This window comes from Alloyangia pacifica, assembly GCF_003111685.1.
In the GTDB taxonomy this organism is placed as follows: Bacteria; Pseudomonadota; Alphaproteobacteria; order Rhodobacterales; family Rhodobacteraceae; genus Salipiger; species Salipiger pacificus_A.
Genome location: NZ_CP022190.1, coordinates 57,672 through 505,960, shown reverse-complemented (window position 1 = coordinate 505,960; position 448,289 = coordinate 57,672). Strand labels below are relative to the sequence as shown.

General features: G+C 67.1%; 403 protein-coding genes, 2 tRNA genes, 6 pseudogenes and 2 riboswitches (2 of these 413 cut by a window edge). Of the genes and pseudogenes, 210 read left to right on the top strand and 201 right to left on the bottom strand.

Features of this window, described 5'->3' with window-relative positions; translation table 11 throughout:
• The 4 genes from CEW88_RS15300 to CEW88_RS15285 all read left to right on the top strand — a co-directional run.
• Nucleotides 1-825, top strand: the 3' portion of a protein-coding gene (locus CEW88_RS15300) for an ABC transporter permease (RefSeq protein ID WP_108968579.1). The gene continues 84 nt to the left of window position 1, outside the view; only the last 825 of its 909 coding nucleotides appear in the window; the start codon falls outside the window, past its left edge; its stop codon occupies nt 823-825.
• The gene (locus CEW88_RS15295; protein WP_254694522.1) at nt 822-1,802 is read left to right on the top strand and encodes an ABC transporter ATP-binding protein; all 981 of its coding nucleotides are present in this window, start codon (nt 822-824) and stop codon (nt 1,800-1,802) included. The genes CEW88_RS15300 and CEW88_RS15295 overlap by 4 nt, the downstream gene beginning before the upstream one ends.
• Entirely contained in the window at nt 1,799-2,812 is a 1,014-nt protein-coding gene (locus CEW88_RS15290; protein WP_108968577.1) for an ABC transporter ATP-binding protein, read from the top strand. Before CEW88_RS15295 ends, CEW88_RS15290 begins: the two co-directional genes overlap by 4 nt.
• Before the next feature lie 78 nt (nt 2,813-2,890).
• Entirely contained in the window at nt 2,891-4,480 is a 1,590-nt protein-coding gene (locus tag CEW88_RS15285) for a gamma-glutamyltransferase family protein (protein WP_108968575.1), read from the top strand.
• Nucleotides 4,481-4,620: 140 nt separating this feature from the next.
• Here the strand turns inward: CEW88_RS15285 and CEW88_RS15280 are convergent, their stop codons facing one another.
• Entirely contained in the window at nt 4,621-5,409 is a 789-nt protein-coding gene (locus tag CEW88_RS15280) for a MurR/RpiR family transcriptional regulator (protein WP_159099624.1), read from the bottom strand.
• 229 nt (nt 5,410-5,638) lie between these two features.
• On the opposite strand from CEW88_RS15280, the gene CEW88_RS15275 reads away from it, so the two are divergent.
• From CEW88_RS15275 to CEW88_RS15255, 5 genes are all read left to right on the top strand, one after another.
• Nucleotides 5,639-6,610, top strand: coding sequence for a TAXI family TRAP transporter solute-binding subunit (locus CEW88_RS15275; protein WP_108968572.1), 972 nt, complete (start codon nt 5,639-5,641; stop codon nt 6,608-6,610).
• An 87-nt stretch (nt 6,611-6,697) separates the two neighbouring features.
• Entirely contained in the window at nt 6,698-9,349 is a 2,652-nt protein-coding gene (locus CEW88_RS15270) for a TRAP transporter permease (protein ID WP_108968569.1), read from the top strand.
• Between the two features lie 11 nt (nt 9,350-9,360).
• Entirely contained in the window at nt 9,361-9,789 is a 429-nt protein-coding gene (locus CEW88_RS15265) for a universal stress protein (RefSeq protein ID WP_108968568.1), read from the top strand.
• A 231-nt stretch (nt 9,790-10,020) separates the two neighbouring features.
• Nucleotides 10,021-10,797 (top strand): rhomboid family intramembrane serine protease, encoded by a 777-nt coding sequence (locus CEW88_RS15260; RefSeq protein ID WP_108968566.1) that lies wholly within the window; start codon nt 10,021-10,023, stop codon nt 10,795-10,797.
• Nucleotides 10,782-11,165, top strand: a complete 384-nt coding sequence (locus tag CEW88_RS15255) for a GFA family protein (protein ID WP_108968564.1) — start codon at nt 10,782-10,784, stop codon at nt 11,163-11,165. The genes CEW88_RS15260 and CEW88_RS15255 overlap by 16 nt, the downstream gene beginning before the upstream one ends.
• Before the next feature lie 118 nt (nt 11,166-11,283).
• Here CEW88_RS15255 and CEW88_RS15250 read toward each other — a convergent pair whose 3' ends face one another.
• From CEW88_RS15250 to betC, 4 genes are all read right to left on the bottom strand, one after another.
• Entirely contained in the window at nt 11,284-12,075 is a 792-nt protein-coding gene (locus CEW88_RS15250; protein ID WP_108968562.1) for an inositol monophosphatase family protein, read from the bottom strand.
• A 98-nt stretch (nt 12,076-12,173) separates the two neighbouring features.
• The gene (locus CEW88_RS15245) at nt 12,174-12,506 is read right to left on the bottom strand and encodes a hypothetical protein (protein WP_159099623.1); all 333 of its coding nucleotides are present in this window, start codon (nt 12,504-12,506) and stop codon (nt 12,174-12,176) included.
• A gap of 223 nt (nt 12,507-12,729) precedes the next feature.
• Entirely contained in the window at nt 12,730-14,391 is a 1,662-nt protein-coding gene (locus tag CEW88_RS15240) for a BCCT family transporter (protein WP_108968558.1), read from the bottom strand.
• Nucleotides 14,392-14,496: 105 nt separating this feature from the next.
• On the bottom strand, nt 14,497-16,020 hold the full coding sequence (gene betC, locus CEW88_RS15235; RefSeq protein ID WP_108968556.1) for a choline-sulfatase: 1,524 nt from the start codon (nt 16,018-16,020) through the stop codon (nt 14,497-14,499).
• A gap of 178 nt (nt 16,021-16,198) precedes the next feature.
• On the opposite strand from betC, the gene CEW88_RS15230 reads away from it, so the two are divergent.
• On the top strand, nt 16,199-17,134 hold the full coding sequence (locus tag CEW88_RS15230; protein ID WP_108968554.1) for a LysR family transcriptional regulator: 936 nt from the start codon (nt 16,199-16,201) through the stop codon (nt 17,132-17,134).
• 20 nt (nt 17,135-17,154) lie between these two features.
• Here the strand turns inward: CEW88_RS15230 and CEW88_RS15225 are convergent, their stop codons facing one another.
• Together CEW88_RS15225 and CEW88_RS15220 are read right to left on the bottom strand one after the other, a co-directional pair.
• A complete protein-coding gene (locus CEW88_RS15225) occupies nt 17,155-17,559 on the bottom strand; it encodes a hypothetical protein (RefSeq protein ID WP_108968552.1) in 405 nt (134 codons plus the stop codon).
• Complete coding sequence (locus tag CEW88_RS15220; protein ID WP_108968550.1) at nt 17,559-18,761, bottom strand: pyridoxal phosphate-dependent aminotransferase; 1,203 nt, start codon at nt 18,759-18,761, stop codon at nt 17,559-17,561. The genes CEW88_RS15225 and CEW88_RS15220 overlap by 1 nt, the downstream gene beginning before the upstream one ends.
• Before the next feature lie 114 nt (nt 18,762-18,875).
• On the opposite strand from CEW88_RS15220, the gene CEW88_RS15215 reads away from it, so the two are divergent.
• The 3 genes from CEW88_RS15215 (at nt 18,876) to CEW88_RS15205 (ending at nt 20,197) form a co-directional block, all read left to right on the top strand.
• Complete coding sequence (locus CEW88_RS15215; RefSeq protein ID WP_108968548.1) at nt 18,876-19,271, top strand: helix-turn-helix domain-containing protein; 396 nt, start codon at nt 18,876-18,878, stop codon at nt 19,269-19,271.
• A gap of 1 nt (nt 19,272) precedes the next feature.
• Nucleotides 19,273-19,548, top strand: coding sequence for a succinate dehydrogenase assembly factor 2 (locus tag CEW88_RS15210; protein ID WP_108968547.1), 276 nt, complete (start codon nt 19,273-19,275; stop codon nt 19,546-19,548).
• Between the two features lie 151 nt (nt 19,549-19,699).
• On the top strand, nt 19,700-20,197 hold the full coding sequence (locus tag CEW88_RS15205) for a winged helix DNA-binding protein (RefSeq protein ID WP_108969856.1): 498 nt from the start codon (nt 19,700-19,702) through the stop codon (nt 20,195-20,197).
• Between the two features lie 187 nt (nt 20,198-20,384).
• Here the strand turns inward: CEW88_RS15205 and htpX are convergent.
• The 5 genes and pseudogenes from htpX to CEW88_RS15180 all read right to left on the bottom strand — a co-directional run.
• A pseudogene (htpX, locus tag CEW88_RS15200) lies at nt 20,385-21,260 on the bottom strand (zinc metalloprotease HtpX); the annotation flags it as partial.
• Between the two features lie 79 nt (nt 21,261-21,339).
• The gene (locus CEW88_RS15195; protein ID WP_108968545.1) at nt 21,340-22,077 is read right to left on the bottom strand and encodes a DUF1194 domain-containing protein; all 738 of its coding nucleotides are present in this window, start codon (nt 22,075-22,077) and stop codon (nt 21,340-21,342) included.
• A gap of 4 nt (nt 22,078-22,081) precedes the next feature.
• Nucleotides 22,082-22,516 carry a VOC family protein gene (locus tag CEW88_RS15190; RefSeq protein WP_108968543.1) on the bottom strand — a complete coding sequence of 145 codons (435 nt, stop codon included), beginning with the start codon at nt 22,514-22,516 and terminating at the stop codon, nt 22,082-22,084.
• Nucleotides 22,517-22,593: 77 nt separating this feature from the next.
• Nucleotides 22,594-23,895: a hypothetical protein gene (locus tag CEW88_RS15185; protein ID WP_159099622.1), complete on the bottom strand. Its 1,302-nt coding sequence runs from the start codon at nt 23,893-23,895 to the stop codon at nt 22,594-22,596.
• A 133-nt stretch (nt 23,896-24,028) separates the two neighbouring features.
• Nucleotides 24,029-25,072 carry a hypothetical protein gene (locus tag CEW88_RS15180; RefSeq protein ID WP_108968539.1) on the bottom strand — a complete coding sequence of 348 codons (1,044 nt, stop codon included), beginning with the start codon at nt 25,070-25,072 and terminating at the stop codon, nt 24,029-24,031.
• Between the two features lie 235 nt (nt 25,073-25,307).
• Between CEW88_RS15180 and CEW88_RS15175 the strand changes: the two genes are divergently transcribed.
• The 7 genes and pseudogenes from CEW88_RS15175 to CEW88_RS15145 all read left to right on the top strand — a co-directional run bounded on the left by CEW88_RS15175 (nt 25,308) and on the right by CEW88_RS15145 (nt 31,108).
• The gene (locus tag CEW88_RS15175) at nt 25,308-26,138 is read left to right on the top strand and encodes a thymidylate synthase (protein ID WP_108968537.1); all 831 of its coding nucleotides are present in this window, start codon (nt 25,308-25,310) and stop codon (nt 26,136-26,138) included.
• Nucleotides 26,138-26,638: a dihydrofolate reductase gene (locus tag CEW88_RS15170; protein WP_108968535.1), complete on the top strand. Its 501-nt coding sequence runs from the start codon at nt 26,138-26,140 to the stop codon at nt 26,636-26,638. Before CEW88_RS15175 ends, CEW88_RS15170 begins: the two co-directional genes overlap by 1 nt.
• Nucleotides 26,639-26,719: 81 nt before the next feature.
• Nucleotides 26,720-27,073: pseudogene (locus tag CEW88_RS15165) on the top strand (transposase); the annotation flags it as partial.
• A gap of 588 nt (nt 27,074-27,661) precedes the next feature.
• Nucleotides 27,662-28,222, top strand: coding sequence for an outer membrane protein (locus CEW88_RS15160; RefSeq protein ID WP_254694521.1), 561 nt, complete (start codon nt 27,662-27,664; stop codon nt 28,220-28,222).
• 161 nt (nt 28,223-28,383) lie between these two features.
• Nucleotides 28,384-28,713: a hypothetical protein gene (locus CEW88_RS15155; protein WP_254694520.1), complete on the top strand. Its 330-nt coding sequence runs from the start codon at nt 28,384-28,386 to the stop codon at nt 28,711-28,713.
• A gap of 102 nt (nt 28,714-28,815) precedes the next feature.
• Nucleotides 28,816-30,774 carry a DNA topoisomerase IV subunit B gene (parE, locus tag CEW88_RS15150; protein ID WP_108968532.1) on the top strand — a complete coding sequence of 653 codons (1,959 nt, stop codon included), beginning with the start codon at nt 28,816-28,818 and terminating at the stop codon, nt 30,772-30,774.
• Between the two features lie 112 nt (nt 30,775-30,886).
• Nucleotides 30,887-31,108, top strand: a complete 222-nt coding sequence (locus CEW88_RS15145; RefSeq protein ID WP_108968530.1) for a hypothetical protein — start codon at nt 30,887-30,889, stop codon at nt 31,106-31,108.
• Here CEW88_RS15145 and CEW88_RS15140 read toward each other — a convergent pair.
• Entirely contained in the window at nt 31,093-31,431 is a 339-nt protein-coding gene (locus CEW88_RS15140; protein ID WP_108968528.1) for a hypothetical protein, read from the bottom strand. The genes CEW88_RS15145 and CEW88_RS15140 overlap by 16 nt on opposite strands.
• Nucleotides 31,432-31,625: 194 nt before the next feature.
• Here CEW88_RS15140 and CEW88_RS15135 point away from each other — a divergent pair, with 194 nt between their 5' ends.
• Nucleotides 31,626-32,330 carry a DUF1194 domain-containing protein gene (locus CEW88_RS15135; RefSeq protein WP_108968526.1) on the top strand — a complete coding sequence of 235 codons (705 nt, stop codon included), beginning with the start codon at nt 31,626-31,628 and terminating at the stop codon, nt 32,328-32,330.
• A gap of 41 nt (nt 32,331-32,371) precedes the next feature.
• Nucleotides 32,372-33,058: a hypothetical protein gene (locus CEW88_RS15130; protein WP_193989086.1), complete on the top strand. Its 687-nt coding sequence runs from the start codon at nt 32,372-32,374 to the stop codon at nt 33,056-33,058.
• 73 nt (nt 33,059-33,131) lie between these two features.
• Here CEW88_RS15130 and CEW88_RS15125 read toward each other — a convergent pair whose 3' ends face one another.
• From CEW88_RS15125 to CEW88_RS15100, 6 genes are all read right to left on the bottom strand, one after another.
• Nucleotides 33,132-33,329: a CsbD family protein gene (locus CEW88_RS15125; RefSeq protein WP_108968524.1), complete on the bottom strand. Its 198-nt coding sequence runs from the start codon at nt 33,327-33,329 to the stop codon at nt 33,132-33,134.
• 118 nt (nt 33,330-33,447) lie between these two features.
• Nucleotides 33,448-33,849, bottom strand: a complete 402-nt coding sequence (locus CEW88_RS15120; protein WP_108968522.1) for a c-type cytochrome — start codon at nt 33,847-33,849, stop codon at nt 33,448-33,450.
• A 183-nt stretch (nt 33,850-34,032) separates the two neighbouring features.
• Complete coding sequence (locus CEW88_RS15115; protein WP_108968520.1) at nt 34,033-48,036, bottom strand: carbohydrate-binding protein; 14,004 nt, start codon at nt 48,034-48,036, stop codon at nt 34,033-34,035.
• Between the two features lie 913 nt (nt 48,037-48,949).
• Nucleotides 48,950-49,744, bottom strand: coding sequence for an ATP-binding cassette domain-containing protein (locus CEW88_RS15110; RefSeq protein ID WP_254694519.1), 795 nt, complete (start codon nt 49,742-49,744; stop codon nt 48,950-48,952).
• Nucleotides 49,741-50,811 carry an ABC transporter permease gene (locus tag CEW88_RS15105; RefSeq protein ID WP_108968516.1) on the bottom strand — a complete coding sequence of 357 codons (1,071 nt, stop codon included), beginning with the start codon at nt 50,809-50,811 and terminating at the stop codon, nt 49,741-49,743. Before CEW88_RS15105 ends, CEW88_RS15110 begins: the two co-directional genes overlap by 4 nt.
• Before the next feature lie 118 nt (nt 50,812-50,929).
• Nucleotides 50,930-51,946 (bottom strand): sugar ABC transporter substrate-binding protein, encoded by a 1,017-nt coding sequence (locus tag CEW88_RS15100; protein ID WP_108968514.1) that lies wholly within the window; start codon nt 51,944-51,946, stop codon nt 50,930-50,932.
• Nucleotides 51,947-52,126: 180 nt separating this feature from the next.
• Here CEW88_RS15100 and CEW88_RS15095 point away from each other — a divergent pair, with 180 nt between their 5' ends.
• The 10 genes from CEW88_RS15095 to CEW88_RS15050 all read left to right on the top strand — a co-directional run bounded on the left by CEW88_RS15095 (nt 52,127) and on the right by CEW88_RS15050 (nt 62,773).
• Nucleotides 52,127-53,311 carry an ROK family transcriptional regulator gene (locus tag CEW88_RS15095; protein ID WP_193989084.1) on the top strand — a complete coding sequence of 395 codons (1,185 nt, stop codon included), beginning with the start codon at nt 52,127-52,129 and terminating at the stop codon, nt 53,309-53,311.
• Between the two features lie 177 nt (nt 53,312-53,488).
• Nucleotides 53,489-54,994, top strand: a complete 1,506-nt coding sequence (locus CEW88_RS15090; RefSeq protein WP_108968513.1) for an alkaline phosphatase — start codon at nt 53,489-53,491, stop codon at nt 54,992-54,994.
• Nucleotides 54,995-55,066: 72 nt separating this feature from the next.
• Nucleotides 55,067-55,486 carry a hypothetical protein gene (locus CEW88_RS15085; protein ID WP_108968511.1) on the top strand — a complete coding sequence of 140 codons (420 nt, stop codon included), beginning with the start codon at nt 55,067-55,069 and terminating at the stop codon, nt 55,484-55,486.
• Between the two features lie 7 nt (nt 55,487-55,493).
• Nucleotides 55,494-56,180, top strand: coding sequence for an ABC transporter ATP-binding protein (locus CEW88_RS15080; protein ID WP_108968509.1), 687 nt, complete (start codon nt 55,494-55,496; stop codon nt 56,178-56,180).
• Nucleotides 56,171-57,553, top strand: a complete 1,383-nt coding sequence (locus CEW88_RS15075) for an FtsX-like permease family protein (RefSeq protein WP_108968507.1) — start codon at nt 56,171-56,173, stop codon at nt 57,551-57,553. The genes CEW88_RS15080 and CEW88_RS15075 overlap by 10 nt, the downstream gene beginning before the upstream one ends.
• Before the next feature lie 59 nt (nt 57,554-57,612).
• A riboswitch (cobalamin riboswitch) is annotated at nt 57,613-57,817 on the top strand.
• Between the two features lie 112 nt (nt 57,818-57,929).
• The gene (locus CEW88_RS15070) at nt 57,930-59,765 is read left to right on the top strand and encodes a TonB-dependent receptor plug domain-containing protein (protein WP_108968505.1); all 1,836 of its coding nucleotides are present in this window, start codon (nt 57,930-57,932) and stop codon (nt 59,763-59,765) included.
• The gene (locus tag CEW88_RS15065; protein ID WP_108968503.1) at nt 59,765-60,598 is read left to right on the top strand and encodes an ABC transporter substrate-binding protein; all 834 of its coding nucleotides are present in this window, start codon (nt 59,765-59,767) and stop codon (nt 60,596-60,598) included. The genes CEW88_RS15070 and CEW88_RS15065 overlap by 1 nt, the downstream gene beginning before the upstream one ends.
• Nucleotides 60,595-61,578, top strand: coding sequence for a FecCD family ABC transporter permease (locus CEW88_RS15060; RefSeq protein ID WP_108968501.1), 984 nt, complete (start codon nt 60,595-60,597; stop codon nt 61,576-61,578). Before CEW88_RS15065 ends, CEW88_RS15060 begins: the two co-directional genes overlap by 4 nt.
• On the top strand, nt 61,575-62,312 hold the full coding sequence (locus CEW88_RS15055) for an ABC transporter ATP-binding protein (RefSeq protein ID WP_108968500.1): 738 nt from the start codon (nt 61,575-61,577) through the stop codon (nt 62,310-62,312). Before CEW88_RS15060 ends, CEW88_RS15055 begins: the two co-directional genes overlap by 4 nt.
• A gap of 68 nt (nt 62,313-62,380) precedes the next feature.
• Nucleotides 62,381-62,773: a GFA family protein gene (locus CEW88_RS15050; protein ID WP_108968498.1), complete on the top strand. Its 393-nt coding sequence runs from the start codon at nt 62,381-62,383 to the stop codon at nt 62,771-62,773.
• A gap of 47 nt (nt 62,774-62,820) precedes the next feature.
• On the opposite strand, the gene trpB is transcribed toward CEW88_RS15050, so the two are convergent.
• Nucleotides 62,821-64,041: a tryptophan synthase subunit beta gene (trpB, locus tag CEW88_RS15045; RefSeq protein ID WP_108968497.1), complete on the bottom strand. Its 1,221-nt coding sequence runs from the start codon at nt 64,039-64,041 to the stop codon at nt 62,821-62,823.
• A 270-nt stretch (nt 64,042-64,311) separates the two neighbouring features.
• Here trpB and CEW88_RS15040 point away from each other — a divergent pair, with 270 nt between their 5' ends.
• Entirely contained in the window at nt 64,312-65,493 is a 1,182-nt protein-coding gene (locus tag CEW88_RS15040; RefSeq protein ID WP_159099621.1) for a hypothetical protein, read from the top strand.
• A gap of 76 nt (nt 65,494-65,569) precedes the next feature.
• Here the strand turns inward: CEW88_RS15040 and CEW88_RS15035 are convergent, their stop codons facing one another.
• Together CEW88_RS15035 and CEW88_RS15030 are read right to left on the bottom strand one after the other, a co-directional pair.
• Nucleotides 65,570-66,382: a restriction endonuclease gene (locus CEW88_RS15035; RefSeq protein ID WP_108968493.1), complete on the bottom strand. Its 813-nt coding sequence runs from the start codon at nt 66,380-66,382 to the stop codon at nt 65,570-65,572.
• Nucleotides 66,383-66,561: 179 nt separating this feature from the next.
• Nucleotides 66,562-68,226, bottom strand: coding sequence for a thiamine pyrophosphate-dependent enzyme (locus tag CEW88_RS15030; protein WP_108968491.1), 1,665 nt, complete (start codon nt 68,224-68,226; stop codon nt 66,562-66,564).
• 329 nt (nt 68,227-68,555) lie between these two features.
• On the opposite strand from CEW88_RS15030, the gene CEW88_RS15025 reads away from it, so the two are divergent.
• The 9 genes from CEW88_RS15025 to CEW88_RS14985 all read left to right on the top strand — a co-directional run bounded on the left by CEW88_RS15025 (nt 68,556) and on the right by CEW88_RS14985 (nt 75,148).
• A complete protein-coding gene (locus tag CEW88_RS15025; RefSeq protein WP_108968489.1) occupies nt 68,556-68,879 on the top strand; it encodes a hypothetical protein in 324 nt (107 codons plus the stop codon).
• Entirely contained in the window at nt 68,876-69,250 is a 375-nt protein-coding gene (locus tag CEW88_RS15020) for a response regulator (RefSeq protein ID WP_095882021.1), read from the top strand. The genes CEW88_RS15025 and CEW88_RS15020 overlap by 4 nt, the downstream gene beginning before the upstream one ends.
• A 2-nt stretch (nt 69,251-69,252) precedes the next feature.
• Complete coding sequence (locus tag CEW88_RS15015) at nt 69,253-71,373, top strand: chemotaxis protein CheA (protein WP_108968487.1); 2,121 nt, start codon at nt 69,253-69,255, stop codon at nt 71,371-71,373.
• Nucleotides 71,366-71,833: a chemotaxis protein CheW gene (locus CEW88_RS15010; protein ID WP_108968485.1), complete on the top strand. Its 468-nt coding sequence runs from the start codon at nt 71,366-71,368 to the stop codon at nt 71,831-71,833. Before CEW88_RS15015 ends, CEW88_RS15010 begins: the two co-directional genes overlap by 8 nt.
• On the top strand, nt 71,830-72,696 hold the full coding sequence (locus CEW88_RS15005) for a CheR family methyltransferase (protein WP_108968483.1): 867 nt from the start codon (nt 71,830-71,832) through the stop codon (nt 72,694-72,696). Before CEW88_RS15010 ends, CEW88_RS15005 begins: the two co-directional genes overlap by 4 nt.
• 9 nt (nt 72,697-72,705) lie before the next feature.
• A complete protein-coding gene (locus CEW88_RS15000; RefSeq protein ID WP_108968481.1) occupies nt 72,706-73,092 on the top strand; it encodes a response regulator in 387 nt (128 codons plus the stop codon).
• Nucleotides 73,093-73,096: 4 nt separating this feature from the next.
• Nucleotides 73,097-73,459 carry a chemotaxis protein gene (locus tag CEW88_RS14995; RefSeq protein WP_108968480.1) on the top strand — a complete coding sequence of 121 codons (363 nt, stop codon included), beginning with the start codon at nt 73,097-73,099 and terminating at the stop codon, nt 73,457-73,459.
• 106 nt (nt 73,460-73,565) lie between these two features.
• Nucleotides 73,566-74,627, top strand: coding sequence for a CheB methylesterase domain-containing protein (locus CEW88_RS14990; protein WP_108968478.1), 1,062 nt, complete (start codon nt 73,566-73,568; stop codon nt 74,625-74,627).
• The gene (locus CEW88_RS14985; RefSeq protein WP_108968475.1) at nt 74,624-75,148 is read left to right on the top strand and encodes a chemotaxis protein CheD; all 525 of its coding nucleotides are present in this window, start codon (nt 74,624-74,626) and stop codon (nt 75,146-75,148) included. The genes CEW88_RS14990 and CEW88_RS14985 overlap by 4 nt, the downstream gene beginning before the upstream one ends.
• A 39-nt stretch (nt 75,149-75,187) precedes the next feature.
• Here the strand turns inward: CEW88_RS14985 and CEW88_RS14980 are convergent, their stop codons facing one another.
• From CEW88_RS14980 to CEW88_RS14965, 4 genes are all read right to left on the bottom strand, one after another.
• Nucleotides 75,188-75,910: a peptidase gene (locus CEW88_RS14980; RefSeq protein ID WP_108968474.1), complete on the bottom strand. Its 723-nt coding sequence runs from the start codon at nt 75,908-75,910 to the stop codon at nt 75,188-75,190.
• A gap of 141 nt (nt 75,911-76,051) precedes the next feature.
• Entirely contained in the window at nt 76,052-76,888 is an 837-nt protein-coding gene (locus CEW88_RS14975) for a transglutaminase family protein (RefSeq protein ID WP_108968472.1), read from the bottom strand.
• Nucleotides 76,885-77,838 (bottom strand): alpha-E domain-containing protein, encoded by a 954-nt coding sequence (locus CEW88_RS14970; protein WP_108968469.1) that lies wholly within the window; start codon nt 77,836-77,838, stop codon nt 76,885-76,887. Before CEW88_RS14970 ends, CEW88_RS14975 begins: the two co-directional genes overlap by 4 nt.
• Before the next feature lie 4 nt (nt 77,839-77,842).
• A complete protein-coding gene (locus CEW88_RS14965; RefSeq protein WP_108968467.1) occupies nt 77,843-79,267 on the bottom strand; it encodes a circularly permuted type 2 ATP-grasp protein in 1,425 nt (474 codons plus the stop codon).
• A 470-nt stretch (nt 79,268-79,737) separates the two neighbouring features.
• Between CEW88_RS14965 and urtA the strand changes: the two genes are divergently transcribed.
• From urtA to CEW88_RS14915, 10 genes are all read left to right on the top strand, one after another.
• Nucleotides 79,738-81,027 (top strand): urea ABC transporter substrate-binding protein, encoded by a 1,290-nt coding sequence (urtA, locus tag CEW88_RS14960; RefSeq protein WP_108969849.1) that lies wholly within the window; start codon nt 79,738-79,740, stop codon nt 81,025-81,027.
• A gap of 90 nt (nt 81,028-81,117) precedes the next feature.
• Nucleotides 81,118-83,076: an urea ABC transporter permease subunit UrtB gene (gene urtB, locus CEW88_RS14955; RefSeq protein WP_108968465.1), complete on the top strand. Its 1,959-nt coding sequence runs from the start codon at nt 81,118-81,120 to the stop codon at nt 83,074-83,076.
• 115 nt (nt 83,077-83,191) lie between these two features.
• On the top strand, nt 83,192-84,427 hold the full coding sequence (gene urtC / locus CEW88_RS14950) for an urea ABC transporter permease subunit UrtC (protein WP_108968463.1): 1,236 nt from the start codon (nt 83,192-83,194) through the stop codon (nt 84,425-84,427).
• Nucleotides 84,424-85,164: an urea ABC transporter ATP-binding protein UrtD gene (gene urtD / locus CEW88_RS14945; RefSeq protein ID WP_108968461.1), complete on the top strand. Its 741-nt coding sequence runs from the start codon at nt 84,424-84,426 to the stop codon at nt 85,162-85,164. Before urtC ends, urtD begins: the two co-directional genes overlap by 4 nt.
• Before the next feature lie 79 nt (nt 85,165-85,243).
• Nucleotides 85,244-85,939, top strand: coding sequence for an urea ABC transporter ATP-binding subunit UrtE (urtE, locus tag CEW88_RS14940; protein ID WP_108968459.1), 696 nt, complete (start codon nt 85,244-85,246; stop codon nt 85,937-85,939).
• 246 nt (nt 85,940-86,185) lie between these two features.
• Nucleotides 86,186-87,535 (top strand): ABC transporter substrate-binding protein, encoded by a 1,350-nt coding sequence (locus CEW88_RS14935; protein WP_108968456.1) that lies wholly within the window; start codon nt 86,186-86,188, stop codon nt 87,533-87,535.
• A 71-nt stretch (nt 87,536-87,606) separates the two neighbouring features.
• Entirely contained in the window at nt 87,607-88,869 is a 1,263-nt protein-coding gene (locus CEW88_RS14930; protein WP_108968454.1) for a carbohydrate ABC transporter permease, read from the top strand.
• A 79-nt stretch (nt 88,870-88,948) separates the two neighbouring features.
• Complete coding sequence (locus CEW88_RS14925; RefSeq protein WP_108968452.1) at nt 88,949-90,169, top strand: carbohydrate ABC transporter permease; 1,221 nt, start codon at nt 88,949-88,951, stop codon at nt 90,167-90,169.
• 45 nt (nt 90,170-90,214) lie between these two features.
• Complete coding sequence (locus CEW88_RS14920) at nt 90,215-91,240, top strand: ABC transporter ATP-binding protein (RefSeq protein WP_108968450.1); 1,026 nt, start codon at nt 90,215-90,217, stop codon at nt 91,238-91,240.
• Nucleotides 91,241-91,369: 129 nt separating this feature from the next.
• Nucleotides 91,370-92,695 (top strand): cytochrome-c peroxidase, encoded by a 1,326-nt coding sequence (locus CEW88_RS14915; RefSeq protein ID WP_108968447.1) that lies wholly within the window; start codon nt 91,370-91,372, stop codon nt 92,693-92,695.
• Between the two features lie 11 nt (nt 92,696-92,706).
• Here the strand turns inward: CEW88_RS14915 and CEW88_RS14910 are convergent, their stop codons facing one another.
• Nucleotides 92,707-94,203, bottom strand: coding sequence for a CRTAC1 family protein (locus CEW88_RS14910; protein ID WP_108968445.1), 1,497 nt, complete (start codon nt 94,201-94,203; stop codon nt 92,707-92,709).
• On the bottom strand, nt 94,200-95,456 hold the full coding sequence (locus CEW88_RS14905; RefSeq protein WP_108968443.1) for an ROK family protein: 1,257 nt from the start codon (nt 95,454-95,456) through the stop codon (nt 94,200-94,202). The genes CEW88_RS14910 and CEW88_RS14905 overlap by 4 nt, the downstream gene beginning before the upstream one ends.
• Nucleotides 95,457-95,681: 225 nt before the next feature.
• Here CEW88_RS14905 and xylF point away from each other — a divergent pair, with 225 nt between their 5' ends.
• The 5 genes from xylF to CEW88_RS14880 all read left to right on the top strand — a co-directional run bounded on the left by xylF (nt 95,682) and on the right by CEW88_RS14880 (nt 101,086).
• On the top strand, nt 95,682-96,701 hold the full coding sequence (gene xylF / locus CEW88_RS14900) for a D-xylose ABC transporter substrate-binding protein (RefSeq protein WP_108968441.1): 1,020 nt from the start codon (nt 95,682-95,684) through the stop codon (nt 96,699-96,701).
• A gap of 111 nt (nt 96,702-96,812) precedes the next feature.
• On the top strand, nt 96,813-98,105 hold the full coding sequence (locus tag CEW88_RS14895) for a sugar ABC transporter permease (protein ID WP_108968438.1): 1,293 nt from the start codon (nt 96,813-96,815) through the stop codon (nt 98,103-98,105).
• A complete protein-coding gene (locus CEW88_RS14890; protein WP_108968436.1) occupies nt 98,105-98,860 on the top strand; it encodes an ATP-binding cassette domain-containing protein in 756 nt (251 codons plus the stop codon). Before CEW88_RS14895 ends, CEW88_RS14890 begins: the two co-directional genes overlap by 1 nt.
• 34 nt (nt 98,861-98,894) lie before the next feature.
• Nucleotides 98,895-100,193 (top strand): xylose isomerase, encoded by a 1,299-nt coding sequence (gene xylA, locus CEW88_RS14885; protein WP_108968434.1) that lies wholly within the window; start codon nt 98,895-98,897, stop codon nt 100,191-100,193.
• Nucleotides 100,194-100,348: 155 nt separating this feature from the next.
• On the top strand, nt 100,349-101,086 hold the full coding sequence (locus tag CEW88_RS14880) for a hypothetical protein (RefSeq protein ID WP_108968432.1): 738 nt from the start codon (nt 100,349-100,351) through the stop codon (nt 101,084-101,086).
• Nucleotides 101,087-101,257: 171 nt separating this feature from the next.
• Here CEW88_RS14880 and CEW88_RS14875 read toward each other — a convergent pair whose 3' ends face one another.
• Together CEW88_RS14875 and CEW88_RS14870 are read right to left on the bottom strand one after the other, a co-directional pair.
• Nucleotides 101,258-102,181 (bottom strand): TatD family hydrolase, encoded by a 924-nt coding sequence (locus tag CEW88_RS14875; RefSeq protein WP_254694518.1) that lies wholly within the window; start codon nt 102,179-102,181, stop codon nt 101,258-101,260.
• Nucleotides 102,178-102,921, bottom strand: a complete 744-nt coding sequence (locus CEW88_RS14870; protein WP_159099620.1) for an EboA domain-containing protein — start codon at nt 102,919-102,921, stop codon at nt 102,178-102,180. The genes CEW88_RS14875 and CEW88_RS14870 overlap by 4 nt, the downstream gene beginning before the upstream one ends.
• Nucleotides 102,922-103,018: 97 nt before the next feature.
• On the opposite strand from CEW88_RS14870, the gene CEW88_RS14865 reads away from it, so the two are divergent.
• A complete protein-coding gene (locus CEW88_RS14865) occupies nt 103,019-104,404 on the top strand; it encodes an alkaline phosphatase family protein (RefSeq protein WP_108968428.1) in 1,386 nt (461 codons plus the stop codon).
• Here the strand turns inward: CEW88_RS14865 and CEW88_RS14860 are convergent.
• From CEW88_RS14860 to CEW88_RS14840, 6 genes are all read right to left on the bottom strand, one after another.
• Nucleotides 104,401-105,258, bottom strand: coding sequence for a UbiA family prenyltransferase (locus CEW88_RS14860; RefSeq protein WP_108968426.1), 858 nt, complete (start codon nt 105,256-105,258; stop codon nt 104,401-104,403). The two genes, CEW88_RS14865 and CEW88_RS14860, sit on opposite strands and share 4 nt — an antisense overlap.
• Nucleotides 105,255-106,442, bottom strand: a complete 1,188-nt coding sequence (gene eboE / locus CEW88_RS14855) for a metabolite traffic protein EboE (RefSeq protein WP_108968424.1) — start codon at nt 106,440-106,442, stop codon at nt 105,255-105,257. Before eboE ends, CEW88_RS14860 begins: the two co-directional genes overlap by 4 nt.
• A complete protein-coding gene (locus CEW88_RS14850) occupies nt 106,439-108,382 on the bottom strand; it encodes a 3-dehydroquinate synthase (protein ID WP_108968422.1) in 1,944 nt (647 codons plus the stop codon). Before CEW88_RS14850 ends, eboE begins: the two co-directional genes overlap by 4 nt.
• Before the next feature lie 485 nt (nt 108,383-108,867).
• Nucleotides 108,868-109,053, bottom strand: coding sequence for a hypothetical protein (locus CEW88_RS24920; RefSeq protein ID WP_254694517.1), 186 nt, complete (start codon nt 109,051-109,053; stop codon nt 108,868-108,870).
• The gene (locus tag CEW88_RS14845; RefSeq protein ID WP_254694516.1) at nt 109,050-110,051 is read right to left on the bottom strand and encodes a hypothetical protein; all 1,002 of its coding nucleotides are present in this window, start codon (nt 110,049-110,051) and stop codon (nt 109,050-109,052) included. The genes CEW88_RS24920 and CEW88_RS14845 overlap by 4 nt, the downstream gene beginning before the upstream one ends.
• A 253-nt stretch (nt 110,052-110,304) precedes the next feature.
• A complete protein-coding gene (locus tag CEW88_RS14840) occupies nt 110,305-111,375 on the bottom strand; it encodes a Leu/Phe/Val dehydrogenase (RefSeq protein ID WP_108968420.1) in 1,071 nt (356 codons plus the stop codon).
• 239 nt (nt 111,376-111,614) lie between these two features.
• On the opposite strand from CEW88_RS14840, the gene CEW88_RS14835 reads away from it, so the two are divergent.
• The gene (locus CEW88_RS14835; protein WP_108968418.1) at nt 111,615-112,076 is read left to right on the top strand and encodes an Lrp/AsnC family transcriptional regulator; all 462 of its coding nucleotides are present in this window, start codon (nt 111,615-111,617) and stop codon (nt 112,074-112,076) included.
• 24 nt (nt 112,077-112,100) lie between these two features.
• On the opposite strand, the gene CEW88_RS14830 is transcribed toward CEW88_RS14835, so the two are convergent.
• The 8 genes from CEW88_RS14830 to CEW88_RS14795 form a co-directional block, all read right to left on the bottom strand.
• A complete protein-coding gene (locus tag CEW88_RS14830; protein ID WP_108968417.1) occupies nt 112,101-113,534 on the bottom strand; it encodes an alanine/glycine:cation symporter family protein in 1,434 nt (477 codons plus the stop codon).
• A gap of 317 nt (nt 113,535-113,851) precedes the next feature.
• The gene (locus tag CEW88_RS14825) at nt 113,852-115,924 is read right to left on the bottom strand and encodes a [FeFe] hydrogenase, group A (protein WP_108968415.1); all 2,073 of its coding nucleotides are present in this window, start codon (nt 115,922-115,924) and stop codon (nt 113,852-113,854) included.
• A 59-nt stretch (nt 115,925-115,983) separates the two neighbouring features.
• Nucleotides 115,984-118,377: a phosphoenolpyruvate synthase gene (ppsA, locus tag CEW88_RS14820; protein WP_108968413.1), complete on the bottom strand. Its 2,394-nt coding sequence runs from the start codon at nt 118,375-118,377 to the stop codon at nt 115,984-115,986.
• Nucleotides 118,378-118,428: 51 nt separating this feature from the next.
• Entirely contained in the window at nt 118,429-119,808 is a 1,380-nt protein-coding gene (locus CEW88_RS14815) for an MBL fold metallo-hydrolase (RefSeq protein ID WP_108968411.1), read from the bottom strand.
• A 614-nt stretch (nt 119,809-120,422) separates the two neighbouring features.
• Nucleotides 120,423-121,304, bottom strand: coding sequence for an alpha/beta hydrolase (locus CEW88_RS14810; protein WP_108968409.1), 882 nt, complete (start codon nt 121,302-121,304; stop codon nt 120,423-120,425).
• 104 nt (nt 121,305-121,408) lie between these two features.
• Nucleotides 121,409-121,918: a protein-tyrosine phosphatase family protein gene (locus tag CEW88_RS14805; RefSeq protein ID WP_108968407.1), complete on the bottom strand. Its 510-nt coding sequence runs from the start codon at nt 121,916-121,918 to the stop codon at nt 121,409-121,411.
• Between the two features lie 4 nt (nt 121,919-121,922).
• Nucleotides 121,923-122,762 (bottom strand): KPN_02809 family neutral zinc metallopeptidase, encoded by an 840-nt coding sequence (ypfJ, locus tag CEW88_RS14800; RefSeq protein ID WP_108968405.1) that lies wholly within the window; start codon nt 122,760-122,762, stop codon nt 121,923-121,925.
• Nucleotides 122,763-122,874: 112 nt separating this feature from the next.
• Nucleotides 122,875-124,404, bottom strand: coding sequence for an ankyrin repeat domain-containing protein (locus CEW88_RS14795; protein WP_254694515.1), 1,530 nt, complete (start codon nt 124,402-124,404; stop codon nt 122,875-122,877).
• Between the two features lie 266 nt (nt 124,405-124,670).
• On the opposite strand from CEW88_RS14795, the gene CEW88_RS14790 reads away from it, so the two are divergent.
• From CEW88_RS14790 to CEW88_RS14770, 5 genes are all read left to right on the top strand, one after another.
• A complete protein-coding gene (locus tag CEW88_RS14790; protein ID WP_108968404.1) occupies nt 124,671-126,449 on the top strand; it encodes a DNA polymerase III subunit gamma/tau in 1,779 nt (592 codons plus the stop codon).
• Nucleotides 126,450-126,518: 69 nt separating this feature from the next.
• On the top strand, nt 126,519-126,890 hold the full coding sequence (locus CEW88_RS14785; protein ID WP_254694514.1) for a hypothetical protein: 372 nt from the start codon (nt 126,519-126,521) through the stop codon (nt 126,888-126,890).
• Nucleotides 126,891-127,046: 156 nt separating this feature from the next.
• Nucleotides 127,047-127,391, top strand: coding sequence for a YbaB/EbfC family nucleoid-associated protein (locus CEW88_RS14780; RefSeq protein ID WP_108968402.1), 345 nt, complete (start codon nt 127,047-127,049; stop codon nt 127,389-127,391).
• An 89-nt stretch (nt 127,392-127,480) separates the two neighbouring features.
• Complete coding sequence (gene recR, locus CEW88_RS14775) at nt 127,481-128,074, top strand: recombination mediator RecR (RefSeq protein WP_108968400.1); 594 nt, start codon at nt 127,481-127,483, stop codon at nt 128,072-128,074.
• A 71-nt stretch (nt 128,075-128,145) separates the two neighbouring features.
• On the top strand, nt 128,146-129,090 hold the full coding sequence (locus CEW88_RS14770) for a hypothetical protein (protein ID WP_108968398.1): 945 nt from the start codon (nt 128,146-128,148) through the stop codon (nt 129,088-129,090).
• Nucleotides 129,091-129,109: 19 nt separating this feature from the next.
• Here the strand turns inward: CEW88_RS14770 and CEW88_RS14765 are convergent, their stop codons facing one another.
• Nucleotides 129,110-130,063, bottom strand: coding sequence for a class I SAM-dependent DNA methyltransferase (locus CEW88_RS14765; RefSeq protein ID WP_254694513.1), 954 nt, complete (start codon nt 130,061-130,063; stop codon nt 129,110-129,112).
• 271 nt (nt 130,064-130,334) lie between these two features.
• On the bottom strand, nt 130,335-131,111 hold the full coding sequence (locus tag CEW88_RS14760) for a DUF1013 domain-containing protein (protein WP_108968396.1): 777 nt from the start codon (nt 131,109-131,111) through the stop codon (nt 130,335-130,337).
• A 142-nt stretch (nt 131,112-131,253) separates the two neighbouring features.
• Here CEW88_RS14760 and CEW88_RS14755 point away from each other — a divergent pair, with 142 nt between their 5' ends.
• Nucleotides 131,254-131,886, top strand: a complete 633-nt coding sequence (locus tag CEW88_RS14755) for a ribonuclease T2 family protein (RefSeq protein ID WP_108968395.1) — start codon at nt 131,254-131,256, stop codon at nt 131,884-131,886.
• Nucleotides 131,887-132,462: 576 nt separating this feature from the next.
• On the top strand, nt 132,463-133,488 hold the full coding sequence (locus CEW88_RS14750) for a hypothetical protein (RefSeq protein WP_108968393.1): 1,026 nt from the start codon (nt 132,463-132,465) through the stop codon (nt 133,486-133,488).
• A gap of 114 nt (nt 133,489-133,602) precedes the next feature.
• On the opposite strand, the gene CEW88_RS14745 is transcribed toward CEW88_RS14750, so the two are convergent.
• From CEW88_RS14745 to mutY, 8 genes are all read right to left on the bottom strand, one after another.
• The gene (locus CEW88_RS14745) at nt 133,603-134,877 is read right to left on the bottom strand and encodes an SPOR domain-containing protein (RefSeq protein ID WP_108969840.1); all 1,275 of its coding nucleotides are present in this window, start codon (nt 134,875-134,877) and stop codon (nt 133,603-133,605) included.
• Nucleotides 134,878-134,946: 69 nt separating this feature from the next.
• Nucleotides 134,947-135,576, bottom strand: a complete 630-nt coding sequence (upp, locus tag CEW88_RS14740) for a uracil phosphoribosyltransferase (protein WP_108968391.1) — start codon at nt 135,574-135,576, stop codon at nt 134,947-134,949.
• A complete protein-coding gene (locus CEW88_RS14735) occupies nt 135,573-136,595 on the bottom strand; it encodes an adenosine deaminase (RefSeq protein ID WP_108968389.1) in 1,023 nt (340 codons plus the stop codon). Before CEW88_RS14735 ends, upp begins: the two co-directional genes overlap by 4 nt.
• Complete coding sequence (locus CEW88_RS14730) at nt 136,592-137,800, bottom strand: phosphopentomutase (protein ID WP_193989089.1); 1,209 nt, start codon at nt 137,798-137,800, stop codon at nt 136,592-136,594. The genes CEW88_RS14735 and CEW88_RS14730 overlap by 4 nt, the downstream gene beginning before the upstream one ends.
• Complete coding sequence (locus tag CEW88_RS14725; RefSeq protein WP_108968385.1) at nt 137,797-139,086, bottom strand: thymidine phosphorylase; 1,290 nt, start codon at nt 139,084-139,086, stop codon at nt 137,797-137,799. The genes CEW88_RS14730 and CEW88_RS14725 overlap by 4 nt, the downstream gene beginning before the upstream one ends.
• Nucleotides 139,086-139,478, bottom strand: coding sequence for a cytidine deaminase (locus CEW88_RS14720; protein WP_108968383.1), 393 nt, complete (start codon nt 139,476-139,478; stop codon nt 139,086-139,088). Before CEW88_RS14720 ends, CEW88_RS14725 begins: the two co-directional genes overlap by 1 nt.
• A gap of 144 nt (nt 139,479-139,622) precedes the next feature.
• The gene (locus CEW88_RS14715; protein ID WP_108968381.1) at nt 139,623-140,765 is read right to left on the bottom strand and encodes an alkane 1-monooxygenase; all 1,143 of its coding nucleotides are present in this window, start codon (nt 140,763-140,765) and stop codon (nt 139,623-139,625) included.
• 123 nt (nt 140,766-140,888) lie between these two features.
• A complete protein-coding gene (mutY, locus tag CEW88_RS14710; RefSeq protein WP_108968379.1) occupies nt 140,889-141,944 on the bottom strand; it encodes an A/G-specific adenine glycosylase in 1,056 nt (351 codons plus the stop codon).
• Between the two features lie 86 nt (nt 141,945-142,030).
• Between mutY and CEW88_RS14705 the strand changes: the two genes are divergently transcribed.
• The 3 genes from CEW88_RS14705 (at nt 142,031) to CEW88_RS14695 (ending at nt 143,947) form a co-directional block, all read left to right on the top strand.
• Nucleotides 142,031-142,540: a DUF721 domain-containing protein gene (locus CEW88_RS14705; protein ID WP_095883078.1), complete on the top strand. Its 510-nt coding sequence runs from the start codon at nt 142,031-142,033 to the stop codon at nt 142,538-142,540.
• Between the two features lie 85 nt (nt 142,541-142,625).
• A complete protein-coding gene (locus tag CEW88_RS14700) occupies nt 142,626-143,288 on the top strand; it encodes a DsbA family protein (protein WP_108968377.1) in 663 nt (220 codons plus the stop codon).
• Nucleotides 143,289-143,467: 179 nt separating this feature from the next.
• Nucleotides 143,468-143,947 (top strand): CYTH domain-containing protein, encoded by a 480-nt coding sequence (locus CEW88_RS14695; protein ID WP_108969838.1) that lies wholly within the window; start codon nt 143,468-143,470, stop codon nt 143,945-143,947.
• Nucleotides 143,948-143,990: 43 nt separating this feature from the next.
• Here the strand turns inward: CEW88_RS14695 and CEW88_RS14690 are convergent, their stop codons facing one another.
• The 7 genes from CEW88_RS14690 to aroA all read right to left on the bottom strand — a co-directional run bounded on the left by CEW88_RS14690 (nt 143,991) and on the right by aroA (nt 150,484).
• Complete coding sequence (locus CEW88_RS14690) at nt 143,991-145,118, bottom strand: saccharopine dehydrogenase C-terminal domain-containing protein (RefSeq protein WP_108968375.1); 1,128 nt, start codon at nt 145,116-145,118, stop codon at nt 143,991-143,993.
• Complete coding sequence (locus CEW88_RS14685) at nt 145,115-146,176, bottom strand: saccharopine dehydrogenase (RefSeq protein WP_108968373.1); 1,062 nt, start codon at nt 146,174-146,176, stop codon at nt 145,115-145,117. The genes CEW88_RS14690 and CEW88_RS14685 overlap by 4 nt, the downstream gene beginning before the upstream one ends.
• 65 nt (nt 146,177-146,241) lie before the next feature.
• Nucleotides 146,242-146,895 (bottom strand): histidine phosphatase family protein, encoded by a 654-nt coding sequence (locus CEW88_RS14680; protein ID WP_108968371.1) that lies wholly within the window; start codon nt 146,893-146,895, stop codon nt 146,242-146,244.
• Nucleotides 146,896-146,946: 51 nt separating this feature from the next.
• Entirely contained in the window at nt 146,947-147,945 is a 999-nt protein-coding gene (locus CEW88_RS14675; RefSeq protein ID WP_108968369.1) for an aldo/keto reductase, read from the bottom strand.
• 2 nt (nt 147,946-147,947) lie between these two features.
• A complete protein-coding gene (locus tag CEW88_RS14670) occupies nt 147,948-148,571 on the bottom strand; it encodes a (d)CMP kinase (protein WP_108968367.1) in 624 nt (207 codons plus the stop codon).
• A 58-nt stretch (nt 148,572-148,629) separates the two neighbouring features.
• Complete coding sequence (locus CEW88_RS14665; protein ID WP_108968365.1) at nt 148,630-149,133, bottom strand: hypothetical protein; 504 nt, start codon at nt 149,131-149,133, stop codon at nt 148,630-148,632.
• A gap of 4 nt (nt 149,134-149,137) precedes the next feature.
• The gene (gene aroA / locus CEW88_RS14660) at nt 149,138-150,484 is read right to left on the bottom strand and encodes a 3-phosphoshikimate 1-carboxyvinyltransferase (protein ID WP_108968363.1); all 1,347 of its coding nucleotides are present in this window, start codon (nt 150,482-150,484) and stop codon (nt 149,138-149,140) included.
• 216 nt (nt 150,485-150,700) lie between these two features.
• On the opposite strand from aroA, the gene CEW88_RS14655 reads away from it, so the two are divergent.
• The 4 genes from CEW88_RS14655 (at nt 150,701) to CEW88_RS24755 (ending at nt 154,411) form a co-directional block, all read left to right on the top strand.
• Nucleotides 150,701-151,918, top strand: a complete 1,218-nt coding sequence (locus tag CEW88_RS14655; RefSeq protein WP_235939399.1) for an MFS transporter — start codon at nt 150,701-150,703, stop codon at nt 151,916-151,918.
• Nucleotides 151,919-152,172: 254 nt separating this feature from the next.
• A complete protein-coding gene (locus CEW88_RS14650; RefSeq protein WP_108968362.1) occupies nt 152,173-153,111 on the top strand; it encodes a sulfurtransferase in 939 nt (312 codons plus the stop codon).
• On the top strand, nt 153,111-154,250 hold the full coding sequence (locus tag CEW88_RS14645) for a YeeE/YedE family protein (RefSeq protein ID WP_108968360.1): 1,140 nt from the start codon (nt 153,111-153,113) through the stop codon (nt 154,248-154,250). Before CEW88_RS14650 ends, CEW88_RS14645 begins: the two co-directional genes overlap by 1 nt.
• Nucleotides 154,247-154,411 (top strand): hypothetical protein, encoded by a 165-nt coding sequence (locus CEW88_RS24755; protein WP_193989083.1) that lies wholly within the window; start codon nt 154,247-154,249, stop codon nt 154,409-154,411. The genes CEW88_RS14645 and CEW88_RS24755 overlap by 4 nt, the downstream gene beginning before the upstream one ends.
• Nucleotides 154,412-154,756: 345 nt before the next feature.
• Here CEW88_RS24755 and CEW88_RS14640 read toward each other — a convergent pair whose 3' ends face one another.
• Nucleotides 154,757-155,512 carry an SDR family NAD(P)-dependent oxidoreductase gene (locus CEW88_RS14640; protein ID WP_108968358.1) on the bottom strand — a complete coding sequence of 252 codons (756 nt, stop codon included), beginning with the start codon at nt 155,510-155,512 and terminating at the stop codon, nt 154,757-154,759.
• A 118-nt stretch (nt 155,513-155,630) separates the two neighbouring features.
• Here CEW88_RS14640 and CEW88_RS14635 point away from each other — a divergent pair, with 118 nt between their 5' ends.
• The 4 genes from CEW88_RS14635 to CEW88_RS14620 all read left to right on the top strand — a co-directional run bounded on the left by CEW88_RS14635 (nt 155,631) and on the right by CEW88_RS14620 (nt 158,936).
• Nucleotides 155,631-156,545, top strand: coding sequence for a LysR substrate-binding domain-containing protein (locus CEW88_RS14635; protein ID WP_108968356.1), 915 nt, complete (start codon nt 155,631-155,633; stop codon nt 156,543-156,545).
• Between the two features lie 67 nt (nt 156,546-156,612).
• Nucleotides 156,613-156,933 (top strand): hypothetical protein, encoded by a 321-nt coding sequence (locus CEW88_RS14630; RefSeq protein WP_108968354.1) that lies wholly within the window; start codon nt 156,613-156,615, stop codon nt 156,931-156,933.
• 162 nt (nt 156,934-157,095) lie between these two features.
• Nucleotides 157,096-158,217 carry an isochorismate synthase gene (locus CEW88_RS14625; RefSeq protein ID WP_159099618.1) on the top strand — a complete coding sequence of 374 codons (1,122 nt, stop codon included), beginning with the start codon at nt 157,096-157,098 and terminating at the stop codon, nt 158,215-158,217.
• 56 nt (nt 158,218-158,273) lie between these two features.
• The gene (locus CEW88_RS14620; RefSeq protein WP_108968350.1) at nt 158,274-158,936 is read left to right on the top strand and encodes an isochorismatase family protein; all 663 of its coding nucleotides are present in this window, start codon (nt 158,274-158,276) and stop codon (nt 158,934-158,936) included.
• Nucleotides 158,937-158,971: 35 nt separating this feature from the next.
• On the opposite strand, the gene fzlA is transcribed toward CEW88_RS14620, so the two are convergent.
• The 5 genes from fzlA to CEW88_RS14595 form a co-directional block, all read right to left on the bottom strand.
• A complete protein-coding gene (gene fzlA / locus CEW88_RS14615) occupies nt 158,972-159,637 on the bottom strand; it encodes an FtsZ-binding protein FzlA (RefSeq protein ID WP_108968348.1) in 666 nt (221 codons plus the stop codon).
• A gap of 115 nt (nt 159,638-159,752) precedes the next feature.
• Complete coding sequence (gene mtgA / locus CEW88_RS14610; RefSeq protein WP_108968346.1) at nt 159,753-160,502, bottom strand: monofunctional biosynthetic peptidoglycan transglycosylase; 750 nt, start codon at nt 160,500-160,502, stop codon at nt 159,753-159,755.
• Nucleotides 160,503-160,614: 112 nt separating this feature from the next.
• Entirely contained in the window at nt 160,615-165,156 is a 4,542-nt protein-coding gene (gene gltB / locus CEW88_RS14605) for a glutamate synthase large subunit (RefSeq protein ID WP_108968345.1), read from the bottom strand.
• A 107-nt stretch (nt 165,157-165,263) separates the two neighbouring features.
• Entirely contained in the window at nt 165,264-165,701 is a 438-nt protein-coding gene (locus tag CEW88_RS14600; RefSeq protein ID WP_108968343.1) for a GFA family protein, read from the bottom strand.
• Nucleotides 165,702-165,807: 106 nt separating this feature from the next.
• Nucleotides 165,808-167,247 (bottom strand): NAD(P)-dependent oxidoreductase, encoded by a 1,440-nt coding sequence (locus tag CEW88_RS14595; protein WP_108968341.1) that lies wholly within the window; start codon nt 167,245-167,247, stop codon nt 165,808-165,810.
• 226 nt (nt 167,248-167,473) lie between these two features.
• Between CEW88_RS14595 and CEW88_RS14590 the strand changes: the two genes are divergently transcribed.
• Entirely contained in the window at nt 167,474-168,277 is an 804-nt protein-coding gene (locus CEW88_RS14590) for an undecaprenyl-diphosphate phosphatase (RefSeq protein WP_108968339.1), read from the top strand.
• A 281-nt stretch (nt 168,278-168,558) separates the two neighbouring features.
• Here the strand turns inward: CEW88_RS14590 and rlmH are convergent, their stop codons facing one another.
• The 4 genes from rlmH to deoC all read right to left on the bottom strand — a co-directional run bounded on the left by rlmH (nt 168,559) and on the right by deoC (nt 173,024).
• Nucleotides 168,559-169,029 carry a 23S rRNA (pseudouridine(1915)-N(3))-methyltransferase RlmH gene (gene rlmH / locus CEW88_RS14585; RefSeq protein ID WP_108968337.1) on the bottom strand — a complete coding sequence of 157 codons (471 nt, stop codon included), beginning with the start codon at nt 169,027-169,029 and terminating at the stop codon, nt 168,559-168,561.
• 12 nt (nt 169,030-169,041) lie between these two features.
• Nucleotides 169,042-169,413, bottom strand: a complete 372-nt coding sequence (gene rsfS / locus CEW88_RS14580; protein ID WP_108968335.1) for a ribosome silencing factor — start codon at nt 169,411-169,413, stop codon at nt 169,042-169,044.
• A gap of 247 nt (nt 169,414-169,660) precedes the next feature.
• Complete coding sequence (locus CEW88_RS14575) at nt 169,661-172,000, bottom strand: aldehyde dehydrogenase family protein (RefSeq protein WP_108968333.1); 2,340 nt, start codon at nt 171,998-172,000, stop codon at nt 169,661-169,663.
• Between the two features lie 31 nt (nt 172,001-172,031).
• Entirely contained in the window at nt 172,032-173,024 is a 993-nt protein-coding gene (deoC, locus tag CEW88_RS14570; protein WP_193989081.1) for a deoxyribose-phosphate aldolase, read from the bottom strand.
• A gap of 352 nt (nt 173,025-173,376) precedes the next feature.
• Here deoC and CEW88_RS14560 point away from each other — a divergent pair, with 352 nt between their 5' ends.
• Entirely contained in the window at nt 173,377-173,721 is a 345-nt protein-coding gene (locus CEW88_RS14560) for an antibiotic biosynthesis monooxygenase family protein (protein ID WP_108968329.1), read from the top strand.
• Between the two features lie 65 nt (nt 173,722-173,786).
• Here CEW88_RS14560 and CEW88_RS14555 read toward each other — a convergent pair whose 3' ends face one another.
• From CEW88_RS14555 to smpB, 3 genes are all read right to left on the bottom strand, one after another.
• Nucleotides 173,787-174,971: an aromatic amino acid transaminase gene (locus tag CEW88_RS14555; protein WP_108968327.1), complete on the bottom strand. Its 1,185-nt coding sequence runs from the start codon at nt 174,969-174,971 to the stop codon at nt 173,787-173,789.
• Nucleotides 174,971-175,828, bottom strand: coding sequence for a 3-mercaptopyruvate sulfurtransferase (sseA, locus tag CEW88_RS14550; protein ID WP_108968325.1), 858 nt, complete (start codon nt 175,826-175,828; stop codon nt 174,971-174,973). The genes CEW88_RS14555 and sseA overlap by 1 nt, the downstream gene beginning before the upstream one ends.
• Nucleotides 175,829-175,939: 111 nt before the next feature.
• A complete protein-coding gene (smpB, locus tag CEW88_RS14545; protein WP_095881780.1) occupies nt 175,940-176,413 on the bottom strand; it encodes an SsrA-binding protein SmpB in 474 nt (157 codons plus the stop codon).
• 237 nt (nt 176,414-176,650) lie between these two features.
• Here smpB and puuE point away from each other — a divergent pair, with 237 nt between their 5' ends.
• The 4 genes from puuE to CEW88_RS14525 all read left to right on the top strand — a co-directional run bounded on the left by puuE (nt 176,651) and on the right by CEW88_RS14525 (nt 180,857).
• Nucleotides 176,651-178,063, top strand: coding sequence for an allantoinase PuuE (gene puuE / locus CEW88_RS14540; protein ID WP_108969833.1), 1,413 nt, complete (start codon nt 176,651-176,653; stop codon nt 178,061-178,063).
• A gap of 5 nt (nt 178,064-178,068) precedes the next feature.
• Nucleotides 178,069-178,911, top strand: coding sequence for a bifunctional allantoicase/(S)-ureidoglycine aminohydrolase (locus CEW88_RS14535; RefSeq protein WP_108969831.1), 843 nt, complete (start codon nt 178,069-178,071; stop codon nt 178,909-178,911).
• On the top strand, nt 178,908-179,405 hold the full coding sequence (locus CEW88_RS14530; RefSeq protein WP_108968323.1) for an ureidoglycolate lyase: 498 nt from the start codon (nt 178,908-178,910) through the stop codon (nt 179,403-179,405). Before CEW88_RS14535 ends, CEW88_RS14530 begins: the two co-directional genes overlap by 4 nt.
• Before the next feature lie 84 nt (nt 179,406-179,489).
• Nucleotides 179,490-180,857 carry a uracil-xanthine permease family protein gene (locus tag CEW88_RS14525; RefSeq protein ID WP_108968322.1) on the top strand — a complete coding sequence of 456 codons (1,368 nt, stop codon included), beginning with the start codon at nt 179,490-179,492 and terminating at the stop codon, nt 180,855-180,857.
• 25 nt (nt 180,858-180,882) lie between these two features.
• Here CEW88_RS14525 and CEW88_RS14520 read toward each other — a convergent pair whose 3' ends face one another.
• Nucleotides 180,883-181,503, bottom strand: a complete 621-nt coding sequence (locus CEW88_RS14520) for a hypothetical protein (RefSeq protein ID WP_108968320.1) — start codon at nt 181,501-181,503, stop codon at nt 180,883-180,885.
• On the opposite strand from CEW88_RS14520, the gene CEW88_RS25210 reads away from it, so the two are divergent.
• The 6 genes from CEW88_RS25210 to CEW88_RS14490 all read left to right on the top strand — a co-directional run bounded on the left by CEW88_RS25210 (nt 181,487) and on the right by CEW88_RS14490 (nt 186,728).
• Complete coding sequence (locus CEW88_RS25210; protein ID WP_368074607.1) at nt 181,487-181,963, top strand: hypothetical protein; 477 nt, start codon at nt 181,487-181,489, stop codon at nt 181,961-181,963. The genes CEW88_RS14520 and CEW88_RS25210 overlap by 17 nt on opposite strands.
• On the top strand, nt 181,935-182,636 hold the full coding sequence (locus CEW88_RS14510) for a hypothetical protein (RefSeq protein ID WP_108968317.1): 702 nt from the start codon (nt 181,935-181,937) through the stop codon (nt 182,634-182,636). The genes CEW88_RS25210 and CEW88_RS14510 overlap by 29 nt, the downstream gene beginning before the upstream one ends.
• A gap of 190 nt (nt 182,637-182,826) precedes the next feature.
• Nucleotides 182,827-184,197 (top strand): arylsulfotransferase family protein, encoded by a 1,371-nt coding sequence (locus tag CEW88_RS14505; RefSeq protein ID WP_108968315.1) that lies wholly within the window; start codon nt 182,827-182,829, stop codon nt 184,195-184,197.
• A 61-nt stretch (nt 184,198-184,258) separates the two neighbouring features.
• A complete protein-coding gene (locus CEW88_RS14500; protein ID WP_108968313.1) occupies nt 184,259-184,483 on the top strand; it encodes a hypothetical protein in 225 nt (74 codons plus the stop codon).
• Nucleotides 184,480-185,991 (top strand): sulfotransferase, encoded by a 1,512-nt coding sequence (locus CEW88_RS14495; protein ID WP_108968311.1) that lies wholly within the window; start codon nt 184,480-184,482, stop codon nt 185,989-185,991. The genes CEW88_RS14500 and CEW88_RS14495 overlap by 4 nt, the downstream gene beginning before the upstream one ends.
• Nucleotides 185,992-186,233: 242 nt before the next feature.
• Nucleotides 186,234-186,728, top strand: coding sequence for a hypothetical protein (locus CEW88_RS14490; protein ID WP_108968309.1), 495 nt, complete (start codon nt 186,234-186,236; stop codon nt 186,726-186,728).
• Nucleotides 186,729-186,756: 28 nt separating this feature from the next.
• Here CEW88_RS14490 and CEW88_RS14485 read toward each other — a convergent pair whose 3' ends face one another.
• The 12 genes from CEW88_RS14485 to CEW88_RS14430 form a co-directional block, all read right to left on the bottom strand.
• Nucleotides 186,757-187,995, bottom strand: coding sequence for a lytic murein transglycosylase (locus CEW88_RS14485; RefSeq protein WP_108968307.1), 1,239 nt, complete (start codon nt 187,993-187,995; stop codon nt 186,757-186,759).
• A gap of 120 nt (nt 187,996-188,115) precedes the next feature.
• The gene (locus CEW88_RS14480; protein WP_108968305.1) at nt 188,116-188,718 is read right to left on the bottom strand and encodes an SCO family protein; all 603 of its coding nucleotides are present in this window, start codon (nt 188,716-188,718) and stop codon (nt 188,116-188,118) included.
• 11 nt (nt 188,719-188,729) lie between these two features.
• The gene (locus tag CEW88_RS14475) at nt 188,730-189,314 is read right to left on the bottom strand and encodes a copper chaperone PCu(A)C (protein ID WP_108968303.1); all 585 of its coding nucleotides are present in this window, start codon (nt 189,312-189,314) and stop codon (nt 188,730-188,732) included.
• 115 nt (nt 189,315-189,429) lie between these two features.
• Nucleotides 189,430-189,783, bottom strand: coding sequence for a hypothetical protein (locus CEW88_RS14470; protein WP_108968301.1), 354 nt, complete (start codon nt 189,781-189,783; stop codon nt 189,430-189,432).
• A gap of 98 nt (nt 189,784-189,881) precedes the next feature.
• Nucleotides 189,882-190,652 carry a pyrimidine utilization protein D gene (gene rutD, locus CEW88_RS14465; RefSeq protein ID WP_108968299.1) on the bottom strand — a complete coding sequence of 257 codons (771 nt, stop codon included), beginning with the start codon at nt 190,650-190,652 and terminating at the stop codon, nt 189,882-189,884.
• On the bottom strand, nt 190,649-191,035 hold the full coding sequence (gene rutC, locus CEW88_RS14460) for a pyrimidine utilization protein C (RefSeq protein ID WP_108968297.1): 387 nt from the start codon (nt 191,033-191,035) through the stop codon (nt 190,649-190,651). Before rutC ends, rutD begins: the two co-directional genes overlap by 4 nt.
• A complete protein-coding gene (locus CEW88_RS14455; RefSeq protein ID WP_159099617.1) occupies nt 191,028-191,723 on the bottom strand; it encodes an isochorismatase family protein in 696 nt (231 codons plus the stop codon). Before CEW88_RS14455 ends, rutC begins: the two co-directional genes overlap by 8 nt.
• An 8-nt stretch (nt 191,724-191,731) precedes the next feature.
• Complete coding sequence (rutA, locus tag CEW88_RS14450) at nt 191,732-192,817, bottom strand: pyrimidine utilization protein A (RefSeq protein ID WP_108968294.1); 1,086 nt, start codon at nt 192,815-192,817, stop codon at nt 191,732-191,734.
• 304 nt (nt 192,818-193,121) lie between these two features.
• A tRNA-Cys gene (locus CEW88_RS14445) sits at nt 193,122-193,195 on the bottom strand.
• 119 nt (nt 193,196-193,314) lie between these two features.
• The gene (locus CEW88_RS14440) at nt 193,315-194,199 is read right to left on the bottom strand and encodes a sulfotransferase (protein WP_159099616.1); all 885 of its coding nucleotides are present in this window, start codon (nt 194,197-194,199) and stop codon (nt 193,315-193,317) included.
• A gap of 1 nt (nt 194,200) precedes the next feature.
• Entirely contained in the window at nt 194,201-195,445 is a 1,245-nt protein-coding gene (locus CEW88_RS14435; protein WP_159099615.1) for a glycosyltransferase family 4 protein, read from the bottom strand.
• Nucleotides 195,442-196,635 carry a glycosyltransferase gene (locus CEW88_RS14430; RefSeq protein ID WP_108968289.1) on the bottom strand — a complete coding sequence of 398 codons (1,194 nt, stop codon included), beginning with the start codon at nt 196,633-196,635 and terminating at the stop codon, nt 195,442-195,444. The genes CEW88_RS14435 and CEW88_RS14430 overlap by 4 nt, the downstream gene beginning before the upstream one ends.
• Before the next feature lie 557 nt (nt 196,636-197,192).
• Between CEW88_RS14430 and CEW88_RS25310 the strand changes: the two are divergent.
• A pseudogene (locus tag CEW88_RS25310) lies at nt 197,193-197,939 on the top strand (pectate lyase family protein); the annotation flags it as partial.
• Nucleotides 197,940-199,974: 2,035 nt separating this feature from the next.
• Here CEW88_RS25310 and CEW88_RS14420 read toward each other — a convergent pair.
• From CEW88_RS14420 to CEW88_RS14405, 4 genes are all read right to left on the bottom strand, one after another.
• Complete coding sequence (locus CEW88_RS14420; protein ID WP_108968286.1) at nt 199,975-201,297, bottom strand: UDP-glucose dehydrogenase family protein; 1,323 nt, start codon at nt 201,295-201,297, stop codon at nt 199,975-199,977.
• Between the two features lie 154 nt (nt 201,298-201,451).
• Nucleotides 201,452-202,423 (bottom strand): nucleotidyltransferase family protein, encoded by a 972-nt coding sequence (locus CEW88_RS14415; RefSeq protein ID WP_108968284.1) that lies wholly within the window; start codon nt 202,421-202,423, stop codon nt 201,452-201,454.
• 143 nt (nt 202,424-202,566) lie between these two features.
• Nucleotides 202,567-203,487, bottom strand: coding sequence for a hypothetical protein (locus tag CEW88_RS14410; RefSeq protein ID WP_159099614.1), 921 nt, complete (start codon nt 203,485-203,487; stop codon nt 202,567-202,569).
• A 219-nt stretch (nt 203,488-203,706) separates the two neighbouring features.
• Nucleotides 203,707-203,925 (bottom strand): hypothetical protein, encoded by a 219-nt coding sequence (locus tag CEW88_RS14405; protein ID WP_203594904.1) that lies wholly within the window; start codon nt 203,923-203,925, stop codon nt 203,707-203,709.
• Nucleotides 203,926-204,504: 579 nt separating this feature from the next.
• On the opposite strand from CEW88_RS14405, the gene CEW88_RS14400 reads away from it, so the two are divergent.
• Nucleotides 204,505-205,566, top strand: coding sequence for an NAD-dependent epimerase/dehydratase family protein (locus CEW88_RS14400; RefSeq protein ID WP_108968280.1), 1,062 nt, complete (start codon nt 204,505-204,507; stop codon nt 205,564-205,566).
• 66 nt (nt 205,567-205,632) lie between these two features.
• Here the strand turns inward: CEW88_RS14400 and CEW88_RS14395 are convergent, their stop codons facing one another.
• Complete coding sequence (locus tag CEW88_RS14395; RefSeq protein WP_108968278.1) at nt 205,633-206,040, bottom strand: universal stress protein; 408 nt, start codon at nt 206,038-206,040, stop codon at nt 205,633-205,635.
• Nucleotides 206,041-206,325: 285 nt separating this feature from the next.
• On the opposite strand from CEW88_RS14395, the gene CEW88_RS14390 reads away from it, so the two are divergent.
• The gene (locus CEW88_RS14390) at nt 206,326-207,021 is read left to right on the top strand and encodes a winged helix family transcriptional regulator (RefSeq protein WP_108968276.1); all 696 of its coding nucleotides are present in this window, start codon (nt 206,326-206,328) and stop codon (nt 207,019-207,021) included.
• A 25-nt stretch (nt 207,022-207,046) separates the two neighbouring features.
• Here the strand turns inward: CEW88_RS14390 and CEW88_RS14385 are convergent, their stop codons facing one another.
• Nucleotides 207,047-207,364, bottom strand: coding sequence for an antibiotic biosynthesis monooxygenase family protein (locus CEW88_RS14385; protein WP_095883755.1), 318 nt, complete (start codon nt 207,362-207,364; stop codon nt 207,047-207,049).
• A gap of 202 nt (nt 207,365-207,566) precedes the next feature.
• Here CEW88_RS14385 and CEW88_RS14380 point away from each other — a divergent pair, with 202 nt between their 5' ends.
• The 4 genes from CEW88_RS14380 to CEW88_RS14365 all read left to right on the top strand — a co-directional run bounded on the left by CEW88_RS14380 (nt 207,567) and on the right by CEW88_RS14365 (nt 211,063).
• Nucleotides 207,567-208,271, top strand: a complete 705-nt coding sequence (locus tag CEW88_RS14380) for a DUF484 family protein (protein ID WP_095883756.1) — start codon at nt 207,567-207,569, stop codon at nt 208,269-208,271.
• Entirely contained in the window at nt 208,268-209,194 is a 927-nt protein-coding gene (locus CEW88_RS14375) for a tyrosine recombinase XerC (protein WP_108968274.1), read from the top strand. Before CEW88_RS14380 ends, CEW88_RS14375 begins: the two co-directional genes overlap by 4 nt.
• 37 nt (nt 209,195-209,231) lie before the next feature.
• Entirely contained in the window at nt 209,232-209,861 is a 630-nt protein-coding gene (locus CEW88_RS14370; protein ID WP_108968272.1) for a ribonuclease HII, read from the top strand.
• 89 nt (nt 209,862-209,950) lie between these two features.
• The gene (locus tag CEW88_RS14365) at nt 209,951-211,063 is read left to right on the top strand and encodes a site-specific DNA-methyltransferase (protein WP_108968270.1); all 1,113 of its coding nucleotides are present in this window, start codon (nt 209,951-209,953) and stop codon (nt 211,061-211,063) included.
• Between the two features lie 134 nt (nt 211,064-211,197).
• Here the strand turns inward: CEW88_RS14365 and CEW88_RS14360 are convergent, their stop codons facing one another.
• The 4 genes from CEW88_RS14360 to CEW88_RS14345 are packed head-to-tail and all read right to left on the bottom strand — an operon-like array spanning nt 211,198 to nt 214,666.
• Complete coding sequence (locus CEW88_RS14360; protein ID WP_108968269.1) at nt 211,198-211,740, bottom strand: cytochrome b; 543 nt, start codon at nt 211,738-211,740, stop codon at nt 211,198-211,200.
• Between the two features lie 18 nt (nt 211,741-211,758).
• Complete coding sequence (locus CEW88_RS14355) at nt 211,759-212,544, bottom strand: ABC transporter ATP-binding protein (RefSeq protein WP_108968266.1); 786 nt, start codon at nt 212,542-212,544, stop codon at nt 211,759-211,761.
• Nucleotides 212,541-213,584, bottom strand: a complete 1,044-nt coding sequence (locus tag CEW88_RS14350) for a FecCD family ABC transporter permease (protein WP_108968264.1) — start codon at nt 213,582-213,584, stop codon at nt 212,541-212,543. The genes CEW88_RS14355 and CEW88_RS14350 overlap by 4 nt, the downstream gene beginning before the upstream one ends.
• On the bottom strand, nt 213,581-214,666 hold the full coding sequence (locus tag CEW88_RS14345) for an ABC transporter substrate-binding protein (protein ID WP_108969827.1): 1,086 nt from the start codon (nt 214,664-214,666) through the stop codon (nt 213,581-213,583). The genes CEW88_RS14350 and CEW88_RS14345 overlap by 4 nt, the downstream gene beginning before the upstream one ends.
• A gap of 147 nt (nt 214,667-214,813) precedes the next feature.
• Between CEW88_RS14345 and CEW88_RS14340 the strand changes: the two genes are divergently transcribed.
• Entirely contained in the window at nt 214,814-215,689 is an 876-nt protein-coding gene (locus CEW88_RS14340) for an alpha/beta hydrolase (RefSeq protein WP_108968262.1), read from the top strand.
• A 21-nt stretch (nt 215,690-215,710) separates the two neighbouring features.
• On the opposite strand, the gene CEW88_RS14335 is transcribed toward CEW88_RS14340, so the two are convergent.
• The 5 genes from CEW88_RS14335 to CEW88_RS14315 all read right to left on the bottom strand — a co-directional run bounded on the left by CEW88_RS14335 (nt 215,711) and on the right by CEW88_RS14315 (nt 222,494).
• The gene (locus tag CEW88_RS14335) at nt 215,711-219,577 is read right to left on the bottom strand and encodes a non-ribosomal peptide synthetase (RefSeq protein WP_108968261.1); all 3,867 of its coding nucleotides are present in this window, start codon (nt 219,575-219,577) and stop codon (nt 215,711-215,713) included.
• A 1-nt stretch (nt 219,578) separates the two neighbouring features.
• A complete protein-coding gene (locus CEW88_RS14330) occupies nt 219,579-219,815 on the bottom strand; it encodes a phosphopantetheine-binding protein (RefSeq protein WP_217626467.1) in 237 nt (78 codons plus the stop codon).
• The gene (locus CEW88_RS14325; protein WP_108968259.1) at nt 219,812-221,440 is read right to left on the bottom strand and encodes a (2,3-dihydroxybenzoyl)adenylate synthase; all 1,629 of its coding nucleotides are present in this window, start codon (nt 221,438-221,440) and stop codon (nt 219,812-219,814) included. Before CEW88_RS14325 ends, CEW88_RS14330 begins: the two co-directional genes overlap by 4 nt.
• A 134-nt stretch (nt 221,441-221,574) precedes the next feature.
• Nucleotides 221,575-221,994 (bottom strand): DMT family transporter, encoded by a 420-nt coding sequence (locus CEW88_RS14320; RefSeq protein WP_108968257.1) that lies wholly within the window; start codon nt 221,992-221,994, stop codon nt 221,575-221,577.
• Nucleotides 221,991-222,494, bottom strand: a complete 504-nt coding sequence (locus CEW88_RS14315; protein ID WP_108968256.1) for a DMT family transporter — start codon at nt 222,492-222,494, stop codon at nt 221,991-221,993. The genes CEW88_RS14320 and CEW88_RS14315 overlap by 4 nt, the downstream gene beginning before the upstream one ends.
• A 331-nt stretch (nt 222,495-222,825) precedes the next feature.
• On the opposite strand from CEW88_RS14315, the gene CEW88_RS14310 reads away from it, so the two are divergent.
• From CEW88_RS14310 to CEW88_RS14290, 5 genes are read left to right on the top strand one after another with little or no spacing between them, the layout of a single operon-like run.
• A complete protein-coding gene (locus CEW88_RS14310; protein WP_254694512.1) occupies nt 222,826-223,257 on the top strand; it encodes a hypothetical protein in 432 nt (143 codons plus the stop codon).
• The gene (locus CEW88_RS14305; protein WP_108968252.1) at nt 223,254-223,907 is read left to right on the top strand and encodes a MotA/TolQ/ExbB proton channel family protein; all 654 of its coding nucleotides are present in this window, start codon (nt 223,254-223,256) and stop codon (nt 223,905-223,907) included. The genes CEW88_RS14310 and CEW88_RS14305 overlap by 4 nt, the downstream gene beginning before the upstream one ends.
• Nucleotides 223,908-223,932: 25 nt before the next feature.
• Complete coding sequence (locus CEW88_RS14300) at nt 223,933-224,292, top strand: biopolymer transporter ExbD (protein WP_108968250.1); 360 nt, start codon at nt 223,933-223,935, stop codon at nt 224,290-224,292.
• Nucleotides 224,292-224,678 carry an ExbD/TolR family protein gene (locus tag CEW88_RS14295; protein WP_108968248.1) on the top strand — a complete coding sequence of 129 codons (387 nt, stop codon included), beginning with the start codon at nt 224,292-224,294 and terminating at the stop codon, nt 224,676-224,678. Before CEW88_RS14300 ends, CEW88_RS14295 begins: the two co-directional genes overlap by 1 nt.
• On the top strand, nt 224,675-225,733 hold the full coding sequence (locus CEW88_RS14290) for an energy transducer TonB family protein (protein ID WP_108968247.1): 1,059 nt from the start codon (nt 224,675-224,677) through the stop codon (nt 225,731-225,733). The genes CEW88_RS14295 and CEW88_RS14290 overlap by 4 nt, the downstream gene beginning before the upstream one ends.
• A 13-nt stretch (nt 225,734-225,746) precedes the next feature.
• Here the strand turns inward: CEW88_RS14290 and CEW88_RS14285 are convergent, their stop codons facing one another.
• From CEW88_RS14285 to chvE, 10 genes are all read right to left on the bottom strand, one after another.
• Nucleotides 225,747-226,496, bottom strand: a complete 750-nt coding sequence (locus CEW88_RS14285) for an autoinducer binding domain-containing protein (protein ID WP_159099613.1) — start codon at nt 226,494-226,496, stop codon at nt 225,747-225,749.
• 84 nt (nt 226,497-226,580) lie between these two features.
• Complete coding sequence (locus CEW88_RS14280; RefSeq protein WP_108969823.1) at nt 226,581-228,368, bottom strand: TRAP transporter permease; 1,788 nt, start codon at nt 228,366-228,368, stop codon at nt 226,581-226,583.
• A gap of 90 nt (nt 228,369-228,458) precedes the next feature.
• Nucleotides 228,459-229,415 (bottom strand): TAXI family TRAP transporter solute-binding subunit, encoded by a 957-nt coding sequence (locus CEW88_RS14275; protein ID WP_108968243.1) that lies wholly within the window; start codon nt 229,413-229,415, stop codon nt 228,459-228,461.
• A gap of 149 nt (nt 229,416-229,564) precedes the next feature.
• The gene (locus CEW88_RS14270; RefSeq protein ID WP_159099612.1) at nt 229,565-230,611 is read right to left on the bottom strand and encodes an aldose epimerase family protein; all 1,047 of its coding nucleotides are present in this window, start codon (nt 230,609-230,611) and stop codon (nt 229,565-229,567) included.
• Nucleotides 230,598-231,533 (bottom strand): Gfo/Idh/MocA family protein, encoded by a 936-nt coding sequence (locus tag CEW88_RS14265; protein WP_108968241.1) that lies wholly within the window; start codon nt 231,531-231,533, stop codon nt 230,598-230,600. The genes CEW88_RS14270 and CEW88_RS14265 overlap by 14 nt, the downstream gene beginning before the upstream one ends.
• Nucleotides 231,533-232,408, bottom strand: a complete 876-nt coding sequence (locus CEW88_RS14260) for an SMP-30/gluconolactonase/LRE family protein (protein ID WP_108968239.1) — start codon at nt 232,406-232,408, stop codon at nt 231,533-231,535. Before CEW88_RS14260 ends, CEW88_RS14265 begins: the two co-directional genes overlap by 1 nt.
• Nucleotides 232,408-234,159: an L-arabinonate dehydratase gene (gene araD, locus CEW88_RS14255; RefSeq protein ID WP_108968237.1), complete on the bottom strand. Its 1,752-nt coding sequence runs from the start codon at nt 234,157-234,159 to the stop codon at nt 232,408-232,410. Before araD ends, CEW88_RS14260 begins: the two co-directional genes overlap by 1 nt.
• 42 nt (nt 234,160-234,201) lie before the next feature.
• The gene (gene mmsB, locus CEW88_RS14250; protein WP_108968236.1) at nt 234,202-235,440 is read right to left on the bottom strand and encodes a multiple monosaccharide ABC transporter permease; all 1,239 of its coding nucleotides are present in this window, start codon (nt 235,438-235,440) and stop codon (nt 234,202-234,204) included.
• A gap of 13 nt (nt 235,441-235,453) precedes the next feature.
• Complete coding sequence (gene mmsA / locus CEW88_RS14245; RefSeq protein ID WP_108968234.1) at nt 235,454-236,971, bottom strand: multiple monosaccharide ABC transporter ATP-binding protein; 1,518 nt, start codon at nt 236,969-236,971, stop codon at nt 235,454-235,456.
• Nucleotides 236,972-237,070: 99 nt separating this feature from the next.
• Nucleotides 237,071-238,135, bottom strand: coding sequence for a multiple monosaccharide ABC transporter substrate-binding protein (chvE, locus tag CEW88_RS14240; RefSeq protein WP_108968232.1), 1,065 nt, complete (start codon nt 238,133-238,135; stop codon nt 237,071-237,073).
• Nucleotides 238,136-238,269: 134 nt separating this feature from the next.
• On the opposite strand from chvE, the gene CEW88_RS14235 reads away from it, so the two are divergent.
• Nucleotides 238,270-239,199, top strand: coding sequence for a LysR family transcriptional regulator (locus tag CEW88_RS14235; protein ID WP_108968230.1), 930 nt, complete (start codon nt 238,270-238,272; stop codon nt 239,197-239,199).
• Nucleotides 239,200-239,236: 37 nt separating this feature from the next.
• Here the strand turns inward: CEW88_RS14235 and CEW88_RS14230 are convergent, their stop codons facing one another.
• The 6 genes from CEW88_RS14230 to CEW88_RS14205 form a co-directional block, all read right to left on the bottom strand.
• Entirely contained in the window at nt 239,237-239,965 is a 729-nt protein-coding gene (locus CEW88_RS14230) for a FadR/GntR family transcriptional regulator (protein ID WP_108968228.1), read from the bottom strand.
• Nucleotides 239,962-240,954 (bottom strand): galactofuranose ABC transporter, permease protein YjfF, encoded by a 993-nt coding sequence (gene yjfF, locus CEW88_RS14225; RefSeq protein ID WP_108968226.1) that lies wholly within the window; start codon nt 240,952-240,954, stop codon nt 239,962-239,964. The genes CEW88_RS14230 and yjfF overlap by 4 nt, the downstream gene beginning before the upstream one ends.
• Nucleotides 240,951-241,997 carry an ABC transporter permease gene (locus CEW88_RS14220; RefSeq protein ID WP_108968224.1) on the bottom strand — a complete coding sequence of 349 codons (1,047 nt, stop codon included), beginning with the start codon at nt 241,995-241,997 and terminating at the stop codon, nt 240,951-240,953. The genes yjfF and CEW88_RS14220 overlap by 4 nt, the downstream gene beginning before the upstream one ends.
• The gene (locus CEW88_RS14215) at nt 241,994-243,496 is read right to left on the bottom strand and encodes a sugar ABC transporter ATP-binding protein (protein ID WP_254694511.1); all 1,503 of its coding nucleotides are present in this window, start codon (nt 243,494-243,496) and stop codon (nt 241,994-241,996) included. The genes CEW88_RS14220 and CEW88_RS14215 overlap by 4 nt, the downstream gene beginning before the upstream one ends.
• A 92-nt stretch (nt 243,497-243,588) precedes the next feature.
• On the bottom strand, nt 243,589-244,542 hold the full coding sequence (gene ytfQ, locus CEW88_RS14210; RefSeq protein ID WP_108968223.1) for a galactofuranose ABC transporter, galactofuranose-binding protein YtfQ: 954 nt from the start codon (nt 244,540-244,542) through the stop codon (nt 243,589-243,591).
• 253 nt (nt 244,543-244,795) lie between these two features.
• Nucleotides 244,796-245,443: a hypothetical protein gene (locus CEW88_RS14205; protein WP_254694510.1), complete on the bottom strand. Its 648-nt coding sequence runs from the start codon at nt 245,441-245,443 to the stop codon at nt 244,796-244,798.
• Between the two features lie 428 nt (nt 245,444-245,871).
• Here CEW88_RS14205 and CEW88_RS14200 point away from each other — a divergent pair, with 428 nt between their 5' ends.
• Nucleotides 245,872-247,182, top strand: a complete 1,311-nt coding sequence (locus CEW88_RS14200) for an AAA family ATPase (protein WP_095883792.1) — start codon at nt 245,872-245,874, stop codon at nt 247,180-247,182.
• Nucleotides 247,179-248,231 carry a ParB/RepB/Spo0J family partition protein gene (locus CEW88_RS14195; protein ID WP_108968219.1) on the top strand — a complete coding sequence of 351 codons (1,053 nt, stop codon included), beginning with the start codon at nt 247,179-247,181 and terminating at the stop codon, nt 248,229-248,231. Before CEW88_RS14200 ends, CEW88_RS14195 begins: the two co-directional genes overlap by 4 nt.
• A 634-nt stretch (nt 248,232-248,865) precedes the next feature.
• Here CEW88_RS14195 and rhaI read toward each other — a convergent pair.
• Complete coding sequence (gene rhaI / locus CEW88_RS14190; RefSeq protein WP_108968217.1) at nt 248,866-250,140, bottom strand: L-rhamnose catabolism isomerase; 1,275 nt, start codon at nt 250,138-250,140, stop codon at nt 248,866-248,868.
• A gap of 76 nt (nt 250,141-250,216) precedes the next feature.
• Nucleotides 250,217-252,316, bottom strand: coding sequence for a bifunctional rhamnulose-1-phosphate aldolase/short-chain dehydrogenase (locus CEW88_RS14185; protein ID WP_108968215.1), 2,100 nt, complete (start codon nt 252,314-252,316; stop codon nt 250,217-250,219).
• A 186-nt stretch (nt 252,317-252,502) separates the two neighbouring features.
• Between CEW88_RS14185 and CEW88_RS14180 the strand changes: the two genes are divergently transcribed.
• From CEW88_RS14180 to CEW88_RS14145, 8 genes are all read left to right on the top strand, one after another.
• The gene (locus CEW88_RS14180; RefSeq protein ID WP_108968214.1) at nt 252,503-253,303 is read left to right on the top strand and encodes a DeoR/GlpR family DNA-binding transcription regulator; all 801 of its coding nucleotides are present in this window, start codon (nt 252,503-252,505) and stop codon (nt 253,301-253,303) included.
• Between the two features lie 46 nt (nt 253,304-253,349).
• On the top strand, nt 253,350-254,348 hold the full coding sequence (rhaS, locus tag CEW88_RS14175; RefSeq protein WP_108968212.1) for a rhamnose ABC transporter substrate-binding protein: 999 nt from the start codon (nt 253,350-253,352) through the stop codon (nt 254,346-254,348).
• A gap of 72 nt (nt 254,349-254,420) precedes the next feature.
• Nucleotides 254,421-255,965 carry a sugar ABC transporter ATP-binding protein gene (locus CEW88_RS14170; RefSeq protein WP_108969818.1) on the top strand — a complete coding sequence of 515 codons (1,545 nt, stop codon included), beginning with the start codon at nt 254,421-254,423 and terminating at the stop codon, nt 255,963-255,965.
• Nucleotides 255,966-256,077: 112 nt separating this feature from the next.
• On the top strand, nt 256,078-257,058 hold the full coding sequence (locus tag CEW88_RS14165) for an ABC transporter permease (protein ID WP_108968210.1): 981 nt from the start codon (nt 256,078-256,080) through the stop codon (nt 257,056-257,058).
• Entirely contained in the window at nt 257,055-258,056 is a 1,002-nt protein-coding gene (locus CEW88_RS14160) for an ABC transporter permease (protein ID WP_108968208.1), read from the top strand. The genes CEW88_RS14165 and CEW88_RS14160 overlap by 4 nt, the downstream gene beginning before the upstream one ends.
• Entirely contained in the window at nt 258,056-258,370 is a 315-nt protein-coding gene (rhaM, locus tag CEW88_RS14155) for an L-rhamnose mutarotase (RefSeq protein ID WP_108968206.1), read from the top strand. Before CEW88_RS14160 ends, rhaM begins: the two co-directional genes overlap by 1 nt.
• Nucleotides 258,371-258,377: 7 nt before the next feature.
• Nucleotides 258,378-259,793 (top strand): FGGY-family carbohydrate kinase, encoded by a 1,416-nt coding sequence (locus CEW88_RS14150; RefSeq protein WP_108968204.1) that lies wholly within the window; start codon nt 258,378-258,380, stop codon nt 259,791-259,793.
• Nucleotides 259,794-259,859: 66 nt separating this feature from the next.
• Nucleotides 259,860-260,813 (top strand): 3-hydroxyacyl-CoA dehydrogenase NAD-binding domain-containing protein, encoded by a 954-nt coding sequence (locus tag CEW88_RS14145; RefSeq protein ID WP_108968202.1) that lies wholly within the window; start codon nt 259,860-259,862, stop codon nt 260,811-260,813.
• A 93-nt stretch (nt 260,814-260,906) separates the two neighbouring features.
• Here the strand turns inward: CEW88_RS14145 and CEW88_RS14140 are convergent, their stop codons facing one another.
• The gene (locus CEW88_RS14140; protein ID WP_108968200.1) at nt 260,907-261,335 is read right to left on the bottom strand and encodes an Lrp/AsnC family transcriptional regulator; all 429 of its coding nucleotides are present in this window, start codon (nt 261,333-261,335) and stop codon (nt 260,907-260,909) included.
• Nucleotides 261,336-261,455: 120 nt separating this feature from the next.
• Here CEW88_RS14140 and rocF point away from each other — a divergent pair, with 120 nt between their 5' ends.
• Nucleotides 261,456-262,382 (top strand): arginase, encoded by a 927-nt coding sequence (gene rocF / locus CEW88_RS14135; protein ID WP_108968198.1) that lies wholly within the window; start codon nt 261,456-261,458, stop codon nt 262,380-262,382.
• Nucleotides 262,382-263,446, top strand: a complete 1,065-nt coding sequence (locus CEW88_RS14130; RefSeq protein WP_438839479.1) for an ornithine cyclodeaminase — start codon at nt 262,382-262,384, stop codon at nt 263,444-263,446. Before rocF ends, CEW88_RS14130 begins: the two co-directional genes overlap by 1 nt.
• Before the next feature lie 41 nt (nt 263,447-263,487).
• Here CEW88_RS14130 and CEW88_RS14125 read toward each other — a convergent pair whose 3' ends face one another.
• Nucleotides 263,488-264,150 carry a TetR/AcrR family transcriptional regulator gene (locus CEW88_RS14125; RefSeq protein WP_108969814.1) on the bottom strand — a complete coding sequence of 221 codons (663 nt, stop codon included), beginning with the start codon at nt 264,148-264,150 and terminating at the stop codon, nt 263,488-263,490.
• A 137-nt stretch (nt 264,151-264,287) separates the two neighbouring features.
• On the opposite strand from CEW88_RS14125, the gene CEW88_RS14120 reads away from it, so the two are divergent.
• Together CEW88_RS14120 and CEW88_RS14115 are read left to right on the top strand one after the other, a co-directional pair.
• Nucleotides 264,288-265,445, top strand: a complete 1,158-nt coding sequence (locus tag CEW88_RS14120) for an HlyD family secretion protein (RefSeq protein WP_108968196.1) — start codon at nt 264,288-264,290, stop codon at nt 265,443-265,445.
• Complete coding sequence (locus CEW88_RS14115) at nt 265,442-267,007, top strand: DHA2 family efflux MFS transporter permease subunit (protein WP_108968194.1); 1,566 nt, start codon at nt 265,442-265,444, stop codon at nt 267,005-267,007. Before CEW88_RS14120 ends, CEW88_RS14115 begins: the two co-directional genes overlap by 4 nt.
• Nucleotides 267,008-267,111: 104 nt before the next feature.
• On the opposite strand, the gene CEW88_RS14110 is transcribed toward CEW88_RS14115, so the two are convergent.
• The 3 genes from CEW88_RS14110 to CEW88_RS14100 all read right to left on the bottom strand — a co-directional run bounded on the left by CEW88_RS14110 (nt 267,112) and on the right by CEW88_RS14100 (nt 271,144).
• Nucleotides 267,112-269,013: a DEAD/DEAH box helicase gene (locus tag CEW88_RS14110; RefSeq protein ID WP_108968193.1), complete on the bottom strand. Its 1,902-nt coding sequence runs from the start codon at nt 269,011-269,013 to the stop codon at nt 267,112-267,114.
• 125 nt (nt 269,014-269,138) lie between these two features.
• Nucleotides 269,139-270,653 carry an inorganic phosphate transporter gene (locus CEW88_RS14105; RefSeq protein WP_108968191.1) on the bottom strand — a complete coding sequence of 505 codons (1,515 nt, stop codon included), beginning with the start codon at nt 270,651-270,653 and terminating at the stop codon, nt 269,139-269,141.
• Nucleotides 270,654-270,658: 5 nt separating this feature from the next.
• Nucleotides 270,659-271,144 (bottom strand): NUDIX hydrolase, encoded by a 486-nt coding sequence (locus tag CEW88_RS14100; protein WP_108968189.1) that lies wholly within the window; start codon nt 271,142-271,144, stop codon nt 270,659-270,661.
• 163 nt (nt 271,145-271,307) lie between these two features.
• On the opposite strand from CEW88_RS14100, the gene CEW88_RS14095 reads away from it, so the two are divergent.
• Nucleotides 271,308-272,546 (top strand): aminopeptidase, encoded by a 1,239-nt coding sequence (locus CEW88_RS14095; protein ID WP_108968188.1) that lies wholly within the window; start codon nt 271,308-271,310, stop codon nt 272,544-272,546.
• A 177-nt stretch (nt 272,547-272,723) separates the two neighbouring features.
• The gene (locus CEW88_RS14090) at nt 272,724-272,999 is read left to right on the top strand and encodes a hypothetical protein (protein WP_108968186.1); all 276 of its coding nucleotides are present in this window, start codon (nt 272,724-272,726) and stop codon (nt 272,997-272,999) included.
• A 23-nt stretch (nt 273,000-273,022) separates the two neighbouring features.
• Here the strand turns inward: CEW88_RS14090 and CEW88_RS14085 are convergent, their stop codons facing one another.
• Entirely contained in the window at nt 273,023-273,907 is an 885-nt protein-coding gene (locus tag CEW88_RS14085; RefSeq protein ID WP_108968184.1) for a LysR family transcriptional regulator, read from the bottom strand.
• A gap of 142 nt (nt 273,908-274,049) precedes the next feature.
• Here CEW88_RS14085 and CEW88_RS14080 point away from each other — a divergent pair, with 142 nt between their 5' ends.
• From CEW88_RS14080 to CEW88_RS14060, 5 genes are read left to right on the top strand one after another with little or no spacing between them, the layout of a single operon-like run.
• Complete coding sequence (locus CEW88_RS14080; RefSeq protein WP_108968182.1) at nt 274,050-274,997, top strand: tripartite tricarboxylate transporter substrate binding protein; 948 nt, start codon at nt 274,050-274,052, stop codon at nt 274,995-274,997.
• Nucleotides 274,994-275,509, top strand: coding sequence for a tripartite tricarboxylate transporter TctB family protein (locus CEW88_RS14075; RefSeq protein ID WP_108968180.1), 516 nt, complete (start codon nt 274,994-274,996; stop codon nt 275,507-275,509). Before CEW88_RS14080 ends, CEW88_RS14075 begins: the two co-directional genes overlap by 4 nt.
• Nucleotide 275,510: 1 nt before the next feature.
• Nucleotides 275,511-277,028, top strand: a complete 1,518-nt coding sequence (locus CEW88_RS14070; RefSeq protein WP_108968178.1) for a tripartite tricarboxylate transporter permease — start codon at nt 275,511-275,513, stop codon at nt 277,026-277,028.
• A complete protein-coding gene (locus CEW88_RS14065; RefSeq protein ID WP_108968177.1) occupies nt 277,012-278,601 on the top strand; it encodes a gamma-glutamyltransferase family protein in 1,590 nt (529 codons plus the stop codon). The genes CEW88_RS14070 and CEW88_RS14065 overlap by 17 nt, the downstream gene beginning before the upstream one ends.
• A 60-nt stretch (nt 278,602-278,661) precedes the next feature.
• A complete protein-coding gene (locus CEW88_RS14060; RefSeq protein ID WP_108968175.1) occupies nt 278,662-279,648 on the top strand; it encodes a bile acid:sodium symporter family protein in 987 nt (328 codons plus the stop codon).
• A gap of 82 nt (nt 279,649-279,730) precedes the next feature.
• Here the strand turns inward: CEW88_RS14060 and CEW88_RS14055 are convergent, their stop codons facing one another.
• Entirely contained in the window at nt 279,731-280,252 is a 522-nt protein-coding gene (locus CEW88_RS14055; protein WP_108968173.1) for a CBS domain-containing protein, read from the bottom strand.
• Between the two features lie 81 nt (nt 280,253-280,333).
• On the opposite strand from CEW88_RS14055, the gene CEW88_RS14050 reads away from it, so the two are divergent.
• A complete protein-coding gene (locus CEW88_RS14050) occupies nt 280,334-280,516 on the top strand; it encodes a hypothetical protein (protein ID WP_108968171.1) in 183 nt (60 codons plus the stop codon).
• 97 nt (nt 280,517-280,613) lie between these two features.
• Here the strand turns inward: CEW88_RS14050 and nqrM are convergent, their stop codons facing one another.
• Nucleotides 280,614-280,862 carry a (Na+)-NQR maturation NqrM gene (gene nqrM, locus CEW88_RS14045; RefSeq protein WP_108968169.1) on the bottom strand — a complete coding sequence of 83 codons (249 nt, stop codon included), beginning with the start codon at nt 280,860-280,862 and terminating at the stop codon, nt 280,614-280,616.
• Between the two features lie 35 nt (nt 280,863-280,897).
• Entirely contained in the window at nt 280,898-281,926 is a 1,029-nt protein-coding gene (locus tag CEW88_RS14040) for an FAD:protein FMN transferase (RefSeq protein WP_254694509.1), read from the bottom strand.
• A gap of 163 nt (nt 281,927-282,089) precedes the next feature.
• Here CEW88_RS14040 and CEW88_RS14035 point away from each other — a divergent pair, with 163 nt between their 5' ends.
• The 6 genes from CEW88_RS14035 to nqrF are packed head-to-tail and all read left to right on the top strand — an operon-like array spanning nt 282,090 to nt 287,944.
• Nucleotides 282,090-283,433, top strand: coding sequence for a Na(+)-translocating NADH-quinone reductase subunit A (locus CEW88_RS14035; RefSeq protein WP_108968167.1), 1,344 nt, complete (start codon nt 282,090-282,092; stop codon nt 283,431-283,433).
• A gap of 4 nt (nt 283,434-283,437) precedes the next feature.
• On the top strand, nt 283,438-284,637 hold the full coding sequence (locus tag CEW88_RS14030; protein ID WP_108968165.1) for an NADH:ubiquinone reductase (Na(+)-transporting) subunit B: 1,200 nt from the start codon (nt 283,438-283,440) through the stop codon (nt 284,635-284,637).
• On the top strand, nt 284,630-285,439 hold the full coding sequence (locus CEW88_RS14025; RefSeq protein WP_108968163.1) for a Na(+)-translocating NADH-quinone reductase subunit C: 810 nt from the start codon (nt 284,630-284,632) through the stop codon (nt 285,437-285,439). Before CEW88_RS14030 ends, CEW88_RS14025 begins: the two co-directional genes overlap by 8 nt.
• Nucleotides 285,439-286,092 carry an NADH:ubiquinone reductase (Na(+)-transporting) subunit D gene (locus CEW88_RS14020; protein WP_108968161.1) on the top strand — a complete coding sequence of 218 codons (654 nt, stop codon included), beginning with the start codon at nt 285,439-285,441 and terminating at the stop codon, nt 286,090-286,092. Before CEW88_RS14025 ends, CEW88_RS14020 begins: the two co-directional genes overlap by 1 nt.
• The gene (nqrE, locus tag CEW88_RS14015) at nt 286,092-286,700 is read left to right on the top strand and encodes an NADH:ubiquinone reductase (Na(+)-transporting) subunit E (protein WP_092423013.1); all 609 of its coding nucleotides are present in this window, start codon (nt 286,092-286,094) and stop codon (nt 286,698-286,700) included. Before CEW88_RS14020 ends, nqrE begins: the two co-directional genes overlap by 1 nt.
• A gap of 20 nt (nt 286,701-286,720) precedes the next feature.
• Entirely contained in the window at nt 286,721-287,944 is a 1,224-nt protein-coding gene (gene nqrF, locus CEW88_RS14010; protein ID WP_108968159.1) for an NADH:ubiquinone reductase (Na(+)-transporting) subunit F, read from the top strand.
• 136 nt (nt 287,945-288,080) lie between these two features.
• On the opposite strand, the gene gloA2 is transcribed toward nqrF, so the two are convergent.
• Nucleotides 288,081-288,464 carry an SMU1112c/YaeR family gloxylase I-like metalloprotein gene (gloA2, locus tag CEW88_RS14005; RefSeq protein ID WP_108968157.1) on the bottom strand — a complete coding sequence of 128 codons (384 nt, stop codon included), beginning with the start codon at nt 288,462-288,464 and terminating at the stop codon, nt 288,081-288,083.
• A gap of 46 nt (nt 288,465-288,510) precedes the next feature.
• Nucleotides 288,511-289,271 (bottom strand): annotated as a pseudogene (locus CEW88_RS14000) (NAD kinase).
• A gap of 184 nt (nt 289,272-289,455) precedes the next feature.
• Between CEW88_RS14000 and glyA the strand changes: the two are divergent.
• Nucleotides 289,456-290,751, top strand: coding sequence for a serine hydroxymethyltransferase (gene glyA / locus CEW88_RS13995; RefSeq protein ID WP_108968155.1), 1,296 nt, complete (start codon nt 289,456-289,458; stop codon nt 290,749-290,751).
• Between the two features lie 220 nt (nt 290,752-290,971).
• Nucleotides 290,972-292,594, top strand: coding sequence for an MFS transporter (locus CEW88_RS13990; RefSeq protein ID WP_108968153.1), 1,623 nt, complete (start codon nt 290,972-290,974; stop codon nt 292,592-292,594).
• Nucleotides 292,595-292,598: 4 nt separating this feature from the next.
• Here the strand turns inward: CEW88_RS13990 and CEW88_RS13985 are convergent, their stop codons facing one another.
• Together CEW88_RS13985 and CEW88_RS13980 are read right to left on the bottom strand one after the other, a co-directional pair.
• Nucleotides 292,599-294,197 carry a mechanosensitive ion channel family protein gene (locus tag CEW88_RS13985; RefSeq protein WP_254694508.1) on the bottom strand — a complete coding sequence of 533 codons (1,599 nt, stop codon included), beginning with the start codon at nt 294,195-294,197 and terminating at the stop codon, nt 292,599-292,601.
• 234 nt (nt 294,198-294,431) lie between these two features.
• Nucleotides 294,432-295,085 carry a peroxiredoxin gene (locus CEW88_RS13980; RefSeq protein WP_108968151.1) on the bottom strand — a complete coding sequence of 218 codons (654 nt, stop codon included), beginning with the start codon at nt 295,083-295,085 and terminating at the stop codon, nt 294,432-294,434.
• Nucleotides 295,086-295,254: 169 nt separating this feature from the next.
• Between CEW88_RS13980 and CEW88_RS13975 the strand changes: the two genes are divergently transcribed.
• Nucleotides 295,255-296,694 (top strand): aldehyde dehydrogenase family protein, encoded by a 1,440-nt coding sequence (locus CEW88_RS13975; RefSeq protein WP_108968150.1) that lies wholly within the window; start codon nt 295,255-295,257, stop codon nt 296,692-296,694.
• A 110-nt stretch (nt 296,695-296,804) separates the two neighbouring features.
• On the opposite strand, the gene lpxK is transcribed toward CEW88_RS13975, so the two are convergent.
• The 7 genes from lpxK to rbfA form a co-directional block, all read right to left on the bottom strand.
• A complete protein-coding gene (gene lpxK / locus CEW88_RS13970; protein WP_108968148.1) occupies nt 296,805-297,791 on the bottom strand; it encodes a tetraacyldisaccharide 4'-kinase in 987 nt (328 codons plus the stop codon).
• Nucleotides 297,791-298,999, bottom strand: coding sequence for a 3-deoxy-D-manno-octulosonic acid transferase (locus CEW88_RS13965; protein ID WP_108968146.1), 1,209 nt, complete (start codon nt 298,997-298,999; stop codon nt 297,791-297,793). Before CEW88_RS13965 ends, lpxK begins: the two co-directional genes overlap by 1 nt.
• Before the next feature lie 5 nt (nt 299,000-299,004).
• The gene (locus CEW88_RS13960; protein ID WP_108968144.1) at nt 299,005-299,247 is read right to left on the bottom strand and encodes a DUF4170 domain-containing protein; all 243 of its coding nucleotides are present in this window, start codon (nt 299,245-299,247) and stop codon (nt 299,005-299,007) included.
• Between the two features lie 118 nt (nt 299,248-299,365).
• Nucleotides 299,366-300,172 carry an inositol monophosphatase family protein gene (locus tag CEW88_RS13955; RefSeq protein ID WP_108968143.1) on the bottom strand — a complete coding sequence of 269 codons (807 nt, stop codon included), beginning with the start codon at nt 300,170-300,172 and terminating at the stop codon, nt 299,366-299,368.
• The gene (locus CEW88_RS13950) at nt 300,159-301,532 is read right to left on the bottom strand and encodes a TldD/PmbA family protein (protein WP_108968141.1); all 1,374 of its coding nucleotides are present in this window, start codon (nt 301,530-301,532) and stop codon (nt 300,159-300,161) included. The genes CEW88_RS13955 and CEW88_RS13950 overlap by 14 nt, the downstream gene beginning before the upstream one ends.
• Before the next feature lie 59 nt (nt 301,533-301,591).
• Complete coding sequence (locus tag CEW88_RS13945; protein WP_438839478.1) at nt 301,592-302,353, bottom strand: phosphodiester glycosidase family protein; 762 nt, start codon at nt 302,351-302,353, stop codon at nt 301,592-301,594.
• Nucleotides 302,350-302,772, bottom strand: a complete 423-nt coding sequence (gene rbfA / locus CEW88_RS13940) for a 30S ribosome-binding factor RbfA (protein ID WP_108968139.1) — start codon at nt 302,770-302,772, stop codon at nt 302,350-302,352. Before rbfA ends, CEW88_RS13945 begins: the two co-directional genes overlap by 4 nt.
• A 147-nt stretch (nt 302,773-302,919) precedes the next feature.
• On the opposite strand from rbfA, the gene dapB reads away from it, so the two are divergent.
• Nucleotides 302,920-303,735 (top strand): 4-hydroxy-tetrahydrodipicolinate reductase, encoded by an 816-nt coding sequence (gene dapB, locus CEW88_RS13935; protein WP_108968137.1) that lies wholly within the window; start codon nt 302,920-302,922, stop codon nt 303,733-303,735.
• A 118-nt stretch (nt 303,736-303,853) separates the two neighbouring features.
• Here the strand turns inward: dapB and CEW88_RS13930 are convergent, their stop codons facing one another.
• Complete coding sequence (locus CEW88_RS13930; RefSeq protein WP_108969807.1) at nt 303,854-304,078, bottom strand: DUF1674 domain-containing protein; 225 nt, start codon at nt 304,076-304,078, stop codon at nt 303,854-303,856.
• Between the two features lie 100 nt (nt 304,079-304,178).
• Between CEW88_RS13930 and CEW88_RS13925 the strand changes: the two genes are divergently transcribed.
• The 3 genes from CEW88_RS13925 (at nt 304,179) to purH (ending at nt 309,003) form a co-directional block, all read left to right on the top strand.
• Nucleotides 304,179-305,468: an RsmB/NOP family class I SAM-dependent RNA methyltransferase gene (locus CEW88_RS13925; protein ID WP_108968135.1), complete on the top strand. Its 1,290-nt coding sequence runs from the start codon at nt 304,179-304,181 to the stop codon at nt 305,466-305,468.
• Between the two features lie 177 nt (nt 305,469-305,645).
• Complete coding sequence (locus CEW88_RS13920; RefSeq protein ID WP_438839477.1) at nt 305,646-307,394, top strand: heparinase II/III family protein; 1,749 nt, start codon at nt 305,646-305,648, stop codon at nt 307,392-307,394.
• Between the two features lie 19 nt (nt 307,395-307,413).
• Nucleotides 307,414-309,003, top strand: coding sequence for a bifunctional phosphoribosylaminoimidazolecarboxamide formyltransferase/IMP cyclohydrolase (gene purH, locus CEW88_RS13915; RefSeq protein WP_108968131.1), 1,590 nt, complete (start codon nt 307,414-307,416; stop codon nt 309,001-309,003).
• Between the two features lie 70 nt (nt 309,004-309,073).
• On the opposite strand, the gene CEW88_RS13910 is transcribed toward purH, so the two are convergent.
• Together CEW88_RS13910 and CEW88_RS13905 are read right to left on the bottom strand one after the other, a co-directional pair.
• A complete protein-coding gene (locus tag CEW88_RS13910; RefSeq protein ID WP_254694507.1) occupies nt 309,074-311,095 on the bottom strand; it encodes a pyrroloquinoline quinone-dependent dehydrogenase in 2,022 nt (673 codons plus the stop codon).
• A 58-nt stretch (nt 311,096-311,153) separates the two neighbouring features.
• Nucleotides 311,154-311,432 carry a glucose dehydrogenase gene (locus CEW88_RS13905; protein WP_368074606.1) on the bottom strand — a complete coding sequence of 93 codons (279 nt, stop codon included), beginning with the start codon at nt 311,430-311,432 and terminating at the stop codon, nt 311,154-311,156.
• 429 nt (nt 311,433-311,861) lie between these two features.
• On the opposite strand from CEW88_RS13905, the gene CEW88_RS13900 reads away from it, so the two are divergent.
• From CEW88_RS13900 to CEW88_RS13880, 5 genes are all read left to right on the top strand, one after another.
• Nucleotides 311,862-313,031, top strand: coding sequence for a class A beta-lactamase-related serine hydrolase (locus CEW88_RS13900; RefSeq protein ID WP_254694506.1), 1,170 nt, complete (start codon nt 311,862-311,864; stop codon nt 313,029-313,031).
• Between the two features lie 83 nt (nt 313,032-313,114).
• Nucleotides 313,115-313,606 carry a signal peptidase II gene (lspA, locus tag CEW88_RS13895; protein ID WP_108968125.1) on the top strand — a complete coding sequence of 164 codons (492 nt, stop codon included), beginning with the start codon at nt 313,115-313,117 and terminating at the stop codon, nt 313,604-313,606.
• A gap of 55 nt (nt 313,607-313,661) precedes the next feature.
• The gene (locus CEW88_RS13890) at nt 313,662-314,177 is read left to right on the top strand and encodes a DUF3035 domain-containing protein (RefSeq protein ID WP_108969803.1); all 516 of its coding nucleotides are present in this window, start codon (nt 313,662-313,664) and stop codon (nt 314,175-314,177) included.
• A gap of 103 nt (nt 314,178-314,280) precedes the next feature.
• On the top strand, nt 314,281-315,699 hold the full coding sequence (locus tag CEW88_RS13885) for a M16 family metallopeptidase (RefSeq protein WP_108968123.1): 1,419 nt from the start codon (nt 314,281-314,283) through the stop codon (nt 315,697-315,699).
• A complete protein-coding gene (locus CEW88_RS13880; RefSeq protein WP_108968121.1) occupies nt 315,696-317,030 on the top strand; it encodes a M16 family metallopeptidase in 1,335 nt (444 codons plus the stop codon). The genes CEW88_RS13885 and CEW88_RS13880 overlap by 4 nt, the downstream gene beginning before the upstream one ends.
• Before the next feature lie 154 nt (nt 317,031-317,184).
• Here CEW88_RS13880 and dapA read toward each other — a convergent pair whose 3' ends face one another.
• A complete protein-coding gene (dapA, locus tag CEW88_RS13875) occupies nt 317,185-318,060 on the bottom strand; it encodes a 4-hydroxy-tetrahydrodipicolinate synthase (protein WP_108968119.1) in 876 nt (291 codons plus the stop codon).
• Between the two features lie 140 nt (nt 318,061-318,200).
• On the opposite strand from dapA, the gene CEW88_RS13870 reads away from it, so the two are divergent.
• Nucleotides 318,201-320,150, top strand: coding sequence for a lytic transglycosylase domain-containing protein (locus tag CEW88_RS13870; RefSeq protein ID WP_108968117.1), 1,950 nt, complete (start codon nt 318,201-318,203; stop codon nt 320,148-320,150).
• Between the two features lie 22 nt (nt 320,151-320,172).
• On the opposite strand, the gene CEW88_RS13865 is transcribed toward CEW88_RS13870, so the two are convergent.
• The 3 genes from CEW88_RS13865 to CEW88_RS13855 all read right to left on the bottom strand — a co-directional run bounded on the left by CEW88_RS13865 (nt 320,173) and on the right by CEW88_RS13855 (nt 322,392).
• Nucleotides 320,173-321,366: a UbiH/UbiF family hydroxylase gene (locus CEW88_RS13865; RefSeq protein ID WP_108968115.1), complete on the bottom strand. Its 1,194-nt coding sequence runs from the start codon at nt 321,364-321,366 to the stop codon at nt 320,173-320,175.
• A gap of 56 nt (nt 321,367-321,422) precedes the next feature.
• Nucleotides 321,423-321,638, bottom strand: coding sequence for a hypothetical protein (locus CEW88_RS13860; RefSeq protein ID WP_108968113.1), 216 nt, complete (start codon nt 321,636-321,638; stop codon nt 321,423-321,425).
• Nucleotides 321,639-321,747: 109 nt separating this feature from the next.
• Nucleotides 321,748-322,392 (bottom strand): pyrimidine 5'-nucleotidase, encoded by a 645-nt coding sequence (locus CEW88_RS13855; RefSeq protein ID WP_108968111.1) that lies wholly within the window; start codon nt 322,390-322,392, stop codon nt 321,748-321,750.
• 146 nt (nt 322,393-322,538) lie between these two features.
• On the opposite strand from CEW88_RS13855, the gene CEW88_RS13850 reads away from it, so the two are divergent.
• Nucleotides 322,539-323,183, top strand: a complete 645-nt coding sequence (locus tag CEW88_RS13850; RefSeq protein ID WP_108968109.1) for a GntR family transcriptional regulator — start codon at nt 322,539-322,541, stop codon at nt 323,181-323,183.
• Nucleotides 323,184-323,202: 19 nt separating this feature from the next.
• On the opposite strand, the gene CEW88_RS13845 is transcribed toward CEW88_RS13850, so the two are convergent.
• Entirely contained in the window at nt 323,203-325,101 is a 1,899-nt protein-coding gene (locus tag CEW88_RS13845; RefSeq protein ID WP_108968108.1) for a glycosyltransferase family 2 protein, read from the bottom strand.
• A gap of 96 nt (nt 325,102-325,197) precedes the next feature.
• Complete coding sequence (gene carA / locus CEW88_RS13840) at nt 325,198-326,343, bottom strand: glutamine-hydrolyzing carbamoyl-phosphate synthase small subunit (protein WP_108968106.1); 1,146 nt, start codon at nt 326,341-326,343, stop codon at nt 325,198-325,200.
• A 196-nt stretch (nt 326,344-326,539) separates the two neighbouring features.
• Here carA and CEW88_RS13835 point away from each other — a divergent pair, with 196 nt between their 5' ends.
• Complete coding sequence (locus CEW88_RS13835; RefSeq protein ID WP_108968104.1) at nt 326,540-327,007, top strand: GatB/YqeY domain-containing protein; 468 nt, start codon at nt 326,540-326,542, stop codon at nt 327,005-327,007.
• Nucleotides 327,008-327,061: 54 nt separating this feature from the next.
• On the opposite strand, the gene CEW88_RS13830 is transcribed toward CEW88_RS13835, so the two are convergent.
• The 7 genes from CEW88_RS13830 to gatC form a co-directional block, all read right to left on the bottom strand.
• On the bottom strand, nt 327,062-327,973 hold the full coding sequence (locus tag CEW88_RS13830) for a hypothetical protein (RefSeq protein WP_108968102.1): 912 nt from the start codon (nt 327,971-327,973) through the stop codon (nt 327,062-327,064).
• Nucleotides 327,974-327,990: 17 nt separating this feature from the next.
• Nucleotides 327,991-328,485, bottom strand: coding sequence for a DUF2244 domain-containing protein (locus CEW88_RS13825; protein ID WP_108968100.1), 495 nt, complete (start codon nt 328,483-328,485; stop codon nt 327,991-327,993).
• Between the two features lie 328 nt (nt 328,486-328,813).
• Entirely contained in the window at nt 328,814-330,487 is a 1,674-nt protein-coding gene (gene ctaD / locus CEW88_RS13820) for a cytochrome c oxidase subunit I (RefSeq protein WP_108968098.1), read from the bottom strand.
• A 192-nt stretch (nt 330,488-330,679) separates the two neighbouring features.
• Complete coding sequence (locus CEW88_RS13815) at nt 330,680-331,387, bottom strand: N-acetylmuramoyl-L-alanine amidase (protein ID WP_108968096.1); 708 nt, start codon at nt 331,385-331,387, stop codon at nt 330,680-330,682.
• Nucleotides 331,348-332,031 (bottom strand): hypothetical protein, encoded by a 684-nt coding sequence (locus CEW88_RS13810; protein WP_108968094.1) that lies wholly within the window; start codon nt 332,029-332,031, stop codon nt 331,348-331,350. The genes CEW88_RS13815 and CEW88_RS13810 overlap by 40 nt, the downstream gene beginning before the upstream one ends.
• A 44-nt stretch (nt 332,032-332,075) precedes the next feature.
• Entirely contained in the window at nt 332,076-333,563 is a 1,488-nt protein-coding gene (gene gatA, locus CEW88_RS13805) for an Asp-tRNA(Asn)/Glu-tRNA(Gln) amidotransferase subunit GatA (RefSeq protein ID WP_108968093.1), read from the bottom strand.
• Nucleotides 333,560-333,847 carry an Asp-tRNA(Asn)/Glu-tRNA(Gln) amidotransferase subunit GatC gene (gatC, locus tag CEW88_RS13800; RefSeq protein ID WP_108968091.1) on the bottom strand — a complete coding sequence of 96 codons (288 nt, stop codon included), beginning with the start codon at nt 333,845-333,847 and terminating at the stop codon, nt 333,560-333,562. Before gatC ends, gatA begins: the two co-directional genes overlap by 4 nt.
• 259 nt (nt 333,848-334,106) lie before the next feature.
• Here gatC and CEW88_RS13795 point away from each other — a divergent pair, with 259 nt between their 5' ends.
• Nucleotides 334,107-334,688, top strand: coding sequence for a hypothetical protein (locus tag CEW88_RS13795; RefSeq protein WP_108968089.1), 582 nt, complete (start codon nt 334,107-334,109; stop codon nt 334,686-334,688).
• A 3-nt stretch (nt 334,689-334,691) separates the two neighbouring features.
• Here the strand turns inward: CEW88_RS13795 and CEW88_RS13790 are convergent, their stop codons facing one another.
• Entirely contained in the window at nt 334,692-336,095 is a 1,404-nt protein-coding gene (locus CEW88_RS13790; protein WP_108968088.1) for a helix-turn-helix domain-containing protein, read from the bottom strand.
• A 40-nt stretch (nt 336,096-336,135) separates the two neighbouring features.
• Nucleotides 336,136-337,368, bottom strand: a complete 1,233-nt coding sequence (locus CEW88_RS13785) for a multidrug effflux MFS transporter (RefSeq protein ID WP_108968086.1) — start codon at nt 337,366-337,368, stop codon at nt 336,136-336,138.
• Nucleotides 337,369-337,543: 175 nt separating this feature from the next.
• Between CEW88_RS13785 and CEW88_RS13780 the strand changes: the two genes are divergently transcribed.
• From CEW88_RS13780 to CEW88_RS13755, 7 genes are all read left to right on the top strand, one after another.
• Nucleotides 337,544-339,076: an acyl-CoA carboxylase subunit beta gene (locus tag CEW88_RS13780; protein WP_108968084.1), complete on the top strand. Its 1,533-nt coding sequence runs from the start codon at nt 337,544-337,546 to the stop codon at nt 339,074-339,076.
• A gap of 13 nt (nt 339,077-339,089) precedes the next feature.
• On the top strand, nt 339,090-339,428 hold the full coding sequence (locus CEW88_RS13775) for a hypothetical protein (protein ID WP_108968082.1): 339 nt from the start codon (nt 339,090-339,092) through the stop codon (nt 339,426-339,428).
• 129 nt (nt 339,429-339,557) lie between these two features.
• Complete coding sequence (locus CEW88_RS13770) at nt 339,558-339,878, top strand: DUF6497 family protein (RefSeq protein ID WP_159099611.1); 321 nt, start codon at nt 339,558-339,560, stop codon at nt 339,876-339,878.
• A gap of 214 nt (nt 339,879-340,092) precedes the next feature.
• Entirely contained in the window at nt 340,093-340,236 is a 144-nt protein-coding gene (locus tag CEW88_RS24750) for a hypothetical protein (RefSeq protein WP_193989079.1), read from the top strand.
• 102 nt (nt 340,237-340,338) lie between these two features.
• Nucleotides 340,339-340,701, top strand: coding sequence for a hypothetical protein (locus CEW88_RS13765; RefSeq protein WP_108968078.1), 363 nt, complete (start codon nt 340,339-340,341; stop codon nt 340,699-340,701).
• Between the two features lie 451 nt (nt 340,702-341,152).
• Nucleotides 341,153-341,359: a hypothetical protein gene (locus CEW88_RS13760; RefSeq protein ID WP_095882092.1), complete on the top strand. Its 207-nt coding sequence runs from the start codon at nt 341,153-341,155 to the stop codon at nt 341,357-341,359.
• A 162-nt stretch (nt 341,360-341,521) separates the two neighbouring features.
• Nucleotides 341,522-343,522, top strand: a complete 2,001-nt coding sequence (locus CEW88_RS13755; RefSeq protein WP_108968076.1) for an acetyl-CoA carboxylase biotin carboxylase subunit — start codon at nt 341,522-341,524, stop codon at nt 343,520-343,522.
• A gap of 118 nt (nt 343,523-343,640) precedes the next feature.
• Here the strand turns inward: CEW88_RS13755 and CEW88_RS13750 are convergent, their stop codons facing one another.
• Nucleotides 343,641-344,120 carry a DUF4174 domain-containing protein gene (locus CEW88_RS13750; protein ID WP_108968074.1) on the bottom strand — a complete coding sequence of 160 codons (480 nt, stop codon included), beginning with the start codon at nt 344,118-344,120 and terminating at the stop codon, nt 343,641-343,643.
• A 164-nt stretch (nt 344,121-344,284) separates the two neighbouring features.
• Between CEW88_RS13750 and scpA the strand changes: the two genes are divergently transcribed.
• The 6 genes from scpA (at nt 344,285) to CEW88_RS13720 (ending at nt 350,136) form a co-directional block, all read left to right on the top strand.
• Nucleotides 344,285-346,420 carry a methylmalonyl-CoA mutase gene (gene scpA / locus CEW88_RS13745; protein ID WP_108968072.1) on the top strand — a complete coding sequence of 712 codons (2,136 nt, stop codon included), beginning with the start codon at nt 344,285-344,287 and terminating at the stop codon, nt 346,418-346,420.
• A gap of 342 nt (nt 346,421-346,762) precedes the next feature.
• Nucleotides 346,763-347,380: a VOC family protein gene (locus tag CEW88_RS13740; protein WP_438839476.1), complete on the top strand. Its 618-nt coding sequence runs from the start codon at nt 346,763-346,765 to the stop codon at nt 347,378-347,380.
• Nucleotides 347,380-347,856: a GNAT family N-acetyltransferase gene (locus tag CEW88_RS13735; RefSeq protein ID WP_193989088.1), complete on the top strand. Its 477-nt coding sequence runs from the start codon at nt 347,380-347,382 to the stop codon at nt 347,854-347,856. Before CEW88_RS13740 ends, CEW88_RS13735 begins: the two co-directional genes overlap by 1 nt.
• Before the next feature lie 97 nt (nt 347,857-347,953).
• Nucleotides 347,954-348,637, top strand: a complete 684-nt coding sequence (locus CEW88_RS13730; RefSeq protein ID WP_108968068.1) for a molecular chaperone DjiA — start codon at nt 347,954-347,956, stop codon at nt 348,635-348,637.
• A gap of 4 nt (nt 348,638-348,641) precedes the next feature.
• On the top strand, nt 348,642-349,643 hold the full coding sequence (locus CEW88_RS13725; protein ID WP_108968066.1) for an endonuclease/exonuclease/phosphatase family protein: 1,002 nt from the start codon (nt 348,642-348,644) through the stop codon (nt 349,641-349,643).
• A gap of 55 nt (nt 349,644-349,698) precedes the next feature.
• Nucleotides 349,699-350,136, top strand: coding sequence for a hypothetical protein (locus tag CEW88_RS13720; RefSeq protein ID WP_108968064.1), 438 nt, complete (start codon nt 349,699-349,701; stop codon nt 350,134-350,136).
• A gap of 1 nt (nt 350,137) precedes the next feature.
• Here CEW88_RS13720 and CEW88_RS13715 read toward each other — a convergent pair whose 3' ends face one another.
• The 4 genes from CEW88_RS13715 to CEW88_RS13700 all read right to left on the bottom strand — a co-directional run bounded on the left by CEW88_RS13715 (nt 350,138) and on the right by CEW88_RS13700 (nt 355,963).
• Nucleotides 350,138-351,709 carry a Ppx/GppA family phosphatase gene (locus CEW88_RS13715; RefSeq protein ID WP_108968062.1) on the bottom strand — a complete coding sequence of 524 codons (1,572 nt, stop codon included), beginning with the start codon at nt 351,707-351,709 and terminating at the stop codon, nt 350,138-350,140.
• Nucleotides 351,710-351,924: 215 nt separating this feature from the next.
• Nucleotides 351,925-354,099, bottom strand: coding sequence for an RNA degradosome polyphosphate kinase (locus tag CEW88_RS13710; protein ID WP_108968060.1), 2,175 nt, complete (start codon nt 354,097-354,099; stop codon nt 351,925-351,927).
• Nucleotides 354,100-354,179: 80 nt separating this feature from the next.
• Nucleotides 354,180-354,860, bottom strand: a complete 681-nt coding sequence (locus CEW88_RS13705) for a chromosomal replication initiator DnaA (RefSeq protein WP_108968058.1) — start codon at nt 354,858-354,860, stop codon at nt 354,180-354,182.
• A gap of 2 nt (nt 354,861-354,862) precedes the next feature.
• Nucleotides 354,863-355,963, bottom strand: a complete 1,101-nt coding sequence (locus CEW88_RS13700) for an AI-2E family transporter (RefSeq protein ID WP_108968057.1) — start codon at nt 355,961-355,963, stop codon at nt 354,863-354,865.
• 284 nt (nt 355,964-356,247) lie between these two features.
• Here CEW88_RS13700 and proS point away from each other — a divergent pair, with 284 nt between their 5' ends.
• Together proS and queG are read left to right on the top strand one after the other, a co-directional pair.
• Nucleotides 356,248-357,594, top strand: coding sequence for a proline--tRNA ligase (gene proS / locus CEW88_RS13695; RefSeq protein ID WP_108968054.1), 1,347 nt, complete (start codon nt 356,248-356,250; stop codon nt 357,592-357,594).
• A gap of 217 nt (nt 357,595-357,811) precedes the next feature.
• The gene (gene queG, locus CEW88_RS13690; RefSeq protein ID WP_108968052.1) at nt 357,812-358,882 is read left to right on the top strand and encodes a tRNA epoxyqueuosine(34) reductase QueG; all 1,071 of its coding nucleotides are present in this window, start codon (nt 357,812-357,814) and stop codon (nt 358,880-358,882) included.
• A gap of 366 nt (nt 358,883-359,248) precedes the next feature.
• On the opposite strand, the gene CEW88_RS13685 is transcribed toward queG, so the two are convergent.
• On the bottom strand, nt 359,249-359,788 hold the full coding sequence (locus CEW88_RS13685) for a hypothetical protein (protein ID WP_108968050.1): 540 nt from the start codon (nt 359,786-359,788) through the stop codon (nt 359,249-359,251).
• Between the two features lie 314 nt (nt 359,789-360,102).
• Between CEW88_RS13685 and msrB the strand changes: the two genes are divergently transcribed.
• The 3 genes from msrB (at nt 360,103) to CEW88_RS13670 (ending at nt 361,808) form a co-directional block, all read left to right on the top strand.
• Nucleotides 360,103-360,552, top strand: a complete 450-nt coding sequence (msrB, locus tag CEW88_RS13680) for a peptide-methionine (R)-S-oxide reductase MsrB (protein WP_108968048.1) — start codon at nt 360,103-360,105, stop codon at nt 360,550-360,552.
• On the top strand, nt 360,549-361,058 hold the full coding sequence (gene msrA / locus CEW88_RS13675) for a peptide-methionine (S)-S-oxide reductase MsrA (protein WP_108968047.1): 510 nt from the start codon (nt 360,549-360,551) through the stop codon (nt 361,056-361,058). Before msrB ends, msrA begins: the two co-directional genes overlap by 4 nt.
• A gap of 129 nt (nt 361,059-361,187) precedes the next feature.
• Entirely contained in the window at nt 361,188-361,808 is a 621-nt protein-coding gene (locus tag CEW88_RS13670) for an exopolysaccharide biosynthesis protein (RefSeq protein ID WP_108968045.1), read from the top strand.
• 23 nt (nt 361,809-361,831) lie between these two features.
• Here the strand turns inward: CEW88_RS13670 and CEW88_RS13665 are convergent, their stop codons facing one another.
• The 3 genes from CEW88_RS13665 to CEW88_RS13655 are packed head-to-tail and all read right to left on the bottom strand — an operon-like array spanning nt 361,832 to nt 363,921.
• Nucleotides 361,832-362,050 carry a hypothetical protein gene (locus tag CEW88_RS13665; protein WP_108968044.1) on the bottom strand — a complete coding sequence of 73 codons (219 nt, stop codon included), beginning with the start codon at nt 362,048-362,050 and terminating at the stop codon, nt 361,832-361,834.
• A 27-nt stretch (nt 362,051-362,077) separates the two neighbouring features.
• Nucleotides 362,078-362,932 (bottom strand): metallophosphoesterase family protein, encoded by an 855-nt coding sequence (locus CEW88_RS13660; protein ID WP_108968042.1) that lies wholly within the window; start codon nt 362,930-362,932, stop codon nt 362,078-362,080.
• Nucleotides 362,929-363,921, bottom strand: a complete 993-nt coding sequence (locus CEW88_RS13655) for a diacylglycerol/lipid kinase family protein (RefSeq protein ID WP_108968040.1) — start codon at nt 363,919-363,921, stop codon at nt 362,929-362,931. Before CEW88_RS13655 ends, CEW88_RS13660 begins: the two co-directional genes overlap by 4 nt.
• A 132-nt stretch (nt 363,922-364,053) precedes the next feature.
• Between CEW88_RS13655 and CEW88_RS13650 the strand changes: the two genes are divergently transcribed.
• Nucleotides 364,054-365,037 carry a YihY/virulence factor BrkB family protein gene (locus CEW88_RS13650; RefSeq protein WP_108969800.1) on the top strand — a complete coding sequence of 328 codons (984 nt, stop codon included), beginning with the start codon at nt 364,054-364,056 and terminating at the stop codon, nt 365,035-365,037.
• Nucleotides 365,038-365,292: 255 nt separating this feature from the next.
• On the opposite strand, the gene CEW88_RS13645 is transcribed toward CEW88_RS13650, so the two are convergent.
• The 3 genes from CEW88_RS13645 to CEW88_RS13635 form a co-directional block, all read right to left on the bottom strand.
• Nucleotides 365,293-366,126, bottom strand: a complete 834-nt coding sequence (locus tag CEW88_RS13645; protein ID WP_108968038.1) for a hypothetical protein — start codon at nt 366,124-366,126, stop codon at nt 365,293-365,295.
• 168 nt (nt 366,127-366,294) lie between these two features.
• Nucleotides 366,295-367,332, bottom strand: coding sequence for an AI-2E family transporter (locus CEW88_RS13640; RefSeq protein WP_108968036.1), 1,038 nt, complete (start codon nt 367,330-367,332; stop codon nt 366,295-366,297).
• Nucleotides 367,333-367,514: 182 nt separating this feature from the next.
• A complete protein-coding gene (locus tag CEW88_RS13635) occupies nt 367,515-368,867 on the bottom strand; it encodes an LLM class flavin-dependent oxidoreductase (RefSeq protein WP_108968034.1) in 1,353 nt (450 codons plus the stop codon).
• Between the two features lie 249 nt (nt 368,868-369,116).
• On the opposite strand from CEW88_RS13635, the gene hutI reads away from it, so the two are divergent.
• From hutI to hutC, 10 genes are all read left to right on the top strand, one after another.
• A complete protein-coding gene (hutI, locus tag CEW88_RS13630) occupies nt 369,117-370,322 on the top strand; it encodes an imidazolonepropionase (protein WP_108968032.1) in 1,206 nt (401 codons plus the stop codon).
• A complete protein-coding gene (hutH, locus tag CEW88_RS13625; protein ID WP_108968031.1) occupies nt 370,319-371,836 on the top strand; it encodes a histidine ammonia-lyase in 1,518 nt (505 codons plus the stop codon). The genes hutI and hutH overlap by 4 nt, the downstream gene beginning before the upstream one ends.
• On the top strand, nt 371,833-372,633 hold the full coding sequence (gene hutG, locus CEW88_RS13620; protein WP_108968029.1) for an N-formylglutamate deformylase: 801 nt from the start codon (nt 371,833-371,835) through the stop codon (nt 372,631-372,633). The genes hutH and hutG overlap by 4 nt, the downstream gene beginning before the upstream one ends.
• 24 nt (nt 372,634-372,657) lie before the next feature.
• Entirely contained in the window at nt 372,658-374,349 is a 1,692-nt protein-coding gene (gene hutU, locus CEW88_RS13615; protein WP_108968027.1) for a urocanate hydratase, read from the top strand.
• Nucleotides 374,346-375,713, top strand: a complete 1,368-nt coding sequence (locus CEW88_RS13610) for an FAD-binding oxidoreductase (protein ID WP_108968025.1) — start codon at nt 374,346-374,348, stop codon at nt 375,711-375,713. Before hutU ends, CEW88_RS13610 begins: the two co-directional genes overlap by 4 nt.
• A gap of 183 nt (nt 375,714-375,896) precedes the next feature.
• Nucleotides 375,897-376,718, top strand: a complete 822-nt coding sequence (locus tag CEW88_RS13605; protein ID WP_108968022.1) for a transporter substrate-binding domain-containing protein — start codon at nt 375,897-375,899, stop codon at nt 376,716-376,718.
• A 124-nt stretch (nt 376,719-376,842) separates the two neighbouring features.
• Complete coding sequence (locus tag CEW88_RS13600; RefSeq protein WP_108968020.1) at nt 376,843-377,487, top strand: amino acid ABC transporter permease; 645 nt, start codon at nt 376,843-376,845, stop codon at nt 377,485-377,487.
• The gene (locus CEW88_RS13595; RefSeq protein ID WP_108968017.1) at nt 377,487-378,155 is read left to right on the top strand and encodes an amino acid ABC transporter permease; all 669 of its coding nucleotides are present in this window, start codon (nt 377,487-377,489) and stop codon (nt 378,153-378,155) included. Before CEW88_RS13600 ends, CEW88_RS13595 begins: the two co-directional genes overlap by 1 nt.
• Nucleotides 378,152-378,943 carry an amino acid ABC transporter ATP-binding protein gene (locus CEW88_RS13590; RefSeq protein WP_108968015.1) on the top strand — a complete coding sequence of 264 codons (792 nt, stop codon included), beginning with the start codon at nt 378,152-378,154 and terminating at the stop codon, nt 378,941-378,943. Before CEW88_RS13595 ends, CEW88_RS13590 begins: the two co-directional genes overlap by 4 nt.
• 11 nt (nt 378,944-378,954) lie before the next feature.
• Entirely contained in the window at nt 378,955-379,683 is a 729-nt protein-coding gene (hutC, locus tag CEW88_RS13585) for a histidine utilization repressor (RefSeq protein ID WP_108968013.1), read from the top strand.
• 6 nt (nt 379,684-379,689) lie between these two features.
• Here the strand turns inward: hutC and CEW88_RS13580 are convergent, their stop codons facing one another.
• Nucleotides 379,690-380,358 (bottom strand): TetR/AcrR family transcriptional regulator, encoded by a 669-nt coding sequence (locus CEW88_RS13580; RefSeq protein WP_108968011.1) that lies wholly within the window; start codon nt 380,356-380,358, stop codon nt 379,690-379,692.
• Between the two features lie 139 nt (nt 380,359-380,497).
• Here CEW88_RS13580 and CEW88_RS13575 point away from each other — a divergent pair, with 139 nt between their 5' ends.
• The 3 genes from CEW88_RS13575 to CEW88_RS13565 all read left to right on the top strand — a co-directional run bounded on the left by CEW88_RS13575 (nt 380,498) and on the right by CEW88_RS13565 (nt 386,055).
• On the top strand, nt 380,498-381,655 hold the full coding sequence (locus CEW88_RS13575) for an efflux RND transporter periplasmic adaptor subunit (protein WP_108968008.1): 1,158 nt from the start codon (nt 380,498-380,500) through the stop codon (nt 381,653-381,655).
• 22 nt (nt 381,656-381,677) lie between these two features.
• Entirely contained in the window at nt 381,678-384,812 is a 3,135-nt protein-coding gene (locus tag CEW88_RS13570; protein WP_108968006.1) for an efflux RND transporter permease subunit, read from the top strand.
• Between the two features lie 274 nt (nt 384,813-385,086).
• Complete coding sequence (locus CEW88_RS13565; protein WP_108968004.1) at nt 385,087-386,055, top strand: acetamidase/formamidase family protein; 969 nt, start codon at nt 385,087-385,089, stop codon at nt 386,053-386,055.
• Between the two features lie 42 nt (nt 386,056-386,097).
• Here CEW88_RS13565 and CEW88_RS13560 read toward each other — a convergent pair whose 3' ends face one another.
• From CEW88_RS13560 to CEW88_RS13545, 4 genes are all read right to left on the bottom strand, one after another.
• Entirely contained in the window at nt 386,098-387,384 is a 1,287-nt protein-coding gene (locus CEW88_RS13560; protein ID WP_108968002.1) for a TRAP transporter large permease, read from the bottom strand.
• Complete coding sequence (locus tag CEW88_RS13555) at nt 387,381-387,971, bottom strand: TRAP transporter small permease (RefSeq protein ID WP_203594894.1); 591 nt, start codon at nt 387,969-387,971, stop codon at nt 387,381-387,383. The genes CEW88_RS13560 and CEW88_RS13555 overlap by 4 nt, the downstream gene beginning before the upstream one ends.
• A gap of 71 nt (nt 387,972-388,042) precedes the next feature.
• Nucleotides 388,043-389,032, bottom strand: coding sequence for a TRAP transporter substrate-binding protein (locus tag CEW88_RS13550; protein WP_108968000.1), 990 nt, complete (start codon nt 389,030-389,032; stop codon nt 388,043-388,045).
• A 45-nt stretch (nt 389,033-389,077) separates the two neighbouring features.
• The gene (locus CEW88_RS13545) at nt 389,078-390,148 is read right to left on the bottom strand and encodes a 4-hydroxythreonine-4-phosphate dehydrogenase PdxA (RefSeq protein ID WP_108967998.1); all 1,071 of its coding nucleotides are present in this window, start codon (nt 390,146-390,148) and stop codon (nt 389,078-389,080) included.
• A 107-nt stretch (nt 390,149-390,255) separates the two neighbouring features.
• Between CEW88_RS13545 and CEW88_RS13540 the strand changes: the two genes are divergently transcribed.
• On the top strand, nt 390,256-390,927 hold the full coding sequence (locus CEW88_RS13540) for a GntR family transcriptional regulator (protein WP_108967996.1): 672 nt from the start codon (nt 390,256-390,258) through the stop codon (nt 390,925-390,927).
• Between the two features lie 319 nt (nt 390,928-391,246).
• Here CEW88_RS13540 and CEW88_RS13535 read toward each other — a convergent pair whose 3' ends face one another.
• Nucleotides 391,247-391,891: a hypothetical protein gene (locus CEW88_RS13535; protein ID WP_108967994.1), complete on the bottom strand. Its 645-nt coding sequence runs from the start codon at nt 391,889-391,891 to the stop codon at nt 391,247-391,249.
• A gap of 790 nt (nt 391,892-392,681) precedes the next feature.
• On the opposite strand from CEW88_RS13535, the gene CEW88_RS24825 reads away from it, so the two are divergent.
• The 3 genes from CEW88_RS24825 (at nt 392,682) to CEW88_RS24910 (ending at nt 394,212) form a co-directional block, all read left to right on the top strand.
• Nucleotides 392,682-393,365, top strand: a complete 684-nt coding sequence (locus CEW88_RS24825; RefSeq protein ID WP_254694504.1) for a recombinase family protein — start codon at nt 392,682-392,684, stop codon at nt 393,363-393,365.
• 26 nt (nt 393,366-393,391) lie between these two features.
• Nucleotides 393,392-393,646, top strand: a complete 255-nt coding sequence (locus CEW88_RS24915; RefSeq protein WP_368074609.1) for a recombinase family protein — start codon at nt 393,392-393,394, stop codon at nt 393,644-393,646.
• Nucleotides 393,647-393,828: 182 nt separating this feature from the next.
• Nucleotides 393,829-394,212 carry a hypothetical protein gene (locus CEW88_RS24910; protein WP_254694503.1) on the top strand — a complete coding sequence of 128 codons (384 nt, stop codon included), beginning with the start codon at nt 393,829-393,831 and terminating at the stop codon, nt 394,210-394,212.
• On the opposite strand, the gene CEW88_RS13520 is transcribed toward CEW88_RS24910, so the two are convergent.
• The 7 genes and pseudogenes from CEW88_RS13520 to CEW88_RS13490 form a co-directional block, all read right to left on the bottom strand.
• Nucleotides 394,182-394,991 (bottom strand): IS3 family transposase, encoded by an 810-nt coding sequence (locus CEW88_RS13520; protein ID WP_108967990.1) that lies wholly within the window; start codon nt 394,989-394,991, stop codon nt 394,182-394,184. The two genes, CEW88_RS24910 and CEW88_RS13520, sit on opposite strands and share 31 nt — an antisense overlap.
• A complete protein-coding gene (locus CEW88_RS13515) occupies nt 394,988-395,293 on the bottom strand; it encodes a DUF1153 domain-containing protein (protein WP_254694502.1) in 306 nt (101 codons plus the stop codon). The genes CEW88_RS13520 and CEW88_RS13515 overlap by 4 nt, the downstream gene beginning before the upstream one ends.
• Before the next feature lie 302 nt (nt 395,294-395,595).
• Nucleotides 395,596-396,396, bottom strand: coding sequence for an endonuclease/exonuclease/phosphatase family protein (locus CEW88_RS13510; protein WP_108967986.1), 801 nt, complete (start codon nt 396,394-396,396; stop codon nt 395,596-395,598).
• 25 nt (nt 396,397-396,421) lie between these two features.
• Nucleotides 396,422-396,967, bottom strand: a pseudogene (locus CEW88_RS13505) (tyrosine-type recombinase/integrase).
• Between the two features lie 139 nt (nt 396,968-397,106).
• Nucleotides 397,107-400,157: an efflux RND transporter permease subunit gene (locus tag CEW88_RS13500; protein WP_108967984.1), complete on the bottom strand. Its 3,051-nt coding sequence runs from the start codon at nt 400,155-400,157 to the stop codon at nt 397,107-397,109.
• A 4-nt stretch (nt 400,158-400,161) separates the two neighbouring features.
• Nucleotides 400,162-400,905, bottom strand: coding sequence for an efflux RND transporter periplasmic adaptor subunit (locus tag CEW88_RS13495; protein WP_108967982.1), 744 nt, complete (start codon nt 400,903-400,905; stop codon nt 400,162-400,164).
• A 12-nt stretch (nt 400,906-400,917) separates the two neighbouring features.
• Nucleotides 400,918-401,409: a biotin/lipoyl-binding protein gene (locus CEW88_RS13490; protein ID WP_108967980.1), complete on the bottom strand. Its 492-nt coding sequence runs from the start codon at nt 401,407-401,409 to the stop codon at nt 400,918-400,920.
• Nucleotides 401,410-402,057: 648 nt separating this feature from the next.
• Between CEW88_RS13490 and CEW88_RS13485 the strand changes: the two are divergent.
• Together CEW88_RS13485 and CEW88_RS24510 are read left to right on the top strand one after the other, a co-directional pair.
• Nucleotides 402,058-402,723 (top strand): annotated as a pseudogene (locus tag CEW88_RS13485) (SDR family NAD(P)-dependent oxidoreductase).
• A gap of 501 nt (nt 402,724-403,224) precedes the next feature.
• Entirely contained in the window at nt 403,225-403,536 is a 312-nt protein-coding gene (locus tag CEW88_RS24510) for a hypothetical protein (protein ID WP_159099610.1), read from the top strand.
• A 178-nt stretch (nt 403,537-403,714) separates the two neighbouring features.
• Here CEW88_RS24510 and CEW88_RS13480 read toward each other — a convergent pair whose 3' ends face one another.
• The 8 genes from CEW88_RS13480 to nikR all read right to left on the bottom strand — a co-directional run bounded on the left by CEW88_RS13480 (nt 403,715) and on the right by nikR (nt 412,256).
• Nucleotides 403,715-404,407: an ABC transporter ATP-binding protein gene (locus tag CEW88_RS13480; RefSeq protein WP_438839480.1), complete on the bottom strand. Its 693-nt coding sequence runs from the start codon at nt 404,405-404,407 to the stop codon at nt 403,715-403,717.
• A 56-nt stretch (nt 404,408-404,463) separates the two neighbouring features.
• Nucleotides 404,464-405,474, bottom strand: a complete 1,011-nt coding sequence (locus tag CEW88_RS13475) for a FecCD family ABC transporter permease (protein WP_217626472.1) — start codon at nt 405,472-405,474, stop codon at nt 404,464-404,466.
• 29 nt (nt 405,475-405,503) lie between these two features.
• Nucleotides 405,504-406,544 (bottom strand): ABC transporter substrate-binding protein, encoded by a 1,041-nt coding sequence (locus CEW88_RS24815; protein ID WP_159099609.1) that lies wholly within the window; start codon nt 406,542-406,544, stop codon nt 405,504-405,506.
• Between the two features lie 56 nt (nt 406,545-406,600).
• Nucleotides 406,601-406,815: riboswitch (cobalamin riboswitch) on the bottom strand.
• A complete protein-coding gene (locus tag CEW88_RS13470) occupies nt 406,780-408,276 on the bottom strand; it encodes an ABC transporter ATP-binding protein (RefSeq protein ID WP_159099608.1) in 1,497 nt (498 codons plus the stop codon). (Overlaps the previous riboswitch by 36 nt.)
• Entirely contained in the window at nt 408,273-409,091 is an 819-nt protein-coding gene (locus tag CEW88_RS13465) for an ABC transporter permease (protein ID WP_108967975.1), read from the bottom strand. The genes CEW88_RS13470 and CEW88_RS13465 overlap by 4 nt, the downstream gene beginning before the upstream one ends.
• Nucleotides 409,088-410,017, bottom strand: a complete 930-nt coding sequence (locus CEW88_RS13460) for an ABC transporter permease (protein WP_108967973.1) — start codon at nt 410,015-410,017, stop codon at nt 409,088-409,090. The genes CEW88_RS13465 and CEW88_RS13460 overlap by 4 nt, the downstream gene beginning before the upstream one ends.
• Nucleotides 410,014-411,519 carry an ABC transporter substrate-binding protein gene (locus tag CEW88_RS13455; RefSeq protein ID WP_108967971.1) on the bottom strand — a complete coding sequence of 502 codons (1,506 nt, stop codon included), beginning with the start codon at nt 411,517-411,519 and terminating at the stop codon, nt 410,014-410,016. Before CEW88_RS13455 ends, CEW88_RS13460 begins: the two co-directional genes overlap by 4 nt.
• A 269-nt stretch (nt 411,520-411,788) precedes the next feature.
• Nucleotides 411,789-412,256 carry a nickel-responsive transcriptional regulator NikR gene (gene nikR / locus CEW88_RS13450; RefSeq protein ID WP_108967970.1) on the bottom strand — a complete coding sequence of 156 codons (468 nt, stop codon included), beginning with the start codon at nt 412,254-412,256 and terminating at the stop codon, nt 411,789-411,791.
• Between the two features lie 125 nt (nt 412,257-412,381).
• On the opposite strand from nikR, the gene CEW88_RS13445 reads away from it, so the two are divergent.
• Genes CEW88_RS13445 through CEW88_RS13425 form a run of 5 tightly spaced genes read left to right on the top strand, consistent with a single transcriptional unit; the run spans nt 412,382 to nt 417,108 of the window.
• Nucleotides 412,382-413,947: an ABC transporter substrate-binding protein gene (locus CEW88_RS13445; protein ID WP_108967968.1), complete on the top strand. Its 1,566-nt coding sequence runs from the start codon at nt 412,382-412,384 to the stop codon at nt 413,945-413,947.
• Nucleotides 413,944-414,927 (top strand): ABC transporter permease, encoded by a 984-nt coding sequence (locus CEW88_RS13440; protein WP_254694500.1) that lies wholly within the window; start codon nt 413,944-413,946, stop codon nt 414,925-414,927. The genes CEW88_RS13445 and CEW88_RS13440 overlap by 4 nt, the downstream gene beginning before the upstream one ends.
• Nucleotides 414,924-415,781, top strand: a complete 858-nt coding sequence (locus CEW88_RS13435) for an ABC transporter permease (protein ID WP_108967966.1) — start codon at nt 414,924-414,926, stop codon at nt 415,779-415,781. The genes CEW88_RS13440 and CEW88_RS13435 overlap by 4 nt, the downstream gene beginning before the upstream one ends.
• On the top strand, nt 415,778-416,500 hold the full coding sequence (locus tag CEW88_RS13430) for an ATP-binding cassette domain-containing protein (RefSeq protein ID WP_108967964.1): 723 nt from the start codon (nt 415,778-415,780) through the stop codon (nt 416,498-416,500). The genes CEW88_RS13435 and CEW88_RS13430 overlap by 4 nt, the downstream gene beginning before the upstream one ends.
• Nucleotides 416,494-417,108 (top strand): ATP-binding cassette domain-containing protein, encoded by a 615-nt coding sequence (locus CEW88_RS13425; RefSeq protein WP_108967962.1) that lies wholly within the window; start codon nt 416,494-416,496, stop codon nt 417,106-417,108. Before CEW88_RS13430 ends, CEW88_RS13425 begins: the two co-directional genes overlap by 7 nt.
• Before the next feature lie 150 nt (nt 417,109-417,258).
• On the opposite strand, the gene CEW88_RS13420 is transcribed toward CEW88_RS13425, so the two are convergent.
• From CEW88_RS13420 to CEW88_RS13410, 3 genes are all read right to left on the bottom strand, one after another.
• Nucleotides 417,259-417,804 carry an AAA family ATPase gene (locus tag CEW88_RS13420; RefSeq protein WP_108967960.1) on the bottom strand — a complete coding sequence of 182 codons (546 nt, stop codon included), beginning with the start codon at nt 417,802-417,804 and terminating at the stop codon, nt 417,259-417,261.
• 169 nt (nt 417,805-417,973) lie between these two features.
• Nucleotides 417,974-418,049, bottom strand: a tRNA-Ala gene (locus CEW88_RS13415).
• A 165-nt stretch (nt 418,050-418,214) separates the two neighbouring features.
• Nucleotides 418,215-418,532, bottom strand: coding sequence for a TIGR02300 family protein (locus tag CEW88_RS13410; RefSeq protein ID WP_108967958.1), 318 nt, complete (start codon nt 418,530-418,532; stop codon nt 418,215-418,217).
• A 106-nt stretch (nt 418,533-418,638) separates the two neighbouring features.
• On the opposite strand from CEW88_RS13410, the gene CEW88_RS13405 reads away from it, so the two are divergent.
• The 3 genes from CEW88_RS13405 to CEW88_RS13395 all read left to right on the top strand — a co-directional run bounded on the left by CEW88_RS13405 (nt 418,639) and on the right by CEW88_RS13395 (nt 420,996).
• Entirely contained in the window at nt 418,639-419,331 is a 693-nt protein-coding gene (locus CEW88_RS13405) for a M48 family metallopeptidase (protein ID WP_108967956.1), read from the top strand.
• 34 nt (nt 419,332-419,365) lie between these two features.
• Nucleotides 419,366-420,019, top strand: a complete 654-nt coding sequence (locus CEW88_RS13400; protein WP_092423177.1) for a GntR family transcriptional regulator — start codon at nt 419,366-419,368, stop codon at nt 420,017-420,019.
• Between the two features lie 74 nt (nt 420,020-420,093).
• Nucleotides 420,094-420,996, top strand: coding sequence for a DUF1206 domain-containing protein (locus CEW88_RS13395; RefSeq protein WP_108967954.1), 903 nt, complete (start codon nt 420,094-420,096; stop codon nt 420,994-420,996).
• A gap of 702 nt (nt 420,997-421,698) precedes the next feature.
• Here CEW88_RS13395 and CEW88_RS13390 read toward each other — a convergent pair.
• Nucleotides 421,699-422,661 (bottom strand): acetyl-CoA carboxylase carboxyltransferase subunit alpha, encoded by a 963-nt coding sequence (locus CEW88_RS13390; RefSeq protein WP_108967952.1) that lies wholly within the window; start codon nt 422,659-422,661, stop codon nt 421,699-421,701.
• A gap of 106 nt (nt 422,662-422,767) precedes the next feature.
• Nucleotides 422,768-423,361, bottom strand: coding sequence for a LysE family translocator (locus CEW88_RS13385; RefSeq protein ID WP_108967950.1), 594 nt, complete (start codon nt 423,359-423,361; stop codon nt 422,768-422,770).
• A 72-nt stretch (nt 423,362-423,433) separates the two neighbouring features.
• Here CEW88_RS13385 and CEW88_RS13380 point away from each other — a divergent pair, with 72 nt between their 5' ends.
• Both CEW88_RS13380 and CEW88_RS13375 read left to right on the top strand, forming a co-directional pair.
• Nucleotides 423,434-423,886, top strand: coding sequence for an Lrp/AsnC family transcriptional regulator (locus CEW88_RS13380; protein ID WP_108967948.1), 453 nt, complete (start codon nt 423,434-423,436; stop codon nt 423,884-423,886).
• A gap of 70 nt (nt 423,887-423,956) precedes the next feature.
• Nucleotides 423,957-425,783 (top strand): GMC family oxidoreductase, encoded by a 1,827-nt coding sequence (locus tag CEW88_RS13375; RefSeq protein WP_108967946.1) that lies wholly within the window; start codon nt 423,957-423,959, stop codon nt 425,781-425,783.
• Between the two features lie 147 nt (nt 425,784-425,930).
• Here CEW88_RS13375 and ilvD read toward each other — a convergent pair whose 3' ends face one another.
• From ilvD to CEW88_RS13360, 3 genes are all read right to left on the bottom strand, one after another.
• Nucleotides 425,931-427,760: a dihydroxy-acid dehydratase gene (gene ilvD, locus CEW88_RS13370; protein WP_108967944.1), complete on the bottom strand. Its 1,830-nt coding sequence runs from the start codon at nt 427,758-427,760 to the stop codon at nt 425,931-425,933.
• A gap of 216 nt (nt 427,761-427,976) precedes the next feature.
• A complete protein-coding gene (rimK, locus tag CEW88_RS13365; RefSeq protein WP_108967943.1) occupies nt 427,977-429,374 on the bottom strand; it encodes a 30S ribosomal protein S6--L-glutamate ligase in 1,398 nt (465 codons plus the stop codon).
• 213 nt (nt 429,375-429,587) lie between these two features.
• Nucleotides 429,588-430,547, bottom strand: a complete 960-nt coding sequence (locus tag CEW88_RS13360) for an L-malyl-CoA/beta-methylmalyl-CoA lyase (RefSeq protein ID WP_108967941.1) — start codon at nt 430,545-430,547, stop codon at nt 429,588-429,590.
• A gap of 310 nt (nt 430,548-430,857) precedes the next feature.
• On the opposite strand from CEW88_RS13360, the gene dgcN reads away from it, so the two are divergent.
• The 3 genes from dgcN (at nt 430,858) to CEW88_RS13345 (ending at nt 433,886) form a co-directional block, all read left to right on the top strand.
• Nucleotides 430,858-431,859 carry an N-acetyltransferase DgcN gene (dgcN, locus tag CEW88_RS13355; RefSeq protein ID WP_108967939.1) on the top strand — a complete coding sequence of 334 codons (1,002 nt, stop codon included), beginning with the start codon at nt 430,858-430,860 and terminating at the stop codon, nt 431,857-431,859.
• Nucleotides 431,860-431,949: 90 nt separating this feature from the next.
• On the top strand, nt 431,950-432,915 hold the full coding sequence (dgcA, locus tag CEW88_RS13350; RefSeq protein WP_108967937.1) for an N-acetyl-D-Glu racemase DgcA: 966 nt from the start codon (nt 431,950-431,952) through the stop codon (nt 432,913-432,915).
• 110 nt (nt 432,916-433,025) lie between these two features.
• Nucleotides 433,026-433,886, top strand: a complete 861-nt coding sequence (locus tag CEW88_RS13345; protein ID WP_108967935.1) for a D-amino-acid transaminase — start codon at nt 433,026-433,028, stop codon at nt 433,884-433,886.
• 93 nt (nt 433,887-433,979) lie between these two features.
• On the opposite strand, the gene CEW88_RS13340 is transcribed toward CEW88_RS13345, so the two are convergent.
• Nucleotides 433,980-435,170, bottom strand: coding sequence for a TIGR03862 family flavoprotein (locus tag CEW88_RS13340; protein WP_108967933.1), 1,191 nt, complete (start codon nt 435,168-435,170; stop codon nt 433,980-433,982).
• A 109-nt stretch (nt 435,171-435,279) separates the two neighbouring features.
• Between CEW88_RS13340 and CEW88_RS13335 the strand changes: the two genes are divergently transcribed.
• Nucleotides 435,280-435,582: an HNH endonuclease gene (locus CEW88_RS13335; protein WP_108967931.1), complete on the top strand. Its 303-nt coding sequence runs from the start codon at nt 435,280-435,282 to the stop codon at nt 435,580-435,582.
• A 29-nt stretch (nt 435,583-435,611) separates the two neighbouring features.
• On the opposite strand, the gene CEW88_RS13330 is transcribed toward CEW88_RS13335, so the two are convergent.
• Entirely contained in the window at nt 435,612-436,799 is a 1,188-nt protein-coding gene (locus CEW88_RS13330) for an APC family permease (protein WP_108967930.1), read from the bottom strand.
• 130 nt (nt 436,800-436,929) lie between these two features.
• Between CEW88_RS13330 and ybgC the strand changes: the two genes are divergently transcribed.
• From ybgC to CEW88_RS13275, 11 genes are all read left to right on the top strand, one after another.
• On the top strand, nt 436,930-437,319 hold the full coding sequence (ybgC, locus tag CEW88_RS13325) for a tol-pal system-associated acyl-CoA thioesterase (RefSeq protein ID WP_108967928.1): 390 nt from the start codon (nt 436,930-436,932) through the stop codon (nt 437,317-437,319).
• A 299-nt stretch (nt 437,320-437,618) separates the two neighbouring features.
• Nucleotides 437,619-438,314: a protein TolQ gene (gene tolQ / locus CEW88_RS13320; protein ID WP_108967926.1), complete on the top strand. Its 696-nt coding sequence runs from the start codon at nt 437,619-437,621 to the stop codon at nt 438,312-438,314.
• A gap of 3 nt (nt 438,315-438,317) precedes the next feature.
• The gene (gene tolR, locus CEW88_RS13315) at nt 438,318-438,812 is read left to right on the top strand and encodes a protein TolR (protein ID WP_108967924.1); all 495 of its coding nucleotides are present in this window, start codon (nt 438,318-438,320) and stop codon (nt 438,810-438,812) included.
• Between the two features lie 10 nt (nt 438,813-438,822).
• Entirely contained in the window at nt 438,823-440,055 is a 1,233-nt protein-coding gene (locus CEW88_RS13310) for a cell envelope biogenesis protein TolA (protein WP_108967922.1), read from the top strand.
• A gap of 140 nt (nt 440,056-440,195) precedes the next feature.
• A complete protein-coding gene (gene tolB, locus CEW88_RS13305; protein ID WP_108967920.1) occupies nt 440,196-441,524 on the top strand; it encodes a Tol-Pal system beta propeller repeat protein TolB in 1,329 nt (442 codons plus the stop codon).
• A 166-nt stretch (nt 441,525-441,690) separates the two neighbouring features.
• Nucleotides 441,691-442,227, top strand: a complete 537-nt coding sequence (gene pal / locus CEW88_RS13300) for a peptidoglycan-associated lipoprotein Pal (protein ID WP_108967918.1) — start codon at nt 441,691-441,693, stop codon at nt 442,225-442,227.
• 10 nt (nt 442,228-442,237) lie between these two features.
• A complete protein-coding gene (gene ybgF, locus CEW88_RS13295; RefSeq protein WP_108967916.1) occupies nt 442,238-443,077 on the top strand; it encodes a tol-pal system protein YbgF in 840 nt (279 codons plus the stop codon).
• A 20-nt stretch (nt 443,078-443,097) separates the two neighbouring features.
• Entirely contained in the window at nt 443,098-444,405 is a 1,308-nt protein-coding gene (gene tilS, locus CEW88_RS13290; protein ID WP_108969795.1) for a tRNA lysidine(34) synthetase TilS, read from the top strand.
• 92 nt (nt 444,406-444,497) lie between these two features.
• Nucleotides 444,498-446,411, top strand: a complete 1,914-nt coding sequence (gene ftsH / locus CEW88_RS13285) for an ATP-dependent zinc metalloprotease FtsH (RefSeq protein ID WP_108967914.1) — start codon at nt 444,498-444,500, stop codon at nt 446,409-446,411.
• Nucleotides 446,412-446,586: 175 nt separating this feature from the next.
• Nucleotides 446,587-447,186 (top strand): MOSC domain-containing protein, encoded by a 600-nt coding sequence (locus CEW88_RS13280; protein ID WP_108967912.1) that lies wholly within the window; start codon nt 446,587-446,589, stop codon nt 447,184-447,186.
• Between the two features lie 78 nt (nt 447,187-447,264).
• Nucleotides 447,265-448,289 carry the 5' portion of a formate--tetrahydrofolate ligase gene (locus CEW88_RS13275; protein ID WP_108967910.1) on the top strand. Its footprint extends 658 nt past the window's final position, so only the first 1,025 of its 1,683 coding nucleotides appear in the window; it begins with the start codon at nt 447,265-447,267; its stop codon lies off the right edge, out of view.

The window sequence follows — 448,289 nt, the reverse complement described above, 5'->3', positions numbered from 1 at the left end:
CGCTCGATCTTCGTGCGCCGCCCCTTCTTCACCGTCGCGCTGGTCATCGCCGCCGCCTACCTGCTGGCCGCGATCTTCGCGCCGCATGTTGCGCCCTACGATCCGGTGATGCAGTCGATGGACGCCATGATGCAGCCGCCTTCGGGCGCACATCCGCTGGGCACCGACAGCTACGGGCAGGACATCCTGTCGCGGGTCATCTATGGCGCCCGCTATGCGCTGGTGATTGGCCTCTTCTCGGTGCTGATCGGCGCCGCCGGAGGGCTGGTGATCGGCCTTGCCGCCGGGCTTTCGGGCGGCTGGGTGGAATGGGCGCTGATGCGGCTCATCGATTCCATCCTCGCCCTGCCCTCGCTGATCCTCGCCGTCGCCTTCATCGCCATCCTGGGACAGGGCGTCGACAAGGTGGTGATCGCCGTGGGCCTGTCGATGATCGGGCCCTTCTCGCGCACCGTCCGCGCTGATGTCATGCAGGTGAAGGTGCAGGGCTTCGTCGAGGCGGCGCAGCTCATGTCGATCCCCTCGCTGCAGGTGATCCGCTGCCACATCCTGCCCAACGTGGTTTTCCCGCTTGCCGTGCAGGTCACCATCCGCATCTCCGAGGCCATCCTCGTGTCGTCCTCGCTGTCGTTCCTCGGCATCGGCGTGACACCCCCGACCCCCGACTGGGGGCTGATGATCGCCGAGGGCCGTGACTTCGTCAGCTTCGCGCCGTGGATGTCGGCCATGCCCGGCTTCGCGCTTGCCCTGCTGCTGATCGCCCTGTCGATCGTCGGCGACGGCATCCGCGAGGAATACGACCCCAAGAGCCGGAGGGGCGCATGATGTTGCAACAGATCAACGCCGAGGCGCTGCTGAACGTCTCGGAGCTGACCGTGCATCGCGGCCCGGCAAAGATCCTCGACCGGGTGAGCCTCTCGCTCGCCAAGGGCGAGACGCTGGCGCTGGTGGGCGAGAGCGGCGCGGGCAAGTCGACCATCGCCACCGCGCTCATGCAGCTTCTCGACGGGGCGGAGGTCGAGGGTGCCGCCGATTTCCAAGGGGCGGGCGACCTCTTGTCGATGCGCAAGCGCGAGATGGTGAAGCTGCGCGGCCAGCGCCTGTCGATGATCTTCCAGGACGCCGGCGCGGCGCTGAACCCGGCCTACACCGTGGGCCGGCAGCTGATCACCACGCTGCGCCGCAACCTCGGCCTGTCGCGCAGCGAGGCCCGCATCCGCGCCATCGAGCTTTTCACACAAGTTGGCATCAACGACGCCGAGGCGCGGCTCTCAGCCTTTCCGCACCAGCTCTCGGGCGGGATGCAGCAGCGGGTGATGGTGGCCATCGCGCTCGCCTGCAACCCCGACCTGCTGCTCGCCGACGAGCCGACCTCGGCGCTCGACGTGACCATCCAGGCGCAGATCATCCGGCTGATCCTGCAGCTCACCCGCGAACGCGGCGCGAGCTGCATCTTCGTTCTCCACGATCTGGCTCTGGCCAGCCAGTCCTGCGACCGGATCGTGGTGCTCTATGCCGGGCAGGTGGTCGAATCCGGCCCCTCCGAGGAGGTGCTGAAACGCCACAGGCATCCCTACACCCGCCAGCTCGAAAGCTGCGTGCTGGAGATCGGGCGCAAGGATCTGCAGGCGCCCGAAGGCACCGTGCCGTCGCACGATCAGATGCCCGCCGGATGCCGCTTCGCGACCCGCTGCCCCCGCGCGCTGGAGCGATGCGCGCGCGAAGCGCCGCCGCTCTCCCCCGCCGATCCCGCGCGCAGCGACGCGCGCGACCACCTCTTTGCCTGCTGGAACCCGGAATGATGCTTGATACCGCCGCCCCGGCAGCCCCGTCCCGCACCGCCCCCGTCTTCGAGCTGATCGAGGTCGAGAAGGTCTTCCAGGTCCGCCCGCCGGGCCGCCGTTTCACCCGCGAGAAGGTCGGGCTGCGTGCCCTCGACGGCGTCCGGCTCAGCGTCGAGAAGGGGGCCTCGCTGGCGCTTGTCGGCGAAAGCGGCTCGGGCAAGTCCACCCTGCTGCGCGTGCTGCTGGGGCTCGACGCCCCGAGCGGTGGCCGCGCGCTCTATCACGGCCGCCCGATCCGCGAGGTGCGCGCTGAAGGCACGCGCTTCGCCCGCGACGTCGCCATGGTCTACCAGGACGCCCGCGGCTCGCTCGACCCGCGGATGACCGTCGGCGCGCTGATCGCCGAGCCGCTGCGCCACTTCGGCATCGTGCCGAAGGCGCAGGAAGAGACCCGCGTGGCCGACCTGCTGGAGCGCGTCGGCCTGCCCGCCGATGCCGCCAAGCGCTACCCGTCGGGCCTCTCCGGAGGGCAGGTGCGCCGCGTCGCCATCGCCCGCGCGCTGGCCTCCGAGCCCTCGGTGCTGGTGGCGGACGAGGCGGTCTCGGGCCTTGACGTGTCGACCCAGGCGCAGCTCCTGACGCTGCTGCGCAAACTGCAGCAGGAGATGGGCCTCACGCTGGTCTTCATCACCCACGACCTTGGCGTGGCGAGCTATCTCTGCGAGCAGATCGCCATCATGTACCTTGGCCGCATCGTCGAGACTGGCCCGACCGACGCCGTGCTGAACGCTCCGGCGCACCCCTACGCCGCCGCCCTTCGGGGCGCCGCGCCGCGCTTCTTCGAGCCGATCCCCGAGCCGCTGCCCGGCGAGATCCCGAGCCCGCTTGACCTGCCGAAGGGCTGCCGCTTCTCAACCCGCTGCCCCATGGCGCAGGACGATTGCCGCGCCCGCGACCCGCAACTGGGAACGCTGGGAGCGGGCCGCGCCGTGGCCTGCCTGCACCCGCTTTCCCCATCAGACACTTGACGAGACTCTGCCGAGACCGCCATCACTCACGGACAACTAAATCTCGGCACTTTTTATACCCGACAGGACGATCCAAGCATGTTCGACTTCTTCTCCGCCAAACGCCCCAGCACGCTGGCCTCGCAGGCGATGATTGCCACCTCGCATCCGCTCTCGACGGCAGCCGGAATTGAGATCCTCTCGGCTGGCGGCAGCGCCGTCGATGCGGCCCTGGCCGCCGTGGCGGTGCAATGCGTGGTCGATCCGCTGATGACCGGCATCGGCGGTGACTGCTTCGCGCTTTACGCGCCGAAGGGCGGTGCGGTGAAGGCGCTGAACGGCTCTGGCCGCGCCCCGGCCGCCGCCACGGTCGCGGCGCTGAAGGAGGCGGGCCTCGGCGATGAGATCCCCCAGACCAGCCCGCATTCGGTGACCATCCCTGGCGCCATCTCGGCCTGGTGCCTGCTGCATGCCGACCATGGCACGATGCCGCTCGAGCGGCTCTTCGCCCGCGCCATCGGCTATGCCGAGAACGGCTACGCGGTGACCCCGCGCGTTGCGCAGGACTGGGCCGAGGCAGCCAAGCTGGTGGGCAAGGACGAGCACGCCGCCAAGGTCTTCGTGCCGAACGGCCGCGCCCCCGCCGCCGGTGAGCGCCACGCCCAGCCTCTGCTGGCGGACCGCCTGCGCGAGATCGCCTCCAAGGGCGCCGCGGGCTTCTACCAGGGCGAGACCGCCGCGAAGATGGCCGCGCACTTGCAGTCGCTCGGCGGGCTGCACACGGCCCAGGACTTCCACGAGGGCACCGATGCGGCCTTCTGGACCGACCCGATCTCGGCCAGCTACGCCGGTCATCAGGTGATCGAATGCCCGCCCAACGGCCAGGGCCTCGCCGCGCTGCTGATCCTGCGCATCCTCTCGAAGTTCGACATGGGCCGTCAGATGTCCGAGGCGGACCGCATCCACCTGCACGCCGAGGCCACCAAGCTCGCCTACCACCACCGCGACGCGCTGATCGCCGACCCGGCCAGCTGCCCCGACGTGGTGGAGACGCTGCTCTCGGACGAGGTGGTCGACACCCTCGCCGCGCGCATCGACATGACCCGCGCCATGGAGCCCGCGCTCTGGGACGAGCCCGAGCACAAGGACACGATCTATCTCTGCGTGGTCGATGCCGAGGGCAACGCGCTGTCCTTCATCAACTCCATCTTCCACGGATTCGGCTCGACCCGGCTCGACCCCGAGACCGGCGTGCTCTTCCACTCGCGCGGCGCGTCGTTCCGGCTGATCGAGGGGCACCCCAACGCCATCGCACCGAAGAAACGCCCGATGCACACCATTATCCCCGGCATGCTGCGCAAGGACGGCGAGGTGGTCATGCCCTTCGGCGTCATGGGCGGACAGTATCAGGCGGCCGGCCATGCGGCCTTCCTGTCGGGGGTGCTCGATCTCGGCCTCGACCTGCAGGCGGCGATGGATGCACCGCGCAGTTTCGCCCATGACGGCGAGTTGCAGATCGAGCCGGGTGTGTCGGCCGAGGCCCGCGCCGAGTTGGAAAAACGCGGCCACAAGCTCAAGGTGATGACCAGCCCGATCGGGGGCAGTCAGGCGATCCGCATCGACGCCGAGACCGGCCTGCTCTCTGGCGGCAGCGACAGCCGCAAGGACGGCATGGCGCTCGGCTTCTGAGCCAAGCCAGAGACGAAGACCCCACAGCATCGCGCCCCTCCGGCGCGGTGCTTTTCTTTAAGGCCCCGGCTCGCCCGAAGGGAGCGCTGGCGCGCGAAGGGCGCTGAGGCCGAGGATCTTGGCGCCCTGCTTTCGAAAGCCTAGAGATATGCCCCCGCCTCGTGCAGCCGCTGCTCGAAGCGGGTGATGTTCCCAAGCGCCCGATCCGATTGCACCACCATGCTCGCCACCAGCGCTTCGGCCAGGGCAAAGGCGCCGATCATGCTCGGCAAGGGCTGCGGCCCGTGCATCTCGGGCAGCATCACCACCTCTGTCCCACGCGCCAGAGGCCCCCGGGGATCGTCGGTGATGGCAACCGTCCGTGCCCCCTGGCGCAGCGCCAGGTCATGCGCCGCGATGGTCTCGACCGAGTAGTGCCGGAAGCTGATCGACAGGACCACGTCGCCGGGCCCCGCCAGGGCGATCCGGTCGCGGATGTCCCCCGGCGTGCCCGCCCGCGGCGCGAAATTGTCGAAGGCCATGCGGGCAGTATAGCCGAGGTAGTCGGCAATCGCGTAGCAGCTGCGTACCCCCACCACGTAGACCTGTCGCGCCTCGAGCATGATCCGCGCGGCCTTGTCTATCGCCACCCGGCTCTCGGGGGTAAAGGCCGACTCGAGGTTGCGGTGCCCCGCCTCGCGGATCGCGTCGAGCACCGAGGCGCTGTCACGCCCCGAAAGCTCTCCCGCCCGCTTGCCATAGAACTCGCCGCCCTGCCGCAGCGCATCCTGAAAGGCATTGCGGCAGGCTTCGTACCCGGCGAACCCCAGCGCCTGTGACAGGCGCACCACCGTGTTGGCATTGGCCCCCGAGCGCTCGGCGAGGCTTCGCACGGAATTCAGCGCGATCTCTTCGGGTTGATCCGACGCCCAGCGTGCCAGCGCCGCCACGCGCGGTGTGCCGCTGCGGCCGAGCTGGCGCAGCGCGCGGGCCAGATCGTCTAGCGAAGAAGCTGTCGGCAGTTCGGCCTCCCGGGTCTTTACTCGAAGGGGTTTCGACTTAGGTCGTGGGGTTGGCAGGCGTGATACATTTGTATTGTTTAACTTGACCCTTCGCAATGAAATGTTTCACTGACACGCGAGAGCCGAATCTCGGACACTTTCCAGGGAGACACACGACATGACCAAACCCCTCATCGGCGCCCTCGTGGCCGCCGCCACCGCGATCGGCGCGAGCGCAGCCACCGCGCAGGAGCAGACGTTCATCTCGATCGGCACCGGCGGCGTCACTGGCGTCTACTACCCGACCGGCGGCGCGATCTGCCGTCTGGTGAACCGCGGTCGCTCCGAGCACGGGATCCGCTGCGGCGTCGAATCCACCGGCGGCTCGGTGTTCAACATCAACGCCATCCGCGGCGGCGAGCTGGAATTCGGCGTCGCCCAGTCCGACTGGCAGTACCACGCCTACAACGGCACCTCGCGCTTCGAGGAACAGGGGCCGTTCGAGGGCCTGCGCGCCGTCTTCTCCGTCCACCCCGAGCCCTTCACCGTGGTTGCCCGTGCCGATGCCGGCATCGAGACCTTCGAGGATCTCAAGGGCAAGCGCGTCAACGTCGGCAACCCCGGCTCCGGCCAGCGCGGCACCATGGAAGTGCTGATGGACAAGCTGGGCTGGACCATGGACGATTTCGCTGTCGCCTCCGAGCTGCAGGCGGCCGAGCAGTCCCAGGCGCTCTGCGACAACAACATCGACGCGATGGTCTACACCGTCGGACACCCGTCGGGCTCGATCCAGGAAGCCACCACCGCCTGCGACTCCGTGCTGGTCGACGTCGAGGGCGAAGCGGTTGACGAGCTCGTCGCCGACAACCCCTTCTACCGCACCGCCACCATCCCCGGCGGCATGTACCGCGGCAATGACGAGGACACCCACACCTTCGGCGTCGGCGCGACCTTCGTGACCTCCGAGGATGTGCCGGAAGAAGTCGTCTACCAGGTGGTCAAGGCGATCTTTGACAACATGGACCAGTTCCGCGGCCTGCACCCGGCCTTTGCCAACCTCGATCCGAAAGAGATGGCAACCGCGGGTCTCTCGGCGCCGCTGCACGCCGGGGCCGAGCGCTATTTCCGCGAAGCCGGCCTGATCGAGTAAGATCACGGCTCCGCGTATGAGACCCGGCCCGGGCGCTGCGAAGGCGCCCGGGCCTTTCCGGAAGGCGGCATCAGAGGGGCGCGCAGCATGACCGACCACCCACAGCAGACCGGTCCCGACCACGGCGGTCGCCAGTTCAGCGACGAAGAACTGCAGGATCTCGTTGCCAGCACCGACAGCGGCGCGCGGGCGCCGACGAACCGGTTTGTCGGCATGCTCATCGCGGGTCTCGCGCTGGCCTGGTCGCTGTTCCAGCTCTGGATCGCACAGCCGCAGCTCTGGTTCGCCGACGTGCTGCCGGCGCTCAACTCGTCGCAGACCCGACCAATCCACCTGACCTTCGCCATCCTGCTGGCCTTCCTCGCCTATCCGGCGCTGAAATCCTCGCCCCGCGACCGCGTGCCGCTGACCGACTGGATCCTCATGGCCATCGGCGGCTTCTGCGCCTTCTACGTTTTCCTCTTCTCCAAGGAACTCGCGCTGACCGCCCGCTCGGGGCTTCCCACGCAGTTCCAGGTGATCATCGGGGCCGTCGGCCTTGTCATCCTTCTCGAGGCCAGCCGCCGCGCACTGGGTCCGGCGCTGACCATCGTCGGCGCGCTCTTCCTGCTTTACGCTTACATGGGCACCGGTTGGCTGATCCCCGAGCTGATCGAGCACGAGGGGCTGTCCTTCACCGCGCTCATCAACGCGCAATGGCTCGACACCGCAGGGGTCTTCGGCATCCCGCTCGGGGTCTCGACGGCGTTCGTCTTCCTCTTCGTGCTCTTCGGCTCGCTGCTGGATAAGGCCGGCGCGGGCAACTACTTCATCAAGCTCGCCTTTGCCGGGCTCGGCCACCTGCGCGGCGGCCCTGCGAAGGCCGCAGTTGTCGGCTCTGCAATGACCGGCCTTATCTCGGGCTCGTCGATCGCAAATGTGGTCACCACCGGCACCTTCACCATCCCGCTGATGAAGCGCGTCGGCTTCACCAGCGAACAGGCCGGTTCGGTCGAGGTCGCCTCGTCGGTCAACGGCCAGATCATGCCGCCGGTGATGGGCGCCGCTGCCTTCCTGATGGTCGAGTTCATCGGCATCTCCTACGTCGAGGTGATCAAGCACGCCTTCATCCCGGCGGTGATTTCCTACATCGCGCTGGTCTACATCGTGCACCTCGAGGCACTGAAGAAGAACATGCCCGCCCTTGGCGAGGCCAAGTCCTTCGGCGGCATGATCCTCAAGTTCTTCATCGGGTTTGCCGTCGCCGGCGCGGGGTTCACCGCGCTGATCTACGCGGTCGGCGCCCTGAAGTCGGTCGCCCCGGGACTGTCGGGTCCGATCATGATGGTGGTGCTGGCCGCGGTCTATCTCTGGCTTCTCGCCATCGCCGCGCGCCGCCCCGATCTCGAGGTCGACGACCCCAGCGATCCCAACATCAAGCTGCCCACCGTGGGCGAAGTCTATGCCACCGGGCTGCACTACATCCTGCCGATCATCGTGCTGGTCTGGTTCCTGATGGTCGAGCGGCAGAGCCCGGCGAAATCCGCGTTCTACGCCACCGCGCTGATGCTTCTGATCATCATCACTCAGCGTCCGCTCAAGGCCATCCTGCGCGGCGAAGGCGCCCGCGTGGCCGAGGAATTCCGCAACGGCTGGCAGGACCTGATCGACGGTCTCATCGCCGGTGCGCGGAACATGATCGGCATCGGCGTCGCCACGGCGGCGGCGGGGATCATCGTCGCCACGGTCACCAAGACCCCCATCGGCACAGAGCTCGCGGGCCTCGTCGAGCAGCTCTCGGGCGGCAGCCTGATCATCATGCTGATCCTCGTCGGGGTTTTCTCGCTGATCCTTGGCATGGGCTTGCCGACCACTGCGAACTACATCGTGGTGTCCTCGCTGATGGCCAATGTGGTGGTCTCGCTCGGCGCGCAGGAAGGCTTGATCGTGCCCCTGATCGCGGCGCATCTCTTCGTCTTCTACTTCGGCATCATGGCCGACGTGACGCCGCCCGTGGGGCTTGCGTCCTTCGCGGCCGCGGCGGTTTCGGGCGGTGATCCGATTAAGACGGGCTTCACCGCCTTTTTCTACAGCCTGCGCACCGTCGCCCTGCCGTTCCTGTTCATCTTCAACCCAACGCTGATCCTCTACGGGGTCGATCTCGGCACCGCCACGGGCATTGCGCATGCGGTCTTCGTCTTCATCGTCGCAACCTTCGCCATGCTGCTCTTCGCTGCCGCCACGCAGGGCTATTTCTTCGCCCGCTCGCGCATCTGGGAGAGCGCGGCGCTGCTGCTGGTGGCCTTCACGCTCTTCGTGCCCAACGTCTGGCTGAACATGGTGCAGAGCCCCTTCCACAATATCCCGCCGGCCGAGTTCGAGCAGGTGCTGGCTGAGCTGCCGGAGGGCAGCCGGATCCGGCTGGAAATCGAAGGGCCGGATTTCAACACCGGCGAGACTGCCTCGACGACGCTGGTGATGGACGCCCATGGCGCCAACGCGCAGGAGCGGATCGACAATTCCGGCCTGATGCTCTTCCCCGAGGGCGACGTGGTGAAGCTCGACGAGCCGATGTTCGGCACCCCCACCGCCGAGAAGCTGGCGAGCTTCGACTTCTACGCCGACGAGCCGGTGCAGATCGCCTCGGTGCTGGTCCCGCAGGAACGGCTGCCGGCGCAGCTCTTCTACATCCCCGCGCTGCTGCTGCTGGGGCTGGTGATCCTGATGCAACGCCGCCGCCAGACCGTGCCGGCCTTCTGAGGAGCCTTGCGATGTACAAGACGATCCTTTTGCCCATCGATCTCTCGGCCCCCGCGAGCTGGACCAAGGCGCTGCCGACGGCCCTGCACCTCGGCGGCGAGGGCATGGTGCTGCACGTGGTGACCGTGCTGCCCGACTTCGGCATGTCGATGGTCTCGGGCTACTTTCGAGAGGGCTTCGAGAAGGGCGCCCTCAAGGAGGTCGGCGCCAAGCTCAAGGACTGGGTGAACGCCAACGTGCCGGACGCGGTCGAGGTGCATCCGCACGTGCTACACGGGCGCATCTACGACCAGATCCTCATCGCCGCAGACAAGCTCAAGGCCGATGCCATCGTCCTGTCGTCGCACACCCCCGAGCTTGCCGACTACCTTCTGGGGCCGAACGCCGCCCGGGTGGTCCGCCACGCCAAACAGTCGGTCTTCGTCGTGCGCGGCGAATAACCAAAGACCTTTGAAATGGATCTGTCTGCGAGGGCTACCACGTGCAGCCTCCCCGGCCGGTACCCCGCACGTTCTCAGGACGCTGAAGCATAACTACGGTCACGCAGCGCTTGCGCCCGAAGAGGAGATGTGCCGCCCGGCCGCGGCGGGGACAGCCTGTGTGCAGGGATTTTCCACGCGTCCGGCCGATCCGCCCTTGACGACCGGCCCGCGCGCGTCACTCTGGCAGCCATGTTCCCGATCCGAGATCACAACCCCTCGGGGCGCACGCCCTATGTCACATACGCGCTGATCATCGCCAACACGGTGATCTTCCTGGGGTACTGGGTGCTGTTCACCGACCCCGCCGCGCTCGATGTCTTCTTCGAGCGGTGGGCGCTCTTCCCCGCGCATATCTCGCAGGGCTACGGATACACCGGCATCCTCACCTCGATGTTCCTGCATGGCGGCGTCATGCACCTCTTCGGCAACATGTTGTTCCTGTTCATCTTCGGCGACAATATCGAGGATATGCTGGGGCACCTGCGCTACCTGCTCTTCTACCTCGCCTCGGGCGTCGCGGCGGCGCTGCTGCAATATCTGGCCGATCCCGGCTCGGCGGTGCCCACGGTCGGCGCCTCGGGGGCGATCGCCGGGGTCATGGGCGCCTACCTGCTGCTCTTTCCGAAGGCGCGGGTCGACATCCTCATCATCCTGATCATCATCTTCAAGGTGCTGCCGATCCCCGCGTGGCTGCTGCTGGCGGTCTGGTTCGGGTTGCAGATCTTCAGCGGCATCGGCAGCGCCGGGGCCGAGGGCGGCGTTGCCTATTGGGCGCATGTGGGCGGCTTCGTCGCGGGCCTCCTCATGATCGCCCCGGTCTGGCTGGCGCGGGGCGGCCCGGCGTTCTGGAACCGCACCCACGGCCAGCCGCCGCATCCCGCCGCCAAATACGCCATCGGCCGCACACATATCCCGCGCGCCGGAACACGCCAGAACGGAAGGAAGGGCCCATGGTCGGGAGTTTGACGAGCGCGCCGGTCACCGTCACCTGCCACTGCGGCGCCTGCGCGCTGCGCGTGACGCTGGCGGACGGGCTGAACACGGCCCGTCGCTGCGACTGCTCATTCTGCCGCCGCAGGGGCGCCGCCGCCGTGACCGCGCCGAAAGACGGGGTCGAGGTGGTGAAGGGCGCGGACAAGATGACGCTCTACCAGTTCGGCACCAACACCGCGCAGCACTACTTCTGCTCGGTCTGCGGCATCTACATGTACCACCGGCGCCGGTCGAACCCGAATGAGTTCGGGGTGAACATAGGGGGCATCGAAGGGGTAAACCCGGCAGAGCACGAGCCAATCCCATGGTCGGACGGGGTCAACCATCCATCCGACCGCTGAGCGGGCGGCTCCGGCGGGCGTATTTCTGCTTCAAAACAAGCGCGGATAAAAAAAGGGAGCCATGCGGCTCCCTTCCTGTTCCGGTCGCCCGCGGTTGCGCGGGCTGCGCGCGCCCCGTTCAGACCTCGCGAATGGTCTTGGCGAAGGCGTCGAAGATATTGTTGCTCGCGCAGAGGATCGAGCCCGTCTCGTAGGGGTCCTGGTCTTCGCGGATGCCTTCGACCAGCGCGCCCGCCTCGGAGGCAATGAGACCGCCCGCGGCGATGTCCCAGATGTTCAGCTCGCGCTCCCAGTAGCCGTCGTAGCGGCCCGCGGCCACATAGGCCAGATCGAGCGCCGCCGCCCCCCAGCGCCGCACGCCGGCGCATTCGGGCATCAGGCGGGCGAGGTCCTTGAGGGTCGCCGGCAGGGTCTTCTTCGCGGCGAAGGGCACGCCCGTGGCGAAGATCGCCTCGATCATGCGGTGGCGGCCCGAGACCCGCAGGCGGCGCGAGTCGTTGAGCCAGGCGCCGGCGCCCTTCTCGGCGTAGAACATCTCGTCCTTGGCCGGATCGAACACCACACCAGCGACGATCTTGCCCTTGTGCTCGAGCGCGATGGAGATCGCCCAATGCGGCAGGCCATGCAGGAAGTTGGTGGTGCCATCCAGCGGATCGACGATCCAGCGGCGGGTCGGATCTTCGCCGTCCTGGCCACCGCCCTCTTCCCCAAGCCAGCCGTAGGTCGGGCGGGCGCCCAGCAGCTCGTCCTTGAGAATCTTCTCGGCGGCGATGTCGGCGCGCGACACGAAGTCGCCTGCACCCTTCATCGAGACCTGAAGGTTCTCGACCTCGCGGAAGTCCTTGACCAGCGACCGACCCGCCTTGCGCGCGGCCTTGATCATGATGTTGAGATTGGCACTGCCCTGCATGGCGACGGTTCCCGGAATTGGTTCAAGCCGCGCGTATACGCGGCTCGCCGGAAAAAGCCAAGTCCGTATGGCCTTGAGAGGTGCGTCGAAGCGACGCCTTACTGCCCGGCCGGAACATAGGCCCGCGGCAGCGGCGCGCCCTGCGTGCCCATTGTGCTGCGGCGGGCGCGTTGGGCAGGCTCCGCGTAGAGGCCGCCGGTGGGGGTGCCGCACCAGATCTGGCCGCCGAGGATCACCGGCTGTTGCTTGCCCGCGCACATGCTGGGGCCGGGGTAGGCCTGTACCAGCGGCTGCGCGTTGCCGGCGCCCGCCACGAAGCCCGCGGAGCCGGGCATGTACATGTCGCCGGGGTATCCCTGGCTGCCCGCTTGTGCTGCGCCCGCAAGGGCCACCAATGCCGCTGCCGCGGCGCAAACGCTGAGAACTCGCATATTCATCCCTCACAAACCCGCACTTCGGGAAACTCTTGGCCCGAGGCTAGCAGGCGATGGGGTTATGTCAATTTTTCGCCGTATTTCGCCGCACCACTGGGGCCGAGAGCGACATTACCGCGCTATCCGGCAAATTGCGCACCGTAGGGAAACAGCGCGCAGGCGAGAAGCGCCACCGGCCGGCGCAGTGCTGCGCCGGCCGGCCCATATGACCGCATCCGCTTCATTCAGCGGGCGGCATCTCCACGGTCACCGAGGGCACGCCGTGGCGCGCGCGCAGACCGTCGCGGTAGATTGCCTTGAACAGGCCGAGGCACATCAGCAGCATCACCACCGAGAAGGGCAGCGCGCCGATCACCATGGCGGTCTGGATCGCGGTCAGCCCGCCGACCAGCAGCAACGCCCCGACCACGAGGCCGAGCGTGACGCCCCAGAAGATGATGTGCGGGCGCGCTTTCGGGCCCTCGTCGCCCGCCGCGTTGATGGTGTTGACGATCAGCACCGCCGAGTCGGCCGAGGTCACGAGATAGGTCATCAGCAGAATCACGATGATCACCGCCATGCACCACCCCAGCACGTCGCCCAGCATGAGGCCGGTCATGGTGAAGATCTTAGCGCCGTCGGTGGAGCCGAAGATCGCGCCGTCTGCGACCCCCGAGAGTTCCATTTCGATCGCCGTGCCGCCAGCGAAGGAGAACCACACGAAGCACATGATCGACGGCACGATCATCGCGCCCAGCACGAACTCGCGGATGGTGCGGCCGCGCGAGATGCGGGCGAGGAAGAGACCGACGAAGGGGGCGAAGGCCACCCACCAGGCCCAGTAGAACACCGTCCAGGCGCCCTGCCAGCCCGAGAGCGCGTCGCCGGTCTCGGTGCCGTCTGGACGGTAGACCGTGAACAGCATCTTCGGCAGCGCGATGATGTAGTCGATCATGCCGAGAAAGAGCGCCTGCATGCCGAACCAAGTGGAGCCGAAGATCATCAGGAAGGCCAGCAGGAAGATCGACAGCCCCATGTTGATGTTGGACAGCCACTTGATGCCCTTGCCCACGCCCGAGAGCGCCGAGAGGGTCGAGGCGCCCATGATCACCACCAGAGCCACGATGATGCCGGCGGGCGAGGCGTTGCCCTCGGCGGTGACGAGCCAGTCGCCGATGCCGATCTTGCTCATTCCGGCGACGAACTGCTCGACGCCGAAGCCCAGCGTCTGCGCAACGCCGAGGATGGTGGCGATCACCGCGACGATGTCGACGATGTGGCCAAGCGGGCCCGAGAGCGCCGAGCCAAAGAGCGGCGTCAGCGACGAGCGGATGGTCAGCGGCAGGCCGCGGCGGTAGGTAAAATACCCCAGCGCCAGACCGGCGATGGCGTAGGAGGACCAGGCAGAGAAGCCCCAGTGCAGGTAGCTGTATTGGTAGGCGTTCATGAAGTTGTTCATGCTCTCGCCGTCCGCAAGCCCCTGGATCACCTCGGGGTTGTTGCGGAAGTGGTAGATCGGCTCGGCCACCGCCCAGGTCAGCATGCCGACCCCGATGCCCGCGCCGAACATCATGGAGAACCACGAGAAGTTGTCGAACTCGGGGGTTTCGTCGTCATGCCCGAGCTTGAGCTTGCCGGCCGCAGGCCAGATCGCCAGCGCCAGGCAGACCAGCACGAAGAACGCCATCACGTAGATGTACCAGCTGGCGAAGTTCGCCAGGATGAAGGTGTTGAGCCCGCCGAGCACGCCGCCCGCCTGCTCGGGGAAGGCGACGGCCCAGAGCACCAACCCGCCCACGGCAAGCTTGGAGGTCACGGTCACGTCGAGCGAGAAGCCGTTGTAGAAACCCTTGTCGGCGGTCTTGATCGGCAGGTCTGAGAGAGGAGGTTCAATTTTCGCCATGCGGCTCTGTCCCTGTTGGTCGGGCGTTGGGATTACTCCGGCCGCAGCGCCCATTGGCGGCCGGGTTTTGATGGGTCGGACCGCAATCGCGGAAGGGACGCGGGGTCACTCACCGCGGGGGAAGCGCGCGTTCTCCTCGACAACGTTGAGATCCATGTGGTTGCGCATGTAGCGCTCCGAGGCCTTCTGCAGCGGCTGGAAGTCCCAGGGGAAATAGCTGCCGTTGCGCAGCGCCTCGTAGACGATCCAGCGCCGGGCCTGGCTCTGGCGCACCTCGGCGTCGAACCGGGCAAGATCCCAGCGGGCATCGGCGGCGGTGCGGAAGGTGCCCAGCGTGGCCGCGTGCTGCGGGTCTTCGGCGAGGTTGGTCAATTCGTGCGGGTCCGTCTCGAGATCAAACAGGAGATCGGGATCTAGCGCGCAGCGGATGTACTTCCAGCGCCCTTGCCGCAGACAGACCAGCGGCGCGTAGGAGGCCTCGGCGGCGTATTCCATGGCGACCGGCGTGCCGCGCGCCCCGCCCTGCCCCAGCGGCACGAGGCTTTCGCCATCGGTCCAGGGGGCGATCTCGTCCATTGCCACGCCGGCGAGGTCGCAGAGCGTGGGGCAGACGTCGATGTTGCTGACCGGCGTGTCGGCCCGGCCCGGCGCCATCTGCGGCGCGGCGATCATCAGCGGCACACGGGCCGAGCCCTCGAAGAAGGACATCTTGAACCAGAGCCCGCGATTGCCGAGCATGTCGCCATGATCGGAGACCAGCAGGATGATGGTGTTGTCTTCCTGCCGCGTGCCGCGCAGCGCCTCCATGACCTCGCCGATCTTGTCGTCGAGATAGGAGATATTGGCGAAATAGGCGCGTCGCGAGCGGCGCACATCGTCTTCGGTCAGCTCGAAGCTGCGCCAGTCGTTGGCGTCGAAGATGCGCTGCGAATGCGGGTCGTGCTCTTCGTAGGGGATCGGCCCGACCTCGGGAAGCAGGTGCTCGCAGTCCTCGTAGAGATCCCAGTACTTGCGCCGCGCCACGTAGGGATCGTGCGGGTGGGTGAAGCTGACGGTCAGGCACCACGGCCGGTCGTCATGGCCGCGGCCAAGATCGTAGACCTTGCGCGTGGCGTTGTAGGCGACCTCGTCGTCATACTCCATCTGGTTGGAGATCTCGGCGACGCCCGAACCGGTGACCGAGCCCATATTGTGATACCACCAGTCGATGCGCTCGCCGGGCTTGCGGTAGTCCGGGGTCCAGCCGAAATCGGGCGGGTAGATGTCGGTGGTCAGCCGTTCCTCGAAGCCGTGCAGCTGGTCCGGTCCGACGAAATGCATCTTGCCCGAGAGGCAAGTCTGGTAGCCCGCGCGGCGCAGATGGTGCGCGTAGGTGGGGATCGACGAGGCGAATTCGGCGGCATTGTCGTAGACCCCGGTGCGCGAGGGCAGCTGGCCGGACATGTAGCTCGCCCGGCCCGGCGCGCAGAGCGGAGAGGCGGTATAGGCATTGCGGAAGCGGGTCGAGCGCGCCGCCAGCGCCTTGAGGTTGGGGGCGTGCAGCCACTCGGCTGGCCCGTCGGGGAACAGGGTCCCGTTCAGCTGGTCGACCATGAAGATCAGGATGTTCGGTCGGCTCGTCTGGCTCATGCGGGGCGCTGTCCTTTCCACGCGGCGTTGCGCCCGCCAAAGGGCGGGCGTCTCTGTCGCAACGCCGCCCGGCCCGCCGGTTGGAAAAGCGGGGCGCGCAGCGATTGCGCATTGTATGCTGATATAAGTTTTGAAGAGAGTAGTTGACTTCAGACAATAAGCATCGCGAAATTACCTAATGCCTGACATTGATAATCCTTATGGCATCTTCGCGCGCTACAGCGCCGATCTCAGCCTCTTCCTGCTGGTGGCGGACTGCGGCCAGCTCTCGCGCGCCGCCGAGTTGGCGGGGCTCTCGCAGCCGCGTCTGAGCCAGCGGATGAAGTCGCTCGAGGAAGCGCTCGGGAAGGGTCTGCTGCGGCGCGAGCGGCGCGGCGTCGCGCTGACCCGCGACGGGCAGGCGCTCCGCGCGGCGCTGGCCCCGCATCTCGGCGAGGCCGCCGCCGGCTTTGCCCGGTTCCAGCGCCCCGCCCGCCGCCGGACGGTGGTGATCGAGACCGACCTCGCCTTTGCCAGCCTGCGCTTCCTGCCGGTCTTTCCTTCGCTTTGCGCCGCCTTCCCCGAGCTCGGCCTCTCGCTGCTGACGCGGCAACTGCCCGAGGCCGGCGCCGATCGAGAAGCTGACCTGCGGATCCGCATGGAGCCACGGCAGGAGGAAAGCGAGCGCACCTGCTGTCTCTTTCCCGAGCGGGTCATGGCCGTCTGCAGTCCCGGCTTCCTCGCGGCGCATCCGGGTCTTGCTCGCCCGGACCCGCTGCAGGGGCTACCGCTCATCGAGCTGACCTCGGAGCACGGCGCACCCTGGTTCACCTGGAGCAACTGGCTGGAGCAGCTCGGGCCGGAACCAGAGGTGCGCGGAGGCGGCGAGCGGATCAGCTTTAACAGCTACGATCACGTGATCCAGGCTGCGGAAAAGGGGCTGGGCGTGGCGCTCGGCTGGCGCGGGCTAATCGACAGCCGGCTGGAGACCGGGGCGCTGGTGCCCGCCCTGCCCGCCGCCGCGCGGGCCGAGATCGAGAGCGGACATGGCTACATGCTGCGAATGCTGGCCCGCCAGCCGGGCGAAGAGCTGCGCGCGGTCTACGCCTGGATCCGCGACAATTTCAGCGGGTGAATTGCTGCCGAGTTCCGGGCTCAGCCCTCGCGGCTGAGCTTCTCGGCCCGGCGGCGCACCAGCACGCCGCGCAGGTCGTGCATGGCCAGCAGCAGCGCGTCGGTGAGCTCGTCCAGTTCGGTATCGGAGGCCCTGGACTGCGCCCATTGCGCGGCGGCGTTGAGCTGGTCGACGGTGCGCTGCATCTCGTCGAAGCCGCGCCGCGCCAGCAGCGCCTTGCGCTCTTCGATCCAAGCGCCGATCGCCGCCAGTTCCTCGGGGGTGAGCTGGTGCTCGCCATGGGCGCGCACCTCGCCCTTGCCCAGGTTGACCACGGCAATCTGGGTCATCTCGATGCGGCGCTGCCGGTTCTCGCTGTCCACGCGGAACACGAGGGCCCCGTTGTCGCGAGTCCGGAAAAAGAACTCCGGCAGCGCCCCGGCCATCAGCGGAGCGCCTCGCAGAAGGCCGCGATCCGCTTGCAGGCCTCGGTCAGCGCCGCGTCCGATGTGGCGTAAGAGATGCGGAACGCAGGCGACAGGCCGAAGGCCGCACCGAAGACCACCGCCACGCCGTTTTCCTCCAGCAGCGCCGTCGCGAAATCCTCGTCGGTGTCGATCTTGCGACCACCTGCCGAGGTCTTGCCCAGCAGGCCGTTGATGGTCGGGTAGACGTAGAAGGCGCCCTCGGGGGTCGGGCAGGTGATGCCGTCGATGGCGTTCAACGCCTCGACCACGAGGTCGCGGCGACGCTTGAACACCTCGACCCATTCGCCGAGGAACTCCTGCGGCCCGTTCAGCGCCTCGACCGCCGCCCACTGGCTGATCGAGCAGGGGTTGGTGGTGCTCTGCGACTGGATCTTGCGCATCGCGGCGATCAGCGGCTCGGGCCCGCCCGCGTAGCCGATGCGCCAGCCGGTCATCGCGTAGGCCTTGGAGACGCCGTTGCAGGTCAGCGTGCGCTCGTAGAGTGCCGGCTCGACCTCGGCCGGGGTGCAGAACTCGAACCCGTCATAGGCGAGGTGCTCGTACATGTCGTCGGACATGATCCAGACATGCGGGTGCTTCATCAGCACGTCGGTCAGCGCCTTCAGCTCGGCACGCGAGTAGCCCGCGCCGGTGGGGTTCGACGGCGAGTTGAACAGGAACCACTTGGTCTTGGGGGTGATCGCCGCCTCGAGCTGGTCGGGGGTGATCTTGTAGCCGCGCTCTAGCGCGCCCTCGATGATCACCGGCTCGCCCTGACCGAGGCGCACCATGTCGGGATAGCTCACCCAGTAAGGCGCGGGGATGATCACCTCGTCGCCGGGGTTCAGCGTGGCGAGGAAGGCGTTGAACAGCACCTGCTTGCCGCCGGTCGAGACCGAGATCTGCGACGGCACGTAGCTCAGCCCGTTCTCGCGGGCGAACTTGGCACAGATCGCCTGCTTCAGCTCGATGATGCCGTCGGGGGCAGTGTAGCGGGTCTTGCCCGCGTCGATGGCCGCCTTCGCCGCGTTCCGGATGTGCTCGGGCGTGTCGAAATCCGGCTCCCCGGCGCCAAGGCCGATCACGTCCTTCCCGGCCGCCTTCAGCTCGTTGGCAAGCTGGGTCACTGCCACGGTCGGCGAGGGTTTCACGCGGGAGAGGGTCTCGGAAAGAAAGGGCATTATGGCACCGTTTGTATTGCTGCGCCTCATGTCATAGGCTGCGCCCCGACACCGTTCAAGCGGCTTCCCCCGCGTCGCCAGCCCCGGTGGCACGAATGCCGCGAAAGGAGAGTCATGATCGACGACAACGATTGGTACGGCCCCGATGCGGCCACCTTCGGCGACCGGCTCGCCGCCGCCCGAGAGGCCGCCGGCATGGAGCAGGAGGCGCTGGCACGGCGGCTCGGCGTGCGGCTGAAGACGCTGCAGGGCTGGGAGAACGACCTCTCGGAGCCACGCGCGAACCGGCTGCAGATGCTGGCCGGCTTGCTGGGGGTGCCCATGGTCTGGCTGATCACCGGCGAGGGCGACGGCGTCTCGGCCCCGGACGCGGAAGAGCCGCAGATTTCCCCCGATCTGGACGAAACGCTGCTTGAACTTCGCGCCCTGCGCGGCGAAATGCGCGCGACGGGCGAGCGTCTGGGCCGCCTCGAGAAGAAATTGCGCAAGATGCTCAAGGAAGGGGCCTGAGATGACGGCAGAACTCACTGGCGAGACCCGCGAACACCGGCTCAAGCGGCTGCGCATGCGCTCGATGCGCCGCGGCACCAAGGAGATGGACATCATCCTCGTGCGCTACACCGATGCCCGGCTCGAGGTGATGACCGAGGCCGAGCTCGACGCCTACGAGGCGCTGCTCGACGAGTATGACCCCGATCTCTACCAGTGGATTTCCGGCCAGCGCCCCGCGCCCGAGGAACTGCGCCCGCTGATCGCCGAGATCGCCAGGGTCGCCGCGAACGGCTGAGACCCGGGCCGGACTGGCCGACGCCGAGATCGAAAGGCGCGGCCTCCGCGCTTTTCGCCACATGTGACTAGATTTAACCACTTCTTGGTCTTTTCGCTCCAGAACCTTCGGTCATTCGGCATTGGGCCGCATGGCACTGGCGGAGACGATCATGAGCATCCACGCCCCCCTTGGAAGAAAACCCGCCACCGGCTACGTGGCGGGCTACCTCGAGTCCCTCTCGCTGCTCGAACGGCTGCACCGATTGCTGCTTGACGTGATCAAGGATGAGTTCGAGCGCGTCGGCATCCTCGAGATCAACGCGGTGCAGGCGCTGCTGCTGTTCAACATCGGCGACAATGAGGTGACAGCCGGCGAGCTCAAATCGCGCGGCTACTACCAGGGCTCGAACGTCAGCTACAATCTCAAGAAGCTGGTCGACATGGGCTACATGCACCACCAGCGCTGCGAGATCGACCGCCGTTCGGTGCGGGTGCGACTGACCGAGAAGGGGCGCAATATCCGCGCCTTGGTCGACGATCTGTTCCAGCGCCATTCCGAAGGCATCGAGGCGCGGCAGATCCTCGATCTGCAGGGGCTCGAGGACGTCAACAGCGGGCTGCGGAGGCTGGAGCGGTTCTGGACGGATCAGATCCGCTACATCTACTAGGTCGGACGACCGCCACCAGCACCGGTGAGGGTCAGCTCCAGGGCCCTTCATCCCCCTCACGCCGCTTGCGCGGTACCGGACGCGGACGCCCCGCGACACTGGATTTGCGCGGATCATCCTCAATCACCTCGCGCCCCTGGGCCCGACCGTCGAACTCGCCGCCCGCCCCACCCCAGTCGCCGGAGATGCCGCCGCGCTGCGCGCCGCGCGGCTGACCGTAGCCGCCCTGTGCCGCAAGCGCCTGCAGCGCCGCGATGCGGTTCTCGGTCGAGGGGTGCGTGGCGAAGAGGTTGTCGCGCTTGTGCATGTGCAGCGGATTTATGATGAACATATGCGCGGTGGCCGGGTTCGCCTCGGCCCGCAGGTTGTCGATCCGCGACGCCCCGCGCTGGATCTGCCCCAGCGCCGAGGCCAGCCACAGCGGATTGCCGCAGATCTCGGCCCCGGCCTTATCGGCGGCATATTCGCGCGTCCGGCTGATCGCCATCTGCACCAGCCCCGCCGCCATTGGCGCGAGAAACATCATCGCCAACGTGCCGACAATCCCCATGCGGTTCTCGTCACGCGAGCCGCCGAAGAAGAAGGCGAAGTTGGCCAGCATCGAGATCGCCCCGGCAAAGGTCGCGGTGACGGTCATGATCGCCGTATCGTGGTTGCGGATATGCGCCAGCTCATGCGCCACCACCCCCGCAAGCTCCTCCCGAGAGAGGCTGCGCAGCAGCCCTGTGGTCACCGCCACCGCGGCGTTCTGCGGGTTGCGCCCGGTGGCAAAGGCGTTGGGCTGCGGGGTGTCCATCAGGTAGACCTTGGGCATCGGCAGCCCGGCGTTCCGCGCCAACTGCGCCACCAAGTCGTGAAGCCCGAAGCGATCGCCCGGCGAAAGCGGCTGCGCGCCGTGCATGCGCAGCACCATCTTGTCGGAGTTCCACCAGGTAAAGACGTTCATCCCCCCGGCGAAGATCAGCGCGATCACCATGCCGGAGCTGCCGCCGATCAGGTAGCCGAGCCCCATGAAGAGGGCCGTCATCGCGGCCATCAGAAGGGCCGTCTTCGCATATCCCATGGCGTGTCTCCGTCAGGCTGGATCGGGGGAGCGTCTTGCTCGACATATAGGCCCGCGGCCATGCCGAACCAAGACGGGCTCAGCGCAGCGCCGAGTCGAGGGGTCCCTCGGGGCCGGGAATGGGCACCAATTCGCCCACCATCATGTCATTGAGCTCGCGGAAAAGCTTGCGCGACATAGCGCGCAGGAAATCCCTGTAACCCGACGCCACCTCGACGAAGGCGCCCGGCCCGTGCCGCACCTCGCCCTCGAAATACTCGACCACCCGCGGGTCCGAACCCATCACCGCCAGCCCGTTCACCGTCACTCCCTCGAAGGGGTAATGGCTGTAGGCCTGCTGCGGGCGAAACCCGTCGTTGGTGATCCCGTCCCCCGAGACATCGATCACTTGCCGCTCGCAGTCCGGGGCGGCCTCGAGGATGCCGGCGCCGAAGCCAAGCGCGTAGCCCATGGCGGTGGGATAGCGGTTGTAGCTGCGCGGCGCGCTGAGGAGCCGCACCACAACAGCGTCGATCGTCGCCTCGTCGCGCAGCATGGTCCAGTCGAGCACCAGCTGCGACTGGTTGCGCCCGCTCCATTCATAGGCCGAAAGCGCCACGCCGCCGCCGCCCTCGAGGATCGCGCGGCGCACGTCGGGATCGCGCAGCGCCCCCGCGAGCCCCTCCTTTTGCAGCCGGTATTCCTGATCATCGACCGAGGAGGAGACGTCGAGCGCCAGCAGCAGCGCAAGCCGGCAGGACGACTCCTGTGCCATGGCTGCGGAGCCGGACCAGAGGCCCAGCCCCAGAGTGAGCGCCGCGGCAAGACGCCCGCCCATGCGCTTACCAGTGGCCGGTGTTGGGCATGCTCGCCCAGGGTTCCGCCGGTTCCTTGGCATCGCCCTGCTGCAGCAGCTCGATCGACACGTTGTCAGGCGAGCGTACGAAGGCCATGTGGCCGTCGCGCGGCGGGCGGTTGATCGTCACCCCGGCGTCCATGAGCGTCTGGCAGGCCGCGTAGATGTCCGGCACGGAATAGGCAAGATGCCCGAAGTGCCGCGAATCCGACGGCAGCCCCTCGTCGCCGTCCCAGTTGTAGGTCAGTTCCACGTCGGCCGTGCCATCGTCCTGATCGGGCGGGCAGAGGAAGACCAGGGTGAAGCGACCCTTCTCGCTTTCCGTGCGGCGGCGTTCCTTCAGCCCCAGCAACTCGTAAAATGCGATGGATTTATCGAGATCCTTCACGCGAACCATTGTGTGCAGATAGCGGATCGGCATTTCTTGCCCTTTCCTCTTAGTCTTGGGTCTTTGACCCCTAGGCTAGCAGGCCGCGCCCACTTGTCGAGACTTCACGTTCAGAAGCGCGACTTGAAGCCGAGGCTGAGGGCTAGGGTCTCGGTCTCGAACCGGCTCACGTTGCTCTCGGAGCGCTCGGCGCTGAGATCGAGCACCGGCAAGAACCCGGCGTAATCGAGCTTTTCGAATGTGACCTGCACCTCGGCCCGCCAGACCTGGTCCGCGCGCCCGCCGGGCACCGCGAAGAGCACGCGGTACTCGGGGTAGCGGTGTTCGAAGGCCGAGACTGCAAAGGAGAGGCGCAGTGGTCCCAGCGGCGCACTGGGCTCGTAGCCGAGCCGCAGCCCGCGGGTGTCACGGGTGATCTGGCCATTCTGCGACTCCGCCGCGCCGCCGATCAGCATAGCCGAAACCGTTCCCGGCGTTCCGAGATCATGGATCACCCCGAGCTGGTAGCCGACCGTATCGACATCATTGTAAGCGGTATCCGCATCCTGCTGGTGCTGCCACGACAGGCCGGCGGTCAACGCGGTGACCACTCCCAGCGGCTGCACAAGGCTGAACGCGGCGCGGCGGTAGTCGTAGCTGTGCAGCCCGCCCTGCCAGGCACGCCCCAACGTGGCGCTGCCAGACACCACCGGCCCCTTTTCGCCGAGCCGGCGCCGGTGCTGCAGGCCGATCTCCATCGAAGAGGCGCCGAAGTCGGAATTCTCGACGCTCGGGGCCTTGTCCCGCGCCTCATCGCTGAGCCAGACCCGCCGCAGCGTGCCGTAGCCGCGCAGCGTGGTCTCGGACTGCGGCCCGCGCTGCACCGCGTAGCCCAGCGACAGCGCGCCGCGCGCGGAAAACCCCGAGAGAGCCTGTGCCGAGGGCGAGAGGATGCCGACCAAAGGCAGCCCATCGACAGTGCTGATCTCTTCCGACGCGCCGCCGTTGACGTTCGACGAGGGAGCGGCCGAGAGCTCGAGCGACAGGCTGAGCCGCGACAGGGTGCGCAATGCCTTGTATTCGCGCCCCGCCCGCTGCTCGAAGGCCTCGCTGGGCACGACCATGAACGCGCGGCGCATCCAGAGCTGCGACAGGAAGTAACTCTCGTCTTGCGCATAGGCTGCCGCCATGACCCGTGCCGCCTCGTGTTTCTGCACGTCGGTTCGGGCATAGCGCAGCGTCTGCCGGGCCGCCTTGCGCGCGGCGTTGGTATTGCCACGGCGCAGCTCGGCCTGGGCGATGACGAAATGGCCGTAGGGGTCGGAGGGATCGGCCCGCAGCAGCAGCCCGCCAAGCTCCGCCGCCAGCGCATAATGCCCCGTCTGCACCGCCCGCAGAGCGGCAATGCGCATCTGCGCTGCGCTCAGGGTCATGCCGCCAAGTGCCGAAGCCGTCTCGGAGGAGACGGGCGCGGACGCGGCGGTCGGCGGCGCGGCGCGGAGCCCCTCCCCGCACAGGGCGAGCGCCAGCGAGAAACCCAGGCTCCGAAGCAGCGCGGACGTCACGCTACGGGCAGAGCGCCGCGACCGCACCGGGCGTGCCGCATTGGGTCAGTACGAACATCCCGATCTCCTGCGCCTGGCCACTCGCCGCCCCCAGGACACCGGCGCCATCCCACTCCAGATTGGTCAGCCCCGCCACGTAGGACGCATTTTTGCCCCCGAAGATGCCGCCATAGGAGCCCGAGACCGTCGGACTGTCGCCGGCCGCATTGGCCGCTGAGCCGAGGAATTCGCCGGACTGGTCGATTTCGGCCAGCTCGAGCATCACGTCGTTGAGCCGCTCGGTGGTGCGGGTATCCCGCGGATCGATGATGTCGCGGTTGAAGATCTGCCCGTTCACCTCGTTGTCGACGAAGCTCACGTTGAGCAGGATCGCGCCGCGGATCATCGCCGGCTGTCCCGGCAGGTCGAACTCGTCGTAGCCGTCGGGCAGCGTGCCGGGATCCAGCAGCTCGGTTCCGTCGCGGGTACTGAGGTTGGTCAGCGCCGCGTAGTCGCCGGAATAGGTGACCTGCTGGTCTTCCCCTGCGCCCGGCGGGTCGTAGCTGCCATCCCGCGCGTAGGTGCCGCCCTGATAGACCGTGTCGAACTGCGCGCCCGACCCCACGACCGCCGCTGCGACGCTGCCGTCGAGGCTGCTTGACCCGAGTGACATGAAGAAGCGGTCGAGCGAGTCCTCCTGCAGCGAATAGGCGATGTAGTCATCGATCCCCAGCGCATCGGTCAGCGCGTCGTCGCGCATGTAGACCGCGTCGGCGCTGCCCGAGTCGAGGCCGTTGATCGTCACCGTGACGCTTCGCATGTCGGAGGCGAAGCTGAACTTGGCGAGGTTTTCGGACAGCGCACCGGGAACCCCATCGGGGTCGGCTGTGCCGCCGTCGCCAATGTCGCTGCCGTCTTCCCCGTCGCCGCTGCTTTCGCATGCCTGCAACGGGTTATCGCGAACGCAGTCGACATCGCTCTGCAACGGGTTCTCGCCACTGCCGCTGCTGCTGCCGCAGGCCGCGAGCAGCGCCAAGAGTGAGAGCGCAATACCAAGTGTTTTCATGAATCTGCCCCGGCTCCGGCCCGTGTGTTTTGCGCCGAAGGCTAGGATCAGCGCGCGGTTCAATCAATCTCCCTCACTGGCGATAACGGCCGTGTGAGACAATTCTGCCGCCACATCATATCGACCGCCGGTCGCGACATGCCCCAACATCTTGCAAAAAGCCCGCGGTTCTGACTTTGCCTCGCCGCCCTGATCCGCTATCTCGGAGGGGCAACACGACCAGTCCGGAGGCCCCATGCGCCAGTATCTCGACGCCCTGCGCACCGTGCGCGATCTTGGCACCCGCTCGACCGACCGCACCGGCACCGGCACCATCTCCTATTTCGGAATGCAGTGTCGCTACCCGCTCGCCGAGGGCTTCCCGCTGGTGACCACCAAGAAGCTGCACCTGCGTTCGATCATCCACGAACTGCTGTGGTTCCTCGCCGGCGACACCAACATCAAGTATCTCAAGGACAACGGCGTTTCGATCTGGGACGAATGGGCCGACGAGAACGGCGATCTCGGCCCGGTCTACGGCCACCAGTGGCGCCACTTCCCGACCATCCGCAAAGAGATCGGCGACGATGGCGCCACCCGCCTTCTGCTCAGCGAGGTCGACCAGATCGCCCAGCTCGTCGAGATGATCAAGACGAGCCCCGACAGCCGGCGGCTCATCGTCTCGGCCTGGAACCCCGGCGAGATCGGGCAGATGGCCCTGCCCCCCTGCCACACGCTCTGGCAGGTGCGGATCATCGGCGGCAAGCTGCACCTGCAGCTCTACCAGCGCTCGGCGGACATGTTCCTCGGCGTGCCGTTCAACATCGCCTCCTACGCGCTGCTGACGGTGATGCTGGCGCATGTAACCGGCTACGAACCCGGCGATTTCATCCACTCGATCGGCGACGCGCATATCTATCTCAACCACCTCGAGCAGGTGGAAACACAGCTTGCGCGCTCACCGCACGCGCTGCCGACGCTGCGCCTCGCGCGCGACGTGCCATCGCTCTTCGACTTCCGCTTCGACGATTTCATCATCGAGAACTACGCGCCCGAGCCCGCGATCAAGGCACCGGTGGCGGTCTGATGCTGAGCCTGATCGTCGCCCGCGCCCGCAACGGCGCCATCGGCCGAGACAATGACATCCCCTGGTTCTCGCCCGAGGACCTCAAGATGTTCCAGCGCGAGACCTCGGGCGGCGCGCTCATCATGGGCCGCCGCACCTGGGAGAGCCTCCCGGTCAAACCCCTGAAGAACCGTCTCAATATCGTGGTCTCTCGGGACAGCTCGCTGACCGAGCACGTGGTGGGCTCGCTGGACGAGGCTTTGGATCTGGCGCGCGAGTTGGGCTATTTCCGGGTCTACGGCATGGGCGGGACAACGGTGTACGAGGGGCTGCTGCCCAAGGCCGACCGGCTGCTCGTCACCGAGGTCGACCTCGAGGTCGAGGGGGCGGACGCCTTCTTCCCGGCCTTCGACGAGGCGGAGTGGCGTGAATTGGGGTGCAAGGAATTGGGCGGTGAGGGGCCGCGCTGTGTGGTGCGAGAGTTGGTAAGGCCATTTGCAGACAACCCCGAACCCAGATGACTTCGGGCTGGCTCTGCTCCACAAATCGCGTGGAGGATTCATCTCGTGAATCCAGCGTGCTCGCTGAGATGCATGGAATGACCCACGCCCCCGACCCACAGAACCAGGAACTGGCCAACCGACAACGAAGCGTTCAAGCGCCGAGGTTCGCTGACCATTTGGTTCGATTCCACTGCGACCTGGGATGCCGCACCGACCGGCCCAGCGACCCCATAGCGATGCCGCGATCCAGATCTGCCTTTCGATGAAGCTGATTTCGGCATGGCTCTCCGCCAGACGGCAGGCTTCGTGGAAAGCTAGCTGCGGCGGGCCGGTCTCGATTGGACGGTGCCCGAGTTCGGCACGCGGTCGCGCGCTCAGTAGACTCTGGCTGTCAAAATCCCACATCGCGGGTCCAAGGGCATGCTGCATCTGTTGATTTCCTCTCGTGACATTGCTTCGCAATGCACTGCCGGGCAGCGGACATCTCCGCCACGCAAGCCGCGGGATATATCCGTCCGGGGAAAGGGGAGCCCCAGCCATCAGGCTAATGTGCAAAAGGGCCCCTTGCGCCCGTCGCCCCATTCCGTCGCCTCCCGCCGCGCCTCTTCCTCGACCCCCTAAGCCCTAAGCGCGCGTGGCCGGTGCCTGCGGGGGTGCCTGAGTCGTGTGAAATGCGCTGCCGGGCGGGTCGCCGGCTCTCGCGCTGCTCACGGGGCCGTGTGAATCCTGACGTTGACGCTGCGTCCCCCGCACAAAAAAGGTTCCAAGCCCCTGCAATCATGAGCCAGTTTTTGCCTGTTGGCACTCACGCTACGGCTGCATTTGGCCGAGCCCCCGCGGTGAGGCCGTTTTTCGTGGTGGTTCCGCCACAGCACGTTCATGTGACCACTATGTGTGGATCGTTCCGGACGAAAGTTTGGTTGTATCCTCAGTCACACGCTCCGAAACGAGAGTGGACAACACATGATGAAACATGAAGAAATTGGAGCAGACCCAATGAAACTCGCACGCATCGCCCTCCCGGCCCTCCTGGCAGGCACCGTGGCAGTTCCGGCGTTCGCCGGCAGCATCGCACCCACCGTTGTCGAGCCCGTCGTGACCCCGGTTCCCGTGCCCGTCGCAGCTGGCCGTGACTGGACCGGCTTCTCCGGCGGTGTTCAGCTGGGCTACGGCGCCTTCGACACCGATGGCACCCCGGACGACTACGAAGAAGCGATGACCTACGGCCTGAAAACGTACTATGACTACGACTTCGGCAACTGGGTCATGGGCGGCGGCCTCCAGTACGACTGGAGCGACGCAGACCTCGGCGCGGCCGGCGACCTCGACGGCATCATGCGCGCAGGCCTTCGCGCCGGCTACGACATGGGCAACACCATGGTGTACGGCACGGGCGGCTATGCCAAGGCGTTCACCAGCGGTGGTGACATCGACGGAGGCGACTCCAACGGGTACTTCGCAGGGATCGGCACCGAAACCTTCCTGACCGACAACTGGACCGTCGGCACCGAGATCACCTACAACGAGTTCACCGACTTCGACGCCGACGACATGGAACTGAAGAACACCCAGTTCAACGTCTCGCTGAACTACCGCTTCTGATCCAGACGCGTTGCGGGGCCGCTGGCCCTGCGACCGATGCCCGGCCTCGTGATGAGGCCGGGCATTTCGTTTTTCCCTCGGGCTCCTGCGCCCGACGAAACTTTTCGCAGCCACCCCTCCCGTATTAGGGATTTCGTCATGAAGACGTTACACTCTTCCGCATGTGGCGCAGCGTTTCGATTCCCCTTCCGGCGATTGTCGCGGCCTGTACGGCCGCCCTGTCCGGCAGCCTCTTCGGCCTTCCCGCCGCGGCCACCTCACCCATTGCCGAGGTGATCTGCGAACCCTCGTCACGCATGACGCAGCGCCTGAAACGCCAGCAGGGCGCGACGCTTGCCTCCACCGGCCTGCGCAGCCCGGACGAAGTGCTCGAGCTCTGGCTCGACCCGCGCGACAACTGGACGATGGTCATCACCTATGCCTCCGGAACCTCCTGCATTGTCGCCATGGGCGCCCATTGGTCGCGCATGGAACCACAAGATCCGGCCTGATCCTCAGCGTCATCCCCATGATGATGGGGTGCGGGGCTTTTCCCGCAAGCCGCGCTCTGCCATAGTTGGCAACAACCAGAATCCGGGAACGAGCAGCAACACATGGCCGACGACCTCCTCGCCGCAACCGAATCCGCTTCCTATGACGCCTCTTCGATCGAGGTTCTCGAGGGGCTCGAACCGGTGCGGAAACGCCCCGGCATGTACATCGGCGGCACCGACGAGCGGGCGCTGCACCACATGGTGGCGGAGATCCTCGACAACTCGATGGACGAAGCGGTGGCCGGCCATGCCAACCGCATCGAGGTCGAGTTGCACGCCGATTATTCCGTCTCGATCCGCGACAACGGCCGCGGTATCCCGATCGACCCGCACCCCAAGTTCCCGGGCAAGTCGGCGCTCGAGGTGATCCTCTGCACGCTGCACGCGGGCGGCAAGTTCTCGGGCGACGCCTATGAGACCTCGGGCGGCCTGCATGGCGTCGGCGCCTCGGTGGTCAACGCGCTGTCGGACTCCATGGTCGTGCAGGTGGCGCGTAACAAGGAACTCTTCGAACAACGCTTCTCGCGCGGCATCCCGCAGGGCCCGGTCGAGAAGGTCGGCGCCGCGCCGAACCGCCGCGGCACCACGGTGACCTTCCACGCCGACGAGGAGATCTTCGGCCACCACCGCTTCAAGCCCTCGCGCATGCTGAAGATGGTGCGCTCCAAGGCGTATCTCTTCTCGGGCGTCGAGATCCGCTGGAAGTCCGCCATCCCCGACGGCGACACGCCGATGGAGGCGACCTTCCACTTCCCCGGCGGCCTCGCCGACTACCTGACCGAGAGCCTCGGCAGCGCCAGCACCTATGCCGACAAGCCCTTCTCGGGCACCGTCGACTTCCGCGAGAAGTTCAACGCCCCGGGCAAGGTGGAATGGGCGATCAACTGGACCCCGTCGCGCGACGGCTTCATCCAGTCCTACTGCAACACGGTTCCCACCCCCGAGGGCGGCACCCATGAAGCGGGCTTCTGGGCCGCGATCCTCAAGGGCATCCGCGCCTATGGCGAGTTGGTCAACAACAAGAAGGCCAACAACATCACCCGCGATGACCTGATGACCGGCGGCTGCGCACTGGTGTCCTGCTTCATCCGCGAGCCTGAGTTCGTCGGCCAGACCAAGGATCGGCTCGCCACCACCGAGGCGCAGCGCCTTGTGGAAGGCGCGGTGCGCGACCATTTCGACAACTGGCTGGCCTCTGACACCAAGTCGGCGGGCGCGATCCTCGACTTTCTGGTGCTGCGCGCCGAGGAGCGGCTGCGCCGCCGGCAGGAAAAGGAAACCGCCCGCAAGTCGGCCACCAAGAAGCTGCGCCTGCCGGGCAAGCTGACCGACTGTACCGCCAAGAGCCGCGAGGGCACCGAGCTTTTCATCGTCGAGGGTGACTCGGCCGGCGGCTCGGCCAAGGGCGCGCGCTTCCGCGAGACCCAGGCGCTGCTGCCGCTGAAGGGCAAGATCCTCAACGTGCTCGGCGCAGCCTCAAACAAACTGGGCTCCAACGCCGAGATCCGCGACCTCTGCGAGGCGCTCGGCGTCGGCATCGGCACGAAGTTCAACGTCGATGATCTGCGCTACGAGAAAATCATCATCATGACCGACGCGGACGTCGACGGCGCGCATATCGCCTCGCTGCTGATGACCTTCTTCTTCACACAGATGCGGCCGCTGATCGACAATGGCCACCTCTATCTTGCCTGCCCGCCGCTCTACCGGCTGACGCAGGGCGCCCGCCGCATCTATGTCGCCGATGACGCCGAGAAGGAGGCCATGCTGGCCAAAGGCCTCGGCGGCAAGGGCAAGATCGACGTACAGCGCTTCAAGGGTCTGGGCGAGATGGACGCCAAGGACCTCAAGGAAACAACGATGGATCCGGCGACGCGCAAGCTGATCCGCGTCACCATCGACGAGGACGAGCCCGGCGAGACCGGCGATCTGGTGGAGCGGCTGATGGGCAAAAAGCCCGAGTTGCGCTTCCAGTATATCCAGGAAAACGCGCGGTTCGTGGAAGAACTGGACGTCTGAGCCGGCGCAAGGCCGCGCGCGGCGGCGAAGAAGCACCCAAGGTGGTTGTTTTCCGCCCGCGTATGGCACACCCTATGGCTGTTCCATTCACGACAGACGAACGCCGAGCCCCATGACCAAAACGACGCTCCTGCGCCTTCAGATCACCAGCTTCGCGCTGGTTCATATCCCTCTTGTTGCCCTCGTGATCTATGCGCTCACCAATGGCGTCGCGGGCCACCTCGAGCTGCTGCTTGTGGCCCTACTTGCGACCGTGGTCGCCGCGATCGCGATCTGGATGACGCTCGGCCGCGCGCTTGGCGGTGACAGCCTGTCGGCTCAGAAGAGCGCGTAGAGCACCAGCGCAATCACGCCCAGCTTCACCGCGAGAACCAGCACCAGAAGGCCGCGGTTCTCGGGGGCAAGGAGGTCGCGCCAGACGCTGCGCGGTTCCGCGTCTCCGAAAAGCCGCGCCTGCAGCGCGGTGAAGACCCGGGGCGGCGGAACCTCGTCCTCGACCGGCCCCATGAAGCCGATGAAGCGGCTCTGCCAGAAATCCATCTCGCGCAGAAGCTCGGGGTCGCGTGCCACGGCACGCAGACCTTCGTCCTGCTCCTTCGCGGGCAGCAGGCCAAGCGCGAGCTCGGCGGCTAGCAGCGATTTCTCGGGGCTGGTCATCTGGCGAGTCCCACGGTGATCCTCCGGTGCGACGGCCTGCATCCCTGTCGGAGCCAAAGGCCAGACCGCACACCGCCAGAGTGCCGCATCCGGCGCGACGGTGCAATCTTGCCGTGGCCTACGGGCCTGTGACTTTCTTTTGCATCCGAGCGGTGGCAGGCTGGTGACCGTGCCTGCAACGCAAGGAGCCGTAGATGCGTCCCCTGGTCCTGAGCCTCGCCCTTGCCTGCCCTGCCGTTCCCGCCCTCGCTCAGGACACCGATCTGGAACTCGTGCTGCTGGCCGACGCTTCCGGCTCGATCACCCCCGGCGAGCTGCAGTTCCAGCGCGAGGGCTACGCCCAGGCGATCACCGACCCCGAGGTGCTCGCAGTCATTGCCGGCACGGCATATGGCCATATCGCCGTGACCTACGTGGAATGGGCCGCCAACCAGGCGCAGGTGGTGGACTGGACGCTGATCGACGGACCCGAGGCGGCGCGGGGCTTTGCTGCCGCGCTGCTGGACCAGCCGCGGCAGGCCTACGGGCGCAATGCCATCGGCGCGGCGCTGCTCGAGGGGCTGCGGTTGATGGAAGAGAACGAGATCAACGGCTGGCGCCGGGTGATCGACTTCTCGGGCGACAGCGCCAACAGTTGGGCCGGCCCGAGCATCGAGCAGGCCCGCGCGCAGGTGGTGCAGGCCGGAGTGACGATCAATGCCCTGCCGATCCTGCGCCCCGATGATCCGGGTCGCGCCGAGGGCGGGCTCGAAACGCTTTACGAGGAACTGATCATCGGCGGCACGGGCGCCTTCGTGGTCACCGCTGACACCCGCGACAGCTTTGCCGAGGCGGTGAAGAAGAAGCTCATCCTCGAGATCTCCTCCCTGCCCGGAGAGACTTTCGCGGCGGCGGAGTAACCCCCTTGCATAAAAGCGGAAAAGCAGCGCACGCTGCGTCCATGCGTATCCTGTTCTGCCTGTTGCTCCTGTCCGCCCTCTCCGGCTGCGGGCGCCCGCTCACCGACAATGAGACCAGCTTTCTCGAAGCCATGCAGGGGCCCCAGCTCGACACGGGCCGGGTGCGCTTTCACGACGGGCTCGCGTCGCGCGCGGTGACCTTCGAGCGACCGATCCGGCCTCGGCTCGCCTGCACCGAGCGCATCTGGCCGCCCTCCTCGGGCGAAACCGTCACCGTCTCGCCGGCGGCGCTGACGCTGTTCAACCACATCTTCTACCGAGAGGATGTCTACCTCGACGATTACCTGCCCCGCTATCCCGAGCGGGTGAATCTCTACGCCGCGATGCTCTTTGCGCATGAGATGACCCATGTCTGGCAGTGGCAGAACCGCAAGCGCACCGGCTACACCCCTCTGAAGGCCGCCACCGAGCACCAGACCCATGTCGATCCCTATCTCATCGACCCGGACACTTCGGCGCGGTTCCTCGATCACGGCTACGAACAGCAAGGTGCCATCGTCGAGGAGTACGTCTGCTGCCAATTGCTCGACCCCGAGGCGCCACGCACCGCCCGGCTGCGGGCGATGATCTCGGAGGCCATGCCGATCGGCGGGCTGGACGCTGCGCTGAGTGGCACCGACGTGGTGATCCCTTGGAAGGGGGCCGAGATCGAGAACATCTGCCACTGACCCGCGATCCACACATCAAAAAGCGGGACCGTAAGGCCCCGCTGACGTTGCTATTAGCGATCGCCTCGCGCGATCAGAGGTCGTTCTGCCAGGCAGAGACCTGTCTTTCGGCCTCTTCCTTGGCGACGCCGTATTTCTTCTGGATCAGGCCGGCAAGTTGCTCGCGGTCGCCTTCGGCCTGCTGAACCTCGTCATCGGTCAGCTCGCCCCACTGCTCGCGGGCCTTGCCCTTGAATTCCTTCCAGTTGCCTTCGATTTGGTCCCAGTTCATAGCGGGTCCTCCTGAGGTTACGTCTGCAAAGGAAACCCCCGAGGCCGGGCTGGGGTTCCGCATCCTCCGCGCAGGTTTCGCGCGGCTGAGCGCCACTCCGCCCAATGTCTACCCTGACTCACTCAGCGCGCTGGATTTCCTTCAAATAGGCCACGAGATCGGCCACCGGCTGCACCGTGGATGCGCTGCCCTCCAGCGCCGCCTCGGCGTCGTAGCCGAAAAACTGGCCGTAAACCGGCATTGTCGAGCCGTGGCTGACGAGCGGATCGCGCCCGTCGATGCGCTTGATTACCCGCTCCATCGGGAAGCTGCCGCCATTGGCGGCACCGAGCTCGGTCAGGTTGACCGGCTTGATCATCAGCGCCCCGGCCATCGGCCCATCGCCGCGCCCGTCAAGCCCGTGGCAGGTGGCGCAATATTCAGTGTAAAGCGCCGCCCCGCGGTCGGCGTCCTGCGCCAGCGCAGTGCCAAGCGGCAGGACGACGGCCAAGAGCGTGGCTCGGAAGAAAACGATCGGCATGGTCGGGCCCCCTCTCTGCCCCGATCCTGCGCCTGTGGCGCTGCGTGCACCTTGATCGGCGTCAAGCCGCGGCGGGATCGCCGCAGAAGAACTTGGCGCCGGGCTCGAAGCGAACCCGGCGCCAGAAAGAGGCTAGGCCTGTGGTTGTGAGGTGAGGGCCGCTCCCGCGGCCCCTGCCCTTGGTCAGATCGTCGGCAGGTCGCTGACGAAGACATACTCCAGGAAGTCGATGCGCAGCGGCTCGCCCCCGTCCGGCATGCCCGAGAACTCCAGCCGGTCCCCTGCCTCGATTGCGAGGCCGGTGATCTCGCGTTCGGCGTAGGACGTCTCGTTGACGATCGAGGCGCCTGCATCCGCATCCCAGATGAAGCTGTCGACCGCCTCGCCGTTCAGCAGCAGCGAGAGCTGCGACTGCCCGTCGGATTCGTCGAAATAACCCATCTTGATGTTGTAGAGCCCCGTTGCGCCGCTGAAGCCGAAGCCCGCCACATGCGGCCCGCTCCCGGTGGCCTGGATCAGCTGGTCGTTCGAGCCGTGGCCGTTGTTCAGGACCTGGAAGCCCTGAAGGTCCATCGCCTCGGCTTCCACGCGCACCGGGTCCGCGCTTGGCGGCGGGGTGACCGGCACCACGACGTTGAAACTGGTCAGAGCTCCGTTCGCCGCCACGGCGTTGCCGCTGGTGTCAACCACCTGCCCCGACTGCAAAGCCACCGTGTAGGCGCCGTTGTCGGCGGTGTCCCAGGTCCCGCCCGGCGCCGCCACCGTGTAGGTCGCGCTGCGCGGGCTGCCGTCGGTGCCAACATTGACGCTCACCCCGGTCACCGACAGGGCACCGCCCGGGCCGGTCACCGTGATGTCGCTCACGTCGATGCTCGAGGCATCGATGGCGACATTGTCGGCATAGGTGACCGTCACCGTGGTGGAGCTGCCACCCCCGACACCGATGCCCGCCGCGCTGACGGCGCTGACCGTGGGCGCCTGCAGGTCTTCGACCGGCTCCCCGCCGCCTTCCACCGGCGTGAAGTCGAGGTAGTCAACCCGCAGCGGCTCGCCGCCGTTGGGCACACCCGTGATGGCCACCACGTCCCCCTCCGCCAGCGTCACAGCGGCAAAGCTGTGCTCGGCGAAGGACGAGGTGTTGGCAATCGCGTCCCCGGCATTCAGGTTCCAGGTGAAGGTCTCGCGCACCTCGTTGTTCACCATGAGGCTGAGCACCGAGTTGCCGTCGGATTCGTCGTAATGGCCGACGGTGATCTGGTAGGTGCCCGGGGCCTCGGCGAAGACCAGGCTGGCGACATTCGGCCCGCTGCCCGGCGCCTGGATGAAGGCATCGTTCGAGGCATGGCCGTTGGCGGTGGCGACAAACCCCTGCAGCGTCAGCGTCTCGGCCTCGACCCGGAAGGTCTCGCCGATGCTCGTGGGCGGCGGGGTGACCGGCACCGCGACGTTGAAGCTGGTCAAAGCTCCGTTCGCCGCCACGGCGTTGCCGCTGGTGTCAACCACCTGCCCCGCCTGCAGCGCCACCGTGTAGGCGCCGTTGTCGGCGGTGTCCCAGCTCCCGCCCGGCGCCGCCACCGTGTAGGTGGCGCTGCGCGGGCTGCCGTCGCCGGCCGCGTTGAGGCTGACACCCGTGACGGTGAGCGGCCCGTTCGGCCCGGTCACGAGGATGTCGCTCACGTCGATGCTCGAGGCATCGATGGCGACATTGTCGGCATAGGTCACCGTCACCGTGGTGGAGCTGCCACCCCCGACACCGATGCCCGCCGCGCTGACGGCGCTGACCGTGGGCGCCTGCAGGTCTTCGACCGGCTCCCCGCCGCCTTCCACCGGCGTGAAGTCGAGGTAGTCAACCCGCAGCGGCTCGCCGCCGTTGGGCACACCCGTGATGGCCACCACGTCCCCCTCCGCCAGCGTCACAGCGGCAAAGCTGTGCTCGGCGAAGGACGAGGTGTTGGCAATCGCGTCCCCGGCATTCAGGTTCCAGGTGAAGGTCTCGCGCACCTCGTTGTTCACCATGAGGCTGAGCACCGAGTTGCCGTCGGATTCGTCGTAATGGCCGACGGTGATCTGGTAGGTGCCCGGGGCCTCGGCGAAGACCAGGCTGGCGACATTCGGCCCGCTGCCCGGCGCCTGGATGAAGGCATCGTTCGAGGCATGGCCGTTGGCGGTGGCGACAAACCCCTGCAGCGTCAGCGTCTCGGCCTCGACCCGGAAGGTCTCGCCGATGCTCGTGGGCGGCGGGGTGACCGGCACCGCGACGTTGAAGCTGGTCAAAGCTCCGTTCGCCGCCACGGCGTTGCCGCTGGTGTCAACCACCTGCCCCGCCTGCAGCGCCACCGTGTAGGCGCCGTTGTCGGCGGTGTCCCAGCTCCCGCCCGGCGCCGCCACCGTGTAGGTGGCGCTGCGCGGGCTGCCGTCGCCGGCCGCGTTGAGGCTGACACCCGTGACGGTGAGCGGCCCGTTCGGCCCGGTCACGAGGATGTCGCTCACGTCGATGCTCGAGGCATCGAGCGCCACGTCGTCGCTGAAGGTCACCACGACGCTGGCCGTGGCCGCCCCGGCGACGGTGATGTCCGCGGCGATCACCGCGTCGACCACCGGCGCCACGGTGTCCTCGGGCGGCGGGGTGACCGGCACCGCGACGTTGAAGCTGGTCAAAGCTCCGTTCGCCGCCACGGCGTTGCCGCTGGTGTCAACCACCTGCCCTGCCTGCAGCGCCACCGTGTAAGCGCCGTTGTCGGCGGTGTCCCAGGTCCCGCCCGGCGCCGCCACCGTGTAGGTGGCGCTGCGCGGGCTGCCGTCGCCGGCCGCGTTGAGGCTGACACCCGTGACGGTGAGCGGCCCGTTCGGCCCGGTCACGAGGATGTCGCTCACGTCGATGCTCGAGGCATTGAGCGCCACGTCGTCGCTAAAGGTCACCACCACGCTGGCCACGGCCGCCCCGGCGACGGTGATGTCCGCGGCGATCACCGCGTCGACCACCGGCGCCACGGTGTCCTCGGGCTCGACCGAGACCTGCTCCAGACTGAAGGAGCGGAAGTCGAGGATGTAGCCGTTCGACGCCGGCGCCCCTTCGAAGGTGAAGCGCAGCGTCTGCAGCCCGGCCCCGAGCGCGACGTTGGTCGCTGCCGTCGCGGCGAAGACCGTGCCGTTGAACGAGGTCGAGGTGCCGTTGCTGTCGGGCAGCGCGAAGGTGGCGAGCGGCGTGCCGTCCTCGAGGGTCACGACCACCGAGTTGCCGCCGATCGGGGTCTTGGCGTTGACGCTCAGCGCGTAGCTGCCCGCCTGGGCCACGTCGATGGTGTATTCGACCCATTCGCCGGACTGGATGTAGCCGATGTCATTTGTCGAGCCCACCAGTTCCACGTCCGTGTCCGCCCGCAGCGGATGCGTTCCATCGCGGCCCGGATCGTCGTTCCACGAGATGCCCTGACCGCCGCTGTCGAAGTTCGCGGCGAGCACGGTGAGAGTGTCGTCCAGCACCGGGGCCGGACCCGGGTAGGCCTCCTGCACCGGGGTCGGGCTGTTGTCGGCATCGAAGAAGTCCGGTGTACCGTCGAGGTCGCTGTCGGTCACCAGCGCATCGTTGATCCCGTCGCCATTCGCGTCCTCCTCCGCAGAGAGCTCGTAGCCCTGCACGTTGGTGATGAGGAACATGTGGTCGTTGTAGTCGAAGTTCGACCCGCCGGGATAATCCTGGATGCCGATAAAGGTGCCCTCGATGACGTTGCCGAGCGCGTCCTTGGCCTGGAAGAAGCGGATGTAGTGGCCCTCGTTCGGCGGCGAGATGTTGTAGGTGTCATCCGCCACGTTGGCATCGGGATCGGTCCAGGCCGAGAAGGTCGGACGACCGTCCACCGTCACCCGCAGCCCGAAGGGGTCGTCGCGGTCGATGCTGGCCCGCGCCACGCTCGATTGCGCACCCGCCCCCGATATGAGCCCGTCCGGCAACAGGGTCTGGTACTGGTTGTCATCCTGCGCGTAGAGCTCTGTCAGCGCGCCGTTGGACACGTCATGCAGGCTGAGCCGGCTCACGCCCGCGCTCAGGTAGGCGGCAAGCTGGATCACCTCGATCGGCTTGCTGTCATCGAGCCGCTGCAGGTAGGGCAGCAGCACCTCATCGCCCACCGTCTCGACCACGCCACCGTTGGACAGGAGCCCCTGCGCCACGTCGGTCGAGTAGCCGAAGGCCTGCACGATCTGCGCGACGGTTGGCTCCTCGCCGCCCTCGGACTGGACCTGCGCGAGGCCGGCGAGCGCGATCTGCCGCACCTCGCCATTGCTGCCGATGGTTAGCGTGCCCTCGTGGGACGTCGCCTGGCCGTCGTCGTTCGGGTCGATGCCGATGAAGGTGACCGTGAGCTGCGCCGAGGCTCCGGGTGCGAGCACCTGGCCCTCGGACAGACCGCTGATGGTGAAGTTTCCGCTCACCGCGAGGTCGTCGATGGTCAGGTTGCTGATGCCGTCATTGGTGATGGTCAGCACCGCAGTGTCGCGGAAGGCCTGATCGCCATTGGCGGGATTGTCGATCCGCGAGAAGACCAGCCGGTCGTCCGCAGCCGCATCGTCGAGCCCTTCGATGGTGGTCACCGCGCCATAGTAGACCGGCGCAACCCCTTCGATGATGAACATGTTGTCGTTGTAGTCGTAGTTGATACCCGTGTAGTCCATCACGCCGAGGAAGACGTTCTCGATGGCGACGCCATCCTCGTCGACCGCCTGGAACATCCTCACGGTGTAACCGTCCGAGATCTCGTTGCCCTCGGCATCGAAGACCTGCCCGTTCACAACCGTGTAGCCCGCGCCGGGATAGCGTGCGTCGAGCTGTGCCTGCGTCGGGGTGCCGGCGCCGGTCGGGTTGAGGCGCGGATCGGTCGACTGATTGTTGATCTCGATCCCGAAGAGGTCATTGCCCGCCCAGCCATCGGGAATATCCGCCGCGGAGAACACCCGCGTCGCAAAGGCCCCGTTGCTGTTGCCTAGGGGCAGCAGGCTCTGGTTGTTGGAGCTGATGTGGCTTGTCATCCCCACATCGGTGCCTGTGTCGCCCGGCGCATGGAAGCGAACGCCCGCGCCGGAGGGGCTGTGGAAGGCCGCGATCTGGGTGATCCGCGCCTCGGTCACCCCTTCGGCGATCCGCCAGTAAGGAGACAGCACCTCGGTCTCGTCGGAGGAGAGGTAGAGGTCGAAGAAGTCCAGCACACCGCCGCCCCCGCCGGAGGCGTAGCTCAGACCGGAGATTTCGTTGCCGAAGCCGAAGACGTCCCAGACCTCGTTGAGGTTGGGCTCCTGTCCGCCCTCGTCCTGGGACTGCCAGAAGCCGGCCAAGTCGACCCGTGCCACCGGCGTGTCGGCATCGTTGGTGCGGATGTCGAGCGCCCCCTTAAAGACGCCGCTGACGTTGCCGCTGCCCGCGGTATAGGCAGAGCGGTCAAAGAGCACCTGCACGTTGATCGACTGGCCGGCCGCCAGCGTGAGTCCCTCGAAGATATCGGGATCGGCCAGCTCGAACGGGCCGGTGATCGTGGCCTCGAGGACCTCCAGCGTCTCGGTGCCGGAGTTCGAGATGGTGACCGTCGCGCTCTCCTTGTAGTCGCGATCGGTGCCGGCCACCGCGTCGGGATTGTCGATCCAGGAGAAGTGCAGACGGTTGTCGAAATAGGTCGGATCGTTGCTCTGTATCTCGATGTCGGCATTTTCGTTGCCCGGCGCCGGGCGCACGTCGAGATAGTCGAGCGCGCTGGCCCCCGCCTGGTCCGACAGGACCGTTACCTTGTACTGCACCCCGGCGAGCAGCTCGACATAGGCAGAGGTCTCGCCCGCGTCCCCCTGCCCGGGGAAGGCGATGTCGCCGATCTCGACAGGCTGTGCGCCATCGGCGCTGAGGAAGACCGTCAGCCCGGCGCCATTCGGCGCCCCCGCGTTGGCCGCGAGATCGAGCGCGTAGGTGTCGTCCGCCGAGACGGTGAAGTAGAACTCCACCTGTGTCGCGCCGAGCGTACGGGTGGTGTCATCGGTCGCTTCGAGCTCGATCCGCCCCTCGCCATCGATCACCGCATAGGCGGGCACGAAGGTGTCGACAGGCGCGTCGGAGACGCGCAGGTAGTCGATATTGGCACCGTTGGCGTCGGGCACGCTGATCGAGATCGTGTTGAGCCCCGGATTCAGCGAGATCTGCGCGCTCTGCGGCCCCCAGACATCCTCGGCGGCCGAGCTGTTGGGTTCGAAACCGAGAATGCCCTGATCGACACCATTGACGAAAAGCGAAGCAGGACGCGCCGCCTTGGTGGTGGCGAGCGCATAGAGGATGTCGATGCCGTAGATGCCCGCCTCGGTGACCGAGACCGTCCAGGTGATGCTCTGCGTGCCCGTGCCATCGAAGTCGACGAAATCGCCGCTCTGGTTCCGGTCATCACCCGCGATCACCGCTCCGTCGAGCACCGCATTCTCGGCCTCGTACTTGAGGTAGGTGACGCCGCCCACCGTTTCGCTGCCATCGTTCGGCGCGGTGGGCACGTTGGCGATCACCGCCACGCTGTCGATATTCGGCCCGCCGTTTGCAGCAAGCTGCTCGATCACCACCGTGTTCGGCCCCTCGGAGAGGTCGAGCGTGACCGAGAACTCCTGCCATGCAGCGAAGCTGCCGGTGTCGGTGGTGGGGATCTGCACCGTCTGGATGCCCGCGATGATCGCGACCGGGCGCGGTGTGCCCGAGCCGTTGGCCATGCGGAAGGTCAGCGTGTAGGAGCCGGCACTCGGCGCGTCGTAGACGAAGGAAGCCTTGTCCTCGGCTCCGCCGTTCATGTCGAGATAGCCGGCGCCGGTGTAGCCGTCGTTCATCCCGTCGCCGTTGGTGTCGTATTGACCGCCGGCCGCTTCATGGGTGGTGGGATCGGTCAGCAAGCGGATCAGCGTGCCGTCGTCGGTGTCGAGCACGGTGAAGGCGCTGGCGTCGATGAGGTTGCCGCTGGCGCTGTCGCCCGGGGTGAAGCTGGTGCTGGTGGAAGCGCTGTTGCCGTCGTCGTCATTGACCGTCAGCGTCGCCGAGACCTGCTGGGTCTGCCCGCTGAGATCGAGGCTGAACCGGTTCTGCGCGTCGAGCGTCACCGCCTGCGCAGGGCCGCCGTCGAAGCTGATGGTGAGGCTCTGGATGTCGGGATCGAGCCCGACCACCTGGAACAGCACCGCCGAGGCATCCGCGGCGCTGATCACCAGCAACCCGAGGTTGCCGCCCTCGTCGGCGGTGATGTCCTCGACCTCGCCGCCCGGAGCCGCCTCGAGCCGGATGATCTGACTGACGCCGTTCGCGCGGTTGAGGGTCAGCATGTAGAGCCGCCCGTCGGCACCCTCGATCACGTCGAGCGGATCGACGTAGTTGATCTCGTTGCCGTCGACATCGGTGAGGATGAAGTCCTCGGCGATGGTGCCGTCCTCGTTGAGCAGCACCGCCCGCAGGTTGTCGCCCGAGGAATACTGGGTGAAGATCACCGCGTTCTTCAGCGAGCTGCCGAAGACACCGCTCATGTACTCGATGGCCCCGTTGGGCGAACGGTTGTTGCCGAGATTGTAGGCGCCTTCCAGATCATAATCGGGGTCGGGATTCGTGCCGACCGGGTAGTTGCTCACCTGGTTGGGGTCGGTGCCGGAGGTCGGGTTGGCGCCGTTCAGGATGTACCTGTCGCGCAGCGGGTTCGGGTGTCCGTAGTAGCCGTCCTCGACCATCCGGAACAGGTAGTCGGACTGCAGCCCAACGCCGTCGATGCTCTCGTCGACGTCGGGGGTCGAGGGATCGTCTGGCACGTTGCCGCCTGCCGCCGACCCGTTGGTCGGCACGTAGAGGTAGCCGTTGCTGTGCCACACGAGGTCATAGGCGTTGCGGTTGCCCTCGGCGAAGATGCTGAGCACGGCGCCATCGGCGAAGGGATCGTAGTAGCGCACGATCAGGTCGGAGGACGCATCCTCACCGGTGCGCACCTCGGCCACGCCATCGGCATCGAAGTGCAGGAAATTGCCGATGTATTCCCCGCTGGTGATCGCGATGCCGCCGTTCTTGAGATCGTTGTCGGTATCGGCGAAACGGCGGTTCTGCCCGTCTGCCGGCAGCGGCTCGGTGGAGACGTCAAAGCCCCCCTCCGGTGCCTCGCGGGAGCGGTCGATCTCGAGGATTGCGGCGTTGAGCAGGCGCTCGGGCCGGTTGCCCCAGGCGCTGTCCGGCTCGCCCATCGCCGAGTTCGACCCCTGGGTGAGATAAAGCAGGTACTGAGGCGCATCTCCGCCCGGCACGTAGTCGGGGTTGAGACGGAACTCGAGGCTGTTGGTCACGTGGTCGCCGTTCGAGCGCGGCAGTCCGGTGATATAGGTCTCGATGGTCGCATCCTCGAGCGATCCGCCCTCACCAAGGGTGACCTTGGAGATCCGGCCCGAGAAGTCCGGCACCGAGTTCGACCGGCCGTTGAGCGGGATCGGGTAGTTGTCGGTGATCCAGATGGTGTTCTCATCCTCGGGATCGAAGGCGATGCCGATGATCCCGCGGCGCTCGGCGCCGACCACGAAGTCTCCCAGCGGGGTGTAGACTTCCTTGCTCGCGTCATCGAGCGAGCCGTCCGCATTCAACTCCCAGCGCGTGATCGATCCGGTGATCGAGGTGACATAGAGGAACTGCTTGTCCGGCGACATCTCGATAGATGTGTAGCTCTCGCCAAGCATCGGGTTCGAGCTCAGTTCGACAGTGTCGACGAAGGCCACCTCGCGCGCCTCGACCAGCGGCGCGGCGCCGGTGGTGAAAGTCGTGGTGAACTTCTGGAACTCGCGGGTCAGCGCCGCGCTGTTGTCGTTGTCGCCGCGGTCGCGGAAGCCATCGATGACCACGGTGTAGCTGGTGTAGGGCTTGAGGTCCGAGACCGGCGCGATGGTGACCGAGTCGAAGCCGCCGGTGGTGTTGGCGTTATAGGCGACCTCGGCGCCGGTCAGCGTCTCGTAGATGCGGATCGAGCCGTCTTCGAGGCTTTCGAGCAGCACGCCGCCGCGCCCGTCCACCACGCTGACGCCAAGCACGATGTCCGAGGTGGGATCGATGTCGGTGGGCAGCACGCCGTCCTGGATGCCGAGCTCAACCTCGCCATCGGTCGAGACCGCACGCGGGTTGATGAAGGCGGCATAGTCGTCGGGCGCCTCGTTGCCATCGCCCGGGGTCAGGTCGGGTAGCGCACGGATCTCGAGGTACTGCATCTCGGTGATGGTGCCGCCCTGCGCCGAAAGCGTCAGGTGTCCGTCCTGCACATGCGCCAGGGTGGTCAGCAGTTCGGTCTTGAACGCCGAGGTGCTGCTCCATTCGGTGACCAACGCGCCTTCGACGAAGAGTCGGTTTTCGCTGTCATTGGGGCCACCCGTGTCGCCGACCGAGACCGTGACCTCGTACCAGCCATTCTCAAGCTCGATCTCCCAGGCAGTCCGCTCGGGGAAAGAGCCGAGGTCGAAATGGGCGTAGCCTGTCAGGCGCGCATCCATCGCGTCGAAATTGACGGTCAGCTTCTCGGTGGGCAGCGTTCCGTCATCCGGCAGAGTGGCCGACCCCGTGCGTTCGTTGATCGCGATCGCCGGGAAGGACGAGCCGGTGGGATCGTTGGCAGTGCCGTCGGCATCAAGCGCCGACTCCTCGGTGATGAACCCGTAGGTCAGCCCGTTCGATTGCTGCCCATAGTCGGTGAAGTTGCCGACAAGGTAGTCGGGATCGACCGGCGTGCTGCCGTCCTGGAAGTTGATGCGGATGGTCTCGCGCACCCCCGGCTCCGAGGGGGGCGGCGGGGGCGTCACGTCGTTGAAGATCGTCACGCTGTCGATGTTCGGGCCGTTGGTCACGGTGTTGGCCAGCGTCACCGTATTGGCGCCTGCAGCCAGAGTCACCTCGACCTCGAGGTCTTCCCAGACGTCCCAGTCGGGTGTCATGCCGAAGGGCACGGTCACCGTCTGGCCGTTGACCTGCAACTGCATCGGACGGTTCGGAGTGGTGGTCGAGCCGTTGGCGTAGCGGAAGCTCATCGTGTAGGTGCCCGCCTCGGGCACATCGACGTCGAACTGCACCGCATCCCCGATGTCGCCGCCCATGTCGAGATAACCGGTGCCGGTATAGCCCGACCAGATACCCTCGGGTCGATCGACGGTCACCCCCTCGATGTTGTCCGCGTCGCGGAACTGCGTGGAGGCGGGATCGCCCTCGCCGGCGCCGGTGTCGTCAAGAATGAGGATCGAGCCGTCGCGGTTCTCGAGCTGGATCGTGGTCGAGAAGGCCTCGGGCGCGTCGCCGATGGCAATCGCGGTGGTGGCCTCGGCCGTGTTGGCCGCCTCGTCGGTCACGCGGAAGATCACGGTCAGAGCGGTCTCGGCGGCAAAGGCCGAGAGGTCGAGCGTGACGATGTCGCCCACCGGCACCACCGTCTGGAAGCTGGCGCCGCCGTCGGTCGACACTTCGATGAGCGTGATGTCGTCATCTACCCCGGCGAGCGCGAACTCGACCGAGCCGAGCCCGGCGGGCGCGATGGTCGCGGCCTCCGGCGCGGCGGCAAGATCGCCGCCCTCGTCGGCGGTGGTGTCCGGCTCGGGGATCGGGCCGGTGCCCGCCTCGGTGATCTCGATCCGGTCGACATTGGGGCCGGTGTTGGCGCCCGCAGGGATCGCCAGCGAGATCGTGTTGCTGCCCGCAACGAGCGTCACCGTGGTGGTCTCGAAGAGCCAGTGATCGAAGCCTTCCTCGGGACCGGTGCCATCGGGATCGGTGCTCGCGAAGGGCAGCGAGACCGCGCCGCCGCTGTTGACCGAGAGATCGAGCGGCCGCCCGGTGTTAGAGGCGTAACGCACGTTGAGATCATAGTTGCCGGCGGTCGCGACGGTCACGGTGAAGGTGATCGCATCGCCCGGTGTGTCGCCGAAATCGAGATAGCCGTCGCCGCTGAAGCCGGGGCGCAGCCCGTTGACCAGGTTGACGTTCGACTCTGGGTTGTCGGCATCCCGGATCTGCGTGTCGTTGGTGTTCGTGTCATTGTCGAGGACGGTCAGCGCTGCGAGGACCTCATCCTCGGCCTCGATCACGATGGGCTCGAAGGTCGCACCGGGATCGTTCACCGTGATCACGAATGTCTGGGTCGATTGCTGTCCGGTCTCGTCGAATGCGGTGACCTCGACGCTGACCGTCGGCTCGGCGTTAAAGTCGAGGGTCTCGCCCGGCAGGAGGGTGAGCTGGTCGTCGCCGTCGATCTGGAAGCGCGCGTCGTCGACCGTGAAGGAGACCGCCGTGCCCTCGGGGTCCACCGAAGAAACCGTGCCGATGATCGCGCCCGCGACGCCGGAGTCCACCGTCAGCCCTGTGATCTGGGGCGCCGAGGGGGCTTCGTCCACGTCGCCGACGGTGATGGTCAGCGTGGTGGTGGTGGACTCGTTCGCCCCATCGGTGGCGGTGATTTCGACATCGACCGAAGGCGTGGCTTCGAAGTCCAGCGCCACGCCGTCCTTCAGCTTCAGCTGGCCGCCGACCACTTCGAAGTCCGAGGCCGGATCGGCGCTGAAGGTGATGGCCGCATCGTCGCCGTCGGGATCAACCGCCGAGAGCGTGCCAATCACCGCGCCCGCCTCATTCTCGGCGACCGTGCTGGTGTCGAGGGCGATCGAATTGGGCTGCGTTGCCTCGACCACGTCGGTGACGGTGACCGAAATGTCCTGCGAGGCGGTCAGCACACCGTCGCTCGTGGTCAGGGTCACGTCGTAGACGTTGTCCCCATCGAAGTCCGCCGGATTCTCGAAATCAGGGGCGGCTATGAAGTCGAGCGCGCCGGTGGTTTCATTGAACTCGAAAAGGGCGGCATCCTCGCCGGTCAGCTCGAAGCTGAGCGCGTCGCCCTCGCCATCGGTGGCGGTGAGACCGGCGGCCACCTCGGTCGAATTCTCGGCGATCGAGACGGCACCCGCCGTGGCGTCGAACTCGGGCGCGGTGTTTACCGGCGGGAAGGCCGGAGTGTCGCCGACGCTGGTGATCGCGACGGCGTCGATGTTGGGCCCGTTGCTCGAGCCCGCGGGGATCGCAAGGGTCAGGGTGTTCTCACCGGACTGCAGCGCGATCTGCACCGGGGCGCGCACCACCCAGGTGTCAAAGCCGTCGCGCTCGGGGAAGCCGATGGTCCCGCCCACCGCGTCCGCGCCATTGACCAGGACAGCGACGGGCCGATCGGTCTGGGTCGATTCCACCGATGCAAAGCGGATGTGCAAGTCGTAAAGGCCCGCATCGTCCACGGTCAGGGTCCAGGTGATGAGTTCATCGCCATCCGCCCCGGCGCCATCGAAGTCGGTGTAGCCAAAGCCGCTGTATCCCTCGCGCAGTCCATATTGGTCCTGCGGCAGGTTACCGGCGCCTTCGGCAGTGGTCGGATCGTTCTGCACCCGATGGAAGGTGCTTGCTCCGTCGGGGATCACCCCGGCTTCGCTTTGCAGCACGATCGGTGCGATGGTCGGAGAGGGGAGTTCGGGATCGACGTCGGTGACCGTGATCGACAGCTCCTGCGTCACGCTGCGTACGCCATCGGACACCTCGAGGCTGACCTGGAACACGCCGTCGAGGTCGGCATCGGTTCTGGTCTCGAAGTCGGCCGGGTCTTTCAGGGTCAGAAGACCCGTGGCGCTGATTTCAACCTTGTCGGCATCATCGCCGGTCAGCGTATAGGTGAGCATGTCGGGGTCGAGGTCCGACAGTTCGGGGTCGTCCACCTGGACCTGGCCGATCTCGGTGGAATTTTCGGCAATGTCGAAGGCGCCTGCCGAGAGAATTTCGGGCGCGGCAAAGCTGATTGCGGCGCCGGGAAGCGCGATGGCCACGGCGTCGATATTGGGCGCACCCTGCGTGCCTGTCTGGGCAAGGACGACGGTATGGGTGCCGTCGCCCACGGTCACCGTGAAGCTGTGGCTCGCCCAGGTGCTCCAATCGCCGGTGTTCGTATCGGACAGGGTCTGCGCAGCGCCGCCGTCGACACTCAGCGAGATCGGTCGGCTCTGCCCGTCGGAGCCATTGGCATAGCGCAGGGTAATGGCATAGGTGCCGGCGGGGGCGTCGAAGCTGAAGCTCAGCCGGTCCCCGACCGCACCGCCATTGATATCGATGTAGCCGCTGCCGCTGTAGTTGTGGCGCAGACCGGAATCGTCGAACTCATTGCCGGCTTCCTCGGGGCCTGTGTTGTCGTTCAATCCCCCTTCCACAGCCCCGCTCTCGGGATTTGCGTCGACGGTGCGCTTTAGGGTTCCGGTGCCCACGGGATCGAGGACTTCGATGTCCTCCACTCCGAGATAGATCGGCTCGAAGGGCGGTACGACGGTCACGGTGACCGCCTGCTGGGTGGTTCCGCCCTCGGCATCGGTGGCGGCGATGGTCAGTGCGTAGCTCGGCTTCGCGTCGAAATCGGCTTCATCTTTCAGCGTCAGCGCGCCGGTATCGGAATCGATCTGAAAGGCCCCGCTATCGGCCCCATCGACGATCGAATAGCTCATGCCCACTCGGGCCGGCGCATCGTCGGAGGTGTCGTTGGCAATGTCGGACGCAAGCGCCGCACCGACCGAGGTTGTGCCGTCGGCGACAAGGAAGGTGGTGTCGGACTCGAAGGTCGGGAGCGAGAAATTCGGTGTCACGCCCACATCGTGGATGGCGATCGCGTCGATATTGGGCGCGCCGGTGCCGTCAACCTGGTTGATGATCAAGTCGTGCGTGCCGCTGCCCGAAAGCGTCACCTGGACCGTGCGGGTTTCCCAGAAATAAAACTGGCCGGTTCTCGTGTCAGCAATCGTTTGGGTGACGCCGTCGACGGTGATCGAGATTGGTCGCGCGGCCGCCGACCCATTCGCGATGCGGAGAGTTATTTCGTAGGTGCCCGCCACCGCGTCGAAGGTGGTCGCGGCCTGCGCGCCGGTGTCAGTCCCGTTGATGTCGTAGTAGCCCCAGGTGTCCTCATCGCCGGCGCCGGTATAATCCGGGCGCAGGCCATATTCATCGAAGTTGGGCAGACCGGTGTTGGTGGAGGTGGAGGTGCTGCCGATACCGGCTGCTTCCTGATTGCCGCTCCGGGTGCGGGCGACGTTGGCATTTGTTCCGGTCTGTTCATCGACCGTGTCCGTAATGAGTGCTTCACCCTGAATGAAAATGGTGTCGATCGGCATGTCAAACCTCCCCCAGAGACTACGAGCACTCTTCAAGGCCCGGAAAAATGGACTTTGCGCTAGCGCGCACGAATGAAACCGCCCCCCGCCGCACAGGCCGAAAAGGGCGCAAATATAATCCCGGCCCCATGGCCGAGCAAAATTGCTTGGGTCAATTCATCCGAATTCAGCGAACCGGAAAAAATCGAGACGCACCCGAAACACCGGATACCGCCAAACTTTGGGATGTTTCAGATCGCGGCGAATGAAATGGTCGGGCCGCAGGAATGATCCAAAATGTCAGAACTAAAATGAAAACTGCACAAATTCATACGCTACAACGCGCGGAGGACTAGACCCCCATGCCCAAAAAAAGGGCGATGCGCGTCCACAAAGTGTTACCATAGAGCGTCCTTCTTGCAATAGATTTTTAACTTTCCTGAACCACTTTCGACGCTCCGCGCGCGTCGGGCGCGCCATTGGACAGTCCCCCGAGCTGGGAGAGTTCTCTGGGCATTTTTCGAAAATACTGAATTTTCAGCTCGTTATATCGATGTTCTCATCCGAGGGAGCTTCGGTCCTGCGCGCCTCACGAATAGCCGAAGGCCAGGGAAACACCGGCAAGCCTGCCTTTGAGGTGCCCAGAATGCTGCTTGTGCAAAAGGAACTTAGCAACGCATTGCATCTCTCTATTCCACCTGTCGTTCGCGCAAAAGATGCGGGGCTTAGGCAGCGGAGTCGCCTCGAGGTCCAGAAACAAGATCAGACGTTAAAAATCTTGGCGCCGTCCGAGAATCATTGTACGACCCTGAGACAATTCGGCGACACTCGATCATTTAGGAAGTGTATCGGGAGGTATAGTACAATCATAACGCGAAAGGGCGATTGACAGGTTCCCGCCAACCGCCCTTCATCGTTGCGTCGGGACCAGGACCTATGCCGGTTCGGCCACCCCTTCCGGCACAGAGGCGCCTGTCATGTAGGCCACCGCGTCGGACATCGTGTGCTCCTTTGGGTCGATCACGCAGAGCCGCTTGCCGAGGCGGTGGATATGCACCCGGTCGGCGACCTCGAAGACATGCGGCATGTTGTGCGAGATCAGGATGATCGGGATGCCCCGCGCCCGCACCTCCTGGATGAGGTCGAGCACCCGGCGGCTCTCCTTCACCCCGAGCGCGGCGGTCGGCTCGTCGAGGATCACCACCCGCGAGCCGAAGGCCGCCGCCCGTGCCACGGCCACGCCCTGACGCTGGCCACCCGAGAGCGTCTCGACCGGCTGGTTGATGTTCTGGATCGTCATAAGCCCAAGCTCCGAGAGTTTCTGGCGCGAGAAATCCTCCATCCGCTTGCGGTCGAGCTTGCGGAAGATCTGCCCCATGACCCCGGGCATACGCAGCTCGCGGCCCATGAACATATTGTCGGCGATCGACAGCGCCGGAGACATGGCGAGGGTCTGATAGACGGTTTCGATCCCCTCGGCCCGGGCGTCATTGGGCGAGGCGAAGGAGACCGGATTGCCTTCGAGCAGGATTTCTCCCGCGTTTGGCTGGATGGCGCCGGAGAGCGCCTTGATCAGCGTCGACTTGCCGGCGCCGTTGTCGCCGATCACCGCGAGGATCTCGCCCGGTCTCAGGTCGAAGTCGCAATGATCAAGCGCGGTTACCTTGCCGTAGCGTTTCACGAGGCCGCGGGCTTCGAGAACGGGGGTGTCCTGAGTGTCCATGCTCATGCCGTCACCTTTCTGATCCATTGGTCCACGGTCACGGCGGCGATGATCAGCACGCCGATGAGAAGATAGGTCCATTGCGGGTCGGCCCCGGCCATGCGCAGGCCCAGTTCGAAGACGCCGACGATGAGCGCCCCGAAGAAGGCGCCGAGGATCGAGCCCCGCCCGCCGAAGAGCGAGATACCCCCGATCACCACGGCGGTGATTGCCTGGATGTTGCCGATGACGCCGGTCGTGGCCGAAGGTGAGACCGAGCCGAAGCGGCCGATCATCACCCAGCCCGCGAGGCCGCAGATGAAGCCCACCAGCATGTAGACCGACATGATGGTCTTGTGGCGGTCGACGCCGGCGAGCTGCGCCGCCTCGGGATCGTCGCCGACGGCGTAGACATGGCGACCCCAAGCGGTAGAGCGCAGCACGTAAGCCAGCACCAGCACGAGCAGCAGCATCAGCACCACGCCGAGCGTGAAGACCGCGCCGCCAAGCGTGAACTTGGTGCCGAGAAACTGCAGGAAGGGCGCTTGCGTCTCGATGTCCTGGGCGCGGATCGTCTCGTTGGCGGAATAGAGGTAGTTCACCGCCAGCACGATCTGCCACATGCCCAACGTGACGATGAATGGCGGCAGCTTGACCTTGCTGACAAGCCAGCCGTTGACCGCGCCGATGGCGGTGCCAAAGGCAAGACCGATGGGCACCGCGAGTATGGCGGGCACCCCATAGCGGAAGGTCACCTGCCCCATGATCACCGAGCAGAGCACCGCGACCGCCCCCACAGATAGGTCGATCCCCGCGGTCAGGATGATCAGCGCCTGTGCCGCGGCCAGAACGCCGACGATCTGGACCTGCTGAAGGATCAACGTCAGAGCGAAGGGTGAGAAGAACTTCGAGCCGAGGATCATCCCGAAAACGATACAAGCCGCCAGCAGAACGATCAGCGGCACGATGGCCGGGGTGCTGTGCAGCAGTTCGTGGAACCGGCCCCAGAGACCTTTCCCGCTGTCCTCGAACTCGGCGAACTTCTCGTCGTTCCGTGTTCGGACAACGTCTTCGTACCTGTCCGCTTCGGCCATGTCGTGCCCTCCTCTCACGTGCGCGGGCGCGGCCCCTCACCGGCCATGGTCCGCGCAGGTTGCGATAACTTCAAAAGGGCCCGCCCCGCCGCGCGGCGCGGGCCCGGATTGCGAAGGTTCAGCCCCAGCAGAGGCTCTTGCCCTCTTCGACCGAGATCGAATCCACGCCCTCGACCGGCTGGTCGGTGACCAGCTTCACGCCGGTGTCGAAGAAATTCTTGCCCTCGGTGGCCTCGGGCTTGGTGCCGTCCTTGGCGAAGGCGGCAATCGCCTCGATGCCCTTGGAAGCCATCAGCAGCGGATATTGCTGCGAGGTCGCGCCGATCACCCCGTCGGCGACGTTCTGCACACCGGGGCAGCCGCCATCGACCGAGACGACCAGCACGTCGTTCTCGCGCCCGATGGCCTTCAGCGCCTCGTAGGCACCGGCTGCGGCGGGCTCATTGATCGTGTAGACGACGTTAATCATCGGGTCCGTGGCGAGAAGGTTCTCCATCGCCTTGCGGCCACCCTCCTCGTTGCCCTGGGTCACGTCATGGCCGACGATGCGGCTGTCACTCTCGTCACCCCATTTGTTCGGGTCACCAAGGTCGATGCCGAAGCCCTGCATGAAGCCCTGGTCGCGCAACACGCCGACGGTGGGCTGGCTCACGTCGAGGTCGAGAAAGGCCACCCGCGCGTCGGCGGCGGCATCGCCAAGCTTGGCGGCGGCCCATTTGCCGATCAGCTCGCCAGCAAGGAAGTTGTCGGTGGCAAAGGTCATGTCGGCGGCCTCGATCGGGTCGAGCGGCGTGTCCAGCGCAATCACCAGGATCCCCGCATCGCGCGCCTGCTGCACTGAGGGCACGATCGCCGAGGTGCTGGAGGCGGTGATCAGGATGCCATCCGCCCCGTTGGCGATGCAGGTCTCAATCGCGGCTACCTGGCTCTCGTTGTCGCCATCCACCTTGCCCGCGTAGGAGTTGAGCGTCATGCCCAGCTCCTCGGCCTTGGCCGCGGCGCCTTCGCGCATCTTCACGAAGAACGGGTTGGTGTCGGTCTTGGTGATCAGGCAGGCGCTGCCGCCGTCCTGTGCCTGGGCGCCGAGGGTCGATGCGAGCAGCGCAAATGCGCTGACGGAAATCAGCTTCTTCATGGGGTCTCCTCCTCCCTAACGTGTCATGGGACGCCAAGCGCGACGGCCCGTGAAACCTCCGTTCTGCAACGGATTACCCATGTTGATACCGGCGATTCTGACCTCACGTCAATAAATAAATAAATTTGATTTATTAACGCCAGTCTGTAATCTGAGCCACGTCGGAATGGGGGAGACGGCATGCACACGCAGGAGATTGGACAGGAGATCAGGAAACTGAGCGACGGCGCCAACCAGATCGGCGTCAGGGCGCACAACGAGCGGCTGATCCTGTCGATGATTCAGCGCCACGGCGCCCTGCCTGGCAGCGACATCGCAAAGCACAGCGGGCTCTCGGCGCAGACCGTGTCGAACATCCTACGCAAGCTCGAGGCCGAAGAGTTCCTGCTGCGCCGCGAGCCGACGCGCGGGCGGGTGGGCAAGCCCTCGGTGCCGATGGCGCTGAACCCCGACGCGGCGCTCTCCTACGGGCTGAAGATCGGGCGGCGCTCTGCGGACCTCGTGGTGATGAACCTGATGGGCGATGTGCTGGGATCGTCGCAGACCACTTACCCCTACCCGATGCCGGCCGAGATCTTCGCCTATCTCGAGAGCGGCATGGCGGACCTGGCGCACAAGCTTTCACCCTACCAGCGCGAGCGGCTCTGTGGAATCGGCATCGCCGCACCCTCGGAGATCTGGAGCTGGACCGACGTGCTCGGCGCCCCCATCGACTTCAGCATCTGGGCCGAGATCAACGTGCAGCAGGAGGTCGCCAAGCTCAGCGACCTTCCGCTCTTCACCGAAAACGACGGCACGGCCGCCTGCCGCGCCGAACATGTCTTCGGACGGGGACGCGAATTCGCTGACTACGCCTATTTCTTCATCGGCTCCTTCATCGGCGGCGGCCTGGTGCTGAATTCCAGCGTCACCGTCGGCGCGCAGAACAACGCCGGGGCCTTCGGCTCGCTGCGGGTGCCCGCGCCCGGCGGCGGCGAGCTGCCGCTGATCGACGCCGCCTCGCTGCACCCGCTCGAGGCCGCCATCGCGGAGGACGGGCTGGACACCACCGCGCTCTGGACACAGCCTCAGGACTGGCGCGCCTTCGAGCGGCAGATCGACCCTTGGGTCGCGCGCACCGGCGACGCCCTCGCACATGCAATCCGCTCGATCGGCTCGGTCCTGGATTTCGAAGTGGCGCTGATCGACGGTGCCATGCCTCCCGACGTGCGCGCACGCGTGGTGGCGCGCAGCCGGCAGGCACTGGATCGGCTCGATACGCGCGGCATGCTGCCGCCCCGCCCCGAAGAGGCCCGCGTCGGCGCCAATGCCCGCGCGCTCGGCGCTGGCTGCGCCCCGATCTACGCGCAGTATTTCTTCCAGTAGGACCGGCGGGCCCACCCGGACCTCCACAGCCGTGCTCCTCCGGCTCGCGCGGCGCGCAAACTGTCGCACAGGTGTCATGAAATCATCACGCGACTGTTATCCCGTTCCTGTCTGAAGCGCCCGACACCCTCAACCGTGTAACGGGCCCCGCCCTTCAGACTTCGGAGCATCCCTGTCGTGAAAACGATCTTCTCCACCACCTCGCTCGCCCTGATCCTCGCCGCAGGGAGCACTGCCGCGCAGGACATCCCGCAGGCCAATGACGCCTGGTTCACCGCCGGCCAGGAGGCCATCCAGGCCATCATCGACCGCGAGATGAACACCGGCCGCGCCAAGAACGTCATCCTGCTCGTCGCTGACGGCAACGGCGTCGGCACCAACTACGCCACCCGCCTCTTTGCCGGTCAGCAGCAAGGCCAGCTCGGCGAAGAGCACGTGCTGCCCTACGAGACGCCGGACTTCCACAGCGCCCTGGTGAAGACCTACAACATCAACGCCCAGACCCCGGACTCGGCCCCGACCGCGGGGGCGATGAACACAGGCGTGAAGCAGCGCTTCAACCTGATCAACCTCGGCGGCGACGCGATCCATGACGATTGCTCGACCGTGGCCGGCAACGAGTTGACCACCTTTGCCGAGATCGTCACCGGCATGGACAAGTCGGTGGGCGTCATCTCGACCGCGCGGCTGACCCACGCCACCCCGGCGGGCGTCTACGCCAAGACCGCCAACCGCAACTGGGAAGACGAGGTCCCCGAGGGCTGCACCGCCCAGAAGGACATCGCCAGCCAGCTGATCGACCAGATGGAAGCCGGTGTCGTGGACCTCGCCATGGGCGGCGGCCGCCGCTACTTCGCCGGCACCGACGTGACCCTCGACGAGGGCGGCAAGGGCCACCGCCCGGATGGCATTAACCTGATCGAAACCGCCACCGGCATGGGCGCGCAATACGCCTGGAACACCGAGACCTTCAACGGCCTGAGCCTCGACGGCTCCGCGCCGGTGCTGGCGCTCTTCAACGACAGCCACATGGAGTACGAGGCCGACCGCGCCGAGGACGACGAGCCCTCGCTGGCCGAGATGACCAAGGCCGCGATCGAGTACCTCAGCAGCAACGAGAACGGCTACTACCTCGAGATCGAGGCGGGCCGGGTCGATCACGCCAACCACGCCGGCAACGCCAAGCGCACCATGATCGACGGCATGGCCTTTGCCGACGCCGTGGCCATGGCCGACGAGCTGACCGACGACGCCGACACGCTGATCATCGTCACCGCCGACCACGAGCACTCGATCGCCTTCAACGGCTACTGCGGCCGCGGCACGCCGATCGAGGGCCTGTGCTACGACGTCGCAAAGACCGGCGAGATGCACTCGGACGAGCTGGTGCTGGCCGATGACGGCAAGCCCTACACCGTGGTGGGCTACCTCAACGGCGCCGGCTCGGTGCTGACCAAGGGGGAGGGCGAGAACGACTACTCCGGCTCGCGCCCCGAGCTGACACAGGAAGAGGCCACCGACATCGACTACGTGCAGCAGGCGCTGATCCCCAAGTCCTCGGAAAGCCACTCCGGCGAGGATGTCGCGGTCTATGCCAAAGGCCCCTGGGCGCATCTCTTCGACGGCACCATCGAGCAGAACGTGATCTTCCACGTGATGCACCACGCCGTCACCGCCGAGTGATCTTCTTCTGACAGATTTGGCGGGGGCGGACTGTCCGCCCCCGTCGCCGTTCCTGCTCGAAAGCCTCTCGCCATGCTCACCCGCCGAACGTTCCTCGCCTCGACGCTCGCCACCCCCTGTCTCACAGCGCCCGCCGCGGCCGATCCTTTGAAGCTGCGCGAGCTCTACCAGACCAAGGGCCGCGGTCTTTCCGAACTCGCCCAGCAGAGCGCCGGCCAGAGGCTGGAAGTCGAGGGGTTCATGGCGCCCCCGCTCAAGGCCGAGAGCCGCTTCTTCGTGCTCACCAAGATGCCCATGGCCGTCTGCCCCTTCTGCGAGACCGAGGCCGAATGGCCCAATGACATCATCGCGGTCTACGCAAAACGCGTGGTCGAGGTGAGGCCCTTCAACGTCAAGATCGTCACCAGCGGCGTGCTGGAGCTCGGCGCCTACACCGATCCCGACACCGGCTTCGTCAGCATGATGCGGCTTGTCGATGCGACCTACGGCTGAGCCGCCCATGTCCCTGCCCCTTGTTGTCAAGGACCTGCGGCTGCACAGCCCGCGCGGCCGCCTGTTGCTCGACCTGCCTGCCCTCGACGCAGCGCCCGCTGCGCTGATCGGCATCCGAGGCGTCTCGGGTGCGGGCAAGACCACGCTGCTCTACGCCCTCGCCGGGCTGCTGGACCGCGCCGAAGGGTCTGTGCGCTGGGGCGAGACCGAGCTTCTGGCGCTCAACCCAGAGGGCCGCGCCCGCTTCCGCGCTGCCAATATCGGCATGATCTTTCAGGATTTCATGCTCTTCGAAGAGCTTGGCGCGCTCGACAACGCCGCGCTGACCGCGCTCTTCCGCCCCCGTGCCGAACGCGAGGCGTTGCGCACCCGCGCGCAGGCCCGACTCGCGGCGCTGGGGCTGACCGAAATGGGCCGCGGCGTCACCAGCTTCTCCGGCGGCGAGCGCCAGCGCGTCGCCATCGCCCGCGCCATGGCGGCCGAAGCGCCGGTTCTGCTGGCCGACGAGCCCACTGCCAGCCTCGACCGCGCCACTGCGGACAGGCTGATCGACGACCTCGTGCAGCTCGTCCGCACCCAGCGCACAACGCTGATCGCAGTCAGCCACGACGCGGCGCTGCTGGCGCGCATGGACCGGGTGCTGACCATCTCTGGCGGGCAACTGCTGGCCGACGAGGGGGCCACATGCGGCTGATATGGGACGCCCTCCCGGCACTGGCTCAGGACGTCGCGCTGCTGGCGCTCCTGCTTCTGCCCGCGCTCGTCACCGGGCTCCTCGTTCTGCGCGGCTACGCCCCCTGGCCGCTGCTGCGCGGCTTTCTCGGGCGCTTTCGCTGGAGCACGGGGCTCTTCGTGCTGCTCATCGGCATCTCGACCGGCATGGGCATCGGGCTGCTGGCGCAGGAGCGCGGGCTGCGCCGCGGCACGGCACAGGCGGCGGACAAGTTCGATGTCATCGTCGCAGCGCCGGGCAGCGAGCTGACTGCCCTCTTCGCCTCGGTCTTCCTGCAGCCCTCGGACATGGGGCTGGTTTCGGGCACCGCCTACGCCGAGATCGCCGGTCACCCGCAGGTCTCCATCGCCGCGCCGCTGGCGTTCGGAGACAGCTACGGCAGCGCGCCGGTGGTCGGCACCACTGCGGACTTCCTGCGCCATCTTTCCGAGGACCGGATTGAGGGGCGGCTCTGGGAGGATCACGCCGAGGCGGTGATCGGCGCGCTGATGCCGCTGGAGATCGGCGCAGGCTTCACCCCCGCGCATGGCACCGGAGACGCCGCCGATCCCGAGGCGCATGGCGGCAGCCACCAGGCGGTAGGGGCAGAGGACCATGATGGAGACACTCTCCACGACGAGGCCCACGACCATGGCGCAGCGATCACCGTGGTCGGCCGCATGGCGCCCACCGGCACGCCCTGGGATCGGGCGATCCTGATCCCGGTCGAATACGTCTGGGAGATTCACGGGCTCGCCAACGGCCACGCGCCGGACAATGAGGCCCGGATCGGCGCGCCTTTCGATCCCGAGTATTTTCCCGGCACCCCCGCCGTGGTGGTGCGAGCGCAGGAGCTCTGGGCCAATTACGCGCTGCGTTCCGAGTTCACCCGGGACGGCGAAACCATGGCCTTCTTCCCCGGCGCGGTGCTTTCGCGGCTCTACCGAGTGATGGGCGACGTGCGCCAGGCGATGTCGGTGATGGCGCTGGTCACACAGGGGCTGGTGGCGGCGAGCGTGCTCACCGGGCTCTTCATCCTCACCCGCCTCTTCCGCCGCCAGATCGCGCTGCTGCGCGCGCTCGGCGCGCCCCGGCGCTTCGTCTTCGCCACGGTCTGGGCCTTCTGCGCGGTGCTGCTGCTCGCGGGGGCGCTGCTCGGACTGGCGGTTGGCTGGGGCGCGGCGGAGCTGCTGTCGCGCGTGCTGAGCGCCCGCACCGACATCGCGATCTCGGCCCTGCCGGGCTGGACCGAGCTGCACCTGCTGGCCGGCTTCGTCTCGCTCGCCCTGCTGCTGTCCCTGCTGCCCGCCGCCGTGGTGCTGCGCCAGCCGCTCCTGGACGGGCTGCGGAGCTGAGCCCGCGCGCCTCAAGGTGTCCGACCGTTTCTGATCATTGCGCGCCGCGCGGCGAGTCGCTATGCCGTCCCTGCTTCGGTTCCGGGCGGCTTGCTGCCCGGTGAATAGGGAATGCGGTGCGGGCGGCCTGCCCAACTCCGTGACTGCCCCCGCAACTGTAGGCGGAGAGCGACGCCGGACCTAAGTCACTGCCTTTCGGGGCGGGAAGACCCGGCCAAGCGATGACCCGCGAGTCAGGAGACCTGCCGAAGCCGATCACCCAGTCCCGGCGCGGGGAGCGCCGCGGGCGACGGACCTTCCGTAGAGGTGGCATCACGCTAACCGTCTGCGGCAGGGGACTCCCTTCCGGCGACAAGAAAAGAACGGAAAAGGGACCATGAAGCCATCGCAGCGCGCAGCGCTCTTCACAGCCACCGCCCTCACCACGCTCGGCCTGACCGGCACCGCCTTCGCGCAGGAGGCCACCGACCTCGGCACGCTGACCCTCAGCGCCAATCGCGGCGAAAGCACCGAGCTTGCGCGCAGCGGCGTGACGGTGGAGGTGGTCACCAATGAAGACCTCGAGCAAAGCGGCGAGACGCTGCTCGCCGACCACCTCGCGCGGCTGTCCGGCGTCAGCGTATCGAGTAACGGCGGTATCGGCGGGCTCACCTACATGCGCATTCGCGGCCTCTCGAGCCGATATGTTGGCGTCTACATCGATGGTATCGACGTCACCGACACCTCGGCGCCTCAGATCCAATACGACTTCGGCACCTTGACCACCGGCGGCATCAGTCGCATCGAGGTGCTGAAGGGCTCGCAATCGGCGCTCTACGGCTCCGAGGCGATCGGCGGCGTGGTGAACATCACCACCAACCGCGCCACCGAGGAAGGGCTAAGCCAGAGCGTCGAAGCCGAATACGGCAGCTATGACACCCGCAAGCTGGGCTACAACCTCAGCTACCTTGGCACGCGCGGCAGTTTCGCCTCGTCGCTGAGTTACATCAAGACCGACGGCTATTCCGCCGCCGACGAAGACGACGGCAACGACGAGGCCGACGGTCACGAGGCCACCCGTCTTAGCTTCTCGGGCGACTACGCGCTGACCGACACGGTGACCCTGGGCGGCGCGGCCTTCTGGGAAAAAAGCAGCCACGATTACGACGAGTTCGGCCCGATGGACGGCGTCACGCACGACGAGAAGGTTGAGGGCGAGCAATACGGCGCGCGGGCTTTCGCGCGCGTGGAAACCGGCGGCGTCAGCCACGAGTTTTCGGCGCAGGCCTTCGAGACCGACCGCACCGACACCTACGAGGGGTCGGATACTGACTATCTCGGCCAGCGCCGCGGCCTCGGCTACGAGGGCCAGACCGAACTTGGCGCCGCAACCCTCACCTTCGGCGCCGATTACATGCGCGAGGAGTTCGAGGTGCTCAGCGCATGGGGTGACAGCGAAGGCGACTACGCGACCTTCGGAATCTGGGCACAGGCCGACTGGCACCTGAGCGACAAGCTGGAACTGGTCACCGCCCTGCGCCACGACGACCACTCCGAATTCGGCGGCAAGACCACGGGCCGAATCTCGCTGGCCTACCTTCCGAACCCCGACCTCACGCTGCGTGCCAGCGTCGGCACGGGCTTTCGCGCGCCCTCTCCCTACGAGCTCTACTCAACCGGCTCAGGTAACCCGGTTCTCGAGCCCGAGACCTCGGTGAGCTACGAGCTCGGCGTCGAACAGCGCTTCGGCGCGGGCTACCTCGGCGCGGCCCTCTTCCGCACCGAGATCACCGACCTCATTGACTACAACTACCCAAATTACGTGCAGATCGACGGCACCAGCTGGACGCAGGGCGTGGAACTGACCGGCGGGGTGAACCTGTCCGAGGCGCTGTCGCTTGCCGCCGCCTACACCTGGACCGACAGCAAGGACGCGCAGACCGGCGACCGCCTGTCCCGCGTGCCGCTGCACGACCTGTCGCTGTCGCTCGACGCCGATGTGACCGATGCTTTCCGTGCCGGCCTGACGGTGCAGCATGTCTCGGGCCTCGAGGATGCCGACGAGACGCTGGACGATTACACCGTCGCCAACATGAACCTGCGCTACGCCCTGTCGGACCAAGCCGAGCTCTACCTACGGGTCGAGAACCTCTTCGACGAGGATTACCAGGTGGTGAAGGGCTACGGCACCTCGGACCGCGCCGCCTATTTCGGCGTAAGGGCGAGCTTCTGATGCTGCGGCGCGCGCTGATCCTGCTGTCCCTGCTCGCGGCTATGGGCTTCTCCCCGGCCGCCGCGCAGGAGGCCCCCGCGCGCGTCGTGTCGATGAACCTCTGCACCGACCAGCTGGCGATGCTGCTCGCGGCCCCGGGCCAGTTGCTCTCGGTCTCGAAGCTGGCCCGCGACCCGATGAGTTCGGCCATGGCCGATGCGGCGATGGCCTACCCGGTCAACCACGGCCAGGCCGAGGAGGTCTGGCTGATGCAACCGGACCTCGTGGTCGTCGGCAGCTATACGGCGCAGGCGGCGGCGCAGATGCTCGAACGGCTCGGAACTCGGGTACTGCGGATTGCCCCCGCCGCCTCGCTCGCCGACGTGCCGGCGCGGCTGCGCACGCTGGGCGAGGCGATGGGCCGGGAGGCGCGCGCCGAGGCGCTGATCACCGAATTCGAGACCCACCTCGCCGCCCTCCGCGAAAAGGTGGACCGCCGCCCCTCTGCCGCGCTCTATTACGCCAATGGCTACACCACCGGCGACCAGACGCTCGCGGGGGAGATCCTGCTCGCCGCCGGTTTCAACAATATCGCCGGGGCGCGGGGCGGCGGCCAGCTGCCTCTCGAGGCGCTGGCCATGGCCCAGCCCGAGGCGCTGATCACCGCCCGCCCCTACCCCGGCGCCTCGCGCTCGGAGGAGATCCTGATGCACCCCGTTGTCCGCCAACTGCGCGCCGCCCAAGCTGCCACCGCCAACACCGGCACCGACTGGGTCTGCGGCACACCCTTCGTGCTGCAGGCCATCGAGGAGCTCTCGGAGTTTCGCAAAACCCTCGAAACGGAGACCGAATGACCCGCGCCCTCGCGATCCTCCTGCCGCTGGTGCTGGCGCTGGCGGCGGTCTCGCTGTCGCTCGGCCCGGCGGACGTCAGCCTGCCCGAAAGCCTGCGCGCGCTGATCCTCGGCCGGGACGGCCCGTTGCCCATGGTGATGCGCGAGATCCGCCTGCCCCGGGTGCTGCTGGCGCTGATGATCGGCGGCACGCTGGGGCTGGCAGGGGCGGCGATGCAGGGCTACCTGCGCAACCCGCTGGCCGAGCCCGGATTGCTGGGCGTCTCGGCCAGCGCCGCGCTCGGGGCCGTGCTGGCGATCCAGACCGGGCTGTCGGCGGCCTTTGCGCTGGCGTTGCCGCTCAGCGCCCTGGCGGGCGCGGTGGTGGCTGTGCTGATCCTCATCGTGCTCGCCGGGCCGCGCGCAGAGACGCTGACGCTGATCCTGGCCGGGGTGGCGCTTTCGGCGGTGGCCGGGGCGCTGACCCAGCTTGTCCTGAACCTTTCGCCCAACCCCTTCGCCGCAAGCGAGATCGTCTTCTGGATGATGGGCTCGCTCGCCGACCGCTCGATGCTGCATGTCTGGCTGGCGCTGCCCTTCATGGCCCTGGGGGTGCTGCTGCTGGCCGGGGTGGGACGCGGGCTCGATGCACTGACGCTGGGCGAGGACGCCGCCTCCTCGATGGGTATTGACCTCGGGCGGCTTCGGATGCGCGTGGTCTTGGGCACCGCCTGCGTCGTCGGCGCAGGGACCGCGGTGGCGGGGGCGATCGGCTTCGTCGGGTTGGTGGTACCGCACCTGCTGCGCGGTGCCGTCGGTGGACGGCCCGGGCCGCTGCTCTGGGTGTCGGCGGCGGGCGGCGCGGCCATGCTGCTTGCCGCGGACATCGCAGTGCGGGTTGTGGCGCCGGACAGCGACCTCAAGCTCGGGGTGCTGACCGCACTGGTTGGCGCGCCCTTCTTCCTGCACCTCGTCTGGCGCAGCCGGGGGGAACGGGCATGAGCCTCCTGTCGCTTCACGATCTCTCCGTAACCTTGCGGGGGCGCAGCGTCTTCTCTGGCATCACGCTGGAGATCGGCGCCCGCGAGGTGGTCGGCCTCATCGGCCCCAACGGCGCGGGCAAGACCAGCCTGATGCGCGCCGCGCTGGGGCTGATCCCCTCGGGCGGGCGCAGCTCCCTGTCCCGGCTCACCCCGCAGCAAAGGGCCAAGGCCGTCGCCTGGATGCCGCAGGCGCGCGAAATCGCCTGGCCGGTCAAGGTCGAGGACCTCGTGGCGCTCGGTCGCCTGCCCCATGGCGATCACGCGCGCGACCCTGTCGAGGCCGCAATCGCAAAGATGGGGTTGGAGGGTCTTCGCAAGCGCCGCGCCACCAACCTCTCGGGCGGCGAGCAGGCGCGCGCGCTTCTGGCCCGGGCGCTGGCGCAGGAGACGCCGCTCTTGATGGCTGACGAGCCCACGGCGGGGCTCGACCCGGCGCATCAGATCGCCACCATGGAGGTCTTCGGCGCCCTTGCTGCCGAGGGTCACGGCGTTCTGCTCTCGCTGCACGACATCGGCTTGGCGGCGCGGCATTGCACGCGGCTGGTGATGCTGGCCGAGAGGCGGCTGCTGGCGGACGGGCCGCCGGAAGAAGTGCTGACCGACGCGTTGCTGGCGCGGGGCTTCGGCATCACCGCCTACCACGCGCAGACGCCCGACGGGCCGGTGTTCCAGCCGATGCACCGGGCGCGCTGAGCGCAGGTCTTGCCCTGCGCGCCCCGGGCGATACCTCCGGTGCAAGCACTGACCGGAGGAGCGGCGCAATGGATACCTACGAAGGCGGATGCCTCTGCGGCGCAGTCCGCATCCGGGCGGAGGGGGAGCCCTATCGGGTCGGCCTCTGCCATTGCCTCGACTGCCGCAAGCACCACGGCGCGCTGTTCTACGCCGCAGCGATGTTCCCCGAAGCCGCGGTTACCGTGACCGGGGAAACCCGAGGCTACAAGGGGCGGCATTTCTGCCCGCTCTGCGGCTCTTCGGTCTTTGCGATCGACGGGGACGAGGTGGAGCTGCATCTCGGCGCTCTGGACGCACCTGGGCAGCTGGTACCGAGTTACGAGAAATGGACAGTCCGGCGTGAGCCCTGGCTGCCGGAGCTGCCGCTCGCCCATCACTACGCGGGCAATCGCGAAGGCACCGGGCGCGGCGAGGACTAGAAGATCCGGGCGACGCATCGCCCGGATCATTCAATGGCTTCGAGCCTTCAGCTGATATCGACGCCGAGGTGCTTGGCGACGGCGAAGATGTCCTTGTCACCCCGCCCACACATGTTCATGACAATGATGTGGTCCTTGGGCAGATCGGGCGCGATCTTCATCACGTGGGCCAGCGCGTGCGACGGCTCGAGGGCCGGGATGATGCCTTCGGTCGAGCACGACAGCTGGAACGCCTCGAGCGCCTCCTTGTCGGTGATCGCGACGTATTCGGCGCGGCGGGTGTCATGCAGCCAGGCGTGTTCCGGCCCGATACCCGGATAGTCGAGACCGGCCGAGATGGAGAACCCCTCGAGGATCTGCCCGTCGTCGTCCTGCAGCAGATAGGTGCGATTGCCATGCAGCACGCCCGGGCGGCCCCCGGTGAGCGAGGCGCAATGCTCCATCTTCTCGTTGACGCCCTTGCCGCCGGCTTCGACGCCGATGATCTTCACGTCCTTGTCGTCGAGGAACGGGTAGAACAGACCCATGGCGTTCGAGCCACCGCCGATGGCGGCGATGATCGTGTCGGGCAGACGGCCCTCCTGCTCGAGGATCTGCTCCTTGGTCTCCTTGCCGATGATCGACTGGAAATCGCGGACCATCGCCGGATAGGGGTGCGGACCGGCCACCGTGCCGATGCAGTAGAAGGTGTCGCGCACATTGGTCACCCAGTCGCGCAGCGCGTCGTTCATCGCATCCTTCAGCGTACCGCGACCGGAGGTGACGGGCACCACTTCGGCGCCCAGAAGGCGCATGCGGAACACGTTGGGCTGCTGGCGCTCGACGTCATGCGCGCCCATGTAGACGACGCACTTGAGGCCGAACTTGGCGCAGACCGTCGCCGTCGCCACGCCGTGCTGACCCGCGCCGGTCTCGGCGATGATGCGGGTCTTGCCCATGCGGCGGGCAAGGATGATCTGACCCAGCACATTGTTGATCTTGTGCGCGCCGGTGTGGTTCAGCTCGTCGCGCTTGAAGTAGACCTTGGCGCCGCCGAGATGCTCGGACAGCCGCTCGGCGTAGTAGAGCGGCGAGGGGCGGCCGACGTAGTGCTTCCACAGCCAGTCCATCTCGTCCCAGAAGCTCTGGTCGGTCTTGGCGCGCTCGTACTGTTCCTCAAGCTCGAGGATCAGCGGCATCAGCGTCTCGGACACGAAGCGCCCGCCGTAGATGCCGAAGCGGCCCTTTTCGTCGGGGCCTGTCATGAAGGAATTGACCAGATCGTCCATCGCGCCTCTCCCGCAGAATTTCCCCCTCTCTAAAGCAAGCGCGCATCTAATGACCAGAGGTCACGCGCCGCGCACGCCGAATTGTCCCCGATGAGCCGACGCCGTTTCGTCCCGGACCTCCGCCCCCGGGCCGCGCGGCCTCGCTGCGGTGGCGATTGCGCAGTCGGGGCGCAGTTCTCCGGCAGGCGTCCCGCTTTCGCCCGCGGTTTCCAATGTGCCCCTTGCAAAATAAAATTTGCCTTCCTAACCTCCGATGAGCGCCGCGCTTTTTTGCGCGAACCACGCGCTTCAAAAGGATTTTTTGCGAAGCCATTTTCCGCGCGTCCACAGGTTGGCGCCGCGATTACGATTGGACCCATGTCGATGCGTTTGAAGATCTACACGGACCCGGCGTTCGCCTCCCCCGCAAACCCGATGCAATGTGCGATGCTGCTGCCCTTTTTCGGGCGCGAAGAACGGGCATTCTGGTCCGCAGACACCAATGCCTTCGACAGCTACAAGAAAAGTGGCCTGGGTTATTTCGAGCTGGCCGGGTCGATGGACGAGGCCGACGTCGTGGTTCTGCCAGGCACATGGCACCGCTACCTTCAGGACGGCACGACCAATGTCGCGCTCCGCTTCGCCCAAAAGGCGGCGGAAGCGGGTAAGCAGATCGTCGTTTTCCACGAGCGCGACTACGACTTCAAGTTCCCGGCCGCCAATGCGCTCCTGTTTACGCCGACGGTCGAGAAGGACCGGCAGCCGAACGAATTCGGCCTGCCCGCCTGGGTTCCCGATCACACCAACGGCCCCGCCCCGCTACGCCAGAAACAGCAGCGCCCCTCGATCGGCTTCTGCGGGCAGGTTAAAAGGCCGACCGCCAAGACCCGCCTCAAGCAGTTCGCCCGCACCTCGCTGCCCTATCTCTCCGATATTCGCATGTCGGGGCATTCCGCGTCCCTGAGGGAGAATTTCCAGCACAAGTTCCTGCGGGCCCAGGCGGTCCAAACCCTGCTCGACCACCCCGGCGTGGACACCCATTTCGTGCTGCACGGCGATTTCTTTGCCGGGGCCGACCAGAAATCCACCGCCGACGAGAAGACCGTCGCACGGCAGAGCGCGCTCGAGACCTTTCTGAGCAATCTCGCCGACAGCGACTACAGCCTCTGCGTGCGCGGCATCGGGAACTATTCCCTGCGCTTTTACGAGATCATGGCGGCCGGCCGTCCGCCGCTGTTTCTCGACACGAACTGTGTTCTTCCCTACGACTTCCTGATCGACTGGCAGAAAGAGCTGGTCTGGGTTCCCCAAGCCGAGCACCAGCGGGCGGGGCAGATCCTCGCCGATCACCATGCCGGGCTCAGCGCCGAGCAGTTCGTCGACCAGCAGCGGCGGGCACGGGAAATCTGGGAGGATTGGCTCTCGCCCGACGGGTTCTTCCGCAACTTCTACCGCCACTTCCGCGCGCCCTGAGCACCCCGGCGTCGAAAGACAGGCGGTCAGAAACGGCGCCGTCTTTCGCAGCCCGCGCAAGCCACGCCGACCGTGATCACATGGCCCAGGCCTCGGTGAAGCTCTCGACACCGAATTCGCGATCGAGGCGCGGCAGGTCGTGCGGGCTCAGCAGAAGCACCCCGGTGGTCGCGGCGAGCCGCTGCGCGCTCGGCGTGAACCCGGCGGTGGCGAGCACACCCGCCCCGGCCAGCCCATAGTAATTCTTGCCGGTGAAGGCCTCCTGGATGGCCTTGTTGCCGACCGGCGAATTGTATCGCTTGACCTGCAGGCCGATCACCAGCGCGCCCTTGCGCGCGACGATGTCGATGCCCTGGTCGTAGCCGCGCTTGGTGACATCCGCGTCCCAGCCGAAATGGCGCAGTTGCGCGGCGCACCAATGCTCGAACTCGGTGGGATCGCTCGGGTAATCCTCGGCGTCAAAGCCGCCCTCCCGCGCCTCGTTCTCAATCCGGTCGATCTCGTCCATGACGAAGTCGACGACCGCCGGCTCGATGCGGTGATAGTCGAAGGACAGCTCGATGCTGTCGAGGAACTCGAGCACGATGTCGTGCCGCTCGTCGGCAATCACCCGGTTGTAATCGTTCTTCTTTACCGCCAGCCGCAGGTTGCGCGAAAGCGCCGGGGCATGGGCCTTCACGTGCCGGGTGAGCTCCTGCCGCCGCGAGCGGGTCAGCGACAGCCCCAGCCCCTTGAACACCAGCACCAGCACCGCGACATAGCCTGCAAGGATCACCGGAAGCGCCCGCGTGCTGGCCGCCGACACACCCAGCTCATAATAGGCGTAGCCCAGGCACAGCAGCGCCAGGAAGGTCACTGCGCCAAGGATGGTTTCGTACTCTCTTTTCATCTGCTGCCGCCTCGGTACGTTGTTTTCCGGCCTCCTACCGCGCGCGGAACATTACAGCAACATGTGACGTGAGAGTCGGCGCCTAAGCGCTTATCACTAAGGGGTGAATCCTGCTTGTCGACGCAGGGATCCACGGGCGGACAGGCGGCGACCTGGTGCAGCTGCCGGGTCCGCCGAACTCATGACTTGGCCGCGAGCCCGCCCGCACGGATTTCCGAGAGCGTGCGGTAGGGGGTCAGCGCTTCGGCAGCGATATCGAGCTCGAGCACCGCGCCATGCGGTGCCGCCAGCGCGCGCTCGAAGGCGGCGGCGAACGCCTCGGTGTGCGCGACGTGTTCGCCATGCATCCCATAGGCCCGCCCCAGCGCCGCGAAGTCGGGATTGACGATCGAGGTGCCACTCACCCGTTCGGGGAACTCGCGCTCCTGATGGGCGCGGATGGTGCCATAGGTGCCGTTGTTGAGCACCAGCACGATCACCGCCGCCCCGGCCTGCCGCGCCGAGGAGAGCTCTTGCCCGTTCATCTGGAAATCCCCGTCCCCGGCAAAGCAGATGACGGTCGCCTCGGGGCGCGCGAGCTTGGCGGCGATGGCCGCCGGCACGCCGTAGCCCATAGCCCCGGACTGCGGCGCAAGAAGCCGCATGCCGGGCCGGAAACGGAAGAAGCGGGTCGGCCAGACGGTGAAATTGCCCGCGCCATTGGTGAGCACAACGTCGCTGCCCAGCACTTCGCGCATATGTTTGCAGACCGCCACCATGTCGACCGGCCCGGGCTGCGCCGGGGCCTTGTCGATGAAACCAAGATAGGCCGCCCGCGCCTCGGCCCGCCATGCCTTCCAATTGCCGGTCACCTTGGCGGGCAGCGCCTGGACGAAGCGCCCGGGGTCCGCATGCACCCCGACCGTAGGCCGGTAGACCTTACCGATCTCACGGTCCGAGGCATGAACGTGGATGATCTTCTGCTTCGGCGTCGGCACCTCGAGCAGCGTGTAGCCGTCGGTCATGTTCTCGCCGAAGCGGGTTCCCAGCGCGAGCACCACGTCGGCATCCTCTAGCAGCGCCTTGACCCCTGCGGTCATGCCCACGCCCGCGTCGCCGCAGAAGCAGGCGCAGGCGCTGTCAACCTGGTCCTGATAGCGGAAAGAGGTGATGATCGGGATGTCCGAAGCCTCGGCAAAGCCCTGCAGTGCGGCGCGGGCGGGGCCGGTCCATTCGGCGCCGCCGATCACGATCAGCGGCCGCTCGGCATGCTGCAGCAGCGCGACCGCGTCGCGCACGGCGTCGGCGGCGGGCTCGGACGCGTAGACTTTCACCGGGTCGGTCAGCGGCGCGACTTCGGTCTGCGCCATGAGCACGTCCTCGGGCAGCGCGACGACCACAGGGCCGGGCCGGCCGGTCGTGGCGGTGATCCAGGCACGAGACAGGATCTCTGGGATGCGCTCGACGTTCTCGATCTCGGTCGCCCATTTCGCCATGGTGCCGAAGACGGCCCGGTAGTCGATCTCCTGGAAGGCCTCGCGCTCTTTCATGTCCGTGGCCACCTGGCCGACCAGCAGGATCATCGGCACGCTGTCCTGCATCGCCGTGTGCACGCCGATCGCAGCGTTGGTCGCCCCCGGCCCGCGGGTCACCATGCAAATCCCCGGGCTGCCGGTCAGCTTGCCATGCGCCGCTGCCATGAACGCCGCGCCGCCCTCCTGACGGCAGAGCACGAAGTCCAGCTTGCCCGCCGTGTCATGCAGCGCGTCGAGCACGGCAAGGTAGCTCTCTCCCGGAACCCCGAAAGCCCGCGTGGCCCCAAGCGCGATCAGGCTTTCAACCACCAATTGACCACCGTTGCGCATCTCGTCCTGCTCCCTGCCAGATCGCTTTCGCGAATTTGTGCGCGCTGCGCACCGCGGATGCAAGCGCTGGCCGTGCCGTCTTCGCGGAATGCCGGGGGAGGCGCAAAAAGGCCGGGCGCCAGAACGCTTTGTTAAGACCCCGGCTGTAGTTCTCGAACCCGTCCCGGGAGCGGCCGGCGAGTCTGGGGGGCGGTCCGGACCTGATCTGCGCGTGCCCTGTCACGCGTCCTCCGCCGGCCTCGGGACAAAGGCTCAACACTCCCACGGGGACCGGCAGCCCGCTGGCCGCGGCTGCCCCCGCTCTCCTCTGGCAAAGGACAGATTTCGCGATGACTGAGCTTCACAGCCATGTGCTCGACCCGGGGCGCAACCGCAATGGCGAAGACCCCCTCGTGCCCTTCCTGCTCGGGGCGCGGCACATGCCCGTTTCGATCAGCGTGCAGGACGTTCTTCGGCTCGATGCCCACCGGCTGCAGATCCTGCTCGTGGCGCAGAAGCAATGGCAGCAAGAGGGGCTCGCCTTCCGCCTGACCGACATCAGCGAGTCGTTCCGCGGCGGGCTCGATCGGCTCGGTCTGCCGCCCACCCATTTCGACGACAGCGGCGCGGGCGCCGGACCCGGTCTCGCGGACGGCAAGGAGGCACTGCAATGACGACGAAAGTCCTCGCGATCGACGATTCCCGGACGATCCGCAACCTGCTGCGCATCTCGCTCGAAGGCGCCGGCTTCGAGTTTCACTCTGCCTGCGACGGCGTCGAGGGGGTCGAACAATTCTCCGAGGTCGAGCCGGATGTGGTGATCACCGACATCAACATGCCCAACATGGACGGCTTCGGCGTGATCGAGACGCTGCGCAGTGGTCCCAACCGCACGACGGTGCCGATCATCGTGCTGACCACCGAAAGCGGCGCCGACCTCAAGGCCCGCGCGCGCGCCGCCGGGGCCACCGGCTGGATCGTGAAACCTTTCGACGACGCATCATTGGTTTCGGTGCTGCGCCGGCTCACAGGACACATGGTGTAGAGATGTCGGGAAATTCGATCCGCGATACGTTTTTCGAGGAATGCGAAGAGCTGCTCGAAGCGCTCGTCGAGGGGCTTTCCTCGATGGAACAGGACCCCGAGGACATGGATGTGGTCAACGCCGTGTTCCGCGCCGTGCACTCGATCAAGGGCGGCGCAGGGGCCTTCGCCCTCGACCGGCTGGTGAGCTTTGCCCACACCTTCGAGACGGTGATGGACAAGGTGCGCAGCCAGGAACTGAAGGTCAACGCAGAGCTGATGCACCTCTTCCACCGCTCCGGCGACCAGCTTGCCGACCTCGTGGAAGCGGCGCGTGACGAGCGCGAGCCAAACGCCGAGTCCGAGGCCGCCATCCTCAAGGAACTCGACAGCTATCTCGGCGAGGCGGACAAGGACGACAGCTTCAGCTTCGATGCCCTCAGTCTGGACTTCGACGCGGCACCGGCGGATCTCGACGGGTCCGGCGACGCCGCCGAGGAGAGCGCCCTGCGCCGCTTCCACATCCGCTTCAAGCCCAGTCCCGCGCTTTATGCCAACGGACACGAGCCCCTTCTGCTGTTCGACGCGCTTGCCGAGCTTGGCGAACTGCGGGTCTCCGCCGACCTCTCGGCGCTGCCCGAGTTCGATGCCTTCGACCCCAATGGCGCGGTGATGTCCTGGAGGCTCCAACTCGAGACCCCGGAACCCGAGACAGTGCTGCACGAAATCTTCGAATTCGTCGAGTCGCTCTGCGACCTCGACATCCGCGAGGACGACGGCGGGTCGGCGCCCGCGCCCCTCGATCCGGCCCCGGATCTTCCCGGACTCGCGCCCCCGCCCCCGCCGTTCGACCTTGACGGTCCCACCGCCGCGTTGGAGCCCGCCGATGCCCGCGGCGACGCCCAGCGCGGCGAGGCGCGCGGCCCGCGCCCGACCCTGCGCGTCGACCTCGAACGGGTCGACCGGCTCATCAACACGGTAGGCGAGCTGATCATCAACCAGGCGATGATCTCCCAGCGGATCGAGGAACTGGAGCTTCCCGCAGTCGCCCATCTCACCAACGAGCTCGAGGCCTACAAGCTCCTCGCCCGCGACATCCAGGAAGGGGTCATGGCCATCCGCGCGCAACCGGTGAAGCCCCTCTTCCAGCGCATGTCCCGCATCGTCCGCGAGGCTGCGGAGGCCACTGGCAAGAAGGCGCGGCTCGTCACGATCGGTGACTCGACCGAGGTCGACAAGACGGTGATCGAACGCCTGGCTGACCCGCTCACGCATATGGTGCGCAACGCGGTCGATCATGGGCTGGAAAAACCTGCTGCCCGCAGTTCCGCCAGCAAGGAGGCCATTGGCACCATACGCCTCTCCGCCTCACACCGCTCGGGCAGCGTCTTCATCGAGATCGGGGACGACGGCGCCGGTCTGAACAGGGCGCGAATCCTCGAAAAGGCCATCGAGAAGGGCCTTGTCCTTCCCGAAGCCGAGCTGTCAGAATCCGAGATCGACAACCTGCTGTTTCTGCCCGGGTTCTCCACGGCGAGTGAGGTATCGAACCTCTCGGGCCGCGGCGTCGGCATGGATGTCGTTAAAAACGCCGTTTCCGCGCTCGGTGGGCGGGTTTCCATTGCCTCTACGCCCGGCGCCGGCACCACCTTCACCATCGTGCTGCCGCTCACCCTCGCGGTGATGGACGGCTTCGTCATCTCGGTCGCGGATCAGACCATGGTGATCCCCATCGCCTCGATCATCGAAACGATCCGCCCCAGCCAGCGCGACCTGCACGCGGTGGGCACCAAGGGCGTGGTGATCCTTGTGCGCGGCGCCTACGTGCCGGTCGTGGACGTCGCCTTCAACCTCGGTCTCTGCCCCGCGCGGAAGGAGGCGGGAGACGGCGTGCTGCTGCTGGTGAGCACGGAGAGCCAAGGGCTCACCGCGTTGCGGGTCGAGGCGATCCACGACCAGCGTCAGGTGGTTATCAAGAGCCTCGAAAGCAACTATGCCGCCATCCCCGGCGTGTCCGCGGCAACGATCCTCGGGGATGGCAAGATCGCCCTGATCCTCGACCCCGAGGAAGTGGTCAAGCTGCAGCCCGCCGCCCCCTATTTCCCGGCCGTAACCCCCCCGAAACTGGAGCTTCGCCATGCTTGACGCCGACGAGGGACAGACTGAGACGCAGTTCGAATTCATCACCTTCTCGGCGGGAAACCAGAGTTTCTGCCTTGAGATCATGCAAATCCGCGAGATCCGCCGCTGGACCCCGGTGACCAAGCTGCCGCATACGCCCGACGATGTGCTTGGCGTGATGAACCTGCGCGGTGCGGTGATCCCGATCTTCGACCTTTCAGCTCGCTTCGGCCTCGGTGAAACGCCGGACAACGAGCGCAATGTGGTGATCGTCGCCGCTGCGGGCGGCACGACCATAGGTCTTCTGGTGGAGTCCGTGTCCGAGATCCTCTCGGTCGCGAAATCCTCGATACAGGAAACCCCTGACATGAAGTCCGACGCGGCGCGCCAAGCCATCCTCGGCGTGATCTCTGTCGGCGAGTCCATGGTGCGCGTCGTTAATCTCGACGCGGTGCTCGACCAGGAAGGCGGAGCCGCCGCATGAGCCTTGCCAGCGCCGACACCCTGCCGGGGGAGTTCGCCTTCACCGATGCGGATTTCGAGGCGCTCGCCCGCCTTGCGCGGAGCGAGTACGGCCTCAGCCTCGCCTCGAGCAAGAAGCCCCTCGTCTATTCCCGCCTCGCAAGGCGACTGCGCGCCCGCGGGCTCGCGACATTTCGCGACTACATGTCGCTGCTCGACCGCGCGGAGGAGGCCGCGGAACGGCTCGAACTGGTCTCCGCACTTACCACCAATGTCACCAGTTTCTTCCGCGAGAAGCACCACTTCGAGACACTGCGCAGCGCGCTCGTCCCCGAACTCGCAACGCAGAAGCGCATCCGCATCTGGTCGGCCGGCTGCTCCTCGGGACAGGAGCCCTTCTCGATCGCCATGACGCTGCTCGACGGCCTGCCCCCCGGGGCGCGCGACATGCGCATTCTGGCGACGGACATCGACCCGGCGATCCTGCGCAAGGCGCGCGCCGGGCGCCACCCGGCAGAGGAGTGCGCCACAGTGCCCGACGAGTTTCGTGCCCGCTGGCTGCGGCCCGTACCGGGCGAGCTGGACTTGGTCGAGATGAGCGCAGAGATCAAGGCCCTGGTCAGCTTTGCCGAGCTCAACTTGATCTGCGACTGGCCCTTCGCCGGCCCCTTCGACGCGATCTTCTGCCGCAACGTTGCGATCTATTTCGACCAGGAGACACAACAGCGGCTCTGGTCACGATTCGCTGACAAGCTCCGCGCCGGCGGCTTCCTCTTCATCGGGCATTCCGAACGCCTCTCCGGCGCCGCCCTACCGGAGTTCGAAACCGCCGGTGTGACCACCTACCGCAAGCGCGCCACCCCCGGTCCCGCGCGGCCGACCTAGGAGAATGAAATGAGTTTGAAGGATTCGCTGCGCATCATGGTCGTCGACGACATGGCCACGAGCCGCGGGCTGATCACCCAGGCGCTCGACGAAATCGGCATCAAGAACTACCTGACCGAGAACGACGGCAGTAAGGCCCTGGCGCGGATGGCCGGAAACCCGGTGCACCTGGTCCTCTCGGATTACAACATGCCAAACATGGATGGACTGGCCCTGCTGAAGGCCGTGCGGCAGAATCGCGCCACCCAGAAGGTCGGCTTCATCCTGGTGACCGGCAAGCCCACACCCGACATGGTGGCGCAGGCGAAACAGCTGGGCCTCAACAACATGATCAAGAAACCCTTCACCTCTCTCGCGATGAAGCAATGCATCGAAAGCGTCGTGGGAAAGCTCTGAAGCCATGTCGACGTCACGCGCCGTTCCGATCACCGCCAATGAGGCGACATGGCTGCTCTCGCGCGAGATCAGGCACCTGCAGCAGCGGCTCGAACGGCTCGAGCATGGCATGGAGCACATCTACTCGGGCAATGCAGATTCGCGCCTCGGATCGGTCGCGATCACCGCCTTCCAGGAACTCGACATGCTGGCGCAATCCACAGATGCGCTCGCCGGCTACGTGGAGCGACTCGCCAGGCTGCTGGACAAGGAGGCGGCTCTCGACCTGCGCGATGCCCTGGACGTGATCCCACTGCGCGATCTCCGGCAAAGGCTTGGCGGCGCGCAGGGGGACGGGCTCGAGCCGAACGCGCCCGAGCTGTTCTGACCGCCCACCGCCCCCGGCGGGGCAGACACCAGCATCTGGGCAGCCCTCAGGTGCATCGACCCAGCGCCGCGGAGTTCGGCGCCACAGGCCATGAAGGACAAGACAGATGTCGAAGATATCCCTGATCCTGGCCCATCCGGACCTGAGCCTGCGGCGGCGGCTTGGCGCCGAACTGCGCAGCTCTGCCTTCATCACGCTGGTGTCGGAAACCCACGATCTGATGACCACCTATACCGAGGTCGAGGAGCAGGAACCGATGGCCGTGCTGATCGGGGAACGGCTCGCAATGTTGCCAGAGTTCGAGGTGATGCGTGCCCTCTTTGCCACGCTCGACGTGCGCTGGCTGGTGATCAAGTCGCGCGCGGCCGCGGCGCCGGGGCATCCGGCCAGCCCCTGGGACAAGCGCTCGGACCTCTTCGCCGTCGATGCGGGCGTGCCGGTCGACGAGTTGATCGGCACGCTGCGCTCGCTGACCCGCACCACCCGCCGGCGCGGGCCGCAGCCCTCCGTCCCGGCCTCTCCCGTGCCCGCGCCCTCGGGCGGCGCGCGCGGCAACCGCTTCATCCTGCTCGGCGCCTCCACCGGCGGCGTCGATGCGCTGCTGAGCGTGCTGTCGAGCTTCCCCGCCGATTGTCCGCCGACCTTCATCGTCCAGCACACCGGGGGCGGCTTCGGCGAGAGCCTGACCCGGCTCCTCGACCGGCAATGCGCGGCACAAGTGCGGACGGCGCAGGATGGGGTGCGGGTCGACCACGGTCAGGTCGTCATCGCCGCGGGCAACAGGGCGCACCTTCACCTCGCGGGGGGGACCCCGATGAAGATCGCCTTGCGCGTGGGCGAGCCGATCTCGGGCCATATGCCCTCGGTCGACGCACTCTTCACCTCGGCGCTGCCCGGGGCGCCCCGCGCGGTCGCCGCGCTGCTCACCGGCATGGGGCGGGACGGCGCACAGGGGCTGAAGGCCTTACGCGACGCTGGCGCCACCACCTTCGCCCAGGATGAGGCAACCTGCATCGTCTATGGCATGCCCCGCGCGGCGCGCGACCTCGGCGCGGTGGAGACCAGCCTGCCCCTGCCGCAGATCGGCCCAGCCCTTCTGCGGGCCTGCGCCACGCCCGCCTCGTCGACCGCCCCAGCCGGGCTGATTGGAAGGACCTCCGCGAGATGAGCGATGCCGCAGAAAAGCTGGTGAACGTGATCCAGGGAGAATACCGAATTTCCTCCTCTCCCTCCGAGGTGCTGTCGACCGTGCTCGGCTCCTGCGTCGCCGTCTGCCTGACCGATGTCGAGGCCGGGGTCGGCGGGATGAACCACTTCCTGCTGCCGCAGCGCGCCGGAAAGGAGGGCGAGAACGTGCGCTACGGCGCCTATTCGATGGAACTGCTGATCAACGGATTGCTGAAATGCGGCGCGCGCAAGAATCGCCTGGTCGCCAAGCTCTTCGGCGGGGCGAACATGCTCAGCCAGTTGCGCGATATCGGCGGCTCGAACGTCGCCTTCGCCAAGGAGTTCCTACAGAACGAGGCGATCCCGCTGGCCTCGGAAAGCACCGGCGGCACCTCGGCGCGGCGAATCCGCTTCTGGCCCGCCGATGGGCGGGTACGGCAGTTCATCGTGCCCGGCGAAATCGAAGCCGTGGCGCCGGTCCAGCCGCCGAAGCCGCCGCAGTCCGAGGTGACCCTGTTCTGACAAAGGGCGGCGATGGGAGGACGGCGATGGACCGCCCAATCAGATCGGGTCGATCTCGACGAAGGCGTTGCGCAATGCTTCGGACCAATCATGGCTCATCTTCTGGAAGGCCTCGTCCGTTGGCTCGATCCGCCGCCGCCGGGTCACCGCCAGCGCGTCGCGCTCGATCACAGCGAAATCGAGCGGCATGCCCACGCTGAGGTTGGATCGCAGGGTGGAGTCCATCGACAGCAGGACCGCCTTCTCGGCGTCCGCCAGCGTGGTCGCAGAGGAAATCACCCGATCGAGGATCGGCTTGCCATACTTGTGCTCGCCGATCTGCAGAAAGGGCGTATCTGGTGTGGCTTCGATGAAATTGCCTTCGGGGTAGACCAGGAACATGCGCATCGGGCCGCCCTTGCGCTGACCGGCGACGATCATCGAGGCAGTCGCACTCTGGTTCATCCGCTCCATCTTCGACGACACCTCGGAGGTCACGTCCGACAGAGTGGCGCCGACGATCTCGGCGACTTGCAACATGCCAGGCGCGCGCAGGATCGAGCGTGGCGAGTCGGGATCCTCATTGGCCTCGGTCAGCCGCGCGATCACCGTCTGCGTGATCGACAGCGATCCCGCGGTCATGATGCCGATGGCGCGATCCCCTTCCCGCTCGAAAAGGAACATCTTGCGGTAGGTCGCAATATTGTCGAGCCCGGCATTGGTGCGCGTGTCGGACAGCAGCACGACGCCCGCATCCAGCAGCAATCCCACGCAATAGGTCATCTGTCCCAGGTCCTTCCGACTGTCAGCGCTCCGATATACCGCCGCGCCTTGGCCCCCGCAATCCTGCACGAAGGAATAGGGTTAGGGCCGTGTGAGCCGCCGCCCAAATTTCGGGCGCCGGTCTTGACGCGCGCCGCCGCATCACTGCTGCTGCTGACCTGACTGCGCCGCGCTGACCGTCACCTCGACCTCGAGATGCTCTTCCGGTGTCGCGCCCTGCACCAGCCCGCGGATCGGCGCGGCGTCGAGCGCGTCATACCCCGAGCCAAGCCGCACATAGCGCTCGTCGGGGCAGCATTCGTTCGCAGCGTCGAAGCCGACCCAGCCGAGCTCGGGCACCCAGATCTCGGCCCAGGCGTGGCTGGCCTCATGCGGGCTGCCGTCCTCGCTCGCCTGCAGGTAGCCGGTGACGTAGCGCGCCGGCATGTCGGCCACATGGGCGATGGAAATCAACGCGTGGGCGTGGTCCTGACAAACGCCGACCCCGCCCGAGAGCGCCTCGGAAGCGGTTGTATGCGGCTTGGTCTCGCCTGGCTTATAGGCGATGGCGCCCGAGACGGCGCGACTCAGGGCATGGGCGCGGTCGAGCGCGCCGGCGCCCTCCATGCCCTTGAGCGCCACCGCCGAGAGCGTCTTCAGCTCGGCATCCGCTTCGACCTGCCGGGTGTCGCGCAGGTAGGCCGAGGGCGGCACCCGCTCGCGGTGCCCGCGCAGAACCCCGTAAAGATCGCTCGTGTCGACCTCGCCCGTCACCTCGACGGACAGCTCGGTCAGCGGCCCGCGCCAAGTGGCAAGGCGGATCACGTCGCCGGCGCCATCGACGAACTCCGCCCCGGTCTGGCCGCCGTGCGAGGTGACATGCCATGACAGGATGCGCTGGTTGTCGCAGCTCGCAGGCCAAAGCTTCTGCGACTGGACAATGCCGCGCACCGGCTCTTCAAACCGGTAGCGGGTGATATGACGGATCGAAAGTCTCATGCCGGCATTCCGCTCAGGTAGACCTCTTGCACCGTGGTCGCGACCTCGGCGTTGCGCGCCAGGAAGCGCGCGAGGAATTCGTGCAGCCCCTCCTCGAAGATCTCGTCGACGCTCGCTGCACGCAGATCGTCGAGCAACCTATGCGCCACCTCCTGCGCCGCCGTGGCAGTCTGGTAGCTCTCGGCGAGATTGTCGAGATGTTCGCAATACCATTGCACACAGGACCGCAGCGAGCGCGGGAAGCGATGGTTGAGGATCAGCAGGTGGGCGATCTTGGCGGCGGTGACCTCGCCCTGGTAGCTCCAGTTGAAGGCGCGCTGCGCGGTCATCGACTGCAACAGCAAGGCCCATTGGCTTTGGTCCAACCCGGAGCCGACGTAGTTCACCGAGGGCAGCAGCACGTAGTATTTGACGTCGATCAGCCGGGCGGTGTTGTCGGCACGCTCGATGGTGGTGCCGATGCCCGAGAAATCATAGCCGTCATTGCGAAGCTGGGTCGACATGAAGGCGCCTCGGATCAACTGGCAAGCGCGCAAGGTCCATTCGCAAAGGTCGGTGACCATCAGCTTGCTGCGCTCGGTGCGGTGCAGCTGCTGCAGTTCCTGAAAGGCGCCATTGATCGCATCCCAGACCGGCGCGGTAAGCGCGGTGCGCACCACGCGGGCGTTCTCGCGCGCCGAGGACAGGCAAGAATAGACCGACGAGGGATTGTCGGAATCGAAGAACAGCCAAGTCTCGATATTGCGCTGGTTGGGTTCCTTGTACTTTTCGACGAAGGGCTCGAGCGTGCCCTTGGCCAGCAGCACGGCCTCCCAGTCGTTGCGGTAGCCGCCGGTGGCGTTTGGCAGGAGCGCGTTGCGCGCGCCAACCTCAAGCAAGCGGGCGGTGGTTTCGGCGCGTTCGATGTAGCGCGCCATCCAGTAGAGATGTTCTGCAGTCCGGCTCAGCATGTGATCACTCCGCCAATACCCAGGTGTCCTTGACCCCGCCGCCCTGCGACGAGTTCACCACGAGCGAACCTTCTGTTAGCGCCACGCGGGTTAGCCCGCCCGGCACCAGTTCGATGGTCTCGCCAACGAGGCAATAGGGGCGCAGATCGACGTGGCGCGGCGCGATCCCCTCCTCGACAAAGGTGGGACAGGCCGAAAGCGCCAGCGTCGGCTGGGCAATGTAGTTGTCGGGGTTCTTGCGGATTTTCGCAGCAAAGGACTCAATGGTCGACGTGTCGGACTTCGGCCCCACCAGCATCCCGTAGCCGCCCGAGCCATGCACCTCCTTGACCACCAGCTCCGAGAGGTTCTCGAGCACGTATTTGCAGTCGTCGGGCTTGGCGCATTGCCAGGTCGGCACGTTCTCGAGGATCGGTTCCTCGCCGAGGTAGAAGCGGATCATTTCGGGGACGAAGGTGTAGATTGCCTTGTCGTCGGCGACGCCCGCCCCGGGAGCCGAGCAGATGGTAACCCCGCCCGAGCGATAGACGTTCATCAGGCCGGGCACGCCGAGCATGGAGTCGGGCCGGAAGCACAGCGGGTCGATGAAGGCATCGTCGATCCGGCGATAGATCACGTCGACCTTCCTGGGGCCCTCGGTGGTCTTCATCCAGACGAAGTCGCCCTCGACGAAAAGATCCTGCCCCTCGACCAGTTCGACGCCCATCAGGTCGGCCAGGAAGCTGTGCTCGTAATAGGCCGAGTTGAAATGGCCCGGAGTGAGGATGACGATGTTCGGCTCGCCCTGGCATTTCTGCGGCGCCACCGAGGCGAGGGTCTTCTTAAGCAGGCCGGCGTAACCGTCGACCGGGCGGATGCGGTTCTCCATGAAGAGCTGCGGGAACATGCGCATCATGATCTCACGGTTCTGCAGCATGTAGCTGACGCCCGACGGCGTGCGGCAATTGTCCTCGAGCACGTAGAACTGATCGGGCCCGGTGCGCACCAGATCGACGCCGACGATGTGGCTGAACACGCCGCGCGGCGGGCGAAAGCCGATTGCGGCCTTCTCGAAGGCCGCGTTGTTGGTCACCAGGTGCTCGGGGATCTTGCCCGCCCGGATGATCTCGCGGCGGTCGTAGACATCGGCGAGGAAGGCGTTCAGCGCCGCCGCCCTCTGGCGCACCCCGCGGTCGAGCTTGCGCCACTCCTCGGCGGTCATCACCCGGGGGAACATGTCGAAAGGAATGAGCCGTTCCGGGTCACCGCCCTCCCCGTAGACCGCGAAGGTGATGCCCACGCGCCGGAACAGCGCCTCGGCCTCGGACTGTTTCAGGCTTCGCAACTCGGCCGGCATCGACCGATACCATTTCTCCAGGTTCTGATAGGCCGAGCGAACCTGCTCGTCGTTCAACATCTCATTGAAAATCGCTGGCTTCGTGGCGCTCATGACAATCCCTTTGCTCTGAGGCTCACGTTCCCCGTTTCGCAGGCAGAGGAAAAGCCCCCCGCGTAGAAAAACGATCTCCACCCCATTTCGTCTGCCCAAAAAACCGGCAAATCAGCCGTCACGAATCTGATCTGCTAGGCATTCGCCTTGGTTTAGCCTGGTAAGGCCCCTATTCCTCATACTTTCCGATTAATTTATTCGCAAAATCCTCCACCTATGCACAGGAATTAATCACGCCTTCCGAGCCGCCTCCCGCACCATGGAAAGCGCGTGGCGGGGCGTCACGCTTCCGTTATCCGAATGTAGCGCCAAACACCGGCGCGCCAACGGGGAGCCGCGGCGGAGCAAGCTCAAGAGGGCATCCGCCAATGGCACAACGATAATCGAAGCGGAGGAGGACCCGCGCACATCCAAGGCCGGAAGAGCCGATGCGCGAGGAGCCGGGACCCCGCTCTATAGGGATGTTGAACATGATGAAATCGATGAAACTTTCGACCGTGGCCGCGCTCGCCATGATCTCTGCGGGTGCGGTTTCGGCACAATCGGCAGACTGCCCGATCAAGGTCGGCGTGCTGCACTCGCTTTCCGGCACCATGGCGATTTCGGAAACCACCCTGAAAGACACCATGCTGATGCTGATCGACAAGCAGAACAAGGCCGGCGGCCTGCTGGGCTGCCAGCTCGAAGCGGTGGTGAAGGATCCCGCCTCCGACTGGCCGCTCTTCGCCGAAAAGGCCCGCGAGCTGATCTCCAACGACGAGGTCGACGTGATCTTCGGCTCCTGGACCTCCGCCTCGCGCAAGGCGGTGCTGCCAGTGATCGAAGAGCTGAACGCGCTCTATTTCTACCCCGTCCAGTATGAGGGCGAGGAAAGCTCGAAGAACGTCTTCTACACCGGCGCCGCCCCGAACCAGCAGGCGATCCCGGCCACCGACTATTTCCTCGACGAGCTTGGCGTCGAGAAGTTCGCCCTGCTCGGAACCGACTACGTCTACCCGCGCACCACGAACCGCATCCTCGAGGCCTACCTGAAGTCGAAGGGCATCGCCGAGGAGGACATCTTCGTCAACTACACGCCCTTCGGCCACTCCGACTGGTCGACCATCGTGTCCGACGTCAAGGCGCTTGGCGCCGACGGCAAGCAGGTCGGCGTGATCTCGACGATCAACGGGGATGCCAACATCGGTTTCTACAAGGAACTAGCGGCGCAGGGCGTCTCGGCCGACGATATCCCGGTCGTCGCCTTCTCGGTGGGCGAAGAGGAACTCTCTGGCCTCGACACCTCGAACCTCGTCGGCCACCTCGCCGCCTGGAACTACTTCATGTCCGCCGAGGGCGAGGCCAACGCCGAGTTCATCAAGCAATGGCATGACTTCATCGGCGACGAGAAGCGCGTGACCAATGACCCGATGGAAGCCCATTACATCGGCTTCAACATGTGGGTGAACGCGGTCACCGCCGCCGAGACCACCGATGTCGACGCCGTGCGCGAGCACATGTGGGGCCAAGAGTTCCCGAACCTGACCGGCGGCACCGCGGAGATGGGCGTGAACCACCACCTGTCGAAGCCGGTTCTGATCGGTGAGATCCGCGCGGACGGGCAGTTCGACATCATTTCCTCGACCGATCCGGTCCCGGGCGATGCATGGACCGACTACCTGCCGGATTCCGCGGTGCTGGAATCCGATTGGAAAGACCTCGAGTGCGGCATGTACAACACCGAGACCAAGTCCTGCGTGCAGCTTCAGTCGAACTACTGATCTAAGCTGACCGGCGGCGGGCGCGCCCACACCCTGCGCGCCCGCCGCACCACGTTACCGAATTCCGCACTCTGTTCCCGGGGGCCGTCCATGCCGCGCGCGCTTCTCTCCGCTCTTGCGCTCCTGCTCTGTTTGACGCTGGCGCTGCCGATGGCCGCCGCGCAGGAGACCGGCCTCAAGGCCATTGTGCAGCAATACGCGGATGAGGTCGCCAAGCCCGGCCGCCAGACCGTGGACACGCTGATCGAGGCGCTGGTGTCCTCCGGCGATCCTGCCGTGCCCGCCTTCCTGCAGAACTGGGGCGACCGCGAGGTCTACCAACGCAAGACCGACGGGCAGTTCTTCTACGCCGACAAGAGTGGCAGCGACTACGCACTGAGCGATATCGTCACCGGACAGCCCGCCGGCACCGCCCCCAGCGCCGAGATCGACCAGATCCGCCCCAACGGCGGCGTGCGCCGGGTGATCAGCACCGCGCTGGTGCAATTCCAGCTGTCGGATCCGAATGTCGCGAACCGCATCGCCGCGCTCGACGCCATTGCCCGCAGCCCCTCGGCAGAGCAGATCGACCCGCTGCGCGCCTCTATCGAGACCGAAGAGGACCCCGGCATTCTGGCGCGCAAGAAACGCCTCGACGGCATGCTCACCGCCAGCTTCGGCGCCACGCCCGAGGCCCGCATCGCCGCCATCGAGGCGCTGGCCTCCGAGCTCAGCGTCGACGTCCGCGCCGTGCTCAACCAGATCCTCACCACCCGTGCAGGCGTGGCCGAGACCCTGCCCGAGGGCGCCAACATCGCGCGCGTCCTCACACCCGGCAAGGAGCTCACCGAAGCCGACGCCTACGCCCGGCTGGTCAGCGCCGAGCTTGCGCGGCCGGTGCAGAGCCGCGACCAGATCAAGGCCGCGCTGACCGCCAATCTCAGCGATGGCGCCGTCGGCGGCGTGCCGCTTGGCCAGCTCGTCTCAGAGGGCGCTCGCGCCCGCGCCTATGCGGCGCTCGCCGAGCAGGGTGTCGTGCCCGCACGCGTGACCGAAGAGGACCGCAGGGCCGCTCTCTCGGACCATGTTTTCTACGAGGAATACCTCGAGCCCGACGCCGCCATCACCGAGGCGGCCGAGGCGGCGCTCGGCTCGGTGCGCACGCGCGTCAGCCTCTGGCAAGCGCTGGATTTCGGGCTCGACTCCCTCTCGCTGGCCTCGATCTACTTCCTCGCCGCCATCGGCCTCGCCATCACCTTCGGCGTCATGGGCGTCATCAACATGGCGCATGGCGAGTTCATCATGATGGGCGCCTATACCGGCTACGTGGTGCAGCAGATCATCCCCGACTACACGCTGTCGCTGATCGTCGCCCTGCCGCTGGCCTTTGTCATCACCTTCGCCGCCGGCGTGGCGATGGAGCGGCTGGTGATCCGCTGGCTCTACCACCGCCCGCTGGAAACGTTGCTGGCCACCTTCGGCATCTCGATCGCGCTACAGCAGCTGGCGAAGAACATCTTCGGCACCCAGGCCCGCCCGCTGACCTCGCCGCATTGGCTCGACGGAGCGTGGATCATCAACGACGTCGCAGGCATCGCCAATATCCGCATCGCGATCTTCGTGCTGGCGTTGGTCTTCCTCTGCCTGATCCTCTTCATCCTCAACCGCACCCGCATCGGCCTCGAGGTCCGCGCGGTCACCCAGAACCCCGGCATGGCTGCCTCGATGGGCATCAACCCCGACAAGATCAACATGCTGACCTTCGGCCTCGGCTCGGGCATCGCCGGAATCGCCGGCATCGCGATCGGGCTCTACGCGCAGGTCACCTCCGAGATGGGCGGCAACTACATCGTGCAGAGCTTCATGACCGTGGTCGTCGGCGGCGTCGGCAACGTCTGGGGAACTCTCGCGGGCGCGGCGCTGATCGGCATCCTGCAGAAGGGCATCGAGTGGATGAATCCTAGCAACACGCTGGCGGCGCAGACCTACATGATCCTCTTCATCATTCTCTTCATCCAGGTCCGACCCAAGGGCATCGTCGCCCTCAAGGGCCGCGCGGCGGGAGACTGACCATGCCGCGCAGCCAACACCCGCCCGTTCTTCTAGGCCGAAATATCCCGGGGGAGAGCCGCGCAGCGGCGCGGGGGCAGAGCCCCGACGATCCCCGGCCCCAGGGAGCCAGCGCATGACCAGCTTCTTCGCCCGCAACAAATCCGCCGCCTGGTTCCTGCTGGCCCTCGCGCTCTTCGTGCTGCTGGTCACGGTCCTGGCACCCGCGACCGGTACGGGGTTCCTGTCGACCTCCTTCGTCAAAACGCTGGGCAAGACGCTCTGCCTGATGCTGGTCGCGGTGGCGATGGACGTGGTCTGGGGCTACACCGGCATCCTCAGCCTTGGGCACATGGCCTTCTTCGGCCTCGGCGGCTACATGATCGGCATGTGGCTGATGTACGCCCGCACCGAGCTGATCATCGCCGAGAGCTTGCGCGCCGCGCCGATCCCTCCCACCCCCGAGGAAATCCACGACGCCATCGGTCAGCAAATCTTCGGCGTGGTCGGCAGCGCCGACTTCCCCTGGCTCTGGGGATTTGCGCACAGCTTCCCGCTGCAGCTTGCGATGGTGGTGCTTGTGCCGGGTGTCCTCGCGCTGGTGTTCGGCTGGCTGGCCTTCCGCAGCCGGGTCACCGGCGTCTATCTCTCGATCCTGACCCAGGCCATGACCCTGGCGCTCTCGCTCTACCTTTTCCAGAACGAAGCGGGCTTGCGCGGCAACAACGGGCTTTCCGGCCTGCAGAACCTGCCGGGGCTCGACGCAGTGCCGCAGGCGACGATCTCGATCTGGTTCTTCTGGGGATCTGCGCTGGCGCTCGGCCTTGGCTATCTGCTCTTCGCCTGGGTGGTCTCGGGCAAGATGGGCTCGGTGATCCGCGGCATTCGCGACAATGAAAACCGGGTGCGCTTCCTCGGCTACCATGTGGAAAGCTACAAGCTCTTCATCTTCACGCTGACCGGCATCGTCTCGGGGCTGGCCGGGGCGCTCTACTACCCGCAGGCGGGGATCATCAACCCGGCCGAGATCGCCCCCATCGCCTCGATCTACCTCGCGGTCTGGGTCGCCATCGGCGGCCGCGGGCGGCTCTACGGCGCGGCGCTCGGCGCCGCCGTGGTCTCGCTTCTGTCGAGCTGGTTCACCGGCGGCGGCGCGCCCAACATCAACCTTGGTTTCTACACCATCAACTGGACCGACTGGTGGCTGGTGCTGCTTGGTCTCAGCTTCGTGGCGGTGACGTTGCTGGCCCCCAAGGGGATCGGCGGGATCTTCGATCTTTTCACCCGCCGCCACGCGGTACCCGAGCGGGTGGGCGATTTCGGCCCCGACAAGGGCGCGCGCCGCACGGTCGAAGGGGAGGAGGAGAAATGAAGACCCTGCTCGAGATGTCCGGCGTCTCCGTCAGCTTCGACGGATTCAAGGCGATCAACAACCTCAGTTTCCGCATCGGCGAGCCCGAGTTGCGCGCCATCATCGGTCCGAACGGCGCGGGCAAGACCACCTTCATGGACATCATCACCGGCAAGACACGCCCCGACGAGGGCCGCGTTCTGTGGGGCGAGAAATCCGTCTCCTTGCTGAAGATGAGCGAAAGCCAGATCGCCCGCGCCGGCGTCGGGCGCAAGTTCCAGAAGCCCACCGTCTTCGAGGCGCAGACCGTGCGCGAGAACCTCGCCATGGCGCTGAAGAACAAGCGCGGACCCTTTGACGTGCTGTTCCACAGCAAGACGAAACCCGGGGCCGAACGGATCGAGGCGATTGCCGCCGAGATTGGCCTGTCCGACCAGCTCGGCCGTGTCTCTGGCGAGCTCAGCCACGGCCAGAAGCAATGGCTCGAGATCGGCATGCTGCTGGCGCAGGACCCGCGGCTGCTGCTGGTCGACGAGCCCGCCGCCGGGATGACCCCGGCAGAGCGGGAACACACCACCGACCTTTTGCGCCGCGCGGCGCAGAAACACGCGGTGGTGGTGGTCGAACACGACATGGAATTCGTGCGTCGCCTCGATTGCAAGGTCACGGTGCTCTGCGAGGGCTCGGTGCTGGCCGAGGGCTCGCTCGATCACGTCACCACCAACCAGGACGTCATCGACGTCTACCTCGGACGATGAAGACACGCGCGAAACCGCAACGTCCCTCGAAGGACGTTGCAGATCTCGTCGAAGAGTTTTGCGGACGGAGCGAGACGCCATGCTGAAGGTCGAAAACCTCACCCTGCACTACGGGCAGAGCCAGATCCTGCACGGGATCAGCCTCGGGGCGGAGCCCGGCAAAGTCACCGCGGTGATGGGCACCAACGGCGTGGGCAAGACCTCGCTGCTCAAGGCGATCGCCGGGCGCCACCCCTATTCCAGCGGGACGATCAGCCTCGACGGCACGTCGCTGGAGCACCTCAACGCCTATCAGGCGGCCCGCGCCGGCATCGCCTATGTGCCGCAGGGACGCGAGATCTTCCCGCTGATGACCGTGCAGGAAAACCTCGAGTCCGGCTTTGCCTGCCTCGAGCGCTCCGAGCGGGGCGTGCCGGCGCATATCTTCGAGCTTTTCCCGATCCTCAAGGACTTCCTGCAGCGCCGCGGCGGTGATCTGTCGGGCGGCCAGCAGCAGCAGCTCGCCATTGCCCGCGCGCTGATCACCCGCCCGAGGGTGCTGCTCCTCGACGAGCCGACCGAGGGCATCCAGCCCAACATCATCCAGCAGATCGGTCGGGTCATCGCGCAGCTGCGCGACCAGGGCGACATGGCGGTCGTGCTGGTCGAGCAATACTTCGATTTCACCTGGGGGCTCGCCGACAGCTTCTACGCCGTCACCCGGGGCGCTGTGTCGCTTTCCGGACAGGCCGGGGAGATCGATCGCGAGGCACTGCTCGAAAAAGTCTCAATCTGACCCGGAAACCCGGTAAGTTGCTGCGTTGCGGCGTCTTTTTTCCTTGCCTAAAGCGGTTTGAGTCCCAAGTCTCGCCTAAGAGATTGTTCAACTGTTTATGGTTGTGAAGGGGTTTTCCAGGGAGGAGGTCTTGCTGCATTGCGGCAACTGCGCGCGAAAGCGCGCCCGCCCTTCTCCATGCTTTGCGCATCTTGCGCCCATCCCCTTCCGCCCGCTGGTTTGACGACCAACAAGAGGAGGAAGACGATGACACCCATCAAACGCCGAGTTCTCGGCGGCACCGCCATGGCGTTGGCGCTGACCGCCGGGATGGCCCAGGCCGACACCATCCGGTTCTGGACCATCGAGGAGCAGCCCGAGCGGCTGGCCAAACAGGAGGCGATGGCCAAGGCCTTCACCGAAGCGACCGGCCATGAGGTCGAGGTGATCCCTGTCACCGAAAGCGAGATGGGCACGCGTGCCACCGCCGCCTTCGCCGCGGGCGACATGCCCGATGTCATCTACCACCCGCTGTCCTACGCCCTGCCCTGGGCCGAGGCCGGGATCCTCGACCCCGATGCCGCCACCGACGTGATCGAAGAGCTTGGCGGCGCCACATTCGCGCCCGGCGCGCTGAACATGGCGGAGTTCGACGACGGTTTCGCCTCGGTGCCTGCCGACGGCTGGACGCAGATGATCATCTACCGAAAGGATCTCTTCGAAGAGGCAGGGCTCGAGCCGCCGACCAGCTATGCCAACGTCGAAGCCGCACTCGAGAAGCTGCACAACCCGCCCGAGATGTATGGCTTCGTCGCTGCCACAAAGGTCGACGAGGCTTTCATGAGCCAGGTGCTCGAACATGTCTTCCTCGCCAACGGCGTCTCGCCGGTCGGGCCGGACGGGCTTGCGGAGCTCGACGAGGCCGCGACCACCGAGGTCCTGGACTTCTACAAGGCCATCGCCAAGGCTTCGCCGCCGGGAGATCTGTTCTGGGAGCAGGCCCGCACGATCTACTTCTCCGGCAACACGGCGATGACCATCTGGTCGCCCTTCATCCTCGACGAACTGGCCGGCCTGCGCGACAGCGCGCCGCCCACCATCAATGATGACCCGACCTCGGCCGAGCTGGCCGGCAAGACCGGCATCGTCACCAATTTCTCCGGCCCCTCCAATCCCGACGGCGCCGCCTTTGCCGAGCTGAACTTCCTCGGCATCACCGGCGATGCCAACACGGGCGTCGCCGAGGAGTTCGTCAAGTTCTCGATGGACGAGGGCTATCTCGACACGCTGGCCATCGCCCCCGAGGGCAAGTTCCCGGTCCGCCGGGGCACCGACGACGACCCCGAGCTCTTCGTCAAGGAATGGGGCAAGCTGCCGGTCGGCGTCGACCGCCAGGCCTCGCTCACCGACCTCTACGGCGAAGAGACCGTGGACGAACTGGTCGCCGGTCTCGACGTGGCGCAGCGCTGGGGCGCCGACGTGGGCCAGATGGCGCTGGCCTCGAAGATGGTCAACAGCCAGGTCGTGAACCGCGTGGTCCGCGCCTACATCGATGACGAGATCGATGCCGCCGCGGCCGTCAGCCAGCTCAACGAGGAACTCGGCGCGATCCAGTAGCCAAGGGCCATTTCGGGGCGCCGCCGAGGCGCCCCGCTTCTCTTTCCGACGTGCAAGACCGGAGGGTGTCCATGACGGAACCCGTTCCACCCAACACGGCCCGCCCGCCCAGGGGTATGGGCCCGCTCGCCCGCCGCGAGGCGCGGCTTGCCTGGGGCCTGCTGATGCCGACGCTGATCGCCGTGGCGCTGGTGGTGATCCTGCCGCTCCTCGCGGTCTTCTGGATTGCCTTCAAGCCCATCGGCCTCGCCGAGCTGCGCCCGCCCGCGCCGGTGGTGCGCGAGGACATCCGCGGCGACCTCGAGGAGGGCGACCCGGACGCCTACCTGCGCTACCGGCTGCGGAATTCCTCGCAGGACCAGAGGATCACCGGCGTCACCCTCACCGACAGCTGGCCCGAGGGGCTGAGCGCCACCGAGATGGACCCGCGCTGCACGCTCGAGGGCGCCTCGCTGAGCTGCGATCTCGGCGACTGGGAGGGCGGCTTTCGCGATCAGATCCGTATTCCCGTCACCGCCGATCCCTCCTATTTCGAGGGTCCCGACGTTGAGGCGAGCGCCCCCGTGATAACCGGCAGCGCGAACAACGTCCTCACCTCCTTCTCGAGCTTCACGCTGGAGAATTTCGCCCGCATCTTCCAGGGCTCGGAATTCTGGTCGGTGCTTGGCGTGACCCTCTTCTATACCGTCTTCGGCACCGCGGGCGCGTTGATCTTCGGACTGTTCGCCGCCTTGCTGCTCGACAAGAGCTTCACCGGACAGGGACTGCTGCGCGGGCTCTACCTCTTTCCCTACGTCGCCCCGGTGATCGCTGTCGCCTTCGCCTGGATCCTGCTGTTCGATCCCTACTCCGGCTCGGCCAACGCGCTGCTGATGCAGATGGGCGTGACGTCGCAGGCGATCAACTTCTTTGGCGAGCGCCCCCTGGCGCTGATCATGGTCACGCTCTTCGAGGTCTGGCGCTACTTCCCGCTGTCGTTCCTGTTCATCCTCGCGCGCATGCAGTCGATCGACACCGACATGTACGAGGCCGCCGACATGGACGGCGCTTCGCCCTTCCAGAAATTCCGCTACCTGTCGCTGCCGCAGCTTCTTGGGATCCTCTCGGTGCTGTTCCTGCTGCGCTTCATCTGGACCTTCAACAAGTTCGACGACATCTTCCTGCTCACCGGCGGCAACGCCGGCACCCGCGTTCTGACGGTCAATGTCTACGAGCAGGCGTTTGCCCTGTCGAACATCGGCGCGGGCGCGGCGGTGGCGGTGGTGATTTTCCTGATGCTGATCCTCTTCTCGCTGTTCTTCTTCCGCGTGATGAGCCGGGAGGAGGGGTTGTGATGCGCGTCTGCTCTCTCTCAAGGCCCGAGGCCGGCGCCGCCCCCCGGACATCTGTCTCTAGACGAAGCAGGGGCACATCATGAACCCTTTCCGCATCGGATATGTCACCGCGCTCTTGCTGGGCGCACTTTGGTGCCTGATCATCGCCACCACCGTGGCCGTCGCCATGAGCTTTGCCACCGGCGCAGGGTTTCGCCCGGTCTGGCTGGCGCTGCCACTGGGGGCGCTGATGGGGCTGGCCTGCCTGCGCTGGGGCGGGCACGGACGGCCCTTGCTGCCCGCGGCGCTGGCGCTTGCGATGCTCGGCCTCGCGGCGCTGTCCGGGCTGGCGCCGCTGGCCATCGCCCCAGACGCCTCGGGTCCGGCGCGCTGGACCGGGCTGATCGCGGCCACGGGCTTTACCGCGCTTGGCATGTGGAAGATCCTCGAGAAGACGCCCGAAGGCGCGCTCACCCGCCATGTCTTCGAGGCGGCGGTGATCCGCTTCCTCACCGGCTTTGGCTACATCTTCTTCACCGCCATCGTGGTCATCCCCTTCTACGTGATGGTGATGACCTCGCTGAAGAACCAGGCGGCGCTGGTGCAGAACCCGCTGGATTTCTCGCTCGACCTGAGCCAGGGGCTCGGCCTCTTCCGGTCGTACGTCGAGCTGATGCGGGACTACAACTTCGGCAGCTATCTCTGGACGTCCTTCTACGTGTCGGTGCTCACGGTGCTGATCACCCTCGCCTTCGCCATCCCCGGCGCCTATGCCGTGGCGCGGTTGCGCTTCCGGGGCCAGAAGGTCTTTTCGCGCTCGATCCTGCTGATCTACATGGTGCCGATGATCGTGCTGGCGCTGCCGATCTACATCGCCTTCTCGATGACCGGGCTGCGCAACACCCTCTTCGGCATCGTGCTGATCTACCCGGTCACCACCATCCCCGTCGCGCTCTACATGCTGCAGGGCTACTTCCGCGGCCTGCCGTCGGAGGTCGAGGAGGCCGGGCTGATGGACGGGCTGTCGCGGCTCAAGGTGATCTGGACGATCACCCTGCCGCTGTCGCTGCCGGCACTGGCCTCGGTCTCGCTCTACGTATTCATGATCGCCTGGAACGAGTTCCTGCTGGCCTTCATGCTGCTCGACGATCCGGGCAAGTTCACCCTGACCCGCGGCATCGCTTCGCTGAACTCCTCTGAGGTGCCCCGGCAGCACCTGATGGCCGGTTCGGTGATCGCCACGGTGCCGATCATGGTGCTGTTCCTGGGGCTCGAGCGGTTCATGACCAAGGGGCTGACCGCCGGATCGGTGAAAGGATGAGCGGCGCCGAGGCGCCCTCTGCAAGACTGATGAGGATAGACTGACATGGCTGGCATCGAGCTGAAATCCGTCGAGAAATGGTACGGCGACGCGCAGGTGATCAAGGGCGTGGATCTTGCCGTGGAGGAAGGCGAGTTCGTCATCTTCGTCGGCCCCTCCGGCTGCGGCAAGTCCACGCTCCTGCGGATGATCGCCGGGCTCGAGGAGACCTCGCGCGGGCAGATCGTCATCGGCGGCCGCGACGCTACCGCCGAGCCCCCCGCCGAACGCGGCCTTGCGATGGTGTTCCAGAGCTACGCGCTCTACCCGCATATGTCAGTGCGGGAAAACATGGGCTTCTCGCTGAAGTCGGCGGGCGCGCCGAAGCAGGAGATCACCGACAAGGTCGACGAGGCCGCACGGGTGCTGAAGCTCGAGCCGCTGCTCGAGCGGCGCCCCAAGGACCTTTCGGGCGGGCAGCGCCAGCGCGTCGCCATCGGCCGCTCGATCGTGCGCGACCCCACGGCCTTTCTGTTCGACGAGCCGCTGTCGAACCTCGACGCGGCGCTGCGGGTGGAGATGCGTTACGAGATTGCCAAGCTGCACCAGGCGCTCGGCGCCACGATGATCTACGTCACCCACGACCAGGTCGAGGCGATGACCCTTGCCGACCGTATCGTGGTGCTGGAAGCCGGGAGGATCAGCCAGGTTGGCAGCCCGCGCGAGCTCTACGAACGTCCCGGCAACCTCTTCGTCGCGCAGTTTATCGGCTCGCCGAAGATGAACGTGATGTCCGCGGATGTGGAGGGGTTGCGCCTGTCCGAGCCCATGCCCCCAGCCGCCCGGCACCTCGGCATCCGCCCCGAGCACATCACACTAACCGACCCCGGCGAGGGCCAGCTCGACGGCACGGTGGACGTGCTCGAGTACCTTGGCGCCGACACCTATGTGATCGTCGACTGTGGCGCCGCGGGAAAACTCACGGTGCGGGCCATCGGCAGCACCGCGCTGACCCCCGGCGCGCCCTGCGGCCTTGGCTTCGCGCCCGCGCGGATCCACGCCTTCGACGCCGGCGGCCTCGCGCTCCGCTGAGGGGTCTTCTGCACCAAAGCCTCAAGGGGGTGTCCGCGCGAACGGACGGGGCAGCGCCTCCAAACGCACCGCTTGCCGCAAGCCCCGCCCGCGTGTCATCAATATCCCACCGAGGGGGAGGAGAGGACAATGCGCAGGATGGGCTTGGCGCTGGTGGGGCTGACCCTGCTGGCCGGCGGCGCCGCGGCGGAGACGCGCCTGCCGCGCGCGGTGAACGATGCGGATTACGTTGAGACGGGCGCCGAAGAGGTCGCGCTTGGGCAGCTGCTCTTCTACGACCCGCTGCTTTCGGGCAACCGCAACATCGCCTGCGCCACCTGCCACCATCCGCGATTTGCCACCTCGGACGGATTGAGCCTCGGGATCGGCGAGGGCGGTGTCGGGCTCGGACCGGAGCGCCACGTCACTGCCGAGGACACCCCCGAGCAGCGCATCCCGCGCAACGCAACGGCGCTTTTCAACCTCGGAGCGCATGAATTCACCACCCTCTTCCACGATGGACGGATCGAAGCCGACCCGTCGCGCCCCGGTGGCCTTCGGACACCTATGGCCGAGGACATGGAGCAGGGTTTCTCGGGCGTGCTTTCGGCCCAGACCATGTTCCCGGTGCTTTCGCCTGACGAGATGGCGGGGCATTACTCCGAGAGCGACGTCTCCAAGGCAGTGCGGTCGGGGCGGATCACCGGCGACGGCGGAGCCTGGAACATCATCTCGCGGCGGGTCGCGGCGATCCCGGACTATGCCGCGCGCTTCGCGGCGGTCTACCCGCATGTGGCGCAGGGCAGGCCAATCCACTTCACCGACATCTCCAACGCCATCGCCGCCTTTGTCGCCTTCGAGTGGCGCTCCGACGACAGCCCCTTCGACGCGGCGCTGCGCGGCGAGACGGCGCTGGCCGGCGCCGCGGCAGAGGGGGCAGCGCTCTTCTACGGGCAAGCTGGCTGCGCGGAGTGCCACTCCGGCCCCTTCCTCACCGACCACGACTTCCACGCCATGGGCGCGCCGCAGCTCGGGCCAGGCAAGGCCGAGCGGTTCGAACACCACGCGCGGGACGACGGGCGGATGCGGGTGACCGGACGCGAGGAGGATCGCTTCGCCTTCCGCACGCCCTCGCTGCGCAATGTCCTGCAGACCGGGCCCTGGGGCCACGCGGGCGGGCATGACGATCTGGCGGCCTTTGTCGCCGACCACGCGGCGCGGGCCGAGGGGCTGGGCGGATATGCCCGCCATGTCGTCCTGCCCGCGCTGCCGGAGACCAAGCCGGACTGGACGGTGATGGACGACCCGCAGGAGGTTCAGGCGCTGGTGGCCGCCGCCGGACCGGGCAGGTCGCTGACCGGCGGAGAAATCGAGGCGCTCATGGCCTTTTTTGAAACGCTGTCCGATCCCGTGGCGCTGTCGGGGCGCCTTGGCGTTCCGCAGACCGTGCCCTCGGGGCTGCCGGTGGACCGCTGACAAAGCAAGCCTCAGGGCCGCTCGACCCGCATCACTTCGCCGGCGCGCGCGGGCTGCCAGTCGCCCGCCACGCCGTCCGGCCAGATCACCCGCAGCTCGGCCTCCGTCTCCGAGCCCATGCCGAAGTGCAGCGGCAGCGCGCTGCCCCCCGCGTGGCCGCCGCCGATGGTCACCTCCTGCGCCTGCACACCGGACAGGCTGCGCAGCTCGACCCAGGCGCCCACCGCCTGACGGTTCACGCCCGACTGCGTGGGTGCAACCCCGACCCAGCCCCCTGCCCCCTCGGTCACGTTGCGCCAGAGCTCCATCGGGGCACGGCGGTTGACCACCGCCAGATCAAGCAGCCCGTCGCCGTTCAGATCGGCCAGCGCCGCCCCGCGCGCGCGGTGCATGGTGGCGATCCCTGCCGTCTCGCCCGCTTCGGTGAAATGCCCGTCCGCCCCCTGCATGAGCAGCGAATTGGGATCGTCCATCGCCATGCCGGGCATCTGGTCGACGTTGCCCTTGGAAATGAAGAGATCCGCCCGCCCGTCGTTGTCGACGTCGCCGAACTCGGCATGCCAGCCGGTCGAGGGCCGCCCGTCGCTGCCCGTGTAGGGCCGATGCGCGGTCGCCCCCTGCGCATAGGGCGCATCCTCGAACCGCTCCCCGCGATTGAACTGCAAGAGCTGGTCGCCCATCGAGGTCATCATCACCTCGGGCAGCCCGTCGCCGGTGAGATCGCGCGAGGCGATGCCCATGCCCCAGAGCGAGACCTTGGCCCAATCGGTTCGCTCTTCCAGCGGCGTGAGGCGGAACATCTGCTCGTAGCCGCCCTTCACGTAGTAATGGCGGTCGTTCGACAGGCGCAGCTCGGGCGTGCCGCTGCGCTGCCAGTCCGAGATCAGCGCCGAGAGGGTGCACCAGCCGGGCTCGATGGTCTCTACCGCGCCGAAGCCGGCCTGGCCGGGGCGGATCAGCGCGCTGCTGTCGCAGGCCTCGAAGGGACCGTCGGGGTCGAAACGGTCGACGTAATTGCCGACAAAGACCGTGGGCCAGCCCTGCCCGGCCTCCCAGGTGGCGGCAAAGGCGGTGGACCAGGCGTCCCGCTGCGGCAGCTTCCACGCCGCGCTCGCCTCCTCGAACCGGCACTCGCCGAGCCCGCGCAGCACGACATTCGGCCCGACCCGCAGCACGAAAAGATCGAGCAGTCCGTCGCTGTCCGCGTCCAGCGGATAGGCGCCGGTGACGCCGGTCAGCTCGGGCAGCGCGCCAGCCTCGAAGCGCAGCGGCCCGCCCGTCTCGGAGCGGTTGACGAAAAGCGCCGCGGGCGCGGTGCCGCCGGCGGCAAAGAGCTCGGGCAGGTCGTCGCCATTGCAGTCAAAGGCGGCGAGCCCGCCGCCGACGAAATGCTCCCATCCGCCGGAATAGACGTGCTCTGCCGGCAGGCCCGCGCTCTCGTCGACAAAGACGGGCCCCGCCGCGCCGAGCGAGGGAACCAGCGCCAAGAGCACCGCCGCCCGGATCATTGCGCGGCCATCTCGCGGCCCGCTCCGAGCATCTGCTCGGTCAAGGTCTCCAGCGCCAGCGCCGCGGCGCCGCGCGCCCAGACCATGTCGCCCCAGGCGTGGATCTCGACCTTGGGCGCAGCGCGGCCGGTTTCGATCATCATCGTCTTCATCTCGGTCAGCGTGCCCTCGGCATAGAGATAGTCGTAGCGCATCCGTTCCCCTGAAAGGATGATCAACTGCGGATCGAAGAGGTTGGTCACATTGGCCAGCGCCAGCGACAGGTAACGCCCGGCGCGGCGGAAAATCGAATGCGCCGCGGGGTTCCCTTCCTTGGCCTGGCTGAACAGGCTCTCCAGCAGCGCCCGCACCGACCGGGTTTCAAGGTCGGGCAGGTTCAGCGCCGTGCGCGCCTCGCGCACCAGCGCGTAGTCGGCGACATAGGCCTCGAGACAGCCACGCTGGCCGCAGCGGCAGAGCGCCCCGTCGAGGTGCACCTTCATGTGCCCCAGCTCCATCCCCATGCCATGCGCGCCGCGATAAAGCCGGTGGTTCATGACAAACCCCATGCCCACGCCGTGCTCGATGGTGACCACGGCGAAATTCGACATCGTGCGCCCGGCGCCGAACCAGAGCTCGGCGAGCGTCACGAGGTTGGCGTCATTGTCGATATGCACCGGCAGGCCGAGCCGCTGCGAGAGCGCCGGGCTGAGGTCGGTGTCGCGCAGATCGAGGATCGGCGACCAGCACACCAGTCCGGTGTCGGAATCGACGAACCCCGGCACCCCGAGGCCGAGCCCACGCAGCGAGGCCGCGTCGACACCGGCTGCGCCGCAGACCTCGCGCATCAGCGCCTCGGTCACGTCGCCGACCGCCTCCACCGACAGCTGCCCGGGCTCGCGCGGCTTGGAGGCGGTGGCGATCACCCGCCCCGAAAGATCGGCCAATACCGCGGTGTGATGGATGTCCGAGAGCTTCATCCCCATGACGTGATGCACCCCGGGGCGGACCTGCAGCGCCACCGCCGGCCGTCCACGCCCGCTGTCTCCGACGCGCGGCGCCTGGACCTCCTCGAGAAAGCCGGTCTCGATCAACTCGGACGTGATTGTGGTGACCGAGGCAGGGCTGACCCGCAAGTCCTTGGCCACTTGCACCCGCGGCACCCGGCCAAGCGCGCGGACGTGCTCGAAAACCTGCTGGCGCAGCGGGCGCAGCGCCGAGTCCGGCGACTGCAGGAAGGGGCCGCAGCCGATGATTTCCGCCTCGTCGTTCATCCGCTGGGGCGTCCTGAATTCATTTATTCCAAAAACAAATTTCATCGCAAAATCCATCTCAAGGCCACATCAAGGGCACAAGGTCAGGGCTTCTGGCCGATATTTGCTCTGTCTGGCAATATGCGCGGGCAAAATTAATTTGACAACTGAATTTAAGAGGCTCAGGCTGAGCCAGCGCCGAGGGAGAACGGCGCATGCCCCACCGGGGCACCTAGGGAGGAAAACATGTACAAGACCTTGCTGGCCTCTGCGGCCATCACACTCGGGCTTGCCGTAACGGCATCCGCCCAGACCGTTGGCGTGTCCTGGTCGAACTTTCAGGAGGAGCGCTGGAAGACCGACGAGGCCGCGATCAAGTCGGCACTTGAGGCGGCGGGCGCGACCTATATTTCCGCCGACGCACAGTCCTCGTCCTCGAAGCAGCTGTCGGATGTTGAATCGCTGATGGCGCAGGGCGTGGACGCGCTGATCATCCTCGCGCAGGACACGCAGGCGATCATCCCCGCCGTCGAGGCCGCCGCCAACGAGGGCGTGCCGGTGATCGCCTATGACCGCCTGATCGAGGACAGCCGGGCCTTCTACCTGACCTTCGACAACGTCGAGGTCGGCCGGATGCAGGCCCGCGCGGTGCTCGAGGCTGCGCCCGAGGGCAATTACGTGATGATCAAGGGCTCGCCCACCGATCCCAACGCCGACTTCCTGCGCGGCGGCCAGCAGGAGGTCCTGCAGGAGGCCATCGACAGCGGCAAGATCACCATCGTCGGCGAGGCCTATACGGATGGCTGGCTGCCCGCCAACGCGCAGCGCAACATGGAACAGATCCTGACCGCCAACGACAACAAGGTCGACGCGGTGGTCGCCTCGAACGACGGCACCGCCGGCGGCGCCGTGGCCGCGCTGACCGCGCAGGGGCTCGACGGCATCCCGGTCTCCGGCCAGGACGGCGACCATGCAGCGCTGAACCGCGTCGCCCGCGGCACCCAGACCGTCTCGGTCTGGAAGGACGCGCGCGAGCTGGGCAAGGCAGCGGGCGAGATCGCCGTGCAGCTGGCCGGCGACGCGATGGCCAGCGACATCGAGGGCGCTGAGGAGTGGACCTCCCCGGCGGGCACCACGCTCTGGGCCAAGTTCCTCGAGCCAGTGCCGGTCACCAAGGACAACCTCGAGGCCGTGGTGGACGCGGGCTGGATCAGCCAGGACGCGCTGTGCCAGGGCGTCACTGACGGCCCTGCGCCCTGCAACTGATCGCGGCGTATTTCTGAGCTGACACACAGGCGCCCCGCCGCGCCATCCGGCCAACGACCGGCAGCGCGGCGGGGACACCCAGGCAAACACCCCTAATCCCCCGAGGTCACCATGGCAGAGGCGAACGCCTCCGGCGCAGGGGCCGGCCGCAGGAACATCTTCAAGACCCTCGAATTCGACACCCGCCTGCTCGGCATGGTCGGTGCCTTCGTCCTGGTCTGCGTCGTGTTCAACGTCCTCACGGATGGCCGCTTCCTCACCCCGCGCAACATCTTCAACCTGACGATCCAGACGGTGAGCGTGGCGATCATGGCCACCGGCATGGTCTTCGTCATCGTCACCCGCAACATTGACCTTAGCGTCGGTGCGCTGCTCGCCACCTGCTCGGCGATGATGGCGATCACCCAGACAAAGCTGCTGCCCGGCCTTGGCCTCGACTACGGCAACCCGGTGATCGCACCGCTCGCGATCCTTGTCGGGCTGCTCACCGGGGGTCTCATCGGGGCCTTTCAGGGCTGGATCGTCGGCTACCTGACCGTGCCCGCCTTCATCGTCACCCTCGGCGGGCTGCTGGTCTGGCGCAATGTCGCCTGGTACCTCACCAGCGGCCAGACAATCGGCCCGCTCGACGACACCTTCCAGACCCTCGGCGGCATCGGCGGCACGCTCGGCGTCACCGGCAGCTGGATCTTCGGCGTGCTCGCCACGCTGGTCGCCTGGGCCGCCATCGCGCAGGCCCGCAAGGCCCGGATCAATCACGAGTTCCCGGTCAAGCCGATCTGGGCCGAAGGCGTGCTCATGGCGCTCTCGGCGGCGGCGATCCTTGGCTTCGTGGCGATGCTCAACGCCTACGAGGTGCCGACCCGGGTGCTGCGACGCGGCTTCGAAGCGCGCGGCGAGACCATGCCCGAGGGCTTCACCGCGGGCTACGGCATACCCTTCTCGGTGCTGCTGCTGATCGCCGTGGCGGTGGTGATGACAATGGTCGCCCGTCGCACCAGGCTCGGCCGCTACATCTTCGCCACGGGCGGCAACCCCGAGGCGGCGGAACTTTCAGGCATCAACACCCGCCTGCTGACGGTCAAGGTCTTTGCCGTGATGGGCGTGCTCTGCGCGCTCGCGGGTATGGTCGCCTCGGCCCGCCTGTCGTTCCATTCGAACGATATCGGCACGCTCGACGAACTGCGCGTCATCGCCGCGGCGGTGATCGGCGGCACGGCGCTCGCGGGCGGCATCGGCACGATCTACGGCGCCATTCTCGGCGCGCTGATCATGCAGTCGCTGCAATCGGGCATGGCCATGGTCGGCGTCGATGCCCCATTCCAGAACATCGTCGTCGGCATCGTGCTGGTGCTCGCCGTGCTCATCGACATCCTCTACCGCAAGCGCACGGGAGACGCATGATGGCTGACAGAACCGGAGCCCCGCTGGTCGAGATGCGCGACGTCTCGGTCTCCTTCGGCGGCATCAAGGCGGTCGATCACGTCACCGTCGATCTCTACCCCGGCGAGGTGGTCGGCCTGCTCGGGCACAACGGCGCGGGCAAGTCCACGCTGATCAAGTGCCTGTCGGGTGCCTACCGCATGGACAGCGGCGAGATCCTGATCGACGGCGCGAAGGCCGAAATCAACAACCCTCGCGACGCCCGCCGCTACAACATCGAGACGATCTACCAGACGCTGGCGCTGGCGGACAATCTCGACGCTGCCTCGAACCTCTTTCTGGGGCGCGAGCTGGTGACCGCCACCGGTCTCGTCGATGACGCCCAGATGGAGGCCGAAACGCGCAAGATCATGGGTCGCCTCAACCCGAACTTCCGCAAGTTCCAGGACCCGGTGAAGGCGCTCTCTGGCGGTCAGCGGCAATCGGTGGCCATCGCCCGCGCGGTCTATTTCAATGCCCGCATCCTGATCATGGACGAGCCCACCGCCGCGCTTGGCCCGCAGGAGACGCAGATGGTCGCCGAGCTGATCGAACAGCTCAAGGCGCAGGGGCTCGGCATCTTTCTCATCGAGCATGACATCCACAACGTGATGAAGCTCTGCGACCGCGCCTCGGTGATGAAGAACGGCAAGCTGGTCGGCACGGTCAACGTCGACGAGGTCACCGACGAGGACATCCTCGGCATGATCATTCTCGGCAAGCAACCGCGCGACTGAAGCACCAGACACCCCAACGCGACACGAGGCACTCATGACGGGCTTCTTCGGAGACATCCCGAAACTCACCTACCAGCCGGACGAAGGCAGCGAGTTCGCTTTCCGCCACTACAACCCCGACGAGATCGTCCTGGGCAAGCGGCTGGAGGATCACCTGCGCTTCGCCATTGCCTATTGGCACAGCTTCGCCTGGGAGGGCGGCGATCCTTTCGGCGGGCGCACCTTCGAGCGGCCGTGGTTCGGTTCGGAAATGGACAAGGCCAAGATGAAGGCCGACGTGGCCTTCGAGATGTTCGACCTGCTGGACGTGCCCTTCTTCTGCTTCCACGACGCCGACGTGCGCCCCGAAGGGAAGGATTTCGCCGAGACCACGCGCAATCTCGAGGAAATCGTCGACTATTTCGGCCAGAAGATGGAAGGCGCCAAGACCCGCCTGCTCTGGGGCACGGCGAACCTCTTCACCCACCGCCGCTTCATGTCCGGCGCAGCCACCAACCCCGATCCCGAAGTCTTCGCCTGGTCCGCCGCGACGGTGAAGACCTGCATGGATGCCACCCACAAACTTGGCGGCGAGAACTACGTGCTCTGGGGCGGGCGCGAGGGCTACGAGACCCTGCTCAACACCGATCTGACGCGCGAGGCCGAACAGGCCGGGGCCTTCCTGTCGATGGTCGTCGACTACAAGCACAAAATCGGTTTCAAGGGCGCGATCCTGATCGAGCCGAAGCCGCAGGAGCCGTCGAAACACCAGTATGACTTCGACGTGGCCACGGTCTACGGCTTCCTCAAGCGTTTCGGGCTGGAGAACGAGGTCAAGCTGAACATCGAGCAGGGCCATGCCATCCTCGCTGGGCACAGCTTCGAGCACGAGCTGGCACTGGCCGCCTCGCTTGGACTGCTGGGCTCGATCGACATGAACCGCAATGACTACCAATCAGGCTGGGACACCGACCAGTTCCCGGATAGCGTGCCCGAGGTGGCGCGGGCCTATTACGAGGTGTTGAAGGCGGGCGGCTTTACCACCGGCGGCACAAATTTCGACGCCAAGCTACGGCGGCAGTCGCTCGACCCCGAGGATCTGATCCTCGGCCATGCCGGCGCGATGGACGTCTGCGCACGCGGGCTGAAGGCGGCGGCGGCATTACTCGAGGACGGCACGCTCGAGACCTTGCGCGCCGAGCGCTACGCCGATTGGGAGGCCGCCGAGAACAAGGCGCTGCTCAGGTCCGATCTCGCCAGCATCGAGGCGCGGGTGCGCGAACAGGCGATCAACCCCGAGCCGCGCTCCGGGCGGCAGGAACGCCTCGAGAACCTCTGGAACCGCTACGTGTGACCCTGCAGCCCGGCGCGCCTCGAAGCGCCGGGCGCGTCGCTGCCTGACGGCGCCATACTTCCGCCGAACTGCCTTGCGAACTTCCGGCTTGCGTTCGCCCCGGCCTTGCATGCCATTCTCAGGACGACGCTTTTTCGCTTTCGGAGGTCGCCCCGATGTTCAGGTTCCCCTGCCTCGCCCCGCTGCTGATCGCCCTCGCCGCACCGCTTTCGGCACAGGTTCCGGCGGTGGATCTCGACACCGTCGCGCGCAGCCCGGCCTTCCGCTGGCCCGCGCGTCCGGGCTGGCCCAGCCGTCCCGATCATTCCCACCGCCCCGGCTGGCCCGGCGGCCCCGGCTGGGGAGGGAGCTGGACGCCGGGTTGGGGCGGCTATGGCGGGCTTGGCGTTTCCATCGACCTCGGCACCCGAGTGCCCGGCGCAGACGGCTCGGTGCGCGAGCCGGTGATGACCCTCGAGCGCGACAGCCCCGCCCGCACCAAGCGAATCCGCAACACGCCCGGCGCCCCGGCGGTCAGCGCGCCGCAGGGCGCCTCCACGCGCCTCGGTCAGCCGCCCATCGTCGAACGCGCCCCCGCCACCGCAACCCCCGCCCTGCCCGGCCAGGCGCAGCAGGGGGTCGGCGAGCTGAACGGCGGCGGCACGGCGCTGGGGCAGGTTCTCAGCTCGAACGGCGAGACCTACGTGCTGCTGCTCACCCTGCCCGAGAGCCGCGTCACCTGCCTCGGCCAGCTCGACGGGCCGCCCGCGCTTTTCCCGAGCATGGGCTCGGCGCTGGCCTGCACCGATGGCGCGCAGGGAAACGCGCTCTTTGCCACGCCCGAGGACGGCAGCGGCAGCAGCGCCAGCTTCACCCTGGACGGCGGGCGCACAGGGTATCTGGTGTTTCCCTGATCGACCCTCGCCACGCCAATCCCGGCGCGCGTAGCCCGCGACCCAATAGCCCAGAGCCATCAGCGCCCTGGCTCGCGCCCGCCGGCCATGCGCCGCGCCGAAGCAGGCGGGCAGAGGTGGCGTGAGGTGCGCTTCTGCTCGGCCCTCGGTTCGAGGGCCGAGCAGAACGGCTTACTCGATGGTCAGCCCCTTGCGGCGCTGCGTTCCCGGCTCCTCGATGACCGGCTCGCGGCCACCGCGAAGGATCGAGTTGCCCTCGTAGAGCGTGCGCTGGTCGATGGCGGGCGGCGACAGCCAGTCGCTCTCCTTCATCTGCCCGCTCTGGCCGTAGGCGGCGAGCGCATTGCCGTAGCAGACCGCCCGCACCACCTCTTCGGACACGCCGCTCTGCAGCGCAAGCTGCGCCGTCTTGGCCACTCCGAGGCAATCCGAGATGCCCCAGTCGCAGGCGCTGTCGACGATGATCCGCTCGGAGCCGTACTGCTTGAGCAGCTCGACCATCCGCGCGTTGCCCATCTTGGTCGAGGGGTAGATCGAGAAGCCTGCCCAGTAGCCGCGGTCGAGCACCTCGCCGACGGTCTCCTCGTTGTTGTGGTCGATCACCACCATCGACGGATCGAGGCCCATTTCCTCGCAGACATCCATCGACAGGCTGGTGCCGCGTTTCTTGTCGCGGTGCGGCGTGTGCACCATGACCGGCAGGTCAATTTCTTTCGCCAGCGTCAGCTGCAGCCGGAAGTACTTGTCCTCGAGCGCGGTCTGCTCGTCGTAGCCGATCTCGCCGATGGCAACGACGCCCTCCTTGAGCGCGAACCGCGGCAGCCACTCCATCACGCCCTCGGCCAGCTCCTCGTTGTTGGCTTCCTTGGAGTTGAGCCCGATGGTGCAGTAATGGCGGATGCCGAACTGCCCGGCGCGGAAGCGCTCCCAGCCGACGATGGTCGACAGGTAATCGACGTAGGTGCCCACGAAGGTGCGCGGCTGGCCGAGCCAGAAGGCGGGCTCGATCAGGGCCACGACGCCGGCGGCGGCCATGGCCTCGTAATCGTCGGTGGTGCGCGAGATCATATGCGCGTGGGGATCAATCAGCATCATGACACAAACTCCTCGATAATACGTCCCTCGGCCCGCGCCCGATCAAGCTGGGCCCGGATTTCCGGGGTTTCCGCAAAGGGGCCGACCAGCGGCCAGAGCTCCTCCATCACCGGCCGCCCGGCGGCCCAGCGTTCGCGCGCGTATTGCACGAGGATGCGCGCCAGCTCGGGGTTGGCGCGGTCTTTGAGGCCGGTGATCGGCCCCAGCGCCGCGCCGATGAACAGTGCCTTGAGGATCATGTGGTTCCAGCGGTGCTCGTCGAAATGGTCGCGCGGATAGGGGTTGTTGTGGGCGATGGCCTCGAAGACCGGCTTGAGGTTCGAACGCAGCCCCTCGCCCACCTCGAAGTGCAGGCTCTCGGGCTCGGGATAGAGCGGCAGCCCGCGGTAGAGCGCGATCATCTCGGCGGCGTCCGAGGTGCGGCGCAGGTCCTTGAACGTCTCGGAGAACGGGCGGTCACCCCTGTAGCTGAGCAGCCCAAGCACCCGCGCGGCACCGTCGAGACTCCAGTCGCCGGGCTGCCAGCCAGGGCGCGCGGCATCGGCCTCGGCCAGCTCGTCCGGGCTGAGGGCAAGGTCGGCCTTGCCAAGCCGCCGCGGCGCGAAGCCGAGAAAGAGGTGCAGCTCGCGCTCTGTTGCCCCGGGGGCGGCGAGCGTCGCGAGCTGGTCCTCGAGCCAGGGCCTCTCGGCCCCGGCACGCTCCGCTATCCATTTCTGCAAAAGGTCTTTTGGACTGGTCATCGAACTCTCTCCCAAATGGTCAATGAAACACTGGACGGGCGGAGGGAACGCGCGTCATAGTCGGCAAGTATTTTGTTGCGGGATATTTTTTGAGCTCATGACACCGACTGTTGTTATTCTTGTCGTCGGCCTGACACCGAAGCTTGTCGGCCAGTTCACCCCCAACATCGCCGCCCTCGCCGCCCGCGGCGCCCTGCGCCCGCTCGAGACGGTGACCCCCGCGGTCACCTGCACGGTGCAGGCGACGCTGGCGACCGGCCTGCCGCCCTCGGGGCACGGCGCCGTGGCCAATGGATGGTACTTCCGCGATCTCAAGGAGGTGCTGCTCTGGCGCCAACCCAATTCGCTGCTGCAGGGGGAGAAAATCTGGGATGCCGGGAAGGCGCGCGACCCGGGCTTCACCTGCGCCAAGATGTTCTGGTGGTACAACATGTATTCGACCGCCGATTACTCGGCGACGCCGCGGCCGATGTATCCCGCCGACGGGCGCAAGATCCCCGACCACTACGCGCATCCGCCCGAGCTGCACGACGAGCTCGACGCCAAGCTCGGGCGCTTTCCGCTCTTCACCTTCTGGGGGCCGACAGCGAGCATCAGGTCCTCGGCCTGGATCGCTGATGCCACGCTGCACGTGATGGAGACGCGGCGCCCGACGCTGACACTCACCTACCTGCCGCATCTCGACTACGACCTGCAGAAGTTCGGCCCCGATCTCGGCCACCCCGAGGTGCAGCAGTCGCTGCGCGACATCGACGCGCTGGTCGGCAAGCTGGTCGCCGCCGCCGATGCCGAGGGGCGCCGGGTGCTGGTGGTCTCGGAATACGGCATCACCCCGGTCAGGGACGCCATCCACATCAACCGCGCCCTGCGCGAGGCGGGGCTGATCGCCGTCCGGCCCGAGGAGCACGGGCGCGAAATCCTCGACGCAGGCGCCTCGGCGGCCTTTGCCATGTCCGACCACCAGCTGGCGCATGTCTACGTCAACGACCGCGCGCGGCTGGCCGAGGTCAAGGCGCTGATCGAGGGGCTGGACGGGGTTGAAGCGGTCTGGGACGAGGAAGGCAAGCGTGCCAATGGACTCGACCATCCGCGCTGCGGAGAGCTGGTGGCGATCAGCAGGCCCGACCGATGGTTCAGCTATTATTACTGGCTGGACGAGGCCAAGGCCCCCGACTTTGCCCCCACCGTCGATATCCACCGCAAGCCGGGCTACGATCCGGTCGAGCTGTTCCTTGACCCGGCCCTTCGCTTTCCCAAGCTGGCGGCCGCCTGGAAGCTGGGCAAGCGCAAGATGGGCTTCCGGCAGATGCTCGACCTGATCTCGCCTTCGCGCACCGATCTGGTGAAGGGCAGTCACGGGCGGATCACCGAGGATCCCGGCGACGGGCCGCTGGTGATCTCTTCCGAGCCGGGGATGCTGCCCGAGGGGCCGGTGCGGGCCGTGGACTTCAAGGCGCTGACGCTGAGCCATGTCTTCGACTAGGTCCCGGCGATCCGGCGCTGCAGCGCGCGGGTGAGACCGAACCCGGCGACTGCCAGCAGCGCCGGGAGCCAGCCGCCGTGGACCCCGGCGATAAGCGCGGCATCGTACAGCGAGGTCGACGCGATCAGCAGGGTGACGGCCTTTGGCACGTCACCCTTGGCCCGGCGGAAGAGGAGGCGCAAGGCACCGCCGGTGGAGACGAGGAATCCCAGCGCGACCAGCAGCGCCAGCGGCTTGCCCCAGCCCATGACCAGCACCAGCACAGCCGGGAAGGCGAGCACCGCCAGGGGCCAGGCGCGGTCCAGCCGGTCGTAGGCCTCCTGCTTGGCGGCGTAGGTAAGGCCGACCACATAGGCCATCAGCCCCAGCGCCCCCCAGAGTGCCACACCCGGAAAGGCGCCGGTGGCGGCAAGCGCAGCCATCACGTAGCACAAGAACCGGGTCACCCCCATGATGACCGGCGCCAGCGCGGTGCGCTTGTGCAGCCAGTCGTAGAGGAAGATGCTGAGTGTCAGAAGCAGCGCCGAGAGCAGCGCCGGCCCGCCGAGCGGCAGGGTCAGCAGGATGCCGAGCCCGAGCATGGCAAAGGCTCCGCGGAAAACGGCTCGCTGCGAGATCTCACCCATGGGGATCGGCCGGTCCGCCTTTTGCGCGCGGTCGATCTCGGCGTCGAAGGCGTCGTTGAGCCACATGCCGCCCACGTAGAAGAGTGTCAGCGCCAGCGCGCTCACCAAGATGGGCACGAGCGCCGCGCCGGGGGCGGCGGAGAGCGCCAGTAGCGCCCCCGCCATGGCATTGGTCCAGACCGTCGGCAGGTTCGACACGCGCCCCAGCTTGAGGGCGGTACCGATCATTGCCCGAGCCGGTCCAGCACCCAGCCCAACTCGCGGCTGATCGCCGCGTCCACGCTCGAGGTCCGCAAGTCCGGGGGCAATACGTCCCATGTGTAGGTCTCCACTTCGAGATGCGGTGAGATCGGCTCGGCCCGGTGCAGGTCGAGGATCTCCTTCAGAAAGTCCTGCGTGCTGTCGAAAAGCCCGAGCGAGCCAAGAAAGACCGGCACGTGGAAGTGCACCCGCCATTCCTCGCCATCGGCCTCTGCGCCGCGGGCCAGCGCCTCGGGCAGATCGGAAAAGGCGCGGATCGGACCCTCGCCGCGGCGGGCGAGCACCTGGTGCAGGTAGGTGGGCTCGGAATAGGCGGCGAGCGCTTCGCGCACCTCGGGGCTCACCTGCGCGCGCAGCGCCGAACTGAGCTGCAGCTTGTGGATCGGGATGCCCGCGCCCTGCAGCAGGGCAAGGCTCTGCGCCGGGTCCTCGTATTCCACCGCCGCATGGCAGACGTCGTAGCAAAGCCCGAGGTGCGCGCGCAGGGCCACTTCTGCCTCCGCCCGGGCCAACCCGGTGAGATCGGCGAACCGCGCCACGGCGGCGGGACCGTAGAGCCAGTCCTCGAAGAAGGCGACGCTGCCCGCGATCGTCTCGAGAAAGCAGAACGGCTCGGGCTCGATCGCCAGCGCCACAGTGACGCCAGTGCGCGCCTTGACCGCGACGCAATGCGCCGCCGCCTGCAGATACAGCTCGGCCATGGCGGCCTCGGCGCCCCCGGCCAGCGTGCGGAAGGTGCCCGGCACGGTGCTGAGGCTGACCCAGTCTCCGGGCTCGGCGAGCTCGGCCATGAGATCGGTGAGCCGGGTGGTGTACCGCAGCCGCTCGGGGTCGCGCCAGTCGGGCTGATAGACCTGCTCCTTGACCCGCACGCCGTGGAAGGGTCCATAGGGAAAGCCGTTCATCGTCGCCGGCACGAGATCGTTCTCGCGCAGGAACTGCTTGAGCCACGCTCGGCGGTCCTCCCGGTCAATCTCATCGAGCGCGTTCGACGACAGCCGCAGTCCTACGGCAAAGCGGTCATCGGGAGAGAGCTGCGCCTTCACCGCCAGAAGCGGGCCGGTCAGCGCGGCGTGGCAATCCTCCCAGGTTTCGGTGGCATGGATGTTGAGGCAGTAGGTCAGGGTGCCCAGCCCGTTGCCGAGCTTCATGCCTCCTGTCCCTGTTGACGTGCCGAGCCGCGTGCCGCGAGCCAGACAAGGGCCTCGGCGACCAGCTCGGGACGCATCTCGTGCACCTCGACACCGACTCCGAGATCGGACAGCAACGTGACGGTGAGCTCGCCGCCGAGATGCTCGCGGAACTCCTCGAGCCCGACGAGGATCTCGAGCCGCCCGCCCGCGTCACGTCGACCGAGATCAGGGTGCCAGATCGGCAGGCCGAGGGCCTGCAGCAGCGCCAGCACGCGCTCCTCCATCCCCGCCGGCAGAAGCCCGGCCAACACCGAGTAGCGCGCGTCGAGCGCGATCCCCATGGCCACGGCATCGCCGTGGCTGACGGCATAGTGGGTCAGACCCTCGAGCTTGTGCGCCGACCAATGGCCAAAATCGAGGGGTCGGGCAGAGCCGCGCTCAAACGGATCGCCCCCAAGGGCGATCTGCCGCATGTGCAGCTCCGCCGAGCGGCGGATCATGTATTCTTCGGCCTCGGGCGCGAAGTGCTTCAGCCGGTCCGCATTCGCCTCGAGCCAAAGGAAGAACGCCGGATCGCGGATCAGCGAGACCTTCACCGCCTCGGAGATGCCGGAGCGACGGGTCGCGGCGGGCAGCGTCTCCAGCAGGTTGAAGTCGTTCAGCACCGCCCAAGGCGGGGCAAAGCTGCCCGCGAAATTCTTCGAACCCTCGAAGTTCACGGCATTTTTCACCCCGACGCCGCTGTCGTTTTGCGACAGCACCGTCGTCGGCACCCGTATATGCCGGAGCCCCCGGTGCGCCGTTGCGGTGGCCATGCCCACCGCGTCGAGCACCGCGCCGCCGCCGACCGCGATGACATAGGAATGCCGGTCGATGCTGTGCTGAAGGATAAGGCGGTAGATCTCGAAGACCGTCTCGAAGCCGGCCTTTATCCCCTCCCCGCCTGCAACCGGCATCGGCGGGGCGACCAGATCGACGCCCTCGACGGTGTCCCGGACATAGGCGCCAATCGCTTCGACGAGCGCGGGACGAAGTGCCAGAAGATCGCGGTCGACGAAGACCACGCAGCGCTGCCGGCGCGCCTCCGCCCCGGCGGCAAACACGTCGCGCAGCGCAGGGTTTTCCGGATCAAAGACCCCGCGCGTGAAGACCACGCGGTACTCGTAGCTGACCGAGAAGGCTTGCCTGACCGTCAGCGTCGCGGGCGCTCCATCCTGCGACATGTCTTGCGCGACGGGCGCGCCCACGGCCGCGGCCGCGTCAACGCCAGCCTCGGAGCGGGTAAGTGCCCCCGAGGCCGCCACCACCGTTGCCGGAGCCTTGATCCGCGCGTAGAGGGCGCGCCCCGCCAAGCCCGCGATCGGCAGTGCCAGCGCGGCACAGAGCGCAAGGAGGAAGGAGTCGACCTCAAGCGCCAGCGCGCCCAGTGAGGCATAGGCGGCGGCGATGCCGAGATTTGCCAGCGCCACGACGCCAAGGAACCTGCGCAGGGGCAGGCCCGCCACCCCTGCCGCGATGGTCGAGGTCTCGGCCAGGACCGGCACAGCGCGCATCAGAAGCACCGAGCCGAGCGCGATGCGTTCGGACACTTCTGCCGACCGCGCCAGATAGTCCCTTCCGAGCAGCCGGCCGAGCGCGCGGGTGCCGCCGGTCGCGCCGATCCAGTAGCCGAGCAGGCAGCTCAGCGTCATCCCGGTCCAGCAGGCAAAGGTGCCGACAGCGACGCCGAGCAGCGTACCCGCCGAGACGTTGACCACGCTCGACGGCACCGGAAGCACCACGTCGAGCGCCAGAGCCGTCACGATCAGCACCCAGAGACCAGAGAGGCTCTGCGTCCCGGACAGCAGGTCGTTGACCAGCGTTTCGATGCGTCCTTCGAAGAGCAGGAAACTTGCCGCGAGTACGAGGGCCAGCATGGTGAGAATCACGAGCCAGCGCAGCGTCATGGAAACCGACATTACGAATACCTTTCTCGAACACAGCGCACCCCGGCGCGGGCTGGAGGCAAAAAATATAGCATTATCAATCAATTCGTCTCAAATCGTCCGCACCCCGAGACGCAAATGTCTCGGTATCTGCACGGACGTGTTCTTACAGGCTAGGCAAGAGAAAGCGGTTCGCCTAGCCCCGAAATGTCGCAGTCGGCGCGAAATCCGGTTTGCCGCGCTCTTCGACCGATCGCCGGGATGCGGGTCCGCAAGCGTCCGGCCCGCCCGCATCGGCGGGTCTCCAAGGCGCAGGCGCCCCGCTCCTTGGCCGCCGGACAGGCGCCCGCGCGCGGTGCCCGGCAAGGGTCCGGCCGGACCATCGGCTGCACCGGGACGCCATTGCGGATCCGCCAAGAGGGGTCGCCCTGGATCTGCGCCTTGCGCAGCGCGGGAATGATGACATCAGATTGCGCGATCCGCGACGATCTGCGCCAGGCACCTTTGTCCACGCCCGGTCAGCTCGTCATCGCACCCAGGCTGAGCAGCAGCAGCAGGATGATTCCCCGGCAGATCACCAGCGGCATCACGAAGCGCAGCCAGCGATCAAAGGAGACACGGCCGATGGCGAGCCCGCCCATGACCACGGCGAAGGTCGGGTTGAAGAGGTTCACCAAGCCGTTCGCAGATTGGTAGGCGGTCACCACGAGTTCGCGCCCCAGACGACGATGGACATCGCGAGGAACAGCCCGGTCATCTCCGCCATCCACCAGCCGAGCCCGACAACCCCGATTATCATCATCCCGAAAGTCAGCCCGAAGAGCGCCAGGATGATGCGGCGCACGGGCGTGAGGGTCGGAAGGGCCGCCTCGGACAACTTGAGGAAGAAGGTGCGATTGTCCTCCGCCATGTCGGATACCAAGGAGGCAGCAGGATCGGCCTTCACCTTGTGGGCATAGCGCATGACGTGGACGATACCCGACGCGAGACAGACCACAAAGATCAGCGCGCGCGGCACGATTCCCTGCCTGAAGGCGATGCTTGCCCCCTGCGGGGCGACGACTGTGGCAAAGGCGTTGAACGTCGAGCCCAGCGTGCCGATCCCGGCCCCGAGCATGATCACCGCCACTCCGGTCAGCGCATCGTAGCCCGCCCGGATGAATACCGGAATGATCAGCGCGTAAAGGGCCAGCGTCTTCTCTGCCATGCCGAAACTCGTTCCCCCGAGGGCAAAGGCGGTCATCAGGATGAGGATCATCAGATGTTCCCTGCCCCCGAGCCTGATCAGCAAGGCGCCGATGCCGGCGTCAATGGCACCTGTCCTGCTGACCACCATCAGGAACCCGCAGATGACCAGCACGAAGACCGCAACGTCCATGGCTGCGCTCGACGCGGAACCCAGCAGGGTCGGGTCGTACATGGCGGCGATCGGAGCAAGGATCACGTCGGTGATCCCCTGAGGGTTCGGCTCGACCTGCCGATAGCTCCCCGGGACGGGAGCCGCGACGCCGAGACTGTCGTTCATCTCGCGCGCATATTCTCCCGCGGGAATGACCCAGGTGAGCATCGCGACAATTGCGATCAAGACGAACAGGATGGTGAACGCGGTTGGGAACCGGAACTTTGTCACCGTCCGACCAGCTAAATTGGGAAATTCGAAATTGCTTTGCGAGGGAGCGATCTTGCGAAGATACGCAAGCATCGAGCGACTCCTAAAAGAAAATCTCGCCTATCCCTCGTTGAGCGGTCCCCTGCGCAGGCAGCGCGACAACAACGAGCAAAAAGCTCGGCGATCAAACCCCCGGCGATGGGCTGGGCCTTTGATTGTGCCGATCTCCGCGCCCGAGCTCCTGCGGAGCGGTGTCGCGGGCGACGTGGAGACCGCCGGACCCGTGGCCCTCGCGCAATGCCTGCGCGGCAGCCACGGGATCGGCGGTTCCTTCGGGACGGTGGCTTCAGACGGCGAGCGCGTCGACCTTGGCGGCCTCGGCGAGGATCTCGGCGACCATGTCATCGGCGACCTGGATCGTCGTCTTGCGCTCTTTCCGGCTGGTCTCGATGATCTGCGCGACCCGGCCCGCGATCTGCACGAGACGGTCAGCGCGGTACTCCGGCCCGGCGTGGTGGACCTCTCCCGCGACGCTGATGATGCCACCCGCGTTCACCACGTAGTCCGGCAGGTAGAGGCAATCGCGTGCCAGCAACTCCTCGGCGACCGAGGGCTCGAGCAACTGGTTGTTCGCCGCCCCGCAGACGAGGCGGGCGCTCAGCTGCGCCACGGTCTCATGGGTGAGGATTCCGCCCAGCGCGCAGGGCGCGAAGATATCCATCTGCTGCGCGAAGATCTGCTCCGGCGGGCAGATCTCCGCACCGAGGCTGGCGCGGGCCCTTTCCACCGCCTCTGCATTGACATCCGACACCACCAGCTCGGCACCGGCGGCATGCAGCTTTTCCGCGAGGCTCCAGCCGACATGGCCGAGACCCTGCACCAGCACCCGCCGCCCGGTCAGATCGCTTTTGCCAAAGACCGCCTTCGCGCCGACCTTCAGGCACTGGAAGACGCCCTCGGCAGTAAAGGGCGAAGGATCGCCGCTGGCATGCGCGCCATGGTCGAGACCCACCGCGTAGGCGGTCTCCTTGGCCACATTTGCCATGTCTTCTGGCGAGATGCCGACATCTTCCGCGGTGTAGTAGCTACCGCCAAAGCTCTCGATCGCGCGACCGAAGGCGCGGAAAAGCGCCTCGGTCTTGTCGCTGCGCGGATCGCCGATGATGACGGATTTGCCGCCTCCAAGGCCGAGACCCGCCATCGCGTTCTTGTTGGTCATGCCCGCTGCGAGGCGCAGAACATCGGTCCGCGCATCCTCGAGCGTGGCGTAGTTCCACATCCGGCAGCCGCCGACCGCCGGGCCGAGAACTGTGGAGTGCACGCAGACGAAGGCACGCAGGCCAGCCTCTTCGTCTTCGATGTAGACGAGGCGCTCATAGCCCGCGGGAGCCTGTTCTTCGACAAGTTTCAGTGCCATCTGGTCCTCAAAAACCGCTAGATTGGTGTCTGCGACAGTGTGGCACAGGAGGCGCGACGTTTTCGGCCAAACTCGGGAGCGGTTTCGTTCCGGCTGATACCTATTCGCTAGGCGAAAGCCATTTTGCGGTGATTGTCTCTATGAGCCTGCTTATAGGACCGGGGAACGCCTCGAATCCACGCGGCTTTCTAGCGGAATCAACGGACGGCTATACAACCCCAGCAACCAGGAAATACCACATGCCGATTTCCCTCGATGAGCTTGACCGAAAAATCCTGCGGGTGCTGCAATCCGACGGCCGGATCACCGTGGTGGATCTGGCCGAGAGGGTCGGCCTGTCCCCCACCCCCTGCAAGCGCAGGGTCCAGAGGCTCGAGGAAACCGGGTTGATCAGCGGCTATATCGCCAAGATCGATCGCAAGATCTCCGGCTTCGGGGTCACCGCCTTTGTCTCGGTGGAGCTCGAGCGCTCGGATGGCGAAGACGTGGAGCGGTTCCAGAAAGCCGTCTCGGGGATCGAGGAAGTGGTGACGGGCATGCTGATGACCGGCTCGCAGGACTTTCTGCTCGAGGTCCTGGTCAGGGACCTCGAGGAATACGAAGAGGTGCTTCAGAAGAAGCTGATGAAAATCGAGGGCGTCCGCAGCGTGCGCTCGCGGTTTGCCCTGCGCAAGTTCATCGAACGGACGCGCATCCCCTGAATTCTGCGGCGACCGCCGGGGCCTTCACTCCGCGGGCCGCTTTTCAGGCCAGGAGGTCCGGTCGAGCTCCAGGTCTGGGAAATCATCCGCGTAGAAGACCGGGCGATCCACCCCCGCCCGGACCTGCCTGGTGAAGTCGTCGAGGATCCGCGCCGCGATCGGGAACAGCATGGCGAGCGCCAGCAGGTTCACGATTGCGAGGATGCCCATCATCGGGTCCGAGAACGCAAAGACCGCGGTGGCCCCGGGGGCGACCGCGCCAAGCAGGACGATCCCGATAATCGCGAAGCGCAGGAGGTTGCGGGCCATTGGCGCATCGGTCATGAAGCTGAGCGCGTTCTCGCCAAGGTAGTAGTTGTACATAATGGAGCTGAACGAAAACAAGAAGATGGCGGCGGTCAGGTAGTACTGCGCCCAGTTCCCCACGTGCGAGACAAGGCTCTGCTGGGTGAGCGCGACGCCGTCGATGGCCTCGGCGCCCGGTGTGTAGACATCCCCCAGCAGGATGACGAAGGCCGTGCAGGAGCAGATCAGGATGGTGTCGATGAAAACCGAAAAGCTCTGGGTGATGCCCTGGCTCACCGGGTGGTGCACAAAGGCCGTGGCGGCCACGTTCGGCGCCGAGCCCAGCCCCGCCTCGTTGGAAAAGAGGCCGCGCCGCAGGCCCTGGGCGATCGCCGCGCCCATGCCGCCGGAGACTGCCTCGCGAAGGCCGAAGGCGTTGCCGACGATGTCCGCGAGCACCCCCGGCAGCGACGTGAGGTTGAGCACGATCACCAGCAGCGCCATGGCGATGTAGCCGATCGCCATGACCGGAATGATCACGTCGGCGGCCTTGGCGATGCGGTGAATACCGCCGAAGATGACGAAGCCGGTGACTGCGGCGAGCACGAGCCCTGTCGCGATGCGCGGAACGCCGAGGCTGTCTGCCGCCGCGCCGGCGACCGTGTTGCCCTGGAAGGCGTTGAAGCCGATGGAGAACGACCCGATCAGGCAAATGCAGTAAATCACCGCGAGCCAGCGGTACTTGTGTCCGAGCCCGTGCACGATGGCGCGCGCGGGTCCGCCGCGGAAGTCGCCGTTCGGCGTGGTCTCCTTGTAGACCTGCGCGAGGATCGCCTCGATCATCGCCGAGCACATGCCCACCAGCGCGATGGCCCACATCCAGAACACCGCGCCCGGACCGCCGGCGGTGATCGCCACGGCGACGCCGGCAATGTTCCCGCCGCCGACGCGCCCGCCCACCGAGACGAAGAGCGCCTCGCGCGCCGAGATCTTGTTCGGATCGTCCGAGCTGCCATCCTTCGACAGCACCCGGAACATGCGTTTGAAGTAGCGGAATTGCGCAAAGCCGCTGGCGATGGTGAAAAAGCAGCCCAGAACCACCAAGAAGGGAATGAGCGCCGCCCCCCAGGTCAGATCGTTGATGAGTCCGAAGACGCTGTCAAAAAACTCCATGCGCGAATTCCTTCATTTGCCAGACACGGAGGCCGGGATGGGCGCGGTGCCGACCACGGCCGGGTCTGTCGCTTGGAAGAGGGGACGTGTTGAAATGCTGGGGCCAAAAAATGGCTGGAGATGCCGCAACCTTCGAGCAAGTCAGCATTTTCGACAACCCTCGTGACTGGCTCCACGAGGCTGCAGGCGGAAAACCACCGACCGCATCCCTTGCCGAGCGGCGCTGCTTGTCGGGACCGCTCGCAGGTTGTGCAGCGCTGGAGCGCATTGCAGCCCTGACTGTGACTGAGTTCCGGCCTAGGAATTTTATGCAGCTTTCATAGCACGATACGCGTGAGTCGCGCGATCCGCGCCGACGATGGGCCTTTGCCAGTCCCGGGCGCCAGCTCCAGTTCAAACCGGCAGCGTCTGCCGTCCGGCGTCAGCACGGTGAGATCCTCGGTCAGCGCCGCCGACGCCATCTGGTGCCGCTTATAGGCCGCCCCGTAGCGCCTTGGCGGCAACGCGCGGTTGATGAACGCCGCGATGGCATCGGCCCCTTCGATGTCGCCGGCCACCGAGGCTGTCGCCCAGCGGCCGTCCGGCTGGAACAGCTCCGCCGCGGCGGCGCCGTCCCGCCGGTCCACGCAGTCGAGAAACCGCATCAGCAGCGCGCGGCGCGATCCCCTGCCGGCGTAATGGGTATGCAGCAACCGGTGCGCAGCGGGTGAATTCGGCGCCCCCAATTCAGCCGCATAGAGCGCCTGAACCTCGCCGTTCTCATACGAGCGGCGGCGCGGCGCCTCGGCATCAACGGCATAGATGGCCGCGGCGCGTTTTTGCAGGATCTGCGGATCCATGGACTTCGGCTCGCCGCCGCCGCCAAGACACCCGCCGACGCAGGCCATGACCTCTATGGCGACGAACTCCTCTCGCCAACCCTCCCCCTCGAGCAGCCTTTGCGCCGCGGCGATGCCGTTGCACACGGCCACCGCGCCGATGCCGGGGATGATCGCGGTCTTCGTGCCGTCCCGGACGCCGCGCAGCGCCGCCCATTCGAGCGGCAGCGCCCCTACCATGCCAGCAAGATGCGAGGCCGTGCGGACCATGGCCTCCATGACCCCGCCAGACGCGCCGAAGATCTGCGCCGCGCCCGTGCTCTCTCCGAGCGGGCTGTCGAAGCGTCCCTCCTCGGATAGCGCTCCGAAGGCGATCCCGCGGGCCCGGATCATCCGCGCCAGCTCTCGGGTCGTGAGCACATGATCCACGTCGCCCGAGAGGCCGGGCCGGCGCGCCTCGTCCTTCTTGGCGGTGCAGGGCATGACGCTGACAACATAGGGCTCCGCCCTGCCCTCGGCGAAGTCGGGCCCAAGCGTCCGCGCGAAGCCGCTGCGCTTGGCGATCGCGCCGTGCATCTGCTGCGGTGATTTCGTCGTGCTCAGGTGCGGCAGCAGATCGGGCCGGTTGAGCTCGACCCAGTTCACCCAGCCCGGGCAGCAGGAGGTGAAGAGCGGCAGCCCCGCCCCGGCGCGCAGCCGCGCCAAAAGCTCGGAGCCTTCCTCCATGATCGTGAGATCGGCGGCGAAATTGGTGTCAAAAACGTAGTCGAAGCCAAGCTGGCGCAGCGCATTGATCATCCGGCCGGTGCTCACGGTGCCCGGGCCGAAGCCGAATTCCTCGCTGATCGCGATCCGGGTCGCCGGGGCGACCTGCACCACCGAAACCCGACGTCGCGCATCGAGCGTATGCAGGACATCGTGCCAGTGCGGCGTCTCGATGAGGGCGCCCACCGGGCAGACCAGCGTGCATTGACCGCAGGAAATGCATCGGGTCTCGGCCAGCGGCTCCTCGAAGACGGTGACCGGCCTGCGGTCGCCGCCGCGCCCGGCAAAGCCGATGATAAATTGCTGCTGGACGGCCTCTCCGCAGACGTCGGCGCAAAGGCCGCACTCGATGCATTTCGACAGGTCGCGCCAGATGCTGGGCGAGGTGTGGTCGGTGAAGAGATCATCGGCAGGAGCCGCGTTTTCCCCGGGCAGTTCTGGCCAGAGGTCCTGCCACTGGTTTTCCCTGACCAGCGTCTGGAGTTGGCAAGCGCCGTCGATCTCGCAGCGCAGGCAGTCGTCGGGATGTCGCGCCAGCAGCCAGGCCCCATCGGCGCGGCGGAAGGCCTGCAGCGCGTCGGTGTCCGTGTCGACAACGTCGCCCTCCTGCGCCGGGGTCCGGCACGCTGGCTGAGGGTGACGCGCGCCCGCGACCTCGACGAGGCATATGCGGCAGGTGGCATGGGCCGGCAGGGTCGGATGATGACAGAGCGTGGGGATGTGGACGCCCGCAACCCTCGCCGCCTCGAGCAGGGTGGCACCCTCCTTGACCTGCACCTGCCGTCCGTTGATCGTAACCTTGGTCATGCGGCCCCCTCCCGGCGTGACTGCCCCGTGACGTCTCCGGTGCGCGCGGGCGCCCCGGGCTATCTTTCGGCCTCGGCCACGTGGCGCTTCACCGCGAGGAAGCTGTCCGGGGTCACCGAGATGCTGTCGATTCCCGCCTGCACCAGAAGCCTGGCGAACTCGGGGTGATTGCTGGGCGCCTGCCCGCAGAGGCCGATCTTGCGCCCGGCCTTGCGCGCCTTGGCGATCACCGTCTGGATCATCCAGAGCACTGCCGGGTCGCGCTCGGAAAAGAGGCTGGCCAGCGCCTCGGAGTCGCGGTCGACGCCAAGGGTGAGCTGGGTAAGATCGTTGGAGCCTATGGAGAAGCCGTCAAAGCGCTCCGCAAAGGCTTCGGCCTCGATCACGTTCGAGGGGATCTCGCACATCACGTAGACCTCGAGCCCATCCTCACCGCGCGTGAGCCCGTTCTCGGCCATCACCTCGAGCACCCGGTCCGCCTCGCCGACCGTGCGGCAGAAGGGGATCATCACGACGGCGTTGCGAAAGCCGATGGTCTCGCGCAGGCGGCGGATTGCGCGACATTCGAGCGCGAAGCCGTCTCGGTAGGCCTCGGAGTAGTAGCGCGAGGCACCGCGGAAGCCGATCATCGGGTTCTCTTCACGCGGTTCGAACGCCGCGCCTCCAAGCAGCCCGGCGTATTCATTTGTCTTGAAATCGCTCATCCGGATGATCGCCGGGTTCGGGTACCAGGTGGCGGCGATGCGCGAGAGGCCTCGGGCGAGCGTCTCGACGAAATACTCGGTCCGGTCGGCATAGCCGCGGGCGAGCCTGTCGATGGCGTCGCGGTCCGGCCCCTCGGGCAGGCGATCGTAGCGGGTCAGCGCCAGCGGATGCACCTTGACCTCGTTGGAGATGACGAACTCCATCCGCGCCAGCCCGACGCCATCCGCCGGCAGCCGCCACCAGCGCGTCGCCGCTGCGGGGTTGGCCATGTTGAGCATCACCTTGGTACGGGTCGGCGGGACCTCGTCGAGCCGTGTCTCCTCAACTTCGAACTCCGCCTCCCCGGCGTAGATCACCCCCTCGTCACCGCCCGCGCAGGAGACGGTGATCGCTTGACCGTCGTGCAGCAGATGCGTCGCCTGTCCGGTGCCGACGATGGCCGGAACCCCCAGTTCGCGGCTGATGATCGCCGCATGCGAGGTACGGCCTCCGTGGTCGGTGACGATCGCGACGGCGCGCTTCATGATCGGCACCCAGTCCGGGTCGGTGGTCGAGGTGACCAACACGGCACCGTCGCGGAAACGGCCGATGTCGGCGGCGCTCTCGATCAGGCAGACCTCGCCCGTCGCCACCGCGCTGCCGACGCTGAGCCCGCGCAGCAGCGCCTCGCCGGTCGTGCCGAGCCGATAGCTGCGGAAGGCGTGACCCCCGCTGCGCGACTGCACCGTCTCGGGCCGCGCCTGCACGATGTAAAGCGGCCCGCCCTGCCCGTCGCGGGCCCATTCCATGTCCATAGGCTGGCCGTAGTGACGCTCGATCCTCACCGCCATGCGCGACAGCTCGAGGATTTCGGCCTCAGACAGCACGAAGCTCTCTCGCTCGGCTTTTGAAGTCGGCACCGTCCGGGTCGGCGTCTCTGGCCCTGCGCCGTAGATCATCTTGATCTCCTTGGCCCCGAGCGCCTTGTGCAAAATCGGCACGCGGCTCTCGTCGTCGAGGAAGGGCTTGTAGACTTGATACTCGTCGGGGCTCACCGCGCCCTGCACCACGGTCTCGCCCAGGCCCCAGGCGGCGTTGATCAGCACCAGCTTGTCGAAGCCGCTCTCTGTGTCGAGCGAGAACATGACACCCGAGCCGCCCTCGTCCGAGCGCACCATCAGCTGCACGCCGATCGAAAGCGCCACGGCGAGATGATCGAACCCCTTGATCTGCCGGTAGGTGATGGCGCGGTCGGTAAAGAGCGAGGCATAGCAGCGGCGGCAGGCGGAGAGCAGCGCAGCCTCGCCGCGGATATTGAGGAAGGTCTCCTGCTGGCCCGCGAAACTGGCGTCGGGCAGGTCCTCGGCGGTGGCCGAGGAGCGCACGGCAACGGCGGGCTCGGGCATCCCGGCGCGCTCGGCCAGCGTACGATAGGCGGCGCGGATGGCCTGCTCGATGTCAGATGGCCATGTCCCGGCCGCCACCGCCGCGCGGATCCGGTGCCCCGCCTCGGGGAGCGTGAGCCGCCCGTCGGCGAGCTGTCCGAGCGCAGCGGCCAGCACCGCCTCGAGGCCGTTGGCGGCGATGTAGCTGCGGTACGCCTCGGCGGTCGTGGCAAAACCCGGCGGCACGCGGATCCCCTGGCTGCCGAGCCGCGCCACCATCTCGCCAAGCGAGGCGTTCTTGCCGCCGACCTCGGGCAGGTCGTCTCGGGTGAGGTCCTCGAACCAGGTCAGAAGCGGTCCACCGCTATGCGCGTGATCATCCATCCCCTTGTCCTCCGTTGACACTGCAAAGCGCGCGGCAGCCCCGCCCGCCCCTCAAAGCTCGAATTCCTCTCCCATGGCGGGCATCCGGACCGAGCCGCCTGTCAGCTCCCTGCCGAAGGCCTCCATCGCCTTTGGCTCCCCATGCACCAGGAACGTCTGTTCCGGGTTGCCGAGACCTGCGTGCCAGGCGCTCAGAGCGCTCCTCCCGGCATGAGCCGAGAAACCGTTGATCGTATGGACCTGCGCCCGCACTGGGATTTCGTCGCCGAAGAGCTTCACCCGCGACGCCCCATCTATGATGATCCGCGCCAGCGTGCCTTCGGCGGCGAACCCGACGAAGATGATGCTGGACTCGGGATGGGCGAGCGTGTGGCGCAGGTGATGGCGGACCCGCCCGCCGGTGCACATGCCCGAGCCCGCCATGATCAGCGCGCCGGAGCGGATGCCGTTCAGCTCCATCGAATCCTGGGCCTCCTGGGTGAACTGCAACCCGGGCACCTGGAAAGGATCCTTGCCGGCGTGGATCATCCGTGCAGGCTCCGGGCCCATCGCCTCGGGATGCCGACCGAAGATCCGCGTTGCCGAGATTGCCATGGGGGAGTCGAGATAGAGCCTCAGGCCGGGCTGGATGTGCCCCGCGTCCAGCCCCTCGCGCAGGTACCACAGCAGTTCCTGCGCCCGCTCCAGTGCAAAGGTCGGGATGATGATGTTGCCCCCGCGCGCTTGCGTGGCTCGGATCGCTGCGTGGAGTTCCTCGACCGAGTCGGCGAGCGAGCGGTGGTCCCGGTCGCCATAGGTCGTCTCCATCACCACCACATCAACACCGGCAGGCGGCGCCGGATCGTTCAGCAGCACGCGCCCGCCCGGCCCGATGTCGCCCGAGAAGAGCACCCTGCGCCGCCGCGTGCCTTCGGTGATCTCCAGCAGGATTGAGGCCGAGCCGAGGAGATGCCCCGCGTCGAAGAAGGTGGCGGTGATCCCGGGGAAAAGCTGGGTGGCCTTGCCGTAGTGTGCAGGGCGCCCGAAGCGCCGCACGGCATCGAGCGCATCGAGCCGGTCGTAGAGCGGCTCGTACCGCCACCCCTGCCTGCCCTTGCGCCGGTGCCTCCGCGCGTCCTCCTCGTGAAGATGGGCGGAATCCATCATCACGAGTTGCCCCAGGTCACGGGACGCGGCGGTTGCCACGATCGGGCCGGAGAAGCCGCGCTTCACCAGCAGAGGAATGCGGCCGCAGTGATCGAGATGGGCATGGGTCAGAAGCAGCAGGTCGATCTCTGCCGGGTCGAAGCCGAAGCCGGACGCGTTCTCGTCGTGCAACTCGTGCGCGCCCTGAAACATCCCGCAATCGATCAGGATCTTGCGTCCCGCCGCCTCGACGAGGTGGCACGATCCGGTCACCTGCCGCGCGGCACCATGAAACGAGAGCTTCATTGGCCTTCCTCCCGGGCGGCGGGGTCCGATCGGATCCCCCGCCCTGTTAAATTCCCACCCTTCCCCTCACGCGCCATGGGCGTCCTTCGGCTTGTCGATCCCCAGCGCCCGCATCATCCGGCTTACTTCGAAGGGCTCGGCCTTGCCGGAGCGGACCTTGCGCAGGAAGCACGTCCCGAAGCCCATCTTCGCATGGTGCTCGCTCGCCCGAGGCGACCCGGTTCACGTTCCACGGCGGGATCTGCGGCTGCGCGTCGGCAGCTTGCAGGCCATGACAAGACCACCGAGCCCGGCCCCAGGAACGAGAACTTGTGCCATTGCGATCATCCCTCCCAGAACGCGCGCGTGCGTTGCTATTCCTCTTGGCAGGCTGCCACCCTCGATCGGGCCGCGATATGACACGGATCAAGCGTCGGCCGGAATCCGCAGCACCCCGGATGGGCCGTGCCCAGACCGGCAAAATCTCTGAATCGGCCGGGGAATATCAGACCCAAGGCGACCGCGATCCACCTCGTGCCACTGGTGGATCGCTGAAAATCTGCACAGATCAGGATTTGGCCGGAACTCGTCTGCGAAACACTTGCTCTCCTACCGCGTGCATAGAGGCTAGCGAGCTAGCCCGCCGCCAGCGCGAAGCAGCGCGGGAAGGAGGCGGCAAAGGTCGCGCCGTGGCCAAGCCCCTTCAGCACCTCGAGCTGGACATGCAGGTCGCTCCGCTCCGCCAGCCGGGCCGCCATCTCGAGCGTGTCCGGATTCGGGCGGGGCGCCTCGGGCTCGGGCGTGCCCGAGCGATGCTCGCTGTCGCCCAGCATCATCAGCACCTCGGCCCGGCCGGCGGCGAGCCGCGGCGCTTCGGCCTCCATTGCAAAGAGCCTGCGCCCGCCGAAGCCCGTGGTCGCGCTGATCGGCATGTAGGCACGGAAGGCCGCGGGCTTGGACAGCAGCGTCGCCAGCGCGAAGACCCCGCCGTAGGAATGCCCCCAGAGGCTGCGCCGCGCCGGATCGAGCCGAGCACGCTCAGCCAGCACCCGCGCCAGCGGGCCGAGCAGACGCGCCCGGAACGCAGCCTCGCCGCCGAACTCCCAGTCGCGCCCGCGAGCATGCATCGGGTCCTCGAGCGGCACTGGGGTGTAGTCGCGCGCACGCGAGGCGCCGTCGAAGGCCTCTTTGACCGGGTAACCGATACCGACGACCGCAAGCCCCGGGTAAGCCTCGAGAATTGCCGCATCAAGGCGGCTAAAGGCAGCGTTGCCGTCAAGCATCCAGAGCGATGGCCAGCCTTGCGAGGGGGTCGCGCCGCGTGGGAGGGCAAGGAAGAGGCGGTAGGTCAGACCGTCCGCACTCACGTCGACATGCGAGAGCTCGTGGCTTGCGGGGGGTGTGTCGAAGAGCGGGAAATCGGCGGCGGGCTGCCGCCGCTGCGCCAGCACCGGGAGGGCGGGGCAGCCTGCAAAAGCGGCAAGCGTGGTCAGGAAGCGTCTGCGGTTTGGGATCATTCACCATCTCCTTGAAAATCCAGGGGCTGGCGAAAGGCTGGCTTTGCAGCGTGGTCTAGCCGAGGCGCGCGGGCCTGGCAATCGGTGCGACCGGCTGAGCGGGATCAGTCCACGTGGCGCAGGAAGAGCGCGGCGTCGCGCGGGGCCTCCATCGCCCAGTCCATCTGAGCGTCGGTCTCGACGGCGCAGGGCCGGACGTGGCGGAGCCGGGCCAGCGCCTCGTCGGGCGCCTCGCCGGACTCGATCATCAGCCGCAGCGCCACCATCCCCGAGCGACCGCAACCGCCCCGGCAATGCACGAGCACCCGGCCGCCGCCCGAGAGCGCCTGCCGCGCCTGAGCGCTGACCTCGGGCCAGAGGCGGCGCATCTCCTCGGGCGGGGTGCCGAAGTCGGGGATCGGCAGGTGCAGCCAGCGCGAACCGTGGTCCCGCACGTGCACCCCCAGCAGCGCCGCGTCCGCCGCCTCCATCTCGGCCCGGGAAACGAGGGTGATGACGATGGCCGGGCGCCATTCGGTCACATGCGCCATGTCCCCGGAAAAATCCCCGCCGCCGCCCGGCAGGGGCGAGATCGCGAGGATGCCCTCGAGGACAGAAAGCGCGTGGATCATCATCAGGTCAGATGTCTCCCGAGAAGGTGTCACAGGCCGAGATATTGCCCGCCTCGTAGCCGCGCGCGAACCAGCCCGAACGCTGCGCGCTGGTGCCGTGGGTGAAGGTATGCGGCTGCGGCACCCGCCCTGCTCGCTTCTGCAGAAGGTCGTCGCCGATCATCTTGGCGGCGTTCAACGCCTCCTCGACGTCTCCGGGCTCGAGGAGGCCGTCGACATGGGTGGCCCAGACGCCGGACAGGCAGTCGGCTTGCAGCTCAAGCCGCACGGTCAGCGCATTGGCTTGCGCCTCACTCGACTGCTGGCGGATTTCCTCAACCTGCGGAAGGATCCCGAGCAGGTTCTGCACGTGGTGCGCCACCTCGTGGGCGATCACGTAGGCGGCGGCAAAGTCCCCCTCGGCGCCGAGCTGCTGCTCAAGCGTGGCGAAAAATTCGGTGTCGAGATAGGCCTGCTGGTCGAGCGGGCAGTAGAATGGCCCCGTCGCGCCGCTGGCGCCACCACAGGGCGAGGCGGTCTGGCCAGAGAAGAGCACCAGCACCGGCGGCGTGTACTCGCGGCCCGCCTGCTCGGGCAAGAGCTGGGTCCAGACCTCCTCGGTGGTGGCCAACACCTGCGAGGCGAATTCGCCGGCGAGTTTTTCCTGCGGAGTCAGCTCGCGCGGCTCGCTCGAGGTCTGCACCGTGCTGTTGTTCAGAAGCGGGGTGACATCGACCCCGGCGAAATAGCCGATCGCCAGGACGACCAGCAGCGCGATGCCTCCGAGCCCGCCCCCCATGGCGACGCGGCCCCCGGACCGGCGGCGGTCCTCGACATTGCTGCTTCGGCGCACTCCTCTGAGACGCATGACTAAATTCCTTATATGAAAATACGTGCGGCAGCCCTGATTGTAGGGGCTGCCGCGGCTTTGTGAAACAGAATTTCCGGCTTGGCCGAACCGCCCGGCGGCCGGGCCGGGATCAGACGACCTGCCCCGGATGCGCCTCGGCCCACCCTTGCAGGACGACGGCAAGATCGGGTCTGCCGACCAATGCCATGGCCTTGCGCGGAAGCGCGACGCCATGCTCGAGCAGAAGCTTTAGGCAGGCGAGGTGATCTCGGCCTTCGGCCTTCGGCGCGTTCTCGGCCCCGTGCAGCAACGTGCCGAGCAGGGTGCCGCCAAAAGCGTTCACGTGGCTCATGTCCGGACGCAGATCCAGGAAATGCGCCATGACCTTGGGATAGCCCTCCCAGGCAGCGGCCTGCACCGGGGTCACACCATCAACTCCGTCCGGCGCATCATATGGCAGCCCGAGTGACACCAACGCCTTGATCTGCGCCAGCCGGTCGGGCCGACCCGCGAGCCCGCGCAGCAGCCCGTCGTAGGCGGGCGGCAGCGCCTCGGGGTCGATGTAGGCACCCGGCGTGCCCCGCCCTTCCGCGGCCTCTGCCATGAGCGCCTCCTCGCGGGACAGCGCGGCGGTGATGCCCCGCGCCTCCAGCGCCTCGACCAGCGCGCGGCTGCCCAGCACCCGGGCGTAGCCATAGGGCGAGACCCAGCGCCACTCGCGCACCGGATCGGCGCCGGCCTCAAGCAGCAGCTCCACCATGCGCCGGTCACAGCCACGCCGCGCCGCCTGATGCAGCGCTGGGATGGTCTGCGCCTCCTCGTCGAGCGTCGCGCCATGGGCGAGCAGAAGCTCCACGGCGCCGTGGTCGTTGAAGTCGAGCGCCCGCAAGAGCGCGTTGGTGCCCTGCGGCTTCGCCCCACGCTCGAGCAGCAGCTTCAGCCCGTCCAGCGTGCCCAACTCCGCCGAATGGTAGAGCGACTCGCCATCGTCGGGAGACGCGCCGTGATCCAGAAGCCAGCGCGCCAGATCAAGGTTGCGCGCCACGCAGAGCGCACCGTAGAGCGCCGAGAGTTTCTCTCCCCCTGCTCCCTCCTGTGCGTCGTTCACATCGGCCCCCCGTGCGACCAGCAGGGCAGCGATTTCCAGCGTCGCAGGGCGCAGGTCAGGGTGCAGTTGGTGCCAACGCGAGAAGGCGAGGTGCAAGATCGCGCTACGCGGCCCGTGCCGTTCGGTTGCAAGCCGAGGGTTCTGCGCCAGCGCGGCGCGCACGCCAGACAGGTCTGCCAAAGCGCATTGCAGGCCGAAAAGCCCATCGGCGAGATCCGGCGTCTCGGCCAGAAGCGCCTGCACCACAGGCATCTGACCATGGAACAGCGCGATCTTCAGCCGCTGGATTTTCGCTGCCCGGTCCAGGCCTTGGGTCTCCGCCGCCAGCTTGAGCTTGGGCCAGCTCTCAAAGCCTCGCTCGCGCGCGACAACCTGCAGGAAGTCGGCGCGTTTGAGCTCGCGCCCGTCGCCGCGCGGCGGCAGCTCGCTCAGGCGTTGCCGCGCGCCGCGGTCTCCCGCGTCGTAGGATTTGTGAAGTCGGCGCGCCTCGCGGCGCAGATCGTCGATGGATGGGGTCGGCCCTGAAAAGAGCATGCCGGTGTCCTCCGTCATCGCCCAAGTGTCCGCTGGTCTGGGCAGGAGAGAAACCGAAGATATCAGATCGGTTCGAAGGCAGGTGCGCGCGCTTTCCGCGGACTGGGCGGCCCCCTGCGATCGGGCCTGATCGCCTCATAGCAGAGCGGCGGCGCATGGGGAAGTCCCCGCGCAACACATGCGCCAGGTTCGGGGCCGCACCCGGCGCCCGCCTCGACGCCCGGCTTTACCTCGCCCCTCCCCCACCTTACCTTGGCCGCAACCGAAGGAGCGCCACGGATTCCATGACTGACGACAGCCCCAAGTACCAGGTACTCGCGCGCAAGTACCGCCCCGAGACCTTTGCCGATCTCGTCGGGCAGGATGCCATGGTGCGCACCCTGAAGAACGCCTTCAAGGCGGACCGCATCGCGCAGGCCTTCATCATGACCGGCATCCGCGGCACCGGGAAGACCACCACCGCGCGGATCATCGCCAAGGGGATGAACTGCATCGGCCCCGACGGCGCTGGCGGGCCAACCACCGAGCCCTGCGGTGTGTGCGAGCACTGCAAGGCGATCATGGAAGGCCGCCACGTCGACGTGCTGGAGATGGACGCGGCCTCCAACACCGGCGTCGGCGACATCCGCGAGATCATAGACAGCGTGCACTACCGGGCGGCCTCGGCGCGCTACAAGATCTACATCATCGACGAGGTGCACATGCTTTCGAACAGCGCGTTCAACGCGCTGCTCAAGACGCTCGAGGAGCCGCCCGCGCACGTGAAGTTCATCTTCGCCACCACCGAGATCCGCAAGGTGCCGGTGACGGTGCTGTCGCGCTGCCAGCGGTTCGATCTGCGCCGCATCGAGCCCGAGGTGATGATCGACCTGCTGCGCCGGATCGCCACCAAGGAAAGCGCCGAGATCACCGATGACGCGCTGGCGCTGATCACCCGCGCCGCCGAGGGCTCGGCGCGCGACGCCACCTCGCTGCTCGATCAGGCGATCAGCCACGGTGCCGGGGAAACCACCGCCGATCAGGTCCGCGCCATGCTTGGCCTCGCCGATCGCGGACGGGTGATGGACCTCTTCGAGAAGATCATGCACGGCGACGCGCCCGGCGCGCTGACCGAGCTCTCCGAACAATATGCCGAGGGCGCCGACCCGCTGGCGGTGCTGCGCGACCTCGCCGAGCTGACCCATTGGATCTCGGTGGTGAAGATCACGCCGGACGCCGCCGAGGATCCCACCGTCGGCCCCGACGAGCGGCTGCGCGGCTCGGCGCTGGCGGCCAACCTCGGCATGCGCGCGCTCACCCGCATGTGGCAGATGCTGCTCAAGGCGCTGGACGAAGTGGCGCAGGCGCCCAACGCCATGATGGCCGCCGAGATGGCGGTGATCCGGCTGACCCACGTCGCCGAGCTGCCTTCGCCCGAGGAACTGCTGCGCAAGCTGCAGGACACGCCGCCTCCGCCCCCCAGCCCGAACGGGCCCGGCGGTGGCTACACCCATGCACCCGCAGGCGCCCCCGCGGGTGGCGGCACGCAGGCCTACGCCAGCCACGTGCAACCGACCCATCCCGGCCCCTCCGGCCCCAGCGCGATGTATGGCAACGCCGTGCCCGCGGTGGCGCAGAACAACGCGCTCGCGCGGTATCCCACCTTCGAGCACGTCCTCGAGTTGATCCGCGCCAATCGTGATGTGAAGCTGCTGGTCGAGGTCGAAAGCGGCCTGCGCCTTGCCGCCTATCAGCCCGGCCGCATCGAGTTCACCCCGGCCCGCAACGCCTCGGGCGATCTGGCGCAGCGGCTCGGCACGGCGCTACAGCGCTTCACCGGCGCGCGCTGGGGCGTGTCTTTGGTCAACGGCTGCGAGACGCCGACCATCGTGGAAAAGCGCGACGCCGCCGAGCTGGCTTTGCGGGCCGAGGCCGAGCAGCACCCGCTGGTGCAGGCCACCCTCGCCGCTTTCCCCAAGGCGAAGATCGTCGAGATCCGCACCCCCGAGGCCGAGCAGCAGCAGGCCGCGGTGGAGGCCCTTCCCGAGGTCGAGGACGAATGGGATCCCTTCGAGGAGGAGTGATCGCTGCGCGATGGGGGAACCCCTGCGGCCTTTCCGGGTTTGACCTCTGTCACACCCGGAGGAGCCGCCATGACTTTCGACCCCCATAAGGCTGTTCACAAGGCCACCCTGCCCGCCCTGCGCGATCGTATCGGCGACGCCCTGCCTGCCAGCCGGCGCGAGCGCCTCGCCCCCGTCGTCTTTGCCGGCGGGCTGCTGGCCATCGGCGCGATGCTGATCAAGGCCAAGCCGCGCATCGGCCATGTGCCCACGCCCAAACAGTTCGGCGACCTTCCGCGCCGCTCTCGCGCACGTCGCGCGGCGCAGACCACCCGCGATCACATCGAGCCCTTCGCCCCGACCAATGTGACCGACTCGATCGGACGCTCGCTGATGCTCGGCGGCGCCGCGCTCTTGCTGACCCGCCTGCTCGACGAAGTCGCCGGACGCGACGTCAAATAGATTTGCCGTCTGCCCGGCCCGGAGCGACTTCCGCGCGGTAGCGCCCTTGTTTTGCGCAATTCCGGCGCCGCTTCCCTTGTCGCCCCGACGCGCGATCCGTATCTAGGAGACAACTCGGACACAGGGCCCGCCGCGGCCCCAGACAGGAGAGACCAGATGTTCAAGGGATTGGGCGGTCTTGGCGACATGGCCAAGATGATGAAGGCCGCGCAGGAGATGCAGGGCAAGATGGCCGACCTGCAGGAAGGCCTGCACACAACCATGGTGACCGGCGAGTCCGGTGCCGGCCTCGTCAAGGCAACCGCCACCGCCAAGGGCGAGCTGAAGGGTCTCGACATCGATCCGTCGATCTTCAACAGCGACGACAAGGAAGTGGTCGAGGACCTGATCCTCGCCGCGATCAAGGACGCGCAGAGCAAGGCGCAGGACCGCGCCGAGCAGGAGATGCGCAAGCTCACCGAAGAGCTTGGCCTTCCCGCAGACATGAAGATGCCGTTCTAAGACGCCTGCCGCAGGCATGGCGCGTGGCGGGGCAGAGCGGACCTTCGCAAGAAGGTCTGCGGCGTCCCGCACCGAGGAGTGACCCGGAAATGCCCGAGCGCAGCGAGATCGACGCGCTGATCGAGATGATGGCCCGGCTGCCGGGCCTTGGCCCGCGTTCGGCGCGGCGCACCGTGCTGCACCTCATTCGCAAGCGCGAGCTGCAGCTCGCACCGCTCGCCGATCTGATGAGCCGGGTCGCCGCCACCGCCCGCGAGTGCCTCAACTGCGGCAATGTCGGCACAGCCGAGATCTGCCCGATCTGCACCGACGAGCGCCGCGCCAATGGCCAGATCTGCGTTGTCGAGGACGTGGGCGACCTTTGGGCGATGGAGCGCGGCGGCAGTTTCAAGGGCCGCTACCATGTGCTCGGCGGCACGCTGTCGGCGCTCGACCGTATCGGTCCCGAGGAGCTGCGCATCCCGCAGCTCGTGGCGCGGGTGCAAAGCGAAGCCATCACCGAGGTGATCCTCGCGCTCAATGCCACGGTCGACGGGCAGACCACGGCGCATTACATCGCCGACCAGCTCGAGACCCGCGTCGAGATGAGCTCGCTGGCTCAGGGCGTGCCCATCGGCGGCGAACTCGACTATCTCGATGACGGCACGATCACTGCGGCGCTCAACGCACGCCGCAAACTCTGAGTCCTCGGGGTCACGCGGCTGTGACCCCCGACCTCTGGGCGGCACCGCACCTTGGCGCTAGAGCCAGCGACATGATCCGCGCAACCGCCCCCCTCCGCCTCGCTTTTCTCGCCGCTCTGCTTCCCTTCGCCGCCCAGGCGCAGGAGGCCACGGTCCCCGTGCTCGACCCGGCGCCGCTGTCGCAGGTCGACCTGCTGTCGCGCGAGATCGGCTTCGGCATCGGCCGTAGCGCGGTGACCAGCCGGCGGGACGGGTTCTTCCTCGGTGGCTATGCGGCGGGCGGGCGCACCGCGCCGGACCACGCGCAGGACTCGGAGTACGACAGCCGGGGGCTGGTGCTGGGCTGGGGCTTCGAGAACGGGCTCTCGGCCTTCGCGGGCTATGCGCAGGGCGCGTCCGATCTCGACGACGATATCCACGAGGCGCGCATCCGCTCCTATTTCCTTGGCACCGGCTACGCGGGATCGTCGAACGGCGTGAGCTACGGCGGCGCACTCTTCATGAGCCGCACCCACAACAAGCTTTCGAGCCCGGCCTCGGCCTCCGGCAGCACCGACCACGACGGCCGCACCCTCGGCCTCAGTCTGCGCGGTGAAACCCTGCTGCGCGAGGGCGCGGCGCCGGGCACCGGGATCGACCTCGTGGTGACGGGCGACGTGCTGCGCCATGCCACGGGCGATTACGAGCTTGCCCGCAAGGGCGGCGAGATCCAGAGCCGTGTCACCTATTCCACCGCCTTCCGCGCCGAGCTGGGCGCGCCGATGCGCGCGGTGGGCGGGATCCTGCGCCCCTATGCCGCCTACACCGTCTTCGGCGGTGACCAGGACGAGATGACCTATGTCACCGAGACCGGCAGCCGCAGCTTCGACGCCAGTGAGCTGCTGAGCGAGGACCAGCTTTCGCTCGGCCTCGACTACGGCACCACCGACGGCCGCGGGCTGGGCGGGCGGCTCGAGGCGGCCTCGAACTTCGCGGGCGACAGCGCCCTGCGCCTGCACCTCAGCTTCGGCTTCTGAGCCGCGCCGCGGCGCCGGCCTAGACCAGCGCCTCGGTTTCCCCGTCGCCTTCGCGGTCGAGCACGCGCGCAGGCGCACGTGCGGTGACCAGCAGCGCCGCCACGTCCTGCCCGCGGTCCTGCCGCAGCGCGCAGCCGGTCAGCGTCACCTCGGCAAAGCCCGCCTCAGCCATCAGGCCGGTGATATACGCCCGCGAATGGGCGAAGCGGCGGCTCTCGCGCAGCTGCACCGGGGCCTCGCCGAGTTCCAGCGTGAAGGCGATCTGCCCGTCTGGCGCCAGCGCCCCGGCGCACCAGCCGATCACCCGCTCGAGCGCGCCGAGATAGATGAAGACATCCGCCGCAAGGATCAGGTCATAGCGTGGCACGATCGCCGACATCTCGGCGATGTTGCGTTTCTCGAGCGCGTCGTAGACGCCCTTCGCCGCGGCTTCGGTCAGCATCTTTGAGGAAATGTCATAGCCGTCGAGCCGGTCGCAATGCGGCCGCAGCAGCTCGCCCATCAGCCCGGTGCCGCACCCGAGGTCGAGCGCGTGCCGCGCCCGCATGAAGCCCTGCGCCTTCAGCGCCGAGAGCAGCAGTTCGGGACCGCGGTAGTTCAGCTTGCCGACCAGCGAGCGCTCGAAGCGCGGCGCGTATTGGTCGAAGAGCAGCTCGACGAAGGCCGCAGGCATGCTCTCGGCCACCGGCACGCCCCGCAACAGGTCGCGGCGCAGCCCGGCGCCCAGCGGATCGCGGGGGTCGGCGGCCACGGCCTTGTCCCAGGCATCGGCAGCGGCATCGACCTCGCCCACGGCCTCATGATACTCGCCGAGACGGAACCAGCCCGCGGCCCAGCCCGGCACCAGATCCATCGCCCGGCTCAGCGCCTCGATCGCGCCGCCGTAATCGCCCAGGTGGGCCATGGTCTCGGCAAAAGCGGCGCGGCGCTCGGCAAGCGGATCACCACAGGGAAAAGACGTTCCCAGCATCATTTATCTGTCCAAAGGGGCCCGCTCATTTGCCGGTAATGGCCACGCGGCGGGCGACACGCTGCACCGCCTCGGGGTGCATCATCGCGGGCGATATCCGGTCGCGAGATCTCCGTCAATCGGGCGCGCAGGCGGCTGACGCAAAGGTAAAAGACCTGTGTCTGCCGGGGCAGTGATCCGGCCCGGCGGCGCTGCGCGGCGGCCCGCGCCTCGGCATGGAAAAGGCCCGCCGCAAGGCTGCGACGGGCTCTCGAGTGGTCAGCGGACGCGCCTGTCAGCCGCGCGGATCGTCGCTGTCGTCCTCGTCGTCATCCTCGTCGCTCGAGGGCAGGTTGAAGAAGCTGTCCGCATCCGAGAAATCGCTCGGGCCCTTGTCTTCTTCCTCGTCGTCCTCGCCGCGCGGATCGGAGAGCGAGAAGGTCTCGAGACCCTCGATCGCCGTCGGCAGGCGCGGCTCGTGGCTGTCCATGCCGAGGCTCTGCTCGGTCGACACCAGCTTGCGGCGCTCGTCGTCGGTCATCACCTCGTCGCGGTTCTTCGCGGCCTTGGCCACGGCGGCGTCAAGCTCGGACTGGCGGCACAGCCCCAGCGCGACCGGATCGATCGGCTGCATGTTCTGGATGTTCCAGTGGGTGCGCTCGCGGATCGACTGGATCGTCGGCTTGGTGGTGCCCACCAGCTTGGAGATCTGGCCGTCGGTCAGCTCGGGGTGGAACTTCACCAGCCACAGGATCGCGTTCGGACGGTCCTGGCGCTTCGACAGCGGGGTGTAGCGCGGGCCGCGGCGCTTGTCCTCGTCGACAGCGGCGGGGTTGTACTTCAGCTTGAGCCTGGCGAGCGGGTTCTTCTCGGCCTTGTCGATCTCGATCTGCTCGATCTGGTTGTTGGCGACCGGGTCAAAGCCCTTCACGCCGCCAGCCACGTCACCGTCGGCGATGCCTTGGATTTCCAGCTCGTGCATGCCGGTGAAGTCGGCAATCTGCTTGAAGGTCAAAGTGGTGTTGTCGACGAGCCAGACAGCGGTCGCCTTGGGATGCAGCAGTTTTGCCATGGGTCATCTCCTTACGTAAATCTTCTCCCCTCCCCCAAGGCGTTGGCCTCGGGAGGTCCCGGATTACTTCTCCAGGACGGGTTACCGTTGTCGGGGAACTTCGGGCCTATATAGTCTCGCGGAACCCAAGAGGGAAGAGAAAATGCGCTGGCTGCTGATCCTGCTCGTCTCCGTCACCTGTGCCACGCCCGCCCGGGCCGAGGGCGACCGCGCCGGGGTGTTCGACTACTACGTGCTGTCGCTGAGCTGGTCGCCGACCTGGTGCGCGCTCGAAGGCAAGGCGCGGAACTCGCCGCAATGCGACCGCCCGCTCGGCTGGGTGCTGCACGGGCTCTGGCCGCAATACACGCGCGGCTACCCCTCCTATTGCGACAGCTCCGCCCGCCCGCCGAGCCGCAAGGAGACCGCCGCCATGGCCGACATCATGGGTACGGCGGGGCTGGCCTGGTACCAGTGGAAGAAGCACGGCGCCTGTGCAGGACTCTCGTCGCAGGACTACTTCGCGCTCGCCCGCCGCGCCTACGAGGGTGTCACCCGCCCCGAGGTGCTGCGCCGCCTCGATGCGCCGGTCAGCCTCCCGGCCGAGGTGATCGAGGAGGCCTTCCTGCAGGCCAATCCCGGCTGGGAGCCGGACATGCTGACCATCACCTGCCAGTCCGGCCGCATCCAGGAGGCGCGACTGTGCCTGTCAAAGGCGCTGGAGCCCGTGCCCTGCGGCCAGGACGTCGTTAAGGATTGTCGCCTTCCGAACGCCCTTCTCGATCCCGTGCACTGAGTGCATCTTGCTCTGCAGGCGCGCCCGGGAAGCGGGCGGCGGCAGGCAGATACGACGTGCGTCTGTAGAGGTGGGGCGGGATCAAAAAATGCCAGAGGGTGTACCCGAACCAAGATCAAATGCTTGCCAGCATAAAGAAAACGGAAACGATCATAGGAGCGGTTCACCCCCTGGCACGGTCGCAAGTGTACGAGGTCGCGACCGTGCAGCCAGTCAAATCGCGAACTTCTTAACAAATGGTTAACGAAATAGTTAATCGCCCTTAAACGAACATATTTTTTCGGACCGTCGCCACGATCGCCGCAGCCCTCAGCCGAAGCCCGAGATGATCATGCCGCCAACCCTAGCCGCGCCACGCCGCGCCGGGCTGAACATCGGCAACCCCCGGGAACCCGCGTCTTTTTCGCAACCGTGACCGCACAGCGGCGCCGCGCGCGGGCCGCGCCGCGCGGCAGAGATTGCTCCCGCTGGGGGAGCTTGATAATCAGAGGCGAAGACAAGGCAGAGCAGCGGGCCCCCCGGCCCGGACAAGCGCCCCAGAAACGCCCCGAATATCGCCGAGAACGCACCCCGAGCATGACAGCCCTCAAGGAGTACCAGCGCCTCGAAGCCACCGCGCTCTGGCGGCCCGAGCCGGACGCGCAGCGGCGCGAGGTGATCCTGTCGATGGGGGATGCCACGCTGACCGTGTCGGACGTCTCGGGCCGGGCGCTGTCGCATTGGTCGATGGCCGCCGTGGTGCGCGCCAACAAGGGCCGCAGCCCGGCGCTCTATCATCCCGACGGTGATCCCGGTGAAACGCTGGAGCTGGCCGAGGACGAGAGCACGATGATCGACGCCATCGACCGGGTGCTGCGCGACATCGAACGGCGGCGTCCCAAGCCCGGGAAGCTCCGCCTGCGCATGATCATCGGCGTTGCCGCGCTGGTCGCCGCCGGAATCCTGCTCTGGCTGCCGGGCGCGCTGCTCGACCATGCCGAGCGCGTCGTGCCCCGCGCCAAGCGCGTCGAGATCGGCCAGGCCCTGCTTGGCCAGATCACCCGAGTCTCCGGTCGTCCCTGCGGCACAACCGAGTCTGCGCGCCCGCTGCGCCACCTCGCCGCGCGGGTGCTGGGCGAGGCGCGGCGCGGCGATCTGGTGGTGCTCAACGACGGGCTCCGCGACACGGCGCATCTGCCCGGCGGGATCATCCTGCTGAGCAGCGATCTGCTCGAGGACTACGAGGACCCGGACGTCGCGGCGGGCTACATCCTTGCCGAGTCGTTGCGCGCCAAGCAGTCGGACCCGCTGGGCGATCTGCTGCGCCATGCCGGGCTCTGGTCGAGCCTCAAGCTGCTGACCACCGGCTCGCTGCCGCGCGGCACGCTGGAAAGCTACGCCGAGGTGCTTCTTACCCGCCCGCAGGTGCCGGTGCCGCTCGACGCGCTGCTGGAAGGCTTCGCGAAGATCGAGCTGCGCAGCTCGCCCTATGCCTATGCCCGCGACATCACCGGCGAGTCGGTGCTGCCTCTGGTCGAGGGCGATCCGCGCGCCGCCGAGGGCAGCGTGCCGGTGCTGAGCGATGCGGACTGGGTGCGGTTGCAGGGAATCTGCGGCGGCTGACGGCGCGGCGCCGCTCGCGGAGTGCGCTCGGCCCGGTGACGCAAGGCCCGGGTGCTGCCCCCGACGCGCTGCGCGCGCCTCCACCGGCAATTTTCGTCCAGCAGAAAGCTGTGCTCAGCGCAGGGTCGCGCTGCGGTAGCCCGTGGCCTGGACCTTGGCCAGCGCGAGGCTGGCGGCGCGCGCGTCGGAATAGGGGCCGACCCTCAGGCGGCGCAGGCCGTCGGACTTGCGCAGCAGTTCCTGCACCGGCAGACCCGCCGCCTGCAGTCGGCTGCGCGCCTGTCCGGCGCTTTCCGCCGTGGCGAAGGCGCCGATCTGCACGTAGCGCAGCGCCGGACCCTCGTCGGAAACGCTGTCGGAGGCCGCGGCGACCACCGCGCCGGTGGTCGAGGGCGCGGGGCGCAGCGCCGGGTCGCCCTCGAGACGCACGCGCGGGGCCACGGCGGTCACCACGGTGCCGGCGGTCGAGGCATGGGGCACCTCGTGGGTCCAGACGCGCTGGGTGTCGTAATACCCCTTGACCGTCTGCAAGGCGCGGTGCGGGTTCAGCCGGTCGTCCTCCCAGGCCGGACGATATCCGGCGGGGACGATCACGCGTTCGGCGCGGCCGTCCTCGTAGACGTGGCGCGGCAGGATGCGGGTGCTGCCGGGCACCAGGAGCTTGCCGTCCTGCCAGCTGCCGGTGCCATTGCCGTTGTTGTAGTAGACCTTCTTGCCGGGCGCGGGCGCCTCGCCGCGGCGCACCTCGGTCGCATAGGGCGCCGCCTGAGGACCGCAGCGCAGGGTGCGGCCGTCGCTGATGATCTCGCCGCTGAAGCCGGGGGTGCAGGCGCCGCCGACAAGCGCCCCTGCAGGGACCGCCGCGACCGACCCCGCCGGCGCGGCCGGAACTCTGGAAACCACCCGCGGCGCCGGGGCGGCGGGCGGCTTGGAGGCCGGAGCTTTGACCACGGCTGCGGGTTTCGAGGCGACCGTGGCCATCGGCTGCCCGGTGGCACGGCTCGGGGCCGGCGCGGCTACGGCCTGAACCGGCTTGGGCTTGGGTTTGGACGCCGGCGCGGGCGCGATCACCGGGGCGGGCTTGGCCGCGGGCGCCTCGGCGGCGGCGGTGCGGCTCTGGCCGGACAGGCTGGGCGCATAGCCGCAGACCGGCTCGCCAGCGCGGCTGACCCGCGGCACCCAGATCACCGCGTCATCGAAACCGGCGCGGATGAACACGCAGCCGCGGCTGTCGACGTATTGCGCTTCGGTATAGCTGGCAGGGGGCACTTCTGCCGGAGTGCTGATCGTGTCGATCCGCTGAGCCAGCACGGGGGCGCCGATGAGAGCGGAGCCGATCGCCGTGCCGAATGTGAGAATGGCGGAACTTGCCGAAACCTTGATACGCATGTCGCCCCCCGGGAAGCTGCGCGGCCAGCATTGCATGAGCGCCGCGCAGCTGTAAAGCGTTGAGGGGGCTTATTTTGTGCCGAACATGCGGTCCCCCGCATCCCCTAGTCCCGGAACGATATAGCCTTTCTCGTTGAGCTTTTCGTCGAGCGAGGCCGTGATGATCGGAACGTCCGGATGCGCCTCTTCCATGCGCTTGACGCCCTCGGGCGAGGCGAGCAGGCACAGAAAGATGATGTTCTGCGCGCCGGCCTGTTTCAGCAGGTCGATCGCGGCAACCGAGGAATTGCCGGTGGCGAGCATCGGGTCGACGGCGATCACCGTGCGGTCCTCGAGGTTCTTCGGGACCTTGAAGTAATATTGCACCGGCTCCAGCGTCTCCTCGTCGCGGTAAAGCCCGACGAAGCCGACGCGGGCGGCGGGGATCAGCTCGAGGATGCCGTCGAGCAGACCGTTGCCGGCGCGCAGGATCGACACCAGTGCCAGCTTCTTGCCCTCGATGGTCGGGGCCTCCATCGCGCAGAGCGGGGTCTCGATCTGCTTGGTGGTGACGGGCAACTCGCGGGTGACCTCATAGGCCAGCAGCAGGGAAATCTCGCGCAGCAACTTGCGGAACGACGCGGTGGAGGTGTCCTTCTCGCGCATCAGGGTGAGTTTGTGCTGCACCAACGGGTGTTCGACGACGGTCAGGTGTTTCATGCGCTCTCCAGTCTTTTCAGCAGCGCCTCGCGCGTGTCGGCCGAGCAGAAGGCCGCATCTGCGGAGGTCTTGGAAATCTCGATGAAGTCCTCTTCTTCCCATCCGAAGGTGCGTGCAAGGTTTTCGTACTCCTGCACCATGGTGGAATGGAAAAACGGCGGGTCATCCGTCGACACGGTGACCCTGACGCCGCGATCGCGCAGCTTCTGGATCGGGTGCGCGGCCAGCGAGGGGTAGACACCGAGCCGCACGTTCGAGCCGGGGCAAACCTCGAGCGTGATGCCGCGCTCGGCGATGAGATCGACCAGCGCCGGATCCTCGATGGCGCGCACGCCGTGACCGATGCGCTCGACCCCGAGATCCTCGATCGCGCGTCGCACCTCGGCCGCGCCGCGCCATTCGCCGGCATGTGTTGTCAGCCGCAACCCGGCCTCGCGGGCCATGTCGAAGCTGTAGGCAAAATCGCGCTGCTCGCCGCGGTTCTCGTCGCCGCCCATGCCGAAGCCGCAGATCCAGTCGCCCGCGGTCTCGGCGGCGCAGCGCGCCGCGGCCTTGGCCTTCTCTGGGCCGAAGTGGCGCACGCAGGTGACCACGCCGCGCAGGGTGATGCCCATCTCGCGCTCGGCGCTGTCCGCCGCGTCCTGCATGGCGTGCAGATACTCGCGCCACGCACCCAGATCGCCGCCGCCGCAGAAGTCGGGCGAGATGAAGGTCTCGGCGTAGATCACGCCATTCTTCGCGCATTCCTCGAGCACGGCGCGGGTCAGCCGGGCGTAATCCTCGGGCGATTTCAGCACCGAGGTGGCCGCCTCGTAGACCTCGAGGAAATGCACGAAGTCACGGTAGATGTAGGAGCCATCCTCGGCGAACACGCCGTCGAGGCGCACCTTCTTCTCCTGCGCCAGCCCGCGGATGAAGGACGGCGGGGCTGCGCCCTCGATGTGCAGGTGCAGCTCGACCTTGGGCAAGCCCTTGATCCGGTGCAGGCTTTCCTCGTCGTGGTCTCTTGGGTCTCTCAAAGGAAGCTCCTTCCCGGTCCTTGTGCGGGCACCTTGAGGTGCGCCGCGATACTTGCCGCCACATCGGCGAATGCGATCTGCCCGATCTGCCCTGCCCCGCGCCCGTACACAAGCACCGGGACCCTCTCGCGGGTGTGGTCGGTGCCCGTCCACGTGGGATCGTTGCCATGATCGGCGGTGATCAGCAGCAGGTCGCCCTCGCGCAGGCGCGGCAGCAGCTTCCCGAGCTCCACGTCAAACCATTCCAGCGCCCGGGCGTAGCCCGAAACGTCGCGGCGGTGGCCATAGAGGCTGTCGAACTCGACGAAGTTGGCAAAGGTAAGCGCGCCGTCCTCGGCGCTGTCCACGAGATCGGACAGGTGCCTCATGAGCGTGGCATCATCGCCCTTGCGGACCTCGTCGATGCCCTGCATCGAGAAGATGTCGCCGATCTTGCCGATGGCGTAGACGCGCCGCCCGGCGTCCTGCGCCCAGTTGGTGAGGATCGGTTCCGGCGGCATGATCGCGTAATCGTGCCGGTTGGTGGTGCGCCTGTAGCGGCCCGGTGCGCCGACGAAAGGTCGCGCGATGACCCTTCCCACCTTCATCTCGTGCAGGGTTGGCGCGATCTTCTCACAAAGATCGAGCAGGCGCTCCAGCCCGAAGCTCTCTTCATGCGCGGCGATCTGGAAGACGCTGTCGGCAGAGGTGTAGCAGATCGGCCAGCCGCTGCGCTGGTGCTCCGGGCCGAACTGGTCCAGCATCACCGTGCCCGAGCCGTGGCAGTTGCCGAGCGTGCCCTCGACCCCGGCGATCTCGCAGACCTCGGCCAGCAGCTGCGCCGGAAAGACCGGCTGCGCGACGGCGAAGTAGTGCCAATCCCAAGGGACGGGCAGGCCCGCCAGCTCCCAATGCCCGGAGGGCGTGTCCTTCCCCTTCGACCTCTCGGAGGCTGCGCCCCAGAGCCCCGAGGGCTCCGCGCCGAGCCCCGGCACCGCCTCGCCGCTGGCCAGCCGCGTGGCGACCCCCATCCCCAGAGCATCCAGCACCGGCAGCCGCAGCGGCCCACTGCGCCCCTCCTCGGCGCGCCCTTCGGCGCAGGCCTGCGCGATATGCGCCAGCGTGTTCGCCCCGGTGTCGGGCACGCCCGCGTTGAAATAGGAGGCCGCATCCGGCGCGCCGCCGATGCCCACCGAATCCATCACCAGCAGAAATGCCCGCATCAGGCGATCCTTTCCCGCACCAAGGGGCCGACGTCCGGCGCCTCGCCGATCCGGACCGCCGCCGTGACCGCCCGCGCCGCCGCCTGCGCCGCCTCCGCGCTGGCCGCGTGGACCCGCGCCAACGGCTCGCCCTGTTCGAGTGACTGTCCGAGCCGCACCACCCGGGACAGCCCCACCGAGGGATCGACCGGATCGCCCTCGACCTCGCGCCCGCCCCCAAGATGCACGACGGCGAGCCCCAGCGCCTCGCCGTCCATGGCGGCGACGTGCCCCGCCCCGGGCGCAGGCACGTCGACCACCACCGGCGCCTGCGGCAGCATCTCCTGCCAGCCTTCGACAAAATCCACGGGCCCGCCAAGCCCATGCACCATGCGCCCGAACCGCTCCGCCGCCGCGCCGCTTGTCACGCTCTCGCGCAGCCGCGCTTCGCCGCCGTCGATCCCGGCCCCCGCCAGCAGCTCGGCGCCGAGCGCCACGGAGAGCTCCAGCAGCGGCCCTCCGGCGCCCTCGGTCAGCACCTCCATGGAGGCGCGCACCTCCAGCGCATTGCCAAGCGCATCGGCGAGCGGCTGGTCCATGCCGGTGATCAGCGCCGTCGTCCGGCAGCCCGCCGCATTCGCGGTGCCGACCAGCGAGCGCGCCAGCGCCCGTGCCTCCGCCATGGTCTTCATGAAGGCGCCGGAGCCCACCTTCACATCCAGCACCAGCCCCTCCAGCCCCGCCGCCAGTTTCTTAGACAGGATCGACGCGGTGATGAGATCGAGCGACTCCACCGTCGCGGTCACGTCGCGGATGGCATAGAGCCGCTTGTCCGCCGGGGCGATCCCCTCCGAGGCCGAGACGATGGCGCAGCCCGCCTCGCGCAGCACCGCGCGCAGCCGGTCCTCCGAGGGGTCGGTCACGTAGCCCGGGATCGCCTCGAGCTTGTCGAGCGTGCCGCCGGTATGGCCGAGCCCGCGCCCCGAGATCATCGGGACGTAAGCCCCGCAGGCCGCCAGCATCGGCGCCAGCACGAGGCTCACGCAGTCCCCCACACCGCCGGTCGAATGCTTGTCGAGCACCGGCCCGGGGAAATCCCAATGCAGGACGTGACCGCTGTCGCGCATGGCCAGCGTCAGCACCGCCCGCGCCTCCTCGGAAAGACCGCGCAGGCAGACGCCCATGGCAAAGGCGCCGGCCTGCGCCGCGCTCACCGTGCCATCGGCAAGCCCTTGGGCGAACCAGCGCAGCCCTTCGTCGGAAGGCGGCTCGCCCCGGCGCAGCGCCGCGATGACCGTGCGCGCGTCCATCAGACGCGGTCCATGTGCCCCGCACCGAAGGCGCCGGGCAGCAGCTCGCCGACGGTGGTCTCCAGCGTCGCCCCGTCGGTGGTCGCGAGCGTCACCTTGGCATGAGACTTGCCGAACTCCGCGAGCTTCTGCCGGCAGCCGCCGCAGGGCGGCAGCGGGTGCTCGCAATCGGCGACGACATAGGCCTCGAGGAACTCGGTCTCTCCCGCGGCGACCATGGCGGCGATGGCGCCGGCCTCGGCGCATGTGCCCTCGGGATAGGCCACGTTTTCGACGTTGCAGCCGGCATAGATCGTCCCCGAGGGCGCCAGCAGTGCCGCCCCCACCTTGAACTTCGAATAGGGGACATAGGCGTTTTCACGCACCGCGCGGGCGGCTTTCTCGAGCGACATGGCGCACCTCATTGAGATTCTCCGCCCATGTTGCTGAGCGCACAGGCTGATTGCAATCCCCGCGCCCCCGCCGCCCCTTCTTCCAGGCCGAGATATCCCGCGGGAATGCGGGGATGTCGAACCCCGGCCGGCGCACCGCCCGCCTCAGGCCGAGCCCTTCGGCAGGGGCATGCGCGCCTTGTTGTACGCCGACCAATCCTCGATCTCCGGGTACCAGCTGCGCCGCCAGGCCCGCACTTTCGGATTCATCACCCGCCGCCAAACCGGCGGCACCATCGCCGCCATGGTCATCACCGGATAGCCGTAGGGCAGCTGCGGCGCCGCGCTCTCGGCGTAGCTCTGCAGCAGCGGGAAACGGCGGTCGGGCTTGTAGTGGTGGTCAGAATGGCGCTGCAGGTTGATCAGCAGCCAATTGGTCGCCGTATGCGCCGAGTTCCAGGAATGGTGCGGCTTGACGTGTTCGTAGCGCCCCTCGCCGAGATATTTCCGGGTCAGCCCGTAGTGTTCGACGTAATTGGTCAGCTCGAGTTGCCAGATCGCCACCCCCGCCTGCACGAGGAACAGGGCAAGACCTCCCCAGCCGCCGAGCGCCATAGCAAGCCCCAGCATCGCCAGTTGCAGCACGAGATAGAGCCAGAACGGGTTACGCCGGTGCCACCACGGCAGCCCTCGGCGGGCCAGAAGCCCCTTCTCGGCGCGAAAGGCGGAGACCGGGCATTCGCGCAATACGCGCGGGTAATAGCGGTGAAAGCCCTCGTTGTAGCGCGCGGTAACGGGATCCCGCGGCGTGCCGACCCAAAGGTGATGCACCAAGAGGTGCTCGGAGCGGAAATGCGAGTAGAGCACCATGGCCAGCAGCCAGTCCCCCAGCCGCCGTTCGAGCCTGTTGCGCTGGTGCACAAGCTCGTGGGAGTAGACGATCCCCACCGTGCCGGTCATCACCCCGGTGCCGAAAAAGACGCCGAACTTCTCCCAGGTGGTCAGGGCCTGGTTGCCAGACACGTACCAGATCAGCGCAAAGAGCATGACGAACTGTACCGGCGCCCAGAGCATCACCCCCGCGCGGTACCAGAAAAGCGCGCTCTCCTCGGTTTGCGGATCTGCGTTTTCCGTATTGAGCCCAAGCGCCGCATCCAGTGCCGAGAAAAGATACCAAGTGGCCAACGGCGGCAAGATCACCCAGAGCCCGCCATTCAGCGCGCCGATCCAGATCAGCACAGGCAGCAGGTAGACCAGCCAAAACGGTGCGGCGGCGGTCCAGCGCGCCAGCTTCGTCGAAGAGATCATCGCCCCGGTTTCCCTCGTTACCCCCACGCGGGGCCCCGTTGTCACCGCTGACGCAGGCCGGGGCCTCTGGCGCCCAGCTTGTCGCGTGGCGCCGTGCCGGTCAATGCGGCGCGTCGGCGCCGCTCAGGACGACGTCAGGGCAAAGGCCTTGCGCATGACCGTCGGCAGGTCCCCGGCGTCGAAAGCCTCGGCCTCGACGAACTCGCCGCGCTCGGGGCGCCGCTCCATCGGCACCAGCGCGGTCTTCACGGTCAGGCGCAGGTGAAAATGGGTGAAGGTGTGGCGGGCCTCGGTGTTGAGCGTCTTCCACTCGGCCCTGATCGGAGGCGCGTCGGCGGGAGCTTCCTCGGACCATTCCGAGCCCGGCCAGCCCAGCATCCCGCCCAGCAGCCCACTGTCGGGCCGGCGCTCCAGCAGCCAGGCGCCGTCCACCCGCTTGACCAGATAGGCGATGCCGTGGCGCGTCGGCTTGCGTTTCTTCGGCGCCTTCTTCGGCAGCTCGGACTGCGTGCCCCGATCCCAGGCGGCGCAGGCGCTGCGCCAGGGGCAAAGCCCGCAGGCCGGGTTGCGCGGGGTGCAGATGGTGGCGCCAAGGTCCATGACCGCCTGAGCATAGTCGCCGGGCCGCTCCTGAGGCGTCAGCGCAGCGGCATAGCCGGTCAGCACAGGCTTCGACTGCGGCAGTGGCAGGTGCTCGTCGTGCAGCCGCGCCATGACGCGCTCGACGTTGCCGTCGACAACGGTCTCGGGCAGATCGAAGGCGATCGCCGCCACCGCCGCAGCGGTGTAGGGCCCGACCCCGGGCAAGGCGCGCAGACCCTCGAGCGTTTGCGGAAACACCCCGCCGTGCTCATCAGCAACGGCCCGCGCGCATTTCAGCAGGTTCCGGGCGCGGGCGTAATAGCCCAGCCCCGCCCAGGCGGCCATCACGTCGGCATCCTCGGCGGCGGCAAGGTCCGAGACCGTCGGCCAGCGCGAGGTGAAGGCCTCGAAATAGCTTTTCACCGCGGCCACCGTGGTCTGCTGCAGCATGATCTCGGACATCCACACCCGGTACGGGTCGGGCCTCACCCCTGCCGCCCGCGCCGCCGGGCTGACGCGCCACGGCAGCTCGCGCGCGTGGCGGTCGTACCAGGTGAGCAGATCTGCGGCCTGCGCCGTGTCACGCTTGGCTGACATTCCCTTGATCATCGACGACAAAAGCGATTCCCTGCTGGCATGCGGATGCGGGGTCACTAGAATAGGTCCGCAGAGAGGGATTCAAGATGGCACGGCGCAACACCTCAACATACGGGTTCGCAAAGACCTCGGGTCTGCTCAACGCGCAGATCCGCAAGGCCAGCGAGAGCCGCGGCTTCGCGCAGTCGCGCCTGCTCACCCACTGGGACGAGATCGTCGGCGCAGATGTCGCCGCCATGGCCCGCCCGGTCGAGGTCAGCTACGCGCGCCAGCAGGGGCTGGGTGCGACGCTGACGCTGCTCACCACCGGCGCCATGGCGCCGCTGCTCGAGATGCAGAAAGAACAGCTGCGCGAGAAGGTCAACGCGGTCTACGGCTACAATGCCATCGCGCGCATCCGCATCACCCAGACGGCATCGAGCGGCTTCGCCGAGGGCCGCGTTGCTTTTGGCCACGCGCCGAAGGCCGAAAAGCCTGAGCCCTCGCCCGAGATCAAGGCCGAGGCGCATAAGGTGGCCGGAGACATCCATGATGACGGGCTGCGCGCCGCGCTCGAGCGCCTCGCCGGCAACGTCATCTCGAAATCGCGGCAATAGCGCCACAGGACAAAAAGGCGGCCCCGTGCCGCAGGCAGAAACGCGGCCCCGTGCCGCAGGCAAGGCAACCACAAGAGGACCTTACATGACCCGCATTCTTCCCGTCGCCGCGCTCGCGGCCGCAGTCGCCCTCGGGGGCGTCGCCCTGCCCGGCGCGGTCAGCGCGCAGGAGGCGAGCAGCGAGGCCAGCGCCGCCGAAACCACCGCGGAAACCGCACCCGAGATCGTCGAGATGGTCAAAGGCGACGTGAACGCCCCCGTCGAGATCATCGAATACGCCTCCTTCACCTGCCCGCATTGCGCGCGCTTCTCCAACGAGGTGCTCCCGCAGATCGAAGAGAACTACATCAAGACCGGCAAGGTGAAGCTGGTTTACCGCGACGTCTATTTCGACAAGTACGGCATGTGGGCGGCGATGGTCGCGCGCTGCTCGCCCGAGAAGTTCTTCGGCATCTCCGACATGATCTACAAAACCCAGGGCGACTGGGTGAAGGCGGGCTCGGACCAGGGCATCGCCGACAGCCTGCGCAAGATCGGCCTGATGGCCGGCATCGGCAAGGACCAGCTCGACGCCTGCATGAATGACAGCGCCAAGCTCAAGGCTCTTGTCGGCTGGTACCAGGAGAACGCGACCCGCGACAACATCACCTCGACGCCCTCCTTCCTCATCGACGGCAAGTCCTATTCGAACATGTCCTACGACGACTTCGCCAAGGTGCTCGACGAGCATTACGAAGCAGCGCAATAAGCGCCTCCTCTGAGGCACAAAGGCGCGTCCCGCGGGGCGCGCCTTTTTCGTGACGCGGGCACCGCGTCGGCGGCGAAGATCACGGCCGCATCGCGTTTTCCGCTGTGGCCTTCGACCCGCTGCCACGCTATAGATCGCGCGCGTATTTCGCCTATTTTTTGATGACAACCGAGTGTCCCTTGGCCAAAGAAATCGAGCGCAAGTTCCTTGTTGCCAGCGATGACTGGAAATCCGGCATCTCCCGCAGCGAGCGGCTGCGCGACGGGCTCATCGCCGCCGAGGGCGGGCGCAAGGCCCGGGTACGCTTCTACGATGACTGCGCAACGCTCTGCATCAAGGGCCGGCGTGACGGGATGGCCCGAGACGAGTTCGAATACCCGATCCCGGCGCAGGACGCCGAGGAGATGCTCTCCGCCCATTGCACCGATGTCGTCGAGAAGACCCGCCACCACGTGCCCGCGGGCGCGCTGGTCTGGACGGTGGACGTCTACGAGGGGCTCCTTTCTGGCATCACCATCGCCGAGGTCGAATTCCCGGCGCTCGACACGCCGCTGCCCCTGCCCGATTGGGTGGGCCGAGAGGTCACCGGGCTACAGGACTATCGCAAGGTGAACATGGTTGCCGCGCGCAAGGCGCTGATCGGCTCGAGCGCGGCCTGAAGCGCGCTGGCGAGGCCCGTGCCCCGCCAGCGGCTCAGAGCCTTCAGCCGGTCTCGTCCACGCGCATCATCCGCTGCGCAAGGCTCTCGACCCCGCCCAGCCAGCGCGTGACCAACTTGGGATCCGACGGCGCCGCCGAGACCCCCGGCGTGATCTCTCGGTTCAGCACCGCCTCGATCGCCCAGGACACCGGCATCGACACCAGCCGCGCCATCGCAGAGCCGCGCGCGTCGCCCCAGGCATCCATCACCCAGGTCTTGTGCCAGACCGTCTCGCCCGCCTTCTCGGCCTTCAGCGTCACGCAGAGCACCACGCGGTCGGGCTCGCCCTCTGCGTATTTGTTCTCGGCCAGCAGCTCGGAGGCCATCTGCGCCAGCCGTGCGTCGTCCGCCGTCTCGACCTCGGCGAAGACATCCTTCCACGCCTCGGACCAGCCGTTGAGCCGCAGCGTGCCGCGCACGAAGTCCTTCACTTTCCAGTCCTGCCCGAACTCGTATTGCTCGAGGAAGGGCAGCGAGTCGCGGTTGGGGTAGACCTCGAAGCTCTCGGGCGGATCGAGCGGCGCGTCATAGCGGCTCAGCGCATCCCAGGGGCGCTGGACGTTCAGCTCCTCGAAGTGGCGGATCGAACGCGAGGGCGAGCGCAGCGCCTTCAGCACACCCACCGGCGCCCAGGAGAACTTGTAGCGGAAGGCGTTGGCCTCCTTCGGCACGCCGCCGCAGTAGCTCAGGAAGCTGATCTCGTTCTCGGGATCGAAGGCGTCCGAGGCGCGGTAGGCCGCGACGAGATCATGCGCCATCAGGTGATCGATCCCCGGGTCGAGCCCGACCTCGTTGACCAGCGCCACCCCGGCTTCCTTCGCCTTGGCGTCGAGCCCGCGCATCTCGGGCGAGATGTAGGAGGACGACACGAAATGCGCTTTCTTCCTGATCGCGATCTCGGCCAGCTTCACATGCCAGTCGCCGGGCAGCATGGAAACGATCACGTCGCCTTCCTGCACTGCTGGCTCCAGCACCTCGGGGGCAAACGAAAGAATGCGGTTGGTGATGTCGCCCACCGCCTCGCGGGCCTTGGTTTCGGTCCGGTTCCATACCATCACGTCGTGGCCGGCTTCGATCAGGCGTCGCAGCCCCGGGATGGATGAAAGTCCCGTTCCGCACCAATGAATCATGCAAGTTCCTCCTTGAGGTATCTGTCGTAGGTCGCCGCCGCCCGGCCCCAGACGCCCGCGTCCATCGCGGGCAGGGTCAGCAGGTGCGGCAGCAGTTGCGCGGCGAAATCCTCCGAGCTCTCCCGGGGGAGAAGCGAGGGAAGGTTGTCGATCGCCATGACGTCGAGCGGCGGCTCCTCGTGAACCCGCAGCGCGGGGGCCTGCCAGTCGGTCACGTGGTCATAGACCTTCACGGGCGAGAAGTCACTGTCGGGGTCGCAGGCAATGTCGCCGATGGCCCGAAGCTTGCGCGCGTCGGTGCTCGCCGAGGCGGGCACGAAGACCGGCGTGCCGGGATGGGCGAGGATGCAGTTGAAGAAGATCTCGTGCTCCAGCACCTCGGGGAACGGCCCGCCATGGGCGGTCTCGGCCATATCCCATCCGGTCACAGCGACGCCGAGCTTGCGGCAGAGATCCGACGCCCCGGTTCCCACGCGCCCAAGCGCGCCGATGACCAGCGCCTTGGGCCGCCCGCCGCCCGCCGCGTCGAGCGCATCGGCGACCGCGGCCTCCATCGCCGCCGCCCCGGGCCAGACCGAGACCGGCCCGCAGAGGCCGCCCCGCTTCTGCGCCGCATAGGCCAGAAGCGTCACCGCCGCGCCCGCATAGCCCGCCCAGTAGCCGAAGGCCGCAACGCGCCGCCGGTCCTCGCCCACGAGGTATTCCAGATCGTAGAGCGCCCCGCCGCCCGCCACGAAGCGCTTCAGCAGAACCTGCCCCGCCGGCTGGCCCTTGAAGGCATGGCCGAACATGATGTGGCGGTGGCGCAGCGGCGTGCCGTCCTCGGGCAGTTCCTTGAGGCCGAAGATGATCGCCTCCTCGGGCGCCTCGGGCCAGCTGTTCTCGGGGGCGATCTCGGCGCCCGCGGCGCGGTAGCCCTCGATGCCGATGACCCGGGAACGGCTTTCCTCGACGGTGACTCGCAGCCCCGCGGCGATCAGTGCCTTCACCCCCTCGGGGGTCACGCCCACCCGGTCCTCGTTCTGCCGCTGCTCCGCGCGCACCCAGAGATGTGTCATCCGTCTCTCCAAAGCCAAACTCCCCGCCTTGCTATCGAAAAGCAGACCTATGGGAAAGCCGGTGCTCAGAGATGTGTGCGCGCCAGTGACCGCTCCGAGCCTTCCAGATGCGGCACCGCGTTGAAAAGCGTCAGGCAGAGCCCGGTCGAGATCGGCTGGAAGCGGTGCAGCGAAGTGTTCTCGATGGCCAGGCAGGCATGCGCCAGCGCCTGCATCTCGAGCCCCATGGTCACCCGCATCGCCATGCCGATGAGCCCGCCCGAGGTCACCACCACGGCCCGCCCTTCGCCCGCGGCGATCTCGGCCAGCACGTCGCGCACCCGCCCCTCGAAGTGCTCGAAGCTCTCGGGCACGCCCTCGAGCCGCCCCTCGCGCCAGTAGGTGAAGAGCGTCGGCAGGTGGCGGATGAAGCCCTCGCGGTCCGGCGGCAGGGCGATCCCGTGCTGCTGGTCCATGAGCTGCGCCATGGTGAAATACTCAAGCTCGTTGAGCCGCGCGTCCCGCACCACTTCCAGCGCGAGGCCCATCTCGGCCGCGGTCTCGCGATGGCGCTGCAGCGTGCCCGAGTAGGCGCGGGCAAAGACATCGCCGGTGCCGCGCAGGTGGTCGCCGAGCCAGCGCGCCTGCTGCCGGCCCAGATCGCTCAGTTGGTCATAGCTGATCTCGTCCTTGGCATGGGTGTTGGCCTGCCCGTGCCGCACGAGGGTGACATGCGACATGCCCGCCCCTTTCCTGTTCGTGTGCGCCGGGGCGCAGGGCCCCGGCCTCTGTCAGCAGAAGTATTCCGGTCCGACCCGCTGCGCCGGCGAGTAGCGGTCGCCATGCGCCCAGCCGACCGGCAGCACCTCGTCGATCCGCGCCAGGTCGCTCTCGGTCAGCGTGGCGTGCAGCCCGCTCAGCAGCTCCTCGAAATGCGCCACCGAGCGCGTGCCCGGAATCGGGATCACGTGATCGCCGCGGCTGAGCAGCCAGGCGATCGCGAGCCCCGCCGCGGGCAGGCCCATCTCGGCGGCGAGCGCTCGGAAGCGCTCGGTGATCCCGAGGTTTGCCGACAGGTTCGGCGCCATGAACCGGGGGTTGGTCGCGAGGAAGGGGTTGGCGGCGATCACCTCGGCCCCGATCGGCTGGTCGGTCAGCAGCGAGCGGCCCACCGGCGAGAAGGCGACCAGCGCCGTGCCCAGTTCCTTGCAGGCCTGCACCAGCCCCAGCTCGACGAAACGCGTCGCCAGCGAATATTCCGACTGGACTGCGGCCACCGGATGCACCGCTGCCGCCCGGCGCAGCGAGGACGGCGCGATCTCGGAAAACCCGAAGCTCTTGATCTTGCCCTTCTTCACAAGCCCGGCGAGTGTCTCGGTGACCTCTTCGATGGGGCGGTCGGCCTCGCGGCGGTGGACGTAGAACAGATCCACCTGCTCGACGCCGAGCCGAGCCAACGAGCCGTCGAGCTCACCCTCGAGGTGCTCGGGCGAATTGTCGTAGCAGCGGTTGCCTGCCGCGTCCTTGGTGATCCCGGCCTTGGTGGCGATATGCAGCGTCTCGCGGGCGCCGGGGTTGGCCTTCAGCCAGGCACCGATCGCCTTTTCCGAGCGCCCCATGCCGTAGACGTTCGACGTGTCGATATGCACCACCCCCGAGTCGGCGGCGGCATCGAGCACCGCATGGGAATTCGCCTCGGTGGTCGGCCCGTAAAACTCGGCAAAGGACATGGCGCCGATGCCGAAGGCGGGAACCTCGGGGCCGCCGGGCCCCATGCGAACTGTCTTCATTGTCATCCTTTCAGGCGTTCTAAGCTGCGGGCCTCGACGGCCGATATGGCGGCGGCCACGGCGGCCTCGACGTCCAGCTCCGAGGTGTCGATCATCTGCGCATCCTGCGCCGGTTTCAGCGGCGCATCGGCGCGGGTGGCGTCGCGGTGGTCACGCTCGCGGGTTTCGGCCAGCACGGTCTCGAAATCGGTCTCGGCGCCGCCGGCCACCAGCTCCTCGAAGCGGCGCCGGGCGCGGACCTCGGCGCTGGCGGTGACAAAGAGCTTGGCCTCGGCCTCGGGGCAGATCACCGTGCCGATGTCGCGCCCGTCGAGCACCGCGCCGCCGTCGCGGCGGGCAAAGGCGCGCTGGAAGTCCAGAAGCGCGGCGCGCACCTCGGGGATGGCAGCGACGCGCGAGGCCGCCTGCCCCACCGCCGCGGTACGCAGCCCCTGCACCTGCAGGTCGGTCGGCAGCAGTTCCTGCGCCGCGCGGATCGGATCGACCCCGTCGAGCATCTTGCGCCCCACGGCGCGATAGAGCAGCCCGGTGTCGAGATGGGCAAAGCCGAAATGCGCGGCAACCGCGCGGCTGATCGTGCCCTTGCCGGCAGCCGCCGGCCCGTCGATGGCGATGGTAAAGGCCATGGCCGTCCCTTTCTTTCAGATCGCGGCCTTTATGACCGCCGCCGGGAAGGGCCGCAAGTTACCTGCCGCGGCACTGCCGCCACAGGCCGAAAAGCCCCACCGCGCAGACCGCAAGCAGCAGGAACTTGAGCCGGGTGAACAGGCTCGACCAGTCGACCAGCGCATGATCGAGCGCCACCGGTCCGCGCAGCAGCATCTCGTTGATCAGCAGGTTCTCGGTCGCATCCGCGCCGATCCAGGCAAGCGCCAGCAGCAGGAAGATGCCGCGCCGCCACCAGGCCCGCCCGCGCGACAGCACCCAGGCCCCCATCAGCAGCGTCAGCCCGAAGACCAGGCGAAAGGCCTGACCCAGCCAGTGCATCTCGAGCAGGTAGACCGAACGCGCCTCCCCGCTCAGCGCCAGCAGGTAGCGCTGCGCCTCGGCGGCGGTATAGCCCAGCATTCGCACATCGAAGGGCGCCTGCCCGCCTGCGCCGGGCCAGAGAACGCTCACCGCGTAGTAGCCCATGCAGATGAACAGCGCGGCGGCCAGCGCCGCGACGTAGGGCAGGATGCGGCGCAAGCGCTCAGGCCTCGCGGATGAGATCGGCGCCCAGCCCGGTCATCAGCGCCTCGAAAATCGGGAAGGAGGTGGCGATCGGCCCGCCGTCATCCACCCGCACCGGCTGTTCCGTCGCAAGCCCCAGGACGAGGAAGGACATGGCGATGCGGTGATCGAGATGGCTCTGCACCGTGGCCCCGCCCTTCACGTCTCCGAAGCCGCGGCCGTGCACCGTCCACCAGTCGTCGCCCTCGTCCACCTCGACGCCGCTCGCCCGCAGGCCGGTCGCCATGGCGTCGATCCGGTCGCTTTCCTTGACGCGCAATTCCTTGACGCCGGGCATGTGGGTCTTGCCGCTGGCAAAGGCCGCGACCACCGAAAGCACCGGGTATTCGTCGATCATGCTCGCGGCGCGCTCGGCGGGCACCTCGATGCCCTTGAGGTCCGGCGAGAACTTCGCCCGCAGGTCGGCGACAGGTTCGCCGCCCTCCTCGCGCATGTTCTCGAAGGTCAGATCCGCGCCCATGTCCTGCAGGGTGAAGAACAGCCCCGCGCGGGTCGGGTTGAGGCCGATGTTCGGCACCAGCACATCCGAGCCCTCGGTGATCAGCGCGGCGCAGACCGGGAAGGCCGCCGACGAGGGATCGCGCGGCACGATGATGGTCTGCGGCTTCAGCTCGGGCTGGCCGACAAGGGTGATGACGCGGCCCTCCGGCATCTCTTCGGTGGTCACGGTCGCGCCGAAGCCGGTCAGCATCCGCTCGGAGTGGTCGCGGGTCGCCTCGCGCTCGATCACCACGGTCTCGCCCGGGGCGTTGAGCCCGGCCAGCAGCACCGCCGATTTCACCTGCGCCGAGGGCACCGGCGTGGCGTAGCGCACCGGGATCGCGGCCTCGGCGCCGACGATGGTCATCGGAAGCCGCCCGCCCTTGCGCCCGTAGGCGCGCGCCCCGAAAAGCGCCAGCGGATCGGTCACCCGCGCCATGGGCCGGGAATTCAGAGAGGCATCGCCGGTGAAGGTGGCGGTGATCGGGGTGGTCGCCATGGCGCCCATGATCAGCCGCACGCCGGTGCCGGAGTTGCCGCAGTCGATGACATTGCCGGGCTCGGCGAAGCCGCCGACGCCGACGCCATGCACGTGCCAGGTGTCGCCGCGCTTCTCGACCTCTGCGCCGAAGGCGCGCATCGCCTTGGCGGTGTCGAGCACGTCCTGCCCCTCGAGAAGACCGGTCACCTTCGTCTCGCCCACCGCCATCGCGCCGAGGATCAGCGAGCGGTGCGAAATCGACTTGTCGCCCGGCACATGCGCCTCGCCCTTAAGGCCCGCAGACTTGCGGGCAATCATCGGAATGGGGTCCCCGTGGCTCGACATGGCGCCTCTCCTGTTATCGCTCGCGCGCCTGATAGCAGCGCGATGCGCCTGCGTCCATCGCCCGCGCGCCGCCAAAGGACGCAGCGGCAGGCGCTGTTGTGCCCAATCCCCCATCCACGTCTTGCCTCGCCTGCCGCAGCGTCCTAGGTGTGCCCGCAGGGAGAGAAACACACAGCCGGAATCCCTCCCGATTCCCGACAGACACGATGGATTGGCATGACCCACAGAGCGGCCGAAACCGCGCCTGCCTCGATGGCCGGTGTCGAAAGACAGATTTCGTCGCGCATGGTGCTCTTCGCGCTGGCGATGGGCGGCTTTGCCATCGGCACCACCGAATTCGCCGCCATGGCGCTGCTGCCGAACTTCGCCCGTGACCTCGGGGTCAGCGAGGCCCGTGCCGCGGACGCGATCAGCGCCTATGCGCTCGGCGTGGTGGTCGGCGCGCCGATCCTTGCCGTGGCCGGGGCGAAGATGCGCAAGCGCATGCTGCTGATCTGGCTGATGCTGGCCTTCGCCGCCTTCAACACGCTCTCGGCGCTGGCCCCGACCTTCGGACTCTTCACCCTGTCGCGCTTCGCCTCGGGCCTGCCGCATGGCGCCTATTTCGGCGTCGCGGCGCTGGTGGCCGCCTCGATCGTTCCGCGCAACAAGCGCGCCACGGCGGTCTCGCGGGTATTTCTCGGGTTGACCATCGCCACCACCATCGGTGTGCCCGCCGCGAGCTGGCTCAGCCAGTTCTTCGGCTGGCGCTCGGGCTTCGTCATCGTCGGCGCGCTGTCTCTGGCAACGGCGCTGGCGGTCTATCTCAAGGCGCCCCGCACCCCCGCCGATCCGGACGCCAACCCGCTGCGCGAACTCGGCGCGCTGAAGAACCGGCAGGTCTGGCTGACGCTGGCCACCGGCGCCGTCGGCTTTGGCGGCTTCTTCGCGGTCTATACCTACATCGCCTCGACCGTGCAGACGACGCTCGGCGCCTCTGACGACATGGTGGCGCTGATGCTGATGGTCGCGGGCTTCGGCATGACCATCTTCAACCTCGCGATGGGCGCGCTGGCCGACCGCAACCTGAACGTCACCGCCTTCGCCTCCTTCGGCGGCGGCGCCATTGTGCTGGCCCTCTTCCCGGCGGCGGTGTCGGGCGGGCTCTGGACCATGGGCCTCGCGGTGCTCTGCATGAGCATCCTCGGCGGCGTCTCGACGGTGATGCAGACCCGGCTGATGAACGTCGCCGGAGAGGCCCAGCAGCTTGCCGCCTCGCTGCACCACGCCGCCTTCAACGTCGCCAACGCAGTGGGGCCGTTCCTTGCCGCGCGGGTGATCGCCGCGGGTCACGATTTCCCCGCCTCTGGCTATGTCGGCGCGGCGCTGAGCGCCGCGGGCTTCGGGCTCTTCGCGCTCACGCTCTGGGACGCGCGCCGCAGCGGGCTCGAGTAAGGCCGGAGGAACAGGGGTCCGCCCTCTTCCACGAACCGCCGGATCAAATAAGAACGTTGTCGTCAGGCAGGGCCAGCAGCCGGGAAACTCTCCCGTCCGCGCCGCCACGCCAAATCAGCCGTCCACGCGCGACCTGCACGCCGGAGCGCTGTTCCGCGCGTGCCCTGCCCGCACCCCCGCGCGGGCCTTGCCGCCCGGCCCCGTCAGACCGAAATAAGGCCGGAAAACGAACACCCTTACCAAGAGGCCCTCTCATGACCTTCAAAGCGATCGCCCTTTCCGCCGCGATCTCCGGGCTTGCCGCAACCGGCGCACTTGCCGCCGACCTCGCCCCGCTCGTCACCCCCTCCGAACTTGAGCGCGCCCTCGCCGAGGCGGATGCGCCCCAGATCCTCGACATCCGCGGCGACGCCTATGCCGACGGCCACATCGCCGGTGCCGTCTCGGCCCCCTACGGGCTGTTCCGCGGCCCCGAGGACAACCCCGGCGCGACGGTGCCGGTGGACCAGCTCGAGACCACCTATGAAAAGCTCGGCCTCGCGCCCGACGCGCAGGTGGTCATCGTCTCGCAGGGCGACACCGACACCGATTTCGGTGCCGCCGCCCGCGTCTACTGGACCCTGAAGAGTTCGGGCTTCACCGAGCTGTCGATCCTCAACGGCGGCGCGCAGGCCTGGGTCAACACCGGCCTGCCGCTCAGCAAGGACGCGGTGACCCCCGAGCCCACCGAGCTCGACATCACCTGGAACAACGCCTGGACCGCCGAGACCCCCGAGGTCGCCGACGTGGTCGATGGCGGTCACGAGGCGCTGCTGCTCGACGCCCGCCCCGCCGCCTTCTTCGAAGGCAAGAAGGCCCATGGCGCAGCCGCCAAGCCCGGCACCCTGCCCGGCGCCGAGAACTACGCCTACACCCAGTTCTTCCAGAGCGGCGCCACCGCCATCGGCCAGATCTCCGACGTGCAGGCGCTGAAGACCTCGCTCGGCATCACCGAGGGCAAAGAGATCGTCTCGTTCTGCAACACCGGCCACTGGGCCGCGACCAACTGGTTCGCGCTGAGCGAGATGGCGGGCATCGAGAACGTCAAGCTCTACCCCGGCTCGATGGTCGAATACTCGCAGACCGGCGGCGAGATGCAGAACGCCCCGGGCCTGTTCAGGAACCTGCTGAACCAGGTCACCGGGGGCAACTGATGAACCAATCCGCCACCCAAGGCGCGGCACCGGCCGCGCCCGCGGGGGCCATGCCGCAGCGCGCCGGGTTGATCCTCGGCGCGCTCGTCATCGTGGCCCTCATCGCACTGTTTGCCGGCGCACGCTACGGGCTCCTGCTGGCCATCGGCCTCGGCTTCGGCATCGCGCTCGAGGGCCTGCGCTTCGGCTTCGCCGGGCCGTGGCGGGCGATGATCCAGCGCCGCGAACCCTCGGGCGTGCTGGCGCAGCTGCTGTCCATCGCGCTTGTCGCTGTGGTCGCCATCCCACTTCTGTCGAGCCATGCGGGGGAACTGGTCGGCGCGCAGGCGCCCATCGGCTTTGCCATGGTCGGCGGCGCCTTCGTCTTCGGCGCCTGCATGCAAATCGTGCTGGGCTGCGGCTCGGGCACCTTGGTCAACGCCGGCAGCGGCAACCCGGTCAGCCTGCTGGCCCTGCCCTTCTTCGCGCTCGGCAGCTTCGCCGGGGCCTGGAACCTGATTTGGTGGACCGACCTCGGCGCCCTGCCCATCCTGAGGCTCTCAGGCGTTCCGGGGCTTGGCGTCACGCTGGTGCTGCTGGCCCTCGCCGCGGCGATCTTCCTCTGGCGCGCCGCGCCGGGCTCGGTCAAGCTGAGCCGCCGCCATGCGCTTGCCGCCGTCGTGCTGGCGGCGCTCGCCATCGGCAACCTGCTGATCGCGGGGCAGCCGTGGGGGGTGGTCTACGGGCTTGGGCTCTGGGCCGCCAAGGGGTTCTCCGCACTCGGCGGAGATCTCTCCGGCTCCGCGTTCTGGGCGGCACCCGGCTCGATGGAGCGCGTGCAATCGAGCGTGCTGACGGACTACACCTCGCTGACGGACATCGGCCTAATCCTCGGGGCTTTCGGCGTCGCCGCCTGGCGCCGCGGCGCGCTGGCAGCCAAGCTGCCCTCCTATCCGGCGCGCGCCTGGGTCGCGACCATCGTTGCGGGTTTCCTGCTTGGCTATTCGTCGCGGCTGGCCTTCGGCTGCAACGTCGGGGCGTTCTTCTCGGGCATCTCCACCGGCAGCCTGCACGGCTGGGTCTGGTTCGTCGCCGCCTTCGCCGGGGCCTTCCTCGGCATCCGGCTGCGCCCGGCGCTGGGGCTGGAGGCGCGGACATGACCCGCAGCCTCACCGCCGCGCTCGCGCTCACCTTCGTTGCGGCGCTGCTGGCCTTCGACCTGGCCAGCACGCCGCCGAACCCCTACCAGGCCCCCGCCCTGCTAGCCTTCGGCTCGGGCGCCGTGGCCTCGGGTGGCTTCTGCGGCGCCTTGCCGGACTGACCCCGAACAATCAGCATCCGAAGCGGGGCGGCCAATGATGGCCGCCCCGCTTTCGTTAACCCGCGTCCTGCGGGATCCCCGCGAAAGGCCCATATGACCGGCCAAACCTGACCCCACGACAGCGCAAATCTTCATAAAAGTTTACAGAAAATTAACTCTGCGGCGGATAGTCCAAAGACAGGGCAGTTACCAAGCTGAGTGGTTATTTTCCTCCCCCTGCACACCCTTGGGATCAACCGCGTATCTCCGTGCGGCCCAAGGGTCATTGATCCCTTTTCAGCGATCCCTTTGCAGCACCGGTGCACCCCCTGTCCCCGCGGGGACAGGGGGCCGCGATCAGAGCCCCTAGAGCCCCTGGCCTCCCGACAGTTCCACCCGCTGCCCGCTCATCCAGCCAAGCCCACCGTCCAGCAGCGCCGCGACCCCGGCGCCGATGTCCTCCGGCGCGCCGACCCGGCCAAGCGCCGTCATCTCCGCCACCCGCGCGTTCAGCTCGGCGTTGTCGCGCACCGCACCTCCGCCGAAATCCGTGGCGATGGCGCCCGGGGCAAGACAGTTGACGCGAATGCCGCGCGGTCCAAATTCCTGCGCGGCGTAGCGGGTCAGCACCTCCACCGCGCCCTTCATCGCCGCATAGGCCGCGTAGCCCGGCAGGGTGAACCGCGCCAGCCCGGACGACACGAAAAGCACCGCGCCGCCTTCGGCAATCCGCGGGGACAGCGCCCGGGTGAGCAGGAAGGGCGTGCGCAGGTGCACCCGGTAGAGCAGGTCGAGCTGCTCGGGCTCGGTGCCGAGGATGCTGGCGTGCACGCCGAGACCGGCGTTGTTGACCAGGTAATCCACGGTGTCGCGGCCGAAATGGCGCGTCAGCTCCTCTGCCAAAGTGGCGGCGAAACCCGCGATGTCGCCGCCGTCGGCATCGAAGGGCAGCATTGCTGCCCGCACGCCGAGCGCTTCGATGTCGCGCCGGGTCTCTGCGGCGGCTTCTGCAGAGCTGTTGTAGGTGCCGATCACCTCGACGCCCTCGCGCGCAAGGTGCAGCGCGGCAGAACGGCCCAGGCCGCGGCTTGCGCCGGTGATGAGAGCAATCTTGCGGGTCATGGGGTCATCTCCTGTCCCTGTGGGGCGGCACATCCGCCCCTTCCTGCGCCAGAGATAGATTGCGATCCTCGTGCGATAAATCGTACAGAGTCGCATAGACCATTCGGATATCCGAACAATGCAGCAGATCGACCTCAACTCCCTGGCGCAGTTCGTCACCCTGGCGCGGCATCTCAACTTCCGCCGCGCGGCAGCCGAGCTGGCGATCTCTCCCTCGACGCTGAGCGAGCGGATCCGAGAGCTCGAGGCGCGGCTCGGGGTGCGGCTGCTCAACCGCAACACCCGCAGCACCTCGCTCACCGAGGAGGGCGAACGCCTGCTCGCCCGCGCCGGTGATGCCGTGGCGGTTCTGGGCGAAGCCGCCGCCGCCGTCGGCAACGGGGCGCAGGCCGCGCTCACCGGGCGCATCCGCATCAACGGCCCGGCCCCGGCGATCGAGCTGCGGCTGATGCCTCTGGTCGCCTCCTTTCTCGCCCGCCACCCCGGGGTGCGTATCGAGGCGGTGAGCGAGGGGGATCTCGTCGACGTGGTGGCCCGCGGTTTCGACGCCGGGCTGCGCTACGACGAGGCGTTGGCGCAGGACATGGTGGCGGTGCGGGTGGGGGCCGACCAGCGCATGCTGGTCGCCGCCGCGCCCGAGTACCTCGCCCGGCACGGCCCCCCGGAACACCCCGAGGCGCTGGCCCGCCACGCCTGCATCACCCATGTCTTCGGCACCGGCAACATCCTGCCCTGGTCCTTCGAGAAGGATGGGCAGGCGCGTGACATCACCCCACAGGGGCGGCTCGCGGTGAACAGCTCTGCCGCCGCGCTGGTGGCCGCCCGCGCCGGGCACGGGATTGTTTATGCCTTCGACGACTACCTCGCCGAGGATCTCCGCAGCGGCCGGCTTGTGGCGGTCCTTGAGGACTGGACCCCGCCCTTCCCCGGCCCATCACTCTATTTCACCGAGCGGCGGCTGATGCCCCCGGCCCTGCGCGCCTTCGTCGACCACGTGAAGGCCGAAGGGAAGGTCCGGGCCGCGCGGGGGTGAGCCACCTTGTGCGCGCGGCGTGACGCCCTATGTTGGAACAAGGAACACCCAGGGGTCGGAGCCCGCCATGAAAAGCTATGCAGTTGTCTTCGTGATCGGCGCGCTGCTTGTCGTTGCCGGGCTGGCCATGGTCAACCGCAGCCGTACGCCCGGAGGCGACGACCGGGCCGCGACATCTGCGACCCAACCCGAGACCGAACGCTATGCCATGAGCGTTGGCCGCCCTGTCGAGCTGACGCAGGGCGAGGTGCAGCAGGTCACGACGCTCGCCCCAAGCGTCGATCCGAGCCGGATCCGCCCCGAGGAGGTCGGCAAGATCCGCGCCATCCTCCACAGCCAGGGCAATGACGCCAACAAGCGCGGGCGGCTCGAGCGCCTGCTGAACTGAGCGGACGGGCGGCAAGGGCCGCCGCTGCAATCCCCGCCAAGACTTGTGAATTGACACCCCTCGGCCCCTCGCGGTAGGTCGGGGGAACGCGCCGCCCCGCGGCCCTTTCCACCCACAGCACCCACCGAACCGGCAGGCAGCTCCGAGAACAGGATTTGTTCCTTGAGCGACCTTGCGATTTCGTACCCCATCGGTGCGCCGGACGGCGCCTGCCTTGGCCTGCCCCTGCGCCTCGGAGCGCAGAGCGGCTTTGTCGAGGAGGCCATCTCCGAAAGGCTCTGCGCCCTTGCCGCGCGCGGCGGGGCGCTCACCCGGCGCCTCTGCGGTGCCTTCCCCTTCGAACGCGACCGGCCCGGCTGGCTCTACGCGCTCCGCTCCGAAACTTGCACCGACGCCCTGCCGCCCGCCCGGATCGAGGCAGACGCCTGCCCGCTGGCCCTCGATCGCCTGCCATCGCAGGAACGCTACGCCGAGGCGGTGGCCGCGGTGGCGGCGCAGGTGGGCGACCCCGAACATCCGCTCCGCAAGGCGGTGCTGGCCCGAGCGCTCGATCTGCGCACCGACCGGGCGCTCGATCCCTTTGCCGTGGCAGCGCGGCTCGGTGCCGATCCGCATGTGACCGCCTATTGCCTGCCGCTCCCCGGCACCCGCAGCGATGCGCGCTGGCTGGTCGGCGCGACACCCGAGCTGCTGCTGCGCAAGACCGGCGCGGCGATCCGCTCGCATCCGCTTGCCGGATCGGCGCGGCGCCGCGCCGATGCGCGCGACGATGCGCGGGCCAAGGCGGCGCTGCTTGGCTCGGAAAAGGACAATATCGAACACCGCGTTGTGGTCGACTACATCCACGACATCCTTGCCCCCTATTGCGCCGAGCTCAGCGTGCCGCAGGCGCCGCAGCTCGATCGCACCGCCAGCATGTGGCACCTTGGCACCCGCATCGACGGGGTGCTGCGCGATCCCGAGACCCCCTGCCTCGAGCTGCTGGCGGCGCTGCACCCGACGCCTGCCGTCGCGGGGGCTCCGCTGACCGAGGCGCTGCAGGCGATTGCCGGGGCCGAACCCTTCGCGCGCGACTTCTACGCCGGCACGCTCGGCTGGGTGGACTGCAGCAACAACGGCGAATGGCACGTCACCCTGCGCTGTGCGATGCTCGAAGGGTGCGAGGCGCGGCTCTTTGCCGGGGCCGGGATCGTCGCCGCCTCGGATCCGCTTGAAGAGGTCGCCGAGACCCGCGCCAAGTTCATTGCCATGCGCCGCGCGCTCGGCATCGCCGAGGGCCTGTGAGGCCCGCAAGGCGCAAGTCCGCACGACCCGACAGAAAGCCCGCAAGGAAAGCTCCCATGGCCCTTCCGAAGATCCCCGACTACCCGCTGCCCGCTGCCGCCGACCTGCCCAAGTCGCGCGCCCCCTTTGTGCTCGAGCCCGGGCGCGCCGCGCTGCTGGTGCATGACATGCAGCGCTACTTCTGCGCCGCCTTTGGCGCGGATGCCTTCCGCCGCGAGGGCAGCCCCATCGCCGCCGCCGCCGCCAATATCGCGCGGCTGCTGAGCGCCGCCCGCACCGCGGGCGTGCCGGTCTTTTACACTGCGCAGAAGGGCAACCAGTTCCGCCCCGACCGCGGGTTGCAGGCCGAGCTCTGGGGGCCGGGCATGTCGGCGACGCCCGAACACGAAGAGATCATCCCCATGCTCGCCCCGGCAGAGGGCGATATCGCGCTGGTCAAGCATCGCTACAGCGCCTTCCAGCGCTCGAACCTCGCGCCGCTCATGCGGGCGCGCGGGCGCGATCAGCTGATCATCACCGGGATCTACGCCCATATTGGCTGCCTCGCCACGGCCGCCGAGGCCTTTCAGCGCGACATCGAGCCCTTTTTCGTGGCGGACGCGCTGGCCGACTTCAGCCGCGAGAAACACGATATGGCGCTGGATTGGGTCGCGGCCTGCAGCGGCGTGCCGATGGTCACGGACGCCGTGCTGGCCAGCCTGGAGAGCCCCTCTGGCTGAGGCGGCTGGCGCGCGGGGGCGTGCCCGCGCGCGCCTCAGAAATCGAGGTCGGCGTAATGCGCAGGCTGCGGGAATCCGGGAATCTGGTCGGCGAGAATCGAGCGGAAGGCCGGGCGCGACTTGATCTTGGCGTACCAGTCCTTGACCACCGCCGACCGGTTCCAGTCCACGTCCGAGATATAGTCCAGCGAGGACAGATGCGCCGCCGCGGCGAAATCCGCGAGGGTCATCACGTCGCCCGCCAACCAGCGCCGGTGATCGAGCAGCCAGGCCATGTAATCGAGGTGGTACTTGATTGCCTTGGCCCCGGCCTTGACGTTGCTCGAGTCGGGGAATCCGGCCTTCATGATCTTTTTGTTCACCCGCTCGTAGAGCAGCTTCGAGGTCACCTCGTGGTGGAACTTGTCGTCAAACCAGGCAACGAGCCGGCGCACTTCGTAGCGGGCGTCAGGCGAGCGCGGCAGCAGCGAGGGCTCGGGGTATTTCTCTTCGAGCCATTCGCAGATCGCGGCGCTTTCGGACAGGGTCTTGTTGTCGATGCGCAGCACCGGGACCTTGCCTGCCGGGTTTCGGCGCAGGAAGTCGGCCTCCTGCTCCCAGTAGCGTTCCTCGACCAGCTCGCATTCGATCTTCTTTTCGGCGAGGCTCAGGCGAACCTTGCGGCAAAAGGGCGAGAGCGGCACGTGGTAAAGCTTTGCCATTCGAGAAAGCGGCTCCGGGTCTGAGGGAAATCTTTCGCCTGTTTGCCGTGAAACCGGCGGCGATTCAACTGGGGATGGGAACACGGGCGGGTGATGGCCGGGGCGCTTGCCCCGCCTACTCGAAGCAGCGGGCGCGGCCGTCGCGGGCGATCGTCGCCGCCCCGTCGCGGATTTGCGCGGCGCGGCGCTCGACGAAGTTCGAGGGTTTCGAGGCCGAGCGGTCCTTGGGGTCGGGCAGGATCGCCGCGAGCCGGGCCGCCTGGGTGGGGCTCAGCTGCGACGGCGCGACGCCGAAGTAGTGCTGCGAGGCGGCCTTGAGGCCGAAGACGCCCTCGTCGAACTCGGCGATGTTCATGTAGACCTCGAGGATGCGCCGCTTCGGCCAGAGCGCCTCCATCAGCGGGGTGAGCGCTGCCTCGAGCGCCTTGCGCGGCCAGCTGCGGCCCTGCCAGAGGAAGGCATTCTTCACCACCTGCTGGCTGATCGTCGAGGCGCCGCGGTTGCCGCCCTCGGCGATGGCCGCGCGGATCGCCCGCATGTCAAAGCCCCAGTGGGTGCAGAAATTGGCATCCTCGGCGGCCACCAGCGCCCGCAGCGCGACGGGGGCCACATCCTCGGCATCGACCCAGTCGTAGTCCACCGGGCTGCCGAGCCGCCGCCCCTCGCTCCACATGTAGAAGCTGCCGGGAGGGTTCACGAAGCGGTAGGAGAACACCGCGAGGCCGAGCAGCAGCGCCAGCGCCACCGCGGCCTGCACGGCGCGCGTCAGCACAAAGCGCAGCGGCCTCGGGCGCCGTGCGGTCTTGCCAGATCCCTTTGCGGGTGTCTTCGATTTGCTTTTGGTCGTCTTTGCTGCTCGCGCCATGGCGCAGATCTACACGTCCGCGCGCGCGCGGAAAAGCACTCTGCGTCGGGACGGAACGGAAAACGCCCGGACCTGGGGTCCGGGCGCTTCGGCTTTCCACGAGCGGGCGGGCTTATTCCGCCGGCACCGCCACATCGCTCTCGATCCCCAGCGGGTGCGGGATCTTGTTGAGCATCTCGGTCGGGCAGACCTGCACGAAGTTGGCCTTCTCGCGCTCCCAGTTCTGCAGGATATCGAGCGCCTTGCGGCTGCCGGTCTCGGTCGCGTGACGCTCCACGAGAGCCTTGAGGTCGGCTTCCCAATGCGCTTCGGTCACGGGGCAGGTCACCAAGCTCTCCATGTTCATCAGGTCCGGGGACAGTCCCTCTGGATCATAGAGATAGGCCATGCCGCCGGTCATGCCGGCGCCGAAGTTGGCGCCGATCGGGCCGAGGATCACGGCGGTGCCGCCGGTCATGTACTCGCAGCCGTTGGTGCCGCAGCCCTCGACCACCACTTTTGCGCCCGAGTTGCGGACCGCGAAGCGCTCGCCCGCCTTGCCGGCGGCGAAGAGATAGCCGTCGGTGGCGCCGTAGAGCACGGTGTTGCCGATGATCGTGTTGTTCGACGCGGTGAGCGGCGACATCATCGGCGGGCGCACCACGATGGTGCCGCCAGACAGGCCCTTGCCGACATAGTCGTTGGCATCGCCCGACACTTCCAGCTTGAGCCCCGGAGCCGCAAAGGCACCCAGCGACTGGCCGGCAGAGCCGGTGAGCTTGACGTGCAGGTGGTCGGGCTGCAGCGCGTTGCGCATGCCGAACTTGCTGACGATATGGCTCGAGGTGCGCGTGCCCACGGTGCGGTGCGTGTTCTGCACCGCGTAGGAAAGCTGCATCTTCTCGCCGTCCTGCAGGAAGCGGCTGCCGTCGCGGACGATTTCGGCGTCGAGCGTGTCGAGCACCTCGTTGCGGCCCTTGTTGCGGTCGTAGACGATGTCGTCGGCCCCATCCACACGGATCAGCAGCGGGTTGAGGTCGAGGTCATCGAGATGCTCGGCACCCCGGCTGACCTGGCTCAAGAGGTCGGCGCGGCCGATCACCTCGTTGAGCGAACGCGCCCCGATCGAGGCCAGGATCTCGCGCACCTCGGTGGCGTAGAAGGTGATCAGGTTCACCACCTTCTCGGCGTTGCCGGTGAACTTGTCGCGCAGCTCGGGATCCTGGGTGCAGACGCCCACCGGACAGGTGTTCGACTGGCACTGGCGGACCATGATGCAGCCCATGGCGATCAGCGCGGCGGTGCCGATGCCGAACTCCTCGGCGCCGAGCATCGCGGCCATGACAATGTCACGCCCGGTGCGCAGCCCGCCGTCGGTGCGCAGCGTGACGCGGTCGCGCAGCTTGTTCATCGCCAGCACCTGATGCGCCTCGGTCAGGCCCATCTCCCACGGCAGACCCGCGTATTTGATCGAGGTCGCCGGCGAGGCGCCGGTGCCGCCATTGTGGCCCGAGATCAGGATGATGTCGGCCTTGGCCTTGGCAACGCCCGCGGCGATGGTGCCGACGCCCGAAGAGGCCACCAGCTTCACCGTCACCTTGCAGCGCGGGTTGATCTGCTTGAGGTCGTAGATCAGCTGCGCGAGGTCCTCGATCGAGTAGATGTCGTGGTGCGGCGGCGGCGAGATCAGGGTCACGCCCTCGGTCGAGTGGCGCAGACGGGCGATCAGCTTGGTCACCTTCATGCCGGGCAGCTGGCCGCCCTCGCCGGGCTTGGCGCCCTGCGCGACCTTGATCTCGAGTTCCTCGCAGTGGTTGAGATACTCGGCGGTAACGCCGAAGCGGCCCGAGGCCACCTGCTTGACCTTCGCCGAGGGGTTGTCGCCGTTCGGCTCGGGCACGAAGTGTGCCGGATCCTCGCCGCCCTCACCGCTGTCGGACTTGGCGCCGATGCGGTTCATCGCGACGTTCAGCGTCTTGTGCGCCTCGGGCGAGAGCGCCCCCAGCGACATGCCCGGCGTCACGAAGCGCTTGCGGATCGAGGTGATGGATTCCACCTCCTCGAGCGGGATCGCCTCGCCGATCGGCTTGATGTCGAGCAGGTCGCGCAGGTGGATCGGCGGGTTGGCCCGCATCGCCTTGGAATAGGTCTTCCACAGCTCGTAGCTGGCCTTGTTGCAGGCGGCCTGCAGCAGGTGCATGTTCTGCGCGCCCCAGGCGTGGGTCTCGCCGGACTTGCGGGCCTTGTAGAAGCCGCCGATGGGCAGCACGTCGCGGCCCCCCTTGAAGCCAAGCGCGTGGACCTCTTCGGCCTTCTGCTGGATTCCGTGCACCCCGATGCCCGAGATCCGCGACAGCATGCCGGGGAAATACTCGGCACACATGGCGCGCGACAGGCCCACGGCCTCGAAGTTGAGACCGCCGCGGTAGGAAGAGATCACCGAGATGCCCATCTTCGACATGATCTTCAGCAGGCCCTGGTCGATAGCTTCGCGGTAGCGTGCCACGGCCTCGGTCAGGGTGCCTTCGATCAGGCCGCGCGAGATGCGGTCTGCGATGCTGTCCTCGGCCAGATAGGGGTTCACGATGGTCGCGCCGCAGCCGACGAGCACCGCGAAGTAATGCGGATCGATGCATTCCGCCGAGCGCACACCCAGCGAGCAGAACGTCCGCAGGCCCTTCTTGGTCAGCCAGCTGTGCACGGCCGAGGTGGCGAGGATCATCGGCATGGCGACCTTGCCGTCGCCCTGGTGATGATCGGTCAGCACGATGTGGCCGCCGCCCGAGCGCACGGCATCCTCGGCCTCGGCCCGGATGCGGGCCAGCCCGTCACGCAGCGCGCCCTCGCCGGCATCGGCGGGGAAGGTACAGTCGATCTCGACCAGGCCCTGCGCGAAGTGATGGGTCAGCTCATCGAACTGCGCGTTGGCCACGAAGGGCGTGTCGAGCACGAGGATCTCGGTCTGCGCCGAGCTCTCGTCGAGCACGTTCTTGAGGTTGCCGAAGCGGGTCTTGAGCGACATCACGCGGAATTCGCGCAGGCTGTCGATCGGCGGGTTGGTCACCTGGCTGAAGTTCTGGCGGAAGAAGTGGCTCAGGGGGCGGTACTTCTTGGACAGAACCGCCGAGGGCGTGTCGTCGCCCATCGAGGCGAGCATTTCCTTGCCGTCCTCGGCCATGGCCGAGAGCGACTGCTCGAGTTCCTCGATGCTGTAGCCCGCGGCGATCTGGCGCTTCCGCAGCTCGGCGCCCGAGAACAGCGGCTTCTCGGTGACCTTGCCGAGGCTCTCGTCGAGCTCGGTGATCTTGCCCACCCATTCGCCGAAAGGCTGGGAGGAGGCGAGGCGATCCTTGATCTCGGTGTCGCGGTAGAGTTTGCCCTCTTCCATGTCGACGGCGATCATCTGGCCCGGGCCAAGCGCGCCCTTTTCACGCACGGTCGACTCGTCGACCGGGACCATGCCCGCCTCGGAGCCCGCGATCAGCAGACCGTCGCCGGTGACGACGTAGCGCATCGGGCGCAGGCCGTTGCGGTCGAGACCGCCGCAGACCCAGCGGCCGTCGGTCATTGCGAGCGCCGCCGGGCCGTCCCAGGGCTCCATCACCGAGTTGACGTAGGAATACATGTCGAGCCAGGCCTGCGGCAGTTCCACCGCCTGCTTCGACCAAGCCTCGGGGATCAGCATGGTCTTGGCCATCGGCGCGTTGCGCCCGGCGCGGACCAGCACCTCGAACACCGCATCGAGCGCGGCGGAGTCCGACGCCCCGGTCGCGATGATCGGCTTGATGTCCTCGGCCATCTCTCCGAAGGTCGCCGAGGCCATGCGGATCTCGTGCGACTTCATCCAGTTGGTGTTGCCCTTGATGGTGTTGATCTCACCGTTGTGGGCGAGCATCCGGAAGGGCTGGGCCAGCCACCACTGCGGGAAGGTGTTGGTGGAATAGCGCTGGTGGTAGATCGCGAAGGCGGATTCGAAGCGCTCGTCCTGCAGGTCGGGGTAGAAGACGGCGACCTGCTCGGCCAGCATCATGCCCTTGTAGATGATCGACCGGCACGACAGCGAGGCGATGTAGAGCCCGTTGATGCCCGCGGCGGCCGCGGCCTTCTCGATGCGGCGGCGGATGACGTAGAGCTCGCGCTCGAAGGTTTCCTCGTCCACGCCCTTGGCGTTGGAAATGAGGATCTGCTCGATCTCGGGGCGGGTGGCGTTGGCCTTTTCGCCAAGGCAGTCCACGCTCACCGGCACGTGGCGCCAGCCGTAGATGTAATGGCCCATGCGCAGCACTTCGGTTTCGACGATGGTCCGGCAGGTTTCCTGCGCGGCAAAGTCGGTGCGCGGCAGGAAGACCTGGCCGACGGCCATCAGCTCGTCCTTGCGCGGGGCGTGGCCGGTGCGCTCGATCTGGTCGTAGAAGAAGCTGACGGGGATCTGCACGTGGATGCCCGCGCCGTCGCCGGTCTTGCCGTCGGCGTCCACGGCGCCGCGGTGCCAGATGGCCTTCAGCGCGGTGATGCCCGCCTCGACAACCTTGCGCGACGGTTTCCCGTCGATGGAGACCACAAGGCCGACGCCGCAGGAAGAGTGTTCATGCTCTTCGCGGAACAGGCCGTTCTCCTCCATCCACTTGCGCTTGGCTTCCTCTGCGGCAACCCAGTTGGCGTCGAAAGTGGTCATGGCTTAGCACCTCCATGGAAGGCCGCTTGCACGGCCGGGATACGTGGCTGGCGCAGGTCGCGCCGAATGAGATGGCGCCTCATCGCGCCGGAAATCTGTCTTGCGGCTCAGGCGCCGCTGACGTCCGCCCCGAATTTCTTCAGCGTCTCGGCGCGGGTGTATTTCGGATGGGCCCCGGTGAGGCCCCAGCTGTCGGGCTTTTCGTCGGCGAAGATCTCGCTCTTCATCTCGAAGCCGTTGCCATCGTCGAGCAGCCCGAGGCAGACCTCGTACTCCCCTGCCCCGTCCTCACCCTTGTCATAGCGGTACCAGAGCACCGAGCCGCAGGTGCCGCAGAAATGCCGCGAGGCCCAGCTCGAGCTGCGGAAGCTGCGGATCGCCTCGGCGCCTTCGATCTCAATCGCCGTCTCGGGCACGTTCACTGCAAAGAGCGCCGATCCGGCCCAGCGGCGGCACTGCTCACAGTGGCAGACGCCGAAATTGCCGCACTCGGTCACGGTGAAGCGCACCGCGCCGCAAAGGCATTGTCCGGTCTTCTGCGTCATGCACCGCTCCTTTTTCGGCAAGGGTCAGCGGCGCTGACCTCTGTTCGGGCGTGAGGTTCAAGGGATGCACGCCCCATGTGCATGGGATGTGCTGGGGAGGTGGGCCTTACTCGGCGGCGATCGCGGCGAGCTTTTCGAAGTCCTTGAGCACGTGCTCGGCACAGTCGCGGCCGTCACGGATCGCCCAGACCACGAGGCTGGCACCGCGCACGATATCGCCCACGGCATAGACGCCCGGCAGCCCGGTCCGGCCCGAGGTGAACTCGGCCTTCACGGTGCCCCAGCGGGTGACTTCCAGCTCTGGCGCGCCCCAGAGGGTCTGCAGGTCCTCGGCCTCGAAGCCGAGCGCCTTGATCACCAGGTCGGCGGGCTCTTCGTAGTCGGCGCCTTCGATCACCTCGGGCGACTGGCGGCCGGTGGCGTCGGGCAGGCCGAGGCGCATTTTCTGGACCATCACCGCCTCGACGGCCTCGTCGCCCTTGAAACCCTTCGGTGCGGTCAGCCACTCGAACTGCACGCCTTCTTCCTCGGCGTTGGCGGTCTCGCGCTGGCTTCCCGGCATGTTGGCACGGTCGCGGCGGTAGAGGCATTTCACGCTCTCGGCGCCCTGACGGATCGCGGTGCGCAGGCAGTCCATGGCGGTGTCACCACCGCCGATGACCACGACCTTCTTGCCCTTGGCGTTCAGCTCGCCGCTTTCGAACTCGGGCACGGTGTCGCCGAAGTTGGCGGTGCGGTTCGAGGCGGTGAGATAGTCGATCGCCTTGACGATGCCCTTGGCGCCAGCGCCCGGACCACGCAGGTCGCGCGACTTGTAGACGCCGGTGGCGATGATCACCGCGTCATGCTGGTCGCGGATCTCGTCGAAGCTCATGTCCTGCCCAACATTGCAGTTGAAGACGAAACGCACGCCGCCGTCCTCGAGCTGCTTGATGCGGCGCATGACCACGTCCTTCTCGAGCTTGAAGCCCGGAATGCCATAGGTCAGAAGGCCGCCGCCGCGATCGTAGCGGTCATAGACGATGACCTGCACACCTGCGCGGCGCAGCATGTCGGCGGCCGCAAGCCCGCCCGGGCCCGCACCGATGATACCGACGCTCTCGGCGCGCTCGACCGCGGGTGCGGCGGGCTTCACCCAGCCCTGCTCCCAGGCGGTGTCGGTGATGTATTTTTCGACAGAGCCAATGGTCACGGTTCCGTGACCGGATTGTTCGATCACGCAGTTGCCTTCGCACAGACGGTCCTGCGGGCAGATGCGGCCGCAGATTTCCGGGAAGGTGTTGGTGGCCTGGCTGATCTCGTAGGCTTCTTCCAGACGGCCGGTCGCGGTGAGGTTCAGCCAGTCAGGGATGTTGTTGTGCAGCGGGCAATGGGACTGGCAGTAGGGCACACCGCATTGGCTGCAGCGGCTTGCCTGCTCTTCGGCCTTGGCCTTTGCGAACTCAGCGTAAATTTCGTCGAAGTCGTGGCTGCGGACACTCGCCTCCCGCTTCTCGGGCATGTCGCGCTCGATCTTCACGAATTTCAGCATGGGTTGCTTTGCCATGATGCCTTGTCTCCAAGCAAATCAATCGGTCGGGCTTCCTTACTTAAAGTCGAAACGGAATAAAAGTCATACATGCTGACCTATAATGATAAAATTTTGCTCCCTCAAGCCTGACCCCCACCATTTACGTCAAAAAATAGGTCCGAAAACGGACCAAATTGCCCCTTTCCCCCTGAAATCCAAGAATCTATAGCAAAAGTGGCTATCCAAGCGGAGACCTGCGTCCATGCCCCTGTCTCAACTGATTATTCTCGCGCTCATCCAGGGCATCACCGAGTTTCTCCCGATTTCCTCCTCCGGTCACCTGATTCTCCTCCCCGGGCTGACCGGCATGGAAGACCAGGGGCAGGTGATCGACGTCGCGGTGCACGTCGGTACGCTCTTTGCGGTGGTGCTCTATTTCTGGTCGGACGTGCGCGAGGGGCTCGCGGGCATCCCGCGCATGCTGACCGGCAAGATCGATACGCCCGGCTCCAAGCTCGCCTTCCTGCTCGCCGTTGCCACGGTGCCGGTGATCCTCGTCGGGCTGATCCTCAACATCACCGGCCTGTCGGACATGCTGCGCTCGATCGCGGTGATTGGCTGGACGATGCTGATCTTCGGGATCGTGCTCTGGTGGGCCGACCAGAAGGGCCCTGAGGTGAAGACCGAAGCGGACTGGAACCTGAAGGACGCAGTCAAGCTCGGCCTTTGGCAGGCGGTGGCGCTGATTCCGGGCACCTCGCGGTCGGGCATCACCATCACCGGCGCGCGCCAGCTCGGCTACAAGCGCCATGACGCGGCGAAGATCTCGATGCTCATGTCGATCCCGACGATCTTTGCCTCGGGTGTGCTGCTTGGCGCCGAGGTAATTGGCACGGCCGATGCGCAGGCCGCCAAGGACGGCGCCATCGCGGCTGGCTTCGCCTTTGTCTCGGCGCTGCTGGCCCTGACGCTCATGATGCGATTGCTGCGCTCGGTGAGCTTCACGCCTTACGTGATCTACAGGGTGATCCTCGGCGCGGTGCTGCTGGTCATCGCCTACAGCTGATCCCGGAGCAGAGCCCCAATACGCCCCCAGACATGGGGAGGCCCCAGAGTTCGGGGAAACTCCGGGGCCGTTGATCTACCCGGGACCGGCGGGGGAGCCGGCAGGGACAGTAGAAAGGGCAGTCAACCTCGCTCGTCTTCACAGCTGCGCGACGGTGCGATAAGTGCAGCTAAATCAGGGATTTCGGTGTTTGCAACGCGGGGTTTGCGTTCGCGCGGATTCTCGCCGTGAGCGAGTCGCCCTATAGGCGGGAACCTGCCGACATCGACGTCGGTACAAAGTCATACGCGGTGGTAAGGGCTGCCTGCCAAAATGGACGCTGCGCGGTAGAGCTGTTCGGACAGCATGACCCTGACCAGCATGTGCGGCCAGACCATCTGGCCGAAGCTCAGCGCCATGTCGGCCTCGGCCCGCAGCGAGGGATCGAGTCCATCCGCCCCGCCGATGACGAAGGCCAGATCGCCCGTGCCGCCGTCGCGAATTTCGCCGAGCCGTTGCGCGAAGTCCGGCGAACTCATCAGCTTGCCGCGCTCATCGAGGATGCAGAGCCGGGCTCCCGAGGGAATCGCCTTGCGCAGCAGTGCCGCCTCGGCGGCCATGCCGCCGCCCTTACGGTCCTCGACCTCGGTGACCGTCACCGGCCCCAGGCCAAGCGCCCGCCCGGTGCGGTCGAAACGCTTGAGGTAATCGTCAATCAGATCGCGCTCGGGGCCAGACCGAAGCCGGCCCACGACGCAGAGTTGCACACGCATAAGCGCTCCCGGTCAGGTCGCGCTCTGGGCCACCTTGCCCAGCGGCATCCACATCTTCTCGAGCTGGTAGAACTCGCGAACCTCGGGGCGGAACACGTGGACGATCACGTCGCCCGCGTCGATCAGCACCCAGTCGCCGGTCTCTTCGCCCTCGGTCTTGCACAGGACGCCCAGCTCATGTTTCAGATCCTCGGCGAGCTTCTGCGCGATTGCGGCCACCTGTCGCGACGAACGTCCCGAGCAGATCACCATATGGTCGCAGACGGAGGTCTTGCCGCGCAGGTCAATCTGCACGGTCTCTTCCGCCTTGTTGTCGTCGAGAGACTTGAGGACGGCGGCAAGAATGAGCTCGCTCGTGACCTCGGTGTGGGGCAGCCCGCTCATGGGCATCCCCGCAACAGCGGCACCGGCCGCATCGGCAGTAAGTGACAGGACATTGTCCTCCTTCATGGCACGCGCCGAATGTGACCCCGGCGCCGGGCCCTTATAAGATAGCATCGGAGAGGGCTTTTCTCAACGTTGCGGCGAAAGATCGCCCCTTATCCGGGACAGCAGGCTGATTCAACGCCTAAAACGGTGGGGCGCGACAAGGCGCCCCACACGCGACTCGGGCTCCGGGACGGGGCGGCGCTCAGGCGCCCCAGGGGATCCACACGGTCTGAACCTCGGTCGCCGCTTCGAGGAAGCTCTCGCCCTCCCCCGCTGCCGAGGCCCAATCGCGGGCCTTGCCGTCGTTCACCCAACTGCGTTTGAGGTTGCCCGCGGCGCCCGCCTCGAGGGTCTTCGACAGGTCCGACGACGAAAAGGTCCACACCGCCTCGACGTCCATGTGGCTGGCAAGCGTCGGCGCAAGCTCCTCGTGCGGGCCGGTGAGGATGTTGACCACCCCGCCCGGCAGATCCGAGGTGTCGAGCACCTGGTAAAAGTCCGTCGCCGCCAGCGGGAAGGGCTCGGAGGCGACCAGCACCACGCGGTTGCCCATGGCGATGGCCGGCGCCATGACCGAGACGAGACCCAGCAGCGGCGCCTCGTCGGGGCAGAAGGCACCGATCACGCCGGTGGGTCGGCGCAGCGACAGCGCGGTGCCGCGCAGCGGCACGGGTTTCACCGCGCCCTCGTACTTGTCCGCCCAGGCCGCGTAGGTGAAGAGCCGGTCGACCGAGGCCTCGACCTCTGCCGCGCCCCCGTTGCCGCCGGTCATGGAATCGATCCGCGCCGCGAACTCCCCCGCCCGCGCCTGCAGGTTCTCGGCGATGAAGTAGATCACCTGCGCGCGGTTGTGGGCCGTGGCCGAGGACCAGCCCGACGCGCCCCGCGCCGCTTCGACGGCGTTGCGGATGTCCTTGCGCGACGAGATCGGCGCCTGCCCCAGCAGTCGGCCCTTGCGGTCGTAGATGTTCTGCGCGTAGCCGCTGTCGGGCCGCGCCTGCTTGCCGCCGATGTAGAGCTTGGCGGTACGATCGACGTCCTGCGGCTCGGCCTTCTCGCCAGCGAAGGCCTCGACCTTCTTGAGCGACGCGGCCTTGCCGGCGGGGCGGGTATAGGCCGCGAGGCCCTCCCAGCCGCCTTCCCGGCCAAAACCGCTCTCGCGCAGCCCGCCAAAGGGCGCCGCCGCATCAAACATGTTGCTGCCGTTGACCCAGACCACCCCGGCTTCGAGCTTCGGCGCAATATCAAGCGCGGTGTTGATGTTCTCGGACCAGACCGAGGCGGCCAGCCCGTAGCGCGTGTTGTTGGCGATCTGCACCGCCTCCGACGGCGTGCGGAAGGTGGTCGAGACAAGCACCGGGCCGAAAATCTCTTCCTGCATCAGCAGCGAGGCGGGGGAGAGGCCGGTGACCAACGTCGGGGCGATAAAGCAGCCTTCGGGCGCGGCGCAGCCGGTGTAGACCTCGCCTTCGCCCTCGGCCTTCTGCATCAGCGCCTCGATCCGCGCCTTCTGCTCGGGATCGACGATGGCCCCGATATCGATGCACTTGTCGAGCGGATCGCCCAGGCGCAGCTTGTCCATCCGCGCCTTGAGCTTGTCGTGGAAGCGCTCGGCGATGCCCTCCTGCACCAGAAGGCGCGAGCCGGCGCAGCAGACCTGCCCCTGGTTGAACCAGATCGCATCCACCAGCCCCTCGACCGCGCTGTCGAGATCGGCATCCTCGAACACCACATAGGCCGACTTGCCGCCCAGCTCCAGCGTCAGGGATTTGCCGCTGCCGGCGGTGGCGGCGCGGATCTTGCGGCCCACCTCGGTCGAGCCGGTGAAGGCGATCTTGTCGACCTCTGCGCCCACGATCATCTCGCCCACGGCGCCGTCGCCGGTGACGATGTTGACCACGCCCTTGGGGAGACCCGCCTGCTGGCAGAGGTCTGCAAAGCACAGCGCGCTCAGCGAGGTCCATTCGGCGGGCTTCAGCACCACGGTGTTGCCCATGGCCAGCGCCGGGGCAATCTTCCAGGCGAGCATCAGCAGCGGGAAGTTCCACGGCACGATCTGGCCGCAGACCCCCAGCGGCTCCTGCCCCGGCAACTCGGCGTCCATCAGCTGCGCGCAGCCGGCGTGATAGTGGAAGTGCCGCGCCACGAGGGGGATGTCGATGTCGCGGCTCTCGCGGATCGGCTTGCCGTTATCGAGCGTTTCCAGCACCGCCAGCAGCCGCGAATGCTTCTGCACCAGCCGCGCCAGCGCGTAGAGGAAGCGCGCCCGGCCCTTGCCGCCCAGCTTGGCCCAGCCCGGCTGCGCCGCGCGCGCGGCCTTGACCGCCGCGTCGACATCGCCCTGCGTCGCCTGCGTCACCTCAGCCAGCACCTCGCCGGTGGCGGGGTTGCGGCTTTCGAAGGTTTTGCCCGGCTTGGTGAAGCTGCCATCGACGTAGCAACCGAAGCGCGAGCCCTGATCCACGATCCAGCTCAGCGCATCCGCGGCGCTCTCGGGCGCGGGTCCATAATCCATGCTCTCGAAGATCTCTTTCACGCTCATGTCCGTCGTCTCCAGTTCCGCAGATGCGCCATCAGCTCGTGGCGTGGCGCCAGGAGGCCGAATAGGCCCCGGTCACGTGATGTTCGAGCTGCCGCTCGATGTCGCCCAGCAGCGAGGAGGCGCCGAAGCGATAGAGGTCCGGCCGCAACCAGCGGTCGCCGAGCTCTTCCTTGACCAGCGCCAGGTAGGTCACCGCGTCCTTGGCCTTGGAGATGCCGCCCGCCGGTTTGTAACCGACGCGACAGCCGGTTTCCTCGTGGTACTCGCGGATGGCGCGCATCATCACGAGGCTGACCGGCAGCGTGGCGTTGACGCTTTCCTTGCCGGTCGAGGTCTTGATGAAATCGGCGCCCGCCATCATGCAAACCATCGACGCCCGCGCCACGTTCTGCAGCGTGCCAAGCTCGCCGGTGGCGAGGATCGCCTTCACGTGCGCCTCGCCGCAGGCCTCGCGGAACGCGCGCATCTCGTCGTATAGCGCCTGCCAGTCACCGGTCAGCACGTGGCGGCGCGAGATGACGATGTCGATCTCCCTGGCACCGGCCTTGACGCTCTCGGTGATCTCGGCGACGCGCAGAGGGAAGGGTGAGAGCCCCGCCGGGAAACCCGTCGAGACCGCCGCCACCGGAATGCCGCTGCCCTCGAGCGCCTCGACGGCAGGGGCGATCATGTCGTGGTAGACGCAGACCGCACCCACGGTCAGCCCCTCGAGCCCCAGCGCGTCGAGGAGATCCGCCCGCACCGGCTGTCGTGCCTTGGCGCAGAGCCGCGCCACGCGTCCCGGCGTGTCGTCGCCCGCAAGCGTGGTCAAATCGATGCAGGAAATTGCCCGTGCGAGCCAGGCCGCCTGGTAGTCCTTCTTCACCGAGCGCCGCCCGGGCAGGGTCGCGGCGCGGCGCTCGATCGCCGAACGGTTGGCGGTTGCGCGCATCACCCGGTCCATGTCGAGCGGCATGCCCGGATTGCGCGGCTCGTGGAGCTGCGGCACAAGGCTGGTTTCGGATCGGCTCATCGTCTCGGTCATCACTGGGGTCCTCCGGCGGGAAGGGTCGCATGGCCCCCGCACTTGGGCAAGCGGGCCAGCCTTGCGGATACGTGTCAAACCCCCGCGCGGCAAGCGGATCGTGCTGTCCGGGAACCGCCCGGCCGCGAAAGCCCGCGCTTTGCCATGCGCGCGCCGCAGAGATCAACCCCCGGGCGCGACCCCCGGCAGGCCGCCGCCGCCCTGCCTCGGCGCCGCGCCCTGCACCTTCTTCTCTTTCCAAATACGCAAGTCCCCCCTGCCAAACCGGGCATCGCGCGGAAGGCACGCCCCGCTACCGGCTTGCAAACCGCGCCTCTGGGCCGGAAAGCTGGCCGACAAAGAGGAGACAGTCATGATCGCAATCATCTTCGAGGTCATCCCCGAGAAAGGGCGCAAGGAGCAATACCTCGACATCGCCGCCGCCATGCGTCCCATGGTCGAGGAAGTCGAAGGGTTCATCTCGGTCGAGCGCTTCCAGAGCCTCACCAACCCCGACAAGCTGCTCTCGCTCAGCTTCTTCGAAGACGAGGCGGCGGTGCAGCGCTGGCGGACCCTTGCCGCGCATCGCGGCGCACAGAAGGCCGGGCGCGAGGGCATCTTCGCGGGCTATCGGCTGCGGGTCTGCCAGGTGCTGCGCGACTACGGCATGGAGGACCGGGCCGAGGCGCCGCAGGACAGCCTCGCGGCGCATGGCTGAAACGCGGAACGCGGGCCCGAAGGCCCGCGCTCGAAGCTCATGCCGTTTGCATCGGCGTCCGGGGCTCAGCAGCCGGCCTTGATGATCGCCTCGGCGAGGATCGGCACGGTGGTCTTGTTGAGGCCCGCGATGTTCAGGCGCGAGTCACCGACCATGTAGATGCCGTGGTCGCGGCGCATGGTCTCGACCTGCTCAGGCGTCGCGCCAAGACGCGAGAACATGCCGCGGTGCTGGGCGATGAAGCCAAAACGATCAGAGCCCGACAGGCGCTGCAGCTCGGAAGCAAGCTGCTCGCGCAGCCCCAGCATCGACAGGCGCACCTCCTCGAGCTCGGCGGCCCAGTCGGCGCGCAGCTCGGGATCGGTCAGAACCATGGTCACCAGCCGCGCGCCGTGGTCGGGCGGGAAGGAGTAGTTCTGCCGGTTGAGGTAATTCAGCGTGCCCTGGTTCAGCTTCTTCGCCGAGGCATCCTGGCTGACGGCCATCAGCAGGCCGGTACGCTCGCGGTAGATGCCGAAGTTTTTCGAGCAGGAGGCCGCGATCAGGCACTCGGGCACCGAGGAGGCAACGAGGCGCACGCCGGCGGCGTCTTCCTCGAGACCGTCGCCGAAGCCCTGGTAGGCGATGTCGATCATCGGCGTGCCCTGCTTTTCCAGCAGCAGCTGGGTCACGGCCTTCCACTGCGAGATGTTCAGGTTGGCGCCGGTGGGGTTGTGGCAGCAGCCGTGCAGCAGCACCACGTCGCCCGGCAGCACCTGCTGCAGATCGGCGATCATGCCGATGAAGTCCACGCCGCGTGTCTCGGCGTCGAAATAGCGGTAAGGGACGATCTGCAGGCCCATGTGCTTGAGGATCGACAAGTGGTTCGGCCAGGTCGGGTCCGAGACGAAGACGCGCGCCTTGGGGTTGGCCATCTTGATCATGTCAAAGGCCTGGCGCACGGCGCCGGTGCCGCCCGGAGTCGCGGCGGCGGCAATGTTCTCGCGCGGGACAGCGTCGCCCAGCACCAGCGTCGACAGCGCCTCGGCAAAGGCCGGGTCGCCGGCGAGGCCGGTGTAGGCCTTGGTGGTCTCACTCTCCCAGAGCTGCTTTTCCGCCGCCTTGATGGCGCGCATGACCGGCGTGTTGCCGCTGGCGTCCTTGTAGACGCCGACCCCGAGGTCGACCTTTTGCGTGCGCGGGTCTTCCTTGAAGGCCTGCATCAGCATCAGGATCTTGTCGGCGGGTTGCTCTTTCAGAGTTTCGAACATCAGTCCTCTCCGGTGGCGACGGGCAGCGTGGGGAATTGCCCCCACTCGGTCCAGGACCCGTCATAAAGGGCGTGGTCTGTCTTGCCGAGGCGTGTCAGGGCAAGGCTCAGGATGGCGGCGGTGACCCCCGAGCCGCAGCTGGTGATCGCCGGCTTGCTTAGATCGACGCCGGCGCTCTCGAAGGCGGCGCGCAGCGCCTCGGGCGATTTCATCGTCTGGTCGGGGTTGAGCAGCGTGCCGAAGGGCACGTTCTTGGAGCCGGGTATATGCCCCGAGCGCAGGCCCGGGCGCGGCTCGGGCACCTCGCCGCGGAAGCGGGCAGGCGCGCGGGCATCGAGGATCTCGTGGTCGCGCAGCTTGGCGGCGGCAGAGACCTGCGTGACGTCCTTCACCAGGTGGTTCTGGCGGCGCACCATCATGTGGCGGTCGCGGATGACGGGGGGCAGATCCTCGACCTCGCGCCCCTCGGACTGCCATTTCGGCAGGCCGCCGTCGAGCACGGCGATGTCGTCATGTCCCATCAGCTTGAACAGCCACCAGACGCGGGCGGCAGAGAAGAGGCCGGTGCCGTCGTAGACAACGATCTGATGGCCGTCGCCGACTCCGAGCGCGCGCATGCGGGACATGAACTTGTCCACGGGGGGCACCATGTGCGGCAGTTCCGAGCGCAGGTCGGAGATCTCGTCGATGTCGAAGAAGCGCGCGCCCGGAATGTGCGCGGCCTCGTACTCGGCCTTGGGATCGCGTCCCGAGCCGGGCATGTACCAGCTCGCGTCGAGCAGACGCAGGTCCGGATCCTTCAGGTGGCGCGCCAGCCAGTCGGTCGACACGAGCGTCTTGGGGTCGTCACTTGCCATCACCTCTCCCCGGGGCAGTCAGCATCGCCTCGTCTCTAAGGTGCCGGCTGCAGACTCGCAAGGGTGCGATGGCGCGGCGCCGGGCCCGCGCGCGGAGATTCGGTCGCAGGATCAGCCGCGTTCCTTGAGCAGCCGCTGCTTCTGGCGGTTCCAGTCGCGCTTCGCCTCGGTCTCGCGCTTGTCGTGGTTCTGCTTGCCCTTGGCGATGCCGATCTTCAGCTTCACCGCGCCCTTGTGGTTGAAGTACATCACCAGCGGCACGATTGTCATGCCCTTGCGCTGGGTCTCGTTCCACAGGCGCGAGAGCTGCTTCTTGGAGACCAGCAGCTTGCGGCGGCGGCGCTCCTCGTGCGGGAACATGGCGCGGGTGTAGGGGGCGATATAGGAGTTCACCAGCCACAGCTCGCCGTCCTCCACCGCCGCGTAGCTCTCGGCGATGTTGGAGCTGTTCTCGCGCAGGCTCTTCACCTCGGAGCCGGTCAGCACAATACCGCATTCGATATCGTCCTCGATCGCATAATCGAAGCGCGCGCGCCGGTTCTCGGCGATGATCTTGTAGTTGGGGTCGGACTTCTGCTGGGCCATGATGGGTGCACATAGGGGCTGTGGGGCGCTCTGTCCATATGCAGGGCGCGCAAGCCCGCCGGAGGGACCGCCGCCGCCGCACGCCGCGGAGCGTTCGGGAGCAGATGATCTTGCTCCTTTTTTCAGCGGTGCTAACAGGGAAGGCAAGGTGCGCGCCGCGCCGCGGGGCTTTGCGGTTCCGCCCGGGCCGGCACGCCAGTATCGACAGGAGACCACCCCATGCCAGAGGACCGGCAGATGCAGCGCTATCCCCGCAACATGATCGGACACGGCCCCTACCGCCCCGACGCGCAATGGCCCGGCGGTGCAAAGATCGCCGTGCAGTTCGTGCTCAACTACGAAGAGGGCGGCGAGAACTGCGTCCTGCACGGCGACGCGGCCTCGGAGGCGTTCCTGTCGGACATCGCGGGCGCGGCACAATGGCCGGGCCAGCGCCACTGGAACATGGAGTCGATCTACGAGTACGGCGCCCGCGCCGGCTTCTGGCGGCTGCACCGGCTGTTCACCGGATACGATATCCCGGTCACCATCTACGGCGTCGCCACCGCCCTCGCCCGCTCGCCCGAGCAGGTCGAGGCGATGAAGGACGCGGGCTGGGAGATCGCCTCGCACGGGCTGAAGTGGGTCGAGCACAAGGACATGCCCGAGGAGGAGGAGCGCGCCTCCATCGCCGAGGCGATCCGCCTGCACACTGAGGTTGTCGGCGCGCCGCCGCGCGGCTGGTACACGGGCCGCTGCAGCGCCAATACCGTGCGGCTGGTCGCCGAGACCGGGGCGATGGACTACGTCTCGGACACCTATGACGACGACCTGCCCTACTGGCTGGAGGTCGAGGGCCGCGACCAGCTGATCATCCCCTACACGCTCGAGGCCAACGACATGCGCTTCGCCACCTCGCCGGGCTGGATCGAGGGCGAGATGTTCTTCACCTACCTCAAGGACGCCTTCGACACGCTGATTGTCGAGGGCGAGGCGGGCAAGCCTGCGATGATGTCGGTCGGCCTGCACTGCCGCCTGATCGGCCGCCCGGGCAAGATCGCCGGGCTGAAGCGCTTCCTCGACTATATCGGCGGCTTCGAGGGGGTCTGGACGCCGATCCGGTTGGAGATCGCCGAGCACTGGGCCAAGACCCACCCGCCGAAGACCGGCCCGCGCCCTTCGACCATGGACCGCGAGACCTTTGTCGGCACCTTCGGCGGCATCGTCGAGCATTCGCCCTGGGTCGCCGAGCGCGCCTTCGAGCTGGAGCTCGGCGCGGCACATGACCGGCCCGCGGGGCTCGCCAACGCGCTAGCCCGCGTGCTGCGCACCGCCAGCCGCGAGGAGCGGCTTGGTGTGCTGCAGGCGCACCCCGACCTTGCGGGCAAGCTGGCCGAGGCGAAGCGCCTGACCGAGGACAGCACCGCCGAGCAGGCCAGCGCCGGGCTCGACTCGCTGACCGATGCCGAGCGCACGCGCTTCACCGAGCTCAACACCACCTATGTCGAGAAGCACGGCTTCCCTTTCATCATCGCGGTACGCGACCACGACAAGGCGGGCATCCTCGCCGCCTTCGAGCGCCGCATCGCCAATGACACCGACACCGAGTTCGCCGAGGCCTGCCGACAGGTCGAACGCATCGCCCGCCTGCGCCTGGAGGCCCTCCTGTGAGCATCATGGAACCCCCCCGCAGCTATGCCTTCCCGCCCGCCGGCATGCCCCCGCGCGAGGACAACCCTCACGGCGCCGCGGTCTTCACCACCGCCTATGCCTTCCTGCCCGCCGGCACGATGCGCGACATCGTCAGCTCACTGCTGCCGGGCTGGCAGCACACTCGCGCCTGGATCATCGCCAAGCCGCTCTCGGGCTTTGCCGAGAGCTTCGCGCAATACGCGGTGGAGCTGGCTCCTGGTGGCGGCAGCGAGGCACCAGAACCCGATGCGCAGGCGCAGGCGGCACTGCTGGTCACGGAGGGCACCGCGCGGCTGACCGTCGGCGGCACGGAGTACGATCTGCGCGCGGGCCACGTCGTCTACCTGCCTCCGAGCTCCGGCTGGACACTGTGGAACGGGGGCGAGACGCCCTTTAAATTCCACTGGATCCGCAAGCGCTGGGAGGCGGCGCCGGGCGTTTCGGTGCCGCCGGTGATCGTCACCCATGACGAGGAGGTGCCGGTAAACTGGATGACCGGCTGCGAGGAGCTCTGGGGCACCCAGCGCTTCTTCGATCCCGCCGACATCCGCCACGACTTCCACGCCAACATCGTCACCTTCGGCAAGGGAGGGCGCATCCCCTTCGCCGAGACCCACGTGATGGAACACGGGCTCTACGTTCTGGAGGGGCGCGCGCGCTACCTGCTCAACCAGGACTGGGTCGACGTCGGCCCCGGCGATTTCATGTGGCTGCGCGCCTTCTGCCCGCAGGCCTGCATCGTCGACGAGAGCGAGCGCTTCCGCTACCTGCTCTACAAGGACGTCAACCGCCACGTTTCGCTGGCCCCGGTGGGGGCGGCGCGATGAGGGAAATCGCCGCGCGCCCGCTGACCGCCGAGGGCTTCGCGCCCTATGGCGAGGTGCTCGAGGTGAAGGGGATCCCCGACAAGATCATCAACCAGGGACTCTGCGGACGGCACCACGACCGCGCCGCGCTGGACTTCGGCCCCGAGGGCCGGGCGGGCATCAGCCTCTTCGACGCCGAGCCGCGCGCCCTGCCCTATACTCTGGAACTGGTCGAGCGGCACCCCGAGGGCAGCCAGGCCTTTCTGCCGATGCACCAGAACGAGTGGCTGGTGATCGTCGCCGACCCCGGGTCCGGCGCGAACGAGGGACCCGGCGAAGTGCACGCCTTCCTCGCCGCGCCGGGACAGGGGATCAACTTTCACCGGGGCACCTGGCACGGGGTGCTGACGCCGCTGCAGGCGCCGGGGCTCTTTGCCGTGGTCGACCGCATCGGCGCGACACCCAACCTTGAAGAACACTGGCTGGAGGCGCCGCTGCTGATCACCCGGGGCTGACGGCCCCTCCCCCGCACAGACGCCCGGCAGAGGCGGCGGGTCATCTCATACCCACTACGCAACACCGACGAGGGAGACTATGGCATGACTGACGCGACCGCCCCCAAGGGCCACCCAATCGGCACACCCGACCAGCTGATGAACCCCGACTACATGCCGCCGCTCGGCAAGGCGGTGCCGCTGGGGCTGCAGCACGTGATGGCGATGTTCGCCTCGAACGTCACCCCGGCGATCATCATCGCCGGGGCCGCGGGCTTCGGCTACGGATCGAACAGCCCCGACTTTCCCAACATGATCTACATGATCCAGATGGTGATGCTCTTTGCAGGCATCGCCACGCTGTTCCAGTCGATCGGCTTCGGCAGGGTCGGCGCGCGGCTGCCGATCGTGCAGGGCACCTCCTTCGCCTTTCTGCCGGTGATGATCCCGGCGGTGGCCGGTCAGGGAATCGCGGGCATGGCCGGGCTGATGACCGGCATCGTGATCGGCGGGATCTTCCACTTCTGCCTCGGCTTCGTCGTCACCCGGATCCGCCATGCGCTGCCGCCACTGGTCACCGGGCTGATCGTGCTGATGATCGGCCTCGCGCTGCTCAAGGTCGGCATCCAGTATGCCGCGGGCGGCGTGCCGAAGCTGGGCACGCCGGAGTTCGGCAGTCTCGCCATGTGGCTGCCCGCGCTCGTCGTGATCTTGGTGACGCTGGCGGTGAAGTTCTTCACCCGTGGGCTTCTGGCGCTCTCGGCGGTGCTGGTCGGGCTGGTCGCGGGGTACCTCGTGTCGCTGGCCATGGGTCAGGTCAGCTTCGGCAGCGTCGCCAACGCGCCGGTCTTCGAGCTGCCCATGCCCTTCCGCTGGGGCATAGAGTTCAACTTCGCGATCATCCTCGGCATGTGCTTCATGGCGGTCATCTCGGCGATCGAGACCGTGGGCGACGTCTCGGGCATTACCAAGGGCGGCGCCGGGCGCGAGGCCACCGACAGGGAAATCGGCGGCGCGACCTTTGCCGACGGTCTCGGCACCGCGGTGGCGGGGGTCTTTGGCGGGTTGCCCAACACCTCGTTCAGCCAGAATGTCGGTCTGATCTCGATGACCGGGGTCATGAGCCGCCACGTGGTCACCATCGGCGCGCTCTTCCTAATCCTCTGCGGGCTGGTGCCAAAGGTCGGCGCGGCGGTCTCGACCGTGCCGATCAACGTGCTCGGCGGCGCGGTCATCGTGATGTTCGGCATGGTCTGCGCGGCGGGGGTCAACATGCTTTCCGAGGTGGTGTGGAACCGCCGCAACATGGTGATCTTCGCGATCTCGCTCTCGGTCGGTTTCGGGCTGCAGCTCGAGCCAACGGCGCTGCAGCACCTGCCCAAGACGGCACAGGTGCTGCTGACCTCCGGTCTGCTGCCGGCGGCGGGTCTGTCGATCCTGCTCAACCTTCTGCTGCCCGAAGACCTACACTGAGGGGCGATTTCCCCTGTCGGCGCGCTCAGTTGCGCCGACCGTCGTAGTGCCGATCATGCTGCCGACCGGGGTGCCAAGCGCCATGCCGGTCGTGGCCATTGCCGGCGCCACGGCCGCTGATGCGCCAGCCCGCCTTTTGGAGGCATTGCGCCGAGAAGACGTGCTCCTTGTCCTTGCCGATGCGGATCTTCTTCTCGCAGCGGTCAGGCAGGGCGTCGGTGCGGATCGCGGCGCTGCGCAAGCAGGAGCGTTGCATCACCGCGCCCCGCTCGCCGCGCACCTCGCGCAGGCAGGCTCCGGGCAGGACCCCCTTCGGCCGCGCGTGTGACGGCTGCGCAAACTGCCCGTGACGGTCCTCGAAACGGTAGGGGCGCGGCAGGTGGGGCCGCGGATCGGGGGCGCGCCAGGAGTGCTCCTGCTGCGCCGCCTGAAGCTGCAGGGCCTTGGTCCTTTCCTTATCCTTCCTGTCGCGCTCGCGGTCCGCCTCGCGCGCCTCGCTGACCGCCTTGCCGATCATGTAGACGAGGGCCGCCCCGCCGATGACCTTGGCCACGTCCCGCGCCTCGGCGGCGCGGAGCGGGGCGGCGGAAAACCCGGTGACGACGAGCGAGGCGGCGAGCACGCCGGCGATGAACTTCCTGGACATGGGCTGTCTCCTTGGGGAACCTGTGGGCATCACGGCGGCTGCCGCGATCTCTCCCGACCCTCGGCCCACCCCGGAAAAACAGGCAATATCCCTCCGATGTTATCGGATATCCGGCACCTATCCGTCCGGGGCTATTGAATTGCGCCCGCCGCGCGCTCAGTCTCCCCCTATGAACATGCCGTTTCTCGCCCTCTCGTTCTCGCTCGCCCTCGGTGCCACTGCGGCGCAGGCCGAGTGCTATGCGGAGTACAAGGCCAAACAGGACGACCCGCTGCGCCTGCAGTACGGCATCGCCCTCCTGCCGACGGAAGCCTGCCCGTCGAAGAACACCGCGGCCGCGCAGCTGGAAATCCGGCTCGACCGCAACGGCTGGACGCTGCTAAGCGTCGTCGCCCTGTCCGAACAGCCGCCCTCGGAAGAAAAGAAGAAGAATGCCGGCGAGTTCTATCTCCGCTACTGACGCCCGCCGCGCAGGCGGGCGCATCGTCACCCTTGGCATCGCCGCGATCGTCGCCCTGCTGGTCCTTGCCGGCGGGCTGCTCATGCTCACCCTGCCCGATGGCAACGCCTTCAACGCGCGGGTCGAACGGATCTTCGTCGAGCATGACCTCACCGCCCAGGCCGAGGTGAAGCTGCTGGAGATCCTCGCGCTTTCGGGCACCGCCTTTGCCGACACGCTGGCGAGCTACCGCATGGTGATCTTCGTGCTGCTGGTCTTCGCCGCCGCAATGCTGGTGGCCGCGCTGGTCTTCCTGGTGATGCTCGCGGGGATGAACCGGCGCATGGCACAGATCGAGCGCTCGGGCATCCAGGTCAGTTCGCTGATCATCAGCCGCGAGGAGAACATGGTGTATCTCAACACCATGGGCTTCAAGCTGACCGCGGCGATGATCGAGACACTCTCGGTCCTGGCCGAGGCGCGGATGGACGACGAGACACTGACCGGCGCGCAGATCGAGGGGATGATCTCGGGCCGCGATCCCAGCGACTGCGAAGAGGCCGCCGGGGCGACGCGGATCAAGCGCCTCCGCGACGGTCTGGGCAACCAGATGGTCAGCGAGCTTTTGGTGCGCAACATCGCCCGCAAGGGCTATCACCTGGCCATCGATAAGGACGTGATCGAAGTCGTCTGAGCGCCGCCGCGCAGCGGCAGCGGCGCAGCCGCAACGACGGGTTTTCGCCGCACCTTTCCGCAAATTCAACGAAAAGCTTGCGATTCCGAGGAGGCTGTACAAGACTGACCGGCGCTTGGACGCATGTCTCGCCGAGCTGGCTCCTTCCTAATTCAGACGGGGCTCGACAGATTTTTGAAAGCCACATTTCATGTCGCAATTCTCCGACACCTTCGCGCGGCGCATATTCTCCGTGTGCCTGCTGCTCGCCCTTATTGGCGCCGGGTTCGTGTACGGCTCTGTTGCCACGCGAAAGCATCTCTTCCCCGCCCCACAACTCGAACTCACCTATGACATGCTCACCACGCTGGGGCACAACGATCTGACCAGCCACCCCCGGCGCCACCATCTTCAGCCGTCGCGCGGCATGGGCGACGGCGTGACCATCAACAAGATCGGCGACGACGGCGCGCTGGTCTTCATGGCCGGGTTCTTCGACGACGAGAACCAGGCCCGGCTGGTGCACCGCGATGGACGCGTGATGCGCAAGTGGACGCTCGACTATTTCACCCATTTTCCCGACGCCGGAACCCGGGTCTGCGCGCTTGCCAGCACGCTCAACGTCGACCAGCACGGCGCGCTGGTGACGCCGAAGGGAGAGGTCGTCTTCAACTACGAGTACTGCGGCACGGTGAAGCTCTCACCCTGCGGCGCAGTGGTCTGGACGCTGAACGAGCGCACCCATCATTCGATCGTTCCCGCGTCGGGCGGCGGCTACTGGCTACTTGGCCGCCAGCGCTGGCTCGATTCCGACGCGCCAGACCGCATGCCTCCCTTCTCCGCATCGGCGAGCGGGCTGGAGATCAAGGAGGACACGATCCTGAAAATCAGCGAGGCGGGTGAGATCGAGCAAGAGGTGTCGATCCCGAAGATACTCCGCGACTCCCATCTCGAGGCGCTGCTGACCGCAAATGGGGCGGACTTCAGCCGCCACGCCCCCGACCGCGACGAGCTGGTGCATTCCAACAAGGTCGGCGAGCTGCCCGCCGCCTACGCTGCCGCCTTTCCCCAGTTCGAGACCGGGGACTTGCTGGTCTCGATGCGCGATCTCAACCTCGTCATGGTTGTCGATCCGGTCAGCTGGGATGTGAAGTGGCACCAGACCGGCCCCTGGCTGCGCCAGCACGATCCCGAGTTCCGCCCCGACGGGCGCATCTCGATCTTCAACAACAACGTCTACCGGACCGATTATCCCGGCGAGGTGCTCGACCTCGACACGCCCAAGATCACCAATATCATCGCCGTCGAGCCCGCCAGCGGCGAGATCGAGCTGCTCTTCGGCGAGGCGCCCGGGCAGAAGATGCTCTCGGCGATCCGCGGCCAGCACGAGATCCTGCCCGATGGTGGCATGGTGATCGCCGAGTTTGACGGCGGCCGGGTGATCCAGACCAGCGCCGAGGGCGAAGTGGTCTGGGAATATGTCAACGCCTTTGATGACGCCCATGTCGGCGAGATCACCAACGCCGACGTCCATCCCCCCGGCTATTTTGAAACGGCTTGGGAGACATGCCCCCAGCCCTAGCCCTAGCCGCGCCCGTGGATCGCAAACCCTTTCCCCCTTTTCGACAAGGAGAACCCGAAAGATGACGCCTTTTGCACGCCTTGCGGCGCTCCTGCTTCTGAGTTTCGGCATGGGGCTGCCCGACCCGGCCGCCGCCTATATCGGACCCGGCGCCGGGCTTGGCGCCATCGCCGTCACCGTCGCCATCCTGCTCGGCGTGCTCCTGCTCATCGCCGGGCTGGTCTGGTACCCGCTCAAGCGGATGCTGAAAAGCCGGGCCGCCGCGCGCAGTGGCACGCGCAAATGATCGCCACCTTCCTCGTCTCGCTGCTGGCCGTGGCCGGTTTCGGTCTCGGGCTCTGGCGCAGTAAGGTCGTGCCGCTGTGCCGCGCCACACTCGGCACCGCGATGACCGGTATCACCGCCATGATGGACAATGAGCTCGACGACGACGCCAAGGAGATTGCCGTGCGCCGGGCCGGTTTCGCGCTGATCGGCGCGGCCTTCGGCCTCTTCTGGCGCTTCGCCCTGTCTCTGGCGCTGGCCGCGCTGCCGGTGCTCGCCGCCGACCTCATGGGTCTGGTGCCACGCGAGGCAGTGCTCTCGCTGATGCTGCGGCTCGACTACCTCTTCGTGGTCTCGGTGGCTGCGATCGCCGGTGGCGAGAGCCTGCGTCGCCTGCGTGGGCCGCGCCGCCACGATCCCGAGGCGCTGCCCGAGATCAACCGCTATTCCACCGCCGACCGCTTCTTCCACATGCTGGCCTTTGCCAGCCCCGCGGTGCTGAAGGGCGCCTCGAGGCTCGAGGACCGGCTGATGCCCGGCGCGGTGCAGGAGCCGGCCGGCCCGCCCATCTTTGTCGCCTCGCTGGCGCGGGGCGGCACCACGGCGTTGCTCAACGCGCTGCACGAGGTGCCCGCCATCGCCACGCACACCTATCGCGACATGCCCTTCGTCACCGCGCCGGCGCTGTGGAACCGGCTCGCCGGCGGGCGCGGGCGCGACGTGGGGCGGCACGAGCGCGCCCATGGCGACGGCCTGGAGATCGACCTCGACAGCCCCGAGGCCTTCGAGGAGGTGCTGTGGAAGACGCTCTGGCCCGGCAAGTACCGCGCCGAAGGCATCGCGCTCTGGCAGGCCGAGGACCGCGACCCCGCCGCCGAGGCCTTCATCGCCCGCCAGATGCACAAGGTGATCCACGCCCGCAGCCCAGGGGGCCCGGCCCGCTACTGTTCGAAGAACAATGCAAATATCGCCCGCATCCCCTATCTGCTCGAGGCTTTCCCCGGCTGCCGCATCGTGGTGCCGTTGCGCCGGCCAGAGACCCATGCCGCCTCGCTTCTGCGCCAGCACCTGAACTTTCTGAAGCTGCAAGCGGACGACGAGTTCATTCGCCGATACATGCGCGACATCGGCCATTTCGAGTTCGGTCGGATCCACAGGCCGCTGCTCTTTCCCGGCTTCGATCCCGCCGCCTTTGAGACCACGACGCCGGACTATTGGATCAACTACTGGCTGCAGGCCTTCCGCTACGTGCAACGCTTCGAGGACCGCTGCCTCTTCGTGCTGCAGGACGACATGCGTGCCGACCCGCAGAAGACGCTCGAGGCACTCTGCGAAGCGCTCGGCGTGGCGCCCGGCAAGATCGATTTCAGTGCCCATTTCCGCCCCATGCCCGACCGGGCGCCGCAGGACCTCTACGATCCGGCGCTCTTTGCCGAGGCGGACGCGGTCTACGAGCGCCTCGCGCAGCGCGGCGTCCTGCCCGGCGCCCTGTCGCCCGTCGGCGGAAAAGTGATCACCGTGCGCGCCTAGGCGCCGCGGCCCGCGTCCGCGCTGGATCACCCGCCCCGGCTGAGCTAGGCTCCGAGCGTTCCGGTTCAGGCCCTTAGCACCGGGACCGGTCGAAGGTTCGAGGCCGGACCCGCCCATTTCAGTCGATGGCAGGCAGCGATTTTTCAGCCTGCACCCACCCCGGCGCCTGCGCCGGTCATTTTTCCGACGGCCCGTCCCCGGACATCCGCAACGGACTCACCAATGATTGAGTGGAGACCCTCATGGCATACAAGGAAAAATTCACAGAGACCGACTGGGCGATGGTTCTGGAAGCGCCGATGCTCGCCGGGCTGGCAATCACCGCCGCCGACCCCGGCGGTCTGATCGGCGCGGTGCAGGAAAGCGCCGCGATGGCCGGCTCGCTCAAGGATGCCTCCGCAGGCTCGCTCGCCGCCGAGGTGGCCGAGGCCTACAAGACCTCGGAAGGTCGCTCTGCCGCGATGGACGGGGTGAAGGCTCTGGTGAAGGGCAAGAAGCCCCCCGAGATCACCGAGGCCGCGATCACCCGCCTGTCGGAGATCCTCGGCACGGTGAAAACCACCGCGCCGGAAGAGGCCGGGGCCTTCTCGGAGTTCCTGATCGACACGGCCACCCGCACCGCCGAGGCGGCCAAGGAGGGCGGCTTCCTCGGTTTCGGCGGCGAGGCGGTCTCCGACGCCGAGAAGAAGACGCTGACCGACCTGCGGGCCGCGCTCGGTGGTAGCGCTGCGGTGTGACCGCCACCCGAAGGAAGGGGCGCGGCGCTCAGCCGCGCCGCAACTGCGCCAGAAGCCCCTGCGACGGCTCGCCGGTGACCGGCAGTCCGGCCCGCGCCTGGTAGCCTTCGATCGCCGCCGTGGTCTTCTTGCCCAGCACCCCGTCCGGCGTGCCCGCGTCAAAGCCCGCCGAATTGAGCCGGCCCTGCAACTCGCGCCGATCCTCGATGGTCAACCCGTAGCGGTCCGGCGGGAAGCCGCCGCGCAGCGGTCCCGCTCCCAAGAGCCGGTCCGACAGGTGGCCGACCCCGATCCCGTAGTTCTGCGCGTTGTTGTAGCGCAGGATGACATTGAAGTTGCGATAGACGAGGAAGGCCGGCCCCGCTGCGCCCTGCGGCAGCAGCAGCTTGCCCGTACCCGAGGGCAGCGATCCGCCCGCCGCCGGGCGCAGCCCTGCCGCGGCCCAGCCCGCGCCGCTGCGCGAGCCCCCGGCCATGGAGGCTCCGCCCGCGGGCAGCAGCACCTCGACCCCCCATGGCTCGCCGCGGCGCCAGCCGCTCCGCGCGAGATAGTTGGCGGTCGAAGCAAGCCCGTCGGTGGGATCCTCGGACCAGATGTCACGCCGACCGTCGCCACGGAAGTCCACTGCGTAGCTCTGGTAGGTGGTGGGAATGAACTGCGTATGGCCCATGGCACCGGCCCAGCTGCCGGTGAGATGCACGGGATCAATGTCGCCGCGCTCGAGGATACGCAGCGCCGCCAATGTCTGCTGCTCGAAGAAGGCGCCGCGGCGCCCGTCGAAGGCCAGCGTCGAGCAGGCGGAGATCACCGGGATGTTGCCGCGCCGGGTGCCGTAGCTGCTTTCCATGCCCCAGACCGCGCAGACCACATGCGGCGGCACGCCGTAGCGTGCCTCGATCTCGCGCAGCACGCCCATATTGCGGCGGAGTTCCGAGCGCCCCTGGCTGACCTTCTGCTCGTTGGCAGTGATCGCGAGGTAGTCCTCGAGCGTGCGGGTGAACTCGGTCTGGCTGCGGTCGCGTTCGACCACGCCGGGCAGGAAGCCCGCCGATCGGAATGCGGCATCATAGGTCGGGGCAGAGATGCCCTGCGACAGCGCGCGGCCGCGGAACGAGGCAACCCAGTTGTCCCAGCCGGGGTTCGGCTGCGGCCGCAGCATGGGATCATCGGCGGCCGCTGCGCCGCCCGAATAGCCGCCGCCTCCGCAGCCTGCCAGCAGGGCCATCGCCCCGCCCGTGATCAGGAAAGTCCGCCGTGTGCTGCCCATTTGCCCGCTCCGCCATTTATAGGTTTTGCAGCCAGACTGACGCGGCTCGGGCGCGCCGGCAAGAGCCTGCCGGAGCATAGGCAAGCCCTTGCCAACGGACGGATTTTGCCGCCCTGACGGTCAGGAGGCCTCGACCAGCGCGCGCAGCTTGCCGAGCGCCCGATCATAATCTTCCTGGTAGTTGATCAGCCCCGCGTAGTCGCCGCCCTCGTCAAAGAGCAGCACCATGGCTGAATGGTCCATCGTGTAGCCGCCATCGTCCAGCGGCACCTGGCGGGCGTAGATGCGGAAGGCCTTGATCGCCTTGTCCATCTGCTCGCGCGATCCCGAGACCCCCAGCACCCCGGGCACCCAGGAGACGTATTGCTCGAGCTGCTCGGCCGTGTCGCGCTCGGGATCGACGGTGACGAAGAAGACCCGCAGTTTTTGACCTGCCTCGCCCAGCCCCTCCTGCCATGTGGCAATGTCGCCAAGCGTGGTCGGGCAAACCTCGGGACAATGGGTGAAGCCGAAGAACACTGCCGAAGGGGCGCCCTTCAGGCTGTCCTCGGTGAAGGTGCTGCCGTCGGTGGCGGTCAGCTGATAGTCGCCGCGCCCCAGCGAGGCGGTGACATCTTGTTCCAGTCGCGGCGCGATGACGCGGACCCATAGCAGGGCGACTAGGGCCAGGAAGACCAGCCCCCAGAGCGCGATGCGGATGGCGGTAATGCCTTGCTTGTTCACGTCCAGCCCTCTCAGTTGCCGTGGGTCATGTGACCCTGCGCCGCGCCGCCCTTGGCGTTGAGCGCGCCGATGGCCAGCGGGATCTCGATGGTGCCGGCCTGCTCGAAGGTGAGCGAGACGGTGACGCTCTCACCTTCGACCAGCGGCTGCTTCAGCCCCATCATCATGAGGTGGAAGCCGCCCGGCTTCAGTTCGACGGTCTCGCCCGCGGGGATCGACAGGCCGTCGGACAGCTCGCGCATCTTCATCACCTGCCCGTCCATGGCCATCTCGTGGATCTCCATGTGGTCGGCCCGCTCCGGCGAGGTGCTCGCGGCGATCAGCCGGTCATCCTCGGAGCCGGTGTTGGTCACGGTGAAAAAGCCGCCGCCCACCGGCTGGTTGGGCAGGCTGGCGCGCGAGAACGGCCTTTCGATGTGCAGGGCGCCGATTTCGTAGACGGCACCATCGTGCGCGGCCATCTGCGCGCCGTGGTCCATCTTGTGCTCTGCCTGCGCGTGATCCTCATGGGCGCGATCGGCATGCGCGTGGTCCGCATGGGCGCCAGCAGACGACAGCAGCACAAAGCCGAGGGCGGTGATCAGGGTGGTCTTCATTGGGGGTCTCCTCCGACGCGCGCGCGGTCGCACCGCTGCCTGCGCGGGACATGATCCGGGCGTACCGGCCCGGCGGGTGTGTTCGAGAGTGCGGCGCCTGCGCCGCGGGTCCGGGTCAGGCCAGCGCCGGCGGGGCGCGTGGAGATCTCCGGGGGTTGGCCGGCTGCGGCGGCAGGCCGAGACCGCGAAGGATGACCACCTCAAAGCTTCGATCTATGCGCAGCGCCAGCGCGGGGGGCACGGTTCTGGGCGCCTCGGGCAGAAGGTTGCAGACCGGGCAATGGTGGCCGTGGTGGGTGCCTTCCGTCTCGCAGAGGTCGGCCAGCGTGCCGCCCATGGCGAGGTAGCTTCGCAGGCTGGCGGCCTCCGGCCCCTCGGGCGCCATCCGCGCCGCGAAGAGGACACTTGCCAGCGCCACCGCGAGGACGGCGACGGCGAGGGTCAGGCGATGGGCGTGGGCGCGGATCATGCCCCGATTTGTAGCCGGGATCCGGAGCGCTTGGAAAGGGACGTCACGCCGCACCTGCCGGGCGCAGGTCATGGACCCGGACCGCGCGCCGCCTGGGATCAGACGTCGGCCGACAGGAAGGGCAGCGCCTCGGCCTCGAAGTCTTCGCGCTTGGTCAGGTTCACCGCGTGGCCGCCCTGGTCGAAGATCACCAGCCTGGCGCCCGGGAGGCGTGCCGCCAGCCGCTCGGACTGGGCCACGTCGACCAGCGCGTCGTCCTTGCTGGCGATGAGCAGCAGGTCCGAGCCATCGGGGATCGCCGGCAGGCGGAAGTCGCGCAGCGCGTTGATGCGATGACTGATATTCTCGGCGCCCTGGAAGTGGGCGACCGCGTGCGCCTCCTCGGCGGCGATCTTCTCGGGGAAGGCGGCGATCCAGAATGGCGGGTAGAGGAAGTTCATCTGCAGCGCCGCGAAGGCCGCGAGCCCCTGCCCCGCCAGGGTCGCCAGCCGAATGTCGAAGCAGCGCGCGGTGTGGGCGTCGATCTCGGGCCAGGCATTGATCGCCACCACCCGCTCGACCCGGCGCTCTTCGCGCGCCGCCAGATCGAAGCCGACCAGACCCCCGAGCGCGTGGCCCATGAGATCGAAGTGCTTCACCCCGGCGGCGTCGCAGATCTCGAGCACGTCATCGGCCATGGCCTCGATCGAGGTCGGACCGAGCGCGCAGCTGTTCGCGCCAGTGCCGCGCTGGTCATAGAGGATGAGATCGAAGCGCGGTTTCAGCGCCTCGAGATGCGGCGCCCAATAGCCCTGCGCACCGCCGAGGCCCGAGCACAGGACAAGCGTACGGGCGCCCTCGCGCCCGCACTTGTGGTGTGTGAACTTCATCCCTTGATGACCGCCACCGTGGCGATCTCGACCAACGCATCGGGCTTCACCAACCCGCATTGAATGCAGTAGCGCGCTGGCTTGTCGCCCGGAAAATAGGTCGCATAGACCTCGTTCACCGCGCCGTAGTTGTCCCAGTCGGTGACGAAGATGTGGTTCATCACCACGTCGTCCATCGTGCCCCCGGCGGTTTCTATCACCGACTTGATCGTCTCCAGCACGTGCTTGGTCTGCGCTGCCGCATCACCGACGTGTACGACGTTGTTTTCCTTGTCGAAGGGCAACGTGCCCGACACATAGACCACCCCGTCGGCCAGCACGCCCGGCAGGTAGGGTGCGAGCGGCTTGCCGGTGCCTTCGGGGATCACGGGAGTCTTAGGCATTCGAGAGTTCCTTTTCTTCCTTGGAGATGAGCGCGGCGCAGAAGTCGTCGGTCTTTGAGACCCAGCCGAAGAAGGTGGCGACGTTGTAGACCGAGGCCTTCTGGATGAAGTCCGGCCCGAGGTGGTTGGTCGCGTCTTCGAGCATCAGGCAATGGTACTCGAGGTGGAAGGCGTCGCGCAGCGAGCTTTCCACGCAGACATTGGTGGCGATCCCGGTGAAAACCAGCGTCTTTATCCCGCGCGAGCGAAGGGCGCTGTCGAGGTAGGAGTTGAAAAACCCCGAGTAGCGCGGCTTGGGGATGAGCAGATCTCCCTCCTGCGGCTGCAGCTCGTCGATGATGTCATAGTCCCAACCGCCCTTGGCCAGAAGCTGGCCCCAGAGCTCGGGGCGCCTCTTCATCGTCTTGATGGCGTTGGATTTCTTGACGTTGGCAGAGTCTGGCCCGCCAGCTTCGACGTAGGCCGGATCCCAGCCGTTCTGCAGGAAGGTGACCAGCACACCGGCGTCACGGCAGGCCTTCGTCACCTTCGAGATCTTCTCGATGCAGGAGCGCGCACCCGACACGTCGAAGCCCGCAAGGTCGACGTAGCCACCCTTGGTGGCATAGGCGTTCTGCATGTCCACCACGATCAGCGCGGTGGTCTTGGGATCGAAGCCGAAGGCTTCGGGTTGTGCGGCAACTTCCATCTCGGTCCTCATGCGGGTTCGGCGACCTGCACCGCTTTGCGGCAGGCCATGAGCGGCTGGATCCTGGCGCCGAAATCCTCGACCCCCTGCACGAAATCGTCGAAGGTCAGCAGAACGCCGCCCGTGCCGGGAACTTCTGCCACTTCGTCGAGCATCCGGGCGACGGTCTCGTAAGAGCCGACCAGCGTGCCCATGTTGATGTTCACCGCCGAAACCGGATCGGACATCTGCCGCACGTTGGTGTCGGTGCCCGATGTGGTGTCCGCCGCGCTCTGCAAGCCGAGCCAGGACAGCGCCTCTTCGTCGGCGCCCTGCTTGTAGTGCTCCCACTTGGCGCGGGCCTTCTCGTCGGTCTCGTCGGAGATGATCATGAAGAGCGCATAGGTCGACACGTCGCGCCCGGTCTTCGCGGTGGCTTCCTTGAGGCGCTCTGCGTTGGGTGCGAAGGCCTTGGGCGTGTTCACCCCCTTGCCGAAGCAGAAATTGTAATCGGCATATTGCGCCGAGAAGGCCATGCCTGCATCCGAGGAGCCGGCACAGATCACCTTCATGTCAGCTTGCGGCTGCGGGCTTAGCCGGCAATCGTCCATCTCGAAGAACTCTCCCTTGAGATCGCTCTTGCCGGTCTCCCAGAGGTCGCGCAGCACCTGCGCGTACTCGCCGAGATACTTGTAGCGGGTGCCGAAGAACGCATCCCCCGGCCACATGCCCATCTGGCTGTATTCGGGCTTCTGCCAGCCAGTGACGAGGTTCACCCCGAAGCGGCCGTTCGAGATGGAATCGATCGTCGCAGCCATGCGCGCGACGATCGCCGGCGGCATCACCAGCGAGGCGGCCGTGGCATAGAGCTTGATCTTGCTGGTGCAGGCGGCGAGCCCGGCCATCAGGGTGAAGCTCTCGAGGTTGTGGTCCCAGAACTCAGTCTTGCCGCCGAACCCACGCAGCTTGATCATGGTGAGCACAAAATCCAGCCCGTGCTTCTCGGCGCTGAGGGTGATCTGCTTGTTGAGCTCGAAGCTCGGCTTGTACTGCGGCGCGGTCTCGGAGATGAGCCAGCCGTTGTTTCCGATGGGAAGAAAGACCCCGATTTCCATGCATGACCTCTTGTCTGAACAGGTGTCCGGCGGCGCGCGGGCCGTCTGAGGTCAGCAAAGATTTTTTTACCAAACGGTAAAATTAACTTTTGCGATTTTTGTCGGATGAAGCACGCGGATGCTGAAGACCCGGGCGCTTTGCGCCGCAGGTGGCAGAAAATGTTCAGAAAATGTATTGGGAATATCGGTTCCGCTGCACGCGGTACTGCGCGGCGTCACTCTCTGCGAGGCGCCCGGCTCGACGTCACGCACCATCTCGGCCTGATCGAACGAGAGTGCGGTGAAATTGATCTTGGGGGGTGTTTGGAGGCGAGTAGGGGAATCGAACCCCTGTGCACGGATTTGCAATCCGCTGCGTCACCACTCCGCCAACTCGCCGGGGGTGTGGCACTCCTTAAGTTCCCGGCGGAGTGGCGTCAAGCAGATATCGGATCTGCGCGACCAGGGCGACGCCAAGGCGCCGATGAGGCAGGGACCGATGCCCGTCTCCCTGCCCTTCAGCCCATAACCGTCGGGGCAAGGTAGCCGAAACGCTCGATGATCGCGGCGCAATTTTGCTGGATCATCCCCGCCACCTCCGGCGCGAGGCGGGCCGATGCAGCTTTGCCGGCATCCTCCCGCACGAGAGCCGAGATTCCTCCCCGGACCAGGGCCTCCTCCGCGGGGCGCCGCCCTGTCTCGCGTCGTCGTCGCCCGTTCGGCAATAGGCCCCGTGTCGCAGGGGTTTCGAAACCGCAATGATCAAAGACCTCGTCCACGGTCCGGGCGAGGTCGCTGACGATATCCTCGTGCCGCACCAGCTTCAGCGGCAGGCCGCGCTGCTCGAGGCGCAGCAGGGTCTCGCCGAAATACCGGTAGAGGGCCATGATCTCGGCCGGATCGCCGCCACGGGCCATCATGGTCTCGCAGGTGTCGTAGGGATCGCGCACCAGACCGACGAAGCGGGCTCCGGGGTAGAGCCGGTCAAACTCGGTTGCGAGGCCGATGTTGTAGTTCAGCACCTCGACCAGCATCCGCCCCCGCCCCGAGGGCAGGCCCGGCCCCATCCCTCGCGCAGCGAGCGCGCGCTTGTAGCGGCGCACCTCGGGCAGGTTGCGGTCGGTGGCACGGGCCAGCTCGCGGGCGATCCAGGCGCGGTCGCGCGGGCGCAGCGGGCCGGGGGCGCACCGCGGATTGAGGATGTCACCGCTGCGCAACAGCGTGGGAAAGTAGCTCGCAAGAGCCTTCAGGGTCTCGGCGCGCGGCACCGGCGCCGGGCGGAGCACTTCGTGAATGGCGCCCTCGGGCCAGACGGTGTCGCGATGGGCGCGCAGCGCGTCGTGCAGTTGGTCGCTGCCGCCGCGCTGCAGGCCGAGCAGGAAGATCGGGGCCGTGTCGCTCATCTCAGCGCCTCCCCGCCGTGGCGGCGCGGGTGCCGGCGCCCAGCTCGGCATATTGTGCCAGCAGCGAGGTCGCGGTCTGGCGGATGTCGTAGCTCTCGGCCACTGTGCGCAGCGCGGCCTCGCCGAGCCGGGCGCGGCGCTCGGCATCGGTCGCCAGCTGCGCCAGCGCGGTGGCCAGCGCCTGACGGTCGTCGACCTCGAACAGCAGTCCGTTCTCGCCATCGCGCATGAAGTCCATGGCGCCCCCGGTGCGCGCGGTGATGCAGGCCAGACCCGAAGCACAGGCTTCGAGCAGGGCGTTGGACAGACCCTCGCGTGCCGAGGGCAGCACGAAGACATCCACCGCCCGCAGCAGGTTGGGCATGTCAGCCACATGGCCAAGCATACGCACCCCGGGCTGCTCGAGCAGCGCGGCAGGGATCTCGTCGCACTCGCCGAAAGTTGCATGGTAGCCCGACCCCGAGGCGCGGTTCGCCCCGGCGATAGCGAGCGTCGCCTGCGGGATGCTTTCGCGGACGTCCGACCAGGCCTCGAGCAGCAGCGGCAGGCGCTTCTGCGCCGCAAGCCGCCCGGCAAAGAGAAAGAGCGGTCCCGCGGGCAGGCCGAGGCTCAGGCGCAGCTTGTCCTTCTCGACCGGGGTACGGGCGGGGCAGAAGCGCGCGCCGTCCACGCCGTTGGGGATGTACCGCAACTTCTCCGCTGGCACCCCGAGTTCGGTCAGCTCGGTCTCGATCTCGCGGCTCACCATCGGGAACCGGTCGACGGCCCGCGCCATGTAGGCCAGCCGCTGTCGCCCGAGCGGCTTGCTGGCGATGGACGTCGCCTCGCCGCCGCACATGGGCTTGGCAAGCAAAGGCGCATTGGTCCAGCGCTTGCCAAGCGCCCCGGCCAGCGCCGGGGAGAAGAGCGAGTGGCAATGGATGACGTCGGGGTTCAGCTCGCGCACCATGCGCGCGGCACCGAGGATGAAGCCGACGCCCTTGACCGGCTTGCGCAGGGCGATGCGCCGGACCTTGACGCCGTCGATGGTCTCGGTGGCGGCAAGCCCGGGATAGCGGCGCGTGAGGATGTAGACCTCGTGCCCCTGCCCGGTCATCAGTCCGGCGAGTTGCGCCACCTGCTTTTCCGCCCCTCCGACGATCGGGTGGTAGGAGGAGATGATCATGCAGATACGCAGCGGCTGGCTGGGCGCCGGCGCGGCTGTGCCGGTCGCCCGGGTCAGGGTGGATGTGATGCCGGAGTTCATTTCCCCCCCTCCGATGCCGCTTCCGCCGTGCTTCCGAGCGGCACGGGCGCCCGTCCGGTGGTCAGCGTCGAGAGCAGCTCGACCCATTTGGCGACCATGGTTTCCTTGTCGAAAAGCGTCACCGCGCGGAGCCGTCCAGCCGCGGCGTAGCGCGCGCGCAGGTCGGGATCGCCCAGCACGCTGTCCAGTGCATCGGCCAGCGCCCGCGTGTCGCCGGCCCCGACGAGGCGTCCGCTGACACCGTCCTCGAGTGCATCAGAGCATCCGTCCACGTCGGTGGAGATGCAGCAGCAGCCGCAGGCCATGGCCTCGAGCAGGGTGATCGGCAGCCCCTCCCAATGCGAGCTGAGCACATAGATGTCGAAGGCCTGCAGCGCCGCGACCGGGTCGGACTGCCAACCCAGCATCCTCACCCGGTCCGAAAGCCCCGCCGCGGCCAGCGCCAGATCAACCTCGCGCTGCAGCCGGCCTTCGCCAGCCATGACGAATTGCGCCTGCGGGTAGCGCCCGACCAGAGCGCGCAGGGACTCTATGTAGTCGAGCGGCGCCTTCTGCGGCTCGATGCGGCCCATCCAGCCTACCACGGGCCGGTCCGGGTCGAGCCCGAGGGCGCGGCGCGCCTCGGCCCGGTCCGCGGGCGGGCGAAACCGCTCCACGTCTACGCCGGTGCGGATCACGCTGACCCGCTCGGGCGGCATCAACCGTGCCTTGAGCGTTTCCCGCCGCGCCTGGTCGGTCAGGGTCACGACGTGGCCGCCGAAGCCGCGGGCGACGAAATCCAGCGCCCAGTAGAGCGGCGCCTTGGCCCCCTGCACCCGACGCTGGAAGGGCATCGACGCTTGACGGTAGACGACGGGGATGCCGGTGATCCGCCCGGCGGCACGGCCAAGGAACCCCGACTTGCTGCCGTGGCAGACAATCACATCCGCCGCCTGCGCGCGGGCCGACGCGATGACCCGGCGCAGCACCCTGGCGTCGCCGCCGAGGTCGATGCTGTAGCGCGCCATGTCCAGGGGCTCGGCGCTGAGGCCGCGCCGGGCAAGATCGGCGGCATAGGCCTCGTTGTTTTCGGAAAGGCAAAGCGTGTGGGTCCGTACTCCGATCCGCCTCAGTTCAGTCAGGAGCAGCTTGTTGTAGAGGGCGATGCCCCCGGTCGACTTGGTCACGGCTAGCAGACTGATCTGTCGCATGGGTAATCCACATAATTAGAAACAATTGGTCGATAATGTTCAAAAATCAGGTTCGCGGGACGCCACGACACGACAACGATTCGGCCCAAAATGACCCTTGCCGCTAGGGCAGCATACGCCGCTCGCCCGGATTATGCCGCAGCCGGCTTGCACCGAACAGCGCAAACTCAAGATCTGCCCATTTTTTGGGCAAAGAATCCTCGGCAAAAACCTGCCTTTCCGGAGGCGAGACAAATCCTGTCCATTGTAGATCTATGACTTAACGTTAACGTACAAATTGCGTTGAAACTTAACTAACTACAGCGTTTCGCGATCCGGCTCACCCCCTCCGTGTGCCCCATTGTCGCCTTAATTCCAATTTCCCTGCCCCTTTTGAACCGACAGAGCGCGCGGCCCGGCGATCTTTCACCGACGCCGAGTCGGCGGATTCTCACCCAATACCCCAAGGTAAAGTTGCAGACAGAATGCGTCCCGAGCGCTCCGCGAGTATCCGATAGCCACCGCAAAGGAACTACTCGCACACTACATAAAGCAACTAATCGGGACTAAGTCACATAATGGTGGACAAGAATTCAGAGCTTCTCGCGTTTGAGGGAGCGCAGGGGTTTGGTGCAAGCGCAACTGGTGGCCGTGGTGGTGAAATTGTTAAAGTTACAAATCTGAACGACTCCGGGGAAGGTTCGCTTCGCTGGGCTCTGGAAGATCTCGACGGGCCGCGCATTGTGGTTTTCGAAGTTGGCGGACAAATCGATCTGACCAGCCACATCGAAATTAACGGCGACGTCACGTTGGCCGGGCAGACTGCGCCCGGGGGGATCACCGTGACCGGCGCCCGTCTACGGGTTGTTGAAAGCAACGTGATCATCCGTGGCATGACCGTGCGTCCGGGGGACGATCCCGACGGGCAGAACCCAGATGACCGCGACGGCATTTCGATCGGCAAGGCCGGCAACACGGTCGAGCACGTCATTCTGGACAGCAACTCGATCAGCTGGTCGATCGACGAGAACGTCGCGACCTGGGGCTCGCCGAGCAACATCACGATCTCGAACAACATCGTGGCCGAGGCGCTCAAGGAGTCGCTGCACCCGAAGGGTCAGCACAGCATGGGCATGCTGATCGGCGATCACAGCTCGAACGTCAGCGTCATCGGCAACCTGCTTGTCAGCAACAAGTTCCGCAACGCGCTGATCAAGGATGACGCGAAGAACATCGAGTTCATCAACAACGTCATCTACAACTACGGCAACGAAGGCCTCGTCGCGGCGGGCGCCTCGACGGTGCATGTGATCGGCAACACCTTCATCAAAGGCGAGGACTCCAGCGGTCGCGAAGCCATCCGCTTCATCGGTAGCACCGGCGAGGCCGCGTACTACGTGTCCGACAACGTCGGCGAGATCGGCGGCGAGAACACCTCGCAGATCGAAAAGAACTTCGTCTTCGACCCGGCCACGACCGAGGTGATGTCGGCGGCCGAAGCCCTCGACTGGATCCTCGCGAACGCCGGCGCGCGCGTCAACGGCGAGCTGAGCGACATCGACCAGCGCATTATCGACAGCGTGATCAATGAATCCAGCAAGCTGATCGACTCGCCGGATGATGTTGGCGGTTACGGCAAGCACACGCCCGTCGACGCGCTGAAGGACAGCGACGGCGATGGCATTCCCGACCATTACGAGAAGATCATCGGCTCCAACTCCAGCGTCGCGGACGCCAACAAGGATGCTGACGGTGACGGCTTCTCGAACATCGAGGACTACATCAACGGCCTGCTCGACGGCTTCTCCGATACGGTCACCGAGGGCGACGATATCGGCGGCGACATCTCCGACGTCACCGACGGCTCGGATGAGACCACCATCGTGGGCGGCGGCGATTCCACCGGCTCTTCCGTCGGCACCGTGATCACCGTCGAGGCGGAAGATCTCGTGCTCACCGAAGGCTGGGCGACCAAGTCGCTGTCCGGCTCCTCGGGCGGCAAAGTGATCCAGAACGAGAGCGGCGAGCTGCAGAGCGCCTCGCTGGCCTTCGACGGCGACGCCGGGGTCTACAGCCTCACCGTCAACTACTACGACGAGAACGACGGCGTGAGCACGCTGGCGGTCCTCGTCAACGGCGAGCAGGTCGCAACCTGGGACTGGAACCAGGAGCTGGGCAGCGCGCTGGCCAACAAGACCACCCTCACCTCGAAGGTGATCGAGGGTCTCGAGCTCAAGGAAGGTGACGTCGTCACCCTGCAGGGCCAGCACGATCGCAGCGAGCCGCTGCGCATCGACACCGTCAGCCTCGAGATGACTGCCGAGATCGAGGACTCGCTCGTCGACACCGGAACTGGAACCGGCCCTGAAGTCGGCACCGGCAACATCGACGCGATCGGCACGGTAATCTCTGTCGAGGCCGAAGACCTCGAGCTCACCGACGGATGGGTGGTCAAGTCGCTGTCCGGCTCCTCGAGTGGCAAGGTCATCCAGAACGAGAGCGGCGCGCTGCAGGATGCCTCGCTGGCCTTCGACGGCGACGCTGGGGTCTACAGCCTCACCGTCAACTACTACGATGAGAACGACGGCGTGAGCTCGCTGGCGGTCCTCGTCAACGGTGAAAAGGTCACGAGCTGGGATTGGGATGAGGATCTGGGCAGCGCCCTGGCCAACAAGACCACCCTCACCTCCAAGGTCATCGAGAACCTCGAGCTGAAAGAGGGGGACGTCGTCACGCTCCAAGGCCAGCACGATGGCCGCGAGCCGCTACGCATCGACACGGTCAGCCTCGAGATGACCGGCCTCAGCGACGGTTCCAGCGACGGTTCCAGCGAACAGGCCGCCAGCAGCTCCGGCGAATGGCTGTGGATGGAAGCAGAGACCTTCCAGTTCGACTCGACCGTCAAGAAGGGCTTCGGCGTCTCCGACATCGCGGCCGCCTCCGGTGGCCACGTGCTGAGCGCGCTTGGCAATGCCGAGGCAACGGCGACCTTCGACGGGGAAACCGGCACGTATGACATCGGCGTCGACTATTTCGACGAAACCGATGGCGTGTCCTACCTTGAGGTCAGCGTCAACGGCGAGGTCGTCGACTCCTGGCACTGGGATGCCGACCTCGGCGATCGCCTGGCGAACAAGAACACGCTCACCCGCCATGTCATCTCGGATGTCGAGATCGAAGCAGGCGACGAGATCGTGCTCGCGGGCCATGGCGACAGCGGCAACGAACCGCTGCGCATCGACGCGCTCGAGTTCATGCCGAGCGACAGCATTCTAGGCTGAGCCTCAGCGCTCTGACCGGAAAACCCTTGATCGGGCGGCGCAGGACATGCGCCGCCCGATTTGCGTTTCCGGCCTGACTTCAGGCCGTCGCGGGATCGCCGCGGCCAACGCTCTCGTAATCGCTGAAGCCAGCGGCCAGAGCATCCTCGTAGGTGTAGATATTGCGCAGATCGGCCATGCGGGGCGTTGCCATGCCCTTGGCCAGCGCCTGCAGATCGAGCGCGCGGAACTCGTTCCATTCGGTGAGGATGACCAGCAGGTCGGCGTCCTTGGCGGCGGCATAGGGATCATCCTCCCAAGCCACGCCCGGCAGCAGCGCCTCACCCTCACGCTTGCCCTGCGGGTCGACCACCGAGACCGAAGCCCCACCGCCCACCAGCGCCGGCACGATGGTCAGCGAGGGCGCGTCGCGCATGTCGTCGGTGTTGGGCTTGAAGGTGACGCCGAGCACGGCGACCTTCTTGCCGTTGAAGCTGCCACCGCAGAGGTCGAGCAGCTTGTCGGTCATCCGCCGCTTGGTGTCCTCATTGACCTTGATCACCGTCTCGACGATGGAGATCGGCGCGGCATGTTCCTGGCCGATACGGGCCAGCGCCTTGGTATCTTTCGGGAAACACGAGCCGCCGTAGCCCGGCCCGGCGTGCAGGAACTTGTTGCCGATGCGCCCGTCGAGCCCCATGCCCTTGGACACGCTCTTCACGTCCGCGCCGACCTTCTCGCAGAGCGCGGCGATCTCGTTGATGAAGGTGATCTTCGTCGCGAGAAAGGCGTTGGCGGCGTATTTGATCATCTCGGCGGACTCGAGGTCGGTGGTGACGATCGGGAAATCGCGCAGGTAGAGCGGGCGGTAGATGTCTTCCATGACCTTGGCGGCGCGGTCATTCTCGACGCCGACCACGACCCGGTCGGGCTTCATGAAATCGTCGATCGCCGCACCTTCGCGCAGGAACTCGGGATTCGAGGCCACGTCGAAGTCGAGCGCGGGATTGGCGGCGGCGACCACCTCCTGCACCTTGCGGTTGGTGCCGACAGGGACGGTCGATTTCGTGACCACGACGATGTAGTGATCGGCGGCCTTGGCGATCTCCTCGGCGGCGGCCATCACGTAGGTGAGATCCGCATGGCCATCGCCGCGCCGCGTGGGCGTGCCAACCGCGATGAACACCGCCTCGGCACCGTCGATGGCCGCGTGCAGGTCGAGGGTGAACGACAGCCGCCCCGCCTCGACGTTCTTGGCCATGAGCGTGTCCAGCCCCGGCTCGTAGATCGGCACCTCGCCGCGCTCGAGCATCTCGATCTTGCGCGGGTCCTTGTCGACGCAAACCACCTCGTGACCGAAGTCGGAGAAACACACGCCCGAGACAAGGCCCACGTAACCGGTGCCGATAATGGCAATCTTCATCGCAACAATCCTCAGAAAAGCAATAACAATGAGCATGATGTACCGCCCTCAAGGCACAACTCAAAGCAGATTCGCTTTGCTGTGCCTGCTGGCGGCCTCATGAGGGGAGGAAGTGGTGCCAGACGGGCAGGCACCAGCCGTATGGCTGTATTGGTCAATGCCTTTTCAGCCGGGAGTAGATCGGTTTCACCACGGCCCATTCCAGATCGGCCAGGCGGGGATGGCGTGCCTTGATCAGGCGGCGCCGGTGAAGAGCCCGTGTTGCAAGATCCGGCTGTACTCCCTGCGGAAGTGGCAGGCCGAAGAGTTCCTGCAGCATGAGCAACTGCAGATCGAAGGCGAGGCGGAAGCCGCGGTCTCGGCGCAGCCAGAGCAGCCAGGGCCAGTCGAGCGCGCCGCCCTCGTTGCGGAGCAGTGCGCGGAGCGGCAGGAGGTAGCGCAAACTGATACCCCCGCGCGCGAGGCCGGTGTGATGCAGCATGTCGTGGCTGATGTTGATCAGCAGGCGCATGGACGCATCAGGAATGTAAAACCGCAGCCCATCGCGGCTGCGCAGCTCGCGCCGGCCCAGCCAATCGCCCTCGGACAGGAAGCGCCCGATGTCCGATTGCAGACCGGCATGCAGATCGAGCGTGCCGACGTACCCCGCCTTCCAGAAGCTGCCGGGGGAATGCGCGTATTCGCTGTCTTCGATCCGCTCGAACCCCTCCTGCGTCAGCAGCTGCTGCGCGCGGGCGATCTCGCTGGGCTCGACCAGGAGATCGACGTCGATCATCAGCCTGTAGAATTGCGCGGGATCGTTCTGGAGCGCCATCTCGCTGGCGCCCTTGATGAGGGTCGGCACGATGCCCTCGGCGTTGAGCAGGCCCGTGCATTCCATCACCATGGCCCAGAGATTTCCATTCCGCCGACAATTGAGGGAATCGAGTTCTCCGAGATAGGCCATCGCCTCGGGTTCGGCGGCCGGTACATCGTCCTGGCGCAGCCTTTGAAACAGGGCCGGGGTGACAAACTCGTCGTTCGCCGTTCCGATCAGCCCCGGCCAATCCGGCACATGCCCGAGGTCGCCGCAGAGCGCACGACCGAGATGTTCCAGCGGGGAGGACGCTGCGACGCCTGCTTTCATGTGCCTGTCCCATTGCCGTTATAAATTGGCGCAACGCGATTGAAAAAAACCGCAGTAAATTGAAATCGAATTCTTAAAAATCACTTATCAACAATCATTTTCAACAGAAATTCCAAGTAGTTCATACCCCCTTCGCGGTCCGGTCATCCCTCTTCGCAGAAGCGGGACACCTCGGTGAGGGCCCGCGGCAAATCCGAATAGATCAGCCGCCCGTAGCGCGCGCCATTCAGGCAACCCGCCATGGCCTCGAAGACCTCGGGCGACATCGCCTCCTCGCCGGACCAGGCGGCCCCGAGCAGCACCGAGAAGGTCTCGGCAAGCGACAGCTCCGAGACCGAGGCCGGGCCGTCCGGCTGTCGGTCAAGTTTCAGCACCCAGCCGACGTCCTTCCAGCCGGCCTCAGCCGACAGGCCGAGGTAACGCACGCTCAGCGCATCCGGGCGCAAGTGCTGCCCGGCGTCCTGAATCTCGGCCCGGCGGTGGTCGAGCAACGACCACGATCCTTCCTTGAGCGTCACCGGGAACGGCAGGGCCGAGGCCTCGCCGCTTTGCGAAAGCAGCACGATGTCATCGCTCAGCAGGGCAAATCCGGCGCCTTCTAGCGCGGTCGCAAGCGTGCTCTTGCCCGCCCCCGCGTCGCCCAGCAGCAGCAGGCATCGCCCATCCCTACCGAGCTGCGCGGCGTGCAGCATGATGTATTGCGTATGATCAAAGAGGGTCTCGGTCATCTTGATCTTGAGCAGGGGCACCGCCTCGTGCGGCGCCACCCACTCCATGTCCCCATCGCGGCGCGCGATCCCGATGCGGTCTCCGTCGCGCTGCACCACCAGATGCGCATCGCCCCGTCGGGGCGCCACGGCCAGATGGGCGAAGCAGGGCATGAGCTCCGTGCGCAGGGCGTCATCCTCGAAGGCCACCACGACATGAACGCCGGCCAAATCCAGCGTTTCGGAACAGCCGACCCGTGCCGGGCCGCTGGTGGTCGCAAGCGGCTCGAGCGCGCCGATCTGCATCAGGTCCAGAAGAATGCCGCCACCTGTTTCGGCAGCGGCATCCAATGTCACGGACGCAACGCCAAGTTCAAACCCTGCCCAAGCCTCGGCCACCGGGGGAGTGGCCGAAAACAGAAGTTCCTTCTCTGGGACCAAGAGAAGATGCTGACGGTTCACTTGCGCCAGCGTGACCCCTGCAGCGGGGAGGACAAAAAGGGTTTCACTCAACAAATTACGTCTTCTCAAAAATGAAGAAAATCAGGAAGCCGGGTAAACAAACGCCGGGCCGGCTTAATGCGAGCCGTATCTCTTCTTCATCTTGTACTTGCGACCGGGTTTGCAGTTCACGCCGCCCGAACGGAAGATGCCGCCGGCATTTGCCTGCATCGAGGTCGACAGCAGCGCGGTCACAGCCAGCGGCGTCACCGCTGCATATTTCCCGGCCTTGCCCAGCAATTCACGACGGCCAGGAGACTCGAGAGAGTCCCCCATGGGGGTCTTGTCAGTCATTCTAAAAACTCCTTTCTCCAATGATTCGAACTATAGCGCAGCCGGTTGGTTGTGCCAATTATCTTTAAGGCTGCGTTAACCGAGGCTGCACACACACTTCACCGCGCGCCGACGCGAGCGCTGCGGGATTATCTCCAGCCGGCGCGGCAAAGCCGTTTCGTTGCAAGAGAATAGCCTACTGTAACAGTCCTATAAGACAGATCGGATCGTACGCGCTGCAGAGGTGGTGATGCCCAAAAAATAGGCAAACCTCTGTTCTCCACTCTGGCAACATTTCGCGAACGCCCGGCCGGTCCGCCGCGCCGTCATGTTGCACGGCCCTTTAACCGGTTGTCCGCGCGCCAAGCGGCTCGCTCGAATCACCCTTTTCGTGCACTCTTCGCACTCCGCGAGGGGCCATTAGCGTCTCGCAAATCGATCGGGCGCGCGTAAGGCAAGTCGCCGCTGGAATAGGCCGGGACCGGCGGTGCACCGAGCAAAGCCGGCCTCAAAACAGAAAGCTCTTGCGTTGTGCGCAAGCTGCCCACAAGACAATAGATATTGATTTCTTAAAATATTTTTTTTTGTAGGAGTTCATTGATGCGCACGGCCTTGGTCACTGGCTCGTCAGGCTTTATCGGGTACCATCTGTGTCAACGACTGCTGCACGATGGGTTTCGCGTCGTAGGGGTCGACAATCTTTCCAACTATTATGACGTGGAGCTGAAACGGCGCAGACAGGCCCTACTACAGAAGCACGCTGATTTCTCAGTTCTCAACAGCGCCATCGAGACCAAAGGCTTGCTTGACGAGATTTTCGCGCGCGAGCGGCCCGACGTCGTCGTGCATCTGGCGGCGCAGGCGGGGGTGCGCCACTCGCTCGAGGATCCGCGCAGCTATCTCGAAAGCAACATGATGGGCACCTTCGAACTTCTCGAGGCGGCGCGTGCCTATCCGCCGTGCCACATGCTGCTGGCCTCGACCTCTTCTGTCTATGGCGCCAACAAGGAAATGCCCTACACCGAACCCGAGCGCACCGATCACCAGATGTCCTTCTACGCGGCAACCAAGAAGGCCACCGAGTGCATGGCGCACAGCTATGCGCATCTTTACGATCTGCCGACCACCATGTTCCGCTTCTTCACAGTCTACGGCCCTTGGGGCCGCCCGGACATGGCGCTTTTCAAGTTCACCAAGGCGATCCTCAGCGGCGCGCCGATCGACGTCTACAACCATGGACGGATGATGCGCGACTTCACCTATGTCACCGACCTTGTGCAGGGGATCCGGATGCTGATCGACGTGGTGCCCAAGCGGCCAGAGGGCGGCATCGTACCCGAGGGAGACTCGCTGTCCCCGGTCGCGCCGTGGCGGGTGATCAATATCGGCAATTCGCAGGCAGTCCCGCTCGGCGAGTTCATCGCCGCCATCGAGCGGGCCACCGGCCTCGAAGCTCGGCGCAATCCCATGTGCATGCAGCCCGGCGACGTGCCGGCGACCTGGGCCGATGCCTCGCTGCTGCACAGGCTGACCGGCTACCGCCCCGACACCGATCTCGCCAAGGGGGTGCAGGCCTTCGTCGACTGGTACCGCGATTACTACGGCACCAACGACTGGTCGCAGTCCTCGCTCGCCTCGGGCGATCTGCGGCGCATTTCCTAGCCGCGGTCCATACCCCCGCGCGGGCCGCCCCGTGGCGCCCGCGCAGCCTGTTTCCCTGCCCGTGCCTCAGCGCAGCACATGCACCGCGCAATGGGCGTGGCGCACGACCACCGCCGCGGTCGAGCCGAGCAGGTAATCGCTCATCGCCGGCTGGTGCGAGGCAATGACGATCAGGTCGCAAGCGTTCTCTTCGCCATATTCCAGAATAGACCGCCCAGAATGCCCATCGATCACGATGCCCTTGGCCCCCGGCACCTTCGCCGCCATGTCGCCGAGCTCCTTCTCCAGCGCGGCCCGGGACTGCGCGAGATAGTCCGGCGGCAGGTAGGTGACGGCATAGCCCGGGATGTGCTCCAGCACATGCAGCAAGGTGATCGTCGCGCCGGGCTCGGCAAGCGCCTTGGCGACCTCGAGGGATTTTTGCGCCTTCGAAGCACTGTCGAATGCGATCGGCACCAGAATGTTCTTGTACATGAAAGTCCTCCTTTCCTGACCTGACGGCATCATGGGCTCTTCGAAGGTATAGCGCCTTGATACAAATCATCCTCCCCGCCCCAAGCTGGCAACACATTTCGGGCACAATTGCACGCTACTCCTTGGAACGGGCCGCAGAACGCGCCGCCCTCCCCCGACGGATCCGCCCGGATCCACGGGAGGCCCCGGGTTTCCCGGCAGACCTGCAAGAATGGTCACCCTCGCCCCCAAGAGAACGGATTTTCCGCCGGGCCAGCGCCCGCGGTGCATAAGAGGAGCCTGCCCATGCGTTATCTGATTGCTGAAACCACCTGGAAGATGATGAGCCTCGGTCACGCCTTGGCGCAGACCGGCACGCTGCTGACCCGCTGCGAGGCCGCCGAGGACATCGAAGAGTTCCACCGCATCGGCGCGCACGACCTTCTGGTGATCGAGGCCAGCGTGCTGCGAAACCAGACCACGCTGACCCGTCTGCGCGAGCGGAATCCCGAGGTGCCGATCGCGGTCATCTCGCGAGAGTCGGACGGCGCGCAGATCGCCGCCTGGCTGATGGCTGGCGCCGACACCGTGCTGCCCTCCGAAGCCTCCCCCGAAGAAATCCTTGCCCGCCTCGGCGCAGTGGCGCGGCGCGCGCATGGCGTGTCGCTGCCCGTCAGCGATTGCGGCCCGCTGCGCTTCGACCTCGACAAACGCCGGGTGCATTTCGGCGCAACGACGCTCTCACTTTCGCCCAAACTCTACGAGATCCTCGAATTCCTCGCCCTGCGCCCCGGCCGCCTCGCCACACGCGAGACGCTGATGAACCACGTCTACGGCTTCGAGAACGAGCCGGCGCCGCGGGTCTTTGACGTCTACATGTGCAACCTGCGCGCCCATCTCGCCCCGGTCGAGGCAGCGCTCGCCATCGAGACGGTGCGCGGCGAGGGCTACCGGCTGCGCGTCTCCGAGCGCCGCGGCACCGCGCGCACGTTGGCTGCCTGAGCCCCCCTTGCGCGGGGTGGCAAGGTCAGTAGACCGCCGCCACCTCGTAGAGCACCGGCTCGAAGCTGCGGCACAGATCGTTGAACCGGCGGTTCCAGGCGCGCATCTCGGAGCTGCGCAGCATGGCAAGGAAATCCTCGCGCCGCTCCCATTGCGAGTAATTGGCGATCCGGGTCTGGGCGTCGTTCACGTGCAAGCCCGCCCCCACGAACCCCGGCTGCTTCGAGATAAAGGCATCATAGGCCTCTTCCAGCGCCTCGAGCAGGTCCTGGCAGGTGCCCGGGCTGGTCTCGAATGTGGTGACGACCGTCTGGGCGGAGCTGGGGTGGGTGATGGTGGGCATGAGATCCTCCTCCTGTGCCCCGTGCAGTCTGCCAGAAATCCCCGCGCCGCCAAAGCCTTCCCTTCGCCGCGCGGCGCGGTCATCACACCTCGCGGAAACACGCCGGTCGTCCAAGAAAGGGGGCGCAATCACGCGTTGGACCTGATAGGGTCTGCACAAAACACGGATCACCCGGAACAGGCACGGACAGACCGGAACAGGCATGAGCAGTCCCCGTATCGACGAGACGCTGCGCGAGCAGCTGCTCTCTCGCCCCGACATGATTCTCGATGATCGCGACCTGATGCAGGCGCTCATCGCGTCGAACGAACGCGCCATGGGCTCCAATATCGTGGACCTGCGCGGCATCGCCATGGAGCGGCTGGAGTCCCGCCTCGACCGGCTCGAGGACACCCACCGCAGCGTCATCGCGGCCGCCTACGAGAACCTCGCCGGCACCAACCAGATCCATCGCGCCATCCTGCGGATGCTCGATCCGGTGGCTTTCGAGCCCTTCCTGCGCGATCTCAACGGCGAGGTTGCCGCGATCCTGCGGGTTGACGTCATGCGGCTGGTGCTGGAAACCGGCCACCCCGACGACACCCGCGCCGTCAGCAAGCTCGGCGACGTGTTGTCTTTGGCCGAGCCCGGCTTCGTCTCGAGCTACCTCACCGAGCGCACCGACGCGCCGCTGCGGCAGGTTACCCTGCGCCAGCTCGGCGCCGGCGACACCCGCATCTTCGGACCGCGCGCTGACCTGATCCGCTCCGAGGCCTGCCTCAAGCTCGACTTCGGCCCGCGCCGCCTGCCCGGCCTGCTGGTCATGGGCTCCGAGGATCCGCAGATGTTCACGCCGCAGCAGGGCACCGATCTGCTCGCCTTCTTCGGCGGGGTCTTCGAGCGCACCATGCGGCGCTGGCTGTCGTGAGCCTCGCGCTCACACCCGCCGCGCGCGATGCGCTGCAGACTTGGCTGGAGCACGCCCGCGCGCTGAAGAACGCCTCGGAAAACACCATCACCGCCTATCGTGGCGACGTGGCCGAGTTCATCGCCTTCCAGACGATGCACCACGCCGAGCCGCAGGGGCTGAAGCCCCTGGCGCGGGTGACCACTCCGGACATGCGTGCGTTCCTCGCCCACCTGCATGGCAATGGCTGCGCCGCCCGCTCCATGGCGCGCAAGCTCTCGGCGGTGAAAAGCTTCTACCGCTGGCTCGCCGAGCGCGAGGGTTTCGAGCCCACCGCGGTGCTTTCGGCGCGGGCGCCCAAGTTCCAGAAAAAGCTGCCCCGTCCGCTCACCGAGGACGCCGCCCGCGCGATGATCGACACCGTCGAGATGCAGTCGCGCGAGGGCTGGGTCGGGGCGCGCGACGCGGCGGTGGTCACCCTGCTCTACGGCTGCGGCCTGCGGATCTCCGAAGCGCTGGGGCTGACTGGCGCCGACTGGCCGTTCGGCGAGTCGCTGCGCATTCTCGGCAAGGGCGGCAAGGAGCGCATCGTGCCCGTGCTCCCCGTGGCTCGCCGCGCGGTCGAGGTCTACCTGCGGCTCTGCCCCTTCGAGATCACCCCCGACAGCCCGCTTTTCCGGGGCGCCCGCGGCGGAAAGCTGAACCCCCGGCTGATCCAGTCGGTGACCGAAAAGGCACGCATGCAGCTTGGCCTGCCCGCCAGTGCCACGCCCCATGCCATGCGCCACAGCTTCGCCACGCACCTGCTGTCGGCCGGGGGCGACCTGCGCGCCATCCAGGAGCTGCTGGGCCACGCCTCTCTCTCGACCACCCAGGCCTACACCTCGGTCGACAGCGTGCACCTGATGAAGGTCTACGAGGCCACCCATCCCAAGGCGGGCTGAGCTTGCCCTGCTGCGCCCAAGGGCGCAGAACACCCGCATGACTGGACCTGATACATCTTTCGAGTCGCCCTTCTGGGCCAATGGCGCGCTGGTCGCCGGGGTGGATGAAGTCGGCCGCGGGCCGCTCGCCGGGCCGGTGGTCGCCGCCGCGGTGATCCTCGATCCGGCGCTGATCCCCCTCGGGCTCAACGACTCCAAGAAACTCACCCTCAAGCGCCGCGAGGCGCTCGAGCCGATCATCCGCGCACAAGCGCAGGTCGGCCTCGGCGTGGCCTCGGTCGAGGAGATCGACGAGATCAACATCCTGCAGGCCACCTACCTCGCCATGCGCCGTGCCGTTGCGGCACTGCCCACCGCCCCCGCGCATCTGCTGATCGACGGCAACCGCCTGCCGTCCGATCTGCCCTGCCCCGCGACGGCTGTGGTTAAGGGGGATGGTAAGTCTGTGAGTATCTCGGCTGCTTCGATCGTCGCGAAGATCTGGCGGGACGATTTGATGCGGGACTTGGCGCAACAGTATCCCCATTACGGCTGGGAAACGAACGCAGGGTACGGCTCCAAAAGACACATGGATGGCCTCCGAGATTTCGGTGTGACCCCACACCATAGAAGATCCTTCGCACCCATACACAATATCTTGTATCAAGACGCAAACGTAAGGTCCTGATTTAAAAAAACAAATTGACCCCGATTCGCTGTTCCCTCATTTTATCCCCAATCCAAGAGCGCAAAAATGCGCCGGGGCAGAGGCAGAGAATGACAGCAATGACGAAAACCAAGGGCGCAACTGCGCTCCCGCTCAACACGATTCTTTCCGGCGATTGCATCGAGCAGATGAATGCGCTGCCGGAGGCGTCGGTTGACCTGATCTTCGCGGATCCCCCCTACAACCTTCAGCTGAAGGGCGATCTGCACCGCCCCGACAACTCCCGCGTCGATGCCGTCGACGACCATTGGGACCAATTCGACAGCTTCGCCGTCTACGACCGCTTCACCCGCGAGTGGCTGAAGGCCGCCAAGCGGCTGCTGAAGCCGAACGGTGCGCTCTGGGTCATCGGCTCCTATCACAACATCTTCCGCGTCGGCGCGGCGCTGCAGGATGCGGGTTACTGGATCCTCAACGACGTCGTTTGGCGCAAGTCGAACCCGATGCCGAACTTCCGCGGCAAGCGCTTCACCAACGCCCATGAGACGATGATCTGGGCGTCGAAGAGCGAGGGCGCCAAGTACACCTTCAACTACGAGGCGCTGAAGGCGCTGAACGAAGGCGTGCAGATGCGCTCCGACTGGGTGCTGCCGATCTGCAACGGCGGCGAGCGGCTCAAGGACGCCAACGGCGACAAGGCGCACCCGACGCAGAAACCCGCCTCGCTGCTGCATCGCGTGCTGGTCGGCTCGACCAACCCCGGCGACGTGGTGCTCGACCCGTTCTTCGGCACCGGCACCACCGGCGCCGTCGCCAAGATGCTGGGCCGCGACTTCATCGGCATCGAGCGCGAGGCGGCCTACCGCGAGGTCGCCGAGAAGCGCATCGCCTCGATCCGCCCCTTCGACCGCTCGTCGCTGGAAGTGACCCGCGCCAAGCGCGCCGAGCCCCGCGTGCCCTTCGGCCAGGTGGTCGAGCGCGGCATGCTGAGCCCCGGAGAGATGCTGGTGTCCTCCTCGGGCAAGAGCGCCAAGGTGCGCGCCGATGGCACGCTGATCGGCGACGAAGTTAAGGGCTCTATCCACCAGGTCGGCGCCCAGCTCGAGGGCGCACCCTCGTGCAACGGTTGGACCTACTGGCACTTCAAGCGCGAGGGCAAGCTTGTGCCGATCGACGTGCTGCGCCAGCAGATCCGCGACGAGATGGCCGACCGCCCGAACTGAGTTTCAGAACAAGATAAAGGTTTCACGACCGCCGGTGCCTGCTTCGGCAGGCACGAACTTGCCCCGCCAGCGCACCCGCGCGGTGGGGCTTTTTCTGTCCCTTTATCAGTGATTTAGCTTCTTGCCGGAGCGGCTCAGCGCCGCCCCGCCATCTTCCTCAGCGTGCCGTCGCGCCAAAACCTCTCGTGCACGGCGACCATGGCGATATGTCCGACGATCAAGACTGCCAGCACCCAGCCCAGTTCGCCGTGCAGCAGTCCGGCAAGGCTCGTGGCCCATGCGATCTCAACCTCGCGCGGGGCAAAGACCTCGAACCCGAACGGCGCAAACCCCCGTGTTCCGCCCCAGGCGCGCAGCAGGGCCAGGGTGGGGATGGCAATCATCAACGCGTAGAGCAGCCCGTGGCCCGCTGCCGCCGCTTTGGCGAGCATCCCTGTGCCATGATCCGGGCGGCGCTTGCGGCTCGCCAGCGCCCACAGCACGCGGAACACCACCAGCCAGAAGATGACAAAGCCCACCGGCTGGTGCGTGCCGACGAAGAAGCCGACGAAATCATTGCGCCCGAAGATCAGCTTCAGCCCCATGCCGAGGAACTGCCAGAGGATCAGCACCGCCACCGCCCAGTGCAGCCCCCGCGAGACCGCGCCGTAGCGGTCAGAGCTGTCGAAAATCTGCATCGTAATCTCTCCTGAAAATCAGGGCTGCGAGAGCCCGTCGACCATGACCATCACCCGCCCTTCCGAGCAGCGCTCGACCCGCGCGTCAATGCCATAGACCTGCGACAGGCTCCGCGGTGTCAGCACGTCCGAGGGCGCGCCCGAACCGCGCAGGGCGCCGCCTTCCAGCAGCACCACCCGGTCGGCCCATTGCGCCGCCAGCGCCAGATCGTGCAGCACGGCGATCACGATGCGCCCCTCGCAGGCGAGCTTTCGCGCCTCCGACAGCAGCTGGAACTGCCGTGCCAGATCGAGCGCCGAAGTCGGCTCGTCGAGCAGCAGGAGCTTCGGATCGCGGATCATCGCCTGCGCCAGCCCCACCGCCTGCCGCTGCCCGCCAGAAAGTGCCGCCATCGGGCGCAGCGCCAGCTCGGCCAGACCGAAGCGCGCCAGGACCTCCAGCGCATGCCGCCCCGCCGCAGGGCCGCGCAGCGCGCGCCCCGCGAGACCGCCGCCCGCGTTCATCGCCACCATCAGGCTGTCAAGCACTGTCAGCGCCGAGCGGCTCTCGAGGCTCTGCGGCATGAAGCCCACGAGCCGGGCCTGCTCGGCGCGCGGCAGGGCGTGCAGCGCCCGACCTTCCAGCGTGATCTCTCCAGTCGAGGGCAGCAGCCCGGCGATCGCCCGCAGCAGGGTCGATTTGCCAGCCGCATTCGGCCCGGCGATCACCGCGAATTCCCCCATGGCGAAGGGCGGCAAACTCAGCCCGTCGATCACCCGGCGTGGACCACGCGCGACGGTCAGGTCGCGAATATCAAGGCTCATCGCGCCTCCCTCCGCAGCACGAGAGCAAAGAACACCGGCAGGCCGACCAGCGAGGTCACGATCCCCACCGGCAGCAGGATCCCGGGCACCAGCAGCTTCGAGGCAACCGAGGCGAGCGACATCAGCAGCGCCCCGGTGAAGAGGCTTGCCGGCAGCAGAAAACGGTGATCCTCGCCCACTGCCATCCGCGCGATATGCGGCCCGGCGAGGCCGACGAAGCCGATCACGCCGACCATGGAGACCGACGCCGCCGCCAGCAGGCTCACCCGCACCAGCGTCCAGCGCCGCAGGTGCGCCACATCGAGCCCGAAGCCCTGCGCCTGATCGGCCCCGAGCCGCAGCGCCGTCAGCCGCCACGACGCGGCGAGCGAGAAGGGCAGGCAGGCCGCCAGCACAAGTGCCAGCATTGCGATGCCCTCCCAGCGCGCGTTGACGAGGCTGCCCATGGTCCAGAACACCAGCTGCTGCAGCGCATCCGGCGAGGCGACAAATTGCACCAGCGCCAGCAGCGCCGCGGCGGTGAAGTTGACCGCAATACCGAGCAGGATGACCACCTCGGAGCCGCCGCCCCGCAAGACGGATGCCAGCTGCAGCAACCCCAGCGCAAGGAGCGCGAAGACAAAGGCGTTGCCCGACACCGACCAGAGCACCGGGATGCCCGGCAACGACAGCCCCAGCACGATCGCCACCCCCGCGCCAAGCGCCGCCGAGGCCGAGATGCCGAGCGTGAAGGGTTCGGCCAGCGGGTTGTCGAGCACGGTCTGCATCTCGGCCCCCGAGAGTGACAGCGCCGCGCCCACGAGCAGCGCCATGATCGCGACCGGCAGGCGGACCTGCCAAACGATCACCTCCGCGGCCTTCGGCACCTCGCCCGCCCCGGTCAGAGCGCCAAGCACCTGCCCGAGTGGCAAGCCCGACGGCCCCGAGACCAGATCGAGAAGCACCGAAAACCCCGCGCCCAGTCCCAGCAGGGCGACGAGCAGAACCCGGCGCTGGCTGCGCCGCGATTGCTCGGCAAGGATCGCCTGGACCGCGCTCATTCGGCAGGGGTCCAGTAGCTTCCGGTTATCTCGACCGGCGAGAAGCGATCCTCGAACTCGGCGATGGTGGCCATCGGGTCAAGATCCGGGAAGAGATCCGGGTGGAAGCGTTTGGCCAGCGCCTCGATCAGCGCGATATGCGCCGGGAAATCGTTGAACAGGTGCCAGATGCCGATCGCCCGCCCCTCTTGCACCGCCCGGAGGTCGGCGAAGCCGGGGGTGGCGAGCAGCGCGGCGAAGCTCTGCGCCGCCGTCTCTGCGCCGATCCCCGCGCCCAGCACCAACCCGCCGCGGGCCTTCATATGCGCGCCGCCGGTGGCGAGGTAGACATCCGGGTCCGAGGCCAGCAGGTTCTCCAGCCCGACGTTGCCCATCACCCCGGGCACGCTGTCACGGCCGATGTTGTAGCCTCCCGCGGCCTCGACGAACTCGTCAAAGACCCCCGGCCCCACGGTAGCGCAGCAGTTGGTCGGCGCGGCATGCACGTGGATGAAGACCCGCGGCGGCGCGGGCTGAGCGGCCTTCAGCGTGGCCCGGACCTTGTCGAGGTGGCTCTGGTAGAAGCCGGCAAACGCCTCTGCCCTCTCTTCGGCCCCGGTCAGCGCGCCGATCAGCCGCAGGCTCGGCAGGGTGTTCTCGAGCGGTGCGGTGAAGAAGTCGACAAAGGCCACCGGAATGCCCGCCGCGTCCAGCTGGCGCAGCGGCATCTCCATCTGCGGGTCCGTCGCGTCCATCAGGCTCAGCAGCACGAGGTCGGGCATCAGCGCGATCGTGCTCTCGACCGAGAGCAGACGGTTGCCTGCCCCCACCGGCGCCACGTCAGCCAGCGCCGGGAACTTTGCGAGATAGGCCTCATAGGTCGCCGGATCGAGTCCCTTGTCCTGCCGCCAGCCCGCCAGCAGCGCCACCGGGTCCGCGTGCAGCATGCCCAGCACCGCAAGATGCCGCCCCTCGCCCAGCACGATCCGCCGCGCCGGCTCTTCCAGCACCACCTCGCGTCCGGCCAGGTCGGTCACGCGAATCTCGGCGCGCGCCGCGCCGGTCCCGAGCAGCAGCGACGCCAGAACTATGGAAAGACCCATCAAAAGCCAGCTCGAGGTAAGAATGCACGGATGCCTGAGACGCGGCGTCATGAGAGTCCTTTCTTCGGCATGATCGGCCATTGCAGCCGGGGCCAAGGGAAATTACTTGAGTGGTATTGTCAACTAATAAGCCCGAGAGCGGATCTCATGTGCGAAACTGCCCCGCAGACCCCGTTGCCGCCGCATCGCGGACGGGACGCCACGCTGGAAATCCTCACGACGCCAGTCTCTTCGCACGTCCTCACCAGTCGCGTTCTGCCCCGCGAAACCTGCGGCCCGGACGCTCCCGACGTGCCCGCAACGCGGCTCTTCCTTGCGGTTCCCAAGGCGCCCGCGCCGGAGAGAGGTTGGCCGATCCTCTACCTGCTCGACGGGAATGCGGCCTTCGACTTCCTGACGGCCGCGCTGCTCGAGGGAGCACCCGGGCTGATTGTCGCCGGGATCGGTTACGACACCGACAAGCAGTTTGCCCGCAACCATCGAATCTTCGACTATTCTCCCCCCGTGGCGCCCGGCGCCGCGCCGCGGCCCGACCCGCACCACCCCGAGCGGCGCGCCGGCGGCGCCGAGGCCTATTTCGCCCGGCTGACCGGTGGCATTCGCGCCGAGGTCGAGCATGGCCTGTCGGTCGACCCCGCAAGGCGAACGCTCTGGGGGCACAGCTTCGGCGGGCTCTTCACGCTCTTTACCGCGCTGACAAGGCCCGACAGCTTTGCCCGCTTCGCCGCAATCAGCCCGTCGGTCTGGTGGGACGAGACGCTGGTCGCCCGGCTTGTCTCGCAGCGCGGCATCGCCGCAGGCCCGCCTCGGGCGCTGCACTTCGGCATGGGCGACAAGGAGAAGCGCACCGGCAGCGCCGGGCCGCAGCCCGACGGACCGCCCCCGCCCACCCTGCGGATCATCGAGCAGCTTCGCGGTGCGCCCGCCGGGCTAGAGATCTCGGCGCAGGTCTACCCCGGCGCGGTGCATATCGCCTCGCTCCCGGCCTCGCTGCCCGGGACGCTGGCGTTGGCGGCTCGGTAGAAAGCGAAACCGGGCCCTGGCTCAAGCCCTCTCCCGCAGCAGCGCCTCGGCCTGCGCCATGCGCACCGAGAATTCCGGCCCCAGTGCCTCGGCCGCAACCTGCGAGACCATCTCGGGATGCAGCAGCGGCAGATCGAGCGGCTCGACCCGCGCGGCGTGGGCGCCCCAGAGCCCGGCATGCAGGTCGCGCCCGGCGTGGTCTCGCGCCGCACGCACATGGGTGAGCGTGCCCGAGTAACGCCGGTGTTCATGGCCCCGGATCAACCGGTTGGTGCCGGTAACCAGCAACACCACCGCGTCGAGCACCGCCTCCGGCAGGCTGCCGAGCGGCGTGCCGCCCTGCTTGAGAAAGCCCACCACCGCCGCGCGGCTGTCGAGTTCGGGATGGCTGTCCGGGTCGTGACCGGCGATGGCCAAGAGGGCGCGCAGCGCCTCGGCGTCCGAAAGCTGGGGTTCGGCCCGCCAGCACTCGGCGGGGTAGCTGTCGAGCAGGGCGACAAGCCCCGGCGCGCGGCCGCGCGTCGCCAGCTCCACCGCGGCTTCCTGCGCCAGGATACCGCCCACCGACCACCCGGCGAGGTGGATCACGCCTTGCGGCGCCTGCGCCTCGATCCGGTCGGCGTAATCTACGGCGAGCCTGCGCAGGGTGCCAGGCAGCGGCGCGCCGGTCAGCAGCGGCGACTGCACGGCGAAGACCGGGCGCGGCGTCGTCAACGCCCGCGCCAGTCGCCGGTAGCCCCAGCCGAGCCCGCCCGCCGGATGCAGGATGAAGAGCGGCGCGCCCTCCCCCTCGGCCAGCGGCAGCAGCGGCGCGAGCCCGGCCTGCGCCGTCTCCGCCATCTCGAGCGCACGGGCGAGCTGGGCAAGCCCCGGGGTTTCGAAGATCTGCCCAAGCCCCGGATCCTGCCCGAAGGTGGCCTCGATGCGGAAACTGAGGCTCAGCGCGGTCAAGCTGTCGCCGCCAAGGTCGAAGAAATCCGCCTCCCGGCTCGGTGTCTGGGGCAGGTGCAGCACGTCACGGTAGAGGGCGGCGAGACGCTCCTCGACCGGGCCGACCGGAGGTGTGCCGACGGGCATCTTGAGCACCGGCGCGGGCAGCGCCTTGCGGTCGAGCTTGCCCGAACTGGTCATCGGCCAGCTCTGGAGCGCCACCACCGCAGAGGGCACCATGTGCGCGGGCAGCGCGGTCGCCAGTTCCGCCATGAGCGGCGCGCTATCGAAGCGCGCCCCCGTCAGCACATAGGCCACGAGACGCGGGTCCGCGCCGCCGTCGGCGCGGGCGATCACCACCGCATCGCGCACCAGCCCCGTCGCCTTGATCGCGCCCTCGATCTCGCCCGGCTCGATGCGCATGCCGCGGATCTTCACCTGGTGATCGGCCCGGCCCGCGTAGACCACCGCGCCGTCGGGCCGCAGATAGGCCAGGTCGCCCGTCGCGTAGAGCCGCTCACCGGGACGGAAGGGATCGGGGATGAAACGCTCCTCGGTCAGGTCGGGGCGGCCGAGGTACCCCCGCGCCAGCTGCACCCCTCCGAGGTAGAGCTGTCCGTGCACCCCGGGCGGCACCGGGCGCAGGCGCGCGTCGAGCACCTGGACGCGGGTGTTCCACACCGGGAAACCGATGGGCAGCGGCAGGCTGTCGTCCTGGGGGGCGGCATCCCAATAGGTCACGTCCACCGCCGCTTCGGTCGGGCCGTAGAGGTTGTGGAGCTGGGCCGTTACCCGCGCGTGGAACCGCGTGCGGTGTTCGGCGGTCAGCGCCTCCCCCGAGCAGAAGACGCGGGTCAGTGAAAGCCCCTCGGAGGCCGGGGCCTCGAGGAAGGCCGAGAGCATCGAGGGTACGAAATGCATCGTGGTGATGCCCTGCGTGCGCACCAGCCGGGCTATGGCCGAGGGATCGCGATGCGCACCCGGCTCGGCAAAGACCAGCGTGCCGCCGCAAAGATAGGGCAGGAACAGCTCCCAGACCGAGACGTCGAAGGTGGTCGGCGTTTTCTGCAGGATGCGATCCGTGGTATCGATACCATAGTGGTCGCGCATCCATAGCAGCCGGTTCACGATCGCGCGGTGCTCGATCATCACGCCTTTGGGCTCGCCGGTGGAGCCGGAGGTAAAGAGGATATAGGCCAGATCGTCCGGCGTGGTGCCGGGCTCCGGTGCCGCGCCGGTCGCGGGCCATGACCCGGGCGCAAAGGCGGCCATGCCCCCGGCGTCGAGATCACCCTCTGCCAGCAGCGCGACCGCGCCAGTGCGCTCGAGCAGCGCGGCAAGCCGCGCGGGCGGATTCTCGGGGTCGAGCGGCACATAGGCGGCGCCGGCGCGCAGGATGGCCACAAGCGCGACGGCCAGATGTTCGGAGCGCGGCAGCGCCGTGGCCACCACCTTGCCCGGCCCGGCGCCCTGCGCGCGCAGCGCGGCGGCAAGCGCGGCGGAGCGGCGGTCCAGCTCGGCGTAGCTGAGCGTCTTCGTGCCATAGACAACCGCGGGCGCCTCGGGCGCGGCGCGCATCTGCGCGAGGATCAGCTCGGTGAGCGTGGTCTCGGGAAACTCATGATCGGTGGCGTTGACCTCCCCGACCGCCCAACGTTCTTCGTCCGCCGTCAGTGTCGGCACCTCGGAGAGCCGCTCAGCCTTCAGCGCCGCCGTCAGGAACGCTGCCAGCCGATCGAGATGTCGCTGCGCCGCGTCAGCCGAATAGAGCGCCGGGTTGCTGTCGATCTCCAAAGACAGCAAGGCGGTCGCGTCGCCCCGGAAGGTGGCGGTGATATCGTCCACCGCCCCGGCCCCGAGAATATGCAGATGCGCCTCGAGCCCAGCGAAGCGCGGCGGCATGTCGAAGGGCTGGACGTTGATCATCGGGCCGTAAAGCCGCGCGTCGATGGCGGTGCGCCGCAGGTCCCGGCGCAGCTGTTCCGACCGATAGCGGCCATGCTTGCGCAGCGCGCCGAGCCGCCGCGCCTCGGCTTTCAGCAACTCGGGCAGCGGCCTGTCCTCGTCGGGGTCGCAGCGATAGGGCAGAACGTTCATCCACATGCAGGGTACGCGGGCCGCTCTGGTGCCCATGCGGGCCATGAAGGGCAGGCCATAAACCCGCTCGCCCGCACCCGAGACGCGCGAGAAATAGGCCCCGCTGAGCACCGTGAGCACATCGGGCCAGCCGACGCCCGCCGCCTTGGAAACGGAGTTCAACGCCTCGCAAAACTCGGGCGGCAGGTCCAGCCGGGCGCGGTCGAAGCGCGCCGAGGTGACCGCGCGCCCCTCGGCGGGTCCGGCGACCGTCTCGAGGCCCCGCATCTCGGCCAGCCAGAAGGCGGCATCGGCGGCCCGGCGGTCGGACTGACGATAGGCTGCGTCGTCCTCCAGAACCGGGTCCAGCGCCGGGAAGGCAGCGGGGGTCTTGCCCGTCGCCTCTGCGGAATAGATCTCGCCCACGCGGTTGGTCAGCAGCACGATGCCGAAGCCATCGGTGGCAAGATGGTGGATGCGCTCGTACCAAAAGGCCCGGCCCCCGCCGAGGAGGTAGAGCACGAAGCGCCCGGCTTGTTCGCCGGCAAGATCCACAGCGCGGCCACTGTCGGCCATCATCCGGGCCCGGGCCTCTCCCACGGGATCGTCCAGCCCCGAAAGGTCCACCATTTCGAGCCGCGGTCCCACCTCTGCGAGCCATTGCCGCGGCGCGCCGCCCTGCATGCCGAAGCGGAGGCGCAGCGCCGGGCTCTGAGCCGCCGCCGTCTCGAAGGCGCGGGCGAAGCGGTCCACGTCGAGCGGGCCGAGCAGCTCGATGTACTGGCCGCAGTTGAAGATCGGGTTCGCGCGGTCGAGCGCCTGTGCATACCACAGGCCCTCCTGCGCCTCGGTCAGCGGGAAAGCCGCGCGCCCCGTCGCCATGTCAGGCCCCGGCGTGCTGGGCCGCGACCACGCCCCACCAGGCGGCGAAGGTCTGGTGCTCCCAGATCTCTGAGAGATCCGCCTTTTCGTCGGCCTCCTGCCAGGTCATGACCAGCGACATGAGCCGCATGGAGTCGAGCCCGAGATCGAAGAGATTGGCCTCGGCGGTGATCTCCTCCGGGGCGATCTCCAGCGCCTCGGCAATATCGGCGCGCATCTTGTCCTGCGTAAGGCTCACGCGGTCTCTCCTTTTTCCAGGTATTTATCTTTCAGCGCGGCGCGCAGGGCCTTGCGGCTGACCTTGCCCACTGCGGTGGTCTCGAAAGCGGGCACGAAGACGATCTGGTCGGGCACCTTGAACTCGGCGATGCCGCGGCTGCGGACAAAGGCCTTGAGGTCCTTTGACTGCACCTCGACCGCATCGCTACGCACCACGAAAGCGCAGGTCTTCTCGCCGAGGAACCGGTCGGGCACCGAGACCACCGCGGCGTCGAAGACAGCTTCGTGGGCGATCAGATGATCCTCGACCTCCTCGGCCGAGATCTTCTCGCCGGCGCGGTTGATGTGATCGCCTGCCCGGCCGCGCACCTCGAGATAGCCGCCGGGCAGGCGGCGCACCACGTCGCCGGTGCGGTAGAACCCATCGGCAGTGAAACTGCGGGCGTTGGCCGAAGGCTCCTCGTGGTAGCCGCGAATGGTGTAGGGCCCTCGGGTGTAAAGGTTGCCGGGTTCGCCCTCGGGGACCGGATTGCCTGCGTCGTCAAGCACCAGAACTTCGTCGTCGGCGCTGATCGGCCGGCCCTGAGTATTGATGATGATCTCTTCGGGATCGTCGAGCCGGGTGTAGTTCACCAGCCCCTCGGCCATGCCGAAGACCTGCTGCAGCGTGCAGCCAAGCAAGGGTCGCACCCTCGCCGCCGCCTCGGGGATGAATTTCGCGCCGCCGACGCCCAGCACCTCAAGGCTCGAAAGGTCGTGCTTGCTGCGCGGCGCGGCCTGCATCCACAGGAGCGCGAGGGGCGGCACGAGGCCGGTGATCGTGACGCCATGCTCGGCGATCAGCCTGAAGGCGACCTCGGGCTGCGGGTTGGGGCTCATCACCACCGTGCCGCCCGCGTGCAGGGTGCCGAGATAGCCTGGAGAGCTCATCGGAAAGTTGTGCGCGGCGGGCAGCGCGCACAGGTAGACGCTGTCGGCGCTCAGCCCGCAAATCTCGGCCGAGGCGCGGACGCTGTAGAGATAGTCGTCGTGAGTGCGGGGGATCAGCTTCGGCAGGCCGGTGGAACCGCCGGAGATCTGCAGGAAGGCGACCGCGCGCGGATCGCGCGCGACCGGGGCGGCGAGCCCCTGGTCGCCGAGACTGCCGAGGGCGGTGAACTCTGCGGCCTCACCCGCCACGATCACATGCACGACGCTGTCGATCTCGGCCAGCACCTTGCGCGCCATCGGCAAGTAGTCGAAACCGTCGTGCCGGTCGGCAACCACATAAGCGCGGGCGCCGGACTTGGCGGCAAGGTGCAGCACTTCGGTCTCGCGGTGCGCGGGGAGCGCGTAGACTGGCACCAGCCCGGCGTAGAAAAGGCCGAAGACCGCGACGAGGAATTCGGCGCGGTTCGGCAGCTGCACAAGCACGCGCTCGCCCGGCACCAGCCCCAGACCTGCGAAGCCCTCGGCAGCGATGCGGGCGCGGCGGGCCAGCTCGGCGTAGCTCCAGCGGGCCTCACCGGCGACCAGCGCAAGGCGCGCGCCGTGAGTCGCCTCCAGCCGGTCCAGCATCTGACCGAAGGTCTCCCCCTGCCAATAGCCCTTGTCCACATAGCGTTTCGCGAAGTCTTCGGGCCAAATCTGCTGGGGGATGCTCATGGTCTTGTCGCCTCTGACTGTTCCTGCACCGCGCGTCGGATCGCGCCTTTGCGCTACCAATCATTACAAAAACAGTCAACTTACAAGCCCGTGTATTTGAGTCGGGAATTCTGCGCCTTTCCCTGACGCGTGCTTCAGCCTCTCCGGCTCAGGTAGACCCCCACCAGGATCAGGGCGACCCCGGCGAGCTGCATCCAGAGCACCGCCTCGACCCCGCGCAGCAGATCCAGAGCGACGCTGGAAAGCATCTGCCCGGCGACCAACAGACCGCCGGTCAGCGCCGCACCGAGCCGCGGGATGAGCCAGCTGCCGCTGGCCACGAAGACCACACCGATTGCCCCGCCCACCCAGGCGAACCAATGGGCGGAGGCCGCCTCGGCGGGCCAGAAGCTCCCCGCGATCAGCGCGCAGGGCACAAGCACCGCGAAGCCGACAAGGTGGTTCCAGAACGACGACTGCATGGCCGAGGTCGAGAGCGCGAGCCGCCCGTTGAGCTGGCGCGACAGCGCCACCAGCATGCCCGAGCAGAGGCCGAGAAGGATCATCCAGATCATGCCGCGCCCCCCCGTGCGAAGATGATCAACAGCGTGCCCCCGACGATCGCCGCCAGAGCCAGCAAGTCATTTCGCCGCGGCAGCCGCCGCTCGAGCCCCAGCGCGCCGGTGGCGTCGAAGAGCAGCGCCAGCAGCACCTGACCGGCGAGCCCCAGCGCCATCGTACCGGTCAGCGCCAAGGACGAGTTCACCACCACCGTCGAGACGACCACCGTCAGCGCGCCTGAGATGCCGCCGAGATACGCCCAGAGCGGCGCCCGACCCACAGACACGCGTGACTGTGCCGGCTTGCGGAGCCGGAACAGCAGGAGCAGCACCACAGCCACCATCGTGCCGACGCCATGGGCGGTCAGCGAGGCAAAGATCGGCGTCGTATGCGCGGCCATCATGCCGTTGCTGAGCAGCATGAGCGTCAGCAAGCTTCCGGCGCAGAGGGCGGCAAGGATCTCGAAAGGGTGCGGCCGGCGCGGCTCTGCGGCGGGAGGTATACGGGCAGCCATGGTCTGTCCTGCTGTCTGGAGGGCACTTGCGACCTCCTTACGCTGCGGAAGTGGCGGAGGTAAGCCCCCGGTTGCGCGAGATATTGCACTGCGCGGCACGAGCGCCTCCCGCCGCCCCGAGTATGCCCTGCTGGCGCGGCGGCTTCGCCGGGAATGGGCGTGTTCAGCCCAGCCCCTAGGGAAGCTTTATTCTGGATTAATTTAGTCAGGTATTGAGCATCGCTTGCGTTCGTGCCAGACAGAGCGAGAATGGAGTCCTATCTCCCCGTGCATGCCAGCCTCCGGACCCCCGCGGGCGAGCCCTTCTAGCCAAAGTCAGGAGACCCAAGTTTTGCGTATTCTCCGCATGACCCTGCCGCTTCTCATGCTGCTGCCGGTGCCGCTCGCCGCCCAGCAGGCCGGGACCGGCACTGCCGGAACGCTCTCGCTCGAGCTCAACACCACCAAGAGCGTCGAGAGCGGCTGCCAGCTCAGCTTCCTCATAGAAAACGGCCATGACACCGACATCGACGCGGCGGTTTACGAGACCGTGCTGCTGAACACCGAAGGGCAAGTCGACCGGCTGACCCTCTTCGATTTCGGCGCCCTGCCCGCCGGCCGTCCGCGCGTGCGTCAGTTCGTGGTGCCCGGCGCTGGTTGCGAGGGCCTCGGACAAATTCTCATCAATGGTGCCAACCGGTGCGAGGCGGGCGGCACCGAGTCGAACCTTTGCACCAAGGGGCTCGAGCTTAGGTCCCGCAGCGACGTGGAGGTGATCGGATGATCGATACGATCCTGGACGGCCTGCGCCGCATCGCCGACCTCGGCGGACCGGTGGTTCTGCTGCTGGTCGCCATCTCGCTGCTGACGCTGGCGGTGGTGCTCTACAAGCTCTGGCAGTTCGCTGCCTCGGGCGTCGGCCGCCACGCAGCGCTGCGCGAGGCGGTCGACGCCTGGGACCGCGGCGACCGCGCCGGCGCGCGCGAGGCGCTGAACCGCTCGCGCTCCTACCTGCGCCCGGTGATCGATATGGCCATGTCCGGCCAGACCGACCCGGCACGGCTCGAAGCCGAGGCCGAGACCCGTTTCGCCCGGCTCGAAAAAGGGTTCCGCCTGCTCGACTCGGTGTCGCAGTTGGCACCGCTGCTGGGTCTCTTCGGAACCGTGCTCGGGATGATCTCGGCCTTCCAGTCGTTGCAGGACGCGGGCAGCCAGGTCGACCCGTCGATCCTTGCGGGCGGCATCTGGGTGGCGCTGCTGACCACGGCGGTCGGCCTCGTCGTCGCCATGCCCACCGCCGTGATCCTGAGCTGGTTCGAGGCGCGCATGGAATCTGAGCGCGTGCTGGCCGAGCGCGCGGTGCACACCATCCTGTCGCCCACCGGCAGCACCGCCAAGGCGCGGCTGGCCGAGGGTGCCGCACGCCATGCGTAAGATCCGCCGGCGGCGGAGGCTGTCGATGACCTCGCTCATCGACGTGATCTTCCTGCTGCTGCTCTTCTTCATGCTGACCTCGACCTTTACGCGCTTCGCCGAGGTGGAACTCGCCGCCGCCGGATCCGGGGCCACCGCCGCGGACACCCGCCCGCTGTTCCTACAGCTTGGGCCCGAGACGGTCCGGCTCAACGGCGCCGAGATGACCCTCGAGGAGCTTCCGGCCAAGCTGGGCGAGACGCGGGGCGAGGTCGCCGAGGACACACCCCCGCAGCCGCTCATCGTGGCGCTGCGCGGCGAGGTCTCATCGCAACGGCTGACGGATCTGCTGGTGGCCCTGCGCGGCGTCAGCGGCTTCCGCGCCGCGGTTCTGGGAGCATCGTGATGCGCCGCAGGAAACAGAAATCCGAGCGCGAACCAACGATCGCGCTGATCAACATCGTCTTCCTGATGCTGGTCTTCTTCCTCGTCGCCGGCACCGTCGCGCGGCCGCTCGACCCGGCGCTGAACCTCGTGCACACCGCCGATCTCGAAGGCGCCGCGCCCGCCGACGCGCTGGTGATCAACGCCGATGGCAGCATGTCCGTCCGCGGCGAGGCGATCGAGGCGCCCGAGGCCTTCCTCGAAGCGCTCGGCGACGAGGCGATGACGCTCGCGCGCCTCGTGCCCGACCGCGACTTGCCCGCCGCAAGGCTGGTGGAGATCGGCCGTGCCCTGCGTGCCGCCGGGGCCGAGAAGGTGATGATCGTCACCGAAAGGGGGCTTGAATGATCGCATCCTCGCGCAAGGTGAAGCTGGCCGCCGCAATGCTGGCGCTTTCTGCTCATGGCGGCGCCTTGCTGGCGGTGATGCCGCCGAAGATGCAGGCCGAGATGGAGGGCATGGCCGGTGGCAGCGACCTCGCCCTCGGCACGGACTTCGCCGACATGGCCGTGGGCACGATCAGCGCCGATCCGGTCGAGGAGACTGCCGAGACGGTCGAGCCTGACCAGCCGGAGCCGATCCAACCGCAGCGGATCGAACAGGCGCAGCCCGTTGCCCCTCTGACCGCACCCGTGCCCCCTCGCGAGGCCGAGCTGACCGCCGCCCTGCCCGTGGTTCCCCCGCTCGAGGCCGAGCCGGTGCTGCCAGTCGCGCCGGTGGCACCGGTCGAGCCCGAGGACCAGCCCGAGCCTGAGCTTCTGGAGGCGCAGCCGCCGCAGACAGTAGATACGCCCGAACCGGAGATCGCCGATCCCGCCAAGCCCGAGCCGGAAACGCTCACCGCCGAGGCCTCGGAACCCGAGACGCTCGCCGCCGAAGAGCCCGAGCCCGAAGATGTCACCGAGACCGCGCCGGAGCAGTCCGCGCGTCCGAAACTGCGCACACCCGATGTCGCGCAACGCGCGCGGGAGCCCGAACCGCAGCCCCAACGCAAGCCCGAGCCAGCCCCCGAGCCGCGCCGTCAGGCCGCGCGTCCGCAGGGCAATGCCGAGCAGAACGCCACCGCCGGGGCCGCGACCGGTCGCGCCGGAGGCAGCTCGGCCACCGCGGGCAACGGCGGCAAGGCGCAGGAGGCCGGCAATGCCGCCGTCAGCAATTACCCCGGGCTGGTGATGCGCAAGCTCTCGCGGGTGCCGCGGCCCCGGGTGAATGCGCGCGGCGCGGCCGTCATCGCCTTCAAGGTCTCCGGCAACGGCGGTCTTGTGGGAGCCTCGGTGGCGCGCAGCTCCGGCTCGGCGACGCTGGACCAGGCAGCTTTGCGTGTCGTGCGCAGCGCCTCGCCCTTCCCCGCGCCACCGGCGGGGGCGCAGACGAGCTTCACGATCCAGATCAAGGGACGGTGATCGGGCGCCGCGCTCAGAGCGAGAGCAAGCCCCGCGCCATGGCCATTGACAGCGCCTGCTCCGGCGCGGCGACGCCCAGCGTCCTGCAGGCGCTGAGCAGGTGGCGGGCGGCCTCTTGCTCGGTGATCGTGAAGCGCTCCGCCACCTCATGCAGCCGCAGCCCGTGCGCAAGATAGCCAAGCACGTCGCGCTCCCGCGCGCTCAGCTGCGCCCAGGGCGACTCGCAGATCCATTCCTGGGCGGTCTCCTCGCCCGGCGGCAGGATCGCGTCGTTGAGCATCGCCGAGATCGCGCGGAACGCCCGCGCCGTTCCCCGACCGTACAAATCCTTCGGGTCGCTGGCGCAACCAAGCACGATGGTGCGCTCGCTGGCACCGACGATCCAGGTCTGGGTGAGCAGATAACGGTACTCGAAGTCCATCAGGCAACCATACAGATCGCGCTGACGCGTGCCGCCCGACCGGCGGTACCTCTCCGAGACATCGACGAATTGCCTCATGACGCCCGCCTTGCAGGCGGCCAGGACGGGATCGACTTCGTGGAAACGGGCCTGATGGTAGTGCCGCAGCCAGCGCATATCCATGGAACTACGCAGCCACGCCAACTCGCGCGAGTCGCGCATGATCGCGCCGCAATTGAGGTCCGTGGCCCCGATCCTGCGCCCGATCCGCACCGCCGCATCCCAGGAGTCCTGCGCGCTTTGCGCCCCTGCAAGGGTGTCAGCCGTGTCGATCAACAGCTTCGCGTAACGAGTCGAAACCATGTCACTCACGTCTTTGTTTGCGTATCCCACCTCAATGTGAACACGGGATTGCATTTAAGGCCAGAGAGAAAGTTCCCGTAGCGTCTAAAGCATAGGTTGAAGCAGGATTCCGCCGAAGACGATAGCAAGTCCCAAGACGATGCAGAGTGCCCTGACAAATGCCGGGCGCCGTCCGATCAGCCCGTGGGAGATAAGTGCCAGGCCAAGGCCGATCCGGACGAAGGCAAAGAGCGCCAGCGCCGGGGCCGTGGTCAGCTTGAGGATGCCCGGGTTGGCGATCATGCCGAGCGGGATGATGTAGAGCCCGATCCCCAGCGCCATGGCGGTGCCCGCCACCTTCACCCAGTTCTCGCCGATCATCCCCGCCGCGATGAACACCGCGCCGCAGACCGGCGGCGTGATCGTCGACAGCAGCGCAAACCAGAAGACGAAGAGATGCGCCTGCAGCGGCGCGAGGCCGAGCTGGGTCAGCGCCGGTCCCGCGATCGAGACGCAGATCACATAGGCCGCGGTGGTCGGCACCTCCATGCCCAGCACGAGGCAGGCCAGCGCGGTGAGGATCAGCGATGGCCAGAGCAGGCCGCCCGAGCCCGACAGGATCAGCGAGGTGATCTTGACCCCGAGGCCCGTCACCCCGAGCACGCCGATCACGATCGAAGCGCAGAGGATGATCGCGGCGATCATCGCAACCTGCTTGGCCGAGTTGAGCAGCGCCTCGGTGACGCGCTCCGCAGTCTGGCGCGGGTCGAAGGTCAGCCGAGCATTGGTCAGCAGCAGCAGCGCGCCCGCGAGGATCGCGAGGCAGGCGGCGTATTGCGGCGTGTAGCCAACTCCGAACATGCCGATCATCAGCACGGTGAAGGGCACGAGGAAGAACAGCGCGGTGATCACCACGTCGCGCTTCGCCGGGCGGTCCTCGTCACGGATGCCCTTGAGCTCGAAGCGCGTGGCATAGGCGTTGATGCCGACCCAGACCGCCCAGAAATAGAGGATCGCCGGCAGGATCGCCGCGCCCATGATCTGCGTGTAGGGGGTGCCGGTCAGCTCGACCATGACGAAGGCTCCTGCCCCCATCAGCGGCGGCATGATCTGCCCGCCCGAGGAGGCCACTGCCTCGACCCCGGCGGCCAGCCGCTTGGGGTAGCCGAGCCGGCTCATTGCCGGCAGGGTGATCGCGCCGGTGGAGGCGACATTGGCGCTGGCCGAGCCCGAGATCGAACCGAAGAGGGCCGAGCTGAGCACGGAAACCTTGGCCGCGCCGCCGGTCAGCCGCCCCGCCGCGGCGGCGGCAACGTTCATGAAGCCCTGCCCCGCCTCTCCGGCATTGAGGACAGCGCCGAAGATCACGAAGATCGACACCACGCCGACGGAGACCGCGGTGAGTGATCCCCAGATCCCGCCCTCGGCGATGGTCATCGTGCCGAGGAAGCTCTGGATCGGCGTGCCGGCGTGGCCGAATTCGCCCGGGATGTGCTGGCCGAGAAGCGCATAGGCGAGCGCGATCACCGCGACCAGCGGCAGCGGCCAGCCGATGGCCCGCCGCGCCGCCTCGATCACGCAGAGCAGCAGCACCGCCGCGACGCCGATCTGGAAATTGCTCTCGAGGAACCCGTACTGGTCGCCCAGCATCTCGTGGTTGAGCGCGATCCAGCCCGCGGCACCGACGCCCAGAACGGTCAGCACCACGCCCGAGATCACCTGCCAACGTCCGGTTGCGCCGAAGAGGAAGACCCAGGGCAGGATCACCGCCATGTGCAGCGGCCGGCTGACGAGATTGGGCACGAGCCCCGAGAACACCAGCCCGAGGTGAAAGACCACGACCAGCGCCGCCAGCCCGATCCACACCGCCCGCTGCCATGCCGCTTGTGGCATTTGCGTCTCAAGCCCCATCACCTGCCCTCGTCTCAATGAGCGCGGGCCGGACAGAACTGCCCGGCCCGCCTGCCTTGTCTTTCCGCCGGGTTACTTCTGCGCGTCGCTCAGCGCAATGCCCGCTTCCTCGTAGTAGCGCACCGCACCGGGGTGCAGCTTGCCGGTCACGTTCTCGAGCAGCGCCGCATCGACGCCGGTCCACCAGGGCGACTCCTCGCCCATGCGCGCCTTTTCCTCCCAGAAGGTCTTGGTGAGCTGGTAAGCGGTCTCGTCGTCCATCTTTGTGGTGGTGTAGGTCACCACCGGCAGCGAGGTGGTGGCGATGTCCGCGTCCTGACCGGCATAGGTGCCCGCCGGGATCACCAGCTTGGCGCGGCCGGTTTGCGCGACCTGCTCATCGGTCAGCGACAGCACGGTCACATCGGTCGAGGCAGCGGCCTCGACGACGTTCGGCGCCGGGAAGCTGCCCGCGGTGACGAACCCGTCGATCTGGCCGTTCTTCAGCGCCGGTACGGCGTTCGACAGCTCGACATCGGCGATCTTAACCTTGCCGTCGAGGCCGAAGAGACCAAGGTATTTCTCGCCCTCTGTTGCGCCGAAGCTGCCCTTGCCGAGCAGGATGTTCTTGCCGTCCATGCCGGCGAAGTCGGTGACGCCGCTGGCCTTGGACATGACGAAATGCATGGTCAGCGAGGGCAGCGGGAAGAGCGCGCGGATCTCGCCGAAGGCGGGGGTCTCCTTGCCCTCGAAGGCGCCCTTGCCATCACGGGCCGCCGCGACCAGCGCGGGCGGCGAGGTGAAGACGTAGTCGCCGCCGCGGGCGCGCACTTCCATCACGTTCTGCTGGCTGCCCTGGCTTTCCTCGACGGTGACGATCACGCCGCCGTCGGTGCCCGCCTTCATCGCCTCGGCGATCTGCACGCTCATCTGGTAATAGGAGGAGCCCGACTTCGCCGCCTTCAGCGTGACCCGGGTTTCCGCCTGCGCCGGCACAGCTGCCAGCAATGCAAGCCCTGCCGCCAGCGCGGCCTTGCCAAGAAAGTTCATTTGTCCAGCTCCTCCAAAAGCTTCGCGTGACATAGACACCGCGTGTCCCGTCGGGTCAAGCAGATGCCTTGCGCGGGCTGCGCCCCCGTCCGGGCGCCCCCAGCGCGAGGATGACACAGCTCACGCGGCTCTTGCGAGGGGTTCCCGCCTCAGCGGATGCCGAAGGTAAAGCTCATCTCGGCGCGGCGGGTCTCGCCCGGGCGCAGCACGGGACTCTGCGCGCCCCAGCTCTCGGGCATGTTGATCGCGTCGGGCCAGATCTGCGGCTCGAGGCAGATGGCGTCATGCTTGCGCGCGGCGTAGCCACCCTTGCCCGGCACCGAGCCGTCGAGGAAGTTGCTGGTATAGACCTGCAGCCCCGGCAGGTTGGTGGTCATCCGCATCAGCCGTCCGCTGGCGGCATCGTGCAGCTCGATCTCTCCGGGATCGAGGCAAAGGCAATGGTCATAGCCATCCAGGGCCCCCGAGCGCACCGCGGTCAGCGGTTGCCGCCCCTCGCGGAAGTCGAAGGGGCTGGCACCGACCGGTGCGACGCCGGATGGGATGAGCGCCTCGTCCACTGTCAGGTAGCGCGAGGCTGGCACCTTCAGCCGGTATTCGAGCGCCGAGCGCGGCCGATCCGGCAGCGCCGAGAGCCCCGCCAGAGCGAAGAAGCTGTGGTTGGTCATCGAAACAATGGTCGGCGCCTCGGTCTCCGCCTCGTAGGTGATGCCAAGGCAGGGGCCTGCAGGCGTCTCGCGCAGCGTGTAGGTCGCGCGGGCTGTCAGCGTGCCGGGAAACCCCTGGTCCCCCGCCTGGCTAACCGTCTCGAGCGTCACCGAACCGTCGCCCATCTCGGCCACTGCCCAGTTGCGCCGATCGAACCCGTCGGGCCCGCCGTGCAGCGTGGTCTCTCCCTCGTTCTGCGCCAGCTGGTAGCCGTGCCCGTCAAGTTCGAACCGGCCACCGGCGATGCGGTTCGCCACCCGTCCCACCGAGGCGCCGAAGAACATGCGGTTGTCGAGATAGCCTTGCAGGTCGTCGAACCCGAGGACGATGTCATCCAGCCGGCCCTCGCGGTCGGGCACATGCAGCGATTTCAGCGTCGCGCCGTAAGTCAGCACCTCGGCACGCGCCGCGCCCGCGCGCAGCACAATGCGCTCGACCGGGGTGCTCGAGCGGACGTGGCCGACGGAATGGCGCTCAGGGATCGTCATGGAAGGCCTCGACACGGGTCTGGGCGCCCAGCAGGAAGGCATCGGCCACCAGCTGCAGCGGCGCGAGGTCGACATCGGACTCGCCCGCCGCGATCAACTCGGCGAACCGGGCGTAGAGACGTCGGTACTCGCGGTCCTCGGCCGAGATCCGCGCCTCGCCGCCGACGAAGAGCTTCGCCCCGCCCTCGCGCAGCAGCACGTCGGGGCCGTCGGTTTCCACGAGGATGTCCCAGGTCTGCGGGCCCGTCTGCCGCCAGTCGAACTCGGCCGCGATTGGCGCGCCGGAGGCGGTTTCCATCTCGAGCTTCGCGGCGATGGGGGCCTGCTTGTTCTCGGGAACGTCGAGCTGCGCGGAAAGGGGGTGCACCGGTTCGGGCAGAATGCGCGTGAGGATCGACAGCGCGTTGATGCCCGGATCGAACACGCCAAGGCCGCCCGGCTGCCAGATCCATTCCTGCCCCGGGTGCCAGTGGCGCACGTCTTCCTTCCAGGTGATCGTCGCGCGCTTGACCGTGGCCCCGGCCAGCAGATCCCGCGCGTCTTCGACCGCCGCCGCCTCGCGCGAGTGCCAGGTGGCAAAGAGCGTCACGCTCTTGTCGCGCGCCAGCCGGGCCAGCCCCTCGACCTCCGAGACGCTCGCGCCCGGCGGTTTTTCCAGCATCACGTGCTTGCCCGCATGGATCGCCGCCGCGGCCTGGGCGAAACGGCCCTGCGGCGGGGTACAGAGCGACACGGCCTGCAGTCCCGGCGCCTTGGCGATCATCTCTTCGATGTCGTGGAAAGAGGGCAGCGTGTCATGCCCGGCATGGCGACTGGCGATGGCGGCCAGCTTCAGCGCCGGCACATCCTCGAGCGAGGGCAGGTGCTGGTTGCGCGCAATGGTGCCGAGGCCGACAAGGCCAAGCTGGATCGGATCGGTCATCAGGCGTCTCCCGTGTCGAGGATGAAGGCGGGTTCCGCCCTGCCCTGCCCTGCGCCGAGCTCGGCAAAGACCGCGCCGGAGTGCGGCGCCTCTGCCAGCGCCTCGCGGCCGAGGCCCTGCGTCGCGCTGGTGCAGTAGAGCGTGGTGAAATCGGGCCCGCCGAAGGCCGGGCAAGTGCTGTGCGGCGCGGCGAGCTCGTGGCGCGCGCCGAGCTTGCCATCCGGCGATATCTCGATTACCGCGCCCTCCCCCCAGAGCGCCAGCCAAAGATTACCGGCCGCATCGGTCACCGCGCCATCGGGCCTGAGCCCGGTATGGCTGAAGTCGACGAAGACCTCGGGCGCTTCGCTGGGCCAGCCCGCCTCGTCCAGCGCCACGCGGAAGAGCAGCTGCGCATGGGTGTCGGCGAAGTAGCCGCAGCCGCGCGCCGCATCGAAGCAGAGGGCGTTAGGGATCGAGATGCCGTCGGCAATCTTGCGCAGGGCTCCGCCATAGTGGCGGTAGATCGTCCCGGCGTGGGGTTCGGCCTGCTTGCCCATGGTGCCGATCCAGAAGCCGCCCCAGGGATCCGCCCGCCCGTCGTTCGAGCGGGTCACCTGGTTGTCCTTCTCGAGATCCGCGAGATGCCCGAAGACCCCGGTGGTCAGGTCATACGTCCAGAGCCCGGTCTCGGAGGCGATCAGCAGCCGGTCGCGGTCGATCCAGGCCGCCGCCGAGCACATCTCGGTAAGTGGCACCGCGCGGGTGTGCCCCGAGGCCGGGTGGTGCGACAGCAGACGCCTGCCGATGATGTCGAACCAGAAGAGTTCCTCGCGCAGGGGATGCCAGAGCACCCCCTCGCCAAGCGCGCAGATCCGGGCGTCGAAGATCTCCATCAGTGGCTGTCCTTGCCTACGTCGTTGCCGCGGCAGCCCTTCAGGAAGTCGAGATCGGCACCGGTGTCGGCGCCCTCGACATGGCTCTGGTGCAGCCAGGCGTAGCCGGAGCCCGGCAGATCATGCGTCGGCTGCCATGCGGCAAGACGCGACTCCAGCTCGGCCTCGGGAATGTCGAGGTGCAGCAGGCGGCTTTCGACGTCGAGCTCGATCATGTCGCCGTTCTGCACCACCGCCAGCGGCCCGCCCGCCGCTGCCTCGGGCGAGGTGTGCAGGATCACCGTGCCATAAGCGGTGCCCGACATGCGCGCATCCGAGATGCGGATCATGTCGGTGATGCCCTTCTTCAGAACCTTCGGCGGCAGGCCCATATTGCCGACCTCGGCCATGCCCGGGTAGCCCTTTGGCCCGCAGTTCTTCAGCACCATGATGCAGGTCTCGTCGATGTCGAGCGCGTCATCATTGATCTTGGCCTTGTAGTCGTCGATGTCCTCGAAGACCACGGCGCGACCCTTGTGCTTGAGCAGATGCGCCGAGGCCGCCGAGGGCTTCAGCACCGCGCCCTTGGGCGCGAGGTTGCCGCGCAGCACGGTGATGCCGCCCTGCTGGGTCAGCGCCTTTTCGAGCGGCAGGATGACGTCCTCGTTGTGGTTCACGACGTCCTTGACCTCGTCCCAGATGCTGAGCCCCGAGACCGTCAGCGCATCCTTGTGGAGCTGGCCGCTTTCGCCGAGGCGCTTCAGCACCACGGGCAGGCCGCCGGCGTAGAAGAATTCCTCCATGAGGTATTTGCCCGAGGGCATGAGGTTGACGATGGTCGCCACGTCGCGGCCGCAGCGGTCCCAGTCATCCAGCGTCAGGTCGATGCCGACCCGGCCCGCCAGCGCCAGCATGTGGATCACCGCATTGGTCGAGCCGCCGATCGCGCCATTGGTGCGGATGGCGTTCTCGAAGGCTTCCTTGGTCAGGATGTCCGACGGCTTCAGATCGTCCTTCACCATCTGCACGATGCGCCGGCCCGAAAGCTGCGCCATGACGCGGCGGCGGCTGTCCACCGCCGGGATCGCGGCGTTGCCCGAAAGCGCCATGCCGAGCGCCTCGGCCATCGACGCCATCGACGATGCTGTGCCCATGGTGTTGCAGGTGCCCGAGGACCGGGACATGGATTGCTCCGCCTCGAGGAACTCCTCCTGCGTCATCTCGCCGGCCTTCACCATCTCGGAGAATTTCCAAAGGTGCGTGCCGGAACCGACGCGCTCGCCCTGGAAATAGCCGTTCAGCATCGGCCCGCCGGTGACTACGATCGACGGCACGTCGCAGGAGGCGGCGGCCATCATCAGCGAGGGCGTGGTCTTGTCGCAGCCCACCATCAGCACCGCGCCGTCGATCGGCTGGCCACGCAGCGTTTCCTCGATGGCCAGCGCCGCGAGGTTGCGGAACATCATCGCCGTCGGGCGGAAGGTGTTTTCCGACGCGGAGAAGACCGGCACCTCGACCGGGAAGCCGCCGGCCTCCCAGACGCCGGCCTTCACCTTCTCCGCCAGCTCGCGCAGGTGGCCGTTGCAGGGGGTGAGATCGGACCAGGTGTTGAGGATGCCGATGATCGGCCGCCCGTCGAACAGGTCGTGCGGGTAGCCCTGGTTCTTCAGCCAGCCGCGGTGATAGATCGTGTCGCGCGAGTTGCCCGAGTACCAATGGGTCGAGCGCAGCTTGCGCGGCCAGGGGGCGGGAGTGAAATCCTTGACGGACATGGGTGCCTCCGGTGCGGCTTGTATTGGGGCTGAGCGCGCGGCTCAGCCCTGTTTGGATTTGTTGTAGACGTCGAAGATCACGGCGGCGAGCAGCACCAGGCCCTTGATCATCTGCTGGTAGTCGATGCCGATGCCCATGATCGACATGCCGTTGTTCATCACGCCCATGATGAAGGCGCCGACCACCGCGCCGACGATCTTGCCCGAGCCGCCCGCCATCGACGCGCCACCGATGAAGACCGCCGCGATCACGTCGAGCTCCATGCCGAAGCCGGCCTTGGGGGTCGCGGTGTTGAGCCGTGCGGCAAACACCAGCCCTGCCAGCGCCGCCAGCACGCCCATGTTGACGAAGGCGAGAAAGGTCAGCCGCTCGGTCTTGATGCCCGAGAGCTTGGCCGCCTTGCGGTTGCCGCCAAGCGCGTAGATGCGGCGCCCGATCACGGTTTTCTGGGTGATGAAGGCGTAGATGATGATCAGCACACCCATGGTGACCAGCACGTTGGGCAGGCCGCGGAAGGTGGCGATCTTGAAGGTCAGGAACAGCAGCGCGCCGCAGACGATGGCATTGCGCACCCAGAAGAAGTTCGCGGGCTCGCCCTCGATGCCATAGGCCTTGTCACGGGCACGTTCGCGCAGGCCGAGCCAGACGATGGCGACGGCGGCGATGATGCCAACGCCCATTGCGAGCAGGTTGAAGTTGCGCGATCCGGCGATCTCGGCCAATCCGGCGGTCATCTCGCGCGGGAAGAGGTCCGGCACGAAGCCGGTCGAGAGCATCTGGAAGCCCGGCGGGAACGGGCCTACCGACTGCCCCTGCAGCAGCCAGAGCGAGGCGCCGCGGAACACCAGCATCCCGGCCAGCGTCACGATGAAGGACGGGATCGACCAATAGGCCACCCAATAACCCTGCGCCGCGCCGATGAGGCCGCCGACGACGAGACAGGCGAGGATGGTCAGCGGTACCGGCCAGCCCCAGTGCACAATCATCACCGCCGCCAGCGCGCCGATGAAGCCGAGCACCGAGCCGACCGAGAGGTCGATGTTGCCCGAGACGATGACGATGAGCATCCCCAGCGCCATGATGATGACGTAGCTGTTCTGCAGGAACAGGTTGGTGATGTTTACCGGGCGCATCAGCGTGCCGCCGGTCACCGCCTGGAAGAACACCATGATGGCGATGAGCGCGAAAAGCAGGCCGTATTCACGCATGTGGTTGCGCAGGTAGTGCTTCAGGCCCTGGCCTTCGGACTGCCCTGCGGTTTCTGCCGTTTGAGTGGACATGTCCCCTCCCCTCTCACTCGCTGACGATGAGCGACATGATGCGCTCCTGGCTGGCTTCCTCGGCAGAGAGTTCCCCGACGAAAGCGCCTTCGTTCATGACATAGATACGGTCGCACATGCCCAAGAGTTCGGGCATCTCCGACGAGATCATCACCACGGCTTTGCCTTCGGCAGAGAGCTCGTTGATGATCGAATAGATTTCGTATTTCGCGCCGACGTCGATGCCGCGCGTGGGTTCGTCGAGGATCAGAACCTCGGGCTCGGTGAACAGCCACTTGGCCAGCACCACCTTCTGCTGGTTGCCGCCCGACAGGTTGCCGACTTTCTGCATGACCGTCGGTGTGCGCGTGGCCAGCGCCTTGCGGTAGCGCTCTGCCACTTCGGTTTCCTCGGCCTCGTTCAGCACGCCCTTCTCGGACACGCCGTTCAGGTTGGACAGCGTGGTGTTGAAGCGGATGCTCTCATCGAGGATCAGCCCCAGCGACTTGCGGTCCTCGGTGACGTAAGCAAGCCCGTTCTCGATGGCCCGGTCCACCTTCGACACGTCGATCGGCTTGCCGTGCAGCGAGACTTCGCCCGAGATGTTCCGCCCCCAGCTCTGGCCAAAGATCGACATGGCAAGCTCGGTGCGGCCCGACCCCATGACGCCGGCGATGCCGACGACCTCGCCGGCCCGGACGTTGAAGTTGATGTTCTTGATGACCTGCCGTTCGGCGTGCTCGGGATGCCAGACGTTCCAGTCCTTCACCGCCATCACCACCTCACCGGCGCGGCGGGTGCGGTCCGGGTAACGCTGCGACATGTCGCGGCCCACCATGTCGCGGACGATGCGGTCTTCCGAAAGCCCCTGCGAGGCGTCGAGCTCCGAGACCGCCATGCCGTCGCGGATCACGGTGACCGTGTCTGCGACGTAGCGCACCTCGTTGAGCTTGTGGGAAATGATGATGCAGGTCACGCCCTGCGCCTTCAGCTCGAGCATGAGGTCGAGCAGCTTGCGGCTGTCATTCTCCTGCAGCGCCGCCGTCGGCTCGTCGAGGATCAGCAGCTTCACGTCCTTGCTGAGCGCCTTGGCGATCTCGACCAGCTGCTGCTTGCCCACCCCTATGCTGTCGACAAGCGTGCCCGGCGCGTCGCGCAGCCCGACCTTGGCCAGCAACTGCTCGGTGCGGCGGAAGGTTTCCTGCCACTGGATCACGCCACCGGTCTGCCGCTCGTTGCCGAGAAAGATGTTCTCGGCGATCGAGAGCTGCGGCACCAGCGCCAGTTCCTGGTGAATGATGACGATGCCCTTGTCCTCGCTGTCGCGCAGCGTCTTGAACTCGGCGAGCCCGCCATCGTAGTGGATTTCCCCGTCGTAGCTGCCCACGGGATAGACCCCGGAGAGCACCTTCATCAGGGTCGATTTGCCGGCACCGTTCTCGCCGCAGATCGCGTGGATCTCGCCTTCGCGGACCTGAAGGTTCACCTGGTCGAGCGCTTTCACACCAGGGAATTCCTTGGTGATACCGCGCATCTCGAGCAGAAGAGTCATGACCCGTACCTGCCTTGTATGAAGTGAAGGTCGGGGAAGGCCCAAAGGCCTCCCCCTGTTCGGCGCCCCGGGAGCAAATGGGGCGCTCGGGAGGAGTGCTTACTTGATCTGGTCTTCGGTGTAGTACCCGGAGCCGACCAGGACCTCTTCCCAGTTCGAGGCGTCCACCGGGACCGGCTCGAGCAGGTAGGACGGGACGACCTTCACGCCGTTGTCATAGGTCTCGGTGTCGTTGATCTCGGGCTCGGAGCCTTCCATCACCGCGTTGACCATGCCGACGGTGACGCGGGCCAGCTCGCGGGTGTCCTTGAAGATGGTCGAGTACTGCTCGCCGGCGAGGATCGATTTCACCGACTGCACTTCGGCGTCCTGGCCGGTGACGATCGGCATCTTCAGATCGCCCGAGCCGTAGCCGACGCCCTTGAGCGACGAGAGGATGCCGATGGACAGGCCATCGTAGGGCGCGAGCACGCCGTGAACGTCCTTGTCGGTGTAGTTGGCCGACAGGATGTTATCCATGCGCGCCTGCGCCACCGCGCCGTCCCAGCGCAGCGTGCCGACCTTGTCCATGCCCATCTGGCCGGACTGCACGACGATGTCGCCGCTGTCGATCATCGGCTGCAGCACCGACATGGCGCCGTTGTAGAAGAAATATGCGTTGTTGTCGTCCGGCGAGCCGCCGAAGAGCTCGACGTTCCACGGCTTGCTGTCGGGGAAGCGCTCTTCGAGGCCCTCGACCAGCGAGGTCGCCTGCTGCACGCCGACCTTGAAGTTGTCGAAGGTGGCATAATAGTCGACGTCGCCGCTGTCACGGATCAGCCGGTCATAGGCGACGATGCGCACGCCCGAGGCGGCGGCATTGGCCAGCGCGTTCGACAGGGTGGTGCCGTCGATGGCGGCGATCACCAGCACGTCGACGCCCTTGGTCACCATGTTCTCGATCTGCGCGAGCTGGTTGGGGATGTCATCCTCTGCGTACTGCAGGTCGGTCTCGTAGCCGGCTTCTTCCAGCTGCTTGACCATGTTGTTGCCGTCGTCGATCCAGCGCGCCGAGCTCTTGGTCGGCATGGCGATGCCCACGGTGCCCTTGTCCTGGGCGAAGGCGGCGCTGGAAAGCGCAACGAGGCTTACCGCGAGCGCACCCGCGAGTTTCGTCAGTTTCATCGGTATCCTCCCGTTGAGGGGGCGTCTCCCGCACCCCGCTGTTCCCCTGTGGGGACGCCAAAAGTCCTACTTAATGGTGACATACCGAACAAATACCATTATCCGTCATCTGCATAACTTGATCGGTATGTGTTATGTCCGAGCTGCTGAGAAACCTGCGCCCCGCGCAAATCCGCCTGATCGCCGCGATTGCCGAACACGGGCAGCTGCAGGTTGCCGCCACCGCCTGCCGGATGACCCAGCCCGGCGCCTCGCGCATGCTGGCGGAACTGGAGCGTGCCATCGGTGCCCGGCTGTTCCAGCGCACCCCCAAGGGAATGGAGCCCACGCCCACCGGCGCGCTCCTCGCCCAGCATGCGCGGCGCATCGAGCATGACCTTCGCCGGATGGCCGAGGATTTCGACGATCTGCATTCCGGCCTCGGCGGCGCGGTGCGGGTTGGTGCCGTGACAGGCCCGGCGCTCGGTCAACTGGTGCCGCAGGTGCAGCGGCTGAAGGCGCTGTCGAGCTCGGTGGATGTCTCTATCGAGGTCGCCCCCTCGGTGGCGCTGGTGCAGGCGCTGGAGCGCGGCGAGCTCGATTTCGCCCTCGCCCGCCTGCCACCGCAGGTCAACGAGCGAGAGTTCATCCTCGAACCGGCGCGGGACGAGATCGTGCAACTCTTGGTGCGCGAGGGTCACCCGATGCTCGGGCGCAGCCCGGTGGCCATCGCCGACCTGCACGGCACCCGCTGGATCCTGCAGCAGCGCGGCGCGCCCATCCGCGCGGCGATCGAGACCGCCTTTCACGACGAGGGAATGACCGCCCCGCCCGACGTGATCACCACCTCCTCGCTGCTGGCGATCATCGCGCTGCTGAAGGACTCCGATGCCGTCGCCCCGATGTCGCAGGAGGTGATCGACCTGATGCTGGAGCCGCCGGTCTCGGCCGAACTGCGGCGACTGCAGCTGAACCGGCTGGTGACGGTGGAACCCTACCTGATCATCCAGGCGCGCGGACGGCACATCTCTAAGGCCGCGGAGCGGTTGCTCGGCATGGTGCAGGAGAGCATTCGGAGTTTCTGAGGCTGGTCCCGGTTCCGGGAAATTTCCCGGGCATGTTTCAGCTTGCCCGGCGCACGCCGCCGGAGGGCGCGTCCATCACCACCTTCTCCATGCAGGCGCGCGCCCGGTCGGGCGCCCCGGCGCGGATCGCATCGACGATGGCGCGGTGCTTGTCGACGCTGCGCGCAAGATCGCAGGGATCGCGCGCTTCCTCGGCCTCGGCGATGAGCTGTGAGTAAAGCGCCGCCTGAACCAGATCCCCCAGCGATTGCAGGAAGCGGTTGTCGGAGAGATGCAGGATGAGCTTGTGGAATTCGAGGTCGGCCATGGCAAAGGCGGTGCGGCTCGGGGCCTGTGCCAGCGCCTCGCAGCTCGCCTCGAGACGCGCATGTTCTGCCGGTCCCGCCCGCTCGGCCACAAGCGCCGCCGCCGAGGGCTCGATGATCAGCCGGATCTCGTTGAGGTCGGCCACAAAGCGCCCCGGGGTCTTCTGCTCGGAATGCCAGCGCAGCACGTCCGGATCGAACATGTTCCATTCGGACGAGGGCTGCACCCGCGTGCCGACCTTCGCTTTCGAGGCCAGCATGCCCTTCGCGATCAGCGTCTTCTTGGCCTCGCGGATGACCGTGCGCGAGACACCGAACATCTCTTCGAGATCCGGGTCGAGCGGGATCATCGCCCGCTCGGGGTATTCCCCCGCAACGATGGCCAGCCCCAGCTGGTCCACCACGTGGGTGGTATGGCTCTGGGCGCGGTCCGAGAACCCGCCGCCCGCCGTCAATGTCATGATCGCGCGTCTGATGCGGTCAGATGCCTTATGCGCGCCGTCGTTGCCCAACCCAAACCCTTCTGCAGCATGATGAAGGCGAAGAGCAGGCCCCCAATCACGATCTTCGTCCACCAGCTCGAAAGCGTGCCGTCAAAGACGATGTACGTCTGTATCAGCCCCATGATCAGAATGCCAAAGAAAGTGCCCGCGACAAATCCGCTGCCACCGCTCAGCAGCGTGCCCCCGATGACCACCGCGGCGATGGCGTCGAGCTCGACGCCGACGGTCGCCAGCGAATAGCCCGCCGAGGTGTAGAGCGTGTAGACGATCCCCGCGAGCCCGGCCAGGCCGCCCGAGACGGCGTAGATGCCGATGGTGGTCCGCGCGCGGGGCACGCCCATGAGCTGCGCCGTCTGCGCCGAGCCGCCGATGGCATAGACGTTCTGGCCAAACCTTGTCCGGTGCAGCACGATCATCGCCGCCAGATAGGTCAGCAGCATGAGCCCGCCGGTCAGCCGGAAGCGGCCGCCGCCCGCTGCCTTCCAGTAGAGCGACTGCAGCCAGTCGTAAAACTCGTGGGTGATCGGCACGGATTCGGTCGACAGCACGTAGGCCAGCCCGCGCATCAAGAACATGCCCGCCAGGGTGACGATGAAGGGCGGCATCTCGAGATAATGGATGATCCCGCCCATGGCCGCGCCGAAGCCGGTGGTGATCAGCAGCACCAGCGCAAAAGCGACCAGCGGGTGGATCGAGGTGTCGCGCAGGATCACCGCAAGGAAGACGCCGGTGAAGGCAATCACCGAGCCGACCGACAGATCGATCCCGCCCGAGAGGATCACAAAGGTCATGCCGACGGCAGTGATGCCGAGGAAGGCGTTGTCGGTCAGCAGGTTGGCGACCACCCGCGTCGAGGCCATCGCCGGGTACTGCGCTGCGCAGAGCACGAAGGCGAGCACGAAGGTCGCGAGCGTGATGTAGAGCGGAAGCTTGGTGGACTGGCTCATGACTGGCCCTCCTCCTGGGGGGTCCGGGGCGCGGGCTTGGGCCGCTCCCGCAGCACCGGCCCGGTCGAGGCGCGCAGCAGGTAGAGGCTGTGGCGGACCCGCGGGCTCTGGATGACGAGGATGGCGATGATGATCAGCGCCTTGATGACGAGGTTGAATTCGACCGGCATGCCCGAGAGCAGGATCAGTGAGTTCACCCCTTGGATGATCAGCGCACCGAGCAATGAGGCCGTGATCGAGAAGCGCCCGCCGAGCAGCGAGTTCCCCCCGATCACCACGGCGAGGATCGCGTCAAGCTCCATCCAGAGCCCGGCGTTGTTGGCATCCGCGCCCTTGATGTCTGCGGCGACGATGACACCGGCGAGGGCGGCGCAGAGACCGGAGACAAGGTAAACCGCGATCAGCAGCACCCGGGCGTTGATCCCGGCGAGGCGCGAGGAGGTCTCGTTGATCCCCACCGCCTCGATCAGCAGGCCGAGCGCGGTGCGGCGGATCACCAGACCGACCGCGCAGGCCACGGCGATCCACAGCCAGATCGGTGTCGGCACGGCGGCGATGGTGCCCGCGCCGAGCCGGATCAGGCCGGGGTCGTTGAAGGTGAGGATCGCGCCCTCGGTCAGAAGTTGCGCGATGCCGCGTCCGGCGACCATCAGCACCAGGGTGGCGACGATGGGCTGAATGCGGAAGATCGCCACCAGAAGCCCGTTCCAGAGCCCGCAGGCCGCGCCCGCCGTCAGCGCCAGCAGCACCGCCAGCGTCCAATGCGCGCCGCCCACTACGGCGGAGGCTGCGACAGCCCCGGCGATGGCCATCACGGCCCCGACCGACAGATCGATCCCGCGCGTGGCGATGACCAGGGTCATGCCGGTTGCCAGCAGCGCCGTCGGCGCGCCGCGGTTGAGAACGTCGATAAGGTTGCCGAAGAGCCGCCCATGCTGGAACTCGATGTTGAAGAACCCCGGGAAGACCAGGAAGTTGGCCGCCAGCACCAAAGCGAGGATGATGATCTGCGGCATGACCCGTTTCAGCGTGGATTTGATCATGCCGCGTCCTCCGCCGCGATGGCCTCGACGATGGATTTGGTCGAGATCTCCTGGCCCGTGAGTTCCCCCACCTGCCGCCGGTCGCGCAGCACGACGATGCGGGAAGAATAAGCCACCAACTCCTCCATTTCCGACGAGGCGACGATCAGCGCCATGCCCTTCTCGCGCAGGTCCTCGATGAGGGCGATGATCTCGGCGTGCGCACCGACATCGATGCCGCGTGTGGGCTCGTCGAGGATCAGCAGCTCGGGCTCGGTCGCCAGCCAGCGCGCCAGCAACGCCTTTTGCTGGTTGCCGCCCGACAGCAGCCGGATCGGCATGTCGAGCGAGGCAAGGCGGATATCCAGCGCCTTCACGTAGTGCTGGGCGATCTCCTCGGCCTTGGCGCGGGGAATGGGACGGTGCCAACCCTGCCGGGCCTGCAACGACAGGATGATGTTTTCGCGCACCGACAGGTCCCCCACGATGCCGTCGGTCTTGCGGTCCTCGGGGCAGAGCGCGAAGCGGTTGCGGATCGCCTCGCGCGGATTGGTGATGCGCAGCGGCTGGCCGCGCAGCTCGGCCTTGCCCTGATCCGCCGCGACCACGCCGAAGACCACGTTTGCGGTCTCGCTCCGGCCCGAACCGAGCAACCCGGCAAGGCCGACCACCTCGCCCTCGCGGATCTCCATGTCGAACGGCTCGATGCTGCCGCGCTTGCCGTATCCCTTGAGCGAGAGCAGCACGTCGCCGGGCTCGGAATGCGCGCGGTGATGGGTCGCCGCCTCGAGCTGGCGGCCGAGCATCAGGGTGACGATCTCGGTCTGGCTCACCTCGGCGAGCCGCCGGGTGCCCACGACACGGCCGTTGCGCAGGATCGTGGCGCGGTCCGAGATGGCGAAAACCTGGTCAAGAAAATGGGTGATGAAGACAATGGCGAGCCCCCTGCCCTTCAGCCTCTCGATCACGGAGAAGAGCAGCTGCACCTCGTCGTGGTCGAGGCTGGCCGTCGGTTCGTCGAGGATCAGCACCTTGCCGGAAAGCTCGACGGCCCGAGCGATGGCGACGATCTGCTGGATGGCGATGGAATAGCTGTCGAGCAGTCGGCTTGGGTCGATGTCGAGCCCGTAGTCGCGCAGGATCTCGCGTGACTCGTCCCGCATCCTGCGGTGATCGACCATGCCCCAGCGCATCGGCTGCCGGCCAAGAAAGAGGTTCTCGGCGACCGTCAGGTTGGGCAGCAGGTTCACCTCCTGATACACTGTTCCGATGCCGAGCGCCTGGCTGTCCAGCGGATCGCGCGGATCGATCTCGGCGCCGGAAAGCTCGATGGTGCCGCCGTCACGGGTGTAGGCACCGGTGAGGCACTTGATCAGTGTCGATTTCCCCGCGCCGTTCTCGCCCAGAAGCGCGTGCACCTCGCCGGGATAGAGCGCCAGCTCGACGTCATCGAGCGCGATGGCGCCCGGAAAGAATTTGCTGATGCCGCACGCATGCAGCACCGGTTCTGGCATGGCCATCCCGAAGTCCCCTCCCCTAGACAGGGTTGTGCGCCTCCCGGACCCCCTCCGGAAGGCGCGTTCGGCAGGGGTCCTGCCCCCGCCGCGCAGCGTCAGTATCCGAGATTCTTCTTGCTCTCGTAAATGGCCGCATTGTCGTCGTCGCTCGTGTAGAGCTTGGACTCGGTCTGGATCCACTTCGGTGGCATGGTGCCGTCCTTCCAGTAGGCTTCCAGCACGTCGAAGGCCGGGCCTGCCATGTTCGGCGTCAGCTCGACCGTCGCGTTGGCCTCGCCGGCCTGCATGGCAAGGTGGATGTCCGGCACCGAGTCGATCGACACGATCTTGATGTCCTCGCCCGGCTTCAGCCCGGCTTCCTTGATCGCCTGGATGGCGCCCACCGCCATGTCGTCGTTATGCGCATAGAGCGCGCAGATGTTCTCGCCGCCCTCGGACTTGAGGAAGCTCTCCATGACCACCTTGCCCTGCGCGCGGGTGAAATCCCCGGTCTGGCTGCGGGTGATCTTGAGATTGGGCGCATCGGCGATGGCCTCTTCGAAGCCCTTCTTGCGCGAGATCGCGGGCGACGAGCCTGTGGTGCCCTGAAGCTCCACGATCGGGCATTCCTCACCGGCGACGGCGTCCTTGAGCCAATTGCCGGCCACCATGCCCTCGTGCACCTGGTCCGAGGTCACGGCGGTCATGTAGAGATCTTCCGGCGCATCGATGTTGCGGTCGAGCAGGATCACCGGAATGTCGGCGTCCTTGGCCTCTTCGAGCACGTCCTCCCAGCCGGTGGCGACCACGGGCGCGAGCAAAATCGCGTCGACACCCTGCGCGACGAAGCCGCGGATCGCCTTGATCTGGTTCTCCTGCTTCTGCTGCGCGTCGGCGAATTTCAGGTCGTACCCACGCTCCTCGGCCTGTTGCTTGGTGACCGTGGTCTCGGCGGCGCGCCAGCCGGATTCGGATCCGATCTGCGAAAAGCCGATGGTTTCGCCCTCGGCCATGGCGGCGGCGGGCACAAGGATAGCGGCGCTTGCGAGCAAGCTCTTAAGAATGTTCATGATGTCCTCCCATGGACCTCTCCTCAGGTCCTTGGAATATTAAGTATTACTTTATTACTATTGTAAAGCGCCCTGTGTCAGTGACCGAAAGGAGCTTTATTTATCAGTGGTTTGAGAAGATGCCGCAGGGGCATCTTGGATGCGGGGGAGCGACTCGTGGAAGACCGGACGCGCGCGACGGGCGCCGAGAGAAGCGAGGCCCCACCCCCGAGACACCTGACCCTAGAAGACAGCGCCTCGACACGCCTTGAGGTCAGCCGGTGATCTCGATGCGGCGCAGGCCGTGAAACTCCTGCGCGGCCATGCCCTGCAGCGGGCGCAGGTGGTGGGTCAGCACGTATTGCGCCGCAAAGGCCGACGGCGCCTTGAGCATCAGCAGCCCCTGCTCGAACTCGTCGAAGACGAGGCCCGAGAACCAGCTGCGGTGCAGCCCGGGATCGCTCTGCGCCAGCCGTGCCAACGTGCGCGACCAGGGGCCGCTGTCGGCGCTCGGCGCGGGAGTTTCCGCCGCACGCGCACCGAAATCGACGCGGACAACCTTTTCGCCAGTGGCGGCAGGCTCTGGGTGCTGGACCTCCATGCGGGCAGAGAAATCGGGGCCGACGTTCTCCCAATGCGGCGCAGAAAGCCGGTAGACCTCGGAATAATTGAGCCGGTAGGCGGCCACCCTGCCCCGCACGCCGGGCCTGAGCTGGAGCAGGATCTCGGTTTTTGTCAGGCGCTTGATCTCACGTTTCACCGTCCGCTCATCGACCGACCAGAGCCGCGCCATCTCGCGCTGGCCGACTGTCAGCTCGTCGTTCCGCCAGTTGTAGCGCGCCGTGACAAGCGCCACGAGACGCAGCATCGAGGTCTGGAATCCCGGTGATCCGTTCAGCCCGGCAAGGGCCAAGGCCGTCAACAGGTCATATTTCTGGGATCCTGCCTGAGGTCCCGTAAATCGTTTGAAGTCCATGTTCGTCTGCTCTGCCGCCGCTTCGGGTCCGGCTTCATTGGCCGATTCCCCATTGGCTTCGAGACTGCTCGATTTTCCCGTCGTTTGTCAATGTGGACAAAAAAGCGGGACCGGAACCCTTATCCAAATTTATTTGGAAAAAATCGGTTTATTGGTAATGGGTGACAGGCATGGTGACACCATTATGGGGGGTGATTGTCACCTTATCCACCATTTTGGCCCCAGAGCTGTCACCGAGTCCACGCCTTGGACGGTGCAGAAATCCCGTAATCCTGAAAATCTTCGCCAAAATACGAGAAATGCGAACTCTGGGTTTTGCCCTTTCCGCAATTCGCGTTATTGAAGGGACAGTATCAGAAAACACGAGCAGGCTCATGAGAGATCATTCCGACCTTCAATCCATGAACGAACGCAGCCTTGCGCAGCAGGCTGCGGTGCGCCGCGCGACCTTCTCCCCGGCCGAGGAGAAGATCCTGCGCCCCTTCTCCATCTGGGAGATCAGCCACTTCATGTTCGACGTGCCCGCGGACACGCTGCGCAAGAAACTGGCCGATGACCCCTCGCTGCCGCAGGGCACCGTAGAAGAGGACGGGCGCCAGCGCTGGTTCTCGCTGCAGGAGATCAACGAGCTGCGCCGGCGCCTGCGCTTCCGCGGCAAGCCGCTGTTGCCCCACCGCCCCGGCGGCCGGGCGATGCGCGTTGCGGTCTCCAACTTCAAGGGCGGTGTCGGCAAGACCGTCGTGGCTCAACACCTGGCCAATGCAGCGGCGCTCGACGGCTATCGCGTGCTGGTGATCGACTTCGACCCGCAGGCCACGATGACTCACTCCATGGGGCTCACCGAGGTCAAGGAGTGGAACACGGTCTGGGGCATCATGTGCCGCGACCTCTGCCGCGAGGCAGACCGTATCGCCGCGGCCTATGACGATCCGGCCGACTGCCCCTACCCCACCGCCGACGAGCTGCCCGAGGACGTGCAATCGATCGGCGCGCAGCGCATCCAGGACTTCATCCAGAAGACCGCCTGGCCGACCATCGACATCATCCCCTCCTGTGCCAACGCCGCCTTCGTCGAGTTCGCATCGGCGCAGTACCGCGCCATGCACAAGGCCTGGAGCTTCTTCGGCTGCGTGTCGCGCTACCTCGACGAGCTGCCCGAGGATCAATACGACCTCATCATCTTCGACTGCCCGCCGGCCATCGGCTACCAGTCTCTGAACGCAGCCTTTGCCGCCGACATCCTCTATATCCCGTCGGGCCCCGGCTACTGGGAATATGACTCGACCACCAGCTTCCTCGGTCAGCTCGGCGACGCGCTCGAGGATATTTCGGACGGCTTCGCCAAGGTCGCCGAGGATGCCGGCATCCGTCTGCCCAAGCGCTTCGACGACGTGCGCCTCTTGATGACCCGCTTCGAGCAGTCCAACCCGCTTCACGTCGCGATGATGGATGCCTTCCGGAACGTGTTCGGCGCTGACGTTTGCAAGCACGCCATCGAGATGACACGCGCGGTCGAACAGTCCGGCCGCTTCCAGCAGTCGGTCTACGAGCAGGACTATCGGCAAATGACCCGCGAGACATGGAAGCGGGCGCGCCAGAGCTTCGACTCGGCCTACGACGAGTTCAAGGAAGTGGTGCTGCGCGCCTGGGAAGCGAAAAACGCCAAGGAAGAGGTTGAAGCATGAGCAGCAAGAACAAGTTCGGCTTCGGTCCGATCGAGACCGCAGAGGTCAAGCCGCGCCGCCGCGACGTGGGCCCGATGGGGGCCGCGGTGCGCGAGGCGGCAAGCAGCATGACCGAGAGCACCGAGAACCTCGTGGAGCAGCGGCGCCAGAACGCGACCGATGCCAAGGCCTTCCGCCTTGCGCAGGAAGAAGGCCGCGTGCTGGTCGCGATCCCGCTCGAAGACATCCGCACCGACGATCTTCCGCGCGACCGCCTCGACCTCACCGGCGTGGCGACCTCCGACGAGATGGAGGAACTCAAGGCCTCGATCCGCGAGCGCGGTCAGAAGGAGCCGATCGAGGTCTACCGCACCGAGAACGGCTACCAGCTGAAAAAGGGGTGGCGCCGGATCACGGCTCTGGAACAGCTTCTCACAGAGACCGGCGACGCCCGTTTCGCCAAGGCGGTCGCGCGCGTGGCGGAAGAAGCGGGCACGCGGATCGATCTCTACATCGACATGGTCGAGGAGAACGTGATCCGCGAGGACCTGAGCTTTGCCGAGATGGCGCAGGTCGCGATCACCGCGGCGCAGGATTCCGGCCTCGATGGCATGGGCGCCGAGGAACTCGTCGGGCGCATTTACGCATCGCTGCACAAGATGAAGCGCTCGTATATCCGAAGCTTTGTCTATCTCCTCGAGCAACTGGACGAGGCGCTGCCGTATCCCAAGTCCGTCTCGCGGAACCTCGGCGTCGACGTGGCGCGCAAATTGCAGGCGGCGCCGGAGCGGGTAGGGGCGCTGCGCAGCGTACTGTCCACCGTGAGTTCGGCCGAAGAACAGGCAGAGATCCTGAAGAAGTTCGTGCAAAGCGCCGAGCGGGCCGAGGCCAAGTCCCAGGACACGCCGCGGCAGCGCAGCGTGAAGTACGAATTCCATGTCGGGCTGTCGAAAGTCACCGCGCGCAAGGGCGAGTGCCGCATCCTGTCGGAGATCGATTTCTCCTCCGTGGACCGCAAGCGGTTGCAGCGCGCAGTCGAGGCATTCGAGGCGGCACTGCGCGACGGGTAACCCATGGGTTACGGGGTTGGGAGTGGTAACCCGACCCGAAAACAAAGGGGATGAGAGGCCGGTAACCCACGGGTTACCGGCCTTTTGCTTGGGTGGGTACACGGCAGCATTGGCGGCCATCTCGGGGCGATGACGCGCGCTTCTGGTGCTCGCGTGGGGCGTGAACTCCCACCGCCCAGATGGGAGGTATCTTTGGCCCGATCCAGCGGGAGGCGCTCCAAGGACGAGTGCTGCGCGACTCTGGGTAACCCATGGGTTACCCAGAGTCGCTCTGCCAAGACCGAGCGAATGCTGCAGCCTCGGCCGGGCCTTCGTCGCAGGAGGCGCAATTGCCGCGTGACCTGGCGGGGATCGGAGCAGAAGTCGGGGCAGGGGGCCAACAGGTTTCACCAAGCTGAACGCGCCGCGGTGTCAATGCCAAAGCCACGCGACGCGGATTCAGAAAGCTGATGATCGGGTGCGTGCCAAAATCCGGATTTTTGGGGGTGATTCGGCCGGATTTGCCCACGAATCAGGGGTTTAGGGGCGAAAATCGGCCGCGAATCTGCTCTAACTGCATGACTCACAACGAAAAAACCCGGCAGATTTCGCTGCCGGGACGGGAAATTTGCTTCAGAAACGGGGTTTTTCCGGATCAGACGATCCCGCCCCCCGCACCACAGACTTCGGGCCGCTCCGCGGAGACCCGCGCGCGGTAGTTCGACGCCCTGTAGGTCGCAACGGGATCGATTGCCCCGCCGGCCTCGAGGCGGGCCATGCCGAGGATCGGCTCCACGTCGACCCGGTAGGCGGCCTTCATCGTCGCGGCGGCCATCAGCGCGTCATTCTCTTCCTGGAAGCCTTTCAGAGCGGCGCGGTCCACGAGCAGCGCCTGCGCGTAGGCGCGGCGGACCTCGTTGGCCGAGGAGACAAGGCTCTCGATCGGGTCGGTGACGTTGTGCGACTGGTCGAGCATATGGGCGGGCGCAAAGCCCTTCTTGCCCTCGGCCGCGACCAACTCGTTGAACACGAGGAACAGCCGGAACGGGTCGATGCTCCCGGTGTCGAGATCGTCGTCGCCATACTTGCTGTCATTGAAGTGGAAGCCGCCAAGTTTGCCGAACTGGATCAGCCGGGCGACGATCATCTCGATATTGGTGTTCGGCGCATGGTGGCCAAGATCGACAAGGCAGAAGGCCCGCTCCCCGAGTTCCCTGGCGATGAGATAGTTCGTGCCCCAGTCCTGCACGACGGTGGAATAGAAGGCGGGTTCGAACATCTTGTGCTCGGAAAACAGCCGCCAGTCCTCGGGCAGACCCTTGTAGATCTCCTGCATCGCCAAGAGATAGCGCTCGAACTGGGCCGTCAGATCGGTTTGGCCAGGGAAGTTCGACCCATCACCGATCCAGACCGTCAGAGCCTTGGACCCCAGTTTCGAGCCGATTTCGATGCATTCGAGGTTGTGTTCGATCGCCTGTGCCCGCACCGCCGCATCGGTGTGCGACAAAGAGCCGAACTTGTAGCTGAGGTTTTGGCCAGGCTGGTCCTGGAAGGTGTTGGAGTTCATGGCATCGAACCCCAAGCCCAGCGAGGCGGCCTTTTCAAGCAGCGCAGCAGGGTCCTGCTTGTCCCAGGGGATGTGCAGCGAAACGGTGGGCGTGGCCGCGGTCAGCTGGTGGATCACGCCGCAGTCGTCGAGCTTGTCGAAGATGTCGCGCGGCTCGCCGCCGCCGGGGAACCGGGCAAAGCGCGTCCCGCCGGTTCCCACGCCCCAACTCGGCACGGCCACGCCATAAGCGGCGACTTTGCGCTTGATAGTGTCGATATCGACGCCGCGGCGGGCAAGCTGCGCGCCCAGGGCCTCGTAGTCGTAGGTGAGCGCCTCGGCGCGCTCCGCGTTCTGCGCGGCGATGAGATCGCTGTCGATCATGTAATCCTCCCGTGCCGCCTCTCCCGGACGGCGTGAAAGAGGCGGCGCGGGATGCCCGTGCCGCCGAATTAGAGACTTATCGTGTGAAGGCTTCCTTGTTGCCCGCATCGACGTTGAGGATATTGCCTGTCGACTTGGCCGAAAGGTCCGAGGCCAGGAAATAAGCGGCTTCGGCAATGTCCTCGGGCAGCACAGACCGCTTCAGCATCGAGCGGTTGCGGTACATCTCCTCGAGGCCCGCCTTGTCGGTGTCGTAGGTCGAGGCGCGCTGGTCGAGCCATTCCCCCTCCCAGATGCGCGATCCGCGCAGCACCGCGTCGGGGTTCACCACGTTCACCCGGATGCCGAGCTCGGCGCCTTCCAGCGCAAGACAGCGCGCCAGGTGCAGCTCCGACGCCTTGGCGGTGCAATAGGCCGAGGCATTGGGCGAGGCCGCGAGGCCGTTCTTAGACCCTATAAAGACGATGGAGCCACCCAGCCCCTGCTTGCGCAGCAGCCCGAAAGCCTCGCGCGAGACAAGGAAGTAGCCGGTGGCGAGGATATCCATGTTGCGGCTCCAGAGCGCGAGCGAGGTTTCTTCCACCGGCGCCGACGATGCGATGCCCGCGTTCGAGACAAGAATATCGACTCCGCCGAACTCTACGGCAGTCTCTGAATAGGCTCTGGCAACCGCGTCCTCTTGCGTCACGTCGACCGCCACCGCGCGCACGACATCGCTGGAATAGACACTGGAAAGTCGTTCCTGCACCTTTTCCGCTGCCGCAAGGTCGATATCCGCCAACACCACGCAGGCGCCCTCGCGCAGCAGTCGCTCTGCGGTGGCGGCGCCGATGCCACCGCCGCCGCCCGTAACCAGCGCCACGCGACCGGCCAGCGACTTCGGTTTCGGCATGCGCTGCAGCTTCGCTTCTTCGAGCAGCCAGTACTCGATGTCGAAGGCTTCCTGCTCGGGCAGGCCCTGATAGGCACTGACCGCCGAGGCGCCGCGCATCACGTTGATGGCGTTCACGTAGAACTCACCCGAGATGCGGGCCGTCGCCTTGTCCTTGGCAAAGGTGATCATGCCGACGCCGGGAACGAGATAAACCACCGCGTTAGGGTCGCGCAGGGCAGGGGAGTCGGGCCGCTTGCAGCGGGCGTAATAGGCGGCGTAGCTGTCGCGGTAGGCTTCGACCTGGGCGGGGAGGCCGGCCAGTACGGCGTCCAGATCCGCTTTGTCAGGGTCGAAATCCACCACCAGCGGCGCGATCTTGGTGCGCAGGAAGTGATCCGGGCAGGAGGTGCCCATCGGGGCCAGCGTCTCGAGCGCGTTCGAGTTGACGAAGTCCAGCACCGCCTCCTGGTCGTCGAAATGGCCGACCATGTGCTGGTTGCCCGACACCAAGCCGCGGATCGCCGGCATCAGCGTCGCCGCGACCTCGCGCCGCGCCTCGGGGGCAAGGCTCTGCAGCTTGGCGCCGCCGAAGGCGGGCACGCCCTCGGTCTTCGCGTCGAGCCAGCCGATGGCCTCGTTGATGATGTCTATGGTGGTGGCGTAGCAGCTCTCGGCGGTGTCGCCCCAGGTAAAGAGCCCGTGGCTTTCCAGCACGACGCCGTCCGCCTCGGGGTTCTCGAGGCAGAATTGCTCGAGCCAGAGACCCAGCTCGTAGCCGGGGCGCTTCCAGGGCAGCCAACCGATGCGGTCCCCGAAAATCTCCCGAGTCAGTGCCTGTGAATCCTTCGAGGCGGCGATGGCGATGATCGCGTCGGCGTGCATGTGGTCGACATGGGCGCGGGGCACGTAGGCGTGCAGCGGCGTGTCGATCGAGGCGGCGCGCGGGTTCAGGTTGAAGGTACAATGCGGCAGGTAGCCGACCATCTCGTCCTCGAAAGCCACCCCGCGGTAGACCCCTTTCAAAGCCCGCAGCTTGTCCATGTAGAGGGTCGAAAACCCGTCCAGCTTCATCGAGCCGACGTCGCCGCCCGAGCCCTTCACCCAGAGCACCTCAACCTGCTCGCCGGTGAGCGGGTCGCGCTCCATGACCTTGGCCGAGGTGTTGCCGCCGCCGTAGTTGGTGATTCGCTTGTCCGACCCCAGAAGGTTGGACCGGTAGAGCAGCTTCTCGGGCTCGTTCATCCCCGCAGCCTTGCCGCTATCCCACAGATTTTGCAGGCGGTCCTTGGGCTTTGCCAGCATGGTGATCCTCCGTTGTCGCGGTCCGATATGGCCGCCTCCTCGCCCAGAAAGCTGCGGCTCGCCCTGCGATCTGTCAACCAGAAACGATCAAAAACAATCATGCGGCGACGCAGCATGATTGAATATGAAAAATGATGATTGACTTGAGGGGGGATTCGTCCAATCTGAACCGAACGGGAGGACCAGATGCACGAAACGGAACGCCACAGGATCATACTTTCCGCCGTCCAGGAGCGGCCGATCGTGACGGTGTCGGAACTTGTGTCGCTGACCGGCACCTCGGAGGCGACGATCCGCCGCGACATCGCCACGCTGCACGCCGCCAAGCGGCTGCGCCGGGTGCGCGGCGGCGCCGAGGCGCTGACCCCGCCGCCGCTGCCGGGGCTGGCCGGGCGGCCCTTCGCGGTCAATCAGTCGATCAACATCGACCAGAAGCAAGCCATCGCCCGCGAGGCCGTCGCGCTCTGCGACGACGGCGAGGCGATCATCATCAACGGCGGCACCACGACCTTTCAGATGGTGCACCCGCTGGCCAACCGCCGGCTGCAGGTCCTGACCAACAGCTTTCCGATCGCCGAGCACCTGCTGAAGAACTCCAAGAACACGGTGATGCTGCCCGGCGGCGCGCTCTACCGCGAGCAGAACATCATCCTTTCGCCCTTCGCGAGCGACATGACGCGCCACTATTACGCCAAGCGCATGTTCATGGGCGCCCATGCGCTCGGGCCGATCGGTCTGATGGAGGCCGACCCGCTGCTCATTCAGGCCGAGGAAAAGCTGATCGATCAGGCCGACGAGCTGGTGGTGCTCGTGGACAGCTCGAAATTCGACAACCGTTCGAGCCTGGTGCTCTGCCCGCTCGAGCGCATCGACATCGTCATCACCGACGAGGGGATTTCCGACCGCACCGCCTCGATGCTGGAGGCAGCCGAGATCCGGCTGATCGTGGCGCAGACGGGACGGGCGAAAACCGCCGGGGCAGGGTGACCGCACCGCGCGACACGTGAACGCTCATAAATTCAGGGAGGATACCATGGGCATTACGAGACGACTTTTCGGAGGAACCGCGCTGGCCGCGATGCTGCTGGCCGGCGGCGCCGCGCAGGCACAGGACAGCGTGCGCATCGCGCTGGTGGTGAAGGCGCTCGGCATTGGCTTTTTCGAAGCCGCCGCCAAGGGCGCCGAGGAAGCCGCCGCCGAGCTCGGCAGTGTCGAGGTGATCTACACCGGCCCGACCGACACCACCGCCGAGGGCCAGATCGAGGTGATCAACGCGCTGATCGCGCAGAACGTCGATGCAATCGCCGTCTCGGCCAATGACACCGACGCGCTGGTACCCGCCCTGAAGAAGGCGATGCAGCGTGGCATCACGGTGATTTCCTGGGACAGCGGCGTCGCGCCCGAGGGCCGTCAGATGCACCTCAACCCCTCGTCGAACCCGCTCATCGGCAACATGATCATCAAGCTTGCCGCCGACAACCTGCCCGAGGGCGGCGAGGTCGCGGTGCTTTCGGCCACCACCACCTCGACCAACCAGAACATCTGGATCGAGGAGATGAACAAGGTGATGGGCGACTACACGGGCATCGAGGTGGTGGGCACGGTCTACGGCGACGATCTGGCGGACAAATCCTACCGCGAGGCGCAGGGCCTGATGCAGACCTACCCCGATCTCGACGCGATCATCGCGCCGACCTCGGTGGGCATCGTCGCCGCCGCCCGCGCCGTCGAGGACGCCGGCAAGGTCGGGCAGGTGAACGTCACCGGTCTCGGCCTGCCGTCCGAGATGGCCGGCGCGATCGAGAGCGGCGCATCGAAGAGCTTCGCCATCTGGAACCCGATCGATCTGGGCTACTCGGCGACCTATCTCGCCTACGAGCTGGCCACCGGCGATGCCGAGGCCGCCCCGGGCGCCGAGATCCCCATGGGCCGCATGGGCACGCTGACCCTCGACGACAACAACGAGGGCGCCATGGCCGACCCCTTCGTCTACGACGAGAGCAACATCGACGAGTTCAAGAGCATCTTCTGATCCTGCTCCGATCCCGGCCCCGGCGCGCCTCTGCGCCGGGCTCCCACCCAAACCCAGACACCGGGGGCCATGATGCAAGTCAGCCTCACCACCCCACCTGTCGCCGCGGCGGCGGGGGATGCCGCGCCCGTGCTGCGGCTCGAGGGGATCACCAAGACATTCCCGGGGGTGAAGGCCCTCGACGGCGTCACGCTCGATCTTTACCCCGGCCAGGTCACCGCGCTGGTGGGCGAGAACGGTGCTGGCAAGTCGACCATCGTGAAGACGCTGACCGGCATCTACCAGCCCGACGCCGGCACGATCAGCCTTGCCGGGCAGCCTGTGCAGTTCACCACCGCTCAGGATGCCACCGCCGCGGGGATCACCGCGATCCACCAGGAAACGGTGCTCTTCGACGAACTCAGCGTCGCCGAGAACATCTTCATCGGCCATGCGCCGCGCGGGCGCTTCGGGCTGATCGACTGGCCGAAGATGCGCAGGGACGCGCAGGAGATCCTGTCGCGCATCGACGCCGATCTCGATCCCGACATGCCGCTGCGCGAGCTCGGCATCGCCTCGAAGCACCTCGTGGCCATCGCCCGCGCGCTTTCGGTCGATGCCCGCGTCGTCATCATGGACGAGCCCACCGCCGCGCTGTCGCACAAGGAGATCGAAGAGCTTTACGAGCTGGTCGAGCGGTTGCGCGCCGAGGGCCGGGCCATCCTCTTCATTTCCCACAAATTCGACGAGATCTTCCGCATCGCCGACCGCTTCACCGTCTTCCGCGACGGCCAGCACGTCGGCTCGGGCCTGATCGCCGATGTGGACGAGGCCGAGCTGGTGCGCCTGATGGTCGGCCGCGCGGTCGACCAGATCTTTCCGCAGCGTGCCCATAACATCGGGGGTGAGGTGCTGAAGGTGGTCGGCTACGCCCATCCCACCGAGTTCGACGAGATCAACTTCACCCTGCGCCGCGGCGAGATCCTCGGGTTCTACGGGCTGGTCGGGGCAGGGCGCTCCGAGCTCATGCAGGCACTCTTCGGCGTGACGAAACCCAGCAAGGGCGCGGTGCGCATCGACGGGCAGGTGCGGGTGATCCGCTCGCCCGCCGAGGCTGTGGAAAACGGCATCGTCTACGTCCCCGAGGACCGCGGCCGGCAGGGCGCGGTGATCGGCCTGCCGATCTTCCAGAACGTCACGCTGCCCTCGCTGGCGCAGACCTCGCGCCGGGGCTTCCTGCGGCTCAGCGAGGAATTCGCCCTCGCGCGCACCTATACAGAACGGCTCGACCTGCGCGCCGCGGCGCTCGATCAGGACGTCGGGACGCTCTCGGGCGGCAACCAGCAGAAGGTGGTGATCGCCAAGTGGCTGGCGACGAAACCCAAGGTGATCATCCTCGACGAGCCCACCAAGGGCATCGACATCGGCTCCAAGGCCGCCGTCCATGGCTTCATGGCCGAGCTGGCGGCGCAGGGCCTGTCGGTGATCATGGTCAGCTCCGAGATCCCCGAGGTGCTGGGCATGTCCGACCGGGTGATCGTCATGCGCGAGGGGCTCATCGCCGCCGAGCTGGAGGGTGCGGCGCTCACACCGGAAAACCTCGTTCGCCACGCCGCCGGCATCGGGGCGCAGCCATGATCCGCGCCGCCGCCTGTCCTTCGTCTGGAAAGAAATATCCCGGGGCTGAATTGGCCGTCAGGCCAAGAGGGGGCAGCGCCCCAAGCCGCCCACCGGCACAGGGAGCCGCCCGATGAGAACCTTCCTGAAATCGCGCGAGGCGATCCTGTCGGCTGCGATCCTCGCGCTTCTGGCGCTGATCGCCAGTCGGTTCCCGGCCTTCGTCGAGCCCGGAAACCTTGCCCGGGTGTTCACCGACACCTCGCCGCTGATCCTGCTGGCGCTGGGGCAGACGGTGGTGATCCTCACCCGCTGCATCGACCTGTCGGTCGCCGCCAACCTCGCGCTGACCGGCATGGTCTGCGCCATGCTCAACGCCGCCTATCCGGGCGTACCGGTGGCCGCGATCCTGATCCTCGCGCTCGCCATGGGCGCAGTGATGGGCATGATCAACGGCATCATGGTCTGGACGCTCAACATCCCGCCTATCGTGGTGACGCTGGGCACGATGACCATTTACCGGGGCCTCATCTTCGTCCTGTCCGGCGGCGCCTGGGTCAATGCGCATGAGATGAGCGCCGCCTTCACCGGCTTCCCGCGCGCCGATATCCTCGGCCTTCCGGTGCTCGCCTGGATCGCCATCCTCGTCACCGGGCTCTTTTTCATCGGCATCGCGCGCACGCCGCTCGGCCGTGCCTTTTACGCCGTGGGCGGCAACCCGCATGCGGCGGTCTATACCGGCATCGACGTCGGCCGCACCCAGTTCATGGCCTTCACCATCTCGGGCATGCTGGCGGGGCTCACCGGTTATCTCTGGGTCGCCCGCTACTCGGTGGCCTATGTCGATATCGCCGGTGGCTTCGAGCTCGAGGTCGTGGCCGCCTGCGTCATCGGCGGCATCTCGATCGCCGGCGGGGCAGGGACCATCCTCGGCACACTCCTGGGTGCGCTCTTTCTCGGCATCGTCAAGAACGCCCTGCCGGTGGTCGACATCTCGCCGTTCTGGCAGCTCGCCATCTCTGGGACGGCGATCATCGTCGCGGTGGCCTTCAACAGCCGCTCGGCCCGCAGCAAGGGCCGCATCATTCTCAAGCGCGCGGAGGGCCACGCATGACCGACATCGCCGACCAGCAGCAGGCCCCTCGCCACATCCCCGACCGGCTCCAGAGCCCCGGCGCGCGACTGCTGAAAAGCTGGGAGCTGCTGCTCTTCGCAGTCGCCGTGGCGATCTTCATCGCCAACAGCTTCGCGTCGCCCTATTTCCTCAACGCCTGGAACCTCAGCGACGCGACTTTCAACTTCACCGAAAAGGCGATGATCGCCTTCGCCATGGCGCTGCTGATCATCAGCGGCGAGATCGACCTCTCGGTCGCCTCGATCATCGCGCTCTGCTCCACCGCCATGGGGGCCGCCGTGCAATACGGCGCGGGGACGCCCGAGCTGGTGCTGATCGGCCTTGCCACCGGGCTTGTCTGCGGGGCCTTCAACGCCGTGCTGGTGACCCGCATGGGCCTGCCGTCCATCGTGGTGACCATCGGCACCATGAGCCTCTTCCGCGGCATTTCCTACATCGTGCTCGGCGATGGCGCCTACCGCGGCTACCCGGCTGAGTTCGCCTTTTTCGGGCAGGGCTATGTCGCTTGGGTGATCTCCTTCGAGGTCGTACTCTTCGCGCTGCTGGCGGTCCTCTATTACGTCTTGCTGCACCGGACCAACTTTGGCCGCATGGTCTATGCCATCGGCAACAATGCCACCGCCGCGACCTTCTCGGGGATCCGGGTGGCGCGGGTGAAGTTCATCCTCTTCCTGCTCACCGGGCTCATGTCGGGCGTCGCGGCGATTTGCCTGACCTCGCGGCTCGGCTCGACGCGCCCCTCCATCGCCTTCGGCTGGGAGCTCGAGGTGGTGACCATGGTGGTGCTGGGCGGGGTGTCGATCCTCGGCGGGTCGGGCTCGATCCCCGGCGTGGTGATCGCCGCCTTCGTCATGGGGCTGGTGACCTTCGGATTGGGTCTGCTCAATGTGCCGGGCATCGTCATGTCGATCTTCATCGGCCTGCTGCTGATCGGGGTGATCGCCCTGCCGCGGCTCTGGGCGATGTGGAGGCGATGATGGAGAAATACGCCTTCCGCATGGAGCTGAACCCCGGCTGCGCCGAGGAGTACAAGCGCCGCCATGACGCGATCTGGCCCGAGCTTGTCGACTTGTTGAAAGACGCCGGCGTCGAGGATTACTCGATCCACCTCGACCCCGAGACGAACCATCTTTTCGGCGTGCTCTGGCGGCGCGAGGATCACGGCATGGACGCCCTGCCGCAGACCGAGGTGATGCAGCGCTGGTGGGCGCATATGGCCGACATCATGCGCACCCACCCTGACAACGCGCCGGTGGCGGTGCCGCTCGTGCCGATGTTTCACATGAAATGAGGCCGTGATGACCAAGCCACGCGCCCCGAGCCCCCGTCACGTTGCGGTCTGGGACATCGGCAAGACCAACGCCAAGCTCGCCGTTGTCGACATGGCGCGCATGTCCGAGATCGGCGTGCGAACTCTTCCGAACAGGGTTCTTCGTGACGGGCCCTATCCGCATTACGACATCGCGGGGCTCTGGGCCTTCCTGCTGGACGGGCTCACCGAACTTCAGGCCGAACACGGGATCGACGCGATCAGCATCACCACCCACGGCGCCTCGCTGGTGCTGCTGGATGCCGAGGGCGGGCTGGCCTGCCCGGTGCTGGATTACGAACACAATGGGCCGGATGCGCTGGGGGCGGTGTACGACGCGATCCGCCCCGATTTTGCGCTGACGGGATCGCCGCGGCTGCCCATGGGGCTGAACGCGGGCGCGCAGCTCTATTGGCTGCTGGAAACCCAGCCCGGCCTGCGCGCGCGGCTCGCGCGGGTGGTGACCTATCCGCAGTACTGGTCGGGGCTGCTCACCGGGTCCTTTGGCTGCGAATACACGTCGCTCGGCTGCCACACCGACCTCTGGCAACCGCGCGAGGGCACCTTCTCTCCGCTGGTCGCAGCGCTCGGGCTCGAGGGGAAGATAGCACCGCTCGCCCATGCGGGTGACGTGGCCGGGAGGCTGCTGCCTCGGATCGCTTCCCGCACCGGCATCGCACCCGAAGCCCCGGTTCTTTCCGGCATCCACGACTCCAACGCCTCGCTGCTGCCGCATCTCAAGACGCTGCCACAGCCTTTCGCGGTGGTCTCGACCGGCACCTGGGTGATTTCCATGGCGGTCGGCGGCGCGCAGGTGCCGCTAGATCCGGCGCGCGACCTGCTGATCAATGTGAACGCTTTGGGCGGGGCGACCCCCTCGGCGCGCTTCATGGGAGGGCGCGAGTACGAGATGCTGAAGCCCGAGACCGGCCCGCATTCGGAAGGCGACCTGCGCGCCGTGCTCGCGCGCAAGGCGATGCTGCTGCCCTCGGTCGAGACCGCCTCGGGGCCGTTCCCCGGCTCGCATGGCGATTGGACCGAGGCGCTGTCACCCGGAGAGAAATCGGTGGCGCTGGCCTTCTACCTCGGGCTGATGACCGCCGAATGCCTGTCGCTGACCGGGGCCGAGGGACCGGTGGTTGTCGAGGGGCCCTTTGCCCGCAACGCGTTGCTGCTCAACATGCTGGCCGCGGCGACGGGACGCGTGGTGCTCTGTTCCAACTCGGCCACCGGCACCAGCATCGGCGCTGCGCTTCTGGCAGTGAAGGAGACCCCTCCGAGTGCCCTGAAGGCACATGAGCCGACGTCGGACCCCGCCGCGCTTGCAGATTACGCGGCGGCATGGCGCGCCGCGCTTGCGCCGGAACCGACCAACGGGTCTTTTCCCCGCCAGACAAACGGCTAGGGTGCGCGCAAGCGAGGCGGTTTCCGCCCAGCCATGCGCGATTTCCCGAATAAGAGAGGTTTTCCCATGTCCTTCCCGACCCACCCCCAGACCGTGGCCGTCATCGGCACGGGCACGATTGGCGCCAGTTGGGCGACTCTGTTCCTCGGCGCCGGTCTGACCGTCCGCGCCAGCGATCCCGGCGAGGGTGCCGAGGCCAAGCTGCGCGCCTTTGTCACCGCCGCTTGGCCGTCCCTCGAGGCGCTCGGCCAGACCTCCGGCCGCAGCGTCGAACAGGCGCTCGCGGCGCTGAGCTTCTTCGCCACGCCCGAAGAGGCCGCCACCGGTGCCGATCTGGTGCAGGAGAACGCCCCCGAACGCATCGAGATCAAACGCGAGACCTACGCGAAGCTGGAATCCGCGCTCGCGCCTCATGTGGTCATCGCCTCGTCGACCAGCGGCATCATGCCCAGTGAGTTGCAGGCCGAGATGACCCACCCCGAGCGGCTGGTGGTCGGCCATCCGTTCAACCCGCCGCACCTCGTGCCGCTGGTCGAGGTGGTGCCCGGCAAGCTGACCTCCGAGGCCGCGGTCGAGGCGGCGATGGCCTGTTACACGTCGGTGGGCAAGGTGCCGATCAAGCTCAACCGCGAGGTGATCGGCCATATTGCCAACCGCCTTCAGGCCGCCGTGCTGCGCGAATGCGTCTATCTCGCACGCGAGGGCGTCGCGTCCATGCAGGACATCGATCTCGCGGCCTCCATGGGGCCGGGCCAGCGGTGGGCCTTCATCGGCCAGGGCAAGATCTTCGCGCTGGCGGGCGGTGTCGGCGGCATGGCGCATTTCCTCGACCACCTCGGCGAGGCGATCGAGACTTGGTGGGACGATCTGGGCGACGCGCGGCTCGACACCGAGACCCGCGCCATGCTGATCGAGGCCTATGGCACGCCGACCGAGGAAAGCTTCGCCCGGGACGTCGCCTTCCGCGACGCGGCGCTGCTGCGCCGGCTCAAGGCGCTGTCGGAGGACGCCGAGAGCTGAGAACCCGGAGGACCGCAGGTCCTGCAAGCAAGCGCCGGCCCGTGATCCGGGCCGGCGTTTTCCATTCCGGTGCGGCGGCCCAGGGCCGCCGGCTCATCCCCCAACGTGCGACAGCAAGAGACTGCTCTCGGAGTTCAGCACTCCGGGCACCTCGCGGATCTCGCGCAGCACCCGGTCGAAATTGACGAGGCTGTCGGTCCGTATCTCCACCACCAAATCCCAGGCGCCATTTGTGGCGTGGATGGTCGACACTTCGGGGATCCGTGTCAGCGTGCGGATCACGTTGCGCGACAGCCGCCCCTGCAACTCGACCATGGTGATCGCGCGCACCTCGCCCTCGACGTCCTGATCGGTCTCGATGGTAAACCGCCGGATCCGCCCCTCGGCGACCAGCGCCTCGAGCCGGGCGCGGGCCGTGGTGCGCGAGATCCCGGCCGTCTGGGCAAGCTGGGTGATCGACATGCGCGAGTCGCCGCGCAGGGCGGCGATGATGGCGCGATCGGTGGGCGAAAGCTGGGTCATGCGCGCTATTTGATCTAAGAACTGATCAAAGTGAACAGCAGATATGACGATATGTCCACTTTGAAGAGTGAAATTGCCAAGCGAGCGATGCATCTTTCGCGAAATCCAGATGGAGTGACCATGTCCAGAACCTGTTCCCTTCTCGGCGCCCCGGTGCAGACCGGCGCATCGCAGCCGGGTTGCCTGATGGGCCCCGCCGCCCTGCGCACCGCCGGTCTTGAGCCGACCCTGTCCGATCTCGACTGGCAGGTGACCGACCTTGGCGACCTGACCATCCCGGCGCTGTCCCCGCGGGGACACCACAACGACGCGATTCACAACCTCGCTGAAACCATCGCCTGGATCGAGGTGCTGGAAGCCGCGGCCTTTGAAGCGGCCCGGGCGCACGACCTGCCGATCTTCATGGGCGGCGACCATTCGATGAGCGCCGGCACTGTCGCGGGCATGGCCCGCTACGCGCAGGGGCAGGGGCGCCCGCTCTTCGTGCTCTGGCTCGATGCCCACCCGGACCTGCATTCGCTGGAGACCACCACCAGCGGCAATCTGCATGGCACGCCGGTCAACTACTTCACCGGCCAGCCGGGCAACGACGCTTACCCGCCGCTCGCCGCCACCGTGCCGACCCAGAACATCTGCATGATGGGCATCCGCTCGGTCGACAGGGCCGAACACAAGCTGATCTCGGAGCAGGGTATCGAGGTGCATGACATGCGCGCCATCGACGAAACCGGCGTGCTGGCGCCGCTGAAGACCTTCCTCGAGAAGGTGCGCGCGGCGAACGGCCTGCTGCACGTCAGCTTCGACGTCGACTTCCTCGAGCCGGGCATCGCGCCAGCTGTCGGCACCACGGTGCCCGGCGGCGCCACCTTCCGCGAGGCGCATCTGATCATGGAGACGCTGGGCGACTCCGGGCTGGTGCGCTCGCTGGACCTCGTCGAGCTCAACCCCTTCCTCGATGAGCGTGGGCGCACGGCGAAGCTGCTGTGCGATCTGACGGCGAGCCTCTTTGGCCGCCGCGTGCTCGACCGTATGACCCGGAGCTTCTGATGATGGCCGTGAAACCTTCGACCCTAAAACCCTCCGAACTGGCCTATGTGCCCTTTGTGTCGGTCGAGAACATGATGAAACTGGTGCACGCCCATGGCGTAGAGGCCTTCATCACCGGCCTTGCTGCCGTCATCGAGGACGACTTCAAGCGCTGGCCCGAGTTCGACAAGACGCCGCGCGTCGCATCGCATTCGCGCGACGGGGTGATCGAGCTGATGCCGACTGCGGACGCCGAGAACTATGGCTTCAAATACGTCAACGGCCACCCCAAGAACATGCGCGAAGGCTACCAGACCGTCACCGCCTTCGGCGTGCTCTCGTCCGTGGCCAACGGCTACCCGATCCTGCTGACCGAGATGACCCTGCTGACCGCACTGCGCACGGCGGCAACCTCGGCACTGGTCGGCAAGTACCTCGCGCCCAAGGGCGCCGAGGTCATGGCGATGATCGGCAACGGCGCGCAATGCGAGTTCCAGGCGCTGGCCTTCCGCGCACTCTGCGGGATCAACCGGCTACGGCTCTACGACATCGACCCGGCGGCGACCGACAAGGCCGAGCGCAACCTGAAGGCGCAGGGCTTTGACGTGGTGCGCTGCACCAGTCCGGAAGCGGCGGTGGAGGGCGCGCAGGTGATCACCACCTGCACCGCCGACAAGCAGTACGCGACGATCCTGACCGACAACATGGTCGGCAGCGGTGTGCACATCAACGCCATCGGCGGCGACTGCCCCGGCAAGACCGAACTGCACCGCGACATCCTGCTGCGTTCGGACATCTTCGTGGAATACCCCGAGCAGACCCGCATCGAGGGCGAGATCCAGCAGCTCGAGGCGGATTACCCGGTCACCGAGCTCTGGCAGGTCATGCGCGGCGAGATGCCGGGGCGGCGCGATGCCAAGCAGATCACGCTGTTTGATTCCGTGGGCTTTGCCATCGAGGACTTCTCGGCGCTGCGCTACGTGCATGGGCTGATCGCGGACGGGCAGTTCTGTGAGCAGCTCGATCTGCTGGCCGACCCGGACGATCCCCGCGATCTCTTCGGGATGCTCACCCGCGCCGGTTGAGGCGCCCGCGGACCGAAACCAAGGCGCCCCGCGCGGGCGCCTTATGCCCTGTAGGCGGCCAGGAACACCCGTACCGCGTCCTTCGCGACGCGGGTGATCTCTTCCTCGCTTGGCGCGTCGGGCCGGCGGCCGAAGAGGCGCGGGCGCCAGGTCAGCGTGGTCGAAAGCTCGATGAATTGCCCGGCGGCCAACTCGGGGTCGGTCACGTTGAGGTTGCCGGCCTCGGTCTCGCTCTGCAGGAAGTCTTCGAGACAGCTCAGGAAATGGCGCGCCCCGGCATCGTAGAAGCGCATGCCGAGTTCAGGCATCCGCTCGACGACGCTGATCACGATGCGCTGCGCGCGGATGACCTCCTCGGAATTGAGTTGCGTCGACAGGCCGACGGCATAGGCCATCAGCCGGTCTTCGATTGTGCCGGCCTCGGCCAGCCGCGCGAAGATACCGTCGAAGAAATCGCGGCGCTTGTCCTCGACCAGCGCGACGAAGAGGTCTTCCTTGTTCTCGAAGTAGACATAGAGCGTGCCCTTCGAGACTCCAGCCGCCTTGCAGATGCTGTTCATCGAGGCGGCGTCGAATCCCTGATCGACAAAGACCTGCCACGCGCCGTCTAGGATTTGACGGCGCTTTTCAGGGTCTTCGCCCGCGGCATGGCGGCGCTTCTGCGCGCAGGCCTTGGCCTTTTCCGTGAGTGTGTCGAGTTTCATGCAGCTCATATAATCGAACCAACCGGTTCGATGAAGTCTTGATTTCGCAGCGTCACCCTCCTATGTCGTGTCGAACCGAGCGGTTCGATCAGCGAATCTCTCCTCCCATTTGCATTCGACTCCCCGAAGGTGACCCCATGTCCCGTCATGACCGCATTGAAACCACCGATCCCGCGACCCGTCCGGCCACGCCTCAGCAAGCCACCACTCACGAGACCGCCGAGGCACCGCCGAAGAAGTCCGGGCGCAAGAAGCGCATCCTTGGGGGGATCGCGCTGATCGCGCTGCTGGCGGGCGGTTACGAAGGGTACGGCTGGTGGACCGACGGGCGCTTCATGATCGAGACCGACGACGCCTATGTGCAGGCGGATCTCTCGCTCGTGTCGTCCAAGCTGCAGGGATATGTGGAGGAGATCCCGGTGCAGGCGAACCAGCATGTGAGCAAGGGCGACGTACTGGTCCGGATCGAGGACGGCGACTACCGCATCGCGCTCGAGCAGAAGCAGGCGCAACTGCCGACGCTCGAGCGGACGCTTGCCCGGATCGACGCCGAGACCGCTGCGGCAGAAGCCAGCGTAAGCCAGGCCGAGGCCGAGCTTTCCGCCGCCGAGGCGGCGCTGCGCAGCGCGCAGACCGCGCTGACCCGGTCCGAAGGGCTGGCTGCGCGCAAGGTGACCTCGCAGGCCGATCTCGATGACGCCACCGAGGCGCTCGAAACCGCCAAGGCCAATCGCGCCGCCGCAGCAGCCGCGATCAAGGGCGCGGAGGCGCAGGTCGAGGTGCTGAAGGCCGAGCGGGCCGAGACCGAGTCCAGCCGCCGCGAGATGGAACTCGACATCGCGCAGGCGGAGCGGAATCTCGATCATACCGTGCTGCGCGCGCCCTTCGACGGCACCGTCGCCAATATCGCCATCGAAGAGGGCGAGCTGGTCAGCGTCGGCGCCCGGCTTGCCGCCGTGGTCCCCGATCACGGGCTCTACGTCGAGGCGAATTTCAAGGAAACCCAGCTGGCTGGCATCCATCCCGGCGAGACCGTCAAGGTCAGCATCGACGCCATGGAGGGCCATGAGGTTGAGGGCCGCGTGGTCTCGGTCGCACCGGCGACCGGCTCGGTCTTCTCCCTATTGCCAGCTGACAATGCCACCGGCAACTTCACCAAGATCGTGCAGCGGGTGCCGGTGCGCATCGAGCTGCCCGAAGACACGCAGGGCCTGCGCGCCGGCCTCTCGGCAGTGGTGGAGATCGACACGCGCACCGCGCCCGAGGGCACGGAGCTTGCAGGGGTGGTGAAATGAGCACCGAAGCCCAACCCCAGGCCGCAGAACCCGAACTTACGCCGCGCAGGGTCGCGGCGTTTTTCGTCATGGTCTTCGGCATGTTCATGGCGATCCTCGACATCCAGATCGTCTCGGCCTCGCTGCCCGAGATCCAGGCGGGTCTTGGCGCCTCGGCGGATGAGATCAGCTGGGTGCAGACCTCATATCTGATCGCCGAGGTCATCATGATCCCGCTTTCGGGCCTGCTGGGTCGAATGATGTCGACGCGCTATCTCTTCGCCATCTCGGCGGCGGGATTCACCGCGGCGTCCTTCATGTGCGCCACCTCTGGCTCGATCAACGAGATGATCCTGTGGCGCGCGGTTCAGGGCTTTCTGGGGGGTGGCATGATCCCCTCGGTCTTTGCCGCAGCCTTCACGCTCTTCCCGCCGTCGAAGCGGGCGATCGTCTCGCCGATGATCGGCCTCGTGGCGACGCTTGCCCCCACCGTTGGCCCCACGGTCGGCGGCTATCTCAGCCACGCGATGAGCTGGCACTGGTTGTTCCTGGTCAACGTGCCTGCGGGCATCCTGGTGACCATCGGCGTGCTGACGCTGGTCGATTTCGACAAGCCCGACTGGAAGCTCTTTGACACATTCGACTGGATCGGCCTCGGGGCGCTGGCCTGTTTCCTCGGCGCGATGGAATACGTGCTCGAGGAAGGCCCGGGCAACGACTGGTTCCAGGACGAGATTGTCGCCGCGCTCTTCGTGGTCATGGTGATCGGCGGCATCGTCACCTTCTGGCGCGCCTTCACGCTGAAGAACCCGGTCGTGGACTTCTCGGCCTTTGCCGACACAAACTTCGCGGTCGGCTCGGTGTTCAGCTTCGTGATGGGGATCGGGCTTTACGGGATGACCTATCTCTACCCGCTCTATCTCAGCTCGATCCGCGGCTACGACAGCCTGATGACCGGCGAGACGGTCTTCGTCTCGGGGCTTGCCATGTTCGTCTCGGCGCCGCTTGCCGGGGTCCTGTCGTCGAAGATGGACCTGCGGCTGATGCTGATGATGGGCTTTATCGGCTTCGGGGTGTCGTCCTGGATGCTGACCGGCATGACCGCCGAGTGGGATTTCCAGGAGCTGCTCTGGCCGCAGGTGCTGCGCGGCCTGTCGCTGATGATCTGCATGGTGCCGATCAACAACCTCGCACTTGGCACATTGCCGCCGCAGAAGATGAAGAGCGCCTCGGGGCTGTACAACCTGATGCGCAACCTTGGCGGCGCGGTGGGGCTGGCGCTGATCAACACGGCGCTGACCGATCGCGGAGCGCTGCACACCGCCCGGCTGAAAGAAGCGCTGAGCTGGGACAACCCCGAGGCGCTGCGGCAGCTCGAGATGATGGGGCATAACCTCTCGGCGCAGGGCATCGACGGCGACAAGGGCGCGCTGCAGCAGATGGCCGGGCGGGTGGCCCAGCAGGCGACGGTGATGTCCTTCATCGATGTGTTCCTGCTGATCACCGTGCTCTTCGCCGGGCTCGCGATCATGGCGCTGGCGATGAAGCCCCCGGCCAAGGGGGCAGGGGCGGCGGCGCACTGAGGCGCCGCCCGACCCGCCGGGCCGACCACGGGCCGGAGAGCGACAACGAAAAAGGCCGCCGGATAATCCGGCGGCCTTCTTTCATGCAGAGCGAGGCGCGGGCTTCAGCCCTTGCGGTGCTTTTTCGGCGCGGCCTTCTTGTGGGCACCGTCAGTGTCCTTGAAGGATTTCTTGGCACCGAACTTGCCCTTGGGCTTGTCGCCCTCGGCACGCTCGCGGCGCGGGCGCTCGAAGTCGCCGTCCTCGGCCTTGCGCTTGAAGCCGCCGGGACCGCCAAAGCCTTCCTTCTTCTTGAAGCCGCCTTCCTTGCGGAAGCCACCCTCTTTGCGGAAGCCGCCTTCTTTCTTGAAACCGCCTTCCTTGCGGAAGCCGCCCTCTTTCTTGAAGCCGCCGGGCTTCTTGGGGCCACGCGGCGCGCTCTTGAGCTCTTCGGGCAGGCCGTCGACCTGCTCCATCACGAGGCCCTGCGCCACTTCCATGTCGGGGCCGAGCGCCTCGAGGAAGCCCTCGACCGCGCTGTCGGCGATCTCGACGTAGGTCAGCTCGTCGGCGATGCGGATGGCGCCGAGTGCCTCGCGGGTGATGTTGCCGGCGCGGCAGATCTTCGGCAGCAGCCAGCGCGGGTTGGCATTGCCTTCGCGGCCGACGGTGACGGTGAACCAGCGGCTCGGGCCGAAGGGTTCCGTGCGCGGCGCCTTCTCGGCGCGGGCATCCACGGGCAGCAGCTCCTCGGGGGCCGAGCGCTGGCCGCGCCACTGGCGCACCATCGCCTGGGCGATTTCCTCGGCGCTGTACTTCTCGGTGATCTGGCTCACCAGCGCGGCGTCGGTCTCGGGCGAGGGGTCGGTCCACATGGGATCGGCCAGCATCCGCGCCTCGTCGCGCTCCAGCACCGCATCGGCACTGGGGGCTTCGCCCCATTCGGCCTCGACCTTGGCGAAGCGCATGATACGCTCGGCCTTCTTGCGGTCGCGCAGCGGCACGATCAGCGCCGAGATGCCCTTGCGCCCGGCGCGGCCGGTGCGGCCCGAACGGTGCAGCAGCGCCTCGTTGCTCTGCGGCAGCTCGGCGTGGACCACCAGATCGAGGTTCGGCAGGTCGATGCCGCGGGCGGCCACATCGGTCGCGACGCAGACACGGGCGCGGCCGTCGCGCATCGCCTGCAGCGCGTGGCTGCGCTCGTCCTGGCTCAGTTCGCCCGACAGGCCCACCACGGCAAAGCCGCGGTTGGTCAGCCGCGACACCAGACGCGACACGGTGGCGCGGGTGTTGGCGAAGACGATGGCGTTGGGCGCCTCGTGGAAGCGCAGCAGGTTGGTGATCGCGTTCTCCTGGTCGCCCTGGGCGACGATCACCGCGCGGTATTCGATGTCGGAGTGCTGCTTGGCCCCGCCCTGCACCTGGATGCGCTGCGAGTCGCGCTGGTAGCGCTGCGCCAGTTGCGCGATCTGCGGCGAGACGGTGGCCGAGAACAGCAGCGTCTGACGCTCGGGGTTGGAGGCCTCGAGGATGGTCTCGAGGTCTTCACGGAAGCCGAGGTCGAGCATCTCGTCGGCCTCGTCGAGCACCACAGCCTTGACCTGCGAGAGATCCAGCGCGCCGCGGCGCAGGTGGTCGCACAGGCGGCCCGGGGTGGCGACGACGATATGCGCGCCGCGCTCGAGCGCCCGGCGCTCGGTGCGCGCGTCCATGCCGCCGACGCAGGAGGCCATGACGGCACCGGCTTCGGCATAGAGCCAGCTCAGCTCGCGGCGGACCTGCAGCGCGAGTTCGCGGGTGGGGGCGATGATCAGCGCTTCCGGCGCGCCAGCGGCGCCGAAGCTCTCGGCGTCGCCGAGGATTGCGGGGGCAATGGCAAGGCCGAAGCCCACCGTCTTGCCCGAACCGGTCTGCGCGGAAACGAGCAGGTCGGCACCGGCTACGGCCGGGTCGGCCACGGCTTCCTGCACCGGGGTGAGCGTTTCATATCCACGGGCTTGCAGAGCGGCTGCGAGGGTTTTTTTCAAGGTCTGAGATCCGATCCAAGGACTGTCGGCGAAGGATGTCGGTACGAGAAGTCAGACCGAGTCAGGGCGCCGGGAAAGGGTGCGCTATATACCCTGCACCCCGGCCCGTAAAGCGCCGATTGCGCTTAGCCGACCAGCGTGGTGAGGAGTAGGAAGCAAAGCGCCGACAGCAGCGCCGAGGCGGGCACCGTCACCAGCCAGGCGGCGATGATGGTCATGAAATGCGAGCGGCGGACCAGCTTGCGGCGCTGCCGTTCCTCGGGCGGGAGCAGCTTGGCGGCCCGCTTTGGGTCGCTGTGGCGGGCGCGGCGCGCCATGTACCATTCGCGGTAAAAGCCGACCCCGAACACGCCACCGACCGCGATATGGGTCGAGCTGACCGGCAGCCCGAGCCAGGACGCGAGGATCACCGTCAACGCCGCCGAGAGCGCCACGCAATAGGCGCGCATCGGGTTGAGCTTGGTGATCTGGCTGCCGACCATGCGGATCATCCTCGGGCCGAAGAAGATCAGGCCGCAAGAGATCCCCAGCGCGCCGATCATCAGCACCCAATGCGGCATTACGTCAAGATCGGCGGCACGGTCCTCGGTCTGCAGCGCGCGCACGATAGCTCCGAGCGGGCCGACCGCATTGGCCACGTCGTTTGCGCCATGGGCAAAGGAGAGCAGCCCGGCCGAAACCACGAGCGGCAGGCGGAACAGCGCCTTGAGCGACGCGTTGCGGTTGCTCATGCCCTGCGACTGCCGCCGCACAAGCGGCACCGAGAGCCGCCAGCTCAGCAGGCCGACCGCGAGGCCGAGGAGCGCCGCCTCGTGGAGATCGAGATCGATCACCCGCCGCAGCCCCTTGAGCGCGAGATAACAGGCGAAGGTGCCCGCCATGACCCCGATCAGCACCGGCAGCCAGACCCGCGCGGCGGCGATCCGGTCGGGCACATACATGATCTTCCACTTGATGAAGGCGAGCACCGAAGCCGCGATCACTCCGCCCAGGATCGGCGAGATCACCCAGCTGGCGGTGATGGCGCTCATCGTTGCCCAGTTGACCGTGCCGAGCCCGGCGGCGGCGATGCCCGAGCCCATGACGCCGCCGACCACCGCATGGGTCGTCGAGACCGGGGCGCGCAGCACCGTGGCGGCGTTGATCCAGATGGCGGCGGCCAGCATGGCCGACATCATCGCCCGCACGAAATGCGCGCTGTCGGCGATCTCGCCCTGCGCGATGATGCCGCCGGAGATGGTCGAGACCACCTCGCCGCCGGCCAGCAGGGCACCTGCGGTCTCGCAGAGCGCGGCGATGGCGATGGCCCCGGCCATCGACAGGGCGTTCGCCCCCACCGCCGGGCCCATGTTGTTGGCCACGTCATTGGCGCCGATGTTCAGCGCCATGTAGGCGGCGAAGGCGGCGGCGATGGAGATCATCAGCGTGCCCTGAAGCTCGCCCGCCGCGACGGCGACGATCGCGGTGACGATGGCGATGAACAGCAGCGACACGCCGACGCCAATCAGCGGGCGGGCGGTGTGGATGGCGGCGGATTCAATCAGCGACAGGCGTCCGAGATCCTTGTCCAGCGTCGGCCAGGCCTGCTCGGAGTCGTGCTGTGACGCGGAGTGGCCCGCGCGGTGCCTGGGCTCGGTCATGGGGGTCAGCTGGTCCGGGGCAGGGGAAGCAGGCTCGGCACCCGGGCGAGCAGGGCCCGGAGCCCGGGTTCGTCGACCATCCTAGCAGCTTCGCCCGGCTCCACCCAGCGCCGATCGCGCTGGCCGGCTTCAGGGTAGTCGTCGCGCAGCTTGCTCACCTCTGCGGCATAGACAAAGACCACCGTGTCGAGCGGCAGGCCTCCATCGAGGCGCTTGTCGTAGCGGTAGCTGCCGATCTCGGCGGTCTCGCCGGTGGTAAAGACGACCCCGGCTTCCTCCCAGGCTTCCTCGAGCGCGGCACCGGCGGAGTCGAGCCCGGCCTTGGGCCAGCCCTTGGGCAGAACCCAGCGCTTCGTTCCCCGCGAGGCGATCAGCAGAACCTCGAAGCCCCCGGCGCAATCGGCAGGGCGATAGCACATCGCCGCGACCTGAAATCGCGGCGGCCGCCGGAACGCCGGGCCGATCACCTTGTGCCAGAGGTTTAGAAACATGGCGCGCCTCCTAGCACCGAAACCGGGAGATCTTCAATCTATATCGTTAAGGATGACACCGACGTGTGGCCTTTCACGCGAGGTTACGCTGGCGGGCGGGCGCTTGACTGTCCTAGGCCGCAGGCCCAGTTTTGCCGCAACCAGACAGACTCAGGAGCTTTTCATGACGTCGACCCCCATCGACCCGACGCTGATCGACCGGCTTGCCGAAGTGGCCGTGCGCACCGGCGTGAACATCCAGCCCGGCCAGCAGCTCGTGCTGACCGCCCCGGTCTCGGCGCTGCCTCTGGTGCGCGCGGTGACCCGCGCGGCCTACCGCGCCGGTGCCTCGCTGGTGACCCCGCTGCTGTCGGATCCCGACGTGGCGCTGGCGCGCTTCGAAGAAGGGCAGGACGCCAGCTTCGACACCGCCGCAGGCTGGCTTTACGGTGGCATGGCCGAGGCCTTTGGCGAGGGGGCCGCGCGCATGGCGATCGTCGGCGAGGACCCGATGCTGCTTGCCGAGCAGGACCCGGCCAAGGTCGCGCGCGCGGGCAAGGCCAACTCCATCGCCTACAAGCCTGCGATGGAGAAGATCACCAATTTCAATGTGAACTGGTCGATCTGCGCCTGGCCAGGCGCGGCCTGGGCCAAGCGCATGTTCCCCGAGCTCAGCGAGCCCGAGGCGCAGGCGAAACTGGCCGAGGCGATCTTTGCCGCCGCGCGCGTCGACACCGCCGATCCGGTCGCCGCCTGGGCCGAGCACAATGCCGTCCTGCGCGCCCGGACCGAGTGGCTGAACGCCGAGCGCTTCTCGGCGCTGCATTTCACCGGGCCTGGCACCGATCTGACGATCGGGCTGGCGGACGGCCACGAATGGCACGGCGGCGCAAGCACGGCGCAGAACGGCGTGCAGTGCAACCCGAACATCCCCACCGAGGAGGTGTTCACCACCCCGCACGCGCAGCGCGTTGACGGCACCGTGCGCTCGACCAAGCCGCTGTCGCACCAGGGCAGCCTGATCGACGGCATCGCGGTGCGCTTCGAGGGCGGCCGCATCGTCGAAGCGACGGCTGAGAAGGGCGAGGCGGTGCTGAAGGAACTGCTGGCCACCGACGAGGGCGCGGCGCGCCTTGGCGAAGTGGCGCTGGTGCCGCACGGCTCGCCGATTTCGCAGTCTGGCCTGCTGTTCTACAACACGCTCTTCGACGAGAACGCCGCCTGCCACATCGCACTGGGCCAGTGCTACTCGAAGTGCTTCCTCGATGGGGCGTCGCTGAGCGCGGATCAGATCGCGGCGCAGGGGGGCAACAGCTCGATGATCCACGTCGACTGGATGATCGGCGGCGCAGAGACCGACATCGACGGCATTCGCGACGATGGCACCCGAGTGCCGGTCTTCCGCAAGGGCGAGTGGGCCTGAGGTCGGGCACACTCTCTCGAGGGGGAAATCGCAGGAGCCGCGCCGGGGAAACCCGGCGCGGCTTTCGCGTCGCACGGGCGCCAAAAGTATTAACCGAACGTCAACTTATCGCATTGTACACAGGGCGACTCGGGGTACACTTTACCTGCTGCCACGCGAGTATGAGGGGGTTGGTGCATGCGCAAGACAGAGACAGTCACCATCAGCGGCGAGATCCTTTCCTATGCGGAAGGGCTCGTGGCCCGCGGTGAATACCGCGACGTCGGTTCCGCGATCGAGGGCGAGCTGCTGAAGGCCCGCGCCCGGCGCCTGGGCAAGATCAGCCCGTTCCAGAACGAGTTGAGCAGCCGCCTGATGATCCAGCCCGACCAATGGGACGCGATGGGTGTTTCGGCGGAGCCGTTCTTCGGTGATGATCCGGCGCTGGCGCGGGTGATCGAAGACCGCAGCTGACCCTCTTTCGGGATCGATTTGGATCAATCGCGATCGTCGCGCGGACGGCCATGTTCGACCAGCGCGGCGATCAGGGTTGAGAGCACCTCGGCCCGGCTGGTGGTCGGGCGCTGCACCACGCCAAGACGGCGGTGGATCGGCGGCGCGCCGAAGGGAAACCAGTCGAGCGCTGCGGTGATCGAATCCTGCAGCGCCACATAGGGGATGATGGCAAAGCCCAGTCCCGCGCGGACGCAGCCCACCACTGCCGTCATCGTGTTCACCGAGACCACCTGCCGCGGCGCGACGCCGAGCCGGGCGATCTCGGTGTCGATTTGCCGTGCCAGAGGCACCTGCGTGCGGTAGCGGATGTAGGGCACCTGACGTACGAGGTCGCGGATCGCCAGCCCCCCGGAGCCGGGCGGGGTGATCACCACCAGCGGCTCGCTCAGCACTTCGGTCCAGCGCAGGCTGGGCGGCACGGCGACGTGTTCGGCCACCAGCGCCGCGTCGAGTTGGCCCGAGACCACCTCGGCCATCAGCTCCTCGGACATTCCGATGCGCAGTCGGAAGCTGAGCTCGGGGTAGCGGTCACGCAGCGAGGCCAGCGCCTGCGGCACCAGAGAATTCGCCCCCGTGCGCAGCGAGCCGAACGCCAGCGTGCCGCCGACGTCGCCGCCGGTGACCGAGGCCTTGGTCTCGGTGAGGATGCGCAGGATTTGCCGTGCCGAGCGCAGCATCTCGGCCCCCTTGGCAGTCAGCACCGGCGGGCGGCGGGTACGGTCGTAGAGCTGCACGCCCAGCTCCGCCTCCAGCGCAGAGACCTGCTGGCTGACCGCCGAGGCGGTGAGGTTTATCGCCTGCGCTGCGGCGGCGAAACCGCCGTGCTGCTCGATGGCGAGGAGGGTCTGTAGCTGGCGGGTGTCCATCGCCTTAACGTAAGGAATTCTGAAAATAATGGCAATAACTTCGCGCTTTGTGAGGCTTAATCTTGTGTTACTGGGGGTTACCCAATCAGAACGTCGGCGGACAAACTGCCGACTTGCCAGCATACACAGGGAGCCTCCACCCATGACAATCCGCACGGGCCTTGCCGCCCTCCTTGCCGCCGCCACGCTGACCGCCGCGCCTGCCAGCGCCGCCGACTACCCCGACCACCCGGTCGAATTCATCGTGCCCTGGTCGCCGGGCGGCGGGTCGGACACGTTGATGCGCCTCATCGCCGGCAACATCGCGCCCTACCTCGGCACCGAGATGCCGATCATCAACATGCCAGGCGTCGGCGGCACCGTCGGCCTGCGCGAAGCTTCGCGCCGCGCCAATGACGGCTACACCATCAGCCAGGTCCACGAGGGCCTGCTGGTCGCCACCGAGACCGGCATCACCGATCTGGCGTGGGACGACTTCGAGCCGATCGCGCTGATGACCGCCTCGCCGCAGTACCTCGTGGTGCACCCGACCGAGGATTACGCCGATTTCGAGGAGTTCGTCGCCTATGCCAAAGAGCACCCGGGCGAGATCACCATGGGCGTGACCCTGGGCGGCGTGCCGCACCTGCACGCGGCGATGATCGAACAGGCCTACGGCCTGCAGTTCCAATACGTCGGCTATGAAGGCACCGGCGAGCGCGTGCGCGCCCTCGTCGGCGGCAACCTCGATGCGGCGATCGGCGACATCTCGTCGTCGAAGCAGTTCGTCGACAACGGCGATCTGCAGTTCCTCGCCGTGGGCGCCTCCGAGCGCGTGGACGAGGCTCCCGAGGTTCCGACCTTCGCCGAGCTGGGCGCTGACCTCGAACTGCAGGTGACCCGCGGCATCGTCATGCCCAAGGGTGCCCCGCAGGAGGCCCGCGACAAGATGGAAGCCGCGCTCGAGGAACTGTCGAAAGACGAGACCTACATCGAGCAGACCAACAACGCGGGTGCTTCAGTCATGTTCCGCGGCCAGGAAGGGTACCGCGCCTACCTGGCGAAGCTCGATGAGACAGTGAAGTCGCTGGCAGAGGTTCTCGCACCGTGAGCGACGCCGGCTACGACAAGCAGCAGGCAAGGGAGGCGGGCGAGATTGCCCGCCTCCTGAGCTACGTGCTGATCCTTCTCGCCTCGGTCGGGCTGTTTGTCTCGGCCGCAGCGATTCCCACCTCGCGCTTCGAAAAGCTCGGCGCGGGTGCGTTTCCCAAGATCGTGTTCGCCGGTATCGCGCTGGTGGCGGTGATTGCCATCATCGACGCGTTGCGGAAGATCCCCGCGGGCGCCTACGGCCGTTTTGCCTGCCAGACGGTGGCCTGGGCGAAGCGTCGCGCGCTCGTTTTCGTCGTGCTGGGGGCTCTTGCAGTCTACCTTCTGGCGATCCCGCTGCTGGGCTTCTCGATCGCGAGCTTCCTCTTCATCCTCTCGCTGGAGTTGGTCCTGATGCCGCGCACGCCCATGACGCTGCTGATCGCGGTGATCGTGGCGGCGGTCTTCTCCTTCGGGCTCAACTGGCTGTTTGCCGAGGTCTTCACCGTCTTCCTGCCGCGCGGGGTGCTCTGACATGGACAGCTTCCTTTCCGGCGCAGCGCAGATCTTCACGCTTGCCACACTGATCTACATGCTTGCGGGTTCGATCGCAGGCATCGTCGCCGCCGCGATCCCCGGCTTCACCGTCACAATGGCCATCGTGCTGACGCTGCCGCTGACCTTCACCATGGAGCCGCTGCAGGGCATCGCTGTGATGCTGTCTGTCTACGTCGGCGGCTACACCGGCGGTCTCATCTCGGCTGCGCTGCTGGGCATTCCCGGCACGCCCTCGTCGGTGGCCACCACCTTTGACGCCTTCCCCATGGCGCGCCGCGGCGAGCCCGGACGGGCGCTGTCGCTTGGCGTCTGGGCTTCGTTCTTCGGCACGATCATCTCGACCCTGGTGCTGATCGTCGCCGCGCCGCCGCTGGCGATGTTCGCGGTGAAGCTCGGCCCGTGGGAGTATTTCTCGCTGATCGTCTTCGCGCTGACCATCGTGGCCTCGCTGGTGGGTGACAGCGTCATTCGCGGCATGCTCGCGGGTCTCATCGGGCTTGCCATCTCGACCGTTGGCACCGATCCGATCATGGGCCGGCCGCGCTTCGACTTCGGCATCGAGATGCTGCAGACCGGTCTGCCCTTCCTCGTGGTGCTGATCGGCATCTTCGCGATCTCGCAGCTCACGTCCGAAGTCGAGGATGCGAAATCCGTGCGGTCGGGCAATCCGCTGGTGACCGGCGCCATCGACTTCCAGACCTGGAAGGTGATGAAGGAGGTGCTGCTGCGTCCGGTGAACCTGATCCGCTCGTCCATCGTCGGCGTGCTGATCGGTGCGCTGCCGGGGGCAGGGGGCTCGATCGCCAACCTCGTCGCCTACGATCAGGCCAAGCGCAACTCCAAGGATCCAGACAGCTTCGGCAAGGGCAACCCCGACGGGGTCGTCGCCTCGGAGGCGGGCAACTCGGCCACTGCCGGCGGCGGTCTCATCCCGCTCATCGGCCTCGGCATTCCGGGCTCGGCGGTGGACGCGATCCTCATGGCCTCGCTGATGGTGCATGGCATTTCCGTGGGCCCGCGGCTGATCATGGATCACGCCGATCTGGTCTACGGCATGTTCATCGCCATGGCCGTCGCCTCGCTGATGATGCTGCTGGTCTCGGTGCTGTCGATGCGCCTGTTCCTGCGCGTCGCCGAGGTGCCGAAATGGCTGATCGTGCCGGTGGTGATGGTCTGCTGCGTCGTTGGCTCCTTTGCGCTGAACAACCGCGTGACCGATCTCTACCTGCTCGGCTTCATCGGTGTGGCGGGCTACACGCTGCGCGCACTCGGCTACTCGCTGGCGCCGCTGGTGCTCGGCGTCATCCTTGGCCCGATCGCCGAGACCAACCTGCGCCGGGCGCTGATGACCGATGCCGATCCGTCGCTTTTCTTCACCCGCCCGATCAGCCTCATCTTCCTTATCGCGGCTGTGCTCTCGATCGCCTGGGCGATCCGCAGCCACCTGAAACACCGCAAGACTTCCGGGAGGAGTACCGATGCGCCTGCGTCATGATCCCGTCTACCCGTCGCGCCGTTCGCCTGTTCTGGCAGAAAACGTCGTGGCAACCTCGCAGCCGCTGGCCACGCAGGCCGGGCTGACCATCCTGCAGCAGGGCGGCAACGCGGTGGATGCCGCGATTGCCACCGCCGCGGCGCTGACGGTGGTGGAACCCACCGGCAACGGTCTTGGCTCGGATGCCTTCTGCATCCTGTGGGACGGCAAGCAGCTGCACGGGCTCAACGCCTCGGGCCGCGCGCCCGCGGCCTGGTCGCCCGAACGCTTCCCCGATGGGATGCCGCAGCACGGCTGGGACAGCGTGACCGTGCCGGGCGCGGTCAGCGCCTGGGTCGAGCTGTCGGAGCGCTTCGGCAAGCTGGGGCTGGCGACGGTGCTGGCACCCGCCATCCGCTACGCGGAAGAGGGGTTCATCGTCTCGCCGGTGATCGCCACGCTCTGGGCCAAGGGTGCCGAGACCTTGGGCAAACAGCCGGGCTTTGCCGAGACCTTCCTGCCCGGTGGACGCGCGCCCAAGGCGGGCGAGCGCTTCCGCAACCCCGGCGCGGCGCGCACCCTGCGGGCGATTGCCGACACCAAGGGCCGCGCCTTTTACGAGGGTGAGATCGCCGAGGAAATCATCGCCTTCTCGCAGGCCAATGGCGGCGCGATGACGATCGAGGATCTAAAGGCGCAGAAGCCCGACTGGTGCGGCACCGTGAGCCAGTCCTTCGACGACGTCGAACTGCACGAGATCCCGCCGAACGGGCAGGGGATTGCGGCGCTCATGGCGCTTGGGATGCTGCAGCACACGTCCATTCGCGACCACGGCCCGGACGATCTGACCGCCGTGCATTTGCAGATCGAGGCGATCAAGCTGGCCTATGCGGACCTGCACGCCTTTGTCGCCGACCGCGATCACATGACCGAGGTCGACGAGACAGCGCTGCTCGATCCCGCGTACCTCAAGTCCCGCGCGGCGCTCATTGCCGAGGACAAGGCACAGGACTTTGGCCCCGGCGCGCCCAAGCGCGGCGGCACGGTGCTGCTGAACGTGGGCGACGCCTCGGGAATGATGGTGAGCTTCATCCAGTCGAACTACGCGGGCTTCGGCTCGGGCGTGGTTGTGCCCGGCACCGGCGTGTCGATGCAGAACCGCGGTTTCGGCTTCACCACCGAAGAGGGGCACCCGAACCGCGTGGCGGGGGGCAAGCGCCCCTTCCACACGATCATCCCGGGCTTTGCCATGAAGAACGGGCAGCCGCTCATGGCCTTCGGCATGATGGGCGGGCCGATCCAGGCACAGGGCCACATGCAGCTGCTGCTGCGCACCGAGCTTTGGGATCAGGACGTGCAGACCGCCGCCGACGCGCCGCGCTGGCGAATGATCAAGGGGCTCGACGTGGCCTGCGAGCCGAGCATGGCGCCCGAGCTGCTGGACGGTCTGAAAGCGCTCGGTCACCAGGTGCAGGTCGAGGCGCCGGACAACGCCTTTGGCTTCGGTGGCGCCCAGCTTGTGCATCGCCTGCCGGAAGGCGGGTTTGCGGCAGGCTCGGATCCGCGTAAGGATGGGCAGGCCGCGGGGTTCTGAAGCCCGCCCACACCATGCGGGAGCGGCGCGCGCGCCGGACAGGAAAGAGCAGGAGACGAGATGAAGTATCTCAAACGTATCGGCATCGACACTTACATGCTGTTGCTCATCGCCACGGTCTGCCTTGGCCTGTTGCTGCCCGCACAAGGCATCGCGGCGGCAGGGTTGAAGCACGTCACCTTCTGGGCCGTCGCGCTGCTGTTCTTCCTCTACGGGGCAAAGCTCGACCCGTCGTCGGTGCGGGCGGGGCTGCTGAACTGGCGGCTGCAGGGCCTGACGTTTGCCGCCACCTACGCGATGTTCCCGCTGGTCGGCCTGTTGCTGGTGTGGGTGTTTTCGCCGGCCCTGGGCGCGACGGTCACCCTGGGGCTGCTGTTCCTGGCGGTGCTGCCCTCGACGGTGCAATCCTCGATCGCCTTCACCTCGATCGCCGGGGGCAACGTGCCCGCAGCGATCTGCGCCGCCTCGCTGTCGAACATCGTCGGGGTGGCGCTGACCCCCGCGCTCGTGGCGCTGATGCTGCACCAGGGCGACGGCGGGGTGAGCTTCGATTCAATCGTCAAGATCGGCACGCAGATCCTCCTGCCCTTCGTCCTCGGCCAGCTGGTCCGGCCCTGGGTCGGGGATTTCGTGAAGCGGCACAAGTTGCTGACCATGGTGGTCGACCGCGGCTCGATCCTGCTCATCGTCTACTCGGCCTTCAGCGCGGGCACGGTCTCGGGCCTGTGGCAGAGGATTCCCACGGCGAGCCTGATCATGCTGGTGCTGGTGGTGCTGGTCTTCCTCGCCATCGCCATGCTGCTGATGGTGGGGGCCGGCAAGCTCTTCGGCCTGCCGTACCCGGACCGGGCGGTGCTGTTCTACTGCGGCTCGACCAAGAGTCTCGCCTCGGGCCTGCCGATCGCGACGGCGCTCTTTGCCGCCGATCAGGTCGGGGCGATCGTGCTGCCGGTGATGATCTACCACATGAGCCAGCTTCTGGTCTGCGCTTTCGTCTCGCAGAAGGCGGCGCGGCGCGAACAGGCCGAGGCGGTGCCGGCGAGCTGAGCGCGTTGTCAGAAGACTCCGGCGGAAAACAAGAGGGCCGCGTCCGCCGGGGACGCGGCCCTTTTCATCTGGCCGGGCGGCGTCAGCCGACGATGAGCTGCTTGAGCTTCAGCGCCTCGTATTCCAGCGCGGTCAGCCGGTAGTTCACAACGTCACCGATTGAAATCATGCCGATCAGATCATCGCCATCGAGCACGGGCATGTGGCGGAAACGCCCGTCGGTCATCCGGCGCAGGATCCGCACCAGCGTCTCGTCGGGGGTACATGTCTCGAGCTCGGTGGTCATCAGCTCGGCAACAGTCTGCGGCAGGGTGCGACCCGGCGTATCGGCGAGGCGGCGCACGATGTCGCGCTCCGAGAGGATCCCGACCAGCTCGCCCTGCGGACTTTTCACCAGCAGCGCGCCGATGCGCTGGTCGCGCAGCACCTCGACGGCCGTGCCGATGGTTTGCTGAGGCTGGATCCAGTACAGCTCGCTGTTCTTGCTGTTCAGCACGTGCTGAACCGTCGCCTCGGCGGCAGACAGGTTGGTTTCGACGGTCTGGCTGTGGCTGCGTGCGTGCTCGTCGTCTTCGCGGGTGTGAGGTTTGTATGAAGCTGGCATGGCGTTACCTTCCCTTGAACCTCTTTCAGGTTAGTGCAATCAGCGCACGAGTAAACGAAATCCAGCCGAGAGGTCTGAATCTTGCCCGAGCTTACGCTGACCCCCGCCAGCGCCACGGTGCTCTTCGTGATCGCCTGCCTTGCCGGCTATCGCTACCGCAGCGTGTGGAAGGCCGAGGGCCCGCGCTGGCAGCTCTGGGTGTTCGGACTGGTCGCCGGGGCGGCTCTGTTGGTGCTGGGGCTGACGCCGCTGACCGGGGGCTGAGGCCCCGGATTTCCCTGTGTCCGAGCGCCGCGGCGCGGGTCCTAAAGAAAACGCCGGCCCAAGGGCCGGCGTTTTCTGTTTCGATGGTGCTTGCCTCTCAGGTCGCCGCGCGTTCCTCGCGCTCCATCTCCTCGAGCATCTTGCGTGCCTTGGGGCAGTGCAGACGGTCGCGAAGCGGGCTGTCTGGATCGATCTCTTGCTTGCAGACCACACAGTGATCGGCCCCGGCGATTGCGTTGAGCCCGCCGCAGCTGCCCTTGATCGTGCGCCCGTTGAGAATGACGCCGAGCGCCATGCCCAGCATCACGATCATCAGCAGTCCGAAAGCAAGAATGAAGGTCGACATGGCGTCCCCCTTTCAGCGGGTGCGGCGGTGGGCGATCAGGCCTGCAGTGCGGTGAAGCGGTCGCTGGCGGTGATCTCGAAGCCCTTGTCACCCGCCTTGCCCGAGCGATCAATGAACAGGGCGGCCATATCACGCTGATTTACGATCTCGAGACCGCGCTCGCGGCCCATCACCAGCAGGGCGGTCGCCCAGGCATCGGCCAGCATGGTGTTCTCGGCCATCACGGTCACCGAGGCGGTGTTGTGGGTCACCGGGCGGCCGGTGGTGGCGTCGATGATGTGCGAGTAGCGCTTGCCTTCGAAGTCGAAGTAGTTGCGGTAGTCGCCCGAGGTCGCCATGCCCATGTCGGACACCGCCACGACCTGCTGGACGCCGCGGTTGAAGGCTTCGGGCGTCTCGATGCCGATGTGCCAGGGCTGGCCATCGGGGTTCTTGCCCGCGGTGTAGAGATCGCCGCCGACCTCGACCATGTAGTCGGTGATGCCGAAGCTGGCGAGCGTGCGCGCCACCTGGTCGATGCCGAAGCCCTTGCCGATGGCCGAGAGGTACACCTCTGCCTCGGGGCGCATCTTCTGCAAGGCGCGGTCGCTGACGCCGACCGACTGCGACTGGCCGCAGCAGGCCAGCGCCTGCGCGATCTCTGCCTCGGAAGGCATGTCGCTGCGGGTCTTGCCGGCGCCGAAGCCCCAGAGGTCGATCAGCGGGCCCACGGTGACATCGAAGCGGCCGTCGGTGGCGGCGTTGATCTCATGCGCGGCGGCCATCACATGCGCAACCTCGGGCGAGACGGCGAAGTGATCGGTGGCACCGGCGGCGTTGAAGCGCGAGATCTCCGAGCTGGCATCCCAGTTCGACATCTGCGCGTTCACCTGTGCTAGGCTGGCGTCCACGGCCTTCTGCAGGTCGGCCTTCTCGATCTTGTTGGTGTGATCGACGGCGGCAATCGAGTAGCTCGTGCCCATGGTCAGCCCGGTGAGCTCCAGGACGGACCACCCTTTCTTGCAAGCTGCCAGTGCAAAGGGCATCACGAGGAAGCTACGGCGAGAAAAGGTAAGAGGGTTCATCCGGTATCTCCGCAAGAGCTGTAGGGTCGACGATGAGACAAAGGGCTTCTGAGCCGTTTTGGCGGGTGATTCAACATTAAATTGGAAACTTTCTCGCCGAACCCTTCCAAACTGCGGCGTTGCGGCGCATAAGGCTGCCGGAAAATGGACAGGACGAAGCGACGTGCAGCAATATACGTTGAGAAAAGGTCTCGATGTCCCGGTGCTGGGGACACCCGAAGGCGGAATCGAAGACGGTGCAGCGGTCCGGACCGTTGCAGTTCTGGGGCAGGATTACATCGGCTTGAAGCCGAGACTGGCGGTTCAGGAGGGCGATGTGATCGCCGCCGGCGCGCCGATTCTGGCCCATAAGGACACGCCCGAGGTGCAGGTGACCGCACCGGTTTCAGGCCGAATCAAGGCGATCAACCGTGGCGCCCGCCGGGTGCTGATCTCGGTCGAGATCGAGGTCGATCCCAGTGCTGCGGACCCGGTGGACTTCTCTGCCGTCGGCGACGCCACCACCGGCGAAGGTCTGGCCGAGAAGCTCTGCGCCGCCGGCCTCTGGACCTCGTTCCGCACCCGTCCCTACTCGAAGGTGCCCGCCGCCGACGCTCGTCCTGCGGCCATCTTTGTCACCGCGATGGACAGCGAGCCGCTCAGCGCTGATGCCGCGACGATCATCGCCGAGGATGCCGATGCCTTTGCCCGTGGCCTGCAGGCGCTGCCGCTGCTGACCGAGGGCAATGTCTACCTGTGCCAGGAAATCGGCGCGGACGTTCCCGGCGCGGACCTGCCCGGCATCACCGCCGCGGGCTTCTCCGGCCCGCATCCGGCGGGACTTGCCGGCACGCACATGCATTTCCTCGAGCCGCCCTCGTCCTCCAAGACCGTGTGGAGCATCGGCTACCACGACGTGATCGCCATCGGGAAGCTGCTCGAGACCGGCCGTGTCGACGGGTCGCGCATCATCGCCCTGTCCGGCCCGATGTGCAGCCGTCCGCGACTGGTGCGCACGCTCGCAGGGGCCTCGATGCTGGAGCTTTGCGCCGAGGACCTGAACGGTTCGGCCCCGGTGCGGGTGATCTCCGGCTCGATCCTCAGCGGCCGTATGGGCGCGGGCCCGGATGCCTTCCTTGGCCGCTACGCGCGGCAGATCACGCTGATCGAGGAAGATCACAAGCAGATCCCGATGGGCTGGATCCGCCCGATGCCCGGCAAGTTCGCCGTGCAGCCGGTGCTCGGATCGGCCTTCACCAAGAAGCTCTATGCGCTGACCTCGAACCTCAACGGCGGTCGCCGCGCCATGGTGCCGATCGGCACGTTCGAACAGCTGATGCCGCAGGATTTCCTGCCGACGCAGCTGCTGCGCGCGCTCCTGGTGATGGACACCGACACGGCGCAGGCACTGGGTGCGCTTGAGCTGGACGAGGAAGACCTCGGTCTCGTGGGCTTTGCTTGCCCCGCCAAATACGAATACGGCATCGCCCTTCGCGACAGCCTCAGCAAGATCGAAAAGGAGGGCTAAGACCTTGGGTCTGCGCAGTTTCTTCGATCGGATCGAGCCCCAATTCCTGAAGGGCGGTAGGTTCGAGAAATATTTCCCCGTCTACGAGATGGTGGAGAGCTTCATCTACACGCCCAAGACGGTGACCACCGTCGCGCCGCACGCCCGCTCGTACATCGATATGAAGCGGATCATGACCTATGTGGTCATCGCGACGATCCCCTGCATCCTCTTCGGCATGTACAACACCGGCCTGCAGACCAATATGGCGATCGCCGAATATGGTGCCTCGGGCTGGCGCGCGGCGATCATCGACGCGCTCGGCATCGGCTTCAACCCGGCCAACCCTCTGGCGAACATCCTGCACGGGCTGCTCTATTTCCTGCCGATCTACATCGTGACGCTGATCGCGGGCGGCATCTTCGAGGTGATCTTTGCCGTGGTCCGGGGCCACGAGGTGAACGAGGGCTTCCTCGTGACCTCGATGCTCTACACGCTGATCATGCCCGCCTCGGCGCCGCTGTGGCAGGTCGCGCTCGGCATCATCTTCGGCGTGGTGATCGGCAAGGAAGTCTTTGGCGGCACCGGCAAGAACTTCCTCAACCCGGCTCTGGTCGGGCGGGCGTTCCTCTACTTCGCCTATCCGGCGCAGATGTCCGGTGACCGCGTCTGGACGCCGGTCGACGGCTTCTCCGGCGCGACCGCGCTGTCGGTCAGCGCCAGCGACGGCGTCGCCTCGCTGCCCGCGCATGGCATCAGCTGGATCGACGCCTTCGTCGGCACGATCCAGGGCTCCTTCGGCGAGACCTCGACCATCGCGTGTCTCATCGGCCTCGCGTTCCTGCTTGCCACGAAGATCGCCAACTGGCGCCTGATTGTCGGCTGTCTTGCAGGGATGATCGCCTTTTCGTCGCTGCTGAACGTGATCGGTTCCGACAGCAACCCGATGTTCGCCATGCCCTGGTACTGGCATCTGGTGGTCGGTGGCTACGCCTTTGGCCTCGTGTTCATGGTCACCGAGCCGGTGTCTGCCTCGCACACCAACATGGGCCGCTACATCTACGGCGCGCTGATCGGTTTCATGGTCGTGATGATCCGTGTCATCAACCCGGCCTTCCCCGAGGGCATGATGCTTGCGATCCTCTTCGGCAACGTCTTCGCGCCGCTGATCGACTACTTCGTCGTCCAAGCCAACATCAAGCGGAGGGCCAAGCGCAATGTCTGACACCAACGCAAGCAAAGGCGTCATCCGCCGCTTCCTCGACATGCCGCCGGATTCCACCTCCAAGACGGTGACAGTGGCGGTGGTGCTCTGCCTCGTCGCCTCGATGGTGGTGTCGGCGGCGGCCGTGTCGCTGCGCCCGGTTCAGGACCTGAACCGCCTGCGCGACAAGCAGCGCAACGTCCTGGAGGTCGCCGGCGTCTACGAGCCGGGTATGAACATCGCCGAGGCCTTCAGCGATTTCGAGCCGCACGTGCTGGAACTGGCCACCGGCGAGTTCACCGACCAGTATGAGATCGACACCTTCGAGGAACTCGCGACCTCGGGCGATCCGGCGCTGGTGCGCGCGCTCGACGAGGATCCCGCGGGCCTTGGCGGCAAGCAGCAGATCTTCCAGATGGTCTACATCCTGCGCGACGATGCGGGCGCCATTGACAAGGTGGTGCTGCCGATCGAGGGCTACGGCCTGTGGTCGACGCTCTACGGGTTCATCGCGCTGGAAGAGAACGGCAACGACATCTATGGCCTGCAGTTCTACCAGCAGGGCGAGACCCCCGGCCTCGGCGCCGAGGTCGACAACCCGCGGTGGAAGGCGCTCTGGAACGGCAAGAAGCTGCGTGACGAAGATGGCACGTTGCAGATCACCGTTGCCAAGCAGCCGCCGGCTGCCGGCCAGGACTACTATATTGACGCGCTGGCCGGGGCGACCCTGACCTCGCGCGGTGTCGACAACCTTGTCCGCTTCTGGATGGGGGAGCAGGGCTACGGCCCGTTCCTCGAGCGGCTTAAGGCAGGAGAGATCTGATGGCCCAGACCCGCAAATCGCAGCTCGTCGATCCGCTGATCGACAACAACCCGATCACCCTGCAGGTGCTGGGCATCTGTTCGGCCCTCGCGGTGACCTCCTCGCTCAAGGTGGCGCTGGTGATGGCCATCGCGGTGACCTTCGTGACCGCCTTCTCGTCGATGTTCATCTCGATGCTGCGCAATCAGATCCCCAGCTCGATCCGGATCATCGTGCAGATGGTCATCATCGCCTCGCTGGTGATCGTGGTGGACCAGCTGCTCAAGGCCTATGCCTACGAGACCTCCAAGACCCTGTCGGTCTTCGTCGGCCTGATCATCACCAATTGCATCGTGATGGGCCGCGCCGAGGCCTTCGCCATGAGCAACCCGCCGGTGGCGAGCTTCGTCGACGGCATCGGCAACGGCGCGGGCTACGGTCTGATCCTGATGGTCGTCGGGGTGATCCGTGAGCTTTTCGGCTCGGGCTCGCTCTTCGGCATCACCATCCTGCCGACGGTGAACAACGGTGGATGGTACGTGCCGAACGGCCTGCTGCTGCTGCCGCCCTCGGCTTTCTTCGTCATCGGCCTGCTGATCTGGGCGATCCGCACCTGGAAGCCGGGCCAAGTCGAAGAGCGTGACTACAAGATCCAGAGCGTGGAGGCGCACTGATGGAAGGTCTCATCTCTCTCGCGGTCAAGGCGGTCTTCGTCGAGAACCTCGCCCTGTCCTTCTTCCTGGGGATGTGTACGTTCATCGCCGTGTCGAAGAAGATCTCGACCGCCATTGGTCTCGGCGTTTCGGTAATGGTCGTGCAGGCGATCACCGTTCCGGCGAACAACCTGATCCTGAGCTACCTGCTGGCGCCCGGTGCGCTGGCCTGGGCGGGCTTTCCGGACATCGACCTGACCTTCCTCGGCCTGATCTCCTATATCGGGGTGATCGCCGCGCTGGTGCAGATCCTCGAGATGGTGCTCGATAAGTACTTCCCGCCGCTCTACAACGCGCTCGGCGTTTACCTGCCGCTGATCACCGTGAACTGCGCCATCCTCGGTGGCTCGCTGTTCATGGTGGAACGGAACTACGACTTTGCCGAAAGCCTCACCTACGGCGTTTCGTCCGGCTTTGGCTGGGCGCTGGCGATCACCGCGATGGCCGGTGTGCGCGAGAAGCTGAAGTACTCGGACATTCCCGACGGGCTTCAGGGTCTCGGCATCACCTTCATCACCGCGGGTCTGATGGCCATGGCCTTCATGTCCTTCAGCGGCGTGAAACTCTGAGGCAGGAGGACTAGGAACACATGGAAACTTTCAGCCTCGGCGTCATCCTCTTCACCCTGATCGTGATCGCGCTGGTGACCGTCATCCTGCTCGCGCGCTCGCGGCTGGTGTCGACGGGCAACGTCAACATCACCATCAACGGCGAGAAGACCATCTCGGTCCCTGCGGGCGGCAAGCTGCTGCAGACCCTCGCCGGCCAGAAGCTCTTCGTCCCCTCCGCCTGCGGTGGCGGCGGCACGTGCGCGCAGTGCCGGGTGCGGGTGCATTCGGGCGGCGGGTCGATCCTGCCCACCGAAGAGAGCCACATCACCAAGCGCGAAGCCGCCTGCGGCGACCGCCTGTCGTGTCAGGTCGCGGTCAAGCAGGACATGGAGATCGAGGTCCCCGAAGAGGTCTTCGGCGTCAAGAAGTGGGAATGCACCGTGCGTTCCAACGAGAACGTCGCGACCTTCATCAAGAACCTCGTGCTGGAACTGCCCGAAGGCGAGGACGTCAACTTCCGCGCCGGTGGCTACATCCAGATCGAGGCGCCGGCGCACAAGCTGTCCTACAAGGACTTTGACATCGCCGAGGAGTATCGCCCGGATTGGGACAAGTTTAACCTCTGGCAGTACGAGTCCACCGTCGACGAGCCGATCGAGCGGGCCTATTCGATGGCCAACTACCCCGATGAAAAAGGGGTGATCATGCTCAACGTTCGCGTCGCCTCGCCGCCACCGGGCTCCACCGGCATTCCGGCCGGGAAGATGTCTTCCTACATCTTCAACCTCAAGCCCGGCGACAAGGTCACCATTTCCGGTCCGTTCGGCGAGTTCTTCGCCCGCGACACCAAGAAGGAAATGGTCTTCATCGGCGGCGGCGCGGGCATGGCCCCGATGCGCTCGCACATCTTCGACCAGCTCAAGCGGCTCGAGAACCGCGACCGGAAGATCACCTTCTGGTACGGCGCGCGCTCCAAGCGCGAGATGTTCTTCGTCGAGGATTTCGACGAGCTGGCCAAGGAGTTCGACAACTTCGAATGGCACGTCGCCCTGTCGGACGCGCTGCCCGAGGACGAGTGGAAGGGCTACACCGGCTTCATCCACAACGTGCTCTACGAAGAGTATCTCAAGAACCACCCGAACCCCGAGGACTGTGAGTTCTACATGTGCGGCCCGCCCATCATGAACCAGTCGGTGATCAACATGCTGCTGGACCTGGGCGTCGACCGCGAGGACATCATGCTCGACGACTTCGGCGGCTGAGCCGGTCGGCTGGGATGCAAGAGGGGGGCTTCGGCCCCCCTTTCTTTTGTGGTCCACAGTGCCGAGGGCGTGAAGGAAGCGACCGGGGGAGGCGAAGTCTCCAGAGGTGAGGCGTCGTGGCCCCGCGGCGCGGAAATCAGATCTCGTAAAGCTCCAGCGGCAGCCCGTCGGGATCGGCGAAGAAGGTGAAGCGCTTGCCGGTCAGCGGGTCGATCCGCACCGGCTCGACCTCGACGCCTGCAGTCTCGAGCCAGAGCACCGCCTCGGCCATGTCGGCGACGCGAAAGGCGAGATGCCGCAGCCCCTTTGCCTCGGGGCGGGAGGGCCGCTCGGGCGGGTCGGGGAAGCTGAAAAGCTCCAACTGCCCGCCCCCGGGCACGGCAAGATCCAGCTTCCAGCTGTCGCGTTCGGCGCGGTGGGTCTCGGCAATCACCTCGAGCCCCAGCAGATCGACGTAGAAAGCACGGCTGCGGGCGTAATCGCCGCAGATCAGCGCCACGTGATGTAGGCCCTGGAGCATCGGCTGTTCCTTCCTGTTGCTGCCTGACCCGAGCCGCGACCGGGGATCAGACGAACTGCTCGCGGATCAGCCGCTCTTCCAGCCCGTGGCCCGGGTCGAACATCACCCGGTGCGCCACGTCGGGGGCGGAGCGAATGTCGACCCGGACAACGTCGCGCACCGACTCGCTGTCGGCCTCGGCCATCACCGGGCGCTTCTCGTGCTCGAGCACCTCGAAGCTCACCTCGGCAGCTTTGGGCAGCAAGGCGCCGCGCCAGCGCCGCGGGCGGAAGGCCGCGACGGCGGTCAGCGCCAGCACCTCGGAGCCGATGGGCAGGATCGGCCCGTGCGCGGAGTAGTTGTAGGCGGTCGAGCCGGCCGGCGTGGCCAGCAGCGCGCCGTCGCAGACCAGTTCGGGCAGGCGCAGCTTGCCATCGACGTGGATCGCCAGCCGGGCCGCCTGCGGTCCGGTGCGCAGCAGCGAGACCTCGTTGATTGCCAGTGCCTCGTGGACCGCGCCGTCCACGGTTGTGGCCGACATCGCCAGCGGGGTGATCACCGCTTCTTCGGCCTCTTCCAGCCGTTCCTCGAGCCGGTGCTCGGAATAGGCGTTCATCAGGAAGCCCACAGTGCCGCGGTTCATGCCGTAGACCGGCACGTTCAGCTCCTGCGTGCGGTGCAGGGTCTGCAGCATGAAGCCGTCCCCCCGAGCGCCACGATCACGTCGGCGCCGCGCTCGGCATGGTCGCCGTAGCGGCGCGACAGCGCGGCATGGGCCGCCTGGGCGATCGGCGCGCGTGAGGCGCAAAAGGCAATTCTCAGTGACATGCTGTCGTGGCGGTCCTGCGGTTTCCTGTCCCGTCCGGGATGTTCCGAAACAATCACAAGTTTTCCTTCGCCGCCAGAGACGCCGGTGGAGAAACGCAAGCTGTCGCTTTGACATCTTTGCGTTACGCGCGCTTTCAAGTACTCAGGCGCCGGAACTCGAATCCTTGACCCCCGGAGACTGCCCATGACCGCCGCGCCCAGCGACACCGGCTTTTTCACCGAAGAGCTTTCCTCCCGCGATCCCGAACTCTTCGCGTCCATCACCGGCGAGCTTGGCCGCCAGCGCGACGAGATCGAGCTGATCGCCTCCGAGAACATCGTCTCGCGCGCCGTCATGCAGGCGCAGGGCTCGGTGATGACCAACAAATATGCCGAAGGCTACCCGGGCAAGCGCTACTACGGCGGCTGTGACTGGGTCGACGTGGCAGAGAACCTCGCCATCGACCGCGCCAAGCAGCTCTTCGGCTGCGAGTTCGCCAACGTGCAGCCGAACTCCGGCTCCCAGGCCAACCAGGGTGTCTATCAGGCGCTGATCCAGCCCGGCGACACGATCCTCGGCATGAGCCTCGACGCGGGTGGTCACCTGACCCATGGCGCCAAGCCCAACCAGTCGGGCAAATGGTTCAACGCCGTGCAATACGGCGTGCGCAAGCAGGACAATCTGCTGGACTACGACCAGGTTCAGGAGCTGGCCAACGAGCACAAGCCCAAGCTGATCGTCGCCGGCGGCTCGGCCATCCCGCGCCAGATCGATTTCGCCAAGATGCGCGAGATCGCCGACAGCGTCGGCGCCTACCTGATGGTCGACATGGCGCATTTCGCGGGCCTTGTGGCCGGCGGTGAGCACCCCTCGCCGTTCCCGCACGCGCATGTGGCCACCACCACCACCCACAAGACCCTGCGCGGCCCGCGCGGCGGCATGATCCTGACCAATGACGAGACCATCGCCAAGAAGGTCAACTCGGCGATCTTCCCCGGCATCCAGGGCGGCCCGCTGATGCATGTCATCGCCGGCAAGGCCGTTGCCTTCGGCGAGGCGCTGCGCCCCGAGTTCAAGGATTACGCCAAGCAGGTCATTGCCAACGCTCAGGCGCTGTCGGACCAGCTGATCAAGGGCGGGCTCGACACTGTGACCCATGGCACCGACACCCACGTGGTGCTGGTCGACCTGCGCCCCAAGGGTGTGAAGGGCAACGCCACCGAGAAAGCCCTCGGCCGCGCGCATATCACCTGCAACAAGAATGGCGTGCCGTTCGACCCGGAAAAGCCGACCGTGACCTCGGGCATCCGCCTCGGCTCGCCCGCCGGCACCACCCGCGGCTTCAAGGAAGCCGAGTTCCGCAAGATCGCCGACTGGATCATCGAGGTCGTCGACGGGCTGGCGGGCAACGGTGAGGACGGCAATGCCGAGGTCGAGGCCAAGGTGAAGGCCGAGGTCGAGGCGTTCCTCAAGGACTTCCCGATCTACCCGACGCTCTGAGCGTCGGTTCGGTGAGAGACTGAGGGGCGGGCCAAAGGCCCGCCCTTTTCTTTTGTTCGACTCCCCGGGTCCGTCGGGCGGGTCCCCTCGGCAAATACATGCGCCCGGCATCTATTTTTCCGCCGCCCCCTTGGCGACGCAGCGAAAACCGGCTCTACCTTGGCTGCAGGCCCTTCCGCTTCCGTCGCTTCCACGGGCCGGCGACCAGCCCCCGAGCCAAATGCCCACCAAATCCGCGTCGCCCCTCACCGTCCTGCGCATCCCCGCCTTCCGGGCACGCTGGACCGCCTCCATGGCCTCGAACCTTGGCACGCTGGTGCAGTCGGTCGGCGCGGGCTGGACGATGACGCAGATCTCGGACAGCGATGCCATGGTCGCGCTGGTGCAGGCGGGGGTGACGGTGCCGACCATGCTCTTTGCCGTCTTTGCCGGGACGCTCGCGGACAATTTCGACCGCCGCCGGGTGATGATCGGGGCGCAGCTCTTCATGATGGCCTCGGCCTCGCTGCTCTGCGCGCTGGCCTGGCTCGATATGCTGACGCCTTGGCTGCTGCTGGTGCTGACCTTCCTGATCGGCACCGGATCGACCTTCTTCAACCCGTCGTGGCAGGCCTCGCTTGGGGATATCGTGCCGCGCAATGACCTGCCCTCTGCGGTGACGCTCAATTCGATGGCGTTCAACGCCATGCGCTCGATCGGCCCGGCGATCGGCGGCATCATCGTCGCGGCCGCAGGGGCCGCCGCGGCCTTCGCGCTCAACGCCGTCAGCTACCTGCCGATGATCGCCGTGCTCTGGCGGTGGAAGTCGCCACCGCCCGACAGCAAGCTGCCACCCGAACCCATGCGGTTCGCGGTTGGCTCGGGGCTGCGCTATGTTGCCATGTCGCCAAACCTGATGAACGTCATGGGCCGCGCCTTCCTCTTCGGCTTCGGCTCGGTGGCGGTGCTCTCGCTGCTGCCACTGGTGGCGCACGAAAGGCTGGGCGGAGACGCCTCGACCTTCGGCATCATGCTGGGCTGCTTCGGCGTCGGCGCGGTGATCGGGGCGCTCAACAATGCCCGGCTGCGGGACCATTTCGACAACGAGCACCTGGTGCGCTTCGCCGCCGCCGCCGCGATGGTCGGCACGGCGATCCTGGCGGTGGCACCGACTCTCTGGGCCTGCCTTCCGGCGCTGCTGCTCAACGGCATGGCCTGGACGGTGGCGCTCTCGCTGCTCAACGTGACGGTGCAGCTCTCGACCCCGCGCTGGGTGGTAGGCCGGGCCATCGCGCTCTACCAGTCGGCCAGCTTCGGCGGCATGGCGGCGGGCAGCTGGGTCTGGGGCTCGGTCTCCGATGGCTGGGGCCTCGGCGTGGCACTTGGGGGCGCGGCCTGCCTGCTGGCGGTGGCGGCGCTGGTCGGGCTCAAGATGCCGTTGCCCGAGTACAGCGACCTCGACCTCTCGCCGCTCGACCTGTTCAAGGAGCCGGCGCTGCAGCTCGACCTGAAGCTGCGCAGCGGCCCCATCGTCGCCGTGACGCAGTTCGAGATCGACCCGGAGGACGTGCCGCAGTTCCTCGCCATCATGGCCGAGCGGCGGCGGGTGCGGATCCGCGACGGCGCGCAGAACTGGGTTCTGATGCGCGACCTCGAGGATCCGCGGATCTGGGAAGAGACCTATCACGTGCCGACCTGGGTCGAATACATCCGCCACAACACCCGCCGGACCAAGGCTGACGGCGGCACTTTCGAACGGCTGATGGCGCTGCACCGGGGGGCCGAGCGCCCGCACACCCGTCGGATGATAGAGCGCCAGTCGATCCCGCGCCGCCGGGGCGGGGTCTACGACTTCAACCTCTGATCGCTCAAGTATCGGTCTCTTCGTCGTGCCCCTCGTCGCCGGCACGGAACGAGGTCACCCGGTCCTCGCGGGCGTAATAGGGCTCGCCTTCGTCTGGAGCTTTGTCGGCGGGCTTGCCCGCTGTCCCCTTGCCCGCGTCGCCGAAGGGCAGGGCGGCGGGCGCGGCCATATGGACGTGCATGTCGGCCTGCGGGAAGGGGATCGAGATCCCCTCGCGGTCGAAGGCCTCTTTCACTTGCCTTGTGAGATCCCAGTAGACCGTCCAGTAGTCGTCGACCTTGGTCCAAGGACGGCAGACGAAATCCACCGAGCTTGCCCCCAGTGCGTTGACCCGGATCACCGGCGCCGGATCGTCGAGGATCAGCGGGTGCTCGGCGACCACCTGCTCGAGCACCTCCTGGGCCTTTTCGATCGAGTCGCCATAGCCGATGCCGAAGGTCAGATCGACGCGGCGGGTGTCACTGGCGGTTGTGTTGGTGATGACATCGCCCCAGACCTTCGAGTTCGGGATGACGATGACCTGATTGTCGGGGGTGACCACGGTGGTCGAGACGATCGAAACGGATTTCACCGTGCCGCCGGTGCCGGCGACGGTGACGTAATCGCCTTCGTCGAAGGGGCGGTTGATCATGATCATCAACCCCGCGGCGAGGTTGCCCAGCGTGTCCTGCATGGCAAAGGCGATGATGAAGGAGGCCCCGCCGACCAACGCGAAGAGTGGCGTCACGTCGATCCCAAGGGCGCTGAGCACGATCATCAGCCCGAAGGCGATGGTCAGCCAGTAGATCCCCATTACGATGAAAGCCTGCAGCAGCTTCGACAGGTCCGGCACCCGTGACAGTCCGCGCCGCGCCACGCCGCGAACCGTTCGGGCGATGATCATCAAAGCCAGCAGCGCGCCGATGATCACCGCGGCGCGTAGCGCCAGCTTGATGCCGCCATCCTCGTCCGTCGCCCAGTTCACCGCCTGTGCCAACAGGGTGCGCCAATCGGCGCGCTGGGTCTCGTCGACGTGGATCGCGGCGCGGTAGGCGCGGAACTTCGCGACCTCGGCGGCGTCGCCACCCTTGGCTTCGAAACCGTCGACCACGGTCGAGAGGTTTTCGAAGGCGTTGTTGCGCATCTCCACCAGTTGCGTCAGCCGCTCGCGCGGCACCTCCGTCTCGCCCGCGCTTTCCTTGGCGAGCACGGCGAGCTGCTCTTCGACCACCGCCTTGGTCATGCCCTTGGCCATGTTCTGCCACGCCAGCGCAAGCTGTCCCATCTCCTCGGCGGTCAGGGGCAACGCGCGGATGGCAAGCTCTTCCGAAGGGATGGAAGGGTCGGTCAGCGCGGCGATCAGCTCCGCATCGCTTTGGGCTGCCAGCGGAGCGTCTGCCGCACCCTTCGCGCCGATCACCTGCTGGCTCGACGTGATCGCCTGTCGGGCGCGTTTCTCGGCGCTGTCGATGGCCTCTTCGGCGGGGGAGGGTGGGCTCTCGGCTTGGCTGCTCTCGGTGGGCGCCGGAGCATCGGCGGTTTCTTGCGCGGCCAGATCTGTGGCGGCGTGACCCATCAGCAAGACAAGGAGAATACGGAGAAACGGCAGGATCGCGCGCGGCATGCGGACCTCGTAAAAATATGTTTTTCAAAGGGCTAAAAGTCTTCGGATCGCTATGCCGCGAGTTTAGCAGGTTGCCCCCGCGAAAGGCACTCCCCGCGGCAAGCCTCGGTCACCGGATATGCGTTCGGCGTTGGTTGCCCGCGGGCCGCAGGGCTCCCGAAACGAAGACACCCGCCGGAGGTCCGGCGGGTGTCGGTCATTTGCAACGGCGGCCGCGTCGGGCCGCGCGCCGGATCACTCCGGGTTCTTGGCGAAGCGCAGGTAGGGCAGTTTGATGTCGAGCGCGCCGTATTTCTCGGAGGCCTGCTCGTCGTTCAGCGACAGGGCGACGATCACGTCCTGGCCGACCTCCCAGTTGGCGGGGGTGGCGAGCGGCTGCTCGTAGGTGCGCTGCAGTCCATCGAGTGCGCGCAGCACCTCGGCGAAGTTGCGGCCCACCGACATCGGGTAGGTCATCATCAGCTGCACCTTCTTGTTCGGCGCGATGATGAAGACCGAGCGCACGGTGGCGCTGTCGGCCGGGGTGCGGCCGTCGGGCAGGTAGGCGTCGGCGGGGAGCATGTCGAGCGCCTTGGCGACCTCGAGCCCATCGTCGGCGATGATCGGGAACCCGGCCTCGGCCCCGGCAACTGCCTCGATGTCGCCCTTCCACTTCTTGTGCTCGGCAACGCCGTCAACCGAGATGCCCATCACCTTTGTGCCACGCTTGGCCCATTCGTCCGAGAGCTGCGCCACGGCGCCGAACTCGGTGGTGCAGACCGGGGTGAAGTCCTTGGGGTGCGAGAAGAGGATCGCCCAGCTGTCGCCGATCCAGTCGTGCAGGTCATATTCGCCCTGATCGGTGGTCACGTGAAGGTTCGGAATGGTGTCGTTGATGCGCAGAGCCATGGGAATATCCTTTCCTGTCCGACTGATCGGCTTGGGGTCTCGCGAAATAGATACGGGCCGGACCCACGATGTAAAGAGCCCGCTTGCGGAGGTCGCGGCGCGGTGACACTCTGCCGCCAGAAATAATTTGATCAAATTCCGACTCAAAGACAGACCAACGGAGACCAATATGATCGAGAAGCGCCAGTTCTACATCGACGGCCAATGGGTGGACCCGGCCAAGCCGCGCGATCACGCGGTGATCAACCCTGCCACCGAAGAGCCCTGCGCGATCATCTCGCTGGGAGATCAGGCCGACACGGATGCCGCCGTCGCCGCCGCCAAGGCGGCGCTGCCGGGCTGGATGGCGACCCCGGTCGCCGAGCGCATCGGCTACGTCGAGAAGCTGCTCGAGGTCTACAAGGCGCGCGCCGAGGAAATGGCGCAGGCGATGACGCTCGAGATGGGCGCGCCGATCTCGCTGTCGCGCGCGGATCAGGTCGGGGCCGGCACCTTCCACCTCACCAACTTCATCCGCGCCGCCAAGGAATTCCCCTTTGAGCATTCCCTGCGCGAAGACCTTCCCGAGCACCGGATCATCCACGAGGCAGTCGGGGTCGCGGCGCTGATCACCCCGTGGAACTGGCCGATGAACCAGGTCACGCTGAAGGTCGGCGCCGCTGCAGTGGCCGGCTGCACCATGGTGCTGAAACCCTCCGAGGAAAGCCCGCTCGACGCCATCCTCTTTGCCGAGATGATGCATGAAGCCGGCTTCCCCAAGGGCGTCTTCAATCTCGTCAACGGCGACGGGGCCGGTGTCGGCTCGCAGCTGTCGTCGCATGTGGACGTGGACATGGTCAGCTTCACCGGCTCGACCCGCGCCGGGCGGGCAATCTCGAAGGCCGCTGCCGACACGCTGAAGCGCGTGCACCTCGAGCTCGGTGGCAAGGGCGCGAACCTCGTCTTCGCGGACGCCGACCCCGAGGCGGTGAAGCGCGGCGTTCTGCACATGATGGAAAACTCCGGCCAGAGCTGCAACGCGCCGTCGCGGATGATCGTCGAGGCGCCCTTCTACGACACGGCGGTCGAGCAGGCGGCGCAGGCCGCAGAGGCGGTGAAGGTTGCCGATCCGCAGCAGGAAGGCGATCATATCGGCCCGGTGGTCAACCAGAGCCAGTGGAGCAAAATTCAGGACCTCATCCAGAAGGGCATCGACGAGGGTGCGCGGCTGGTGGCCGGCGGACTTGGCCGTCCCGAGGGGCTCAACAAGGGCTTTTACGTGCGCCCGACGGTTTTTGCCGACGTGACCCCGGAGATGACCATCGCCCGCGAGGAGATTTTCGGCCCGGTGCTTTCGGTGATGAAGTTCGATACCGAGGAAGAAGCGGTGCGCGTCGCCAATGACACGCCTTACGGGCTGACCAACTACGTCCAGAGCTCCGATGCGGCGCGGGTCAACCGTTTGAGCCGTCTGCTGCGCTCGGGCATGGTTCAAACCAACGGCACCGGTCGCGCTGCGGGCGCGCCCTTCGGCGGCATGAAGCAGTCGGGCAATGGCCGCGAGGGCGGATCCTTCGGCATCCTCGACTTCCTCGAGGTGAAGTCGGTCAGCGGCTGGGCCGCCGAGTAAGCCGCTTCTCTACTCGCAGACACGGATGACGCGGCGCTCTTCACGGGCGCCGCGTTCGTATTTGCCGCCGGACGCCACGGGCGGGAGCATCTGCAGAACGATGATCGGCCTCACAGCCCGAGGGTTGCCAGCGCAGTGTCCAGCGGCGCGGGTTCCTTGAACCGCAGGCGTACCGGCAGGCTCAGCACCTTGGGGCGGAAGGACTCGGGCAGGCGCGCGGCGTCCTTCTCGGTGGTGACGAGCTGCGCGCCCAGCATTTGCGCCTCGCGCTCCAGCCGGGTCAGCAACGCGGTGGTGAAGGGCTGGTGATCGTCCAGCGCCTCGGCCCGGACGATATTCGCGCCAAGGCCCCTCAGCGTGGCAAAGAACTTCTCGGGATGACCGATCCCGGCAAAGGCCAGCGCCGGAAGGTCCTGCCAGTCCATGCCGGTCTGCAGCGGCTCCAGCGCGCCGCGCAGGCGAGGCAGGGAGATCGCGCTGCCCCATTGGGCGTCGAAGCCGCGCTGTGCCTCTGCCCCGCCGATCGACAGCAGAAGGTCGGCGCGCTTCAGCCCCGCGCTCACCGGCTCGCGCAGCGGCCCGGCGGGCAGGCAGCGGCCGTTGCCGAAGCCGTATCGGGCATCCACCACGACGATAGAGAGATCTTTGGCGAGTGCCGGGTTCTGCAGCCCGTCGTCGAGGATGATGATTTTGGCCCCCGCGGCAACGGCGGCGCGCGCCCCGGCGGCGCGGTCGCGCGCCACCCAAACCGGGCCGAAGGCGGCAAGCAGCAACGGTTCGTCGCCAACCTCTGCCGCGCTGTGCCGGCGCGGGTCCACCTGCACCGGGCCGGTCAGGCTGCCGCCATGCCCGCGCGAAACCACATGTGCCCCGGCCTCGCGCAGCCTCTCCAGCAGTGCGATCACCGTGGGGGTCTTGCCGGTGCCCCCGGCGTTGATATTGCCGACGCAGATCACTGGCACGGGAACCCTCTCGCCCGGTCCCGAGGCGACCCGCCGCGCCGTGGCGCGGGCGGTGAGCGCGCCCAGCGGGGCGAGCAGGCGGGCCTGCCAGGCGGGGGCGCCCGGGGGCGTCTGCCAGAAGCTAGGAGCGCGCATCAGGCGACCTCGTCTTCGTCGAGCCAGCCGCAGGCCAGAGCGATCATCTCGTCGGTCAGCTCTGCGCCCTGGGTGATCACGTCCCAGCCCGCATGCGCCATGGCGGCGGCGCGGTCGGGGGCCACAAGCTGGCTGAGCGCCCCGGCGAGCGAGTCGAAATCGCGTACGATCCGCGCCGCACCGGCCTCGGCCAGCAGCGAATAGGCGGGCAGGTGGCGCCCAACGTTGGGCCCATAGAGCAGCGCGATGCCATGGGCGGCGGCTTCCATAGGGTCCTCGCCGCCGTGGCCGTTGACCAGCGAACCGCCAAGGAAGGCCACCGGCGCAAGCCGGTACCAGAGCCCGAGCTCAGAGGCGTCCTCGGTGACCAGCACCTGGGTGTTCTCATCGGGCATCTCCCCCGCCTCCCAGGCGCAGAGGCGCAGCCCCGACTCCCGGGCAACCTCGGCCACTGCGGGCGCCAGGTCGTGGGTGGCGGGCACGAGAACCAGCATCAGCCGGTGCGCGAGGCGCACGGCGCGCTTGTGGGCGTGGAGCACCTCCTCGGCCTCCTGGGCGCTGCGCAGCTTCGCCGCGAGCCAGATTGGCCGGCCGGTGAGCACCCCGGCCATTTCCTCGTAGAGCTTCTCGTTGCAGTCGAGCGGCGGGGCGCTGTCGGTGAGCGGACCGAGCGTCGGCATGACGCTCTCCTCGACCCCTGCGCGGCGGAGGCGACGACGGGCCGGCTCGTCCACCGGGCAGATGCGATCAAAAAAATGCAGCGTCGCGGCGGTGGGATCGGGCACCCAGCTGGGCGCGGGGCTGGTCCAGGGCGCGTCGCGCGCGTCGAGCAGCACCAGCCGAGTGCCGATCTGTTGCAGCCTCTGCAGCAGCGCCGGGCGCAACTCCTGCCCGGTCCAGAAGCCGAGCTGCGGGCGCCAATGCGCGACGAAGGCGGCGATCTCGGACGGACTCTCGCCGGGCAGATCGGCATGCAAAGCGCCCTCGGGCGCGTGGTCGGGCTCGCCGGTGATCAGCAGCCCCAGTTCGGGACGCTGGATTTTCATCCGGGTTGCCAGCGCCGAGAGGGCCCGGGCCGAGCCCGGGCCTCCGGCGTGCAACCAGAGCAGCGCCCCGTCGGGCCGGGCGCGGGGCGCCGAGCCCGGCGTCGCCCCGCGGCCACGCGCATAGGCCATGTAGGCCGACAGGGAGAACGGCCTGCGCGCCATGGGTGTCAGCCGAGTTCTTCGGTCGCGGAGACCTCGGTTTCCTCGTCCCGCAGGCGGTGGATGTGGGCGATGAAGTAGCGCATGTGGGCGTTGTCCACGGTGCGCTGCGCCTCGGCCTTCCAAGCGTCGTAGGCAGAGGCGTAATCGGGGAACATGCCGACGATGTGGATGTCGTTCACGTCCTTGAAGACGGACTTCTCGGGGGTGACGAGCTCGCCGCCGAAGACGAGGTGGAGACGTTGGGGCATGGGGGGTCCTTTCCCGTACAGACGCGCGCAACCTACTTTCTGCACCCGCAGCGTCAAGATTCTACCGCAGGTCAGCGTTACGCCGCTGGTTCACATGTCTATGGAAGGCTCGGAACGATCAAAGCGCCAGCGTCAGCCGCCCCATGATGTCGGCGTGCAGCGCCGGGTTGGCGGCGACCACTCCGGGATGCTGCGGGTGGCGGGCGTTGAACCTTAGCGGGCGCCCGAGCCGGTCCGTGACCCTGGCCCCGGCTTCCTGCAGCAGCAGCGTTCCGGCAGCGATGTCCCACTCCCAGGTCGGGCGAAAGGTCAGCATGGCATCAAAGCGCCCCTCGGCCACCAGCCCCAGCCGGTAGGCGAGCGAGGGACGATGCGCGCGGCGGATCGGCGGCAGCGGCACGCGCCAGTAGGGGCTGTCGATCACCGGTCGCGGGGCCAGCACTTCGGCGTCGTCCAGCGTGCCGGTCAGGGTGGTGCGCAGCGGTACGCCGTTCAGCACCGCGCCCTGTCCGAGCGCGGCGCTATAGAGCAGGTCCCGCTTCGGAAGATAGATGGCGGCTGCGGTGATCACGCCGTTCTCGGCCACCGCCAGCGAATGCGCCCAGGTGTCCTCTCCGGCGATGAACGAGCGGGTGCCGTCGATGGGATCGACGATGAACACCCGCTCGGCGGCGCGGCGCGCGGCATTGTCGACGCTTTCCTCCGACAGCCAGCCGTAATCCGGCTGGGCGCTGCGCAACAGCTCTTCGAGCCGGGCGTTGACCGCGAGATCGGCGGCGGTCACGGGGCTGCCGTCGGCGGCCTTGTACCGGACATCGAGCGCGTCCCCGGTGAAGGAGAGCGCAATCTCGCCCGCCGCGCGGGCCGCGCGCTCGAGCAGCGCGCGATCGGCGGCGTGACCCGGAGCGGGATCACTCGCCGGCAAGCGTCAGCCCCTCGACCAGCAGCGAGGGCACGACCCGCGACAGCCAGGGCCGGGCGTCGTTCGACGGCACCAGCGCGCGCAGCATCTGCCGCAGGTTGCCAGCGATGGTGACCCCCGAGACGGGATAGGCGATCTCGCCGTTTTCCACCCACCAGCCTGCGGCGCCGCGCGAGTAGTCGCCGGTGTTGGGGTTGATCGTCGCGCCGATCATCGACGTCACCACCAAGCCGCGGCCCATCTCGGCGATGAGCTGCTCGGGCGATTTGTCGCCCTGCGTCAGCTCGAGGTTCCAGGCGGTCGGCGAGGGCCCCGACGAGGTGCCGCGCGCGGCGTTGCCGGTGGGCGCCATGCCCAGCTTGCGGGCGGTGGCGAGATCGAGCGACCATCCCGTCAGCACGCCATCCTTGACGAGCGCGCGGCGCTGCGTCGGCAGCCCCTCGGCATCGAAGGGGCGCGAGCCCGAGATGCGCGGGCGGTGCGGGTCCTCGATCAGCGAGATGCCGTCCGGCAGCACCGGCTCGCCGAGCGCGTCGCGCAGCCAGGACCCGCCTCGCGCCACTGAGGCGCCATTCGCGGCGGCCACCAGGTGACCGATCAGCGAAGACGCAATGCGCTCGTCAAAGAGCACCGGGTAGGCCCCGGTCTTGGGCTTGCGCGGGTTCAACCGGTCGAGCGCCCGGGTCGCGGCGCGGTGACCAATTTCGGCGGGGCTGCGCAGGTCGGACTGGAACGTGCGGCTGTCGCCGTCGTAGTCGCGCTCCATCCCCAGCCCGCTCCCGGCGATGGCAACGCAGGAGGTCGAGCGGGCGGTGCGCGCATAGCCTCCGGCAAAGCCGTTGCTGGCCGCGAGGAACACTCGCTGCGCGTCGTAGGAGGCCGAGGCCGACTGCACCTGGCTCACGCCCTCGACCGCCAGCGCCGCCGCCTCGGCTTCGAGGGCATCGCGCTGCAGCGCATCGGGCGCAGGGTCGGCGGACGGATCCGCCAGCTCGAGTGCATCCAGATCCCAGCCGGTCGCCAGCTGCGACGGATCGGCAAGCCCGGCGAAGGGATCCTCGGGCGCCTCGCGCGCCATCGCCACGGCGCGTTCGGCCAGGGCCGCCAGCGTCGCGGGCTTCACATCCGAAGTCGAGACCACCGCGCTGCGCTGGCCAAGCAGCACGCGCAGGCCGACGTCGACGCCCTCGGAGCGCTCGGCGTGCTCCAGAGCGCCGGCGCGCACGTCGATGCTGAGCGAGGTGCCGTCGATGGCAATGGCGTCCGCCGAGTCTGCGCCGGCCTTGCGCGCGGCCTCGAGCAGCTGCGCGGTCAGCCCCTGCAGGTCCCGGGCCGCCGGGTGGTTGCGCTCTGTGCCGTCCATGTCGCCTCCGGTATGTCGTCAAGTTGATTTGGTGGGCCGCGGAGCTTGCCCCCACCGCCTTACTCGGCCGGAACCACCACGCCGATGAGCGGCCCAAGCGTCCGTCCAATGTCTGTCCTGCCGACCTCCGGCGCGAAGAGCCGCGAGACGTTGCCATCGAAGAACAGCGCGTTGGGCATCTTCAGCCCGTCCCGGAACAGCGTGCCGAACTCGTAGAAGCTCACCGGCTCCTCGGAGATGGCAAAAACCAGCGTCTTGCCGTCGGCCGTGGTGCCGACCCCGTTGCGGATGTAGCGCGAGTTGCTGTCGGGCAGGAAGCGCGGGTGCAGCTCGCCGTCGATCACCAGCATCGGCCCCGACTGCGTGGCATAGCGGCAGTCGGGCTTGCGGGTGAGAAAATCGCGGGTCTCATACACCTGCGCCTCGCCGGCGCCGATGCAGAGCACGCCGTTCGGCAGCATGCCGAAATTGCCGGGCCCGGGGCTGGAGATGACGCGCATCTCCTCCTGGCCGTTCTCGACGTAATGGCCGACCGGCGCGCGGTCCTCGTGGTACATGCCGGCGTTCATCGCAAAGGCCAGCCTCTCGCCCTTTTGGCGCAGCGCGGCGTCGAGGGTCGAGAAATGTCCCCAGACCGTGCCGTCGGGCGCGCGCAGGAAGGTGCGCAGGTCCTCGTCGGCGCCCACGGTGCAGAGCGTGTAGCGCTTGCCCTCGTGGCTGGCACCCTCGCAGCTGACGGCCCCCGCTTGCGACGGCAGCAGCGACGGGAGCAGCGCCGCAGCCGCAAGCGCCAGCGCAGTGAAGCCCGCGCGAAGCCTCACGCGTCGTCGTCCCCGTCCGCGTCCTGTCCCTCGACGTCGCGGCGCACGGCCTCCTGCGAGAACAGGCGGCGGGTCTCGTCGAGCCGGTCGAAGGTCTCATCGTGGCGGAAGCGCAGCTCCGGCGCGTATTTCAGCGTCAGCTCCTTCGAGACGAGGCGGCGCAACTCGGATTTGTTGCGCTCGAGCAGCTCGAACATATTGCCTTCCTGCTTGCCGCCGAGCGGCACGACATAGGCGGTTGCAACCTTGAGATCGGTAGAGACCCGAACTTCGCCGACGGTGATCGAAAGCCGGTTCAGCTCGGGGTCGTGCACCTCGCCGCGGTTGAGCACGTCCGCCAAGGTGCGGCGAATGAGTTCGCCGACACGAAGCTGTCTCTGGCTGGGGCCGGAGCCCTCGTGGAATCTGTTCTTTGCCATGGCGCAGACATAGGCGCCTTGCGGGGATTTGCCAAGAACGCGAACGCATAGCGGTGCCAGCGCAGGGAGGCGGCGCGCCGACATCGCCTTTGCCATCGGCAGCGCAGCAGAGTATGCCCTGCGGGAAACTCAGGATCGGAGAGCAAGATGTCGGAACTGCCGGGGGTTGTCGTCACGGGCGTGTCGGGACGGATGGGCCAGATGCTGGTGCGCGAGGTGCTGGCCAGCGACAAGCTGAAACTCGTCGGCGCCGTCGAGCGGAGCGGCAACGACTGGGTGGGCCGCGACCTCGGCACCTGCATGGGCGGCACCGAGCTTGGGCTTTCTGTCAGCGACGATCCGCTCGAGACCTTCGCCAAGGCGCAGGCGGTGCTCGACTTCACCGCTCCCGCGGCCACCGTGCAGTTCGCCGAGCTGGCGGCGCAGGCCCGTGCCGTGCACGTGATCGGCACCACCGGCCTGGAAGAGAGCCATCTCGAGAAAATCCGCGCCGCGGCCCGTCATGCAGTGATCGTGCGCGCCGGCAACATGAGCCTCGGGGTCAATCTGCTGACCAAGCTGACCAAGCAGGTCGCGGCGGCGCTCGACGCGGATTGGGACATCGAGATCGTCGAGATGCACCATAACCGCAAGGTCGATGCCCCGTCGGGCACCGCGCTGATGCTCGGCGAGGCGGCGGCAGAGGGCCGGGGCGTGAGTCTCGCCGAGGCTTCGGACCGCGGTCGTGACGGCATCACCGGCGCGCGCGAGCGCGGCGCAATCGGCTTTGCTGCGCTGCGCGGCGGCGACGTGGTTGGCGAGCACGAGGTGATATTCGCCGCCGCCGGCGAGCGCATCACCCTCAAGCACATCGCGTCGGACCGCGCGCTCTTTGCCCGCGGCGCGCTGAAGGCGGCCCTCTGGGGGCAGGGCAAGGCGCCGGGTGAATATGACATGCTCGACGTGCTCGGCCTCGGCGACTGACGCTGCACCCGGCCGAGAGCGCGGGAGCGCCTCCGGCGGACGTATGCCATAAAGAGAAGAAAGGGGGGCCGTTGCCCCCCCCCAACGCGCGTCAGTGTGTTCTCGAGCTGACCGGCGATCAGAAATCGATCGCGATGCCCTTTTTCTCCCAATCCCCGTAGCGCGCCGGGTCGAGTCCGTCGCGGCCGCCATACTCCTTGGCGCGGGGATCCTTGGCCAGCGCCTCCTCGGCGGCCTTGCGGCGCTCGGCGGCCTCGGCCAGCGCGCGCTGCGCGGCAGCGGGAAGCTCCGTGGGAAGCTCGGCGGTGATTTCGGTGTGATCGGGGCTGGTGTCGTCGCTCATGGCCATGCCCTCCTCGGGCGTGCTTTCCTTGCGTGGGTCGGCTTGATATAGGCCCGTGGATCATGCGCGGGCAAGACCCGCAGGTTTGCGGAGTGGTCCCATGGCAGCCAAAGGCGCGGAAAAAACGGAAGCAGCGAGCCCGGCACGGGCGGCGGCGGTGGCGCTGCTCGGGCAGGTGCTGGGGCAGGGGCGGCTGCTCAGCGAGGCAATGCAGGGCGGGCCCTTCGTCAAGCTCGAGGCTTCGGAGCGCGCGGCGGCGCAACGGCTGGCCACAGGCGTGCTGCGGAACCTGGCGCGCTGCGACCAGATGCTGAAGTCGCGCCTGCGCAAGGCGCCGCCGCTCTTCGTGCGCAACGTGCTGCGGCTCGGCACCTATGAGCTTTGCACCGGTGGCGCGGCGCATGGCGTGGTGAACGATTGTGTCAGCCTGATTTCGGCGGACCGCAAGACCAAGACCATGTCGGGGTTGGTCAACGCCATCCTGCGCCGCCTGTCGGAAGAGGGGCCGGAGCAATGGGCCAAGCTGCGCGCGCCGCGGCTGCCGCGCTGGCTGCGCGAGCCGTTGGCCGCGGCCTGGGGCGGCAAGGCGGTATCGGCCATGGAACGCGCCCACGCCGCCGGCGCGCCGCTTGACATCACCGTGACGTCGGATGCTGAAGGCTGGGCCGCGAAGCTGGGCGCCGAGCTCTTGCCCACCGGCTCGTTGCGGCTCGCCGAGCCGGGGCAGGTTTCGGCGCTTCCGGGTTTCGACGAAGGCGCCTGGTGGGTGCAGGACGCTGCCGCGGCGATGCCCGCCAAGCTGCTTGGCGACGTGGCGGGGCTGGCGGTGCTCGACATGTGCGCGGCGCCGGGCGGCAAGACCCTGCAGCTTGCGGCGGCGGGGGCCGAGATTACCGCGCTCGATTTGTCGGAGAGCCGCATGGCGCGGATCACCGAGAACCTGCTGCGCACCGGGCTGAAGGCGGAGACACGGGTCGGTGATGCGCTGGAGGCGGAGGGCAGCTTCGACGCAATCCTGCTCGACGCGCCCTGCTCGGCCACCGGCACCATACGCCGTCACCCCGACCTGCCGCATGCCAAGCAGGGCGAGGGCATCTCCGAGCTCATCGGCTTGCAGGCGGCGATGATCGACCACGCGCTGGGGTTGCTGAAGCCGGGCGGCCGGCTGGTCTTCTGCACCTGCTCGCTGCTGCCGGACGAGGGCGAATGCCAGATCGAAGAGGCGCTGTCGCGCCATGACGGGCTAACCGTGGCACCGCTCGAGGCCGAGTGGATCGAGCCGGCGTGGCGGTCCGAAGAGGGCGGGCTGCGGCTGCGCCCCGACTACTGGCCCGAGCGTGGCGGCATGGACGGCTTCTACGTTGCCGTGCTGCAGGCGCCCGCGGGCTGACGCCGCCCTGCGGCCCGTTGGCTTCGGGCCGCGGGCCGCGCCAGCCGTTGCGCGCAGGCCGCAAACCCGGCGCGACGGGATCGCGTTTGCGCGATTCCGGGCGCTTGCCCGGTGACTTGCGCCGCCGCGAGGTCTACCCTTGCCGCAAAAGCCCCGAGGCGGGCGGAAGGGCAGGGCATGGTAGATATGGCGAGCTGGTCGGTCACCGCCACGCAGTTTCTCAACCGCGTGCATTCGCGGCTCGCCGCGCGCGCGGGCAGCGCCACTGCCTTTGTCTCGCAGCCCGAGCCGCGCACCACCGGGCAACTCGCCCGGGGGCGCCAGCTTTGCGCCGGCAACCTGATGTTCGCCGGCTACCTTGCCGAGGGCAAGGGCGCGATGATCTGGGACATCGAGCTCGAGGACCGCGCCTGGCAAGAAGAGATCCATGCCTTTCGTTGGCTGGACGATCTTGCCGCGCTGGGTGATGCGGAGGCGCGCAAGCTGGCGCAGGACTGGCTGATGGGCTGGATCGCGCGCTACGGGCGCGGCAGCGGTCCGGGCTGGGTGCCCGAGCTTGCCGGGCGGCGGCTGATCCGCTGGATCCACCATGCGCTTTTCCTGCTGCGCGGCATGAGCGCCGAGGACTCGGCGGCCTTTTACCGGGCACTGGCGGGGCAAACGCGCTTTCTTGCCAAGCGGCGCGGCGCGGCCCTGCCGGGGCTGCCGCGCTTCGAGGCGCTCACCGGGCTGATCTACGCCGCGCTCTCGCTCGAGGGGATGCGGGCCTATCTCGATCCGGCGCGGCAGGCGCTGGATTTGGAATGCAGCCGGCAGATCGACGTGGCGGGCGGCCTGCCGACACGCAACCCCGAGGAATTGCTGGAGGTCTTCACCCTGCTCACCTGGGCGCGGGCGGCGCTGGAGGAGGCCGACCTCGAGCCCGGCGGCGCGCATCTCAACGCCATCACCCGCATCGCGCCGACGCTGCGCGCGCTGCGCCATGCCGACGGCGGTTTGGCGCGCTTTCACGGCGGCGGGCGCGGGGCCGAGGGGCGGCTCGACCAGGCGCTGGCCGCCTCGGGGGTGCGCCGCCGCCCGGTCGAGGGCCTTGCCATGGGCTGTGCGCGGCTGGCGGGCGGGCGCAGCACGGTGATCGTCGACGCCGCGCCGCCGCCGCAGGGGCGCGCCTCGGCGGGCGCACATGCCTCGACGCTGGCCTTCGAATTGACATCGGGTCGTCGCCCGCTGATCGTCAGCTGCGGCGCCGGCTCGGTCTTCGGCGAGGAGTGGCGGCGCGCGGCGCGGGCCACGCCGTCGCATTCCACGCTCTGCCTCGATGGTACGTCGAGCGCCCGGCTCGGGGAACGCAAGCGCATCGGCGGGATCGAACGCGAGCTGATCGTCGAGGGCCCGCGCGAGGTGCCGGTGGAACTGGCGCAGGACGCGGCGGGCTGGCGGTTCGAGGCCGCCCATGACGGCTACAAGCGCAGCCACGGGCTGACCCATGCGCGCAAGCTCGAGCTGAGCCTCGACGGTCGAACCCTGGAAGGCGAGGACATGCTCTTCGCGCTGGATGCCAAGGATCGTAAGACCTTCGACAAGCGGCTCGACCGGGGCGGGCTTGAAGGGTTCCGCTATGAGATTCGCTTTCACCTGCATCCCGACGTCGATGCCGAGCTCGACATGGCCGGCGCGGCGGTCTCGCTGGGGCTGCGTTCGGGCGAGATCTGGGTGTTCCGCCCCGAACCGGGGGTGAAAATGGCGGTGGAAGACTCGGTTTACCTGGAAAATGGCCGGCTTCGGCCCCGCGGGGCGCAACAGGTCGTTTTATCCGGCCGCGTGATGGAGTATGCGACGCGCATCCGCTGGTCGCTGGCCAAGGCGCAGGACACCGCCATCGCGATCCGAGACCTTGGGCAGGACGAGCCGGATGTGACGCTCTGAACCATCTGGGACTCTCCTCATGCCTGATCTCTCCCCCGTCGCCCGCGCCCTCATTTCCGTTTCGGACAAGACCGGTCTCATCGACCTGGCCAAGGCGCTGAGCGCAAGGGGTGTCGAGCTGCTCTCGACCGGCGGATCCGCCAAGGCGATCCGCGAGGCGGGCCTCAAGGTGCGCGACGTGTCGGACGTCACCGAGTTCCCCGAGATGATGGACGGCCGCGTCAAGACGTTGCACCCGCGCGTGCACGGCGGCCTGCTGGCGCTGCGCGACAACCCCGCGCACGTCGAGGCGATGAAGGCCCACGGCATCACCGGGATCGACCTGCTGGTGGTCAACCTCTACCCGTTCGAGGAAACCGTCGCCAAGGGCGCCGACTATGACACCTGCATCGAGAACATCGACATCGGCGGCCCGGCGATGATCCGCGCGGCGGCCAAGAACCACGCCTTCGTCAACGTGGTGACCGATGTGGCCGACTACCAGGCGCTGCTGGCCGAGCTTGATGCCAACAATGGTGCCACCACCTATGCCTTCCGTCAGAAGCTCGCGCAGGTCGCCTATGCCCGCACCGGCGCCTATGACGCCGCGGTTTCGACCTGGATGGCCGGCGCGCTGAAAGACGACGCGCCGCGCCGCCGCGTGGTCTCGGGCGAGATCGCCCAGACCTTGCGCTATGGCGAGAACCCGCACCAGAAGGCCGCCTTCTACCGCGACGGTTCGGACCGTCCGGGCGTGGCGACCGCTGTGCAGCACCAGGGCAAGGAGCTGTCCTACAACAACATCAATGACACCGACGCCGCCTTCGAGCTGGTTTCGGAGTTCCTGCCCGCCGACGGGCCGGCCTGCGCGATCATCAAGCACGCCAACCCCTGCGGCGTGGCCAAGGGCGCGACCCTGCTGGAAGCATATCAGAAGGCGTTTGACTGTGACCGTACCTCGGCCTTCGGCGGCATCGTCGCGCTGAACATGCCGCTCGACGCCGAGACCGCCGAAGCGATCACCGAGATTTTCACCGAGGTGGTGATCGCGCCCGGGGCCGATGACGCCGCCAAGGAGATCTTCGCCAAGAAGAAGAACCTGCGCCTGCTGACCACCGACGGGCTTGCCGACACCTCCGAGCCGGGCCTCGCCTACCGCCAGGTCTCGGGCGGGATGCTCGTGCAGGACAAGGACAACGGCACGATCACGCTGGACGATCTGAAGGTGGTGACCAAGAAGCGGCCGTCGGACGAGGAACTGCTGGACCTGCTCTTTGCCTGGAAGGTCGCCAAGCACGTCAAGTCGAACGCCATCGTCTACGTCAAGAACGGCGCCACCGTCGGTGTCGGTGCGGGCCAGATGAGCCGCGTCGACTCGGCGCTGATCGCCGCCAAGAAGGCCGAGCGCATGGCCGAGGCCCTCGGCCTCGACACGCCGCTGACGCAGGGCTCGGCTGTCGCATCGGACGCCTTCTTCCCCTTCCCCGACGGGCTGATGGAAGCGGCGGCCGCCGGCGCGACCACGGTGATCCAGCCGGGCGGGTCGATGCGCGACAACGAGGTGATCGCTGCGGCCGACGAGGCTGGGCTCGCAATGGTCTTCACCGGGATGCGCCACTTCCGCCACTGATCAAGCGCGGATCGCAGGCTGACAGGGGAGGCGGGCCGCGGCCCGCCTCTTTTTTGTGCCCGCAGCACGCTCAGTCGGGCAGCCTATAGGCGATGATCGCGTCGCTGACCCCGGTTTCCATCGCGTGATGGCCGGTGGCGGCGATCAGCACGTATTGCCGGCCGTCCACCTCGTAGCTGATCGGGTTGGCCTGCCCGCCCGCGGGCAGCGCGTCGGTCCAGAGCGTCTCGCCGGTTTCGATGTCGATGGCGCGGAAGAGGTTGTCGACGGCCGCCCCGATGAAGATCAGCCCCGATGCGGTGAGTACCGCGCCACCATTGTTCGGTGTGCCGATCTTCAGCGGCAGCCGCGACGGCAGGCCGAAGGGGCCATTGCGCCGGGCGGTGCCAAGCGGCGTGTCCCAGACCGGCTCACCCGTCGCGAGGTCGATGGCGGTGATCCCGCCATAGGGCGGCTGGGTGCAGGGAAGTTCGGTGAGGCCTGATCGCCACCCGGCGTTGGTTGTCACCCCGTAGGGCGCGCCCACCTGCGGCTGGCCGCGCCCCGCGGCGCGCTCAGGGCTGCCGATCGGCCGCATACCCTCGGCGTCGGCCTCGGCGCGGGGCACCAGCCGGGTGAGATTGGGAATGTCGTTGTAGTTGGCGATGAGCAGCCCGCGGGACGTGTCCACCGCCACCGAGCCCCAGTCGTTGCCCCCGTAATAGCCCGGGTACTGGATGTAATTCCGGGTCGAAGGCGGGGTCAGGTAGCCGTCGTAGACCATCTGCCGGAAACGGATGCGGCAATAGAGCTGGTCGATGGGGGTGATCCCCCACATGCGCTTCTCGGTCAGCGGCGGCTTGCGCAGGGTCGCCCAGAGGGACACCGGCTGGCTGTCGGCGACGAAGTCCGGCTCGATCTCGCCCTGCGGCAGGTCGGTGAGCTCGCCCACCGGGGTGAGCGGCGCGCCGGTCTCGCGGTTGAGGATGTAGAGATCCCCCTGTTTCGAGGACAGCAGGATTGCCGGCTCGCCCTTGTAGTCCAGCAGCGTCGGCTGCGCGCCGAGATCGTAGTCCCACACGTCGTGCCGCAGGGTCTGGAAATGCCAGAGCTCCTCGCCGGTGGCGGCATCCAGTGCGACCAGAGAGGTGGCGTAGGTATTCTCCGCCTCCGAGCGGTTGGAGCCATAGTAGTCCACCGCGGAATTGCCGAGCGGAAGGTAGACGATGCCGCGCAGCTCGTCGGCGGTGGCGGTGGTCCACATGTTGGGCGTACCGCGGGTGTAGGTCTTGCCCTCGGACGGGCCGCCGCCCATCTCCTCGGGTGCGGCCAAGTCCCAGGCCCAGGCGAGCGCGCCGGTCACCGCGTCGAAGCCGCGCACCACCCCCGAAGGAGCGTCCTCGGCCTGTCCGTCCTTGACCTGTGCGCCGGTGACCACGATACCGCCGACGATGGTGGGCGCGGCGGTGACCGCGTAGAAGCCCGGCACCTTTTCGCCGATGCCCTCCCAGAGATCGACCTGTCCGTCGCTGCCGAAGTCCGTGCAGGGCTCCCCGGTCTCGACGTCGAGCGCGATCAGGCGGGCATCGAGCGTGGCCTCGATCACCCGCACCTTGCAGGCCTCGCCCTCGGGCCTGTCCGGATCGGTATAGGCGGCCACACCGCGGCAGGTGGCCCCATAGGGGATCGCCTCGCGCGGGACCTCGGGATCGAAGCGCCAGCGCTCCTCGCCGGTTGCCGCGTCGATCGAGATCATCCTGTTCATCGCGGTGCACATGACGAGACTGTCGCCGATCTTCAGCGGCGTCGTCTCGGCGGCGTATCTGCCGGCGCCGTCGCCGGGGGGCAGATCGCCGGTGTGGAAGACGAAGGCGCGCTCGAGCTGTCCGACATTGGCAGGGGTGATCTGGGTCAGCGGCGAAAAGCGCTGTGCCATGCCGTCGCCGCCATAATAGGGCCAGTCCGCGCCGACGGGCACCGGCATCGCCCGTTCCGGCGGCGGCTCGGATGCGCCGCCGCCCTGGGCAAGCACGGAGGGTGCGGCCAGCCCGAGCACGGCGCCCGCAAAGGAGGCCAGCAGGCCGCGCCCGGGCGTTTGGAGAAAACGGATCATCGACATGTACCTCCTACGAGAGCTTTGGCCCGGGGCTCTGTGGGTCTTGATCGGGTCCTCAGGACGGGCGCCGCCTGTTTCGGACCAATGCCGGGAGGCAGGCCAGCATGAGAAGCAGGATCACGGTCGGGGACAGCATCCGCGGCAGCTGCGCCCACCAGTCGTTGCCGCTCTCCCACCAGGCCCAGCCAAGCGTTCCGACCCAGACGAGCAAGTAAAGCCACAGCGCCTTCAGGCTGCCGCGATTGAGCAGCGCCCCGGTGAGGACAAGGCCGAGCCCCGCGAGCGCGTAGTACCAGCTTCCGCCCAGGGAGATCAGCCAGAGACCGCCAGCCATAAGAACGAGGCCCAGCAGAACGCAGCCCCATCCAAGGAGCTTTACACCCCAGCCGACGGAGGATCTCTGAGAGGGAGAAGAAATGCTTGTCACAATTGGCGCTCACTCATCGGAATTCTGAAAAAGGAACCGGCGAAATTTAATGGCCACAAGAAATAGATATTCAGTCGCCGGAATGTCGACAAGCATCATGATGCCGCGGGTGCGAAAAAGATCTCTTTTGGGTGGACTTCGGAAATAAGCAAGCAACCGGCGGGAGTAGGGTCAGATGGACCGCCTGTAGCGTCTCACCCCTGCGTGGTCTTCAAGGTCGCGCGGGTGACCGGAGAGTGATCGTGACCAATTCCGCGCAATTCACCCCGGCGCCGATTCGTGAAATGATGGGGTCGGCGGCGGCGGAGCGCCGCCTTATTTTTGGGAGTGATTGGCGTGAAGGTATTTTTGGGGGCTGTCCTCGCGGCGGCGGCGACCTTTCTTTGCCTGCCCGGAGTTGCGGCGGGCCAGGAGGCGGAACGCGCGGTTCTGAAAGCCCTGCTGTCGGGCGGCGCCGGGGATGTCGAAGTCACCGAGGATTTCGCCCGCGCCGTCCCCAAAGCCCAGCTCGATGGCCTGCTCGAGACCTTGAGGGCGCAGGTCGGCCCGGTCGAGCAGATCGAGCTTGTCGACGGCAGCGGCACGCTGCGCAGCGCGACCTACCAGGTGCCGGTGAAGATCACCCTTGATCCCGAGGGGCGGATCGCCGGGCTCCGCCTCGGTGCGCCCGAGCCGCTCGTCGCCGATCTGCGCGCGGCTGTGGCAGGGCTGGAGGGGCTGGGGGCCGAGGTCTCCTGGCTGGTGACCCGCGAGGGCGAGGTTCTGGCGGCGGGCGGCGCGTCGCATCCGCTGGCGGTCGGCTCGGCCTTCAAGCTGGGGATCCTGTCGGTGCTGGCCCGCGACGTGCGCGCGGGCAAGACCGATTGGGACCGTGTGCTGCGGCTTGGCGACGGGCATCGGTCGCTGCCCTCGGGGCGACTTCAGGATTTCCCCGAAGAGGCGCCGGTGACGTTGCACACCGCCGCGCTGCTTATGATCGCCGAGAGCGACAACACCGCCACCGACCTGCTTCTCGACTTGCTCGGGCGCGACACCGTGGCCGAGGAACTGGCGATTGCGCCGGAGGCAATGCTCTCGACCCGCGAGTTCTTTGCCCTCAAGAGCGATCCCGCAGCGGCCCGGGCCTGGCTCGACGCAGAGCCCGAGGACCGCTCCGGCATTGCCGCCGAGGCCGCGTCGACGCCCCCCGATCCGGCCGGGGCCGCCGCGCATTCGGTGCCGGGGATCGAGTGGTACCTGCCGCTCGAGCAGCTCTGCGCGCTGCTGCTGCCCATGGCGGACCTGCCGATGCTGCAGCTCAATCCCGGGCCCGCCTACGGACTGGGTCCCGCCGCCTACAAGGGCGGCTCGGAGCCCGGGGTGCTGAACTTCACCGTGGTGCTGCGCGACGCCGAGGAGAGACCCCTGTGCGCGGCGCTGACGGTGAACGATCCGGGGGTGATCGACGAGCAGGCGGCGACGGGCGCCTTCCGCGCATTGCTGCGCCGGGCGCTCGCACACCCCTGAACCGGGCAGGGCTTTTCCTCGCGGCGCGCAGCCTGTAGACCGGGGCGGAAACCCGGGGCGCGGCCCCGGCGCAAGGAGAGTTCATGCGGCTGGTACTGGTGACGGCGGCGATCACCTTCGTGGTGGATCAGCTTTCGAAATGGCTCGTGGTGCACGTGATGGGGCTGGCGCAGCGCTTGTCGATCGACGTGCTGCCGCCATTCCTCAACTTCCGTATGGCGTGGAATCGCGGGGTCAACTTCGGCCTTTTCGCGGATGATGCCGCCGCTGCGCGTTGGACGCTGATCGCCGTGGCGCTGGGGATCGTGCTCTTCGTCTCGGTCTGGCTGCGGCGCGATCCGCCGGGGCGGCTGGGGTTGATCTCGGGCGGGCTGCTGATCGGTGGCGCGCTCGGCAACGTGATCGACCGGCTGCTCTACGGGGCCGTGGCGGATTTCCTCAACATGTCCTGCTGTGGGCTGAACAACCCCTTTGCCTTCAACGTCGCCGATATCGCGATCTTCGCGGGCGCGATCGGGCTGGTGCTTTTCTCCGGCGGGACCGAGGCGGGCAAGCGCGGGAAAAAGGCCCCGTGACGGGGCAGGCCGGATCGTATAGATCCGGGCGAAAGGCAAGAACCGGAGAATGGCCATGAAGCTGCCGCATCTCGTGCTGATGCTCGGACTTACCGGGCTCGTCGCCTGTACGACGAGTGATCGCACGCTGCACCAAATGCGCAACAACCGCGGCACCCCCGAGGAGTTCGCCATCGTGCCGAACAAGCCGCTGGAGATGCCGCAGAGCTTTGCCGAGCTGCCGACGCCAACGCCCGGCAGCGCCAACCGCACCGACCAGACGCCGCTCGCGGACGCCGTCGCGGCGCTTGGCGGCAACCCGGCGCAGCTGGCGGTTGGAGAGGTGCCATCCCGCGATGCCGCGCTGGTAAACCGCGCCTCGCGCTACGGCCGCGATGGCGACATCCGCACGCGGCTCGCCGTCGAGGACGCCCAGTTCCGCCGCGACCGCTCGGTGTTCAACTGGAAGCTCTTCAAGGACGATGAGTACAACAAGGTCTACCGCGACCAGATACTCGACCCCAATGCTGCGTTGACCGCCTACCGCAAGGCGGGCGCCCGCACCCCCTCTGCGCCGCCGCCCGCCGACTGAGCGCGCGACACATCACGAAACCGCAAGCCCAGCTTGGAATGACTGCCCCCGCCCCGTAGGTTGGGGGCAGATGTCGTTTCAGCCGAGGAGTGGGGGCTTGCAGATGAAGTCATGGAGCGCGGCGCTGGCCGTGGTGGTGCTGTCGGCGATGCCGCTGCGGGCGGAGACAGCCGGAATCCTCCCCGAGAAGACGCCGGTCACCACCTTCTCGCTCGACAACGGCATGGAGGTGGTCGTGGTCGAGGATCACCGCGCGCCGGTCGTCGTGCATATGGTCTGGTACAAGGCGGGCTCCGCCGACGAGACCGCGGGCAGCTCGGGCGTCGCGCATTTCCTCGAACACCTGCTCTTCAAGGGCACCGACACGCTGGCGCCGGGCGAGTTTTCCAAGATCGTCGCCCGCAACGGCGGCACCGACAACGCCTTCACCTCCTATGACCAGACCGCCTACCACCAGCGCGTCGCCGCCGACCGGCTCGGGCTGATGATGGAGATGGAAGCCGACCGCATGGTCAACCTGCAGCTCGACGAGCAGGATATCCTCACCGAGCGCGACGTGATCATCGAGGAGCGCAACATGCGCACCGAGAACGACCCGGGCGCGCTGCTGCGCGAGCAGATGGGCGCGGCGCTCTACCTCAACCACCGCTACGGCGTGCCGGTGATCGGCTGGCGCGAGGAGATGGAGCAGCTCGATCTCGACGATGCGCTGGCGTTCTATCACCGCAATTACGCTCCCAACAACGCGATCCTCGTCGTCGCCGGGGACACCACGCCCGACGAGGTGCGCACGTTGGCCGAGCAGACATACGGCGAGCTGCCGGCCAACCCCGAGGTCGGTGCCCCGCGCGAACGCCCTCAAGAGCCGCGGCAGATGGCCGAACGCCGGTTGCGCTTCGAGGACCCGCGCGTCGCGCAGCCCTATGTGATGCGCCGCTACCTCGCGCCCGAGCGCGACCCCGGCAACCAGGAAGAGGCCGCGGCGCTGACCCTGCTTGCCGAGATCCTCGGCGGTGGGCAGACCTCGGTGCTGAACCAGAAGCTGCAGTTCGAACAGCACAAGGCGATCTATGTCGGGGCTTTCTACGACGGCACATCTTATGACGATGGCAGCTTCGGCTTCGGCATCGTGCCTGCGCCCGGCGTGACGCTGGAGGAGGCCGAGGCGGCGCTCGATGCCGAACTGGCGGCCTTCCTCGAGACCGGCTGCGATCCTGAGCAGCTCGAACGGATCAAGTTCCAGGCCCGCGCCTCCGAGATCTACGACCGCGACGACGTGGCCAGCGTGGCGCAGCGCTACGGCAATGCGCTGACCTCCGGCCTGACGGTCGAGGACGTGCAGGCCTGGCCCGAGATCCTGCAGGGCGTGACCAGCGAACAGATCGTCTCCGCCGCGCGCAAGGTCTTCGACAGGCGCCATTCGGTCACGGGCTACCTGACCACCCCCGCCGATGCCGCGCCGGCGGCCGCTCCCGCCGCCCTGTCGCTGCCGCAGACTGATGCCGAAGAGGTGACCCAATGACGTTCCGCATCGTGACCGGCCCGCTGATCGCCGCGGCGGCCTCGCTCTGGCTGGCGCTGCCCGCCGCCGCCGAGATCGACATCCAGCAGGTCGAGACGCCGCTGGGCTTCAAGGCCTGGCTGGTCGAGGAACCCTCGATCCCCTTCACCGCGCTGGAGATCCGCTTCAAGGGCGGCGCGGCGCTGGACGCGCCGGGCAAGCGCGGCGCGACAAACCTGATGGTCGGGCTGCTGGAAGAGGGCGCCGGGGCCTATGATGCCCAGGGTTTCGCCGCCGAGTCGGAGTCGCTCGCCGCGAGCTTCGGCTATGATTCGAGCCAGGACGCGGTCTCGGTCTCGGCGCGCTTTCTCACCGAAAACCGCGACGACGCAGTCGAGTTGCTGCGCCAAAGCCTGATCGAGCCGAGCTTTTCCGAAGCCGCGCTGACGCGGGTTCGGGCGCAAGTGATCTCGGGGATCCGCAGCGATGCCAAGGACCCCGACAGCATCGCCAGCGCGACTTTCGACGCCGAGGTCTTCGGCGATCACCCCTATGCGACCGATGCCTCGGGCACGGTCGAGAGCGTCCGCGCGCTCACCCGTGACGACATCGTCGACGCCTGGAAGGGCGCCATGGCCAAGGACCGGGTCTATATCGCCGCGACCGGCGACATCTCGCCCGAGGAGCTCTCGGCGCTGATCGACAATCTTCTGGCCGACCTGCCCGACACCGGTGCACCTCTGCCCCAGGATTTTGACGTGCAGACCACGGCAGGGATCACGGTCGTGCCCTTCGAGACACCGCAGTCGGTGGCCATCTTCGGACAGAAGGGGCTGAAGCGCGACGATCCGGACTTCTTCGCCGCCTATGTGATGAACACAATTCTCGGCGGTGGCGGCTTCGAGGCGCGGCTGATGAACGAGGTGCGCGAAAAGCGGGGCCTGACCTACGGCGTCTATTCCTACATCGTGCCAATGGACCATGCCGAGCTCTATCTCGGCCACGTCGCCTCGGCCAATGACCGCATCGGCGAGGCCATAGACGTCATCAAGGACGAATGGGCCAAGCTTGCCGAGAACGGCGTCACCGAGGCGGAGCTTGACCAGGCCAAGACCTATCTCACCGGTGCATACCCGCTGCGCTTCGACGGCAACGGGCCAATCGCCGATATCCTCGTCGGCATGCAGATGGACGGGCTGACCCCCGATTACATCGCCACCCGCAACGACGAAATCGAGGCGCTGACCCTCGAGGACGTGAAGCGCGTCGCCGCCCGCGTGCTGAAGCCCGACGCGCTGCGATTCGTGGTCGTCGGCGAGCCCGAGGGCGTGGAGAGCACCGAGCCCGAGTGAGCCCCCTTCGCGGGAAAAGCCCTGGGCACAAGACAAAGGCGGGTCCGACATCGGACCCGCCTTCTTTCATTCAGGTTTCCCCCGGGGGGGTCTTGTGGGCGGATACATAACGGAGGAGCGGAGGCAGTGCCCCCACTCTATCCGTCGCTGGACTTCAGCCCAGCAGCCCGGCGTGACGCAGTGCCGCGTCGATGCGCGCGCGCACCGGCTCGGTCACTGGCAGCAGCGGCAGGCGCACTTCCTCGTTGCACAGGCCCAAACGGCTCATGGCGTATTTTGCGCCGCAGACGCCCGGCTCGGCAAAGATCGCCTGGTGCAGCGGCATCAGCTTGTCCTGCAGTTCCAGCGCTTTGGCGTAGTCGCCCGCGAGCGTGGCCGCCTGCATCTGGGCGCAGAGCGCCGGGGCGACGTTCGCGGTCACCGAGATGCAGCCGATGCCGCCCTGGGCGTTGAAGCCATGCGCGGTGGCGTCCTCTCCCGAGATCTGCAGGAAGTCCGTGCCGCAGGTGATACGCTGTGCGCAGACCCGCGCCAGATCGCCGGTGGCGTCCTTGACGCCGACGATACGCGGCAGTTTGGCCAGCTCGCCCATGGTGGCGGGGGACATGTCGACCACCGATCGGCCGGGAATGTTGTAGATGATGATCGGAAGGTTCGCGGCGTCATGCACGGCGGTGAAATGCGCGATCAGACCGGCCTGGGTCGGCTTGTTGTAATAGGGGGTCACCACCAGCGCTGCCTGCGCGCCGACCTTTTCGGCGAACTGCATGAAGTGGATCGCCTCTGCGGTCGAATTCGACCCCGCGCCGGCGATCACCGGGATCCGGCCCGCGGCGGTTTTCACCACGCAGTCGATGACTGCCTCGTGTTCCTCGTAGCTGAGGGTTGGGCTCTCGCCGGTCGTCCCCACGGGCACCAGCGCCGAGCTGCCCTCGGCCACGTGCCAGTCCACGAGTTTCTTGAGCGCGTCGAAATCCACGACGCCGTCCTTGAACGGCGTGACCAGTGCTGGCATCGAACCTTTGAACATGACACGCTCCTTTAATGTTTATGTGTTCGCTTCGTAGCAGCGAGACCCCGGGCTGGAGGGAATGTGAATTGGATCACCCCCTGCCACGCGGTAATCTCCGCGGCGTGTCTATTCCTTTTCGTCAAGGAAATTGCAAGCTCATGTCGCGCCTCCGCGCCGCTCTCTTCGTGCTTCTTGCCCTGATTGCCACGCCTGCCCTGCCCGACGAGCGCCCGCTCGCCAAGGCCATGGCGGACATGCGGTCGGGCAACTGGGCCTCCGCTCTCATCGAGTCGCGTGGCGACGGTCAGGCCGCGCTCGACGTGGTGCTCTGGCACTACCTGCGCGCCAGCCGGGGCAACGCCGCCCAGGTGATGGATTTCATCACGCGCAACCCCGACTGGCCGGGCATACCCTACCTGCGCGAGAAGTCCGAGATCGCCATTTCCGAATCCGATCTCGGCACCATCCGCGCGTTCTTCTCGGGCTACCTGCCGCAGACCGGCGCCGGGGCGCTGGCGCTGGCGCGCGCGCATCTGGCCGAGGGGCAACGCGGCGCCGCCGAGGCCGACATCGTCATGGCGTGGCGCACCCTGCCGCTCAGCGCCGAAGAGCGCGCGACGTTCCTGCGCGACTGGCCCGATCTGCTGAAACCGCATCACGAGGCGCGGCTCGACATGGCGCTCTGGCAGGGATGGGAGGACAATGCGCGGGCGCTTCTGCCGCTGGTCTCGGACGGCTGGCGCAAGCTCGCGGAGGCGCGGCTGGCGCTGCGCGCGCTGGATCCGGGCGTCGATAGCCGCATCGAAGCGGTGCCCGCGGCTCTAGCGAACGATCCGGGGCTGGCCTACGAGCGCTACCTCTGGCGTCTCCGCAAGGGCCGCGACGACGATGCCATCTCGCTGCTGCTCGAACGCTCGAGCAGTGCCGAGGCGCTTGGCGAGCCCTGGGCCTGGGCCGGGCGGCGCGACGACCTGGCGCACCAGAGAATGCGCCGGGGCGATGCCGAAACCGCCTATGCCATTGCCTCGCGCCACGGCCTGACCGAGGGCGACCAATACGCGGCGCTGGAATGGCTCTCTGGCTTCATCGCGCTGCGCTTACTCGAAGATCCGCAGACCGCGCTGCGCCACTTCCGCAACCACGACGGCGCGGTGACCTCGCCAATCTCCAAGGGCCGTGCGGGCTACTGGATGGGCCGCGCGCTGGAAGAGCTGGGCGACACCGAGGGGGCGAAGCAGGCCTATGCGCAGGGCGCGCGCTACCAGACCTCCTTCTATGGGCTATTGGCGGCGGAGCGTGGCGGCATCGCGTCCGACCCGAAGCTGGCGGGAACCGAGAGCTTCCCCGACTGGCGCGCGGCGCCGTTTACCCAGAGCAGCGTCTACAGCGCCGCGATCCTGCTGCTGGCGTCGGGCGAGACGTCGCTGGGCGAGCGCTTCCTGACCCATCTCGCCGAAGGGCTCGACCGGCAGCAGATCGGCCAGCTCGGACAGATGCTGGCACAGATGCAGCGTCCGCACGTCGAGGTCATGGTCGGCAAGCGCGCGGCGCAATATGGGCTCGAGCTGGCCGGCCCCTACTACGCGCTGCACCCGGACCTGCTGAAGGTGGACTTCCCGGTCCCGCGTGAGATGGTGCTGTCGATCGCGCGGCGCGAGTCCGAGTTCGATCCGCGCGTGGTCTCCGGCGCGGGCGCGCGCGGACTGATGCAGCTGATGCCCGGCACCGCCAAGGAAGTCGCGGGCTGGCTCGGCGTGCCCTACAGTTTCGAGGGCCTGCTGGACAACCCGGGCTACAACGCCAAGCTCGGCGCGCGCTACCTGCAGAGCCTGTCGCAGCAGTTCGACGGCAACCCGGTGATGATGGCGGCGGGCTACAACGCCGGGCCGTCGCGCCCGGTGAGCTGGATGAAGATCTTCGGCAACCCGCTGAAGGGTGAGATCGACATGATCGACTGGATCGAGATGATCCCCTTCACCGAGACCCGCAACTACGTGATGCGGGTGACCGAGAGCCTGCCGGTCTACCGCGCGCGGCTGGGACTCGAGCCGCACCCGGTGCCGTTCAGCGAGGAGCTGACCGGCCATACGCTGCGGGTGGGGCAGTAGAAGCGCCCGGCGTAACGGGGCCTCACCCCTTCGCGCCGAGGCCCATCTGCATCAGCGTCTTGCGCACGGATTTGACGCCGTAGAGCGCATCCAGCGCCGTGGCGCGCGCGTCGCGCAGCAGCGGGGTCGACAGCATCGAGGCGCGGTTCAGCGCGGTGATCCCGGCGACGCGGGCGCGGATGTCGGGCATCCGCTTGCAGGCGTAGGCGTCGAGCATCGACGCCTCGCCAAGCGCCTCGCGGCGCGCCACCGCGAGATCGTGCAGCACCTTCATGTCGGCCAGAGACATGTTCAGCCCCTGCGCGCCGATGGGGGGCACCACATGCGCCGCCTCGGCCACAAGCGCGAGGCGCTGGCCGGTCAGGCTCTCGGCGTGCTGCGCGATGATCGGCCAGATGGTGCGGCGCGAGGCCAGCTTCAGCGGGCCGAAATGGTGGCAGGACCGTTCGGACATGGCGGCCTCGAAGGCGGCCTCGTCCAAGGCCATCAGCGCCTCGGCCTTTGGCCCTTCCTCCATCCACACGACCGCCGAGGAGGGCTGGCCCTCGAAATCGGGCAGGGGAACCAGCGTGAACGGCCCGCCGGTCCGGTGAATTTCCGTCGAGACATTGTCATGCGGGATCGGGTGGGTGGTGGCGAAGGCCAGCGCCTTCTGCCCGAAACGGGTGGTCTTCACGCCGATCCCCGCGGCCTCGCGCATCGGCGAATTGCGTCCGTCCGCGGCGATCACCAGCCGGGTGCGGATACGGCGGCCATCGCTGAGCGTGACGCGGGCCTCGGCCTCGCGGGTGAAGAGCGCGGTCGTGGCGGTGCCGGGCAGGAAAGTGACGCGCTCCATCCCGTGCAGGTGGGCCGACAGCTCGCGCCGCAGCAGCCAGTTGGGAAGGTTCCATCCGAAGGGCAGCTCGGAGATCTCGGCGCTGTCGAAATCCTTGACGATGCGCGGCTCGGGCAGCTCGCCGCCGGCGTCGACGATGCGCATCACCTGCAGCGGCATGGCGTGCGGGGCGAGGCGCTCCCAGAGGCCCGCCTCGGCGAGAAACGCCTGCGCCGGTTGCAGGAAGGCGGTGCTGCGCAGGTCGGCGCCCTGCGCCTCGCGCTCTGTCACCGGCGGCGCCGGATCGACGCAGAGCACCGAGAAGCCGGCGTTGCCGAAGGCCGCGGCCGCGGTGAGCCCGGCGATCCCGCCGCCCGAGATGAGAATGTCGTAATCCATGACCGCTCTCCTTTGCGCCCTTATCTAGGGCAGGCGGCCGGCCATGACCATGCGGCTTACTTGCCGACGGTGATCCAGAGCAGCATGGAGTAGCACACCGGCACCAGCGCCAGCGCGGTCATGGCAAGGCCCACGAGGCCGAAGGCCAGGGTGTTGACCACGGCGATCACCAGCAGCAGCGCGGCCACGAGGAAGAAGACGGCCTCGCCGCGAAGTCCGCGCTTGGCGGGGGCGTGGGTGTCCTGAACGGTGGTGAAGTCGGCTGCGGTCATGGGACTCTCCTGTCTGAAGCTGGGCAGGAGATAGGCAGGGAGCCTGTGTGCTCCCATGCCGAAAAATGTCGCAGCCCCCGCGCCGCGGCGGCGAGGCGGTCGGGGCGGCTCAGGAAAGCCGGGCGAGGAAAGCCGTCAGATCGTCCGTATGATGCTGGATATGTTCGCCTTCTCCGCGTTCGGGGGCGACATGGACGGTGCGCATGCCCATGGCGTGGGGTGCGGCAAGATTACGCGGATCGTCCTCGAACATCGCCGCGGTGCCGGTGTCGGTGCGGGAAAGGGCAAAGACCGTCTCGAAGGCCCTCGGCTCGGGCTTTGGGAGATATCCGGCGTGCTCGACGCCGTAGATCGCGTCGAAAGCGGCCGCGAGCCCGCGCGCTTCCAGCACCCGCGCCGCATAGGGCGCGCTGCCGTTGGTGTAGACGATCTTGCGCCCCGGCAGGTTCGCGATCAGCTCGGCAAGGCGCGGGTCGGGCTCGAGTGCGTCGAAGGAGATGTCATGCACCTCGGTCAGATAGGCTTCGGGGTCGAGCTGGTGGTTTGCCATCAGCCCGGCCAGCGTCGTGCCGTGATCCATCCACCAGCGCTTGCGCAGGGTGTTGGCCTCGGCCTTGTCGGCGCCCGTCACCCGCATGACCACGTCGGTCATCTTGCGCTCGATCTGGTCGAAGAGCCGCACGGCCGGCGGATAGAGCGTGTTGTCGAGGTCGAAGACCCAGTGGCGCACGTGGGAGAAATACTGCTTTACCATGGCTGCACCCTACGCTCGGGCAAGGCGGGCGGCAATGCGCGGTGGGGCCGCAGGGCGACGCTGCGCGGCCTGCGGCCAAGCGGGGCGTTGATCCCGGCCCCCCGCTCCCGCTATCTTGCTGCATCACCTATGAAGGACCGCCCCAGATGAGCCAGATCCGGACGCCGAACAAGGATGCCTACACGCTGATCCTCGAGGCTATCGACCAGGGGGTGTACCGCCCCGGCGACCGGCTGGTGGAGAGCGAGCTGGCCGAGCGATTCGGTGTCTCGCGCACGCCGATCCGCGAGGCGCTGCAGCGGCTCGAGACGCAATCGCTTCTGGCGCGCGACGGGCGCTCGCTGATCGTCGCCTCGCTCGATCACAACCAGATGGCCGAGCTCTACGTGGTCCGCACCGAGCTGGAAGGTCTGGCCGCCCGGCTCGCGGCGCGCCATGCCACCGAGGAAGAGGTGCAGGTGCTGCGCGACATGGTCGAGGACGACCGAGCCCTGCTCAACGATCCGGCGGCACTGGCGCGGGCCAACCGCCGCTTCCACCGGATGATCCAGCTCGCCTCGCACAACCGCTACCTCGTGCAGCAGCTTGACCTCGTGCATCGCTCCATGGCGCTGATGGCGACGACCTCGCTGGCCGCCGAGGGGCGCGGAACGAATGCGCTGGCGGAACATGCGGCCATCGTCGATGCCATCGCCCGGCGCGACGAGGCGGCGGCAGACAAGGCGCTGCGCGAACATATCTCGGTGGCCTTCGTCACCCGCCTCAAGCTCGACAGCCGCAAGACCGCCTGATCCGTGCCAGCCTGAGCCGTCACGGATCGCCCGTGGGAGCATCGGTGCCCGCGTGGTCCGGGGCCGAGTGCCCGTGGGTGGTCTTGTCCCAGTAGAAGGGCCGGCGCAGCGTCTCCCACAGCGCCTTGTAGAGCGCGATCGTGGCCAGCGGGTAATAGAGGAACAGCGTCGGCACCCAAGGCAGCAGCCGCGGATGCGGGCTGCGCAGCACGCCGCCGAGGCCGATAAGGAGCATCACCGCCTCGGAGCCGAGCAGCAGCGTTGTGAGCGCCGGCAGCAGGTTGGCCGTGGCGGGGCCGAGCGCCGGGTAGGACGCCCCGAGCTGATAGAGCCAGAAGCCCCAGAGCAGCGGCGCCAGCAGCAACTGCAGTAGGGCGGCGAGAAAGATGAGTTGCAGCCCCAGCATCCGCCACGCACCCAGCTCGCGCAGGCAGCGGCGGGGATGGCGCATGTGGACCCGCCAGGTGATCAGGTAGCCCTTGAGCCAGCGCGAGCGCTGGCGGATCCAGGGCCAGAGCCGGCAATTGGCCTCTTCCAGGGTGACCAGCGGCAACAGCTCGGTGCGATAGCCGAAGCGGGCCAGACGGATGCCGAGGTCGGCGTCTTCGGTTACGTTATGCGCATCCCAACCGCCAACCCGGTCGAGCGCCTCGCGGCGGAAGAAGACGGTGGTGCCCCCCAACGGGATCGCAAAGCCAAGCCGTGCAAAGCCGGGCAGCAGGATGCGGAACCAGGAGGCGTATTCGAGGGTGAAGCAGCGCGAGAGCCAGTTTGCCTTGGGATTGTAGAAATCGAGAATGCCCTGCACGCAGCCGATCTCGGGCGGGGCGCGGCTGAAATGCGCGACGAGGCGGCGCAGCTGGTCCGGGGCGGGGCAATCCTCGGCGTCGTAGACCCCGATGAGCGCGCCGCGGGCGAAGTTGAGCGCGTAGTTCAGCGCGCGGGGCTTGGTGGTTACGCCGCCGGGGGGCACCTCGACGATGCGCATCCACGGCGGCAGCGCCGCGGCGTCGAGCGTGGCGCGGGTGATCCTGTCCTCGGCCTCGAGCACCAACAGCACTTCGAGCGCGGCGCGCGGGTAGTCGAGCCGATCAAGCCGCTGCACCAGCGTGGCGGCGATGGTTTCCTCGCGGTGCAGCGGGACAATGAGCGAAATGGAAGGGCTTCCCGAGGGTCCACCCTCCGGATCGGTGGGGACCGGGGGCATCGGGGCCATGCCGGCTCCGAAGGCGGCCAGCTTGGCAAGCTGCGTGACCAGCATCGTCGTCGCGGCCAGCGCGAGAGCCGCGCCAAAGAACATTGTCGGGGCGCTGAACAGCAGCGTCAGCAGCGCGGCCAGCGAAATGGCGAGCAGAGCGGCGCGCGAAGGCGGCAACCGGTTCAAGTCGCGGCAGCTGAGGTCGGCGGGAAGACTGGTTTCGGCTTGCAACGCCATGTCCGCGGCGTGGCGCTCGGTGACCTCGGCGAAGATGTCCGCCTCGGTCGCGAGGGCCAGAACAACGCGGCTCTCGCTCTCGGGCAGCAGGGCGCGGACCCGGGCGAAGCCCTCGGGATGCGCCATGGCAAGCAGCAGCCCGTCATCAATCCGCAACCAGGGCAGCGCGCCGTGGCGCAGGCAGACATCGGGCGGCAGCAGACCCGCAAGCGCGGCGGAGGGCGGGGCGGTCAGCCGGGACAGCGCGGGCGCCCCGTGGCTGCGCGCCAGAGTGTCGCGCAGCTGCTCGGGCGAGACCCGTCCCTCGGCCTGCAGCAGGCGGGAGAGGGGATTGCGCTCGAGCCGGCTGCGGGCCAGTGCCTCGAGCGCCTGTACCGCGTCCAAGGCCCCGTCCTCGAGGAGGAGCGCGGATATCGGACGGCCAAGATCGGACAGCCCACCGGCGCGCCGGCGAGTCTGGGACGTCGGAGGCGTGTCTTGCATGACAGGCTCCTGAACTCTCTAGATACAGGGAGTTCAGGGCATGTCGGTAAATCGAGTCTTAAATTGTGGCTCTCCGCGAAACAAATCGCGGGAAGATCACATGTTGTTCACGAAGCGTTCGAACAGGTAGAAGCTGTCCTGCGGGCCGGGGCTGGCCTCGGGGTGGTGCTGAACCGAGAACACAGGCCGGTCCGTCATGCGAATCCCGCAGTTCGAGCCGTCGAAGAGACTCACGTGGCTCTCGACCACACCGGCGGGCAGGGTCTGGCCGTCGACGGCGAAGCCGTGGTTCATCGAGGTGATCTCGACCTTGCCGGTCTCGAGTTCCTTGACCGGGTGGTTCGCACCGTGGTGGCCGTGGTTCATCTTGATGGTCTTGGCGCCGAGCGCCAGCGCCAGCATCTGGTGGCCAAGGCAGATGCCGAAGATCGGCAGCTCGGTCTCGTCGAGGATACCCTTGATCATCGGCACGGCGTATTTGCCGGTGGCGGCAGGATCGCCCGGGCCGTTCGACAGGAAGACGCCGTCGGGGTTATGCGCCAGAACCTCGTCTTTTGTCGCGGTGGCGGGCAGCACCGTCACCTCGCAGCCGGCCGAGGCCAGGCAGCGCAGGATGTTGCGCTTGGCGCCGTAGTCGATGGCGACCACCTTCTTGCGCGGGTTGGTCTGAGCCTTGTAGCCGTCCGGCCAAGCCCACCGCATCTCGTCCCAGCGGTAGCTCTGGGCGCAGGTCACGTCCTTGGCGAGGTCGAGCCCGGTGAGGCCGGGGAAGGCGCGGGCGGAGGCGACCAGCGCCTCGACGTCGAAGACGCCCTCGGGGTTGTGCGCGATGGCGACGTGCGGCGCGCCCTGCTGGCGGATCGCCCGGGTCAGCCGGCGGGTGTCGATGCCGCCGATGGCGATGCGCCCGCGCGCCGCCAGCCAGTCGGAGAGCTCCTGCACCGCACGCCAGTTCGAGGACTGGGTCGGCATCCATTTCACCACCATGCCCGCCGCGACCGGATCGCCGGTCTCGTCGTCCTCGGGGTTTACCCCGGTGTTGCCGATGTGCGGGAAGGTGAAGGTGACGATCTGCCCGGCGTAGGACGGATCGGTCATGATTTCCTGGTAGCCGGACATCGAGGTGTTGAAGCAGAGCTCGGCCTGCGCCTCCCCCGTGGCACCGAACCCCTGTCCGTAAAACAGCGTCCCATCGGCGAGCGCGAGGCATGCGGTGGGCTTTTGGGGGGTGGCGAGCGACATGGCGCGACTCCTGTTCGGATCTGGGCGGGAAGCAAATCGCGCCATGCCTAAGGGAAGCGCTCGAAAGGGTCAAGCGCTGATTTGCCCAAATAAATATAGCAAAAACAATGGCTTCCATTGGTATAGGGCGGGATTGCGCCCTTTGGAGCCTTTCTGTAGTCTCGGGGCTTGGAAACGTAAGGGGATATCCTTTCCGATGGATTTGCGAGAACGCATCAAGGCCGCCACCAAACAGGCCATGAAAGACAAGGACTCCGAGCGGCTCTCGACGCTGCGCCTGATCACCGCAGCCGTGAAGGATCGGGACATCGCCGCCCGTGCCGAGGGCAATGACGACGGGGTCGAGGATGCGGAGCTGCTGTCGATCCTCGCCAAGATGGTGAAGCAGCGCCGCGAGAGCGCGCGCACCTACGAAGAGGGCGGGCGTCTCGACCTCGCCGAGGCGGAACTGGCCGAGATCCCGATCATCGAGGAGTTTCTCCCCAAGCCGCTGAGCGACGACGAGGTCTCGCAGGCGGTCGACGCGGCGGTCAAGGAAGTGGGCGCCAGCTCGATCCGCGATATGGGCCGGGTGATGGGCGTGCTCAAGACGCGCTATCAGGGCCGCATGGATTTCGGCGCCGTCGGGCCGATGGTCAAGGACCGGCTCGCGGCGGCCGGCTGAGGCACGTTCCCTCGAAGAAATTTGCACCTCTCTTGGAAGAGAGGTGCCGCGCGTTCAGGGGGCGGGGAACGCCTCCGCCACCTGCGAGACCTCGGTTGCATCGGCGATCCGGAAACGCTGAACGAAGCGGGTCTTGAACCCGACCCGCCCGCGCCGGGCGCCGAAATTTTCCCCGTGGTTCAGCACGTAGAGCACAGCAGGCGTGCGGAATGGCACCAGCGTCCGCCCGGCCAGCGCCGCGAGATAGGGGAACATCCGGTGCTCATGCTGGGTCATCTCGCGCAGGAAATCCGCGCTCTGCGGCAGCGCCGGGTCGTGGTGCAGCGCGAGGCATGAGCCGCAGAGCTTCCAGAACGGCTTGCGCAGCGGCAGCGCAGCAGTCGGCGGTCCGGCCAGCGCGACGTCGCCGGTGGCGTGGTCCATGACGTAGCCCTCTTCGACAAGATAACCTGCCTCCTGCCGCTCCAGCATTTCGGCCACGGTGCCGTCCCGCAGCAGGTCGTCGGCATCGAAACTCATGACGTAGGAGGGTGTCGTGACGATCTTTCCAAGGTGATCGCAGAGCGCCGCAAGCTTGCGCCACTTGTCGTTGCCGGGGGTCGGATCGTCGAAGGGCAGCCAGCTGATGCGCGCATCTGCGGCCAGCGCAGCGGGCAGGGGCGGGCGCTCCTGGCAACAGATCACTGCCTTCCAGGCGCCTTGCTGCCGTCGGAAGCTCTCCAGCGTCTGCGCCAGCCGGGCGATTACCGCCTCCCAGTCTCCGACGTGGTGCGGCCCGACCAGAGGAATGAGAAAGACCACCTGCTCGGCGCGGGGGCGCTGCCGTCCGGTCGTCGCGACCCGCAGCGCGAGCGCGGCGCGTTCCGAGGCCACGGGCGAGAGCTTTCCGGCCAGCGTCGGGCTCACGGCGGCGGCAAGGCGCAGCGCCCGGCGCTTCATCTTCTTGGTGGCAGGGACCTGGGCCATGGAAACCTTTCGCGCGGTCAGGGCCGCGCCAGATGCCGCAGCCGGTCGGAAAGCTCGAGGTAGAGCGTCTTGCGCTCCTCTTCGCTCAGAAAGGCGCCGATCTCAACCTCGCGTCCCGCGCCCTTGAGCGTGACGTAATGGGGCACCGGTCCGCCGGTCTCGTGCATCTGGGCAGTGACCCAATAGGTATTGCACTGCCAGTCCTGCGCCGCGCCGCGCGGGTTCTGGCGCAGCAGCTGCGTGATCTGCGGCGAAAGCGTCAGCACCTCGACGATCTGCCGGTCCCGCTCGTTGCGGCGCAGCGCATACCAGATGCCGCCGAGCGCTGCGAGCATGAAGGGCAGCAGCGCCCAGAGCAGATGCGTGCCGAGCAGCCCGTAGAAGGGGATCAGCGCCATGAAGAAGAAAATCCCGATGAAGGTGACGAAGCCCTTGGCCGAAAGCGACTGGTGCGGCCAGAGCGTCAGCTCGCCGCCCGTGTCGTCAGGGGCTGGGGTCCACCGGTAGGGCATGGGCGGAGACTAGCACCCTCGCGCGGCCTGTCGAAGGGAATTGCCGGTCAACCGCTGATCCAGCCGGACTCGAGCGCCGCGGCCCAGTCGTCGCGGCCGCCTTTGCGGGCAAGGGCAACCATGCGAGCGGGATTGTAGGGCATGTGCTGGTGCGCCACCTGCCAGCACGGCCTGCCGCGGGTCGGCATGGCCGTGGATGTCGGCGATCACAGCGAAGCGGTCGAGCAGGGTCATCGCGGTCTCCTCGGGACGCGGCCCCGCAAAGGAGAACCGGCCCCGAGGGTTTCCCCGGGGCCGGCGCTTGTCACTCTCTCTGAGCGTCAGCCGCTCAGTGGGCGGGATGCTTGTCCCAGTCCTCGCGCTTCGGCAGCTGCTCGAAGGTGTGCTCGGGCGGCGGCGAAGGCAGGGTCCACTCCAGCGTATCCGCGTATTCGTTCCACGGGTTCGCGGCGGTGCAGGCGGCGCCTTTGCGCAGCGAGTGCCACATGATCCAGAAGAAGAACAGGAAAGAGGCGAAGGAGATGATCGCGCCCCAGCTCGACACGTGGTTCCAGAGGGCGAATGCCTCGGGATAGTCGATGTAGCGGCGCGGCATGCCTTGGCGGCCCAGGAAGTGCTGCGGGAAGAAGGTTAGGTTCGCACCGATGAACATGACGTAGAAGTGCAGCTTGCCCGCCCATTCGGGGTACATCTTGCCGGTCATCTTGGGGAAGTAGAAGTAGATCCCCGCGAAGATCGCGAACACCGCACCCAGCGACATCACGTAGTGGAAGTGCGCCACGACGTAGTAGGTGTCGTGGTAGGCACGGTCGACGCCTGCCTGGCTCAGCACCACGCCGGTCACGCCGCCCATGGTGAAGAGGATCAGGAAGCCGATCGCCCAGAGCATCGGCGTCTTGAACTCGATCGAGCCGCCCCACATCGTGGCGATCCAGCTGAATACCTTCACGCCGGTCGGCACCGCGATGACCATCGTCGCCAGCATGAAGTAGCTCTGCTGTGTCAGCGACATCCCCACGGTGTACATGTGGTGCGCCCAGACGACGAAACCAAGCGCGCCGATCGCGATGATCGCCCAGACCATCGGCAGGTAGCCGAAGACCGGCTTGCGCGAGAAGGTGGCGATCACGTGGCTGATGATGCCGAATCCGGGCAGGATCACGATGTACACTTCCGGGTGGCCGAAGAACCACAGGATGTGCTGGTAGAGGATCGGGTCGCCGCCGCCCGCCGGGTTGAAGAAGGTCGTCCCGAAGTTGCGGTCGGTCAGCAGCATGGTGATCGCGCCGGCCAGAACCGGCAGCGACAGCAGGATCAGCCAGGAGGTCACGAAGATCGACCAGGAGAACAGCGGCACCTTGAACAGCGTCATGCCCGGGGCACGCATGTTCAGGAAGGTGGTGATCATGTTGATCGCGCCGAGGATCGAGCTGGCACCCGAGACGTGCACCGCGAAGATTGCGAGGTCAGTCGAGAGGCCGGACTCAGTGGTCGAAAGCGGCGGGTAGAGAACCCAGCCGATGCCCGAACCGAGCTGGCCGTTGCCGCCGGGGGCGAAGACCGAGCAGACCGCCAGGGTCGAGCCGGTCACGTAAAGCCAGTAGCTGAGGTTGTTCATCCGCGGGAAGGCCATGTCCGGCGCGCCGATCTGCAGCGGCATGAAGTAGTTGCCGAAACCGCCGAACAGCGCCGGGATGACCACGAAGAACATCATGAGGATCCCGTGGCCGGTGATCATCACGTTCCACAGATGCCCATTGGGGGTACAATTCTCGACCGAAGTCGGGAAGAGGCGTGCGCCCTCCATGCACATGAACTGCACGCCCGGGCTCATCAGCTCCAGGCGCATGTAGACGGTGAAGGCCACGGAGATGAGGCCCACGAATGCCGCGGTAATCAGGTAGAGAATCCCGATATCCTTGTGATTCGTGGACATGAACCATCGGGTGAAGAACCCGCGGTCGTCCTCGTGCTCGTGGCCGTGAATGGCTGCATCTGCCATTGCGTGCCTCCTGTTGGTCCTTGTTAGGTACGTCCCTCGCAAGGGCGCGCACTTACTCCTCCACGCCCCTCGTCTGGCAATCCTTTTAGATGCCGACCAAGGGCCGGGCAATCATCTCCTTTGATCTAGATCAAAATTAATTGTCGCACCCCCCCTCGCGCTTCTCGGGCGGCGGCTTCGCGACCCCGAGGCTCAGGCGGCGGGCCAGCGCGTCGCGAGACCGGCCATCAGCGCGCGGTCGGTGTCGTCGAGTGGGCCGTTGGCGCCAGGGCGGAAACGGTCGCGGAAGGAGGTGAGAAGCGCGGGGAGCTGCTCGGGCGTGACCCGGTAGCCAAAGCGCCAGGCGTCCTTCAGGAAATCGCCCGGCTCGGTGGGCGCGGCGCGCACCGCCAGTCCCTTGGTGACGAGGCGGGACCAGTCAAAGAGCGGGCCCGGGTCGATCTTGCGCCCCGGCGCCATGCAGGCGTGGCCGATGACACGTTCAGGGGGAATCGACCAGCGCGCGAGGATGCCCGAAAGCAACACCTCCAGCGCCGCCATTTGCGCCTCGGGGAAGGGCTCGGCGCCGGTATTGGCGATCTCGATGCCGATGGAGCGGGAATTGACCTCCTCCACCGAGCCCCAAGCACCGAGCCCGGCGTGCCAGGCGCGCATTTCCTCGGTCACCAGCTGCCAGCAGGTGCCGTCGTAGCCAAGCACGTAATGGGCCGAGACGCCGGCCTCGGGGGAACACAGCCAATCGCGCGCCGCCTCCGCGGTCTTCATCGCGGTATAGTGCAGCACAACGAGATCGGGCCGCGCGCCGTAGCGTCGCGGCCCGAAATTGTCAGACGGGAACCAGATCGGGTCCAAGGCCCGGATCAGTAGCCGCGCACCGCGCGGAAGGGCGCGGGATCCCAGCTGCAGGCGAAGCCGTCGCCATCCGGGTCGAGCCCGTTGCGGTCCTTCTCGGGGCCGCCGCCGGACAGGAAGGCTTCCTGTGCACGGTCGCTGGTCTCGTACTTGGCGCAGTTGCGCTGGCCCTTTTCTTCGGAGGCAAAGGCCGAGCGGCTGTAGAGCGGCGTGCCGACCGGGTTGTTGGTCTGCAGCGCATAGGCGACGATGTTCGGCGCATCCGAATCCGGCCGCGCCGGCAGATCGGTCGGGGCGACCACCTCGTATTGCGCGCGGTTCTGCTGGATCAGCGTCTTGTCGTCCTCGATGGTGCGCTCGGACGAGACCGCGTCAAAGCTGTTTTCTTCCGACAGGCCCGAGGAATCGGTGACCGACTGCGGCGCCGGGGTACCGGTTGTCGTGGGCAGCGGCGTGCCCGCGGGCGCGTCGAGCACCGAGGTCGCTGCGGCGACCGCCGGATCGTCGCTCCGCCCCGCCGGGGGGAGCTCCGAGGAGGTGACCGCCGGGCTGCTCTCGAGCACCGCGTCGCGCTGCGCGCGCTCGGCCTGATAGCTGTCGTAGTCGTTGAAGCCCGCCCCGCTGTCGGGGATCGGTGTGGTGCAGGCGGCGAGGGCCAGCAAGGCCGCGCCACCGAGGAGAATGCGTGTCATTACCGCTGCCCTAGTCCTTTTCTGGCGCCTTTTTTAAGGGGCCTTTACCACCATTTCGCCGGTTTTGCCACAAACCCGGCGGCTTGTTCCAGCGCGTAGGCGGTGTTCAGAAGATCACCTTCCTCCCACGGACGGCCGATCAACTGAAGTCCGAGCGGCAGGCCCTTGGAGTCCAGCCCGGTCGGAACAGCAACGCCCGGAAGCCCGGCAAGGTTCAGCGTGACGGTGAAAACATCCTGCAGGTACATCTGCACCGGGTCCGCGGTCTTCATCTCGCCGATGCCGAAAGCCGACGACGGGGTGGCCGGCGCGAGGATCGCGTCGACCCCTGCGGCGAAGGCATCCTCGAAGTCCTTCTTGATCAGCGTGCGGACCTTGCGGGCGCGGTTGTAGTAGGCGTCGTAGAAGCCTGCCGACAGCACGTAGGTGCCGACCATGATGCGGCGCTGAACCTCGAGACCGAAGGCCTCGGCGCGGGTCTTCTCGTACATGTCGTTGATGCCCTCGCCCTGCGCCAGCTTGGCACGGTGGCCGTAGCGCACCCCGTCGTAGCGGGCGAGGTTGGACGAGGCTTCCGCCGGCGCGATCACATAATAGGCCGGCAGCGCGTACTTGGTGTGCGGCAGCGAGATCTCGACGACCTTCGCGCCCGCATCCTGCAGCATCTTCGCGCCCTCGTCCCAGAGCTTGGAGATCTCCTCGGGCATGCCCTCGACGCGATACTCCTTGGGAATGCCGATGGTCTTGCCGCGGATGTCGCCGGTCAGCATGGCCTCGAAGTCGGGCACGGGCAGGTCGGCGGAGGTGGAATCCTTGGGGTCGTGGCCGCACATCGCCTGCAGCATGATCGCCGCGTCGCGCACGTCCTTGGTCATCGGGCCGGCCTGATCGAGCGAGCTGGCGTATGCGACGATGCCCCAGCGCGAGCAGCGCCCGTAGGTCGGCTTGATGCCGGTGATGCCGGTGAAGGCGGCGGGCTGGCGGATCGAGCCGCCGGTGTCGGTGCCGGTGGCCGCAAGGCAGAGATCTGCCGCAACCGCCGAGGCCGAGCCGCCCGACGAGCCGCCGGGGGTCAGCTGGGTGTCATCGCCGGTCCGTTTCCACGGGTTCACCGCAGGGCCGTAGCAGGTGTTCTCGTTCGAGCTGCCCATGGCAAACTCGTCCATGTTGAGCTTGCCCAGCATGACCGCGCCGGCGTCGAAGAGCTGGCTGGTCACGGTCGACTCGTACTCGGGGGTGAACCCCTCGAGGATCGCCGAAGCCGCCTGCGACGGCACGCCCTTGGTGCAGAAGAGATCCTTCACGCCGATCGGCAGGCCGCACATGGCAGGCGCGTCGCCCGCCTTGATCCGCGCGTCGGCGGCCTTGGCCTGCTCCAGCGCGATCTCGGGGGTCTTGTGCACGAAGGCGCCGAGCGCATCGGCGCCCTCGATGGCCGAAAGGCAGGCTTCGGTCAGCTCCACCGAGGTCACGTCGCCCTTGCGCAGCGCGTCGCGGGCCTCGGCCAGTTTCATCTTGGTCAGCTCGGTCATTCCACCACCTTCGGCACGGCAAAGAAGCCCTCGCGGGCATCGGGGGCGTTGGCGAGGATCTTCTCCTGCATGCCGCCGTCGGTCACGCCGTCGGCGCGGCGCTTCAGGCGCATCGGGGTCACCGAGACCATCGGCTCGACGCCCTCCACGTCCACCTCGTTCAGCTGCTCGATGAACTCGAGGATGTTGCTGAATTCCTGTGCCAGCGCCGGAAGCGCCTCGTCTTCCACGCGGATGCGTGCCAGCTTGGCGATACGCGCCGCCGTCTGAATGTCGATCGACATGGGTTCCCCCTGTCCGTGAATGTCCGTCAAAGTCCCGTTGCCTTTACCCCCCCACGCATCGCCCCGCAAGGCGCAGAGAGGGGGCCAGGGGGCGGGTGCCCGGAATCAAGGTCAAGCCGCCGGTCGAATGCCGCGCCCCGGCTGGCGCGCGTAGGGGCGACGCTTCGCCCAAGTGTCGAGCGCTCCCCGCTCGACAGCCTCGCTCCCGCGCGCTAGGTCAGGCCCTGTTCCATTTCCCAGCAACAAGACCTCCCGAGCCGTGTCCCAGTTCTTCTCCCGCCTCTCTGTGCTGCCGCTGCTGCTGGCCGCCTCGCTTCTCTCGGCCTGCGCGGCTGCGCGCGATCCGCATGTGCCCGCCCCGCCGCCCTCGGAATACGCCGCGCTGGCGCAGTCGATCCAGAATCTTGGCCCCGGCGTCGATCCCGAAGAGGCGCAGCGGATGGCGCGCATCTCGATCGACTACCCGCGCGAGCTCGCGGTCGCGTGGAACGTGACCGACCCGGCGTACATCCACAACATCAAGGTCAACAACGGCACCCGACCCCGCGGCCTGTGCTACCAGTGGGCGGACGACCTGCAGGCGCGGCTCGAGCAGGAGAACTTCCGCACCCTCGACCTGCACCGCGGCATCGCCAACGCGATGAAGACCTTCCGCATCGAGCACAGCTCGGTCATCGTCAGCCAGAAGGGCGGCACGATGAAAGAGGGGATCGTGCTCGATCCCTGGCGGTTCGGGGGCGAGCTCTACTGGGGGCCGGTGGTTGATGACCACAAGTACCCCTGGGTCGAGCGGCAGGAGGTCTTTGCCACCAAGCGCGCGCTGCGGCTGCAGGAGGGCTGAGCGCTACTCCAGCGTATAGGGCAGGATGTCCCGGCGCTCGGGGTGGATGGAAATCCGCTTCTCAAGCGGCGGCACCGAGCGTTGGTGACAATCGGTGCGCTCGCAGATCCGGCAGGAGATGCCGATCGGCTCGAAGGCGCGGTCCTGCCCCAGATCCAGCCCGTCGGCATAGACCAGCGCGCCGGCGTGTTTCACCTCGCAGCCGAGCGCGATGGCAAAGCGCCGCACCGGCGCGCCAAAGCGGCCCGCGGGCTTGGTCACGTCGCGCGCCAGCAGCACGTAGCGCACCCCGTCAGGCGTTTCGGCGAGCTGGCGCAGGAACTGGTTCGGCGTCTCGAAGGCCTGGTGCACGTTCCACAGCGGGCAGGCGCCGCCGAAACGGGCGAACTGCAGCCGGGTCGAGGAGTGCCGCTTGGTGATCGTTCCGGCCTGATCCACCCGCGCGAAGAAGAAGGGAATGCCCTTGGCGCCGGGTCGTTGAAGCGTCGACAGTCGGTGCGCCACCTGCTCGACGGAAGCGCCGAAGCGCGCCGCCAGAAGCTCCAGGTCATGCCGGGTCTCCTGCGCCGCTTCCAGCAGCCGCATATAGGGCATCATGACCGCCCCGGCGAAGTAGTTGGCGAGCCCGAGCTTGGCGATGGCACGGGCCGTGTCGGACTGGAAACGGGCCAAATCGAGCGTCGCCTCGAGCAGTTTGTCCTGCCGCAGAAGCGCCACCTGGATCAGCATCTGGAAGGTCAGCGTCTCGGGCTGCGCCAGTGACGACATGGTCAGCACCCGCTGTTCGGCGTCATAGCTGCGCAGCGGCGCGGATTGCGAGAATTCCAGGGTGATGCCGCGCTCGCGCAGGTGGGCGATGACCGCCCCGCGCAGGTCGGCGCCGCCCTCTCCCAGCGAATGCGCGTAATGCTCGGCGGCGCGGTCCACCGCGTCGATGTAATTGTCGCAATAATGGAAGAAGTCGCGCACCTCTTCCCAAGGCGACGGCTGCATCTGCGTGCCCTCCCGCCCCAGCGCCTCGTCGAGCGAGGCCAGCCGCTCGTGGGTCTGCCGATAGGCGCGGTGCAGTTCGAGAAAGGCCCGAGCGAGGGCGGGGGCATTGGAGGCGGTGAGCCGCAGGTCGGCCAGCGGCGGCGCGTGCTCGCCGAAAACCGGGTCGGCCAGCGCCTCGCGCATGTCCGAGATCAGCCGCTCCGAGTCGCCCTGGCCCAGCTCGGTGACGTCGAAGCCGAACTCCTGCGCCAGCGCCAGCACCACCGTGGTCGAAACCGGGCGGTTGTTGTTCTCCATCTGGTTGAGATAGGGCAGCGACACGCCGAGTTTCCCGGCAAAGTCCTTTTGCGTCAGCCCCAGCCGCCCGCGCAGGTCGCGCAGCTTCGCGCCCGCGTAGAGTTTTCGTGTCGCCATGTTTGCACCTTTGCCCCCATCTTGGGGCAATTTTGCAAACTCACCCGGCGGCGTCCAGCCCCCCGAGCCGACGTTCGCGGCGGATCACCAGCAGGATCGAGATCACCGAGCCGGCAGCGGTCGCCAGCATGAGCCAGAGCAGCGGCCAGGCGCCCGTGCCCGGTTGCAGAAGCGCCCCCGCCAACGCCGAGAGCGCGGCGCCGCCGCCGATCATGATCGCCCCGCCAAGGCCCGACGCGGTGCCCGCGAGATGCGGCCGCACGGAAAGGGTGCCCGCCGTGGCATTGGGGATGGTCATGCCGTTGCCAAGGCCGACGAGGGTCATGAAGCCGAAGAAGATCAGCGCCGAGCCACCGTCGGTCAGCGCGAAGGTGAGTAGTGCGGCCGCGAGTCCGCCGGTGAGGATCAAGGAGCCCCAGAGGATCATGCGGTTGAGGCCGACCCGCGCCGAATAGCGTCCCGAGATTCCGTTTCCGATGAAATACCCCACGGCGGGGGCGCCGAAATGCACGCCCAAGGATGCCGGGCTCAGCCCGTAGACCTCGGAGCCGACAAAGGGCGCGCCGCCGAGGTAGGAGAAGAAAGCGCCCGAAGAGAGCGCGCAGGCCATGGCGTAGCCCCAGAAGCGCGGGCTCTTCAGCAGTTCGGGATATTCGCGGAACTGCGCGGCCAGCGACAGGCCGCTGGAGACCGAGGTCTCGCCGAGGTCGCGCCAGCTCAGCCAAAACACCGCACCGCCGAGCGCGAAGAGCAACCAGAAGATCGCCTTCCAGCCCAGCAGCTCGCCAAGCGCGCCGCCGATCACCGGGCCGACCATCGGCACCACCGCGACGCCCATGGTGACATAAGCGATCATCGAGGCGGCCTCTTCCTGGCCGACCATGTCGCGCACCACGGCGCGGCTCAGCACCATGGCCGTGACGATCACCGCCTGGCACATGCGAAACAGCAGGAAGAGCGTGATGTTGGTGGCGAAGATGCATCCCAGCGTTGCCAGCATGAACAACGCGACACCCCAGAGAATCACCGGCCTGCGGCCCAGCTTGTCCGAGATCGGACCGATCAGTATTTGCAGCGCGGCATTGACCCCGAGGTAGATCGCCACCGAAAGCTGCATCAGCCGGTACTCGGTGTCGAAATAGGCCGTCATCTGCGGTAGCGACGGCAGAAAAACGTTCATCGCCAGCGCCGACAGCCCGGCAAGCAGGACCAGCGTGACAAGATGCGGTGGGGTCGAGGGGTCGAGAAAGCGCCCGCGCGATGATGTGCTCATGAGGTTTCCGTATGTCGCGCGCCTCTCAAAGTCCACGTGTATCACATCAGTGGGACGATATTTGCTGATTTGCTATTTGCTGCGATAGGCGTTTTCAAGATTTGCAAATTTGCCGAATTTGACTTGAGCGGTGGGGCCTCCACTGTATGGTCCGGGCAAACGGAGAGGACTGGCCATGAAAGACATTCTTCACGAACTGGAGGCGCGCCGCGCAGACGCCCGCCTCGGCGGTGGGCAGAAGCGGATCGACGCGCAGCACGCCAAGGGCAAGCTGACCGCGCGCGAACGCATCGAGCTCCTGCTCGACGAAGGCAGTTTCGAAGAATACGACATGTTCGTCTCGCACCGCTGCACCGATTTCGGGATGGAGAACAACCGTCCCAGCGGCGACGGGGTGATCACCGGCTGGGGCACGATCAACGGCCGCATGGTCTATGTATTCAGCCAGGACTTCACCGTTCTTGGCGGGTCTGTCTCGGCCACCCACGCGATGAAGATCTGCAAGATCATGGACATGGCCATGCAGAACGGCGCGCCGGTGATCGGGCTCAACGACTCCGGCGGCGCGCGCATCCAGGAGGGGGTCGACAGCCTCGCGGGCTATGCCGAGATCTTCCAGCGCAACATCATGGCCTCGGGGGTGATCCCGCAGATCTCGGTGATCATGGGGCCCTGCGCCGGCGGCGCGGTCTACTCGCCGGCGATGACCGATTTCATCTTCATGGTGAAAGACACCTCCTATATGTTCGTCACCGGCCCCGACGTGGTGAAGACGGTGACCAACGAGGTGGTGACCGCCGAGGAGCTGGGCGGCGCGACCACCCACACCCGCAAATCCTCGGTCGCCGACGGCGCCTTCGAGAATGATGTCGAGGCGCTTGCCGAGGTGCGGCGCCTTGTCGACTTCCTGCCGCTGAACAACCGCGAGAAGCCGCCGGTGCGGCCCTTCTTCGACAACGTGGAGCGGGTGGAAAGCTCGCTCGACACGATCATCCCGGAAAACGCGAACCAGCCCTACGACATGAAGGAACTGATCGGGAAGGTCGCCGACGAGGGTGACTTCTACGAGATCCAGGAAGAGCACGCCAAGAACATCATCACCGGCTTCATCCGCCTCGAGGGGCAGACCGTCGGCGTGGTGGCCAACCAGCCGATGGTGCTCGCGGGTTGCCTCGACATCGACAGCTCGAAGAAAGCCGCGCGTTTCGTGCGCTTCTGCGACTGCTTCGAGATCCCGATCCTGACCTTCGTCGACGTGCCGGGCTTCCTGCCGGGGACCTCGCAGGAATACGGCGGCGTCATCAAGCACGGCGCCAAGCTGCTCTTCGCCTTCGGCGAGGCGACGGTGCCGAAAGTGACCGTCATCACCCGCAAGGCCTATGGCGGCGCCTACGACGTGATGAGCTCCAAGCACCTGCGCGGCGATGTGAACTATGCCTGGCCGACCGCCGAGATCGCGGTGATGGGAGCCAAGGGGGCGACCGAGATCATCCACCGCGCCGACCTCGGCGACGCCGAGAAGATCGCCAAGCACACGGCGAGCTACGAGGACCGTTTCGCGAACCCCTTCGTCGCGGCAGAACGCGGCTTCATCGACGAGGTGATCCAGCCGCGCTCCACTCGTCGCCGGGTGAGCCGCGCCTTCGCGATGCTGAGGAACAAGAGCCTTAGCAACCCGTGGAAGAAGCACGACAATATTCCGCTCTGACCCGGAGGCCGCGATGCAGGTGAAGGGATGGCACGTGGCACGCGAGGGCGAGGCGGTAACGCTTGCCCGGCGCTGCCCTGCGCGCTTCGATCTAAAGGTCGAGACGCTGCTGCCGCCGGTGGGCCGGCTCGATCGGTTGGCGCATCAGGTGCGGCAGGACATGTGGCGGGCGCTGCGCGACCTGCGCGGTTTCGCCCCGGTGGTGCGCGTGACGCCCTGCGAAGGCGGCGTCACCGTCGAAGCGGGCGGAGAGGTGGCCGGCGCCGTGCCGCGTCGGACCGTCGAGGCGCGCATCGCCGACGTTCTGGAAGATCGCGCCAACCGGGCGCGCTGGGTGAACTGGGCGGCCTGAGTCGCCGCGTAAGATGAGGAACGGGAGGTCCTTGTGACGCTCGATTGCACGAGGCTGAGGAAGATCGGGACTCTGGCTCTGGCTTTTGCCATGACGCCGGGCCTGGCCACGGCGCTAGAGGAGAGCGTCGTGGCAGTGCCCTCGGGCATGCCGGTCACCTTCTACGACGCGCTGTGGGATGCCTCGGCCGCGATCGAGCGCTTCCGCTTTCTGGCGCCGCAGATCGGTGGTGCGACCCCTCGCAGCTTCGACGAAGTCGCCGCCGACATGCAGCATCTTTGCGACAGTTTCGCCCTGCCGCAGCTCGGAGGCGCGGAGGTGATTCCGTCCCTGATCGTCATTTCGCTCATGGCCGAACCAGTTGCCCATGGGGAAAGCACACCCGAGATCCGTCAATATTTCGAAGCCTATAGCCCCCGAAACGGGGTCTGTGTCTGGGAGGCGTTCTGATGTTGTTCTCGTCGTGCGCGGAAATCCGCTCAGATTTCTCCAGTTTTGTGCCCCCCGATCAGAAAAATCTGCCGACGAAGCGAGTTACGTATTTCTTTTTCGTAACTTGCGCTATGTTGGGGGGTGATTGCACATTCGCAGTCGAAACACCCGAACGAGGGCAGACCGGGCCGCAAGGTTCCGTAGGGCCCAGAGAATCTGACAGGAGAATAAGATGTCCAAGAGCATCCATCTGCTTGCAATGCTTGGCTTCGTCGCAACCCTTTCCGCTTGCGGCGGCCAGCAGGAAGAAGAATACGTGGTTGTGGATCCGGAGCCCGTTACCGCGGAGCCCGTTTACACCGGCAAGTACAAGTAACTTGTCGCCGGGGCGGGCCTTCGGGTCCGTCCCGCACTCCCGGCCCCGCAGGGCCGCATCTCACCGCCCGCTTCCACGGGCCCTTATAGAGGGGGGCCCGGTATGCTGAAGCACCGCGGCTTTCCGAGCCGACTTCCTGGCACGGACTTTCAATTCACCATCCGCCGCGCGAACCCCAAGGGGATCACCGCCATCATCCGGCGGGAGCGCTTCCGCGACCGCAAGGCGGCGGACAAGCGCGCCGACCTGGCCTTCATGGCGTCGCTCTGGGCGCACTTCGGTACCGAACCTTTCGAACGTGGCAATCTCGACGCCGGGCGGTTGTCCTGGCTCTTCGGCCGCGAAGTGCTGCCCTACGATGATCCCTTCGACCCCGAGAGTTACGAGGCGATGCTGGTGATCAACGAGGCCGCCGCCCGCGCGTCCTTCCCCGAGGCTTTCGACGAAAACGACGAATGGGCGTAAACTCGCTCTTCCTTTCGCGCTTTGCGCGAAAAGGGGCCGGTCTGGCCTATCCTTCGGGATACGGCTTTGACCGGGCCGGCGAGTCGTGCACTCTCAAGACGTTGCGGGCAATGACGCGGTCTCTGGCTGCGCCCATTGCTCGCCGTTACCCTTCCCCTCGCGGGCGTTGCGGCACATCCCCTGACCGCACGCCCGCTTCTTTTTTCTCTCCGTCCGAACAAGGTGCCCCTCTGACGGCGCAGGCAGATCGCCGCGCCGCGCAAAGGGCTTCGGACGGGGGCATTCCCTCGCGTCAGTGGGGCGGCAAATGCGCGGGGTTGCGCCCGCAGGGCGCCCTGCGTCGGCGGAGCGGCGCGCATGCCGCAAGAAAACGAAATGATGTGTGGAACCTTCACCAAATCCGTGGCGTTGAAGAGCAAGTTCAACTTACACAAATCGGGGAGTGTCCCTCATGCAAAACGTTATCCGTATCCTTGCCGTCCTTGGTGTCTTTGGTGTCGCTGCTTGCGAGAACTCCGACCTCCAGCGCGGCGCAATCGGCGCAGGCAGCGGCTATCTCATCGACCGCGCGGTCGGCGGTGACGGCATGGTCGGCGCAGCGGTCGGCGCAACCGCAGGCGTGGTCTGCGACGACGTCACCCCGCAGTACTGCAACTAATCTGACGCGGCACGGCGGCGGCTTTCGCCGCACGCCGGCTTACACGTTTTCCAGGGCCACCGGAGCAATTCGCTCCGGTGGCCTTTTTGCTGTCCTCAGCCAGCATTTTGCCGAAGCCGCGGCGCTGCCCGCCGGCCAAGAAACGCAACGAAAGGGAGAGACATGTTCGACAAGATCCTGATCGCCAACCGCGGTGAGATCGCCTGCCGGGTCATCAAGACCGCGCGCAAGATGGGCATCAAGACCGTGGCGGTCTATTCGGATGCCGACAAGCACGCGCTGCATGTCGAAATGGCCGATGAGGCGGTGCACATCGGCCCGCCGCCCGCCAATCAGTCCTACATCGTGATCGACAAGATCATGCAGGCGATCAAGGACAGCGGCGCGCAGGCGGTGCATCCGGGATACGGTTTCCTGTCGGAGAATCCCAAGTTCGCCGAGGCGCTCGAGGCGGCCGGCGTCGCCTTCATCGGCCCGCCCAAGGGCGCGATCGAGGCGATGGGCGACAAGATCACCTCCAAGAAGATCGCGCAGGAGGCGGGCGTCTCGACCGTGCCCGGCTACATGGGGCTGATCGAGGACGCCGACGAGGCGGTGAAGATCTCGGGCGAGATCGGTTATCCCGTCATGATCAAGGCCTCGGCGGGCGGCGGCGGCAAGGGGATGCGCATCGCCTGGACCGACGAGGAGGCACGAGAGGGCTTCCAGTCGTCCAAGAACGAGGCGGCGAGTTCCTTCGGCGACGACCGAATCTTCATCGAGAAATTCGTCACCCAGCCGCGCCACATCGAGATCCAGGTGCTCTGCGACGCGCATGGCAATGGCATCTATCTCAACGAGCGTGAATGCTCGATCCAGCGACGCAACCAGAAGGTTGTCGAAGAGGCACCGAGCCCCTTCCTCGACCCCGAGACCCGCAAGGCGATGGGCGACCAGGCCGTCGCCCTGGCCACGGCGGTGGGCTACACCAGTGCCGGAACCGTCGAATTCATCGTCGACGGCGACAAGAACTTCTACTTCCTCGAGATGAACACCCGCCTGCAGGTTGAGCACCCGGTGACCGAGCTGATCACCGGCGTCGATCTCGTCGAACAGATGATCCGCGTCGCCAACGGCGAGCCGCTGTCGATCACCCAGGACGACGTGCAGATCAACGGCTGGGCCATCGAGAACCGGCTCTACGCCGAGGATCCCTATCGCGGCTTTCTGCCCTCGATCGGCCGCCTGACCCGCTATCGGCCACCCGCTGAGGGCGAGCTGCTGGGCGGCGTCGTGCGCAACGACACCGGCGTCTTCGAGGGCGGCGAGATCTCGATGTACTACGACCCGATGATCGCCAAGCTCTGCACCTGGGCGCCGACCCGCGAGCAGGCCATCGAGGTTATGCGGAACGCGCTCGACAGCTTCGAGGTCGAGGGCATCGGGCACAACCTGCCGTTCCTTGCCGCGGTCATGGACCACGAGCGGTTTGTCTCGGGCAATATCACCACCGCCTTCATCGCCGAGGAATATCCCGACGGTTTCCAGGGCGTCACGCTGAGCGCCGACGCGCTGCGCGATGTTGCCGCCGCCTGCGCCGCGATGAACCGCGTCGCCGAGATCCGCCGCACCCGCATCTCGGGCACGCTCGACAACCACGAGCGGCAGGTGGGCGACCATTGGAACGTGTCGCTGCAGGGCGAGAGCCTCGACGTGGTGCTGGCCGCAGACAAGCAGGGCACAACGGTGAATTTCGAGGATGGCGCGGAAATTCGCGTCACCGGCGACTGGACCCCGGGCCACGCGCTCGCGCACATGCAGGTCAACGGCAAGCCGCTGGTGCTGAAGGTCGGCAAGATCTCGGGCGGCTTCCGCATCCGCACCCGCGGTGCCGACCTCAAGGTCAACGTGCGCACCCCGCGTCAGGCCGAGCTCGCACGGCTGATGCCCGAGAAGCTGCCGCCCGACACCTCGAAGATGCTGCTCTGCCCGATGCCGGGTCTCATCGTGAAGGTGAACGTCTCGGAGGGCGACGAGGTGCAGGAGGGCCAGGCGCTCTGCACCGTCGAGGCGATGAAGATGGAGAACATCCTGCGCGCCGAGCGCAAGGGCAAGGTCTCCAAGATCAACGCAGGCCCCGGCGACAGCCTCGCCGTGGACGACGTGATCATGGAGTTCGAGTGATCCCATGACGGACGGGGCGCACATGGTTGCAGACGGGGCAGGGCGCCACGCCCGAGGCCGACCGCTGCCGTGCGCCCCTCGGTCTGTCCTGATCGCCGGTCTGGCTGACTGGCTTGGCTTATTGGCTCGGCGCGTATGGCTCGCGCAGCGTGTCGCGACGGTCGCGGACCTCCTGCTGGCGCAGCGGCTGCTTGTCGATCGACCGGGTGATCTCGCGCACGTCCCAGGGGCTGGCCTTGCGGATGATCACCGAGCCGTCCTTGGCCAGCTGCATCAGCATGAAGCCGCGCGGCCGCATGGCGCGGCGGATCGGGCTGCGCGCGGCCGGGTCGGTGTCGGTGATGACCACCACGTCGCGCTCGACCAGCACGTCGAGCCGCTCGGTGATCAGCTGCATCTGCTGCACGTATCGCGGATCGCTGGGGTTGTCGGCGAAGACCAGAAGGGGCCGCTTGAGCCAGAGAAACTCGTCGAGCGTGGTCTCGCCCGCCGGGCGGATCGACTCGTCGAGGCTCGGCGTTTCCGCGCTCTGCGCCGCGCCGAGTCCCGCGGTGAGCGTCAGAAAGGCAAGCAGGACAAGGGCAATACGGCGTGTCATGCAACAAGATATAGGCAAGCGGGGCGCCACTGCACAGGCCCTGCCTGCTTGGGTGACGAAAAAATTAGCCGCCGCCTGACCGCGGCAGCTCGCGCGTGAACGAAGGGGTGCTGCGCGCGCCGGGACCGCCCGGCCCGACGCCCGCTAGGAGAGAGGACGAGACGATGACGGCGAAGAAGGACGATTGGCGCCAGCTCGCGGAGAAGGAACTGAGAGGGCGTCCGCTGGACGATCTGACCTGGCACACGCTCGAAGGCATCGACGTGCAGCCGCTCTATACCGCCGAAGACACGGCGGAACTGCCGCACATGGGCACGCTTCCGGGCTTCGGTCCGTTCACCCGCGGGGTGAAGGCGACCATGTACGCGGGCCGTCCCTGGACCATCCGGCAATACGCGGGCTTCTCGACCGCCGAGGAGTCGAACGCCTTTTACCGCAAGGCGCTGGCGGCGGGGCAGCAGGGGGTTTCGGTCGCCTTCGACCTCGCCACTCACCGCGGTTATGACAGCGACCACGCGCGCGTGGTCGGCGATGTGGGCAAGGCGGGGGTCGCCATCGACAGCGTCGAGGACATGAAGATCCTCTTCGACGGCATCCCGCTCGACAAGATTTCCGTCTCGATGACGATGAACGGCGCGGTGATCCCGATCCTCGCCAGCTTCATCGTCGTGGGCGAGGAGCAGGGCCACGACCGCTCCGTGCTCTCGGGGACCATCCAGAACGACATCCTCAAGGAGTTCATGGTCCGCAACACCTACATCTACCCGCCCGAGCCCTCGATGCGGATCATCTCGGACATCATCGAGTACACCTCGAACGAGATGCCGAAATTCAACTCGATTTCGATCTCCGGCTACCACATGCAGGAGGCTGGCGCGAACCTCGTGCAGGAGCTGGCCTACACGCTGGCCGACGGGCGCGAATATGTGCGCGCCGCGATCAATGCCGGGATGGATGTCGACAAGTTTGCCGGGCGGCTGTCGTTCTTCTTTGCCATCGGCATGAACTTCTTCATGGAGGCGGCCAAGCTGCGCGCCGCGCGCACGCTCTGGCACCGCATCATGACCGAGTTCGGCGCCAAGTCCGACCGCTCGAAGATGCTGCGCACCCATTGCCAGACCTCGGGCGTCAGCTTGCAAGAGCAGGACCCCTACAACAACGTCATCCGCACCGCCTACGAGGCGATGAGCGCGGTTCTGGGCGGCACCCAGTCGCTGCACACCAACGCGCTCGACGAGGCGATCGCGCTGCCCACCGAGTTCTCGGCCCGGATCGCGCGCAACACCCAGCTCATCCTCCAAGAAGAGACCGGGGTGACAAATGTCGTCGATCCGCTGGCGGGCTCCTACTACGTGGAAAGCCTCACCAACGAGCTGATCGAGAAAGCCTGGGCGCTGATCGAGGAAGTCGAGGAGATGGGCGGTATGACCAAGGCCGTGGCCTCCGGCATGCCCAAGCTGCGCATCGAAGAGACCGCCGCGCGCCGTCAGGCGCAGATCGACCGCGGCGAAGAGGTGATCGTGGGGGTCAACAAGTACCGCAAGGACAAGGAAGACCCGATCGACATTCTCGACATCGACAATGCCAAGGTGCGCGAGAGCCAGGTGGCGCGGCTTGAGCACGTCCGCGCCACCCGCGATCAGGCGAAATGCGACGCCGCGCTGGCCGAGCTCGAGCGGCGCGCGAAGGAGGGCGGCAACCTTTTGGAAGCCGCGGTCGAAGCCGCCCGTGCGCGGGCCTCTGTCGGAGAGATTTCCATGGCCATGGAAAAGGAATTCGGACGTCACCGCGCCGAGGTGAAGACCCTCGCCGGGGTCTATGGCGCGGCCTATGAGGGCGACGAGGGTTTTGCCCAGATCCAGCGCGACGTGGAGAGCTTTGCCGAGGCGGAAGGCCGCCGCCCGCGGATGCTGGTGGTGAAAATGGGGCAGGACGGGCACGACCGCGGCGCCAAGGTCATCGCCACCGCCTTTGCCGACATCGGCTTCGACGTCGACGTGGGCCCGCTCTTCCAGACCCCGGAAGAGGCGGCGCAGGACGCCATCGACAACGATGTGCACATCGTCGGCATCTCCTCGCAGGCGGCCGGCCACAAGACGCTCGCCCCGCAGCTGGTGCAGGCGCTGAAGGATCAGGGCGCCGAGGACATCATCGTGATCTGCGGCGGGGTGATCCCGCACCAGGACTACGACTTCCTCTACAAGGCCGGGGTAAAGGCGATCTTCGGACCGGGCACCAATATCCCCTCGGCGGCCAAGGAGATCCTCGGCCTCATCGGGGCGCCCCGCGCGGCGGAATGACAGGGGGCAGCTCACGCAGACTGCGTGAGCCCTCTCGCCGCCCGCGCGTGCGACGGGCGGCCGTTCAGTGCTTAGATGAACGGCACGAAGGGCACGCCGCAGGCGGCGAGACCAAGCGTTGCGGCGAGCATCAGGAAGAGCGTGCGGGTTTTCATCGGGATTGTCCTTGCCTCGGGGCCCGGTCGTCGCTGCCGGGCATTTGCGCGGCACCCTAACGGCGGCATGCGCGATTGACCACCACCAGACGCCCTTGACCAAGCTGCCGCGCAGCAAAGGGACCATTTCACCATTGCGCGCCCCGCGCCCCCGGCTATCGTGATGCGATGCAATCACATCGGAGGAATGATGCTCGAGCTTGATCACCTGGCGGTTCTCGGCGAGACGCTGGCAGAGGCGGTGAGCCATGCCGAAAGCGGGCTTGGCCAGCCGCTGTCGCCGGGCGGGGCGCATCCCGACTTCGGCACCCACAACTTCCTGATCGGGCTGGAAGACGAGCTCTACCTCGAGGCCATCGCGGTCGATCCCTCGGCGCCCGCGCCGGGGCGGGCGCGCTGGTTCGGCCTCGATCACTTCTCTGGCCCCGCACGGCTCGACAAATGGATCTGCCGGGTGCCCGACATCGACGCGGCGCTGGCGCGCTTTCCCATGGCCGGAGAGGCGATCGCCGTCACCCGCGGGTCGCTGAGCTGGAAGATCTCTGTGCCCCGCGACGGGATGCTGCCTTACGACGGGCTCTTCCCGGCGCTGATCGAATGGGAAAGCCCGGTGCCGCCAGGCGTGTCGCTTGACGGTGCCGGCGTGCGGCTCGAGCAGCTCACCGTGGCGCACCCGCAGGCCGACGAGATGCAGGCGCTGCTCGGCTCGGTACTGATGAGCCCGCAGGTTGGTTTCGCGGTCGAGGTAAAGCCTGCCCTGCGCGCCGCTTTCGCCACACCGTCGGGGCGCCGGGTGCTGCAGTGATCATCCGTCCCGCGACCGCGGGGGACGCCGACGCCGTCGCGGCGATCTGGAACCCGATCATCGACGAGAGCGCCGCCACCTTCACCAACCTGCGCAAGAGCCCCGAGGGGCTTCAGGCTGATTTCGCCGCGCGCGGCCCGGCCTTCCTCGTTGCCGAGGAGAGCGGGCTGGTGCTCGGCTTTGCCACCTTTTTCCAGTTCCGCGGCGGCCCGGGTTACGCCAGGACGTTCGAGCACACGGTGATCCTCGGCCCTGCGGCGCGCGGGCGGGGCGTCGGGCGGGCGCTGATGGAGGCGCTGATGGACGAGGCGCGGGCGCGGGGCGCACACAGCCTCTTTGCCGGGGTCTCGGGCGAAAACCCGGCGGGCATCGCCTTTCACGCCGCGCTCGGCTTCAAGCAAATCGCCCGCCTGCCCGAGGTTGGCTTCAAGTTCGGACGCTGGATGGATCTCGTGCTCATGCAGAAGTTTCTCTGACGGGCGGCACCGCCGCGATCCGCTGAAACGCCATAGAATTTTCGTGACCCCTCATTGTCGCACTGACAGTTGCCGCATTGCCGCGTAAACTGAGCGCATGTCGATCTGGACCCGCATCTCCGAAGCCATCGCCGCCCTTGCCAAGGGCGAGGGGCTTGCCGCCGTCTTTGAGCGTCTGCGCCAGCCGCCCGAGCGCAGTGTCGCCTTCACCATCGCCGTCATCGCGCTTTCCGCCAAGATGGCCAAGGCCGACGGGCAGGTGACCCGCAACGAGGTCGCCGCCTTCCGCGAGATCTTCACCATCGCGCCCGAGGACGAGGGCGCAGCGGCGCGGGTGTTCAACCTCGCCCGTCAGGACGTGGCCGGATTCGAGGAATACGCGCGCCGCATTCGGCGCATGTTCGATGGCAATGCGCAGCAGCTTTCGGACCTGCTGGAGGGACTCTTCTACATCGCCATGGCCGATGGTAATTACCACACGGCCGAGAATGCTTTCCTCGAGCGGGTCGCCGAGATCTTCGAGATGCCCGACGCCACCTTCCGGGCGCTGCGCGCGCGCTTCGTTCCGGATTGCGCACCGGATCCCTTCACCGTGCTTGGCGTCAGCCCCGAGATGCCGATCAAGGACATCCGCAAGCACTGGCGCCAGCTCGTGCGGGAAAGCCACCCCGACGTGATGTGCGCCCGCGGCCTTCCGGAGGAGGCGATCAAGCTCTCGGAAAAGCGGCTCATCGCCATCAACCAGGCATGGGAAGAGATCTCGGCCCGCGAACAGGTCTGAGCGCATGCGCCTTGCCACATACAACGTCGAATGGTTCGATGACCTCTTCAGCGATCGCGGCGAGCTGCTGATCGACGAGCACTGGTCCGGGCGGCGTGACATCACCCGGGCCGATCAGGCCGAGGCACTGGGGATGGTCTTCACGGCCATGGACGCCGATGCGGTGATGATCATCGAGGCGCCTGACACTGGAACCCGCCGCGACACCCGCCGCGCCCTGCGCAACTTCGCCAGCGCCTTCGACCTGCGCACGCGCGAGGTGCTTGTCGGCTTCGTGAACGACACCCATCAGGAGATCGCGTTGCTCTATGACCCCGACAAGATGCGCGTACAGCACGTGCCGGGGCGAAGTGACCGGGCTCCGCGCTTCGACGGGGCGTTCCGCATAGATCTGGACTTCGACGACACCGAGGACGTCGTGGCCTTCTCCAAGCCGCCGCTCGAGGTCGAGCTGACCACGGCCGGCGGCAGGGTGCTGCGCCTGATCGGCGCGCATCTGAAATCCAAGGCGCCGCATGGCGCCAAGGGCGAAGACCAGATCATGCGCACCTCCATCGCCAATCGGCGCAAGCAGCTGACCGAGGCGATGTGGCTGCGGCGGCGGGTCGACGCGCTGCTCGAGCAGGGCGAGAGCGTCATCGTCATGGGGGATCTCAACGACGGCCCGGGGCTTGATGAATACGAGGCGCTTTTCGGCCATAGCTCGGTCGAGATCCTCCTCGGCGAAGGCGACGGGGCACTCTACGATCCCCACGCGGCGCAGGCGCTGCGGGGCAAGCTTCGGCCGCATCCCAGTACCGCGCGCTTCTATATCGCGCCCGAGAAACGCTACCTGCAGGCTCTGCTCGACTACGTCATGGTCTCGCGCGATCTGCGCGAGGTGGCGCGCGAGTGGCGGATCTGGCACCCCTTCGAGGACGCCCATTGCTGGCAGGCGCCCGAGCTTTGCGCGGCGCTGCTGACCGCATCTGACCATTTTCCGGTCACGCTGGATCTTGCCGTCTGACCGGGGTGCCGGGGTTTCTCTGTCGCGACTCGCACAAGCCGCCTATAGTTCCGCAATGAGCCGGATTTTCCCTTTTGCCCTAGCGGCATGCTTCCTTGCGGCGCCTCTTGCGCCGCTTACCCCGCCCGCCTTCGCACAGGAGGCGGCCCCCCTCGGAGAGACGGAGGACGCGCCGGACGACGGCCCCGGCCTGATGCAGCGCGGCGCCGACATGTTCCTGCGCGGCCTGCGCGACGAGCTCGACCCGGCGCTGCAGGATCTCAAGGGGCTGGCCGACCGCATGGGTCCGGCCCTGCAGAGCTTCGTCGACGAGATGGGGCCCGCCATGGCGCAGCTCTCGGAGCAGGTCGAGGACTGGACGCTCTACGAGGCGCCCGAGATGCTGCCCAATGGCGATATCCTGATCCGCCGCCGCGAGAAGCTCGACCCCGACGCACCCGAGGCGGCACCGGAGATGCCCGAGCACGGGCCGGGCGGCGAGATCGAGCTCTGAGTCAGAGCAGCTCGCGCGGCGCGCCGTCGATCTCCAGCACCAGCGCCTTGGCCGAGAGCGCCTTGGCGAGCGACAGGAGCCGCGCCTCGGCCACCTCGCCGTAGAGCGGCGCCACCTCGCGGGTCAGTCGCAGCCTCAGGCGGCGCTCTTCGGGCTCCCAGTCGAACTGCGCGCCGTCCTCGTTGCTGACATCCGACATCCAGAGCATCGAGCCGAAGCGCATCGCCTTGCCGAGAATCTCGGCCTCCTGCGTGCGCTCCTTGTCGAGAAGCGCGTAGAAATCCTCGAACCGGGTGCCCTCGCGCTTGTTGCGGTAGCGGTGCAGCAGGGCGAGCCCGAGATAGACCCGCTCGGGGTGGTCGAGCCCGCCCAAGTTCGCGCGGGTGGCATTGTCGAAACAGGTCTCGGCCCGGTAGTCGGGATGGGCGCGCCAGCTCACGTCATGCAGCAGGCAGGCCGCCTTGACGATGCGCAGCGTGGCCTCCGAGGCGCCCGGGAAGAGCGGCAGCACGAAGCGGAACAGCTTCTTGCCGAAGCCGGGCAGGCGGGCGTCCTTGGCCTCGGCGAAGCGGCAGGCCTCGATCAGCGGGTCGCGGTCGCGCAGCATCTGCGGCATCTGCTCGTAGAGCAGCCCCTCGCGGATGCCGTAGCTCGAGATCGCGATGCCGGTCGGCTTGAAGACCTTCAGCAGCTCGGCCAGCACTTCGGCGGCATAGGGCACGAGGCTCATCCGCGCCGAGGAAATGCCGCAGGCAGAGCGCAGCGCGTCGAGATCGGCGTCCTCGATGAATTTGAGCGTCTCCTCAGCCGACTCCACCGTCATGCGGTACTCGTGCAGCACGTGCAGCGGATAGCCGAGCCGCTCCATGTCGATGCGGGCGATGGCGCGCCACGACCCGCCGACGAGAAACAGTGGCGACGGCTCGGTGCCCATGCGCTCGGCGAGCCCGGCGATCGCCTTGGCGATATACTTCTCGCGGGCCTTCCTGCCGCCCTCGAGGTCCTTGAACTTCAGCGGCCCCAGTTCCGAGGTCGCGCGCTTGCCGATCTGCCCGCCGCGAATCTCGGCGAGTTCCATCGACGAGCCGCCGATGTCGCTGACCAGCCCGTTCGCGCCCGGCCAGCCGAGCAGCACGCCCTGCGCCGACAGCCGCGCCTCCTCGTCGCCATCGATCACCCAGATCTTCAGACCGGTCGCCTGCTCGATCTCGGCGCGGAAGGCGGGACCGTCCTCGGCCTCGCGCATGGCGGCGGTGGCGACGGCGGTGAGCGGCGGCAGCTCCATGCCTCGGGCCAGCGTCTGGAAGCGCTGCAGCGCCGCCAGCGCGCGTGCCTTGCCCTCGGGGTTCAGCCGCCCGGTCTCGGACATGCCGGCGCCGAGGCCGCACATGATCTTTTCGTTGTAGAAATACGCAGGGCTGCGCGCCGCGCCGTCGAAAACCACGAGCCGCACCGAGTTCGACCCGATGTCCACCACGCCGACCTTCGACAGGCGCCGCGCGCGGGGATCTTCGAAAAGCGGCCGCCCGAATAGGCCCGCATCGCCGTGGCTGGAGTCGCCGTTACCGTCCATCTGCTCCTCCGGCATTGGTCTCGCCCTACCCTCTAGCATGGAGAGCCCGGGGCGCAAAAGAGCCTAGGGCGCTGCGCGCGCGCAGCAAGCGATGGACCGGGGGCTCCGCCCCTGCGGCACCTGCGCGCCGCAGGGGCGTATTCAGAAAAGAGAAGGAAGGGCGGCGCGCCCTGCTGTCGTGTTGCCGAAACGATGCCCGCCGGAGGCCTCCGCGCTCAGTCACCTGCGTGGGTGAGCTTGGGCACGTCCTTGGCCCCGGCCGAACCGCGGCCCGAGAGCGAGGGATTTTCCATGAAGAAGCGATGGCAGTTGAACGAGAATTCTCCCTCCGGGACCGGGTGGCGCGTGAACTTGCCCGAGGGTTCCATCACCCAGCTCTGCGCCGTGTCGGCGAGGTTCGCCGCCATGATCTGGCTGACGATCTGCGCCTTCACCGTGGGGTTCATGATCTCGACCCCGGTCTCGATGCGGCGGTTGAGGTTGCGTCCCATCCAGTCCGCCGAAGAGATGAGCACCCGCGACTTGCTGTGCGGCAGCCCGTGGCCATTGCCGAAACAGGCGATGCGCGAGTGTTCCAGGAAACGGCCGACGATGCTCTTGACGCGGATGGTCTCGGACAGGCCCTTGACCCCCGGCCGCAGCCCGCAGATCCCGCGGATCACGCAGTCGATCTTCACCCCCGCCTGGCTGGCGGCATAGAGCGCGTCGATCATGTCCGGCTCGATCAGCGAGTTCATCTTCAGCCAGATCTGCGCCGGGCGGCCCGCGCGGGCGTGTTCGGCCTCGGCCTCGATCAACTCGAGCATGCGGGGCTTGAGCGTGTGCGGCGAGATGACCAGGTTCTCGAGCCCCTCGGGCATGGCGTAGCCCGACAGGTAGTTGAAGATCTTCGACGCATCCCGACCAAGCGCCGCGTCGCAGGTGAAGAAGCTCAGGTCGGTGTAGATCTTGGCGGTGATCGGGTGGTAGTTGCCGGTGCCCCAGTGGGTGTAGGTCACCAGCCTGTCGCCCTCGCGGCGCACAACGCTCGAGATCTTGGCGTGGGTCTTCCAGTCAAGGAAGCCATAGACGACATGGGCGCCAGAACGCTCCAACCGCCGCGACTGACGAATGTTGGCGGCCTCGTCGAAACGCGCCTTGAGCTCGACCAGCGCGGTCACCGACTTGCCGTCCTCGGCCGCCTCGCAAAGCGCTTCCACGATGGGCGAGTTGCGCGAGGTGCGGTAGAGCGTCTGCTTGATCGCCACCACGTCGGGATCGAGCGCCGCCTGGGTCAGGAAGCGCACCACCATGTCGAAGGTCTCGTAGGGGTGGTGCAGCAGCATGTCCTTTTGCTTGATCGCCTCGAACATGTTGCCTTCGTGGTCCTGCACCCGTTCGGGCACCCGCGGGGTGAAGCTGGGCCACAGGAGGTCCGGGCGGTCGTCGAGCACCAGCTCCTTGAGGTCGGCCATGCCGATCATCCCGTCGAGCTCGATCACCTCGTCCTCGCCGACCAGCAGCTCACGCATGACGATGCTGCGCAGCTGCTTGGGCGCGCCGGCGGTGATCGTCAGCCGCACCACCTCGCCGCGGCGGCGGCGCTTCAGTGCCACCTCGAACTCGCGCACCAGATCTTCGGCCTCTTCCTCGACCTCGATGTCGCTGTCGCGCAGCACGCGGAAGCCGAAGTGGTCCTTCACCCGGTAGCCGGGGAAGAGGCTTTCGATGTGCAGCAGCAGCACGTCCTCGAGGAAGATGAAGCGCTTCGCACCCTCGCCTGCGGGCAGGTCGATGAAACGGGAGATCTGATGCGGGATCGGCAGCAGCGCCTGCCGGGTACGGCGGTCGCGCTTGCGCTCGAGTTCGAGCGCGAGGCAGTAGCCCATGTTGGCGATGAAGGGGAAGGGGTGCGCCGGGTCGATGGCCAGCGGCGAGAGCACCGGGAAGACCTGCTCGAGGAATTGCCTTTGCAGGAACTCGAGGTCCTCGGGCTGCAGGTCTTCGCGCAGCACGAGGCTGATGCCCGCCGCTTCGAGCTCGAGTTGCAAGGTGCCGAGCACCCGCTGTTGCTGCGCCATGAGCTCGCGCGCGTCCTGGTCGATCAGCACCAGCTGCTCGGCCGGGGTCAGCCCGTCCGCCGCCGGCGTGGTGTTGCCCGCATGGGCGAGCTCGCGCAGGCCGGCGACGCGCACCGTGTAGAACTCGTCGAGGTTGGTCGCCGAGATCGACAGGAAGCGCAGCCGCTCCAGCAGCGGCACCTTGGTGTTCTCGGCCTCTTCCAGCACCCGCCAGTTGAAGCCAAGCCAGCTGAGCTCGCGGTTGAAGAAACGGCCCGGCCCGGACAGGTCGATGTCGGGCAGCTTCAGGGGCTCGGGGATCGGGGCTTTGAGAAAATCGGCGATGGTCATGGGGGGCATATGCGTCACAAATTGCAACAACTTGATGAAAGGGCAAGGATGACCGACCGGCGCGGGCGGCGCAAGCTCCTCTAGCCTCGGCGCGCGAGAGAGAGCAAGACGTCGCGCGCCAGGGCCCGGGTGATGCCCTTGGCGCGGCCGAGGGCGCGGGCATCAAGCTCGGCGGCGACGCGCTGTGCCATGGCGAAGCTGCGCGGCATCTGGTGCAGCAGGTAGGGGATCACGTCGGGCGCCGGGATGCAGTGCCGGTCGGCCAGCAGCTTGGCCAGCACCGCTGCCAGCAGCGCGTCGTCGGGCTCGCGCAGGGTGGCGGTCTGGGTGGCCTCCATGCGCGACTTGAGATCCGCCAGCCCCAGCGGCCAGTGCCGCGGCGCGGTCTCGGCGCTCAGCAGCAGCGGCTGGCCCTGCGCCAGCGAGAGGTTGTGCAGATGAAAGAGCGCCTCTTCTGCGGCGCGGTCCCCGGCGATCCGCGGCACGTCCTCGAGGCAGATCGGCCCGGCGGTGAGCTCAAGGATCGGCAGGCCGGGCAGGGCGGTGGCGGGCAGGATCGTCGCGCCGCTCTCGGCCGCCCAGACGTGCGCGAGATGGGTCTTGCCCGAGCCTGCGGGGCCGGCCAGCAGCAGCTTGCCCGCGGGCCAGCCCTGCCAGCCGTCGAGCAGCGCCACGGCGAGGCTGTTGGAGGAAGAGACGAAATAGTCCTCGCGCCCCAGCGCGGCGCGGACCGGCAGGGGCAAGGCAAGCTGCCGGGCCATGCTCACCGGGCCTCGGGGTCCGTCGCCGTGCGGCCTTTTCGGTAGCCCTCGGTCTCGAGCCCGCGGTAAAGCTGGCTTTCCTTGTACTGGTCGATCACGAAGCGCATGATCACCCCCAGCGCCGCGGCGAGCGGCACGGCGACCAGCATGCCGACGAAGCCAAAGAGCGTGCCGAAGACCGAGAGCGCGAAGATCAGCCAGACCGGGTGCAGCCCGATCGAGCTGCCCACCAGTTTCGGTGTCAGGAAATTGCCCTCGAGGAACTGGCCGAGGAAGAAGATCCCCGCCACAGCGGCGATCCAGTACCATTCCCCCCAGAACTGGAAGAGCGCCAGCCCGATGGCCAGCGCGCCGCCGATGATCGCGCCGACATAGGGGATGAAGGTCAGCAAACCCGCGACCACGCCGACGACGAGGCCGAAGTTCAGGCCCACCAGCGCCAGCGCGATGGCGTAGTAGCAGCCGAGGATCAGGCAGACCGAGCCCATGCCGCGCACGAAACCGGCGAGCGTGGCGTCGATCTCGCGGGCGAGATGGCGCACCACCGGCGCGTGGTCGCGCGGCAGCAGCTCGTCGATGCGCGCCACCATGCGATCCCAGTCCAGCAGAAGGTAGACCGCCACCACCGGCACGATGACGAAAAGCATCAGGATGTTGATCACCGACATCGCCGAGCTGAGCGCGGTGTTCAGCAATTCCGCCCCGCGCTCCTTGACCGTGTCGCCCACCGTGCCGATCGCTTCGCGCATCGGGCTGCCCTCGTCGACCAGCGTCGGGAAGTGCACGCCGATGAAGTCGCGCAGGTCGCGGAACAGCTGCGGCGCGGTCTCGATCAGGTCGGCGGCCTGGCGCACCAGCGTCGGGATCACCGCGAGCGCGAGAATGACAAAGATCAGAATCGCGCAAAGGGTGATCACCAGCGTCGCCATGGCACGGCTCAGCCCCAGCCGCTCGAGCCGGTCCGCGACAGGATCGAGGAAATAGGCAATCGCCCCGCCGAGAATGAACGGCAGCAGCACGTTGCCGAGGTACCAGAGCACCACGGCAAAGACGATGGCGGCCACGCCCCAGTACTTCATCTGATCGCGGACGGGCAGCGCCATGGGAATCCTCTCCTTGCGGTGTATCCTTGATCGCCGCTCCGCGGCATTTTTTCAAGCCCGAGAGGCTGTTGCGGCAGGTTCAGGCAGGATTGCCGCTCGCTGCCTGTGCGAAGCCGCCGGGGCGCCCGGCCCGAAGGCTGATGGGTCCGCGCGCGGGCCCCGCGGGAGAGGCGCTTTCCGCATCGTCCGACGGGCCCGGCGCGGCCCAGCCACCCGCGCGGGCACTTGCCCTTGGCGCGGGCTTCGCCTAACCCGGTCCAAACGCCAATTTCCGGGAGGCCCGCATGCGTCTGAGCCGTTATTTCCTGCCCGTTCTGAAAGAAACGCCGTCCGAGGCGCAGATCGTGTCGCACCGCTACATGCTGCGCGCCGGCATGATCAAGCAATCGAGCGCGGGGATCTATTCCTGGCTGCCGCTGGGCTTCAAGGTGCTGCGCAAGATCGAGGACATCATCCACGAGGAGCAGAAGCGCGCGGGCCATATCCCGATGCTGATGCCGACGATCCAGTCGGCGGACCTCTGGCGCGAGTCCGGTCGCTACGACGACTACGGCGAGGAAATGCTGCGCATTCGCGACCGGCATGACCGCGACATGCTGTTCACGCCCACCGCCGAAGAGCTGATCACCGACATCTTCCGCAGCCACGTCGGCAGCTACAAGGATCTGCCGCTGACGCTCTACCAGATCCAGTGGAAATTCCGCGACGAGATCCGCCCCCGCTTCGGCGTGATGCGCGGCCGCGAGTTCTACATGAAGGACGGCTACAATTTCGACCTGACCAAGGAAGACGCGCTGCACGCCTACAACCGCCACCTCGTCAGCTACCTGCGCACCTACGAGCGCATGGGCCTGCAGGCAATCCCGATGCGCGCCGACAGCGGACCGATCGGTGGCGATGACACGCACGAGTTCCTCGTGCTGGCCGAGACCGGCGAGTCCGAGGTCTTCTACGACAGCCAGATCACCGAGCTGAAGTTCGGCGACCGCGAGATCGACTACGACTCGGTCGAGCAGTGCCAGGCCGTGCTCGAGGAGTTCACCTCGCGCTACGCCCGCACCGACGAAACCCACGACGAGGCGCTCTTCGCCGAAGTCCCCGAGGAACGCCGCCGCACCGCGCGCGGCATCGAGGTCGGCCAGATCTTCTACTTCGGCACCAAGTACTCCGAGCCGATGGGCGCCACCGTCGTCGACAACGAGGGCAACAAGGTGCCGGTGCACATGGGCTCGCACGGCATCGGCGTGTCGCGCCTGCTGGGCGCGATCATCGAGGCCAGCCACGACGACAAGGGCATCATCTGGCCCGAGGGTGTCACGCCCTTCCATTGCGGCATCGTCAACCTCAAGCAGGGCGACGAAGAGGCGGATGCCGCCTGCGAGGCGCTCTACACGTCGCTGACCGCGCTCGGGCTCGAGCCGCTCTACGACGACCGCAACGAGCGCGCTGGCGGCAAGTTCGCCACCATGGATCTGATCGGCTTGCCGTGGCGCATCACCGTCGGCCCGCGCGGGCTGAAGAACGGCGTGGTCGAACTGACCTCGCGCCGCACCGGCGAGAGCGAGGAGCTGTCGCCCGAGGCGGCGGTCGCGCGCATCGCGCAGATCTATGGCGTGGTTGCCAAGGGCTGAGCGCCGGACTGCCTGAAACGGGTGGGGGCGCTGCCCCCCGCTCCGCTTACGGTGACGTCATCCCCGGGGTGTGTCTCCCTGGAAGAAAGGGCCGGTCGCGGAGTTCTGGGGCCGGCCTTGTCGCATCTTGCGCGGCGTCTTTCCGGGCGGGGGCGCGGTAGCCATTGACCGGGCCGCGTCCCGTTCCGATGTCTGGGGTCCAGAGGAAAGGGGTTTCATGGACGATCTGAAGGCACGGCTGTTGGGCGAGGCGGCAGAGGTGGGCTTTGCGGCCTGCCGCATCTGCCGCCCCGGCGACGTGCCGCAGCTGGCCGAGCGGCTGGCGGCCTTTCTCGAGGCGGGGTACCATGGGCAGATGGGCTGGATGGCCGAGCGCACCCATTGGCGCGGCAACCCGGCGGCGCTCTGGCCCGAGGCGCGCTCGGTGATCATGCTGGCCGAGAACTACGGCCCCGAGCACGACCCCCGAACGGTGCTGACGCAACAGGACCGCGCGGCGATCTCGGTCTACGCACAGAACCGCGATTACCACGACGTGGTGAAGAAGAAGCTCAAGCGGCTCGGGCGCTGGCTGATCGATGCCGCTGGCCGCGAGGCAGGGATCGAGGCGCCGCAGATCAAGGTCTTCGTCGACACCGCGCCGGTGATGGAGAAACCGCTGGGACAGGCGGCGGGGCTGGGCTGGCAGGGCAAGCACACCAATCTGGTCAGCCGCGAGCTGGGATCGTGGTTCTTTCTCGGGGCGATCTTCACCACGCTGGAGCTGCCGGTCGATGCCGCCGAGCGCGACCATTGCGGCACTTGCCGGGCCTGCCTCGACGCATGCCCCACGGCGGCCTTCCCGGCGCCCTACCGGCTCGATGCGCGGCGCTGCATTTCCTATCTGACAATCGAACACGCGGGGCCGGTGGACGAAGAGCTGCGCGGGCTGCTCGGCAACCGCATTTACGGCTGCGACGACTGCCTTGCGGCCTGTCCGTGGAACAAGTTCGCCGAAGTCGCCTCGGAGATGAAATACCACGCCCGCGACGATCTGCTCTCGCCGCCGCTGGCCGAGCTGGCGGCGCTGGATGATGCGGGCTTCCGGGCGCGCTTCTCGGGCTCTCCGATCAAGCGCATCGGGCGCGACCGCTTTGTGCGCAACGTGCTCTACGCCATCGGCAACTCGGGGCGGGCGGATTTGCGGGAAGCGGCGCAGGGGCTGTGCGAGGATGCCGACGAGACGGTACGCGACGCGGCGCGATGGGCGGTCGCGCGGCTGGCCGAGGCCGAAGGGGCGGCGGGCTGAGGATTGGCTCTGTCCCCGCGGGGACGGCTGCGGTCGCGATCCGCTGTCCCCGCGGGGACACAGGAAAAAGCGCCGATGCCGAGGGATGGCACCGACGCTCACGAGGGTTCCTGGGATCCAGGAGGTTCTGACAGGAGTACGTGCCTCCTGCTGTAAAGATGGGCGGGGCAGGGGCAGCCTGCAAGCAAAATCACGCGAATGGGATAGCGGGTGTTCTCCAAGTGCGTGTGTCGTGATCATCGCTGCGACCTGAGCGTGCACGCCGCAGGGCCAGAGCCGTGCAAACGCCCCCTGCGCTGGAGAACACAGGGGGCTTCCGGGGCCACGAGGCAAGCCCCGGACCGCGCCGCGCGGGCGCGGATCGGGTCAGCTGCGGTCGTCGACCAGCAGCTTGATATGGTCTTGCGCGGCATAGACACCGATCACGTCGTCGGCGGCGTAGCCCTGATCCGTCAGTTCGGCCGTCAGCGCGTCATTCTCCGAGAGCAGCCCGCGCAGCGCGTCGAGCTCCGGCGCGGCGGCCTTCAGCGCGTCATCGAGAGCGTCCGCGCTCTCGTTTGCCTGCCCCTTCAGCCCGCTGAGCGGCAGGATCTCGACCTTCGAGGCTTCGACCACGGTTTCCGGGTCGGCCATGGAAAGGTCGGCGTTGTGCAGCGAGGAAATCACCTGCCCGTAGCTCTGCGGCACGTCGGCGCGCAGCGCGTCGGCGGTTTGCGGCGAAACTGCCATGGTGTCGGTCACGCCCGAGCCGGTGGCGCCGGTGGTGTCGGTCATCTCGGAGGACTGAAGCGGCGCCTGCTCCTGCGTGGCGGGATCCGGGGTGGTGGTCTGCGCATGGGCCGCGACGGAAAGCGAGGCGGCGGTGAGAACGGCAAGGCCGAGTTTGGTGGTGGAACGGAGGGTCATCTTGGGTCTTCCTTGCATTCTTGGTCGGTGACTCCGGTACGCATCTCGTGCCGGTCATCGAGACAATGCGCGGAAGGGGCTTTCGGATCCCACGGTCGCCGGAAGGTGACGCGCGTGTGTGAAAGCGGCATGGACTTGCCGGAAATGGCCTTTGTGGGCTGGCGGTGGTCCGCCGGTTCCGGGGGCAGCGCGACGTTTGGCGGCGGGCCGCCCTCCGGGTGGGCGCAGGTGGCGGCGCGCCGCTTGCGAAGGGGGCTTTGCATTGCCGACGCGGGACCCCATCTTAGGGCCAAGACCAAAGACCGGAGGATTCCATGGCGACATACGAACGCAATCCCGACGTGATCGCGGCGCTCGACGCCGAGCAGTACCGCGTCACGCAGGAGAATGGCACCGAGCGGCCGGGCACCGGCAAGTATCTCGACAACAAGGCGCCCGGCATCTACGTGGACATCGTCTCAGGCGAGCCGCTCTTCGCGTCGTCCGACAAATACGAGAGCGGCTGCGGCTGGCCGAGCTTCACCAAGCCCATCGAGCCCGCCCATGTCGCCGAGCTGCGCGACACCACCCACGGCATGATCCGCACCGAGGTGCGCTCGGCGCATGGCGACTCGCATCTGGGACACGTGTTCCCGGACGGGCCAGTGGACCGTGGCGGGCTGCGCTACTGCATCAACTCCGCCTCGCTGCGCTTCGTGCCGCGCGAGGAGATGGAGGCCGAGGGATACGGCGCCTACCTTGATCAAGTGGAGGACGTGGCATGAGCACTGAACGCGCAGTTCTCGCAGGCGGCTGTTTCTGGGGCATGCAGGATCTGATCCGCAAGCTGCCCGGGGTCGAGGCGACCCGCGTCGGCTATACCGGCGGCGATGTGCCCAACGCCACCTATCGCAACCACGGCACCCATGCCGAGGGCATCGAAATTCTCTTCGATCCCGAAAAGATCAGCTACCGGCGGATTCTCGAGTTCTTCTTCCAGATCCACGATCCGACCACGCTCAACCGGCAGGGGAATGACCTTGGCATGAGCTACCGCTCGGCGATCTACTACGTCGAAGAGGCGCAGAAGGCCGAGGCGCTGGAGACGATTGCCGATGTCGACGCCTCGGGGATCTGGCCCGGCAAGGTGGTGACCGAGGTCGAGCCGGTCGGCGACTTCTGGGAAGCCGAGGCGGAACACCAGGACTACCTCGTGCGCTATCCCGGCGGCTATACCTGCCACTTCCCGCGCCCCGACTGGGTGCTTCCGCGCCGCAACGCGGCGGAGTGAGGCAGGGTTTGTAACTCTTGCGGAAGCGGCGCGGCGCAGACCGCGCCGCTTCTCGATCTCTCGGAAGGGAACCGTCGAAGTGGCGCCCACGTTTGACAAAAGTTCGCCAGCCTCAAAGGAGCTCCCCGCATGAGCAGCGCCGCCGCGCCCGAGACCGACGCCGGGTCCTCCACCGATCGTCCGGTTGGCGAGATCGTAGACCGCCTTCAAGATGCCGCGCAGGGACCGCGCGTGTCGCTGCGCGACATGGTGGAGAGCTTCGGCGAAAGCTCGTTCATCCCCGCGCTGATGGTGCCTGCGCTGCTTGTCGTCTCGCCGCTGTCTGGGATCCCGTTGTTCTCGACCTTCTGCGGGTTGCTCATCGCGTTCATTTCGGCGCAGATGCTGATCTCGCGCCGCCACCTGTGGCTGCCGGACTTCCTCATGAAACGCAATTTCGACGGCTCGAAGGCGCGCGATGGGCTGGGCAAGCTGCGGGGATTGGGCGACTGGCTCGACCGACACGCGCGCAGCCGGCTGCGACTGATGACCGCCGGGCCGATGCGCAAGCTGCTTCAGGCGGTGTGTCTGCTCTGCGGGCTCGCCATGCCCTTTCTCGAGCTGGTGCCGTTTTCCTCGTCGATCCTCGGGCTCACAGTGCTTTGCTTTGCGACGGCGCTGCTTGTGCGTGACGGGCTCTTTGCCACAATCGGCTGCGTGACGCTGGCGGCGGCAGTGGTGGTGCCACTGATGATCACCGGCGTGATCTGAGGGTGATCTGAGGCGGCCTCGGCTCAGCCGGTCACTGCACCGTTGAAAATGGCGATGATCACAATCGCGGCGACGACCAGCCCCACGAAAAGAAGCACGGCCCGGCGCCCCGTGCGGCGGATTTCGGGCGTTTCGGGAAGCTGGACCGGGCGGTCCGTGGCCCCGGCGTCGCCGGGGCCCGCGCGGGTGTCGTGAGGATGGGCGACGTCACGCGCGCGCTCGTCGCGGCTGTCGGCTGTCATCTCGGCCTCCTTGCGGACTGATGTCTCTCACTTGGAGCCAACGCCCCGCGCCGCGGCGGGTTCCGCCTGCTGGGGTGTGCGCGGCGGCCATTCCGGCGTGCGTTCCCAGCCTGACTCGCCAAAGGTGTAGTGCCGCCGCTCGGCCTCGACGAAGTGGTTCTCGCGGGCGATCATCCGGCAAATGTTGGCGCTGTGGCTTTCGAGATCGAGGATGGCGAAATCGTTTTCCTGTCCCCGCAGCCTGGTCGAGAGCCCGGTGCCCACGTGCACTTGCAGCACCTGTGCGCCGTGCTTGCGCGACAGGAAGGGCTCTGTCCGCCAGCGGTGCAGGTGCCCCGAGAGCACGAGATGGGCGCCGCATTCCGACAGCCGCTCGATGGCCTGGTCGGCATCGCGCATCAGCGATTTCTCGACATCCGGGTCCTGCTCGAAGGGGTGGTGGGCAAGCACCACGTTGAGCCCCTCGCTCTCCGCGAAGACCCGGCAGGCATGACGCATCTGCAGCCAACGGATCTTGCCGCGCTGCCAGCGAAAGCGGTCGACGGTGTTGAAGCCGACCACGGTCAACCCCGGCAGGTGCTTCACCGGCATCATCTCTTCGGTGATGAAGCGGCGGTAGCGGCGGTAGGGGCGTACGAAGCGCAGCCAAAGGTTGTCGAGAGACACGTCGTGGTTGCCCGGCACCGCCATCCAGGGCGCCTGCAGCTTGCGCAGGAAGGCGCGGGCATCGCGGTACTGGCTGCGGCGGGCGCGCTGGGTGAAATCGCCGGTGACCGCAACGAGATCGGGCTTGGCGCCGTTCACCGACCGCAGCAGCGGATCGAGAAGCTCGGGCGCGGTGCGGCCGAAGTGCAGGTCTGACAGGTGAATAATCCGGGTCATGCCGGCAGGCCCTTTTCGAGGGTGGCGTCCGCGGGCCTTTCGAGCTCCGAATTTTCTCGCGCCGGGACGTTCTCCGCCGGAACCATCACGCGCAGCGGCTCGGACCGGCGGCGGAAGCGGATGGGGGTCTGCATCAGCTCCTTCTCGCCGTCGCGGGCCACCAGCGCTTGGGGCCTGTCTGCGTGCAGGGTGATCTCGCGCCCGGTGACGAAGCCGAATTCCTCGCCCTTCTGCGCCTTGCCGATGGCGAGGCGGAAGGAGGCGCGCACCAGATCCCAGCGGCTGGCGCCCTTGGAGGTGAAGAGCACGAACTCGCCGTCGCGGATCGCATCGGCCCCGTCGAGATTGAACTGCTCGAGCTGGTAGGCGCTGTTGGCGACGAAGGCGAGGGGGGTGCGCATCTCGGAGCTGTGCCCGTCCACCTCGACCCGAAGGCGCAGGGGGTGGCGGAACCCGGCGAGCGCGAGGACCACCGACCAGTAGGCAGCGATGCGCGAGCGGCCCCAGCGCTGGTAGACGCCCTCTCGGGTGCGCAGGATCAGCGGGTAGATCCCGAGGCTGGCGTTGTTGAGGAACACCTCGCCGTTGACCTCGCCGAGGCTGATCTCACGCAGGCGGCCGGTTGCGAGCACGCGCACCGCGCCTTCGGGCTCTTCGGGGATATCGAGGCCACGGGCGAAATAGTTGAAGGTGCCCTGCGGGATCACCCCCATCGGCACGCCTGCTTCATGCGCGGCGGCGGCCACCGCGCCGATGGTGCCGTCGCCGCCCGCGGCGACGATCATCGCGCAGCCGTTGCCCGCGGCTTTGCGCGCGGTGTCGAGGATCGGCTTGTCGGGGGTGAGGCCGATCAACTCGACCTCGAGCCCGTTCTGCGCGAAAAGCTCCGTCAGCTTCTCGCGGCGGCTCTGCCTGTCGGGGTGATCCCCGGAGTGCTCATTGAGGATGACACAGATCTTGCGATTGTCGGTCACGGGGGCGCTCTCCATTGGGGTTCACCGGATCAACGCGCGCAAGTGCGGGCGGTTCCGCAGCTGTGGGCCGCATCGGCGTCGCAAATTTGCCCTCCTTCGGGCAACCAGCGGATTGACGCCGCGTTGGCTTATGCGCAGGTTGCGCAGATGCAGAACGTCTCCTCCCCGCCTGACCCCGCGCCGCAATCTGCGGCTTATGCCGCGCGCAAGGAGCGCGTGCACCTGCGTCACGTCGGGCTGCGCGGCTGGCTGCATGCCCTGTGGCGGACCTGGCTGCGGATGGACGAGCGCAATCTCGGGCTGATCGCGGCGGGCGTGGCCTTTTACGCCTTCCTGTCGATCTTTCCGGCGATGGCGGCGGTGATTGCCATCTGGGGCTACTGGGCCGATCCCATCGCCATCGCCGAGCAAATGGAGCTGCTCACCGAGGTCATTCCCGAAACCGCCTTCCAACTCATAGACGCGCAGATCACCCAGCTGATCTCGACCAACCGCTCGACGCTGCAATGGGCCTCTATCGCCTCGATCGTGGTGGCGATCTGGACGGCGCGGGCCTCGGTGGCGGCGCTGATCCGCGGGCTCAACACGGTGACCGAGGCGCCGCATCGCACCAACCCGGTGCGCCGCGTGCTGGTGGCCTACGGAATGACCGCCGTGCTTGTGCTGGTGGCGCTCTTGGCCTTCGCGGCGGTGGTCGTGGTTCCGGCGGGCATGGCCTTCCTGCACCTGCCGGCGGGGGTCGAGATCGCGGTCGAGGGGACGAAATGGATCGTGCTGCTGTGCGTCGTCTACCTGGCCGTCGCGTTGGTCTATCGCTTCGGGCCGAACCGGCGCCGCGCGCGGATGCCCTGGCTGACGCCGGGTGCGGCGCTTGCGGTGATCGCCTGGGCCATCGGCTCCTTTGCCCTGGCCAGTTACGTGCGCAACTTCGACCGGCTGAACGAGGTCTACGGCTCGCTCGGGGCGGTGGTGGCGCTGTTGCTGTGGTTCTACGTCAGCGCGCTGGTGACGCTGCTCGGCGCGCAGCTCAACATCGAGCTGGCGCAGGTGCTCCTGGGGCGCCGCAGCGCGGGAAAGGACGCGGCGAAGGCAGCATCGGAGCAGGCCACGGAAGGTTCTGAAAAAATGTGACGAATTGCGGGAACCAATGTCCCGCCCCGGTGTTTGAAGCACAAGGACCCACCATTTGTCCTGTCCCTGATCCCGGGTTGCACCCTGTCCCGACTTCCCTCAGTGGCCCGGATCGTTGCAAGGCTCCACCTTTTCCCCGAGGTGGAGCCTTTTCTTTTTCGGCGGTGGCGCAATCTGCGGCGCGGTGGCGCTGATCGCGCGGACCGATCCAACGAGCATGAAAGCGTGGTACTGGTGCCGGGCTGACGCCGGGCTTCAGGGGCTGGGTGCGGCGCTCGCCAGGGCCGCAGCGCCGAGGGCGCCCTCCATGTCGGCCACGGCGGCGATCAGCGGGGTCTGGGGCACCACGGTGAACCCGTCCGAGGCGCGGCTGAGATCCTCGATGGTCACCAGCACCGCGGTCAGCACCAGCGAGAAGACCAGCGTCCGCCAGCTCAGTCGTCGGCCCTGCAGTGCCGCGCGGTTGCCGATGATGAAGACCCCCGATCCGGCGGCGAAGGTCAGCAGCATCCAGATGCCCGATGTGATCGACTTCGAGGCGGCGGCGACGCGGCGGCTGTGCGCGTCGAGCACCTCGGTGATGCCGCCGGCCACATAGGTGGCGACAGGGGCGGGAACCTCGGGCGTCAGCGCCGCCATGGTGGCGGGCCAGAGCGCCGCCTGCGCCTCGGTGCTGCGCGCCACGAAGGCATCGATGTTCTCGCGGGTGGGACGGTAGCCTTGCGGCACGACGCGGGTGCGCGCGTAGCCCAGCAGCGCCTGCTGCAGCGGCCGGCCCTCGGCCTCGGGCAGAAGATCGGCGCGCAGGAAGGCGGTGCCGAGCGCTGCCGCCTCTTCGACCACCGCGGAAACGCTGGCCTCGCGCCAGTTCAGCACGGCGCTGAAGGTGAAGCCGAGCAGCAGCCCCAGCAACGCCAGCAGCGCGCCGAGAGACGCCTCGCCCGGCATCTTGCCCTCGGCATAGCTCGACGGGTTCTGCCGGAGCTCGTGGCTGCCGAAGCGGAACCCGGCAAAGGCGCAGGCGGGCAATGCGAGCAGGAAGATGAGGAGGATCAGCCCGAAGGGGATCGAATGGGATGCGATGGACACCGGAAATACGCGCCTCCTGAAAACCGCGCAGGGTCCTTCGAGTCGCAAGTGCCGGGACTCCGAGAGCTATCCTGCCCGGACAATGATCCTCTATCCGGGCGTTTTCGCAAAGAGTTTCTTCTGTCACGCGCGGGGACGGGCGCGGTCCCGCGGCGGGGGCGCCGCGCCTCAGGCGGCGCGGCGGGCGGGCGGAGCCTTGCGCCCCTCGCCGATGATGTCGAAGAGGTGCAGCACGATCACCGTGGTCGGAATGGCGACGATGCCGCCGAGCGGCCCCCAGAGCCAGAGCCAGAAAACCAGCGAGACGAAGATCAAGAAGGGGTTGATCTGGATGTGCTTGCCCACCAGGCCGGGGGTGACGAACTGTGCTTCGCACATGTTGAAGAACAGGTAGATCGCGGCCGGGGCAAAGCTCATCAGCCCGTCGAAGGCCACCAGCCCGTTGAGCAGCAGCCCTGCGACCATGGCGGCCGGCCCGACGTAGAGCACGTAGTTCAGCAGCGCCGCGGCGATGCCCCAGATCGGTGCGGCGGGCATGCCAATCGCCATCAGCCCGCCGGTCACCGCGAAGCCCAGACCGATGTTGATCAGCGAGATGGTGGCGAAATAGCGCGCGACAGAGCGTTCGGCCGCGCAGAAGCGCTCGAGAATAGACGCGGTGGTTGTGTTGTCGCCGATGCGGTGGGCCATCCAGTTGTAGATGCCCCAGCGGGTCAGAAGGAAGAAAAACAACCCGCCGAAGAAAACCAGCGCCTGCGCCACGATGACCGGCGCGAGGTAGAGCGCATCGGTGACGCTGGGCATGGCTGACCCTTCCTCGGCCTTCTTCTGCGCCGCGCCAAGCGCCTGTTCGACTTCGTCGATACCGCGGATCAGGTCGCGGTACTCGAAGAGGAACTTGCGGATCTCGTATTTCACCGTGGGGATGCGGTTGATGGCGGCAGTGACATAGGGCTCGGCGAGGAAAGCAAGCGAGGCAAAAAGGAAAAAGATCAGCACGATTAAAAAGATCGCCGCGAGCCCGCGCGGCATCTTGATCCGCTCCAGCCGGTCGGCAAGGGGCGAGAAGATAATGCCGACGATCACCGCGAGCATCAGCGGGGCAAAGATGTCCTGGGCGAGCTTGAGGCAGACCAGCAGGGCCAGCCCCGCAAGGATCGCGACGCTGACGCGCAGCACGGGGTCGGCGGTGGGGGTGCGGTTCATGAACTGGGCAGTCTCAAATGAGGGATCATGGCCCTCAACTTCGAAATGCGGAATTCGTTCCCGGCCCCGCGCGCCCCGCCGCGCCGATTTTGTGACAGGCGGGCGGAGCGCCCCGCCCCCTTTCTTCCAGGTGCGGATATCCCGGGAACGGTGGCAGGGGCCCGGCGCGCCCGGCGGTCGGTCTATTCCGCCGCGCGGGCCAGCGTGTAGCGGTTGCCGGGCTCCGAGATGCCGAGGTTTCCGCGCAGGGTGCCGGCCTCATACTCCTCGCGGAACAGCCCGCGACGGCGCAGCTCTGGAACCACCAGGCGGGTGAAATCCTCGAGAGAGCTGGGCAGCGTCGGGAACATTAGGATGAAGCCGTCGGCGGCGCGGGTCTCGAACCATTCCTGCATGAAGTCGGCGATCTGCACGGGCGTGCCGGTCAGCCCGTTGCCGGTGTGGCGGCGGGCGTAATGGGTGATCAGCTCGCGCATGGTGTGGCCCTGGGTGACGAATTCCTTCAGCTCGTCGAAGAGCGCCTTCGAGCCCTTGGCCTTCTGCGGCATCCGCTCCATCGGGAAGGGCTTGTCGAGATCGACGCCGCGCAGGTCCGCCTCGAGGAACTCCTGCAGCATCAGCAGGCCGACGTCGGGGTGCATCAAATCCACCAGCTGCTGCGCCTTGGCCTCGGCCTCTGCCTCGGTCTCGCCGACGTTGATGACGATGCCGGGCATGATCTTCAGATCGTCCTCGTGCCGCCCGTATTTGGCCATGCGGCTCTTCACATTGGCATAAAAGGCGCGGTTCTTGTCGATGTTCGAGGCCAGCGAGAACACCATCTCGGCGGTGCGGGCGGCGAGCTCCATGCCGGGCTCGGAGCCGCCGGCCTGAGCGATCACCGGGCGGCCCTGCGGGGTGCGAGCGATGTTCAGCGGGCCGCGCACCTGGAAGTGCTTGCCGTTGTGGTTCAGCTCGTGGAGCTTGTACTGGTCGTGGTAGATACCACTGTCGCGGTCGAGCAGCAGCGCATCCGGCTCGTAGCTGTCCCAGAGGCCGAAAACGACGTCGACGAATTCCTCGCAGCGCTCGTAGCGCTCGGCATGCGGCGGTAGCCCCTCGCGGTTGTAGTTGTAGCCGGTCTCGTCGTGGTCCGAGGTCACCACGTTCCAGCACATCCGTCCGCCCGACATATGGTCGGCAGAGGCGAAAAGCCGCGCGATGTTGTAGGGCTCGTAGTAGGAGGTCGAGGCGGTGGCGACGAAGCCGAGCTTCTCGGTGTGCTGCGACAGCGCGGTGATCGCGGTGATCGGCTCGAAACGGTTCATCTTGGTGGGCTGCCGGGCGAGGGCGGCGGGATCGCCGATGGCCGCCGCCGGGCTGTCGGCGAAGAACATGAAGTCGAGCTTGGCCGCCTCGGAGATCTGCGCGACCTTTTTGAGGTGCGTGAGGTCATTGGCGCCATGCACATCGCTTCCCGGATGCAGCCAGGCCGCCGGGTGGAAGCCGAAGGTATAGACGAAAGTTCCGAGTTTGAGCTGGTCGGGGCGCGACATGGGGAGTCCTCTGGCGGGCGAAAGATGCGGCGAGGATGTCTCTTGGCGGGGCGTTGGACAAGCGGGCCGGGGCTGCGCATTGGTTTAGTTTTTCTAAAGTGAACGCGGTGACGTCAATACCGACCCGCCCGACTTCTCTAACGCCTGTTGGGTGGGCACTGCGGCGCACGCGGGCTGGTTTTCCCGACGCCTCGATTGACAGAACTTCAATTGTATAGACATAAAGACCCTACGACCGGGAGAATCGATATGACAAAGCAACAGGTGCTGCGCGGCGGAACGCTAGTGACGCTGGAGGGGGACAAGGGCTACGGGCTGCTCGAGGGCGGTTCCGTGGCGATCGATGGCGGCACCATCGCCTGGGTCGGTCCCATGGCCGACCTGCCCGAAACCTATGCCGACTGGGCGGTGACCGAGCTCGAGGGCCGTCTCGTGACGCCCGCGCTGACCGACTGCCACACCCACCTCGTCTACGGCGGCTCGCGCGCCCGCGAATTCGAGATGCGCCTCGAGGGCGCGAGCTACGAAGAGATTGCCCGCGCCGGCGGCGGCATCGCCTCGACCGTAAAGCACACCCGCGCGGCGGACGAGGGCGTGCTGATCGCGCAATCGCTGCCGCGGCTCGATGCGCTGCTCGCCGAGGGGGTGACCACCGTCGAAATCAAGTCCGGCTACGGGCTTGATCGGGACACCGAACTGAGCCTGCTGCGCGTCGCCCGCAAGCTTGCCGAGCTGCGCCCGGTCAACGTGGTGACCACCTTCCTCGGGGCCCATGCGCTGCCGCCGGAGTGGACGGGGACCAAGGCCGAGTACATCGACGAAGTCTGCCTGCCGACCCTGCGTGCCGCCCATGCCGAGGGGCTGGTGGATGCGGTCGACGGCTTCTGCGAAGGCATCGCCTTTTCCGCCGCCGAGATGGAGCCGGTCTTTGCCGAGGCGCAAAGGCTCGGGCTGCCGGTCAAGCTGCACGCCGAGCAGCTGTCGCATCAGGGCGGCATCCAGCTTGCAGCCAAGTATGGCGCGCTCTCGGCCGATCACGTGGAATATGCCACCGAGGCCGATGCCGAGGCGATGGCTGCGGCGGGGATGGTTGCCGTGCTGCTGCCCGGCGCCTTCTACGCGATCCACGAGACGCAGGCGCCGCCCGTCGCGGCCTTCCGCAAGTACAATGTGCCCATGGCGCTCTCGACCGACGCCAACCCTGGCACCTCGCCGCTGACCTCGCTCTTGCTGGCCATGAACATGGGCTGCACGCTCTTTTGCATGACGCCGGAAGAGGCACTGCGCGGGGTGACGGTGAACGCCGCCAAGGCGCTGGGCTTCAGCGACCGGGGCCGGATCGTCGCGGGCCAGCGCGCCGATCTCAACATCTGGAACACGGGCAGCCCGGCAGAGCTGTCCTATCGCATCGGGTTCAACCCGCTCCATACCCGTATTTTCGGAGGCCAAGCATGATCCTCACCCCCGGCGCCGCCACGCTGGCGCAGCTCGAACAGCTCTGGCGGACCGATGCGCCGGCCCGTCTCGATGACGCGGCGCGCCCGGGCATCGCCGCCTCGGCCAAGGTTGTCGCCGATGCCGCCGCCGGGTCCGAGGCGATCTACGGCGTCAACACCGGCTTCGGCAAGCTCGCCTCGATCAAGATCGCGCCCGAGGACACGGCGACGCTGCAGCGCAACCTGATCCTGTCGCATTGCTGCGGCGTCGGCGAGCCGCTGCCCCGCGCCACCACGCGCCTGATGATGGCGCTGAAGCTGCTCAGCCTCGGGCGCGGTGCGTCGGGTGTGCAGGTGCAGACCGTCGATCTGCTGGAAGCGATGCTCGAGAAGGGGGTTACCCCGGTGGTGCCATGCCAAGGGTCCGTCGGTGCCTCGGGTGACCTCGCGCCACTGGCGCATATGACCGCCGTGCTGCTGGGGGCAGGGCAGGCGGAATTTGGCGGCGATGTACATCATGGTGCCGAGGCGCTGGCGAAGGCCGGGCTGGAACCTGTGGTGCTGGGGCCGAAGGAAGGTCTCGCGCTGATCAACGGCACGCAGTTCTCGACCGCGCTGGCGCTGGTGGGGCTGTTCGAGGGCTGGCGCAACGCGCAGACCTCGATCGTCACCGCCAGCCTCACCACGGACGCGATCATGGGCTCCACCGCGCCCACCCGCGCCGAGATCCACACGCTGCGCGGCCATCGCGGCCAGATCGAGGTTGCGGCGGGCATCCGCGACCTGATGGAAGGCTCGGAGATCCGCGAGAGCCACCGGATCGGCGACACCCGGGTGCAGGATCCCTATTGCATCCGCTGCCAGCCGCAGGTGGCGGGCGCGGCCATCGATCTTCTGCGCTACGCCGCGACCACGCTCGAGATCGAAGCCAACGCGGTCACCGACAACCCGCTGGTTCTGGGGCCGGGGCAGATCGTGTCGGGCGGCAACTTCCACGCCGAGCCGGTGGCCTTTGCCGCCGACCAGATCGCGCTGGCGCTGTCGGAAATCGGCGCCATCGCGCAGCGCCGCGTCGCGCTGATGGTCGATCCGGCGATGAACCACGACTTGCCGCCCTTCCTGACGCCCGCGCCAGGGCTGAATTCGGGCTACATGATCGCCGAGGTGACCACCGCCGCGCTCATGTCCGAGAACAAGCACCTCGCCAACCCCTGCTCGACCGACAGCACGCCGACCTCGGCCAATCAGGAGGACCATGTGTCGATGGCCGCCCACGGCGCGCGCCGCCTTGGTCTGATGAACCGCAACCTGTCGGTGATCCTCGGGGTCGAGGCGCTCTGCGCCGCGCAGGGCGTGGATTTCCGCGCGCCGCTGAAGACCTCGCATCGCCTCGCGCGCGTGGTGGGCAAGATCCGCGAGCATGTCGCGCCGCTGGAGAATGACCGCTACTTGGCGCCCGACCTTGAAAAAGGCGCCGCGCTGGTGCGCACGGGCGCGCTGCTGGCCGCCGCAGGACTGGAGGAAGCGCTGTGAGAAACGAGCCCGTCACCGTCACCCGGGGCGATGGCCCCGTCGTCCTCGGCCTGCCGCACACCGGCACCTACCTGCCGGACGAGATCTTCCGCAAGCTCACCCCGAGCGGGCAGGAGCTGAGCGATACCGACTGGCACATCCACAGGCTCTACGAGGGGCTGCTGCCGGGCGCCACCACGGTGCGCGCCACCTTCCACCGCTATGTGATCGACGCCAACCGTCCGCCGGATGGCGCCAGCCTCTATCCCGGCCAGAACACCACGGGCCTCGTGCCGCTCACAGATTTCGATGGCACGCCGATCTGGACCGAGGAGCCGGGTGAGGCCGAGATCGCCGCCCGCCGCGACGCCTTCCACGCGCCCTACCACGCCGCGCTGATGGCCGAGCTAGAGCGGGTGCGGGCGAGACATGGCGTGGCGATCCTCTACGATTGCCACTCGATCCGCTCGCACATCCCCTTCCTCTTCGACGGCAAGCTGCCCGACTTCAACATCGGCACCGGCAAGGGCACGACCTGCGATCCGGCGATCGAGGCCGCCGTGGCCGAGGCCTGCGCCGCCGCCGAGGGCTATACCTCGGTGCTCAACGGCCGCTTCACCGGGGGCTGGACGACGCGCCACTATGGCCGCCCCGAGGAAGGCCTTCACGCCATCCAGATGGAACTGGCGCAGGACACCCACCTCGAAACCGAGGTGGCCCCCTATGCCTACGATGAGAGCAAGGCCGCCAAGCTGCGGGTCCACCTTGCCGAGCTGCTGCAGCGGATCGAGGCGCTCGCGCCCGCGCTTGCCAAGTAACCCTGCCCACCGAGGAGTCCCCCGATGACCAACCCCCGCCACAACCAGCGCGACGTCTTCCCCGCGACCGGCACCGAGATCACCGCGAAAAGCTGGCTGACCGAAGCGCCGATGCGGATGCTGATGAACAACCTGCACCCCGACGTCGCCGAGAACCCGCACGAGCTGGTGGTCTACGGCGGCATCGGCCGCGCCGCCCGCACCTGGGAGGATTTCGATCGCATTGTCTCGTCACTGAAGAACCTCGAAGAGGACGAGACGCTGCTGGTGCAATCGGGCAAACCGGTCGGCGTGTTTCGCACCCATCCCGACGCGCCGCGGGTGCTGATCGCCAACTCGAACCTCGTGCCGCATTGGGCCAATTGGGATCACTTCAACGAACTCGATAAGAAGGGTCTGGCGATGTACGGCCAGATGACCGCGGGCTCTTGGATCTACATCGGTGCGCAGGGCATCGTGCAGGGCACCTACGAGACCTTCGTCGAGGCGGGACGCCAGCACTACGAGGGCAACCTCAAGGGCAAGTGGATCCTCACCGGCGGTCTTGGCGGCATGGGCGGCGCGCAGCCGCTCGCGGCGGTCATGGCCGGGGCCTGCTGCCTTGCCGTGGAATGCGATGAGACCCGCGCCGACTTCCGCATCCGCACGCGCTATTGCGACGAGAAGACCCACTCGCTGGATGAAGCGCTGGCGATGATCGACCGCTGGACCAAGGCGGGCGAGGCCAAGTCGGTGGCGCTGATCGCCAATGCCGCCGATGTCTTCCCCGAGCTGGTGCGCCGCATGCAGGCGGGCGAGCCGATGCCCAACGGCCGCCCCGACATCGTGACCGACCAAACTTCGGCGCATGACCCGGTGCACGGCTACCTGCCGAAGGGCTGGAGCGTCGCCGAATGGCGCGAGAAGCAGGAGAGCGACCCCAAGGCTGTCACCAAGGCCGCCAAGGCTTCGATGCGCGAGCATGTCGCGGCGATGGTCGACTTCTGGAACGCTGGGGTGCCGACGCTGGATTACGGCAACAACATCCGCCAGATGGCGCTGGAGGAAGGGCTCGAAGACGCCTTCGCCTTCCCCGGTTTCGTGCCCGCCTACATCCGCCCGCTGTTCTGCCGCGGCGTCGGCCCGTTCCGCTGGGCGGCGCTCTCGGGCGACCCCGAGGACATCTACAAGACCGACCAGAAGGTGAAGGAGCTGATCGACGATCCGCATCTGCACAACTGGCTCGACATGGCGCGCGAGCGTATCGCCTTTCAGGGCCTTCCGGCGCGGATCTGCTGGGTCGGCCTTGGACTGCGCCACAAGCTGGGCCTCGCGTTCAACGAAATGGTCAGGAGTGGCGAGCTGAAGGCACCGATCGTCATCGGTCGGGACCACCTCGACTCCGGGTCGGTGGCGTCGCCGAACCGCGAGACGGAAGCCATGAAGGACGGCTCGGATGCGGTCTCGGACTGGCCGCTGCTGAACGCGCTGCTCAACACCGCTTCGGGCGCGACTTGGGTGTCGCTGCACCACGGCGGCGGCGTCGGCATGGGCTTCTCGCAGCACTCCGGCATGGTGATCTGCTGCGACGGCACCGAGGCGGCGGACAAGCGTCTCGCCCGCGTGCTCTGGAATGACCCGGCGACAGGCGTTATGCGGCACGCGGATGCGGGCTACGAGATCGCCCTCGACTGCGCCCGCGAGCATCAACTCAACCTGCCGGGGATCCTGGGGTGACACATCAGACCGCTTTCGCCGCCCTTGAAGCTGCCTTTCCGGGCCGGATCGAGCGCGGCGAGGCGGTCCGCGCCCAGCATGGGGCAGGGGACAGCTGGCATCCGGCGGCCCTGCCCGACGCTGTCTTCATGGCGCAGAGCACCGAGGAGGTGGCGCAGGCCGTCAGGCTCTGCGCCGACCATGGCTGCCCGATCGTGCCCTTCGGCGCGGGCAGCTGCATCGAGGGGCAGGTGAACGCCACGCAGGGCGGGCTCTGCATCGACCTGTCCCAGATGAACAAGCTGCTGCGCGTCAGCCCCGAGGACATGGATTGCACCGTGCAGGCCGGGCTCACCCGGCAGGCGCTGAACGAGGAGCTGCGGGCGACCGGCCTCTTCCTGCCCATCGACATCGGCGCGCACGCGACGCTGGGCGGCATGGCCTCGACCCGCGCCTCCGGCACGATGACCGTGCGCCATGGCACCATGGCGGATCTCGTGACGGGGCTGACCGTGGTGCTGCCCGATGGGCACATCATCCGGACCGGCGGGCGTGCGCGGAAATCCTCGTCGGGCTATGACCTCACGCATCTCTTTATCGGCGCCGAGGGCACGCTGGGGATCATCACCGAGCTCACGTTGCGTCTTTCCGGCATTCCCGAAACGGCGAAGGCCGGGCTCTACAGCTTCCCCAGCATCGAGGCGGCGACGCAGACCGTGGTCGAGGCGCTGCAGTTCGGGCTCTGCCTGAACCGCATCGAGCTGATGGACGCGCTGCAGGTCCGGGCGATCAACGCCTACAACAAGACCGAGCTGCCCGAGCAGCCGACGCTGCTTGTCGATCTCGCAGGCTCCGAGCAACAGGTCGACACCGACCGTGACACCTTCGACGCGCTGGCCTCGGAGAATGGTGCAGAGCTGCACCCGGTGAACACGCCCGAGGACTACAGCAAGGTCTGGGCGCTGCGCCATTCGGCGCTCTATGCCGCGCGGGGGCTGCGGCCCGGCTGCAAGTCGCTCTCGACCGATGTCTGCGTCCCGGTCTCGGAATTGCCCCGCATCCTTGCCGAGACTGGCGCGGACCTCGATGCCGAGCGGATCATCGCGCCGATGCACGGCCACGTGGGGGACGGCAATTTCCACCTCGTGATGCTCTTCGACGAGGGCGACGCCGAGGAGAAGGCGCGGGTGCAGGCCGCACATGCCCGGCTGGTCGAACGCGCCATCGCCATGGGCGGCACCGCCACCGGCGAGCATGGCGTTGGTCTGGGCAAGAAGAGCTACATGGCGGCCGAGCACGGCGCGGCACTGGAGTTGATGAAACTGCTCAAGCGCGCGGTGGATCCGGCAAATGTGATGAACCCGGGCAAGATCTTCGATCTCTGACCACGGCTGACCTTTGGGTATGCGCCTGTTTTTTGGGCGAATGCCCTTGCCTGTCACAAACCCGCATGCAAAGGGCCAAAGGCAGGGATTGACATACGGGACAGGCGTGGTCCCTTTTGTCTAGTCAAAATCGGAACCCGGCCCGAGGGATGGCAGGGACCGACAACAGGGAGACTACTGGATATGCGCAACAAAGTCATCTCCGCGCTCGCGGGCGCCGCGCTTCTGATGGGCGGGGCCGCCGCGGCCCAGGCGCAGGACGCGCTGGCACGCATCAAGGAAGCCGGCGTCATGAAGGTCGGCACCGAGACCGCCTTTGCCCCCTTCGACTACATCGACGCGGGCGACCACGTGGGCCTTAATATGGATGTCTTCGCCGCCATCGGTGAAGAGCTGGGTGTCGAGATCGAGTGGATCACCCTCGACTGGGCCGGCGTCCTGCCGGGCCTCGAAGCGGGCCAGTTCGACATGGTCGCCGGCCCCGCCACCATCACCAAGGCCCGCATGGAGCGCTATCGCTTCACGCCGCCGATCGCCGAGGCCACCGTTGCCCTGCTGAAGTCGGCCAAGGACGATTCGATCACCAAGCCCGAGGACATCGCCGGCAAGACCATCGGGTCGGGCCACGCCACCGCACAGCTTGCCCAGCTCGAAGAGTTCGGCGCGACGCTCGACCCGGCGCCCGAAACGAAGGACTACGTCTCGTTCAACGAGGCCTATGCCGACCTCGCGGCGGGCCGCATCGCCGGTGTCGCCAACTCGCTGCCGAACATCGCCTTCGTGGCGCAGCAGCGCCCCGAGATCTTCGAAGTGGTCGCGCCCTTCGGCACCAAGACCTACTTCGGCTTCCCGGGCCTGAAGGACGACGACCACGCCTCGCTGATGGATGCCATCGATGCCGCCATCCTCAAGATGAAGGAAGACGGCCGCCTCGGCGAGTTCCAGCAAAAGTGGTTCGGCCAGACCTTCGACACGCCCGACGCGGTGACCGAGCCCAACATCTAAGACCATCCCTGCCGGTCCGTTCACCCGGGCCGGCCCTTTCGGCCTGGCCGGCGGAGGGTCACGCGACCGCCGCCGGCATTTTTCTCCCCGCAACAGACGCCAAGCCCGAGGCCCTTCCCGGAATATGAGCTGGAAACTCTTCAACCTGCTGCTCGAGGCCTCGCTGATGACGATCTTCGTCAGCACGGTCTCGATCCTGATCGGCCTTGTTCTGGCGATCCTGCTGTCGGCGGCGAACCTCTCGGGCATCCGCCCGCTGCGGTGGTTCTCGAAATTCTTCATTTCCTTCTTTCGCGGCACGCCGCTGCTGGTGCAGCTCTTGCTGCTCTACAACCTTCTGCCGGTGATCGGAGTGCAGATCCCCTCGCTGGTCGTGGCGATCATCGGCCTGTCGATCTGCACGGCCGCCTATCAGGCCGAGAACCTGCGCGGCGGCTTCGAGGGGGTGCCCACGGGCCTTGTCGAAAGCGCCGACATGGCGGGCTTCACCCCAGTGCAGACCTTCTGGCACATCCGCGTGCCGATCGCTTTGCGGCTGACCCTTCCGGCGCTGATCAACGAGGCCATCCTGATCCTCAAGGCGTCCTCGCTGGTGTCGGTCGTCGGGCTGATCGAGCTGACGCGCATGGCGCAGAACCTCGTCGCCTCGACCTTCATGCCGCTGGAGATCTACGCCAGCGCCGGGCTCATCTACCTGGTGATCAACCTCGTGGTTGCCACGGCGGGCCGCCAGCTTGAACGCCGCCTGCCGGGCGTGGGGAGCAAGTGATGGGCTTTGATTTCAACGTCATCCTGTCCAAGCAGGACGCGCTGCTCTCGGGCATCGCCATGACGATCTTCGTCTGGGTTGTCGGCACCCTCGCCGGGGCGGTGCTCGGCTTTGTCGTCGCCACGGCGCGGCGTTATGGCGGCACGCTGGTCGACAAGGCGCTGACCGTGCCGATCGAGGTCATCCGCGGCACGCCCTTCCTGGTGCAGCTCTTCCTGCTCTACTTCGGCGGCCCCTACATCGGCCTGTCGCTGGACGCGCTGCCCGCGGGCCTCCTGGCGCTGAGCATCTACGGGGCCGCCTATTTCGCCGAGATTTTCCGGGCCGGCTACCAGTCGGTGCCGCCGGGCCACGTCGAGGCGGCCGAATGCCTCGGCTTCACCCGCATCCAGATCATCCGCAACATCCTGCTGCCCGAGATGGCGCTGCTGGTGATCCCCCCCTCGGTCAACATGGCGATCATCCTGCTGAAGGAAACGGCGCTTCTCTCGCTCATCACGGTGCCCGAGATGACGATGACTGCCAGCGCCATCGGCTCGCAGGAATATGCCTTCGTCGAGGCCATGGTGCTGATCGCGCTCGTCTACTGGGTGCTGGTCGAACTGGCGGGCGTGCTGGGGCGCTTCGCTGAAAAGAAACTCTCAAGATACAGGCTGGCCAAGGCATGAGCGACAACGCGATCTCCGTTCAGCAACTGGTGAAACGCTTCGGCACGACCACCGTGCTCGACGACATCTCGCTGGAAATCCCGCGCGGGCAGGTGTCCTGCCTGATCGGGCCCTCGGGCTCGGGCAAGTCGACGCTGCTGCGCTGCATGGCCTTCCTCGAGGAAGCCACCGACGGCTCGATCTTCATCGAGGGCAGCCCGCTCGGCTTCGTCTACGACGGTGCCGGCAAGCGTCAGCGCCAGTCGGCGACCGAGCTGCGCAAGGTGCGCTCGCAGATCGGCATGGTGTTCCAGCAGTTCAACCTGTGGCCGCATATGACCGCGCTCGGCAACGTCTCCGCCGCGCTGCGCCGGGTGCGCGGGATGGGCAAGGCCGAGGCCGAGGAAAAGGCCATGGTGCAGCTGCGCAAGGTCGGGCTGGAGAACCGGGCCGGGCATTACCCGAGCCAGCTTTCCGGCGGCCAGCAGCAGCGCGTCGCCATTGCGCGCTCGCTGGCGCTGGAGCCGAAGATCATGCTGTTCGACGAGCCGACATCGGCGCTCGATCCTGAGCTGACCGGTGAGGTGCTGAACGTGATGCGCGGCCTTGCCTCCGAGGGCATGACGATGGTCGTGGTCACCCATGAGATCGGCTTTGCCGCCACCGTTGGCAACCAGATCAGCTTTCTCGATCATGGCAAGCTGCTGTTCACCGATGCCCCCTCGAAGGTGTTTGCCAAGCCGCGCCACCCGCGCCTCGAGCAGTTTCTCGACACCTACCTCGACCGCGGCGCCTCGACGCTGGTCTGACAGGAGGCGGCATGAGCAAGGAGAGCGCCCCCAGATCCTCGCTGCACGAGCGCATCCGCGGCGATCTGGAAGGCAAGATCCTCTCTGGGGCCTGGCCGCCCGGGCACCGCATTCCGACCGAGCAGGAGCTGCGGACGGAATACGGCTGCTCGCGCATGACCGTGAACAAGGTGATGACCCAACTCGCCAACGCGGGTCTGGTGCTGCGGCGGCGCAAGACGGGCTCGATCGTTATGCCGCAGCAGAGTCAGAACGCGGTGCTCGAGATCAAGGACATCAAGGACGAGGTCACCGCCCGGGGCGGCGACTACCGCCACGAGATCGTGGAGCGGGTGCTGCGCCGGGCGGCGCCCGTTGAGGCCGGGGAGCTTGGCATCGAGGAGCGTAGCGAGGTGCTCGCGCTCACCTGCCTGCATTATGCCGACGAGGCGCCCTTCTGTCTCGAGGACCGGGTGATCAACCTCGAGGTGGCGCCCGCCGCGCGCGACGAGAGTTTCGCCGAGCTGGCGCCGGGGGTCTGGCTGCTGCGGCACATCCCGTGGAGCGAGGCCGAGCACACCATCGCCGCTGTCGGGGCCTCGGCTCGGGTGGCAAAGCTGCTCGATCTTTCAGCGGGCACGCCGTGCCTGGTGATGGAACGCCGCACCTGGCGGCAGGGCGAGACGGTGACCGAGGTCCGGCTGACCTACCCGGGCGCCGCGAACCGGCTCAGCGCGCGCTTCACCCCCTCGGCGACCTGAGCGGGCTCAGCGCGGGCGGGTGCCGTCGAGAAAGAGCGCGATGGCGCGGTCGCGCCGTGTCGCGCGCATCTCGGGCGAGGAGCAATAGCGCTGCGGGTCCAGCAGCTTGTGGATGCCGTTGCCAAAGGCCATGTCCATCAGCATCTCGGCCGCGGCGTCGCAATCTTCGAGCTTCAACGCGAGTTCGCCGGTCTCGACCGCCTCGGAGAGCTCCCGCGCGATATGGTTGCGCAGCGACAGCGCGCCGGTCTCGAGAATGCTGCAGGCCAGCTTGGGGTAGGTCGGCGCCGAGGTGATCACCGCGCGCAGCAGCTCCAGCGGAGCCTCGTTGAGGCTCGGCTCCTCGTTCAGCGTCAGCAGGTGGCGCAGCCGCTCTTCCAGCGGCGCACCGTCGTTCCGGCTGTCGCGGCTGCGAAAGATGCGCTGGCCGATGCGGGCGAAACAGGCCCCGAGCAATGCCTCGCGGCTGTCGAACATGGTATAGATCGTGCGCTTGGACATCTGCACCTGCCGCGCGATGGCGGCGACCGAGGCATCCTCCAGACCGCGCTCCGCGATCATCTGCGTGGCGGCGGCCAGCACCATCTCTTCCCGGGTTCTTTGGTCCATCTGCACCGGCCGTCCACGGCGGCGCGGGGCGCTCTGAGTGTCGTCGGGCTCGGAAGAATCGGTCATTGGTGTCCTTAGGTCACAGGGCAGTATCGAAATCGCAACGCTGGTACATCTGGGCGCTTTACAAAACCTATGAGTTTCCTTATCGCGATTCACGACTTGCGTGCAAGATGTACGTTATTGATGTTACCGGAGCCCTCCCATGCCGATCCGACCCGCCTCCGCCTTGCTGCGGCCTCTCGCCTTGGCAACCGCCGTGATGTTTTCCCCTGCCGTCTCCGCTCAGGAACAGGGGCAGCGGCCCCCGCAACCTGTCACCGTGGTGACGCTGCAATCCTCCGACGTGACGCTGACCACCAAGCTGCCAGGCCGGGTGCAGGCCTCCGGCGTGGCCGAGGTGCGTCCGCAGGTGAGCGGCATCATCAACGAGCGGCTTTTCGAAGAGGGCACCACGGTCAACCGCGGCGACCCGCTCTACCGCATCGATCCGGCCACCTACGAGGCGGCGAAGGCTTCGGCGGAAGCCGGTCTTGCGCAGGCGCAGGCCACGCTGGCCTCGGCGGAGCGCGAGTTGAAGCGGCAGCAGGAACTGCGCGACCGCTCGGTGACCAGCCAACAGACCCTGGATGACGCCATGGCCGCGCGCGACGTCGCCGAAGCGGCGGTGAAGGTCGCCGAGGCACAGGTGCTGTCCTCCGACATCGACCTCGAGCGCACCACCATCCGCGCCCCGCTCTCCGGGGTCGTCGGGCTGTCGGACGCTACGCAGGGGGCGCTGGTCACCGCCAGCCAGGCCACCCCGCTAACCACCATCCGCTCGATCGACACGGTGAACGTCGACGTGACGCAATCCGCTGCCGAGATGCTGCGCTGGCGGCGCAGCGGTCAGGCCGCCGCGCGTGAGAGCGAGGCCGAGGTAAGCCTGCGCCTCGCTGATGGCGAGCTCTACGAGCACACCGGCCGTCTTGCCGCCGCCGAGCCGCATGTGAACGAGCAGACCGGCGTTGTCGTGCTGCGCCTCGAGTTCCCCAACCCCGACCATTTCCTGCTGCCCGGCATGTACGTGCAGGTCGAACTGCCGCAAGGCTCGGTCTACGGCGCCGTGCTCGTGCCGCAGGAAGGCGTGACCCGCGACCGCCGCGGCCGCCCCATGTCGATGGTGGTGAACGGCGAGAACGTGATCGAAACCCGGCAGCTGACCATCGAGAGCGACCAGGGCAACCAGTGGGTGGTGAGCGAGGGGCTGCAGCCGGGGGACCGCGTGGTCGTTGCGGGTCTTCAGAAGATCGCCGAGGGCCAGACCGTGGCACCGGAAGAGCGGGCCGCGCCCGCCGACGCAACCGCCGCGGCCTCCGAGTAAGCCCGACGCAAGGAATCTGACAATGGCACGCTTCTTCATCGACCGTCCGGTCTTTGCCTGGGTGATCTCGATCCTCATCATGGGGATCGGGGTGCTCTCGATCCTCAACCTTCCCATCGCGCAATACCCCGAAATCGCCCCGCCCTCGGTGCGGATCAGCGCGCAATACCCCGGCGCCTCGGCCGAGACGGTGGCCAATACGGTCACCCAGATCGTCGAACAGCAGATGACCGGTCTCGACGGCATGCGCTACATGTCGTCGTCGTCGACCTCGGCGGGCACCTCGTCGATTACCCTGACCTTCGAATCCGGCACCGATCCGGACGTGGCGCAGGTGCAGGTGCAGAACAAGCTCTCGCAGGCGACGGCGCTGCTGCCCGAGACGGTGCAGCGCCAGGGCGTCACCGTCGAAAAGGCCTCTTCCTCCTTTATGATGGTGATCGGCCTCATCTCGGAGGACGGCCGCATGGATCAGGCCGACCTTTCGGACTACCTGAACTCGAACCTCGTGGATGAGTTCAGCCGGATCGAGGGCGTCGGCGGGGCGCAGGTCTTCGGCGCGCAATACGCGATGCGGATCTGGCTCGACCCGTCCAAGCTCTCGGCCTTCGAGATGACGCCCTCGGACGTGGTCGGCGCCGTCTCGGCGCAGAACGCGCAGATCTCGGCCGGCGCCTTCGGCACGCTGCCCGCACCCGAGGGTCAGCAGCTCAACGCCACGATCACCGCGCAGTCGCTTCTGAGGACCCCCGAAGACTTCCGCAACATCGTGCTGCGCTCCGAGACCGACGGCGGCCTTGTGCTGCTCAAGGACGTGGCGCGGGTCGAGGTCGGGGCCGAGAACTACTCGACCATCGCGCGCTACAACGGCAAGCCCTCCTCGGGTATGGCGCTGCAGCTCGCCTCGGGCGCCAACGCGCTCGACACCGCCGAGCGGGTGAAACAGCGCATTGAAGAGTATTCGGAGTTCTTCCCCGAGGGCGTGAGCTACGTCATCCCCTATGACACCACCCCGTTCATCGAGATCTCGATTCACGAGGTGCAGAAGACGCTGATCGAAGCCATCGTGCTGGTGTTCTTCGTGATGCTGCTCTTCCTGCAGAACATCCGCGCCACGATCATCCCGACGCTCGCTGTGCCGGTCGTCATCCTCGGCACCTTCGCGATCCTCGCCATGGCGGGCTTCACCATCAACACGCTGACCATGCTCGCCATGGTGCTGGCCATCGGCCTGCTCGTCGACGACGCCATCGTGGTGGTGGAGAACGTCGAGCGGATCATGGAGGAAGAAGGGCTGAGCCCGCGCGAGGCGACGCGCAAGTCGATGGGGCAGATCACCGGCGCACTCGTCGGCATCGCGCTGGTGCTGTCGGCGGTGTTCGTGCCGATGGCCTTCTTCGGCGGCTCGACCGGGATCATCTACCGGCAGTTCTCGATCACCATCGTCTCGGCCATGGGCCTGTCGGTGCTGGTCGCGCTGACCCTGACTCCGGCGCTTTGCGCCACCATCCTCAAGTCCAAGGACGCGCATCACAGCAATCGCGGCCCGCTCGGGTGGTTCAACAAGGGGTTCGACAAGCTCACCGGCGGCTACGCCGGCACCGTCGGCCACATCATCAAGCGCCCGCTGCGCATGCTGGTGGTCTACGTGGCGCTCGGCTACGCCATGGTCTTCTTGTTCAACAACACGCCCACCGGCTTCCTGCCGGACGAGGACCAGGGCATCCTGATGACCCTGATCCAAGGTCCGACCGGGGCCACCGCGGAGCGCACGCTCGACGTGGTCGAGCAGGTACAGGACCATTTCGCCTCGGAAACCGAGGCGGTGGACTCGATGTTCGGCGTGGTCGGCTTCTCCTTCGCGGGGCAGGGCCAGAACATGGGTCTCGCCTTCGTGCGGCTGAAGGACTGGTCCGAGCGTCCGTCGCCCGCGCAGAGCGTGCAGGCGGTGGCGGGCCGTGCCTTCCCGGCCTTCATGGGGATCCGCGACGCACAAGTCTTCCCGATCGTGCCGCCTGCGGTGATCGAGCTGGGCAACGTCTCGGGCTTCGACTTCTATCTGCAGGCGCAGGGCGGGCAGACGCATGAACAGTTGCTGACCGCGCGCAACCAGCTACTGGGCATGGCCTCGCAGAGCCCCTTGATCGCCTCGATCCGCCCCTCGGGGCTGGAGGACGCGGCGCAGTTCAACCTCGACATCGACTGGCGTGCCGCCGGCGCGATGGGCGTGACCCCGACCAATGTCGGCAACACGCTGTCGATCGCCTGGGCCGGTCAGTACGTGAACGACTTCAACGACAATGGTCGGATCAAGCGGGTCTACGTCCAGGGCGAGGCAGACAGCCGCGCGACCCCCTCGGACCTCGAGAAGTGGCGGGTGCGCAATGCCAACGGCGATCTGGTGCCCTTCGCCAACTTCACCAAGGAAGAGTGGACCTACGGGCCTCAGGGTCTCAACCGCTACAACGGTGTGCCGTCGATGCAGCTGCAGGGCTCGCCTGTCCCGGGCGTGACCACCGGCGAGGCGATGGCGGAGATCGAGCAACTCGCGTCGCAGCTGCCGCCGGGCTACCAGATCGCCTGGACCGGTCTTTCGCTGGAAGAGCGCGATTCCGGCGGTTCGGCCCCGCTGCTCTATGGCCTCTCGCTGGCGGCAATCTTCCTCTGCCTCGCGGCGCTCTATGAGAGCTGGACCATCCCCTTCTCGGTGATGCTGGCGATGCCGATCGGCGTTCTGGGCACCATGGGCGCGGCCTATTGGTTCGGCTTCGAGAACGGTGTCTTCTTCCAGGTCGGGCTGCTGACCGTCATCGGCCTAACGGGCAAGAACGCGATCCTGATCGTGGAGTTTGCCCGGGAACGCTACGAGGCCGGCGAAGAGCTTCTGGTCGCGGTGAAGGAGGCGGCGCGCCAGCGCTTCCGTCCGATCATCATGACCTCGCTGGCCTTCTCGCTCGGCGTGGTGCCGCTGGTGCTCTCTTCCGGCGCGGGCGCCGGCGGGCGCCAGGCGGTGGGCTCGGCGGTGCTCGGGGGGACGATCACCGGCACCGTGCTGGGCGTGCTCTTCGTGCCGCTGTTCTTCGTCGTGGTGATGAAGGTCTTCGGGCGCAAGAAAGAGCGCGAGCTGGCGGTCAAGCGGGCCGAGATGGCGCGCTGAAGAGACCCCGCCGCGGGACATGGAAAAAGAGCGGGCCCCCGGGCCCGCTCTTGTCGTTTTGGCGGAGTGCCTGCCCCCCTGGCGCCGCACGCGATGATCGGCCTTTCCTAACCCGGCTTGCATGTGGTGCTGACCTCTGAGCGTGCAGGCCATCCCACAGGTCGACGCGCCTGCGGCTTGCGTTGCGCCACGGCTGCGGACCCCTAATTTGCGCTCTTTACTCTCGATCCGCGCGTCGCGAAGCTGCGCCCGACCCAACCCGGAGCCCCTTGCCATGACGCATCATCACCTCGCCGCCACGCCGCAGACCGTCCATTGGGGGCGCTTCTGGTCGGAGCTGCCACCGGTCTTGACCGTGACGCCCGGCGACCGGGTGACCATCCAGACCTTCTCGGGGCGCGAGGAGCTCTTGCCCGCTGAGGGCTCCGACATGACCGTCGCGCCCGAGCTGCGCGACATCCTTGCCGCGGGCCTGCCGCGCGTCGCCCACCTGCTGACCGGCCCCGTGGCGATCGAGGGGGCCATGCCAGGCGATGTGCTCAAGGTCGAGATCGAGCGCATCGAGCTGGGCGCCGACTGGGGTTTCAACCTGGTGCGCCCGGCCTCGGGCACCTTGCCCGGCGAGTTCCCGGTTTCTCAGAAAGCCCTCTCGCTGATCCCCATCGACCGCGAGGCGCAGACCTGCCGTTTGCCCTGGGGTGCGACGCTGCCGCTTGCGCCCTTCTTCGGCGTCATGGGGGTGGCCCCGGCGCCGGAGTGGGGCGAACTCACATCGATCCAGCCGCGCCATCACGGCGGCAACATGGACCTCAAGCTGCTCACCGAGGGGGCGACGCTCTACCTGCCGGTGCAGGCCGATGGCGCGCTCTTTTCCTGCGGCGACGGCCATGGCTGCCAGGGCGACGGCGAGGTCTGCATCACAGCGCTCGAGACGGCGCTCACCGGCACGTTCCGCTTCGATCTGCTGAAGGCCGGGACCACGGCGATCGACCATCCGCGTGCGGAAACCGAGGCCGAGCTGATTTCGATGGGCTTTCATGCCAGCCTCGATACGGCCTTGCAGATCGCCCTGCGCCAGATGATCGCGATGGTCCGCGAGCGTGTGGAGATCACCGAGACCGAGGCCTACCAGCTTTGCTCGCTGGCGGCGGATTTCGCCATCACCCAGTCGGTCAACCAGGAAAAGGGCGTGCACGGGCGCCTGCGGAAGTCGATCCTCGAAAGCGGCACAGTGACCCGCTGATCACGGGCCGGCCCCGGGGAGAGCCGGCCCGCGACGGATCTGCTACATGCCGTAGACCAGATCCACCAGCGAGAGCGATACCGCCGGCACGTAGGTGACGAGCAGCAGCACCAGCACCAGCACGCCCACGAAGGGCAGGTTGGTGACCGAGGTCCGCCACACGTCGGTTCGGGCGATCGAACAGGAGGTGATCAATACGCTCGCGACCGGCGGGGTCTGCTGGCCAAGCGCGATATTCAGCGTGAGCAGAATACCGAACTGGATGGGGTTGATGCCAAGCTCATGCACCAGCGGCATGAAGATCGGCACGGTCAGGATGATCGCCGCCGCGCCATGCAGCACCATGCCCACGAACAGCAGGAAGATGTTGATGATCATCAGCACGGCGAAGGGATTGGTGGTGATCTGGGTGATGCCCGCTGCCAGTCGCTGCGGCATCTCGGTCTCGGTCAGATAGAGGCCGAGAACCGCCGAGGCCGCAACCATCAGCATGACGACCGAAGTCTGCAGCACCCCGTCCACCAGCGCCTTATAAAGATGGCGCAGATTGATCTCGCGGTAGATGAAGACCCCGATGAAGAGTGCCGCCACAACCGCCAGCGCCGCGCCCTCGGTCGCGGTCACCACGCCGCCGAAGATGCCGCCGAGGATCACCACCGGCAGGATCAGCGCCCAGGAGGCGTCCTTGGCGGTCTCGCCGAGGCGGCGCAGCGAAAACGCCTCGTCGCGCGGCAGGTCGTAGCGCCGGGCCATGTAGTAGCACAGGCCCATCAAGAGCCCGCCGCCCAGCACGCCGGGCACGATGCCCGCGACGAAGAGCTTGACCACCGAAGTGTCGGACATGGCGCCGTAAAGGATCATCGGGATCGACGGCGGGATGATGATTGCCAGCGAGGCCGAAGACGAGGTGATCGCCGCCGCCATGCGCGGCGTGTAGCCCTTGTTCTTCATTGCCGGGATCAGCACCGAGCCGGTCGCCGCCACATCGGCCACGGCCGAGCCGGAGATCTCGGCAAAGAACATCGACACCCCGACGTTGACCATGGCGAGCCCGCCGCGCACGAAGCCGATCAGCGCCGAGACAAAGGCGATGAGCCGGGTCGAGATGCCGCCGGTGTTCATCAGCGCGCCGGCCAGGATGAAGAGCGGAATGGCGATCAGCGGGAAGCTGGTGGCGCCGTCGTAGAGCGACAGCGCGGCGTTGAGAAAGCCCAGCTCGCCGTTGAGCAGGAACACCCCCAAGAGCGCGGAGCCGAGGATCGAGAAGGCGATGGGCATGCCGACCGCGATCAGCACGAACATGAACAGCAGGATGCCGGCTTCGATCATTGGGTGACCTCCTTGTGCGCGCCCGGGGTGCGATGGCTCTTGCCGCGGGCCTCGGCCAGCTCGGCCTCGGCGCGGGCGATCTCGTGTTCGATCTCGGCGGTGTCGGGGTCGACACCGTCACGGACGGCCTGAAGGCGCTCGGGCAGGGTCAGCAGCCGGCCGAGGATCATCAGCCCGAAGCTCACCGGCAGGATGCCCTGCAGCACGGCGCGCGGCACGAAGCGCACGGTGGTCATCACCTCGTCGCCGAAGATCTCGAGGATCGCCCAGCCCGCCCAGGCGGTGATGGCGCAGATGGTCAGGAACAGCAGCTCGACAAGGCCGAAGAGCACGAAGCGCCCGGCCCCCGGCAGGCCGAACATCAGCCCGTTGAAGCCCATGTGGGAATTGCGCACCACGGCCAGCGCGGCCCCGGTGAAGGTGATCCAGGCGAGGAGCGCCGCGGCGACCTCGTCGTACCAGATCAGCGACTGGCCGCTGTAGCGGTAGGCGACGCCCAGAAGGACGACGCAGGCCAGCGCGACGATCATCGCGATGGTGGCGATCTGCAGGAACAGGTCGAGCCAACGGGTGGGACGGGACAGCAAGGTTGCCTCCGAGAATTCAGCGAGGGGAGAGGCGGCGCGGGACGCCCGCGCCGCCGGTTCACCTGTTGGGCTCAGGAGCCTGAGCCATTGGCCAGCGACAGCGCCTGGTCGATCATCTCCTGACCGCCCTCGACCTCTGCCGCGAACTTCTCGTAGATCGGCTTGGAGGCGTCGACAAAGGCATCCCGGTCGGTCTTGTTGACCGCGAGCCCGCCTTCTTCGAGCTTGCCCACCAGCTCGCCGTCCTGCGCCTCGCCGGTGTCGCGCGCCCAGAAGGCGACCTCCTTGGCGGTCTCCTCGATGATCTGCTGCACCTCGGGGTCGAGCTTCTCGAAGGCCTTCACGCCGACCGTCGGATAGGCCGGGGAGTAGACGTGGTTGGACAGCGACAGATACTCCTGCACCTCGTTGAGCTTGCCGCCGTAGATGTTGGTCATCGGGTTCTCCTGCCCGTCGACCACGCCGGTCTGCAGCGCCACGAAGAGTTCCGAGAAGGGCATCGGCGTCGGGTTGGCGCCATACTCCTGGAACATCGCCACCCGCCAGCTCGAGTTCGGCGTGCGGATCTTCAGGCCCTTGAGGTCGGCGGGGGTGGTCACCGGGTGCTTGGAATTGGTGATCTGCCGGAAGCCGTTCTCCCAGATCGCCAGCGGCCTGTAGCCCTTGGCCTCGGCGGCGGGCTTCAGCACGCTGTCGAAGAGCGCCTCGTCGATCTTGGCCAGATGCTGTCGATCGGCAACGAGGAACGGCAGATCGAAGAGCGCGTATTCCGGCGCGATCTCGGGCATGGTCGAGCTGGGCAGGGTGATGTGCATCGTGCCCAGCTTGATCTTTTGCAGCATGTCCTTGTCCTTGCCCAGCTGCGAGCTGTCAAAGACCTTCACCACCGCCTTGTCGCCAAGCTTTTCGTTGGCGCGGCGGGCAAACTCCTCGGCGGTCTGGTCCTGCAGCGAGCCGTCTGCGGCGCTGAGGCCAAAGATGATCTCGGTCTGCGCCAGCGCCGGGGCTGCCTGCAGCGTTGCGGCGACGGCGCCGATCAGTGCGATATGCTTGAGTTCCAAGTGTGTCTCCTCCCTGAGTGCTTGGTCCGGTTTGTGGGGTGTCGCTCAGCCGGCCAGAACCTCTGGCTCGGTGAGGGCCGCGATGGCCCCGGCCGCGTGCTGGCGGTCCTCCTCCGTGGCGGGCGGACGGGGTTGCAGCCCGGCCAGCTTGCGGCCGAGAGCGATGGCGTTGAAGGTGGCGCCGGTGTCGGCGCGGCCTTGGCCCGCGATGTCGAAGGCGGTGCCATGCGCCGGGGTCACGATCGGGAAGGGGTAGCCGGCGATCAGCGTCACCCCCCGGTCGAAGCCGATCAGCTTCATCGCGATCTGCCCCTGGTCGTGGTACATGGTCATCACCGCGTCGAACTCGCCCCCCTTGATGGCCCGCACGAAGACGGTATCCGAGGGCACCGGGCCGGTCACGTCGATCCCTTGAGATTTCGCGATTTCGATGGCGGGGGCGATCACCTCGTCATCCTCGTGGCCGAAGTTGCCGCCATCCCCGGCATGCGGGTTGAGCGCGGCCACGCCGATACGGGGGCTCGGGATGCCCGCGGCGGTCATCACCTCCGAGGTCAGCTTGAGGCTGTTCGCAACGCGCTCGGTGGTGATCGTGCTGGCCACCTTGCTCAGCGGGATGTGCGAGGTCACCCGGGCGTTCCACACCTCGTCGAGCACGTTGAACTCGCGGCCCGACTGCTCGGCCTCGATCACCGCGTCGACGAAACCGATCTCGTCCACGTAGCTCGACCGGGCAAGCCGCATGGAGTGCTTGTTGAACGGCGTGAAGGCGCAGACGCCCGCGATGCCCGCCTTGCCCAGCAGCAGCGCCGTGGCGAAGTTCTGCAGCGAAGCGCGGCCCCCGGCCTCAGAGGATTTGCCCGGCGGCACCGAGGCAGGATCGCAATTGTGCAGGTCGAGCAGAACCGACCGGGCGGGCAGGGGCTTTTCCAGATCGGCGGTGGAGATCACCGGCAGGTCGATCTTCACCCCGGCGGTCTGCGCGCCCTTCTTCAGCAGTCGCGCGTCTCCGATGACGATCAGGTCGCCAAGGTTTGCCTGCGCATCCGCCACGATCTTCGCGGCCAGTTCTGGCCCGATCCCGGCAGCATCCCCGATCGCCAATGCGACTCGCATATTCGATTCTCCTCAGCATGTATTTTGTATATTTTGTTTTCCGATACGGTATCGCATGGCAAGGAAAAACTTGCTAACCTAGGAAAAAGATCAGAACCGGAGGTGTCATGGACCTGTCTTCAGCCTCGGACATGCCATTGCAAATAAAGAAAGAATCCCTGCATGATCAGGTCGCGAACCGGATCCGGGATCTCATCATCGAGGGCTACCTCGAGCCCGGCAGCCGCATCGACGAGGTGCAGCTTCTGGAACAGCTGGGCGTTTCGCGCACCCCGTTCCGCGAGGCGCTACGCACGCTGGCGGCCGAGGGGCTGATCGTCATTCAGCCTTCGCGCGGGGCAACGGTGCGCAAGCTCTCGTCGCAGGATGTCTTCTCCATGCTCGAGGTACTGGGGCATCTGGAAAAGCTCGCCGGGCAGACCGCCTGCGAACGGGCCAGCGATGCCGAGATCGCCGGGATGCGCGCGCTGCACGAAGAGATGCTGGGCTACTACCGCACGCGCGATCGGCTGCCCTATTACAAGCTCAACCAGGAGTTCCACTCGCGGCTGGCGGCGCTCTCCGCCAACGAGACGCTCCAGGAAATCCAGCAGAACATCCAAGGACGGCTCAAGCGTATCCGCTTCGTCGGCAACGGCACCGAGGATTACTGGGCCGAAGCCGTCGCCGAGCACGAAGAGATGATCGCCGCGCTCGAGGCCCGCGATGGCGACCGGCTGGGCGAGGTCATGTCGCGCCACCTGACAAATACCTGGGACCGGGTGAAGGAGTCGCTCTGAGCGCTCCTTCCCACCTCCGCGTCATCGCCCAATCTCGGGCGCGCAGGTCGGCGCGCGCGAGGGGGGCTGGTCTGGATCATCAAAAGGAGGGCCAAGCCTGTAAGCGTAGCGGGGGCGATGTCGTTCACCCGCGGGATGGCGATATCTGGTGCAGATGGGAAGCGTCACAAAGTTCTGCCTCTGGAGGCGGAAATTTCCCTTTGATATCAGAGCGTCAAAATCTAAATTCCGAACTAATCCTGCCTTTTTCGTCAGATAGGTTCGCCACCGACCGCTCATAAAAAACCAGCGCAGTGGCCGGCTTCTCGTGACTGATGTTTCAAAGAACGTCGCTTCGCCTAAAAATCATATTGGCGCGCGGCTCAAGTGGAAGGGGCTGCGCCCCGCGGTCGAGTTGGGTCACGGCCTCCACGCCTGGTAGCCGCCCGCTCTTCAGCTCCTCTATGTCGCAGGACTTCAGAACGTCCGTGTCCATCAGACTGTGGATCGTCCGGAGATTGACGCCGAGGATCTTCGCGGCCCGGGTCGGCCGAACGGTTCCATGGTGATCGGTCGCGATGACCTCACGCAGCACGGCTGGCGACACGCTGAAATCCGGGAAACGTGCGATGGCCGGATCGACTGCAAGCAGCGGAAGGCGGTTTCTCAGAATAGTTTCGACCACGCGCTCGGTGGGTATGCGGACACGATGCGATGCCGTCGCAATGTCCAGTAGGTCCTCCGCCTTGGAGCGCTCGACGCCCGCCCGCAGCTTCCCGATGAACCCATCAAGATCGCGCCGGTGATACATCGGCGAGGCATTCTTTTCTTCGAAGTATTTCTTGAGCAGCCCGGGCTTCGTTGGCTTGGCTATCATGAAACGCTCGACGCCAAGGTACTCTCCCGCGTCGGTCGCGTTCAGAAGGACGTCGAAATCGGTCGCGATGTCATTGATGATTTCTGTAGGCACGTAGCCAGTCAGCACGAAACCCTGACCTGATGTTCTCCTTTCCGCGAGCCCCATCGAGGCTGGGCGACGCGCCGGGTTCCGGCCAGACATGCCATAGCGCGAGCGCGCCGTCGAAAGCGAGTGAACCTATTGTTGCGGGCAAGGCTGGCCCAGAACGATTCTGTATCGACCGAGCGGAATTTGCTCAGGTTAGGCCGCCAATGTGAATGCCTCGGCAGCCGTGCGCATGGCAAGCGCCTGATCAGGGCGGCGGATATTGTAGAACTCAATCACAGACCACCCACGGGACCGAGGAGCGCGAGGTGTTCTATTCTTGGCACCCCTGGACGGGGCGAGCTGTTCACGTACACGACGTGATCGCGAAGGCAGGCTGGGTTGCGTTTCGCTGTAGCCTGAGCGGTATCTCGTCGGACCGACGGCTGGAGGTTCCCGTCTGGATGTTCGATCGAGCGGCCTGCCAGTGCTGGCAAGTTGCGGTGACACCGGTTGCCTCAGTGGCGGCTTTGCGAGCTCTGGCGGCATTGCTGCACGATGCGGCCGGCGTTCGTGATGGCGCATCGCAAATGCCAGATTCGAGCGCAACATCAAGCTCCCAACAGGCGATTCCGGGAGATGCCGATGCCACGCCGCCCAGCACCACAACAGCTCGAGTTGTTCACTCGCCCCAGCGACTCCGATCTGGTCCCGGCGCCGCACTGGCAGACGTTGCCGGAGGTGGCGCGGGTAACGCTGACCGAACTGATGACCCGCCCGATCCTCGACCACGCCGCCGGCGCTCAGGCGCCTCGCCGGACGGAATCACGACATGAAGCATGAGAAGATCAGTTCGCACCACCTGGAGCGCACGGCGATCCTCTACGTGCGACAGTCCTCCGCCCACCAGGTGCTGCACAACCGCGAGAGCGGCGCTCTGCAATATGCGATGCGCGACCGGCTGGCGACGCTCGGCTGGTCCTGCATCGAGACGATCGACGACGACCTTGGCCGGTCCGCGGCGGGCGGCGTTGCGCGGGCGGACTTCGACCGGATGGTCGCCGAGGTCTGCCTGGGCAAGGTCGGTGCGGTCGCGGCGCGGGAAGTGTCGCGCTTTGCGCGCGACAGCCGCGACCGGCAGCATCTGATCGAGGAGTGCCGGGTCGTCGACACCGTTCTCGTCGACCAGGAGGCAGTATATGCGCCACTTCAAGGCAACGACCGTCTACGTCTCGGTTTGAAAGGAAGTCTCAACGAGTACGAGCTCGATCTGCTGCGGCAACGGTCGCTGTCCGCCCGTTACGAGAAGGCCCGGCGCGGCGAGTTGATCGTCGCGGCTCCCGTCGGCTTCGTGAAGGCCGGCGACAGGCTCGAGAAGGACCCCGACCGCCGCGTCCAGGAGGCCATCACCCTTGTCTTCGACAAGTGGCCGAGCTCGGCAGCGCCCGGCAGGCCCTGCTCTGGTTCCTGGAGCACGGGCTGGACCTGCCCGCAAGACACGCCAATGGCGACGTGATCTGACGCAGGCCAACCTATGTCACCATCCACCGCATCATCGAGAACCCGGTCTACGGCGGCGCCTACGCCTATGGTAAGATCCGAGTTGTGCCAAGACACGGCGCGACCGTTCCGCGAACCGGCAGCCGCCGCAAACCGCGCGCTGAATGGCTGGCGCTGAAGCCCGGCGCACACGAAGGTTATATCAGTTGGGAACGGGCAGAGGCGATCCGCGCGAGGGTCAGCGACAACACCCCCACGAGCCGGCACCGTCGTGCTGGAAGCACGCCTCCGACGTGACGGGGCGCCCAAGCACGGCGATGCCCTGCTCGCCGGTCTCGGGCGCTGTCGGCGCTGTGTCCGCAAGCTGACGGTCCGCGACACTGGGGCCAAGCACGACATCCCGCGCTATTCCTGCTGGCGCGGTCTGCTCGACAATGGCGAGCCGCGCGCCATCACTGCCGCCCCCCAGACCTTCCTCCTTGGCGGCGCGGGATGCCGCCGCGCTCGGCACGGACCTTCGCACTGTCTGGGAGGCGCCAACGACCGATGCCCGGCTCAAGAAGCGCGTCGTGCGCACCGTCATCCTCGAGGTGGTTGCCGAGATCGACGACGGCGCCGAACCCTGGCTCAACCTGACCAACGCCGCGCGCCTGCTCGGCGTCACGACGAAGACACTCAGACTCGCCGCCGAAGCCGGCAGCATCGAGGGCGTTCATCCGTTACCGGACGGTCCGTGGATCTTCGCTTGCGCGGAACTCGGCAAACCGCCAGCCCAGCAACTCACCCAGCGCGCCCGGCAGAACCCCAAATACCCCACCGGATCGCACCCAGATCAGCAAAACCTATTTACTTCAGAGGCATAGAGAGATGGGCGCAATGAAGCAGGATTGTAGAAGGCGATCCAGTCACCGATGACGCGCATCGCGTGCTGGATGGTCTCGAAACGGTGGCGATGCACGCACTGCTCCTTCAGCGTCCTTATGAAGCGCTCGACCATGCCGTTCTGCTGGGGACAGTGTGGGGTGATGAACTCCAGCTTGAGCCCGTAGCTGCGGGCGATCTTGGTGAAGTGGTGGCTGGTGAAGACCAAACCGTTGTCTGAGCGCAGCAGGAACTCCTCCTCGACCCGGCCCAGTGTGCCGAACCTCGCGATCAGCGCATGCTCGAGGGCGGCGCTGGCGGTCTTGGCTTTGCCGGACTTCGACAGGTGCCAGCCCAGCAACTCGCGGGTGTGGCAGTCGATCACCAATGCCAGGGAAGCCCAGCCGTCCTTGCCGGTCCAGATGCGGGCGAGATCGGTCGACCACCTCTCGTTGGGCCCAGCTGCGACAGACGGAACTGCCTGGATGCGGGGCCGCATGCCCACGGCACGCTTGCGCACCTGCCAGCCCTTGATCTGGAAGATCCGCTGCACGGTGTTCTTGTTGAGCCCCAAGAGGCAAGCCACGGTCCGATAACCAAAGGACGGCTCTTCCTCGATCAGCTTCTTGATCGGCTCGCAAAAGCGGGCCTCGACCTTAGGCGCAGCCTTCACCGGCTTGTAGTAGACCGTCCGCCTCGGGATGCCGAACCAGGCACACAGCTTGGCGACCGACACAACGACGCCCTCGGCCAAGAGGCCCTGCTGGATGCAACGGATCAAATCCCGTCCTGCGCATCCAGCAGGGCCTGAAGTTTTTTTCGGGCCCGCAGCTCCAGCAGGGCCTCGCCATAGGCTTCCTGCAGGTCCCGGAGCTGCTTCTCGTGTTGCTTACGGATGTCGAGCGGGTTGGCGCGCAGGGAATTCTCCATACCCCGCTTCGCGTCTTCGACCCAGCCCTCGATCTCGGAGGGTGTGAGGTCGAAGGACCGGCTTGCCTCCGACACGGTCGTCTTGCCCTGGATGATCTCGATCACCCGGGCTGTCTTCCGTTTCGCCGTCCAACGCTTGATGCTGTCGTCCATGGTCATACTCATCGCTACGTTCTCCCTTGTAGCAAGAGCAGGTTTTCACTGGGTCGATACGCAACTCCGCTGCCTGACCCCGAAGCCCGCTTGATCCAGGGCGGCGAAAGGGGGCACGCGCCACCTCGCGGCAAGCGCCGAAGCGGAACGACCCAGCCACTCGGAATAGCGGGACAGAGGATGGCGATCACAGGGCCGTTTCACGCTGCAGATCCCCTCCGCCCGGCCAGATTCAGTGAAAAATCGAGGTGCCCTTTCCCGACATTCCGCAACTTTGAGGGAAAGCCCGTTCCTGAACGATGCTAGACATCGAGGATGATCGGACAGTGATCCGAGACTTCAGTTTCGTAGATGACGTCAAAACTCCTTACGGCATCTTGGTTATCGATCAGCATGTAGTCGGCGAAGCGGCCTGGCTTCTTGTAGTGCGAGTTGCGAGTCCGGCTGAATCCGTAGGTCGTCACGAGTTCAACCATTCCGGCATCGGCGAGGATCGAAAGCGTTTCGCTGTTCGGCTCAACGTTGAAATCGCCGCAGATCACCTTCAGGTCGCCAGGCTCTGCCAATTGGCTTGAGAGATCACGCAGTCTATGTGCCTGTTCGGCACGTTCGGGCGTGTCCATTTTTCCCGCCAAGTCGCGCAGCCCATGCATGTGCGTGACGCTCAAGGCTCTGTCCGCTTCGTAGTCCCACACACGCACGCCATGGGCGTTTCGGGAGCGTGGGTGCTCGCCAAAGCCGACAGGAGAGTAATCCTTGTGAACGAAGCCTTGGACCTGTCCGATGATCGGGAAAGAGCGATGCACAAAGGTCGCCAAGCCCCATTGCGAAGGGATCGGCATTTCCCCGTCCCACAGGACTCCTTGCGCCGCTGGACAGAAGAAAGCAACGTGATTTGGCAGCGCCGTGGTGACGTCGCGAAAGAGGTTTGCGCGTTGAGGCAGGATATGATCGCCGTCGCGATAGGTCAGCCAATCCTTTCCGGACGAGGGGCTATGGATGACCTCTTGGAGGCAAAGAATATCGGGCGTAATTGCGGCCAGATAGGGCAGCATCGCTTCATGGAGCTTGCCGCCCCAACCGTTCAAACACATGATTTTCATGAGCTATGACCTTTCGCCAAGGGTATCAAATGTCGACCGCCTCCGCGAGGCTCAGAGCCTCCTCGAGTTCGCCGTCCAGGTAGCGGACCGAACTGTCCACCTTGGTGGGACCGAGCAGGAGCTGGACCGCGCAGAGATTGCCTGTCTTGCGGTAAGCCTGTGCCGCCTTGGTGCGCCTCAACGAGTGCGTGCCGTAGCCGCTCGGCTCGAGCCCGATCGCCGTCACCCACTCTCGGACGAGCCGCGTGTATTGTCGCGTCGAAATGTGCGGTCTGGCATGAAACCGGCGCGGGAAGAGGAAGGCGCAGCCGATCATCGCCGGCCGATTCACCCAAGCCGAGATCGAGGCACGGGAGTTCTCCGTGACTTAGACCTGAAAGGGGCGGCGCGTCCTGCTCTGGATGACTGATACGCGTTCGCGGAGACGATCGCCGACAACGAGCTGGGCGACCTTCAGACCGACGCGGTCGCAGCCCCGCACCTTGGTGGCGATGGCGAGATTGAACAGAGCGAGATCGCGAAGGTTGCTCGCGAGTTCGAGGCGCGCACGGATTGACACCACAGCTGAGATCGAACCCGCGCTGTCACCGCGGACTGCAGCACATCATTGGCACGTGCCATTCACCGTCCTCCGGCTCAGTTCCGGGTGACTGGCCGCGCACCGGTCTCTCACTGCCTGGCACCCCGTTCCGATTGGGACCACGCGGCGCTCAGGCCGTTCCGACCTCTGCGGGTTTTACGGCAAAGAAGATGGCGTAGAGCGTGGGGACGACCACCAGGGTCAGGATCGTGGCGAAGCTCAAGCCGCATATGATGACGACGGCCAGGGACCTGAAGAAGGGATCCCAGAGAAGCGGCACCACCCCCAGAACGGTGGTCAGCACGCCAAGCGACACGGGCCGCACGCGGCTGACCGCGGCATCGACGACCGCGGACATGCGCGCCTTGCCCTGCGCGATCTGTGAATCCGTTTCGTCGATCAGCACGATGGCGTTCTTGATGAGCATCCCGGTCAGCGACAGAATGCCGAGGATGGCCATGAATTCGAGAGGCGTCCGGCTGAGGGCGAGGCCGTAGATCACCCCGATCAGCGCCAGCGGCACCGCGAGCCAGATGATGAGCGTCTGGCGCCACGCGTTGAACAGGAACAGCACCACGATGAACATGGCACCGAACCCGACGGGCATTGTCTTGGCGAGACCCGCATTGGCTTTCTGGCTGTTGCCGTATTCGCCCTTCCACTCGAGGCTGTACCCCGGCGGAAGGGCAATCGCCTCGATCTTCGGGCGCACGGCGTCGAAAAGGTCGCCCGACCGGATGCCGGGCGCATTGTCGGACTGCGCGGTGATCGCCAGTTGGCGGTCGATCCGGCGCAGGCGTCCCGCCTCGAAGACGACATCGAAGCGGTCCACCACCTGGCTGATCGGGATGTAGCCGCCCGTTGCCTGCGCGTAGACCTGGATGTCCCGCACCTCACCGACGTCGTCTCGTGCGGATGCCACCGGGCGCATCACGATATCGCGCAGCTCGTCGCGCTCGCGGTACTGGCCCAGGCGCGTCCCGATCAAGTGGCTGTAGGTCGCATTCGAAATCTCGGCCTGCGTCAGCCCGACACGGCGGGCGCTCTCGATGTCGATGATCGGCCGCAGAACCTTTACCTGCTCGCGCCAGTCGTCCTTGACCGCGATCGCGCCGGCCTCCGACATGATCGCCTTGGCCTGGTCTGAAAGCTCACGCAGGATGGCCGGTTCGGAGCCGAAGAAACGCGCTTCGATGCGCGAGCCACCGCCCGGGCCAAGCACGAATTTCCACACCTTGGACTTGGCGTTCGGGTAGGATTCATCGATATGCGCCTGAATTTCGCCGCGCAGCTTATCGATGACCCCATAATCTTTCACGTCCACCAGGATCTGGCCGTAGGACGGGTCGGCGTCCGCGGAATCGTAGATCAGCATGAATCTCTGGTGTCCGCTGCCCACCATGCTGTTGGTTCCCGTTACGCCGTCGAGGCCGCGCACGAAACCCGCGATCTCGCGCATGTCCGCCTCGGTGCGGGTGATGTCGGTCCCCTGCGGCAGGTAGTAGTCGATGACGAATTGCGGGCGGGTGGACGCCGGGAAGAACCCGGGCGGCACGAGGTTGAACATAGCGACCGCCGAAACGAAGAGCGCAACGATGCCCGCGACGGTCAGCCAGCGCACCCTGATGGCCTTGTCAAGGAGCGCGCGATAGCTCTTCAGCACAGCATTTTCCTTCGGCGCGTCGCCGGCTTTGCCAGGCTTGAGCAGCAGCGTGCAGAAATAGGGCGCCAACCAGATCGCCACCAGCCAGGAAAACAGCAGCGCGATGCCGATGGTCCAGAACAGCGAGCCGGCATATTCGCCGGTGTTGTCGGGTGAAAAACCTATGGGCGAGAAGGCCAGGATACCGACCACCGTTCCGCCCAGCAGCGGCCAGATCGTCTGCCGCACCACCGAGCGCGAGGCGGCGGCGACCTCTTCGCCGTGCTGCACGCGCACCAGCGTGCCTTCGACAACCACGATGGCATTGTCGACGAGCATCCCCAGCGCAATGATCAGGGCCCCCAGGGAAATGCGCTGCATGTCGAGCCCGAAGACATACATGCCAAAGAGCGTGCCCGCGACGGTGACAAGCAGAATGCCCCCCATCAGGATGCCGGATCGCACGCCCATGAAGACCAGCAGCGTGCCGACCACGATCGCCAGCGCCAGCCCGACGTTGACCACGAAGTCATCGACGGACTCCTTCACGCTCGCGCCCTGGTCCGAGATCGGCAGGACGTGGATGCCGATGGGGCGTTCACTTTCCAGCTCGGCAATGCGCGCCCGCACCGCATTGGCCATGTTCACCACGTTGCCGCCCCGGACGTTGGAAATGCCCATGCCGATGCCGGGTTGCCCGTCGCGGAACAGAAGCGTCTTCGCCGGCTCCTCCAGTCCACGCGTCACCGCGGCGATATCCCTGAGCCTGAAGGACGCGCCGGTCTCGGTGTTGGTGAGCATCAGGCTCTCGATGGCTTCGATGGAGTCCACCGCGCCTTCGGGCCGCAAGGCCAGACGCGTCGGACCGGCCAGGATGGAGCCACCGGGTGTCACCAGGTTCTGCCCCTCCAGCAGGCGCTGTATCTGCGCGGGTGCGAGGCCGAGCGCGGTCAGCCGCGCCGGCGCATACTCAACGTAGATGACCTCCTTGCGGACGCCATTCAGCGAGACCTTCGAGACCCCGTCGACCGTGACCAGCTTGCGCTGCAGCTCCTTGGCGTATTCGTAGAGATCGGAAAGAGAAAAACCTTCCCCGACGATTGCGTAATATTGAGCGTAGACATCGCCATAGTCATCGTAGACTTGGCTGGGGTAGGCATCGGGCGGCAGCTGCGACTGGGCGTCCGAGATCTTTGCCCGCATCTGCGCGAATTTCTGATCGAGCTCCCGATAATTCGGTGTCGAGGCGATGGTGAATTCCACCGTCACCGTGCTGAGCCCCGGCGAGGAGACCGACCGGACCTCGTCCACGCCGGGCAATTGTTGAAGCGCACCCTCGATGACCTCGGTCACCTCTTCGACCACTTCTTCGGCCGAAGCCCCGGGATAAGGCGTGATGATCTGCGCCTGCCGGATCACGAACTCCGGATCCTCGAACCGAGGCAGCGCGGTATAGGCGAAGTAACCGGCGAAGAGGATCAGCAGTGTGGCCACGGCCGAGATCAGCCGCTTCCGAAGAGCAAAGGATGCCAAATCCATGGCCCTAGTTCCCAACTTGGGTGATCGGGCGGACCGTCATTCCCTCAACGACGTCGCCCACGCCCGCCGACACCACGCGCTCGCCGCCCAAGAGCCCCTCGGTTACCACCACATCCCCGCCGCTGGCTGCCCCTAGGGTCACGGCCCGTCGCGAGACCTTGCCCGCGTCATCCACCAGCCAGACGAGCGGATCGCCGTTCGGCGCCGCGGCGACGGCAGTCAGCGGGATCGTTACCTCTTCGCGCGCTCCCCCGATTGTGGCGCGGATATTGGCCACCATGCCGGGCAGGATGAGCGCGTCTTCGGGCACCGAGACGGCGGCGCGTCCGCGGTAGGTCTGCGTCGCGCTGTCCGCCTGAACCGAAAATTCGACCAGCTCCGCGGGAAATTCCTGTCCCGGGAGGGCGTCGAACGTGGCGATACTTCCGCCCGCTCCATCGCGGCGCGCCGTCAAAATCTTCACATCGGGGCCGGGGATATCGAACGCGAGGTGAACGACGCCGAGATTCTGGAGCAGCACGATCGGCTGCCCCGCCTGCACATTGGCAAAGTTGTCGATGTCCCGCCGGGCGACGATCCCGTCGAAAGGCGCCCTGAGCGTTGCATCGTCGATCTTGTCTTGCGCGGTCTCGATCTGCACATTGATGCCCCGCAGCGTGGCCTCTGCCGCAGCGATTTCCTCGGGCCGCCCGCCAACCTCTCCGATCCGAAGCGACTCCTGCTGCGACTTCAAGCTGGCTTCGGCCACGCGCGCCTCGGCCTACGCCGCTTCCAGTTGGGCACGCGTTGCGACCCCGCGCTCTTGAAGCTCGCGGGTCCGGTTCAGCACGTTGTTTGCGGCATCGACCTGGGCCCGAGCGGAGTCCACTGCGGCCTCCAGCGCGGCGATCTCTTCGACCCGTGCCCCGGACTTCAACGCGTCGAGCTCGGCTTGCGCCTGCGCCTTCTGGCTCTGCAACTGGCTCAGCTGGCTATCGAAATCCCGAGTCTGGATCTGGGCAATCGTATCCCCCTCGAAAACCTGCGACATCGCGCGCACCGGAAGCGCGATCACCTGCCCGGAAACTCTGAAGGACAATTCGACCTCCCGTGACGGCAGGACGAGCGCGGGATAGGACAGCGACACTTCCGCCGCTGTTTCCTGTGCCACGGTGACCTTCGCGGGGCGTGCATGGCTCTCCTGCGCCATGGCTCCGTCGGAAATTCCCGCGCCAATCGTGGCAAAGACTGCAAAGAGCAAAACGGTCTTCATCAAAATGGAGTCTCCTCATGAGGCACCGAACCCAGATGATGATGGCAACCATCGACCCGGCGCGTTCACTCAAAAGAGGACCAATTTCCGAAACCGATAGTACAGGAAAGTCTCGGGGCTCGTCATTCTGTTTCGACGGCACCCACGCACGTGGCGCCCTCAGCCTCGGTCAAGCGTCGCTTCCGTCTCGGTCCCTCCCGCGCCCCCGGCCTTAGAGGTTGGACTGCGCGAGCTCGGATTTTTCCGGCGGACAAGCATCGAAGGACCGCTTCTGCGGTCCGCAGCTGAGCTTCGTTTGGCGCGGCAGCGGGTCTTTCGCTATGATGCGATTGCGTCGAACGAATAATCAACAGCAGGAAGGGCCGCACCACTGCCGCCCCATGCTCTCGGGGCGAAGGGAAAGTTAGGGCTGACTGCAGACCCACAGGATGCGCGTCACCACAGTTTATGGCGCGAACAGACAACGGGTTGGCGCATTGGTCCAGCCCAGGAGATCCCTCGGAACGCATGAAATCTCTTGCAAAGTCATTGCGGCGGCCAGCCCCTGTGCATGCGGCGGGGCCAGCCTACCTCGTGTCTCCAGCATGTACGGAAATCCCTGGGTAGGAGAACGGTTTGAACTTGTCCGGCTCGAAAGATGACACCCCGTTGCACAGGCGCGCTCTTGTCATTGGCGCTTCAGGGGGCATCGGAGCTGCGCTTTGCGCAGCACTTGCCGAGCGTGGAGCCGAGGTCACCGGTCTTTCCTGATCCGTTGACGGCATCGATTTTGCCGACCCTGCCTCCGTGACCGCTCGACTGGAGGCACTGTCTGGTCCATTCGAGATGATCCTCGTCGCGAGCGGAGTGCTGGCGCCGGAAGAGGCCAGGCCAGAGAAATCCCTGGCCGAGATCGACGCCTCCAGGATGGCCGAGGTCATGGCGGCGAACGCCATCGGACCGGCACTCGTCCTCAGGCACGCTCCCCGGCTTCTGCCCCGGAATGGTCGGTCGGTTGTCGGGGTCCTGACCGCTCGGGTCGGCTCCATCGGCGACAACCGCCTGGGCGGCTGGTACAGCTACCGCGCCTCGAAGGCTGCCGCCAACCAGATCGTCCACACCGCCGCGATCGAGATTGCCCGCACCCATCCCGGTGCCGTCGTCGTTGCCCTTCATCCCGGCACCGTCGCCACGGAATTCACCCGCGACTACCCGGCCCATCGCAAGGTCACGCCCACCCAGGCCGCAGGCAATCTTCTCGGCGTGCTGGCCGGCCTCGAGCCGCGGCAAACCGGACAGTTCTTCGACTGGGCCGGCAACCCGGTACCTTGGTGAAGACCCGTGGGTGTCGTTGCAGCTCCGGCTCACGCGCGCCTGCTTGCCAGAACCGGGAGGACCCGCCCCCCCCCCCCCGAGCCCATTGCGGAAGTGTCAAATTCTTGCTGCGCGCGCTCGGAGAAGGCTCTCTGTTGCGGTGCGGCAGATTTTCATGCCGCATCGAAGCAACGGATCCTGTCGTTCATGCGCCGCGCAGCGAACTCCTTCGGAGTAGCGACCACAGTGCGGACAAACAGGACACTCTTGTGTGGCTCACGGGATCGCACTGGACTACGCACGGTACCGTCTGGCGCGTGCATTACGCGGAGTTCAGACCACAGGTTCGGCGAGATTGCGCCAATGCCGTGTGATCGTCGCTTATCTCGGCTCTCAGTCGATCAAGCCTCACGCGAGCGTGCTATCAATGGCTGGACAATAGAATTCATTTTTTCAGGTTCGAGGAGGTGCGACGTGCACCAGCGCGTATTGTCCCTCGCTTCGGTGCTGGCCCTATAGGCCATGCCGCTCGCGGCGCAGGAGGTGGGCAATGCTTTTAGTCTGACGGTTCAGACCGAACCCTATCTCGAACCTCATATTCCGCGGCCCGAGCAGGAAGCGGAAGCAGCCGAGAAGCTCGCGGCGCTCGCGGAGAAGACCGGTGGGACGCCGAACATCCTGCTGCTGCTCGTAGATGACATGGGCCGGGGCGATCCCGGCTCCTATGGCGGCGGCATTGCGGTGGGCGCGCCAACGGCCGAAATGGACCTTCCGGTGCGCTCGGCGTGCCGCAGGTGCCAACCGACTGGCGCATTCCGCGCACGCTGCTGCTGATGGCCGTGGCGGCGGGGGTGTTCTTCCCACTGGTCGGCCTGCCTATGGTCGAGTCGAACTCTGCAGCACTGGAGCGGCGCTCACGTTCGGTCCGTGAGGGAGGCTCGTTCTGCCGGCAACCGGGCCCTGTTGATTGAACTGCAACCGCGAAGCCTCCGAAAACACCGCGCGGCCCCGCTCAGAAGAAGGAAACCCTCGGGCCAGTCGGACCGCAGTCGATCACCGCCTCGACCCCGAAAATCTCGCGGATCAGGCCCGCCGTCAGCACCTCTGCAGGTCGTCCCTGCGCGACCAAGCGCCCCGCGCTCATCACGGCGACCTCCTCGCAGAATGCCATCGCCTGGTTCAGATCGTGCAGTGCGACGACGACCCGCGTGCCCAGTTCGGGCAGCAGGCGCATCAGGTCAAGCTGATGCCGGATGTCGAGATGGTTGGTCGGCTCGTCCATGAGCAGCTCGCGCGGCTGCTGTGCCAGCGCCCTGGCGATCTGGATGCGCTGGCGCTCTCCGCCGGACAGCGTGGCCCAGGACTGCTCCGCGTTGCGCGTCATGCCGGTTCGCTCCAACGCATCCAGCACGATCTCTTCGTCGCGCGCGCTCCAGGGGCCCAACGCGCCTCGGTGTGGCAGCCTGCCAAGGGCGACAACGTCGCGCGCGGTCAGCCCGACATCGGTCGTCGCGTGCTGCTCTACCAGCGCAAGCCGCCGCGCGATCTCGGAACGACGTATCTTCTCGATTGGCCGCTGGTCGACGAGGACCGCGCCGCCGCTGCCGCGGCGGACCCCGGCCAGCAGGCGCAGCAGGCTCGATTTGCCCGAGCCGTTAGGCCCCACCAGGCCGAGGACACCTTGGTCGGGCACGCGCAGGGTCACGGCCTTGACGATTGTCGCGCCACCTGAAGACCAAGAGATATTTTCGCTCCGAAGGCTCACTGTCGTCCCCGCGAACGCCACAGCAGGACGGCAAAGGCCGGGGCGCCGAAGAGCGCCGTGATCACCCCGATCGGCAAGACCTGTCCCGGCAGCACGAGGCGCGACAGCACGTCAGCCAACACCATGAAGGCCGCGCCCGCAAGGGCCGAGCCGAGGATGAGCCGCCCGTGCGCCGGACCAACGAAGAAGCGGGTCGCATGCGGGATGACCAGCCCGACGAAGCCCACGGCCCCGACGATGCTGACAACGCAGGCAGTGAGCAGCGCGGTAAGTCCCAGAAGCTCGACGCGCACACGCGCGACATCAACCCCGAGCGAGGCCGCCGCATCCTCGCCGAAGGCGAAGGCATCGAGCGCCCGCGCCCGGTAGAGGCAGACAGACAGCCCCACGAGCAACACGGGCAGGGCCAGGCCGGCATCTGGCCAGCGCACACCGCCAAGGCTGCCAAGCAGCCAGAACATGATGCCACGGGTCTGCTCGGCGCTGGCCGAGGAGGTGACGATGAAGGAGGTGGCGGCATTGAACAGCTGCGAGCCGGCGATGCCGGCAAGGATGACCCTCTCGGCACCGCGGCCCGCGCCGAAAGACAGCACCGCCACAAAGCCGAAGGCGAGGAGCGCCCCCGCCATGGCCCCTGCCGAAACCGTGACGGCCCCGGCACCGAGCGCGAGTACGATGACCAGCACCGCGCCGGTCGAAGCGCCGGCCGAAATCCCCAGCAGGTAGGGTTCGGCGAGCGGGTTGCGCAGCAGCGCCTGCAGCACCACGCCGCAGATCGCCAGGGAGGCTCCGGCGCACATGGCGACCACCGCCCGGCTCAGCCGGTAGTGCCAGACGATCCCGTCGCGGATCGGATCGACCGCAAGGTCGAGCCCGAAGAGTCGGTTGGCCAGCGTAGACAGGGCCTCGCGCGGGGTCACGCTGATCTCGCCGAAGAGAACCGCGCAGCAGGTCGCGAGGGTGAGGGCGACGCCACCGGCAAGCACGAAGGACCCCAGCCCCGTCAGAGGGCCGGAGCGGGTCCGGCGCGAAACGCTCACCGCGTAAGACCGATGTCTTTCAGGCCCGTCGAAAGGACCTCGACCCCGTCGACGGCCCGAAGCGTCGGGTTCATCGAATGCGCGGGCATCTCGATCAGATGTCCCGCACGCACTGCGCGCAGCTGGCTGGCAACCGGATCGCTTTCCAGAAACGCGCGTTTCGCCGCCACGTCGTCGCCGGGGAGGTTGCGCCGCTCCATGGTGCCAAGCACGATCACATCCGGATCGAGCTCTGAAATCGTCTCCCAGCCAACCAGCGGCCATTCCTCGTCCGAGGTGATCACGTTGCGCACCCCCAGAGCTTCGGAAATCCATGCCGGCGCCCCGAACCGCCCGGCCACATAGGCTTCGCCGGCGATCTCGGGCGACGAGAACCAGTAGAGCACCGAGACGTCCCTTGCCTGCAGCGCTGCCGCACCCGCCGTGGCCGCCTCGATCCGGGCGGCATTGGCAGCAACCAGGTCAGCCCCCCGCGCCGGCACGCCGAAGATCTGGGCCAGTTCGGTGATCTCGCGGTTCAGCAGATCGTCGCTCCAGGCCTGCGCGCGGACGCCGTCGCCGCTGCCGGCACTGAAGTCGCTCTTGGCGCATTCCGCAGGCGAGACATAGGTGCTGATGCCGAAATCGTCGAACTGCGCGAAGGTGCCAACCCGGGCCTGATCCGGGGCGATGTCGTTGATCCACTGCGCCGCGACGAAATCGGGGCGGGTCTTCAGCACGGCCTCGAAACCGGGCGAGTTGTCGGCGATGCGCGGCACGGCTTGCCCCGCGTAGGCCAGCGGCGCTGGCAGCGGCGCGAGCCAGATGGCGGTCCCGACGATATGCTCGGCGAGGCCGAGCGAGAGCAAAATCTCCGTCGTGCCTTGGCCGATCGAGACCACGCGCTCGGGCGGCTTGGCATAGGTCGTCACACGGTCGCAGTTGGGGATCTGCAACGGGTAGTCGGTCGATTCTGCAAATGTCGTTTCAGGAATGGGCAGCAAGGCGCAGCACAGCAGCGCAAGGCCGCGGAGGCGGCCCGAGGTTGTAAGAAACATCCGTATCCTTTCCCGGACACCCCGTCCGGTCGGTTGCGCAGGTGACGCCCCCGCGGGATCGCGGGGCCGGAACGGCAGGTCTCCTGACTTGCGGCCATGGTCCCGAAACCGCCTTCCCGCGCCATTTGGCCCAGTGGCTTCGCCCGGTAAGGGCGGGTGGCTCGGAACGGACGCTTACAGTTGCGGGGGCAGTCCCGGAGTCCGCGGCCCAAGGCCGCGTCACCGGGTTCCCTTTTCATCCCGGATGGGAACCGTTCGCGGCGAACCTCGGGGCGGCGCCGTGCTTTGTCAAGTTGCCATGCTCCCATCGGCCCGGCGTATCGGGGTCGCCCTGCATCCCGGCCGGGCAGTGAAGCGAAAGCCCCCGGTCGGCGGTCTTTGCCACCAGCGCCGGATCGTGGCTGACCAGCATGATGGCGCAGCCGTCGCGTTCGGCGGTGTCCACAAGCAGGCCGATGACCTCTGCCTGGGTGATCGGATCAAGACGCGAGGTCGGCTCATCGGCAAAGATGAAGGCCGGGCGCACCAGCAGCAGGCGCAGGATCGCCAGTCGCTGCAACTCCCCGCCCGAAACCTCGCTCGGCTTGCGACCCAGCAGCACCGGGGCAAGGCCGAGGCGCTCCATGTGGTGCTCGATCTGCCGCGGGTCCTGCCCATGCAGCCGCGCCACATCGCTCAGCGTGCGCTGAAGGCTCTGGTGCCGCGGAAAGGCCGCGACGGGATCCTGATACAGCTTCTGGTAGGCGCTCGCCCGCGATGCCGTGCGGGTGACGCGCCCGGCGGAGGGGCGGTGCAGCCCGAGCAGCACATCCCCCAGCGTCGATTTCCCACAGCCCGAGGGCCCGGTGATCCCGAAGATCTGCCCCGCGGCGATATCCAGCGACACATCACGGAAAAGCTCTCGGTCGCCGCGAGTCGCGGCGAGCCCCGCGGTTCGCACCACGCTGCTGCCCGCGGGCGCGGGCGCGCGCTTTTGCCATGTCTCGGGGTCTGCCGCGATCAGCCGGGCGGTGTAGTCGGAGGTTGGCGCGGCAAGGACATCGGCGGTGGGGCCGGACTCGACCACGCGGCCCTTGCGCAATACGACGATCTGACCGCCGACCCGCCGCGCCAGCGCAAGATCGTGGGTAATGACGATCAGCCCGCCGCCGCTGCCCACCTCCGCCATCAGCATCTCGGCCACATCGTCGCGGCGCGCGGCATCAAGCCCCTTGGTCGGCTCATCGGCGATGACGATCTGCGCACCCCCGGCCCGCGCCGCGGCGATGGCGACACGCTGCGCCATGCCGCCGGAGAGTTCATGTGGCAGTTTTGCTCCGGCACCCTGAAGCCCCAGCGCTGCCAGATCGTCACCGGCGCGGGTGCGAGCCTCGGCGGGGCTCAGGCCGCGCACCAGTTGATGCGCCTCGGCGACCTGCCGCGCGGCGGGCATTAACGGGTCCAGCGACAGCCACGGCTCCTGCGGCAGCACCGCGATCTGCCGCCCCCAGAGGCCGCGGAACTCGCGCGGCCGCGCGGCGCTGATCCGTCGCCCACCGATGTCGACCTCGCCCCGCGCCGAGAGGCTCTCGGGCAGCGTGCCCATGATTGCCTGCGCAAACAGGCTCTTGCCCGAGCCGGTCTCGCCGAGGATCACCAGCGGCACCCCCGGCTCCAGCGTGATCGACAGCGGCTCGACAAGCTGCGTGCCGCCGTCGTGGATGCAGATGTCCTTTGCGCTCAGAAGGGTCATGTCTCGCGGCTCCCGGCCAGAAGGGTGAGGCCCAGCAGCAGGCCGAAGGTGGCACTCACCGGCGCGAGCAGCGCATGCGGCGCCTCCTGCCAGTATGGCATGAGCTCGACCATCATCAGGCCAAGCTCGGGCGTCGGCGCGCGCATGCCGACGCTGACAAAGCCGAGCGCGGCGATGCCCATGATGGCCGTCGCCATGCCGAAGGCCCCCGCCGTCAGCATCATCGGGGCGATCTCCGGCCAGAGGTGGCGGCGGAAGACGTAGACCGGACCGAAGCCCAGAAGCCGGGTCGCCTGCACCGCCGGAGAGGCCAGCGTGTCGCGCACCGCGGCGCGGGTGAGGCGGAAGAACTCGACCCAGAGCACCAGCGACAGGCCCAGCCAGAAGCCGGTGGCGGTCGAGGGCATGATCGCCAGCACGATGAGCACCAGCAACAGGCCGGGCAGCGCCAGCAGCGCATCGGCGAGCGTGGTCAGCACGCGGTCGGTCCAGCCGCCCCGCGCCGCGGCGAGCGTGCCCAGCGTCAGGCCCAAGGCCCCGGCGGTGGCAACCGCCGCCAGAGCGATCAGCGGCGAGAGCCGCAGCGCATGGGCCAGACGGTGATAGATCGATCGGCCCAGATGGTCATAGCCCAAGGGCGCGCCCGCCTCGGGGCCGGCCAATGCCTTGAGCAGGGATTGAGCGAAGGGATCGCCCGGCACCAGCACCGGGCCGAGGATGGCGAAGGCCAGCGCCAGCGCCACCAGCGCGGCGCCAAGGCTGCGCGCCCAGGCAAAGCCCGTGCGAGCTGCGGGACGATGCGCGATGCTCGTCATGCCAGCCCCCTCGGGTCGAGTGTGCGGGTCACGGCATCGACACCGGCGTTCACCAGCACGAAGCCCAGCCCCAGCACCAGGGCGGTGGCCTGCACCATCGGCACGTCGCGGGCAAAGATCGCATGCACCAGCGCGTGGCCGATGCCGGGCCAGCCGAAGACCGACTCGACAATGACCACGCCCTCGACCAGCGTGACAAATTGCAGCCCAAGGTAGGTCACCAGCGGCACCGCGACGTTGCGCAGCCCGTGGCGCAACAGCACCTGGCGGCGCGACAGCCCCTTCCACTCGGCAAAGCGCCAGAACGGCATGGCAGCGATGCGCGCCATGGCATCGCGGGCGATCCGCGCGTTCACCGCGGCAAGGCCAAGCGCGAGGGTGACGGTCGGCAGGATGAAATGCCGCGCCGCGCCATGTCCAGCGGCGGGCAGAAGGCCGAGCCCGACCGACAGCAGCAGGATCAGCACCAGCGCCAGCAGGAACTGCGGCACCGCCCGCAGCCCCGTCGAGAGCACCAGCAGCCCCCGGTCGAGCAGGCCGCCGGGCCGCAGCCCGGCGAGGATGCCGAGCGGCGGGCCGATCAGCAGCGACAGCGCCAGCGCCGCAACGGCAAGCTGCAGCGAGGCGCCAAGCTGGTGGACCACCTCGTCCATCACCGGCGCGCCCGAGACCAGCGAGTTGCCGAAGTCCAGCCGGGCCAGATCGCCAAGCCAGCGCAGCAGCGCCGGAAGCGCCGGCCCGTCGAGCGCCAGCTCCTCGCGCACCGCATCGGCGGCGGCGGCGTCGACATTGTCATATCCGTAGCGGTGCGACGCGATGCGCCAGGCCATGTCGCCGGGCAACGCGCGCATCATGGCGAATGTGGCGGTGCCGATCAGCACCGCAACGAGTCCCGCCTGGATGATCCGCGAGACCAGAGACTTCATTCGGTCCGCTCCAGATCCTGCAGGCCAAAGCTGCGCTCGTAGGGATCGATGGTGACGCCGCGAAGATCGGTCGCTGCCGCAAGCGTCTGCTGGTACCACGCGATCGGGATCACCGGCAGCTCGCCTTGCAGGATCTCGGCGGCATGGGTGCGGTCCGCGTCATCGCCGTCGCCGCGCGCGATGCCCGAGACCAGCTCCACGAACTCCGGGTTGTCCCAATTCATCGCGCCCCAATCGCCGCTCGGCGCGAAGTCGGACATGACCGTGCCGATGGGATCGGGGATCAGCGAGAAGTTCCGCGCGATCAGGCCCAGATCGAGCGAACCGTCCTGATGCCCTGCGGGGATCTCCGAGGAGTTGGTGGAATTGATCGTCAGCGCGACGCCGATCTGCCGGAACTGCTGTTCGAGCACCGCTGAGACCAGCGGCAGCTCGGGACGGTCGGGATAGGTGGTCAGCGTCAGGGCAAAACGCGCGCCGTTCTTGGCCAGAATACCATCGGATCCGGCGCGCCACCCCAGCCCCTCGAGCAGCGCCTTGGCGGCCTCGGGATCGTAGCCCAAGGGTTCTACGCTGTCGCTGTGCCAGGCCGAGACCGACGGCGGGAAGAGCTGGTCGGCGCCCTCGGGATAGCGCAGCACGGCCTTGGCGATGCCGTCGCGGTCGATGGCGAGGCTCAGCGCCCTGCGCGCCTCGGGCGTGTTCAGGAAGGGGTGACCTGCGTTGACCTTCAGCAGCAGCGTGCGCGGGATCGCAACCGAATGCACCTCGACCGCGTCCGACATCCCCAGGCGCGCCACCGAGGCGGGATCGAGGCCGAACACGAAATTCGCATCGCCCGACTGCGCCATCAGAGCGCGCGTCTCGACCCGGCTGACCGCATCATAGGCAACCTCGGCGATACGCGGCTGCGCCCCCCAGTAGCCTTCGAAGGCACTGGCATCGAGCGACAGCGGCGGCGTAAGATTTGTCACACGGTAGGGGCCGGTGCCGATGACGGCGATCCCCTGTCCGTCGGCGTCATAGGCGGCGGGCGCCATGATCTGCGAACGGAACTCGGCGAGATAGGCGGGAAGCGCCGCGCTCGGCTCGGTCAGCGTGATCACCAGCGCGCCGTCTTCGGCCGTCATGCCCGAAATCGGCAGCGAGGCCAGCGGGCCGGGCTTGGCGCGGGCAATGGTCAGCGCGTTGAGCACCGCCTCGGCATCCATCGGGCTGCCATCGTGGAAGCTCACGCCGGGGCGCAACGTGAAGCTCCAGTTCAGCCCGCCCTCGGACACCTGCCAGCCGGTGGCGAGCCCCGGCACCAGATTGCCCTCTGCGTCCGCATCGACGAGGGTTTCGGTGATCCCCATGCGGGTGAAGATGTAGCCGCTGGTCGAGGGCTCTGCGCCCTTGATCTCGAACTGTGCCGCCACGGTCAGCGGGCGGCCCGGCTCTGCGGCGGCAAGCGCCGGAACCGAGAGCATCAGAGCTGCAGCGAGCGCAGGAATTTTTGTCATCGGAGGGAGACCTTTGTGCAATAGAACCTCGGCCCGAAGGCGTCGTCAGGCCATTACGTTATATCATAACACACCGCAAGCATGTGATCGCCGCATCAGGAGAGATTGCTCCGTGCCCGCATTCTCCGGGAGCTTTGCCGAGCGGTCGATCAGCCATCAGAGGGCTGCGTCTGCGCCGACTCTGCCCCCGCGCCGCGCGCCTGAGCCACGTAGATGGCCACCGCCAGAAGGTCGGGCGCGAATCTCAGCCTTGGGCCAAGTTTCTCAATTCAGAACCCATCCTTGATCTTCAGGTGGCTGTGCATGTGCGGTTCGCTTATGCCGTGCTGGTGGATTTGCTGGACATCTTCCAGCGGCACCAGGGACAGATGGCCGTGACGAATTCCCCGTTCGGCGAAGAGACCATGCGCATAATCCTCCACATCTTCCACCCGGCCGCGCATCACGGTCACCTCCATGGCATTCGTGTGGTCGAGCGGCACCGACAAGGCCGCGATGGCCTGGTCGTGACGGGAGTGGCGGGTTTGGGGGACGCGGCGCCCCAGATCCCGGGTCGCGAGGTCCAGAGCATAGCTGACAATCCCGATGCAATCCGCCTCCTGGGGAGCGTTGCGTGTCAGGGCACGGCGCATCAGGTCCCGGATCGCCTCCGACCTGTTGGTGGCGCCAGACCGTTCCATGTGCCGGTCCAGCTCGGCCAGTAGGTCGTCTTCTATTGCGATCGTGATCCGTTGCATGGCGCTCTCCGTGCTGATGCACCAAGCATCCGCGCTAAGAAACCGAGGCGCAAGCGGGCTGGCACTTTACACTGCCGAGAGCCAGAGTATGAAATATCGCAAAGTTTTTCATACTCAAAGGCGCCATGATCCGTCCACTGAAACTCCTCGCACTCGCAGCGTCGCTTCTGATGCCTGCGCCCTCCGAAGCGCGGCCTCTTGTGCTGGCGATCGGCGGCGAGCCCGACGGCGGCTTCGATCCGATCATGGGTTGGGGCCACTATGGCAACCCGCTCTTTCAGTCGACCCTGCTGCGCTACGATGCCGAGCTCACTCTGGTTGGGGACCTCGCGACCGACTGGACCCTGTCGGAAGATGGGCGTGTCTGGCGGCTGCGCCTCCGCGGCGACGCCAGGTTCTCGGACGGAACGCCGCTGACGGCCGAGGATGTCGCATTTACCTACAACACGGCCAGAGCGGCCGGTGGGCTGGCCGACCTGACCGTTCTGAAGGAAGCCCGCGCCCTTGATGAATTGACAGTCGAGCTGGAACTGACCGAACCGCGGATCACCTTCGTCTCGCGCCTTGCCACGCTCGGCGTCGTGCCGGCTGCGACTTATGGTGAAGGCTATGCCCGGCAGCCTGTGGGCTCCGGGCCTTTCCAGATGGTCGAATGGCGCGAGGGCGAGCAGTTGCTGGTCGAACCGAACCCCTATTGGCATGGTGGCGAGATCGCCTTCGAGCGTGTCAGCTTTGTCTTCGGCTCGGAAGAGGCCGGGCAGGCGCTGGCACGGACGGGCGCAGCGGACGTCGTGGCCGTGCCGCCATCCATGGCGGATGCTGCCCCCTCGGGACTGGCCGTGCTTCATGTCGAGACGGTCGACAACCGGGGGCTGGCTTTCCCGATGCTGCCCGACACTGGCGCCACGACCGATGCGGGCACGCCAATCGGAAACGATGTGACGGCGGACAGGGCCATTCGTGTCGCGGTGAACCAGGCCCTCGACCGCGAGGCGCTGGTGGCGCTGGCCTTGAACGGTCACGGTCGCCCTGCCATGGGTCCCGCTGACGGCCTGCCTTGGGACAACCCCGAGGCCGCGATCCCCGGAAATGACCCGACCGCCGCGATGGCCACGCTGGAGGCGGCGGGATGGCGCGATACCGACGGGGACGACATCCGCGAGAAGGCCGGTCTGCGCGCCGCGTTCCGGGTGCTTTACCCCGCCAGCGACAGCACGCGCCAGGCGCTGGCTCTGGGCGCGTCGGAACAGTTGCGCGGCATCGGCATCGACGCCCAGCCGACGGGCAGCAGCTGGGATGAGATCGGGGCGCTGATGCATTCGCAGGTCGTCGTGCTCGGCTGGGGCGCGCATGACCCCTCCGAGCTTTTCTACCTGCACCATGGCGACTATGCCGGTGTCGACTATTACAACACCGGTCACTATGCGAACCCGGCTGTCGATGCGCGCCTCGAGGCTGCCGAGGCCGCGAGCAGCTTTGGCGCATCTCTTGGCGAGTGGAAGGCAGCGGCCTGGGACGGCGAGACGGGTTTCGGACCCAAGGGCGATGCAACATGGGCCTGGATGGTCAACCTCGAACATTCCTACTGGGTCTCTGATTGCCTGGACCTGGGGCCGCTTCAGATCCACCCCCATGGCCACGGTTTTCCCATCACCCACGATCTGCCGTCCTGGCGCTGGACCTGCGAGTGAGGGCATGGCTGCCGAACCTGCTGGCCGGACGCCTGGTCCGGCTGACCTGGCTGCTGCCGCTGGCGGCAGTCGGGCTGTTCACGCTGATCTCGCTTGCCCCGATTGACCCGGTGCAAGCCTATGTCGGCGGCCGCAGCTCGCAGATCGGCCCGGAGCAGCGCGACGCCATCGCCGCCGCCTGGGGTCTGGACCAACCGGCAGCCAAACGATTTGCCAGCTGGCTCGGTCAGCTGACAAAGGGTGACTTGGGGCAATCCATCACCTTCAACGCGCCCGTGATGCAGGTCATCGCCACGCGCCTGCCTGCCTCGCTGGCGCTGGTCGGGCTGGCCTTTGTGCTGTCCTTCGTGCTGGGCACTCTGTTGGGCCTGACGGCGGCTGCGATGCGCGGGCGCTGGCCCGACCGGGTGATCCGCACGCTTGCCGTTGCCTTGGCGGCAAGCCCGGGATTCTGGGTGGCAATCCTGCTGGTCGCCGTTTTTGCCGTCGGGCTGGGTTGGCTGCCCGCCTGCTGCGCGACGCCTCCCGGTCAACTGGCCACCGAGGTCACTCTGGCGGATCGCTGGCGTCACATGGTCCTGCCGGTCGTCACCCTATCGGTCGTGGGCATTGCGCCGCTGGTGCTGCACACCCGGCAAAGCTTGATCGCCTTCCTCAAAAGCCCCGCCGCGCACCACCTTGCGACCCATGGGGCCACGCCCCTGCGCATGGCTCTTGGACCCGGCCTGCGCCACGCGGCCGGGGTCGCGCTGACCCTGCACCTCGCCGGAGCGGGAGAGATCTTCGGCGGCTCGGTTCTGGCCGAGGCCGTCTTCGCCTGGCCAGGCCTGGGGCAGGCCACCGTGCGCGCGGCGACGGGGGCAGACGCGCCGCTTCTGATGGGGATCGGGCTGGCGACGCTGCTGTTTGTCTTCGCGGGCAACCTACTGGCCGACATCGCCGCCCGTCTGGCCGACCCGCGACTGAGGCGTCCCGCATGAGCAACTCGGCCGAGCGCACCCTGGTCGTGCCCACGGGCCGACGGCGTCCGGAGCGCCGGGCGCAACGACAGGGTCTCGTCGCGCTGGTGCTGCTGGGCACGGTGCTGCTGGGGGCGGCGCTGCTGCCCGATGGTGCCCTGTCGGTCGACGCGGCCGCACGTGCGCTGCCACCACAGCGGACGCATCTGATGGGCACCGACCTGCTGGGTCGCGACATCGCCGCCCGCACCCTGGCAGCCCTTGCGCAAAGCGTGCAGGTCGGGCTTCTGGCGGCGGGCGCATCGACCCTCGTGGCGATGGTGCTGGGGCTGGCGGCGACCTTCGGGCGCGTCACCGATCACGCGGTCGGGGTGCTGACGGAACTGGCGCTCGGACTGCCGCACTTCGTGCTGCTGATCATGGTTGCCTTTGCCACGGGCGGTGGCACGACAGGTGTGATCGTCGCAGTGGCGCTGACCCACTGGCCGCGCCTCGCGCGCGTCCTGCGACACGAGGCACAGACGATCGCCGCGTCGGAGTACGTGGCAACCTCGCGCGCGCTGGGACGGTCGCGGAGCTGGGTCGCCCGGCATCACCTCGTGCCGCACCTCGTGCCGCAAATCGTCGCCGGTTTCATCTTGATCTTCCCCCATGCGATCCTGCACGAGGCAGGGCTCAGCTTCATCGGCCTCGGGATCGAACCGCACCTGCCGTCGATCGGGGTGATGCTGTCCGAAAGCCTGCGAGAGATCATGGCGGGCCACTGGTGGGTTGCCGCCGCGCCCGGCCTTGGTCTGATGCTGGTCGCCCTGGCCTTTGAACGGTTCGGCGAGGCATTGCGCCAGCTGTCGGATCCGGCGGGAGGCATGGCATGACCCTGAGGATCGAAGACCTGACTGTGACCTTTCCGACCGGCCCGGTTCTGGAGGGCGTATCCCTGTCGCTGGATCGCGGCGAGGTCGTCGGGCTGACCGGCACCTCCGGCGCGGGCAAGAGCCTCGTCGCCGAGGCTCTGGTCGGAGCATTGCCGCCGAACGCCATCCGGACAGGCCACATCACCATTGCAGGCAATCCAGTCCGCCCCCGGACGATCGCACTGGCCCCGCAGCGGCTGGATGCGCTGGATCCGCTGGCGCGGGTCGGCCGCCAGATCCAGCGGTTCGCCCGCCTTGCAGAGCGATCCGCCGACGTGACTGGCGCGCTGGCCAGTGTCGGCTTGCCGCCGGACACGGCCCGGTTCTACCCGCACGAGCTGTCGGGCGGCATGGCGCGCCGCGTGCTTCTGGCCACGGCACTGGCCACAGGCGCGGACTGGATCATCGCCGACGAACCGACGGTCGGGCTGGACGAGGCCGCCGCGGCCCGCGTCCTGTCGCTGCTGGCCGATCTGGCTGCTGCCGGGCGAGGGGTAATGGTGATTTCGCACGACCTGATCGGTCTGGTGAGGATCGCGTCACGTATCGTCATCCTGCGAGAGGGCAGGCAGGTCGAAACGGCGCCGAAAGCCGCATTTGCCGGGACCGGAAGCCCTCTGCGCAAAGCCTTTTCCCGAGCGCTGTGGGATGCGCAACTTGCGCCGGATGCTCAATGCTGACCGCCCGCGACCTGTGCCATGCCTTCGGCAATCGGCAGATCCTGACCGGCGTTGACCTTAAGCTCTCCCCGGGCGAGGTGATGGGCGTTGGCGGAGCATCGGGTTCCGGCAAGACGACCCTTTGCCGGATCCTTGCGGGCCGGTTGGTGCCAGGTCACGGCGAGGTTCTGCTCGACGGAGCAAGGCTCGAAACGGCAAGGCCGGGGCTTCCGGCCCCGGTGCACTACGCCCCCCAATCCCCCGAGCTGGCGGTCGATCCCCGCTGGCCCGTGCGCAGGGTCCTGGAAAACGGCATGATCCCGGACCCCGAGGTGCTTGCGGCGCTCGGCATACGCGACGCGTGGCTAAACCGACGGCCGACGCAACTTTCGGGGGGTGAGCTGGCGAGGGTTTCCCTCGCGCGCCTGTTCCACCCGCGTCTACGGGTTCTGATCTGTGACGAAATCACCAGCCAATTGGATGCGATCGAGCAGGATCTGCTTCTGAGGGCCCTGCTCGATCTGACCCGCCAGCGACGGATATCAGTGCTCCTTGTGTCTCACAGCAATGGCTTGAGGTCTCGTTTCTGTGGCACAAGCTTGGTGCTCGACAGTCACGGCCACAGATAGGCCTGCCAACAGCGACCGTTCGTGCGTGACGCAGCGAAAGGGGGAGCTTCACCCTTCCTCCCGGACAGTGTCGCAGTCGCAGCACGAACTGAGCAGCTGCGGCAAACGCGCGGTTTGTCCGCTTTGGCAGCTTCTCCGTCCATCTCGAGATTACGGTCGGATCGCCAAGTGGGCACATACAAAGCTGGCGTGTGTTGCAATGTCGGCGCGCGGCAGCTCCGTGGTTTTGTATCCGAGCGCGGTGTACGTCTCCCGCATGACGGCGCAGGTCGCTTCGGCCTCGGCGTGGGTCTGCGTGCGTTCGGTGTCCTTTGTGAAGATCTCGTCCCAGTAGGGCGCAAGGAAGACGCGGGCGTTGTAGCGGGCTGCCTTGGCTGCTGCGGCGACATGGGGCGGCACGGGGAGGCCGCAGAGGGTCAGGTAGCCCAAGATATCAGGGATGCCGCGGTCGAAGATCACGGGGCCTGGTAGCGCCTGCGCTGTGCTGTAGGCGCGCAGGTCCCGCTCCAGCACCCTTTCGGCATAGACCATGCGGTCCGCCCAGGGGAGGGCGTCTCCGCCGCGCGCCATCTCCTCGCGAATGATCGCTCGGCTGGATTCGGGGATCGTGTGGAAGCCGCGACGGGCAAGCTCGGTTATGAGGCTGGTCTTGCCCGCACCGGGGCCGCCCGTCACGACGAAGAAATGGTCGCTCATGGGCCATCCTCGGGTTTGACTGGGAAGGGGTCGCGCAGCGATCGACACGCCCGAAGGCGCGGATCAAGGCAGCATGGATTTTCACAGAGAAAACAGAACCCGTCTGCGCGGCAGAGGCAAATCCTCTGACGAAAAAAGCAGACCTATCTGGTGCTTTTCAATGGAGGATTGGTGGAGCCTAGGGGGATCGAACCCCTGACCTCTTGCATGCCATGCAAGCGCTCTCCCAGCTGAGCTAAGGCCCCAATCGCGGTGCTCTTTGCCTTGTCCGTCGTGCTCTTCAGAGCGTTTCGGCTTCGGTCCGGAGCGGTGTCCGCTGCGCCGTCTCCGGCGCTGTGCGGCGTGATCTATGGGATGCTGCGGGCGGGTTCAAGCGAAAAAATGACCGCCCGCAGAAAAAACTTCAAAGCTTACTCGTCGTCATCGCCGGGAACGTCGGTGATCTCGTCGAGCGAGACGTTGTCATCCTCGTCATCGTCGAGAACATCATCGTCATCGAGTTCGACCTCGACATCATCTTCCAGCAGATCGACGTCTTCCGACTCCTCTTTCTGGGCACGGCGCGGGGCGCCATCCGGCTGGTCCGCCGACAGCATGGTGCGCTTGCCGGTATCGAGAGTCAGCACCTCGCCGGTGTACGGCGAGACGATCGGATCCTTGTTCAGGTCGTAGAAACGTTTCCCGGTGGTCGGGCAGATGCGCTTCGTGCCCCATTCTTCTTTGGGCATGGGTGGTCCCCTTCAGCTGGCTTGTACGGTCGACAATCTGAAGCCTCTGCCATAACACAAGGGGAGTGTCAAAACTTTTGGCCCAAGCAGTCCAGAGGCGCAGAAAATGGGGCAGATTACCCTTCCGGGCAACCCGCCGATCTCGGTCACCCTGCGCCGCTCCGCGCAGGCGCGGCGGCTGTCGCTGCGACTCTCGCAGCTCGACGGTCGGGTGACGCTGACGCTGCCGCGTCGCCTGCCCGAGGCCGAGGCCATCGGCTTCCTGCGCGAGAAGGAGGGCTGGCTGCGCGGCCACCTCGAAAGCCGGGGTGCCGACGTGGCAGTGGGCCTTGGCGCGCGGCTGCCCTTCGAGGGGCGGGCGCATGAGATCCGTCCGGCGCAGGGGCGCAGCGTGAGACGCGTCGACGGCGCGCTCGAGGTGCCCGGCGCGGCACAGCAGGTTCCCGCGCGGCTCGTGGGCTGGCTGCGGGCCGAGGCGCGCGACCGGCTGGCCGCCGCCTCCGACCGCCACGCCGCCGCGCTCGGGCTGCCCTACAGCCGGCTGACGCTGCGCGACACGCGCTCGCGCTGGGGGTCGTGCACCGCCGAGGGTGGGCTGATGTATTCCTGGCGGCTGGTCATGGCGCCGCCCGAGGTGCTCGATTACGTCGCGGCGCATGAGGTGGCGCATCTGGCGCAGATGAACCACTCGCCGGCGTTCTGGGCGGTGGTCGAGCGGCTCTACGGCGACTGGCGCCCGGCGCGCCGCTGGCTGCAGGTCGAGGGCGCTTCGCTGCATCGCTATCGTTTCGGCGATTGACGCCGCCCGCGCCGCGTCGGAGATTGCGCGCATCATGATCCAGCCCCAGCCCCGCACCTCCGATATCGTCCTTTCCGCCCATGAACGCGTCTACCGCGGGCTGCGCCAGCGCATCATGCTGGGGCAGATCGCGCCGGGCGAGTCGCTGACACTGCGCGGCATCGGTCGCGAGTTCGATGTCTCGATGACCCCCGCGCGCGAGGCGATCAACCGGCTGGTTGCCGAGGGGGCGCTGTCCATGTCCTCTTCGGGCCGGGTCTCGACGCCGGAGCTGTCCAACGAGCGGATCGAGGAGCTGGCGGCGCTGCGCGCGCTGATCGAGGTCGAGCTGGCCTCGCGCGCGCTGCCGCGGGCCCACATGGCGCTGATCGACCGGCTGCAGACGATCAACGGCACCATCTCCGAGATGATCCAGGCGCGCGACGCGGTGGGCTACATCCGCACCAATCTTGAGTTTCACCGCACGCTCTACCTACGGGCGCAGGCGCCGGCGATGCTGGCGATGACCGAGACCGTCTGGCTGCAGCTCGGGCCGACCATGCGCAAGCTCTACGGCCGGTTGCGCCGCACCGAGGCGCCGCAGTATCACCGGCTGATGATCGCCGCGCTCAAGGCCGGCGACGAGCCGGGGCTGCGGCTGGCGGTGCGCTCTGACGTCACCCAGGGGCTGCGGATGCTCGCCACCTGACACGGGCTGCCGGGGAACCCTGGCGGGGGGAGGGGCATTGAGGGGATATCCCTCAGCCAGCCCCGGAGCCCGCCATGACCCTCGCCGACTCTCTTTCGCTCAAGCCCGACTCGCGCCGCGCCCGCCGGCTGGAGGATGTGAACCCCGAGGATTTCGCCTGGTCGATTCCGATCATGCGCGCCGGTTACGCCGGGCGCGGGCTGGTTTACCTCGTGGTGGCGGGTGTCTCGCTCTGGTCGATGCTGCGGGGTGGGCAGGCAGAGGGCACCTCGGAGGCCATGCAGAGCCTGCAGGGCGGCTGGGGCACGGCGGTGATCGTGCTCATCGCGCTCGGCATGTTCGCCTATGCGCTCTGGCGGCTGGTCGACTGTATCTGGGACCTCGAGGCCTACGGCCGCGATGCCAAGGGGCTCGTCGCCCGCGCCGGGATGCTGGTGACCGGGGCGGCGCATCTCGGCATCGGGGGGCTGGCGCTGACGCTGCTCATCGGCCGGAGCGGCGGCAGCAGCGGACGGCAGATGCTGGATACGGTGCTGCAGAACCCGGGCGGTCAGCTCGCCGTGGGCGTGGCCGGGCTGCTGACCATCGGGGCAGGGGTGTACTACCTGCACAAGGCGATGACCGAGGAGTATCGCAACCACCTGCGCGCCAACAGCGTCACCACCCATATGAACGGCGCGCTGAAGGCAGGGCTGGCCGCGCAGGGCGTGGTGATCGGCATCATCGGCATGCTGATTTGCTACGCGGCGCTGCAGGCCAACGCCTCCGAGGCCGGCGGGCTGGGATCGGCCTTCGACTGGCTGCAGGGGCAGGTCTATGGCCGGGTGCTCGTGGGGCTGCTCTGCCTCGGCCTGCTGGGCTTCTCGCTCTTCTGCTTCGTCAATGCGGGCTACCGGATCATTCCCAAGGCGGCGGACCGCGGGATCGAGTCGCTGGGCGCGCGGCTGCGCGCGGCAGCGGAGAATGCGACGGGATAAGGGCGGATACGCCTGCGACGTCGGGGCCGCTGCGAGGCGGCCCCACGGCGCGTCATCCATCGCGTGAAGAAGTCGGGAAAAACATTCCCGGATGGGCATTTGACAGGGGAGGAGAGCGCATCTCATGAGGGCGGCCCCTCATGACCATTCAAGACATTCTGGAAAAGCGTCTTGTTGAGCCCCTGAAATATGTGTCAGGAATAGGGGCTTCGAAATTGTTGAGAAATAATTAAGGCGGAAATTCAGCGGGTTTGACCGTGGTTCAGCGGCGTTTATTCCGAAAGAGGCTGCGGTAGCAAATAATTGTCAGCTGACAATCATGCAAAGCTGGAAGCCTCTTTATTGCCGTATTGTCTTGGGTTCGGGTCGCGGCGCGGTGCATCCTGAAACTCAGTTCTGGGCTCTATCTATGAAGAATAACAGGGATTTCCGCCTTGCCTGTGCCATGCGCAGGAAAACAGCACGGTTCGGAATTGGCGGCTTGTGCCGCCCACCCAAGGCTGCAGCGGTCCGCAAAGCCTCTCGCAAGCCGGATTTGCGCCGTCGCTGCACACGAAATTCCATTGCACTGCCAATTCGATGCGCCGCGGGCTTCATCCATCGCCGTCAAAGCAAAATGCCCCGCCCTGCGGAAGAGAGGCAGGCCGGGGCATTTAAAATCGGTTGTCGTTTGGCCCGCCCGTTGCCGGGCGCGGCCTGGGATCAGGCCGCGAGACCCTTGGAGCCCATCGACAGGAACTTCTGCCGGCGCGCCTTGATCAGCTCCGCCGGTTTCATGCCGTCCATCTCCTCGAGCAGGGCGGCGATGTTGTTGCCCACCGCCGAGATGGCATCCGCAGGCGCCCGGTGGGCGCCGCCGAGCGGCTCGGGGATCACCTTGTCGGCGACGCCCAGCTTCAGCAGGTCCTGCGCCGTGAGACGCAGCGCCTCGGCGGCTTCGCGCATCTTCTCGGCGTCCTTCCAAAGGATCGAGGCACAGCCCTCGGGCGAGATCACCGAATAGACCGAATGCTCGAGCATCGCCACGCGGTTGGCGGTGGCAAAGGCCACGGCGCCGCCGGAGCCGCCCTCGCCGATGATCACGGTCACCAGCGGCACGCCGATCTGCAGGCATTTCTCGGTCGAGCGGGCGATCGCCTCGGACTGGCCGCGCTCTTCCGCGCCCTTGCCCGGGTAGGCCCCGGGGGTGTCAACGAGGGTGATCACCGGCAGGCCGAACTTGTCGGCCATCTCCATCAGGCGGATCGCCTTGCGGTAGCCCTCGGGGCGGGCCATGCCGAAGTTGCGCTCGATGCGCGATTGGGTGTCATTGCCCTTTTCATGGCCGATCACGACCACGGGTTTGTCGTTGAACCGGGCAAGCCCGCCCATCACCGCGTGGTCGTCGGCAAAGCCGCGGTCGCCGGCGAGCGGCGTGTACTCGGTGAACAGGGCGTCGATGTAGTCTTTGCAATGGGGACGGTCAGGATGCCGCGCCACCTGGCACTTCCGCCAGGGGGTCAGCTTCTTGTAAAGATCCTTGAGCAGATCGTCGGCCTTGCGATCGAGCGCGGCCGCCTCGTCCTCCACATGCATCTCTTCGTTCTTCCGCGCCATGGCGCGCAGTTCTTCCGCCTTGCCTTCGATCTCGGCGAGGGGTTTTTCAAAGTCGAGATAATGCGTCATGCTCGGGCACTCTTGTTGGTCGCGGCCTATATGGCCTCGAAGGCGCGCGGATGCAACAAAGCAAGCTCGATTGCCACATCTGCGGGCCCTTGGCGGCGGGTGCGGCTCAGCCCAGAAGCACCGGCAGCATCGAGGCAATCAGCAACGCGGCCATGCTCCAGTTGAAGAGCCGCAAGCGCGCGGGGCTCTTCAGCACCCGGCGCAGGCTGCCGCCGAGCACCGTCCAGGTGGTGGTCGAGATCGCGCCCATGGCGACATAGGTGCCCGCCACCAAGAGTACGGCGGGCAGGTCGCGGCTGACCGCGTAGAGGGTGATCGCCCCCAGCGCCATCGACCAGGCCTTGGGGTTCACCCATTGGAAGGCCGCGGCCTGCAAGAAGCCCATCGGCCGCGCCCCCGCCTGCGCCTCGCCCGGGGCGGCGGCATGGGCGATCTTCCACGCCAGCCAGAGCATGTAGAGCACCGACAGCACCGTGAGCGCGCTGCGCACGAGCGGAAAGGCCTCGAAGACCTGCATTGCGCCGAGCCCCACCAGCAGCACCATCGCCGGGAACCCGAGCGCCACGCCGAGCATGTGCGGCACTGTCCGCGCGAGGCCGAAGTTGGCGCCCGAGGCGAGCAGCATGAGATTGTTCGGCCCCGGCGAGATCACCGTGACGAAGGCGAAGCCCGCCAGCGCGAAGAGAAGGTCCTGTGTCATGGCGCAAGACTTACGCGTTTCAGATGGAGAAAGATTGCAATCAACGGCGTATTGCGGCTTTTATCGCAATTTATGAGCGACCGTGATTACATAGACGACCGGATATTGCGTGTCCTTGCGCGCGACGGGCGGATCAGCAACATCGCGCTGGCCGAGCGGGTGGGGCTTTCGGCCTCGGCCTGTCTGCGGCGCGTGGCGGCCCTGGAGAAGTCGGGGGTGATCCGCGGCTATCGCGCCGTGCTCAGCCCCGAGAAGACCGGCATCGGCTTTGTCGCCTATGTCACCGTCGGGCTCGGGGTGCACACCAAGGAATCGCAGCTTGCCTTCGAGCGGGTGATCACCCGCGCCCCCGAAGTGAAGGAATGCCACAATATTACCGGGAACGTGGAATATCTTCTGCGCATCGAGGTGACCGATCTGGCCGCCTACAAGGAGTTCCACACGGAGGTGCTCGGCACCTTGCCGCAGGTAAGCGCCATAACCTCCTATGTGGTGATGGGATCGCCAAAGGACGACAGAGCCTGAGCGCGCCCGAATCGGACGGCACCGGTTCCCTTCGGGGCGCCGGACGAAAACGGAAAAGTTTGACCGGATCATGACCGAGGCGCAGGCGGGCGAATTCGACTACATCATCGTCGGGGCAGGGGCGGCGGGCAGCGTTCTGGCCGAACGGCTGTCGGCGGACCCCGACACACGGGTGCTCCTGCTCGAAGAGGGCAAGGGCGCCGGCGGGCATTGGGCGAGCAGCGTGCCGGGGGCCTCGGGCTGGCTGCTGCGCGATCCCTCGCGGGTCTACCGCTACCATGTCGAGCCCGGCGCCCGGGGGCCTGCCGAACGCTGGCTGCGCGGGCGGATGCCCGGTGGCACCAGCGCGGTCGGGGCGATGCTCTGGCTGCGCGGCGGCGCGGCGGATTGGGCGCGGATGGCGCAGATCACCGGCAGCGAGGATTGGGACTGGCCCGAAATGTCGGACGCCCTGCGCCGGCTCGAGCACCATGCCTTTGGCGGCAGCGAACTGCGCGGCCGCGGCGGTCCGGTGTCCCTGCGGCGCGCCGAGCCGCTGCGGCCCCTGATGCAGGCGGTGATGAAGGCCGGGGCGGAGTCGGGCTGGCGCCAGCGCGAGGACCCGAACGAGGCCGACCCCGAGGGGCTTGGCCCCGCCGCCTGGACCCTCGACGACAAGGGCCGCCGGGTCACCGCCTGGACCGCCTTCCTGCGCGGTGCCAAGGACCGGCCGAACCTCAGGATCGAGACCGGGGTTCGGGTTGACCGGGTGCTCATCGACGAGGGCCGCGCCTATGGCATCGAGGGGCGCCGCGGCAGCGCCCAGCTGCTGTTCCGCAGCCGCGGCGAGGTGATCCTCTGCGCCGGCGCGGTGATCACGCCGAAGATCCTCATGCTCTCGGGCATTGGCGACGGCATGGCGCTGCGCCGCGCGGGGATCGAGACGAGGCACCACAGCCCCAACATCGGCCGCGGCCTGCGCGATCAGGTGATGCTGGCGACCAACTGGCGGCTGCGCCACTGGCGCGACAGCGACAACCGCGCCTACAGCGGCGGGCGGCTCTGGATCAACGCGCTGCGCTACCTGCTGTCCGGCAGCGGGGTGATGAGCCAGGGCGGGGCCGAACTGGTGGGCTTCCTGAGCTCGCAGAAGACCGCCGAGCCGCCTGACATCATGATCACCGCTGCAAGCCATTCGCACGAGGTGGTCCCGGGCATCGGCGGGCTCGAGACCGAGCCGGGCATGCGGCTCACCGGCCACGCGCTGCGGCCCGAGAGCTCGGGCTACGTCTTTGCCGCCGGACCCGATCCCGACATGGCACCGCGCATCGAGGCCAACCACCTGGCCACCGAGCGCGACCGCACGCGCGCCATCGCCGTTCTGCGCCGGCTGCGCGAACTGGCCCGGCGCCCGGCGCTGTCGGAGTTCGTCGAGGGGGAGACGGTGATCTCGGCCTGGGCCAAAAGCGACGATGACATCCTCGATCTCTACCGTCGCTACGGCCGTTCGGCGGGCCACGCGGTGGGCAGCTGCGCCATGGGGCCAGACGACCTCGATCCGCTCGACACACGGCTGCGGCTGCGCGGCATCGACCGGCTTCGGGTCTGCGACGCCTCGATCTTCCCCGAGGTGCCGGCGGGCGGCACGCTCGCCCCGGTGATGGCGGCGGCGCTGCGCGCGGCGGAGTTCATCCTCTCCGACGCTGCCGAGCGCGACGGCGACATCGCGGCAGAGGCAGAGCTCGAGGCCGCCGCGGAGACCGGCGATGAGATCGCCGAGGTCGCCACGGAGGATGTGGCTGCGCAGGCGGAAGCGCCGCCCATCGCCGAGACGCCCGCTGCCCCTGTGCAGGCCCCGGACGACGGGACCGCTCCCCCCGCCGAGCCCGAACCGCGGCCGTCGCTGCCCGCCGCCTGATCCGCCGCGCTCTCTTTCGGGCAGAGATACCCCTGCGAGGCCGCGCGCGGCGCGGACGCGGCCAGAGCCCCCCAAGACCCCTGCCAAAAAGAGAAACGGCCGCCCCCGCAGGGACGGCCGTTCGACACTGCGCGGGCGCAGCCGGGGTCAGATCTGCCGCACGGCGCCTTTCGCGGCCGAGGTGGTCAGCGCGGCATAGGCCTTCAGCGCCTTGGAGATCTTGCGCTTGCGCTTCTCCTCGGGCTGCCAGCCCTTCTCCTCGCGCGCGGCGCGGCGCTCGGCGATCACCGCGTCGTCGACGGCGAGGTTGATCTTGCGGTTGGGGATGTCGATCTCGATGAGATCGCCCTCTTCCACGAGGCCGATGGTGCCGCCCTCGGCGGCTTCCGGCGAGACGTGGCCGATCGACAGGCCCGAGGAGCCGCCCGAGAAGCGCCCGTCGGTGACCAGCGCGCAGTCCTTCCCGAGGCCCTTCGATTTCAGGTAGGAGGTCGGGTAGAGCATTTCCTGCATGCCCGGACCGCCGCGCGGGCCTTCGTAGCGGATCAGCACCACGTCGCCCTTGTGCACCTTGCCGGTGAGGATCGCGCTGACCGCGGTGTCCTGCGATTCAAAGATGCGCGCCGGTCCGGTGAAGGTCAGGATCGACTCGTCGACGCCCGCGGTCTTCACGATGCAGCCGTCCTCGGCGAGGTTGCCGTAGAGCACCGCGAGCCCGCCGTCCTTGGAGAAGGCGTGCTCGGCCTCGCGGATCACGCCCTTCTGACGGTCGAGATCGAGCGTGTCGTAGCGCATCGACTGCGAGAAGGCGGTGGTCGAGCGCACCCCGCCCGGGGCGGCGCGGAAGAACTCGTGCACCGACTCCGAGTTGGTCCGGGTCACGTCCCAGCGGTCGAGCGCATGGGCCATGGTCTCGGCGTGCACCGTGTGCACCGAGGTGTCGAGCAGCCCGGCGCGGTCGAGCTGGCCGAGGATCGACATGATGCCGCCCGCGCGGTGCACGTCTTCCATGTGCACGTCGTCCTTGGCTGGCGCGACCTTGCACAGCACCGGCACGTTGCGCGACAGCCGGTCGATGTCGGACATGTCGAAGGGCACCTCGCCCTCGCTGGCGGCGGCGAGCAGGTGCAGCACGGTGTTGGTCGAGCCGCCCATGGCAATGTCGAGCGTCATGGCGTTCTCGAAGGCCTTCACCGTGGCGATCGAGCGCGGCAGCACGGTGGCATCGTCCTGTTCGTAGTAGCGCTTGGCGAGATCGACGATCAGGTGGCCGGCCTCGACAAACAGGCGCTGGCGGTCCGAGTGGGTGGCCAGCGTCGAGCCGTTGCCCGGCAGCGAGAGACCAAGCGCCTCGGTCAGGCAGTTCATCGAGTTGGCGGTGAACATGCCCGAGCACGAGCCGCAGGTCGGGCAGGCGGCTTCCTCGATCGCCTGAACCTGCGCGTCGGTGTACTTGTCATCGGCGGCGGCGACCATGGCATCGACCAGATCGAGCGCCTTCTCGGTGCCTTCCCACTCGACCTTGCCCGCTTCCATCGGCCCGCCCGAGACGAAGACCACGGGGATGTTGAGCCGCATGGCGGCCATCAGCATGCCGGGGGTGATCTTGTCGCAGTTGGAGATGCAGACCATGGCGTCGGCGCAATGGGCGTTGACCATGTATTCCACCGAGTCGGCGATGATCTCGCGCGAGGGCAGCGAGTAGAGCATGCCGTCGTGGCCCATGGCGATGCCGTCGTCCACCGCGATGGTGTTGAACTCCTTGGCGACGCCGCCGGCCTTTTCGACCTCGCGGGCGACCATCTGGCCCAGATCCTTCAGGTGCACGTGGCCGGGCACGAACTGGGTGAAGCTGTTCACGATGGCAATGATCGGCTTGTTCCAGTCGCCATCCGTCATGCCCGTGGCGCGCCACAGGCCGCGGGCGCCGGCCATGTTGCGGCCGTGTGTGGTGGTGCGGGAGCGATAGGCAGGCATTGGGCATCCCCTCGGAGTTTGGATTACCGGGGGTGTTTAGCGCCCATGCGGGCCAGCGGCAAGGGTCCGGGGATGCCGCGGCGCGGCATCACGCAAGAAGGTTGCGTAATCTGACGTTTGCGCTTCGCGAAAGTTCCTCCCTGTCGGGTGAGGAATGTAATTTCTCGCGTCGCGTTTGGCGTCTGAGTGTGCTCGCCCGGCGCCCCTTGCCGGGCCTTACCCGGCGATGCGCTTGCCCCGGCTCTTCGGGCGCGGCGGCTTCGGCGCGACCTTGGTCTCGATATGCTCGATGATCAGCCCCGAGATGTCCTTGCCCGAGACCTTCTCGATGCCCTCGAGGCCCGGCGAGCTGTTGACCTCCAGCACCTTGGGCCCGTCGGCGCCGCGCAGCAGGTCGACCCCCGCCACGTCGAGCTTCATTGCCCGTGCAGCCTTGATCGCCACCTCGCGCTCGGTTTTCGAGATCCGCACCGGCTCGGCGGTGCCGCCCTGATGCAGGTTCGAGCGGAAGTCGTCGGGTTTGCCGCGGCGGCGCATCGTCGCGACCACCTTGCCGCCGACCACGAGGCAGCGGATGTCCTCGCCCGCGGCTTCCTTGACGAAGCTCTGCACGAGGAAGTCGGCCTTGAGCCCCTGAAAGGCCGAGATCACGCTCTCGGCGGCCTTGGGGGTCTCGGCCAGCACCACGCCCTTGCCCTGGCTGCTTTCCAGCAGCTTCAGCACCAGCGGCGCGCCGCCCACCAGGTCGATGAGGTTGCCGGAATCCTTGGGGCTGCGGGCGAAGGCGGTGGTCGGCATGCCGATGCGGTGGCGTGCCAGTACCTGATGCGCGTGCAGCTTGTCGCGCGAGACGGTGATGCCCTCGGAGCCTGCAAGGCAATAGGTGCCCATGCTCTCGAACTGGCGCACCACGGCGGTGCCGTAGCTGGTGATCGAGGCGCCGATGCGCGGGATCACCGCGTCGTAATGGGGCAGGCGGCGGCCATCGTAATGCACTTCGCCGCCGACGGCACGGATGTTCATGTAGCAGCGCGAGGTGTCGATCACCTCCATCGTGTGGCCGCGGTGCTCGGCGGCCTCGATCAGCTTGCGGGTCGAGTAGTTGTGCGGCTCGCGGGTCAGCACCGCGAGTCGCAGCGCGCGGCGGTGCTGCTTGCCGCGCGCAATGCCGCGGTAGGCGTTGAAATCGAGCTCGGGCTGCTGCAGGCGCTGGCTGGGAGAGACCACCATGTCATCTTGCAGCGCGCTGCGGCCGAGCAGCATGCGGTAGGCCATGCTGCCACGGTCGGTGAGGGTGATCTCGATCGGCCAGCGGCGATCGCCCATGACGACCTCCGTCTCGATGACGAAGCGCAGCTCGGTCTCGCCGTTCGAGGAGGTCACCTCGCGCCGGTCCTTGAGCGGGGCGGAGCAGATCACCTCGAGCCCGGGCTCGGCGGGGTCGGGGTGTATGGCGAAGCGCACCATCGGCTTGTCAGACGGGCCGAAGGGCTCGATGGCAAAGGCGTGCAGCGCCGAGGTGCGCGCGCCGGTGTCCACCTTGGCGCGGATCGCGGGCAGGCCAAGGCCGGGCAGGGCAAGCCATTCTTCCCATCCAAGCGTGAACTGCGTCATGTCTACCTCCTTCGCGGGCCGGGGTCGGATTGACGGCCTCTATCCGCGCAATGTGACAGGCGCAATACGGCACGCGGCGCTCCCAGAGGGGAACGCTCATATCGACAGGGCGTGACGTAGGGGTGCTTTGGCGCAGGGCAACTCGGGCGATGGACCCGGGGGGAGCAGTGACCCCGCGAGAGGCTGTCCCCGCGGGGACAGCGCGCTTGCCCCTCAGGCGCTTGCGATCATCTCGGACTGGCGCACGATCACCTCGGCCTGCTTGATCGAGGCGATGTCGACCAGCCGGCCCTTGTAGACCGTGGCGCCTTCGCCCTTGGCCTTGGCGGTTTCCATGGCGGCGAGGATCTCGCGGGCCTCGGTCACCGCGCCTTCGGAGGGGGTGAAGACCTCGTTGGCCAGCGCCACCTGCTTGGGGTGGATCGCCCATTTGCCGACCATGCCCAGCGTCGCCGAGCGCAGCGCCTGCGCGCGGAAGCCCTCGTCGTCGGAGAAGTCGCCGAAGGGGCCGTCGACCGGCAGCACGCCATGGGTGCGGCAGGCGGCGACGATGGCGGCCTGTGCCCAATGCCACGGATCGGACCAGTGCTTCGCGCCCTCGTGCAGCATGTAATAGGTTTCCTGCGTGCCGCCGATGCCGGTGGTCGCCATGCCCATCGAGGCGGCGAAATCCGCCGCGCCGAGGCTCATCGCCTCGAGCCGGGGCGAGCCGGCGGCGATCTCTTCTACATGGGCGATGCCCGCGGCGCTCTCGATGATCACCTCGAACTTGATCGGTTTGGCTCGGCCCTTGGCGCGCTCCACCGCGGTCACCAGCGCGTCGACGGCGTAGAGGTCGGCGGCGCAGCCCACCTTGGGGATCATGATCTGGTCGAGCCGCTCGCTGGCCTGCTCCAGCAAGTCGACCACGTCGCGGTACCACCAGGGGGTGTCGAGCCCGTTGATGCGCACAGAGAGCGTCTTCTTGCCCCAGTCGATGTCATGGGTCGCCTCGATGATGTTGGCGCGCGCACTATCCTTGTCGGAGGGCGCCACCGAATCCTCGAGATCGAGGTTGATCACATCCGCCGCCGAGGCGGCCATCTTCTCGAAGATCGCCGGGCGCGAGCCGGGCCCGAAAAGCTGGCAGCGGTTCGGACGGGCAGGCGCGGCGGGCTGGATGCGAAAGCTCATGTAGGCACCTCGTTGGGGTAATGAAGTTACATATTCGATATCCAGAGAGTTATTAAGTTGCGCTGCGGTGCGCAAGCGAAATTTGCCGCGTTGCGGCGCAGGCCTCCTCCATGATGTCCGCAACGCGTGCACGATTCTTCGGCGCTGGCGTCGAAATGCGTGGAATTTTGGCGTTGCTGCGCGAGGGTACGTGCAATTCGAGACGGATTTGCGTGCCATGCAGGGCAGACTGAGCGCCGACACCACCGAGCGGGCGGCCTCCCAGGAAACGCCCTGCCGGATAACGTACACGAACACAGGGAATACAAGAATGATCGAGACGCCGTACCTCCTCTTCCTCGGTGACGCTCCCGACGGCCTGGCCGCCAAGGTGGCCCAGGGCATCAAGGACTGGCGCCCCGAGAACTGCGTCGGCCAGTTCCGCCTCGACGGCTGCAAGGCCGACCTCGGGCTGCAGGACATGACGCTTGCCGAAGCCAAGGCCGCCGGTGCCAAGACGCTGGTGATCGGCGTCGCCAACCGTGGCGGCAAGATCTCCCAGACCTGGAAGAAGGTCCTGGTCGAGGCGCTGGAAGAGGGCTTCGACCTCGCGTCGGGCCTGCACAACCTGCTGCGCAACGAGGAAGACCTCAAGGCTGTCGCCAAGGCCACCGGCCGGACGCTGCACGACGTGCGCATCCCTTCCGTCGAATACCCGATCGCCAATGGCGAGAAGCGCACCGGCAAGCGCCTGCTGGCCGTGGGCACCGACTGCTCGGTTGGCAAGATGTACACCGCGCTGGCGATGGACGCCTGCATGCGCGAGAAGGGCATGAAGTCGACCTTCCGCGCCACCGGCCAGACCGGCATCCTGATCACCGGCGACGGCGTGCCGCTCGACGCGGTCATCGCCGACTTCATGGCCGGCTCGATCGAATACCTCACGCCCGACAATGATCCCGACCACTGGGACATCATCGAGGGCCAGGGCTCGTTGTTCCACGTCTCCTATTCGGGCGTGACCCTCGCGCTGGTGCATGGCGGCCAGCCGGACGCGCTGGTGCTCTGCCACGAGCCGACCCGCAGCCACATGCGCGGCCTGCCGGGCTACAAGCTGCCGACGCTGGAAGCGGTGCGCGACACCGCGCTGCAGCTTGCCAAGGTCGGCAACCCCGATTGCAAGGTGATCGGCGTGTCGATCAACACCCAGCACATGGGCGATGAGGAGGCCAAGGCCTATTGCGCCGAGGTCGAGGAAAGCCTGGGGCTTCCCTGCGTCGACCCCTACCGCCACGGTGCGGATCGCCTGGTCGAGGCGCTGGCCGCGGTCTGAGACCTCTGGCACAGTGACCACATCATCCCCGGCGGCGGCGCGTCCGGCGCCGGGGAGTGCGTATTTATGGAACAATGAAAGGGGCAGGGTTTGAGCATCGAGGTCACCCGCGACACCTTTAAGCTGGCGCAGGTTTTCACCATCTCGCGCGGCAGCCGCACCGAGGCACATGTGATCACCGTCAAGATCACCCGCGGCGGTTTCACCGGCTATGGCGAATGCGTGCCTTACGCGCGCTACGACGAGACGCTCGACAGCGTCGAGGCGCAGATCAAATCGCTGCCGCAGGACGTCACCCGCGCCGCGCTGCAGGATCTGCTGCCCTCGGGCGCCGCGCGCAATGCCGTGGACTGCGCGCTCTGGGATCTCGAGGCCAAGACCGCGGGCAAGCGCGTCTGGGAGCTCTTGGACCTGCCCGCGCCGCAGCCCGAGGTGACCGCCTACACGCTCTCGCTCGCCGCGCCCGAGGAGATGCAGGCGCAGGCCGCCAAGAATGCCTTCCGACCGCTGCTGAAGGTCAAGCTGGGCACACCCGAGGATCTGCCGCGCCTTGAAGCGGTGCGTGCCGGGGCGCCCGAGAGCACCATCATCGTCGATGCCAATGAGGGCTGGACCCCCGAGGTCTACGCCGAGCTGGCGCCGCACCTGCAGCGCCTTGGGGTTGCCATGGTCGAGCAGCCGCTGCCGGCGGGCGAAGATGACGCGCTGCTGGGCATGGACCGCCCGGTGCCGATCTGCGCCGACGAGAGCTGCCACGACCGCGCCTCGCTGCCGAAGCTCAAGGGCAAGTACGACATCGTCAACATCAAGCTCGACAAGACCGGCGGGCTGACCGAGGCGCTGGAGCTGCTCGAGGCGGCCAAGGCCGAGGGCTATGGCATCTTCGTCGGCTGCATGGTGGGCAGCTCGCTGGCCATGGCCCCGGCGGTGATCGTCGCGCAGGGCGCGCAATATGTCGATCTTGATGCGCCGCTGTTGCTTGGCGAGGACCGCGCGCACGCGATGCTCTACGACGAAGCGGGCGTGCATGCCCCCGACGCGGCGCTCTGGGGCTGACCGACCCCGACCCCGGTATGACCGACTTGAGGGGCGGCCCGCCCGTGCGGGCTTGACCCCGGGTCCGCTTTGGCGGAACTGACCCACAGCGAATTATGGAGAGAGCTGCAATGCGCACCGTTTACGTCAATGGCGAGTACCTGCCCGAGACCGAGGCCAAGGTGTCGATCTTCGACCGGGCCTTCCTGATGGCCGACGGGGTTTACGAGGTGACCTCGGTTCTTGGTGGCAAGCTGATCGATTTCGATGGCCACGCCAAGCGTCTCGCCCGCTCGCTGAACGAGCTGGATATGAAGGCGCCCTGCACCGAGGACGAGCTGCTGGCGATCCACCGCGAGCTGGTGGCACGTAACGAGATCACCGACGGTCTGGTGTACCTGCAGGTGACCCGCGGCTCCGCCGGTGACCGCGACTTCGCCTTCCCCGACCCCGAGACCACCGAGCCGACGCTGGTGCTCTTCACGCAGAACAAGCCCGGCCTCGCCGACAGCCCGGCCGCCAAGACCGGCATCAAGGTGATCTCGCTCGAGGACATCCGCTGGGGCCGCCGCGACATCAAGACCGTGCAGCTGCTTTACCCGTCGATGGCCAAGATGGCCGCCAAGAAGGCCGGCTGCGACGATGCGTGGTTCGTCGAGGACGGCAAGGTGACCGAGGGCTCGTCGAACAACGCCTATATCGTCAAGGGCGGCAAGATCATCACCCGCGAGCTGTCGCATGACATCCTGCACGGCATCACCCGTGCCGCGGTGCTGCGCTTTGCCAAGGAAGCGCAGATGGTCGTCGAGGAGCGCAGCTTCACCGTCGAGGAAGCCCAGCAGGCCGACGAGGCCTTCGTCACCTCGGCCTCGAGCTTCGTGATGCCGGTGGTCGAGCTCGACGGTGCAAAGATCGGCGCAGGCACCCCGGGCCCGCTCGCCGCGCGGCTGCGCGAGATCTACCTCGAAGAAAGCATGAAGGTGGCCGTCTGAGGCCTTGCCGCGTGAGCTGAAGAAGGGCGCCGCTCCGAAAGGGGCGGCGCCTTTTGCATCTTCGGGGTGCCCGTTGCGGGCCTCAGGGCTTGGTCAGCCCCTGTTCAGCCTCTCGGCCGCTGCCCGCCCGGCCCAGAGCCCGGTCGCAAGGCAGCCGGTCAGCAGGTAGCCCCCGGTCGGCGCCTCCCAGTCAAGCATCTCGCCTGCCACGAAGACCCCCGGGCGATCCTTCAGCATCAGCCCCGCGTCGAGCGCCGCGAAGGGCACGCCGCCGGCCACCGAGATCGCCTCGTCGATCGGGCGCAGGCCGGCGTGCGGCACAGGCAGCGCCTTCAGCAGGGCCGCCAGCGCGGCGGGCTCCTCGGGCAGGGGGCGGGCGCATTCCATCAGCAGGGCGCGGCCCGCAGGAGAGAGGCTCACCACCTTGCGCAGGTGATTGGACAGGCTCTGCTTGCCGCGCGGGCGGGACAGGCGCTTGGTGAGCGTGGCCAGCTCGACATCGGGGCAGAGGTCCACGGTCAGTGCGGCCCCCGCGCGCAGCGCCGGGGACAGCGGGTAGAGCCCGCCGCCCTCGAGCCCGCGCGCCGAGATCACCGCCTCGCCGCGCGAGACCAGATCGCCCGCATGAAAGGCCACGCCCTTGAGCGGCGCGCCGAACTGCGCCTTCATATGCGCCGACCAATCCACGCAGAGCCCGGCGTTGGCCGGCGCGAACGGTGTGACCGGCAGGCCCGCGCCCGAAAAGATGTCGGCCCATTGCCCGTCCGAGCCGAGCCGCGCCCAGCTTGCCCCGCCAAGCGCCAGCACGGTGACGTCGGGGGTCAGCCGCAACGCGCCATCGGGTGTGTCCATCAGCACTGCCCCGGCGTGGTCGTCATCCCAGCCGGTCCAGCGCCAGCGCATGTGCCGCTCGAGCCCCATGCCATCAAGCCGCGCCAGCCAGGCGCGCAGCAGCGGCGAGGCCTTCATCCCGTGCGGGAAGACCCGCCCGGTGGAGCCGGTGAACAGCGACTGCCCAAGCCCTTCGGCCCAATGCATCACCTCCTCGGGCGGGAAGGCCGAGAGCATCGGGTGCAGGGCAGGGGCGGCCGCGCCGTATTGTGCGAGGAACTCCCCGAGCGGTTCGGCCTTGGTGAGGTTCAGCCCCGACTTGCCGGCCATCAGGAACTTGCGCCCGAGCGAGGGCTTGGCCTCGGCTAGCACCACGGCGTGCCCCGCCGAGAGCAGCGCGTCGGCGGCCATCAGCCCCGCCGGGCCGCCGCCGATCACCAGCGCGCCGCTCATGCGCCGGCCTCGGGACGGGTGCCCGCGTGCGGGCTGTGTGGGGGCGGGGATGTCCTGTGTCGCATCCCTCCGTCTTGCCTCGCGGCGGCGCTGGGCGCAAGTTGCACGGATGGAGGAGAGCGATCCCATCTGTCCGCTCTGCCTGCGTCCGATCCCGCCGGAGGCCAAGCAGAGCCTGCATCACCTGATCCCGAGGCTGAAGGGCGGTAAGGGCGGGCCGGTGGTGCGGCTGCACCAGATCTGCCACAACGAGATCCACGCGACCTTTACCGAGGGCGAATTGGCGCGCGCGTTCAACACCCCCGAGGCGCTGCGCGCGCATCCGCGCATGGCGGGGTTTCTCGACTGGGTCGCCAAGCGCCCGCCGACCTTCCATGCGCGCAGCTCGGGCGGGCGGCGTAAAAAGCGCTGAGCGCCTGCCCCGGCCCTATTCCACTGGCCCTATTCTACTGGCGCGCCGAAGACGGCGATCACCAGTCCCAGCAGCGCCAGCGCCTCGAAGCTCCGCGCCCGGAGGGTTTGTCCTTCGGCCCGGGCACCCAGCGCCGCGATGCCTGCCTGCAGCGCGTAGTAGAGCGCGAAGGCCCGGCTGGCGAAGGCGATGATCTCGAAGACGTCCAGCGTCCATGTCAGCGCCAGCCCCAGCCCGACCAGCAGCGCATAGGCCGAGCGCACCCGGATGCGGCGGCGGGTCAGCTCCTCGACGAGCCCGCCGGCACCGCCGGTGTCGGCCACCGCGGCGCTGAACTGCGCCGCCAGCGCCGCACCGGTCAGCATCAGCGGCAGGATCGGCGCCACCAGTCCCATCAGCCCGATGATCGCGGTTTCGCTGGCGTCGCCGGTGCCGGGCGGGAAGACATAGGCGATAAGCCCGATATAGGCCATGTAGATCAGCGCCGAGAGCCCCTGCGCCAGTTTCATCGCGCGGATGCGGGTGGGGGCAGTGTACTCGGCCCCGAGATAGCGCGTGGTCTCGAAGCCCTGCACCGTGACGATCAGCCCGAAGCCCAGCGTCAGCGCCGCCCAGCCGGTCAGCGTCGGCGGGTTGGCGAGCAGCGCCCCGGTCTCGGCCTTGTCCCAGAAATAGGCGGCGAGCCCGGCCAGGAGCCCGGCAATGATCGCGAGCTTGAGCCCTACGGCGATCTGCTCCATCCGCTCCAGCGCCGAGAAGCCGCGGCTCCAGCCGACGCCCAGCACCAGCAGGAACATGGCGGAGGTCAGAAGCTTGGCGTGGAGCGGGTCGTTCCAGGGGGTGAGACGCGTGCCGAAGGCACCGAACAGGTTGAGGTAGTAGGCCACCGAAATCACGTAGGCGAAGGCCAGCGCCCATGAGGCGCCGCTTTCCAGCCGTTCCTCGGCGGGGCTGCGTGGACCGCGCGCGCGGCGCGCGATGTTGACGCGCACCGCCGCGCCGAAGAGCCAGGCGCCGAGGCAGAGCGCCGCCATGACGGCGGGCGCCCAGATGCCGTAAGCGCTCTCGAGGATGGGGCCGAGCACGAGAAAGCCGCTGCCGATGATCGAGGCGAGCGGGGTGACGGTGGCACGCCAAAGCCGGGCACGGGAGAGACGGGGCCAGAGCAGCAGGAGTGCGGTGCAGAGCGCAGCGCCGAGGATCAGGGAGGTCAACATGCCCGCACGTTAATCCCGTGCGGCGCCAAAGGAAATGCGTCACGGCAGGGGGCGTTCCAGGCGCCGGCGGCAGGTTGCGGGCGCGCCCTCAGCGCACTAGGCTCGCGCCGCAACCAGCAAGGAGCGGCGCATGGCCCACGAGTTTCCGGTGCAGGTCTATTACGAGGACACCGACATGGCGGGGATCGTCTACCACGCCAACTATCTCAAGTACATCGAGCGCGCCCGCTCCGACTGGGTGCGCGGCCTCGGGATCGACCAGAACGCCCTGCGCCTCGCCGAGGGGCTGGTCTTCGTGGTGCGCCGGATCGAGGCGGACTACCTCGGTCCCGCGCGCTTCGAAGAGGAGCTGCTGGTGCGCACCGAGGTGAAATCGGTTTCCGGCGTGCGTCTGGGTCTGTCGCAGGAGGTGGTGCGCGACGGCAAGCCGCTGTTCCGCGCCGAGGTGACGCTGGTGGCGATCACCTCCGAGGGGCACCCGGCGCGCCTGCCCGCCGCGATCCGCCAGCAGGTGCACTGAGCGCCGGAGCCGCACTTTCTTCCAGGCGCACTTAGTCGGGCGAGTGCGCGCGCGGGCGCGGGCGCGGATGGGGGCGGGGCCGCTCCGCACAGGTGCCTTGCGCCGAGCGCGGCGAGTTGACGCTGCGAAACCCGCACCTTCCCCTGCGGAAATGGGCGACTTCCCGCAAGATTCCCCCGGTCTCGCGGCGCGGATGACGGCAATGTGTTGGAGATGCGCCTGCAAATCAGCTACACAGACCGGTAATCAGAGCCTCGGCACCAGAGGCCATTTCATAGCCCATGAGGAAGAGCAGGCTTATGGACGCAAATACCCTCGCGCTCGCGCAGGAGATCGATTTCTCCATGTGGGGGCTCTTCGCCCGCGCCACGCTGACCGTCAAACTGGTGATGCTGATGCTGATCCTGTCGTCGGTCTGGGCCTGGGCCATCATCTTTGAAAAGATCGTCGCCTATCGCAAGGCGCGCCGCGAGGCCGCGGTCTTTGACCGTGCCTTCTGGTCCGGCGAGCCGCTGGACGAGCTGTTCGACCAGATCGGCCCCGAGCCGCGCGGCCGGGCGCAGCGGGTCTTTGCCGCTGGCATGACCGAATGGCGGCGCTCGCATCGCGGGGATGGCGGCATGATCGCCAATGCCTCGGCGCGCATCGACCGCTCGATGGATGTTGCCATCCAGAAAGAGGCCGAGGATCTGCAGCGCGGTCTGCCGGTGCTGGCCACGGTCGCTTCGGCGGCGCCCTTCGTCGGGCTTTTCGGCACGGTCTGGGGGATCATGCACGCCTTCATCGAGATCGCGCAGCAGCAGGACACCTCGCTGGTCGTCGTGGCCCCCGGCATCGCCGAGGCGCTCTTCGCCACCGCACTGGGTCTGGTCGCGGCGATTCCGGCGGTGATCTTCTACAACAAGCTCTCGGCCGACTCGGATCGCGTTATCGCGGGTTACGAGGCGTTTGCCGACGAGTTCTCGACCATCCTCTCGCGCCAGCTGGATTCCTGATCCATGGCCGGGGGCGTGATGAAAAAGGGAGGCGGCGGAGGCCGCCGTCGGCGTCGCCGCAGCGGCGGCGGCGGGGGTCAACCCATGGCCGAGATCAACGTCACGCCGATGGTGGACGTGATGCTGGTGCTGCTGATCATCTTCATGGTCGCGGCGCCGCTGCTGACCGTGGGTGTGCCGGTAGAGCTGCCGAAGACGGCAGCCTCCTCGCTGCCGAACGAGGCTGAGGAACCGCTGACGGTGACCATCGCCGCCGATGGCATGGTGATGATCCAGACCACAGAAGTGCCGATGGACGAGCTGACGCCGCGCCTGCAGGCGATCGCCACCGAGCGCAGCGACGACCGCATCTTCCTGCGCGCCGATGGCGCGGTGCCCTATGACACCGTCGCCAAGGTCATGGGCGCGCTGAACCGAGGCGGCTTTTCGTCGATCGGTCTTGTGACCGACGCCGGTGGCCCGGCGCTGGACGGCACGGCCCCCGCGGCCGGCAACTGAGGGAGCGCCCTTGCGCAGGAACCTCTATATCTCGGGCGGTCTGCACCTTGCCGTGATCCTCTGGGCGATCTTCGGCAACGTGTTCCGCCCCGATCCGCCGCAGGTCGAAACCTCGGCGGTCACGGTGATCTCGGAAGCCGAGTTCGCCGCGCTGACCCGTGCCGCGCAGTCCCCCGAGACGGCGCAGGAGATCGACGCGCCGCCCGCGCCCGAGCCTGATGCACGGCCCGCGGCGCGCCCGGAGCCCGCCGAGCCGGAGCCCGCGCCCAATCCCGAGCCCCCAGCGCCGACGCCCGAGCCGGAGCCGGAACCCATGCCCGAGCCCGTCGCGCCGCCCACGCCGGTGACGCCGCCCGACACCACCCTGCCCGAGGCGCCGCCGACCCCGGAAGCGTCGGCTCCGCCGCCGGTGCTCGCTCCCGAGCGCGCCGAGCGCCCGGTGCCGCGCCCCGCGCCGCGCGTCGCGCCGGAACCCGTCGCGCCGCCCGAGCCCGACACCAACGTCGCCGAGGAGGTCCAGCAGGCCGCCGAGGCGGAGTCGGAGGCCGCCGAGGTGGTCGAGGAAGAGCAGGAGGCGACCGCGCCGGAGGAAGTGGCGACCGAGATCGTCACCGAGGCCGAGGAGCCCGCCGCCGCAGAGGAACCCGCGCCGCCCGCGCCGACCCTCGCGCCGGATGCCTCGCGCCGGCCGCTCACCCGTCCGACCCAGCTCGCGCAGCGCCCCGAGCCGGAACCCGAGCCGGAAGCGCCGACACCCGCGGAGACTCCTGCCGAAAAACCGGCTGAAACACCGAAGACCGAGACCGCGCAGACCGAAACGCCCGAGCCCGCCGCGCCGGAGCCCGCAGAGGATGCCGTCGCCGATGCCATCGCGCAGGCGCTGGCTGCGGGCGGTGCTGCCGAGGAACGCGGTCCCGCGGGGCCACCGCTCACGCAGGGCGAGCGCGAGTCGCTGCGCGTTGCGGTGCAGAAGTGCTGGGTGGTCGACGTCGGCAGCCAGGCCGCCAACGTGACGGTCACCGTCAGCATGGACATGGAGCCCGGTGGCCGGGTCGTCTCGTCCTCGCTGCGGATGATCGGCTCGTCCGGCGGTGATGTCTCGGCGGCAGAGACCGCCTTCCAGAACGCGCGCCGGGCGATCCTGCGCTGCCAGGCCGACGGCTACCCGCTTCCGGCGGACAAGTACGACCAGTGGAAGACCATCGAAATGACCTTCAACCCCGAGCAGATGAGGCTGCGGTGACCGCCCCTCAGGCAAGGATTTGCGCAGGCCGCGCGTTGCGGCGCTTTGTCCGGGGCACCTCCCCGCGCTATGTTGGCCCCGAGGCAGTCATTCCTGCGGCACACAAGCGCGTCGGCGCGACCGGGAAGGAGAACACGAGCATGACTAGACTACTGGCCCTCATCCTTGCACCTGCGCTGGCAGTGGCGGGGCTGGCCGCGCCGGCGCTGGCCCAGGATGGCCCGCTGCGCATCGAGATCACCGAAGGCGTGGTCGAACCGCTGCCCTATGCGGTGCCTGACTTCGTCGCCGAAAGCGGTGACGCGTCGCAATACGCGCAGCAGATCAGCCGGGTGATCGCCGACGATTTGACCGGCACCGGCCTTTTCCGCGAGATCCCGCGCGACGCGCATATTTCCCGCGTGTCGAACTTCTCGAGCCCGATCCAGTTCTCGGACTGGAAGGCGATCAACGCGCAGGCGCTGATCACCGGCGCTGTGTCGTCGGACGGGGCGGGCAAGCTCACCGCGAAGTTCCGCGTCTGGGACGTCTTCGCCGGCACCGAGCTGGGGCAGGGGATGCAGTTCTCGGCCACCGCCGACGGCTGGCGCCGGCTGGCCCACAAGGTCGCCGACCAGGTTTATTCGCGGATCACCGGCGAGGGCGGCTATTTCGACAGCCGCGTGGTCTACGTCTCGGAAACCGGCCCCAAGGACGAGCGCGCCAAGCGGCTCGCGGTCATGGATTACGACGGCGCCAACGTGCAGTTCCTCACCTCGAGCAATTCCATCGTCATCGCGCCGCGTTTCTCGCCGAACGGCAGCCGCGTGCTTTATACCAGCTACGAGACGGGCGAGCCGCGCATCCATGTGCTCGACGTCGGCTCGGTGCAGAGCCGCATGCTGCCGACGACCGATGGCGTGATGAGCTTTGCGCCGCGCTTCTCGCCGGACGGCTCGCAGCTGCTTTACTCGATGACCCGCGGCTCCAACACCGACATCTACGCGATGGACATCAACTCCGGCCAGACCCGGCAGCTGACCACCGCGCCCTCGATCGAGACCGGCGCCAGCTTCTCGCCTGACGGCAGCAAGATCGTCTTCGAGAGCGACCGCTCGGGCAGCCAGCAGCTCTACGTCATGCCGGTGGGCGGCGGCGAGCCGACGCGGATCAGCTTTGGCCAGGGCCGCTACGGCACGCCGGTCTGGTCGCCGCGCGGCGATCTCATCGCCTTCACCAAGCAGAACGCGGGCCGCTTCCATATCGGGGTGATGCGCACCGACGGCTCGGAGGAGCGGCTGCTGACCGCCTCCTTCCTCGACGAGGGCCCGACCTGGGCGCCGAATGGCCGCGTGCTGATGTTTGCGCGCGAGACGCAGGGCGCCACCGGGGCGAGCTCGCTCTACACGGTCGATGTCTCGGGGCGGAACCTCAAGCGGGTGCGCACGCCGGACGGCGCGTCGGACCCGAGCTGGGGCCCGCTGCAATAAACGCACAGCCGGGCGGGCACGCCGGGCCAAGGGGCGGGGCTCCTTGGCCCTGTTGCCTTGGAAACAATCCTCTCAAAAGGGTTATCTCGGCTTCAATGCGCCACGTTCCCAAGGCTTTCACGCTGTGCTAGCGTTGCTGCAAACACACGAGCAGGACAGTGATCCAATGACATATCTTCCGAAGGTTCTGATGCTGGTGGCCGGCCTTGGCCTTGCCGCCTGTACCAACCCGGACCGCTTCGGCGCGGGCGATGGCACCGGTGCCGGCGGCGCAGGCTACGGCAATGGCAGCGGCGTGAACGGCGGCTACCTCGACGGCTCCGCCAGCGACCCGCGGTCGCCCGCCTATTTCAACCAGGCGATCGGCGACCGCGTTCTCTTTGCCGTCGACCAGTCGACGCTTTCCGCCGACGCGCAGGCGACGCTGGACGCGCAGGCGCAATGGCTGATGACCAACTCCGATTACCTCGCGGTGATCGAAGGACACGCCGACGAGCAGGGCACCCGCGAGTACAACATCGCGCTCGGCGCACGCCGCGCCAACGCGGTGATGGAATACCTGATCTCCAAGGGCGTCGCTTCGAGCCGCCTGCGCCAGATCTCCTATGGCAAGGAACGCCCGATCGAGGTCTGCTCGCAGGAAGCGTGCTACGCCAAGAACCGTCGCGCGGTGACGGTGATCTCCATGGGCATGACGAGCTGAGGCCGGGCGGATGCGTCTGACCGGCATCGCCCTGTGCCTGGGCCTGATCGCGTCCGGCGCGCAGGCCCAGCAAACCGAGACCCTGGCGGACCTCCGCCAGGACCTCGCGCTGTTGAACGGTGAACTTCTGAAGCTCAAGCAAGAGCTCAACACCACCGGCATCGGCTCGATGAACGTGCCCGCCAGCACGCTCGACCGCGTCAACGCGATCGAGGCCGAGCTGTCGCGGGTGACCGCCAAAACCGAGGAATTGGGCCACCGCATCGACAGCGTCGTGGCGGATGGCACCAACCGCATCGGCGATCTGGAGTTCCGCATCTGCGAGATGGAGCCGGGCTGCGACATCGGCGCCATCGGCCAGACCAAGCCGCTCGGCGGGCAGCAACCCGCAACGGGCGGCACGCCCGCGCCCGCGCCTACCCCGGCGCAGACCGCTGAAACGCCCCTCGCGGGCGGTGCGCAGCTTGCCGTCGGCGAAGAGACGGACTTCCGGCGGGCGCAGGAGGCGCTCGCCAATGGTGACTTTCAATCCGCCGCGGAAAAGTTTGCGGCCTTCCGCCAGACCTACCCGGGCTCTCCGCTAGAGGCGGCGAGCTTCCTGGCCGAGGGGCAGGCGCTGAAAAAGGCGGGCGACACCCGCGAGGCGGCGCGCCGCTTCCTTGGGGCCTATGCCAACTACCCCGAGAGCGAGGTCGCCCCTGCGGCGCTCTGGCAGCTCGGCACGGCGCTTGGCGAGCTGGGCAGCACCACCGAAGCCTGCGTGACCCTGGGCGAGGTCGCAACCCGCTACCCGGGCACCGAAGAGGTGGCGAAGGCGGCGGAGGAGATGGGTCGCCTCGGCTGCCAGTGAGGCCGACGGGCGGCATCCCGGTGAGCGCCTCGCTCGACCAGCGTTTCGCCGAGGCCATGGGCGCGGCGCTCGGCCCGGATTTCCCCGAGAGCATTGCCCTCGCCGTCTCCGGCGGGGGCGACAGCATGGCGATGCTGACGCTGGCGCACAATTGGACCCATGTCTGGGGCGTGCGGCTGCGGGTGGTGACGGTTGACCATGGGCTGCGCCCCGAGGCCGCCGCCGAGGCGGAGATGGTCGCCGAGACCTGCGCCGAACTCGGCTGGGAGCACCAGACCCTGCGCTGGCACTGGGACGGGCAAGGCAACCTGATGGATGCCGCCCGCCGGGCCCGGCTTTCCCTCATCGACGGCTGGCGGGGCGAAACCCGCGACGTCCTGCTTGCCCATACCGCCGATGACGTTGCGGAAAGCTTTGTCATGCGCCTGTCGCGCGGCGCCGGGGTCGAGGGGCTGTCGGCGATGCGGCCGCTGCGCGAGGTGCAGCTCGGGGAGGGCACACCGATGCGTGTCGTCCGACCCTGTCTGACCATGCGCCGGGCCGAGCTGCGCCATTACCTGCGGGTGCTGCAGGGCCAATGGGTCGATGATCCATCCAACGATGACGAGGGCTATGAGCGGGTGCGGGCCCGCAAGCTGGTGGCCCGGCTCGAGGCCGCGGGGTCGCTGACCGGCGCCGATCTCGCCGCGGCCGCCACCCGCATGGCGCGCGCCTCAGAGGCGCTGCGGGCGCGGGCGGCACAGGTATGGGGCGAGATCTCGTCCGAGGTGCCTTTGCAGCGCTGCGGCGACCTCATCTTCGATCAGACCGCATTTCAGACAATCGAGCGCGACACCCAGCTGCGGCTTCTGTCGGCGGCGCTGCGGTTCGTGTCCGGCGCGGAATACCCGCCCCGCGAGGCGCCTCTGGAGGCGCTGCTCGAACGGCTGCTCGGCGGCGGGGGGGGCACGCTGCACGGCTGCGAGGCGCGGATCGAGCGCGGGCAGATCGCCCTTTTCCGCGAGTACGCAGCGGTGCAGGATCTGTCGTGCGTGGCCCAGCCGGGCGCGCTCTGGGACGGGCGCTGGCGCCTTGCGCGCGCCGTTCCTGCGGGGCTCACCCTACGCGCGCTCGGCGAGGACGGCTGGGCGCAGCGTGACAGAAAGGCCGAGCCGCCGGTTCCTTTCCATGCCGCGCGCGGCGCCCCGGCAATTTTCGAGGGCGACCGGCTGGTCGCCTGCGACGCGTTGCAACCTGCAGGAGAAGACCCGGTTTTCCAGCTCTGCCCCTTCGGGCGCTTGCCCTCTGACTTCGCGGTATTCCTGAGGTCGGGCCCGGCTTCGGGGTGAAATCGCATTGAACCGGCTGGCACAGCCCTTATGTTAGGCACAGATCGCGGTACCGAGAGGTCCGCGAGATACGTCATTTTAGGAGGCCGTCCTTGGGCAACGCACGAAATATCGCCTTCTGGGTCGTTCTTTTCCTGTTGATTCTGGCGCTCTTCAACCTCTTCTCCGGAGGCGGAAGCACGCTGCAGAGCCGGGAAATCAGCTACTCGGACTTCATGGAGGCGGTGGATTCGCAATCCGTCAGCTCCGTCACCATCGACGGCGAGCAGATCCGCTATCGCGGCAATGACGGTCAGGACTACGTGACCGTCAAGCCCGAGGATGCCCAGGTCACCGACACGCTGATCGACAAGGGTGTCACCGTCCGGGCCGAGGCGCAGCAGCAATCCGGCTTCCAGGCCTTCCTGCTCAGCCTTCTGCCCTTCCTGCTGCTGATCGGTGTGTGGATCTATTTCATGAACCGCATGCAGGGCGGCGGAAAGGGCGGGGCCATGGGCTTCGGCAAGTCCAAGGCCAAGCTGCTGACCGAAAAGCACGGCCGCGTCACCTTCGACGACGTGGCGGGCATCGACGAGGCCAAGGAAGAGCTCGAGGAGATCGTGGAATTCCTGCGCAACCCGCAGAAGTTCTCGCGCCTCGGCGGCAAGATCCCCAAGGGGGCGCTGCTGGTGGGCCCTCCGGGCACCGGTAAGACGCTGCTGGCACGCGCCATCGCGGGCGAGGCGGGCGTGCCCTTCTTCACAATCTCGGGCTCGGACTTCGTCGAGATGTTCGTCGGTGTCGGTGCGTCCCGCGTGCGCGACATGTTCGAGCAGGCCAAGAAGAACGCGCCCTGCATCGTCTTCATCGACGAGATCGATGCGGTCGGCCGCAACCGTGGCTCGGGCTATGGCGGCGGCAACGACGAGCGCGAGCAGACCCTCAACCAGCTGCTGGTCGAGATGGACGGTTTCGAGGCGAACGAGGGCGTGATCATCATCGCCGCCACCAACCGCCGCGACGTGCTCGACCCCGCGCTGCTGCGTCCGGGACGCTTCGACCGTCAGGTCATGGTCGGCAACCCCGACATCAAGGGCCGCGAGAAGATCCTCGGCGTGCACGCCCGCAAGACCCCGCTCGGCCCGGATGTCGACCTGCGCATCATCGCGCGCGGCACCCCCGGATTCTCGGGCGCGGATCTGGCGAACCTCGTGAACGAGGCGGCGCTGATGGCCGCCCGCGTTGGCCGCCGCTTCGTGACCATGGAAGACTTCGAGAACGCCAAGGACAAGGTCATGATGGGCGCCGAGCGCCGATCGATGGTCCTGACCGCCGAGCAGAAGGAAAAGACCGCCTACCACGAGGCCGGTCACGCCGTCGTTGGCTTGATGCTGCCGCAGTGCGATCCGGTCTACAAGGCGACAATCATCCCGCGCGGTGGTGCGCTCGGCATGGTGGTCTCGCTGCCCGAGATCGACCGTCTGAACTGGCACAAGTCGGAATGCGAGGAAAAGCTCGCGATGACCATGGCGGGCAAGGCGGCCGAGATCATCAAGTACGGCGAGCCCAACGTGTCGAACGGCCCGGCGGGCGACATCCAGCAGGCCTCGGCGTTGGCGCGCGCGATGGTGCTGCGCTGGGGCATGTCGGACAAGATCGGCAACATCGACTACTCCGAAGCGCATGAGGGATATCAGGGCAACACCGCGGGCCTGTCGGTCTCGGCGCACACCAAGGAGCTGATCGAGGAAGAGGTCCGTACCTTTATCCAGACCGCCTATGAGCGCGCCTACCAGATCCTCACCGACAACAACGAGGAATGGGAGCGCCTGGCGCAGGGGCTGCTCGAATATGAGACGCTGACCGGCGACGAGATCAAGCGCGTGATGAAGGGCGAGCCGCCGAACGCCTCGGACGGCGACGACGATGACGCCGACGATACGCCGAGCCTGACCGCGATCCCCAAGACCAAGCCCAAGCCCAAGCCCGCCGACGAGGGCGGCCTTGAGCCCGAGCCTTCGGCCTGAGCGCCTCGATCTTGAAAAGATGCAGACCCCGGAGCCCGAAACGGCCCCGGGGTCTTTCTTTTGCCGGGCGCTGGCCTTCGGCCATTTGAAAGGCGATCGGCGCGGATCTCCTCTCGACCTCGCCGGGCATCTGTGGCCCAACTAAGCGCCGTATCAGTCGTTCAAGGATCCTCTCATGCCCGCGCTCATCCCCACCGAGTTCTCCGCCCGCATCACCTGGCTGGGGCAGGTCCCGCCGGAGGGAGACGACATCCGTTCGCGGGCGGTCGAGTCGCTGGAGATCGGCTGGGGCGGGCCGGAAGGCGAGCGCCACGCCGGGCGCACGCGGCCGTCCTGCTCGCGAGTGACCTCGCAGCACAAGCGCGGCACCGAGATCGCCAACGTCCGCCAGATGTGCCTGATGTCCGCCGAGGAACTGGCCGAGATCGCCGAGCGTGTGAAGCTGGACGAGCTCGACCCGCAGCTCGCCGGGGCGACGCTGGTGCTCGAGGGGATTCCCGATTTCAGCCACCTGCCACCCTCGTCGCGGCTGCAGGGGCCGGATGGGGTGACGCTGATCATCGACATGCAGAACCGCCCCTGCAACCTGCCCGCCCGCGAGATCGAGGCAGAGCACGAAGGCCACGGCAAGGCCTTCAAGGCCGCGGCCAAGGGCAGGCGCGGCGTCACCGCCTGGGTCGAGCGCCCGGGACGGCTGGCGCTTGGCGACGAGATGCGGCTGCACATCCCCGACCAGCGCGTCTGGGCACACCTCAAGGCCGTCCGCAAGGGCTGAGCGCTTCGCGCGTGACCGGCGCGCGGCGAGCGGCTATGGAGGGCGGCAGACGATCAGACGGGAAGGAGGCCCCCGCCCATGAGCAGCAAGATGACCACCGACATCGAAATCGCCCGCGCCGCCGAGAAGCGCCCGATCCAGGAGATCGGCGAGAAACTCGGCATCACCGGTACGGACCTCATCCCTTACGGCCATGACAAGGCGAAAGTCTCCGCGAGCTTCATCGCCGGGCTCAAGGGCCGCAAGCAGGGCCGGCTGATCCTCGTCACCGCGATCAACCCGACCCCAGCGGGCGAGGGCAAGACCACCACCACCGTCGGCCTTGGCGACGGGCTGGCGGCGATTGGCAAGAAGGCGGCGATCTGCATCCGCGAGGCCTCACTCGGGCCGAACTTCGGGATGAAGGGCGGGGCGGCGGGCGGCGGCCACGCGCAGGTGGTGCCGATGGAGGAGATGAACCTTCACTTCACCGGCGACTTCCACGCGATCACCGCCGCGCACAACCTGCTGTCGGCGATGATCGACAACCACATCCACTGGGGCAACGCGCTCGACATCGACCTGAGGCGCATCGTCTGGCGGCGGGTGCTCGACGTCAACGACCGCGCGCTGCGCGACGTGGTGACGGGTCTTGGCGGCGTGCCGAACGGCTTCCCGCGGCAGGGCGGCTTCGACATCACCGTGGCCTCCGAGGTGATGGCCTGCCTCTGCCTCGCCGATGACCTCGCCGACCTTCAGCAGCGGCTCGGCGACATGATCGTCGCCTATCGCCGCGACAAGACCCCGGTGCACGCGCGCGACCTCAAGGCCGACGGCGCGATGACCGTTCTGCTCAAGGATGCGCTGCAGCCGAACCTGGTGCAGACGCTCGAGCACACCCCGGCCTTCGTGCACGGCGGGCCGTTTGCCAATATCGCCCATGGCTGCAACTCGGTCATGGCCACAAAGACCGCGCTGAGCCTTGCCGATTACGTGGTGACCGAGGCAGGTTTCGGCGCCGATCTCGGGGCCGAGAAGTTCTTCGACATCAAGTGCCGCAAGGCGGGGCTGCACCCTGATTGCGTGGTGCTGGTGGCGACGGTGCGGGCGCTGAAGATGAACGG

What these genes read in the sequence shown, in the direction of transcription:
- CEW88_RS13905 (WP_368074606.1), bottom strand. Translation starts at nt 311,432, where the DNA reads ATGGCTGGCGGTCTCTGGCTGATCTCCCTGGGCGGAAGCTGGTACTAC.
- CEW88_RS14400 (WP_108968280.1), top strand. Translation starts at nt 204,505, where the DNA reads ATGCGCACGGCCTTGGTCACTGGCTCGTCAGGCTTTATCGGGTACCAT.
- CEW88_RS13860 (WP_108968113.1), bottom strand. Translation starts at nt 321,638, where the DNA reads ATGACCGCAGCCGACTTCACCACCGTTCAGGACACCCACGCCCCCGCC.
- carA (WP_108968106.1), bottom strand. Translation starts at nt 326,343, where the DNA reads ATGTCGCTCGCCACCCCCCAAAAGCCCACCGCATGCCTCGCGCTCGCC.
- CEW88_RS13425 (WP_108967962.1), top strand. Translation starts at nt 416,494, where the DNA reads ATGCTGACCGCCCGCGACCTGTGCCATGCCTTCGGCAATCGGCAGATC.
- CEW88_RS15030 (WP_108968491.1), bottom strand. Translation starts at nt 68,226, where the DNA reads ATGCGCAACGGTGGTCAATTGGTGGTTGAAAGCCTGATCGCGCTTGGG.
- CEW88_RS14750 (WP_108968393.1), top strand. Translation starts at nt 132,463, where the DNA reads ATGACAGCCCTCAAGGAGTACCAGCGCCTCGAAGCCACCGCGCTCTGG.
- CEW88_RS13960 (WP_108968144.1), bottom strand. Translation starts at nt 299,247, where the DNA reads ATGCCCCAACGTCTCCACCTCGTCTTCGGCGGCGAGCTCGTCACCCCC.
- pal (WP_108967918.1), top strand. Translation starts at nt 441,691, where the DNA reads ATGACATATCTTCCGAAGGTTCTGATGCTGGTGGCCGGCCTTGGCCTT.
- CEW88_RS14905 (WP_108968443.1), bottom strand. Translation starts at nt 95,456, where the DNA reads ATGAACGACGAGGCGGAAATCATCGGCTGCGGCCCCTTCCTGCAGTCG.
- urtA (WP_108969849.1), top strand. Translation starts at nt 79,738, where the DNA reads ATGATGAAATCGATGAAACTTTCGACCGTGGCCGCGCTCGCCATGATC.
- CEW88_RS15130 (WP_193989086.1), top strand. Translation starts at nt 32,372, where the DNA reads ATGCGTATCCTGTTCTGCCTGTTGCTCCTGTCCGCCCTCTCCGGCTGC.
- CEW88_RS15240 (WP_108968558.1), bottom strand. Translation starts at nt 14,391, where the DNA reads ATGGCGAAAATTGAACCTCCTCTCTCAGACCTGCCGATCAAGACCGCC.
- rimK (WP_108967943.1), bottom strand. Translation starts at nt 429,374, where the DNA reads ATGACGCAGTTCACGCTTGGATGGGAAGAATGGCTTGCCCTGCCCGGC.
- CEW88_RS13590 (WP_108968015.1), top strand. Translation starts at nt 378,152, where the DNA reads ATGAGCGACAACGCGATCTCCGTTCAGCAACTGGTGAAACGCTTCGGC.
- CEW88_RS14575 (WP_108968333.1), bottom strand. Translation starts at nt 172,000, where the DNA reads ATGAGCGTGAAAGAGATCTTCGAGAGCATGGATTATGGACCCGCGCCC.
- CEW88_RS14325 (WP_108968259.1), bottom strand. Translation starts at nt 221,440, where the DNA reads ATGAGCATCCCCCAGCAGATTTGGCCCGAAGACTTCGCGAAACGCTAT.
- rlmH (WP_108968337.1), bottom strand. Translation starts at nt 169,029, where the DNA reads ATGCGTGTGCAACTCTGCGTCGTGGGCCGGCTTCGGTCTGGCCCCGAG.
- CEW88_RS13390 (WP_108967952.1), bottom strand. Translation starts at nt 422,661, where the DNA reads ATGACGCATTATCTCGACTTTGAAAAACCCCTCGCCGAGATCGAAGGC.
- CEW88_RS14870 (WP_159099620.1), bottom strand. Translation starts at nt 102,921, where the DNA reads ATGACCAGTCCAAAAGACCTTTTGCAGAAATGGATAGCGGAGCGTGCC.
- CEW88_RS13490 (WP_108967980.1), bottom strand. Translation starts at nt 401,409, where the DNA reads ATGAAGACCGTTTTGCTCTTTGCAGTCTTTGCCACGATTGGCGCGGGA.
- CEW88_RS14675 (WP_108968369.1), bottom strand. Translation starts at nt 147,945, where the DNA reads ATGAAGACAGTTCGCATGGGGCCCGGCGGCCCCGAGGTTCCCGCCTTC.
- CEW88_RS13380 (WP_108967948.1), top strand. Translation starts at nt 423,434, where the DNA reads ATGAGCGACCGTGATTACATAGACGACCGGATATTGCGTGTCCTTGCG.
- CEW88_RS15260 (WP_108968566.1), top strand. Translation starts at nt 10,021, where the DNA reads ATGTTCCCGATCCGAGATCACAACCCCTCGGGGCGCACGCCCTATGTC.
- CEW88_RS14680 (WP_108968371.1), bottom strand. Translation starts at nt 146,895, where the DNA reads ATGTCGCATGTCACCCTCGTGCGGCACGGGCAGGCCAACACCCATGCC.
- CEW88_RS14275 (WP_108968243.1), bottom strand. Translation starts at nt 229,415, where the DNA reads ATGAACTTTCTTGGCAAGGCCGCGCTGGCGGCAGGGCTTGCATTGCTG.
- CEW88_RS13950 (WP_108968141.1), bottom strand. Translation starts at nt 301,532, where the DNA reads ATGGACGGCACAGAGCGCAACCACCCGGCGGCCCGGGACCTGCAGGGG.
- CEW88_RS13755 (WP_108968076.1), top strand. Translation starts at nt 341,522, where the DNA reads ATGTTCGACAAGATCCTGATCGCCAACCGCGGTGAGATCGCCTGCCGG.
- CEW88_RS15225 (WP_108968552.1), bottom strand. Translation starts at nt 17,559, where the DNA reads ATGGCCGGGGCGCTGCCGGAGTTCTTTTTCCGGACTCGCGACAACGGG.
- CEW88_RS13740 (WP_438839476.1), top strand. Translation starts at nt 346,763, where the DNA reads ATGATGCTCGAGCTTGATCACCTGGCGGTTCTCGGCGAGACGCTGGCA.
- CEW88_RS15205 (WP_108969856.1), top strand. Translation starts at nt 19,700, where the DNA reads ATGAGCATCCACGCCCCCCTTGGAAGAAAACCCGCCACCGGCTACGTG.
- CEW88_RS15055 (WP_108968500.1), top strand. Translation starts at nt 61,575, where the DNA reads ATGAGCCTCCTGTCGCTTCACGATCTCTCCGTAACCTTGCGGGGGCGC.
- CEW88_RS15035 (WP_108968493.1), bottom strand. Translation starts at nt 66,382, where the DNA reads ATGAAAAGAGAGTACGAAACCATCCTTGGCGCAGTGACCTTCCTGGCG.
- CEW88_RS14095 (WP_108968188.1), top strand. Translation starts at nt 271,308, where the DNA reads ATGACGTCGACCCCCATCGACCCGACGCTGATCGACCGGCTTGCCGAA.
- CEW88_RS14065 (WP_108968177.1), top strand. Translation starts at nt 277,012, where the DNA reads ATGCGCCTGCGTCATGATCCCGTCTACCCGTCGCGCCGTTCGCCTGTT.
- CEW88_RS13345 (WP_108967935.1), top strand. Translation starts at nt 433,026, where the DNA reads ATGCGCACCGTTTACGTCAATGGCGAGTACCTGCCCGAGACCGAGGCC.
- fzlA (WP_108968348.1), bottom strand. Translation starts at nt 159,637, where the DNA reads ATGGCAAAGCTTTACCACGTGCCGCTCTCGCCCTTTTGCCGCAAGGTT.
- CEW88_RS14055 (WP_108968173.1), bottom strand. Translation starts at nt 280,252, where the DNA reads ATGCCAGCTTCATACAAACCTCACACCCGCGAAGACGACGAGCACGCA.
- CEW88_RS14070 (WP_108968178.1), top strand. Translation starts at nt 275,511, where the DNA reads ATGGACAGCTTCCTTTCCGGCGCAGCGCAGATCTTCACGCTTGCCACA.
- CEW88_RS14390 (WP_108968276.1), top strand. Translation starts at nt 206,326, where the DNA reads ATGCGTTATCTGATTGCTGAAACCACCTGGAAGATGATGAGCCTCGGT.
- CEW88_RS13605 (WP_108968022.1), top strand. Translation starts at nt 375,897, where the DNA reads ATGCGCAACAAAGTCATCTCCGCGCTCGCGGGCGCCGCGCTTCTGATG.
- CEW88_RS14765 (WP_254694513.1), bottom strand. Translation starts at nt 130,063, where the DNA reads ATGATGCTGGGAACGTCTTTTCCCTGTGGTGATCCGCTTGCCGAGCGC.
- CEW88_RS13575 (WP_108968008.1), top strand. Translation starts at nt 380,498, where the DNA reads ATGCCGATCCGACCCGCCTCCGCCTTGCTGCGGCCTCTCGCCTTGGCA.
- CEW88_RS14315 (WP_108968256.1), bottom strand. Translation starts at nt 222,494, where the DNA reads ATGGCTGCCCGTATACCTCCCGCCGCAGAGCCGCGCCGGCCGCACCCT.
- hutU (WP_108968027.1), top strand. Translation starts at nt 372,658, where the DNA reads ATGACCAACCCCCGCCACAACCAGCGCGACGTCTTCCCCGCGACCGGC.
- upp (WP_108968391.1), bottom strand. Translation starts at nt 135,576, where the DNA reads ATGAAACACCTGACCGTCGTCGAACACCCGTTGGTGCAGCACAAACTC.
- CEW88_RS15290 (WP_108968577.1), top strand. Translation starts at nt 1,799, where the DNA reads ATGATGCTTGATACCGCCGCCCCGGCAGCCCCGTCCCGCACCGCCCCC.
- CEW88_RS14530 (WP_108968323.1), top strand. Translation starts at nt 178,908, where the DNA reads ATGAGGGAAATCGCCGCGCGCCCGCTGACCGCCGAGGGCTTCGCGCCC.
- CEW88_RS15245 (WP_159099623.1), bottom strand. Translation starts at nt 12,506, where the DNA reads ATGCGAGTTCTCAGCGTTTGCGCCGCGGCAGCGGCATTGGTGGCCCTT.
- CEW88_RS14690 (WP_108968375.1), bottom strand. Translation starts at nt 145,118, where the DNA reads ATGATTCATTGGTGCGGAACGGGACTTTCATCCATCCCGGGGCTGCGA.
- aroA (WP_108968363.1), bottom strand. Translation starts at nt 150,484, where the DNA reads ATGTCGAGCCACGGGGACCCCATTCCGATGATTGCCCGCAAGTCTGCG.
- CEW88_RS14595 (WP_108968341.1), bottom strand. Translation starts at nt 167,247, where the DNA reads ATGGCAAAGCAACCCATGCTGAAATTCGTGAAGATCGAGCGCGACATG.
- ybgC (WP_108967928.1), top strand. Translation starts at nt 436,930, where the DNA reads ATGGCCCACGAGTTTCCGGTGCAGGTCTATTACGAGGACACCGACATG.
- CEW88_RS13775 (WP_108968082.1), top strand. Translation starts at nt 339,090, where the DNA reads ATGCAGGTGAAGGGATGGCACGTGGCACGCGAGGGCGAGGCGGTAACG.
- puuE (WP_108969833.1), top strand. Translation starts at nt 176,651, where the DNA reads ATGCAGCGCTATCCCCGCAACATGATCGGACACGGCCCCTACCGCCCC.
- CEW88_RS15060 (WP_108968501.1), top strand. Translation starts at nt 60,595, where the DNA reads ATGACCCGCGCCCTCGCGATCCTCCTGCCGCTGGTGCTGGCGCTGGCG.
- CEW88_RS13765 (WP_108968078.1), top strand. Translation starts at nt 340,339, where the DNA reads ATGCTGAAGCACCGCGGCTTTCCGAGCCGACTTCCTGGCACGGACTTT.
- CEW88_RS13360 (WP_108967941.1), bottom strand. Translation starts at nt 430,547, where the DNA reads ATGAGCTTTCGCATCCAGCCCGCCGCGCCTGCCCGTCCGAACCGCTGC.
- CEW88_RS14920 (WP_108968450.1), top strand. Translation starts at nt 90,215, where the DNA reads ATGGCTGGCATCGAGCTGAAATCCGTCGAGAAATGGTACGGCGACGCG.
- CEW88_RS14320 (WP_108968257.1), bottom strand. Translation starts at nt 221,994, where the DNA reads ATGATCTGGATGATCCTTCTCGGCCTCTGCTCGGGCATGCTGGTGGCG.
- CEW88_RS14925 (WP_108968452.1), top strand. Translation starts at nt 88,949, where the DNA reads ATGAACCCTTTCCGCATCGGATATGTCACCGCGCTCTTGCTGGGCGCA.
- CEW88_RS14850 (WP_108968422.1), bottom strand. Translation starts at nt 108,382, where the DNA reads ATGTCGGTTTCCATGACGCTGCGCTGGCTCGTGATTCTCACCATGCTG.
- CEW88_RS13280 (WP_108967912.1), top strand. Translation starts at nt 446,587, where the DNA reads ATGCCCGCGCTCATCCCCACCGAGTTCTCCGCCCGCATCACCTGGCTG.
- gatC (WP_108968091.1), bottom strand. Translation starts at nt 333,847, where the DNA reads ATGTCGATCGACATTCAGACGGCGGCGCGTATCGCCAAGCTGGCACGC.
- urtD (WP_108968461.1), top strand. Translation starts at nt 84,424, where the DNA reads ATGAAGACCCTGCTCGAGATGTCCGGCGTCTCCGTCAGCTTCGACGGA.
- CEW88_RS15190 (WP_108968543.1), bottom strand. Translation starts at nt 22,516, where the DNA reads ATGCCGATCCGCTATCTGCACACAATGGTTCGCGTGAAGGATCTCGAT.
- trpB (WP_108968497.1), bottom strand. Translation starts at nt 64,041, where the DNA reads ATGGACGATCTGGTCAATTCCTTCATGACAGGCCCCGACGAAAAGGGC.
- CEW88_RS14130 (WP_438839479.1), top strand. Translation starts at nt 262,382, where the DNA reads ATGATGGCCGTGAAACCTTCGACCCTAAAACCCTCCGAACTGGCCTAT.
- CEW88_RS13430 (WP_108967964.1), top strand. Translation starts at nt 415,778, where the DNA reads ATGACCCTGAGGATCGAAGACCTGACTGTGACCTTTCCGACCGGCCCG.
- CEW88_RS15125 (WP_108968524.1), bottom strand. Translation starts at nt 33,329, where the DNA reads ATGAACTGGGACCAAATCGAAGGCAACTGGAAGGAATTCAAGGGCAAG.
- CEW88_RS13560 (WP_108968002.1), bottom strand. Translation starts at nt 387,384, where the DNA reads ATGATCGAAGCCGGCATCCTGCTGTTCATGTTCGTGCTGATCGCGGTC.
- CEW88_RS13335 (WP_108967931.1), top strand. Translation starts at nt 435,280, where the DNA reads ATGGAGGAGAGCGATCCCATCTGTCCGCTCTGCCTGCGTCCGATCCCG.
- CEW88_RS15105 (WP_108968516.1), bottom strand. Translation starts at nt 50,811, where the DNA reads ATGGCCGAAGCGGACAGGTACGAAGACGTTGTCCGAACACGGAACGAC.
- CEW88_RS14405 (WP_203594904.1), bottom strand. Translation starts at nt 203,925, where the DNA reads ATGACTGACAAGACCCCCATGGGGGACTCTCTCGAGTCTCCTGGCCGT.
- CEW88_RS14490 (WP_108968309.1), top strand. Translation starts at nt 186,234, where the DNA reads ATGGCATACAAGGAAAAATTCACAGAGACCGACTGGGCGATGGTTCTG.
- CEW88_RS13340 (WP_108967933.1), bottom strand. Translation starts at nt 435,170, where the DNA reads ATGAGCGGCGCGCTGGTGATCGGCGGCGGCCCGGCGGGGCTGATGGCC.
- CEW88_RS13780 (WP_108968084.1), top strand. Translation starts at nt 337,544, where the DNA reads ATGAAAGACATTCTTCACGAACTGGAGGCGCGCCGCGCAGACGCCCGC.
- CEW88_RS14520 (WP_108968320.1), bottom strand. Translation starts at nt 181,503, where the DNA reads ATGTCCAGGAAGTTCATCGCCGGCGTGCTCGCCGCCTCGCTCGTCGTC.
- CEW88_RS13455 (WP_108967971.1), bottom strand. Translation starts at nt 411,519, where the DNA reads ATGACAAAAATTCCTGCGCTCGCTGCAGCTCTGATGCTCTCGGTTCCG.
- CEW88_RS13510 (WP_108967986.1), bottom strand. Translation starts at nt 396,396, where the DNA reads ATGAAAATCATGTGTTTGAACGGTTGGGGCGGCAAGCTCCATGAAGCG.
- CEW88_RS14555 (WP_108968327.1), bottom strand. Translation starts at nt 174,971, where the DNA reads ATGTTCGAAACTCTGAAAGAGCAACCCGCCGACAAGATCCTGATGCTG.
- CEW88_RS13500 (WP_108967984.1), bottom strand. Translation starts at nt 400,157, where the DNA reads ATGGATTTGGCATCCTTTGCTCTTCGGAAGCGGCTGATCTCGGCCGTG.
- CEW88_RS14305 (WP_108968252.1), top strand. Translation starts at nt 223,254, where the DNA reads ATGATCGATACGATCCTGGACGGCCTGCGCCGCATCGCCGACCTCGGC.
- CEW88_RS13980 (WP_108968151.1), bottom strand. Translation starts at nt 295,085, where the DNA reads ATGGCTCTGCGCATCAACGACACCATTCCGAACCTTCACGTGACCACC.
- CEW88_RS13435 (WP_108967966.1), top strand. Translation starts at nt 414,924, where the DNA reads ATGAGCAACTCGGCCGAGCGCACCCTGGTCGTGCCCACGGGCCGACGG.
- CEW88_RS14180 (WP_108968214.1), top strand. Translation starts at nt 252,503, where the DNA reads ATGCACGAAACGGAACGCCACAGGATCATACTTTCCGCCGTCCAGGAG.
- CEW88_RS15075 (WP_108968507.1), top strand. Translation starts at nt 56,171, where the DNA reads ATGCGGCTGATATGGGACGCCCTCCCGGCACTGGCTCAGGACGTCGCG.
- CEW88_RS14970 (WP_108968469.1), bottom strand. Translation starts at nt 77,838, where the DNA reads ATGCTGAGCCGGACTGCAGAACATCTCTACTGGATGGCGCGCTACATC.
- rutA (WP_108968294.1), bottom strand. Translation starts at nt 192,817, where the DNA reads ATGGAAATCGGGGTCTTTCTTCCCATCGGAAACAACGGCTGGCTCATC.
- dgcN (WP_108967939.1), top strand. Translation starts at nt 430,858, where the DNA reads ATGATCGAGACGCCGTACCTCCTCTTCCTCGGTGACGCTCCCGACGGC.
- CEW88_RS13515 (WP_254694502.1), bottom strand. Translation starts at nt 395,293, where the DNA reads ATGGACGACAGCATCAAGCGTTGGACGGCGAAACGGAAGACAGCCCGG.
- CEW88_RS15230 (WP_108968554.1), top strand. Translation starts at nt 16,199, where the DNA reads ATGCCTGACATTGATAATCCTTATGGCATCTTCGCGCGCTACAGCGCC.
- CEW88_RS13705 (WP_108968058.1), bottom strand. Translation starts at nt 354,860, where the DNA reads ATGGCCCGGCAGCTTGCCTTGCCCCTGCCGGTCCGCGCCGCGCTGGGG.
- nqrE (WP_092423013.1), top strand. Translation starts at nt 286,092, where the DNA reads ATGGAAGGTCTCATCTCTCTCGCGGTCAAGGCGGTCTTCGTCGAGAAC.
- CEW88_RS14785 (WP_254694514.1), top strand. Translation starts at nt 126,519, where the DNA reads ATGACTTTCGACCCCCATAAGGCTGTTCACAAGGCCACCCTGCCCGCC.
- betC (WP_108968556.1), bottom strand. Translation starts at nt 16,020, where the DNA reads ATGAGCCAGACGAGCCGACCGAACATCCTGATCTTCATGGTCGACCAG.
- CEW88_RS15195 (WP_108968545.1), bottom strand. Translation starts at nt 22,077, where the DNA reads ATGGGCGGGCGTCTTGCCGCGGCGCTCACTCTGGGGCTGGGCCTCTGG.
- CEW88_RS14280 (WP_108969823.1), bottom strand. Translation starts at nt 228,368, where the DNA reads ATGCCACAAGCGGCATGGCAGCGGGCGGTGTGGATCGGGCTGGCGGCG.
- CEW88_RS13985 (WP_254694508.1), bottom strand. Translation starts at nt 294,197, where the DNA reads ATGCCGCGCGCGATCCTGCCGTTTCTCCGTATTCTCCTTGTCTTGCTG.
- CEW88_RS14780 (WP_108968402.1), top strand. Translation starts at nt 127,047, where the DNA reads ATGTTCAAGGGATTGGGCGGTCTTGGCGACATGGCCAAGATGATGAAG.
- CEW88_RS14685 (WP_108968373.1), bottom strand. Translation starts at nt 146,176, where the DNA reads ATGACACATCTCTGGGTGCGCGCGGAGCAGCGGCAGAACGAGGACCGG.
- CEW88_RS14985 (WP_108968475.1), top strand. Translation starts at nt 74,624, where the DNA reads ATGAGCGATGCCGCAGAAAAGCTGGTGAACGTGATCCAGGGAGAATAC.
- scpA (WP_108968072.1), top strand. Translation starts at nt 344,285, where the DNA reads ATGACGGCGAAGAAGGACGATTGGCGCCAGCTCGCGGAGAAGGAACTG.
- hutH (WP_108968031.1), top strand. Translation starts at nt 370,319, where the DNA reads ATGATCCTCACCCCCGGCGCCGCCACGCTGGCGCAGCTCGAACAGCTC.
- CEW88_RS13580 (WP_108968011.1), bottom strand. Translation starts at nt 380,358, where the DNA reads ATGACCGATTCTTCCGAGCCCGACGACACTCAGAGCGCCCCGCGCCGC.
- CEW88_RS14525 (WP_108968322.1), top strand. Translation starts at nt 179,490, where the DNA reads ATGACTGACGCGACCGCCCCCAAGGGCCACCCAATCGGCACACCCGAC.
- CEW88_RS14345 (WP_108969827.1), bottom strand. Translation starts at nt 214,666, where the DNA reads ATGGGTCTTTCCATAGTTCTGGCGTCGCTGCTGCTCGGGACCGGCGCG.
- CEW88_RS14420 (WP_108968286.1), bottom strand. Translation starts at nt 201,297, where the DNA reads ATGAAGATTGCCATTATCGGCACCGGTTACGTGGGCCTTGTCTCGGGC.
- CEW88_RS13720 (WP_108968064.1), top strand. Translation starts at nt 349,699, where the DNA reads ATGAGCCGGATTTTCCCTTTTGCCCTAGCGGCATGCTTCCTTGCGGCG.
- CEW88_RS13730 (WP_108968068.1), top strand. Translation starts at nt 347,954, where the DNA reads ATGTCGATCTGGACCCGCATCTCCGAAGCCATCGCCGCCCTTGCCAAG.
- CEW88_RS13990 (WP_108968153.1), top strand. Translation starts at nt 290,972, where the DNA reads ATGCCCACCAAATCCGCGTCGCCCCTCACCGTCCTGCGCATCCCCGCC.
- CEW88_RS13830 (WP_108968102.1), bottom strand. Translation starts at nt 327,973, where the DNA reads ATGGCCCAGGTCCCTGCCACCAAGAAGATGAAGCGCCGGGCGCTGCGC.
- CEW88_RS14090 (WP_108968186.1), top strand. Translation starts at nt 272,724, where the DNA reads ATGCGCAAGACAGAGACAGTCACCATCAGCGGCGAGATCCTTTCCTAT.
- rocF (WP_108968198.1), top strand. Translation starts at nt 261,456, where the DNA reads ATGTCCAGAACCTGTTCCCTTCTCGGCGCCCCGGTGCAGACCGGCGCA.
- CEW88_RS14395 (WP_108968278.1), bottom strand. Translation starts at nt 206,040, where the DNA reads ATGTACAAGAACATTCTGGTGCCGATCGCATTCGACAGTGCTTCGAAG.
- CEW88_RS13760 (WP_095882092.1), top strand. Translation starts at nt 341,153, where the DNA reads ATGCAAAACGTTATCCGTATCCTTGCCGTCCTTGGTGTCTTTGGTGTC.
- ilvD (WP_108967944.1), bottom strand. Translation starts at nt 427,760, where the DNA reads ATGCCTGCCTATCGCTCCCGCACCACCACACACGGCCGCAACATGGCC.
- CEW88_RS14260 (WP_108968239.1), bottom strand. Translation starts at nt 232,408, where the DNA reads ATGGAGATCTTCGACGCCCGGATCTGCGCGCTTGGCGAGGGGGTGCTC.
- CEW88_RS14355 (WP_108968266.1), bottom strand. Translation starts at nt 212,544, where the DNA reads ATGAGCCTTGATATTCGCGACCTGACCGTCGCGCGTGGTCCACGCCGG.
- CEW88_RS24510 (WP_159099610.1), top strand. Translation starts at nt 403,225, where the DNA reads ATGCCGCTCGCGGCGCAGGAGGTGGGCAATGCTTTTAGTCTGACGGTT.
- rutD (WP_108968299.1), bottom strand. Translation starts at nt 190,652, where the DNA reads ATGAAGTTCACACACCACAAGTGCGGGCGCGAGGGCGCCCGTACGCTT.
- CEW88_RS14340 (WP_108968262.1), top strand. Translation starts at nt 214,814, where the DNA reads ATGTGCGAAACTGCCCCGCAGACCCCGTTGCCGCCGCATCGCGGACGG.
- CEW88_RS14895 (WP_108968438.1), top strand. Translation starts at nt 96,813, where the DNA reads ATGGCAGAGGCGAACGCCTCCGGCGCAGGGGCCGGCCGCAGGAACATC.
- CEW88_RS14810 (WP_108968409.1), bottom strand. Translation starts at nt 121,304, where the DNA reads ATGATCCCAAACCGCAGACGCTTCCTGACCACGCTTGCCGCTTTTGCA.
- CEW88_RS14220 (WP_108968224.1), bottom strand. Translation starts at nt 241,997, where the DNA reads ATGATCAAATCCACGCTGAAACGGGTCATGCCGCAGATCATCATCCTC.
- CEW88_RS14270 (WP_159099612.1), bottom strand. Translation starts at nt 230,611, where the DNA reads ATGACGATCCCTGAGCGCCATTCCGTCGGCCACGTCCGCTCGAGCACC.
- CEW88_RS14380 (WP_095883756.1), top strand. Translation starts at nt 207,567, where the DNA reads ATGAGCAGTCCCCGTATCGACGAGACGCTGCGCGAGCAGCTGCTCTCT.
- rutC (WP_108968297.1), bottom strand. Translation starts at nt 191,035, where the DNA reads ATGCCTAAGACTCCCGTGATCCCCGAAGGCACCGGCAAGCCGCTCGCA.
- CEW88_RS14060 (WP_108968175.1), top strand. Translation starts at nt 278,662, where the DNA reads ATGAAGTATCTCAAACGTATCGGCATCGACACTTACATGCTGTTGCTC.
- msrB (WP_108968048.1), top strand. Translation starts at nt 360,103, where the DNA reads ATGGCGACATACGAACGCAATCCCGACGTGATCGCGGCGCTCGACGCC.
- CEW88_RS14890 (WP_108968436.1), top strand. Translation starts at nt 98,105, where the DNA reads ATGGCTGACAGAACCGGAGCCCCGCTGGTCGAGATGCGCGACGTCTCG.
- CEW88_RS14160 (WP_108968208.1), top strand. Translation starts at nt 257,055, where the DNA reads ATGACCGACATCGCCGACCAGCAGCAGGCCCCTCGCCACATCCCCGAC.
- CEW88_RS13545 (WP_108967998.1), bottom strand. Translation starts at nt 390,148, where the DNA reads ATGCGAGTCGCATTGGCGATCGGGGATGCTGCCGGGATCGGGCCAGAA.
- CEW88_RS13570 (WP_108968006.1), top strand. Translation starts at nt 381,678, where the DNA reads ATGGCACGCTTCTTCATCGACCGTCCGGTCTTTGCCTGGGTGATCTCG.
- CEW88_RS14475 (WP_108968303.1), bottom strand. Translation starts at nt 189,314, where the DNA reads ATGAAGACCACCCTGATCACCGCCCTCGGCTTTGTGCTGCTGTCGTCT.
- CEW88_RS15220 (WP_108968550.1), bottom strand. Translation starts at nt 18,761, where the DNA reads ATGCCCTTTCTTTCCGAGACCCTCTCCCGCGTGAAACCCTCGCCGACC.
- purH (WP_108968131.1), top strand. Translation starts at nt 307,414, where the DNA reads ATGCCTGATCTCTCCCCCGTCGCCCGCGCCCTCATTTCCGTTTCGGAC.
- CEW88_RS14290 (WP_108968247.1), top strand. Translation starts at nt 224,675, where the DNA reads ATGATCGCATCCTCGCGCAAGGTGAAGCTGGCCGCCGCAATGCTGGCG.
- ytfQ (WP_108968223.1), bottom strand. Translation starts at nt 244,542, where the DNA reads ATGAACATTCTTAAGAGCTTGCTCGCAAGCGCCGCTATCCTTGTGCCC.
- CEW88_RS24825 (WP_254694504.1), top strand. Translation starts at nt 392,682, where the DNA reads ATGAAGCATGAGAAGATCAGTTCGCACCACCTGGAGCGCACGGCGATC.
- CEW88_RS14830 (WP_108968417.1), bottom strand. Translation starts at nt 113,534, where the DNA reads ATGGAGTTTTTTGACAGCGTCTTCGGACTCATCAACGATCTGACCTGG.
- CEW88_RS13710 (WP_108968060.1), bottom strand. Translation starts at nt 354,099, where the DNA reads ATGACCATCGCCGATTTTCTCAAAGCCCCGATCCCCGAGCCCCTGAAG.
- CEW88_RS14795 (WP_254694515.1), bottom strand. Translation starts at nt 124,404, where the DNA reads ATGACGGAGGACACCGGCATGCTCTTTTCAGGGCCGACCCCATCCATC.
- CEW88_RS13385 (WP_108967950.1), bottom strand. Translation starts at nt 423,361, where the DNA reads ATGACACAGGACCTTCTCTTCGCGCTGGCGGGCTTCGCCTTCGTCACG.
- rhaS (WP_108968212.1), top strand. Translation starts at nt 253,350, where the DNA reads ATGGGCATTACGAGACGACTTTTCGGAGGAACCGCGCTGGCCGCGATG.
- araD (WP_108968237.1), bottom strand. Translation starts at nt 234,159, where the DNA reads ATGTCCGTCAAGGATTTCACTCCCGCCCCCTGGCCGCGCAAGCTGCGC.
- gatA (WP_108968093.1), bottom strand. Translation starts at nt 333,563, where the DNA reads ATGACCGAGCTGACCAAGATGAAACTGGCCGAGGCCCGCGACGCGCTG.
- sseA (WP_108968325.1), bottom strand. Translation starts at nt 175,828, where the DNA reads ATGGCAAGTGACGACCCCAAGACGCTCGTGTCGACCGACTGGCTGGCG.
- CEW88_RS15050 (WP_108968498.1), top strand. Translation starts at nt 62,381, where the DNA reads ATGGATACCTACGAAGGCGGATGCCTCTGCGGCGCAGTCCGCATCCGG.
- CEW88_RS14635 (WP_108968356.1), top strand. Translation starts at nt 155,631, where the DNA reads ATGCAGCAGATCGACCTCAACTCCCTGGCGCAGTTCGTCACCCTGGCG.
- CEW88_RS14485 (WP_108968307.1), bottom strand. Translation starts at nt 187,995, where the DNA reads ATGGGCAGCACACGGCGGACTTTCCTGATCACGGGCGGGGCGATGGCC.
- xylA (WP_108968434.1), top strand. Translation starts at nt 98,895, where the DNA reads ATGACGGGCTTCTTCGGAGACATCCCGAAACTCACCTACCAGCCGGAC.
- mutY (WP_108968379.1), bottom strand. Translation starts at nt 141,944, where the DNA reads ATGTCAGCCAAGCGTGACACGGCGCAGGCCGCAGATCTGCTCACCTGG.
- CEW88_RS15285 (WP_108968575.1), top strand. Translation starts at nt 2,891, where the DNA reads ATGTTCGACTTCTTCTCCGCCAAACGCCCCAGCACGCTGGCCTCGCAG.
- CEW88_RS13885 (WP_108968123.1), top strand. Translation starts at nt 314,281, where the DNA reads ATGAAGTCATGGAGCGCGGCGCTGGCCGTGGTGGTGCTGTCGGCGATG.
- CEW88_RS14760 (WP_108968396.1), bottom strand. Translation starts at nt 131,111, where the DNA reads ATGGCAAAACTGCTGCATCCCAAGGCGACCGCTGTCTGGCTCGTCGAC.
- CEW88_RS13595 (WP_108968017.1), top strand. Translation starts at nt 377,487, where the DNA reads ATGGGCTTTGATTTCAACGTCATCCTGTCCAAGCAGGACGCGCTGCTC.
- CEW88_RS14300 (WP_108968250.1), top strand. Translation starts at nt 223,933, where the DNA reads ATGACCTCGCTCATCGACGTGATCTTCCTGCTGCTGCTCTTCTTCATG.
- CEW88_RS13465 (WP_108967975.1), bottom strand. Translation starts at nt 409,091, where the DNA reads ATGACGAGCATCGCGCATCGTCCCGCAGCTCGCACGGGCTTTGCCTGG.
- CEW88_RS14620 (WP_108968350.1), top strand. Translation starts at nt 158,274, where the DNA reads ATGGCCCTTCCGAAGATCCCCGACTACCCGCTGCCCGCTGCCGCCGAC.
- CEW88_RS13655 (WP_108968040.1), bottom strand. Translation starts at nt 363,921, where the DNA reads ATGGAGAGCGCCCCCGTGACCGACAATCGCAAGATCTGTGTCATCCTC.
- CEW88_RS14880 (WP_108968432.1), top strand. Translation starts at nt 100,349, where the DNA reads ATGTTCAGGTTCCCCTGCCTCGCCCCGCTGCTGATCGCCCTCGCCGCA.
- CEW88_RS13400 (WP_092423177.1), top strand. Translation starts at nt 419,366, where the DNA reads ATGATCCAGCCCCAGCCCCGCACCTCCGATATCGTCCTTTCCGCCCAT.
- CEW88_RS14470 (WP_108968301.1), bottom strand. Translation starts at nt 189,783, where the DNA reads ATGATCCGCGCCCACGCCCATCGCCTGACCCTCGCCGTCGCCGTCCTC.
- CEW88_RS14630 (WP_108968354.1), top strand. Translation starts at nt 156,613, where the DNA reads ATGAAAAGCTATGCAGTTGTCTTCGTGATCGGCGCGCTGCTTGTCGTT.
- CEW88_RS15215 (WP_108968548.1), top strand. Translation starts at nt 18,876, where the DNA reads ATGATCGACGACAACGATTGGTACGGCCCCGATGCGGCCACCTTCGGC.
- CEW88_RS15145 (WP_108968530.1), top strand. Translation starts at nt 30,887, where the DNA reads ATGACCAAAACGACGCTCCTGCGCCTTCAGATCACCAGCTTCGCGCTG.
- CEW88_RS14755 (WP_108968395.1), top strand. Translation starts at nt 131,254, where the DNA reads ATGCGCTGGCTGCTGATCCTGCTCGTCTCCGTCACCTGTGCCACGCCC.
- yjfF (WP_108968226.1), bottom strand. Translation starts at nt 240,954, where the DNA reads ATGAGCCAGTCCACCAAGCTTCCGCTCTACATCACGCTCGCGACCTTC.
- CEW88_RS14935 (WP_108968456.1), top strand. Translation starts at nt 86,186, where the DNA reads ATGACACCCATCAAACGCCGAGTTCTCGGCGGCACCGCCATGGCGTTG.
- CEW88_RS14360 (WP_108968269.1), bottom strand. Translation starts at nt 211,740, where the DNA reads ATGCAGATTTTCGACAGCTCTGACCGCTACGGCGCGGTCTCGCGGGGG.
- CEW88_RS14500 (WP_108968313.1), top strand. Translation starts at nt 184,259, where the DNA reads ATGACGCCTTTTGCACGCCTTGCGGCGCTCCTGCTTCTGAGTTTCGGC.
- CEW88_RS24750 (WP_193989079.1), top strand. Translation starts at nt 340,093, where the DNA reads ATGTCCAAGAGCATCCATCTGCTTGCAATGCTTGGCTTCGTCGCAACC.
- CEW88_RS24755 (WP_193989083.1), top strand. Translation starts at nt 154,247, where the DNA reads ATGACCCGCAGCCTCACCGCCGCGCTCGCGCTCACCTTCGTTGCGGCG.
- eboE (WP_108968424.1), bottom strand. Translation starts at nt 106,442, where the DNA reads ATGAAGCTCGGCAACGGGCTGGGCACCCTGACCTACTGCCTCAACATC.
- chvE (WP_108968232.1), bottom strand. Translation starts at nt 238,135, where the DNA reads ATGAAACTGACGAAACTCGCGGGTGCGCTCGCGGTAAGCCTCGTTGCG.
- CEW88_RS13810 (WP_108968094.1), bottom strand. Translation starts at nt 332,031, where the DNA reads ATGACACGCATTCTCCTCGGTGGCGCGGCCTTGCTGGCCCTCGCCGCC.
- CEW88_RS14115 (WP_108968194.1), top strand. Translation starts at nt 265,442, where the DNA reads ATGAGCACCGAAGCCCAACCCCAGGCCGCAGAACCCGAACTTACGCCG.
- CEW88_RS13835 (WP_108968104.1), top strand. Translation starts at nt 326,540, where the DNA reads ATGGATTTGCGAGAACGCATCAAGGCCGCCACCAAACAGGCCATGAAA.
- CEW88_RS14980 (WP_108968474.1), bottom strand. Translation starts at nt 75,910, where the DNA reads ATGACCTATTGCGTGGGATTGCTGCTGGATGCGGGCGTCGTGCTGCTG.
- CEW88_RS13890 (WP_108969803.1), top strand. Translation starts at nt 313,662, where the DNA reads ATGAAGCTGCCGCATCTCGTGCTGATGCTCGGACTTACCGGGCTCGTC.
- CEW88_RS14370 (WP_108968272.1), top strand. Translation starts at nt 209,232, where the DNA reads ATGACTGGACCTGATACATCTTTCGAGTCGCCCTTCTGGGCCAATGGC.
- CEW88_RS15270 (WP_108968569.1), top strand. Translation starts at nt 6,698, where the DNA reads ATGACCGACCACCCACAGCAGACCGGTCCCGACCACGGCGGTCGCCAG.
- CEW88_RS14975 (WP_108968472.1), bottom strand. Translation starts at nt 76,888, where the DNA reads ATGAGACTTTCGATCCGTCATATCACCCGCTACCGGTTTGAAGAGCCG.
- ybgF (WP_108967916.1), top strand. Translation starts at nt 442,238, where the DNA reads ATGCGTCTGACCGGCATCGCCCTGTGCCTGGGCCTGATCGCGTCCGGC.
- CEW88_RS15265 (WP_108968568.1), top strand. Translation starts at nt 9,361, where the DNA reads ATGTACAAGACGATCCTTTTGCCCATCGATCTCTCGGCCCCCGCGAGC.
- xylF (WP_108968441.1), top strand. Translation starts at nt 95,682, where the DNA reads ATGTACAAGACCTTGCTGGCCTCTGCGGCCATCACACTCGGGCTTGCC.
- rsfS (WP_108968335.1), bottom strand. Translation starts at nt 169,413, where the DNA reads ATGAGCGGGCTGCCCCACACCGAGGTCACGAGCGAGCTCATTCTTGCC.
- CEW88_RS14145 (WP_108968202.1), top strand. Translation starts at nt 259,860, where the DNA reads ATGTCCTTCCCGACCCACCCCCAGACCGTGGCCGTCATCGGCACGGGC.
- CEW88_RS15170 (WP_108968535.1), top strand. Translation starts at nt 26,138, where the DNA reads ATGCTGAGCCTGATCGTCGCCCGCGCCCGCAACGGCGCCATCGGCCGA.
- CEW88_RS15110 (WP_254694519.1), bottom strand. Translation starts at nt 49,744, where the DNA reads ATGAGCATGGACACTCAGGACACCCCCGTTCTCGAAGCCCGCGGCCTC.
- CEW88_RS15000 (WP_108968481.1), top strand. Translation starts at nt 72,706, where the DNA reads ATGAGTTTGAAGGATTCGCTGCGCATCATGGTCGTCGACGACATGGCC.
- CEW88_RS13410 (WP_108967958.1), bottom strand. Translation starts at nt 418,532, where the DNA reads ATGCCCAAAGAAGAATGGGGCACGAAGCGCATCTGCCCGACCACCGGG.
- ppsA (WP_108968413.1), bottom strand. Translation starts at nt 118,377, where the DNA reads ATGGATGATCACGCGCATAGCGGTGGACCGCTTCTGACCTGGTTCGAG.
- CEW88_RS14170 (WP_108969818.1), top strand. Translation starts at nt 254,421, where the DNA reads ATGCAAGTCAGCCTCACCACCCCACCTGTCGCCGCGGCGGCGGGGGAT.
- rhaM (WP_108968206.1), top strand. Translation starts at nt 258,056, where the DNA reads ATGGAGAAATACGCCTTCCGCATGGAGCTGAACCCCGGCTGCGCCGAG.
- CEW88_RS13565 (WP_108968004.1), top strand. Translation starts at nt 385,087, where the DNA reads ATGACGCATCATCACCTCGCCGCCACGCCGCAGACCGTCCATTGGGGG.
- CEW88_RS13470 (WP_159099608.1), bottom strand. Translation starts at nt 408,276, where the DNA reads ATGACCCTTCTGAGCGCAAAGGACATCTGCATCCACGACGGCGGCACG.
- CEW88_RS15005 (WP_108968483.1), top strand. Translation starts at nt 71,830, where the DNA reads ATGAGCCTTGCCAGCGCCGACACCCTGCCGGGGGAGTTCGCCTTCACC.
- CEW88_RS15210 (WP_108968547.1), top strand. Translation starts at nt 19,273, where the DNA reads ATGACGGCAGAACTCACTGGCGAGACCCGCGAACACCGGCTCAAGCGG.
- CEW88_RS15010 (WP_108968485.1), top strand. Translation starts at nt 71,366, where the DNA reads ATGCTTGACGCCGACGAGGGACAGACTGAGACGCAGTTCGAATTCATC.
- CEW88_RS14200 (WP_095883792.1), top strand. Translation starts at nt 245,872, where the DNA reads ATGAGAGATCATTCCGACCTTCAATCCATGAACGAACGCAGCCTTGCG.
- CEW88_RS14430 (WP_108968289.1), bottom strand. Translation starts at nt 196,635, where the DNA reads ATGCGACAGATCAGTCTGCTAGCCGTGACCAAGTCGACCGGGGGCATC.
- recR (WP_108968400.1), top strand. Translation starts at nt 127,481, where the DNA reads ATGCCCGAGCGCAGCGAGATCGACGCGCTGATCGAGATGATGGCCCGG.
- CEW88_RS13540 (WP_108967996.1), top strand. Translation starts at nt 390,256, where the DNA reads ATGGACCTGTCTTCAGCCTCGGACATGCCATTGCAAATAAAGAAAGAA.
- dapB (WP_108968137.1), top strand. Translation starts at nt 302,920, where the DNA reads ATGTCGGAACTGCCGGGGGTTGTCGTCACGGGCGTGTCGGGACGGATG.
- CEW88_RS13700 (WP_108968057.1), bottom strand. Translation starts at nt 355,963, where the DNA reads ATGGCGCTGCCCGTCCGCGATCAGATGAAGTACTGGGGCGTGGCCGCC.
- CEW88_RS14825 (WP_108968415.1), bottom strand. Translation starts at nt 115,924, where the DNA reads ATGACCAAGGTTACGATCAACGGACGGCAGGTGCAGGTCAAGGAGGGT.
- CEW88_RS13910 (WP_254694507.1), bottom strand. Translation starts at nt 311,095, where the DNA reads ATGATCCGTTTTCTCCAAACGCCCGGGCGCGGCCTGCTGGCCTCCTTT.
- CEW88_RS13715 (WP_108968062.1), bottom strand. Translation starts at nt 351,709, where the DNA reads ATGGACGGTAACGGCGACTCCAGCCACGGCGATGCGGGCCTATTCGGG.
- CEW88_RS14640 (WP_108968358.1), bottom strand. Translation starts at nt 155,512, where the DNA reads ATGACCCGCAAGATTGCTCTCATCACCGGCGCAAGCCGCGGCCTGGGC.
- CEW88_RS13635 (WP_108968034.1), bottom strand. Translation starts at nt 368,867, where the DNA reads ATGTCGCGCCCCGACCAGCTCAAACTCGGAACTTTCGTCTATACCTTC.
- parE (WP_108968532.1), top strand. Translation starts at nt 28,816, where the DNA reads ATGGCCGACGACCTCCTCGCCGCAACCGAATCCGCTTCCTATGACGCC.
- proS (WP_108968054.1), top strand. Translation starts at nt 356,248, where the DNA reads ATGCGTCTGAGCCGTTATTTCCTGCCCGTTCTGAAAGAAACGCCGTCC.
- ctaD (WP_108968098.1), bottom strand. Translation starts at nt 330,487, where the DNA reads ATGGCAGATGCAGCCATTCACGGCCACGAGCACGAGGACGACCGCGGG.
- mmsA (WP_108968234.1), bottom strand. Translation starts at nt 236,971, where the DNA reads ATGACTCTTCTGCTCGAGATGCGCGGTATCACCAAGGAATTCCCTGGT.
- CEW88_RS14265 (WP_108968241.1), bottom strand. Translation starts at nt 231,533, where the DNA reads ATGACCGATCCGATCCAGCTTGGCCTTGTCGGCCTCGGCACCATTGCG.
- CEW88_RS15065 (WP_108968503.1), top strand. Translation starts at nt 59,765, where the DNA reads ATGCTGCGGCGCGCGCTGATCCTGCTGTCCCTGCTCGCGGCTATGGGC.
- CEW88_RS13670 (WP_108968045.1), top strand. Translation starts at nt 361,188, where the DNA reads ATGAGCAGCGCCGCCGCGCCCGAGACCGACGCCGGGTCCTCCACCGAT.
- CEW88_RS13445 (WP_108967968.1), top strand. Translation starts at nt 412,382, where the DNA reads ATGATCCGTCCACTGAAACTCCTCGCACTCGCAGCGTCGCTTCTGATG.
- CEW88_RS13850 (WP_108968109.1), top strand. Translation starts at nt 322,539, where the DNA reads ATGAGCCAGATCCGGACGCCGAACAAGGATGCCTACACGCTGATCCTC.
- CEW88_RS14195 (WP_108968219.1), top strand. Translation starts at nt 247,179, where the DNA reads ATGAGCAGCAAGAACAAGTTCGGCTTCGGTCCGATCGAGACCGCAGAG.
- CEW88_RS14105 (WP_108968191.1), bottom strand. Translation starts at nt 270,653, where the DNA reads ATGACCGAGCCCAGGCACCGCGCGGGCCACTCCGCGTCACAGCACGAC.
- CEW88_RS14720 (WP_108968383.1), bottom strand. Translation starts at nt 139,478, where the DNA reads ATGTCGCTCGAGAAAGCCGCCCGCGCGGTGCGTGAAAACGCCTATGTC.
- CEW88_RS15025 (WP_108968489.1), top strand. Translation starts at nt 68,556, where the DNA reads ATGACTGAGCTTCACAGCCATGTGCTCGACCCGGGGCGCAACCGCAAT.
- CEW88_RS14645 (WP_108968360.1), top strand. Translation starts at nt 153,111, where the DNA reads ATGAACCAATCCGCCACCCAAGGCGCGGCACCGGCCGCGCCCGCGGGG.
- CEW88_RS14040 (WP_254694509.1), bottom strand. Translation starts at nt 281,926, where the DNA reads ATGAACCCTCTTACCTTTTCTCGCCGTAGCTTCCTCGTGATGCCCTTT.
- nqrF (WP_108968159.1), top strand. Translation starts at nt 286,721, where the DNA reads ATGGAAACTTTCAGCCTCGGCGTCATCCTCTTCACCCTGATCGTGATC.
- CEW88_RS14650 (WP_108968362.1), top strand. Translation starts at nt 152,173, where the DNA reads ATGACCTTCAAAGCGATCGCCCTTTCCGCCGCGATCTCCGGGCTTGCC.
- ypfJ (WP_108968405.1), bottom strand. Translation starts at nt 122,762, where the DNA reads ATGCGTCTCAGAGGAGTGCGCCGAAGCAGCAATGTCGAGGACCGCCGC.
- CEW88_RS14020 (WP_108968161.1), top strand. Translation starts at nt 285,439, where the DNA reads ATGGCCCAGACCCGCAAATCGCAGCTCGTCGATCCGCTGATCGACAAC.
- CEW88_RS14385 (WP_095883755.1), bottom strand. Translation starts at nt 207,364, where the DNA reads ATGCCCACCATCACCCACCCCAGCTCCGCCCAGACGGTCGTCACCACA.
- CEW88_RS14215 (WP_254694511.1), bottom strand. Translation starts at nt 243,496, where the DNA reads ATGGCCATGCCAGAACCGGTGCTGCATGCGTGCGGCATCAGCAAATTC.
- CEW88_RS14455 (WP_159099617.1), bottom strand. Translation starts at nt 191,723, where the DNA reads ATGGAAGTTGCCGCACAACCCGAAGCCTTCGGCTTCGATCCCAAGACC.
- CEW88_RS14495 (WP_108968311.1), top strand. Translation starts at nt 184,480, where the DNA reads ATGATCGCCACCTTCCTCGTCTCGCTGCTGGCCGTGGCCGGTTTCGGT.
- CEW88_RS13785 (WP_108968086.1), bottom strand. Translation starts at nt 337,368, where the DNA reads ATGAGCACATCATCGCGCGGGCGCTTTCTCGACCCCTCGACCCCACCG.
- CEW88_RS14600 (WP_108968343.1), bottom strand. Translation starts at nt 165,701, where the DNA reads ATGACGCAGAAGACCGGACAATGCCTTTGCGGCGCGGTGCGCTTCACC.
- tolB (WP_108967920.1), top strand. Translation starts at nt 440,196, where the DNA reads ATGACTAGACTACTGGCCCTCATCCTTGCACCTGCGCTGGCAGTGGCG.
- CEW88_RS14790 (WP_108968404.1), top strand. Translation starts at nt 124,671, where the DNA reads ATGACTGACGACAGCCCCAAGTACCAGGTACTCGCGCGCAAGTACCGC.
- CEW88_RS15095 (WP_193989084.1), top strand. Translation starts at nt 52,127, where the DNA reads ATGCACACGCAGGAGATTGGACAGGAGATCAGGAAACTGAGCGACGGC.
- CEW88_RS14350 (WP_108968264.1), bottom strand. Translation starts at nt 213,584, where the DNA reads ATGAGCGCGGTCCAGGCGATCCTTGCCGAGCAATCGCGGCGCAGCCAG.
- tolQ (WP_108967926.1), top strand. Translation starts at nt 437,619, where the DNA reads ATGGACGCAAATACCCTCGCGCTCGCGCAGGAGATCGATTTCTCCATG.
- gltB (WP_108968345.1), bottom strand. Translation starts at nt 165,156, where the DNA reads ATGACCACTTTCGACGCCAACTGGGTTGCCGCAGAGGAAGCCAAGCGC.
- CEW88_RS15015 (WP_108968487.1), top strand. Translation starts at nt 69,253, where the DNA reads ATGTCGGGAAATTCGATCCGCGATACGTTTTTCGAGGAATGCGAAGAG.
- CEW88_RS14100 (WP_108968189.1), bottom strand. Translation starts at nt 271,144, where the DNA reads ATGTTTCTAAACCTCTGGCACAAGGTGATCGGCCCGGCGTTCCGGCGG.
- CEW88_RS15185 (WP_159099622.1), bottom strand. Translation starts at nt 23,895, where the DNA reads ATGACCCTGAGCGCAGCGCAGATGCGCATTGCCGCTCTGCGGGCGGTG.
- CEW88_RS14365 (WP_108968270.1), top strand. Translation starts at nt 209,951, where the DNA reads ATGACAGCAATGACGAAAACCAAGGGCGCAACTGCGCTCCCGCTCAAC.
- smpB (WP_095881780.1), bottom strand. Translation starts at nt 176,413, where the DNA reads ATGGCCCAGCAGAAGTCCGACCCCAACTACAAGATCATCGCCGAGAAC.
- CEW88_RS13865 (WP_108968115.1), bottom strand. Translation starts at nt 321,366, where the DNA reads ATGGATTACGACATTCTCATCTCGGGCGGCGGGATCGCCGGGCTCACC.
- CEW88_RS15255 (WP_108968564.1), top strand. Translation starts at nt 10,782, where the DNA reads ATGGTCGGGAGTTTGACGAGCGCGCCGGTCACCGTCACCTGCCACTGC.
- rhaI (WP_108968217.1), bottom strand. Translation starts at nt 250,140, where the DNA reads ATGATCGACAGCGATCTCATCGCCGCGCAGAACGCGGAGCGCGCCGAG.
- CEW88_RS14235 (WP_108968230.1), top strand. Translation starts at nt 238,270, where the DNA reads ATGTCCGAGCTGCTGAGAAACCTGCGCCCCGCGCAAATCCGCCTGATC.
- CEW88_RS14140 (WP_108968200.1), bottom strand. Translation starts at nt 261,335, where the DNA reads ATGACCCAGCTTTCGCCCACCGATCGCGCCATCATCGCCGCCCTGCGC.
- CEW88_RS14805 (WP_108968407.1), bottom strand. Translation starts at nt 121,918, where the DNA reads ATGATGATCCACGCGCTTTCTGTCCTCGAGGGCATCCTCGCGATCTCG.
- CEW88_RS14990 (WP_108968478.1), top strand. Translation starts at nt 73,566, where the DNA reads ATGTCGAAGATATCCCTGATCCTGGCCCATCCGGACCTGAGCCTGCGG.
- CEW88_RS15295 (WP_254694522.1), top strand. Translation starts at nt 822, where the DNA reads ATGATGTTGCAACAGATCAACGCCGAGGCGCTGCTGAACGTCTCGGAG.
- CEW88_RS13925 (WP_108968135.1), top strand. Translation starts at nt 304,179, where the DNA reads ATGGCAGCCAAAGGCGCGGAAAAAACGGAAGCAGCGAGCCCGGCACGG.
- msrA (WP_108968047.1), top strand. Translation starts at nt 360,549, where the DNA reads ATGAGCACTGAACGCGCAGTTCTCGCAGGCGGCTGTTTCTGGGGCATG.
- CEW88_RS13965 (WP_108968146.1), bottom strand. Translation starts at nt 298,999, where the DNA reads ATGGCGCGCAGGCCGTTCTCCCTGTCGGCCTACATGGCCTATGCGCGT.
- CEW88_RS13725 (WP_108968066.1), top strand. Translation starts at nt 348,642, where the DNA reads ATGCGCCTTGCCACATACAACGTCGAATGGTTCGATGACCTCTTCAGC.
- CEW88_RS13920 (WP_438839477.1), top strand. Translation starts at nt 305,646, where the DNA reads ATGGTAGATATGGCGAGCTGGTCGGTCACCGCCACGCAGTTTCTCAAC.
- CEW88_RS14995 (WP_108968480.1), top strand. Translation starts at nt 73,097, where the DNA reads ATGTCGACGTCACGCGCCGTTCCGATCACCGCCAATGAGGCGACATGG.
- CEW88_RS14335 (WP_108968261.1), bottom strand. Translation starts at nt 219,577, where the DNA reads ATGGCGACGGGGCGCGCGGCTTTCCCGCTGACCGAGGCGCAGGAGGGC.
- CEW88_RS13375 (WP_108967946.1), top strand. Translation starts at nt 423,957, where the DNA reads ATGACCGAGGCGCAGGCGGGCGAATTCGACTACATCATCGTCGGGGCA.
- CEW88_RS14435 (WP_159099615.1), bottom strand. Translation starts at nt 195,445, where the DNA reads ATGAACTCCGGCATCACATCCACCCTGACCCGGGCGACCGGCACAGCC.
- CEW88_RS14845 (WP_254694516.1), bottom strand. Translation starts at nt 110,051, where the DNA reads ATGCTTGCGTATCTTCGCAAGATCGCTCCCTCGCAAAGCAATTTCGAA.
- CEW88_RS13880 (WP_108968121.1), top strand. Translation starts at nt 315,696, where the DNA reads ATGACGTTCCGCATCGTGACCGGCCCGCTGATCGCCGCGGCGGCCTCG.
- CEW88_RS13790 (WP_108968088.1), bottom strand. Translation starts at nt 336,095, where the DNA reads ATGGCGACACGAAAACTCTACGCGGGCGCGAAGCTGCGCGACCTGCGC.
- CEW88_RS14510 (WP_108968317.1), top strand. Translation starts at nt 181,935, where the DNA reads ATGCCGGCGAGTTCTATCTCCGCTACTGACGCCCGCCGCGCAGGCGGG.
- mtgA (WP_108968346.1), bottom strand. Translation starts at nt 160,502, where the DNA reads ATGGCGCGAGCAGCAAAGACGACCAAAAGCAAATCGAAGACACCCGCA.
- CEW88_RS13460 (WP_108967973.1), bottom strand. Translation starts at nt 410,017, where the DNA reads ATGAAGTCTCTGGTCTCGCGGATCATCCAGGCGGGACTCGTTGCGGTG.
- CEW88_RS14440 (WP_159099616.1), bottom strand. Translation starts at nt 194,199, where the DNA reads ATGAGCGACACGGCCCCGATCTTCCTGCTCGGCCTGCAGCGCGGCGGC.
- CEW88_RS14120 (WP_108968196.1), top strand. Translation starts at nt 264,288, where the DNA reads ATGTCCCGTCATGACCGCATTGAAACCACCGATCCCGCGACCCGTCCG.
- CEW88_RS14875 (WP_254694518.1), bottom strand. Translation starts at nt 102,181, where the DNA reads ATGATGCTGATTGATCCCCACGCGCATATGATCTCGCGCACCACCGAC.
- CEW88_RS14295 (WP_108968248.1), top strand. Translation starts at nt 224,292, where the DNA reads ATGCGCCGCAGGAAACAGAAATCCGAGCGCGAACCAACGATCGCGCTG.
- CEW88_RS14910 (WP_108968445.1), bottom strand. Translation starts at nt 94,203, where the DNA reads ATGATCCGGGCGGCGGTGCTCTTGGCGCTGGTTCCCTCGCTCGGCGCG.
- CEW88_RS13600 (WP_108968020.1), top strand. Translation starts at nt 376,843, where the DNA reads ATGAGCTGGAAACTCTTCAACCTGCTGCTCGAGGCCTCGCTGATGACG.
- CEW88_RS15175 (WP_108968537.1), top strand. Translation starts at nt 25,308, where the DNA reads ATGCGCCAGTATCTCGACGCCCTGCGCACCGTGCGCGATCTTGGCACC.
- deoC (WP_193989081.1), bottom strand. Translation starts at nt 173,024, where the DNA reads ATGACCGAGACGATGAGCCGATCCGAAACCAGCCTTGTGCCGCAGCTC.
- CEW88_RS14840 (WP_108968420.1), bottom strand. Translation starts at nt 111,375, where the DNA reads ATGGCACTGAAACTTGTCGAAGAACAGGCTCCCGCGGGCTATGAGCGC.
- CEW88_RS14705 (WP_095883078.1), top strand. Translation starts at nt 142,031, where the DNA reads ATGGCACGGCGCAACACCTCAACATACGGGTTCGCAAAGACCTCGGGT.
- CEW88_RS15140 (WP_108968528.1), bottom strand. Translation starts at nt 31,431, where the DNA reads ATGACCAGCCCCGAGAAATCGCTGCTAGCCGCCGAGCTCGCGCTTGGC.
- CEW88_RS15155 (WP_254694520.1), top strand. Translation starts at nt 28,384, where the DNA reads ATGTGGCGCAGCGTTTCGATTCCCCTTCCGGCGATTGTCGCGGCCTGT.
- CEW88_RS13975 (WP_108968150.1), top strand. Translation starts at nt 295,255, where the DNA reads ATGATCGAGAAGCGCCAGTTCTACATCGACGGCCAATGGGTGGACCCG.
- CEW88_RS14165 (WP_108968210.1), top strand. Translation starts at nt 256,078, where the DNA reads ATGAGAACCTTCCTGAAATCGCGCGAGGCGATCCTGTCGGCTGCGATC.
- lpxK (WP_108968148.1), bottom strand. Translation starts at nt 297,791, where the DNA reads ATGCGCGCTCCTAGCTTCTGGCAGACGCCCCCGGGCGCCCCCGCCTGG.
- CEW88_RS14745 (WP_108969840.1), bottom strand. Translation starts at nt 134,877, where the DNA reads ATGCGTATCAAGGTTTCGGCAAGTTCCGCCATTCTCACATTCGGCACG.
- CEW88_RS14185 (WP_108968215.1), bottom strand. Translation starts at nt 252,316, where the DNA reads ATGCTGGCAAAGCCCAAGGACCGCCTGCAAAATCTGTGGGATAGCGGC.
- CEW88_RS14150 (WP_108968204.1), top strand. Translation starts at nt 258,378, where the DNA reads ATGACCAAGCCACGCGCCCCGAGCCCCCGTCACGTTGCGGTCTGGGAC.
- CEW88_RS14415 (WP_108968284.1), bottom strand. Translation starts at nt 202,423, where the DNA reads ATGAAAGCAGGCGTCGCAGCGTCCTCCCCGCTGGAACATCTCGGTCGT.
- CEW88_RS13395 (WP_108967954.1), top strand. Translation starts at nt 420,094, where the DNA reads ATGACCCTCGCCGACTCTCTTTCGCTCAAGCCCGACTCGCGCCGCGCC.
- CEW88_RS14125 (WP_108969814.1), bottom strand. Translation starts at nt 264,150, where the DNA reads ATGAAACTCGACACACTCACGGAAAAGGCCAAGGCCTGCGCGCAGAAG.
- CEW88_RS14770 (WP_108968398.1), top strand. Translation starts at nt 128,146, where the DNA reads ATGATCCGCGCAACCGCCCCCCTCCGCCTCGCTTTTCTCGCCGCTCTG.
- CEW88_RS14865 (WP_108968428.1), top strand. Translation starts at nt 103,019, where the DNA reads ATGACACCGACTGTTGTTATTCTTGTCGTCGGCCTGACACCGAAGCTT.
- CEW88_RS14590 (WP_108968339.1), top strand. Translation starts at nt 167,474, where the DNA reads ATGCCCCTGTCTCAACTGATTATTCTCGCGCTCATCCAGGGCATCACC.
- CEW88_RS14560 (WP_108968329.1), top strand. Translation starts at nt 173,377, where the DNA reads ATGATCGCAATCATCTTCGAGGTCATCCCCGAGAAAGGGCGCAAGGAG.
- CEW88_RS14835 (WP_108968418.1), top strand. Translation starts at nt 111,615, where the DNA reads ATGCCGATTTCCCTCGATGAGCTTGACCGAAAAATCCTGCGGGTGCTG.
- CEW88_RS14085 (WP_108968184.1), bottom strand. Translation starts at nt 273,907, where the DNA reads ATGGACACCCGCCAGCTACAGACCCTCCTCGCCATCGAGCAGCACGGC.
- CEW88_RS15020 (WP_095882021.1), top strand. Translation starts at nt 68,876, where the DNA reads ATGACGACGAAAGTCCTCGCGATCGACGATTCCCGGACGATCCGCAAC.
- CEW88_RS14915 (WP_108968447.1), top strand. Translation starts at nt 91,370, where the DNA reads ATGCGCAGGATGGGCTTGGCGCTGGTGGGGCTGACCCTGCTGGCCGGC.
- CEW88_RS13855 (WP_108968111.1), bottom strand. Translation starts at nt 322,392, where the DNA reads ATGGTAAAGCAGTATTTCTCCCACGTGCGCCACTGGGTCTTCGACCTC.
- CEW88_RS13930 (WP_108969807.1), bottom strand. Translation starts at nt 304,078, where the DNA reads ATGAGCGACGACACCAGCCCCGATCACACCGAAATCACCGCCGAGCTT.
- CEW88_RS14700 (WP_108968377.1), top strand. Translation starts at nt 142,626, where the DNA reads ATGACCCGCATTCTTCCCGTCGCCGCGCTCGCGGCCGCAGTCGCCCTC.
- gloA2 (WP_108968157.1), bottom strand. Translation starts at nt 288,464, where the DNA reads ATGCTCCAGGGCCTACATCACGTGGCGCTGATCTGCGGCGATTACGCC.
- urtC (WP_108968463.1), top strand. Translation starts at nt 83,192, where the DNA reads ATGACCAGCTTCTTCGCCCGCAACAAATCCGCCGCCTGGTTCCTGCTG.
- hutC (WP_108968013.1), top strand. Translation starts at nt 378,955, where the DNA reads ATGAGCAAGGAGAGCGCCCCCAGATCCTCGCTGCACGAGCGCATCCGC.
- CEW88_RS15100 (WP_108968514.1), bottom strand. Translation starts at nt 51,946, where the DNA reads ATGAAGAAGCTGATTTCCGTCAGCGCATTTGCGCTGCTCGCATCGACC.
- CEW88_RS14025 (WP_108968163.1), top strand. Translation starts at nt 284,630, where the DNA reads ATGTCTGACACCAACGCAAGCAAAGGCGTCATCCGCCGCTTCCTCGAC.
- CEW88_RS14230 (WP_108968228.1), bottom strand. Translation starts at nt 239,965, where the DNA reads ATGACATTGACGGCGGGCGGCGGGTTCTCGGACCGCGCCCAGAGCCAT.
- CEW88_RS14535 (WP_108969831.1), top strand. Translation starts at nt 178,069, where the DNA reads ATGGAACCCCCCCGCAGCTATGCCTTCCCGCCCGCCGGCATGCCCCCG.
- urtB (WP_108968465.1), top strand. Translation starts at nt 81,118, where the DNA reads ATGCCGCGCGCGCTTCTCTCCGCTCTTGCGCTCCTGCTCTGTTTGACG.
- CEW88_RS13825 (WP_108968100.1), bottom strand. Translation starts at nt 328,485, where the DNA reads ATGCCCTACCGGTGGACCCCAGCCCCTGACGACACGGGCGGCGAGCTG.
- CEW88_RS13660 (WP_108968042.1), bottom strand. Translation starts at nt 362,932, where the DNA reads ATGACCCGGATTATTCACCTGTCAGACCTGCACTTCGGCCGCACCGCG.
- mmsB (WP_108968236.1), bottom strand. Translation starts at nt 235,440, where the DNA reads ATGTCCACTCAAACGGCAGAAACCGCAGGGCAGTCCGAAGGCCAGGGC.
- CEW88_RS14930 (WP_108968454.1), top strand. Translation starts at nt 87,607, where the DNA reads ATGACGGAACCCGTTCCACCCAACACGGCCCGCCCGCCCAGGGGTATG.
- CEW88_RS14725 (WP_108968385.1), bottom strand. Translation starts at nt 139,086, where the DNA reads ATGGACGCGCGCACGGTCATCGCGGCGCTGCGCCGGGGCGAGCCGCCT.
- dapA (WP_108968119.1), bottom strand. Translation starts at nt 318,060, where the DNA reads ATGTTCAAAGGTTCGATGCCAGCACTGGTCACGCCGTTCAAGGACGGC.
- rbfA (WP_108968139.1), bottom strand. Translation starts at nt 302,772, where the DNA reads ATGGCAAAGAACAGATTCCACGAGGGCTCCGGCCCCAGCCAGAGACAG.
- tolR (WP_108967924.1), top strand. Translation starts at nt 438,318, where the DNA reads ATGGCCGGGGGCGTGATGAAAAAGGGAGGCGGCGGAGGCCGCCGTCGG.
- lspA (WP_108968125.1), top strand. Translation starts at nt 313,115, where the DNA reads ATGCGGCTGGTACTGGTGACGGCGGCGATCACCTTCGTGGTGGATCAG.
- CEW88_RS15085 (WP_108968511.1), top strand. Translation starts at nt 55,067, where the DNA reads ATGCTCACCCGCCGAACGTTCCTCGCCTCGACGCTCGCCACCCCCTGT.
- CEW88_RS13650 (WP_108969800.1), top strand. Translation starts at nt 364,054, where the DNA reads ATGCAGAACGTCTCCTCCCCGCCTGACCCCGCGCCGCAATCTGCGGCT.
- CEW88_RS15070 (WP_108968505.1), top strand. Translation starts at nt 57,930, where the DNA reads ATGAAGCCATCGCAGCGCGCAGCGCTCTTCACAGCCACCGCCCTCACC.
- CEW88_RS14655 (WP_235939399.1), top strand. Translation starts at nt 150,701, where the DNA reads ATGACCCACAGAGCGGCCGAAACCGCGCCTGCCTCGATGGCCGGTGTC.
- CEW88_RS13330 (WP_108967930.1), bottom strand. Translation starts at nt 436,799, where the DNA reads ATGTTGACCTCCCTGATCCTCGGCGCTGCGCTCTGCACCGCACTCCTG.
- CEW88_RS14080 (WP_108968182.1), top strand. Translation starts at nt 274,050, where the DNA reads ATGACAATCCGCACGGGCCTTGCCGCCCTCCTTGCCGCCGCCACGCTG.
- CEW88_RS14965 (WP_108968467.1), bottom strand. Translation starts at nt 79,267, where the DNA reads ATGAGCGCCACGAAGCCAGCGATTTTCAATGAGATGTTGAACGACGAG.
- CEW88_RS14860 (WP_108968426.1), bottom strand. Translation starts at nt 105,258, where the DNA reads ATGATCGGTACCGCCCTCAAGCTGGGGCGCGTGTCGAACCTGCCGACG.
- hutI (WP_108968032.1), top strand. Translation starts at nt 369,117, where the DNA reads ATGACAAAGCAACAGGTGCTGCGCGGCGGAACGCTAGTGACGCTGGAG.
- CEW88_RS14815 (WP_108968411.1), bottom strand. Translation starts at nt 119,808, where the DNA reads ATGAAGCTCTCGTTTCATGGTGCCGCGCGGCAGGTGACCGGATCGTGC.
- CEW88_RS15275 (WP_108968572.1), top strand. Translation starts at nt 5,639, where the DNA reads ATGACCAAACCCCTCATCGGCGCCCTCGTGGCCGCCGCCACCGCGATC.
- CEW88_RS15135 (WP_108968526.1), top strand. Translation starts at nt 31,626, where the DNA reads ATGCGTCCCCTGGTCCTGAGCCTCGCCCTTGCCTGCCCTGCCGTTCCC.
- CEW88_RS25210 (WP_368074607.1), top strand. Translation starts at nt 181,487, where the DNA reads ATGAACTTCCTGGACATGGGCTGTCTCCTTGGGGAACCTGTGGGCATC.
- CEW88_RS15180 (WP_108968539.1), bottom strand. Translation starts at nt 25,072, where the DNA reads ATGAAAACACTTGGTATTGCGCTCTCACTCTTGGCGCTGCTCGCGGCC.
- CEW88_RS13750 (WP_108968074.1), bottom strand. Translation starts at nt 344,120, where the DNA reads ATGACACGCCGTATTGCCCTTGTCCTGCTTGCCTTTCTGACGCTCACC.
- glyA (WP_108968155.1), top strand. Translation starts at nt 289,456, where the DNA reads ATGACCGCCGCGCCCAGCGACACCGGCTTTTTCACCGAAGAGCTTTCC.
- CEW88_RS15250 (WP_108968562.1), bottom strand. Translation starts at nt 12,075, where the DNA reads ATGCAGGGCAGTGCCAATCTCAACATCATGATCAAGGCCGCGCGCAAG.
- CEW88_RS13685 (WP_108968050.1), bottom strand. Translation starts at nt 359,788, where the DNA reads ATGACCCTCCGTTCCACCACCAAACTCGGCCTTGCCGTTCTCACCGCC.
- nqrM (WP_108968169.1), bottom strand. Translation starts at nt 280,862, where the DNA reads ATGTCGACCTTCATTCTTGCTTTCGGACTGCTGATGATCGTGATGCTG.
- CEW88_RS14670 (WP_108968367.1), bottom strand. Translation starts at nt 148,571, where the DNA reads ATGGCCTTTACCATCGCCATCGACGGGCCGGCGGCTGCCGGCAAGGGC.
- urtE (WP_108968459.1), top strand. Translation starts at nt 85,244, where the DNA reads ATGCTGAAGGTCGAAAACCTCACCCTGCACTACGGGCAGAGCCAGATC.
- queG (WP_108968052.1), top strand. Translation starts at nt 357,812, where the DNA reads ATGGACGATCTGAAGGCACGGCTGTTGGGCGAGGCGGCAGAGGTGGGC.
- CEW88_RS13420 (WP_108967960.1), bottom strand. Translation starts at nt 417,804, where the DNA reads ATGAGCGACCATTTCTTCGTCGTGACGGGCGGCCCCGGTGCGGGCAAG.
- CEW88_RS13845 (WP_108968108.1), bottom strand. Translation starts at nt 325,101, where the DNA reads ATGCAAGACACGCCTCCGACGTCCCAGACTCGCCGGCGCGCCGGTGGG.
- CEW88_RS13640 (WP_108968036.1), bottom strand. Translation starts at nt 367,332, where the DNA reads ATGAACCGCACCCCCACCGCCGACCCCGTGCTGCGCGTCAGCGTCGCG.
- CEW88_RS14715 (WP_108968381.1), bottom strand. Translation starts at nt 140,765, where the DNA reads ATGATCTCTTCGACGAAGCTGGCGCGCTGGACCGCCGCCGCACCGTTT.
- CEW88_RS13665 (WP_108968044.1), bottom strand. Translation starts at nt 362,050, where the DNA reads ATGACAGCCGACAGCCGCGACGAGCGCGCGCGTGACGTCGCCCATCCT.
- CEW88_RS14285 (WP_159099613.1), bottom strand. Translation starts at nt 226,496, where the DNA reads ATGGTTTCGACTCGTTACGCGAAGCTGTTGATCGACACGGCTGACACC.
- nikR (WP_108967970.1), bottom strand. Translation starts at nt 412,256, where the DNA reads ATGCAACGGATCACGATCGCAATAGAAGACGACCTACTGGCCGAGCTG.
- CEW88_RS15115 (WP_108968520.1), bottom strand. Translation starts at nt 48,036, where the DNA reads ATGCCGATCGACACCATTTTCATTCAGGGTGAAGCACTCATTACGGAC.
- CEW88_RS13405 (WP_108967956.1), top strand. Translation starts at nt 418,639, where the DNA reads ATGGGGCAGATTACCCTTCCGGGCAACCCGCCGATCTCGGTCACCCTG.
- CEW88_RS15080 (WP_108968509.1), top strand. Translation starts at nt 55,494, where the DNA reads ATGTCCCTGCCCCTTGTTGTCAAGGACCTGCGGCTGCACAGCCCGCGC.
- CEW88_RS15120 (WP_108968522.1), bottom strand. Translation starts at nt 33,849, where the DNA reads ATGCCGATCGTTTTCTTCCGAGCCACGCTCTTGGCCGTCGTCCTGCCG.
- CEW88_RS13870 (WP_108968117.1), top strand. Translation starts at nt 318,201, where the DNA reads ATGTCGCGCCTCCGCGCCGCTCTCTTCGTGCTTCTTGCCCTGATTGCC.
- CEW88_RS24815 (WP_159099609.1), bottom strand. Translation starts at nt 406,544, where the DNA reads ATGTTTCTTACAACCTCGGGCCGCCTCCGCGGCCTTGCGCTGCTGTGC.
- CEW88_RS14505 (WP_108968315.1), top strand. Translation starts at nt 182,827, where the DNA reads ATGTCGCAATTCTCCGACACCTTCGCGCGGCGCATATTCTCCGTGTGC.